Here is a 461,373-nt window from a genome sequence, read left to right on the forward strand (position 1 = left end):
GCAGTCACCGATCGGCCCGCTCCGCTTTGAGTGGGGCTTCCCTCTGGACCGCCAGCCGGCCACGGCGCTGCGCCAAGGCGATGATCCGGTCGTCTTCGAGTTCAACGTCGGCAACTCATTCTGAGCTTCGCGCCCTCGCCACATGGGGTGAGCTAGACCACGGCCCTTGTGGGGCGGTGCATGGCTGTGGAGCCAGAAGGACGGCTCTCCGCGCGAGGAATTGTCGATGCGCCAGTCGAAAGTCCGAAGTAGGCCCGATCTGGGCCGCTTGCGTGGTGAATCGGCCCGCGAGCCCCCCCGTCTGAGGCAGCGGTTGCTGCCCTGGGCGGCGGCAGCTAAGGTGTCGCCCCGTGAAGCGTAAGTCTCGCCTCATCTCTCTCGCAGCGCTACTCCTCACCAGCGCCGCGTTCCTGCATCCCGCCGCCGTCGCAGCGGCTCCACCGGTCAAACCGCTCGAGAAGATCGCAGTCGTCGACCTCCAGCGCTGCATTCTCGAGACGGTCCAGGGGACCAAGGCGAAGAAGGATCTCGAGGCCGCCTTCGCCAAGGGCCAGTCCCAGCTCGAGAAGAAGACCAAGGACCTGCAGAAGAAGGCCGAGGACCTGCGAGCGAAGGCGGCGATGCTCGCGCAGGAGGAGATCGTCAAGCGCCAGCAAGAGTTGATGCTCAAGGACCAGGAGCTGCAGCAGCTCTACACCGACCTCCAGGAGGGCATCGCCACCAAGGAGGCCCAGCTCACCGAGAAGATCTACAAGAACGTCGCCGCGATCGTGAAGGAGATCGCCGCTGACGAGGCGTTGCAGCTCGTGCTGGTCCGCTCACAGGCCAACGTGCTCTACGCCAACCCGAAATTTGACCTCACCAACCGTATCATTGTCGCCTACGACAAGAAGCACCCCTGACATGACGACCGCCATGCCCACTCTGCTCCGCCGCCTGCTCGCCGTCTCCGTTCTCGCCATCGGCGTCGCCAGCTTCACACCCGCGCGCACGAACGCCTCTCCGGCGGCCCCTGCTGACCGCGTGACCTCATTGGCACCCAAGGCGGCGGTGCCCAAGGTCCGCGGTGTCGCCGTCGTCGACATGCAGAAGGTTCTCAACGACACCAAGCAGGGCGTCGCGGCCCGGAAGAAGCTGGAGGACAGCTCCAAGGCCAAGCAGGAGAAGCTCGACGGCAAGCGCAAGAAGCTCGAGGCAGACCAGGCCAAGCTTAAGAACCTCGCTGGCGAAAAGCTCGCACAGGCCGAGGAGGCGCTGCAGAAGGACTACGTCGAGATGCAGCAGATCTACATGACGATGCAGCAGGAGCTGGCCGCCGACGAAGGCCGCGTGCTGGAGACCATCTACAAGAACTGCACGAGCGTCATCGACAAGATCGCCGCAGAGATGGAGATCGATCTCGTACTCATCCGCGACGAGACCACGGTGCTGTTCGCTGAGCCGGGCCTCGATATCACCGACACCCTGGTCAAGCGCTACAACGCCAAGTACCCGAGCTAGCCGCCGGGAACGCCGGTCCGCGTCGCCGCGAGCGGGGTCTCCTCGTCCGCGGTGGACTCGTTTATGATGCAGGGTAGGGGCTCATGCTGCTCGACGCCGTTCAGATCCAGAAGATCCTGCCGCACCGCTTCCCTTTTCTCTTCCTCGACCGCGTGATCGCGGCGACACCGGGCGAGTCAATCGTGGCCCAGAAGTTAGTGTCGATGAGCGATCCGATCCTGCAGGGCCACTTTCCCGACAACCCGATCCTCCCAGGCGTCGTCCAGATCGAGGCGATGGCGCAGGCCGCGGTGGTCCTCGCCAATCTGTCTGGCCTGTTCGACCCCGAACTGCACAACTGCTACTTCATCGGCATTCAGGAGGCCAAGTTTCGTGCCCCGGTCGTGCCCGGCGAGGTGCTCACGATCGAGGTGAAGGCTCTGCGCCTCGGCCGGCTCGGCAAGTTCGCGGGTGAGGTCCGGTCGGGTGACCAGGTCAAGAGCTCGGGTACCTTCACTGCGATCATCGAGCCCAAGATCAAGCCCGCTCGCCCAAGCGACACGCCTGCATGAGCCCCGGAATCGGTCGTCTTGCTACCCTGGCCGCGGTGCTCGTCGTCGTCGCCTGCGGGGGCCGCGAGCTACGCGGGCTGAGGCACGCGAGCGACGAGGCCGCGACCGCCGTGCGGCGCAGCGATGCACGCGCCCTGAGCACGCAAGTCGTGGTCGGAGCTCGTAACCGCGTCGACTACCGGGCGATCCTGGCGGACAAGCTGGGCCGGGCCGAATGGGTCCGCCGCCTCGCCTCGCCCGACGCGGTGCGGCCCACGGCGGTCATCTTCCTGGCACCGGACCAGCCACTGGCGACTGTCTGGACCGCCAGAGCGTGGCACTTCGCCGAAGACCCGACCCTGGTCTATGACCAATCGAACCCACGTGCCGCACTGCGGAGCCTGGTCCGCGCCAGTCGACTCCAGCGCTGGGACGTGCTCATGGGCCTTGCGCCGGAGCGCTACCGCCTTGGGCTCTCGGAGGACGACCTGCGCCGCGCCTGGTCTGAAGGCGAGTATGCGAGCGCGCTGCAGGCAGCTCGCGACCGCCTGGTTCGTCATCTCGCCGAGCCGATCGTCAGCGACGCTCATGAGGCGGTCCTCGACCTCGGCGATGGCGAGTCAGCCCACCTCGAACGCGAGGGCACCCGCTGGGTCGTTGTCGACTTCTGAGCACCACCGAGAGGAGAGCATCCAGCGCGGCAAAATCCCCCGGCGTTGTGTGGGCACCTGGCACACTGCGGCGAGCGCGAATACAGTTCTTGCGATCCTCACCACCGGCGTTAGTCTCGTCGGTAAGGTGGCCAACCAAAGTTTCACTGCCCCGCCCCGGATGACAGCACTGTCAGGGGCAAGGCTGGCTGGAGTAGACGCGGCGCGATACCTACCTGGTCGTCGCGAGGTAGACAAGCCCAGTCCGCGTGAGGTTTGCGACTGCCTTCTTTCCTTGGCACAACCCCTGACAGCCCCGGTGGCAGAAGCGGCAGGCGAACCCATGAGAGCGGCGACCCTCGACATCAAACCCCGGCCCGACACCCCCGCTGTTCGGCGAGAGCGCCCATCCCCCGTGCTACAGATCGAGTTGGAGCTGCCGCTGGTGGCTCCTGAGGCGAGTGAGCCGCCCAGACCGGCACCCGGAGGCGATCCGATCGCCGGCCGTGGGATCGCCGTCATCGACTTCTATATCTGAGGGCAGACGGCCCCACATGGGGCCGCCGGCGAATCCAAGACGGGGACCCGTGGGCACGGTGTCTCCGTTTCGTGCGTCTGGATCGTCACGTTCAAGCGGCAGGCGTACTGACCAGGGAGCCCACAACGTCGAGGCGCAGCGATTTTGTGTGCTTCACGCCACGGGCCGGCTCCTGGTAGCTTGGGTCCATGGCACACGACGAAGCGCCGGTGGATTCGACGGTCGTGCACGACGACGGGGAGGACATGCGCCACTCCGGGTTCCGGCTCGTGGTCCTGAGCGGCGAGCTGCGCGGCCGCGAGATGGACGTGACCCAGGAAATCGTGCACCTAGGGAAATCGCGCCAGTGTGACATCGTTCTGCCCGATGAATCGGTGTCGCGGGTGCACGCCGAGATCCGGCGTCAGGGCGATGCCTACCGCGTTCTCGACCAGCAATCGACCAACGGCGTGTTTATCGGCGGTGTACGGGTGACCGACGGCTTTCTGAAGCCCGGCGATGTCCTCGCGCTCGGCAAGGTCCAGATCCGCTTCATGCCGCGCGACGCCAGGGTCGAGCTGTTGCCCAGCACGGCCGAGAATTTCGGTCCTGTTCGCGGACGCAGCCTGGCGATGCGCAAGATCTTTGGCGTGCTTGAGCGAGTCGCCGGGGCCGACGCGACCATCCTCCTGGAAGGCGAGACGGGCACGGGGAAGGATCTCCTCGCCCGCGCTATCCATGATGCTTCGCCGCGTAAGGACGCACCGTTTGTGGTCGTGGACTGCGGCGGCGCAGCGGCGGCGGCGCTCGAGGTGGAGCTGTTTGGGTCCGAGACCGACGGGCGCAAGGGGGCCTTCGAGCTGGCCCACAACGGCACGCTGTTGCTCGACGACATTGGAGAGCTACCGCTCGACCTCCAGCCCAAGCTGACCCGCGCGCTCGAGAACCGAAAGGTCCGTCGCGGGGGCGGCAGCGACGAGCAGGAGGTCGATGTCCGGGTGCTGGCGACCGCAAATCGGGGTCTCCAGCATCAGGTCGCTGCCGGCGAGTTCCGCGAGGACCTGTACTTCCTGATCGCCGTCGTGTCGATCCAGATCCCCGCGGTCCGCGACCGGCGCGATGACATCCCGATGCTCATCGAGCTGTTCTCCCGCCGCTTGCCGCCCGGGATGTGGCGAGCGCCGGGCCCGGAGGCGATGGCCAGACTGGTCGCGTATGACTGGCCGGGCAACGTCCGCGAGCTTCGCAATGTGGTCGAGCGCAGCGCCTACCTCTCGCCCGATGGTGTCATCGATCTCATCACTGCTGGAACTTTGCCGCGCACGGGACGCGACCAGCCGGTGGTCTTCGATCCGACCCTGACCTTCCGCGAGCAGAAGGAACGCGCCGTCGAGCTGTTTGAGGAGACCTACCTCAACTGGCTACTGCAGCGCTCAGAGGGCAACATTTCGCGGGCGGCGCGTGAAGCCGACATGGACCGCAAGTACCTGCACAAGTTGCTCCGCCGCTACGGCATCGACGCCAAGCAGTTCACGGCGGCGGCCCTCGGGAGCCGGGCCAACAGCGACACGGGCGGCGACGCGGGCGCGTAGATCCTGCCGGCGAGCCGCGATACCATCCCCAGATGTTGTCCCCCGCCGATCTCGCGGCCGCACCCATTTGGGTGCACGCGCGCGGGCAGCTGTCGTTGGCGGTGCCGCGGGTGATGGCGGTCGTCAACCTCACCCCCGACAGCTTCTTCGACGGCGGCAACTTGCTCGCGCCCGGGGCGGACGAGGCGAACGCGGGCATGGCGGTGCGCCATTGCCGTGGGTTGGCGCAGCAAGGCGCCGACATCCTTGACCTCGGCGGCGAGTCGACGCGCCCCGGTTCGACGCCGGTCGTGGCGGAGCTCGAGCTGCGTCGCGTACTCCCGGTGCTTCGCCGTCTCCGCGACGATCCCGAGCTCGCGGCGGTGCCGATCAGCGTCGACACGCGCCACGCGGAGGTCGCGGAGGCGGCGATGGCGGCCGGTGCGGCCATCATCAACGACATCAGCGGGCTCGCCGATCCGGCGATGGCCGAGGTCGCCGCGCGCACAGGGGCGGGCCTGGTCCTCGGGCACCTGCGCGGCGAGCCGGCGACCATGCAGACGCACGTGTGTTTCACCGACCTGCTCGCCGAGGTCGCGCGCGAGCTGGTCGCCGCGGTGGAGCGGGCGCTCCGGGCGGGCGTGCCTGGCGATCGCATCCTCGTCGACCCCGGAATTGGCTTCGGCAAGACGGCCGAGCAGAGCACGGCGTTGCTGGCCGCCTCGGTGGAGCTGACCCAACGGACAGGTTGCCCTGTTCTCATCGGTGCCAGTCGCAAGGCCTTCCTCGGTGTGATCACGGGCAAGGCGGTCGGTGAGCGCTTGATCGGCAGCGTCGCGGCGGCGGTGATCGCCGTCGAGCGCGGAGCCAGCGTCGTACGCGTGCACGATGTCGCGGCCACGGCCGAGGCGCTGCGCGTGCTCGCGGCGGTGCGGGCGGCCGAGCGATCGATCTTGCGGGGGGCGCGTGACGCCGGCTGAATTCATCGCAGCGCTCAGCTGGCGAGACGCGCTCGACTTCAGCATCCTGCTGGTGATCGTGTACACGGTGTTGCGCCTGCTGCAGGGCACACGGGCGTTGCCTGTGCTGTTGGCAGTGGCTGTGTTCTCCGGCCTGGCGACGGCCGCCAGCGCCCTCGACCTCGTCGCGGTCGCTGCGCTGCTCAAGTACTTCCTCGAGTACATCATCATCATCCTGATCGTGGTCTTCCATCAGGAACTTCGCCGCATCTTCCTTCGTGTCGGCCAGCGCCTGTTGCCCCACGGTCGCCGGCAAGCGGCCCGCAGCGCCGTCGGCGAGCTGGTCCTGGCGATCGACCGCCTGCGTCGGGCGAAGATCGGCGCGCTCGTCATCCTTCAGGGAGAGATCGACGTGCTCGACGTGGTCAGCGACCGCGGCCGTGAGATCAACGCGGCGCTGCAGGCGGATACCCTGGTGGCGCTCGTGATCCCGCACTCGATCAACCTGGCCCACGACGGCGCCGTGCTCATCCAGAATTTCCGTATCGCCCGCGCTGGCGTCATCTGTCCGCTGACCCAGCGCGACCGCCTCGATCCCAGCTTCGGCACTCGCCACCGCGGGGCGATCGGCGTCAGCGAAGAGACGGACGCGCTGGTCGTGGTCGTCAGCGAGGAGCGCGGCGAGATCCGTGTCGTGTACCGCGGTGAGGTCTCGGAGGCCCTCACCGCCGCGGATCTCGAGCTGCGCATCGCCGAGTGGCTCGATCAGCCGCATGAGGTCCCGCTCGCCTCGGTCGTCGCTGGCGTGCGCGTCGTCGGGGCTGCGGGCGAGAGCATGAGCGCTCGCACCGTACAGCGTACGCGCGTCGACATGCGCCGTGATCCGCCACGCAGCGGCGAGACTCGGGGTGAGCTCTCCGTCAACCCCGGTGTCGACATCCGGCGCATTGCGGAGGAGGGCGAGCCATGAAGCGGGCGCTGGCCTGGATCGGGCGGGCGATCATCAACCACGGACTGACCAAGTTCAGCGCCCTGGTCATCGCGCTGGTGTTCTTCGTCGTCACCCGCGACGACGTCACGCGGGCCTTCACGATCCCGCTGCGCGTCGTCAACGACCCGAACCGGGTGTTGTTGACCAAGCTGCCGGAGGTCGTGACCGTCGAGCTGCACGGCTCGTGGGCGCGGATGAGCCGCTTGCGCGACCAAGAGCTCGGCGCCGCCGAGCTGGACCTTTCTGACGCGCGCCCGGGGCCGCTGGCGGTCGATCCAGCGACGATCGTGATGCCGCAGGGGGTGATCTTCCGATCGATCAACTACGAGAAGGTCGACCTGCGCTTCGACCGGGTGATCGAGCGGGCCGTGCTGGTGCGCGCTGACCTCCGCGGCGCGGTGCACCCCGACTACGAGCTCGTCGGCACCACGATCGAGCCGCAGCGCTGGCGGATCCGCGGCGGCAGCGGGCCGGTGGGACAGGTGCAGAGCCTGGTCACGGAGCCGCTCGAGATCGAGGGCGCCAGTGAGGACATGAACTTCGACGTGCCGCTGCAGAAGCCCGGGGAGGAGATCGACTTCACCGCGGTCGGGGCCGATGAGCTGCCCCGCGTCAACGTCTCGATCAAGGTCCGGGCGCGCAGCGGCGAGCGCAAGCTCGAGGTCGCGGTCACCTGGCCCACGGACCAGGTCGCGCCGCCGGAGATCCCCAACCAGATCGCGGCGGTCGTCCGCGGCAGTCTGCCCGATCTCCGGGCCCTCGATGCCGCGAGCGCGCCACCGGTGGTCGCCGTGGCCCGCCGCGACAAGCCGACCGCGGAGTTCCCTGACGGCTCGATCGGCTTCAGCTTGCAATTCACGGACGCGGTGCCCGCCGAGGTGAAGGAGCGGCTCACGATCGACGCGCCGCTCGACCGCATCGCCCTCGCGCCGGCCACACCGCCAGCACCGGCGAAGTGAGTCGTGCTCACGCGCCGGTCCAGGCGAGCAGCCGGGCCTGCACGGCCGGCCACGGCATCCAGGTGGCGTCGGCGGGGCCGCGTGGGCGAACGCCGAGGAAGCGCATCCCTGCGGCCGCGGCGAAGCGCTCGTCGGCGAAGGCGCGGTCACCCACCATCACCATCGCCGCGCCGGGCAGTTGCATCCCGGCGAGGGTGGTCGCGGCCATGCGCGGCGCGGGCTTCATGGCGCCCTGCTCCTCGGTGACGAGCACGAAGTCGAAGCTGGTCGCCGGGAGGCCGAGGGCGGCGAGGCGATCGGGCACGCCGCGGTAGTCGCTGACGAGCCCGATCCGCAGGCCCGCGTTGCGCAGGCGGGCGAGCAGCTCGGGCACTCCAGCGTAGAGCCTGGCGGCCTCGCGCAGCCCGCGGAGCACGGCCGGCTCGTAGCGCTCGCGGATCCAGGTTTGCCACTCGCGCTGCGCCGACGGGTCACGGGAAAGGCGATCGAGGGTGAGTCTGGCGATCGCCTCGCCATGCTCGCAGTCGACGCCGGCGAGGCCGGTCCGGACCCGGGTGTACTTCATCAGGCGCAGCAGCGCGAGCGGCATGCTGCGGACCATGAACCACTCGAGCGCGCGCTTGTCGTAGAGCGTACCGTCGAGGTCGAAGACCACGCCGCGGAGCGGTTCGGACGACGCGTTCATGCGACGCGACGCGGCCCGAGGACGACCAGGGCGAAGGTGATGAGGGCGATCCACAGACCTGTCCCGAGGAGCAGGTGGACGACCTGCAGCCAGCCCGGTGCCGACAGCAGGATGTTGACGACCCCGGCCGCGACCTGGACGAGCACGCCGAGCATCACCAGGCCGCCCCAGCGTCGCGCCGCGGGGCTCGTCTGGGCGCCGCTGAGCGCGTTGGCGACGACCAGCACGTAGAGTCCGAGGCCGACCGCGATGAAGGGGTGGAACACGCGCAGGCGCTGGAGGAAGTGGGCGCCGGCGCCGTGGTCCTCGGCGATGCGGGCCGCGAGGTCGCCAGCCTGCGCGGGAAACAGCGTGTCTCCCAGCGCGGTGACAGCTCCGCTGACGCCGACGATGAGCAGCCCGACGATCGCCGTGCCGAGCCACAGCGCGGCCCGCTGCGGCCGTGGGCTGCCATCCGTACGGGATCCGGCAGGGCGGGCGGCAGGCCGCGAAGGTGATCGCGGCGGTCAGCAGCGACGTGTTGATCAGGTGGATCGCCATGACGACGGCGCGGGCGAGCGAGTCGTTCTTGTCGACGAGGCCGAAGCGGACCAGGCCCGCGCCGACCAGCGCCTCGGTGATCGTGAACAGCAGCGCCAGCCAGGCCCCGAGGCGTGCCGCGTGCCCGGCCGGGAAGCTGCGCCGTGCCGACCACACCAGGGCGAGCACCGACAGCAGGCACAGTCCCGAGGTCACGCGGTGGGTGAACTCGATGACCGTGGCGAGCGACGGGCTGCGAGGCACGAGGGCGCCATGGCAGCTCGGCCAGTGCTCCCCGCAGCCTGCGCCCGAGCCGGTGATCCGCACCCACGCGCCGAACAGGATCACGAGCACCGTGTAGGCGAGCACGGCCCATGCGAGGCGTTGGAAGCGGGCGCGGGCGATCTCCGACATGACTTGAGCCCAGGGCATACCCGCTTTCACGCCGGCCGCAAAGCCCCGCGGTGCGGCGGCGCAGGCTTGCGCTGGCTCACCTCTTCGTCGCTGGCAGCAGGTCGGCGAGGCGGGTCGCGCCAGCGAGGGCCGCGATGTGTTCGAAGTGGGCGCGCTCGACCGGCTGCACCGACAGGCGTTGGCCCTTCTGGGCGACCAGGATGCCGCGCAGCGCCGGGTCGTCGCGCAGGCGCTCGAGCGGCACGGGTACGGGCAACTTCTCGACGAAGGCGACATCCACGAGGATCCACCGCGGGTCCTCGGGCTTGCTCTTCGGGTCGAAGTAGGGGCTCTTGCGGTCGAGCGCCGACGGATCGGGGTAGGGCGAGCTGGCGACGCGAGCGAGGCCGACGACCGCCGGTGGCGTCGTGCTCGAGTGATAGAACAGCACGGCGTCGCCGACCTGCATGTCGTCGCGCATATGATTGCGGGCCTGGTAGTTGCGCACGCCCTCCCACGGGGTCTTGCGCTGGTGCTCGAGGTCGTCGATGGAGAAGGTGTCCGGCTCGCTCTTCATGAGCCAGCAGCGCGGGGTGGTGGGCGAGGTCATGGCTTGCGATGCATCGCCCGCGCGCGCGGCCTTGGCAAGCGGCCGCGCTTGTGCAAGCGTCCCGACCGATGAGCGCCGCCGACACAGCCGCCGACTCTGTTCGGGCCGCTGCGCGTGTGAGGGGTGAGGCCGCTGCGCGCGTGAGGGGCGGGCAGGCGCCGATCCTCGCGCGTCACGACGCGACCGCGACGCGCCTCAAGGAGCTGCTCGGCGCGCCGCTCCTGGCCTCACCGTGGCTCGCCCGGCTCGGGCGGGTCAGCTTCCTCGGCACCCTCGACCTGCACCCTGACAGCGTGCACGCCTCGAGCCGCCTCGATCACTCGCTCGGTGTCGTCGGCCTCGGGCTGCAGGTCGGCGCCGAGCTCTCGCTCTCGCCGGCCGATCTGCGCCTGCTGGCGGCCGCGTGTCTGCTCCACGACATCGGCCACTATCCGCTGTCGCACGCGGCCGAGCCCGGCTTCCAGCGCGCGCTTGGGGTGGCGCACCACGGCGTCACCGAGTGGATCGTCCGCGGCAACGGATCGATCCCGGTCGCACAGTCGCTGCGCCCCGCGCTCGAGCGGGCCGACCTCGATCCCGATCTGCTGTGGTCGGTGATCGTCGGCGACGCGCCGCCGCGGTACGCGGCCCTGTCCGCCTTGCTGCTCGCGCCGATCAACCTCGACACCCTCGACGGCATCGTCCGCACCGCCCGCTCCTTCGGTCGCCGCGGAATGCGCTTGCCGCCGATCCTGTTTCGTCGCGCCGGCGACGAGATCGTGCTCGACCCGTCCGCGATCCCGGCGCTTGATCGCTTCTGGGCCCTCAAGGATCGCATGTACGGCGAGGTCATCAACCTGCCATCCAACATCGTCTGCGAGGCCGAGCTCTCGCGGGCGGTCGCCGGTCGCTTCGACGCCGCGGTGTTCGCCGGCTTCGCTGGCTTCGACGACCTCGCGCTCGGTCCGCTCGCGGATGCCGCCGCCCGCAAGGCTGGCCTGATCGTCGGCGACGACGAGCGCTTCCGCTTCGCGGGTCGCCGGGTCGCCGGCGACGACCTGCCGCGGGTACGCAAGCGCTACTTCGTCGATCGCCGCGTCGAGCCGACCGCGGCCGGCCTGTGCGGCGCCGACTGGTCCCGTCGCTACCGTCACGGGCGTCAACTGGTCTACGTGACCCAGCAACACGACGCGGTCCAGCTGCCATTGCCAGGCCTGGTCAGCTTCGCCGACGCCCCGAACGCGGAGGCGTGGTCGCAGCTGCCGGCGGGCGCCGAAGGGCCGGAGATCTAATGTCTCGCAACCTATCCCGAGAGACAGCCAGAGGAGCCGCGCCGTGACAGTCGGCCCGATCGATCTGCGTCCGCTGCTGGCCGAGCTCGCGGTGTCCGAGGCTGACGCCGCCCACGTGCTCGCGGCCGCCGAGGGCTCGTGGACCCGACTCGTGGAGATCCGGCGCGCGCTCGCGGGGCACGCGATCCCGGCGAGCCTGGCCGTCTTCGCGGTCGGCTCGCTCGGTCGCTTCGAGTCGTCGCCAGCGAGCGACCTCGACTTCGCCGTCGTGTACTCCGGCGAGCTGCTCACGGCCGAGGCGGCGGCGCAGGCACGGCACGATCTGGCGGCGCAGCTGCGAGCTCGCGGCCACGATGTCCCGAGCAAGACCTTCCGTGCGCCGCTCGAGCTGGGCGCGCTGCTGGGTGACATCGGCGGCGAGGGCGACAGCAACCTGCACCTGACCTACCGCGCCCTGCTGCTCACCGAGGGCGTGTGGCTGGCCAACGCAGCGGCCGCGGCCGAGGTCCGCGACGCGATCTTCTCCGCTTACGCCCAGGGGGCGATCAGCCGCGGGAGATTCCTCAGCTCGCTGCAGAACGACCTCCATCGCTACTACCGAACCATCTGCGTCGACTATCGCTTCAAGGTGGAGAGCGCCGGCAAGCACTGGGCGATCCGCTACTTCAAGCTCCGGCACGCTCGCAAGCTGTGGCACCTCGCCAACCTCGCGTTGTTCTGCCGCGCGGCGCAGCTGCCCGACGACGAGCGCGACGTCTACCTCGCGTGCGAGCTCCCGCGTCCGCCGCTGCTGCGTCTGTGCAGCGTGCTCCGGGCGCTTCACGGCCTGCCGCTGGCGGCCGAGCTGCTGCGGGCCTACGACGGCTACCTCGCCGCGCTGGCGGACCCCCAGCTGCGCCGCGCGCTCGACCAGATCGACTACACGACGCGCGGCCAGGACCCGCTGTTCGCCCGCATGCTGGCCGGCGCCGAGCGCTTCGACCTCGCGACCCAGGCGATCGCCGGCCACCTGTGGATCCACTGCAACGAGCACCTCGTGCGCTACGGCCTGCTGTGACAGACCTGTCCGAAGAGTCAGCCTGTCTGCTCGGACAGCACGTCGTGTTCGACCTGATCGGCGTGCTCGCCGGGCCCTCATGGCGCGAGCTGTGTCCGCGGCCCGACCTGGCCGCCTGGGCCCGCTTCAAGGTCGGTGCGTACAGCGAGTCCGACTTCTGGTCTGACGATCTCGCCGCCGCCTACCGCGCCGCGCTCGGCCTTCGCCGCGATCGCCTGGCCTTGCTCGCCCGTCTGCGGGCGCGTGGTGCGAAGATCGTGGTCGCCAGCAACTTCGCGGCGCCGTGGCTGGCGACGCCTGCGCGCGAGCGCGTGCCCGCGGGCCTCGTCGACGTCTGGCTCGTCAGCGGCGAGCTCGGCGTGGCCAAGCCCGCCGCGGGCTTCTGGGCCGCGCTGCGTCGCATCGTCCCTGCCGGCAGCCTCGTCGTCGACGACCAGCGGGGCAATTGCGAGGCGGCCAGCCGCCACGGACTGCGCGGCTGTGGGCCCCAGCCGGAGTGGACCTCGCCGGCCTCGTCGACGCGGCGCTGGCAATTCCAAACCGGTGATCGTGCGGCCGAGGTGAGCTGCCAGCTTTACCCGGCCGCGCGCCTTGCCTATCCTGGCGCTGCCATGCCCTCAGCTCGCCGCAACCAACATCTCGCCCTCGGGGGACTTCTGTCCCTCGCGCTCGGCGCCGTCCTGGCGGTCGCCTGCGCCGGCCCGGTCGGCGGCTCGTGTCGCCTGAACCCGTCGTGCGGCACGGGCGATCTCGGTGCCGACTGCGACGCCGGCTTCCAGTGCACGCAGGGCTACTGCTGCGACAAGAAGGACTGCGACGGCGGGATGTGCACGCTCGCCTGTGGCAAGAAGGGCCCGGCCTGTCCCGGCGGCATGGTCTGCCACGGCGACGTGTGTTACTTCGGCTGCGACTTCGACAACCAGTGCGCCGAGGGTCAGCGTTGCAAGGACGACAACTTCTGTTCGTGGGACTAGGGGCCTGATGGCGAGTGAACGCAGGCTGTTCGGCACCGACGGGATCCGCGGACCCGCCAACCTCCACCCGATGACCCCCGAGGTCGCGCTGCGCCTCGGCATGGCCGTGGCCGCCCACTTCGGACGTCGCGGCAGCGTCGTGATCGGCAAGGACACCCGGCTCTCGGGCTACATGTTCGAGACGGCCCTGGCCTCCGGTGTGTGCGCGATGGGGGCCGAGGTCATGCTCGTGGGCCCGCTGCCGACCCCGGGCATCGCCTACATCACGCGATCGATGCGCGCCGACGCTGGCGTCGTCATCTCGGCCTCGCACAACCCCTTCGCCGACAACGGCATCAAGCTGTTTGCGGCCGACGGCTTCAAGCTCCCTGACGAGGTCGAGGCCCACCTCGAGGCGTTGATGGCCCCCGGGGTGCTCGACGACCAGGTCGCGCGCGGGCCGAGATCGGTCGCGCGGTCCGCATCGACGACGCCGCCGGTCGCTACATCACCCAGCTCAAGTACGCCTTCCCCGCCGAGCTCAAGCTCGACGGCCTCAAGGTCGTCGTCGACTGCGCCCACGGGGCCGCCTACAAGGTGGCGCCCGCGGTGCTACGCGAGCTCGGGGCCGAGGTCATCGCCCTCGGCGTCGCGCCCGACGGGCTCAATATCAACGACCGCTGCGGCGCGGTCCACCCCGATCGCATGTGCGCCGCAGTGCGTGAGCACGCGGCCGACCTCGGCGTCGCGCTCGACGGCGATGCCGACCGGGCCGTGTTCAGCGACCGCCACGGCAAGCTCGTCGACGGCGACGCGATCCTGGCGATCTGCGCCCGCGAGCTGCACGCCCGCGGGGCCCTGCGGGGCGGCGCTGTGGTAGCGACGATCATGTCCAACCTGGGCCTCGCCCGCTGCCTGCGCGATGTGGGCCTCGAGCTCGTGCGCACGCCGGTCGGCGACCGCTACGTCGTCGAGGCGATGCGCAGCGGCGGCTACAACCTCGGCGGCGAGCAGTCGGGTCACGTGGTCTTCCTCGACCATGGCACCACCGGCGACGGCGTGGTCGCCGCCCTGCAAGTCCTGGCGATCCTGCAGCGCAGCGGTCGGCCGCTCGACGACCTCACCCGCGTGATGACACGCTACCCACAGCTGCTGCAGGCCATCACCGTCGCCGAACGGATCCCGCTCGAGCTCCTGCCTGGCCTCTCCGGGGTGATCCGCGGGGTCGAGCATGAGCTCGGCAGCGAGGGCCGCGTGGTGGTCCGCTACTCGGGGACCGAGGCCAAGCTGCGGATCATGCTCGAGGGCCCCGACCAGGACCGCCTCGAGCAATACCTCGGCCGCATCGCCGAGGCTGCCCGACGCGAGCTCGGCAGCGCGTGAGGGGCTGCGGCCCGCGTCGATCGATGTACCATCGCCGACGAGCCCGATCATGCCCGCACGAACCCCCGGTCCGATCGTCGCCCCCGAGCCGCTGCTCACCACCCTGGCGGAGTATCGCCAGCTCCACCTCGCGCTCGCCGACAGCGAGCCCGGCCACGCCTGGCTCAGCGCGCTCGAGCTGCCTTGCGAGCTGGAGATCGACGTCGTCGCCCGCCAGGAGGAGGCGCTCGGCGCCAGCTTCTCGGACCTGCTGCTCGCCGTGCTCGCGTGTCGCGTGCCGCACCTCGCGGACAGCTACGAGATGTCGATCGAGCTCGGGTCGCTGGCCGCCGAGGCCCGTTCGCTGCGCTGTCCGCCCGAGCTGCTGGCGGTCGCGCGCGACGGTGAGTGCTTCTATTGCGTGCCGCGCCGCGAGCACGCCTGGGCCACCACCGTGATCACCCCCTGGCACCCCGAGGACGGCGCCAGCGCTGCGCGTCCGCTGCAGCGCTGGCTCAAGGAGGGCCCGATCGATGACCTCTGGCAGCTGCTCGCCGAGCTGCGGGCCATCGATCCCGGGGCCGACGAGCCACTGCCTCCGCAGGCCCGCCCCGACGCCGCCGCCGGCGTCTGCCCGCGTCTGGTCCTCGCCCACGGCGCTGTCACGGCGGTCCGCCAGGTGGAGCACGCCAAGTTTGGCGTCGGCCGCGTGCTGCGGGCGATCGGCGACGGCGACGCGCGCAAGCTCGACATCGACTTCGGCGCCGCCGGGGTGCGCACGATCCTCGCCCGCTTCGTGCGTGAGCTGGCCTGACCTGGCTCTTGCGACAGCGCCCCCGGGCCGCGCGCGTGCGATCCGCTGTGATAAGGTCGCAGCAATGTCCCGTCGGTTCGCGCCTCGAAGTCAGCGCCTCGCCGTGATAGCGACCATGCTCGCGGCGTGCGGGGGAGGTGGCGCCGGGAACCCCACACCGCCGGTCTGCGAGGGCGAGATCGAGGTCCCCGACCCGCAGTTGCGCGCCCTCCTGCTGTCGATCCTCACCGACCCCGAGGCCAGCGAGGACACCGACACGGACACCGGCGGCGAGCCCACGCTCACTGCCGAGGCGCTCGCGGGCATCACCGGGTTGCAGGCCGCGGGCCGCGACATCGCCGACCTCCGCGGCCTCGAGTGCGCCCGCGGCCTCGTCACTCTCGGCCTGGCCAACAACAAGATCGAGAGCCTCGCGCCGCTCGCCAGCCTCGACGGTCTGCGGGAGATCGAGCTGTCCGAGAACCCGCTCGCCAACCTCGACGCGCTCGCCTCGCTCACCGCCCTGGAGAAGCTCGTGCTCGCCAGCACCGGCACCACGGAGCTCGGCTTCCTCGCCCCGCTCACCGGCCTGCGTCACCTCGATCTCACCAGCAACAAGGCGCACGACCTCGCTCCGCTGGCCGGCCTGACCGGCCTCGAGTCGCTCGTCCTCAGCAACAATGCGATCACCGACGCCAGCCCGCTCGCCGGCCTAAACAACCTCTTCGCGCTCGAGCTCGACGGCAACCAGCTGGGCGACGCGGCGCCGCTCGCCGGGCTCACCAGGCTCGAGTACCTCGACCTCGACGGCAACCAGCTGACCACCCTCGCGCCGCTCGCCGGGCTCAAGCGTCTGCGCGACCTCGAGGCCAGCGCGAACCTCCTCACCGACACCAGCGGCCTCGCCGGCAAGCCCGAGCTCGTGGAGCTCGCGCTCGAGGGCAATCAGCTCGCCGTCCTCGCCGACCTCGACGGCCTCGGCTCCGTCACCACCATCGACCTCGACGCCAACCAGCTCGCCAGCCTCGCCGGCCTGGACAAGCTTACCCGCCTGCGCACCCTCTCGGCCCATGGCAACCGCCTCACCGACATCACCGCGATCGCCGAGCTGGTCGACCTGCGCTACCTCGATCTGCGCGACAACCCGGGGCTGCTCTCGCTCGCCCCGATCGCGGGCCTCGATCTGCTCGACTACCTCGGCGCCGGCGGCCATCAGCTCGATCAGGACCTCACGCCGCTGACAGACCTGCCGCTGCTGCGAAGCCTCGACCTCAGCGACTCCGGCACCGCCGACTACGCCCCGCTCACCAGCCTGCCCGCGCTGCGCAGCCTCGTGCTGCACGGCGCCCGGATCGACGCGGCCGCCGTCGACGAGCTCGCCAAGCTGGTCGAACTCACCAGCCTCGACCTCTCCGCCACCGCCGTCGTCGACATCAGCCCGCTCGCGCCGCTCGCCGCGCTCACCGCGATCGACTGCAGCGACACCGGCGTGGTCGACCTGGCGCCGGCGCTCGGCTGGACCGTCGTCGAGAAGCTCAAGTTCGCCGGCACCAAGGTCGCCGACATCTCCGGCGTGGACGCGCTCCAGCGGCTCGCCGAGCTCGATCTGGCCAACAGCGCGGTCAAGGACCTCGGCCCGATCGCCGGCAACGAGTACTTCCGCCGCGGTGACCGACTCGACATCACGGGAACCCCGGTCGACGTCGGCGACTGCCCGGCGATCCTCGCCCTGCGCGAGCGCGAGGCCGTCGTCGTCACCGACCTCGAGTGCGAGTGAGTTTCTTGCCCCGCCGCGCGCGTGCTGGCCAGTTTCTTGCCCCGCCGCGTGCATGCTGGCTAGCTGGCGTCGATGCGCGCCGCCCTCGACCGCTACCTGGTCCACCTCGAGTCCGAGCGCCGCGTCTCGCCGCACACCCTGCGGGCCTACCGACGCGACCTCGAGGACTTCCTCGCCCGCGCCTGGGCCCGCCGCGCTCGCCCGCCGGTCGTCACCGACCTGAACCTCCGCGAGATCCGCAGCGAGCTCGCCGACCTCTACGGCGAGGTGCAGGCCAGCACGCTCGCGCGCAAGCTCTCGAGCCTGCGCAGCTTCGCCGAGTTCCTGCGCCGCGACGGCACGCTGCCCGACAACGAGGCCGCGCTGGTGCGGCGACCGAAGCAGCGCGTGCGCCTGCCGGTGGCGCTGCCGGTCGAGGACATCGCGCCGATGATCGACGGCCCTGGTCACGCTGCCGGCCCGCTCGGCCTGCGCGACGTGGCGATCCTCGAGGTCCTGTACGGCGCCGGCCTGCGCGTCAGCGAGTGCGCCGGCCTCGACCTCGAGCACCTCGCCTGGGCCGGCGACGACCTCAGCCTGCGCGTCGTCGTCGGCAAGGGCGGCAAGGATCGCGTCGTCCCGCTCGGCAGCGCCGGCGCAGCGGCGCTGCGCGCCTGGCTCGCGCAGCGCGACGACCTGTCCAAAGTGACAGGTCGCAAGGGACAGCCGGTCTTCCTCTCGCGCCGCGGCGCCCGCATCTCGGTGCGGACGATCCGCGAGCTGGTCTACCGCCGCTGCCTCGCCACCGGCGCTCGCGCCCGCGTCGGCCCGCACGGCCTGCGCCACAGCTTCGCCACCCACCTGCTCGAGTCGGGCTGCGACCTGCGCAGCATCCAGCGCATGCTCGGCCACGCCAGCCTGTCGACCACGCAGCGCTACACCCACCTCGACCTCGGCCACCTGACCGACATCTACGAGCGGGCCCACCCGCGCGCCCAGGTCAGCAAGCCGCCGCCCCGGCCCTGAGCCTCACATCGCCGCGTCGATCAGGACCCCGGCGCGGGCCTTCTTCTCGCTGCGATCGATCTGGCTGCGGCGCACCCGTTCGCCGCGCACCGGCATCCTGCGCGGGTACCAGGCCCCGTCGACGTAGACATCGACGAACGGCGCCTGCAGCCCGATGGAGTTCGCCTCGTCGCTGGAGAAGTGGAAGTGAATGTGCGGTCCGCTGCTGCGGCCAGAATTCCCGACTCGCCCGATCTGCTGCCCGAGCTCCACCTTGTCGCCGACCTTCACCGTCACCGAGCCCGGGATCATGTGCCACACCGCCGAGAGCTCGCCGAAGCCGTGGTTGATCACCACGCCGTTGCCCCCGGCCTTACCGGACTGCCCGGGGGCGTTCTCGGCGACGTCGTTGATCGCCCGGACCACCGTGCCCGGCGCCGTGGCCAGCACCGGTAGCCCGTAGCAATAGGCCCCCGCGTTGCCGCGACCGCGACGCGAACGGCCGCCCTTCTGGACCACGATGTCGTAGGCGTAGTACTGCCCGCGGCTGCCGTGATGGTAGTTGGTCGCGCGCCGCTTGCCCCCGTGCGACACGGTCCACTCGCCGGTGCTGACGAAGTGCGGCCGCGTCACCAGCGTGTAGCGCCGCGCCGGGACCTTCAGCGCCTTGACGTCGAGGTGCTCGCGGACCAGCAGGCGGTCGAGGCGATCGCCCGCGAGCGCGAACTGGTAGAGCACCAGGCGCTGGTGCAGCCGGCGATCGGGGCTGCCAGGCTTGCCGTGGGCGTGCACCACCAGCCCCGAGTACCAGCGCAGCGCGCCCTCCTGATGCGTGCGCTCCTCGAGGATCCCGATCGGCTCCCCGTAGCCCTCGCGCAGCCGCTGGCTGGTCGCCGACAGATCGGCCAGGCGCACCTGCCCCTGCAGCCCCGGGGTCATCCACGCGTGCAGCTCGTTGATCCGGTTGTTGATCAGCGCGTCGACCAGGCGGTCCGCCTCCGGAGCGACGGCCGAGCGAGCTAGCAGCGTCTTCTCGTCGCGCGGGTGCTCGAGCTCCTTCGGCCGACAGCCGACGAGGGTCACGAGCGCCAGCGCCAGGACGGGCAGGGGGGTGCTTCGCATGCGCCGGCCGCGATGATAATCCCAGCGGCAAGGCGAGAGAACTTGCCCCCGACCTGGTGCGTCATGCTGCCCGTGCTTCACCCAGACCTCGCGCCCGGACTCGTGAAAGCGCTCCTCGCTGGCATCCTCCAGCTGCTGGCCCAGGTTCCTACCGCCGAGCCCGCGCCCGCGCCCGCGGCAACTCCCGCGCCCGCGGCAACCCCCGCGCCCGAGCCCGCCGTCGACCCTGGCTTCGATGTCACCGGCATCTCCGAGTACAACCTCCCGCCCGCGCCGCTGTCTGGCTGCGAGGACGAGCTCACCGCCGCTGGCGCCACATTCAAGGCTGCGCCGCTCAAGATGCACTGGAACGGCTCGCACGAGTTCCTGTGCGGCGCCAAGCAGGTCGTCCTCTATCAGAAGAGCCCGACCAAGATCCGCTACAGCTCGAGCCCGCGGGTCACCTGTGGGGTCGCCCGGGCGCTGCTCCGCTTCGAGGCGATCGTGCAGGAGGAGGCCGAGCGCCTGTTCGCACGCAAGGTCGTCGGCATCACCCAGATGGGCACCTACAACTGCCGGCAGATCGCCGCCTACGCCGGCTGGGTCAGTCAACATAGCTTCGCCCACGCGATCGACATCAAGCGCTTCAAGCTCAAGGGCGGCCGCGAGATCTCGGTGCAGATGCACTACGGCCGCGGCGCCGAGGTGCCCGCCTCCAAGGAGGGCCAGTTCCTCCGCGCCGTCGCCCGGCGCGTCGTCGACGAGGGCGTGTTCACCGTCGTCCTGACCCCGAACTTCGACCGCGCCCACCACAACCACTTCCACCTCGATCTCGCCGCGTACACCGTCGACGGCACCTGATCGCAGCGACCTGCGAGTTGACTCACGATCTGGCCCCGCAGTCCTGCCCCGGGCGAACACGCGCATCGGTTACGCTCGCTTCCGCCATGCTCCGCGAGTATCCACCCGAGCGCACCAGCTGGCTGCCAGCCTCGCATCCCCGCAGCTCACCGCGAGCGCTGTGCCTGCTGCACCCGGACGTGAGCGCCCGCGCTGGCTGGCTCCACGAGGGGCTCCACGCGGCCGAGCTCGCCGCTGGCCTCGCCGAGCACACCAGCGAGCACCACAGCGACCGCACCGAGTTTGGGGTCGGCCGTCGCAGCTCACCGCCCACGTGCAATCTCCACCTCGCACGCGACACCGCTTCGCTGCTCGCCTGGCTCGAGCAGCGTCAGCTCGCCGGGGGCCTCAGCGGCGGTTTGAACGCTCGCCTCGAGTTCCGCCTCGCGGCCCTCGCCCTCACGGACTTCGCCCCGCGCCTCGACCCCACGCTGGAGATGCCGCTCGCCGAGCAGCAATGGTTGATCGATCTCTGGTCCTGCGGCGACCGCCTCACCCACTTTGAGCGCCTCGGCCTCGCGCCGACCCGCGACGCCGCGGCGATCCGGCGCGCATTCCTCGGCACCTGCCAGCGCCTCCACCCCGATCGTTACTACGGCAAGCACATCGGCCGCTTCGCCCGCGTCCTGGTCGACCTGTTCCATCGCACCCACGCGGCCCACGTGGCGATCGCCGACCCACGCAGCTGCGCCCGCTACCTCGCCCAGCTCGCGGCCGCCGGTCATACGATCCCCGCCGACGAAGAGCCCAGCACGCAGCCGCAGCGCTGAGCCGACCGCCCCGGACCGCCCCCGTTGCGCGCGCCGCGAGGTTCGCGGCCCCCACGTGTCTCTACACACCGCGAGCAGCGAACGCGATTCCCTCACGTCGCTCCGGGCCACCTTGCGTCGCAAACAGGCGGCAGACGTGGCGACGATGTATCGTAACCCACTGCCATGGAGTACGTCGTCGGCATCGACCTCGGCACCACGAACACCTGCGTGGCGATCGTCGAGCAGGGGGTCCCGAAGGTCATCCCCAACAAAGGTGGTTACCGCACCACGCCCTCGATGGTCGCCATCTCCGAGAGCGGCAAGCGCCTCGTCGGTCACCTCGCCAAGCGTCAGGTCGTCACCAACCCGATCCACACGGTCTACGCGGCCAAGCGCCTGATCGGCCGCAAGTGGAACAGCACCGCCGGGCGCACGGTCGCGCAGACCTGCCCGTACATCATCGTCGAGGGCCCGCACGGCGACATCCGCCTCAAGATCCGGGACCACATCTACAGCGTCCCCGAGACCTCCGCCTTCATCCTCGCCGAGATGAAGATGATCGCCGAGCAGTACCTCGGCGGCCCGGTCGAGAAGGCGGTCGTCACCGTCCCCGCCTACTTCAACGACAACCAGCGCCAGGCCACCAAGGACGCCGGCCGCATCGCCGGCCTCGAGGTCATCCGCATCATCAACGAGCCGACCGCCGCCGCCCTGGCGTACGGCTTCGGCAGGAACCTCGAGCGCAAGGTCGCCGTCTACGACCTCGGGGGCGGCACCTTCGACGTCTCGATCCTCGACATCGGCCACGGCGTCTTCGAGGTCATCTCGACCGCCGGCGACACCTTCCTCGGCGGCGAGAACTTCGACCTCCGGGTCATGCAGTACCTCATCGAGACCTTCGAGGAGGAGACCGGCGTGGCGATCCGCGAGGACCGCATGGCCATGCAGCGCCTCAAGGACGCCGCCGAGAAGGCCCGCTGCGAGCTCTCCAACGTCCGCGAGTCCGTCATCGACCTGCCGTTCTTACACACCACCCCCAGCGGCAAGGTGTTCCACATGCACGAGTCCCTCAGCGTGCAGCAGCTCGAGGGCCTCACCGAGGACCTCGTCGAGGACACGATCAAGATCTGCGCCCGCACCCTGCAGAGCGCCGGCCTCGACAAGAAGGATCTCGACGACGTCGTGCTCGTCGGCGGCATGACGCGCATGCCGCTGGTCCAGCGCAAGGTCGCCGAGTTCTTCGGCATCGAGCCCTGCAAGGGCGTCCACCCCGACGAGGTCGTCGCCCTCGGCGCCGCGATCCAGGCCGCCGCCCTGATCGACAACACCCCCGAGCTGCTCCTGCTCGACGTGACCCCGCACAGCCTCGGCATCATGATCGTGGGCGGCTACTTCCACCGCCTCATCGAGCAGAACACCACCATCCCCACCCGCGCCGGCCACGTCTTCACCACCGTACGCGACAACCAGACCTCGGTGAAGATCCTGGTCCTCCAGGGCGAGAGCGACAAGGCCGCCGAGAACGAGATGCTCGGCGAATTCATCCTCAGCGGCCTGCGTCGGGCCCCGCGCGGCCAGGTCGAGGTCGAGGTCACCTTCTCGATCTCCGTCGACGGCATCGTCAGCGTCAGCGCCAAGGACTTGGAGACCGGCCGCGAGCAGAGCATCACCGTCACCGCCACCAGCGGCCTCACCGAGGACGAGCTCAAGGACCTCGTCAAGCAGTCGCAGAGCTACATGATCGAGCTGCGCGCCTCCGAGGAGAGCGAGCGTCGGCGTCAGCAGGCCGAGAAGCTCATCGACACGATCCGCGGCCTGTTCCCCCAGGTCCAGGAGGCCATGAGCGGCACCCGCTTCGGCCGCGACGCGATCGCCAAGGCCGAGGCCGTGGTCGTCCGTGCCGAGCAGGACCTGTCCCGCAGCGACGGCAAGAACCTGCTCGACACCATCGAGAGCCTCGACCGCACCCTCGGCATGTTCAAGAACGTCATGCACAAGAAGTCCGAGGCGGCCCACCGCTGACGTCCGGGTGCTCGACGAACCTGCCCCGAAGGTCAGGTCTCACGGATGCTCGGCGAACCTGCCCCGAAGGTCAGGTCTCAATCAGGCGAGCGATCAGCTCCGCCGGCGCCCCGAACTCGGCGAGCACCGCCGCCGTATGCGCCCCCAGTGCCGGCGCCGGCGTCATGGGCGTGCGCCCGAGGCCCGGCAGCGAGGGCCCCGCGGCCGCGAGCGTGCTGCCGTCCGGCATCGGCGTCGCCTCGCGCAGCGGCGCCAGCGTCGGCTCGTTCGCCGCCTCCGCCAGCGTGTGCACCGGCCACACTGGCAGCGCGTGCCCGGCGACCTTCGCCAGCCAGTGCGCCCGCGGCTCGCTCGCCAGCCACGCCTGCATCGCCGCCACCGTCGCCGCGCCGTCCGGCGAGGGATCGAGCCCGCTGCCCGCCAGCTCGGGCCGACCGACCAGCGTGGCGAACGCGATCCAGAACTTCGGCTCGAGGCAGCCGACCGCCAGCTCGAGCCCGTCGCCGCAGCGATAGCAGCGGTACGCCGCGACCGCGCCGCCGAGCATGGTGCTGGCCATCCCGCCGCCGCCCGCGGCGACCTCGCTCGCCGCCCAGGTGACGAAGGGCAGGGGCCCCGCGAGCAGCGGCTGGCGCAGCTCGCAGCCCTCGCCGCTGCGGTGGCGCTGCAGCAGCGCCGCGAGGATCGCCGTGCTCGCCAGCAGCCCGCTCGTCACGTCCGCGATCTGCAGCGCCGGGATCCCCTGCGGTGTCACCTCGCGCAGGAAGCCCGTGAGGCCCGTGAAGTTGAGGTCATGCCCGACCTCCGCGTTGCCGAGGAAGCCCGGCAAGGAGCACACCACCAGGCGCGGGTTGTCGGCCCGCAGCGCCGCCGTGGCCAGCCCATAGCGCTCCATCGTGCCCGGCCGAAAGCTCTCGATCAGCACGTCCGCGCGGCCCGCGAGCAGGCGCAGCGCCGCCGCCCCATCCGGGTCGCGCAGGTCGAGCCCCACCGACTCGGTCCCGCGGTAGTATACGCAGAAGCCGACCCCGATCCCGCCGACCAGCGGCGGCGCCAGGCGCATCAGATCGCCGCTGCGTGGGTCCTCGATCTTGATCACCCGCGCCCCGAGGTCGACCAGCGAGCGCGCCAGCACGGCGCCGGGCAGCATGCGCGAGACATCGAGGACGGTCACGCCGGCGAGCGGCAGGGCAGGGGCAGGGCTCGTCACCGGCGCAGCCTACACGACTCACGCCTTCGCGCGGACCATCGGCCGGGACTTCATCGCGCTGCGTGGTTACCGACGCTCAGGCCTTGCCGCGGACCTTCGGCGGTGGTGGTGGCGGCGGCGGTCCGGGCTTGCGCGGCATCAACTTGCCGATCAGGGCGTCGACCTGCCCGCGCAGGTGCTCGAGGTCGCCGTCGTTCTCCACCACGTACTGCGACCGGGCCCGCCGCGACGCGTCGTCCATCTGCGCCGCCATGCGGGCGCGGACCTCGTCCGGCGTCAGCTTGTCGCGCGCCATCACCCGGGCGATGCGCTGATCCTCCGGCGCGCTGACCAGGATCACCGCCTTCATCTGCTTGTCGAGGTTGTTCTCAAACAGCAGCGGCACCTCGTACACCACCATCGTGTGTCCGGTCGCCTCGAGCGCCGCGAGCACGTCCTGGAAGGTGTCGCGGATCCGCGGATGCAAGATCCCCTCGAGGCGCACGCGCTGCGTCGGATCCTTGAACACCACGGCCCCGAGCTTGCGCCGGTCGAGCTCGCCGTTCGCGGCCAGCACGCCGTCGCCGAACGCCGCCACCACGGCGCCCAGCCCCTCACTGCCCGGCGTGACTACCACGCGCGACAGCTCATCGGCCGAGACCACTGGCACGCCGAAGTCCTCGAAGAACGCGGCCACCGCGGACTTGCCGCTGCCGATCCCGCCGGTAAGGCCGTAGATGTCCATGCCCCGCGAGCCTAGGAAAACCCGCGCGTCCTGTACAGCGCCCCCGCACCCGATCGGTTAGGCTGCCGCCCGTGAGCACCGCCCAGACCAAGCCCGCCGCGACCAAGGCCGCGGGTCCAGCTGCGCAAACGGGCTGGCGGCTGATCCAGGCCAGCTTCGAGAAGAGCGCCCCCAAGCTGCGCGACGCTCCGCCCGGCGACCTCCCCGAGATCGCCGTCACCGGCCGCTCCAACGTCGGCAAGTCGAGCCTGCTCAACGCCTTCGCCAACCAGCGCGGGCTCGCCCGGGTCAGCCGCACCCCCGGCCGCACCCAGCTGCTCAACTTCTTTCGCATGCAGCTGCGCCACCCCAGCCACGGCAGCTTCGAGTTTCGCTGGGTCGACCTCCCGGGCTACGGCTACTCCGCCACGCCGCAGGCCGTGCGCGCCTCCTTCGGCCCGATGATCGAGGGCTACCTGCAGGGCCGCACCACCCTGCGTGGCCTCGTCGTCCTCATCGATTGCCGCCGCGAGGTCAGCGACCACGACCACGCCCTCCTCGAGTTCATGCAGGCCCGCAACCTCCCGGTGTTGGTCTGCGCCACCAAGGCCGACAAGCTCAGCAAGCACGAGCGCGGCCTGATCAGCGCCAGCATCGCCCGCACCCTGGAGATCCGCCCGCGTCAGGTTCTCCTCACCAGCGCGGACACTGGCCTCGGCCTCGGCGACGTCGGCCGCGAGGGTGGCCTGGCCCGCGAGCTCGCCGATCTCCTGAAACAAACCGCCGACGAAGCCACCCCCGCGACCTGACCCGCCTCCGCCATCGACGTGCCCGTGGGACATCGCGGCCACCGTGGAGCAGCGGATCGACCGCGGCGCGGAGCAGCGAATCTGCGGCGAGCGTGAGCCAGCCCGACACGCAGCCCGGGCCGCCCCGCGGAAGGTCACGCCCGCGGTCGCCCGCGAGGCCTTTACGCGCCGACCCACCGCGGCCTAACTCTCCACCCGATGTCCGCGGCTCAGTTTGAAGCGCGTGTCACCGCCAACACGCGGCTCGGCGGCGGCTACTTCACGCTCGAGCTCGAGGCCGACGCGCCGACCCCCGTCGCCGGCGCGCGTCCTGGCCAGTTCGTGATGCTGCGCGGCGCCTGGGGCCGCGAGCTGCTCAACCCACGCGCCTTCTCCGTGTTGCACGCCGAGGGCTCCCGCCTGGCGATCCTCGCCAAGCCTTACGGCGTCGGTACGCGCCGCATGTGGGCCCTGCGCCCCGGCGATCCGATGACCGTCACCGGCCCGCTCGGCCGCGGCTTCCCCGACCCCGATCCCGACGTCCGCGACCTCCTGGTCGCTGGCGGCGTCGGTCTCCCACCGCTGCACCTCCAGGCCCGCGTCGCGGCGGCCGCCGGCCTCGCCGATCGCCAGGAGCTCTACTACGGCGGCCGCGACCACCACGACCTCGTCCTCCTCCACGACTTCGCCGCCTGGGGCGTCGCGGCCCACCTCGCCACCGAGGACGGCAGCCTCGGCGTCCGCGGTCGCGTCACCGCGGCCCTCGCTCCGCGCCTCGCCCAGGCCCGCGCGAACCACGAGCGCGTGCGCATCCTGAGCTGCGGCCCCACGCCCATGCTCGCCGCCGTGCGCACCCTCGGCCTCGCCCACGGCATCGAGACTCTGCTCTGCCTCGAGGAGAACATGGCCTGCGGCTTCGGCGTGTGCCTCGGCTGCGCCGTCCCGGTCCACGGCGAAAAACCCTACCGCTACTGTTGCACCGACGGCCCTGTGTTCGACGCCCGCGAGGTGCGCTGGCCATGACTCACCGCAGCCCGTCCGCCCGTGATCCCGCGAGCGTCGAGCTCGCCTGCGAGTTCGGCCCCCTGCGCCTCCAGAGCCCCATCCTGGCGGCCTCCGGCTGCTTCGCCTACGGCCAGCAATTCGCCGCCTTCACCGACCTGCGGGCGCTCGGCGGCATCTCGACCAAGGGCATCTCGCCGCTGCCGCGCCACGGCAACCCGCTCCCGCGCATCTGCGAGACCGCCGGCGGCATGCTCAACTCGATCGGCCTGGAGAACGTCGGCGTCGAGGCCTTCCTCCGCGACAAGCTGCCCTTCCTCCGCGAGCTCGGCGTGTCGGTGTGGGTCAACTTCTTCGGCACCGACTTCCCGACCTACATCGACTGCGCCCGCAGCCTCGGCAACGTCCCCGGCATCGACGTCCTCGAGCTCAACATCTCGTGCCCCAACATCAAGCACGGCGGCATCGAGTTCGGCACCGTCCCGGAGGTCGCGCATCGCCTGACCCGCGCCTGCGTCGAGGTCAGCGCAGCCCCGATCGTCGTCAAGCTCACCCCCAACGCCGCCGACAACGTCGCCATGGCCGACGCCGTCCGCCAGGCCGGGGCCATGGGCGTCTCGCTCATCAACACGATCACCGGCATGGCGATCGACGTGCGCCGGCGCAGGCCCCGGATCGCCACCGCCTACGGCGGCCTTTCCGGCCCCGCGATCAAGCCGATCGCCCTGCGCATGGTCCACCAGGTCGCGACTCGCTTCCCGGATCTGCCGATCTGCGGCATGGGTGGGATCCTGAGCGGCGAGGACGCGCTCGAGTTCCTGATGGCCGGGGCGCGCTGCGTCCAGGTCGGCACCGCCAACTTCGCCGAGCCCGGGGCGTGCCCGCGGATCACCCGCGAGCTGCGCGCTCTCATGGCCGAGCTGGACATCGCCCGCACCGCGGATGCCGTCGGCGGCCTGCACCCCTGGCCCCCGGAGGCCGAGATGCACGATCGCTGACCCACGCGGCCAGCCGCGTATGGGACGCGGCGGCCGAGACCGTGGGTGGCCGTGTTGCCGGAGATCCGTGAGCTCGACCCGAGCGGCGACATCGCGGCTCACACGGCCAGGCCCGGCGAACACCGCGGATCGCGCGATGCGCAGCCGCGCGCCTCCAGCGGTGTGCCGCACACACCCACCAGCGCCCTCCGGAGGCGCTTGCGGGCCGCAAAGCCCGTACGTTACGCTGCTCTGCGCTGATGCCAGATCGCGCAATTCCCTGGAGAGCCCGTCTCGCGGCCGCTGTGATCGCATCCTCGCCCGACTGGGGGGCCAGCGCCGCCAGCAAGGCGCTCGGGGCGGCCGCGCGAGCCCGGCTACCGCGGCGCCTGAGTCAAGCCGTCGTCTCTGCCTATGTCCGTTACTTCGACGTCGACCTCCACGATGTCGACGACGCGCGCCTGGGCGACGGCTTTGCCAGCTTCAACGCCTTCTTCACCCGTCGCCTGCGGGACGGCGCCCGCCCGGTCGCCGAGGGCGAGCACACGGTCGTCGCCCCGAGCGACGGCCTGCTCCGCAGCAGCGACCGCATCGAGCGCGGCAGCACCATCGCCGCCAAGGGTCACGCCTACAGCATCGGCGAGCTGCTGGCCGACGAGCGCGAGGCCGAGGCCTACGTCGGCGGCCTCGCCACCACCATCTATCTTCATCCCCGCGACTATCACCGCGTCCACTGCCCCTGCGACGCCGAGGTCCGCGGGGTCACGGCCGTGCCCGGCCGCCTGCTCCCCGTCACGGCCGCCGCCATGGAACGCGAGCCCCGCCTCTTCGCCCGCAACGAGCGCCTGATCCACCACCTCGATACGCCGCTGGGCGCCATGGCGGTGGTCATGGTCGCCGCCTTCGGCGTCGGCCACATGAGCTGCGCCTACCGCCAGGTCGCCGTCCATCCGCGGCAGATCCAGCGCAGCGCATGCGACCCGCCGGTGCGCCTGCGAAAGGGCGACGAGCTCGGGGTCTTCCACCTCGGCAGCACGGTCGTGCTGCTCACCCAACCCGGCGTCCAGCCGACCGAGCTCGAGCTGCCGACCAGCGTTCGCATGGGTCAGGCCCTGTTCGAGGGGAGCGCCTCCACATGACCTGGCACGTGTCCCCCGAGGAGTGGCTGCTCGACTTCACCAGCGTGCCTCGAGGTCGGGCTCGCGGCGACGACTCGCTCGACGCGATCGACGACCGCCTGCGCAGCATGTTGACCGTGCTGCCGGCCGCGATCGTCCTGCCCTCGATCACCGGCCGCGCGCGCCCAGCCGCCGCGCCTCCGCGGCCCGAGCGCGAACCATCGCGACCTGTCCCGGAGGCCAGGTCCACGGCTGGCTCCGGTCCACGCGACGCAGCCCCCGAGGCCGCGCGGGAGCGCAGCGTCCTCGAGGTGGAGATCGTCTCGTTGCTGCAGACCCCGATCGACGAGGAGCCGCCCGTCACGCCGACCCCACCCGTGGTCGCCGATGCGATGGTGATCCCCTCGCTCACGCGCCCGAATTTCGACATCGACGAGGACGACGCGGCCGAGGCGCTCGATCGCATCAGCCCCGAGCGCAGCAGCCCGCAGCTCGGCATTCCCGAGGACGATGCCGACGACATGATGTCGGCGATGGCGGCCGGCTCGCAGGTCCTCAACCCGCAGCCGCCGGCCGAGGACGAACCCGAGGACGAGCTCGACGCCGACGCCCTCGAGTACGCCGAGAACAGCGGCCTCATCGTCATGCCCACGGTCCCGGCGGACGATCCGGAAGACCTGCGCGAGCCGCCACCGGTCGAGAAGCTCGCCATCCTTGAGCCCGAGAAGCCCATCGACAGGGCGCCGCCGGCGGTCGCGGAGAAGGCTCCACCACCGCCGCCACCCGTCGCGGAGAAGGTCGCGCCGCCGCCACCGCCCCCACTTCCGCCGCCACCGCCGTTCGGGGAGAGGGGCCCCGACAAGCCCACGCCGCCGCCGCCGCCCGAGAAGGCCGGTCCGCCTCGTCCCCCCGAGAAGCCCAACGTTCCACCGCCGCCGACCAAGCCCCCCCCGCCTGTCAGCAAGGTGCCGCCGCTCGCCGCGGCGGTGGCTGCTGCGGCTGCTGCGGCCCCAGCGACCGCCGGCGGACGGAAGCACGGCTGGCACGACGATGCCTTCGGCGATCACTTCGCCAGCATCCAGCCGATCGACGCCGATCAGAGCGCCGAGCTCGACGCGGTGTTCATCCGCAAGTCGGCCGAGCTCGGTGCCGGTCAGACCGTCCTCGACGTCGCCTGCGGCGATGGTCGCCACTGCTTCGCCCTCGCCAACCTCGGCCTCATGGTCACCGGCCTGGACAGCTCGCTCTCACAGCTGGTCCGCGCCTCGCAGCGCAACGAGGCCACCGAGGCCGGCGTGACCCTCCTGCACGGGGACATGCGGGCCCTCCCCCGCGACCGCAGCTATGACGTGGTCACCTGCCTCGGCTCGAGCTTCGGCTACTTCGAGGGCGACGCGCAGAACCGACAGGTCCTGCAGGAGATGGTCGAGGTGCTGCGTCCGGGCGGCAAGCTCGTGCTGCACGTGTTCAACCGCGACTACCTCGTCGCCGTCATGCCCTGTCGCTCGTGGTGGCAAGGCCGCGGCTGCCTGGTCCTCGATGTCGCCGACATGAACTACTTCACCAATCGCATGCGGATCCACCGCACGGTGGTGTTCGAGGACGGGCGGCAGTTCGAGCACCACATGTACTTCCGCGCCTACTCGCTGCACGAGCTGGGCAAGCTGTTGACCAGCTTCGGCATGCGTGTGTTGGAGGTCTCCGGCAGTCGCGACACACGCGGTCGCTTCTACGGCGCGACGTCGGCGGAGATCTGGATCGTCGCCCAGCGCCGCGAGGACATCTGACCCGGACGACCGCGACACCCGTGTCCGGGTGATCGCGTCATGTCGGCCCGTGTGGGCCGCATTCTGGCGGCCAGGCAGGGGTCCGGGAATCGGGCCAGCGCCAGCGCAGTAGAACCGCCGATGCGGTCTGCCTGTACCACCTGCGCGGAGAATTGTCACAGGATGACCTTGTCATCGTGATCGTCCACGTGGCGCGTGACGTACCGTGGCTTGGGTCCAAGTGTCCCGGAGCGAAACAAGCATGCACCGTCAAGTGTTTTTCCTGCGGCCCGCGAACCTGGCCCGCTTCATGCCCGTCAGGTTCGACTCATCCCTCGTATTCCCGCGGCAGCGCACTGCGCGCGATCCATGAAACTTTCCGTGAAAGCTCGCGTTGACGCGAAATGCGGCCAAGAACGGTGTCCAACTTGCACTCCTCGCAGGCGTGATCCCGGTCCGAGGCCAGCACCGCTACCCCCATGCTACCCATGGACATGCTGCAAACGGGGCTTATCTTCGCCGGCCATTGGGCCCTGAATCTCCCAAAACTTAACTTTCCTGGCTTCTATTCTTCCTGCTCCACCCACCGAAACGAACGAGGTCTGTCATGGCACGCCGCAAAGTAACCCGTGGATCTCCCCCCAGGCTTGCTCGCTCCCGTCCCCGCACCCGTCCAGCGACGGCGGCCACGGCGCGTCCGGCAGCCCCGGCGACCCGGGTCGAACGGCCCGCCAAAGCCGAACCCCGCGACGAGTCCGAGTCAACGCGCAGCGACGAGGCGCCGAACTTCCTCGGCGTGTACTTCCGTGAAATGTCCGGCCTCGGCGTGATGAGCCCCGAGGAGGAGCTCCGCGTGGCCACGGCGATCGCCACGCTGCGGCGCACTTACTGGGCCGCGCTGTTCTCCTACCCGCCCTTCAGCGATCCGATCGCCCAGGTCATCGAGTCCAAGCTCGATGGCGAGGACGTGCCGCGGACTGAGCTCGAGTCGCTGCGCGGCGCCTCGCGCAACTTCCGCGAGCGGGAGACCCGCGTGAACAAGCAGGCCTACGAGCAAGCCTGCGCCGTGTTGGTCGAGCGCATGGCCGAGGTCGACGTCGACGCGATCGTCTCCGACGTGCTGCTCGGCGACCTCGAGCAGCTCGACCAGGGCAAGCGCGAGGCCCTGAGCCTCGCCGTGAACGTGCCGCGCCAGGGCAGCCGCCCCTTCGAGGCCTACCTTCAGCGTGTCCGCGTCGCCGCGGGCCACCTGCGCGACGCCAAGAACGCGTTCGTGAAGGCCAACCTCCGCCTCGTCGTGTCGATCGCCCGCCGCTTCAACCACGGCCGCATGCCGCTGCAGGACCTCATCCAGGAGGGCAACATCGGCCTGCTCAAGGCGGTCGACCGCTTCGATCACCGCAAGGGCTTCCGCTTCTCCACCTACGGCAGCTGGTGGATCCGCCACGCGATCAGCCGGGCCATCGCCGACAAGGGCCGGGCGGTGCGCCTGCCGGTCCACATGATCGACGCCTACCACAAGCTATCCAAGGCCAAGCGCGAGCTGGAGATGCTGCACGGGCGCGAGGCCACCACGGACGAGCTGGCGGTCGCCACCGGCATCGCCTCCGCGAAGATCGAGCGCATGGGCGGGCTCTTGCTCGACCAGGCGATCAGCCTCGACCGCCCGGTCTCGGACGACGACGGCCGTCGCGTCGTCGACTTCCTCGAGGACACCAACGGCGTGGTCCCCGGCGAGAACCTCGAGGCCGAGGCGATCAGCGAGCAGGTGCGGCAGGTGATCACGCTGCTGCGTCCGATCGAGGCCGACATCTTGCGCAAGCGCTTCGGCCTCGACGACGACAGCGAGCTCACCCTCAAGGAGATCGGCGAGCAGTACTCCCTGTCCCGCGAGCGCATCCGGCAGCTCCAGGAGCAGGCGCTCGGCAAGATCCGCCGCGAGCTCAAGCGCCGCGAGGTCGTGTAGAGCGATTCGGGGTTGGAAGCCCGGCGCTCATGGCCCTACACTGCGGGCCATGGGCGCCTTCCGCGTTTCTGCGTTGCGACGGGTGCTGAGTCTGGCGCTCGGCCTGGCCGGCGGATCGGGCTGCTCGCCCGAGGCGCCGCGCCTGGACGCGATCCGTCCGCTCTCGGGCGACGCTGCCGGTGGCACAACCGTGCGCCTCGAGGGCGCGGGCTTCGTCGATCACGGTCCGCTCGTCGTGTACTTCGGCCTGCGATCGGCGCGCGCGGTGGTGATCGTCGACGATCGCTTGATCACCGTGGTCACGCCCGAGGCCGAGGCGCTCGGGCCCAGCGACGTCAAGGTGGTGTTCGCTGACGGCACCGAGCTCGGGCTGCCGCGAGGTTATGACTACACATCGGCGGACGGCACGCTCAAGCCGATCCCGTTCATGCCCGGGCGACCTCCGCCGGACGAGGCGGCGGAGGGGTAGGGCGTCACATCGGCGGCGGCACGAAGCCGTCGCAGGATGCGCGCCGACATCGTGTCGAAGCTGATTCCCGCCGGGCGTCACATGGGCGGCGGCACGAAGCCGTCGCACGTCGTGTCGATGATCGCCACGGCCTCCTGGAAGAACTCCTTGTAGCTGTCGGCGCACACGCTGCCAGCCACGCCGCGCTCGCCGAAGCTGTTGACGAACTGGCGCAGTCGCGGGCTGGGCTCCGCCCCGCTCGAATTGTCCGGGTCGAAGGGTGGGCAGATCCCGTTGGGATCGTCGCCGTCGCCGAACAGGCCCAGCACGACGAGCGCCGTCTCGTCGCCCTTCTTGGCGGCGATGAGCGAGGCCTTCCAGCCGTCGACGGTGCCGAGCGATCCGTCGCCCGGGTTGTCGTCCTCGTCGGTGATGAAGGTGACGACCAGGATCGCGTCGCTGCGCAGGAAGCCGAGGTTGCAGTCGGTCGCCTTGCCCTTCGGGGCGACCGCGGCGACCATCGCCTCCATAGGCTTCTCCGGGTCGTCGGTGGAACCGGTGCCGACCTTGGCGGCGCAGGCGAAGGTCGCACCGAGGTCCGGCTCGCTCACGTCCATGTAGCGGGCCTGGCTCGTGAAGTTGCAGTCCTTGTTGCTCGCCTCGGTGCCCTTCGGGTGGATCACGCCAGCGCCGATCACGTCCTCGCAGAGCTCTGGCTTGGTCACGCCGCACTCGTACTGGCCGAGCGCCATCGGGCAGGTGTTGAAGAACAGCGGGCAGATGAGCTCGCAGCCGCCGAACACGTAGGCGTCGGTGTCGACCACCATGATGTGATAGTCCTGCGCCTCCTTGAGCTGGTCCTGGATGGTCTGGATGAAGCTCGGGAAGCTGTTGATGAGGTTCTGCTGCTCGTCGGACATCGAGCCGGAGTTGTCGATGACGAACAGGAAGTCGACCTTGCGGCAGCCCTCCACGGGCGGGCCGGTGGTCGTGTCGCCGTCGACGCCGACGTCGAGCTTGGGCCCGCCGTCGGTGGTCAGCGAGCCGGTGTCGCTGCCGGTGGCGCTGTCGCTGCCCCCGGGACCCGAGCTCGACGCCGTCGCCGAGTCGCCGCTGGTCGGCGCCTCTGTGGTGGGCGTGTTGGTCGCGCCGGTGACCCCGGTGATCGCGGTGGCGGACTCGGAAGCCGACGCACTGCCTCCGCCGTTGTCGCCGCAGGCGGTCAGCAGCGGGCACGCAGCGGTCGTTGCGAGGAGGAGGGCGAGGGAGAGGTCAATGCGTCGAAGATCTGCCACGGCCATCATGACCGCACCCTATCACCGTCGCGAGGAGTCGAGGTCCCGGGCCCTTCCCAGAGCGTTGCGGACCGGGGAGGAGGCGCTTGTGGGCTGTCGCACGGCTGCCTTGCCGTCGACGCCGACGCCGGCCGTTGCCAGGTCGCGGACGTTGCTGGTTCAATGATCGGTTAGGGCGAGGGCGTGGGCCCCTGGCTGTGATGACGGGCCCCGGTGGTATCGTGCGCCGCCACGCTCAGGATCCACGCCGTGTTGCACTTTGCCCTCACGATCTTCCTCAGTGCCTTCCTGCTGTTTCAGGTCCAGCCGCTCATCGGCAAGATCGTGTTGCCCTGGTTTGGCGGCACGCCGGCGGTGTGGACCACCTGCATGCTGTTCTTTCAGGTGCTGCTGCTCGGCGGCTACGCCTATGCGCACTGGCTCACCGCGCGCCTCGGTCCGCGGCAGCAGGGGCGGGTGCACCTGGTGCTGCTCGCGCTGGCCGTGGCTGCGACGGCGCCGACGATCCTGCCCGGCGACGGGTGGAAGCCGGACGGCGCCGACTCGCCGCTGCTGGTGATCCTCGGGCTGCTCGCGGTCTCGGTCGGGCTGCCTTACTTCACGCTGTCGGCCACGGGCTCGCTGACCCAGGCGTGGTTTAGCCGCAGCTACCCGCAGCGCTCGCCCTACGCGCTCTACGCCCTGTCCAACATCGGCTCGCTGCTCGGGCTGCTGACCTTCCCGTTTGTGGTCGAGCCGCGGCTCGGCGCGGTGCAGCAGGCATCGCTGTGGTTCTGGGGCTACGCGCTGTTCGCCGCGCTGTGCGGCGCGCTGGCGGTGCGCAGCGGGCGGGCTGCGTCGGCCCAGACGTCAGGGCCATCGGTAGGGCCATCGGCTGGCCCCGAGGACAGGTCCGAGGCGCCAGGCCCCAGCCGCGGGTTGCGGTGGGTGTGGGTCGGGCTGGGGGCCTGCGCCTCGACGATGCTGCTCGCGGTCACCAACCAGATGGCGATCGACGTCGCATCGGTGCCGTTCCTGTGGGTCGTGCCGCTGTCGCTGTACCTGCTGTCCTTCATCCTCTGCTTCGGCAGCGAGCGCTGGTACCCGCGGGTGCTGTTCTACCCGCTGCTGGTGGCCGCCTACGTCGGGGTGGTGGGGCTCATGCTCGCGGGCGCGGCGGCCAAGCTCGAGGTCCAGGTGGCGGTGTACTCGGGGTCGCTGTTCGTGTTCGTGATGGTGTGTCACGGCGAGCTCTACCGCCTGCGGCCGCACCCGCGCTACCTGACCTCGTTTTACCTCGCGCTCTCCCTGGGCGGGGCGCTGGGCGGCGTGCTGGTCGGGCTGGTCGCGCCCTACGTGTTCCCGCAGTACTACGAGCTGCACCTGTGCCTGCTCGGGACCGCGGCGCTGGTGTTCTACGCGTTTCGCCGCGACCCGCGGCTCGAGCTCGGCGGCGTCGCGCTGCGCCTGTATGTGCTCGCGCTGGCGGTGGTCGCTGGCGGCATCATGTTCTACGCGGCGCGGGTCGACGCCTACGCGTTTCGCGTGGTGACGCCGCTGGTCGGGGCGGTGGCGGCGGTGCTGTTGTTCGCGTTCCTGTGGAGCCTCGGCGTCGTGCAGACGCGTCGCGGTCGGTTCGCGTGGTTGCTGCCGCCCGTGGCGATGGCCCTGCTCACGGTCAACCTCGGCATCGAGGCGCAGCGCCGCGGCGGCGACGCGGTGGCGATCCGCCGCGGCTTCTTCGGCATGCTGCGGGTGGTCGACCGTCAGCTCGAGGACCCTCTGCTGGCGCGGCGGATCCTCTACCACGGCGCGATCAACCACGGATTCCAGTACCTCCACCCGGACCGGCAGATGTGGCACAACTCGTACTTCTCCGAGGAGAGCGGCATCGGCGTGGCGCTGACGCAGCACCCCGGTCGGCGGACCGGGACGCCGCTGAAGATCGGCCTGCTCGGGCTCGGGGCGGGCACGCTGCTGACCTACGGGCGGGCCGGCGACCACATCCGGATCTACGAGATCGATCCGGAGGTCGAGCCGATGTCGCGGCGCTACTTCACCTACTTCGATCGCACGCAGGCCAGCACCGAGGTGGTCCTCGGTGACGGCCGGCTCTCGCTCGAGCGCGAGCCGGACCAGGGCTACGACATCCTGATCCTCGACGCCTTCAGCAGCGACGCGATCCCGATGCACCTGCTCACGCGCGAGGCCTTCGCCGTGTACATGCGCCACCTCAAGCCGGACGGGATCCTGGCGGCCAACATGAGCAACCGGCACGTCGACATCAAGCCGGTGCTCAAGCAATTCGCGGAGCTGCTCGGCCTGCGCTTCGTGTGGATCTCGAGCTACGACGACGACGCCCGCGGGGTGTACGGGGCAGATTGGGGCCTGCTGACCCGCAACGAGGCGTTCCTGGCGACGCCCGCGGTGGCGAGCTCGGAGGACACGAGCGAGGTGTCCACCGACTTGCGCATGTGGACCGACGACTACACCAACCTGTTCGCCGTGCTCAAGTGGTGGCGCTGAGCCGGCCGACGACGACACCAATCTGTAGGTCGCCGGCCGACGACTACAACCTGTTCGCCGTGCTCAAGTGGTGGCGCTGAGCCGGCCTAGGCCTTGCGACGGGCGAACAGCGGCAGCTGGAGGAGGGCGTCGGGGAGGCCGCCGCCGGCGCGGCGCCGCTGGGCCTCCTCCTCGATCATGGTCTTGATCGTGCCGCGACAGCTGCCGCAGCCGGTGCCGGCGTCGCACTCGTCGCCGACCTCGTCGACCGTGCTGGCGCCCTTGCGGATGCAGGCGACCACCTCGTGCTCGAAGATCGAGTTGCAGTGGCAGAGCAGTCGCCGCACCGCCTTCTCCATAGCCCAGCGGGTCGCCGCGGGCTAGCCGGCGTCGCCGCCGACGACCCCGTGTTCGGCCCGCCGCGTGAGCTCGGCCCGCAGCTCGGGGTGCGCCTGCAGGTCAGGGTCGCGCGCGAGGATCTCCTGGGCCGCGTCGCGGGCCGCGTCGAGCAGGCGCGTGAGCTCGCCCGCCAGCCCGGCGATGCGCTGCCGCGGGGTCCCGGCCTGGCGCAGCCCGAACAGCTCGCCAGGCCCGCGCTCGGCGAGGTCCTGCTCGGCCACGCGAAAGCCGTCGCAGGTGTCGACCAGGACCTGCAGGCGCGCGGCAGCCTCGGAGCCGGGGCTGGCAGGCGTGTGCAGCAGGCACACGGGGGCGCCGCCCGGGGGCGTCGCGGGACGGAGCGGCGACGGCACAGCCGTCCTGGTTCCATGGGGCCTGTCCTCGGGGACAGGTAGTTCATATTGCCTGTCCCCAAGGACAGGATCCCCCGATCGACTTGACCTGTCCGTCGGGACAGGTCCGGGGCCGCGACCGATGCGGCCGCGCAGCTGGTGGAGCTGGGCAAGGCCGAAGCAGTCGGCGTGTTCGACGAGCATCGCCTGGGCGGCGGGGATGTCGACGCCGACCTCGATCACGGTGGTGGCGACGAGCACCGCGAGGGCGCCGCTGCGGAACGCGGCCACGGCGGCCTCCTTGTCGCGCGCGGCCATGCGTCCGTGCAGCACGCCGATCGCCGCGCCGGGCAGGCGCTCGCGCAGGTCGGCGGCGGCGGCCTCGACGTCGCTGACCTCGCGGGTGCCGGCCTCGACTTGCGGGCAGACGACGAAGGCCGAGCGCCCGCCGCGGACCAGGTCGGCCAGGGCGGCGCGGGCCGCCGCGAGGCTGCGCGGGCCGGCGAACAGGCGGGTCTGCGGCGGCGTGCGTCCGGGTGGGAGCTCGTCCAGCACGGACACGTCGAGCTCGCCGAACAGCGTGAGCGCGAGGGTGCGGGGGATCGGCGTGGCGGTCATGACGAGCAGGTGCGGGGCGCTGCCCTTGTCGCGCAGGAGGGCCCGCTGGGCCACGCCGAAGCGGTGCTGCTCGTCGATGACGACGAGGCCGAGGCGACGAAAGTGGACGCCCTCGCCGAGCAGCGCGTGGGTGCCGATCAGGAGGTCGAGCGCGCCGATGCGGGCCCGCGTCAGCAGGGCCGCGCGCTCGGGTCGGGAGGTCGCGCCAGTCAACAGGGCGATGCGCAGGCCGGCGGCCTCACACCACGGCGCGAGGCTCCGCAGGTGCTGTGCGGCGAGGATCTCGGTGGGGGCCATCAGCGCCGCCTGGCCGCCGGCCTCGACGATGCCCTGGATCGCCGCGAACGCGACGAAGGTCTTGCCGGCGCCGACCTCTCCTTGTACGAGGCGCAGCATCGGTCGCGGGGCGGCGAGGTCGGTCTCGATCTCGTCGACGGCTCGCCACTGAGCGCTGGTCGGCTCGAAGGGGACGCAGGCCCGCAGACGCTCGCGGCGGTCGTGCTCGGCCGGCAGCAGGCCGACCGGCGGAGCGGCGGCACGGTAGGCGGCGCGCTGGCGCAGCAGGGCCAGCTGGACGTGGAGCAGGTCGTCGAAGAGGACGCGGCGGTGAGCCGGCGTGCGCCCGGCGAGCAGCTCGCGCCAGCTCGCCTCGGGCAGGTCTCCGGGCGGCGCGTGCAGCAGGCCGAGCGCGGGCAACAGGGACGGCAGGCCGAGGCGCAGGCGCAGCTGCTCGGGCAGCGGGTCGACGGCGTGGGCCTGCGCGCGCGCGAGGGCGGCGAGGCAGAGGCGGGCCACGCTGCTGTCGCCGAGGCCCTCGATGTCGGGGTAGCGCACCGCGATCGCGGGGCCCTCGTCGTCAGCGTCGTGCAGCTCCGGGTGGATCAGCGCGACGGTGTCGCCCTTGCGCGCGACCTTGCCGATCATCCGCACGCGGCGACCAGCGACGGCGCGATCGGACAGGCCGCCGACGCGGTGGAACCAGCGGGCCACGAACGCCCGCGGGCCGTCCGCGGTGTCCTGGACCAGCTCCATGGTTGCGAGGTAGCGGCCGCGGAAGAAGCTCTGCTTGAAGCGGCGGATCGTCGCCTCGATCACCGCGACCACGCCGTCGGCGACCTGGTCGACGCGATCGCGGCGGCGATGATCGCGGTAGTCGACGGGGATCCAGCGCAGCAGGTCCCAGCAGCTGCGCAGGCCCTGCTCGCCGAGCTTGGCGGCCGTCCTGGGCCCGACCCCGGGCAGGCCGGTGAGCGCGTCCCAGGGGCTGTCGATGGCGGCCGCTCCGCTCGGGCCTGGCCGCTCGACCAGGCCCGCGGGAGCCATGGGCCTGTCGTCGGGCACGGCCTGCGGCCGCGCCGCGGGCTGCGCTCGCGTCCTTGGCGTGACTACGGGGGCCTTCGTGGCCCGCGCGGGCCTGTCCTCGGGGACATGTCCCGTTGGACCTGGCAGAAGAGGCAGCTGGGGCTGCTCGGTGGGCCCGCGCGGGCGGACCCGATGAGGGGAGGGACGCGCCACGCGGGCCCGTTGCGGATCAGTTACGGATCAGTTGCGGAGCAGTCGCGGGTCAGGCCCACGTCAGCCCAGACTGCTCGGCGGCGTGAACGAGAAGCGCAGCTGGTGATCGCAGAGGAAGTACACGCTGCCCTCCACGATCTTGTGGTTGTCGACCCGCGTGCCCTCGAACTCGATGCCGTTGGTGCTGCCGAGGTCCTTGATGAAGTAGTCGGGGCCGCGGCGGACGATCGAGCAGTGACGGCGCGAGATGTTGGCGTCCTTGATGGGGAGGTCGCTGAATTTCTGGCCGCGGCCGATGACGTACTCCTCCTTGTCGACCTCGTACCACTGGTTCTCGAACATCACGTACAGCGGGCGGACCTGCTGCGGCGCCGCCTTGGCTGCGGGCGGCGGCAGGCGCGTCGGCGCGGCCGAGGTCGGTGCTTGCGGGCGCGGCAGCGAGGGCGCGGCCTTCGGCGCGGCCGAGCCCATGCCGCTGGGCGGGCCCGCGGGCGCGAGCGTCGGCACGGGCGCTGCCGCAGCGGCCGGCGCCGAGGCGGGCCGTGGCAGACGCGGAGCAGCCATGGCCGCCGTCCGCGGGCCATTGAGGCTGGCGCTCGCCGCCGCCGCCGCTGGTGAGGCGCTGGCGGCTGGACCCGCGGCGGCGGGCCGCGCGGCGGGGGTCGGCGGTCCCGGTGGACGCGGAAGTCCGGGCGGCGGTCCAGCGGGTCGGGCGGCGGGCGAAGGCACGGCGGCGGCGGGCCTCGCGGGCGCCGCAGCGGGCGTGCTGGCGATGCCAGCGGGCGCCGGGATCATCGCCGAGGACTCGCCCTCCTTCTTCGTCTTGCTCTTGAACAGCTGCAAGAGCGCGGCCTGGACCACGTCGTCGGTCGAGATCCCACGACGCTTGGCGAGCGCATCGACCCGGGCCCACAGGTCATCACGACATTGGAACTGACGCAGCGTCTTGCTCATGCACTTCCCTCGCGAGGCGGTTCGCGCTGCGGCGGCGAGGCCGTGCGCAGCCGAACCCACGCATCCTATGAAGTCCGGGCTTCGCGGGTCAACTGGCGGACGCCGCTTTTGCCACGAAACGTGCCACCCCGTGTGGGAGTGGTGCGCTATCCTCCGGCACCATGCGCCGGCCTGTGGCATCGCGTTCCGCAGCGGCCTCCACGCCCGCGCCTGCGCACTGCCCTGCGGTCGGGGCCGCGGTTGGGGCCCCTGTTGGGCCCACGCCTGGGTCCGCCACGAGGGCATCGGGCGGGGAGGGCGCAGCTGACCAGAAGGCCAGGATGGGGCTACGAGCCCCCAGTTCGTTGCAGGGGCATCGGATCGCCATCCTGGCGGCGATCTCGGCCGCCCTCGGGGTCTGGTTCGCGGCCGCGAGGGCGCAGGCCGCCCCGGGCTCGAGCACGCGGCTGGGGGTCGCGGAGGCGCAGGGTCCGGCCGCCCGCTCGCTCACCGCGCTGCACCACAACCCGGCGATGCTGGCCGGCATGCCGGGAACGCGGGTGCAGCTCGGCGCGACCGGGGGGCTGGATCAGCGGTGGATCCGTCGCTACGGGGTCGGGCCCGACGGCGTCCCGAGCGGGGCCCTTGGCGATCGGCAGTCGCTGATCAACCCGACGGTCGGCTACTTCGCGGCCGCGAGCTTCTACTTCGAGCCCTTCGCGTTCGGCTTCGGGGTCTACGATCTCGGCAGCCAGTTCAGCTTGCAGAGCACCGATGCCCAGCGCTGGCACCTCGCGCCGGACCCCGATCAGCCGACCCTTCTGTGCGGCAAGAACGACAGCGACGCGTGCAAGGTCAACGGCGGGCAGGCCTCGCTGCGCACCGACTACACCCTCGCGGTCGCGTGGAACATCCTCGCCAACCTGCGCATCGGCGTCGGCCTGCACTTCCCCCGCCTGCGCAGCCGCCTCGCCTATGACAACAGCCGCGCGCTGGCCAGCAGCACCACCCCGGGCGACGCGGGCCGCTGCACGAGCGTCGAGAGCCCGTCGTGCGCGGAGCGGCTCGGCTTCAACGGCCGCACCAGCTGGCTGCCGGCGCGCGACGGTCGACCCAGCGGCTTCGACGTCGCCCTGACCTTCGGGCTCGCGGTCGACGTCTCGGACCGCGTCACGATGGGCCTGCGCTACCGCACCCGTCCGCTGGTCAACAGCGGCGACTACGTGCTGGCCGGGAAGGCCGCGGTCTGCCGCCCCGACGAGCAGGAGCTCGGCGCCAGCGAGGTGCAGCCCTGTTCGGTGGCCACGCCGGTCGACGCGAGCATGCGCGAGGGCGGGGCGCGCGAGGCGGCGATCGGGGTCGCGGGGGTGATCGGTCGGGCCAAGGTCTGGCGCATCGACACCAACCTGTACTGGCTCGACCTCTGCCACGACAACCGCGACGGCATCGGCGTGACGCGCTGCGGCGACCCCGGCAATCAGCGGCTGAGCCTGGTCGGGCTCGACCGCAGCAGCGTGCTGCTGCCGGAGACCACGCGCTACCGCGGCCGCAACGACGTGTTCGGGGTCGACGCCTACACCACCTATCGCGCCCGCTCCACCTTCGCGGTGATGCTGGGCGGCCACTTCAGCTCGCCGACCACGCGCACCTCGGCGCTGTCGGCCGCGGGCAGCGACGGCTGGCGCTTCGGCCTCAGCGTGGGCAGCACGCTGCGCATCGGTCAGGGCAACTTCCAGCTGGTCCCGGGCTACGCGCTCGACCTCTACCTGCCGAGCACGGTGCGTCCGGGTAGCGCCGCCTTCGATCCCGCGGCGGCGGCGGCCTTCCACAAGAGCGGCGGCGATCTCAACACCGCGGCGGCCGCCCAGGTGCTCGCGGGTCAGGGTCGACCGAGCAACGCGGGCCGCTACACGGGCGCGGTGCACACCTTCATGCTCGGGCTGCGCTGGTCCGAGCGCATGGTGGGCTTCGACTAGCAGTGGCGAGCCCTGGGCCCGGCCCGTACACTGGCCCGGTGCGTCCTTCGGCCCGCCTCCTCGCCCTCCTCGTCGCCGTCTGTGCGCCCACAACTGCAGGGATCTCGGGCACCGGCTGCGCCCACAAGACGAAGCCCGAGACGCAGGCGCCCGAGGTGCCGAAGTCGGTGGCCGACCTTGATCATTTTGCGATCGGCCTCAACCAGTTCGCCCTGCTGCCGCTCGATCACCCGCGCCGCGAGGCGTTTCGCCGGGTGCTGCTCGACTACCTGGTCGGCTACATCGGCAAGACGCTGGCGGACGGTCGCCCCGAGGAGGCGAGCAACGCCCTGCAATTCGCGGTGACGCTGTGGCGTCCGGCCGAGCTGCGGGGTGAGCGGCGCGTGGAGCCGGGACTCACGGCGGCGGCGCACCGGATCTACGCCGCCGCGGCGCGGCGCGGCAACGAGGGGCCGGCGCTGTTCGCCATCGCGATCGAGCAGCAGTTCGGCGACGAGGCCACCCGCGCCCGCGCGGTCGCCACGTGGACCGAGATCGAGGGCTGGCTGGTGCGCAACGGCAACTTCTCGGACGAGCCGGTGCTGCGCCACGAGGAGCTCGAGGGCGCGATGGAGGAGACCGCGGCCAACTTCCCCGCGCCCTTCGTGGTCCAGCGCCTCGCCGATCTCTACGTCGCTCGTTACGAGGCGGCGATCGAGGCCAGCAGCAGCAGCGGCAACCCGGAGCTCGGGATCGCGGCCAAGCACCGCGCCGAGGTCACCGGCTACCTGCTGACGCGCCTGTACCTCCGCGCCGACGACTTCGACGGGGCGATCGCGGCGCTCGGCCGGGTCGAGCTCGACGTGCCGACGCGCAAGCTGGTCGAGTTCCTCGAGTCGGCGCGCGCGCCCAACAAGAGCGCCGGTCCGCTGATGACTCTGGCCGCGCAGTTCATCCCCGAGGACGAGGACGAGTCGAGCCGGATCCCGCCGGCCTTCATCACCCAGGGCTGGGGCATCGTCGAGAACCTCGCCCGGCGCGCGACGATCCGTTACCCGAACGACGCCTTCGCCCACCTCTTGCTGTCGCGGAGCTTTCGCCAGCAGGGCCTGATCGACGCCGCGATCGTCCACCTCGACCGCACGATCGAGCTCAAGGAGGACATCTTCGACGCCTGGCAGGACCAGGCGATCCTCAAGCAGAGCAGCCTCGAGCGGCTGGCCGGGGTCGACGCCGACGCGGCCCTGCTGCGCCTCGCCGAGGTCGAGAAGTTCCACGCCCGCGCGGTCGCGCTGTGGTCGGGGCGGCCGATCCGGCCCGGGCTCTCGGAGGCCTACTTCACCGTCGCCGAGGGCCTCTACGAGCTCGGACGCGTCGACGAGGCCAAGCACCTGCTGGGCAAGAGCGTCGCCCGTGAGCCGCTCGCCGAGTCGCTCGATCTGCTGGCCACGATCGCGGCCAAGAGCGGCGCCTACGCCGAGGCCGCGCGGCACTACGAGGCGCTGCTCGGGCTGCCCTTCGCCGACCAGCGCACGCGCCTGCGCTGGGAGACGCAGGCCCGCACGGCGCTGGCCCAGATCCGCCACAAGCTCGGCGCCGAGGCCGAGGCGCAGACCCAGCTGACCACCGCGTTGCGCCAGCTCAACAAGCTGATCGGCTACCCGGCGCTCGGCGTGGAGGAGCGCAGCGCCCGGCTGGTCGAGCGCGGCAAGCTGCTGTTCTTCCTCGGCGACGCGGTCCAGGGCGCCGAAGACTTTCGTCAGGCCCGATCGCTCACGCCGGACCGCGCCGAGGCCTACGCCGAGCCGATGCTGTTCGTGGTCAACCACGGCTATTACCCGCTCGCGCTCGAGATCTTCCGCCAGGCGCTGCCGCGCGACGAGGTGCGGGCCTCGCTCAAGCTGTACTTTTGCCTGTGGCTGCACGAGCTGGCGCTGCGCCAGGGCCTGCCGCAAGACCCGCAGGTGCTCGCGTACCTCGACAACTTCAGCAGCGACAGCTGGCAGGGCAAGCTGGCCCGCCACGCCCAGGGCAAGCTCAGCTTCGACGATCTGCTGCGCGGCGCGACCGACTCCGGTGAGCAGGCCGAGGCGTACTTCTACGAGGCGCTCCGCCGCTGGCGCAGCGACCCCAAGGGCGGCCAGCAGCTGATGCGCAAGGTGCTCGACACCCGCCGCATGGCGTTCTTCGAGTACGACATGGCCCAGAACTACCTCGAGTGGAACGACCTGCCGGCCTCGGCGCGGGCGCCTCGCTGAACTCCGCGCGGTCGCGCGACCTGGCCGAAGGGCCAGCTACGACCTGGCCGAAGGGCCAGCTACGACCTGGCCGAAGGGCCAGCTGCGACCTGGCCGAAGGGCCAGCTGCGACCTGGCCGAAGGGCCAGCTTCGAGCTGTCGCGCGGCCAGCCTCGACCTGGCCGAAGGGCCAGCCTGCGCCAGAGCGAACCGATCAGCGGGGACGGCGGTGGACCATGGTGCGGGCGCCGGCGGCGAAGCGCACGCTGATCTTGCCGGGGTCGGGCAGGGCCTCGACGCGGCCGCGGCCGAAGCTCGGGTGCTCGAGCACGTCGCCGACGACGTAGTCGGCGCTGGGGCTGTAGCTGTGAATGGTTGCGGCGCCGGCGACGGCGCTGGCGTGCGCGTCGTCGGCGGCGATCTCGTTCGCGGCCCGGCGCCAGGGCACCGTCCAGCGCGGGGCGGCGCGGTCGATCATGCGGCGCAGCGGCCCGTCTTCGCGGTCCCAGGTGGCGCGGACCATGCCGCGGATCTCGGCGGCGGAGGGCTGTCCGAGGTCCTCGCTGCGGATCGGCGTGAGGCCGCCGCGGGCCCGGGCATAGGCGAGGACGGCGGCGTGACGCGCGAGCTGCGGGCGGGCGCTGGCCGGGAGATCGGCGAAGTGACGCTGACCCGCGCCGCCGCGGGCGAACCATGCGTCGGCGTCCTGGACTGCGCGCGGGGCCCCGGCGATCGCGTCGACCACCCGCTCGAGGACGATGCAGGCGGCCACCGGGGCGCCGTCGATCGTCAGCTGCACGCGGTTGTAAACCGTCTCGGCGCCGTGGCCGAGGATGCGCTCGACCGCCGTGCGACCCGTCCGCGAGCTCGCGCTCCCGAGATCCTCCGGCCAGCTGCTGACGAGGGCGCCGCGCTGCAGCAGCGACTCGAGGCGCTCGCCGATGAATCGCGTCTCCGGCGTGATGTCGGCGGGCGCCAGCTCGATGCCGCCGTAGCGGTCGTAGCAGCCGCGCACCGGCGGGGTCCACGGCTGCCAGATCGTCGCCGCTTCCGGGTCGCTGGCGAGGACCGGCTCGAGGAGGAACATCGAGATACCGACACGGCCGTCGGCCGGGCGCCAGCCGGTCGGCAGCCCGCTCACACCGCAACGCAGATCGAACACGCCCACGCGCGAGGTGTGGCGCGGACCGGGAGATCTGTCAAGCGGTTTGGCCTGGCCGATCGGACAGGTCAGCGCCAGCCCGGGCGACGTCGTGCTTGGCGGTGCGGGCCGCGACGAAGCAGCACGAGGCGGCGAGCACGAGCACGCCGACGAAGCGCACGAAGGTCTCGCCGGTGCTGCCGATCAGCTCAGCGGCGGCGCCGAAGGCCGGTGGCGCCGCCATGTCGCCGAGGAAGTGGAGGATGAAGACGGCGAGCGCGTAGGCCATGGCGCGCTGATCGGGGCGGACGACGTTGGCGATCTGGGTGTTGACCGCCGGCATGCACAGGAACAGGCAGGTCGCGCCGACCAGCAGGGCGGCGAGGATCGCCCCGGGTGCGCGCACGCTGAAGCCGATGATGAGGCTCGGCAGGGCGATGGTGTAGGCGCAGCCGGCGAGCAGCGCGTAGGCGCCGCGGGTGCGCCGGGCCAGGCGGTCGCCGAGCAGCCCGGCGAGCACGCTGCCGACGACGCCGCCGACCAGGCCGATGACGCCGAGGTAGGTGGTCGCCTCGACCTTGGTCATGCCGCGCTCCTGCTCGAGGAAGGCGATGCCGAAGTGCAGCAGCGGGACCAGGATCATCACCGCGAAGGCCTGGGCGAGGATGATCAGCATCAGGGTGCGGTTCTTGATCAGCTCGCGGTAGGGCGCGAGGCCGCCGTGCCTGGTGCCCGGCGGGGCCGCTGCGCGCGGCGGCTCGGGCAGGAAGAGGATCAGCAGCGCGACCAGGAGGCCCGGCGCGCCGGCGACGAGGAAGGCGTTGCGCCAGCCGCCGAAGTGCTCTGTGACCACGCCGCCGACGATGTAGCCGGCGGTGCCTCCGAGCGGCACGCCGAGGTAGAACAGCGACAGCGCCCGCCCGCGCACGTCGGCGGAGCACAGGTCGACGACCAGGGTCGGGCCGATCACGAGGCAGCCGGCCTCACCGACGCCGATCAGGAAGCGCGAGATGTAGAGCTCCAGCTTGGTGTCGGCGAGCCCGGAGCCGAGCGTGGCCAGCGACCACACCAGCACGCAGGCGGCGAAGATGACGTTCCTTCGCCAGCGCACCGCGGCGTAGCCGACCAGCGGCGCGAACACCATGTAGCCGATCGTGAAGGCCGACCACAGGGTGCCGAACTCGGGCTTCGACATGGCGAAGGCGGGCCGGATCTCGCTCTCGAGGGCGCTGACCACCTGGCGATCGAGGTAGTTGAGGAAGTTGGCGAAGCAGATGACACCGAGCGCAAACGCGAGGTGGCTGCGGGAGAAGGTCGGTCGGTCAGCCATCCGGAGGGGCCCGAGGATACAAATTCGCCGGGCTTGCTCCGGCGTGAAACATGTTCTAGTTTCGCGGAATGACGGCACAGACGCAGCGCGTGAGCGTGGGTCGAACGATCCCGGGCCCGCGCTCCTGGCCGCTGGTGGGGCACGGGTTGTCGGTGCTGCGTCACGGGATCTTCCCGGTGTTGGAGCGCAGCTGGCGGCGTCACGGCGACATGTTTCGCCTGGATCTCGGACCCAAGCGGATCGTCGTGATCGTCCACCCCGACGAGGTAGAGCGGGTGCTGATCAGCGATCGCGACAGCTACTACAAGGGCGCGTCGTACGACTTCTTCCGCGTGCTGGTCGGCGACGGGATGGTCACCAACGAGGGCGAGACGTGGCGGGCGCGGCGACGCGTGGCCCAGCCGAGCTTCAACAAGGGCGTCGTCGCGGCGCTGGCCGGCAAGATGACGGCGGCGACGGAGACGATGCTCGGCGCGTGGGCGGCGAAGCTGGAGGTCGGCGCGGAGTTCGACATCTACGAGGAGCTGCTGGCGCTGACGATGTGGATCATCGGCGACACGCTGTTCGGCCTCGACCTGCGCGGGTCGATCGATCGCTCCGCGGAGGCCTTCACGGTGGCGCTCGAGCAGCTGTCGGTGCGTGGCAACGAGATGGTGCGCCTGCCGCTGCACTGGCCGACGCCGGGCAATCGCAAGCTGCGGCGGGCGCTGGCCACCCTCGACGAGACGGTCCACGCGATCATCCGCGGGCGCCGCGAGAGCGGCGAGCGGCCGCCCGATCTGCTGAGCGCGCTGCTGGCCGGCCACGACGAGCACGGCCAGCCGCTGGGCGATCGGGCGCTGCGCGACGAGGTGATCACCTTCTTCCTCGCGGGCCACGAGACGACCGCGCTGGCGCTGTCGTGGACGTGGTTCATGCTGGCGACCCACCCGCAGATCCAGGCGCAGCTGTTCGCCGAGGTCGACGCGGTGCTGTGCGGGCGCACGCCGACGGCCGACGACCTCGCGCGCATGCCGTACACGCGGATGGTGCTGCACGAGGCGCTGCGCCTGTACGCGCCGACGTGGAGCGGGGCGCGTGATGTGCTGAGGCGGACCGAGCTCGGCGGTCACGCGGTCGAGCCCGGCGAGGTCGTGATGTACCTGCCGTACTTCACCCACCGTCACCCCGAGTTCTGGGACGCGCCGGAGCAGGTCCGGCCCGAGCGGTTCACGCCGGAGGCGATGCAGACGCGGCACAAGGGCGCCTACCTGCCGTTCAGCGCCGGGCCGCGGATGTGCATCGGCAACCACTTCTCGCTGATGGAGGGCGCGCTGATCCTGGCGATGATCGCCCAGCGCTACCGCTTCAGCCTGAGCCCGCGGGCCCGCGTGGAGCCGCAGTTTCAGATCACGATGCGCCCGAAGTACGGCGTTCTGCTGCGCGTCGATGCGCGACGGTGACGGATCGGGCGGCGGCGTTGACCGCGGCGGGCCCGGGCCGGTACACCCATGGCGTGGCCGACGACACACCCGCCGGGGCGCTGCTCCGCGACGAGCGGACGCGGCGGATCCTCGACGCGGCGGTCCAGCTGGCCGAGGCGGGGGGCTTCGCGGCGGTGCGCCTGCGCGACGTGGCCCAGACCTCGGGGGTCGCGCTCGGCACGGTGTACAAGCGCTTCCGCAGCAAGGAGGACCTGCTGCTCGGCGTGCTCACCGAGGAGCTGCACGAGCTGCGGGCCCAGATCGGCGAGGCGCCGGTGCGCGGGCCGACGCCGCTGCTGCGGGTGATCGGGTTCTTCGCGTTCCTCACCGACTTCCTGTGTCGGCGCCCCAACCTGGCGCGGGCGGTGGTCCGATCGGCGGCCTCGGGCGAGCAGGCGCTGAGCGAGCGGCTGGCCCGCTTCCACGCCAAGCTGTTCGAGCTGAGCTTCGCGGCGTGGCAAGGCGGGGCCCACCGGGCGCCGACGGCGGGTGAGTCGGTGATGCTCTCGGCGCTGCAGCAGGTGTGGTTCTCGGCGCTGTGCGGCTGGGCCGGGAGCCTGTACGACCACGATGAGGTGGTTCGCCAGGTGGCCGCGGCGGCGCGGCTGATGACCCACGGGGTCGTGCACATGCCGGCCGAGGCGGTCGTGTTCGCGGCGCCGCTGCGGGTGGTGCGAGTCGCGGATCGCAGCGGGGTCGGGACGATCGCGCTGCCGCGGGAGCTGGTGGCGATCGAGTTGGTGGCGGCGGCGACTTGCGACGGGCTGGCGGCGCTGCTGGTCCGCGATGACGTCGACGTGCTGCAGCTCGCGGGTCCGGTCGACGCGGGCGCGCTGCCGACGGGGCTCGCGGCGCCTTCGGGGCGGCCGCGGATCGTGGTGCTGCATGGCTGCTTCTCGGTCGCGCTGGCGGAGCGGCTGGCGGCGAGCGTGGATGTCGTGCTCGGCGCGGGGCCGGAGCTGGCGGCGGCGCTGATGGATCGGGCCGCGGAGGCGCTGTATGTCGCGCTGGTTCGCGGCGCGTCGCTGCAGGAGGCGCACGCGGAGGCCCGCGCGGCGATCGGCGAGCACGCGCATCACTTCGAGCTCAAGGCGCGCGACGGGGCCGAGCTGCGCGCGCTGTCGCTGCGCTGAGCGGCGCGCGACGGGGCCGAGCTGCGCGCGCTGTCGCTGCGGTGTAAACCGGCAGCGCTATGGCCCGGCGCGTTGCGGGGTCGAGCCCGTGGGCGGCGCTCAGAAGCGGTACGAGAGGTTCAGCGTGCCGCCGCCGCGGCGCGGGGCGCTCTGCAGGTGGACGCCGCGGCCGAGGTGCAGGCCGGCTTGCTGCTGACCGGCGCGCTGACGCCGGCCGTCGCGGACCCACAGGGTGGCGCCGGCGATGCCGAGCGCGAGGCCGGCGCTCTGGGCCAGGAAGGAGAACACGCCGGCGAGGGTGCCAGTCGCGGTGCTGTCGGACCCGTCGCCACGAAGGTCGCGGATGCCGATCAGCGGGCCGACCACCGGGACGAAGAGGACCAGGCCGGCGCGATGACAGCCGGTGCCGCCGACGACGTCGTCGCAGACCCTGCCGTTGGCGTCGTAGATCGCGGCGCCGATCAGCGCGGTGGTCAGGTAGGAGGCGCCGAAGATGGTCCAGCCGGCGATCATCATGCCCTTGCCGCGGCGACGCGGCGGCGGCTGGTAGGGCTGGCTCTGGGCGGGGTAGGGCTGCGGCTGGGCGTAGGGCTGCGGGTCGCCGTAGGGCTGCGGCGCGGGCTGCCCCTGGGGCTGCCCGTAGGGCTGCGGCGCGGGCTGCCCCTGGGGCTGCCCCTGGGGCTGCCCGTAGGGTTGCGGGGCCGGGGTGGCGACCGGCGCGGGGGCGGGCTCGCCGGGGGCGGCGTAGCCGGGCGCCGCGACGATGCGCACGGAGCTGGCGTAGGGGCTGGCGTGGGCCGTGCTGGCGCACAGGCTGAGGGCGACGAGGGCGGACAGGGAGATGCGCACTTTGGGCATGGGGGAGCTCCGGGGACGATCAGAAGCGGTAGCTGAGGCCGACCATCGCGCCACCGCGGGTGCTCGGGCTGGCGTTGATGCGGAGGCCGCGACGGGTGAGGCGCAGGCCGTCATGGTTGAGCACCATCTGTTGCTGCTGACGGCGGTCGGCGGCGAACTGGGCGGTGCCGGCGATGCCCATGATCAGGCCCGCGGTCTGGAAGACGCCGCTGAGGCCGAGGAAGATCGAGCCGGTGGCGGTGTTGCTGGGGCCGATGGCCATGAAGGGGCCGGCGACGGGGATCATCATGTAGTAGCCGAGGCGCTGGCAGCGGGCCGGATCTTCGCAGATGGTCTTGCTGTCGGAGATGACGGCGCCGACCAGCGCGGTGAACAGCCAGGAGGCGCCGAGCATGGTCCAGCCGCCGATCATCAGGCCCTTGCGCGGGCTGCGGGGGGGCGGCGCCATGGGGGCGGGCCCCGGCGCGTAGGGCTGCGGCTCGGCGTAGTAGGGTTGCGGCGCGGGGTAGGGCTGCGGGGCCGGGTAGGGCTGGGCCACGGGCGTGGGCCCGGGTGCCGGCGCCGGCGCGACCTCGGTGGCTGCTGGCTCCTGGGACATGCTCCGAAGGACATGTCCGTAAGGACTGGCGGCCGCGGGGGCGGCGATGCTGAGCGCCAGCGCGGAGGCCAGGACGGACGTGAGCACGGCGGGGATCGGGCGGCGTAGCTTCGACATGGCTGGTTTCTCCGGGGCTGCTGGCAGCGGCAGCGCGTGGTGCCTCAGGATGCACCGCGCCGCCACGGCCGTCCAGACGCGGGCGATCGGGGTCACACGCGGTGGTCGGAGCCGGCGTTTGGCCCAGTCCGTGGGCCCAGAAGGCCACGGATCACGGCGCGGCTGTGGTCGCCTCGGCCGACCTCGCGGGGCAGCCAGATCTCGATGTCAGAGCGGGTGCCTCGGCCGACCTCGCGGGGGAGCCAGACCTCGATGTCGGCGAGGGCGCCTCAGCTGAGCTCGCGCGGCAGCCAGACCTCGATGTCTGCGCCGCCGCCGGGGCGGGCCCTCGCGTGGGCGTCGCCGCCGTGGGCGCGGGCGAGGTCTCGCACGAGCGAGAGGCCGAGGCCGGTGCCAGGGGTGTGCGCCGTGCTGGCCCGCTGGACCCGCACGAAGCGCTGGAACACGCGCTCGCGGTCGCTGACGGGGATGCCGGGGCCGCGGTCCTGCACGTGCAACACGGCGCGACCGGGCTGCGCCAAGAGGGCCACGCGGAGCCGGCGATCGTCGCTCTCGGCGGCGTACTTGAGCGCGTTGTCGAGGAGGTTGACGACGATCTGCTCGATCGCCTGGGCGTCGAAGCGGCAGCGGAGCTCGTCCGGTAGATCGAGTTCTACCGTGAAGCCCTTGCTGGCGATGTGCCGGGCCTGGCCCAGGGCGACCTCGCGGATCAGCGCCGCGAGGTCGCCGGGCCGCAGGTCGAGGACGCGGCGGCCCTCCTCCAGCTGCGAGACGGCGAGCACGTTCTCCACCAGGCGACTGAGGCGCACGCTCTCGCGCACGAGGTCGTCGTGGATCGTGGCCAGGCTGCCGGGCGCGACCAGGCCCTCCTGCAGCAGCTCGGCGTGCATGCGCAGGGTGGTCAGCGGGGTGCGCAGCTCGTGCGAGACGGCGGAGACGAAGGCGGTCTTTTGGGCCGAGAGCTCGTCGGCGCGGCGGGCCGCGCGGGCGACGACGACGACGCCGACGCCGACGATCACGATCAGGCCGAGGAGCGCACCTGCCTGAAAGGCCAGGTGGTCGGGCGGCGCTGCAGGAGCCGCGAAGCACAGCCACACGCCGGGCAGGTGCTCGCTGACCGCCTGCGGATCGGCGCAGGCGTCGGCGTCGACGACCACCCGCGGGAGCTCGCCGGCGGGCGCGTGGCGGGCGGCGACGGCGGGCAGCCAGGTGTCGACGAGGTAGGCCCGGTCGAGCAGGACGCCCTGCACCGATCCGGTCTCGGCGTGCGAGACGACGCGCTGGAGGACGAGCGCGTCGCCGAGCGTGAGGTAGGCCATCGGCGTGTAGTCGACCTCGGTGCCCTGCGGCATGCCGGCGGCGATCGACGCGGGCAGTGGCGCGGACGGTTGCGACGGCGCGGCCTGTTGCGGTGGTTGCGGCTGCTGCCGGGCCTGGGTCGGGGCCCGGGCCTGCGCTTTTCGACCTGGCCGATTGGACAGGTTGTCGGAGGTCTGCTGGGCGGGGATCGGATCGAGGAGCTGCTGGGCGGCGCTCTGCTCGAACAGCGGGGCGGCGTCGTTGGCCTGCGCGAGCGGGACGTTGCGCATCTGCTGGCTCTGGATCGCCTCCCAGCTGACCTGGTTGCGGCTGGTGATCGGGACCTGCTTGCGCGGGCGCGCGGCCTGCTGCTGCTGCGGGGCTTGCTGTGGTTCGGGGTCGTTGGTCTGGGCGGCGAGGTCCTGGTAGGCCCGGTTGGAGAGCTGGCCGATGTTGGTGGTGAGCGGGGCGTCCTGGTCGCGCGGGCGCAGATCGGCCTGGGCGAGGCGGGTGTCGGGGGCGGGCTCGCCGAAGCTCTGGGCGCGCAGCGGGGCGAAGGCCGGGGTGGTCGCGACGGCGAGGATCTGGTCGGCGCGCGGGCTGCCGGGGTGGTCGTCGTCGACGGGGTACGGTGTGCGCACGCGGCCGCCGGGGTCGACCTGGAAGTGACCGAGGATCCGCGGGTCGTCGGGGTCGGCGGCCAGCGGTGAGACGGCGACCGCGTCGCCGAGGGCGAGCACCTCGGGCGGGCTGTAGAAGTGGTTGTAGAGGTAGAAGGGTCGGGCGTCCTCGCGGCGGCGCAGCTCCTCGAGGCCCTCGCGCACGGCCGCGGCGACGCGCTCGGCGGTCTGGCGGCGGCTGGCCTCGTGCTCGCGGGCGAGGCCGGCCTGCTCGCGCAGCGAGGCGAGCCACCAGCCGACCGCGAGCAGTACGGTGGGGAGCGCGACGCCGAGGCCGAGGGCGAGGACGCGGCGGCGGCCGGCGCCTCGCAGGCTCACCGGGCCTCCGCTTCGAAGCGGTGGCGACCACGCGCAGTGGCGGCGCCACGCAGGCTCACCGGGCCTCCGCTTCGAAGCGGTGGCGACCACGCGCAGTGGCGGCGCCTCGCAGGCTCACCGGGCCTCCGCTTCGAAGCGGTAGCCGCGGCCACGCACGGTGCCGATCCAGTCGTCGCCGCCGGGCACGGTCCGCAGCTTGCCGCGCAGCTGGAGGATGTGGACGTCGACGGTGCGCGTGCGGATGCTGCCGTCGTGGTAGCCCCAGACATCGGTGAGCAGGGCCTCGCGGGTGACGGCGACGCCGGGGCGGGCGCGGAGGTACTCGAGGATGAGGCCCTCGCGCGACGTGAGATCTACCTGTCCTTCGGGCCAGGTGATGACCAGGCGGGCGAGGTCGACGGTGACCTCGCCGACGCGGAAGCTGGCCTGCGGGGCGGGCGGCCGCACGCGGCGCAGGAGGCCGCGCACGCGGGCGATGAGCTCGCGGATGCCGAAGGGTTTGGTGACGTAGTCGTCGGCGCCGGCGTCGATGCCGGCGACGACGTCGGCCTCGGCGCCGCGGGCCGTCAGCATCAGCACGGGGGTGAGGTCGCCGCGGGCGCGCAGGCGCTGGAGGAGGGTGAGGCCGTCGACGCCGGGGAGCATCCAGTCGAGCAGGACGAGGTCGTAGTGGTTGGTGGACAGCTTGATCTGGGCCTCGTGGCCGTCGCTGGCGAGCTCGAGCTCGAAGCTCTGGGTGCGCAGCAGCTCGACCAGCCCGTGACGGATCGCGGGCTCGTCCTCGACGATCAGGACGCGGGGCGGCTGGCTCACCGCGTCAGGGTGGCAGATCGGCGGCGGCGACGGGAGTGGGGGGCGTAAGAGCTGCGTAAAACGTCGCGGGTCGGCGCGGGCCCGAGGCTGGCGACGCTGCGAGAGGCCGCGGATCGGCCCGCGGAGGCAGTTCGGGTGCTCGCGGGGTCAGTTGCCGGCGACGTTGCCCATCGACGCGTTGATGTACGAGGGCAGGACGACGCGGACCTCGGTCTGCGAGGTGTGGAACTGGACGGGCAGGCTGGTGGCCTCGCCGAGGGCCTTGCGGATCAGGGGCACGCCGCGGCCGACCTGCTCGACCAGGCCGAGGGTGCGGGCGGTGGCGGTGAGCAGCGGGTTGCGCGGGAAGCTGGCGCCGCCGTGCTGGGCCAGCTCGTCGAGCGAGAGCGGCAGGGCCAGGCCGCCGGGGCTCCAGACCTCGAGGCGGTCGTTGAAGATGCGCAGCGAGACGCGGCCGCTGAGGCGGTAGTCGCGGTGGAGCAGGCCGTTGAGCAGCGCCTCGCGGACGGCGGCCTCGGGGTACTCGCCGGCGGGCTCGCTCGGGCGCAGGAGGTTGGGGGCGACGCGGGTGTTGCTGCGCACGAACTCGAGGGACTGTTCGACCAGGGCGGCGAGCGGGCCCTCGACGTCGTTGCGGGCGGCCACCTCGTCGGCCAGGTTGGCGCCGCGGACCCGCACGCAGGCGACGCCCCACTCGGGGCGGATCAGCTGCGGGGCTGTCCCAAAGGCCATGAGGCCGACGACGGTCGGGACCATGTGCGAGCCGATCGATCCGAGCAGGCCGAGGCGCTGGGCGCCGCGCTCGAGCGCGGCGAGGTCGGGCTCGGCCCCGAGGCCGGCGATCCGGCGCTTGACGTAGGCGTGCAGGCTCGGGAGGTCGAGGTCGTCGAGGCCGCTGCCGGCGACGGGGCTGCGCTCGAAACCAAGGGGCGTGGGTGCGACGAGGCTCATGCGCGGGGAGCCGGCATGGTAGCGCGACGCAGGGCCCGCGGCGGGGCGCGAAGCGGGGGAGTTGCGCGAGCTGGGGCGATCAGGCCGCGGAATTCGTGCGTTGCGCGTATGCGCTCAGACCGGCGCGGAGGATCTCGAGGCAGCGGGTGAGCTTGTCGGGGGCGAGCACGTAGGCGATGCGGACCTGGTGGCGGCCCGCGCCGGGGGTGGCGTAGAAGCCCTCGGCGGGGGCCATCATGACGGTCTCGCCCGCGAGGTTGAAGTCGCGGAGCATGAAGATGCAAAAGTCCTCGGCGTCGGCGACGGGGAGCTCGGTGACCAGGTAGAAGGCGCCGGTCGGGGTTGGGCAGGAGACGCCGGGGATCTGGTTGAGGCCGGCGACGATGAGGTCGCGGCGGGCCCGGTAGGCGTCGATCATCGCCCGCATCTCGGGCTGTGGGGTCGTGAGCGCGGCCGCGGCGGCGAACTGATCGACGGTGGGCGGCGACAGGCGGGCCTGGGCGAACTTGAGGCAGGCGGCGTAGAAGTCGGGGTTGCGAGTGACGAGGCAGCCGACGCGCGCGCCGCAGGCGGAGTAGCGCTTGGACACCGAGTCGATGACGACGGCGTGGGCGGCGAGCTCGGGGATCGCGAGGACGGAGGGGGCCAACGCGAGGGCCCCATCGAGGGCCCCAGCGAGGGCCGTCGGGATGGGGCTGTCCGCGGGGACAGGTGGCTCGGGGTAGACGAACTCGCGGTAGACCTCGTCGACGACGAAGAAGATGTTGGCGTCCTGGCAGACGCGGCCGAGCGCGCGCAGGTCGTCGGCGGAGAGGACCATGCCGGTCGGGTTGCCGGGCGAGGGGACGACGAAGGCCCGGGTGCGCGGGGTGATCGCGGCGCGCACGCGATCGGGTGGGATCGCGAAGGACTCGCTCGCGTGGGTCGCGACCGGGACGACACCGACGCCGAGCATGTGCGAGAAGCCGGCGTAGTTGGTGTAGTAGGGCTCGGCGACCAGGATCTCGTCGCCGGGATCGCAGGCGGCGGCGATCGTGAAGAGCAGGGCCTCGGAGCCGCCGACGGTGACGAGGATCTGCGAGGGGTCGATCGGCGGGGCGTCGCCGGTGAGCTGGTTGTAGTAGGCGGCGAGCGCCTTGCGGTAGTAGAGATAGCCCTCGGAGGGGCTGTAGGCGATGACCTCGTCGGCGAAGCGGGCGTAAGCGGCGCGCATCGGCGAGACGGTGTGGAGGTCGGGCTGGCCGATGTTGAGGTGGTGCACGACGACGCCGCGGGCCTTCGCCGCGTCGGCGTAGGGGGTGAGGCGGCGGATCGGCGAGCTCGGTGCGGTCGCGCCGCGACGGGACAGGTTCGGCGTGGTCATGAAGCAGCGCGAGGGTGCGGCAAAGCGCGGCAAGTCTCAAGGGGCCGCGATGCTGTCCTGGCGCGGCGCGAGGGCGGCGTGGCGGGGCAAGGCTCAAGGGGTCGGCGCTGCGGCGGTCGCCACAGGGGCGAACACGCCGCGCCACGCGGGGTCGTCGCGGAGGGCCGCGAGCTCGGGGTCGTCGCGCAGCTGCTCGCTGATCAGCGCGGGGGTCGGCGAGGTGGCGACGGCGATGCTGGCGAAGCGGAGGGCCTCGCCTGGGTCGGTGGCGGCGAGCGCCCGTGCGGCCATGAGCCACACCGGGGCGACGATGTGGCGGGCCTCGCCGGGGGGCACGTGATCGAGGAGCAGGGCGGCGGCGCGCAGGTCCTCGCGGGCGCGCTCGTCGGCGCCGAGGCGCAGCCATGAACGGCCGCGCAGGGCCAGCAGGCGGCACTTGAGGGCCCACTCGCCCTGGCTTCGCGGGGCGAAGCCGGCGAGGTCGGCGAGGTCTTCGGTGAGCTGGCGGTGGAGGTAGGCGTCGTAGCGGTGGTGGTGGATCGCCTGGGCCCAGGCGTCGGCGTAGGCGGCGAAGAAGCGCGGGCCGAGCAGCTCGCGCAGCGCGGCGCCCATGCTCGTGGGGCGCAGGTGGAGCAGGCGCGCGAGGGCTGGCGCGAGCGGGTGAAGGTCGGGCTGCGGATCGGGCTGCGCGCTGGGCCCGGCGCCTGGCGGCGTGCGGGTGGCGTCGGCGGGTGGTGGCAGGGCGCGGCGCAGGGCGGCGACGGCGTCGGCGCTTTGGTGCAGGTCGTCGCGGGCGACGGCCTCCCAGATCGGGATGCGCGGGTCGTGCTCGTCGCTGAGGGCGAGCTCGGCGAGGGCGGTGAGTGGTTCGTCGTCGGCGAGGGCGCGGCGGGCCCGGGCGAGCGGACGGTCGTCGACGTCGGTGAGCAGGCGGGCGCCGTCGACGTGGATGCTGCGGATCGCGACGCGGGCCATGGCCAGCTCGACCTCGCGATCGGGGTAGCTGCCGATCGAGAGCCAGTAGCGGCCCGGCGGTGCGGGTGCGGCCGGGCCTCCGCGGTGGCGCTGCGTGGCGCCGTCGCTGCCGCTGGCGACGCAGGTCGCGGCGCCGAGGCCGGGGAGGTGTTCGATGCGCAGGTGCAGCGCTTCGCTGGCCTCGGCGGTCGCCTGCGGGTGGCTGGCGAACGAGTCCCACACGCCGTGGTGGCGGTTCCAGCACTGCAGGCTGGCGTCGACGAGGCCGCCGCCGCCGCTGGCCCGCACGCCGCTGCCGAGCCACACGCTGCCGTCGTCGCCGCGGATGACCACGCGCAGCGAGCTGCCGAGCTCGAGGTGTTCGCGGCTGAGGTCGACCTGCACGCGCAGCGGGCCGCCGTCCCAGGCGATCGCCAGGGCGGCGAGCTCGTGGGGATCTGGGAAGGCGGTGACGCGCAGGACGCCGGCCGCGGGGTCGCGGCGGACCAGGGTCGGATCCTCGATGTGCCAGGCGGGCAGCAGGGGGCGGCTGAAGTCGAGGTGGAAGCTGGCGCTCGGGCGCGCGAGCGGCTCCAGCTCGGCGAGGCGGGTGCGGGCCTGCTCGAGCAGCGCCGGGTCGCCCGTCGTCAGCTCGGCGATCGCCTGCAGGGCGGCGACGGCGTCGCCGTAGCGGCCGAGCAGGGCGGCGGCCTCGGCGGTCTTGGCGAGCGCGCGGGGGCCGAGCTCGGCGTCGGCGGTGACCTGGCGGTAGAGCTCGCCGGCCAGCGCGGCGTCGCCGTGGGCGAGGGCGATGTCGCCGGCGCGGTCGAGCAAGATCCGGCGGTGGTGGAGGTCGGCGGCGAAGTGGGCGGCGTCGCGGAGGGTGGTCGCGGCGGCGCTTCCGAGGCCGACGCGCTCGAGCTGGCTGGCGCGCTGCCAGGCGCGCTCGAGCTCGGGGGCGTCGAGCTCGGCGGGCGGGTCGATGAGGGTGCGCGGCGGACGGGGCAGCGGGGCCATGGCGTCGACGCCGGCGCCGAGGATCCACAGGTCGTCGGGGGCGTCGGTGGCGAAGGCGAGGAGCTCGCGGGCGGGGTCGTCGTCGGCGTCGAACAGGCCGACGGGGACCATGCCGCCGAGCGCGACCATCGCGAACTCGCCGTCGCTGCGCTGGCGCAGCACGAGCGCGAGGTCCCGCTGGGACTCGGGCTGGACGTCGCGCGACGCCGCGATCACGAGGTCGTCGAGGCCGTCGCCGTCGAGGTCGGCGGCCTGCATGAAGCGGCCGACCTGCAGGCCGGAGCGGCCGTCGGCGAGCGGGAAGGGGATGAAGTCGTCCTGCACCAGCTCGCGGCCGGTCCAGCGCAGCAGGTACACGCCGGCGGGCTCGCCGGTGTGCGGCGGGGCGGGGAACACCTCGCGGTTGGGGTAGGCGTCGTCCTTGGCGACGGCGATGCGCTGGCGGCCGTCGGCGCCGCGGAGGATGGCGACGCCGGCGACGCGGCCGAGGCGACGATGGGCGCGCAGCTGCAGGCCGGCGGGGCCTGGTTGGTAGAGGCGCAGGTCGTAGGCGGACCAGGCGCTGACGGCCGCGACGAGCTCGCGGGTGCCGTCGCCGTCGAGGTCGGCGGCGACGAGGCCCTCGAGGTCGGAGTTGCTGGCCTGGGTCGCCGGACGCAGGGCTGCGTCGGGGGCGGTGGTCGCGAGGTCGGGGAGGACGACGAAGCTGCGCGCGGGTGGTTCGAGGCCGAGGTAGAGGTCGGGCTGGCCGTCGTCCTGGGGGTCGAGCACGGCGACGGTGTAGGGCTTGCTGGCGCTGCGCTGCGACCACAACAGGCGCTGGTCGCCGGTGAGGTCGTACAGGCGCAGCTGCTGGCCGTCGTGCACGAGGGCGCGGGGCAGTCCGGGGACCAGGTGCGAGACGGGGCCCGGCGTGCGCTCGCGGTGGAGCGTGTGGAGGTCGTGGTCGACGAGGGTGATCTGGCTGCGGGTGCTGTCGAGGAGGACGAGGTCGTCGCGGCCGTCGCCGTTGAGATCGCAGACGGAGACCTCGCGCCCGGGCAGGCCGGTGCGGGTCATGCCGGACAGGGTTGCGAGCAGGGGGCGGGCGGCGGCCAGGTTCGCGGGCACGGCGGGGTCGCCGGGCGCGAGCAGATCGCTGGCGCGGCGGAGGTCGCGGTGGATGAGCGCCTCGTCGACGCCGAGGCCGAGGATCGCCGGGTCGTCGCCGGCGCCGCGGGCCCGCAGCTCGACGAGCGCCTGCGACAGCGGCTCCCAGGCCCAGGCGTCGCGGAAGATCGCGGCCATCGCCTGCATCGCCGCGATCTCGAGCGCGGGGTCGGTGGCCTCGGTGTAGGCGCGGGCGAAGGCGGTGAGCGCCTCGTCATGGTCCTCGGCGCGCAGGCGCCGGGCGCCGCGATCGATCCACGCCTGGGTCAGCGCGCGCGTGCCCCGGTGCTCCTCGGCGCGCACGAAGGCGGCGAAGGCGGCCTCGGCCTCGGCGCCCTCGCCGGCCTCCTCGAGGGTGGCGATGCGGGCCTGGACCACGCGCCAGTGCTGGGTTGCGAGGCGCTCGCTGCGATCGCGGGCCCAGGCGCGCTCGAGGCCGGTGTAGAGGTAGGGGAGGCCGATGGCGCAGGCGACGACGAAGGCGACGAGGCCGGCCATGCGCAGCGCCTGGCCGCGGGCCACCGCCGGGTCGGCGGCGAGGGCCGCGAGCAGCGTCGGGAGGTCCTTCCACCTGTCCGCAGGGACAGGCTGGAGGCCGCGCACGAGGATCTGGCGCAGCCACGACGGGACCTGCACGCCGAGCGGCGCGGGTCGGATCACGCCGGCGCGGACGTTGGCGACCAGCTCGCCGTAGTTCTGGCCGGCGAAGGGACGCTCGCCGTAGAGCGCCTCATAGAGGGCGACGCAGAAGCTGAAGATGTCGGTGCGGGCGTCGGTGCCGGTGCCCTCATGTTGTTCGGCGGCCATGTAGGCCGGGGTGCCGAGGAGCGTGCCGGCGAGGGTCATCGACGAGATCAGGCGCTGGACCGAGGCGCGTGGGTGCGGGGCGCTGCCGGGGCGCTCGCCGGGTTCGTGGTCGGTGGCGCTGCGGGCGAGGCCGAAGTCGAAGACGCAGACGCGGCCGTCGTTGCCGACCATGACGTTCTCGGGCTTGAAGTCGCGGTGGATCAGGCCGACGGCGTGGGCGGCCGCCAGCCCGCGCCCGGCCTGCGTGAACACGCGGAGGATCTCGGCGCGCGGGCGCGGCTGCTCCTCGAGCCAGCCGCGCAGCGTGGTGCCGGTGATGAACTCCATGGCGATGTAGATCTGGCCGTCGCCGGTGGTGCCGACGTCGTGGACGCCGACCACGTTGGGGTGCGAGAGGCGGGCCAGCGCCTGGGCCTCGCGCAGCAGCCGACCCTGGCCCTCGGGGTCGCCCTGGCGGTCGCGCAGGACCTTGATCGCGACCTTGCGGTCGAGCGACTCATCGAAGGCGGCGTAGACGACGCCCATGCCGCCGGCGCCGAGCTTGCGCAGCACGGTGTAGCGGCCGACGCGGGGCTGCTCGCCGTCGTCGCGGGTGCTGTCGAGGGGGAGCTGCGGGGCCGCGTGCAGCGAGGGGTCGGTGATCTCGTCCCACGCGACCTGCCGCGGCGGGTCACCGCGCGGCATCAGCGTGGTCTCGAGGTCGCGGGGCACCGGCCGCGTCATGCAAGGGGGAGCCTAGCGCACCCGCACCGACCCTGGGGCGCGGCGTGGTGGGCAGTGCCGCGCCTACCTGTCCCTCAAGACATGTGTGCTCAGGATGTCCTTTGGGGCAGGTCGCCAAACGGGCGCAGAACGGGCGTCGGAGGCGGGCTGCGGCGTGAGGATGGCGGACCACGCCTGGGTTCGACAGACGACAGCGAAGCTCAAGCGGGGCGCTGCGCAATTCAATCGCTGGACGGCGGCGTGAGCTCGGGGCGGAGCGCGGGTGTGAAGCGGGCCAGCACCCACGCGGTGACGCCGGGGAACCAGCGAGCGAGGTGGTAGAAGCGCGGGTAGATGACGCGGGCCTGGCGGCGCTCGGCGGCGCGGCGGATCCGCCTGGCGAGCACGGCGGGGTCGCCGGTGGGGATGCGCTCGGTGAGCAGGCTCGGGACGAACTTGGCGCGCGCGGCGGCCTCCATGTCGCTGTGGACCGGGCCGGGGTAGACGGTGAGCACGTGCACGCCGCTGCGGCCGAGCTCGCCGCGCAGCGCCTCGCTGGCGCTGGCCAGGCCGCCTTTGGCGGCGCAGTAGTAGAACATGCCGGGGGTCGGCGCGAGCGCGGCCATCGAGCAGACGTTGACGATGCAACCACGTCGGCGCGCGAGCATGCCGGGGAGGACGGCGAGGCACAGGCGCAGCGGCGCGAGCAGGTCGACGGCGAGCAGGGCCTCGGCTGCGGCGAGCTCGGTGTCGACGCTGTGGCCGACGATCTGCACGCCGGCGTTGTTGACGAGGACGTCGACCGGGCCGAGCGCGGCCTCGGCTTCGGCGAGCCAGACGGTGGCGTTGCCCAGGTCGCTGAGGTCGGCCGCGACCACGTGGGTCGGCACGGCGAGCGAGGCGGCGAGCGGCTCGAGCAGGGCGCGGCGCCGGGCGACCAGGGTGACGCTCGCGCCGCGGGCCGCGTACTCGCGGGCGATGGCGGCGCCGATGCCGGCCGATGCCCCCGTGACGACGACGTGGAACGGCATGCGCGGCGGAGGGTAGGGGATCGCCGATGGGGTGTCGAGCGGGAGCGCCGGTGCGGTGCTACACGCTCTCTCGGGTCATGCGCAGCGGCGGTCCGGCGAGGGCGAGGATGAAGCTGATGTCGTCGGAGGCCAGCGCCTTGCCGCGGAACGCCGCGAGGCGTTGATGCAGCTGCGTGGCGATCTCGGAGGCGCGTCGGCGGGGCCCGAGGTTGCGCCGGATCTCCGCGAGGTAGCGGGTCACGCCCTCGACGCCGAGCATCTGCCCGGCCTCGTCGAACAGCTCGGAGAGGCCGTCGCTGTAGAGCGCCAGCATCTCGCCGGACTGCAGGCGGTCCTGGCCGACCTTGAGCTCGATCTCCATCAGGCCGAGGGGCACCTCCTCGTGGCACTTGAGCTCGCGGGTGCGGCCGTCGGGGGTGACGATGAGGGGGGTCGGGTGGCCGCAGTTGATCGCCTCGACGCGGCCGGTGCGGGGGTCGAGGATCGCGGCGGCGACGGTGACGGAGGTCGACGCGAACCAGGTGTCGATGAGGTGGCGGTTGAGGGTCTGGACGATGTCGATGAGGGACAGGCCGAGGCGCACGGACATGTGCACCGCGGTGTGGAGGCCCGAGGCGATGAGGGCGGCGTCCATGCCCTTGCCGGCGACGTCCATCACCGTGACGAGGACGCGGCCGTCGGCGGTCGGGAGGGCGTCGACGTAGTCGCCGCCGACGCCCTTGAAGGGGACGAAGCCGACGCCGACGTCGAGGTCGCCGCGGGTGAAGTCCTCCGGGACCAGGCGCATCTGGATCTCGCTGGCGCGGCGCAGCTCCTCCTCGAGCAGGGCCTGGGTCTGGGCGGCCTCGCGGGCGATCCACGCGGCCTCGGCCTGGCGGTAGAGCGAGGCCGCGAGCGAGACGAGGGCCAGCCACTCGGCGGTGCCGTACTGGCCCGGGAACATCACGTAGAGGATCTCCATGTGGCTGGCGTCGCTGCGCAGCGGGCAGGCGACGGCGGAGATCGCGAGGCCGCTGGCGGCCATCGACATCTGGACCATGTCCTTGCCGATCTGGCGCTTGCTCGAGGCGAGCACGGCGGACTCGCCGGCGACCACGGCGCGCAGGACGGAGCGCGAGATGTGGGGCGGCTCGGGGGCGCCGAGGCCTGGGTGCCCGAGGCCTGGCAGACCGGTGCCCGGGCCAGCACCGGGGCCAACACCGGGGCCGCCGAAACCAGGACCGAAGCTGGCCGGGCCGTGCGACGGGGTGGTCGGGCCGGTGGATGGGAGCACCGGGCCGAGCAGGATCTCGGGCTCGGCGTTGGCGTCGGTGCGGGCGACGTGGAGCAGCATCGCCGCGGTGCCGTTGAAGGTCTTGCCGACCATGAGGGCGGCGAGCTGGGCCTGGCGCAGCTCGAGGTTGGCCTCGCTGAGGAGCTCGCCGCTGAAGGCCATCAACTTCGACAGGTGGCTCGCGTCGATCTTGGGCGGGGCGAGCTCGTGGAGGGTGCGGACGGGGCCGTAGGCGGCGGCGTCCATCATCGTCACGGCGGTCTTCGGGCGCGCCTGGGGCGGGCGGCTGAGGGCCGAGTGTTCGCTGCGGTAGAGCATCTCGAACACGTCGATCTGCAGGACGTCGCCGGGCTGGAGCGGGCGCTCGCCGTTGACGCGCACGCCGTTGACGCCGGTGCCGTTGCGGCTGCCGAGGTCGCGCACCGACCACGCGTCGCCGTGGGCGACGAGCTCGGCGTGCTGGCGCGAGACGGAGTCGGAGGCGAGCACCACGTCGCAGTCGGGTGAGCGGCCGATGACGACGCGCGAGCCGGACAGGTGGGTGTTGGCCACCAGGTTGTTCTCCTTGCGGATCTGCAGCCAGCCGCTCATGCGCCTGGCGACGATACACCAAAGCCGGCGTCGGTCGGCGCGCGCTGGGTGGGCGAGGCGAGGCGGGCCCCCGGGGGTGAGCGCTCACGCGCAGGGGGGGCGGTGGGACCCGCCCGCATGCTTCACGCGGCGGCTCGCTCGATGCGCGCGAGGTAGCTGCGCGCGAGGGCGAGGTTGTCGGTCTGCCAGGGGTGGAAGTCGCGGCGCAGGTACTCACGCATGCCGCGGAGGAACACGCGCCGGCCGAGCGGGTTCTGCTGCATCGAGGCCCGCAGCTGGCGCAGGATCTCACGCAGGCCGAGGCCCTTCTCCTGGCGCAGCAGCATGGAGGCGCCGAGGAACCAGAAGCCGACGAGGGTGGTCGTGGCCATGAACATGCCGGCGACGCGGAGGGCGTAGCTGGCGTCGACGCGCTGCAGGACGTCGAAGGCGACGGCCTTGTGCTCGATCTCCTCGCAGGCGTGCCAGCACAGCAGCTCGCGCATGCCGGGGTGGACCCGCTCGAGCAGGCCGTGCTCGAGGGCGTTCTCCGCCATGATCGCGGTGTAGTGCTCGAGCGCCGCGGTGGTCGCGAGCCGCAGCTTGTGCGGGCTCAGGCGCTCGATGCCGAGGAAGGCGATCTTCTTGTAGATCGCGAGGAAGCGGCGGATGTCGTAGCCTTGGCGCTCCATCCACAGGAACACCTTCTCGTGCTCGTGGGCGTGGCGGCCCTCCTGGGCGTAGAAGCCCTTGATCTGGGCCTTGAGCTCGGGGTCGTCGATCTGATCGGCGTAGTGCTTGACGGCCCGGACGAAGAAGCGCTCGCCCATCGGGAAGATGAGGTGCAGCGCGTTGCCCATGTGCGTCGGCACGACCGCGTCGGCCACCCAGTAGCGGGGGATGCTGTCGTCGAACTCGAAGCCCATCACTCTCGGGCGGATCTCCCCCAAGTCCCTCGGCGCCTGCGTCGTCGTCATCGCGGACCTCCTTGCTGGGCCGAGAGTACGCGCTATTGAATCAAAGTCAATAGTCGAAAATGTGGGGCGGGAGCCCCTTGGGGCTATCCTCCGCGGCCGTGCCATCGCCACCCCGCAGCAGCCGCGAGCGCGCCCGCCTTCAGGTCGACGAGCGCCGCAGCCAGCTGCTGGAGCTGGGGCTGCAGCTGTTTAGCGATCACAGCTACGACGAGCTGAGCATCGATGACATCGCCAGGGCGGCGGGCATCTCGAAGGGGCTCCTCTATCACTACTTCCCGAGCAAGCGCGACTACTACGTGGAGGTGGTGCGGCGCGCGGCGGGGCAGCTGATCGAGCGCACGGACGCGGCGTCGCAGGAGGTGTCCGTCGAGGCGCTGCACGGGGCCCTCGACGCGTACCTCGACTTCGTCGACCAGCACGCGCGCTCGTACGTGGCGCTGGTGCGCGGGGGGATCGGCAGCGACCCGGAGGTCGTGCAGTTGCTCGAGGCGACGCGGCGCACGCTGACCGAGCGCATCGTCTCGCGGATCAGCGCCGACGAGCCGCCGCCGCTGCTGCGCCTGGCGCTGCGCGGGTGGATCGGGCTGGTCGAGTCGGCCAGCCTCGACTGGCTCGACCGCCGGGAGGTGCCGCGGGAGCAGCTGCGCGGGCTGCTCGAGCAGATGCTGGTGGCGACGATCATGGCGGCCGGGGTCACGCCGCCGGTGCTGTGAGCCGGGCTGGCGCCGCTGGTGTTGTCGGCCGGGGCGGCGCTTGCGAGCGGGCGGCGCTCGCGGCTAAGGTCGCCGCCAATGACCAGCCACTTCTCATGCATCGGCATCGAGCTCGAGTCCGCGGACGACATGGAGGCGCTGGTCGATCGCATCAGCGACGCGGCGGAGTCGGTGCAGGTGCCGGGCGGGATGTACCTGGTGTGGCCTGGCGACGGGCCGGAGCTGTGGCTGCAGTGCGACGCGGAGGACCAGCTGATCGGGATGACGCCGCACTTCGCCGGGCCGACGCGGATGCGGCTCGGCATCGTCGCGGCGATCGAGCGGCCGGGGCAGAGCGAGCTCGACGGTTCGTTCTACGCGTGGGCCAACCCGCCGGCGGACGACCCGGCGGCGGGCGACTACCCGCTGGTGTTCGACTGCCCGGACGCGGCGATGCACGACGAGCTCGAGCTGCCCTGCGTGGCGATGGTGCAGCTGGCGGCCTTCGCCCATCACCTCGAGATCTGGGACAGCGTGGCGGAGTTCGAGCGGGCGCGCGGCGGCGATGACACGCAGCTGTCGTCGCGGGCCTTCATTCCGGCCGGGCTGCTGCGGCAGGAGGGGGTCGAAGATCCGCCGCCGCCGGTCGCCTTCGCGATCGTCAACGGGCACGTGCTGGCGGCCGAGGTGCGCGAGAACCCGCTGACCGGGCTGCGCTACCAGTGGGCGGCGCTGGCGACCCACGGCGGGACCCTCGACATGGTCGCGCCGATGGCGATGGTGAGCCGCGAGATCCACGAGGGCAGCGTGATCTCGGGGGGGTTCTGGCTCTCGGGACAGATCGTGCAGGACGACGAGGACGAGCACGAGCACGAGCACGCGGCCAGCTGAATTGTCGAGGCGCGCCTGTCCCGGGGGACAGGCGCGCGGGTGCTTGGGACCTGTCTTGAGGGACAGGCGGACTGATCCGAAGCGATGGTCGCGGACCCGGGGGCGCGAGTTGATCGCGCTTCAGCGGCGATCATCGCCGGCGCTGCGGAGCAGCCAGCGGCTGGTTGGGTGGGCGTCGCCGAGGAGCGTGGTGAGGCCGAGGCCGAGCAGCGCGAGCACGGCGATCGCGGGCACGGCGGCGGCGACGGCGATGAGCGGGCCGGCCTCGCCCCACAGCGGATAGGCGACGACGACGGCGCAGGGTCCGACGGTCGTGGCGAGGGCGAGGACGATGCCGGCGAGGCGCGAGTTGTCGTGCCAGGCGATCGCGGCGAACAGGCCGAGCGCGGCGCAGGCGACGAAGGCGAGGCCGTGGGTGACGGCGAAGAGCTCCTCGAAGCGCTGGCCGATCGGCACGGCGGCGAGCAGCACGAGCAGTGCGAGGAGCAGGGCCACGCCGATCGACCGTGCGAGGAGGAGGCCGACGATCACGCCCGCGGGCAGGCCGGGCAGGGCGGCGCCGAGGAAGCCGCGCGGGGCGGCGCCGCGGAGCGTGGGGGTGGTGCCGGGGACTGGTCCGTCGGGCGAGCGCAGGGTGGCGCTGGTCCAGGTCAGGTCGCGGCAGCGGACGGCGCTGCGGGCGTTGAGGGGGTCCTGGAGGTCGCAATTGGTGTCGCTGGTGGTGGCGCCGAGGACGAGCTCGAGGCGCTGACCGTCGAGGGTGAAGCGGAGCGGCTCGCCGGGTGCGTCGCTGCTGCGGGCGAGCAGCTGCTCGCCGCGCACGAGATCGAGCTCGGGGCCGGTGATGCGCACGGCGAGCTGGAGCGGGGTGTGGATCACCTGGGTGCCGTCGCCGGGGACGAGGTTGAGGTGGACGCTGCCGTCGGGCACGCCGCAGGCCGCTGCGAGCAGCGCGGCGAGGAGGCAGCGGCGCGTGGGGAGGACCATGCGATCGGGATACCACGCGGCGGCGATCGTCGGCGCGTGGCGAGGCCCGTGCGAGCAATTGCAGGCGGCGATCGTCGGCGCGTGCGCGCGGTCGGGCGCGACTTCGTCGGCGCGGGCGGAGCGGCGCGGCGAGGCAGGAAGTCGGCGAGCTGGGTGGCCATCGGCATGATCCGATGTATCAAACCGTGCATCGAAACGGAGGCGAGCTTGTTCCCGAGAGACCACTGGTACGCGATCGTTGATTCGCGGGAGCTGCGGCGAGGCAAGGTGATCGGGGCGCGGCGTCTCGGGGTCGACCTCGCGATCTGGCGCGACGAGGCCGGGCAGGTGCACGCGACGGCGGACCGCTGTCCCCACCGCGGGGCCTCGTTGAGCCTCGGGCGGGTGCGGGGCGGCTGCGTGGAGTGCCCGTTCCACGGGTTTCGCTTCGACGGCGCGGGGCGCTGCGTGGCGGCGCCGTGCAACGGGGACGAGGCGCCGCGCCACCTCGACGTGCAGGCGCAGGTGCTCCGCGAGGCGCACGAATTCGTGTGGCTGTGGTGGGGCGAGCCGCGGGCGAGCTACCCCGAGCTGCCGTGGTTCCCGGAGCTCGACGCCGCGTACGTGCACGCCGGGCTCATGGCGATCGAGGCGCCGATCGACTGGATGCGCGCGGTGGAGAACCAGCTCGACTGGGCCCACCTGCCCTTCGTCCACCGCACGACGATCGGGGTCGGCGTGGCGCCGGCGATGGAGGTCGGGGCCGCGGTCGAGGGCGACCGGCTCGACACCTGGCAGGCCAACCGCGTGCGGCCAGACGGGACGCCGGAGCTCAAGATCTCGCTCGTCTTTCCCAACATCTGGATCAACCCCTTCGGCGGGCGCTGGCAGACGGGGATGATCGCGTTCGTGCCGATCGAGGCCGGGCGCTCGCGCCTGTACGTGCGGACCTACCAGCGGCGCCTGGGGATCCCGGGGCTGGCGGGGCTGGTGTCGCGGGTGATGAACCAGTTCAACAAGATCATCCTGGGTCAGGACATCCGGGTGGTGCGGAGTCAGCCGCAGGCGCCGACGCACGAGCTGAAGGATGAGCGCCTGGTGCAGTCGGACCTGGCGATCGCCCTGTTTCGCAAGGAGCTGCGGCGACGGCTGTCTCAGGCTGTCTCAGGCTGAGAAGCCGCGGTAGAGGGCGGCCTCGTCCTGGGGGAAGGCGGCGGACGGGGCGACGCTGTGGTGGTAGCGACGGAAGCGGTCGGCGAAGCCGGCGGGGTCGCGCTCGAAGTGCTCGTGGGCCGCGGGGTCGCCGTGTTGCAGGCGCTCGAAGCGGAGGCGGGCGATCAGCAGGGCGGCGAGGCGCAGGCCCGGCTGATCGATGGTGTGTAACGTGGGGTCGTCGCTCGCGGCGAGCGCGGCGAGCGGGTCGTCGGCGCCGAGGATCGCGGCGAGGCGACGCTCGTGCGTGAGGGCGGCGGCGCGGTCCTCGGGGGCGATCGCGGCGGTCGGGGTGGAGCGTGTGGGCGGGGTGCCGGGGCGGTGGAGTCGCTGCACGAGCCGCCTGGCGCGGCGCAGCTCGGCTTGCATGACGAGCTCGTCGCCGGGGCCGAGGCTGTCGTCCATGCGCTCGACGATCACCGCGCGCAGGCCGGGGCAGCGCGGGAGGACGCGCTCGAACAGCTGCCACACGGGCTCGGGGACGTGATCGTCGTGGCTGTCGAGGCGGCGCGGCGGGCCCGGGAACCATGCGGGGTCGGTGGTGCTGCCGCCCGAGAGGTGGATCTCGAGCACGCGATCGAGATCGAGGCGGGCGAGGTAGGCGCCCGGGTCGAGGCCGAGGTTCTCGGCCATGGTGTGGAGGTTGTGGAGGTCGAGCAGGAGGTGGTGATCGCCGCCGACGCAGCGGCGCACGAAGTCGGGCTCGCTCTGCGGGTCGCCGATCGTGAAGTAGAAGGCGGTGTTCTCGAGGCCCACGCAGGGGACGACGCGCTGCATGTCGGCCAGGCTGGCGCGGACGATCGCCACGCTGGTCGCGGTCATCGGCAGGCCGATCGGGAGGGCGAGCTCGTGGTCGGCGAGCACGCTGGCGCCGAGGTGATCGGTGTACCAGCGGTAGGAGAAGCGCTGCTGATCGGCGGCGAGGCGATCGAGCCAGCGCTGGCGTCGCGCGGGGCCGCCGGCGCTGCCGGGCGAGAGGCCGACGCCGTGGGCGATGAACGGGAGCGTGTGGCGGGCGGCGAGCGCGAGGAAGCGGGCGTGGTAGCCGTTGGCCCGCAGCTCGCCGCGTGGATCGAGGTACCAGGTGGTCTCGGGCGCGACCTCGAGGACGTCGACCTCGCGCTCGAGCAGCGGGGCGACGCGCTCGAGGTAGTCGAGGTTCGGGTGGAGGGCGAGGCCGATCGCGGGGGTCATCGGCCGGTGTAGAACTTGAGGAAGCGGGCGCTGCGGGGGTTGGTGTGGCCCATGCCGCACATGATGCCGCCGCGGCTGTCGGGCTCGCCCTCGACCTCGACGCCGCAGCCGGTGGCGCGGGCCCAGGGGGCGCCGTCGATCGGGCGATCGCAGAGGCGGGCGCGCACGGCCGCGGCGAGCAGGGCGTGGAGGTGGAAGCGGGTCTGGAGGTCGGGGCCGCGGGCGGCGAGCAGGGCGGTGGCGGGGGCGCGAGCGACGTCGCCGGGCTGGAGCTCGCCGAGGCTGTCTGGCAATTGCTCGAGGCGCTGCAGGTCGGCGGGCGGGAGGCTGGCGCGCTCGCTGCAGGCCTGGGCGACCAGGCGCGGGCCGTCGGCCTCGCGGGCGATCAGGCCGGCGAGGGCGGCGATGCGGGCGTCGATGCGGGCGTCGACGCTGACGTCGTCGGACCACGGGTCGTGCTCGGTGAACACGATGAGGCCGTCGATGGCGCGGGGCGGCTGATCGGGCGCGAGCACGACCATCCAGGGCTCGCGCTCGCCGGCCGCGAGCTGCAGGTCGGCGGGGCGGCGACAGACGACGTCGAAGCAGGCGAGCGGGGCGAGCTGCTCGTCGCTGCCGGCGTTGAGCAGCTCGCCGAAGGCGTGGCCGCGGCGGTACTGCTCCTCGCTGGCGCTCGGGATGACGAACACGAGCTGGGGCTTGCCGGGGCTGGCACGGCCCGGGCGACAGTCGTGCGGGTCGCTCTGCTCCGGGCCGAGGCCGAGACCGGCGAGGTCGTGCGGCTCGGGGCAGGTGCCGTGATCGAGGTTGAAGCTGCGCGACAGCCACATGGGCAGGGTGGTCGCGCCGGCACCGAGAGTGATCGCGCCGAGGAATCTGCGTCGCTGCATGGAGCGGGGAGACAGCGGTGGGGTCCGAAGGTTCCGCGGTTTTTCTGCGCTGGTGAGGCGCGCGATCGCGGCGGGCCGGTCTCTGTCCTCGGCTCGCCAGAATGCCCGACAGCGGCCGCTACCCGCCGCAGATCCGGGGGCGGATGGGCGCGCGCGTGGGTGATGGTCGGGTGCCAGGGCTGCCGAGCGGGGCTCAGGCCTTGCTGCCGAGCAGGCGGGCGAGCTGGCTGGCGCCGCCCTGGACCGCGAGTCGTTGCATGTAGAGCTCGAGGCCGAGGCGACCGCCGAGCTCGGCGCCGCCGCCGGCGTGACCGGGGCCGCCGTGGTTGGCCTGCGGGAACACGCAGCCGGGGCTGAAGGCGCCGGCGGCCGACTTCTCGTCGTTGAGGACGAGGCGGCCGAGCTGCGGGCCGATGTCGGTGACGGCGCGGGCGACGAATTCGCGGTCGTCGCTGTAGACGGTGCTGACGAGGCTGCCGCCGCCGAGGGCGACGATGCGGGCGGCCACGCTGGCGCTGCCGTCGTAGGGGAGGAGGGTGGCGACGGGGCCGAAGACCTCGAGGGCGTGGAAGCTGGCGTGGGGGTCGGCGGCGCGGGCTGGGTCGGCCTCGAGGAGGATCGGCTCGAGGAAGAAGCCCTTGCCCGCCGGGACGTCGAGGAAGGCGTGGCGCTGCGGGTCGCCGTGGACGATGCGGGCGTGCTGCTGCAGGCGGGCGACGCCGCTGCGGGCGTCGGCGAGCTGCTGGGCGGTCGAGAGCGGGCCCATCTTGACGGCCTTGCTCGCGGGGTCGCCGGTCTTGCTGGCGGTGTCGGCGAGGCGCTCGGCGAGGGCGTCGCGGAACGCGGGGAGGATGGCCTCGGGGATGAGGAGGCGGCGGGTGGCGGTGCACTTCTGGCCGGTCTTCTGGGTCAGCTCGAGGCTGGCGTCGCGCAGGGCGAGGTCCCACAGGGCGCTGCCCTCGGCGAGGTCGGGGCCGAGGACGACGGCGTTGAGGCTGTCGGCCTCGACGTTGAGGCGCAGGCCGTGGCGCAGGACGGCGGGGTGCTGGCGCAGGCGGGCGGCCGTCTCGGCGCCGCCGGTGAAGGCGACGACGTCCTGCGGGCCGAGGTGATCGAGGAGGTCCTGGGCGGGGCCCATGAGCAGCTGGAAGGCGCCGGGGGGCAGGAGCTTGGCGTCGACGATGAGCTCGGCGATGCGGTGGGCGAGGGCCGAGGTGCTGGTGGCCGGTTTGGCGAGCACGGGCATGCCGGCGAGCAGGGCCACGGCGGCCTTGCCGAGCATGCCCCAGGCCGGGAAGTTGAAGGCGTTGATGTGGACGGCGAGGCCGTGGCGGGGGACCAGGAGGTGCTGGGCGCGGACCTTGCTGGTGCGCACGAGCACGGCGGCGTCGCCCTCGAGCAGCCAGGCGCTCTCGGGCAGGGTCTCGGCGAGCTCGGCGTAGGCCGCGAGCACGCCGAGGCCGCCGTCGACGTCGAACTTGGCGTCGCCGCGGGTGTTGCCGCCGCTGGCGACGGAGAGGTCGAGGAGGGCCTCGCGGTGGCCGTGGAGGAGCTTGGCGAGGTCAGCCAGGAGGGCGCCGCGCTGGCGGAAGCTGAGGGCGCGCAGGGCCGGGCCGCCGCGATCGCGGCCGAAGCCGACGGCGTCGGCGAGCTCGCGGGCGGGGGCCACGCTGGCCAGGGGGGCCTCGGTCGCGGGGTTGACGACGGTCGCCGGGGCGGCGCTGCCCGACTTCCAGGATCCACTCAGGTAGCTGTCGAGGACGCGCATGGCGAGGGCGACCGTATGCGGTGTCGCCGCGGCGAACAAGGGCGCCGCCGCGGTGATGACGGGCGGTAGGTCACGCGATCAAGGGCTGTCTCTTGGGACAGATCAGCAGGTGTTGCGGCCTGTCCTTGGGGACAGGCCGCGGGGCGCGTCGCTCGCTCGGGGGCTGGCTTTGGGGCCAGATCGGGCGTCTCAGCGGTGCAAGGGCAGGGCCCAGGGGTCGACCAGGTCCGCGGAGCCGGCGGTCGTGCGTGGCTGGATCGGGGCGCGGCGTTCGTGGGTGGGGCGCGGGCTGGCCCACGGGTCCCGGAGGTCCTGGGCGCCGGGCGCCGGCGGTGGCTCGCTGGCGGGGCGCTGGACGAAGGGGTCGCGCAGGCCGGGCTGGGCGGACGGGGCAGGGGTGGCGCCGCGGTCGGTGGCGGCGAAGGGGTCGAGCAGCTCGCCGCGGGGCGCTGCGCCACGCTCTGGATGTGCCAGCGGCTGGTCCGCGAAGGGGTCGCGCAGCTCGCCGCGGGGCGCTTCGCCACGCTCTGGAGGTGGGTCCAGCGGCTGGTCCGCGAAGGGGTTGCGCAGCTCGCCGCGGGGCGCCGCGGGGGCCGGGCTGGGGTCGCTGGCGAAGGGGTCCTTGAGGGCAGGTCGGGCCGGGGCGGCGCCGACGACGACGACGGGGGTCGCCAGCACGAGGCCCACCAGGCCAAGCAGGAGTGATGCGCGGAGCACTTCAGCCACCATACAGGGGCTGGCGATCGGGTCAAGCGGGCGGACCGCCACGCCGCAGGTCGGGGTATGCGAACGGCGACCCATGGCCAGGTCGATGTCGGTTGTGATTCAGAGGCGGGCGGCCGCGGTGAGGGAGCGCGGGTCGGTGAGCTTGCCGGTCACGGCCGAGGCCGCGGCCACGGCCGGCGAGACGAGGTAGACCGGGCCGGGGGCGCCCATGCGGCGGTCGAAGTTGCGGTTGGTGGTGCTGGCGGTGGTCTCGCCGTCGAGCGGGATGCCGGGGCCGTTGCCGATGCAGGAGCCGCAGCCGGGCGCGGTGACGACGCAGCCGAGCTCGCGGAAGAGGGCGAGCAGGCCCTCGCGCTCGGCGTCGGCGCTGACCTCGGCGCTCGAGGGGGTGACGGTGACGCGGACGCCGGTGGCGACGGTGCGGCCGCGGAGCACGTCGGCGGCGGCGCGGAGGTCGGCGAGCGAGCCGCCGGTGCAGGAGGCGATGACGACGTTGTGGATCGGGGTGCCGACGGCGTCGGCGAGGGGCTGGCGGTTGCGCGAATCGCCGGGGGTGGCGACGGTCAGCGGGACCTCGGCGAGGTCGACCTCGATGGTGCGGACGTAGCTGGCGTCGGCGTCGGGCCAGATCATCATTCGCTCGATGGCTGCGGGCTCAAGGCCGCGTTTTTGTTGCAGGAAGTCGCGCAGGGGCTGACACGGTTCGACGATGCCGGTCATGAGGCCGCCCTCGACGGTCATGTTGGTGAGGACGCTGAGCTCGTCGACGTTCCACTGGTCGAGGCCGGGGCCGCCGATCTGAATGACGCAGGTGTCGGTGGGGGACTCGCGCCAGTGCTCCTCGCGGAAGTAGGGGTCGCCGATGAGGTGGAGGATGAGGTCCTTGGGGGTGACGATCCCGCGGGCGTCGCCGCGGACGAGGATCCGGACCGTCTTGGGGACGGTGACGGGGATCAGGCCGGTGCGCAGGGCGAAGCTCATCGCGGTCGAGCCGACCCCGAAGGCGAAGGCATTGAGGACGCCAGCGGTGGGGGTGTGGGAGTCGGTGAGGACGATGATCGTGCCGGGGAGGGCGTACTCCTCGACGACGATGCGGTGGCAGACGCCGGCCTGGTACTTCTGGCCGGGGCCGTGGACGCGGATGCCGTTCTTCTCGCAGGCGACGATCATCTCGTCACGCAGCTGGCGGGCCGAGCTGAGGCGCTGGGACTTGACGCGCAGCGGCACGGTGGGCTGGTCGATGAGGACGAAGTGGTCCTCGAAGGCGGCGGCGAGGTCGGGGTTCTTGACCGGGGTGTTGCCCCACTCCTGCTCGTAGAGGGCCATCACCATGCCGCCGGTGTACTCGTGGAAGCCGCGGAAGCCGACCTCGCAGAGGACCTGATCGCCGGGGGCGACGGCGGCGACGCCGAAGGGCTTGCCGAAGCCGGTCCAGGTGCGGGCGGCGACGATCTTCTCGGTGCAGTTGAGGGGGCGGGCGGGGGCGTCGGTGCGGTAGGTGGGGTGGAGCTCGCCGGCCAGGAGGCGGGTGCCGTAGCGGAGCAGGCCGCCGTTGGCGACGACGGCGCGGAAGAACTCGGGGAGCTCGCCAGCGAGGCCGGCGAGGTCGAGATCCTCGCCACCACGGAGGCGGTCGACGACGCTCAAGTCCGTGGTGAAGGGGAGGCCGCTATACACCATGTTTTCTTGGAAAATTCGCTGGAAGGACCGGGCCACCACGAGCTCGATGCCGGCGCCCTGATGGGCGACGACCGCGACCTCGCGGCTGCTGCCGGAGCCGTAGGCGTCGCCGCCGACGACGACCTGGAAGCCGCCGTTCTTGACGCTGTCCTTGGCGATCACCTCCTTGAAGTTCTCGAGGAAGTAGGGGCCCAGGATGTTGCCGGTGTAGCCGAGGGTGCAGGCGGCGCCGGAGATCATGCCGTCGGTGTTGACGGCGAAGTTCAGGGGTGGGGCGGCGCTGGCGGGGATCTCGAGGTCCTTGCCGGCGAGCTGGGCGCGCAGCAATTCGGGGTCGTCAGTGAGCCAGAGGATCCGTCCGCGGAGCTTCATCGGAGTCGGAGGGTGCACCGGCGCGCGCCACCCCACAAGGCCAGAAGCGGGATCGCGGCGGCGGTCGCGGGTGGTGTTTGTCACCCGTGGCGGCGGTGGTCCGGGGTGGTGTTGTCACCCGTGGCGGCGGACGATGAAATGTCACCCGTCGCGGCGGTCCTGCGCGGGGCCGGTCGAGGTCGCGCGTCGTGCTATGGTCCGCGCCGATGTTGTCCCAGCGCATGATCCTGTCCCTCTCCGTGGCCGCTTTGTTGGCCGTCTCCGGCTGCAACAAGAAGGCCGACGCGCCGCCGCAGGAGCCGCAGACGGAGGCGCCTGGCGGGGCGAGCTTGCCGGCCTCGGATCCGGCGGCCCAGGCGGTGGCGGCGGCCGATCCGGCGACGGTGGCGGGGCTCAAGGCGGTGCTGGCGGGGGACCACCGCTCGCCCGACAACAAGGCGCGCGACGCCTACCGCCACCCGCAGGAGATGCTGCTGTTCTTCGGGCTGCGCCCGGACGCGACGGTGGTCGAGCTGTGGCCGGGCGGCAACGGCTGGTTCACCGAGGTGCTGGCGCCGTTCCTGCGTGAGCGCGGCAAGCTGATCGCCACCAACTTCGACATCACCGGGCCGGCGGACTCGTACCAGACCAAGAACGGCAACAAGTTCCTGGCCAAGCTGGCGGCGGACCCGGGGCGCTACGACAAGGTCGAGGTCGTGACGGTGAAGGACACCAAGGCGCTGACGCTCGGGCCGGATGGCTCGGCGGACCTGGTGGTGACCTTCCGGAACACCCACGGCTGGGTCGAGGACGGCATCGAGGCGGACATCTACGCGGCGGTGTTCAAGGTGCTCAAGTCCGGCGGGGTGTTCGGCGTGGAGCAGCACCGGGCCAAGGCCGGTCCGGTGGCGGACGCGAAGAAGCAGGCCGAGACCGGGTACCTGCCGGAGGACTGGGTGATCGCGCGGGTCGAGGCGGCGGGCTTCAAGCTGGCGGCGAAGTCCGAGGTGAACGCGAACCCGAAGGACACCAAGGACTACGAGAAGGGCGTGTGGGCGCTGCCACCGGCGCTGCAGAACGGCGAGACGGACAAGGCGAAGTATCAGGCGATCGGGGAGAGCGATCGCATGACGCTGAAGTTCGTGAAGCCCTGAGCTCGCGGAGCGCCGACGGCGGTCGCTAGCGCAGCGACGCCGTCGACGAGCGATCAGGACCAGGCCGCGAACTTCAGGCCTGGCGGACGTGGAACAACTGCTGGCCGATCAGGACGAGGCTGCCGAAGGGGACGACGGTGCCGGAGCGGACGCGCAGGTAGGTGCCGTTCGAGGAGCCGCGATCTTCGAGGTAGACGCCGCTGTCGTCGCCGACGATGCGGCAGTGCGAGCTCGAGACGTAGCCGTCGGTGGGGAAGGTGAGGTCGCCGCGCTCGCGGCCGACGGTGAACTCGGCGCCGACGACGGGCATGGCCTCGCAGGCGCGGCCGATCTCGACGAGCACGCTGACGCGGCCCCAGTAGCCGGGGTTCGGGCTGCCCATGCGCTCGGTGCCGTCCGGGAGGACCTCGGGCTCGGGCAGGTCCTCGTAGTAGAGGAGCTCCTGGCCGACGCGGAAGGTGTCGCCGTGCTGCAGCTCGATCGAGCCCTCGATCTTGCGGTAGACGCCGTTGGTGGCGGTGAGGTCGTCGACGCGGACGCCGTCGACGGCGACGGTGAAGGCGCAGTGGCGGGGGTTGAGGTAGAGGTCGGCGTCGAAGGGGGCGCCGTAGTCGCGACCGAAGGGGATCGGGCCGTCCTCGAGGTGGAGGGTGCCGCCCTCGCTGCCGTCCTCGCGCAGGAGGTGCATGCTGGCGCGCAGGCCGGGCTTCTTGACGACGGGGATCGGCGCGGCCGCGGGGGCCGAGGCGACGACGGGGACCGGCGCGGCGACCACGGGGGCCGACGCGGCGGGGATGAGGCGGTTGCCGCAGCGGCCGCAGAACAGGAAGCCGACCGGGTTGACCATGCCGCAGCTGCTGCACGCGCTCGATGGTTGGGTCGGGGCGGCGCTCGGCGGGGTCGGGGCGGCGAGGATCGGGGCTCCGACCATCGGCGCGGCGCGGGTGGGATCGACGCCGACGAGCGGCGGGATCTGGGGCGCGGAGGGGCGGACCGGGGTCGGGCCGGTGTTGGTCTCGCTGGCGACGACGGTGCCGCCGCGCGGGACGGACACGGCGGGCCTGGCGGCGTCGGCGACCACGGTGCCGCCGGTGCGGACCGGCGTGGCGGCACCCGGTGCACCCTGGGCAGCCGACGCACCGGCGAGGCGGGCGCCGCAGCCGAGGCAGAACTTGTAGTGGTCCTGATTTTCCTTGCTGCAGTTCGAACAGATGATCACGGGCTGGCTCCCTGGCTCACGAGATCTCGACGCGGAGGAGCTGTTGACCGACGAACAGGTAGTCGCCGTGGAACAGCTCGAGGGCGCCCTTGGTGCGCACGAAGGTGCCGTTGCGCGAGCCGGTGTCGGTGAGGATGACGTGGTGCGAGTCGGAGGCCGCGTCGAGGCGGGCGTGGCGGCCCGAGATGAAGCGGTCCTGCGGGAAGTTGATGGTGTTGCCCTCGCGACCCAGGGTCAGGGCGGCGCCCTGGGCCGAGACGATGCGACCCTCGCCGCCGCCGGCGAGCTGCTGGACGACGCGGAAGCGGCCGTCGGGGCGCGGGCTGCTGTAGCTGTAGGTGCCGGCCTCGTCGGGGGCGCCGTCGGAGAAGGGCTCGCTGTCGATGCGCAGCAGCTGCTCGCCGACCAGGAAGTAGTCGTTGTGCTCGAGCTGCACCGGCGACTTGATGCGGACGAACACGCCGTTGACGGTGCCGAGGTCCTTCACGAACAGGCGGCCGCCCTGGACGGTGAAGCGGGCGTGCTCGGGGTTGAGGAACAGGTCCTCGCTGAAGCGGATGTCGCCGGTGCTGCGGCCGACGGTGTGGTTGGTGGCGCTGAGGTGATAGGTGACGCCGTCGCCGCCCTCGCCCTTGATGACGACCAGGCGGGGCACCACGGCCTGCTGCTGGAGGGCGCCGAAGAACATGGTCTTGGCGGCGGGCTTGGTGTTGACGGGGCCCTCGGGCAGACCGGTCGCGGCGTTGAAGCGCGGGGCGGGCTGGGCGACCATCGTGCCGCGCGGCGGCGAGGTGGTCGGTGTGGAGAGCGGGGTGTTGAGGGTCGAGAGCGGGTCGAGCGGGCCGACCGGAGCCTGGGCCTGTCGCGCCTGCGGTTGAGCTTGTGCCTGCGGCTGGGCGACGTTGGGCGCGGGCTGGACCGTGGGCAGCTGCATCGTGCCCATGAGCTTGGCGCCCCCGCTCACGCCTGCGCCCGCGCCTGCGCCGACGCCGACGCTCGGTGGAGCGCCGATGTTGATGACCGCGGCAGGCACGGCGCCGACCACCGGCGCGGCGGCCGAGCGCAGGGCGGGGCTGCCACTCGGGGTGGCACTTGGGCTGCTCATGCCGACGCCGGTCGGCCCGACGATGCGCGGGGCGAGGGCGGCGTTGCAGCGGTCACACGTCGCAGCGCGCAGCGGGTTCAGGTGGCTGCACACCGAACAGGCGAGGCCGAGTTCCATGACAGGGGGATCCTCGTCTGCCCTGTACCTTGTTGTCAACGCGGGGGGCGTGGTTTCGCGGGGCCGGGCGGGGTCGGGTCGACCAGCGGGCGGAGGTCGAGGCAGGCCTGGCCGGGGGGGCGCTCGGACGGGCAAACAGCGTCGTTCTGGAGCGCCCGCGCGGCCTGAGCCTCGGCCCGGGTGCCGGCCTGGGCGGCCACGAGGGCCTGGTCCAGGTCGGTCTGAAACGGGGCGAGGGCCGCGGGGCTCAAGGGCGTGAACTCGGGGGCGATCACGCCGGTGAGCCAGCGTTCCACGGTGATCTCCCAGCCGCTCTTGCGCACCGGCGGGAGCGGGGTGCCGCCGCTGACGCTGTTGGCCTGCGCTGGCCGCGGGCCGAGCTGGCGCGCCAGGGCGGCCGCCGCTGCGTCGCGGGCGAGGCCGGGGACGCCGACGTAGCGGCGCAGCAGGACAGCGATCGCGTCGCGTGGGCGACGCGCGGGATCGACCTGGCCGATCCGCCAGGCCGCGATCGCGGCGACGGTCGGGTCGGCGGCCTGCAGGCGCACGTAGAGGCGCGGCAGCTGGTCGTCGGGGGTGAGGGCGGCCTCGGCGAAGGCGCAGACGCGGCGCTGGAGGGTGTGGCTGGACTGGGCGGCCATTCGGGAGACCCGCGGGAGATCGCCAGGGCTGGCGCCCCGAACGGGAATGCGGGCCAGGGCGGCGCAGGCCAGAGTGGCGACCAGGCCCTCCTGCTCGGGGACGGCGAAGCGACGCATGTACTCGGCGGCCGCGGGGGCGCTGCTGCGGGCGAGCGACCAGGCGGCGGCGTACCAGCTCTCGCGGCTGGGGTCGCTGCTGGCGAGGAGCTCGCCGAACACCGGTACGGCCTCGGGGTCGTCGAGCTCGCCGGCGGCCCGGATCGCGGCGGCCCGGGCCTGTTCGAAGGCCTCGCGCACGGTGCGGGTGGCGTCGCGTGGGGCGGTGAGCTGGGCGCCCATGCGGGCGAGCGGGACGGCGGTCTGCGGGAGGGCGAGCGCGCCGAGGTGCTCCGCGGCGCGCAGGCGGGCGCCGACGGGGCCGCGACCGAGGGCCTCGACGAGGGCGCGGCGCAATTGCTGTTTGCGGGCGGGGCTGGCGTCGTCGCGGACCCAGGCGTGGAGCACGGCGGGCTCGCTGCGATCAAGGGCGTCGAGCATGAGCTCGCGCGGGGCCTCGTCGGCGGGCTCGCGGCGGATCCGCTGCAGCGAGAGGTCGAGCAGCGCGAGCAGGGTGCCGCTGGCCTCGGCGAGGTCGAGGGCGCGACGACCGACCTCCTCGAGCACCTCCGGCGGGCCGCCGTCGGCGAGGATCTGGCGCAGCTGGGCCTCGGCCTCGCGGACCTGGCCGCGGCCGAGGGTGAGCTCGGCGAGGCGGAGGCGGGCGAGCGCGTGCTTCGGCTCGCGCTCGAGGATGCCGGCGTAGGTCTTGCCGGCCTCCTCGAAGTCGCCGCGGCGCTCGTAGAGCTCGCCGAGGCGGACCAGCACGCGGCTGTGCTCGGGGCCGGCGCCCTCGCTGCGGGCCGCGGCCGCGAGCACGCGATCGATGTCGCCGGTGTCGAAGGCGAGCTCGGCGAGCTCGGCCAGGACGTCGGCGCTGCGCTTCGGGTCCTGGCTCATGAGCTGCTCGAGGGTGGCCATGGCCGCGTCGCCGCGGCCGGCGCGGCGCAGGGCCAGGGCGAGCTCGGCGAGGCGCTCGCCGTCCTGCGGGCGCAGCTTGACCAGCTTCTCGTGCACGCCGACGGCCTTGAGGAACTTCTCCTCGCGGGTGTAGAGCTCGGCGAGCAGGAGACCTGCCTCAAAGGCCAGGTTCGGATCCTTGAGCTGATCGAGGTCGGCGAGGGCCTGCTTCTCGACGGCCTGACGCCGGCTCGAGAACTGCGAGAAGTTGCCGCCGACGAGGAGGTCGACCATGCGGGTGCGGGCCTCGTCGTGGACGAGGCGGTGCTCGGGGGCGCGGGTGAGCTCGAAGACCTCCTGCCAGGTCGCGAGGGCGCGCTGGGGGACGCGGTCGTCTTGCTCGAGGAGGGCGCGCAGGCGCAGGTACTTGGGGTCCTTCGGGGCGGCTTGCAGGGCCCGCTCGAGCGAGACGGCGGCCTCGGGCCGGCGGTGCTCGCTGAGGATCTCCGCGTGGCGGGCCCAGCCGGCGTGGGCGGGGCGGATGAGGCCGGGCAGGGCGGCCCACTCCTTGAGCGCGTCGGCCTCGCGGCCCATCTGGAACAGCTGCTCGCCGAGAGCGATGCGGGCGTCGGGGTCGCGCGGGTGGGCCTTGACGAGGCGCTGGGCGACGACGAGGGCGTGGGCGGGCTCGTCGTTGAGGTTGTAGAAGTCGAGCAGGCGCACGAGGGCGGCGCTGGCGGTGCCGGCGAGGGCCTCGACCTCGGCGGCGACCTCGAGGCCCTGGCTGCGCTTGCCGGCGCTGATGAGGCGGGCGGCGAGGTCGAGGCCGATCTGCACGCGCTCGGGGTCGCGGGCGCCGGCGCGGCGAAACTCGGCGAGGGCGGCGTCGGCGTCGCCGGCCGACTCGAGCGCGCCGATCAGGGCGGCGCGGGCGTCGGGATCGCCGGGGTCGGCCGCGAGGGCGCGGCGCCAGGCGGGCACCGGATCGCCGCCGACGGAGGTCTGGGCGCGGGCGAGGACCCGCCAGCCGTCGCCGTCGCTGGCGTGTTTGGGGTCGGCGAGGTGGCGCTCGAGGCGGGCGACCAGGGCCTCGACGGTGCCCTGGCGCTGGGCCGCCTCGTGGACGAGGTTCCACATCGCGGCTCGCTCGCCAGGACTGGCACCACTGGCCTCGAGCTGGGCCCACGCGAGCTCGGCGGCGCGGGCAGGATCGCCGGCCTGTAGACTGGCGCGCGCCCACTCGCCGCGCAGGCCGGCGCGCTCGGACTCGCGGGCGTCGGCGATGGCCCGGGTGTAGGCGGCGTCGGCGATGCCGCGATCGCCGGCCCGCGCGGCGGCCCGCGCGAGCCGCAGCTGGGCGGCCTGACCGGGCTCGGCGGCGGCGAGGGCCTGGGCGAGGCGGAGGGCGTCGGGGCCGCGCTGGGCGGCGTCGGCCTGGGTGTAGGCGGTGAGCAGGAGGCGGGTGCGGGCGTCGCCGCGGGCCTTGCTGGCGGCTTGCTCGAGGGCGGCGATCGCCGCGGGGGCGTCACCGGCGGCGGCGAGGGCCTTGACCCGCAGCTCGAGCACGCGGGGCTGCAGACCGCCGGCGCGGGCCTCGAGCGCGGCGAGGCGATCGGCGGCGCCGCGGGGGTCGCCGTGGGCGAGGCGGACGCGGGCGTCGAGGATGCCGAGAGCGAGGTCGTCGGGGCTGCGCGCGAGGGCCTCGGTGATCCTGCGGGCCAGGCCGGCCTTGCCGATCGCGGCCTCGAGGGCCCGGTACTGGGCGGCGTCGAAGGGGCTGGCGCGCAGCTTGGTGAAGCGCTGGTTGACGAGCGCTGGATCGGCGGCGCTGCGCTCGAGGGTCCAGTCGTCGTCGCCGGCGGGGGCCGAGGTGGTCGCAGCGGTGATCGCAGTCGCGGCCGCAGTATCGGCAGTCGCGGTTGAGATCTGGCCGAAGAGACATGCCCCAAGGACCAGGCAGCGACGGCTCCAGCGACCCGCGGCTCCGGCGGCCAGCGGCGGGCGCGGGCCAGAGGACGCGGCGTGGCGCGGCGCGGGCATGCCCGGCGAGGGTAGCAGGTCGGGCCTGGCGCCGTCTGCGGGCGATCGGGCGCGCGCTGGCTGGCTCATGGCAGCGGGCGACGCGGGCGGGCAGGGCTCACGCGGGCCGGGCTTGACCGGATCGGTGCGCGGTCTAAAGTGCCGGCGCGAGACCCGGCCCATGCCCATCTATGCCTATCGCTGTCAGAACTGTGGTGCGGACGCGGAGTACATCCAAAAATTCAGCGACCCGCCGATCACCGAGTGCGAGAAGTGTGGCGGGCCGCTCGAGCGCGCGGTGACTGCGGCCGCGTTTCATCTGAAGGGCGGCGGCTGGTACAAGGACGGCTACGCGAGCGCCAAGGGCGAGGGCAAGGGGGAGGCGAAGACGGACGGCGCCAGCGAGAGCAAGCCGGAGAGCAAGCCGGCGGAGAGCAAGCCGGCGGAGAGCAAGCCGGCGAGCGACAGCGGTGGCACGACCAGCACCGTGAAGGCGGCGAGCGAGTGAGCGCGCGGATCCTGGACGGGAAGGCCTGCGCGACGGAGCTGCTGCAGGCGGCGACGGGCCGGGTGGCGCAGTGTGTCGTTCGCGGGGCGGGGCCGTGTCTGGCGGTGGTGCTGGTCGGCGACGATCCGGCGTCGCAGGTGTATGTGCGCAGCAAGGAGCGCAAGGCGGCCGAGGTCGGGGTCGCGACCCGCGACCATCGCCTGCCGGCGAGCACCAGCACCGAGGAGCTGTTGACGCTGGTGCGGGCGCTCAACGGTGATCCGCAGGTCGACGGGATCCTCGTGCAGCTGCCGCTGCCGCGTGGGGTCGACAGCGAGGCGGTGCTGCGGGCGATCGATCCGGCGAAGGACGTCGACGGCTTTCACCCGGAGAACCTCGGGCTGCTGATGCTCGGGACGCCGCGCTTCGTGGCCTGCACGCCGCAGGGCTGCATGCGCCTCCTGGCCATGGGTGAGGTGAAGCTGGCGGGGGCGCGGGCGCTGGTGCTCGGGCGCTCGACGATCGTCGGCAAGCCGATCGCGCAGCTGCTCGTGCAGGCCGACGCAACGGTGACGGTGGCCCACTCGCGCACGCAGGCGCTGGCGGACGAGGTGTCGCGGGCCGACGTGGTGATCGTGGCGATCGGCCGGCCGGAGTTCATCCGTGGGGCGTGGATCAAGGAGGGGGCGGCGGTGATCGACGTCGGCATCAATCGCCTGGCGAGCGGGCGGCTGGTCGGGGATGTCGAGTACGCCGCGGCGGCGGAGCGGGCCTCGGCGATCACGCCGGTGCCCGGTGGCGTCGGGCCGATGACGATCGCGTGCTTGCTCAGCAACGTGATCGACGCGGCGGAGCGCCGGCTCGGGCTGCACTGAGGTGCTGAGGTGCTGCGCTGACGAGCTGGGCTGAGGCCTTGCGCGGAGGTGCAGCGCGGAGGTGCAGCGCTGGAGCGCTGGGCCGAGGCGCGGGCCGATCAGGCCATGCCGAGCAGCTCGCGGACGCTGCCGGCGACGGCGGAGGTCGGCAGGCACATGCGGGCGCCGGCGGCCCGGGCGGCGGTGCGGATCTCGTCGGTCGGGGCGTCGTGGACGGCGATGATCTGCGGCGGCTGGGGCAGGGCGGCGAGCTTCTGCAGGACCTCGCTCTGCTTGAGGTCCGGGACGGAGAGCGAGAGGATGACGTGGCGCGGCGGGGCCGACTGGGCGACCAGGAGGGCGTCGGCGCCGGTCTGGGCGGTGAGCACCTCGACCGTGGGGCTGCCCTGGCCGAGCTCGTCCTTGACGCGGGCGCGGAAGTCGGCGTTCTGGGTGACGAGGAGGACGCGCGAGTTCTCGCGCTCGTTGGCGGCCGGCTGCGGTCCGGACACGGGATGCCGCACGTCCTCGCGGAGGTTGAAGGCCTCGAGCACGCGGCGACGGACGTCGACGACGTCGAGCGGCTTCTTGAGGCAGGCGGAGGCGCCGGCGGCGAGGATCCGCTCCATGTTGGATTCGGTGTAGTAGCCGGTGATGGCGATGATCTCGGTGTGCGTGGTCTGCGGGTCGCGCTTGAGGCGGGTGCAGACCTCGAAGCCGTCGACGCCGGGCATCATGAGGTCGAGGAAGATCAGCTGCGGGCGGAACAGGGCGACGCTGCGGCCGGCGTCGAAGGCGTCGCGGGCGACCTCGACGTCGAACTGGTGCGAGAGCTCCTTGACGACGTCGCGGACGAGGTCGAGGACGACGGGCTCGTCGTCGATGACGAGGATGCGGCCGACCTCGCTGCCGGTCGGGACGGTGAACGGGATCCCGCGCTCGCCGCAGACCCGCTCGAGGTCCTCGCGACGCACGCGACGGTGACCGCCGACGGTCTTGAAGGCGGGGATGAGACCGTCCTCGATCCAGCGGATGACCGTGGTGGGCGTGACGCAGCAGATCCGCGCCACGTCGTGGGTGGAGTAGGTGTCCTTGATCGGGGTGCGTCCGCGGCTCATGGCTTGGTCTTGTCGGCGGGGAGCAGGAGCGTGAAGGTCGTGCCCTGCCCGGGCTTGGACCGGACCAGGATATCACCTCCGTGGTCCTTGAGGATGCCGTAGGAGATCGCAAGGCCCAGCCCGGTGCCCTTGCCGATGTCCTTGGTGCTGAAGAACGGGTCGAAGATGCGGCCCTGGATCTCGGGCGGGATGCCGACACCCTCGTCCGTGACCTCGAGGCGGACCCGGCCGCCTTGATCTGGATTGCCGTCGTGGCCGAGGACCAGGCGGACGGTGCCGCCGCGGGGCATGGCGTCGACGGCGTTGCTCAGCAGGTTCAGCAGCACCTGCTCGAGCTGGTCGGGGTCGGCGAGCACCGCGGCGTCGCCGAGGCCCTCCCGCAGCACGCGAACGTTGTGCATGCGCCACTGGTACTCGCCGATGCCGATCACGCGGTCGATCAGGCTGCGCAGCTCGACGCGGCGGCGCTTGCCGCCCTCCTGCTGGCGGGAGAAGAGCAGGACGCCTTCGACGATCTTGCGGCAACGCTCGCCGCTGACGGCGATCTTCTCGACCTTCTCGCGGACGTTGGGATCGAGGTTCTGGCGCTCGAGCAGGAGCTTGCTGTAGCCGACCACACCGGTGAGAGGGTTGTTGATCTCGTGGGCGATGCCCGCGGCGAGCAGGCCGACGGCGGCGAGCTTCTGGGCCTTGAGGATCTGGTCCTCCAGGGCCCGGCGGTGGCGCAGGTCGAGGCCGACGAGGACGGCGCCGATGACCGGCCCGTCCTCGGCGCGGGCCCCGGCCCAATCTCGCCGGTGGTCGCGCAAGAGGCGGCCCTCGAGGTGGAGGGGGATCGCCTCGCCAGCGTGGTTGAGTACGCCCATCTCGCCGACAAATTGACCGGTGCGACGCAGTGTCTCCCACAGCTCGGTCCAGCTGGCGGGGCCCTGCAGGCGGGCGACGTCGACGCCGAAGCGGCGGCCGCGGGCCTGCTCGGCGGTGATGCCGAGGAGCTGCTCGCTGGCCCGGTTCCAGGTGATCACGCGGCCCTCGGCGTCGAGCGAGTCGAGCAGGACGGTGGTCTGATCGAGGACCATCGCCTGGTAACCGGCGAGGGCCTCGGTCTCCAACATGAGCAGGCCGTTGGACAGGCCGAGCGCGAGCTGCGGGGCGAGGGTGGCGAGCAGGCGGTGGACCTGCGGGTCGAGGCTGCTCGGCTCCGCGGCGCGCAGGAGGAGGTGGCCGACGACCCGGGCGGGGGCGCCGAGGACCACGCGGACGACCGGGCGGCTCGGGTCTTGCTCGCCGAGGAGGGCGCGGACCTGGGGGTCCTGCGGGTCGACGTCGACGACCGGGGCGCCGGTCGACCAGGTGGGCGGCGGGGCGAGCTCGGGGCCCAGGGGGCCGAAGCGAGGGTTGTGATCGGTGCGCAGCTGCCAGCGCTCCCAGGTCTCGCCGACGCGGGCGATGAGGGCGGCGCGGGCGAAGCCGAGGCCGGTCATGACGGCGCTGCACGCCGCGGCGACGCTCTCCTGCGGGCGCAGCGAGGAGGCGAGGAGGCGATCGACCTGGGCGGCGAGGCGGGCCTCGAATTCGCGGAGGCGACGCTCGCGGAGGTCGCGGATGAGGGCGACCATCGGCGAGCCGTCGCCGCGACCGGCGGCGAGCGAGAGCTCGACGGCGACGGACTCGCCGTCGAGGCGGCGGAGGTCGAGCTCGCCGTGCCAGTTGCCCGCGCGGGCCTGGCTCATGCCCTGGCTGAGGGTGCGGGCGCCCTCGGGGTCGGCGAGCTCGAGAAGGCTGCGGCCGAGCAGGCTGGTGCTGCCAGGGGTGCTGCCAGGGGTGCTGCCAGGGGTGCTGCCGGCGGTGCCGTCGGCCTCGCCGCCGACGGCACCCCTGCGGCCGGGGGGGGAGGTCGTGCTGGCGAACAGCTCGCGGGCGGCAGGGTTGGCGTGGACGATGCGGCCGGCGCCGTCGAGGAGGAGCAGGCCGTGGTCGAGGGCCTCGAGGCCGCGGGTGAGCGCGCGGCCCATCTCCATCTCGGGGACGCGCTCGCCTTGCTCGGGCTCGCAGGTGACGAGGACGTTGTCGCTGGCGAGCTTGCAGGCGCGGAGCAGGCAGGGGAGCGGGCGACCGAGGGCGGGGGCCAGCGAGATCTCGAGGCTGAAGCGATGGCCGGGCAGGCGCGGGCGCATGCCCATGAAGGCGCGGCCGAACGCGGCGCGCTCGCTGGCGCGGGCGATCCAGCCGAGCAGCGGCTCGCCGACGACCTCGGGGCGCGGTCGATGCAGGTGCTCGAGCAGGGCCTGGTTGCAGGCGACGACGATGCCGGCGGTGTTGAGCACGGCGGTCGCCACGGCGAGGGCGTCGACGATCTCCCCGAAGGCGGCGAACGGCGAGGTCATGCCCTGGGGGAGGGTGCGATCGGAGATCGTGCCCGTCCCGCTGGCGCCTGGCGGACCGCCGACGCGCGGGAAGGAGGATGTCTTGGAGCCCTGACCCACGGAGAGGCCCACCATTAGCAAAGATCGGCGGAGGGCGCCCGCGGGCGCGGGCGAGGGCGCGGGCCGCGGAGCGCTCAGGGCAGGTGCAGGGCCCCCGTGGGGCCCGGCGGCGGGTCCACGCGCCGGGCCCGCGAGCTGCGGTGAGCGCAGGAAATTTCGCGGGCGGTGGACGGGACCCGCTAGTCTCGGCGGCGCGCATGTCGATCACCGTCGAGCCCTCCGCAACTCCCAGGCCGCCGCGACCGGCCGCCACCGTGATCTTGCTGCGAGCGGCCCCAGGCGGGGCGCCACCGGCGATCTTCATGCTGCGACGCAGCGCCCGCAGCCCGTTCATGCCGGACGCGCTGGTGTTCCCGGGCGGGGCGGTCGACGCCGCGGACGGGCCGGCGGGCAGCGACGCGGCCTACGAGGCGGCGGCGCGGCGCGAGTGCAGCGAGGAGGCGGGGGTCGTGCTCGGCGATCGTCCGCTGCGCTGGTTCGACACCTGGGTGACGCCGTCGGCGGAGCCGCGCCGCTACGAGGCCCGCTTCTTCCTCGCCGAGCTCGGTGAGGACGAGGGCGGCGAGGCGGCGGCCGACGGCCACGAGACCCACGAGGGGCGCTGGGCCAGCGCGGCGGAGTATCTGGCGCTCGGTGCGGCCGGTGCGGTCGACCTGCCGCCGCCGACGCTGTGCACGCTGATGCGCCTGGCCGACGGCCGCCTCGCGGCGCTGCGGGGGCTGGCGCCGGAGGACGCGCGCGCGCCGGTGCTGCCGAAGGCGCTGCTCGAGGCGGGGCCGGACGGGGCGGCCCGGATCGTCGTGGTCCTGCCGCACGCGGCGGACTACGAGGCGCTGGCCGGGGACGGGGCGCCGGCGCCGGCGCGCTCGCTCGATCTGCCGGCGCGGATCGTCCGCGAGGGCGCGAGCTGGAGGCCGCTGTGATGCGGGGCGGGGCGCGGACAGGTCGGGCTGGCGTTCGGGACATGGCCTCGGGGACAGGTCGGGCTGGCGTTCGGGACATGGCCGCGGGGACAGGTCGGGCTGGCGTTCGGGACATGGCCTCGGGGACAGGTCGGGCTGGCGTTCGGGACATGGCCGCGGGGACAGGTCGGGCTGGCGTTCGGGACATGGCCGCGGGGACAGGTCGGGCTGGCGTTCGGGACATGGCCTCGGGGACAGGTCGGGCTGGCGTTCGGGACATGGCCTCGGGGACAGGTCGGGCCAGGCGGGCGGCGTGGGTGTGGGCGCTGTGCGGCGCGATCGGCTGCGAGGCGGCGCCGGCACCGGCGCAGGGCCTGGGGGCGCCGGCCGACGTGGCGGCGAGCCCGGGGGCGCCGCCGGCCGAGCCCGCGGCGCCAGCGGAGGTGCACGCGTTGCTGCCCTGGCTCGACCCGGACGCAGGCTCGGCGGTGTACAGCAGGATCGACGTGGAGGTCGATCTCGAGGCGCTGGGGCGGCTGTTCGCGGTGCCGCCGCGGGCGGGGCACCTGCTGCGCGACATCCAGGCGTTCCGGGCCGGGCTGGCGGCGCTGATGGACGGGGTCGGGCCGGCGCCGGCGACGTGGCTGCGCGACGAGGCGCTGGCCTACCTGCCGCCGATCGCCCACTCGCCGTATCTCGTGTTCGGGCTCCGGCGCACGCGGGCCGAGGTCGAGGGTTACCTGCGCGCGGCAGGGCTGCGCGCCGAGGTGATCGAGGGGATGACGACCTACTCGCCCTTGCCCGGGGGCGATGCGCAGGCCGGGCCGGCGGACGCGCTGCCGGTCCACCACGCGCCCGCGACGGCGTTCCCGTGGCGCGTCGTGTTCCTCGAGGACGACGTGATCGGCTGCCTGTCGCTGCGGGAGATCGGCGGCGGCCTCGGCCCGCTGACGGCGGCGCGCGACCTGCCGGCCTCGGAGCTCGAGGTCCAGCTGTCGCGCGGCTTCGCCGAGGATCCAGAGATGCTGCTCGACATGGTCGTCAGCGGGCCGATGCTCAGCCTCGACATCAGCGACGATGTCGGGGCGATCCGCCTCGGTGTGCGCCGCTGGGACCGAACTGGCGTCGACGGCGAGCTGATCCTGCAGCCGCTCGGCGAGCCCGACGCGGCGGTGAAGCAGCTGGAGGCGCGCAGGCCCGCGCTCGAGACCGACGCGGTGCGCGAGCTCTACGAGCGCATCGCGTTCACGCCCGAGCCACCGGTCGTGCGCGGCCGCTTGCAGCTCGCCGCGGCCGATCTTCGGTTGCTGAAGGCGAGCGAGGCGGGATGAGCGGCAGGTGGTGCGCCGGGTTCTGGCTGGCGCTCGCGGCCTGCGGGGCACCTGTCCTTGAGGACAGGCCGGTGCCCGGCGTCACCGAGGCGCCGGCGCCGAGCTGCACGGCGAGCGACGACCTGGGCGGTGCCCTGGAGGCGTGGCTGCCGGCCGACCTGCGTCTGGCGGTGGTGATCGATCTCGGGAGCCCGGAGCTGCCCGCCGCGATCACGCAGCTGCAGGCCGGGGTGCAGGCGGGGCGGGGCCTGCCGGTGGTCGCCAGCCTCGGGCTCGGCCAGCTCGGGCTGCAGCTCGGCTTGCTGCGCCCGCAGCTGATCTCGGCGGGGCTGCAGCCGCGCGAGCTGTTGCTGCTGCACGATCGCGCCGGGGCGGTGATCTGGGTGCTGCGCGCTCGCTGCGATCTCGCGGCGCTGCAGGCGACGCTGGCCGAGGCGTGGTCGCTGCGGGTGCGTCCACTGAGCGAGGGATCGGTGGCCGAGGCGGCGGGCGGGCGCTTCGCCTTCGACGTCGCGTTCCTCTCGAGCGACCGGATCGCCCTCACGCCGCCAGGGGTGGCCCCGCAGCTGCGCCGCTGGCTCGAGCACGGGGCGCCTGCGCCGGGCCTGGGCGCCCCGGGGGCAGCGTCGCCGGGGGCGGTCCTCGACTCGCTGGGACCGGCGCCGATCCGCGGGGTCTTGACTGGTCGCTCGCTGCAGACCGAGGTCGCCGCCGGAGCGCAGCCGCTGGTCCGTACGCTGCGGGCCAGCGCGGCCGGGCTCGAGGTCGATGGCGCACTGTGACCGGGGCCGCCCCAGGATGGAACGAGCTGCCCCGAGGGACATGTTGGATCAGCCAGGTGGTGCATCGGTGACGGGCGCCTGCGCGCCTCCGACGTCGCCTGCGCGGCGGACACTCGTCCCCGGAGGTCGATGCCGGAGATGGCCCGTTGCAGGGGCTTCTGGGCCCCGTACGAGAGAGGCGCGCGGGCCGGAGTTGTGATACGGTCCCGACCTCTCGAGGAGAAATCGACACGTGACGCTGCTTCGTACCCTTGCTGTTCCAATCCTGGTGCTCGGTCTGGCTGTCAGCTGCGGCAAAAAGACCCCCGATGGCACGACCCCGCCCGGTGAGACCGGCGGCACCGACGTGGCCGCCAGCGGCGGCGGCGGCGACGGTGGTAGCGGCGGCGACGGTGGTAGTGGTGGTGGCGACGCCAGCGGCGGCGACGCCGGCGGCGAGAAGCCCCCGGCCGACGGCCCCGACCCCAACAAGGTCTGCGACGCCGAGGTCGCGGAGACGCCGAAGGCGCTGTTCGGCGACAACGTGCTCATCCGTCCGCCCAAGGGCGTCGAGCTGGTCGAGCAGAACGAGTTCTTCGCCCGCATCACCAGCAGCACGACGCAGTCGACCTGCGACGCGATCGTCAGCTTCGCGGCGGTCGGCTACTTCGCGACCGACCCGAGCAAGTCGGTGACGCAGATCCGCGACGAGACCCTCAAGGCCCGTGGCCTCGATCCGGCCGAGGCCAAGTGGGCCGACGAGACGACCAAGAACCGCGACTACTCCGCGTCGTACGAGTACGGCGAGGGCGCGAAGGGCGAGCCGCCGCTCAAGGGCTGGATCGCGTTCAAGGAGAAGGCCGGCAACACCTTCTACGTCGCGTACGAGACCCACCCGAACGCATGGAACGCGGTCGGCAAGAGCTTCCAGGAGTCGGCGCGCCGCCTGCTCATCACCAAGAAGTGAGTCCGCCATGACCGGTGCCCGCGTCGCTCCCCTTCGTCTCGTCGCGGCGCTCGCCGTCGTCACGGCCTGCTCGGCGTCGGCGTCGACATCGACGCAGACCGGGCATGTCCCTTCGGGCTCGGGCGCGAGCGGGCCCGTGGGCACCGGCAAGCCGGCGCACACGGGGGGAGCGGACTCTGGCTCTGGAGCTGGGGACAGCTCCGGGGGCGGGCCCGGTCCTGCCAGCGGCCCCGGCGTCGTGCCGGTCGCCAGCGGGACTCTGGCGCCGGCGTGCGTGCCGGCGCTGAACGACCTCTACACCTCGCTGTTCAGCGGCCGGGTGCTGATGCGGCTGCCGAAGGGCGTCGAGCTGGTCGAGCAGAATGGTTTTTACGCGACGATGGCGGCGTCGCAGCAGAGCACCAGCTGCGGCGCGCCGGTCAAGTTCGCGGCGGTCGGCTTCTTCCAGCAGCCGGCGGGCGACCTGCTCAAGGTCCGCGACGCGCTGCTCGAGCTGCGCGGGATCCCGGCCGAGACGGTCACCTGGTCCGAGGAGGGCAGCCGCGGCCGCAACTACACGGGCGCGTACACGACGACCCAGGATCCGAGGGCGCAGGCCCCGGCGACCCGCGGGTGGCTGGTGCTGCGCGAGGCGCCGAATGACAAGTACGCCTACTTCGCGCTGCTGGAGACCGACGAGAGCTCGTGGGCCGGCCTGCGCTCGCTGTTTCAGGACGCGGGCCGCAACCTGCTGGTCAAGCCGCGGGCGCTGCAGGCCCCGGAGGTGATCGCGCCGAAGCCGGTGGAGCCGGAGCCGAAGAAGCCGAAGAAGGGCAAGGGCAAGCCCAAGGCCGCAGCCGCTGCGAGCAAATGATCGTCCCGTCGGCTGGCAATCGGCTGGCAATCGGCTGGCAATCGGCTGGCAATCGGCTGGCAATCGGTCGCCAATCGCTCGCTGCGGCCGTTTGGATGATGCCGCATCACGGCGCTTGCGGTGGGCGAGGCAGTCGAGTAAAAGGCCAGTCCAATTCGTTGGCGACCGTTTGACCCTGTCGTCTAGGGGCCCAGGACAGTGGCCTTTCACGCCACGAACACGGGTTCGAATCCCGTCAGGGTCGCTCTTATCGCCGGTCACCGCCCCCATCCGGGGGGCGGCTGGGGCTCGTAGCTCAGTCGGTAGAGCAACGGACTTTTAATCCGTGGGTCGTCGGTTCGATCCCGACCGGGCTCACCCCACGCGAAGGACCGGGCGCCAGCCGCGAAGCCTCCCAGGCTCGCGGCTGTCGGCCAGTTCCCTGGATTCGGCGAAGTCTTGTGAGCCTGGCGCCGATCGGGGATCCTCCGATCGGAGCTCGACATGCCAAGGCCCAGCACCCGGATCCTCCTCGCCCTCGTGAGCCTGACCAGGTTTGGGTTCGGGCTCGGGCTCGGGCTCGGCTCGGCCACGGTCCTCGCCAGCCCGAGCCTCGACGCCTGCCTCGCGGAGTGCAAGCGGTCGCAGCTGTCGATGACGAACCGGGCGACCTGCCGGCTCGACTGCGAGATGGACGCGGCCAGCGATCCAGAGCAGATCCGGGCGCGGATCGAGCCGCTGCCCACCAGGACTCCGACGGCCCCGAGCGCGGGCAACCCGACACCCAACACGGGGTCGGCTCCCGCCAATCCCGGGCCCGCGAATGGCCCCGGGTGCAAGGCCGCGTGCGACGCAGACACGACGCTCTCGGTCGACGATCGCGCGACTTGCAAGCTCGAGTGCGACCTCGAGCCAGCGCCGATGCCCACCGGCACACCACCGCCGATGCGTCCGCCCCGGGTCAGCCCGGGCTCGGAGCCAGTGCCGACGCCGACGCCGACGCCGACAACCACGCGGTCGAGCGCTCCGATGGCCGCGTCGCTGCCCGTCGGCCCGCCGTCGTCGCAAGCTGGCTTTTTGGCCAGGTGCCACGCGACCTGCAAGCCGGGCAAGAGCCCGCGCGAGGCCACCGACTTCGAGACCTGCAAGCTCGACTGCGAGACGATGGCGAGCGTGCTGGGCGTCGCCGTGACGCTCGTACCCGACGCGTGGCTCGAGACGCCGCGGCCGATCGCGGTCCGCGATCCGACGCCTGTGCCTGTGCCTGTGCCGGTGCCGAGCACGCCAGGCAAGCTCGTGACGAGCCCGCCGGTGCCCGTGAGCCCCGAGGCCGAGACCTGTGACGGGGCGCTGCAGCGCTGCAACGCGAGCTGCGTGAAGGCCGAGGCCAGCTGCCGAAAGGGCTGCAAGCGCGGCAGCGAGACCGACCGCGAGACCTGCAAGCTCGGCTGCGGCACCGATCAGGAGGTCTGTCAGGGCGACTGCCTCAGCGCCAGCGCGACCTGCGTCAACGCGCGACGCGGCCGCTGATCACCACGTGTGGGCGCGCAGGGCCAGGCGCAGGGTCTCGCCGACGGCGCCGAGGCTGGCGGCCGAGATCTGCGAGAGGTCGTCGGCGTGGGTGTGCCAGGCCGGGTAGCTGTAGTCGATGATCAACAGCGAGGGCACGCCGGCGGCGGTGAGCGGGACGTGGTCGTCGACGAGATCGGGGCCGGGTGCGCGCACGAACTGGGCGTGGCCTGCGGCCTGTCCGATCGACCAGATCGCGTCGACCAGCCCGGGCAACGCGGCGCGGGAGCGCGGGTCCTGCAGGAGTTGGAGGTCGCGGTCGCCGACCATGTCGAGGACGACGCCGAAGCGAGCCGCCCGCACCCGCGGGAAGCGCCCGGCCGCGAGGGCGTCGCCCAGCGCCCGCGAACCGGCGCAGTAGGGGCCGGCGCCGGGTCGCCCGAGCTCCTCGCCGTCGAACAGGATCAGCGAGAAGCCGACCGTGGGCGGGAGCTGATCGACGAGCAGCGGGGCCAGCTCGAGCAGCACGGCGATCCCGCTGGTGCCGTCGTTGGCGCCGGGGATCGGCCGCTCTCGGCGCGCGGGGTCGGGGTCGGACTCGGCCCAGGGGCGCTGATCGAAGTGGCTGGCGAGCAGGAATTGACGCGGGGCCTGCGGGCGCACCTGGGCGATCAGCGTGGTCATGGCGAAGCGCTGGCCGGTCCAGGGATCGACGCCCGCGTGATCGAGGCGATCGACCGCGTCGGCGCCGGCGGCCCGCAGCAGCGCGGCGAGCTCGTCGATCGCGGCGGCGCGACGGGGGTCGCCGAGGGTCCGCGGCAGCTGCATCAACGCGGCCACGCGATCGCGGGCACGCTCGCCGGAGAAGGCCTCGCCGGGCGCCGGCACCGGGCTGCGAGGCGTCGCCGCCGGGCGCCCGCAGGCGAGCAGCAGCGCCGCGACCGCGAGGCTGCCCAGCTTCCGTCCGCCCGCGACCTGTCCCATAGTCGTGGCTACCATGACACAGCGCGAACCAGCGAAGCCCCGCGATCCCTCGCCGGGTTGTGACGATCCTCCAGCCGTCGCCCGGCCGTGGACCCGCCGTGAGGCGATCGGGGCGGGCGTCGGCGCGATCAGCCTCGCGGTCGTCGGCTGCGCCCGATTGCCGCCGGTGCGCGAGGTGCCGAGCCAGGACGGCGCGGTGAGCCTCGCGCTGGCCGACTACCCGGAGCTGCAGCGGCCCGGCGGCGTGCTGCCGGTCAAGCCGGCGGGGGCGAAGAAGCCGGTGATGATCGTGCGCGGCGAGGGCGAGCAATTCTCGGCCTTCTCGCTCAAGTGCAGCCACCTCGGCTGCACGGTCGGCTGGAACGCCGAGGCCCGCAGCTTCGATTGCCCGTGCCACGGCTCGCGCTACAAGATCGACGGGACGGTGCAGAAGGGGCCGGCGAAGCGGCCGCTGACGGCCTATCCGGTCACCAGCGACGGGGCCACGCTGCGCTTCTCGATCGCGTGAGCGACGAGCTCTGGTATCACGGGGGCGATGTTGCGCGCCGCCGTGATCGTCCTCGGTCTGTCCCTCCCGAGCTGCTACGGCGGCAGCGGGGAGCTCGCGTCCGGCGGCGGGACGCAGGGGAGCTCGAGCGGGGCCGTGACGGGCTCGAGCGGGGCCGTGACGAGCTCGAGCGGGGCCGTGACGAGCTCGAGCGGGGCCGCGAGCACGAGCGGCGGCGACCTGTCTGAAAGTTCAGGTAGCACGATCGCCGGGAGCGAGGGCGGGGTCGCGGCGAGCAGCGGCGAGGGATCGAGCAGCGGGGGCGCGGCGGAGTGCGGCTGCTACGCGGGTGACGGTCCTTACTGCGGGCACGACGTGGCGGCCCACGTGGAGGCGGAGGGCTGCGAGGTCGCGGCGCTGGCCGGGCACGCGGGCGACATCCTCGGCTGCGCGGACGGGGTGTGGGGCGTGCAGGAGGCTTGCGCGGCCGGCTGCGAGTCGACCGCGCCGGGCGAGTCGGACGCGTGCACGCTGCCCGAGTGCGTCTGCTTCGTGAAGGAGGCGTGGTGCGGCAGCGGGGCGGCGAAGCACGGGCTCGGCCTCGATCCGCCGTGCCGCGTGCCGCTGGTGCCGGAGCACAACGACGACATCCTCGGCTGCGATGGCGACGCGTGGGTGGTCCAGCAGGCGTGCGCGAAGGGCTGCCACGAGGAGGAGGTCGGGGTGCCCGACAGCTGCAACGACGACTCGGCCTACAGGCTGCCCTACGCGTGCGACACGGCGCAGACCTGCAGCCAGGGCAACTTCGGATCGAGCCACCAGGGCAGCCAGGCCTACGCGTGGGACTTCGCCATGCCGAAGGGCACGCCGGTGCACGCGGCGCGGGCGGGCAAGGTGGCGTACCTCGAGCTGCGCTCGCCGCCAGGATCACCCTGCTACGACCCGCCGGGCTTGCTCGAGCAGTGTCACAACAAGGCCAACTTCATCGGGGTGCGCCACGCCGACGGCACCGTCGGGCTGTACATGCACCTGCGCGAGATGAAGGTGAAGCTCGGCGCGAGCGTGACGCAGGGCCAGCTGATCGGCTTGTCGGGCAACACCGGCTACACCTCCGGGCCGCACCTGCACTTCCAGCTGCAGAACGACTGCGGCATCTGGTTCTGCAGCTCGGTGCCCGTGAAGTTCGCGGACGCGCCCAAGCTGGCGAAGGGGGTGAAGGCGACGTCGGGGAACTGCCCGTGACGCCTTGTCGACGACGGGGGCCTCGATGTCCCTCGGGACAGGCTCGCTTCGCGGCCGCTCGCGGCGGTGACCGACGGCGAGCTGCTCAACGATCCGCGCGGCGGACTGTCCGAACGCAGCGACCGAGCGCGGGAGACCGTCTGTCCTTTGGGACAGATGTGTTCAGACGTCGTCGCCCGGGGGCAGCTCGCGGCGGCTCGGGTCGTGCCGCTCCGAGATGGCCTCGATGCGCCCGCGGATGCCACGGACCGCGGCGATCGCCCGCAGCTGCCGCTCTGCGAGGCGGCGGCGGCGGTTCGGCTTGGCGTAGCGCCGCCGCTGACCGACGATGGCGAAGAACAGCGGCAGGATCGCCAGCTCGATGAACCAAAACAGGCCGGCGGCCGCGAGGCTCCACAGCCACACCAGGACCCGCAGGAAGCGCGGCGGATCGCTGCGCGCGACGGCGGCCTCCGGACGCGGTGCGAGATCACGGGGCGGCGAGGCCGGGCTCGCCTGGCGCGAAGGACCTGTCCGCGGGGACAGCTGCGCGGCGGCCAGGGCCTGGCGCACCGCGGCCGCGTCGGCGAGGCGCTGGGCCGGCTCGGGCGCCAGCATCCCGGCCAGCACGCTCCGCAACGGGCCCTCCGGGAGCACCGCCGCGAGGTCGATCGTGAGGCCGCGACGGGGCAGGCGGTCGGCGGCGGTGCCGGCCGCGAGCGCGGCGATGGTGGCCCCCAGCGCGTAGATGTCGGTGGCCGGCGTGACCTCGCCGTGGAGCTGCTCCGGGGCCATGTAGCCGAAGGTGCCGATCATGGTGGAGCCGCCGTCGGCGGCCAGGGCCACGCGCACGCCGCCGAAGTCGATCAGCGCCAGCGGGCTGTCCTTGCGCTGCGGGCGGGCGATCAGGTTGGAGGGCTTGATGTCGCGGTGGATCACCGGCGGATGCCGGGCGTGGAGATACTCGAGGATCGTCAGGGCCTGATCGAGCAGGGCCAGCAGCTCCGGCTGCGTCATTCCGGCGCGGCCGAGGCGGCGCGACAGCGGCTCGCCCTCGACCAGCTCCATCACCAGGAAGAACTCGCGGCCGCTGTCGCTGGTGAACTGATCGAGGTAGCGCGGGATCGCCGGGTGTCGGAGGTCGCGCAGGACCTGGCACTCGCGCTCGAACAGGTCGAAGGGCTTCCAGTCGCCGCCGAGGTCGCGCAGCTCGAGCACCTTGATCGCCACCGCGGTGTTGCTGACGCGATCGATCGCGCGGAAGGTCTTGCCCTGCGCGCCGGCGCCGAGGGCCTCCATGATCTGATAGCGCTGCAGGCCGATCGGGTCGCTCATGCCTGGCTCGGTTCTACCATCCTGGCCGCCGTGATAGGCTGCTGGCCCATGACGGTCACGGCCGAGCTGCTCCTCGAACGCCTCCGCGAGCTGCACCCGACGGCCCGCTACGAGCTCGACTGGTCGACGCCGGTGCAGATGCTGGTGGCGACGATCCTGGCGGCGCAGTGCACCGACGAGCGCGTCAATGCGGTCACACCGGCGCTGTTCTCCCGCTACCCCGACGCCGAGGCCTTCGCGGCGGCCGATCGCGGCGAGCTCGAGGAGGCGGTGCGACCGACGGGCTTCTACAAGCAGAAGGCGAAGGCGGTCCAGGAGACCTGCCGGGCCCTGGTCGATCGCTTCGGCGGCGAGGTGCCGCAGAGCATCGCCGAGCTGGTGACGCTGCCCGGGGTGGCGCGCAAGACGGCCAACGTGGTGCTGGCGACCTGCTTCGACATCCCGTCGGGGATCATCGTCGACACCCACGTGCAGCGGGTCAGCCAGCGAATGGGCCTGACGCAGCAGCGCGACCCGGAGCGCATCGAGGCTGACCTGATGGCGATCGTGCCCGAGGATCAGTGGACCTACTTCGGGCCGGCGATGGTGCTGTTCGGCCGCTACCTGTGCACCGCCAAGAAGCCGGAGTGTCCGCGCTGCCCGCTGCAGTCGCAGTGCCCGAAGGTCGGCGTGTCGCGCGGGGCGGGCTGACTCGATCGGGGCGAGTACGGCCCTTCGCGCGGGGCGGGCTGACTAGATCGGGCCGAGCACGGCCTTGCGCGCGGCGAGGTCGGCCAGCAGGGCGCTGATGCGGGCGAGGCGGTCGTCGTCGAGGGGCGCGGCCTCGGCGGCGGCGCCGGCCTGCACGGCCTCGACCACGGTGGCGCCCGCGAGCAACGCGGCGACCACGGCCTCGGCGAGCGGCGTGAGCTGCAGGAAGCGGACGACGTGGGCCTCGTCGCGGTAGGCGAGCAGCACCACCGACTCGGGCGTCGGCGGAGCGAGGTCGTCCGGATCGTCGGCGAGGTGATGGACGGCGTGGTCGTAGCGGACGAGCTGGGCGCTGGCGTCGAACTCGAGGCGGGCGTCGAGGGTGAAGGGCCGCGGCTCACCGCGCGGACGCGGCGGCGCGGCGGCGACGCGGTACTCGAGCAGCTCGTGCGCGGCCAGCTCGGCCAACCATGACGGGGCCTCGGCGCGCCAGCGCGGCGCGATGAAGCTGAAGAACTCGCCGGGCACGTCGCGCAGGAGCCGGCTCTGCGGGCCGCCGGAGGCCAGCCAGGCGGCCAGATCGTCGGCGAAGGCGGGGCCGCGGCGGGCCTGGGTCCGCGGGAGGAACTGGGCGACGGCGGCGGCGAGGGCGTCGCGGACCAGGTCGCGGTAGACGGCGACGCGCGGCGCGGCGACCAGCAGCGCGTCGGCCTCGGGCAGGGCGGCGCGAGGGGCCTCGACCGTGCGGGTTGTGATGTGCTCGACCATCGCGGCTTGCACGGCTGCGAGCACGCGATCTTCGGCGGGCTCGGAGGGCTGGATCGGCTGCGATCGGGATGGCGTGAGAGACATGTCGGAAGGGACATGTTCACCGAGGGCCGCGCGGTAGATGGCGCCTAGCTCGCGCAGCTCGGCGAGCAGCTCGGGGTAGGGCGGGATGTTGTGGTCGCGCTCGTAGAGCACCGGCAGCGGGCCGGTGCGCGCGAGGGTCCAGGCGAGCAGATCCTTGACCTCCGCCGAGACCGGGGCGCCGTGGGTGTCGAGCACGAGGCCGAGCTCGGGCCGCGGCTCACCGCCAGCGACGTGGATCTGGACCACTCGCGCGAGCGGCAGGGCGGCGACGAAGGCCCGCGCGTCGTGGCCGTGGTTGTGGGCGTTGACCGCGACGTTGTTGAGGTCGAGCAGGAGGCCGCAGCCGGCGCGTTCGAGCACCTCGCAGAGGAAGTCGAGCTCGGCCGCGCCGCGCGATGGGCCGTGCGACAGGGCGGCGTAGTCGCTGATGTTCTCGAGCGCGATCGGTCGCGCGAGCAGGTCCTCGGCCCGGCGCAGCTGATCGGCGACGTGGCGAGCCGCGCCGCTGCGAAACGGCAGGGGCAGCAGCTCGTGCAAACAGGAGCCGGGGCCGCCGACCCAGCACAGGTGATCGCTGTGACGATCGACGCCGAGCTCGTCGAGGAAGACGCGCAGGCGGGCCAGGTAGTCGCGGTCGAGCGCCGCGCCGCCGACCCCGAGCATGAGGCCGTGGGTCAGCAGCGGTCGTTCGGCGGCGATGCGATGCAGCGCCGCGGGGAAGTAGCCGCCGCGGCGCATGTAGTTCTCGGGCGAGACCTCGAAGAACGCGATCGCGGGGTCGACCGGTCCGGCGAGCACGTCGTCGAGGAAGGCCCAGCGCAGCCCAAGGCCGACGCCAGTGGGCCCGCGGCTGCGACTCAGCTGCAGGTGCCCTCGCCGCAGGCCGCCTCACCCTTGGCCTTCGTGGTCTTCTTCTTGGTCTTGGTCTTGGTGGTGGCGGTGGCGGCCGGCGCGGTGGCGTCGGCGGCGACGGCCGAACCAGAGGTCGTCGGCGTGGCCGCGGGCTCGGCGGCGGCAGCGGTGGCCGCAGTGGCCGGCGGAGCGGCCTTGTCACCGGCGCAGGACTTCTCGCCCTTGTCCCCGCCGCACGACTTCTCGCCGCCGCAGGACTTCTCGCCCTTGTCCCCGCCGCACGACTTCTCGCCGCCGGCGGCCTTGTCGGCGCTGCAGCTGGCGTGGCCGTGGCCCTGGTCGGCGCCGCAGCTGGCATCGCCGGCGGCTGGCTTCGCGGCGGGGACCTCGGTGGCGTCCGCGGTCTTCTTGCAGGCGGAGAGAGAGAGGCCAGTCCCGAGGATGGCGAGGGTGGCAGAGATGGTGCGGATGTCCATGTGGGTGCTCCTGTTGCGCGATACGCGATGCGATGGTTGAACGGATCAGCCGGCCTTGCCGGGAGCCGCGGTGGCGGCGGCCTTGGCGTCGCCGGCCGGGGTCTGGTACGGGGTGCCGCTCGGGGCCTGGCCTGCGACCGCCGGAGCCGCGCCAGCGGCGGCGGACTCCATGCTGGGCTTGGCGTCGGGCGCGAGCTTGGCGGTGAACTCGAGGTGTACAGCGGCGGCCTTGGCCACCTTCGGCGAGAGGGTCTGCAGGGTCTTGGCGGCCAGCTTGCCGAAGGCCTCGCGCGGGTGCACGTCGTACTCGTCGAGGCCGACCTCGAGGGGCTCCAGGCTCTTGATGCGCACGCTGCTCGGCTGGTCGCCGACGTAGGTGAACGTGGCCTCGAGCTTCACCGACTTGCTGGCCTTGCGCTGATGGAGAAGAAACTCGCCGGTCGCGGTGAAGCTGACCTTGCGCTCGGCGCCGCTGAGCTTGTCGAGGTTGGTCGCCGAGAGGTCCCCCAGCTCGCGCAGCGAGAACTCGATCAGGGCGTTCTTGGCGAGCGCGTCGGCGGGGGCGTCAGGGCCGATCTCCAGCCACTCGCGGGCGTGCTGGTTCTGGGTCTCGTTCTTGGTCTCTTCACCGAAGGGCTGGCCCTCGGCGTCGGCCTTGCGCTGGAACAGCTCGAGCGCCCGGAGGTCGACGTGCACCAGGCCCGTGGTCTTGGCGAGGTCGGCGGTGTCGACGAAGATCTCGCCGGTCAGCGCCGAGGCGGGGACACGGCCGCGGATCTTCTCGATCGGGGCGTCCATGTCGAAGCCGAGGACGCCATCGCTGCTGTCGACCACGAAGCGACGGGCGCCGGCCGACTTCGGGGCCTCGATGGCGAGCTTCTCAGCTTGCTCCGCGAGCTTGACAGGCTCGCCGCCACAGGCGAGGAGGAGAGAGGAGAGGGTGAGGAGGGTGAAGCGCATGGCGGGCACACAACGGCGGCCGGGAGCGGCTGTTACAGGGTTGACGACCGCCCCAGGATGCCCGATCCGCGGCCGTTCTGGGGGGCTCCCTGCGCCGACGGGTCGGATCGCGCGCAGCCGCGAACGCAGCAGCGGCCGGGCGTGCCACACTCCGCCCGTGCCCCCCCTTCGCCCCGCGGGCCGCGTCCTCGCCGGCGCGGCGCTGCTGCTCTGGACGCGTCCAGTCGCGGGTTCACCTGGCCCTTGGGGCAGGTTGGCACCCGGCGTCACGCCGCCAGTGCCCGACGCGTCGCCAGGGCGCGCGCCAACGCCGACGCGGCGACCGATCGCCGAGGCGCTGCGGGTGATCCCCGGCGCGACCTGTCTGTCCGCGGAGACCCTCGCCGAGCACGTGCCGGCCTGGCTCGGCCGCGACGAGATCGAGGCTGGAGTGACGATCGAGGTGCGCGGCGATCCCTTCATCGCCAACGCAGCGGCGATCACCGTGCTGACCCCGGCCGGCCTGATCGAGCGCGCCTTCGACGACGGCCCGCCCGGGTGCAGCGATCTGCACGCGGTGCTCGGGCTGGCGATCGCCATGGCGATCGACGCGTCGGTGCTGACGACCCTGGGTTACGAGGTGGTCGACACGCCGCCTCCGCCGCCGCAGACGCCCGCTGTCGACAACGAGCGACCGCCGCTGCAGGCCCGTCGCAAGCCTCCGGAGGTGATACCCAGGCTTGCGCGCTTGCGCGCACTTGCGGCGCTCCGCGGCGGGCTGTGGGTCGGGATGGTGCCGGGGCTCGCGGGGGGTGGACAGATGCAGGCCGAGCTCGGCTGGCGCCCGTGGTTCGAGCTGCGTGTCGGCGTGCTCGGCGGCTACGGGCAGCGGCGACCGCTCGGCTCGGGGACCGTCGAATTTGGGCTGGTCGCGGGCCGCCTAGACGGTTGCTTCGGGGTCCAGCGCCGTCGCGTACGGCCACGCCTGTGCGTTGGCGGGGCGGCCGGGGCGTCGCAAGCGCTGACCCGCGGCCTGACGGCGAGCCAGGCGCTGGTCAGCCCGTGGGTCAGCGTCGCGGCGGCGCTCGAGCTGCGGATCGTGACCACCCAGGTGTTCGCGGTCGATGTCATCCTCGACGGCGTGGTTCCGTTTTTTCGGCCCAGCGTCTCGGTCCGCGAGCCCGGCGATCCGAGTATGATCACCGACTCCGTGAACTCGGCCCCGATCGGGGCCGTGCTCGCCATCGGCGGCGCATTTACGATTCGGTGAGGGTGCCGGTGAAGGTCTTGACCGATCCGCGACATACAGCGCCTGAAGGTGGCACGGCCCCGGCACCAGCCCCGCATCTCGACGCGGCCAAGCTGTTCCGGGACCACGCGCAGTTCGTCGCCAGCTTCGTGGTGCGCCTCGGTACGCGCCGAGAGGAGGTCGACGACATCGTTCAGGAAGTGTTTCTCGTGGCCCACCGCCGGGGGGGCTTCATTCCGGGGGCCGCCCGCCCCACCACCTGGCTGGCCGAGATTGCCATCCGCGTGAGCTCGGCAGCACGGCGACGACAGCGTCGCTCACGGGAGGACCCGGACGTGCAGACGGTCGCCGGGGCCCTGGCAACCGGCCGCAACCCGGGCGAACTGGCCGAGACGGCCGAGGCGCTGCGCCGGGTCCAACAGGCCCTCGAGGCGCTCGATGAGGCCAAGCGCGCCGTGTTCATCCTGTTCGAACTTGAGGGCGAGAGCTGCGATTCGATCGCTGCGGGCCTCGGCATCCCCATCGGCACCGTCTACTCCCGGCTGCACAAGGCCCGCAAACTGTTCATGGAGGTCCACAGCCGCCTGCTCGGCGCCGGACCCACTCCCACCACCGGCCCCGAGGGCCGCAAGGCCAATTCACTCATGGTGACCCAATGACCGGAGATCCACACCGCCTGCTCAACGACCCGGCGACCGCCGCCGTGCTCCGTCGCGACCTCAGCGTCGCCAGCGGACAGGGGGTCGCGTTCGACGTCGGGGCGGGCCTCGCTCGCTTCGAGTCGGCGGTCGCGGTGGACCTGGCCCGAGGGACAGGTCTTGGCGCGGGCTCGACGTCGGGTGGGCTCGCCGTCGGGGCGCTGCTGCTGGCCGGCGGCCTCGCGGCGATGCTCGGGTGGCAACTCGCTGGCCCCGCGGAGCCGACGGGTGCGCTCGCGTCGGACCCGATCGTGGCGCGCCGCGTCGTCCTTGAGCCGGATCCCACGGAGCCTGTGGTCGCGCCCACGCCTGTGCGCGTGCCGGCGGCGGCTCCGCTCGCTCCCGTGGTGATCGTGGACGAGGCTGTCGTCGATCCTTCACCGGCAGGGGCCAAGTTCCCACGTGGACGACGGATCCACGGCGCCCGGAACGAGGCCTCGGCGGTGGCGACGGTGCCTGCGGACCACCTCCGTGAGGCCCGCGAGCTCAACGCGGCGCGCGGCCTCCTCGGCAGCGACCCGGCGCAGGCGCTCGCGCTCGCGGACGCCGGCAAGGCCAGCTTCAGCGCCGGCGATTTTTCGCAGGAGTGGGAGGGCGTCGCGGTGCTCGCGTTGTTCGAGCTCGGCCGCGTCGACGAGGCGCGCCCGCGCAGCGCGGCGTTTCTCGAGCAGTACCCGAACGGTACCTATGCGCCGCGGATCCGCGCCGCCATCGCGGCCGTGCCGTGAGCACCGCAGGGGCGGGGCGCGACTGCGACTCGCGGGTAACGTGCGAGGGCGCGCGGATCTCTCGTGAGTCGACCACGCATCCGCACATCAATCGGGTCGGCGCGTGAACGCGCGCGCACGATATTTTGGCGGAATTTCAAGCTGCTAAACGCTGGTAGGTCAGCGATTCCCCTAACTGGGTCGACGGCCCCGACGGCGCGACATTGCCAGGCTTCTCACATTTCCGCCCGCGCTGAAATGATGCAGTGAGTTGGCTCCCGTGCGATGCTCGCCGACGGTGAAGCTGCCCCCTGCCACCACCTGGCTGACTGTCGGGTCGTTGTGTTTGTGCTCGTGCACTGTGCCGTTCTACGTCGATGAACCCACGTCGACTGGCTCCACCAGCGCGCCTGCTGGTGACACGGACCTGACGCCGACCACCACCGCGCCTGCGGAGGCGACCGACGATTCGGCCGCGAGCTCGAGTGGCGCGACGGATCCGGGGCTCCCCGGGACGACCTCGTCCTCTTCTTCGGGCGACGGGCCGATGCTGGACGTCGGCACCCCCGACGATCAGGAGGAGTGCACACCGCCGGCGCCTGACTGCGATGCCGACGACGACGGGGTCGATCACGCGCTCGGCGTCAACTGCACTGGCGGGATCAGCAGCCTCGAAGGCGTGGTGGCGTCAGGCACGCCAGACTCGCTGTGGGTCGTCGCCGGCCCGCTCGGTGCTGGTGATACCTTCGCGCCCCGCCTCGGGAGCCGGGCCGTCCTGCTCAGCACGGGCGTCGCCAGCCACGTCGCGCTCGATCCTGAGGAGCTCCTGGCGAAGTGCTCGGAGATCGGGCTCCCGTGTCCGAGCACGGACTACGATGGTGCCTACGACCTGGCGATGCTGCCGCTGCCGTTGCAGCCGGCGCCGATCATCTGTCCGAAAGGACAGCTCCCGCCAGGTCCCGGCGACTGCTCCGCGACCATCGACAAGCAGTGGCTCGGTGATCCGCAGATCGCCCACGATTACAGCGAGCTGCGCCTGACGGCGACGGCGCCGCTGAGTGCGGTAGGCGTGTCGCTACAGGCGGCCTTCTTCACCGCCGAGTGGCCGAACCGTAGCGCCGTGGGCGCCTTCGCCAACAACGACCTGTTCCTGGTCTGGCTCGAGTCCGAACAATGGACCGGGAACATCGCGGTCCATCCCGACCAGCTCCAGCCGTTCGCCGCGGGCGCCCTCGAGTGGGATCACGTTCAGGACGCGGCCCTCACCGGTTTCGCCTTCGAGGAGCACGTGGCGATCGACTGGACCAAGCTGAGCGCCGCGATCACCCCGGGAGAGACCATCACGCTGGTGCTGGCGATCTTCGATGTCGGCGACCGCAAGGTCGACAGCGCGGTGCTCCTCGACGATCTGCGCTGGACCTGCGCCATCCCCAATGGGGGGCCGCGGCACCGGTAGGCGCGAGATCGACCTCCCAGTGCGGCTCACCAGGAGGCCAAAAAAAATACGTGATGCTGTCGCTTGGGGTGAAGGATGCCCCGGGGTCGCGACATAGAAGCACCGTGCATGGCACACGACGCGAGTGTCGCGGGGACAGCTCCGGCTTCGGCCGGATCGACGGCTCCCCACGACCTCGCAGCGACGCGTCTCGCCTCGGCGGTCCGTCGCCGCGTGCTGTTCACCAGTCCGAGCTCGACGGGCCTTGCGCCCGTGCTCTCGGATCCAGCGATCGTTGTATGGGGGGTCAGAGCGCCGCTGGATCCGTCCCGGGCAGGCATCGTCGTCGTCATGCCCCGGAGCATGCGCGGGGGTCGTCGAGTCTCGGACGCACTTGAAGTTGGTTGAGATGGTGCGTCCGAAGCACGGGGGGTGCTTCACGGCGCGCGACGCAGGAACCTTAGACCTGAGTCGCGCGCCGGCTTTTTTAAACTACAGCGGACCGAGCGCCTGATACTGCGAGGGCGTCATCCCCATGTGGCGGGCGAACGCGCGGGAGAAGCTCGGGTGATCGGCGAAGCCGACGCTGAGTGCGATCTCGAGGATGCTGCCCCGACCGTGCCGGAGCTTGCGGGCGGCGTGACAGAGTCGGAGCGTCCGCAGGTAGGCGCCAGGCGTGATGCCGACGACCTGGGCGAACTGACGGAGGAAGTGGAACTTGGACAGCTCGGCGATCGCGGCGAGCTCGTCGAGCGTCACGGCCGTGGGATTGTGCGCAGGATCGAGCGCGCGGATGTACTCGAGCACGCGGGCGATCTTGCGGTGTGAGACCCGGCTGGTCGAGCGCAGCAGCGGCGCCCGGAGGTTGGAGAACTCGGCGAATGCCACGAAACGGACAGCGCGACTGCGAGGTCGAGCTCGCGGTCGACGACCGGGACCTGTCCCTCGGGACCTGTCCTCTGGGACCTGGCGCTGCGGACCAGCGCGAGCAGACCGCGGAGATCGGCCGCCAGTTCGCGGCGATCGGTGGCACGTACCTGCGTGAACTCCGGGCTGCGCCGGACGCCGCGCTCGTCGCCGAGCTCGGCGGCGAGGCCATCGACCACGCCGCGGTCCACGTAGAGCGTGATGTACGCGAGGTCGCTGCTGCCGCGGGCGTTGCCGGTGTGGACCTGCTGCGGGTTGATGAACACGAGGTCGCCGGCGCTAAATGTGTGGAGCTTGCCGGCGACCTGGCACTCCTCGTGACCTGCGAGCTGGGCGCAGATCAGGTACTCGTCGTGGAAATGCGGCGTTAGCGGGCGTGCACCGTGCGGACCCCACGCGTGATAGAGCGTGAAGCCACGACCGCCGAGGTAGGCGCCGTGCAGGTCGAGGCTTGCTGACCGCGGCGCCGCGCGACATGCTCGCCCGCCGTGACCACCCCGATGCGCATCGAGCTCGCCGAGTTCGAGCAGGACGATCCGGGCGCACGGGGGGAGGCGCACGGGGAGCTGTGGCGATCGCAGATCCACGAGCTCTGCGCGATCCGTGGCGAGCTGCTGCTGCGTCACGACGGCTTCACGAGCGCATCGCAGATCGACGAGCTCGCGGCGCGCCACCTGCCGGTGCTGGCCGCGGAGGCCCCGGCGCTTGCGCTCGAGCTCGCGGGCATCGCTCGCGGTGCCGGGGTGACGCTGGCGCAGCTCGTGATCCTTAACCACTACACGGACCTGCGCGAGCTGCCGGCCGCGTTGCGTGATGAAGCTGTCCCAATAGACAGATTACGCAGTGACGACCCGGGCGGCTGTACGGCGGTGTACCTGCCCGGGGCGGCGCGAGGCCCGGTGCTCGGGCAGACCTGGGACACGCACGGGTCGGCCTGGCCCTACGTGCGGCTGCTGCGGATCCGTCCGCGGAGCGGCGACGAGGAAGTGCTGTGCTTCACGCTCACCGGTTGCCTCGGCCTGATGGGCGTCGCGGCGAGCGGGCTGGCGATCACCACCAACAATCTGTTCACGACCGACGGGCGGATCGGGCTGTTGTCGTCAGCGGTGGTGCGTACGCTGCTGGTCGAGCCATCGGCGGCGACGGCACGCGTCCGGCTCGCGCGCATGCCCCTCGGCGGCGGTCATAACTTCATGCTGGCCGACGGCCGCGACTTCTTCGGCATCGAGTGCTCGGCGCGGCTGCAGGTGCTCATGCAGAGCGGGGCGGGTGCCGCCCACCTGCATACCGACCACTGCTTCGATCCAGTGCTGCGCCAGCGTGAGCGGGTGCCGGCGAGCAGCACGAGCTTTCGCCGCATGGAGCTGGCGACGACGCTGTACGTGCAACAGCGGCCGCGCGACGCGGCCGGGTTGTGGGCCTTGCTCGCCAGCCACGAGGGGCACCCGCGCAGCCTGTGCTCGCACGGGGGCGAGGCGAGCGGCGACGCGGCGGCGTCTCGGACCTGCGGCGTGATGGTGATGAACCTCGTCGGCGGCGAGGTCCTGGCCGGGGCGGGTTGCGCCCAGGCGAACCCGCCGCGCCAGCTCGGCTTCACGCGCTGGCGCGGCCTCGAGGAGAACATCCGATGAAACCCAGCGAGCTCGCGCGCGCCCAGGGGGCGCACCTCTTCTTCACCTGGAGCGCCCAGCATTCTGTGGTGCCGCTGACGATCGATCAGGCCCGGGGCGCCCGCTTCCGGACCGTCGAGCACGGCTGGTTGTGGGACCTCGAGAGCCAAGTCTACAACGTCAACGTCGGCCACGCGCACCCGCACGTGCAGGAGCGGATGATCGAACAGATCCGCAGCCAGGCGACCGCGGCTCCCAACGCGGTGCTGCCGATCCGGGTCGAACTGGCGGCCGCGTTGCACCGCGTCACTGGGCTGGAGAAGGCCTTCCTGGCGACCGGGGGCAGCGAGGCGGTGGAGAACGCGATCAAGATCGCCAGGTTGGTGACGGGTCGCAGCAAGATCGTGACGCGGCGCAACTCGTACCACGGGGCCACGCTGGCCGTGCTGGGCATCGCCGGTGACGCCCGCAAGCAGCCCTTCGTCGCCGACCTCGCGCCGGCCTATCACATCGAAGACCCGTACCCCTGCGCGGAGGCCACGGCGTCGTCGCCCTCGCTGTGGGTGCGCAACCTAGAGGCGCTGCTGCAGCGCGAGGACCCGCGCAGCGTCGCCGCGATCCTGCTCGAGGGCTTCACCGGCACCAACGGCATGCAGCACCCGCCGCGCGACTTCTGGCCGCGGGTGCGCCAGCTCTGCGATCAGCACGGCATCTTGCTCATCGACGACGAGGTGTTTAGCGGCTTCGGTCGCACCGGCAGGTGGTTCGCACGTGAGCACTGGGGGGCGCGCGCCGACATGATGGTGCTCGGCAAGGGGCTCAGCTCCGGCTACGCGCCGCTGTCGGCGGTGATGGTCTCGTCGGCGATCGCGGCTCACTTCGACGATCACAAGCTGTGGTGCGGCCTCACCCAGTACGCTCATCCGGTCAGTTGCGCAGCGGCGGCGGCGGTGATCGAGGTGATGGAGCGCGAGCTGCTGGTCGAGAACGCGGATCGCATCGGCGCCGGGCTGCACGAGCGGCTGCAGGCGCTCGCCCGCAAACCGGCGGTGCACGGGGCGATCCGCGACGTCCGCGGGCTCGGGCTGATGCGCGCGGTGGAGTTCGACCGCCCGGTCGCGCCGCTGCACGCGATCCTGCTGCAGCGCGGCGCGTACCTGCCGTTCCGCGACAACATCGCGTTCCTGTGCCCGCCGCTGTGCCTGACCGGCGCCGAGATGCACACGGTCGCCGACCTCATCGAGGACGGCGTGCGGGCCTTCCTCCGCTAAGTGCTCAGCCGAGTTGCTGGCCCTCGACCTCGGTGAGCGCGGCGTCGAAGATCTCGAGGCCGCGGTCGACGTCGTAGGTGTCGAGCACCAGCGGGGGGGCGACACGGATCGTCGACTGGCCGCACGACAGCAGCAGCAGGCCGCGGCGGAACGCGGTCTGCTCGAGCGCGGCGACCAGCGCGGTGGCGGGCTTCTTGCTGCGGCGGTCGAGCACGAACTCGACGCCGATCATCAGGCCCATGCCGCGCACGTCGCCGATCGACGGGTGGCGGCGCTGGAGCTCGCGCAGGCCGGCGAGCAGGCGCTCGCCCATCACCGTGGCGTTGGCCATGAGCCCGCCCTCGACGGCGTCGAGGGTGGCCAGAGCGGCGGCGCAGGCCACCGGGTTGCCCCCGAAGGTGCTGCCGTGCGATCCGCTGGCCCAGGTCATCGTCGCCTCGCGGGCGATGATCGCCCCGATCGGCATACCCGAGCCGAGACCCTTGGCGCTGCAGATCACGTCCGGCGTGACGCCGTACTGCTCGCAAGCCCACATCTTGCCGGTGCGGCCGACGCCCGACTGGACCTCATCGTGGACAAGGAGGGCCCCGTGGTCGTCGCAGAATTTCCGCCAGTACGCGTGGAACTCGGGGCGCGGGAGGATGTAGCCGCCCTCGCCCTGTATCGGCTCGAGCACCACCGCGGCGATCTCGGCGGGCGCGACGGTGGTGCGGAACAACTCGTCGGCGGCGGTCGTGTCGAAGTCGCCGCGGTAGGGGTCGTCGAAGGGGAGGTGGTACACGCCGGGCAGCAGCGGGCCGAAGTGGGCCCGGTACTTGACCTTGCTGGCGCCGAGAGACATCGCCCCGTAGCTGCGGCCGTGGAAGGAGTTGCGAAAGCCGATGACGTATTGCCGGCGGGTGTGGTGGCGGGCCAGCTTGAGCGCGCCCTCGATCGCCTCGGTGCCCGAGTTGGTGAGGAAGACGCGGGCCTTCTCGCCGCCGGGGTACAAGCGGCCGAGGCGCTCGCACAGCGCGGCCATCGCCTCAAAATAGAAGTCGGTGCCGCAGATGTGGAGGAACTTGCCGGCGGCCTCCTGGACCGCGGCGACGACCTTCGGGTGGTTGTAGCCGGTCGCCGAGACGGCGATGCCGGCCATCCAGTCGATGAAGCGGTTGCCGTCGACGTCCTCGACCATCGCCCCGCGGCCGGTCGCGGCGACCAGCGGGTACTCCTTGATGTACGAGGGCGACGACCACGCCTGATCGCGGGCGATGATCGCCGCGCCACGCGGGCCGGGGAGCGCCGTCACGACGCGGGGGTAGTCTCGGGTCTCGTCGCGCATGTCCATCCCTCCATCACTCCATCACGGTGCGGCTCTGCTCGCGCATGAACTGCTGCACGTAGTAGGGGCCGCAGCCGCCCTTGCCGCTCGATCCGGAGCCCTTCCAGCCGGTGAAGGACTGGACGCCCGGCCAGGCGCCGGTGGTGGCGCCGCTGCGGCGGTTGGCGTAGCACACCCCGGACTCGATGTTGTCGAACCAGTGATCGATCTCGGCTCGATCGCCCGAGAAGATGCCGCTGGTGAGGCCGTACTCGACGCGGTTGCTCTCGTGCAGCGCCTGCTCGATGCCGTCGACGACGCCGAGCGCGAGCAAGGGCACGAACAGCTCGCGGGCGAACAGCTCGTGGTCCAGCGGCAGGCGAGCGATGGTCGGCGCGACGTAGTGGCCGCGGGCGAGCGGGCCGTCGTGCAGACGCTGGCCGCCGATCAGAAGCTCGCCGCGGTCCTGGGCCGAAGCGACGGCGCCGGCGAAGGTGGCGAGGGCGCGGGTGTTGATCACGGGGCCGAAGTAGACGTCGCGCTCGCTCGGGTCGCCGATGCGGAGGGCGCGGGTCGCCGCCAGTAGCTTGTCCGTGAAGGCGGCCGCGACCGACGCGTGCACGTACACTCGGGAGCAGGCCGAGCACTTCTGGCCCTGCAGGCCGAAGGCCGAGCGCGCGACGCCCTCCGCGGCCATGTCGAGGTCGGCGGAGGCGGCGACGTAGGTCGGGTTCTTGCCGCCGAGCTCCATCAGGGTGGGCTTGGGGAAGGCGGTCGAGAACTCGCGGAGCATCCGCATGCCGACCTCCTTGGAGCCGGTGAACACGACGCCGTCGACCTGCGGGTGGCGCCACATGGCGTCGCCGATCTGGCCGCCGGTGCCGGAGACGAAGTGGAACACGCCCGCGGGCAGACCGGCGGCCATGTAGCACTCGTGCAGGAGCAGGCCGGTCCAGGGGGCGTCCTGCGCGGGCTTGTAGACGACGGCGTTGCCGGTCATCAGCGCGGCGGACGACATGCCGGCCGACAGCGCCATCGGGAAGTTGAAGGGGGCGATGCATGCGAACACGCCGTAGGGGCGGAGCACGTCGCGGGTGTTCTCGTTGGGTGAGAGGCGGCCGAGCGGGCGGGAGAAGCCGTCGTGCTGCTCGACGCTGTCGGCGTAGTAATCGATGAGGTCGGCGGACTCCTCGGCGTCGCCCATCGCCTCCATGCGCGACTTGCCGACCTCGAGGCTCATGACGGCGCCGATCTGCCACTTGCGTCGGCGGATCTCGGCCGCCGCGGCGCGCATCACGGTGAGGCGTTGCTGCCACGGGAGCGCCGCCCACGGCCTCTGGGCGGCCTTCGCGGCGCGGACGGCGAGGTCGACGTGCGCCGGTGTGGCGGCGGCGAAGCGGCCGAGGATCTGGGCGGTGTCGATCGGGCTGAGGTCGACGATCGGCGGCAGCTCGGAGCGCAGCGCCTGGCCATCGATGTGCAACAGATGTTCGCGGCCCATGTGCTCGCGGGCCCACCCGAGGCCCTCCTCGAACAGGCGGTGAAACTCGCCGAGGTCGCTTGAGGCGGACGTGTAGGTGACCTTGAACTGCTTGCCGTCGGCGCTGGTCATCGCGGGGCAAGGATAGTGCGCGGCGTGGTCCGCCGAAAGGCTCGCTTGAGCCAGGGTTGCGCCGAGTTCCGTGCGCGTGCTCGCGGGTCGCCAGCCTAGCTGAGCACGGGCAGCTGCACGCGGGTGTGGTGGCCGGAGAAGGGCACGCTGGCGTCGATGCGGATGCCGGGGAGCGCGGCGCCGTCGTCGGTCCAGCGCGTGTTGTAGAGCGTGTCGCGCTCGACGGCGGTGCGACCGGCCTCGCGGATGAGGCGCACGAGGTCGGCGCGGGTCATGGCCTGCGGGGTCTCGGCGCCGGCCATGTGATAGATCTTCTCCTCTTGCACGGTGCCGTCGAGGTCGTCGACGCCGAAGCTGAGCGAGACCTGGGCGATCTTCACGCCGATCATGATCCAGTAGGCCTTGATGTGCGGGATGTTGTGCAGCATCAGGCGACCGACCGCGTAGGTGCGCAGGTTGTCGACGCCGGTCGGCTCGGGGAGGCGGGCGAAGTCGTTGCCCTCGTGGTGGAAGGCCAGGGGGATGAAGGTCTGGAAGCCGCCGGTCTCGGCCTGGAGGGCGCGCAGGCGCAGCATGTGATCGACGCGCTCCTCGAGGGTCTCGATCGTGCCGTAGAGCATGGTGCAGTTGCTGCGCAGGCCGAGGCGATGGGCGGTGCGATGGACCGCGAGCCACTGCTCGGCGCTCGCCTTGTCCTTACACATCTTGTGGCGCACGCGCTCGGCGAAGATCTCGGCGCCGCCGCCGGGCAGGCTGCCGAGGCCGGCGTCGATCAGCTCGCGCAGCACCTGCTCGTGGCTCATGCCGTACTTCTCGGCGAAGTAGTGGATCTCGACGGCGGTGTAGGCCTTGAGGTGGACGTCGGGGCGCAGCTGCTTGAGCACGCGCAGGCAGTCCTTGTAGTACTCGAAGGGCAGGCCGCCGTGCAGGCCGTTGACGATGTGGATCTCGGTGACAGGCTGATCGAGGCGGTCCTGCAGCTTCTGGCGGATCTGGTCGATGCTCATCGTGTAGGCCGCGGGCGACTCGGGGGTCAGCCGCGCGAACGAGCAGAACTTGCAGTCGGCCTCGCAGACGTTGGTGGGGTTGATGTGGAAGTTGACGTTGAAGAAGGTGCTGTCGCCGTGCAGGCGCTCGCGGCGATCGTTGGCGAGGGCGCCGACGGCGAGCAGGTCGGGGTAGTGGTAGAGGAAGACGCCGTCGTCCTGATCGAGCGGGACCTCGTGGCGGACCTTGTCGGCGATGTTGGCGAAGCGGCGGGTGTCGCGGATCATGGCGTCCTCGGGTTTGCTGGGTCGTGGGTGAGGGGCTCGAGGCCGGCCTGGCGGACCAGCTCGCAGAGGGCGGCCTCGCTGGTCTCGCTCGGGCGCGGGACCCCGGCGAGCGGGAGGTGACGGCCGGCGTCGATCGGGCCGGCGAGGGTGTCGGCGCCGAAGCCGAGGGCGACCTGGGCGAGGCGGACGCCGTGGAGGTCGTGGCGGACCTCGACGCGCACGCTGGTGGGCAGGGCGAGGCGGGCGGCGGCGATCAGGTGCAGGCGAAACAGGCCGCCCGCGGTCGGGCAGCAGGGCGTGAGGCTCACGCCCGCGGGCGCGTCGCTGGCGACCCGCGCGAGCCAGGCGCAGTAGGCCGCGAGCTGGTCGTGGCCGACGGAGACGATCAGGCGGTCGCCCGCGGCGAGGTCGGCGAGCGCGGGCCACGCTGGCGCTACGGACATGTCGGGAGGGACAGGTCCTTCGGGCCCGGTCCCTTCGGACATGTCGGGAGGGACAGGTCCGAAGGACGTATCGGGAGCGACAGGTCTGGATGGACCTGTCCCCGGGGACAGGTCGTGGAGCTGCTCGCCGCGCAGGACCGCGGCGACGCGCGCGGCCGGGTGCGCGGGGGCCGGGCGGATCCAGATACGCGAGCCGAAGCTGGCGGCGCGGACGAGCTGGGCGCGGCGGCCGGCCGAGGCCGGGTCCCCGAACAGGGCGAGCAGCTCGGCGGGGCAGAGCGCGGCCGCGGGGCGCTCGGCGGGCTTGGTGTCCGCCCGCGAGGCAGCCAGCGAGGCCGCCAGCGAGGCCGCCAGCGAGGCCGCCAGCGAGGCCGCCAGCGAGGGTTGTGCGTGGGTCACGTGGACCCCCAGCGGCGGACGATCGGGAGCTCGAGGCCGGCGCGGTCGAGGGCCCGGACGACGACGGTGTCGATCGCATCCTCGAGGGTGCGGACCTCGCCGTAGAAGGAGGGGATCGCCGGCAGGATGATCGCGCCGGCCTCGGTGGCGGCGACCATGTTGCGCAGGTGCACGAGGCTGAGCGGGGTCTCGCGGACGACGAGGATCAGGCGGCGACGCTCCTTGAGGGCCACCTCGCAGGTGCGGGCCATGAGGTCGTCGCCGCCGCCGTGGGCGACGCGGGCCAGCGCGCTCATCGAGCAGGGCATCAGGATGACGGCGTCGGGCGGGTTGGAGCCGGAGGCGAAGGGGGCGGAGAAGTCGTGGCGATCCCAGCGGCGCGCGCCGGGCGTGACCGCGGGCATGTCGACGCCGAGCTCGTGACGCCACACCTGCGGGGCGGTGTTCGAGGCGACCCAGTCGACCTGCAGCGCGGGGTCGCGGGCGGCCCGAGCGGCGAGGTGCTCGAGCGCGCGACGGGCGTAGATGGCCCCGCTCGCACCGGTGACGCCGAGGACGAGCCTCATGCGAGCTCCGGCCGGGTCGCGCGGACGACCCATGCGATGCCGAGGGTGAGGCGCTCGACGCGGACGTCGATGAAGCCCTGCTCACGCAGCAGATCGGTGTAGGCGGCGACGGTGGCGAAGCGGCCGATGCTGCGCGGCAAGTAGAGGTAGGCGTCGAGGTTGCCGGTGGCGGCCCAGCCGAGCAGGGGGAGGAGGGTGCGGTTGTGCAGCGCGTGCACGGCCCGGGTGGCGAGCGCGGTGGGGCGGAAGAACTCGAGGATCGTGAGGCGCCCGCCGGGGCGAAGGACGCGGAGCTGCTCGCGGGTCGCGGCCGGGAGGTCGCTGAGGTTGCGGATCCCGAAGGCGCAGAAGATGGCGTCCTGGCTGGCGTCGGCGAGCGGGAGGCTGTGCGCGTCCAGCTGAAGCGGGGTGATCCGACGGGCGGCCTCGCCGTGCAGCTTGCGGGCGCCGTGGGCGAGCATCCCGGCCGAGAAGTCGCCAGCGATGATGTCGGCGCCAGGGTGCTGGTGGTGGATCTCGAGGGTGGAGTCGAGGGTGCCGGCGCAGAGGTCGAGCATACGGGCGCCGGCGGCGGGCTGGCCCGCGGGCAACATCCCGGCGACAGCGCGACGGCGCCAGCGGATGTCCGTGCCGAAGCTCATCCAGCGGTTGGCCCGGTCGTAGCCGTGGGCGATGCCGGTGAACATGCTCTGCACCTGGGCGCCGTGGGCGTCGAGCGCGGTGACGGACTCGAGCGGGGTGAGCTGGTTCGACATGGTTGAAGGGACAGGGTTGAACGGACAGGTACTCGGGGCCAGGTACTCGGGGCCAGGGTTGAACGGACAGGTACTCGGGGCCAGGTACTCGGGGCCAGGTTCGAACGGACAGGTACTCGGGGCCAGGTAGGTGGGCGGCGGAGCGCGGCCTCAGGTGCGGCGGCGGGCGACGTAGCGGGCGAGGGCGGCGAGGGCGTCGCGGGCGGGCGAGGCGGGCAGCTGGAGCAGCTGGGCGACGGCGACGGCGGCGTGGGCCTCGGCGACGGCGGCGGCCTGCTCGACGGCTGACGAGTTGGCGACGCGGGCGACGAGCTCGGCGGCGGCGTTGGGATCGATCGGGGGCCCGTCGCCGAGCAGCTGCTGGAGGCGGCGACGCAGCCCGGGATCGTGGCTGCAGGCGAGGATGAGCGGGAGGGTGAGCTTGCCGTCGCGGAGGTCCTGGCCGCGGGCCTTGCCGGTCTGATCGACGCCGCTGGTGTAGTCGAGGACGTCGTCGGCGATCTGAAAGGCGTAGCCGATCTCGAGGCCGTAGCGGTGCATCGCGGCGGCGATCCGCGGCTCGACGAGGCCGCCGAGGCTGGCGCACCAGGCGATGAGGGCGGCGGTCTTGCGATCGATGACGAGGTAGTAGCGGTCGCGGTCGACGGTGGCGTCGCCGGCGACTTGCAGCTGGGCGACCTCACCCTCGGCCATGCGCGTGACGGCGTCGGCGAGGGTCTGGACAGCGCTAAGGCGACCGGCGTAGGCGATGGCCTGGAGGCCGCGCGCGAGGCAGAAGTCGCCGGTGAGCACGGCCATCCCGTTGCCGTACTGGAGGCGCGCGGTCGGCCGCCCGCGCCGATACTCGCCGCTGTCGATCACGTCGTCGTGCAGCAGCGTGGCAGTGTGCAGCAGCTCGCCGACGGCGGCGACGGTGATCCGCACGGGGTCGAGGAAGCCGGCCGCGCGCGCGGCGAGCAAGGCGAGCAGGGGACGAAAGCGCTTGCCGCCAGCGAAGGCGAGCTGACCGCTGAGCTCGGGGATCACGGCGATCGAGGACTGCAGGAGATCGGCGAGGCGCTGCTCGACCTCCTGCAGCTCGTCCGTGACGAGTCCGCTGGCCGCCTCAATGCTGAGGTCGACGGCGAGGTCGTCGTGCGGCGCGAGGACGGAGGTGGCGAGAGAGGTGGCCGGACGGTTCATGAGGGTCTGCTTTGCGTTCATCAGCGCGGCGCGGCGCGGGCGGCCCGGCGGGCGAGGCTGCCGAGGATGCCACGGACGGGCCCGCGGCTCAGCAGCGCGCCGAGCAGCGATCGCCCGAGCAGGAAGAAGTCGTGGATGTAGGCCAGGCGGTCGCGCAGGAATGCGATCCGCGGGTCGCTGTGGGCCTCGGCCCGCAGCTCGGCCAGGATCGCGGCGACCCGCGCCAGAGCGGCCTCCACACGGGCCCGCTCGCGCCGCTCGAGGACGTGGGTGATCAGCTTCCAGAAGTCGGTCTCGGCCCGGTACTTGCGGCCGTCGCGGTGCAGGACCCCCCAGTCGAGCAAGGTCGCGAGGGTCATGCTGGCCGAGCCCGCCGAGATCTCCAGGCGGCTGCGGATGGCGCCGTGCTCGAGCGGCTCGGGTGACATCAGGAGGAGGCCGTAGATCCGGCCCTGGGTGCGCGTGAAGCCCCAAAATTCGGCGATCGAGGCGCAGACCTCGGAGAGCTCGTCCTGGGCGCGCAAGATCAGCGGCGGGAGCGGCTCAGCGGGCAGAGCGTCGGGCTGGAGCAGGGCGGACATGGCGAGATTCAGTTCAAATTGAAGTGAACCGGAGCGAGGTCTACGCGGGCTTGGGAGAGCTGTCAACACGGCTGCGACCGGCGAGCGCAGCGGCTCGGGAGCCGTGGCCAGGGAGGCCGTCGCGTCGGCCTGGTGAGGCTTGGGAATGCCAGGGGGGCAGGGTAGGTTAGCGGCGCGATGGCCCGCGATGATCGAACGGCCGCGCCCGCGCGCGGGGAGCCGATGTGGCTGGCGGCTGGCGCGGCGGTGTTCGGGGTCCTGCTCGGCGGGCTCGCGGTGTTTCTCGGGATGCAGGAGCAGCCGCCAGCGCATGCGCCCGCGCCCGTGACGGCGCCGCCGACCGCGGTGCTGCCCGAGCTGCCACAGCAAGCGCCGGCGGAGGAGCACTGCGTCACCGGCTGCAGCCCCGGGAAGGAGGGCTCGCTGGTCGAGGCGGTCGCCCTGACCCGCGAGATGGTGGTGACGCTGCGCAGCAAGGACACGATCGGCGCGGGCGTGGTGGTCGATGACACGGGGCTGGTGCTGACGAACTTTCACGTGATCGCGGGGGAGATCCGCGACGGCTCGCGGCGGGTGCTGAGCGCCTCGGGCACGCCCGAGGTCACCGGCGCGGTGCGGGCCCGCTTCGCCGACGGACGCGAGCTGCCGGCGGTGCTGCTGGTCGCCGATCGTGATCAAGACATCGCGCTGCTGCAGCTGCGCCCCGCCGACTCGGCGGAGCGCTTCGCGGCGGCGCGGCTCGGCCGATCGAGCGCGCTGCGGGTCGGTGAAGGGGTGTTCTCGGTGGGCACGCCGCTGGGGCTCGAGCACTCGGTGTCCCAGGGGATCGTCGCGGCGCTCGGACGGACCCACATCCTGCGCAGCAAGCAGACGCCGCTGATCCAGCTCGACGCGTCGATCAACATCGGCAACTCGGGCGGGCCGCTGTTCAACCTGCGCGGCGAGCTGGTCGGCGTGACGACGGCGACGATCGAGCGGGCGCAGGGGATCGCGTTCGCGATCCCGGTCGACCACATCTTCACGCTGCTGCGGGCGCTCAAGCAGGGCGAGCTGGCGCGCTCGGGGCAGATCGGGGTCGAGGTCGACTCGCGGATCGCGGTCAGCGAGGCGGCGGCGGGGCTCGGCTACCGCAACGGCCTGGTGTTGCAGCAGGTGTTCGCCGGTCAGCCGGCGGCGCAGGCGGGCTTGCAGGCGGGCGACATCATCGTCGAGGCCCGCGGCCAGCGCTTCGACGCCTACGGCGCTGGCGAGCTGGCGCGGGCCCGGCTCGCGCGAGAGTTCGTGCAGATGGTCCGCGGGCTCATCCCCGGCGAGACGCTGGCGCTGACGGTGCTGCGCGGCGAGACGCGGTTGCCAGTGACGCTGGTGGTCGCGGCGGCGCCGGCGGACCGGCAGGTGTTCATCGACGCCGAGGAGCTGCTCGGCTTGCTGCTCGACGAGAAGATCACGCAGCCGACGGTGGACGAGCTGCGCCCGCTGGCGCCGATCACCCACTGGCGGGGTCGTGAGCAGCTGCTCGGCGCACGCCTCAGCCAGATCGCCGGGGTGCGCGTGCAGTCGATCCATGACCTGCGATCGGTGCTCACCGAGCTGCGCCAGCTCGGCCGCGAGGGCACGGTGGCGATCAGCTTCACGCTCAAGGACGGACGCGAGCTGCCGATCGCGGACTTCCCGGTTTCGTCGCCCTGACTCCCGGCGTCGCAGGCTATCGGCTGTCCCGAGGGACAGGCTCACAGCTTGGCGTTGCCGGCGAGGATCAACGGGCGGATCTTGTCGCGAGCGGTGTCACCGGCGGTCTTGCCCATCGACACGCTCTCCTCGTAGTTGTTGTTCTTGCCGGTCTGCCACTCGTCGCTGGGCACGAAGTAGCCGAGCGCGTCGCCGGTGTTGCCGAGGATGATCTTGTGCGGCGCGTGCATGGCCTCCTTGATGGCGAGGCCGTTGCGGGTGAGCGACTCGCCGGGGAAGGCGACGCCCTGGAGCTGTCGCCCGAGGCGGAAGTAGGTCGCCTGGGTGGTGATCTTCTGGTCGAGGCCGTCCATCTCGAATTCGAAGAGGAGGATGCCGAGCAGGGCTGCGGCCTTGAAGAGGAGGTTGTCGACGACCTGGACCCACTCGACGTGGGTGAACTCGAGCTCGGGCTCGACCAAGACTGCTCCAGCGGAGATGTCGGCGGCGATGCCCGCGAGCAACCCGCCGTAGGCCTCGGCGCGGGCGAAGTCGTCGGCGTAGTCGCCGTCGGGGACCTTCGGGCTGGCGTCGCCGAGGACGCCGTTGAACAGCGCGACCGGGGCCCCGAGCGTGGCCTCGAGGTCCTTCACGAAGTAGCCGGTGTAGTCGCAGGAAATGAGCTTGTTGTCCTCGCCGAGCACGACCGGGTGGGCGGCGAAGACGACGACCGTGCCGATCCGCTGGTCCTCGAGATCGAAGGCGTCGAGGACGGTCATGTCGTCGTCGGTGAAGTCCCAGCCGCGGCGGTTACCGGCAGGGGCCTTGGCGGTGCCGACCTTCAAGGTGCCGGGCTCACGCGCGGCCCAGGCGGCGCTCATCGAGGCCGATACCTGGCCGATCAGCCAGGTGCGGTAGTCGCCCGGGACACCGCCCCACAGGCCCATGAAGTCCGGCGTTGAGTGGCTGTGGGTGGTGCCGACGAGGATCTGCACCTCGCTCAGGCCGGTCATGCTTGCGACCTGCTTGCGGACCTCGCGGGTGACCTCGTTGCCCATGCCGGGCAGGTCGACGATGCTCATCACGAGGCCGCCGCCGTGGCCCTCGATGGCGAAGGAGCGGGCGAAGATCGGATCGTGCACGCCCTGGGCGGGGCCGCGGGTGTAGGGGGCGCCGTACGCCCCCATGTACACGTTCTCGGCGAGGAAGGCCTGCGAGGGCGAGACGTCCTGGACGTGCATGCCGAGCAGAAAGTGATCGAGCGGGGGCTCGCCAGTGGTGCCGTCGCCGCTCTCACCCGTGCTTCCGGCCCCGGTGTCCGCGCCCGTGCCCGCGCCCGTGTCTGCGGTGGTCGCGTCACCGCCAGTGCTCTGACCCCCCTCGGCACCACTCGCGGTGGTGTCATCCTCATGGTGTGTGGTCATCACGTTGCCGGTATTGCCGGTCGTGCTGTCGCTCGGGCCACTGCTGGCGCCGTCGGCTGCGCTGGCAGCATCGCCGCAGGCGGCGAGCGCGAAAAGGAGCAGGATGGATGAACGGGACATGCGAACTCCAGGGGCCTGGTGGGGAACCGGGGGGATGGGTGGGGACCCACCTAGCTCGCAACCGTATCGCAGCCAGGCGACCGATTCCAACCTATTCGCATGATTTCGCGCGGGGAAAACCCCCGCGTTCGGAGGCTCGAAGCTCCTAGTCCTCCACGACCTCGCCGTCCTCATAGTCAGGGAGCTGGTAGATCACGGTCGACTCAACCGGCTCCTCGGGACGCACCTCGGCGGCCTCGCTGGTCTCGTACACCGCCGAATACTCGACGGCCTCTTCCTCAACCACCTCGGCGGCCTGCGCCGGGCGAGGCGCGACGCGACGCGGGGGCGCCGGTGGGGGCGCAGAGGTCGGCTTCTGACCGGCCTTCCAGTTGTCGATGGCGGTGCACAGGACGGCGTAGTCGATCATGGCGCGGCCATCGTAGTCCCCGGGGCTTTGTCTGTGCAACCCCAGAGCCACTTACAAGCCGAGCTCGATGAGCGCCGCGCACAGGGCCGCGGTGACGACCTCGGGCGGGCGATCGCCGTCGATCACGCGGGTTGGACCAAGGCCTGGTCCGTCGCGGAAGCGCCGGTAGTGGTCGGCGATCCGCTGCTGCAGGGCGAGTGCGTCGAAGCGCTCCTCGACCGCGGCCCCCTCGGCCGACCGCCGCTGGACCCGGGCAAACGCGACCTCGGCGGGGACCTCGAGCACGAGGGTGAGGTCAGGCTCCGGGGCGCGAGCGTTGATCTCGCGGACCCATGCGGCGTCGCAGTCGAGCGACTGGTACGCGAGCGAGGAGAGGAGGTAGCGATCGCTCAGGACGACCGCGCCGCGTGCCAGAGCTGGGACCACTTCACACGCGACGTGATCGACGCGGTCGGCGGCGAACAGGAGGGCGAGGGCCGCGGGATCGAGGGCCGTCGCCCGGACCGCGAGACGCTCCCGGACCAGGCTACCGATCGCCCCACGGCTCGGCTCTCGCGTCTCCAGCACGCTGAATCCTCGCCCGCCAAGCCATTCGGCGAGCGCGCGCGTTTGCAGCGTCGTGCCGCTCCCGTCGATCCCCTCGATGGCGATGAAGCGTCCCCGTGGCTGGTCGGCCATGCGGGGCGGAGCGTATCAGAGCCCGCCCGAAGGCGGGGACCGTGGACACGCGGATTGCTCGCCCGACGGTCCACACCATGGCACACTCGCCGACGACCCGGCCCCTCCGGGCCACAGGAGACGCTCGTGAACCACGCCCCGACGCCGCCCTCGTCCACGTTGCCCATCGGCAGCAGCAGCGACCCCACGCGCGGGGCACCGGCACCCGCTGGGCCGCAGTATGTGCCGGCGCAGATCGGTGTCGCCGTGCAACTGCCTGGGGCGGCGCAGCAGTCATATCCGCAGCAGCAGCAGCAGCAGCAGCAGCAGCAGCCGTATCCGCAGCAGCAGCCGTATCCGCAGCAGCCGTATCCGCAGCAGGTGCAGCAGCAGCCGTATCCGCAGCAGCCGTATCCGCAGCAGCCGTATCCGCAGCAGCCGTATCCGCCGCAGGCCCCGCCGCAGGCCCCGAATCGCAACGACGAGCTCAACACCGGCGGCGCTCGTACGGTGTTCGAGTTCACCGGTGTGCATGCCGGACAGAACGCCAGCAAGGGGACCTTCATCGGCAACCTGGCGTCCATGCCGGACACGGGCAATGGTCGGCCCGACCGCGGCGCGAGCAACCTGAGCCGCGGCGTCCCTGCCTGGCTCATCCTGCTCCTCGGGCTGGGCGTCGTCGGTGGCGGTGTGGCCTATGCGACGCTGTCTCCGCAGGGCACAGCGGAGGCTGCGCCAGAGGTCCCTGCTCCGGCCCAGGTGACCGCCCCCCCGGCACCGGTCGTCACGCCGCCACTCGCGGGCACACCCGGGACACCGGCCGCCGGCACCCCCGTGGTCGGCACGCCGGCACCAGGCACGCCTCCCGCAGCAGGCACGCCGGTAGCGGGCACGCCTCCCAGCACCCCAGCAGCCAACACCCCTGCACCGGCGCCCACGCCGGCGCCGGCGCCGGCACCCGTGGAGAAGAAGCCCGCTGCGAAGCCGAAGCCGAAGCCCGCGCCGAAGCCCGCGCCGAAGCCGGAGCCCGAGCCAAAGACGATCAAGCCGAGCGGCAAGCCTCGCGGCCTCGACGGTCTGCCACCGCCGCCAAAGTAGCAGTCGCGGCCGTCGCAGCCGCACGTGAGACTGGCCCCGAGGACATGTCCCCGGGGCCAGCTGCATTCTGCGACCCTGCTCAGTGCAGGCGATCGTCCGCGACCGGGCCGCCGATCTCGGGCACGAAGCGGAGGAAGCGGAGCCCCACGCCAGACAACGCCTGCAGCCCGGTGGCTCCGGCGTACTGCAGGTAATAGTGGTTCTGGACGCGGGCGATCGCGCAGATCGCCGCGTCGTCGCCGACCACCTGGAAGCGGACGATGACCTTGCTGCGCAGCGGCAGCGGCTCGGGCATCTCCACGAACATCCCGCTCTCCGAGATGTTGCGGGCCACAAACCACTGCTCGCCGAACTCCTCCGAGAAGACGAGGACACGGAAGAGCTTGTCGATCCGGGCGGTGGCGCGGCGTTCCAGGGCGACGGTCATGGCGGCAGCATCACCTTGTCGGGACATGGAATCAAATATCCTACATGTACGACATGATGTTCTCTAGAACTGGATGACGGCGTGCGGGGGGTCATGGTCGCGCCATGGCTGGGCGCTTGCCTGCGCCGGGGATTTGGCCAATAACCCGCGCTCGACCGATGTCCCGTGAACCACAAGCGATCCCGTCCGTGCCAGTCATCGCGGACAATTTCCGCGCTGGCCGGGTCGGTCTATGTGGCCGGCCAAACGTGGGCAAATCGACCTTGCTCAACGCGCTCGTGGGGGCCGAGCTGGCGATCGCCACCCGATTCCCGCAGACCACGCGTGAGCGTCTGCTCGGCGTGTGGACCGGACCCGGGCACCAGGCAGTGCTCGTCGATACTCCTGGGATCCACCGCGCCAAGTCGGCGCTCAACCGCTTCATGGTCGACGAGGCGCTCCGCGGGGCCCGCTCGGTCGACGTGTTGCTGCTGCTCGCGGAGGTGCCGATGTTGGCCGACGCAGCGGCGGCCGAGCTATGGGAGCCAGGCGAGGGCGCCATGGCGGCCCTGACGGCGCTGGCTGAGATCGGAAAGCCGATCACGCTGGTGCTGACAAAGGTCGATCGCCTGCATCCACCGGAACTTCTGTTACCAGTGATCGCCCGCTGGACCGGGCTCCACGGCTTCGCGGCCGTGCTGCCGGTCAGCGCCCACACCGGCGCCGGGCTCGACGATCTGCGGCGTCACATCATCGCTGGCCTCCCGCTGGGCCAGCCGAGGTTCGACGAAGATCAGCTGAGCGACCGCAGCATGCGCTGGCACGCTGGCGAGCGGGTGCGGGCGGCCCTGTTCCGCCACCTCGGGGACGAGCTGCCCTACGCGTGCGCCGTCACGATCGAGGCGTTCAAGGAGCAGCGGCGGCCCGAGAAGGACATCATCCGCGCGACGATCCACGTCGAGCGGGAGAGTCAGAAGCCGATGCTCATCGGCAAGGGCGGGCAGACGATCAAGGCCATCTCGATCGACGCACGCAAGGCCATTTCGGGGCTCACAGGACGCGCCTGCGACCTGTTCCTCAACGTCTCGGTGACCGCCAACTGGACCCGCGACGCCGCGCTGATGCAGCGCCTCGGTCTGCACGAGGCCGTGGGAGGAGAATCGTGAACAACGAGGACGAAGACGAGATCGCGGCCGAAGCGGACGCCGCAGCCGATGTGGCCGCCGCCAGCACGCCGGTCGCCACCAGCCTCGTGGCCATCGTCGGCCGGCCGAACGTTGGCAAGTCGACGCTGTTCAACCGCCTCGTGGGCGCCCGTCGGGCGATCGTCGAGGACCGCCCAGGTGTCACCCGCGATCGTCTCTACGGGGCCGTGAACCACGATGGGCGCAGCTACCTGGTGGTCGACACCGGCGGCCTCGACCTCGATGAGGACGATGGCCTGATGCGGCACATCCGAACGCAGGCCGAGATCGCCATCGCCGAGGCTGACCTCATCCTGTTTGTGGTCGATGTGGCCGAGGGCCTGTCGAGCGACGACCGCGAGATCGCCGAGCTGCTGCGGCGCTCGCATCGCCCGCTGCTGGTGGTCGCCAACAAGTGTGACAACCCAGCCCGCGAGGTCGACGCGCACACGATGCACGAGCTCGGCCTCGGCGAGGTGTTCCCGGTCTCGGCCGCGCACGGGCGCAACACCGCCGAACTGCACGAGGCGATCCTGGCCCGCCTGGCCCACACCGCCCCGGAGGGCAGCGTGGTGGCCGTTCCCGAGGGCACGCGCATCGCCTTCATGGGCCGCCCGAACGCCGGGAAGTCGACCCTGATCAACGCCTTGTTGGCCGAGCCGCGGGTGATCGTCGACGCCGAGGCCGGGACGACGCGGGACCCGATCGACCTCCCGTTCGTCTTCAACGGTCAGCCCGTCGTCCTCATCGACACGGCGGGCCTGCGGCGACGCAAGCAGATCGACAAGGCCATGGAGAAACTGGCCGCGATCAAGGCCGTGCGGACCATGGAGCGCACCCAGGTCGTCGTCCTTGTGCTCGACGCGAGCGTCGGCGTCACCGACCAGGACCAGCGGATCGCCCGCATGGCGCACGAGCGCGGCAAGGGCGTGGTCGCGGTGCTCAACAAGTGGGATCTCGTGGCCCGCGACAAGAAGGCCGCGCACGCCGTTTGGGCCCAGGCCCAGGACGAGCTCGCCTTCCTGGAGCGGCCCTTCCTCATCAAGACGTCCATCGTCGGTGCTGGCCGCGATCTCGGGCAGGGCAGGGCTCGTGGCCTCGACGAGCTGCTCGAGGCCTGCCTGCACACGGCGAAGGCCCTGGGCCGGCGGATCTCGACCGCCGATCTCAACGCCGAGCTGGCGGCCGCGGTCGCGGACCACTCGCCGCCGATGTTCGGGCCCAAGCCGGTCAAGCTGTTGTTCGCTACCCAGGCCGAGAGCGATCCCCCGCTCATCGTGATCTCGGCCAACCACGGCCGCTGCCTGAGCCCCGCGTACGAGCGCTACCTGCTGCGCCGCTTCCGGACGCGCTGGAATCTGCGTGGAGTGCCCGTCCGCCTGGTTGTGCGGGGTCGGGGTAAAGGCAACCACGAGCGCGCTTAGGCCGCTGTCGTCGTTCCTGGCCCCCAAGGCCCCGGCCGTCGTGCGAAGCCCCGGCAACGCGGCCGGATCGTAGCCGAATCATGGCCGAATCATGGCCCCTTTGCGTCTGGCGCCTGCGCGCCCGCGCCCCCCTCGTAGTCCTTTACATGGCGGCTGTCCTTTGCGATGGTGGCTGGCGTAGGGCTCGCCCCGCGGAGAATTCACAATGTCGCGTGCTTTTTCTAGCTCCCGCTTCGCTACTCGTCTGTCCGTCTGCGCTGGCACGGCGCTGCTTCTCGGCGCCTGTCTCGACCACCCGCTCAAGCCCGTCGTCTACGACAAGACGACTGAGGACGAGACGACCGTCGCCATCGCCATCAACAAGGACGTCGACATCCTCTTCGTGATCGACAACTCGGGCTCGATGGCCGAGGAGCAAGCGCTGCTGTCGAAGAACTTCGCGGCGTTCATCGGCGTGCTCGAGGCCGACGACGTGCTGGCGAACTACCGCATCGGCATCACGACGACCGACTCCGGCAACCCTCGCTGCCCGGCCGCCACCTACAAGCCCGAAGGCGGCAATCTGGTGCTGTCGAGCTGCCTCGATCGCATCGACCAGGGCGAGTTCAGCTTCAACAGCGTGGACTTCTCGACGACCTGCAGCGACTACTGCACCAAGCGCGACCAGGACCTGATGGTCCGCCCCACGGCGACCGCGGTTGACAAGACCGAGGCGCCGCGCAAGTGGATCGAGCGCATCGAGAAGACCTCGAACATCGCCGGTGTCGCCGACAACACCGAGGCTTTCCAGTGCTACGGCCCGCAGGGCGTGGCCGGCTGCGGCTTCGAGTCCCACCTCGAGAGCATGTACCTCGCGCTCGCGGCGGCGCAGAGCAAGGACTCGAAGAACAACTACGGCTTCCTACGCGAGGCCGCGATCCTCTCGATCGTCATCATCTCGGACGAGGCGGACTGCTCCTACAACCCGGATCCGGAGATCAAGAAGGTCTTCACGACCAACAAGGTGTTCTGGAACGACCCCGCTGTGGACACGGCGCCCACCTCCGCATTGTGCTGGCGCGCAGGCGTCGATTGCACTGGCGGCCCTGGCACCTACACCGAGTGCCACGCCCAGGACTGGGACAAGGACGGCAAGAAGACCGACGACCCCACGGCCGCCGTCCTCCAGCCAGTCTCCAAGTACATCGACTTCGTGAAGAAGATCGAGATGGCCAAGCAGGAGATCGACGGCAACCAGCGGGTGCTTATCTCGCTGATCAACGGCGTGCCAATCGGCTACGAGAAGTTCGACACCGAGATCCCGTACGAGGACCTGCCGGCTGACGACGACAACCAGATCAACTTCGGCATCGGCCCCGGCTGCATCCTCGGCGACCCGAAGATGCCCGAGGCGATCGCGGTGCCGGCGGTACGCGAGCGCGAGTTCGCGGAGGCCTTCCTCGACGACCCAAAGAAGGAGCGCAACCTCTACTCGATCTGCCAGCAGTCGTACGCTGGCGCCCTCGAGTCGATCGCCACCAAGATCCGCGACCAGATCGTCCCGGCCTGCATGCCGAGCTGCGTGCGCGACAAGGACCGCACGACCGAGGTACTGGACCCCAACTGCCGCCTGATCGAGACCGACATCGACGGCAACGAGACCGACATCGTGCAGTGCAAAGAGGTGAACGGGGAGTGGACCGCCGGTGGTGGCGCGACTGTCTGCTTCGCCACGCTTATCGACAAGAACGGCAAGCAGACGCTGAGCAAGATCGACAACATCTCCGACTACTGCAACGACGAGGGCTTCAACCTCGAGTTCATCCTCGTCCGTTCGGCGCCCGCTGCTGCAGGCACGACGATCTCGGCGAACTGCGAGCTCTCTGACAACCGCACCCTCGACTGCCCGAACCTCTGAGTCGGCGTCGTGTCCAGTCGCCCCGACCGCTCTGCGGCCGGGGCGTGCTGCGTTCAGGCTCGGCGGTGGTAACGGCCAGGTGGCGACTCGATCACCAGGCCAAGCAGTTCGGCCGACACGAGCGCTGCGCAGCCTCGCCCGGGCTCACCCAGGTCATCAAGGCCGACCCCGCGAGGTCCCGCAGTATCGAGGGCTTGTGCCAGCCAGCGCAGCTCTTCCGGCCAGGGGAGGGCCGCTGCGACCCCCGTGGGTGTGTCCAGCCAGTCGAGCACGGCGGCCATCAGAGCTCGAGGGTCCGGGGCGAGGGCACGTGCGCCACGGACGACGAGATCGGCGCAACCAGCCGAGCCGAGTAGCGCCGCGGTCGCAATGCGGCGTCGCAGCGCCAGTCCTCCCGTGCCCCATGAGCCTGAACGTGGGGCCGCCTCGGCGACGATTACCGCCGTCGCCGCGGCGACCACGATGGCGTTGCGACTGGCGAAGATACCGCGACTAGGGCCCACGCCTGGAGGCACTGCGAACAGCACGCCCGACCCTGGAGTCGCGGCGATCTCCGCGAACAGTCCGGCGTGTTCGGGCGGGTAGGGGGCCTCGGGACGGGACGGCACGATCGCCAGTTGGGGCACCCCCGCAGCGAGCGCCGCGTGATGTACCGCGGCATCGATGCCTCGCGCCCCACCGGATACGAGTGCGTGGCCGCGGGCCCGCGCCGCAGCCACGATCGCGGGGACACAGGAGCGCTGCAGCTGGTGAGCTGCTCGACTGCCGACAACGGCGAGCCGCGGCACTGGCGGCAAGACACCATGGAGTTGCCACACACCGCGACCCGGGAGTCCGAGCAGCGCCGCTGGCACCGTGCGAGGGCTGTGCATCATGATCGCGGTTCGGCCAGGGATCTCGGCCTGTTGCGCCAGTAGCCGACCGGTTTTTGTGAACTCGCCGGTCATCTTTGCCGTGATCTGTCGTCCGGGTCGGCGACACTCACCCGCGTGTCGCTCACTCAGTCCAAGCCCCGCTCCCTCCGAGCCCTCCTTCTCGGCATCACCTGCACCCTCATGCCGCTGACGGCGGCGGCGGCCGACAGCCCTGGCAATCCCGGCTACGTCCAGGACATCGTGCTCAACGGCACCAAGAGCGAGGTGTACATGCAGTATCAGGGGGCTGTGATCCTGCTCGAGGGGGACACGGTCAGCGCGGTCCGCCGCGAGTATCGCTGGGGGGGTTCGGTGTGCTCGGGGATCGCCGCGAGCGACGAACAGGTCCGCTACCTGTTCGAGGCGATGCGGGCCGGTAAGTCGCTACAGATCGTGCCCAGCTACAAGCTCGGTGCCGGCGGTGCACGGTGCCTGGTGGCCCTGAAGATCCGTCTGCGTCCGTAGCCGGCACAGGCCGTCGGGCCCTGACAGCGATGTCTGGCCGTGTGCAGTAGGCGCCCTGGAGATCTCGCACCGGACACCTGTCATCTCGTTGTAATGATTTGCAAAATGGGCGTGGCGGGACCTCGCCCGGTCCCTGCACAGCCGGTGACCGAGGTCTGTCATGTTCACCCGCACCACCCTGTTGCTCGCCATCCTGTTCGCCGCCCCGGCTTGCGGGGTGGACCGCGACCTCCAGGGCGAGACCGGCGTCACCACGCTGGACGACGCGGGAGATGACGGTGAGCCGGTCGATGGGACGATGGACCCATCCTCCGACAGCGCCAGCGACACCGGTGAGCCGACCGCTCCGCCCGAACTGCTGCTGGCCTGTGATCTTCCGGTCGCCTGTGAGTATCCGGTCGAGTTGGTCCGCGATTCGGGCAACCAGGCCTACGCGGACAGCGATCTCTGCGCCCTCACGGCCTTGGCCAGCGGTGCCGCCGGTCTCGTACAGACGGTCGCGGTCTTCAACAAGGCCGAGTCCTACCTAGACCACATGCTCGTAGCTCCGGGTCAGGTGCTCCGTCAGGCCCACGGCCGCTCTGACGGACTCGGCCTGTGGCAGAAGCCGGTCGAGCGCTGCACCCTGCGCAGCGCCGATTTCTTCGCCGCATGCATCGATGGCTTCGACCCCGAGTGCCTCGATCCCGAGATGTGGGTCGAGGGCTGCGAACTCCTGCCCAGCTTGACCTGCCCCGAGGCGTGATGCTCAGATGCCCGCGTGAAGGTTCAAGCCGCAGTCGCACGTAGCGCAGGAGCCCCGCTGACCCTCGAGACCGTCGATCTCGAGGGTCCGCGCGTTGGCGAGGTACTCATCGAGATCAAGGCCACCGGGGTGTGCCACACGGACGCGTTCACGCTGTCCGGGGCGGACCCCGAGGGTCTGTTCCCCGCGATCCTCGGCCACGAAGGCGCTGGTGTGGTGGTCGAGGTCGGCCCGGGCGTCAGCTCGCTGCGCCCCGGCGATCACGTCATCCCGCTCTACACACCGGAGTGTCGCCAGTGCAAGTTCTGCCTGTCGGAGAAGACCAACCTCTGTCAGGCGATCCGCGCCACGCAGGGCCAGGGACTCATGCCCGACGGCACCAGCCGCTTCTCGCAAGGGGGTCAGCGACTGTTCCACTACATGGGCACCTCGACCTTCGCCAACTTCACGGTCGTGCCCGAGATCGCGGTGGCCAAGATCCGCGAAGACGCGCCCTTCGACAAGGTCTGCTACATCGGCTGCGGCGTGACCACCGGCATCGGCGCCGTGATCAACACCGCGAAGGTCGAGGCCGGCGACAAGGTCGTGGTGTTCGGGCTCGGCGGGATCGGCCTCAACGTCATCCAGGCCGCGCGCATGGTCGGCGCCGACATGATCGTCGGCGTCGACTTGAACCCTGGCCGCAAGGCCATCGCCGAGAAGTTCGGCATGACCCATTTCGTCAACCCGAACGATGGTGTCGGCGATCTGGTGGCCTACCTCGTCAACCTCACCGGCGGCGGCGCCGACTACTCCTTCGAGTGCGTCGGCAACGTGACGGTGATGCGCCAGGCGCTCGAGTGCTGCCACAAGGGTTGGGGCACTTCGGTGATCATCGGGGTCGCAGGCGCCGGCCAGGAGATCAGCACGCGGCCGTTCCAGCTGGTCACGGGTCGCGTGTGGAAGGGCAGCGCCTTCGGCGGCGCCAAGGGCCGCCGCGACGTGCCGAAGATCGTCGACTGGTACATGAACGGCAAGATCAACATCGACGACCTCATCACCCACACCCTGCCGCTGGCGAAGATCAATGACGCCTTCGACCTCATGCACCACGGCGAGTCGATCCGCAGCGTCGTGACCTTCTAGCGGTCGGGGGGCGCTCGGAGGCTAGAGCTCAGAGGGCAGCTGCGCGGCGGACCGCAGCTCGCCAGCGGCGATCGCCGCCGCCAGGCGCTCGATGTCGGCGGACATGCTGCGGTCGCCGGTGAAGGGCCCCGCGTGCGCCCGGATCGCCGCGTGCACCCGCATCAGGCGCGGGCTGCTCGGGATGCCCCGCAGGTCGATCGCTCGTGCGGCGCTGATCGCCTCGATCGCCAGCACGCAGGCCAGGTTGTCGACCACCGCCCGCAGCTTGCGCGCCGCGATCGGCCCCATGCTCACGTGGTCCTCCTTGCCTGCCGAGGTCGGGATCGTGTCGACGCTGGCCGGGAAGCTCAGGGTCTTGCACTCGCTCGCCAGCGCCGAGGCGGTGACGTGCGCCATCATGTAGCCGCTCTCGAGACCCGGATGATCGGCGAGGAAGGCCGCGAGCCCGCGTGAGCTCGCGGGGTTCATCATGCGATCGATGCGGCGCTCGCTGATCGTCGCCAGGGTCGTCAGCGCCGCGGTCATGTGGTCGATCGGCACCGCCACCGTCGCGCCGTGGAAGTTGCCGCCGCTGACCACGTCGAAGCCGCCGTCGTCGCGCGCGAGCACCAGCGGGTTGTCAGTGAAGCTGTTGACCTCGATTCGCAGCGCCGCGGCCACGTAGGCGAGCGCGCCGCGGACCGCCCCGTGCACCTGCGGGATGCAGCGCAGGGAGTAGGCGTCCTGGACCTGGCCGCAGTCGCGGTGCGAGTCGTTGAGCGGCGAGTCTGCGACCAGGAGGCGCAGGATCTCGGCGCTGCGCCGCTGGCCTGCGTGCGGCTTGCCGGCGTGGATCCGCGGATCGCTGGCGGCGAGGGTGCCGAGCAGCGCGTCGAGGCTGAGCGCGCCGAGGATGTCGGCGGCCGCCATCAGCTCGGCCGCGTCGACCACCGCGAGCGCGCCGATCGCCGTCATCACCTGGGTGCCGTTGATCAGGCTGAGGCCCTCCTTCGGGCCCAGCGTGAGCGCTTGCAGCCCAGCGCGCGCGAGGGCCTCCCGGGCCGGCAGCACCTGTCCTTCGAACCAGGCGTCGCCCTCACCGATCACGACGAGCGCGAGGTGGGCGAGCGGCGCGAGATCACCGCTGGCGCCGACACTGCCCTGGCTCGGCACCACCGGACGCACGTCGCGCGAGAGCAGGGCGAGCAGGAATTCGGCGAGCTCCGGCGAGACGCCCGAGGCCCCGAGCGCCAGGGTGTGTGCTCGCAGGAGAAGCAGCGCGCGGACGATCTCCCCCGAAAGCGCCGGACCGACGCCGACAGCGTGGCTGCGCAGGAGATTACGCTGCAGCGCCCCGAGCTCCTCGGCGGCGATGCGCGTCTCGCTGAGCGCCCCGAAGCCGGTGTTCACGCCGTAGATGATCTCGTCGCGGGTGAGCGCCGCCTCGAGGTGATGTCGCGTGCGGCGCAACTCGTCGCGGGCCGCAGGCGCGAGCTGGGTAGGCGCGTGGTGACGGGCGACCCAGTGCACGTCTGCCAATTCGAGCGTGCGACCGATCACGACGGGTGCGAGGGGCTGCATCGGCGGCGAAGAGTACACCCCCCAACCGCGCCCTGGGCGAGCGTTGACCCCGCACTGGCCACCGTCTACGCTGGCGCAGTCATGAAGCGCTGCCCAGCGTGCGGCACGGTGTACTCCGTGGCCCAGGGCTTCTGTCCGATGGATGGGGCCGCCCTCGCCGAGGACCCTGCCCCAACGCCCATCGCCGGCGCGGCGGGTCGTGTGGCGTGGCAGCCGTCGCGCGCGTCCGCGGTCGAGGGTCCGGGTGGATCAGGCGGGGCACCAGGCGGGTCTGGGCGGATCGGCGTGTTCGCGCCAGCACCGGGACCTGGCAGCACGGCTGGCGGCTTCTCAGTGCCGCCGCAGGCCAGGCCTGCACCTGAACTCGACGGCGTGCCGGTCGCCCCCGAACCGAGCGAGACCGGCACTGCGCTGGTGCCTCCCGTCGCCGCGCCCGGAGCGGTACGCCCGGTGTCGGCTGCCGCCGCCCCCGCGCCCGCGCGCACGGTGATGGCCTTCGTCCCGCCCAGCGCTCGCGAGCCGATGCGGGCCCCGGGCCCCGGCGCGCTCGGTTCAATCGACGCCGCGAGGCTGTCCTCGGGGCCAGGTGCCGTCAGCTTGGCGCCAAGTGTGGCAACCGCGGGGAGCGGCGGCACTGGCCTCGCCGCCGTGCCCTCGGCCCCGGCGGTGCAGCGGGTCGAGGGCGCCTTCTTCCCCGCCGGCGGCCTCGCGCGCCCGCGCAGCGACGGCCCCGCGCCGAACTCGTGGGAGGAGTCGCTGATCGGTCGCGTGCTCGACCAGCGCTACCGCATCGAGAGCTGCATCGGCGCTGGCGGGATGGGCGTGGTCTACAAGGCCACCCACGTCATCATCGACAAACCTCTGGCGATCAAGATGTTGCGCGCCGAGGTCGCCAACCAGCCGGACGTCATCAAGCGCTTCTTGCTCGAGGCCCAGCTGGCTTCACGGGTCAAGCACCCGAATGTTGTCGACATCAGCGACTACGGCCAGATCGCCGGCCAGACCGCGTACTACGTCATGGAGTACCTGGTCGGCGAGACCCTCGCGCATCGCATCGACAGCGGCGGGCGCGTCGAGCCGGCGCTCGCCGTCGACATCGCCGTCCAGACGGCCCAGGCGCTGCAAGCCGCCCACGACGGCAAGATCATTCACCGCGACCTCAAGTCGGAGAACATCTTCCTGTGCGAGCGCCCCGGCGGCGGCGTTCAGGTGAAGATCCTCGACTTTGGCATCGCCCGGATCCGCGACAAGAAGACCCGCCTCACCGCGATGGGCGCGCTGATCGGCACGCCGGCGTACATGTCCCCGGAGCAGGCGCAGGGCGCCGACGTCGACGAGCGCAGCGACCTCTACGCGCTCGGCGTGATCCTGTTCGAGATGCTCGCCGGCCGGGTGCCCTTCAAGGCGGCGACGGTGGCGATGATCCTCAGCGCGCAGATCTTCGACGCGCCGCCGCGCCTGCACGAGATCGACGCCAGCGTCCCCGACCTGCCCAACCTCGAGCACGTCATCCACCGCTTGCTGGCGAAGAACCGCGACGAGCGCCCGCGCGACGCCGCCGAGGTCATCCACCTGATCAAGACCGCCGCCGAGATCGATCTGACCGCAGCCACCGCGGCGGGGCCGGCGAGCGGCGTCAGCAGCGGGGGCAGCAGCGGCGCCAACAAGCGGCGCGCCACTGTCACGATCGGTTCATGGTCAGTCGCCGAGAACCCATCGGGCCTGCAGCGGGTCGACGCGCAGGCCCCCGCCGTCGCCGGTGAGGCGCGCAGCACCCCGAGACCCGACGCCGACGTGGTCGTCCCGCGGCCCGTCTCCGCGTCGGGCCGGATCCAGCGGCGTCCCAGCGTCATCGTCCCGAGCGGCACCCCCGTCGAGCGCATCGCGGCCCCGCCGACACGCCCGCCGATCACGGGTGAGCACGAGGCCCGGCATTATCCGACCGGCGTCAATCCGGCCATCCGCAGCGCTGGTCCGCCGATGATCCTCATCATCGCCGCCGCTGCCAGCATCGGCGCGGCGATCACGGTGACGCTCTACAAGGTTTGGCGGCGCAACCAGGCGCCGATCAGCGTGCAGCAGCCGGCCGATCTGGCGGCGCCGCAAGTGGCGATGACCCGCCTCACCTTCGAGTCGGAGCCGGCCGGCGCCGCCGTCTTCACCGAGGCCGGTGAGCGCTGGGGCGTGACGCCCTTCACACGCGAGCTGTCGGCCGCGAGCCCGCGGACTCGCGTCGTGTTCAGGCTCGCCGGTCACGACGACCTGGCCCTCGACGTCTCGGCCGGCGAGAGCACACGCCACAAGGTCCTGCTGCGCCCGCGGATCGCCGCACCCGCGCCCGAGATGGCTCCAGCGCCACCAGAGCTCACAACGGCGAGCGGGCTCGGGACCGCGAGCGCGACCGGGCCATCCGCCGATGAACCCACCGCCGCGGACCCGGCAAAACCAGCCGTCGCAGCCAAGACGAAGCCGGCGAAACCGCGTCCCGAGGCCCCGTCCAAGGCCCCAGCGGAGCCCGGCCCGCCGCCCAAGCCCGCCGACCCTGGCGATGATGGTGAGCTCGACATGGGCGAGCTCAAAAACCCGTTCCGCAAGAAGTAGGCTAGCGTACGCGCTGGCGCAGAGACGAAAGCCATGGCCGAAAGTCCGCAATCCAGGTCCGCCGCCGTGACGATGCTGCGAGGCTCCGAGCCAGCGCTCGCACAGGTGAGCGCACCAGCGGATGTACACGTCGGCTCACCGGGCGACAGACTGGGCGACAGACCGGGCGACAGACCGGGCGACAGACCGGGCGACACGCCGACGCGGGCCCCGGCCACCGATGCACCTGTTCTTTCAGACAGCCCATATGACGCCGCGGTGCTGCTCGCCCCGGCGCCCGCGCCCGCCCGCGACATCTCGGGCACGCTGCTGCTCGATCGCTACCGCCTGCTGAAGAAGCTCGGTGAGGGCGGCATGGGCACCGTCTACCTCGCCGAGCACGTCACCATCAAGAAACGCTGCGCGATCAAGCTGCTCAATCCCGAGTACGCGCACAAGGAGGAGCTGGTCCAGCGCTTCCTGCAGGAGGCTCGCGCGGCCTCGATGATCGCCCACGAGAACGTCGTCGAGATCACCGACTTCGGCGCCGCGCCCAACGGCTCGGTCTTCTTCGTGATGGAGATGTTGGTCGGCGAGGACTTGTCCGACACCATCAAGCGCGAGGCGCCGATGCCGTGGTCGCGGGTCGCCCCGATGGCCCTCCAGATCTGTCGCGCTCTCGGGGCCGCGCACTCCAAGGGCATCGTCCACCGCGACATGAAGCCCGAGAACTGCTTCCGCGTGGATCGGCACGGCAACGCCGACTTTATCAAGGTGCTCGACTTCGGCATCGCCAAGGTCACCAGCGACGACCCGGACGGCACGGGCGGGCGGCTCACCAGCACCGGCATGATCTTCGGTACGCCGACCTACATGAGCCCGGAGCAGGCCCAGGGGCAGCGCGTCGACCTGCGCTCCGACATCTACGCGCTCGGCGTGATCCTCTACGAGCTGCTCACCGGCAAGGTCCCGTTCTCCGCCGACAACTTCATGGGGATCCTGACCAAGCACATGTTCGACGAGCCGCCGGCTCCGAGCGTGGCCGCGCCGAACGCCGACATCAGCCCCGAGGTCGAGGCCGTCGTGCTCAAGTGCCTGCAGAAGGACCGGGCCTTCCGCTTCCAGACCATGGAGGAGCTGGCCGCCGCGATCGTCGCGGTGGGCACCGGCGCCAGCCCGGTGACCGTCGTGCCCGAGGCCCGCGCCCGCCCGATCAGCGAGGGTCGCCCGACCGCATTCCTCTCGCGCAGCGACTCCTCACCGCGGCCGCGCGCCGCGGGTGAGGTCACCCTGGCCGAGCCCCAGCGCGAGCCGGGCCGTCGCCGCGGCTTGCTCGTCGCCTTCGTCGCCGGTGTCGCGGTCGTGGGCGGCAGCGTCGCGGCCCTGTTCGCCCTCGGCGGCGGCGACGATCCTCTGCCCATCCCACCGGTCGCCGTCGTCGCGCCGCAACCACCGCAGCCGATCGTGACCCCGCCGCCGCCGGAGCCCGACCCGGAGCCCACACCCGTCGCGCCCGCGGCGAGCGATCCACGGGTCCACGTCATCAGCAACGTCGCCGCCGAGGTCTTTGATGCCGGCGATGGCACCCGACTCGGCGCGACCGGTGACGTCGGCTTCACGCTCCCGCAGGGCGGCGGCCCGCGCAAGGTGCTCGTCCGCGCCAGCGGCTACGAGGACCTCGCGCTGGAGATCGAGCCCACGCCCGACCTCCGCGTCGACGCCGAGCTCAAGGCGAAGAAGCCGGTCATCGCGGTCAAGCCCGGCAAGCCGAAGCCCGGCGATCCGAAGCCCGGCGATCCGAAGCCCGGCGATCCCGGCAAGGACCCGGGCCCCGCGGTCGAGCCCAAGCCCGTCGATCCGAAGCCCGTCGGATCGATGGGCCTGAAGAACCCATTCGAGACGCGCAGCACCGGCGGCTGATCGCCGTTACATGCAGAAGCCCGGCTGCAGAAGCCGTTGACGCACTCCTGTCCTTCGGGACAGGCGACATCGGGGCAGGTGCTGACGTCTTGTTGTGGCACAGCTTGTCGAACTCGGTCGCCGCGATCAACACACCTGCCCTTGCGAGCATGTCGCAACGGTCATGTCGCAGCGATCGCTGCAGCGTGCCCTCGTCGCTGAGGCGGGACGCGGCGCTCACGTCGGCGAGTAGATCGTGAACAGCTCGACGTCGGTCATCGCCACCAGGCGGTAGGCGTGCTCGCCCTCGAGGATCGGCACCGAGCTGGCCGGCACCAGCTCGACGCGATCGATGTTGGCGTCGCTGCGGGTCTCGAGCAGCGCGCGGCCGCCGGTCAACATCACGAACATGTCGCGCCGACCCTTGGTCGAGATGGCGACCTGCTCCCCCGCTCGCACCCGCAACACCTTCGCGGTGTAGCCGCCCGCCTTGGCCCACACGAATTCGCCGCCGAAGCTGCGCACCTCGAAGGGGGGCCCGTAGTCGTCATCCGCGACGGGCGCCTCACCGTCGACACCCTCGACCAGCTCATCCTCGGGTGCCTCGGCTCGGTCCTTGTGCTCCATGTCGGGAGGATATCGCGGCCTGGGGGCGTTTGGTGTGCCGGTCCAGGCCGAACACAGTTCGCGTCGCTCGCCCGCGCGATCCCCTGCGCACCGGCGCCCCCTCAGGGCTTCGGCGTCGGCGCAGGCTGTTTCTCGCCGCCCGCAGGCTTCGCCGTCCCAACAGGCTGCGCCGCGTCGGGCTTCACCGTTGGCGGCGCGGGCTTCACCGCGGGCACATCGGGCTTCGCCGGCACATCGGGCTTCGCGGGCGCCTCGGGTTTCGCCGCATCAGGCTTCGGGTCAGCTCCAGTCTTGCCCTTCGCCCCGGCCTTCGCCTTCCCGTCCGGCCTCGCCTCGCCCTTGGCCACCTTGCCCCCGCCCTTGCCCTGGCCACCCTTGCCCTTCGCAGGCTCGGCCTCCGTGCCCTTCGCGGCCTCGGGCTCGGGCGGCGGCTCGGCGCTCGGCGCCTCGACAAATTCATCGCCGACGGCGGCGCGGGCCTGCATGCGCCGCGCGAGCGCGGCCTGGGCCCGGCGGGCGACGTCCTGATCCCAGTTGTCGACGTTGCCGTCGCCGTTGGTGTCGTAGCCGACGCGGTCGATCTGGCCGCGGACGAAGAAGGTGAAGGTGTCGGGCCGGCCGTCGCGATCGCGGTCATGGTCGATGCGGACCAGCTTGCCCTTGTCATAACGCCGCCACGCGTCGACGTAGCCGTCGTGATCGAGGTCCTGCTCGTCGAGCTCGATCTTGCCGTCCTTGTACGTGCGACCGAGGTCGATGCGACCGTCGTAGTCCTGGTCGTACTGCTCGCGCACGAGATCGCCGCGCTCGTCGTAGTGGAGGAAGGCGTCGAGGCGACCGTCGCGATCGAGGTCGACCTGCTGGCAGCGGATCTTGCCGTCCTGAGCGCCACCCTGATCACCAGCCACCGTGAGGGTCACCAGATCGGCGCGCCCGTCCTGGTTGAGATCCTGCTGCAGCACGCGCTTGCCGGCGGCGTCGCAGTGCTGGCTGTCGACCCGCAGCGGGATCAGCGCGACCTTGCGCAGCGGCACGATCGGCTCGACCTGGGTCGCCGCCTTCATCGTCGCCGCCGCCGCCTCGGCGCCCTCGACCCCGCCAGGCTCGGCATCCTTCGCGCCCTTGTGCTTGCCCGCGCAGCCCGCCAGTGATGTCCCGAGCACGAGCACCGCGATGCGTAGCCACGACAGACGGCGAACCGGGGCAGGGCAGGGCAAGACGAGGCTACTGTAGGCGAAGCGCCCGGCCGGCAGCAAGCTTCACGCCGGAGCCGCTGTGGCGCCGGCCCGGCCGTCTCCAGTCAAGCGCTGCGTGTCCTTCACGCGCCGGGTGCTGCAGGCCAGACCCGGCGCGGGCCCCGATGTGACCGTGCTCCGGGTCCGAGAACGCCGGCCGATGACCCAGCGGATGATCGAGCCGAGGTCGTGCCCCGATGTGACCGTGCTCCGGGTCCGAGCGCGCCGGGCGGGCCGGTCTCGTGCTACGTGTGCGGGCCTCTTTCTGGCGCCCTCCGGATCGCGCATGACCCAATCGTCCTCTCGCTTGATGGACGCGGCGGCCCCTGAGCTGCCCACCATCCGCAGCTTCTGCATCATCGCCCACATCGATCACGGCAAGAGCACGCTCGCCGATCGCCTGATGGAGTTCACCGGCCTGCTCACCGCCCGCGACAAGGCCACGCAGTACCTCGACCGCATGGACATCGAGAAGGAGCGGGGCATCACGATCAAGGCCCAGGCCGTACGCATGAAGTACACCTACGAGGGCGTCGAGTACGCCCTCAACCTGATCGACACCCCCGGCCACGTCGACTTCGGCTACGAGGTCTCGCGCAGCCTGGCCGCCTGCGAGGGCGCCCTGTTGGTCGTGGACGCCGCCCAGGGCGTCGAGGCCCAGACCCTCGCCAACGTCTACCTCGCCCTCGACGCCAACCTCGAGATCATCCCCGTCATCAACAAGATCGATCTGCCGAGCGCCGACGTGGCCGGCGTCAAGGCGCAGATCGAGGAGGCCGTCGGCCTCGATACCTCGGACGCCCTGCTGGTCTCGGCGAAGACGGGCATCGGCATCGCCGAGCTGGTCGAGGCGATCATCCTGCGCATCCCGCCGCCCCGCGGGGACCGCAGCGCCAAGGTCAAGGCCCTCATCATCGACTCGTGGTGGGACAGCTACAAGGGCGTCATCTCCATCGTCCGCGTGTTCGCTGGGGTCCTGCGCGCTGGCGACAAGATCCGGATGATGGCCACCGGCAAGCACCTCGACGTCATCGACGTCGGCGCCTTCGCGCCGGACATCAAGAGCTACCCGGACCTCGGCGCCGGCGAGGTCGGCTACCTCATCGCCAACATCAAGGAGGTCGCCGACTCCAAGGTCGGTGACACCGTCGCCGCCGCCGACGACGACGACGCCGTCCCGCTCGCCGGCTTCAAGGAGGTCCTGCCGATGGTGTTCGCCGGCGTCTTCCCGACCGACAACGCCGACTACCCCGAGCTGCGCGACGCCCTCACCAAGCTCACCCTCAACGACGCCAGCGTCACCTGGGAGCCCGAGACCTCGCTCGCCCTCGGCTTCGGCTTCCGCCTCGGCTTCCTCGGCCTGCTGCACATGGAGATCATCCAGGAGCGCCTCGAGCGAGAGTACGACCTCGACATCATCACCACCGCGCCGAGCGTGAAGTACCGCGTCACGCTCAAGGACGGCGAGGTCGTGATCATCGACAACCCGGCCAAGATGCCCGAGGTCGGCGATTATCAGTTCATCGAGGAGCCGATGATCATCGGCCGCATCCAGCTCCCGGAGGAGCACCTCGGACCCATCATCAAGCTGTGTCAGGACCGCCGCGGCGTCCAGATCGACCTCAAATACCAGACCTCCAAGCGCGTCCAGCTCACCTACGAGCTCCCCCTCGGCGAGGTCGTGTTCGGCTTCTACGACCACCTCAAGAGCCTGTCCCGCGGCTACGCCAGCCTCGACTACGACCAGGGCGAGTACCGCCGCTCCGACCTCTGCCGCGTCGACTTGCTGGTCAACGGCGAGCGCGTCGACGCCCTCAGCCTCATCACCCACAAGGCCAACTCCTTCAACCGCGGCCGCGACCTCTGCGTCAAGATGAAGGATGAGATCCCCCCGCAGCAGTTCGAAGTGGCCATCCAGGCGGCCATCGGCAGCAAGATCATCGCCCGCACGACGGTGAAGGCGCTGCGCAAGAACGTGCTGGCCAAGTGCTACGGCGGCGACATCTCGCGCAAGCGCAAGCTGCTCGAGAAACAAAAGCGCGGTAAGAAGCGACTAAAGGCCGTCGGGAACGTGGAGATCCCGCAAGGGGCCTTCCATGCGATCCTGAAGATCGACTGAGCGACGCGTGACCCAGGCAGACCCGACAACGAGCACCGTCAAGCCCGGGCCGGCGCCCAAACGCCGCAAGGTCAGCCACGTGAAGGCGGCCGCCGGCCTACTCCTCAAGGAGAGCCGCCGGATCCTCAAGAAGCACGCCGCCCGCATCGCCGCGGTGCCGGCTGACGCGATCCGCGAGAGCGTCGACCGCCTCGAGCGTCAGCGCGAGGCCGGCGCGTGGGAGCAGGTCGAGGACGAGTGCGAGCGCCTCGACGAGCTGCTCCACCAGCACGCCAGCTTCGCCCGCAAGAGCGCCGCCCGCGAGACGATCGAGAACATCGGCATCGCCATCCTCGTGGCCCTGGCGCTGCGCTCGTGCCTCTACGAGCCGTTCAAGATCCCGAGCGGCAGCATGATGCCCACGCTGCGATCGGGCGACCACATCTTCGTCAACAAGTTCGCCTACGGCATCCAGATCCCGTTCACCACCACGGTGGTCGGCGGCTTCATGGGCGCGCCGCGCCGCGGCGACGTGATCGTGTTTCGCTACCCGGTCGACGAGTCCGAGGATTTCATCAAGCGGGTCATCGGCCTGCCCGGCGACACCGTCCGCGTCGAGGGCAACAAGGTCTCGATCAAGCGCGAGGGCGACGCCGACTTCGAGGAGCTCGAGCGCACCAAGCTGCCCGAGAAGTGCCTCGACGACGCCGGCGAGAGCACCGTGCCGCACTGCGCCCTCTACGAGGAGCACATCGACGGGCGCAGCTACGTGGTCCGCTACATGAGCAGCGCCGACCCGCGGCTCGGCGGCCAGCGCCGCTTCGGCGAGTGGACCGTCCCGCCCGAGCACTTCCTGGTGATGGGGGACAACCGCAACCAGAGCCACGACAGCCTGGCCTGGACGCGCCAGGTCGAGGCCGTCACCGCCGACGGCCTGCTCGGCGTCAAGGACCTGCGCGACCTGACCCCCGAGAAGCTGTTCACGCTCAGCCGCCCCGACGAGACCAACACCCGCGAGGACTCCAGCTACGACCACGTCGTCTACATGGCCGACCACGCCTCCGACGCCCACGAGCTCCGCCTCGAGCTGTGGCGCGACCCGGTGCTCGGCACGACGCCGGTGTTCGAGACCCTGGTCGCCCAACTGAGCACGCCCGCGACCGACGCGGCGCCCACCATCAAGCGCGGCAGCTTCGCGGACCTGTGGAATGTACCCGGGATCGAGAATGACTCGCAAAAGGCCCGCCTGGCCCGCCTGAAGGCCGCCGGAGCCAGCATCGGCGAGGTCGCATGGACCCGCGGCGAGGTCGCCTACGAGGCCGTCGTGCAGCTGCCCAGCGCGCGCGCCGTGCTGCAGATCCGCTGCGGCCTCGCCGTCTGCCGCAAGGACCTGTGGCTCGCCGATCAGATCGCCGAGGTCGTCGCACGCTTCGACCGCGATCGCAGCGCCGACGCCCGCGCGTTGCTCGAGGGCGACCGAGAGATCCGCTACACGCCGCACTGGACCTCGCGCGGGCCCCGGGCCGACAAATTCGTCGAGCGCAGCTACGGGCCAGCTGTTGGGCCAGCAGTGCGGCCCGCAACCCAGACGCCCGAGCCGACCGCGGCTGGCCTGGTCCGCCTACGGGCCTGGCGAGCCCCGGACGAGCCCGAGACCTTCCTGCGCGACGCGGCCCTGCGCGCCGCCGGCAGCTCGCGCGAGCAGGCCAAACAGATCATCGACGAGACCTTCGACGACGCCTGGCTCGCCCGCGACGACGACAAATTCACCTTCGTGCGGGTCGACGCCACCGCCCAGGTCGTGTTCGTCCTCGAGTGCGGCGAGCAGCGCTGCGCCAGCGAGGCCGACGCGCTCACCCTGGCCAGGGCCGTGCAAGCGCGGGTGCCCGCCGCCAGCAAGGACCGCAGCCGGCTGCCCGAGCTGCTCACGCCCAGCGATCTGCCCGGATGGAAGGAGCTCACTCCGACCACGCCGCCGCCCGAGCGCGACGAGTACGATCGCCTGCGCCTCGACGGCTCGATCCGCGACGCCGCCTACAGCGTCGACATCGAGGTGTGGCTGCGCCCGATTGAGGGCCTGGAGATCAAGCGCGCCGCGCTCGCAGCCGAGATCACGGGCGGTGCCCCCGACGAGGGCGTGGCGCCGGGCGCCGTCTCGGGGCCTCTGTCGGTCGGGCAGGGCACCCAATTCGTGTTCGCCGCGCCAGCCACCGAGAGCCTCGTGCGCCTGCGCTGCAGCAGCGGCCTGTGCCCGAGCCCAGCCGAGGCCCGCGCCCTGGCGACCCGCGCGTACCAGAAGGCCCAGGACGCCGGCAACTTCATCGACCCCACGGCCGAACGCCCGCGACCCTACGTGCCCCGCGGCAACGTGAAGGGCCGCGCCGAACGCATCTGGCTGCCGCCGAACCGGTTCTGGCTTCCGGTCCGCTGAGCGCCGAGGGCCGCATCACCAACACCACAGCGCAACGCGCACCTGGCCCAGCGCTGTGCATGCCCGCTGAGCTGTGCAGACCCGCCCGGGGCCGTTCTGCCGATAATGTATGTTATGTAAAGTAAGATCACGGGGCCGTCTTGAGCTCACGGCACCGCGTGACGGTTAGCGCCGACGCCGTCGCCAGCCGAGCACACCGAGCATCCACAAGGCCGCCGGCCCACCACGCTGATCGCAGCCGCAACCCGCGTCCTGCCCATACCCATCCGGCAACGCGGGCGCTCCCCCACTGTCGTGCTGCCCGCTGCTGCCGTGCATCGGCGGCAACGTGGTCGCATCACCGCCGCTCTCACCACCGCCGCCACCATGGCCCGTTTCCGCGTCGCCGCTGGTGCTCGCGGCGCTGTGCGGACACAGCGGATCGACCTCGCTGGCCTCCGGATCGCACAGCGGATCGTCCAGCAGATAGATCTTCGGACCTGTCCCTTTGAGCAGCACCGGCAGCGGCCGCACCGGCGCCGCCTCGGGCAAGGCCTGCAGCTCGGCCGCCGCCCACAGCTCGGCCGCCGCCAGATCGAAGCCCCACGCCGCCGCGATCGCCTCGTCCGCCACCTGCCGGCGAAAGCCCTGGTCGATGAGCCACACCGCCGCCGGATCGGCGTCGCTGCGCGCGAGCACCGGCGCCGCGCCGAGATCCTGCGTCTGCGGGATCGCCTCGATCACCGGATCCGTCGCCTGGATCGCCTGCCAGAACGGCGACAGCTTCCACGCCGCGAGGCTCTCCGGGTCCACGATCCAGCGCCGCACGCCGTCCGGGATCGGCGGCGCTTCGCACTCGATCTGGCTCGGCGAGAGCTCGAGCTCGGCGGCCTCACCGTCCTCGCTGTCGTTCGCGTACGCGAACACCGGATGCGGCTGCCCGTCGCGCAGGCTCAGCGGCACATCGAGCTCGAAGCCGTGCTCACACGATCCGAGCGGCTGGCACAGATCCTCACGGTAGATCTCCGCGCTCACCTGGACTGGCACCGCCGCGGGGTCGCCCTTGGCTGCCCCAAAGTACAGGTCGACGGCGACCGGCGCCTCGGGCGAGTCCGGATCCTGGGCCCAGCCGCGCAGCTGTTCGCACGCCGCCTCATCGAACACACCCTTGGGCGGCTTGTTGCCGAGGCCCATCAGCTCCTTGTACGCCTCGACCAGCGACATGTACGGCGACACGTAGACGAAGCCCACGCCGCCGACGTCCTGCTTGATGTTGAAGTGCAGGTGGATCGAGGTTGGGGTGTTGCCCATGTTGTTCGACACCTTCACCAGCGGCTGCGCCACCTCCACCTGTTGCCCCAGCGCCACCACGATCGTGTCGAGCGCCCCGTGCAGGTAGTCGAAGCGCTGGCCCGACGGCGTGGTCACGTAGATCGAGTAGCTGCCGATGTTGGTCACCTCGCCCGCCGCGGTCGCCACTACCTGGTGCTTCTTGTTTTCACAGGTCGGCGCGCGGATGTCCTGGCCCTGGTGGCCCACCCCCGCCGGACACAACGGCATGTCCCAGCTGCGCGTCTCGCAGTAGTTGTCGCGCCACGGGTAGCTGTAGTTCACCTCGTCGCACTGGTTACCGCCGGGGCCCTTGCTCCCGCCGTTCATGTACACCTGCGAGTTCGGGTACGACGGGCCCTGCTCGAGCGGGTAACGCATCCCGGGCGCGAACACTGTCATCTCGGGCAAGCCCTGCCCCGAGTCCGGGATCAGGTCGCCCGGCGGGAGATAGAACGGCTCCTGCGCCCGCGCCGAGCTCGGCGTCAGACCTGTCCCGAAGGCCAGCCCCAACCCAAGCACCACCGTGGTCAGCCCGCGCGCCCTCACGGTGCACCTCCTACGGCCCCGACGCCGCCGACCCCGGCGCCCTCGACCCCGGCGCCCCCGACCCCGGCGCCCCCGACATAGACCAGCCCCTCCACCATCGCCTCGAGCTGGCCCTCACGACAGTCCGGTCCCGCCGGATCCTCGCACTCGAGCTCCGCGCTGTAGGCGACTCCATGCTCGATCCAGCTGGCCGTCCGGATGCCCTCGTTCTCGCCGATGAACCCGTCCACGCCGCGGATGCTCCGCGTGCCGCGGACGCGGCCCACCTGCGGCAGCAGCGTGGCGATCCGCGAGGCCTGCACGCTCAGATGCCGCCCGCCCTGCGACGCCGCGAGCGCGTACCCGGGGCTCTGTGGCCCGACCGCGTGCAGGCTGGCCCCCGCCAGCCAGGTCGGCTCACGCGGCACGAGCACCGGCACCGGGCTGCGATCGATCGCCTCCCGCATGCTCGCGGGCAGTCGCTCACGCACCGCCGCGATCGTCGACGCCGCGGGCCACACCGGCACTCGCTCCACCCGCTCACCCGCCAGCAGACGCCCGCGCCGCGGTGCCACGGCCGCGGCTCGCTCGATCAGCTCGGGCGCGCGGTCCCGCCCGGCCGCGGGTTCCGCGCGGACACGAAGTGCGGACGGCTCCGCGGGGTCACAGCCCCACAGAACCCCTGCCAGCACGAGAACGGTTGGCGTGCGCGAGATCACCCAGGGAGTATCCGCGCATCGTGGGGGCACCTGTCAAGCGCGAAAGCGCGAGCCAGCCAGCCCTGCCCGTCTTGTTTCTGCGGCCCGACCTGCGACACTGCGCCCGCCGCTCGCATAGCTCAGTTGGATAGAGCGACAGTTTCCTAAACTGTAGGTCGCAGGTTCGATCCCTGCTGCGGGCGCTGCGTTCGTTGCTGTTGTAGTTCTGTGGGTTGTAGCGACTGGTTCGCGGTCGTCAGCCGGCCGTGGTGATCTCCTGATGCGCCCGGCATGGTGTCCCCGCTCGACGCACATTCAACGCACATTCGACGCACATACATTGTACGCGGAGGCCCTCCGCTGCTCTGCATGCGATAGGCGTTGCCGCGAAATCGGCGCATAGTCGAGACTGCCCACGCATGCACCCGATCGACGGAGCGAAGCCATGGCCCACCGCAGCGAACGAGTCGCCCTGCACAACACCTCCGAGTGGGAGGCCCAGGTGAGTCCGCGATCGCCACGAGACACCCCGCAGGCTCCGCCCCCCGCGAACCCCGGCGACGTGCGCGTGCGTGAGGCCTACACGGAGGGCCCAGGCGGCCGCATGTCCCCGCTCGCCGCGCGCCGCGTGGCGATCCCTGACCTCTACTGTCCCTTCGATCCGGCGGTGCACCCCGAGGCCGCGCAGGTCCACGCGGAGTCGGTGGCATGGGCGCTGGCGATGGGCCTCGCGCCCGACGAGAAGCAGGTCAAGGCGCTGCACCGGGCCAAGGTCGGCTGGCTCGTCGGTCGCGCCTTCCCGATCGCCGACCACATGGTCGCCCTCCAGATCGCCGCCGACTGGACCACTCTCTTCTGCCTCATCGACAACCACATCGAGAGCATCCGCGGCCCCGCGCTCTCGCACGTCTACCTCAAGGGCCTGCTCAACGTGTTCCGCGAGGGCGCCGCGCCGCTGATCGTCGACCCGTTCTCGCAGGCCTTCCGCGACCTCCGCGAGCGCATGTTGTTGGTCAAGGTGCCCGCGTGGATCGAGCGCTTCGGCGAGCAGCTCGAGCGCCTGTTTCGCACCTTCGTCGACGAGGCGAAGTACCGCCAGCTCGAGGCCGTGCCCGAACTCGTCAAGTACCGCAAGATGCGTGAGGTCAGCGTCGGCCTCTACTTCGGCTTTCGCCTCGGCGAGCTGACCGACCGCATCTCGCTGCCACACCACGTGCGCGAGCACTCCGTGGTGCGCAGCCTCGAGAGCAAGGCCTCGTACATCGTCGGCCTCGCCAACGACATCTACACCATCGAAAAGGAGATGGCGAAGGGCGAGGTCAACAACATGGTGCTCGTGCTCATGCACGAGGAGAACCTCAACTTCGAGCAGGCGCTGGCCCGCGCCGTCGAGCTCCACGACGCGGAGACCCGCGAGTACAGCGCGCTCACGCTGCGGCTCCCGAGCTTCTCCAAGGAGATCGACGACGACCTGCGCCGCTACGTCGACGTGCTCAGCTCGATGATCTCCGGCCACCGCAGCTGGGCCACCGAGACCACCCGCTACCGCGGCCTCGACGACTCCGGCATCTTTCGCGGCTAGGCCAGGCGCGCCCAGGTGTGGCCACGCGGGGCCAGGCCGCGCGGGGCCAAGCGGCCACGCCAGGCTCTGCCAGGCCGCCACACCTGCGTGCAGCCAGGCCTCACTCGGGGTAGCGCAGGAAGGCCCGGCGCCGGGCGATGAAGGCCCGCCGCGCCGGCTCCTGCGCGGCCAGCAGCTCGGCCAGCGGCGCCTGGGCTTCGACCGCCGCGCGCAGCCACGGCCCGCCCGCGAGCAGATCGATCGCCGGCCGGTCGGCGACGAACTCGTAGGGCTCGCTGCGCCAGCGCATCGCCCCCTGCCCCAGCCGCCACATCGCCGTCAGCAGCGCCCAGCCGGTCTGCAGGCTGCGCACCGCCGCGGGCTCGCGCACGTGCAGCTGGACCCCGCCGCAGCGCTGACCGGCGAACTTGTGGAACATCGGCTTGAAGCCCAGCGGGCGCACGCGCAGCCCGGGCGTCGCCGCCGGCTCGCCCGCCAGCGCAGCTGCCAGGGCGCGCCCGTCGAGCCAGGGTGCGCCGAAGATCTCGAAGGGCCGCGTGCAGCCGCGACCCTCGCTGAGGTTGGTGCCCTCGAGCAGGCACTGCCCCGGGTACACCTGCGCCGTCTCGAAGCCCGGCATGTTGGGCGACGGCAGCACCCACGGCAAGCCCGTCGCCGGCTGCAGCATCCGCCGCCGCCAGCCCGCGCACTCGAGGATCTCGAGCCCCGCGTGCGGCGCCCGCCCGCGCTCGACGATCGCCAGGTGGGCCAGCTCGGCCAGCGTCATCCCGTGGCGCACCGCGACGTCATGCAGGCCGACGAAGCTCTCCTGCCCCGGCTCGATCGCCCCGCCCTCGACCCACTCGTCGAGCCCGCCCAGCGGGTTCGGACGATCGAGCAGCAGCACCCGCACGCCGCACTGCAGCGCCACCTCGGCGGCCAGCACCGCCGTCCACACGTACGTGTAGTAGCGGGCGCCGATGTCCTGCAGGTCGATCACCAGCCACTGCGCGTCGTGCAGCATCGCCGGGCTCGGGCTCAGGCTGGCGATGTCGTCGCCGTACAAGCTGTACGTCGGGACATGTCCGATCGCACCTGTCTCCTGGGCCACGCTCTCCATGTCCTGGGCCGCCGCGTCGAGGCCGTGCTCCGGGCCGAGCAAGCTGACCAGCTGCGCCCCCACGGGCCCCGCGAGCACCTCCGTCGCGTGGACGAGCGCGGACGTGACCGAGGCCGGGTGGCACAGCAGCGCGACCGGTCGTCCGCGCAGCTGCGGCCCCTCGCCGCGGGCCAGTCGCTCGAGGCCGCAACGCACCGCCGGCTCATGGAGGTTGGATGCATCGATCGTCACCCCGCGACGCTACCGCCCGTGAGGCGATCCCGCGAAGTTTTTGGCCGACTCGCCCGCTCGTGCGATCGTCCCCGCATGCGCGACCCGCTGGCACCGATCCCCTCGCCGGTCTGCGATCACGGCTTCTGGCACGGCACCACCACGCCCCGCGCGACGCGCCTGCCCGCCGCCATGCGCCCTCCCGAGCAGGACGCCGACCGCGACGAGTACTCGCCGCTGCGCCTGCTCGAGCGCAATCAGGGCGACACCCACGGCCTCGATCGCCGGGTCGCGCCGCGTCGGCCGATGCAGTCGCAGCCGCCCGACGAGCACGGCAGCGGTCGCCTGCTGTCCGCCGCCCACCGCCCGATCGACGCCGTCCTCGGCCTCAGCACCAGCCACGGCTGGGCCCTCGTCCGCACCCTCACCTTCGCCCCCGCCGGCCTCCTCCTCCACCTCCTCGACCTCGTCAGCCCCGAGCTGCGTAGCGAGCACCGTGAGCGCGGCCAGGCCGTCCTGCGGCGCCTCGCCCCGGTCCTCGGCGCCCCGCTGCGGCCCGGGGCCGTGCACGCACCGGGTTCGCCGCTCGCCACGGTCGGCGGCTGTCTGCTCGCCCCGCGCGTGGTCGCCGACCTGTCCTCCTTCGCATCCCAGCCCGTCGGACGGCGCGGCACCTCGCAGCGGCGCCCAGCCGCCCTCACGGTCACGCTCCTCCTCCCGCAGCCCGATGTGCTGCTCAGCCTCGAGGGCGAGCTGGTGCCGATGACCGATCCCCAGCCCAAGGTCCTCGCCGTCGCCCTCTCCCTTCGCGCTCTGGCGCGGCTCGAGCAGGCGCTGCCCGCTCGCTGCGCCTGACCCGAGATCCCCGCCACGCCGGCCTGGCACAGCACCATCGCCGACCCCGCCGGGCGCCAAGATCCCCCATTTCGCCCTCCAGCGGCCGTTTCGCCGCCCTGCATCCCAGCATTGACGCTGCCAAACGTTGTCTCTATCCTCGCGTTGCCACATTTTCGGCGGCCTGCACACCGCGGCCTGCCACCCTTTTTGTCTGGCGCTCGTTTCGCGTCTCGTCTCGCACCAAGTTCGTACAAGGGGATCCGGTCTTGAACGCACCCAAGAAACCAGGAACTGACCTCAGCGCCCTCAAGGCGCGCCTCGCCAAGAAGTCCGGCGGTGACGCAGCCCCGGCCCCCGAGGCCGCCCCCGCAGCGGCCCCCGCAGCGCCTGCACCGGGCAAGTCGCCCGCGCCCAGGCCCCCGGGCGCGAAGAAGCCGGCTGGCGATCCAAACTTCATCCCGGCCCCGGGCGAGCAGGCCCCGGCGGCGCCCGCCTTCATCCCGGCCCCCGGTGAGGTCGCCCCCGAGATCCCGGCCCCCGGCGAGGTCGCCCAGCCCGTGGCCGCAGCCGCGGCGCGGCGCTTCCAGGCCGACGACGGCACGCCCTTCGGCGGCGGTGGTGGCGGCGGCGGCTTCGATCCGAACGCCGGCATCATCGACACCGGTGGCGAGGTCCAGGCGCGCGGCAACAAGGGCATCGTGGCTCTGGCCGCCGGTGCGGCGCTGCTGCTCGGCGTCCTGCTCGGCTACCTCGGCAACCAGATCACCTCCAAGGGTGCGCTGCGCGACCAGGGCAAGGCCAAGGGCGAGATCATGTTCGCCGAGGTCAGTAAGGTCAGCGAGATGCGCAAGGGCATCTCGCTGAAGATGGCCGACCTCAGCAAGCTCATCCTCACCGACCCGGCCAAGGGCGCGACGGAGCTGGTCACCCTCCTCACCACCAACTTCGAGAAGGCCCCGCAGGTCGACCAGCTGTTCGGCTGGCAGCTCGCGGCGATCAACCCGGACGGCCTGAAGAAGACCTTCGACCTCTACGAGGAGGCCAACGGCCTGAAGATCGACCTCGGCTACCTCGCCAACTTCGTCAACGGCAACGTCAAGCCGCTGGCGACCGGCGGCCCGCGTCAGTTCGCGGTCCAGTTCAAGGGCAAGGGCGTCACCCTGGTCGAGCGCCTCGACGCCCTGTGCGGCGACATCAAGGCCCCCACGCCGTGTGGCGGCGAGGGCAAGGATGAGCCGGTCGGCTTCAACATCCGCGCCGAGACCGGCGGCGCGCCGACGCCGGCCGCCATGGGCGTCGAGGAGGGCCAGGTCATGCCGCTCAGCGCCGATGGTTCGGTCTTCGCGTACATCGTCGGCCTGAACCCGGAGAACAACGCCAAGATCGTGGTCGGCTCGCTGCTCGGCCGCATCAACGAGCGCCTCGAGGCGATGGCCAAGGCCGAGACCCGCGCCCTCAAGGCCCTGCGGAAATACTCGGATGACCCGAATGTCGACGGCCCCGCCGGCGAGCTCGACTGAACCCCGGGCCCGGGCCTCCCGTGTATGGGTGCTCAATCCCGCGAGAGCCGGCCTGTTGGGCTGGCTCTTGCGGTATTACGTGTTCGCCGCGGCCTGCGTCGTGGTCACCGCGGTCTACGTCGGGCACCGGGTCTACCGCGGCTACGCGGCCGAGCTGCCCGACCTGACGCAGGTCGAGCAGTACGACACCATCGCGCCGGGCGTCACCCGCATCTACGCCGCCGACGGCAGCGTGCTCGCCGAGCTGGCCCGCGAGCACCGCTCCTACGCGGCCATCGACGCCGTCCCCGAGCACCTGATCCACGCCTTCCTCGCCGCCGAGGACCGCCGCTTCTTCGGTCACAACGGCCTCGACTGGCGCGGCCTCGGGCGCGCCGTGCTGGCCAACCTGCGCTCCGGCACCGTCGTTCAGGGCGGCAGCACGATCACCCAGCAGGTCGCCAAGGGCTTCCTCAGCGACGAGCGCACCCTCGATCGCAAGCTGCGTGAGGCGCTGTTGTCGGTGCGCATCGAGAGTCGCCTCGGCAAGCGGCGGATCCTCGAGATCTACCTCAACAAGATCTTCCTCGGCCACGGCGCCTACGGGGTCGCCGCCGCCGCCAGCCGCTACTTCGGCAAGGACCTCGACGAGCTCACGCTCGCCGAGTCGGCCATGATCGCCGGGCTCGCGCGCGCCCCCTCGCGCTACAGCCCGGTCACCAGCCCCGAGCGCGCGGTGGCCCGCCGCCGCGTCGTCCTCCACGACATGTTCGAGGTCGGCTACATCACCGCCGAGCAGCTTGAGGCGGCCAGCACCGAGCCCCTGCGCCTGGTCACCCCGACCGACGTGTTTCGCCTGCGGGCCCCCTACTACGCCGAGCACGTGCGCCGCGCCGTCGGCGACAAGCTCGGCGAGGCGAGCGTCCTGCAGGACGGCCTCCAGATCGAGACCCCCGCCCAGCTCGGCCTCGGCGCCGCGGCCCACGACGCCATCGACGCCGCCGTCCGCAAGCTCGACCGCCGCCAGGGCTGGCGCGGGCCGGTCGCTCACCTGGCCGAAGAGACAGCTCGTGCGACCTTCCGCGAGCGCGCCGTCGCCGAGTACGGCGCCGATCCGCTGAGCGCCGACCCGCTGCGCTGGCGCCTCGCCCTCGTCACCGCCGTCGACCCCAAGAAGGCCCAGATCGCCGTCGGCGGGATCGAGGCCGTGCTGCCGCTCAAGCGCATGCTCTGGGCCGCCCGCTACGACCGCAACGCCACCCTCAACGACGCGACCCTCGGCAAGGTCAACGACGCGATCGAGGCCGGCGACGTCCTGTGGGTGCGCCTGGCCCAGAAGCGCCGCCTCAGCATCGCCGAGGAGAGCGACGAGGGCCACGACCCGCCGCGCGGCAGCGAGGCCGAGGGCGCCGTGCCCGAGCCGGTGAAGCCGCGTCCGGTCGAACCGCCGAGCCCGCCCGAGATCGATCCGGAGTCCGGGCTGCAGGTGCTCGAGCTCGGCCAGACCCCGCGCGTCGAGGCGGCCCTCTACACCCTCTCGCTCGACAGCGGCTACGTCGACGCGATGGAGGGCGGCCTCGACTACGACCGCTCGCAGTTCAACCGCGCCACCCAGGCCTGTCGCCAGCCGGGCTCGGTGTTCAAGGCCATCTACTACTCGCTCGCCCTCAACGGCGATCACTGGCGCATGGACTCCGTGCTCGAGGACCGGCCCTACGTGCCCGAGCCCGGCGAGGTGTGGAACCCGCAGAACCTCGGCCAGACCCTCGATGGCGAGGTCCTGCTGCGCACCGCCCTGATCCGATCGCTGAACCTGCCGTCGATCCGCCTGTTCCAGAGCCTCGGCGCCGACAACGTCGTCGCCTGGGCCCGCCGCCTCGGCTTCACCACCGACCTCATCGCCGACCGAGCCCTCTCGCTCGGCGCCTCGTGCGTGCACATCGATGAGCTCAGCCGGGCCTTCGCCATCTTCGCCCGCGGCGGCAGCTGGGTCGACCCGGTCTACGTGCGTCGGGTCGTCAACAAGCGCGGCGAGGTGCTCATCGATCACCGCAGCCCCGACGACCCCGCCGTCGACGTCGCCGGCCGCCTCGACCGCCTCGGCAGCCTGGCGCTCAAGGGCCCGCGCCAGGTCGTCGACGATCGCACCGCCTTCCTGATCACCCGCCTGATGCGTGAGGTCGTCACCGCCGGCATCGGCGCGCGCGCTGGCCGGATCGGCGTGCCCGTCGGCGGCAAGACCGGCACCGCCTCCAAGGCCACGAACGTCACCGACACCTGGTTCGTCGGCTTCACCTCGCGCCAGATCACCGCCGCGTGGATGGGCGACGACACCTACGAGCGATCTCTCGGCGAGGAGGACGCCAGCTACACCACCGCCGTCCCGCTGTGGCAGCAGTACATGACGGCCGTCGTCGACGGCGTCCCCCACGACGCCCTGCCCCGCACCCGCCCGCCCGGCCTGACGACGCGGGTCGTCGACGCCCGCACCGGCAAGGACGTGGTCCCCGGCATGCCGTCGGCGACCCTCTACCTCAAGGAGTGAGGCTCAACGAGCCCCGCTCAATTGGCGGGCGTGAGTCGTTGAGCGGCAGCGACGGTCGGCCCCCGCCGCAGAATCTGTCTCTCGGGCCAGCCGCCAGCCAGCCGACCCCGTTCAGGTCGACGGCTCGGCGACCAGCTTGCCCGTGACCGCGACCGGGCGATCATTGCCCGGCACCGCCTGCGGCTGGCTGTTGGCGTAGCGCGGCTTGGCCCGCATCGGCGCCAGCGTGCGCCCCTCGATCAGCGACGTGACCTCGACCGCCGACAGCACCTCGCGCTCGAACAGCGCCTCGGCCAGTCGGCGCAGCGCGGCGTCGTTGTTGATGAGGATGTTGCGGGCCAGCTCGTACTGCCGGGTGACGACCGCGTGGATCTGGCGATCGATGAGCTGCGCGGTGGCCTCCGAGTAGTGTGGGGCCTGCTGGATCTCACGGCCGAGGAACGGCTGCGCGTCGCCCTTGCTGTACGAGATCGGGCCGAGCTCGTCGCTCATGCCCCACTCGCAGATCATCTTGCGGGCGAGGCCCGTGGCACGCTCGATGTCGTTGGTCGCGCCGGTCGTCTTCTGGCCGTTGAACGCGAGCTCCTCGGCGATGCGCCCCGCCATGAGGATCGCGATCTGGGCCTCGACGTGATCGCGGTCGAGGTTGTAGCGGTCCTCCTCGGGCAGCTGCTGGGTCACCCCGAGGGCCCGGCCGCGCGGGATGATCGTCACCTTGTGGATCGGGTCGACGTGCTCCTTGGGCAGGCTCATCGCCACCAGCGTGTGCCCGGCCTCGTGCCACGCGGTCGTCATGCGCTCGCGCTCCGAGATCACGGCGCTCTTGCGCTCCGAGCCCATCAGCACCTTGTCCTTCGCGCGATCGAAGTCGTCCTCCGTGACCCGGTCGCGGCCGAAGCGGGCCGCCATCAGCGCGGCCTCGTTGACCAGGTTCTCGAGGTCGGCGCCGCTGAAGCCCGGCGTGCCGCGGGCGACGGTGCCGACATCGACGTTGTCGTCGACCGGGACCTTACGCGTGTGCACCTTGAGGATCGCCTCGCGACCGCGGACATCCGGCAGGCCGACGATGATGCGGCGGTCGAAGCGACCGGGCCGCAGCAGCGCCGGGTCGAGCACGTCCGGCCGGTTGGTCGCCGCGATCAGGATGACGCCGTCGTTGCCCTCGAAGCCGTCCATCTCGACGAGCAGCTGGTTCAGCGTCTGCTCGCGCTCGTCGTGACCGCCGCCGAGGCCGGCGCCGCGGTGGCGGCCGACCGCGTCGATCTCGTCGATGAAGATGATGCACGGCGCGTTCTTCTTGCCCTGCTCGAACAGGTCGCGCACCCGACTGGCGCCCACGCCGACGAACATCTCCACGAAGTCCGAGCCGCTGATGCTGAAGAAGGCCACGCCCGCCTCGCCGGCGATCGCCCGCGCCAGCAGCGTCTTGCCGGTCCCGGGCGGGCCCATCAGCAGCACGCCCTTGGGGATGCGCCCGCCGACCCGCAGGTACTTCCGGGTGTCGCGCAGGAAGTCGATGATCTCCTCGACGTCCTCGCGCGCCTCCTCGACCCCGGCGACATCCTTGAAGGTGACCTTGTTGCTGTGCTCGTTCAGCAGCCGGGCCTTCGACTTGCCGAAGTTCATCGCCCGCCCGCCGCCGGCCTGCATCTGCCGCATGAACATCACCATCAGGACGACGATGAAGATCATCGGCAGCCACATCAGCGCGAACTGCAGCAGCGCGCCGTCCTCCTCGGGCTCGACGCGGTAGTCGATGCCCTTGTCGCTGAGCTGCTTGTACAGGTTCTCCGCGACCGGGCCCGCGGCCTGGTAGGTCTTGCCGTCGAGCTCGTAGGTGATGTCCACGTACGACTCGTGCACCGCGACCGTCATGTTGGTGCTGCGCTTGAGGTCGGCCCACTCCTTGTCCACGTTGTCCATGAACTTGGCGTAGGAGATGTTCACGACCTCGTGGCTGGTGTTGAACATGTTGGCCAGCGCCAACACCGCGACGATCAGGCCGAGCCACACCAGGAGGGTCTTTGTTTGCTGCTTCACGGCGGTTTCGGAGCGATCGGCGGCGCGTCGCTCGGACGGGCGAGCATAGCGGAAGACCCCCAGGCAGGCCAGCGCGGACGCCCACCCGATGCTCGCGGACCCGATGGCCAGCGACCACTGAGGCACGTCGTCACGGAGCCTGCGTGAGCTGCAAGCCCCCGCGATCGAGCCGCAGCCGCAAGCGGGGCCGCAGATGCCACGAATGAGGCGCCCGCGCCGGCGAGGCCGCCCCGGCGTTGGGCGCGGTCACGGCCTCCGCCCGCGCACACAGGGCCCGGTCGATCGAGGCGATCACGGCGTGCCCCAGCGTCCCCATGTCGACCCCACCTGCCGCACAAACCAGGCGGATCACCCGCGTCCGCACCGCGCGCGGGAGGGTCGCTAGCCCCTCGATCGCCCAGCGCCCCGGACCGCGGCGACAGGCCGCCTCCTCCCGGGCCGCCCACACCGCGAGCGCCGCCTCGGCCTCCGCCGCCTGCGTGGCCAGGGCCGCCAGCGCCGCCTCGACCCGCGGATTTTGTTCGCGCAGCACCGGCAGCAGTTCCTCGCGCACGCGCACCCGCGGGTGGCGTCGGTCACGGTTGCCGGGGTCATCGACGAAGCCGAGGCCGAGCCGTCCGCACAGCGCCCGCGTCTCCGCCCGCGACACCCCGAGCAGCGGCCGAAGCCACGGCGGGTCCCACTCCGCCATCGCTGCGACGCCCTCGAGGCCCGCCCCGCGGGTCGCGTGCATCAGCAAGGTCTCGGCCTGATCGGTCTGCGTGTGGGCCAGCACGACCGCCCGGCCCTCCGCCATCGCCCGCAGCGCCGCCCGCCTCGCATCGCGGGCGCGGGCCGGCAAGCCAGCGCCCGCGGCCAGTTCGAGGCGAGTGACCCGCGACGCCAGCCCGAGCCCCGCCGCCAGCCCGGCCACGTGCTCTGCGTCTCGCCTCGAGTCCTCACGGATGCCGTGATCGACGTGCCCCACCGTGAGCTCGAGGCGGTCCGCCTCGGCGATCAGCGCGAGCAGCCCGAGCAGCGCGCATGAGTCGGCCCCGCCCGAACACGCGACCAGCAGCGGCAGGCGGCCGTCGCCCGCGGCCCACCCGAGCCCACGCAGGCGGGCCAGGGGTGGCCGCAGGTGACCGAGCGCCGCGGCGATGCTGGGATGGCGAGGTGGCACGCGCGGGCCGCGATGATACCTTGCCGCGTGTGAACGCACCCGACGAGCTCGGCCGCCTGGCCCCCGACGACCTGCGCACGCTCAGCGCCGATCCGCTGGCGCTCGAGCAGCGCGACGACCTGCCGAGCTTCGTGCCGACCCTGCCGCCGACCAGCTTCGTCGCCGTCGCCCGCGGTCTGCACGCCGAGGATCGCCTCGAGCTCCTCCTGCCACACGCGACCCCCGAGCAGCTCACCGCCCTCTTCGACCTCGAGGCCTGGCGCCGCGATCGCGTCGACATCGACCGCGCCCGCGTGTGGCTCACCGCGATCGTCGACGCCCACGCCCAGGCCGGGCGCGAGCGCGGCGAGCTCGGCGATCTGATGATGGAGATGGACCCCGAGCTGTGGACCATGGCCCTCCTGCCGGGCACCTCCGTCTTCCACCTCGACCCCGACGACGACGAGCAGCGCAGCCAGGCCCGCGACGCCGTCGAGGCGCTCTACACCTACGAGACCCCCGACGGCTTCTTCCTCGTCGCCGTCCCGGACACCGAGACCGGCCATCGGGCGATCCACGTGCTCGACCGCGTCTACGCCGACGACCTCGAGACCGGCAAGGCCCTCGTCAATTCCCTGCGCGGCGCCCTCGCCTCGCAGATCGAGGAGGATCTGCTGCGCTGGCGCGCCGGTCGCCTCGCCGACCTCGGCTTCGTCCCGTGGGAGGAGGCCATGAAGCTGCTGCGTCCGCTCGACCTCAAGGCCGCACGCGAGGCCGACAGCGGCGCCCCGCCGATCGCCAGCACCGTCGCCCCCGCCTTCGCGCCGGCCTCCGCGCCGGCCTCCGCACCGGCCTCCGGCCTCCGCACCGGCCTCCGCACCGGCCTCCGCACCGGCCTCCGCACCGGCCTCCGCGGGCCTCCATCAAGGCCTCAAGCCAGGCCCCACGCTCCCGGCCGAGACGGCCCGCCCCGGCCTTCTGCGCCGCGCCCTCGCGGCCCTCTCGCCCGCGCAGCAGGGCGAGCGCGCCCGCGAGTTCACGCTCCTCGTCAACGAGTTGATGGCCGCCCAGCGCTTCGAGCCCGGCGACGTCAAGCTGCAGGAGCGGGCCTTTCATCAGGCCGAGGCGACCGTCGGCCTCGGCCTCGAGCTGCTCGCCGCCGGCCTCGTCGACCCCGCGGAGCAGGCCCGCTTCCTCGCCGGCCGAATCGCCGCGATCGGCCTGCGCGGGGTGTTTCGCGCCGGCTACGGCCCGCTCGACAAGCTCCGCCGCGCCGCGCTCGCGCTCCACCGTGAGGGTCGCGTCTCGCTCAAGACCATCGGCTCGCTGCTCGATCGCCCGTGGGGCCACGCGCTCGCGGCCCTCGCCCGCTGGTACCCCGAGCTCCCGGTCGAGTCGAGCAGCACCGCCACCCGCCCGATCGCTGGCCTGCGCGACCTGGCCCGCGCCACCGAGCTCATCGCCCAGGCCGGCGCCCTCGCGGCCCTCGCCTTCCACGGCTACGCGATCGATCCAGCCTGGGTCACCCGCGCCGACGAGCCCGAGCGCCTGAGCCTCGGCGACCTCGTGCGCACGGCGATCGTGCACCTACAACTGCCCGGCCGCCGCGGCGGCTTCGCCCCGCTCAGCGCCGACGACATCGCCTGGGCCCGCGACCACCTGCTGCAAGGCGCCCGCCTGATCCCCGCCCTCGCCAGCGAGCTGCGCGCCCGCTGCCTCGCCGTCGGCGCTCCCCAGCACGCCGAGGTGTTCGTGCAGGCCCTGCTCGGCCGCCTCGAGGTCGAGCTCGGCACCCTCGAGCCGGGCGCCGCCGGCCTCCCCGACCTCACCCGCGTCGGCTCCCTGCTCACGATCCAGCGCGTCTCCGTGTGGCTCAAGACCGGCCTCCAGGCCAGCTGATCGCCCGCTCAGCGCGCCAGCTCAGCGCTCCAGCTCAGCGCTCCAGCTCGGCACCACCTCAACGCACCACCTCAGCGCGCCAGCTCAGCGCGCCAGCTCAACGCGCCAGTTCAGCGCGCCAGCTCAGCCGCTCAGCGCCCCGCGCTCGAGCGCCGTGAGAGCCGCCTTCGCGGCCGCCTGCTCCGCCGCGCGCAGGCTGACACCAGACCCCTCGGCCAGGATGATCACCTGTCCTTCGGGCAAGGTGAGCGTCGCCTCGACCTGCCACAGCCCGCCTTGCCCCGGCGGCCGCTCGCCGATCGTCCGGTACGCCGGCGCCCGCCGGTGCTTCGCCTGCAACAACACCTGCAGCTGCGACTTCGCGTCGACCCCGTCCCCGCGCGACAGGCCCGCCACGCGCTCCCCCAGCAGCGCCGTGAACACCGCCGACGCAGCCGCCAGCGGATCGCCCCCGGCCGCGCGCGCGTCGAGGAACGCCGCCGCCAGCGTCGCCTCGAGCGCGTCGGGCAGCGCCCCCTCGCGCTCGAGCACGCCGGTCTTCACCTCGTTGCGCCCGAGGTACATAAACTCCGCGAGGCCGAAGGCCCGCGCCGCCGCGGCCAGCGAGCTCGCCGACACCAGGCTCGCCCGCAGCCGCGTCAGGTCGCCCTCTCCGAGCTCGGGAAAGCGGCGCCACAGCGCGTCCGCGGCGACCAGCCCGAGCACCGCGTCGCCGAGGAACTCGAGGCAGGCGTTGCTCGGCCAGCCCGCGCCCTGGTGCTCGTTGACCCACGACGGGGTCGTCAGCGCCGCTCGCAGCAGCGCCGGGCGGGCGAAGCGATGCCCCAGCCGACCGGCCAAGCCCGCGAGCTGCGGATCCGCCGGCGGCAGCACGGCCAGCACCGCCGGCAGCCCCTCGGTCCCGCCACCTGTCCCATCGGCCAGCTGCCCCGCACCTGTCCCTTCGGACAGCCGCTCGCCACCTGTCCCTTCGGACAGCTGCTCGCCACCTGTCCCTTCGGCCAGCCGACCACCTGTCCCTTCGGCCAGCGGCTCCCGCTCGTTCGCCCCCATGATCGCGCTCACGAACTTCATGACACCTCCAGAGCCCGCCAGTCCGCCGCCAACGCCGCCCCACGCACCCGCGTCAGCAGCTCGGGCAGCGCCGCCAGCAGCGCCTCGACGTCGTCCATGGCGGTGTCCTTGCCGACCGAGATCCGCAGCGCCGAGCGGGCCGCCGCGGGCGTCAGGCCCAGCGCCAGCAGCACCGGCGAGGGCTCGTTCGAGCCCGACGCGCAGGCCGCCCCCGCCGACACCGCGAACCCGGCGAGGTCGAGGTTGATGAGCAGCAGCAGCCCGTCGCAGCCCGCGAAGCCAGCGTTCACCGTGGTCCCCGTGCAGCGCTCGCGATCGCCGTGGATCGTCACGCCCGGCAGCGCCGCGAGCCCGACGCGCAGGCGATCGACGAGCGCCCGCGTGTGCAGCTGGCGGATCTCGCGTTCACTCGCCGCGAGCTCGGCCGCCGCCCCGAAGCCGGCGATCAACGCCACTGCCTCGCTGCCCGGCCGGCGCCCACGCTCCTGCGGACCGCCGAACAGCACCGGCGCCAGCGCCAGCCCGCGGCGATGCAGCAGCGCCCCGACCCCCTTCGGACCGTGGACCTTGTGCGCGCTCAGGCTCATCAGATCGAGATCCCAGGCGTGGAGATCCACCGGGATTTTCCCGAAGGCCTGCACCGCGTCGCTGTGAACCAGCGCCCGCGGGGCGGACTCGCGCACCACCCGCACCAGCGCCGCGATGTCATAGGCGTTGCCCAGCTCGTGATTCGCGGCCGCCAGCGAGACCAGCCCGATCTCGGGGTGCGCCCGCAGCAACATGGCGAGCTCCCCGGCGTCCACGCGGCCCCGCCCGTCCACACCCAGCCGCACCCACGCGTGCCCCTCCCGCTCCAGCGCGCGCGCGCACCCGAGCACCGCCGGGTGCTCGATCGCCGTGGTCAGCAGCCCCGCCGGACGCCCTGTAGCTCGCAGCGCCCGGGCAGCGCCGAGGATCGCCAGGTTGTCGGCCTCGCTGCCCCCGGCGGTGAAGGTCAGCTCCAGCGGCGCCGCACCGACGGCCGCCGCGACCAAGCGCCGCGCCCGCTCGATCACCGCCCGCGCCTGCTGCCCCGGACCATGCACGCTCGACGGGTTGGCCTGCAGGCGATCGTCGCCGAGGACCGAGATAACAACGTCGCGAACCCGCGGATCGAGCGGGGTCGAGGCGTTGTGGTCGAGGTAGCGCACCGGCGGCCCCGTATAGCACGCCAGCGCAGGGCTAACTCGTCGCTCCCGGGCGTCGTGGCGGTCCGCGCCCGCCCGCCGCACAGACCGCATTGCTTCGGCCGTTGACTGCGCGCCGCGGGCGATGAATCATCATCGCCGCTTGAGTCTCCTCGGAACCATGATGGTGAGGGCGGGCCTGCTCTCGGACGAGCAACTCGCGGCCGTGCAGGCCCGCAGCGCGGAGCGCAAGCTCTCGTTCGTCGAGGCCCTCCTCGATCTCGGCCTGACCGACGAGGACAGCGTCGTCGCGTTCCTCCACAGCAAGCTGATGATCCCGCGGGTCGGCGCATCGGTGCTCGACACCGTCGACAAGGGCGCGCTCCTGCGGATCCCCGCCGAGCTGGCGCAGCGCCTCGCGGTGCTCCCGATCTCCGCCGACGAGACCGGCAACCTCACCGTGGCGATGGTCGACCCCACGGACATGCGGGCCGTCGACGCCATCTCGGCCCACACCGGCGCCTACCTCGTCCGCGCCGTCGCCCCGCTCCGCATCATCCGCGCCGCGATCAGCCGCCACTACAACCTGCCGATGCCCGAGCCGCGCCTGACCAGCGTTGCTCAGGCCGCAGCCCAGGCCGCAGCCCAGGCCGCGGCCCCCAGTCCGCGTCCCGCCAGCGTCACCCAGCCCGCCCCGAGCGCACCGGCCATCCCCCCGCCGACCGTCCCATCCATCCCGACGATCCCGGGCATCCAGCCGCCGATCGTCGTGCCACGCCCGGCTCCGATCGTCGGCGCGATGAGCCCGCCGACGGTCCCACCGACCACATCGGCGCCTGTACTTGCCCCTGTATCGGCCCCTGTCTCGGCCCCTGTCTCGGCCCCTGTATTTGCCCCTGTGTCTGTCCCTGTGTCGGCCCCTGTGTCGGCCCCTGTGTCGGCCCCGGTCCCGGTCCCGGTCCCTGGGTCTGCGCCTGCCCCTGTGTCGGCCCCTGCCCCTCAGGCGGGTCCCCTCGCGGCCCCTCCACCCTTGGGCCCGACCTTCGCTACCCCCGTCGCCGCAGTTCCACCCGCGTCTGTCAAATCGTCGCCCGATCCCGCCGGCCCACCGACGCTCGCCCCGACCACCATCGTCCCCGGCACCGTCCCGCTGCCGAGCGCGCCACGTCCGAGCCCGGCTGCGGCCAGCGCGAGCGGCCCGCAGTCAGGCGTGCCGACCACGTTCGATACCCAGCCCGCAGCCACGATCAAGCCATCCGCCGTGCTCCGCCCCGCCGCGGTACTTCAGCCCAGCGCGGTGCTTCATGCCAGGCGGCGCGCCGATCACCACCCCGCGGCCAGCGGTCGTGTTGCCCGCCAGCGCGATCACCGGCCCCTACGGCACGCCGATGCAGCCGGTCCCGGCGGCCTTCCTCCCGACGCCGACGCAACCGCCCCCGAATCGCCCCCAAATACGCCCACGCCCCACGCGCACCCCATCCAGCCCGCCACTCAGCCCGCGACTCAGCCCGCGACTCAGCCCGCCACTCAGCCCGCCACTCAGCCCCCCCGCCTCGCCGCCGACTTCCAGCCGGGCGGCAGCTCAAACTTCGAGCCCGCCCAGCCCCGTCCCGCGCCAGCCCCAACGCCCGCACCCACGCCGCCGCAGCCGGTCGCCGCGCCCGTTCCCCCACCGCCGGGCGACACCCTCGTCAGCGGTTCACGTGCTGACGTGGTCGACATCCCGCTCGACGACCTCGACGAGGCCCCGCCGCTCGAGCCCACCACCCTGATCCCCGAGGATCGCCTCCCGACCCAGACCTGGACCCCGCCGCAGTTCGGCGTCGCCAACGAGATCATCCCGCTCTCGCACGAGGCCTTCCACCGCCTCCTGCCGCGCTTCGCCACGGTGAAGACCCGCGACGAGATCACCGACCTCCTGCTCGACTTCCTCGCCGAGGGCTTCTCGCGGGTCATCATGTTCACGCACATCAAGGGTGAGATCCGCGGTCGCGACGCACGCGGCGAGGATCTGATGGTCGACGCCGTCCGCCAGATCCGGATCCCCGCCACCGGCCCCTCGCTGTTCTCCGGCGTCATCGAGCGCCAGCGGCCCTACTTCGGCCCCATGCGCACCGACACCGCGATCGACGCCGCCTTCTACTCGGCGCTCGGTGGGGTCGACGGCGTGGTCCTGTGCCTGCCCGTCATGATGCGCGACAAGGTCCCGCTGCTGGTCTTCGCGTCCGGCTCGCACAACCCGGTCGACCCGCGCTCCCTGCAAGACCTCACCAACGAGGTCTCGTCCGCGCTCGAGCGCATGATCGTGCTCGACAAGGCCCGCGGCAAGTAGCCGGCCTGTCCCGCGGGACAGGCTCCCGACAGGTCGGGCCTCCGAAGGTCCTGCCGTCTCCGGCCTGTCCCTCGGGACAGGCCGGAGACAGGCCTCAGAACGTCACGCCGAGGTGGGCACCGATCAGCATCTGGTGCACCGACGCCTGGTTGTTCTTCTGGACCTGACAGCCGCTGCTGCTGGCCGTCGACGAGCACACCTGCTTGTGGAAGTTGAAGATGAAGTCGACCTTGGCGCCGACGAAGAAGCGCCGGGTGATGTAGATGTCGACCACCGGCGCGGTCTTCAGCGCGAAGCCCTGCGAGTACACCTTCTCCACGCCGGCGAGCCCGACCAGCCCGTTGTCGCGGACCTTGAAGGTCTGGCGCGACCACCCCGGCGCGAGCTCGAGGCCGATGTCGATCCGCCAGACCGGGATGATCGCCCGCACCACGCCGAACAGGCTGTTCTGGTACGCCGACTTGTACACGTCGGCCGCGCCGTCGCGGTAATCGGGGTTGAAGAAGCCGAGGTTGTACGCGCCGCCGATTAGCAGGTACTTGATCGGCCGAAAGCCGAGCGTGAAGCCCATCCCGAACGACGGCCCCGTCTTGCCCGACACGGTGTCGGCCGACTTGCAGTCGCCCTTGCCCGGGATGCACAGCGAGGCCCCGAACAGGCCCTCGAACTGACCGCCCGTGCGCTTGGGTGGCGCGGCCGCGGCGTCACCCGGCGCGAGCATGGCGGTGGAAGCGAGGAGCCCGGCGGCGATGGTCAGGACGGAGGCGACGCGCGTCAGCATGATGCGCCAGCTTATGCGGGATCCCCCACCAGGGCGCCAAGCCGTCGCCCATGCGAGCGCGTGAGCCATCCGCCGCGGCCCGCTTTGAAGCCCGCAGAGCGCGTGCAAGCGCCCCTGCGCCGACCTGTCCCTCGGGCCAGGCCACCGCTGCGCAGCCTGCGACCGGGGGCGCGCAGCCCGAGTGAACAGCGTCGCGACCTGGAGCACACGCGACCTCGGCCGCCGTGCCGCCGCTGCTGCCCGTCGCCGTGCCAGGCGTCCCGGTCTCGAGGCGCGCGGGCAGATCGGCCCCGACGTGGCCCACCCGCTGGCGGCTCGCGGCCCTGGGTCGATCCGGGTAGACTGCCCGCCGCCATGCCGACCACCACGTCGCCGCTCCGCCTCACGATCGCCGCGCTGGCCGTCGCCTGCCTCGCCTGCAAGCCCGCGAGCCAGCCCGACACCACGCCGCCGAACGAGGTCGCCGGCGTCGACGACGACAAGCTGCCCGAGCGCCCGCCGATCGAGCGCAGCGGCGAGCTGATGGCCAGCGGCCAGCACGCGGAGGCGCTGGTCGTCCTCGACGACGCGCTCAAGGCCAGCCCCGACGACCCCGAGCTGCACTACGCCCGCGGCATCGTCCTCGAGCAGCTCGGCAAGCCCCAGGAGGCCGTCGCGGCCTGGCAGGCCGCCGTGCAGCGGAGGCCCGACTTCTTCCCCGCCCTCAACGGCATCGGCGCGGTCCAGCTCGACGCCGGCCAGACCAGCGAGGCCATCGCGTCCTTCAAGGCCGCCATCGCCGCCAAGCCCGACTTCGCCGACGCCCACTACAACCTCGGCCGCGCCCTCCTGGCCGCCGGCGACGTCCCGGCCGCACGCACCGCGCTCGAGGCCGCCAACCGCCTCGCCCCGGAGGACGTCGACGTCCTGCTCGTCCTCACCGAGCTCCACCGCAAGGCCGGCCGCGTCGACGACGCCCTCCTCACCAGCCGCGCCGCCGCCAGGCTCGCCCCCGACGACGCCGAGGTCCGCCGCCTGCTCGGCCACGTGCTCATGGAGAAGGACCTCCACGCCGAGGCCCAGCTCGAGTTCGCCGCGGCCCTGGCCAAGAAGCCCGACGACGTCGACGCCCGCCTCGGCCTCGCCCGCGCCCTCGTCAAGCAGGACAAGTCCGAGGAGGCCCTGGTCCCGCTCGCCGACCTCGCCGTGCGCGTGCCCGACCAGGCCGTCGTGTGGTCCGAGTGGGGCGCCGCGCTGGCCAAGCTCGGCCGCGTCACCGGCCCCGAGGGCGCGCTGGCCCGGCTCGACAAGGCCCTCCAGCTCAAGCCCGACCTCGCCTCCGCGCACATCCGCAAGATCGGCGCGCTCGCCGGGACCAAGCAGTGCAAGCCGGCCCGCGACGCGCTCAAGGCCTTCACCGCCCGCAAGCCGAAGCCCGACGCCCAGGCCCAGGCCCAGGCCGCCCTCGCCGCCTGCAAGTGACGCCCGCCTCGCGTCGCCGACCGAGGTAGGCCCGACGACGCGCTGGCTGCGAGTCGTCGCCGAGGGAGCTCGGCCCGAAGCGCCACGCCTCAGCCGAGGTAGGCCCGCGGCCAGCGGGGATGCGTCGTCGGCACGCTCGCCAGCACCCGCCCGATCGCGTCCGCCAGCTCGAGCGCCACCGCCGAGCGGCCCTCCACCGCGAGCCACTCGCCCGCGACTCCGTGCACGTACACCCCGGCGCACGCCGCCTCCCACGCCCCGAGCCCGCGCACGAGCAGCGCCCCGATCAGCCCCGCCAGGCAGTCGCCCGTCCCCGCGGTCGCCAGCGAAGGCCCGCCGCTGACGTTGATCGCGATCCGCCCCGCCTCCGCGATCACGCTGCCCTCCCCCTTGAGCACCACCACCGCCCCGGTCGCCGCCGCGATCGCCCGCGCGGCGGCCAGACGATCGGCCTGCACCTCGGCGGTCGGCCACGGACGTCCGGTCCGCGCCGTCAGCAGGCGCGCCGCCTCGGCCGGGTGCGGCGTCAGCACGCGCGGCCCACCGACCTTCGCCCCCGCGATCTCGGCCAGCGCCGACGCGTCCCACACCGCCGGCCGGCGATCGTCGGCGTAGAGCCCCGCCAGCCCGACCCGGTCCTCCGCGCGCGTCAGCCCCGGCCCGACCACCAGCGCCGTCGCGCCCGGCAGCAGCGGCTCGCCGCGCGCGGTCACCATCAGCTCCGGACGCAGCGCCAGCAGCTGCGCCTGGACCGTCGGATCGCCGCTCACGATCGTCACCAGCCCGGCCCCGCCGCGCAGCGCCGTGGCCCCGCACAGCACCGCCGCGCCCGGCGTGCCCGCGCTGCCGCCGACGATCCCCAGGTTCCCGCGCTCGCCCTTGTGTGCGCCCGCGGGCAGCCGCGCCAGCCACCCGCGCACCGCCCCCGGCCCGAGCAAGGTCATCCCCGGGCCTGTCCCTTCAGACAGCCCACCCGCGGACAGCCCACCTGTCCCCGCGAACATCCCACCTGTCCCCGCGGACAGCCCACCTGTCCCTTCGGACAGCTCACCTGTCCCCGCGGACAGCCCGATCTCCGCGACCACCAGCGCACCCACGAAGGCCCGCGCCGGCGTCAGGTGCAGCCCCGGCTTGCTGCGCTCGAACGTGATCGTCAGGTCCGCACAAAACGCCAGCTCCCCCACCGCCCCGCTGTCCGCGTCGATCCCGGTCGGCAGATCGACGGCCACCCGCGTGGCGCTGGCCGCGTTGGCCCACGCGACCGCCGCCAGGTACGGCGCGCGCAGGGGCGGCGCGGCGCCGGTGCCGAGCATCGCGTCGACGATCACCCCGTCCGCCGTCGCCGGCAGCCCGCGCCCGATCGTCACCCCGGCCCGGCCCGCGATCGCTACTTGCTCCGCCAGCGCCCCCTCGCAACGATCTGCGAGCAGCTGCACGCGCACGGCCACCCCGCGCCCGTGGAGGATGCGGGCGATCGCCACCCCATCGCCGCCGTTGTTGCCGGGTCCGCACAGCACGAGCACGCTCCGACCGGCGCGTACGCCCTCGATCGCCGCGGCGCAGGCCAGCGCCGCCCGCTCCATCAGCACCGGCGAGGGCACCCCGATCGCCCCGATCGTGTGGCGGTCCGCCGCCGCCGCCGCCGCCCGGGTCCACAGCTCGGACGACGCGCCCATCACGGCTCCGGCGTGCAGACGAAGGGCCCGACGGTGAGATCGTCGACGCTCCAGCCGGCGTGGATGAACGCCGAGTCATCGCGCGAGTAGCAGATGCGCACCCGCAGCGCCGCGTTCTTGAAGGTGCTGATGTTGTACTGCTGGAAGGTCCACTCGGGGTCGTCGATCCCCGGGTTGGCGTAGCCGGTCTCGATGTTCTGCCACTCGCCGTCGAACACCTCGATCGTGTGCTGCACGAACGGGAAGTAGTCCGTGTGCAGGTGGCGCCAGAAGGTCAGCCACAGGCTGCTCGCCTCGCTCGCGTCGATGACCGGCGAGGTCAGACAGGTGGTGGCCTGCTCCGCCATCGGGATCAGCCCACCAATGAGCGTGCCAGCCACCATGTTGTCGTCGCCGGGGCTGTGATCCTCGGGCGGGTCCCAGCCGTTGGTGCCCTTGGGCGACTGCATCGCCGGTCCAAACTCCCACAGCGGCCCCAGCTCCCAGCCCGGGTCGGGGTCGCTGAAGTCCTCGAAGAACAGGTAGCCCGGCCCGCCGACGCCGCACAGCCCGGCCATGCAGGTGTCGTTCGGCGTGCACACGAAGCCGTCGTCGCAGACCTCGCCCTCCGTGTTGAGGAACGCCTCGCCGACGCACTCGCCGGTCTTCGCGTCGCACTTGCCGACCCCGCAGCTGCTGTCGAGGTCGCTGCAGTCCGTGACGGTCCCGCCGACGCAGGCCCCCGCGGCGCACTGCTGCCCGCTCGTGCACAGGTTGGCGTCCTCGCAGGCCAGCCCGTCCGCCAGCGGCTCGACCACGCAGCTCTTGGCATCGATGTCACACGTCGCGTCCTTGCACGGCTCATCGAACGCGTCGCAGTCCGCGTCGGCGAGGCAGTCCGGCTGCGTGCACACCTCGCCGCTGCACCAGGTCGAGAGGCAGTCGAAGTCGATCAGGCAGTGCAGCCCGAGCGTGCAGGACACGCAGCTCGCCCCGCCGCAGTCGACGTCCGTCTCGTCCTGGTTGACGAGCCCATCGTTGCAGCTGGGGATCGCCACTTCACCGCTGCTGCCGCTGCTCTCGCCCGCCTCGCCGCTGCTCGTGCCCTGCGTGCCCGTCGTGTCGCCCGTCTCGCTGCCCGTCAGCTCGCCGGTGTCCGCCTGCGTCGTCGGCCCCGCGCTCGTGCCCGTGTTCGCGCCGCCGCTGCTGTCGCTGCTGGTCGGCGTCGGCTCGCTCGTGGTCGTCAGCCCCCCTCCCGTGCTCGCCCCGGTCGAGGTCTCCGAGGTCACGGTTTGGAACGGGACCTCGCTCGCGCAGGCCGGGACCAGCAGCACCAGGGACAAGAACCGCATGTCACCTTGGTAGCGGATCCGAGCGCCCAGCGGGAGCCCCCCGCGCAGAAGTCTGCGCCCTCGCCCTACCTTCTCGCACCTACTTCCGTGCCCTGGGCGGCTCGTCTCGCACCGACTTGCCCTACTTCCTCAGGCCCAGGCGAAACGCCCAGCGCCAGCGGTCCAGGCTCGCCCCCGCGATGTCCTCCAGCAGGCTGTAGGTCGCCGGCAGGAACACCAGGGTGACGATCGTGCTGGTGACCAGGCCGCCGGCGATGACCAGCGCGATCGCGTGGTAGTAGACCCCCGCCAGGGTCGGGTGGTGGATCAGCATCGGCAGCAGGCCAAGCACGGTGGTCCCGGCCGTCATCAAGATCGGCCGCAGCCGATCGCGGCCGGCCAGCGCCAGCGCCTCGTCGCGCGGCACCCCGGTGCCGCGCAGCTGCAGGGTGCGGTCGATCAGCATGATCCCGTTGTTGACCACGATCCCCACCAGGATGAAGAGCCCCACCATCGCAGTCGTGTCGACCGTCGTCCCGGTCCACCACATCAGCCACGGCGCCCCCAGGCAGCCCAGCAGGCAGGTCACCAGGATCGCAAACGGCTGCAGGAAGCTCTCGAACAGCGACGCCATCACCGCGTACACCAGCAGCAGGCACAGCCCGAGGTTGATCACCGTCTCGCCGACCGTGCTGCTGCGCCCGCTCCAGCGCGCCCAGTCGCCGCTGCTGTAGCCCGGCGGGAACGCGAAGCCGATCATCGCGTCCTTCACGATCTGCTTGTTCTTCTCGGGGTTTGCGGTGAAGAAGCGGACCTTCACCTTGACCTGCGTCTCGCGGTCGACCCGCTGCACGAAGAACGGGCTGCGGGTGCGCTCGAAGCTGGCGAGCGAGCCGACCGCCACCTCGCCCGGACCCGCCGCCGTGGTCACCGGGATCTTGAGGTCACGCAGGTCAGCCAGGCTCGGCCCATCCTCGCCGCCCGCGGCCGACTTGCCGCCATCGGCCGACAGGCGCAGCTCGATCTCCCCCTCGGGCCCGCGCACCTGCCCGAGCGGCAGCCCCTGGAACGCGGTCTGGATCAGCCGCGCCACCTCGTCCGCGCGCAACCCGTGGCGATGGATCGCCGCGCTGTCGAGGCGCACATGCAGCTCGCGCGAGCCCTCGTCGTAGGGACCGATCACCGCGTCGTAGCCGCCCGCCTCGACGTGGTCGCCGTCGCCGCGGGGCAGGGTCTTGCGCAGGTGCTCCGCCGCCTGCTCGCCGAGCTCCATCAGCACCCCCATGTCCTCGCCCTTGATCGCCAGCTCGACCTCGCGGCGGTCGCCGCTCCCGCGCCACTGGCTCTGCGCGTTCTCCCCGACCAGGTAGCGCACCCCCGCCTGCTCCGGCAGCGCCCGCGTGACCCGCTCCGTGAACGCCTCGACCGCCGCCTCCGACTCCGCCCGCACGATCGGGTGCGCGCTGCAGCGGGCCCAGAAGTCGCTGTAGCGGCAGCTGACGTGGGCGATGCCGAGCGCCGCGGCCTGGGCCAGCAGGCTCGCCTCGATCACCTCGACCTTGGCCCCGATCTCCTTGTAGCCCGGGCTGCCGACGAACTGCAGCCCGATCTCCAGCGCCTCCGGCCGCGGCTGCAGCTCGCCCAGGTTGAAGTGCAGCGCCCGCGCCGGGTAGTACGCGCTCGCGGCCAGCAACAGGCTGACCAGCAGCGTCAGCCCGCGGTGGCGCAGGGTCCGGGCGATCAGCCAGCGATAACCACCGCCCACCCGATCCATCCACGGTGTCGCCCGCGGCCTGGTCCCCTGCAGCTTCAGCACCGCCGGCATCAGCAGCGGCACCAGGGTCTGGCTGATGAACAGGCTGCACAGCAGCACGATCGCGAAGGTCAGCCCCAGCGGCCCGAGCATCGCGCTCATCGGGTCCGACGGGTCGCCGAACACCAGCGGCAGGAACACGATCACGCTCGACAGCGTCGACGCCACGGTCGCCAGGCTCACGTCGCGCCCGCCCTGGCGGATCGCCTGCATCGCCGGCACACCGCGGCCCGCGTGGTGCTCGATCGCCTCGACGATCACCACCGCGTTGTCGACCAGCATCCCGACCCCGAGCACCAGCCCGAGCAACACGATGCAGTTGAGCTCCTCCCCGCGCAGCAGCAGCACCCCGCAGGTCGCCAGCAGCGTCAGCGGGATGCACAGCGCCGCCACCAACGTGGTCCCGGCGCGGCGCAGGAACAGGTACAGCACCACCACGCCGAGCAGCCCGCCGTAGATCCCGGTGTCGCGCAGGTCGGCCAGCGTCTTCAGGATCACCTCGCCCTGGTCCTGGAACACGATCACCTGCAGGTCGCCGATCCGCGGGCTCTGCTGCAGCTCCGCGATCACCTTGCGCACCGCCGCCGCGACCACCACCGGGCTCGCCCCCGCCTCCGCGAAGATGTCGAGGTCGACCCCGAGCTGCCCGTCGAGCCGGCGAAAGTTGCGGTTCTCGCGGGGATGGATCGCCACCTCCGCGACCTCGCCGAGCCGCGCCGCCGCCACCCCGTTCGCCGTCACGGGACTCGCCGCCGCGGCTGGCGAGTTCGCCGTGTTCGCCGTGTTCGCCGTGGTCGTGCTCCCGCCGCTCGCCGCCGAGCCCAGCGTCGACGCCGAGCGCGGCGCCATCGCGGCCGCCGACAGGTTGCTCGCCGACGGCGCCGCCATCCCCGTGCTCCGCGTGCCACCTGTCCCGGAGGACAGCCCCGTCGGCGGCCCGCGAGCTCCGTTGCTGCCGAGCCCCGCGCGTCGCGGCACCGGCAGCGCCGCGAAGGCCTCCGGGTCGGCCGGCACCGCCGGGCTGCGCACCCCCGGATTGATCTCCTCCTGACGCAGCACCCCCAGCGATCGCCCTTGCCGGGCCCCGCGGAGCACCGCGCTGATCTGTCCGAGGTCGGCCCCCGCCCGCTGCACCGCCTCGAGGTCCAGCGCCACCTCGAGCTCGCGCGGCGTGGCCCCCTCGAGCTCGACCCGCGACACCCCCGGGATGCGCTCGATCGGGCGGATGATGAGCCGCTCGATCAGGTCGTAGTCGCGGGTCAGCCCGCTCGCGCTGGCCAGGCGCAGCTCGAGCACCGCGTCGTCCGAGCGGCCCCACGAGTCCATCGTGATGCGGCTGATCGTGTCGGGCAGGCTCGCCCGGATGCGATCGAGGCGCTCGCGGATCTCCGCCTTGCGCGCGTCGATGTCGGTGCCGCCGCCGAACTCGAGGTTGAAGCGCACGCCCCAGCCGCCGCTGCCGACCTGGATCTTCTGCAGCCCGCGCAGCCCGGCCATCTGCGCCTCGACCGGGCGGATCACCTCGCGCTCGACCAGCTCCGGGCTGGTGCGCGCCAGGTCGATGCGCACGCTCACCCGCGCCGATCCCGAGTCCGGCAAGAACGCCAGCGGCAGCGCCCGCACCGCGATCGCCCCGAGCACGAAGATCGCCAGCAAGATCATCCCGACCATCACCGGCCGGTCGAGCGCCAGATCCGACAGCCCCGAGCGCCGCGCCGCCACCCGCGGCCCGCCGCCGACCTGGCTCTCGGGACCTGTCTCCTGGGCCATGTCACCCCGCATGGCCGCGTCCTTCGCAATACGGTCGATCTCCGGACCTGTCTCCTGGGCCATGTCCGCCCGGCTGGCCGCATCGTCCACGCGAGTGTCGACCATGTCAGCCCTCCCCCGTCAGCGCCGCCCAGGCCGCCCGTCGGCGCCCCGGCACCAGGCTGTAGGCGCACGGGATCACCACCAGGGTCAACGCCGTCGAGGCCACGAGCCCGCCGATCACCGCGATCGCCAGCGGCTGACGCAGCGCCGCCCCGTCGCCGAGCCCGATCGCCATCGGCAACAGGCCCAGCACCGTCGTCGCCGTCGTCATCACGATCGGCCGCAGGCGCAGGCGGCCCGCGTGGATCAGCGCCTCGTCGACCGCCATGCCCTGCCCGCGCGCGTAGTTGACCGTGTTCACCAGCACGATCGCGTTGTTGACCACGATGCCCCCGAGGATGATCGCCCCGATCCCCACCATCGCCGAGATCGGCGTCCCGGTCAGCACGCAGGCCGCGCTGACCCCGATCAGCGCCAGCGGGACCGTGCCCATGATCAGCAGCGGGTGGTGCAGGCTCTCGAAGCTCGACGCCATCACCACGTAGATCAGGAACACCGCGATGACCGCCGCGAACAGCAGGCTGTCGAGCGACGCCCCCATCTCGCTCGCCTGACCGCCGACCGCCGCCTGGACCCGCGGGTCGTCGGTCGCGTGGCGATCGAGCACCGCCTGCACCTCCGCCGCCACCCGCCCGAGGTCCGCGCCCGCCAGCCGGGCCCGGATCCGCAGCCCGCGGCGCCCCTCGATGTGCCGGATCTCCGCCGGCCCGATCGCCGGCGTCAGCTCGGCCACCGCCGACAGCAGCACCGGCACCCCGCCCTGCACCGCGACCTGCACCCGCCCGACATCCTCGACCCGCGTGCGGTCGACCCGGGGCAGCTGCACGCGCACGTCGAGCTGGCGATCCGCCGCGTGCATCTTGGTCGCGACCTCGCCCTGGATCGCCCGCTGCACCGCCAGCGCCGCCGTGTCGACCGCCAGCCCGAGCCGGCTCAGGCGCTCACGATCAAAGTCGACGCGCACCTCCGGCCGCCCCGCGAGGTCATCCGGCACGACGTCCGCCAGCCCCGCGATCGCCCGCAGATCGGGCAGCAGGCGGCGCGCGTGGGCCACCGCCCGCGCCGGCTCATCGCTGAACACCTGCACCTCGATCGGCGCATCGAACGAGAACAACGCCGGCCGCCCGAGCCGCGCCGACGCCTCGGGCTCGCGCAGCGCCGCCTGCATCCGCGTGAACAGCTCCGCCTCGGCCACGGCCCCCTGCTCCGGCGGCAGCGCCTGCAGACGCACGTTGACCTGAGCCAGGTGAGTCCCCTCGATCGTCCCCGTCGCGCTGTCCCCCGCCGTCATGCTGCCGACCCGCGCGAACACCTGGGCCACCCGCGCGTCGCCCTTCACCGCCTCCGCCAACGCCCCCGCCAGCGCCGCCGAACGGTCGAGCGCGCTGCCCTGCGGCAGCGCCAGCTGGACGAAGAACTCGCCCTGCTGCAGCTCCGGCAGCAGCGTGCGCCCGAGCCCGCGCGCCAGCTCCACGCTGCCGACACACAGCCCCAGCGCCGCCAGCAGCACCGGCACCCGCACCTTCAACGCGACCCGCAGCAGCGCCGGATACAGCCGCTCGACCCCCGCGTAGAGCATCGTCAGCGGCCACGCCACCAGCGACAGCACCCGCCCGAGCCCGCGCATCACCAGCCCCACGAGCCCCGCCAGCAGCGCCGGCACGATCGCCAGCAGCCCGACGAGCCCCGCCAGCCGCCCCCGCGGCGACGCTTTCGCCTCCACCTCCCCCGCGCCGCCGAGGCTCTGGAGCACCGGTACCAGCGTGAGGCTCACGACCATCGACGACAGGATGCTAAACGACACCGCGTAGCTGAGGTCGCGGACCAGATGCCCCGCCACGCCCTCGACGAAGGCCATCGGCAGGAACACCGCCACCGTGGTCAAGGTCGACGCGACCACCGACGCCGCGACCTCGACCGTCCCGCGCACCGCCGTCGCCGCCAGGCCCGCGCCCACCTCACGCTCGCGCACGCGGGCGATCGACTCGAGCACGACGATGCTGTTGTCGACCAGCATCCCGACCCCGAGCGCCAGCCCGCCGAGGCTCATCAGGTTCAGCGACACCCCGAGCAGCTGCAGCGGCACGAAGGTCGCCAGCAGCGAGATCGGGATCGACACCGCGATCACCGCCGTCGCCCGCAGGTCGCGCAGGAAGAACAGCAGCACCAGCACCGCCAGCAACCCGCCGAGCAGCGTGTTCGCCTGCACCTCGGCGATCGCCGACTCGATGAAGCTGCTCTGGTTGCTCAGCACCTCGACCGACTCGCCCGGCATCAGCCGCAGCGACGGCAGCCCCGCCAGCACCTCGTTGGCGACCGCGACCGTGTTCGCGTCGCCCTCGCGATAGACCGCCAGCTCGACCGCCTCACGCCCCGCCACCCGCGACAGTTCACTGCGCTCGAGCGGCGCCCGGCTCACCCGCGCGACCTCCCCGAGCCGCAGCTCCGCGCCCGCCCGGCTGCGCACGATCACCTCGCGCAGCGCCTCCGGTGTGCGCGCCTCGTGGACCGTGCGCACGAGGTAGCGGCTGCGTTGATCCGTCAGCGCCCCGCCCGGTCGGTTGACGTTGTCGCGGCGGATCGCCTGCGCCACCTCGTCGGCCGTCAGCGCATGCGCGGCCAGCCGCGCCGGGTCGAGCTCGACCCGCACCTCCTCCTTGTCGCCGCCGTGCAGCTGCACCGCCGCGACCCCCGGCAGCTTCTCCAGCGCCCGCTGGACCAGCCGCTCCGCGTGCTCATACAGCTCGGCCCCGCGAGCCCCCGGCCCGCCGACCAGCGCCAGCCGCAAGATCGGCTCCTGCGCCGGGTCGTAGCGCAGCACCACCGGCCGCAGCGCCCCGATCGGCAGCACCGCGCGGTCGAGCTTCTCGCGCACGTCGTCGAGGCTGCGGTCGATGTCCGTGCCCCAGCCGAAGTCCAGCACCACCTCGCTGAGCCCCTCGCGCGACACGCTCTCGACCCGCACCACCCCCGGCACCGCGCCGACCAGCTCCTCCACCGGCCGCGTGATCAGCTCCTCCACCTCGCTCGGCGCCGCGTCGACGTACTCGCTGCGGATCGTCACGCTCGGGTAGCTCAGGTCCGGCAGCAGCGCGACCGGCAGCCGCGTCAGCGCGACCAGCCCGAACACCACGATCGCCACCATCACCATCGTCGTCGTGACCGGGCGACGCACCGCCCCGGACACCAGCCCGCCCTCGCTCACGGAGCGCCCGCTCCGCCCTTGCCCGCCGCCTTCGTCGCCTCGCTGTCCTTCGGGACAGGCGCCGCGACCTTCACCGGCATCCCCTCGGTGACCCCGTCGCCCGCGTCCGCGACCACCACCGCCTCCGGATCGAGCCCGCCGCGCAGCTCCGCCTGTGTCTCACCGACGAGCCCGAGCTCGACCGGCCTTCGCCGCGCCCGCCCGTCCTCGATCACGTACACGTGCGGCACGCCCTCGAGCTCGAACACCGCCGTGCGCGGCAGACTCGGCGCCGCGGAGCGCCGCTCGACCCGCAGCTCGGCCCGCACGAAGGCCCCCGGCACCGCACCCGCCGGGTACTCGCGCGCCCGCACCGTGAACTTCACCGTCCCCGTCAGCGGGTCGACCACCGGCGAGCGCCGCTCGACCGCCGCCGCGAAGCGGGTCCCGTCCTGCAGCTCCAGCGTCGCCGGTGCGCCCGCCTGCACCGCGCTCGCCTCGCGCTCCGGCACGTGCAGCTCGACGTCGAGGACGCTGAGATCCGCGAGGCTGTACAGCGGCGTCGAGGCGGTCGCCAGGTTGCCGACGTCGATCGCCCGCCGCGTGATCGTCCCGTCGAACGGCGCCACCACGATCGTCTGGTTGGCCTGATGCCGCGACACCTGGGCGCTCGCCAGCGCGTTCTCCAGCGCGTAGCGCTGCTTGTCGAGCTCCTCGCGCGGCAGGTTGTCCGCGATCTGCTCGAGCCGGCGCAGCTCCTGCGACGCGTTCTTCGCCGTCAACGCGTCGCGCGCGGCCTGCAGCTTGAACCCGCGGCCATCGAGCCGCACCAGCGTGTCCCCGGCCTTGACCCGGTCCCCCTCCTCGGCCCGCAGCTCGAGCACCACCCCCGGCTGCAGCGCGACCAGCTCCGCCGATCGCAGCGCCCGCAGCGTCCCCGAGGTCCGGTAATAGCGATCGATCTCCGCCGGGGCGATCGCCGTCACCGCCACCGCCAGGGGCTCCGCCGGCTTGCCCTTGCCGTCCCCCTTGCCGTTCGCCCCGGCCTCACCGCCACACGCCGGGACCAGCAGCGCCGCCAACAGCAGCCACCGCCGACCCCACCTCGCTGTGTCGTTGCCCTGGCCCATGCGATCCCGCCTCGGACCCCGCGCGACCGCGCCAGGTTTTCGGCCCGCCATCCTTATCACGCTCCCGCCGCCCGCGGCCACCCGCCCCCACGCCCGCCCCGCGCTCCGCTTTCTTGGCCCCACGGCCGACCGGCAGTACGGTCACCATCATGCCGCCGCTCCACGGCAATATCTTCAGCGTGGCGCTCGGCGATCTGCTGGGCACCTCCCCCGCCCTCACGCTGGTCCTCGGACTGGTCCACATCGTCGCCGGCTACCGCTGCTGGGTCGGCCTGCTCGGCCTCTACGGCCTGGTGTTCACCGCCACCCTCGGGGCCAGCTTCGCCGAGCACCGCTTCCCCGGCCAGGATCTGCCGCGCCTCTTGATGCAGGCGGGCGCCGGCCTGTTCGGCTTCGGCGCGGTGCTGGCCTTTCATCGCGTCGGCATCTTTGTGCTCGGCGCGCTCGCCGGTGCGGTCGTCGGCGAGCTCATCGGCACCGGCCTCGGCACCGGCGTCAGCGACCCCGTCCTGCTCATCGCGGCGCTCATCGGCGGCAGCATGGCGGTGGCCACCGAGCGCGGGGCGCTGATCCTCGCCACCTCGGTCACCGGCGCGGCCCTCGTCGTCCGCAGCGCCGTCGCGCTCACCCACGGGCCCGCGGCCTGGTCGCTCGGCTCGCTCGACCTGTGGAGCTGGCCAGCGGCGGGACCCTCGCTCGCCTGGCAGCTCGGCGCCGTCGGCTCGCTCGTCCTGCTCGGCGTGCTCGTCCAGCGCCGCAGCTGATCCCTGGCCTGCGGCCTCATTCCTGTTCGTGAGGACATGTCCCTGCGGACAGCCTATGCGCCCGCGCGTCACCCCGGAGGCATCACCGGCGGCTGCCACAGCGCCTTGAAGTTGAGCCCCGCCGGATACGCGTACGAGGTCGCCCAGTCGAGCCCCGCCACCATCACGCCGATCGGCTTGTCCGCCGTGATGAGCTGCGCCCCGTCGACGCAGTCGCCCTCCCCGCTCGCATCATCCAGCTCCACGTAGCCGACCTCGTAGTTGGTCCCCGTCACCGCGGTGAAGTGGTCCGCCGGCACCTCGCCGAGGCACGCCACCGTCACCGTGGTCCCGACCTCGCGGGCGATGATCACGAAGTCTCGCGGGTACGACGTGTCGGTCAGGAACGGGATCTCGAGCAGCCACTGCTCGACCGGCGGCACCTGCAGCATGTACGGGTCTCCGGTCGGCCCCTGGTCGCACATCTGCGGCTGACCGGTCGTCTTGATCACGTTGTAACAGCCGCTCATGTACTGCACGAGCATGAAGGGTTGGTCGCCGCTGGCGACGAAGCTCTCGCTGCTCCCGAACTCCACCACGTCCCCGGCCTTCGCCAGCAGCACCTGGCCGCCCACGTTCGGCTGCGGTGGTTGCAGCGTCACCGTCGTCCCGTCGACCCCGCCGAACAGGCGCCAGCGCACCTCCTCGAGCGACGGGTTCAGGCTCGGCACCCGCTGGGGGTGGCGCGCGCCGACGTAGTGAGTGCCCCACGCCGCCGCCGGGATCACCTGCTCCTCGAGGTGGTCGCACGCGTACCACGGGTCGCCCGGGATGAGCACACAGCTGTCCCCCGAGAACAGCGCGATCGGCTGGTCGGCGCCGACGAAGTAGCCGCTGCCGTCCTTGCCCGGCTGGAACGCCCAGGTGTCGAACGCGTCGAGCATCACGTCCTGGTCCTTCGTCGTCACCTGCGTGCCGTCGGTCAGCGCCACCGCCACCACCCACGCGCCGAAGTCGGTCGGGTAGCCGAGCGCGAAGTACGAGCTGCCGAGCGCCTGCGTCGGCAGCAGCAGGCTCGCCTCGGCCACGTGCGACGGTCCGCCGCCGACCGGGTTTATTTGCATCGCCGTGATCGGCACGTCCGAGCGCACGCGGAAGGCCCCCCGCGCCGTCAGCCCCACCGCCGCCACCGCGTTGTCGCCCGGCAAGATCCCGCCGCTCCCGTTGACCATCACCAGCTGGCTCTGCTTGGGCGCCAGCATCAGCGTCGTCACCTCGCGCAGCGTATCGCCCGGGCCCCGCATGTCCTCGATCGTCACCGTCGCCAACTCCAGCGTCGGGTTGCCGACGCTGATCCCGAAGGCCAGCTCGTTGCTCGCCAGCATCGGCAGGTCGACCGCCCAGAACTCGCAGCCCACGCTGGTCGCCGGCTGCATCGCGATGTTGGCGCAGGTCAGCGGCAGCATCATCCCGTCCGTGTCACCGCCGCCGAAGTCGCCGGCCTGGCCGACATCCAGCTTGAGCTCGCCGCCATCGCTGCTCGCCGCCACCGCGCCGGTGGTCGGCGCCGACTCGCCCTCGCTCGCGCCGCTGGTGCTCGCACTGGTGCTCGTCGGGATCGTCGGGTTCGTCGCCGACACCGTCGCCAGACCGGTCGCCGTCATCGCGGCGCTGTCGTCATGGTCGCCGCCGCCGCTGCCGCAGGCAGCCGTCAGGAGCGCGAGGATCGTCGCCGAAGAGGCCAGTCGCATGCTCGATCGCTAGCACGATCGCCGCGACCCACGCGAGCCCTCAGCGCCTTCGGAGGCGCGCACGCAATCGCCCCGCGACCCGACCCACGACCCGCCCGGCTTCGTCCGGTCGCAGAAACGCCGTGTACGCCGCCAGCACCAGCGGCGTGAACCACACGACGTACATCAGGGCCCCGATCGACGCGTGCATGAGGACCCCGAAGCCGAGCCAGAAGCGGCGCAGGTCGGGGAACACGCGCCGCCCGCTGCCCTCGCGCAGCCACAGCAGCCCGACCATCCCCGCGAACGCGACCTCCCACACCAGCACGAACCACGTCAAGGGCCGCAGCACATACGGCTGCAGCTGCGCCAGCAGCCCCGTGATGTCGACGTGGCGGTTGTAGGGGTTGACCAGCGAGTAGTAGATCGCCGTGCCGTCCGCCTTCCACGTCGGCCCCGACTTGAGCAGCCCGGTCGTCGTGTACATCACCGCGACCTGCAGCTGCAGCACCCGGCGACACCACACCGGCACCGGCCCGCCCTTGCCGCGCCAGCGCGCGTCCAGGCTGAGCCCGCGCCCGCTCGGCGTCAGCGCCAGCCACAGCAGCAGGCAGGTGTGCAGCTGGTCCGGCATCGCGTACAGCAGCGGGTTGCGGCCGACCAGGCTGGCCCACACCACGAAGCTCACCAGCGCCGCCGGGCGCGTGTAGAGCCCGACCAGCCACAGCAGGTGCGCCACCACCCCGAGCCCGAAGATCAGCCGCACCTGCCACGGCTCGTCGAACCACAGGAACAGCGACAGCCGGCTGTGAAACGCCTGCCGCGCGAAGTCCCCCCCGAGCGTCGCGGCCGCCGAGAAGTACTCCTCGATCGCCCCGATGTGGCTGCACAGGCTCAGCGTGAACACGCTGACCAGCGCGATCCGACACAGCCCCAGCGCCGTCGGGGCCTCGTCGCCGGCCAGCGCCGCGTCGAGGAAGCGGGCGATCCGCCCGCGTCGATCGGGCCCGGCCGCACCTGTCCCCGCGGACAGATCGTTATGTCCTCCGCCACCTGTCCCCGCGGACAGATCATCCTGTCCTCCGCCACCTGTCCCCACGGACAGATCGCCCTGTCCTCCGCCACCTGTCCCTACGGACATGTTCACCGCGCGCCCCCCCTGCGCGGCGGCGTCGGCGGCGGCGCCAGCCCGCGGCGCGCCCGGTCGGCCGCGATCATCGCCCGCGCGCTCCACTCGTCGCAGCGCAGCGTCTGCAGCTCGCTGCGCGACACGATGCCGAGCCCCGGCTTGCCCGCGAGTACGGCCGCCGGGTTGGTGAGGCCGCGACGGACCCGCTCGGCGATGATGCGACGCGGCGGCTCGCCGCGGGCCCGGTCCTCGCGCACACACACCGCGCGCAGGTACCAGGTGCGGTGGATCTGCTGCTTCTCCCCGACCACGATCACCCGCCAGATGTCCTCGCGCCGCTTCTGCCAGTCGAGGACCTGCGTCCACCCGGTGTCGGCCTGGATCGCCTCGGCCAGGGGCACGACGCTGCCGTCGGCCAGCTCGGCGCGCAGGCTGAGGTAGCTGTGCGCCCGCACCGGATCCGGCGCGTACATGCTCCACGTCTGCAGCATGCTGATCTTGCGCAGCGGCGCGACCACCATGGTCGCGAGCGACCCGCCGGTGAACGGCAGGATCATCGCCAGCGCGATCAGGATGCCGCTCGCGCTGCGGAACAGACGGACGGTCCAGCTCACACTCGGCCTCGCCTGCTCACCCGCGTCTCCGCCGGCGCAGGCCCAGCAGGCCCAACAGGCCCAGTGGCGCCAGCCAACCCGCGCCGCTCGCCTCGCCGCGACAGGCGCAGCTCGCCGCCGCCTCGCCGATCGCCTGCTCCGGCGCGACCAACCCCCCGGCCTCGCTCTCCGTCTCGGTCGCCGACTCCCCGAGGTCGGCGTCGACGTGCACGTGACCGTCATCGAGGAACTCGGTCGGCAGGCTCTGCACGAGCACGCTCGACGCCGCCGAGTCGTCCGAGCGCAGGCTCGCCAGCGTCACGTGCACGACCTCCCCCGGGCGAAACCCGCGGAGCACCAGCTGGTTGTCGTTGGTCCCGAGCAGCGAGGCGACCAGCAGGTGGTCCCAGTCGCCCTCCACCGACGTCACCTCGCGCACCGACGACTTGCTGCCGCCGTCCGGGTTCTTGTCGAGCGCCGTCAGCGTGTACGTGAACTCCATCGGCTCGTCGGCGCGCTTGAGCAGCACCACGATCCCCGACGGGTTGCCGGGCGCCACGTCGTCGGCGCCCGACTTGAACTTGACCACCACGTTGTCGCTGCCCTCGGGCACCTGGTGGCGCAGCTGCATCGGCCCCGGCAGGAAGGGCGTGACCGCGGCGCCCTTGGGCCGGAGGTGCATGGTGCGCCCGGCGCTCACGCGCTCCGGATCGGTGATGATGCGCGGACAGTCGAACAGGCCGCGCGCCGCGAAGGCCCGGCTCAGGTGCCCGAGCTCGGTCGCCGTCCAGCCCTCGGCCTCGGCCAGCTCGAGCAGCGTCCCGCTCGCGGTCTCGAGGTCGGCGTCGGGCGGGAGCAGCGTCAACAGCTTGAGCAACAGGGGGTCGAGCTTCTCGTGGCCCACCCGCTTGCGGGTCGCCCACATCGCCGCCATGAACGGCTCGCCGTCGTTGTGCACCTGCCCGACCGTGTCGTCGGGGCAGGTCTTCTCGTTCTCGGCGCTGCGGATCGAGCTGCCGTAGCCGGGCCAGAAGCGGGCCACATAGTCGCCGAGCTCCGGCTCGTTGCTGAGCATCACCGAGAAGTAGTCGGCGATCGCCTCGTTCATCCCGCCCGCGTCGACCAGCACCGCGTCGTGCCGCAGCGTGATGTCGCCGAGCCCCGTGGGCGTCAGCACCGAGACCATCCCGTGCCCCAGCTCGTGGTAGACCACGTCGCCGTCGAAGCCGAAGTCGACCGCCGATCCCTGCCCGAAGATCATCGACGCGCCCTCGTCCGGGTCGCAGGTCCCGGTCCAGTAGGCGTTGTTGAGCGGCGTATAGTCGAGGTCCGGGTACGAGGGCGACAGCGTCGGGCTGCGATAGTTGGCGAGCATCGTCGACAGCTCGCACGGAAACGCCGTCACCCCCAGCGCCGCCATCTTGTCGAAGAAGCGCTCCGCGTTCCAGTACATCGACAGCTCGGCGTACTGATCCTCGTCGTCGGCGTTGTCCTCGGGCAGGATGATGTCCGGCAACGGCGGGAAGAAGTCGCCGTCCGCGTTCGACAGCGCCTTGTGCACCGGGTAGCACTTGCCCTCCTTCCACCATTTGGGCAGCGTCGCCGGGTCCTGCTCCACGAGCGTGCAGTTGTAGGATTGCACCCGATCGCCGACCAGCGGCTCCCCGGCGCCCTGCGCGTGCACGCCCGAGAGGCCGACCACGATCGGGTCCGGTGTGATGGCGGGATTGGTCCGGAACACCCGCGCCTTCGAGGCCCGCACGTGCTCCCACTCGGCGAGCACGATGCCGCTGTTCGCCGAGATCCAGACCGTCTTCTTGCTCGGCAGCGGGCCATCCGGACCGATCCCGTCGAGCGACAGCGCCATGTCCACCTCGTACGCCAGCACCGGCACGCCGAGGATGATCAGGTAGACCAGCGTGCCCTCGCCCTTGGCGATCGCCGGACTCGTGAGCCCGCTCGCTACGTGCGCCCGGGCCCGCGCGACCGCGTCGGTCGCGGACACCACGGCCTGGTGCGGCAGCAGCTCTGGCGCCTCCGCGGGCAGCTGTTCGCGCAGCACCTGCGCGCCGACCACCGTCGCGTGGGCCCGTCGCAGCGGGATCCCGTGCAGGGTGAAGCTGCGCTGCCGGATCTCCGGGCCCATCCCGACCAGCGGCGCCACCCGCTCCTGCGCCACGGCCAGGCCCGCCAGCGCGTCCGGCCCGTCTGCGGCCGCCCGCGCCACCCCGGAGCCCAACCCCGACACCAGCCCCGACACCAGCACAGCCAAACCGGCGATCCAACCCGCAGCGACCCCGCCGACGACGCGTCGCCGCGAACCTCGTGCCGTGAACGATCGCGCCCTCACGCGGCCAGGATAGCCCAATGATCGGAAAATTGGCCACCGTCGCCGACGCGGCTACCGTGCCCGCGGTGCCACGCTCCCGTCCTCGCCTCGCCCTCGCCGCGGTCCTCGTCGCCGCGATCGCAGGCGACGCGCGTCCGGCCGCCGCCTCGAGCCTGTGGGTCCACGCCGTGGCGCTCGCAGCCCCGACGGCCCCGGCCGCGACGTCCGACGCCGCGGGCACGGAGCCCGCCACCCTCCAGGCCCGCATCGACGCCGTCCTCGCCGCCCCCTTCCTCACCGGCGCCACCATCGGCGTCCACGTCGTCGACCTCGGCAGCGGCGCCACGCTCTATACCCGCAACGCCGAGCTCGCGCAGAACCCCGCGAGCAACGTCAAGCTGGTCACCACCGCCGCCGCGCTGGCGATCCTCGGCCCCGAGCACCGCTACGTCACCCGCGTGTACGTCGATCGCAAGACCCTGCACGGCCACAGCGTCGACGGCGACCTCTACCTCCGCGGCGGCGGCGACCCGTCCCTGATCACCGCCGACCTCTACCAGCTCGCCAGCGATCTACGCGCCCTCGGCATCCACAAGGTCAGCGGCGGCCTGGTCCTCGACACCAGCCTGTTCGACCGCGACGAGCTCCCGCCCGGCTTCGATCAGAAGGACGAGCTCGCCGCCTACCGCTCGCCCGGTGGGGCGCTCAGCGTCAACTACGGCACCTACGTCGTGCTCGCGCGGCCCGGCGCGAAGGACGGCGAGGCGGCGCTCGCCGCCGTCGATCCGCCGGTGCCCTCGATCCGGCTCGACAACAAGGCCACGACCGTCACCGGCGGGCGCACCCGCCTGCACGTCGCCGTCGAGCCCGACGCGAAGAGCCACCACCTCACGGTCACCCTCAGCGGCAGCATCGGCGTCGACGCCGAGCCGGCCGAGTACCGCTACCCCGTCGCCAGCCCGGCCGAGTACACCGGCGAGGTGTTTCGCCTCGTGCTCGCGCAGCGCGGCGTCAAGCTCGGCAAGCACAGCACGCGCCTCGCCCCGGTCCCCGCCGACGCCGAGCGGGTGGCGATCGCCCGCTCGCAGCCGCTCAGCGTCCTGGTCCGCAGCGTCAACAAGCTCTCCAACAATTACATGGCCGAGCACATCCTCAAGACGCTCGACGCCGCCACCCCCCAGACCTACGCCGGCGGCCTCGTCCGCGTGCGTGCCTGGCTCACCGAGATCGGCGTGCCGGGCGAGGTCCACATGACCAACGGCTCCGGCCTCTACGACAGCAATCGCCTGAGCCCGATCCAGCTGACCCACCTGCTCACCCGCATGCATCGCGACTTCCGCGTCGCCGGCGACTACCTCGCCTCGCTGCCGATCGCCGGCGCCGACGGGACCCTGCGCAACCGCTTCCAGGACACCCCCGCGGTCCGCTTCGTGCGCGCCAAGACCGGCAGCCTCGAGCAGATCTCGAGCCTCAGCGGCTACGCCGGCGCGGTCGGAAAGCCGCCGATCGTGTTCTCGATCCTCATCAGCGGCCTCAGCAAGTGGAAGACCGTGCTCGCCAAGCAGGCGCAGGACCAGATCGCCGGCATGCTCGCCGCCGAGGCCGCCGCGCGCCCGTGATAACCACTCCTGGCGATCCCTCGCCGACGCCACCATGCAGCCCCCGCCCCGTGTCGCCGCCTGCACGCCGCCTCGCCGGCGCGCCCGAGCATCGTCGCTGCGGTGCGAAGCCCAGTGCACACCCGCGAACGAAAAGTGACACGGACGTTTGTGGCCCGTGACATCGGCTCCGCTTTATTTGCCCGCCGGCTGCCGCTGGTCGTATGTTCTGCCGTCGGCGCGTCTGGCCGCCCTCGGAGTGTCGCGATGCAAGTCGGCGTGATCACCAATCCGAACTCGAAGAAAAATTATCGTCGCCCGCAGCGGCGTCGCAGCCTCGAGCAGGCCGTCGGGCGTCACGGCGTCGTCCGCGAGACCCGCAGCCTGGGCGAGCTCCCCGGCGTGTGCGCCGAGCTGCTCGACGCCGGCTGCAAGTACTGGGTCTGCGACGGCGGCGACGGCACGCTGCACTGGGTGCTCAACAGCCTCTACACCGTCGCCCGCGAGCGCAGCGTCGCCGACGCTGCGCCCGTGCTCCCGGTGATCGTCCCCACCAACGGCGGCACCGTCGACTTCGTCGCCCGCAAGGCCGGCCTCAAGGGCGACGCCGATTCGATCGTTCGCCGCCTCGTCGCCCGCCTCGAGCGCGGCGCCCCGATCGCCACCATCGACATCGACACCTGCCGCGTCGTCGGCGACGCCAGCGATGGCACCGTCGATCGTAGCTTCGATCGCATCGGCCTCGCCGCGGCGCTCGGTGGGGCCGCCTCGGCCTTCTTCGATCGCTTCTACGCCCTGCCCAAGGATCGCGGCGCCCTCGCCATCGCCCAGGTCATCGGCGCCGCTGCTGGCTCGGCGCTGGTCCACAGCCTCGCGCCGCCGCTGCGCCGCTTCCTCCCGGACGAGCTCGAGCAGTACGCCGACTTCTTCCGCCCGACCCGCGCCAGCGTCGAGGTCGACGGCCGCGTCCTCCCCTACCACAGCTTCGCGTCGATGCAGATCGGCGCGATCGACATCAACCTCGCCGGCGTCGTGCGCTGCTTCCGGCACGCCAAGGAGGGCGGCGTCCTGCACTTCCAGGCCCTCTCCACCACCCCGATGGGCCTGGTCCGCAACGTCCCCAACATCTTCTTCGGCACCCCGATCGTCGGGGAAAACGTCTACGACGACCGCGCCCGCCGCGTCCGCATCACCGCCGAGCCCGGAGAGCTCCTCGGCCCGGTCATCGACGGCGAGCAATTCTCGGGTCTCGCGCGCCTTGAGCTGTCCCTCGGGCCACCTCTGCGGATCCCCACCCTCGCGAACTGAGGCCCCCCGGGCGCCCAGCCGTTGGCCGGCGGCCGCGGCAAAATCGAGGCGATCTCCCTGCCAGGCCGGCGCGATCAGCGCGAGCGCGGCATTGCCCGCCGCGCGCTTGTGCCCTCGGGAGCGCACGCCCGCCCGGCGCGTCCACGTGCCCGATCTGGCGAATACGCCCGGATTCACACGAATTTGCCGCGTGATCCAGGGCTGATAAAGCGTTCAGGTTAGGGTCTCGATCCAGTATGAGCTGGTCGGATGTTCAGGTACTTCCTGGATCCATGATCCGCCGCCGCCGCTTGATCATCACCCCCGGACCTGGTCGCCAGCTGCCTGATCCCGAGGACCCCAGCCTGCCACAGGTCGCCCCACACCAGCCCGAACCAGCGCCTCCGCTGCCCCCGGCCGATCCGGTCCCGACCCCGCACGACGACGACGAGCCGACCAGCGCCCGCCCGGCAGCCAGGGTCGACGCCTGGCTCCACGGCCTCGGCGTCGCCGCCGACCCCGAGCTCCGGCGCACCTGGCTGGAGCCCCACCTCTGGGCGGCCCTGCGGGCCCACGTCGACGCCGGAATCAGCGAGCGCCGCGCCCGCTGGGCTGCTGCGGGCGCCGCACACGAGCTTCGTTGACATCACCGCGGCCGCGAAGTCACGCCGCGCCGCTTGCCTAAGCGTCGCGCCGCGGGATAGATGGCGCGGCCCCCGAGAACGCCGTCCACATGGCCCGCCGCAACGACATCCGCAACCTCGCCATCATCGCCCACGTCGACCACGGCAAGACCACCCTCGTCGACACCCTGCTCACCGCCGCCGGCGCCTTCGATCGCGGCGAGGGGCAGATCGAGCGGGCCATGGACAGCATGGACCTCGAGCGCGAGCGTGGCATCACGATCACCAGCAAGCCGACCAGCCTCAGCTACAAGGGCGTCCGCATCAACCTGGTCGACACCCCCGGGCACGCCGACTTCGGCGGCGAGGTCGAGCGCGTGCTCAACATGGTCGACGCGGTCCTGCTGGTCGTCGACGCCTTCGAGGGGCCGATGCCGCAGACCCGCTTCGTCACCGAGAAGGCGATCGCCCGCGGCCTCAAGATCCTGCTCGTCGTCAACAAGATCGACCGCCCCGGCTCCGAGCCGCACAAGACCGTCGACGACACCTTCGACCTGCTCGCCAGCATCCCCGGCGCCACCGACGACCAGCTCGACTTCCCGGTCATCTTCTGCAGCGCCCGCGAGCGCTACGCGATGGTGAACCCCGAGGACGAGCGCGGCGACATGACCAAGATCCTCGACTTCATCGTCGAGCGCGCCCCGGGCCCGGAGATCAGCGACGGCGCCCTGGCGATGTGGGTCTCGACCCTCGACTACGACTCCTTCCTCGGCTACGTGGCGATCGGCCGCCTCCAGAGCGGCGAGATCAAGGTCGGCGAGCGCGTCGCCCTGGTCCGCCCGCCGCGGCGCGAGAAGGTCGGCGCCCCGCCCTCGGTCGAGGTGTTCCGCGTCCGCAAGCTGCTCGGCTTCCAGGGCCTGCGTCGCTTCGAGCGCGAGTCGGCCCAGGCCGGCGACATCGTCGCCCTGTCCGGCATGGAGACCCTCGAGGTCGGCGACAGCATCACCACCGAGGACCCGGCCGCCCGCACCATCTTCCCCCGCCTCGACGTCGACCCGCCGACGATGACCATGCGCTTTCGCGTCAACGACGGCCCCTTCGCCGGACGCGAGGGCAAGTACGTCACCTCGCGCAAGCTCGCCGAGCGCCTGGAGCGTGAGATCCGCTCGAACGTCGCCCTCCGCGTCTCGGCTACCGAGTACGCCGAGGAGTTCGAGGTCGCCGGCCGCGGCGAGCTCCACCTCAGCGTCCTCATCGAGACCATGCGCCGCGAGGGCTACGAGCTGTGCGTGTCCCGCCCGCGCGTCATCTTCCGCCGCGACGAGAACGGCGAGGTCAGCGAGCCCTACGAGAACCTCGTCCTGCAGTGCGACACCGAGTACAGCGGCGCCGTGATCGACAAGCTCTCGCAGCGCATGGGCGAGCTGCGGGTGATGGACAGCGCCGGCACCGGCCGCACCCGCCTCGAGTTCAAGATCCCGACGCGCAGCCTGATCGGCTACCGCAGCGAGATGATGACCGACACCCGCGGCACCGGCATCATGGCCACCACCTTCGCCGGCTACGGCGCCTACCAGGGCCCGCTCAAGTCGCGCCCGCGCGGCGTGCTGGTCGCGCTCGAGACCGGCGAGACCTCGAGCTACTCGCTGGCCCGCCTGCAGGACCGCGGCGTCCTCTTCGTCGGCGAGCACATCCCCGTCTACGTCGGCCAGATCGTCGGCGAGCACAGCCGCGACAACGACCTCGTCGTGAACCCCTGCACCGCCAAGAAGTTCACCAACGTGCGCGCCGCCGGCACCGACGAGAAGCTGTTCCTCACCCCCGCGCGGGACTTCAGCCTCGAGCAGGCGCTCGCGTACATCGAGGAGGACGAGCTGCTCGAGATCACGCCGAAGAACATGCGCCTGCGCAAGCGCAACCTCGACCACAACACCCGCCGCCGCGACGCCAAGGCGTCCGTCGCCACCTCGGGATGAGCCGATGAGGGACTGGGTCCGGCTGGGCCCGGCTGAACACAGCCCAGCCCAGCGCGGCTCGCTCGCCTAGATCGTCGTGCCGAGCACCAGGCGGGTCTGGGCCGCCAGGCGGGCCGGCAGCTCCTTCTCGAAGGCGGCCTTGTCGAGCGTGGCGAAGTCGACGCCGCGGAAGAACTCGTCGTAGGTCTTGGCCACCGTCAGGGCCCGCCCGTTGGGCTCGTCGCCCGTGATGGTCCACGGCCCGCCGTCCTCGAGCGTGCTCATGTCGAGGTTGACGATGATCGTCTGCTCGCTGCGAAAGCCGAAGTTGATCACCGTGTTACCGCCCATGCCGTCCGGCTTCTCGGCGGTGCCCGCGAGGTAGATCGACGCGCCCTCGACGTTGGTGAGGTCGCCGATCGGGAAGGGCCCGTCCTCCGCCATCGCCGCGACGGAGCTCTGGTAGCGGCCGTACTCGATGATGAGGTTGCAGTACTCGTTCGCGTGGAGATCCATCAGCGCGAAGTCCGTGACCCGGGCGTCGAGATCCGTCAGGTCCTCGGGAAAGGGCCCGAAGGGCATCCCGAGGGGCACGCCGTCGCCCTCGCAGGGCTCGATCTTCGCCGTGGTCGTGACGACGAAGCCCTCGCTGAGCACGATGTGCCAGCCGAGGTCGTTGTCGAAGATGCGAGCCTCCCCGTCGCCGCCGTAGTCGGGCACCACGCCGTTCTTGTCGCGCGCGCCGTGATGGGCCGCGTTGACCACGGTCTGCACGGCGTAGCCACTGAAGGCCTCACACCCTGTGAGCACGCTCAGGAGGCCCAGCGAAGCACAGCAACCGGACGACCACCGCCACTTGGAATCCCGCATGAAAACCATGTTCCCGAGCGTGCACATTAACAGAGACACGACCCGAAGATAAGCCGCCGGGACCGTGACCCACCGCCCTCCGTGGCGCTGTAACAACCCCGCAGCCCCAGGCGCCCCCCCCCCCGACGGCCTCCGACCGCGAAATCTCAGGACCTGCTGCGCGCCGGGGGCGAAGGCGCCCGCCGCCGTGGCCGCTCGCTGGTCGCGCCCGGACCTCGCCTGGCCTTCGGGACATCTCCCTCGCGGGGCTGCTCGCGGCCCGCACCGGCCCGCACCGGCGCCTCCGGGGGCACCAGACAGTGCGGCCGGTGGCCGATGAGATCGACGCGCCCCGCCTTGCGCAGGGCCAGCCGCGCCAGGTGGTGCTGCGCCGGATCCCAGTACAGCAGCAGCGCCTTCTGCAGCTTCTTCTCCCGCAGATCCTTCGCCGTGTAGACCGGCGCGCGCGTGAACGGGTCGAGGCCGGTGTGGTACATCGCCGTCGCCATCGACATCGGCGTCGGGATGAAGTCCTGCACCTGGCGCGGCCGCATGCCACGAGCCTTGAGGTACAGCGCCAGCTCGATCATGTCGACCAGCGTGCTGCCCGGGTGGCCCGAGATGTAGTACGGGACCAGGTGCTGCTCCTTGCCCGCCTCCTGGCTGGCGCAGGCGAACTGCTCGGCGAAGCGCTCGTAGCTGGCGACCCCTGGCTTCTTCATCTTGTCGAGCACCGCGTCGACCACGTGCTCGGGGGCGACCGAGAGCTGCCCGCCGGTGTGGTGACGCGCCAGCTCCTTGATGAACGCGGGCGATCGCTCGGCGAGGTCGTAGCGCACCCCCGAGGCGATGAACACCCGCTTGATGCCGTCCTCCTTGCGCACGCGCTTGAGCAGGTCGATCAGCGGACCGTGGTCAGTCTGCAGGTTCTCGCACACGCCCGGGTGCACGCACGACAGGCGCCGGCACGCCGACTCGATCGCCTCGCTGCGGCAGCGCATCTGATACATGTTCGCGGTCGGACCGCCGACGTCGCTGATCACCCCGCGGAAGTCGTCCATACGGCGCAGCGCCCTCACCTCGCGCAGCACGCTCTCCGCCGAGCGCGACTGGATGATCCGCCCCTCGTGCTCGGTGATCGAGCAGAAGCTGCAGCCGCCGAAGCAGCCGCGCATCGTCACGATCGAGTGCTTCACCGTCTCGAACGCCGGGATCTTGCGCTCGCCGTAGCTGAAGTGGGCCCGGCGCACGAAGGGCAGGTCGTAGAGCGCGTCCATGTCGGCCGTCTCGAGCGGCCGCGCCGGCGGGTTCAGGTACACCGCCCGCTCGCCGTGCGGCTGCAGCAAGGGCCGACCGTTGCCGGGGTTGGTCTCGTGCTGGAAGGCGCGCGACATCTCGAGGAACGCGGCCTTGTCGTCGCGCACCTCCTCGTAGCTCGGCAGCCACAGCGTCTTGCCGTCGCGGACGTAGCGGCTCTTCTCGAGCGCCTCCCAGTCGCCGGGGTTGCGCAGGTGAGCGGTGCCGCGGACGTCGCGGAGCGCCGTGATCGGCTCGCCCGCCTTCAGCCGCGCCGCGATCTCCCAGATCGGCCGCTCGCCCATGCCGAACACCAGCAGGTCGGCCTTGCTGTCGAGCAGCACGCTGCGCCGGACCTGGTCGCTCCAGTAGTCGTAGTGGGCGATGCGCCGCAGGCTGGCCTCGATGCCCCCGAGCACCACCGGCAGCCCCGGGAAGGCCTGGCGCGCGAGGTTGCTGTAGACCATCGACGCCCGGTTCGGCCGACAGTCGACCGCGCCGTCGGGCGAGTATTGATCCTCGCTGCGCATCTTCTTCTGCGCCGTCAGCTTGTTGAGCATCGAGTCGAGGTTGCCCGCCGTGATGCCGACGAACAGGCGCGGCCGACCGAGGCGCAGCAGATCGGCGGTGTCGTCCCAGCGCGGCTGGGCGATCATCCCGACCCGCAGCCCGCGGCCCTGCAGGAAGCGGCCGATCAGCGCCCCGCCGAACGCCGGATGGTCGACGTAGGCGTCACCGTTGACGATCAGCACGTCGAGCTCGTCCCAGCCGCGCGCGTCCATCTCCTCCCGCGTCATCGGCAGGAAGGCATGGAGATCGCGGGCCGCCTCGTCGCGGGACCTTCGCAGCTGCACGAGCGACATCCGCGGCACCGTAGTGGATCGCCGCCCGCACCGCCAGCGACGCACCCGTGGCGGCGCCCGTGCGCTGGACCACGTCGACGCGCCGGCCCCCGCCTGGCCCCGCATGCCAAGCTCGCACCGTGCTCGTCCTCCGCGCGCAGGGCCTCGGCCACGCGGTCCCCGGCCGCACGCTCTACCAGGACCTCGACCTCGAGCTGCGACCCGGCCGCATCACGGTCGTCGTCGGGCCCAACGGCGCCGGCAAGTCGACGCTGCTGCGCCACCTCGCCGGCCTCGCCGCGCCGCAGGCCGGCCGGGTGTGGCTCGGCGACGACGACCTGCGCGCCCTCCCGCCGCGCCAGCGCGCCCGTCGCCTCGCCTATCTGCCGCAGGGCGGCGGCGTCGCCTTCGACCTTCGGGTCCGCGACCTCGTCCTGCTCGGGCGAGCGCCCTACCTCCCGGCCTTCGGCGCCCCCGCGGTCAGCGACCACGCGGCGGTGGCCCTCGCCCTGCGTCGCCTCGACCTCGAGGCCCTCGCCGACCGCGGCGTCGACTCGCTCAGCGGCGGCGAGCGCCAGCGCGTGATGCTCGCGCGCATGCTCGTCAGCGAGGCCCGCGTGCTCGTCCTCGACGAGCCGGGCGCCGCCCTCGACATCGGCCACGCGCTCGCGCTGCTGACCCAGCTGCGCGCGCTCGCCAGCGACGGCGCCGCCGTGGTCCTCGCCCTGCACGACCTCGACCTCGCGCGCCGCTTCAGCGACGACGCCGTCCTGCTCGGCGGCCCGACGGTCCGCGTCGGTCCCACGGGACAGGTCCTTTCGGCCAGGTACCTCGGGCCAGCCTTCGGCGTGGCCGTGCGCGAGCTCGGCGAGCACCTCGTCTTCGACCCCGCCTGATCGCGCTACCGGGGCGCCAGGTACTCGTTGTCGATGTTCGATCCCTTGAGCAGCAGGTCGCGGGCCTTGTCGGTCGCCTCCTGCGTGCCCGCAAGGGTCAGCGTGTCGCCCGCGCGCAGCACCTCGCGCGGCGCCGGCATCACCGTGTCGCCGCCCGCGTCGCCCTCGCCCTCGCGGGTGATCGCCAGCACCGTCGCCCCCGCGCGCACGCGCAGGCTCAGCTGCCCGAGCGTGCGCCCGACCGCCGGCGACTCCGCCGGGAGCCGCACCGCGATCATCCCGGGGAAGCCCGGCAGCATGGTGTGCGCCTCGATCAGCGACTCCTCGGCCTTGTGCTCGTCGGCGCCGCCGGCCTCGCGGCTCTGCCTGGCCAGCATCTCGACGATGAGCTCACTGCCCGCGCGCACGTGGCCCTGCAGGTTGGTCGCGCTCTGCCACACGCTGAAGAGCAGCGCCGCGACCACCACTCCGAGCACCACGAGGCCCGCGCTGTACGGCAGGAAGGGCTGCGAGATGGCCACCAAGGGCAGGCCGACCACCAGGCTAAAGGCCAGCTCGAGCGCCGCCGTGAACACCCGCCGCGGCGCCGAGCCGAGGTCGAGCTTGCCCTCCTTGCGCGCCGGCACCACCACCTCGGCGAGGATGCGCGCCAGTGCGGCCGCGCGGCGCAGCACGCCGAACAGCAGCACCGCCGCGACCACCACCGTGAAGCTGATCCACGTCGTGTCGACCAGCGTCGCCGACAGCGTGAAGCGCCCGCTGATCATGGTGACCAGCGGCCAGTGGACCAGGCGCGAGCCGGCCAGCACGGCCAGCAGCAGGATCGCGTCGACCAGCAGCATGACGATCGCGCGGCGGATCGCCGTCCAGGTCGAGACCGCCGGCGGCACCGCCCGCAGCTGCTCGATCCAGCCGTCGTAGAAGGTGACGAAGGTCTGGAGGCGGGCCGGCAGGCGGCGGTCGAAGGCCTCGGCCAGCGCCTCGGAGCGGCGCACGAAGATCGGCGTGGTCAACGAGGTCAGCAGCGACACCGCCACCGCGACCGGGAACAGGAACTCGCCGGTGGCCCCCTTCGACTGGCCGAGGATCGCGATGATGAACGAGAACTCGCCGATCTGGGCCAGGCTGAGTCCCGAGCGCACCGAGTTGCGCAGGCCGTTGCCCGACAGGAAGGCCCCGAGCGACACCCCGAGCACCTTGCCGACGATCACCAGCGCCGTGAGCACGAGCACCGGCACCCAGTAGACCAGCACCAGGTTGGGGTCGATCTGCAGGCCGACCGCGATAAAGAAGATCGCCGCGAAGATGTCGCGCAGCGGCTTGATCAGGTGCTCGACCCGCGGCCCCTCGCCCGACTCGGAGACCAGCATGCCGCCGACGAAGGCCCCGAGCGCGACCGAGTAGCCGGCGGTGGCGGCCAGCGCCGACATCCCGAAGCACACCGCGATCGCGGCGATCAGCGTGGTCTCGCCCTTGTTCTGGCGCACCACGCCGCGGATGAAGCGCGGCACCACCAGCAGCCCGCCGGCCAGCAGCGCCAGCAAGAAGCCGATGAGCTTGCCGATCGTCACCGCGAACTCGCCCGGCGACAGCCCGGCGCCCGAGGCCACCGCGGTCAGCACCGCCAGCAGCAAGATCGCGATCATGTCCTCGAACACGAGCACCGCGAAGGTCACCTCGACGAAGCCGCCGCGCAGCTTCTGCTCCTCGAAGGCCTTGGCCACCAGCATGGTCGAGGAGATGCCGAGGCAGGCCCCGAGGAACAGGCTCTCGGTTGCGTTCCAGCCGAACAGGCGGCCCGCGAGGTAGCCGAGCGAGACCATCAGCCCGACCTCGAGCAGCGCCGTCAACCCGGCCGACACGCCGATGCGGGCGATCTTCCGCAGGCTGAACTCGATCCCGATCGTGAACATCAGCAAGATGACGCCGAGCTCCGAGAGCGCGTGCGTCAGGTGCAGGGTCTCCTCGGCGCCGACGACGATGCCCGGCACGTGCGGACCGAGGATGATGCCCGCGATGAGATACCCGAGCACCGGCGGCTGCTTGAGCCGCTGCGAGATCAGGCTCGTCACCGCGGCGGTCCCGAGGATGATGCTCAGGTCCTGAATGGATTGCGCGAGTTCACCAGCCATCGGGGGTCGCCAGCCTACACGAGCTCGCGGGGTGGCCGCGATCGCCTCGAATTGGCCATGCGAGTCCACGCACGTTGACATTGAAAACGACTTTCAATATTCTCGCGCCCATCCCGATGCTGCGCGCCTGCCTCCGCTCTGCTCCCCTCGTCGTCCTCCTCGCGCTCGCCTGCGACGGCGCCCCTGCGACCTCGCCGTGGGACGACGCCGAGTTTCGGACCCTCGCCAGCGAGGCGATCGAGGCCCACGTCCACGTCGTGATCGCCACCTACGCCGACATGGTGAAGTCGGCCGAGCAACTACAGGCCGACGTCGACGCCTTCCTCGCGGCCCCCTCGGCCGCCGGTCTGGCGCAGGCCCGCAGCGCCTGGCTGGCCGCGCGCGAGGTCTACGGCCAGACCGAGGCGTTCCGCTTCTACGGCGGCCCGATCGACGCCGAGCCCGACAACCTCGAGGCCCGGATCAACTCCTGGCCGCTCGACGAGGTGTACATCGACTACGTCGACGGCGTGCCAGAGGGCGGCGTCATCAACGACCCCACGCAGACGATCGACCGCGCCAGCCTGATCGCCCTCAACACCGCTGGCGGCGAGGACGACATCTCGACCGGCTGGCACGCGATCGAGTTCCTGCTGTGGGGTCAGGATCACCGCGTCGACGGCCCCGGCGAGCGCCCCTACACCGACTACGTCGCGGGCCCGGACGGCACCGCCGCGAATCAGGACCGCCGCGCCGCCTACCTCGAGGTCGTCACCGATCTGCTGGTCGACGACCTCAAGACCGTGAGCGCCGCCTGGGCCGAGGGCGCCGCCTACCTCGACGCGTTCGAGCACGGCGACCCGCGCGACTCGCTGACCAAGATCTTGCTCGGCATGGGCAGCCTCAGCGGCGCCGAGCTCTCGGGCGAGCGCATGGGCGTCGCCTTCGACACCCGCGAGCAGGAGGACGAGCACTCCTGCTTCAGCGACAACACCCACCGCGACCTCTACAACAACGCCCTCGGCCTCGAGAACGTGTACCTCGGCCGCTACGGCGCGCTCGACGGCGTCGGCCTCGGCGACCTGATCGCCGCCCGCGACCCCGAGCTGGACAGCACCCTGCGGGTCCAGCTGCGGGCCACGGTCGAGGCGATGCAGGCCATCCCGCCGCCCTTCGATCAGGCCATCCAGGCCCCTGACGGCGACCCTGCCCGCGACGCCGTCGGCGCCGCGATCGCGGCCCTCAAGGCGCAGACGAAGACGATCGCAGAAGCTGCGGCTCTGCTTGACATCACCCTCAATCTCGAAGAATGACCCCTCGCATGCACCGCGTCGCCCTGCCCTTCCTCGCCCTCGCGCTCGCATGCGAGGAGACGTCGGACGTCGACGTCGCGCTCGCGGGCGGTGACACCACCGTGTTCGACAGCACCGGCAACGCCTTCTCGCTGTCGGCCCGCAACATGAGCTTCGATCGTCGGCAGCGCTTTGTCGTCGGTAACTCCTTCTTCAACAAGAACTGGGTCGCCGCCCCGAGCTCCACCGCCAGTCGCGACGGCCTCGGCCCCACCTTCAACGCCCGCTCGTGCTCGACCTGTCACCGCAAGGACGGCCGCGGCCGCCCGCCCGGCCCCGGCGAGGAGTTCACGAGCATGCTCCTGCGCCTCTCGCTGCCCGGCGTCGGCGCCCACGGTGGTCCGCTCGCCGCCGGCCCCTACGGCGATCAGCTGCAGCCCCAGGCGATCGCCGAGGTCCCGGCCGAGGGCACGCCGCGCGTCCGCTACGTCGAACGCGCGGGCCAATTCGCCGACGGCACGACCTACAGCCTGCGCGTCCCCAACTACACGATCGAGTCGCCCAGCCTCGGTCCGCTGCCCGCCGGGCTGCTGATCTCGCCGCGCGTCGCCCCGGCGATGATCGGCATGGGCCTGCTCGCCGCGATCCCCGAGGCCGACCTGCTCGCCCGCGCCGACCCCGACGACGACGACGGTGACGGCATCTCCGGCCGGCCGAACCGCGTGTGGGACGCCGCCGCGGGCGAGCCTGCCCTCGGCCGCTTCGGCTGGAAGGCCAACCAGCCGAGCGTGCGCCAGCAGACCGCGGGCGCCTTCCTCGGCGACATGGGCATCAGCTCCTCACTCTTCACCGACCAGAACTGTCCCGAGGGACAGGCGGCCTGCGCGGCCGCGCCGACCGGCGGCGCCCCGGAGATCGACGACGACCTGCTCGCCGACGTGGTGTTCTACAGCAGCACCCTCGCCGTGCCCGCGCGCCGCGACCTGGGCGACCCCGCCGCCAAGCGCGGCGAGCAGCAGTTCCTGGCGGCCGGCTGCGACGCCTGCCACACCCCGCGCCAGCGCACCGCCGCGGACGACCCGCTGATCGAGGCCGCCGGCCAGACGATCTTCCCCTACACCGATCTGCTCCTGCACGACATGGGCCCGGAGCTCGCCGACGGCCGCCCCGACTACGAGGCCAGCGGCAGCGAGTGGCGCACCCCGCCGCTGTGGGGCATCGGCCTGATCGAGACCGTCAACGGCCACAGCGACCTCCTCCACGACGGCCGCGCCCGCTCGCGGATGGAGGCCGTCCTGTGGCACGGCGGCGAGGGGCAGGCCGCCCGCGACGCCGTGCTCACCCTGTCCGCTGACGAGCGCGCTGACCTGGACGCCTTCCTCCGCTCACTGTGATGCCGACCATGCGCAGCTGCCCTCTCCGACCTGTCCTCACGGCCCTGTCTCTCGGGACACTCCTGTTCGCCGCGTGCGGCCCGGCCGACAGCGCCCGCCGCGACCTGCTCGCCTACCTCGCCGACGAGGTGATCGAGCCGAGGCAGGCCGAGCTCGCGCAGGCCGCCGTCACCCTGGCGGGCGCCACCCGGAGCCTGTGCAGCAGCGGCGAGCCCGGGCCCGCGCGCACCGCCTGGCTGGCGCTGCGAGCCCACTGGGGCGTCACCGCGGCCTTCGCCTTCGGGCCCGTGATCGACCAGGCGCAGGCCGGCCCGCTCGACTACTGGCCGGTCCGCAGCGACACGATCGAGGCCGCGATCACCGGCGCCCCCGCGGCGATCGACGGCGCCTACATCGACGGCCTCGGCACCAGCGCGAAGGGCATGCCGGCGCTCGAGTACCTGCTCTTCGCCCCGCCGACGCCCACCGGTCCGCGCTGCGACTACGCCGTCGCGCTCGCCGACGACATCGAGCGCCGCTGCGCCGAGATCGCCGCGGCCTGGCACGACGAGCACGCCGAGGCCCTGCGCAACGCCGGCCACGGCAGCGCCGTCTACCCGAGCGAGCAGGCCGGCCTCGACGCCGTCGTCAACGCCACCATCGAGAACCTCTATCGCGTCGTCAAGACCAAGCTCGACCGCCCGCTCGGCAACCTCACCGGCAGCGACCCCGACGGCAGCCTGGTCGAGAGCCGCTTCAGCGACAACGGGCACAACGACATCGCCGCCAACCTCGACGGCTTCGAGCGCGCCTACGTCCACGAGGGCCTGGCCAGCCTGGTCGCCGCGAAGAACCCCGACCTCGACCAGCGCATCGTCGACCAGCTGGCGACCGCACGCATCGCCCTGACCGCCGTGCCGCGCTCGCTGCAGGACGCGGTCGTCGACCAGCGCGGCGCGGTGCAGACGCTGCGCGACGAGGTCGACGCCCTGCGCCGCCTGATCAAGCTCGACGTCGCCAGCCTGCTCGGCGTCACCCTCTCGCTCAGCGACAACGACGGCGACTGAAGGCGGCGATGCACGCGAGCTCGGGCCTGCGTCGGGCGCTCGCCCGCCCCGTCGACGGCGCCGCCCTGGCGGCCTTCCGCGCCCTGTTCGGCGCCCTGCTCCTGATCGGCAGCGTGCGCTTCGCGGCCCGCGGCTGGATCGCCAGCATGTACGTCGATCCGGGCTACCACTTCCCCTACTGGGGCTTCGCGTGGGTGCGTCCGTGGCCGGGCCCCGGCATGTACCTCCACTTCGTCGCGCTCGCCCTCGCCGCCCTGGCGCTGGCCCTCGGCCTGCGCCCGCGCCTCGCCGCGCTGGCCTGCTTCCTGCTCTTCACCCACGTCGAGCTGATCGACAAGGCCGCCTACCTCAACCACTACTACTTCGTCAGCGTCGTGCTCCTGCTGCTGATCTTCGTGCCCACCCGCGGCGACCGGCCCGCGCCCGCGTGGGCGCTGTACGCCCTGCGCCTGCAGGTCGGCCTCGTCTATTGTTTCGCCGGCCTCGCCAAGCTGCGCGGCGACTGGCTGCTGCGCGCCCAGCCGCTCAAGACCTGGCTGGCCGCGCACGCCGACTTCCCTCTGCTCGGCCCGCTGTTCGCCCGCCCCGAGACCGCGACGATCATGAGCTGGGCCGGCGCCGCCTTCGACCTCACGGTGCCCTTCCTGCTGCTCCACCCGCGCACCCGCCCGCCCGCCTTCGCCGCGCTGCTCGGCTTCCACGCCCTGACCGGCATGCTGTTCCCGATCGGCATGTTCCCGTGGCTGATGAGCGCCTCGGCGCTGATCTTCTTCCCGCCCGACTGGCCCCGCCGCCTGCGCGCGCGCCTGCTGCGGGCCCTCGGTCGACCTGTCCCCGGGGACAGTCCACATGTCCCGAAGGATAGGCCACCTGTCCCCGGGGACAGTCCACATGTCCCGAAGGACATGCCGCCGCTGTCCCGCGCCGGCCTCGCGGCGCTGACCCTGCACTTCGCCGTCCAGATCGCCCTGCCGCTGCGCCACCACCTCTATCCCGGCGACCACGCGTGGAGCGAGGAGGGCTACCGCTACGCCTGGCACGTCATGCTGGTCGAGAAGACCGGCACCGTCAGCTACCGCGTGCGCGACCCGGCCAGCGGCCGGGTCTTCGTGGTCCACCCCGAGGACGCCCTGACCGCGCAGCAGGCCGCCCAGATGGCGATCGCGCCGGACATGATCCTCGACTACGCGCACCACCTCGCCGCCCAGTTCGCCGCCCGCGGCCTGCCTGGCGTCGAGGTCCGGGCCGACGCCTTCGTCGCCTTCAACGGCCGCGCCAGCGCCCGCCTGATCGACCCCGCGATCGACCTGGCGCGCGAGCGCGACGGCCTGCGCTCACGGCCGTGGATCTTGCCCGCCCCGCCATGACCGCGAGCTCGCGCGCGACCGCCTGCGCCCCGCCGTGACGAGCTCGCCTCAGGGCACGCCCGCGGCCAGCTCGAGATCGAGGCGGAGGTCGCTGCTAAACGCGTAGTGCTGGTGCAGCTCGACCGCCAGCACGTTCTCACCGACCACCAGCGCTGCGCCATCGATCAGCGTCTCGCTCATGCGTGGCGTGAACCAGTTGCTGACGGCGAGGCCCGCCCGCGTCGCGGCCACGATCGGACCCTCCGGCAAATTGATGCGGTACACCTCGACCCCGTTGAGGTAGACCACGGCGCCGTCGTCGACCGCGAGGCGCAGGCGCAGCGGATCGCCCTCCGCGAACGACCCGTCGCCGACGCTGAAGCGGTGGCGCAGGTAAGTGGTCATCGGCTTCACCGGCGAGGCGCCGCCCGGCAGCGTCGTCCCCTCGCCGCCAGCCCCGTAGCCGAGCGGCGCGGCGCCCTCGGGCCAGTCCGCGTCCGCGAATTCCAGCGCGTTCCAGCCGGGCCCCGCGTCGCGCTCGTGGTAACGCCAGCTCGCGCCGGCCGCGATCACCGTGGACCACTCCGTGGGCGCCCCGGCGAACAGCTGCAGGCGGTCGACCAGCAGCCCGCCGGGCGCGACCTCGTCGATGACCATGCGCGTCTCGTCGGCCGTGATCCGCAGCGCCCCGTAGGTGTCGGCGTGGCCGCGCTGCGAGCCGACCGTCTCGATGGTGAAGGGCCGCAGCGCGGCGCCGCCGGTGCCGAGCACGATCTGCGGCACGCCGTCCGCGACGATCCGCTCGTAGTCGTGGTCGTGCCCGGTCAGCAGCAGATCGGCGCCCCAAGCCGCGAACGGCCACTGCATCCACACGGCGTCGCGGTGGTAGCCGGACGATCGCGGCGGATGGTGCATCAGCACCACCTTGAAGCTCGCGTCCGAGTCTGCCAGCGCCGCCTCGAGCCACAGGCCCTGCGTCGTCCCCGGCGCCACGCCCTCGGGCTCGCGTGGATCGCTGTCGAGGGAGAACAGCTCGACCGGTCCGCGCCGCACCCGGTAGTAGCGCTCGTTGCCCGGCAGCTCGAAGTAGTCGAAGTACGGCTCCAGGGACCCGCCGTCCCAGTCGTGGTTTCCCGGGCACGGGAAGAAGCGGTTCTCGGCCGCGCCCGCGCCGTAGCTGCCGCGATAGGGCGCGATGAAGGCGTGGTAGTGCTTGCCGATGTTGACGTCGATCGTGTCGGCCGATCCGGTGAAATAGTTGTTGTCGCCGACCGTGGCCACGAAGTCCGGCGCCCACCCGCGGACCATCGCCGCGACGTCGCGGGTCGGCTGGATGTCGAGGCCGAAGTCGCCGATCACCGCGAAGCGCACGCTCCCGGGCGGCGGCGGCTCCACGCCGGTGTCGCCCGGCCCGCTCGTGCCGCCGCCAGTGCCAGTCGGGCTGCCAGTCTCGCTGCTCGCCAGCGTGCTCGCCTCGCCGCCGCTGCCCGGACCCTGCGTCGCTTCGCCCGCGACCTGTCCGTCCGGACAGGCGGCGAGCGACACGAGGAGGGCGGCGATGCGGCGCACCGCCTCACCATACCCCGACGCGCAGCGCCTGGCAGCCTCGCCTGCGCGTGTGGCTCGCGTCAGGCGTCGTCGCGGGCGCGGATGAACAGCCCCTGGCTCGTCATCGAGAAGCCGGCCCGCTCCAGCGTCGGCGCCAGGGGCGAGCGCTGGGCGTCGACGCCGTCGATCTGGGCGATGACCAGCGTGCGCCGCGGACCGCCGACGAGGCCCGCGAGGGCCCGCGCCAGCGCAGCCGCGAATTGGTTGCGCTCGCTGTCCGCGTCCGGGAGGAAGGTCCACAGCGTGCGGGCGTCCTTGCCGACGTACGCCGCCAGCACCCCGTCGATCAGCACGACGCGGGTGTGGGCCGCGCGCGCGAGGCGAGCCCCGGCCCGCTCGGGCCACGGGAGCGCCGCGCCGTACGCGTTGGCCGGGTCGGTGCTGGCGAGCACGCAGATCTCGGGCCGCTCGCCCGGCTCACGCAGCGAACGCAGGCGCTCGTCGGCGCCAGGCAGGGCGAACTGGGCCCCGCCGAGCCCGTCGACGAAGTAGCCGCGGCGCAGCTGGCCCGCCGCCTCCATCGCCCCGAGCACCGGGTACACCGCCGCGAAGCCCCCCGCCACGTCCTCGGCCTGCAGCGCCTCACGGGTCAGTACGCCGTGGCGATCGAGCAGCGCCCGCGCCAGCGCGGCGGCCCGCGCCGTCGCCGACGGCGAGTCACCGGTCCCGTCGGCCATGTCGATCGCGCCTGGCGCTTGCGACCTGTCCTGCGCGACCTGTCCCGACGGACCTGTCCCCCGGGCCATCTGCCCCGCGCCTGGCGCTTGCGACCTGTCCTGCGCGACCTGTCCCATCAGACCTGTCCCGGGGACCATCTGCCCCGCGCCGGGCTCCTGTGATGGACCTGTCTCCGGGGCCAGGTACGGCAGCAGCGACCAGCGCCCCTCGCTCCCCGGCGGTCCCAGCCGGCGGGCCCGGAACAGGCCCTGCGGCGGCGCGCGGCGGCGGTGATCGGAGGCCGAGCCGTGCACGATCTTCCGCAGCGGGCTCAGGGTGTCGTTGCCGAGCTCGCCGGCCCACACCAGCTGCCACAGCGCCGCCAGCAGGTCGGCCGGGAAGGCCCCCGTCGCGCTCGCCAGATCGGCGAAGAACGAGGCCCCGCGGGCCGCCAGCAGCCCGCGCAGCCGCTGCGCCAGCTCACCCGTCGCCGGTCGCGGCGGGCGGGCCAGCAGCGGCCAGTCGTCGGCGAGGTAGAGCGCGATGCGGCCGTCGCTGGCCCCGACCGCCTCGAGCCCGCACCAGCGCAGCTCACCCGCGGCGCACAGGGCGTCGAGGTCCTCCGGTCGGTAGTCGACGACACGCGCCGGCAAGATCTCGGTGTCGAGCGCCGACGCCAGCAGCGGCGCGCCCTGCAGCTGGGCGACCACCGCGAGCAGCGCCTCGGGCCCGCGACGCGGCCGCGTCACGCCCTGCCAGTGCGGCAGGAAGCGCCCGAGCGTCGCCGCCGACACCGGCTCGACCGCGCGTCGCAGCCGGGCCAGGCTGCGCTGCTTGAGCCCGCGCAGCACCTTGACGTCGCACCACTCGCGCCCCTGCCCGCCCGGCGTGAACTCGCCGGCCAGCACCCGATCCTCACCCGCGAGCCGCTGCAGCACCGACTCGACCACCGCGACGCCGAGCCCGAGCGCGAGCGCCGCCGCGGCCGCCGTGAACGGCCCGTGCGTGCGCGCGTGGCGAGCCACGACATCACCCAGCGGATCGTCCACCGCGGCCCGCAGCGTCGGCGGCAGGTCGTCCTGCAGGCTCACCCCGAGCGCGTCGCGCAGCCGGCTCGCGTCCTCGATCGCCGCGTGCCGCACCCCGCCCGCGATCACCACGGCCACGATCCGACCCTCCCGCGCGAGCTCCGAGAGCCACCCCGCGGCGGCCTCCTGCGGGCGCGACCGGGCCGCACACGCCTCGCTCGACAAGGGTCCCAAGGAGAGCAGCAGCTCGTGTAATCCGTCGGCCGAGCTCGCCGCGCGTGCGCCATCGAGGCGCTGCAGCCCCTGCTCCGCCTCGACGATCGCCGCCGCGTCGAGCAGCTCGCGCAGGCTCGCCTCGCCGAGCAGCGCCCGCAGCTGACTGGCGTCGACCGCGAGCGCCTGGGCCCGCCGCTCGGCCAGCGGCGCGTCGCCCTCGTAGATGAAGTTGGCCACGTACGCGAACATCAGCGCCGCCGCGAACGGCGACGCCACGCGCGTGTCGACCACCTGCACCCGCAGCTCACGCGCCGCGATCCGCCGCAGCAACACCACCAGCGCCGGCAGGTCGAACACGTCGCGCAGGCACTCGCGGTAGGTCTCGAGCACGATCGGGAACGCCGGGTGCCGCGACGCCACCGCCAGCAGATCCGCCGACCTCTGGCGCTGGGCCCACAGCGGCGAGCGCTTGCCCGGCAGCCGCCGCGGCAGCAGCAGCGCCCGCGCGGCGCTCTCCCGGAAGCGGGCCGCGAACACGGCCGTCGCCCCGAGACACGCGACCACCCGCGCCTCGATCTCGTCCGGGTCGATCAACAGCATCGCTACCTCGGGCGGCGCGTCGGCGGCCGGGAAGCGCAGCACGATGCCGTCGTCCGACCACAGCGCCAGGGCCTCGATCCCCCGCTCCGCGCGCAGCCGGGCCGCGATCGCCAGGGCCCACGGCGCGTGCACCCGGGCCCCGAACGGCGACAGCACGCACACCCGCCAGTCGCCGAGCTCGTCGAGGTTGCGCTCGATCACCAGCGTGCGATCGCAGGGCAGCTCCCCGGTCGCCGCCGCCTGCTCGCGCAGGTACGCCAGCAGCTGGCTCGCCGCGCCCGCGTCGAGCCCGTGCTGCTCGCGCAGCCGCGTCTGCGCCGACGCATCGCCAGCCGCCAGCAGCTCGCGCGCCAGCTGCCCGATCGCCTGCCCGAACGCGAACGGCCGACCCGGGTTGTCGCCGTGCCAAAACGGCATCTTGCCCGGCTGCCCCGGCGCCGGCGAGACCAGCACGCGGTCGGCCGTGATCGCCTCGATGCGCCACGACGACGCCCCGAGCACGAACACCTCGCCGACCCGCGACTCGAACACCATCTCCTCGTCGAGCTCGCCGACCCGGCGCCCCGGGGTGCCCGCCTCGCCGAGCAGGAACACCCCGAACAGCCCGCGGTCCGGGATCGTCCCGCCGCTCAGCACCGCCAGCATGCGCGCCCCCTCGCGGGCCCGTAGCTGGCCCGTGACCCGGTCCCACACGATCCGCGGCCGCAGCTCCGCGAACTCGTCCGACGGGTAGCGCCCCGCCAGCATGTCGAGCACGCCCTCGAAGGCCGCGCGCGGCAGCTCGGCGAACGGCGCCGCCCCGCGCAGCATCGCGTACAGCGCGTCGATGTGCCACGGCTCCATCGCCAGCGTCGCCACGATCTGCTGCGCCAGCACGTCGAGCGGGCAACGCGGATAGCGGCTCTCCTCGACCTCGCCCGCGCGCATCTGCGGCGTCGCGGCGGCGCAGGCCAGCAGGTCGCCGCGAAACTTCGGCATCAGCACCCCGCGCGACACGGCCCCGACCTGGTGCCCCGCGCGACCGATCCGCTGGATCCCCGCAGCCACCGAGGGCGGCGCCTCGATCTGGATCACCAGGTCGAGCGCGCCGATGTCGATCCCGAGCTCGAGCGAGCTGGTCGCCACGATCGCCGGCAGCTCGCCCGCCTTGAGCCGCGCCTCGATCATCTGCCGCCGCTCGCGGGCCACCGAGCCGTGGTGCGCCAGGGCCAGCTCCTCGCCCGCCGCCTCGTTGATCGCCGCCGCCAGGCGCTCGGCCAGGCGCCGCGAGTTGCAGAAGATCATCGTCGATCGGTGGCCGCGGATCAGCGCCACCAGGCGGGGATAGATCACCGGCCAGATCGACCCCGCCGCGGCCGATCGCCTGCCCTTTCGCACCTGTCCCTTCGCACCTGTCCCTTCCGACCTGTCCCCGGAGACCTGCGTGCGCGCCTGCTCGAGCGCCGGCATCTCGACCCGCAGATCCCACAGCTTGCGCGCCCCCGCGTCGACGATCTCGACCGGACGCGGGATCATCAACCCCTCGGCATCGAGCTCGGCCCCGCCGAGCAGGCGCGCCACCTCGTCGAGCGGGCGCTGGGTCGCCGACAGCCCGATCCGCTGGGCCGCCGCCACGCCCGGGCGCGCCGCCCTGCGCAGCGCCTCGAGCCGCTCGAGCGACACGAACAGGTGGGCCCCGCGCTTGCTCGCCACCAGCGCGTGGATCTCGTCGATCACGATCGCGTCGACGCTGGCCAGCAGCGCCCGCGCCCCGCTGGTCAGCATCAGGTACAGCGACTCCGGCGTGGTGATCAGGATGTCGGGCGGCTGCCGCACCAGCCGCGCCCGCTCGACCATCGAGGTGTCCCCCGACCGCACGCCGAGGCTCGGCACGCGGTGGGCCGCGCCGAGCTCCACCGCCGCCGCCGCGATGCCGGCGAGCGGCGCCCGCAGGTTGCGCTCGACATCCACCGCCAGCGCCTTGAGCGGCGAGACGTAGAGCAGCCGGCAGCGATCCGCCGCCGCCGGCTCCGGCGAGAACATCAGGCGATCGAGCCCGGCGAGGAAGGCCGCCAGCGTCTTGCCCGAGCCCGTCGGCGCCAGCAGCAGCGTCGAGCGCCCGGCCGCGATCGCCGGCCAGGCCCGCGCCTGCGCCGAGGTCGGCTCGCCGAGCGCCCCGCGAAACCACCGCTGCACCGGCGCGTGGAACAACGCGAGCGCATCACCGCGATCACCAGGTGCAGGGCGAGACACGCCCCACCTTTAGCAGAGCCGCCCCGCCCCGGGGCCGCTCACACCTCCGCCGACTCGACCCGCTGCAGCCGCGGACGCGACCCGCTCACACCTCCTCCGCCGCCTCGACCCGCTGCAGCCGCTCGTGCAGCTGACGCAGCGCCTCGTGGGCCGCCCGCGGCGACAGCTCGTCCGGATGCAGCGCCCGCAGGTCGGCCAGCACCGCCTCATGCGCCAGCGCGTGCGGGTCGCCGCCGGCCTCCTCCACCGGCCGCGCGAACAGGTCGAGCTGCGGCGCCGTCCCGCGGTCGCTCGCCTCGAGCCGGGCCAGCAGCTTGTGCGCCCGCCGCAGCACGCTCGCCGGCAGTCCCGCCAGGCGCCCGACCTGGATCCCGTAGCTGTGCTCCGCCGCCCCCGGCTCGATGCGGTGGAGGAACACGATCGTCCCGCGATCCTCGTGCACCGCGACGTTCACGTTGCGCAGCCCCGCGAGGCGGTCGGCCAGCGCCGTGAGCTCGTGGTAGTGGGTCGCGAACATCGTCCGACAGCCGATCTGATCGTGGATGAATTCGGTGATCGCCCACGCCAGCGCGAGCCCGTCGAAGGTCGCCGTGCCGCGCCCGATCTCGTCGAGCAGGACCAGCGATCGCGGCGTCGCCTGGCTCAGGATCGCCGCTGTCTCGCGCATCTCGACCATGAAGGTGCTGTCGCCGCGACCGAGGTCGTCGGCCGCGCCCACGCGGGTGAACACGCGATCCACGATCCCTACCCGCGCCCGCACAGCCGGCACGTACGAGCCCGCCTGCGCCAGCAGCACGACCAGCGCCGCCATCCGCATCACCGTGCTCTTGCCGCCCATGTTCGGCCCGGTCACCAGCAGGAAGCGCGCCAGCCCGCCGCTGGCCCCCGCGTGCGCCCGCAGCCCGAGGTTGTTCGGCACGAAGCGGCCCGCCCCGAGCATGCGCTCGACCACCGGGTGCCGCCCCTCCTCGATCTCCAGCACCGACTCGTCACAAAGCTCCGGCCGCACGAAGCCGTGGGCCTCCGCCACCTCGGCCAGCCCCGCCAGCACGTCCTGCCGCGCCAGCGCCTCGCCGACCGCACACAGCCGCTCGCCCGCCGCGCTGACCCGCTCGCGCAGCGCCAGATACAGCGCCTGCTCGCGCTCCAGCGCCGCCGCCTGGGCCCCGAGCACCGCCGTCTCGTGCTCCGCCAGCTCCGGCGTCACGTAGCGCTCCGCGTTGGTCATCGTCTGCTTGCGGATGTAGTCGGCCGGCACCCGCGACAGCTGCGACTTCATCACCTCGATGAAGTACCCGAACACCCGGTTGTGCTGGACCCGCAGGTTGGCGATCCCGGTCCGCTCGCGCTCGCGGGTCTCGATCGCCGCCAGCGCCTCGCGCCCGCCGTCGCGCAGCGCGTGCTGCCGGTCGAGCTCCACGTCCGCCCCCGGGCGGATCATCCCGCCGTCGCGGGTGTGCCCCGGCGGCTCATCCACCAGGACGCGCGCCAGCTCGGCGTGGACATCGGCCAGCAGGTCGCCCCCGAGCTCGAGCAAGGGCGCCACCCTCCCCCGCTTACCGAGCTCCGTGAGCAGCGCGTGCAGCCCCGGCAGCGCCGCCAGCGACTGGCGCAGCGCCCCGAGCTCGCGCGGCGTCGCCGTGCCGAGCCGCGCCCGCGCGGCCAGACGGACGATGTCCCGCACCTCCCGCAGCCGATCCTGAAGCTCGCCGCGCAGACCCGGCTCGGCCAGCAACACGGCGATCGCCGCGTGCCGCTCGCCGATCGCCCCGATCGCCCGCAGCGGCGCCCCCAGCCAGTCGCGCAGCATCCGGGCCCCCATCGCCGTGCGCGTGCGATCGACGGCCCACAGCAGGCTGCCCTTGCGCTGCCCGTCACGCAGCGTGCGAAACACCTCGAGGTTGCGCAGCGAGGTCTCGTCGAGGATCAGCCGGTCCTCGAGCTCGTGCCGGCGCAGGCGGTGGATCAGCAGCGTGTGGCCCGGCTGCGTCTCCTCCGCGTAGGCCAGGCACAGCGCCGCCGCCCGGACCTCGGCCGCCAGCAGCGGCTCGCCCCGCTCTCGGCCCGCAGGTGCTGCACGCGGGCCGCGACCTCGGGCGGGATGAGCCGCGGGTCGCGGACCTCGAGCCGCGGACACGCGGGCCCCAGCGCCTCGCGCAGCCACGGGTGCACGCTGACGTCGGCCAGGATCTCGCGCGGTGTCAGCCGCGACAGCGCCGCTCGCAGGCCGCCCGCGTCGCCGCAGCGCAGGACCACGAACTCGCCACAGCTCACGTCGAGCGCCGCGACCCCGTAGCCGGTCTCGCCCGCGCTCTCGGCCACGATCGCCGCGAGGTAGTTCGGCTCCTCGCTGCGCAGGTGCTCCTCGTCGACCAGCACCCCCGGCGTGACCACCCGGACCACCTCGCGGCGCACGATCTTCGGCCCCTTGCGCAGCCGGGCCTGCTCCGGCGTCTCCATCTGCTCGCAGATCGCAACCTTGAAGCCGCGCTCGACCAGCGTGCGCAGGTACCCACCGACCGCGTGGTACGGCACCCCCGCCATCGGCACCCGATCCCCGATCTCCAGCCCCTTGTCGCGCGAGGTCACCGCGATGTCCAGCACCGGCCCGACCGTCACCGCGTCGTCGAAGAACATCTCGTAGAAGTCGCCCATGCGAAACATCAAGATCGCGTCCGGATAGCCGGCCTTGATGTCGAGGAACTGGCGCATGACCGGCGTATCGGCCGAGGTGTGCGGAGCGTTCACGGTGCGTGGTTGTAGCCCGCGCGCCGGTTCGCGTCCCTCAGCAACTTCGGTGTGCCAGCTAACAAGAATTACGCAGCCGTCGCACAAACACAAACACCGCCGTCCCCGCGAGGACGACGGTGCTGCCACGCTCAGGCGCTCACAGCGACACGACGTATGCGATCACCGACTCGTTCTTCTCGAACGCCTGCTTGGCCGCCAGGGCCGCGTCCCAGTTGTCGAAGTGACCCATGCGCACGCGGTGCCACATGCGCCCGTTGGCCTCGCCCGCCTCGACGCGCACCTCGTGCCCGTTGCGGCGCAGCTTGTCGGCCAGCTTGTCCGCGTCCTCGGCCGCCGAGAACGCCTTCATCTGCAAGGTCCAGCCCTTCTTGCTCTTCGGCGTCGCCGCGGCGGCCTCCCCCTTCACCGCCGCGAGCACGCTGTCGGCCGCCGGCTTCTCAACGATCGCCGCAGCAGGCGCCGCAGCCGGCGCCGCCGGCTCCACGCCGGCGCCACGGCCCCGCCGATCGCCGGCAGCTCCTTGTTCGCCAGCTTGGGCGGCGTCGGGGCCGGGATCGCCGGCAGCTTCTTGCTGCTGCCCGACTTCTTGATCGACTTGCTCCCGAGCGCCGCGTCGCGCTCGGCCTTCACGACCTCCTCATCGCGCGGCGGCACGGACGGGTCGCGCGTGGCAGGCACCCCGTCGGTGGCAGGGCGCTGCAGGCCGTCCTTGAAGCTGAAGTTGTAGTCCGCCGCGGCCACCTGCGGCTCGTCGGCGAGCACCGCCGACTCCGCCTGCGCCAGCCCGGGCACCTCGTGGAGCTCGCCGCGCTTGCCCACCATCACGCCCATGGCGAACACGAAGCAGCCGACCACCGAGAGGCCGAAGAACAGGAAGAAGATCTGACGGTTGTCGAGCGAGAACTCGACCTTGTCCTTGAGTTGCGGCGTCACTGACATGCGAGGCTCCTGATGTGATCCGGGAGCTCACCTCTACAGCCGCCGCTCCGCCCGACCAAAAAATCGGCTCACTGCCCGGTGGAGGTCGGCGGGCGAGCGACGCTCGTCGCCCCGAGCCGCCGCGCCCGACCAAAAAATCGGCTCACTGCACCACGCGCAGCTCGCGGGCAGGGTCGCGCAGCGGCGGCAGCGACTTCTTCTCTGGCCACTCGCCGCGCGGGTTGGTCCCGCGGCGGACGATGTGCGTGGTCGGCGGGTAAAACAGGTCCCAGGCCTGGCTGTCGACCAGCTCCCCGTCCTTGTACAGCTTGCGCGTGCGCACCACCTTGAAGCCCCGCATGCCCCGCTGCGACACCGTCTCGGCGCCGCTGTGCAGGCGCCCGTCGTCGCGGACGATCGTCGAGTGCGGCAGCACCTCCTTGACCTGCCGCTCGAACGCGACCTCGTCGTAGACCTTGCGCTTGCCCAGCACCTCGACCACGACCTTCCCCGCGCTCACCCGCGTGTGCAGCACGATCGGGAAGTCGAACGGATTTTTGAGCTTCATGTCGACGCTGCCAAACACCACCGTCGAGTCGAGGCCCATGTCCACGTAGCTGCTCGGGCGGCTGTGCGGGCGGCTGTGCGCCAGCTCGAGCCCGGCGAAGAACGCCGCCCCGTACACCGTGGAGCTGATCTGGCAGATGCCGCCACCGACCGTGTCGATCAGCTCGCCGTCCGCGATGCCCGGCGCGTAGCGAAACCCCGCCGTGTCCGTGCGGTCGCCCACCACCGCGTTGAACGACATCACCTCGCCCGGCAGCAGCACGTGCCCGTCGAGCGCCGCGGCCCCGACCTTGAGGTTGGCCGCCCGATCGGCGTAGTTCGCCTCGGTCGAGTACGGCGTCGAGAAGCTCGCCAGCACCGTGCTGATGTCGAGGCCCGCCGCCACGCCCGCCAGCGGATCGTCGACCGTCGGCCCTGGCGCGACCACCAGCTCGATGCGATCCGCCCCGGAGGCCAGCCCGACCGCCACCGCCGACAGCGAGTCGAACGCCGACAGCCGGGTCCCACGCGTCGCCGGCACGATGCGCCGCCCCTCCATGTCGAAGCGCGTCGGCAGGCTCGGCCGCTCCACCGTCGGCGCCAGCGCCAGCAGCCGCGCCAGCGCCTCCTCCTCGGTGAAGCGATGCCCGACCGCGAGGTCCAGCTCGCCCCGCTGCGCCCGCGCCCGCGCCCGTAGATCGGTCAACAGATCGCCCGAGCGGCCGACCTGCAGCGCCGCGGCGATCGCCGCATCCGGACTCGGCACCGCCCCGAGCTCGCGCGCCGTGGTCGCGACCTCCACACCTGGCGCGGTCAGCACGAGCTTGCGATCGAGGCTCGCCGTCGCGGCAGCCTCGGCCACCGCCGGCAGCTCGCCTGCCGTCAACCCACCGACCTCGATCCCGCCGAGGCGCACGCCGGGGATCACCCGCTCGTCGCGCTGCGCCGTCTCGAAGCTACCCCACAGCATCATCGCCACCGCCGCCCCGCCGCCCGCCATCACCAGCGACTCGCCCGCGGCCCACAACCTCGCCAGACCGCGTCGCCGCGCGGGCGCCCGTGCGGCGGCCCGTGCAGCCTCCGGCGCGGCGATCCCCGGCGCCTCGATCATCGCCGCCTCGATCCCCGGCGCCTCGATCGCCACGTCGACGATCGGCCGCGCCACCTCGAGGCGCACCCGGCTCTGGGACACCCGACGAACGGGCTTGGCTTCGCGCGCGGCCGACTTGCTCATGGCGGCATGGAGGCACGCCGCGCCGGGCCTGTCCAAAAACCAGCGAAAGCGCGGGAACCCGGGCGCCCGCGCGGCGTCCTTCCGGGTTATGACTGCACCCATGGCAGGCACCCAGCTCCCCTCCGGATATGGCCCTGGACGGCGTCGGATCGCCCCGGCCGCCAAGCTCGGGGTCGCCGTCGTCGTCGCCAACCTCGCCGGCCTGATCGCCGCCGTCTACTGCGCCCAGCAGATCCGCGCCGTCCCGGCCGAGCAGTCCAGCGAGACGATCCTGTTCGCCGTCTACTACACCGCCCTGTGCGTGGTCGCCGTGGTCGACGCCCTGTGGATCGACGAGCTCGTGTTCCACGGCGCCTTCCGCCTGCAGCACCTCCAGGGCAAGGACGGCGCCCGCCTGAACCTCAAGGACGACGAGGCCGTCGTCGCCGCCAGCATGCAGCGCTCCTCGATCAGCTTCCCCGCGGTGCTGATCCTCGCCGGCGGGCTGACCTACCTGCTGTTCAACGCGGTCAACCATGACTTCAACCCTTACTACCGAAGGATCGGTAAATTCGTCAGTCAGCTCCGCGGCGACGACCCGGCCGATCAGCCCCGGCGCAGCGCCGCGATCGCGGCCCTCTCGATCCGCCGCGACCCCGAGATCGTCCCGATCCTCCTGCGTCAGCTCGGCCGCGGCGGCGAGCAAGGAGCCTTCGCCGCCTGGGCCCTCGGCCGCTTCTCCGACATCAAGCACCAGCGCAAGGCGATCGTCGAGGCGCTGTGGGCCGCCAGCCAGGAGAGCGACCCGGCCGTCACCCGCGAGGCCCTGATCGCCCTCGCCCGCCTGCAACACCGGGTCGTCGCCGCCCCGCTGCAGGCCGCGATCCGCCGTGACCTCGACGCCGGCAACCTCGATCGCCGCCTCATCTACGCCACCGGCTTCATCCAGACCCCGACCTCGCTGCCGATCCTCCAGGAGATCCTGCAACGCGGCGACGTCCCGTCCCAGCGCGTCGCCGCCTGGGCGATCGCCCAGCACCGCGACCAGCGCGACGCCAAGGACGTCGACCTCATGCTGGCCGAGCGCCTGCCCTCCGCCAGCGTCCTGACCCGCTGCGCCCTGATCCACAGCCTCGGCATCCTCGGCAACGAGCGCTCCAACCTCGCGCTCATGCACGCCTACGACATCGCCACCCCGGCCGAGCGCAGCACCGCCTGCCCCTCCGAGACCGTGTTCCTCCGCCCCGACGGCGCCGACGAACCCGCCGACCTCCTCCTCCCGCCCGACACCATGGCGATGAAGATCATCCACACCATGGGCCAGATACGCGCAACTGCTCCAGAAATTCGCAGCGTCGTCGAGCCCTGGCTGACCGCTCTGGTGGCCGCCAACAAGGAGGACGGCACCCTCCTCGCCGCCCGCGCCCAGTCCCTCCTCGACGGCATCCGCCAGGTCCGCGACGACACCCGCGGCACCCGCGTCGACCCGGCCAAGTAGCCCGCCCCGCATGCGCCTCGCCCTCCTCGTTCTCACTGGGCTCACCCTCGCCGGCCCCGCCGCGGCGGGCGAACGCTGGCCGCTGTGGCCCTCCGAGATCGACCGCATCGCCGAGCCGCTGCGCGCCGGCGAGGCCCGCGCCGCGCTGGTGGTCCCGGAGGCGCACAAGCTCCAGGCCCTCCGCGCCCTCGAGCGCTACCCGAGCGCCCTCGTCGAGCCGATCCTGCTCGCCACCCTCGACGCCGAGGCCCCCACCGGGGTCCGCCGCGAGGCCCTGCTCGCCTGCTTCGAGCGCCAACTCGCCAGCTGTGGTCCGGCGGCCCTGGTCCGCTGGCAGACCGACAGCGACTCGGGGGTCCGGATCGCCGCCCTGCGGGTGCTCGCCCAGAGCAGCAGCAACGCGGCGCTGCTCCTGGCCGCCCTGCGCGACGCCGACGAGTCCGTGCGCGCCGAGGCGGCCCACACCCTCGCCCGCGTCACCTGGCCCGAAGACCAGCTCGTCCGCGTGCGCACCGCCCTGATCGCCAAGCTCGTCGACACCGCCCCGCCCGTGCGCCGCGCCGCCGCCCGCAGCCTCGGCCTGCTCGGCCCGCCCGGCGCCACACTACGTGGCGCCCCGACCCGCAGCACCCGCCCCGAGCCCGGTGTCCGCAACGCCGACCCCGCTCCCCTCGCGCTCGCCCGCCTGCTCGTCGACCCCGATCCCCAGGTCCGCCAGGACGCCGCCGAGGCGCTCGGCAACCTCCGCGACCCCCGCGGCGCCCCGCCGCTGCTGCGCGCGCTCGAGGCCGGCGACGAGGTCTACGTCAGCCGCGCCATGATCGCCGCGCTCGCCGCCCTCCCCGGCGCCGAGGTCGACGCGGCCCTCCTGCGCCTGCTCGACGCCCCACCCCGCGGGCTCGTCCACCGCAACATCGGCGAGGCGCTGGCCCGCCGCCCCGCCCCGAGCCCGGCGCTCATCGCCGGCCTGGTCGCCCGCATCCGCGAGGACGCGCTCCAGCCCTTCGTCCTCGACGCCCTCCTCATGCACGGCGAACTCGCCGCCCCGGCCCTGCGCGCCGCCCTCGCCCGCGGCCTCGAGCCGCCCCTCGCCCTCGCCGTCACCCGCCTGCTCGCCGCCCTCGATCCATCACCCAGCGCCCCGGACCCGCCGCCCTGGCCGTCAGCCAGCGACCCCGAGGCCTGGCAGCTCCGCCTGGCCGACGCCCGCGACGGCTTGCCGGCAGCGGCCGCCCTCGCCGCGGCCGCGCCCCCCTGGCTCGGCCTCGTGGCGGTCGGCGCCCTCGCCCGCGAGACCGGCCCCGTCCTCCGGCGCCCGTGGCTGCTCGCGCTCGCCGCGACCGCCGCGACCCCACCCGCCGATCCCCTGCTCCACGCGCGCCTGGCCAGCTGGGTCGGCGACCCCGGCCTCGCCGCGATCGACCGCTGCCTGGCCCTGGCCGCGCTCGGCCGCAGCGACTCGCCGCTGGCGGCCAGCAGCCTCGCCGCCGCCGCCTCGGATCTCCAGCCCGCGATCCGGGCCTGCGCCGCCATGGCCGCCCGCGACGACGTGCTGCTCGCCGGCCTGCTGCGCGACCCCTCGCCCCGGGTCCGCGCCAGCGCCAGCTACACCCTCGCCGCCTGCCCGGTCCGCAGCAGCCCCGGCACCCGGGCCAGCGCCGCCCTCCTCGCCGTCCAGGACCCGCACCCGGGGGTCCTGCTCGCCGCCCAGGCCGCCCTCGCCGCCGACACCCGCCCGGCCTGCCGCTGGCAGCTGCTCGACGCCGGCGATCCCCGGGCCCGCGCCCCGAGCGAGGCCCTCGGCTGGGTCGACCTGCGCTGGCGAGACCGCGACCTGCGCCTCCCGGTCCTGGCGATCGGCGAGCACCGCTGGGTCCTGGCGCCAGCGATCGGCGAGGCCACCCTCGCGGCGCCCGCCGAGCTCCCGACCACCCCGCGCGCGCTGCAATAGATCGCGGGCACCGTGGCGATGCCACGAATCATGTCATCCGCGTTCAGTTTGCAATCCGGGTCCGGAGCCGATTCCCTGGCCCACGCACATATTGTCAAAATTGCAGCGAAATTCGCGTGGCGGGTCGCTTGCTAACTGGGCCAGGCATGACCACCGCCTGCGACGACTTCCTGACCCAGACCACGCCGCACCTCTCGCGCCTGTTCCGCGTCGGGATGCGCCTCACCCACCAGGCGAGCGAAGCCCAGGACCTGGTCCAGGAGGCCCTGATGAAGGCGTGGGCCAACTGGCACCGCTACCAGCCGGGCGGCAGCCTCGGCGCCTGGCTGTCGCGGATCCTCGTCAACACCTTCATCTCGCGCCACCGGCATCAACGCGTCGTCGACGTCACCGCGGCCCGCAGCGACCTCCTCGATCATCTCTTCGACGGCGGCCGCCTCGACGAGGCCAGCGACCCGGAGCAGGTGTGGCACGGCCAGGGCCTCTCCGACGAGGTGCTCGCCGCCCTCGACGGCCTCCCGGCCCACTACCGCGAGGTCGTCGAGCTGGTCGACCTCCACGGCCTCGCCTACCGCGACGCCGCCGACCAGATGGGCTGTCCGCTCGGCACCGTGATGAGCCGGCTCCACCGCGCCCGCCGCCTGCTGCGCGACCAGCTCACCGACTACGCCCGCGAGTGCGGCCTCGCGGCGGCCCCGGCCGCCTGAGCACGCCGCCCCACGCGACGCCGTGACGACCGCCGCCACTGCGACCAGACCCAGCCGCGGAGCACGGCGCCCACGCGACGTCGTGACCACCGCCGCCGCTCTCGACTATCCTCGCCCTCTGGCCTCGATGCTCCCGCTCCGCCCTCGCCTCGCCCTCGCCACCCTGCTCGCGCTCGCGGCCTGCGAGGGCAAACCCCAGCAGCCCGCCGCGAGCGCCGTCGTCGCAGCCGCGGGCCCGCCCGCGCCGGCCTTCCTCGGCCGCACCCTCGACGGCGAGCCCTTCGAGCTGGTCGGCCTGCGCGGCCAGGTCGTGCTGCTGAACGTGTGGGCCACCTGGTGCGAGCCCTGCCGCAAGGAGATGCCCGAGCTACAGGCGCTGCACGCCCGCCACCAGGCCCAGGGCCTGAGCGTGGTCGGCGTCAGCGTCGACGCGGCCCGCCTCGGCCCGGAGGTGCGGCGCATGGTCGAGGACTTCCAGCTCAGCTACCCGAACGTGCACGACCCGCGCAACACGATCAGCGCCAGCTTCAAGGTCGTCGGCTACCCGACCAGCTTCCTCATCGATCGCGCGGGCGTCATCGTGTGGCGCCGCGACGGCATGATCGAGCCCGGCGACGCCGAGCTGTCCGCCGCGCTCGCCACGGCGCTCGCTGGCTAGCCCCGCGCTTGCAGCTGAGTCGAGGTGCCCGCCTCGCGCTGCGTCGAGGCACTCGCCTCGCGCAGCAGGTCGAGCGCGGCGGCCATCTGCGCCTGCACATGATCCTGCAGCGCCTGCACATCGCCAGCGAAGCGGCCCGGCGCGACCGGCTCGAGCACGCGTACGCGGATATCGAGGCGGCCGTCCTGCTGGAACACCCAGGTCCCCTGCGGCAGCGCGTGCAGGGTCCCGTCGATCACGATCGGCAGCACCGGCACATCGGCCGCGACGGCCATGGCGAAGGCGCCGCGGCGAAACTGCTGCAGCTCCCCGTCGCGCGAGCGGGTGCCCTCCGGGAACATCAAGATCGACGATCCGCGGCGCAGGTGGGCGAGGCAGGTCTGCAGCATGCGGTCGCGGCTGCGCTGATCGCCGCGACGGATCGGCACATAGTCCGCCATCCACATCATCCACCCGAGGAAGGGCACGATGAACACCGAGTCCTTGGCCACCCATTTGAAGTGTTTGCGCAGCTGGTAGAGCACAAAGATGTCGCCGATCGACTGATGGTTGGCGACCATCACGTAGGTGCCGTCGGCGGCGATGCGCTCGCCGTGTTCGACCGCGATCCGCCAAAACGGCGACAGCGCGACATAGTGGTTGGCCCAGGTCCACGCGTACCAGTGCGAGAAGCGGCGCCGACGATCGAAGGGCAGCAGCAGCAGCCACACTGGCACCACCGCGAACCAGAAGATCATCAGGCTCAGCGCGAGGTACAGCCAGAAGAAGGCGGACAGCAGGTGCTTCACCGCGCCGCAGCCTGCCCCAGCCGGCGCCTGCTTGTCGAGCCGAAGACTTGCTAGCATGCCGGCCACCATGCGCCTGCGCACCGGCCTCGCCCTCCTCCTGTCCGCATGTACCGCCGAGCCTGCCGGACCCCCCACGCCGGCGACCGCACCGGCGAGCTCATTGGCCGCGGGGATCCCCGCCCGTCCGCCACGGCTGGTGCCCGCGCCCGCCGGGGGCACGGTCGCCGAGGTCGTGACCGCCGAGCTCGGCGCGGGCGACACCCGGCTCGTCGTCTACGTCGGGGCGAGCTGGTGCGAGCCCTGTGTCGCCTTTCACGACGCGCTGCTGGCGGGCCAGCTGGACGCTGATCTGCCCGGCGTCCGCTTCCTCGAGTTCGACCTCGACCGCGACAAGGCCCGCCTCGAGGCCGACGGTTATACCTCGCGCTTTGTACCCCTGTTCGCGCTGCCGGGCCCCGACGGTCGCGCGAGCGGGCGCCAGATCCAGGGCGGCGTCAAGGGAGCCGGCGCAGCCGCGAATCTCGTGCTGCGCCTGCAACCTTTGCTGGCCAGCGAGCGCGAGCGACCCCCGGCCTGAATGCCATGTCGGTCGCCGGAGGGCCCAGGGCTCAGGCCACGATCAGGGCCACGATCACGGCCACGATCACGGCCACGATCACGGCCACGATCACGGCCACGATCACGGCCACGATCACGGCCACGATCACGGCATGATGCCGCAGATGCCGACGTTCTCGTAGCCCGGCGTCGCCTTGCCCTGCTCGAACCACGGCACGCAGGTCAGGGTGTCGTCGAAGGCGAGGCAGGTCTCCGGCATGTCGATGTCGCAGTAGGTCGAGCAGCAGTAGGTGCCGCCGCAGCCCGGCACGTTCTCGGCGAATATGCAGAGAAAGCTCGGGTCGCAGCCGGACAGCGCATAGCAGGCGTCGCCGTACTGACCGGGGATTTCCTCGAAGACGCGCGGCATGCAGACGAAGAACTCGGCCCCGAGCGCGGCGATGTTGGGCACGCAGGTCTCGGCCGGGCTGCAGTCCTGCGCCAGCGGATCACAGGCGGGGAAGCACAGCGGCACCGTCGGCTCGAACAGGAAGGCGCACTTGTCCCCGACATCGGGGCAAGTCGGGTCGTTCATGTCACCCTGACAGTAGGCCACGCAGGCCGCCTTGCCGCTGTTGTCGATGTCGAGGCAGATGGAGCCCTCGACGCAGTCGTCGATGCCATCGCCGAACTTACCCTCGACCGTGCAGCCCTCACCCGGCTGCTTGTCACCGGTGATCTGCACACACTTGGCGCCGTTGGGGAAGATCCCGCCATCGTCGCTCCACGCGTTGCACTTCTGCCCGGCCATGCAGTCCTGCGCGAACAGGTTGCACTCACCGCCGCTCGGGATATCCCCGTTCGGGAAGTTGGTGTCGGCGCCCGAGCTGGTCGGCGTCGCTTCGCTGGTGCCGCTCGCAGACGAGGTGCTGCCGCTGGTCGGCAGCACCTCTGTGGTGGATGTGGAATCCGTCCCGGTGTCGGTCGCCGAGCTGTTGCTCGCGGTGCCCGCGGGGTTCGTGCCGCAGGTGACGAGGGCGGCCGATGCAAGCAGCGCGAGGTGAAGCGGGCGACGGTATGCCATGGGCCCGTATCTTACCCCGACTCGCCCCACCGGAGACGACCAAAACAAACGGCCGACCATTGCGGTCGGCCGTCGGCTGCCTGCCTGCCACGCTGTCAGGCGATCATCTCAGGCGATCATCTCAGGTCAGGCGACGCTGTACTTGGTCCCGCGAGCCTTGCCGGACCAGGTGATCCGACCGGCCTCGATGAGGCGAGCCAGGCCTGCGCGAGCCTGCAGGCTGGTGCCGCCGGCGACCGCGATGAGGGCCCCGGCGCCAGCCGGACCGCCGGCGTCCTTGACCGCCAGGAACAGCGCCTCGTCGTACGCGGCGCGGCCCTCGGCCGTGCGGGTGTTGACCGCCTTGGCCTTGCCACGGCGGGCCTTGGCGCCCTTCTCGGGCGGGGCCGCCTCGGGCGGGGCCGCCTCGACCTTGGCCGCGCGGACCTTGCTGGCGGTCTTCGCCTTGCGACCGACGGGACCACCGGCCTTGGCCTTGGGGCCGCCCTTGCTGGCGGGCGCTGTGGGCCGCGCGGCGCCACCACCGGACCCGAGGAGGTCGGCGATGGTGATCTCGCTGAAGAGTCGGCCGAGGCCGCCCTTGCTGAGTTTGTGGATCTCGCCGAGGGTGAGCTCCGGGGAGCCGCGCAGCGACTCGATCAGAATGCGGCGCTCATTTTCGGCGATGGCAGCTTTGAACGTAGACTCGAACTTCGACATGCGCGACAAGCTAACACACTTTATGCAAAGTCAAGCATACGATCGAAGACGAACGTAGATAAATAATGACGGGGTCGCGGCGGGAGCCGATGGCCCGTGATGGCCAGTGATCGGCCATGAGCCGGGGCCGGCCGAGGCCGGCTGTCATCACATCGACCGACGATACTCGCCGCCGACCTCGAAGAGGGCGCGGGAGATCTGACCAAGCGAACAGACCCGGGCCGTCGCCATCAGCTCCTCGAAGATGTTGCCGCCGGCCAGGGCGACCCGCTTCAGCGCCGCCAGAGCCGGCCCGGCCGCATCGGCGTGGCGGGCCTGGAAATCGCGGAGGCGGGCGATCTGGGCGTTCTTCTCGCCGCTGTCGGCCCGCGTCAGGGCCAGGCCCGCGGTCTCCTGCTCGCCGGTCATGTCCGGGTTACGGAAGGTGTTGACCCCGACGATCGGCAGCTCGCCCGAGTGCTTGAGGTGCTCGTACTTGAGGCTCTCATCCTGGATCTTGCCGCGCTGATATTGCCGCTCCATCGCCCCGAGCACCCCGCCGCGCTCGTCGAGGCGCAGGAACTCGGCGAGCACCGCCTCCTCGACCAGCTCGGTCAGCTGCTCGACGATGTGGCTGCCCTGCAGCATGTTGTCGGTCTTCGCCAGGCCCTGCTCCTTGGTGATGATCAGCTGGATCGCCATGGCCCGGCGCACGCTGCCCGCGGTCGGCGTCGTGATCGCCTCGTCGTAGGCGTTGGTGTGCAGCGAGTTGCAATGGTCGTAGTAGGCGAACAGCGCCTGCAGCGTGGTGCGGATGTCGTTGAAGTCGATCTCCATCGCGTGCAGCGAGCGGCCGCTGGTCTGGATGTGGTACTTCAGCTTCTGGCTGCGCTCGTCGGCGTGATAGAGGTCGCGCATCGCCACCGCCCAGATGCGCCGGGCCACGCGACCGATCACCGTGTACTCGCTGTCGAGGCCGTTGGAGAAGAAGAAGCTGAGGTTCGGCGCGAAGGCGTCGACCGCGAGGCCGCGGGCCCGGTAGTACTCGACGAAGGTGAAGCCGTTGGCCAGCGTGAACGCCAGCTGCGAGATCGGGTTCGCCCCGGCCTCGGCGATGTGATAGCCGCTGATCGACACCGAGTAATAGTTCCGGACCTGCTTGCGGATGAAGTACTCCTGGATGTCGCCCATCATCCGCAACGCGAACTCGATCGAGAAGATGCAGGTGTTCTGGGCCTGATCCTCCTTCAAGATGTCGGCCTGGACCGTGCCGCGCACCACCTTCAGGGTGCGCTCGCGGACCGCCGCGCGCTCGCCTTCCGTCAATGCTCCGCCCTTGTCCGCCTCGGCGCGGGCCACCTGTTGATCGATCGCCGTGTTCATGAAGAAGGCGAGGATGATCGGCGCCGGCCCGTTGATGGTCATGCTGACGCTGGTCGACGGGTCGCACAGATCAAAGCCAGCATAGAGGTCGCGCGCGTCCTCGAGGGTGCATACGCTGACGCCGCTCTCGCCGATCTTGCCGAAGATATCGGGCCTCTCGTCGGGGTCACAGCCGTAGAGGGTCACCGAATCAAAGGCGGTCGACAGCCGCTTGGCCGGCTCGCCCGCCGAGAGGTAGTGAAAGCGCTCGTTGGTGCGGGCGGGCCCGCCCTCGCCGGCGAACATGCGCTTCGGATCCTCGCCCTCGCGCTTGAACGGGAACACGCCGGCCGTGAAGGGGAAGTGGCCGGGCAGGTGCTCGAGCATTGCGAAGCGGACCAGCGCCCCGGGCTCGTCGTCCTGCGGCACCGCGACCCGCGGCTGGCGCGTGCCCGAGAGCGTGACGACGTGCGTGGGATAGCGGACCTCGCTGCCGCGGATCTTGATCACGTACTCCTCCTCGGCGTACGCGGCGCGCAGGCGCGGCAGCTCGATCAGCGCCCGGCGAGCGTCGGCGTCGAGGCGCGCGTCGGCCCGCTCGATCGCCCGATCGAGGGCCGCGTCGATGACCGCCCCGTCGCCGCCCGCCTCGCCCGCGAGCAGGCGCTTGCTGGTGCGCAGCGCCTGCAGCTCGCGGGCCCGCTCGGCCTGCGCGTGGGCGCGGGCCTTGTAGTCGTGCAAGGTGCGGACAATCTCCGCGAGATAACGCGTGCGCTCCGGCGGGATCAGATCGCGGGTGTCCGACGCGACCGCCCGCTGCTCCACCGGAATGCGACACACCCAGGGCGCGCGCGAGTGCCGGCCGAGGTCGTCGCAGACCGCCGCATAGAGGCCATTCACGCCGCTGTCATGAAAGCGGCTGGCGACCGTACCGAACACCGGCAGCGCCTCGTCGGGCACGCTGTACGCGATCTCGCGGTTGCGCCGGACCTGCTTGCGAACGTCACGGAGCGCGTCCTTGCTGCCCTTGTGCTCGAACTTGTTGATCGCCACCAGCTGCGCGAGGTCCAGCATCTCGATCTTCTCGAGCTGGCTCGGCGCGCCGTACTCGGCGGTCATCACATACAGGCAGAGGTCGGCGAGGCGCGTGATCTCGGCGTCGCCCTGGCCGATGCCCGAGGTCTCGACGATCACCAGATCGTAGCCGCTGGCCTGGATCAGGCGGACGACGTCATCGGTGGCCCGCGACAGCTCGACCCCGGCCTGCCGGGTCGCCAGGCTGCGCATGTACGCGTTGGGGTGGCGCAGCGCGTTCATGCGGATGCGGTCGCCGAGCAGCGCCCCGCCGGTGCGCCGCCGCGTCGGATCGACCGACACCACGGCGATGTGACGATCGGGGTGGTCGCGCAGCAGGCGACTGAGCAGCTCGTCGGTCAATGAGCTCTTGCCGGCGCCGCCGGTGCCGGTGATGCCGAGCACCGGCACGCCCGCGACCGGGACCGCCTGCAGCGCGTCACGCAGCGGATCGGCGCCCTCGGGCAGGGCCTCGATCGCGGTGATCAGGCGGGCCAGGCGGCTCTTGTGATCGGTCCGCTCGCGCGCCCGCGGCTGCGTCAACCAGGCCAGCTCGGCCAGTGGATCGGCGGGCAGCGTCGAGAAGTCCGAGCCGCGCAGGATCATGTCGATCATGCCCTGCAGCCCGTGGCGACGGCCGTCCTCGGGGCTGAAGATGCGCTGGATGCCGTAGGCGTGCAGCGCCTCGATCTCCCGCGGCACGATCACCCCGCCGCCGCCGCCCCAGATCGTGATGTGCCCGGCGCCCTTCTGGCGCAGCAGGTCGTGCATGTATTCGAAGTATTCGACGTGCCCGCCCTGATAGGAGCTGAGCGCGATCGCCTGCGCGTCCTCCTGGATCGCCGCGTCGACCACCTCCTCGGCGCCGCGGTTGTGCCCGAGGTGGATGACCTCGGCGCCGGAGGCCTGCAGCACGCGCCGCATCACGCCGATCGCCGCGTCGTGGCCGTCGAAGAGGGCCGCGGCGGTGACGACGCGGATCTTGTGGTGGGCGCGATAGCGCGGCGCGGGGGCGGCCTGGGCCGGCTGGACGGGGCTCTGAGCATTCAGATCGGCGCTGGGCATCGTTCTGTCCACAGTAGGCCGCCGCGCGGGATCCCTGCGCCGGGTTTTTTTGCCTCCCGCCGCGGCTTGCCTCACAATGCCGGAGGTATGACACCCGACCACAGCGGCACCGATCGGCCCACCCGGGCCGGACGATCCGTTGCAGGCGGCCCCGGCCGGGGTTTTCGCCACGTCTGCGCCGCCCTCGCCGTCCTGGTCCTGCTCGGGCCCACCCGCGCGGAGGCCGCCAGCGGCCGACCCCGACTCGGCTGGTCGAGCGCCCCGCGCTGGCGCCTGCCGAGCGCCCGCCCGCCCGAGTGCCCGCGGGGCTACGCGCACGAGCGCGGCAGGTCCTTGGTACAGGTCCGAAAGGCCAGGTGCCTCGGGACAGGTCCCGAGAGCCAGGTCCGAAGGGCCAGCTCGCGGCCGCTGCCCGGGGTGCGCGACGATCCTGACCCGCGGCCGCCTGCGCGCGACGATCCGCGGCCCTTGCCCGGCGTGCGCGACCTCCCGAGTGGGCGCGACCTGCCGAGTGGGCGCGACCTGCCGAGTGGGCTGCCGCTCGCCCGCCACGACCCGCGGCCTGGCAGCGGGCGCGTGCCGACGATCGACCCGGGCCCCGACGCCACGGCGCTGATGCGGCTCGATGCCAGCGCTTGCCTCGCCCGCCTCGACGCGCTCGAGGTCCCGTACGTGAGGGTCGAGCGGGCGCAGGCGCCAGAGGTGGCGATCCCTGTGCGCTTGACCGGCGCGGTGGCCGGGGTCGACTTCACGATCCCGTGGTCCGACGATCCTGGCCGCGACCCGCACGCGATCTGGGACTGTCGCCTGGTCGCGGCGATCGTGCCGGTTGCGGAATTCCTCCACGCGCACGGCGTCACCGAGGTCCAGTATTTCTCGGCGCTGCGACGGGGAAAGATCGTTCGCGACAAACCCCGCAGCCAGCACAACGTCGGGCTCGCGCTCGACCTGCTCGGCGTCCGCGGGCCGGCGATGCCGCTCGCCACCGTCGAGCAGACCTTCGCGCGCGGCCGGCTGCGAGCCTGCCCGGCCGACCCCGGCCGGTCCGGCCCGCTCGGTGCTCCGGTGCCCGTCGGGGCCGCGGCGGCCGACCTCTTCTTCGCGTTGGTCTGCCAGGCCCACGCGCGGGGGCTTTTCCACACGATCTTGACCCCCGATCACGATCGGGCGCACCACAACCACCTGCATCTCGATCTCAAGCCGGGGCAGACCAGCCCGACCGACCCGTTCATCAGCTACGACAAATAACGCCCGCGAAACGCCCCTGTGCGGCCCATTTGCGCCCGCCGCCAAGCTCGGGCAAGGTCCGCTCCGCCGCCAGATGCGAGGCCCCACAGCGGCCCCGCAGAGGATGGCGGCCCGTGGTGCGGCCCGCGGCAAACCGATACACTCGCCCGACCCCTTGCCCTGACGTGCCGATGCCCCCCAACTCGCCCCGAGGCCGCCCCGCGAAAGTCGAGCCCAAGCGCGAGGCGCCCAGCAGCGCCTCGTCGTCCTCGCTCGAGGTGACCTTCAACGAGGACATCGGCAGATCGATCGGCGGCAACGGCCGCTATCGCATCCAGGATGTCATCGGCGAGGGCGGCATGGGCGTGGTCTACGAGGCCCACGACGTCCAGGTCGACCGCCAGGTGGCGATCAAGCTGGTGCGCCGCGAGTGCCTCACGGACAGCAAGTTCGTGACCCGCTTCCGCCGCGAGCTCGAGGTCACCTCGCAGCTGCGCCACCCGTCGACGATCCGCGTGTACGAGCACGGCGAGACCGACGACGGCCGGCCCTACATGGTGATGGAGCTGCTGACCGGGCAGAGCCTGGCCGAGCGGCTCGAGCAGGGCCGCGTGCCCGAGTTCCAGGCCCTGCAGTTCGCGCGGCAGATCGCCGAGAGCCTCAGCGAGGCGCACGAGCACGGCATCTTTCACCGCGACCTCAAGCCCGACAACATCTTCATCGAGACCGTCGGCGTCACCACGGTGATCAAGGTCCTCGACTTCGGCATCGCCGGCGGCGTCGATGCGCTCAAGCTGACGCGCGCGGGCGAGGTGTTCGGCACGCCGCAATACATGAGCCCGGAGCAGTGCAACGGCACCGACCTGGACCACCGCACCGATATCTACTCGCTCGGCTGCATCCTCTACGAGATGCTCGAGGGCAAGCCGCCGTTCTCGGCCGAGAGCCCGATGGCGACGATGCTCAAGCACGTGCGCGCCAAGGTCCCGACCCCGCGACACGCCAGCCCGGCCACGGTGAAGCTGCTCCAGCTGGCCCTTCGTAAGGACCGCAGCAAGCGGATCCAGTCGGCGGGGCGCTTCGCGGAGCTCATCGGTCAGGCGCTCGGGGCGGTCCGCGCCGCCGAGGAGGGCCGCTCGATCCCCGAGCTGAGCGGCGCCCTCGCGGCCACCGCCGTGCACACCGGGGCCTTCGCGCCGATCACCACCGGCTCGGGGCAGGCCGCCCCCCGCCCCACCCTGCACCCCGGCCAGCGGGCTGCGCCGAGCAAGCTCCCGCTGCTGCTGATGGGCCTCGGCGTGTTCGGCCTGGTCGTCACGATCGTGATGCTGCTGAGCTCGGACAACAACGAGGTCGTCGCGGAGGACAGCAAGGCGGCGGACACCAAGGCGCCGATCAGCGAGGTCGGCCTGCCGATGAACCGCGCCGTGATCCGCAGCAACGTCGAGGCGGCGCACGTGCAAGTCGACGGCAAGGCGGTGTGCACGACTCCCTGTGAGATCACGGTCCCGGTCGGCGACAACAAGGTCCACGAGATCCGGCTGTCCAAGCCGGGCTACAACGACGTCTCGCAGCAGTGGCGCCCGCTGACCGTCACCGACCAGATGCCCGCGTTCCAGGATCTGCGGCCGAGCGCCAGCACGATCGAGGTCAAGGGCACCGGCAAAAAGCGCGGCGGCTGAGCCGTTATCGCTGCTGGCCCCCGATTGGCCTCACATTGGCCGCCGATCGGGCCTTGTTTGCGCGTGCGCGTTTTGCCAAGCTGGGCCCCCCATGGCCGCCCAGCAAGACGACGACTTTGCGCAGATGTTTGAAGCCACCGCCGCCAACACGGCGAAGAACGGGGCGCGACGCGTGCGACCCGGGCAGATGGTCGAAGGCGTCGTCGCCGAGATCGGCAGCGACAGCGTGTTCGTCGACATCGGCGCCAAGGCCGAGGCCCGCATCGAGCGCGAGCAGGTCACCGACAAGGAGGGCAAGCTCAAGGTCAAGGTCGGCGACAAGCTGCGCGCCACGGTGGCGTCCGCCGGCCGCGACGGCATCCTCCTGGTCGTGCAGCTCGGCAGGGGCGGCGTCGACACCCAGGTCCTCGAGCTCGCCCAGCAGAGCGGCGTGCCGATCGAGGGCACCGTCAGCAAGGCCGTGAAGGCCGGCCTCGAGGTCGAGATCGGGGGCGTACGCGCGTTCTGCCCCGCCTCGCAGATCGACATCGGCTTCGTCCAGGAGCTCGAGAACTTCGTCGGCCAGAAGTACTTCTTCAAGGTGATGGAGGTCCGCGACAACGGCCGCAGCGTGATCGTCTCGCGCAAGGCGGTGATGAAGGACGAGCGCGAGAACCAGGCCCGGGCGGTGCGCGAGCGCCTCGTCGTTGGCGCCGAGCTCGACGGCATCGTGCAGTCGATCCAGCCCTACGGCGCCTTCATCGACCTCGGCGGCATCGAGGGTTTGGTCCACATCTCTGAGCTCGGGCACGGCCGCGTCGATCGTGTCGAGGACGTGATCAAGGTCGGCGAGGCGGTCAAGGTGCGGGTCGTCGCGCTCGACCCGCGCGGCACCGGCGGCGACCTCAAGATCAGCCTGTCGATGAAGTCCGCGGATCAGCCGGAGCAGACCAGCGTCTCGGCCGACACCATGCTCACCGGCAAGGTCGCAGAGGTCGCGCAATTCGGCGTGTTCGTCGACACCGAGCAGGGCCGCGGCCTGGTGCCCACCAACGAGCTCGGCATCCCCCACGGCGCCGACCCCAAGCGCAGCTTCCCGATCGGCAAGGAGGTCGAGGTCGTCGTGCTCAGCCGCGATCACAAGACCGGCAAGCTGCGGCTCAGCATCAAGGGCGTCGCCGCGGCCGAGGAGCGCAGCAACTACAAGAGCTTCGCCCAGCAGAACAAGAAGTCCGGCAAGGGCATGGGCAGCCTCGGCGAGCTGCTCAAGGGCCTCGAGGTGAAGCTGCCCCCGGCGCCCCGCGGCGCCCCAGCGGCGAACCCGGGGAATTCGCAGAGCCCGGCGAATGCGTCGTCGCGCGACGATGGTCGCCGGCGTCGCGTGTGAACGTCGCCGGGAGCTGGCGCGTCAGCTCTTCTTGCGCGGCGGTACGCCGGCGCGTGTCGGCGCGCCGGGAGCTGGCGCGTCAGCTCTTCTTGCGTGGCGCCGTCACTTGTGAGCGTCGCGCCGGGAGCTGGCGCGTCAGCTCTTCTTGCGCGGCGGTACGCCGTCACCGCGCGGGGGTTCGCTCGCGGGCTCGCCTGGACGCGACGCGGGGCCCGGGCGCAGGAAGCTGAAGGGCAGCGTGGGCGCGCCGGCCTTGGCCTTGGGCTCGCGTGAGGCGCCCTCCTCGGGATGCACGACGGGATGCGCAGCGGTCGGGGCCGCGGCGCGTGCGGCGGACTCGACCGGACTGTCCCTTGGGACAGGTGATGGTTCGGCCGAGATCGTCGGGTGGGCGGCGGTTCGGGCTGCGGCTGCGGCGTTCGGGTGCACCGGGCCTGCGACAGGTACGGCGACCGCGGCGGCTGGCGCTGCGGCGGCGGGTTTCGCTGGTGCCGTGACGGCCGGCGCTGCTGCTGTGGCGGGCTTCGCGGTCGCGGCGACCGGCGCTGCTGCGGGTGCTGCTGCGGGTGCTGCTGTGGCGGGCTTCGCGGTCGCGGCGACCGGCGCTGCTGTGGCGGGCTTCGCGGTCGCCACTGGCGCTGTTGCGGGTTTCGGCTCCGCGGCGGCTGGCGTGGCTGCGGTGGGCTTCGTGGTCGTGGCGGCTGGCGCGGCTGCGACGGTTGGAGCTGTTGCCGCTGCTGCTGGCGTGGCGGCACCGCTCGATGACTGCGTCGCACTCGGGGCTGCGTGCGGCGCTGCGGGCCCTGCCGGCGAGCGTTGCTGCGGGGCCTCGACCTTGACGGGCTCACTCACGGCTGGCCGCGCCGCGCCTCGTGCTGGCAGACCCGCGATGCCCGGTGCGGGTGCCGGGCTGCGCGCGGGGTCGGGAGCGTTCGCCGTCACGACACGCTGCGGCTCGACGGGCCCGCCCGGACTCGCGGGAGCTCGGGGCGTCACAACGGTCCGTGACGGCGGAGCCGCAAACAGCCCGGCTCGCGCCTGCGCAGCTGCGGGCACAGGCGTTGGCTCGTTGGCCGGGTCGGGCCTGACGACCACCGCCGTCGGCTCCGGCTTCACGGCGGCTGGCTTCACCTCGGGCTTCGCCCCCGGCCTCGCCGCCTCGGCCGATGCCTTCAACTCGGGCTTCACCTCGGGCGTGACCGGCTTCGCCGCTGGCACCGCGGCTCTCGCTTCTGGTGGTGCTTGCCTCGCCTCGGGCTGCGCCGCCACCTTCGTCGGCTCAGGCGTGGGCTCGGGCTTCGCCGCGGCTGGCCTTGCATCTGGCTTGATCGCCTCCGGGCGACGCGGCGGCGGTGTCGGCGGACGCAGCGAATCGGCGGCCGGTGGACGCGGCGGCGGTGTCGGTGTCGGACGCGACACCGGCGGGATCGTCTTCGGCCGCAAGGTGTCGTGAAGGGTCGCGCCTGGACGCACGGGCTCGGGTGCTCGCGGAGCAGGCCCACTCCGCATCGCGTTCGGCGGGGCTGGTGGTGCCGGCGCGGCGCCAACTCGCGTGATCTCACCGGGTCCGCGCGAGCCCAGCTCTCCGGACACGGGCGCGAGAGCCGTCGGCACCGCGGCGACGCGGGTGATGTCGTCGTCACGAGGCGACGGTCGTTGGGCGTCGCCCCGCGGCTGCGGCTGGATCGGCTTCGAGGTCGCGCCGCCGAGGGTCGGGTACGACGCCGTGGCCGCGGTCCGCCTGTCCTCCGGGACAGGTTGACTCGCGGCCACCGGCCGACCCGCGGCCGCCTCCCGGCGCGAACGACTGTCCTCGAGGCCACCGCTCGCCCGGGCCGCCTGCTCGCCCGACGGCACCGCCGAGAAGGTGTTTGTCGCGCGCCGGTCCTCCGCGCCTGCCGGCGAACGCCGGTCCTCCGCGACGGCCGGGAACGTGCCGGTCGAGCGCCTGTCTTCCGCGCCAGCCGGGACGCTGCCGGCTGAACGCCTGTCCTCTGCGACAGCCACGAAGCTCCCGGTGGCTCGGTCGGCGCGCACCGGTGCCGGCGTGGTGTGGTCGGCCAGGGCCTCTGCGATCGGGCCCGGACGGGCGCGGTGGGTGTGGTCGATCGTCACCTCGATGATCGAGTCCTCGACCTCGACGTCGATGTCGGCGGTGCCCGACTCGCTGGGCCCCGGTACCACGCGGGCCTGGACCGGACTCGGTGCCGGACGCGGCGTGGGCTCGTCGAGGCGAACGTCGGCGCCGGCCTTGCGAGCGTCGAGGATCCGTCGCAGCTCGGCCCGGCCCTCTTTGGTGAGCAGCGTCCGCGAGCGCCGGCCACGTGCCTCGGGACGCGGGGCGGTCTCCAGATCGACGTCGAGGTCGACCTCGTCCGGATCGTCGAGCGGGAGGTTCTTGGGCCGCGTCGACAGGGCCACCGGATCGGTCTTGGGCCGCTGCTGCTGCGGCGGGGCCACCGGCCCAGCACCGCTGCGCACCGCGGGCAGATCGTGGCCCGTGCGGTGCCGCATCGGCGGCGGCAGACCGTGCGGCGGGCGGGTGAACATCCCGGTCATCTCGTCGTCGGCGTTGGCCTGCGCCTCGGCCTCCTCGCGCAGCTGGGCCATCACGTCCTGCACGACGACCCGCATCACGTTGCAGCTGGGCCAGCGGTTCTCCGGATCGAAGGCGAGGGCCCGGTCGACCAGCTCGATCACCTGACGTGGCAGATGCGGAACGACGCTGGCGATCGAGCGCGGCGGCTTGCGGGCCACGGCCATCAGGCGATCGATGACCGGCCCGGTCGACGGGTGCACCGTCTCGCCCGAGAGCGCCCGAAACATGGTCGCGGCGATCGACCACATGTCGCTGCGTGCGTCGAGGTTCTGGTTGTCGGCCCGCGCCTGCTCGGGGGCGATGTACGAGACCGTGCCGAAGACGATGCCGTCGCTCTGGTCCATCGCCTCGGCCGACAGCTCGCGGACGCGGGCGAGGCCGAAGTCGAGGAGCTTCACGGCGCCGTCACGGGTGAGGTAGATGTTCGCGGGCTTGATGTCGCGGTGCAGGATGCCCTTGGGGTGGGCGCACGCGAGCACCTCGAGCAACGCATCGGTGAGCTCGAGCACCTCCATGGGGCTCATCACCCCCACTCGCTCGAGGCGGCCCTCGAGCGACTCACCGTCCAGCAGCTCCATCACGAGGTAGACCTCGCCGTCCTCGGTGGCGTCGTCATCGAGGACCAGCACGGCGTTGCGATGTCCGACCTTGTTGGCCGCGTAGCCCTCGGCGAGGAAGCGTCGTCTCGCCTGTTCGTTGCGCGTGTACTGCGAGTGCAGCATCTTGATCGCCGCACGCGCGCCGTTGCGGTGGGTGCTCGCGTAGACCGCCGCCATCCCACCGATGGCGATCAGCGAGTCCAGGTGCCACTTGTTGCGTAGCCACCGGCCGACGCGCCCCTGGGCCTCGGTCATGAACCGTGTGCTGCTGCCGCCCGCCGCCAAACTTGAGCCAGGATCACGACTGGGGCCGTGGGGTGTCAAGCACGGCCTGTCGCATCGCGGCGACACTCGTGCGCGACACGGCGACCCGCGCGCCCGCGCGACGTACTCGCACCGCTCTCGCGCACCGCATTCGCGCGCTCGATCCCTCGCGCCGCGCCGCCGAACCGGGTCACGTGGGCACGGGCGCGGTGTTACTCGCACCTACATTTCGTCGAGTTTTTCGCCCTGGAGCGCGTGCACTGTAGCCTGCGCGGGTGCAGTCGCAGGCAACCCGCCCGACCCTCACGTGGTCGCGTGACGATGTTCTCGCGGCCCCTGGCGCCCGCGTCGTGGGCGAACCGGGCACGCAGGTCGGCGACGGCCGCTATGAGGTCCTGCGTCTGGTCGGCGCCGGCGGGATGGGCCAGGTCTACCAGGCCCACGATCGCGTCCTCGAGCGGCATGTGGCCCTCAAGGTCATGCGCCCCGACGTGCCCGCTGGCGAACGCCGCCGCTTCCGCCGTGAGGCCCTGCTCGGGGCTCGCCTGCTGCATCCGAGCCTCGTGCGGGTCTACGACATGGGCTGCGGCGCCGACGGCGAGGCGGCCTGGATGGCGATGGAGTATTTGCCCGGCACCGACGCCCTGCGCCTGCTCGAGGGCTCTCGCGCGCGCGGGCAGGCGCTGCCGTGGGCCGCGCTGCGACGCGTGCTCGGTCAGGTGCTCGCGGCGCTGCAGTACTGCCACGACTGTCGGGTGGTCCACCGCGACGTGAAGCCGGCCAACATGTTCGTCACCCGCGACCCCAACACCCGCTACCTGACGACCAAGTTGCTCGACCTCGGCATCGCCCTCGACCTCGACGGACCCGACGCGGTCCGGGTCCCGGGGGCCAAGCTCGAGGTGCTCTGCGGAGACCCGAACTACATGGCGCCGGAGCAGACGGTCGCTGGCGCGGCGGTCGACGCTCGCGCGGATCTCTACGCCGTGGGGATGAGCCTGTACGAACTGTGTACTGGCACCCTGCCCTTCGAGGACCTCGTGGACGCGCCGCTGGCCAGCTTGCTGGCGGCCCAACGCGAGGCCGACCCGGGCCCGCCGAGCGCCCGGATGGCCAGCGATACCCCGCCCGAGCTGGCGCAGCGCGTCGATCGTCTGGTCGCCCGTGCCTGCGCCAAGCGGCCGTCAGCACGCTTCCAGAGCGCCGCCGACATGATCGCCGCCCTCGACGCGCCGCTCCACGAAATCTGAGGTCCCGCTGCGGGTTGCGCGCGACCAGGACCCCCCTCCCCTTGATGCACGTGCAAGCACTGCATCGATCGTGAAGGAAAGTCGCGAGGCGTGTATATTCGCGCCGAGTGCTAAAGACGGTCCGAGTGCCGCCGCCCTTCGAGGGCCTCTTCGAGCAAGCGCAGGCCTACGTGGGGCGCTTCTTCGCCGAGCGCCTCGATAACCCGGAGCAGGCGCGCATCGAGATCTTCGGCCAGCGCTACATGCTCGTGCGGGCGCGCGCGATGTCCGTCGAGTTCTTCGAGATGATCCAGCGCCTGTACAGCGACAAGGGCGAGGCCGAGGCCGTGTCCGTCGCGCGCAGCCTGCTCTTCGACATCGCGCACGCGATGGGACTCTCGGACGCGCGTGACTTCGCCGAGCGCATGCACCTGGAAGATCCGATCGCCAAACTCTCGGCGGGGCCGATCCACTTCGCCCACGCCGGTTGGGCCTTCGTCGACATCTCGGCCGAGAGCAAGCCCTCGCCCGACGAGAACTTCTACCTCCTCTACGACCACCCGTACTCGTTCGAGTGCGACAGCTGGCTCAGCGAGGGCAAGCACACCGACTTCCCGGTGTGTGTGATGAACGCGGGCTACTCCTCGGGCTGGTGCGAGGCGAGCTTCGACGTGCCGCTCGTGTCCGCCGAGATCATGTGCCGGGCCAAGGGCGACGACGCGTGTCGCTTCATCATGGCCCACCCGACGCGCATCGAGGAGTACATCCAGGCCTACTTCCAGAGCCAGCCGGCGCCGCCGCAGCACCCGGTGCGCTACGAGATCCCGGGCTTCTTCTCGCGCAAGAAGCAGGAGGACGAGCTGCGCAGCCGCGAGGAGCAGTACCGCGGCATCTTCGAGGCTGGCACCAACGGCCTGCTCATCCTCGCCGACGACGGCCAGATCGTGCAGTCCAACCCGGCCGCGTCGCGGCTGTTCCGCTACGACTCGGCGGAGCTGGCCGGCAGCGCGGTCGCCGGGCTCATCACCGACCCGGGCTTTTTCGCCGAGTTTCGCGAGCGGGTCCACGGCCACGGCCACTACCTCGCGGAGAAGACCGGCCTCGCCAAGGACGGTCAGCACTACCACGTCGAGATCCGCGGCTCCCGCTTCCGCTTCCAGAACAGCGACCACCTGCTGGCGATCGTCAACGACATCACCGAGCAGAAGCTCGCTCAGCTGGCGCTGCGCGCCGCGCACGACGAGCTCGAGGGCCGCGTCCGCGACCGGACCGCGGAGCTCGAGCACGTCAACGCCCAGCTCAAGACGGTCAACGAGAAGCTGGTCGCCGCCCGCGACCACGCGATCGACGCCAGCAAGGCCAAGAGCGCCTTCCTGGCCAACATGAGCCACGAGCTGCGCACGCCGCTGAACGCGATCATCGGCTACAGCGAGCTCATCGAGGAGGAGAGCCACGACGCCGCGGTGCTCAACCTCGGCGACCTCGGCAACATCCGGGCCGCGGCCCGCCACCTGCTCGCGCTCATCGACGACATCCTCGACGTCTCCAAGATCGAGGCCGGCAAGATGGAGCTCTTCGTCGAGCCCTTCGACGCGCGCGAGCTGCTCGACGAGGTCGTCGCCACCATCGCGCCGCTCGCGGCCCGCAACCGCAACACGCTCTCGCTCGACCTCAGCGCCGGCCTCGGCACCCTGCACACCGACCGCACCAAGCTCAAGCAGGTCGCCCTGAACCTGCTGTCGAACGCCTGCAAGTTCACCCACGACGGGAAGGTGCGCCTGGCCGTCCGCAGGTCGCGCGGCCCGGGCGGCGAGTGGCTGCACCTCGAGGTCGAGGACTCGGGCATCGGCATCGTCGGCGAGCGCCTCGAGGAGCTGTTCCAGCCGTTTCGTCAGGCCGACGAGTCGACGACCCGCAAATACGGCGGCACCGGGCTCGGCCTGTCGATCAGCCGGCACTACTGCCAGATGATGCGCGGCTCGATCCAGGCCGTGAGCGCCCCGGGCCGCGGCTCCACCTTTACGGTGCGGATCCCCGTCGACATCGGCGCGGCCCGACGCGCCCGCGCCTGACGCCGCCCGAGGCCAGCCCATCGACATCGGCGCGGCCCGGCGCGTGCCTGAAGCCCCGAACCCCATCGAGCCGTGTCAGGGCCTGCTCTTCGACATCGGCGGCCAGCCGCCTGCCCGAGCCGGCTAACGAGGACGACGCCTGACCTCGCCGCGGCGAGGACAGGCGCCCGTGTCTGCGGCGGCGGCTACTTGCCGAGCGCGCCCTGGAGCTTGAACTCGATGCGCCGGTTGAGCGCCTTGTTCTTCTTGGTGTCGTTGGCGGCGATCGGCTCGTCCGGCCCGGCGCCGCGGGTGCTCAGGCGGCTCTCGGCGATGCCCTTGTCGACCAGGTACTTCTTCACCGACTCGGCGCGGCGGCGCGACAGGTCGACGTTGTGCTCGCGGTTGCCGTCGCTGTCCGTGTGACCGCTGATCTCGACGTGCACGTCGTCGAAGTCCTTGAGCACCTTGACCGCGGCGTCGAGGGTGGTCTTCGAGGCCGGCTTGATCGTGTCCTTGTCGACGTCGAAGTAGATGCCCTTGATGACGCCGGCGAACTTGGCGACGGCCTTCGGGACCTCGTCGGCGCAGCCGTCGCTGTCCTTGTAGCCGTTCTTGGTCTCGGGGATGTCGATGCACTGGTCGTTCGGGTCGAGGATACCGTCGCCGTCCTTGTCGGGCGGCGGGCAGCCGTCGGGCGCCACACCGGCGACCTGCGGGCACTTGTCGGCGGGGTCCTTGAAGCCGTCGCCGTCGCTGTCCGGGCAGCCATCCGGGGCGGTGCCCGGGTCGTTGACGCAGCTGTCGTCGGGGTCGAAGAAGCCGTCGCCATCGCTGTCGATCGGGCCGGCGAGCGGGCAGCCATCGGGCGCCACGCCGGCCAGGTTGACGCACTTGTCGACGCTGTCGAAGAAGCCGTCGCCGTCGCTGTCCTTGTCCTTCTCCTTCGCGGGCTTCTTGCGGTTGAGCAGGAAGGACAGGCCGAGCAGCACCTCGACGTGGTGCGTGCGGCCATTGTCGATCTGGTGCCGGGCGGTGACGTTGTCGCGGACGTCGAGGCGCAGGGCCAGCAGCCGGTTGATGTAGAACTTCACGCCGCCGCCGAAGTGCAGCGCGGGGTCCTGGTCCTTGCCGACCGAGCTGCCGGTGGTGCCCATCACGCCGAAGCCGGCGAGGGCGAAGGGCGCGATGCGGTACGGCAGCTGGACGATGCCGTAGCCGCGGAAGGCCCCGAGCAGCGCGTTGGAGCTGCCGTCCCGCAGCTTGGTCGGCATGACGCCGCCCTCGACCTCGAGGCCGAGGAAGGACAGCGGGTAGTAGCCGAAGCGCAGGCCGAGGTCCGGGGCGAGCTTCTTGTAGGACTGCCAGGTGGTGGTTGGGGCCGCGTCCCAGAGCTCGTGATCTGCGTTGGGGAGCATGATGCCGCCATAGATGCCCGCCTCCATCTGGTGGGCCGTCGGTCGATAGCGCTTGATCCACGGCTCGCCGCTGGCGTCGCCCTTGTTCTTCTTCTTGTTGGCCTTCGCGTCGGCCTTGGCCCCGCCCAGCGAGACCTCGGCGCTCGCCGAGGCGGTGTCTGGCTCGGCGGCGGCTGGCTCCGCGGCGGCTGGCTCCGCGGCCGGCGCCGCCGGGTCTTGCGCGGCGGCTGTGCCCGAGGTGACGAGAAGCGCGAGGGCTGGGACCCAGGTGAACGAGGGCTTGTGCATGATTCGATCGGCTCGGTGAAGGGGATGCGCATGCCCCGAGTGGGGGCGGCAGCCACCTCTTGTATCTGGCTTCGTTGCGTTTGCAAAGTCAGCGACATGCGGCAGATGACGCGCGACACAGCGCGACCCCGACCTTCGCACCGTCTGACCATTGGGACATGTCGGCGTGGCGACGGCGGCGAGCATTCACCTGATCCTGCTTGTCCTCGATTGCCACGTGGCGTGGAATCGGCCGCCTGTGCGAAATCAATGCACCCGAAGCCTGGTACGATTTCGCCCGCATGAGCGCGACCTTCTACGCGTACCCCGGCTGTGACAGCTGTCGAAAGGCGCGCCGCTGGCTCGATGAGCACGGCGTCGCATACAGCGAGCGAAACATCGCCACCGACCCGCCGAGCGTGGCGACGCTGCGCGAGCTGCAGGCCCGCGCCGGTGTGCCGCTGCGGCGCCTGTTCAACACCTCGGGCCAGCTCTACCGCAGCGGTGAGTATGCGCGGCGGCTGGCGACGATGGACGACGACGCGGCGCGGGCCGAGCTCGCGGCCCACGGCATGCTCATCCGCCGCCCGCTGCTGCTGCTCGGGGAGCTCGCGTTGATCGGCTTTCACGCGGACGAGTACGCCGCGAGCCTCGCGGCGATGCGGGCGTGATCTGCGTGTAAGTGGCCCCGCGGGCCTGGCGTTGGAGCGGCATGACCTACGGCCGCACGCTGCTCCGCCTCGCCCCGCTCGCGCTCCTCGCCGCCCCTCTGCTCGCCCCGTCCCGGGCCCACGCGAGCGGCGAGCTGGCGCGGGCCAGCAGCTACGAGACGCCGCCCCGCAAGGGCTTCTACGGCGAGCTCGCGCTGCGACCCGGCGCCGTGGTCGTCCCTAACGGCCTGGTGCCCGCGCTGCGCCACCACCTCACCTTCGGCGCCGGCCTGACCGACCGCTTCAAGCTCGGCATGAGCCTACAGATCGGCGGATATCTCGAGACGATCAGCAAGCCGGTGCTCGGGATGGACGTGCTCGCCACCGGCTACCTGTGGCGGGGCCTGTACCTGCGCGGCGGCTTCGGCATGATCAACCGCATGCCGCTGGCCAAGCACAGCAGCGAGACGCGCGCCGGCTACGGCGGCACGGTCGGCTTCGGCTACGAATGGACGGTGAAGAAGGCGGCGGGCATCGGCCTCGGCGTCGACCTCGACACCCGCCTGATCTCGGCGCACCGGGTGCGCCACAGCTTCTTCGTCGGGCTGCACTTCCACTTTCATTGAAGCAGGCTAGCGGCGGCCGCGACCGCGGATCGCCAGGCCGGCGATCAGCAGGACGATGATCCCGTTGAACAGCTCGCCGGTGCGCGTGTACGGTGTGAGGTAGTCGAGGTCGATCAGCGGGACCTCGGCGACGAAGCCAGTGGCCGCGAGCGGGCCGTCCTCGGCGATGTCAGGGTCCGTCACCTCGGTCTGGTGGAGGATGCGCCCGTTGGGATCGACATAGACGCTGGTGCCCGCATTGACCGATCGCAGCAGGGCGCGGCGGTTCTCGATCGTGCGCAGCACGGCGAGGCCCATGTGCTGATACTGCTCCTTGGACTTACCGAACCACGAATCGTTGGTGAGGTTGACGAAGGCGTGGATGCCCCCGGCCGCGGTGTCGCGGGCGAAGCGCGGCAGGATGTCCTCGTAACAAATGAGCGGGCCGAACTTCATGCCGTCGACGTCGAGCACGCCGGGCTTGTCGCCCGGGTTGATGTACGAGGCGGCGGGGACCATCTTGCGGTACCACTCCGGGTCGACCAGCGGCACGTACTCGCCGAAGTACAGCGGGAACACCTTGTCGTAGGGATCGCCGAGGTGGCCGTCGCGGTGCAGCACCATCGCGCTGTTCCACGCGTAGGGGTTGACCCGCGGGTCCGAGGTGACGACGCCGAAGATCAGCGGCGCCGTGAAGTGGCGCCGGACCTTGCGCGGGTGCCCGTCGGGCAGGTCGGTGCCGCCGCGGCGCGGCAGCGCGTGCGAGAACGGGTAGCCGGTCTCGCCCCACAGCAGCAGCTGCGCGCCCTCGGCCTCGAGCCGGGCCGACTCGGCCTGCAGGCGGGCCAGGATGGCGTACTTGGAGCGGCCGCGGGCCCACTCGTAGATGCCGAAGTTGCCCTGGACGACGCCGATCTTGACCTTCGGCGAGTCGGCGATGACGGCGTCGACCTGGGCCATGCGGATGGTGCCGTAGAGCGGGGTGCCGATCAGCCAGCCGAGGAAGGTCGCGAGGGCGGCGCGGTTGATCACGCGGCGACCGGCCGCTGCACCGAAGTAATCACGCAGCAGCACGTAGAGGCCGGCGTTGATGCTGAGCTGCGCGAGGCCGATCGTGGTGACGCCGCCGATCTCCGCCAGCTGCAACCAGCGCGGCTCGTAGCACCACATCAGCGCGAGATACGACGGAAACACGTGGGGCAGCACGGCCTCGCCGGCGACCCAGCACAGCGGCGCGATCAGCAGGACGTCGCGCCCGGTGCGGCGGCGCAGCCACACGATCAACGCGGCCGGCGCGGCCCACTGCAGGCCCTGGAACGCGGCGAAGAGCAGGTGGATGAACAGGCGCGGGGCGACGCCGAAGCCGGCGAATTTGTCGAGCAGCTGGGTCAGCCAGATGAAGCCCCAGAACACGGTGATCGTGCCAGTGAGCCAGCCGAACCAGAACGCCCTCTTCGGCGTGAGGCCCTCGATCGCGTACAGCCACGGGACCCAGCCGACCAGGCCGAGCCACCACCACGAGGTGTCAGGCGAGCCGAGCACCATGCACACGGCGCACAGGCAGCTGGCGACCAGCCTCTGCCACCCGCGGGTGGTCGTCGGGGCGACCTCACTGGCGGCGGGCGTCGCCACCTCAGGTGCCCTCGGGCGGCGCCTGGCGGATGAACAGCTCGGCGAGCTGCTCGTCATCGGCGCCCGACGGGCAGCCGGTCATCAGGTCGGTGCCCTTCTGCGTCTTCGGGAAGGCGATCACGTCGCGCAGGCTGGTGGCCCCGGCCATGAGCATCGAGATGCGGTCGAGGCCGAGAGCGATGCCGCCGTGCGGCGGCGGGCCGTAGCGGAAGGCCTCGAGCAGGAAGCCGAACTTGTGCTGGATCTGGGCCTCGCTGAGGCCGAGCACCGCGAACACCTTGGCCTGCACGTCGCTGCGGTGGATACGGATCGAGCCGCCGCCGATCTCGTTGCCGTTGAGCACGAGGTCGTAGGCTTGCGCGAGCACCTGCGCCGGGTCGCTGTCGAGCAGCGGGAGGTCGACCGCGCGCGGCGAGGTGAAGGGGTGGTGCGAGGAGACGTAGCCCTTGTCGGTGCGCTCGAACAGCGGGAAGTCGGTGACCCACAGGAACTGCCACGGCGAGCGACCGGCGCGGGCGACCAGATCGAGGCTGTCGCGCAGCTCGAGGCGCAGCGCGTTGAGGGCCTGGTGGGTGACGTGGAAGTCGTCGGCGATGATGAGCAGCACCGATCCGGGCAACGCGCCCATGCGAGCGTTGATGGCGGCGACGAGCTCGGCCGAGAGGTTCTTGGCCAGCGGCGACTGCCAGCTGCCATCGGCCTGCACGCGGGCCCACGCGAGGCCCTTGGCGCCGCCGGACTCGCGCTTCTTGACCAGCTCGGTGAGCTTGTCGAGGCGGCCGCGGGTGAGCGCCTCACTGTGCTCGGGCCCGACGCACAGGCCCTTGACGAAGGGCGCGCCGGTGAACATGCGAAAGCCGGACTCGGCGACGATGTCCTTGAGGTCGATGAACTCGAGGCCGAAGCGGGTGTCGGGCTTGTCGCTGCCGTAGCGGGCCATGGCCTCGGCCCAGGTCATGCGCGGGAACTGCTGCGGCAGCTCGGCGCCGAGGATGTCCTTCCAGGCCCGGCGGATGAGCGCCTCGATCGGCGCCTGCACGCGCTCGGGCGTGGCGTAGCTGATCTCGACGTCGATCTGGGTGAACTCGGGCTGGCGATCGTTGCGCAGGTCCTCGTCGCGGAAACAGCGGCAGATCTGGAAGTACTTGTCCATGCCGGCGACCATGAACAGCTGCTTGAAGATCTGCGGCGACTCGGCCAGAGCGTAAAACTGGCCCGGGTTCAGGCGGCTGGGCACCAGGAAGTTGCGCGCGCCGCCCGGGGTGTACTTCACCATGTAGGGCGTCTCGAGCTCGAGGAAGCCGGCCTCGGCGAGCGTGAGGCGCGTGAGCGTGGCCAGGCGCGAGCGCAGCACGAAGTTCTTCTGCAGCGAGGGGCGGCGCAGGTCGAGGTAGCGGTACTTGAGGCGGTGGGTCTCGGTGGCGTCGAGCTCGGCGTCGTCGGCGACGTTGAAGGGCAGCACGTCCGCCGAGGAGAAGACCTCGAGCTCGCGCAGGGAGACCTCGATCTCGCCGGTGGGCATCTGGGCGTTGATGTTGTCGCCGCGCGAGACGACGACGCCGGCGACGGCGATGCAGAATTCGCCGCGCAGCACGGCGGCGGCGGCGTGGGCGGCGGGCGCGAGGTCGGGGTCGATCACGACCTGGGTGATGCCGAAGCGGTCGCGCAGGTTGATGAAGATGAGGGCGCCGTGATCGCGGCGGCGATGCACCCAACCGAAGAGGACGACTGTGGCGCCGACATCGGCGTGGCGCAGGGCGCCGCAATCGTGCGAGCGCCCGTTCTCGAGCAAGCTGGACATGGGCGTGACTGTAACCGTGGTGCGCCTGGCCGGGAAGACTGCTACAACCGGGCGCGTGAACGACGTACCTGGGGCCGGGGAGGCAGGCACGGCATCGTCTGGGACATCGTCTGGGGCATCGTCCGCGGCATGGTTCTCCGAGCCCGATCTGGTGGCGGCCGGCGAGCGCCTCGAGGGCGCCACGGCGCTGGAGATCCTGGCCTGGGCCTTCGAGCGCTTCGCCGGGCGACGCGTGGCGTTGAGCTCGGCGTTCGGCGCCGAGGGCTGCGCGCTGATCCACCTCGCGCGACAGCTCGAGCCCGCGGTGCCGGTCTACACGATCGACACCGGGTATTTGTTCGCCGAGACGATCGCCCTGCGCGACGCGTATCGGGCGATGGGCGCGGACATCCGTGTGATCGAGCCGCTGCTGTCGATCCGCGGCCAGGCCGAGCGCCACGGGCCTGATCTCTTCGCCCGCGACGCCGACACGTGCTGCGAGATCCGGAAGGTCGAGCCGATGCGGCGGATCCTCACCCTCGTCGATGTCTGGATCACCGCGGTGCGCCGCGACCAGAGCGAGACCCGCAAGCAGACGCCGATCGTCGGCACGGCCCGGCGCAGCGACGGCAGCCTCGTCGTCAAGCTCGCGCCGCTGGCCCGGTGGTCGCGCAAGGACACCTGGGACCACCTCCTCGCGCACGCGCTGCCCTACAACCGCCTGCTCGACGAGGGCTATACCAGCATCGGTTGCCAGCCCTGCACCCGGCCGACCAACCTGGGCGTGGGCGTGGGTGTGGGCGACGCCGCGGGCGACGAGCGCAGCGGTCGCTGGGCGGGACAGGGCAAGACCGAGTGCGGTATCCATCATCTGTAGATTTGGTCGCCTCATGCCGCTGCGCTTCATTCATTGCTCGGACATCCACCTGCTCGACCTCAAGGGCGCGCAGCTCGGGCAATGGCTCAACAAGCGCCTCACCGGCGGCGTGAACCTGCTGCTCAATCGCCGGCGCAAGCACAGCCACAACCTCTTCGATCAGATCGTCGTGCACGCCCGCGAGTACGCGGTTGACCGCCTGGTGATCACCGGCGACCTCACCAACCTCGCGCTCGCCCCGGAGTTCGAGCTGGTGCGCAGCAAGCTGCGCGAGGTCGGGCTGCCGGTCACCGTCATCCCCGGCAACCACGACACGTACACGCGCGGCGCGGCCCGTAGCCGCCGCTTCGAGACCTTCCTCGGGGAGTTCATGGAGGGCGAGCGCGACGACGCCGACTACCCCTTCGTGCAGCGCCTCGGCGACGTCGCGCTGATCGGGGTGTCGACCGCGATCCCCTCGCTGCCGCTGGTGGCGGTCGGCGAGGTCGGCGAGGAGCAGCTCGCGCGCCTCGACCGGGTGCTCGCGCAGCTCGCTGGCGAGGGGCTCGCGCGGGTGGTGCTGATCCACCATCCGGTGCTCCCCGGGGTCGCAAAGCCGCGGCACGGGCTGCTCGACCTCGAGGCCTTCGGCAAGGTGATCGCCCGCCACGGGGCCGAGCTGATCCTGCACGGGCACGAGCACCGCCGCATCGAGGGCACCCTGCCAGGTCCGAGCCGGCCGGTCCCGGTGCACGGCGTCGGCTCGGGCACCTACCTGTCCCAGGAGCCAGGCAAGCACGGCGCCTTCTCGCTGTACACCGTCGAGCCACGGGCGATCACCCGCGTTTACCACTGGTGGAACGGCGCGGCCTTCGCGGCCGAGCCGGCGGCGGCGTACTGAGGTCTGTCCTACGGGACAGGTGAAACGGCGGCGCTCGGGGCCGAGCCTGCGGCGTTCGAAGGTCTGTCCTATAGGACAGGTGAGCGCGCGAGCGGGTCCTGCAGCGGGCGTGGATCGACCTCGGCGCCGAGCAGCTCGGCCCGCAGGTGGCCGACCAGGTGGTGCGAGCCGCACACCACCAGCTCGCCGCCGCCGCGCAGGAGCCCGGCGATCGCGGGGCGCAGCGCGGGGTCGTCTGGACCGGCGAAGCGACGCGCGTCCGCGGCGAGCTCGGCGAGCGGGTGACCGCCCGGGAGGGCGATGAGCCACAGCGGAGCGCCGAGCTCGCGGAGCTGCTCGAGCATCGCCGGGGCGTCCTTGTCGGCGAGGCAGCCGAAGCCGATCACCCTGCCCTGGCCCGGCGTGCCGCGCAGGTGCGCGACCAGAGCCGCGACGCCGTGCGGGTTGTGGGCGACGTCGAAGATCACGGCCCCACCGCCGAGCTCGTGCCGCTCGGCGCGACCGGGCCACTGCACGCCCTCGAGATCGGCGGCGGTGATCGTGGGGTCGATCGCCTGTGCTCCGGCGAGGGCGAGGGCGGCGTTGATCCGCTGGTGCGCGCCGGGCAAGGGGGCGTGATCCAGCGGCGTGACGAAGCGGACCAGGGCGCCGTGGCGGGCCGCGACGGCGCGCAGCACGGCCTCGGCCTCGGGCCGCTGCGGAGCGCTGAAGATCAGGCCGCCATCGGCGATCACGGCCGCCTTCTCGCCGGCGATCGCGGCGAGGTCGGGGCCGAGGTAGGCCGTATGATCGATGTCGATCGGGGTGAACAGGCGGGCGGTGTAACGACCGATGCGGGTGGCGTCGAGGCGCCCGCCGAGGCCGGCCTCGATCACCATCGCGTCGACGCCGAGCTCGGCGAAGTGCACGAACGCGGCGAGGGTGAGGATCTCGAAGAAGGTCAGCGGGCGCGGGACCTCGCAGGCGAGCACGCGGTCGACCAGGTGCTGCACGACTTCGTCGTCGACCGCCACACCGTCGACGCGCACGCGCTCGCCGACGCGGTGCAGGTGCGGGCTGGTGTAGAGGCCGACGCGACGACCGCTGCGGCCCAGGGCGTGGGCGCACATCGCCGCGCTCGAGCCCTTGCCGTTGGTGCCGAGCACGTGGATCGCGGGGATGCCGTGGCCCGGCGAGCCCAGGGCGAGGTGGGCGGCGCGCACGGCCTCGAGGTCGAGCTTCACGCCGAGGTTGCGGCGCTCGAACAGCGCCTGCTGCCAGGCCGGGATCACGGTCACTCCGCGGCGAGCGGCACGGCGACCGACTCGGGCGCGTGCTGCTGCGCCGACGCCACGCGCTCGTCGTCGCTGACGGCCGCGGGTTGGGTGCCGGCGGCGCCGAGCAGCCGCAGCATGAGGCCGAGCTGCTCGCGCATCTCGAGGCGACTGACGATGCGGTCGATCATGCCGTGCTCGAGCAGGAACTCGGCGCGCTGGAAGCCCGCGGGCAGCTCCTGGCCGATCGTCTGCTGGACCACGCGCGGGCCGGCGAAGCCGATCAGGGCGCGCGGCTCGGCGATCGTGATGTCGCCGAGCATGGCGAAGCTGGCCGCGACGCCGCCGGTGGTCGGGTGCAGACACACCGAGATGTACGGGATGCCGGCCTCGCGCAGGCGCGCCGCGGGCGGCCGAGGTCTTGGCCATCTGCATCAGCGACAGGATGCCCTCCTGCATGCGGGCGCCGCCCGAGGCCGAGAACACGACCGCGGGGATCTTGCGCTCACGGGCCCGCTCGAACACGCGGGTGACCTTCTCGCCGACCACCGAGCCCATCGAGCCGCCCATGAACTCGAACACGAAGAAGCCGACGCTGGCGGGCACGCCGGCGATGCGGCCGAGACCGGAGGTGAAGGCGTCGCCGGGGCCGACGTTGTGCTCGGCCTTGATGATGCGGTCCTTGTAGGGCGCCTGGTCGTGGAAGCGCAGCGGATCGCCGGAGCGCAGCTCTTGGTCCATCGGCTCCCAGCTGTCCGGGTCGAGCATCGCCGCGATGCGCTCGCGGGTCGGGAGCACGTGGTGTTGCCCGCACACCGGGCACACGCGGAGGTTCTGCACGAGCTCGGCGGTGAAGGTGATCTCACCGCAGCCATCGCACTTGGTCCACAGACCGCGGGGCACCGAGACCTTGCCGTCACTCGGTCCTGCCACCGCCTGCTTCTTGCGTCGCCACCAAGCCATAGCGCTCCCTCGGGGCCCGCGTCGGGCCCCCGTTGCCGGCGCGAATCATCGCCGCCGGACCCCTGCTTGGCAAGCGGCGGTTGTCGCCGCGTCGACGCCCTGATAGTCACTGGCCGTGCCCGCCCACGATCCCAATGGTCCCTCGGATCCCGCCGCGCCCGCGCAGGCGGCTTCGCAGGCAGAGCGCACCACGACGGCGTCGCGCCCCGCGGGCGATCGCGGCGGTCAGCATCTGACCTACGCGAGCGCGGGCGTCGACATCGACGCTGGCAACGAGGCGGTGCGCAGGATCAAGGCGCTGGTCGGCAGCACGCGGCGGCCCGAGCAGCTCGACGACATCGGCGGCTTCGCCGGGCTGATGAGCCTGCCCACGGGCATGACCGACCCGGTGCTGGTCAGCTGCACCGACGGCGTCGGCACCAAGCTGCTGGTGGCGATCGCCATGGACCGCCACGACACGGTCGGCATCGACCTGGTGGCGATGAGCGTCAACGACCTGCTGGTGACCGGGGCGCAGCCGCTGTTCCTGCTCGACTACATCGCCTGCGGCGTGCTGTCGCCGGACTTCGTCGAGCAGGTCATCCGCGGCGTGGTCGAAGGCTGTCGCCAGTCGAGCTGCGCGCTGCTCGGCGGCGAGACGGCGGAGCTGCCGGGGCTGTACGCGAGGGGCCACTACGACCTCGCCGCGTTCGCGGTCGGCGTGGTCGACCGCGCCCGGCTGCTCGGCCCCGGGCGGGTCAAGGCCGGTGACCTCGCGCTCGGGCTGCGCGCGAGCGGGCTGCACAGCAACGGCTACAGCCTGGCGCGCAAGGCCCTCCTCGATCCGGCGCACGCGGGCCTAGGCCTGCACGATCCGCTGCCTGGCGACCCGACCGGGGGCAGCGTCGGCGAGGCGCTGCTGACCCCGACGCGGATCTACGAGTATGCGGTCGGTCCGCTGCGGCGACTGGTCGAGGCGCCGCTGCACGGCGCGGCCCACATCACCGGCGGCGGCCTGCTCGAGAATCCGCAGCGGGCGCTGGCCGAGAGCCTGGCGCTCGAGCTCGACCTGTCCCAAGTGCCATGTCCGCCGGTGCTGGCCGCGATCGCGGCGCAGGGGGTGGCGCCGCGGGAGCTGCTGCGCACCTTCAACGGCGGCGTCGGCATGATCCTCTACGTCGATCCGGAGCACGAGGCGCTCGTGCAGGCGACGCTGCGTCGGGTCGGCGAAGAGGCGATCCCGCTGGGCCGCGTGGTGCCCCGCGCCAGCGCGGGCGAGCCGCAGGTGCGCGTGCGCGGCGGGGTCTGGCTCGGCGGCGGCAGCTTCACCAGCGACCCCTGATCGGCGTTGATCGGCGCGGATCGGACCTGTCTCACTTGCCCGCGGCGGCGTCCCTGCTGCGTCCTGACAGCGCCTGATGGCGCCCTGACGGCGTCCTGGCGGGCCCTGGCGGGCAGGTCTGTGGTATGAGGCGAGGGTCGCCATGATCAAACAGATCGCCTTCGCCGTCGTCGTCGCGTTCGCCCTCGGCCTGTTCACCGTCACCATGGAACGGATGGTGCGCATCGTCGCCATGGGGCGGCCGGCGAACCTGAAGGAGACCTGGCCCGAGCGCCTCGCCAGCCTGATGGCGTTCTTCTTCGGCCAGCGCAAGGTCGTCGAGGAGAAGCGCAGCTGGCACCACCTGCCGATCTACTGGGGCTTCCTGATCCTCTCGATCGCCACGCTGGACGTCGCGCTCAACGGATTGCTCGGTGCGTGGTTCAACCTCGGCGTCGTCGTCGGGCCGACCGCCTACGCGTGGCTCGGGGTGGTGATCGACTGGGCCAACCTGGTCGTCCTGCTCGCCCTGCTCTATGCGTTCGTGCGTCGCTTCATCCGCCCGGCCTTCGTGCCGATGAGCCTCGACGCGATGCTGATCCTCGGGGCGATCACGCTGCTGGTGCTCAGCCACTTCGGCATGCACGCCTGCGAGATCGCGGCCGCGGGGGCGTACATCCCCGGCAACCCGGTGTCGGGCCAGATCGGCGCGCTGCTCGGGCTCTATGATCTGGGTCCGAAGTTCGTCCTGCACGCCGACTCGCACACCGCACATATCAGCGTCGAGGTGTTCTGGTGGGTGCACATCGGCATCGTCCTCGGCTTCCTCAACTATCTCCCCTACTCGAAGCACATCCACGTGCTCGGCTCGGGGCCCAACATCTTGCTGCGCAACCAGGGCCAGCGCGGGGCGATGCCGAAGGCCCAGCTGTTCACCAGCGACGACCCCAACGACGCCAGCGCCGAGCCGCTGTTCGAGAACTGGGGCGTCGGCAAGGTCGAGGACTTCAGCTGGAAGAGCCTGCTCGACAATTACAGCTGCACCGAGTGCGCCCGCTGCACCACGTATTGCCCGGCGTTCGCGACCGAGAAGCCGCTGTCGCCGATGCACCTCATCCACGATCTCAAGGACGAGATGAAGGACCGCGGCGGTCTGCTGGTCAAGCTGAAGAAGGCCGGCGGCTCGCTGAAGGACGACGTCGAGCCGGGCCCGGGCGCTGACAAGGACAAGATCGCCAGGATCAAGGCCGAGCTGGCCGGGCTGCCGCCGCTCGTCGGCGGGCGCGTGAAGGACGAGACCCTGTGGGCCTGCACCACCTGCGGCGCCTGCCAGGAGGTCTGCCCGGTGTTCATCGACCACCCGCTCAAGATCCTGCAGATGCGCCAGCACATCGTGCTCAACGACGAATCGGGCCGCACGCCGGGCGAGGTCACGCGCGTGCTCGGCAACATCAGCGGCAGCGGCAACCCGTGGAGCCTGAACCAGGACGACCGCCTGAAGTGGGCCGAGGGCCTCGACGTGAAGACGGTCGAGGATCAGCCGGACGCCGAATACCTGCTGTTCGTCGGCTGCGCCGGCGCCTTCGACGACAACGCGAAGAAGACCGCGCGCGCGCTGGTCAAGGTGCTCAACGCGGCGAACGTGAAGTTCGCGGTGCTCGGCAAGCGCGAGAAGTGCAGCGGGGACCCGGTGCGCCGGCTCGGCGCCGAGATGGACTTCCAGACGATGGCCCGCGAGAACGTGGAGACCTTCAACGAGGCCAAGGTGACCAAGGTGATCGCCTCGTGCCCGCACTGCTTCCACACCATCAAGAACGAATACCCGCAGTTCGGCGGCAACTACGAGGTCATTCACCACAGTCAGCTCATCAGCCACCTGCTCAGCACTGGCAAGCTCAAGATCGACGCCCCGAGCGACAAGCAATTCACCTACCACGACAGCTGCTACATCGGCCGCTGGAACGGGGTGTACGACGCGCCGCGCGAGATCCTCGAGCACGCGACCCGCGGCAAGGGCGGCGTCCGCGAGCTCGGCCGCAACAAAGAGCACGGCTTCTGCTGCGGCGCTGGTGGTGGCCGCATGTGGATGGAGGAAGAGCCGAGCAAGCGGGTCAACATCAACCGCGCGACCGAGGTCGCCAGCTCCGGCGCCAACGCGGTCGCGGTCGCGTGCCCGTTCTGCAACACGATGCTGAGCGACGGGCTCAAGCACCTCGGCAAGGACGAGGAGATCGCGGTGGTCGACATCGCGGTGCTCGTCGCCAACAGCTTGCCCGCGGCCGCTCCGGTGCCGTCTCAGGAGACGGCGCAGGCGTGAGCGGCACGGCGCAGGGGCCGGTGGCGGCGGCGATCGCCGGCAAGCTGACGGCGAGCTTCGAGCCGACGGAGCTCGTGGTCGAGAACCAGAGCGACTCGCACAGCGGGCCGCGCGGGCGCGAGAGCCACTTCAAGGTGGTCGTCGTCAGCCCGCGCTTCACAGGGCAGAGTTTGGTCCAGCGACATCGTGCGGTGAACGCCGCGCTGGCCGAGGAGCTGCGCGGCGGCGTGCATGCGCTGTCGATCGAGGCGCTGACGCCCGAGCAATGGACAACGCGGGCCGGGGCGGTGCTGGCGTCGCCGCCCTGCCTCGGCGGCTCGAAGGCGTGACCGACGCAGCCGCGGTTGGCGACGTAGATCGCGGCGTGGCCTGGCGCTCACGCGCCCGTCTTCACGTCGGCGTGAGCCGCGGGATCGAGGCTGAACCTGGCGCTCACGCGCTGGTCTGTACGTCGCTGACCGTCACGTTCGCCAGCAGTTGTCGGCAGGGCCCGAGGTCGGGGGCGGTGATGTCGAGGACCAGCGGCGTGACCGAGATGTGGCCGTGCTTGACCGCCCAGGTGTCCTCGCCCTCGTTGTCGCCGATGTCGTGCGGCGGGCCGCCGATCCAGAAGTAGGCCTGGCCGCGCGGGTCGTGGCGGCGCTCGACCTGCTCGACGTAGGGGCGCGCGCCGAGGCGGGTGACGTACAGCGGCATGCCGTCGGCGATCGCCTCCGGGGCGACGCCGGGGCGCTTCTCCGACAGCCAGGGCACGTTGACGTTGAGGAGGCTGCGGCCCGGCTGGGCCAGCAGCAGGCGCGCGAGGGTGCGGACGATCGGCACGGTGACGCGCGGCGACTCGCGGGCGTGGACCGACACCGCCAGCGCCGAGGCGCCGCGGATGAAGCCCTCGGCCGCGCCGCCGACGGTCCCCGAGTAGAAGACGTCGGAGCCGAGGTTGTAGCCGGGGTTCACGCCCGAGACGACGAGGTCGGGCCGTCGCTCGCACAGGTGCAGCGAGGCGAGGTAGACGCAGTCGACCGGGGTGCCGTTGACGCTGAACCAGCCGGGCCGGATCTCGTCGGCGCGCAGGTGCGTGTGCAGCGAGATGGCGTGGCTCGATCCGCTGCGCTCGGTGTCGGGGGCGCAGACAACCACCTCGCCGAGCACCTGCACGGCCTCGGCGAGGGCGGCGAGGCTGGGGGCGAGGACGCCGTCGTCGTTGGTCACGAGGATCAGGGGGCGGGACACGGCCGATGTCTAACACAGGGCCCGCGGGCCACGGCCGCATGCCCTGACATCCGCAAGCCACAAGGGCGCAGGGCGTAAGAAAAAAGGCCGGAAGATCCTCGCGGAGCCTCCGGCCTTTACGTTGTCGGGGCAAGAGGATTTGAACCTCCGACCCCTTGACCCCCAGTCAAGTGCGCTACCAGGCTGCGCTATGCCCCGAAACGAGCCGCCGATATACCCGCTTGGCCACGCCGCTGCAAGTCCGAATTCGGGCCCCGATTCGGGTCCCGGATCGCGGATCGGAAGTCCCCCAAGGTCCCGGGTCGGAGTCCAGATCCGGGTCCAGATCGGACATCGGGAGTCCCGAGTCTCGATAGGAGTCAGACGGCGTCGCGGTCGGGGCGCGTGAGGAGCGGCTGGGCGGCGCCGGTGGCCGCGGCGTGGTCGACCATCGCCCGACCGCCGCCCATCGCTTGCACGTAGGCGGCCGGGTCGGCGGCGAGGCTGCCCTGCTCCTCGCCGGTGCTCGCGACCCAGGCGATGAACTCGTCGAGCTCGGCGCGCACCTGGGAGAGCGACTGGGCGGCCAGGTAGCTGCTGGCGGGCGGGGCCATCTCGACCTCGTCGGCGCCGAGCCGGAGCTGCTGGCGGGCGCCGGCGATCGTGAACTTCTTGGCGTAGAGGAGGTGCTTGATCTTCAGCAAGGTCTCGACGTCGCGGCGTCGGTACACGCGCTGCTGGGCCCGCGACTTCTGCGGCTTGATGACCTTGAACTCGGTCTCCCAGTAGCGCAGCACGTAGGCCGGCACGCCGACGATCTGGGCGACCTCGCCGATCTTGAAGTAGAGCTTCTCCGAGCCGAGGTCGACGTTGGCGTCCGCGGAGCTGCGGCGGCGGACCTTCTTGACCGGCTTGGTCCTGGGCTCGGCCTGACCGGGCTCGGCGTAGGCCGGCCCGATCTCGGCGATGAACAGCTGGTCGTCCTCGTCACTCGTCATTGAGGGCCGTCTTCAGCACGTTGCTGGGCTTGAAGGTGAGGACGCGGCGGGCCTCGATGACGATCTCCTCGCCGGTCTGCGGGTTGCGGCCAGGTCGCGGCTGCTTGGTGCGGACCACGAAGTTGCCGAAGCCGGAGATCTTGATCTTCTCGCCCTCGGCGAGGGTGTTCTTCATCAGCTCGAACACCGCCTCGACGACGTCGGCCGCCTCCTTCTTGGAGAAGCCGCCGACCTCCTCGCAGACCTTCTCGATGATGTCGGCCTTGGTCATGGCAGCCGCGATCTTTCCCTCAGATCGCCCCAAAGTGCAACCGGGAGCGAGCGGCGGCAAGGCGGCGGTGGGCAGCGATTGGCAGCTAGCGCGGGCGTACGCTTGGGGCCCGGGCCCGCAGCGCGAGGCAGGCCTGCTCGACGATCGCGGCGTGCAGCGGCGAGACCTCGGCGTCGGTGACGCTGCGCCCGGCCGCCGCGTAGTGGAGGCGCAGGAGCAACGCGCGGTGGCCCTCGGGGACACCGGCGCCGCGGTAGTCCTCGAGCAGCTCGATGTCCTCGCCGGCCTGGAGACGCACCGGATCTTCGCCGGGGGCCGGCAGCACGGCGGCGGCGGATCGCAGGGCGGTGAGCACCGCGGCCGCCGGGAGGGTGATCGGGATCTCGAGCGAGAGATCGCGGCTGGTCGCCGGGAAGCGCGGGATCTCGCGGGCCTTGGCGACCGCGGCGGTCGGCAGCGCGGCGAGGTCGATCTCCGCGTAGGCCACGCGCAGGCCGTCCGGTAGGCCCCAGGCCGCGATGAGCTCCGGGTGCAACTCGCCGGCCACGCCGATGTCGACCGGCCCGCTGACGCTGGCGACGGCGAGCCGGATCTGCGCCCCGGGGTGCAGCCACGAGACCGTGGGAGCTGCGTGGGTACCTGTCCCGTGGGACAGGTGCAGGCGGTGCCCGAGGCGCCCTATCGCGTGGGCGACGGCGCCGGTCAGAACGCGGGGGTCGGCGTGGGCCCGGCCGCCAGCGTGCAGCAACAGGCCCGCGAGTGTGCGCTCGTGCGGGAGCTGGACGTCGACGGCGCGGGTGCCAACAGGGAAGCCAGCAGGGAAGCCAACAGGGTCGACCTGTCCCCGGGGCCAGGCGTAGACGCGGCCGAGCTCGAACAGGCGGACGGGGCGGCCGTGGCGGGCGGTGTTGTGGACCAGCGCGTCGAGCAGGCCCGGCACGAGCTTCGTGCGCATGACGCCAGCGCCGCGCATCGGGTTGGCGACGCGGACGAAGCGGTCCTCGGGGACGCCATCGTGGGAGTCGCTGAAGTGGAGCAGCTTCTCCTCGGCGACGAAGGCGAGCGACACGATCTCCTGCAGGCCGGCCTCGCGCAGGCCGTCGGAGAGGAGATCGCCGCGCACGCTCATGGCATCGGCGGAGGCGGCGGGCCGGGCCTCACGCGGGACGCAGAAGCGGGCCGGCACGTGATCGAGGCCGTGGTGGCGCATCAGCTCGTCGATCAGGTCGGCCTCGCGCTGGAGGTCCGGGCGGTGGGTGGGGGCCACGCAGCGCCAGCTCGGGGACCATCTCGGCGAGCGGTTGGGCGTCTCGGGATCGGCCAGGAGGATGGTCTCGGCGGCGTCGCGCTCCGTGGGTCCGCGATCCGACAGGCCGTCGACGTCGACCTCGATCTCGAGGCCGCGGAAGATCGCCAGGGCCTCGAGTGTGGGCACGGCGACGCCGAGCAGCGCCTCGGCGCGGGCGGGTCGCAGATCGATCACGGGTCGCGGCGGGCGAGCGCCCAAGGCCTCGGCCTGGGCGATGCAGCGGCCGTGGGCCAGCTCGGCGATCAGCGCCAGGGCCCGCAGGGCGGCGCGCTCGAGGCCGGCGCCGTGGTCCACGCCGCGCTCGTAGCGGTAGGAGGCGTCGGTGGCGAGCGCGTGGCGGCGGGCGCTGACGCGGATGCCGGGGGGGGCGAACCAGGCCGCCTCGAGCAGGAGCTCCGTGGTGCCGGCGGAGACCGCCGAGGCCGCGCCGCCCATCACCCCGGCGAGCGCCTGGGCGTCGTCGGCGTCGGCGATCACGAGGTCGTCCTGGGCCAGCGCGCGGTCGGTGCCGTCGAGGGTGCGCAGGCCCTCCTCGTGGTGGGCGCGGCGGACCACCACCCTGCCCTCCGCGAGCTTGCTGCGGTCGAATGCGTGGAGCGGCTGGCCGAACTCCATCAGCACGAGGTTGGTGATGTCGACGAGGTTGGAGATCGGCCGCAGGCCGAGGCGATGCAGGCGGACCCGCAGCCACAGCGGCGAGGGCCCGACCTTGACGCCGGAGATCGCGTAGCCGAGGTAGCGACCGCAGCGATCGGGGGCGGCGATGCTGACCAGCTGCGGGTCCTGCGGGGCCATGACGGCGGGCGCGGGCGGCAGCTTGAGGGCCGCGCGACCACCTGGCCGCGAGGACAGGTAGGCGACGACATCGCGGGCGACGCCGATGTGGCCGAGGGCGTCGGGTCGGTTGGGGGTGACGCCGAGCTCGAGCACGGTGTCGACCATGCCGGGCACCAGCGTGTGCAGGCGGGCGCCGGCGGGGAACTCGTCGGGGAGGATGAGGATGCCGTCGCCGTCGACGCCGATCTCCAGCTCGGTCTCGGAGCAGATCATGCCCTGCGAGGCGACGCCCCGGAGCTCGCGTGGGGCGATCTCGAGGCCGCCGGGCAAGCGGGCGCCGATCGGCGCGAGGGCCACCTTGCCGCCGACGGGCGGGAGGTTGCTGGCGCCGCAGCAGACGCTGAGGGTGCGCTCACCGTCGAAGAGCTCGACGACGGTGAGCTTGCCGGCCTGCGGGTGCGGGGCCTTGCCGCGGATCTCGGCGACGAGGATCGCCTCCACGCCCGCGCCGTGGCGGTGCATGGCCTCGACCTCGAGGCCGAGGCCAGTGAGGATCGTCGCCAGCGCGTCGGCGTCGGGTGCCGGGCCGTCGAGATCGAGGAGGCTGCAGAGCCACTGGTGGGAGATCAGCACGGGAACTGCTCCAGGAAGCGGGTGTCGCCCTCGAACATGAGGCGCAGGTGGGGGATCTGGTGGAGCATCATCGTCATGCGATCGATGCCGAAGCCGAAGGCCCAGCCGGTGTAGCGCTCGGAGTCGATGCCGCAGTGTTCGAGCACGCCGGGGTGGACCATGCCGCAGCCGCCGATCTCGATGTAGCCGGTGTGCTTGCACAGGTTGCAGCCGCGGCCGCTGCAGAACGGACAGCCGAGGTCGAACTCGGCGCCTGGCTCGACGAAGGGGAAGAAGGAGGGCCGGAAGCGGACGGCGAGGCGCTGGCCGAAGAAGTCCTCGGTGAATGCCATGAGCGTGGCCTTGAGGTCGGCCAGGCTGACGCCCTCGTCGATGTAGAGGCCCTCGATCTGATGGAACATGGGGCTGTGCGTTGCGTCGTCGTCGCGGCGGAAGGTGGTGCCGGGGGCGATGATGCGGATCGGCGGCTTGCGCGTGCGCATGGTCCGGATCTGCACCGGCGAGGTGTGCGTGCGCAGGACCAGCTCCTGCACGTCGCCCGGGGCGAGGCCGCGGATCGCCGCGGGCTCGACGAAGAAGGTGTCGGCCATGTCGCGGGCCGGGTGGTCCTTGCCGATGTTGAGGTCGTCGAAGTTGAACTGCTCGCCCTCGACGTGCGGGCCGACGGCGACGTCGAAGCCGAGGCGAATGAAGGTCTCGCTGAGCCGGCGCCGCGTCTGGGTGAGCGGGTGCAGGCTGCCGACGGGGGGACGCAGCGGCGGCATGCTGAGGTCGACCACGCGGGCGAGGTCGAGGTCGCGGGCGCGGGCCTTGAGGACGTCGCGGTGGCGCTCGAGGGCCGCCTCGATCTCGTCGCGGGTGCGGTTCCAGGCCGCGCCGAAGTCCTTGCGCTCGGCGGGCGGGAGCTTGCCCATCTCGCCCTTGAGCGCCGTGACGCTGCCCTTCTTGCCGAGGTACGCGACCTGCAGTTCGTAGAGGGCCTCTTCGCTGGTCACGCTCGCCAGGGCGGCGTGAAACTGTTGGATCTGCGCGGCGAGGAGTGGCGACATAGCGGTGCTCCGGCTCTGAAATTTCGCAGTTAAAAAACGAAGACCGGCGCGGGGCCTGTTGGCTGCCGCACCGGTCGCTTTGCCCTTCGAGCTCTTGCGCTACAGGGCGGCCCGGGCGGCGGCGACGACCTTGCCGAAGCCGGCGGGGTCGAAGATCGCGAGGTCGGACAGCACCTTGCGATCGAGGGCGATGCCGGCCTTGCCGATGCCCTCGATGAAGCGGCTGTAGCTCAGGCCGTGGGGACGAGCGGCGGCGTTGAGGCGGACGATCCACAGGCGACGCATGACCCGCTTGAGGCCCTTGCGGCTGGTGTACATGTGCATCCACGCGTGGTGGACGGCCTCGAGGGCGCGGCGGAAGTTCTTCGAGCGGCTACCGCGAAACCCCTTCGCTACTTTGAGGATCCGGTTACGACGGCGGCGGGCTTTAAATCCACGTTTTGCGCGAGGCATGGCTCAGGTTCTCCCGTTGGGAAGCATGATGTGGATGCGCCGCTGATCGGGCTCGGAGACGACGTGGGTCCCCTTGAGCTTACGGATGCGATCCGACTTCTTCTTCGTCAGAATGTGGTTCTTGTGCGAGTGCTTGCTCTTCACTTTACCGGTGGCGGTAAAGCGAAAGCGCTTCTTCGCGCCCGAATGGGACTTCATCTTTGGCATGGGCTTGTCCGAAGGGGGGCGTTATGTACCCCAGGGCTGAGAGGCAGGCAAGAGCCCGGAGGCCCGCGTGGCGCGGGTCCTGTCCGGGTTGCGGGCGATCGAGGCTTGGGCTAGCTCACACATCGGTCCGGCCTTGTGACGGGAGCCGATGTGCAAGCGCTGACTACGTGGCAGGCGGATCGTCGATGTCGTCGAGACCCGTGGTGTCGTCGGTCATGTCGTCGTCGTCGTAGTCCTCGTCCTCGTCGTCGGCCGGCGCGGTGGCGGCGAGCGCTGCGGCTGCGGCTGCTGCGGCGGCTGCCTTGTTGGCGGCGGCGGCGATGGCTGCCGGATGAGGCGGCTGGATCGGACGCGGCATGGCGGCGACCGGCGTACCTGCTGGCTTGATGGCGGCGCCCTTGGGCATGTCACGCTTGGGCTTGGGGCCCAGGACCATGTTCATGCGGTTGCCCTCCATCTGCGCCATCTGCAGGATGATGGTCACGTCGGCGAGTTCGCGGATGATGCGCTCGAGGATCGCCCGACCCGTCTCGGGGTGGGTGATCTCGCGGCCGCGGAACTGGACGACGAGCTTGACCTTGTCGCCCTCTTCCACGAAGCGGCGGATGTGCCGGGTCTTGAAGCCGAAGTCGTGGTCGTGGGTCTTCGGCCGGAACTTGACCTCCTTCAGCTCGGTGGTCTTTTGGTGCTTCTTGGCCTCGCGGTCACGCTTGGCCGTCTCGTACTTGAATTTCCCGTAGTCCATGATCTTGCACACGGGGGGGACGGTCTTCGGGTTGACTTCAACCAGCTGAAGACCGGCCTCCTCGGCGCGGTTCATGGCCTCCTGGGTGGTCATGATCCCAAGCTGCTCGCCCTTGTCGTCGATGACCCGCACCTCTTTTACGCGGATGCGGCGTCCGACGCGGTGGGTCTCTACGCGCGGCTTGGGTTTGGATTGTCTGCGGCCGATGGTCGTGCTCCTTCAAGAGAAAACTTCCGGCGGCTTCGCGTATGCACGCGAAACACCCCGGACGGGGCGGCATTGTGCGAGCGATCGCGGGCGGACGTCAAGCGCCGAGAAACGATCGTCGGCGAGAATTTTCAGGCCAGCGGCGTGAGCTGCGGCGCGAGCTGCGGCGCGAGCTGCTGCGGGGTCGGGTCCGCGGACCCGGAGGGGATCTGGGCCTCGATCGCCAGGCGGGCGACGAACTCCGCGAGGGGTTCGAGCGGGCCGGTCTTGCCGTCGCGCGAGCGCGGGGCGACGCCGCGGGCCTCGACCTCCTTGTCGCCGAGGACCAGCATGTAGGGCACCCGCAGCAGGGTCGCCTCGCGGATCTTCAGGCCGAGCTTCTCGCTGCGCAGGTCGGTCTCGACGCGCAGGCCGGCGGCGTTCAGGGCGGCCGCGACCTCGTGCGTCCACGCGTGGTGGGCATCGGTGATCGGCAGGACGGCGACCTGAACCGGGGCGAGCCAGGTCGGGAAGCGGCCGGCGACGTGCTCGAGGTAGACGCCGAAGAAGCGCTCGAGGCTGCCGAGCATGGCCCGGTGGATCATGACGGGGCGGCCGCGGCTGTCGTCGGAGGCGACGAACTCGAGGCCGAAGCGCTCGGGCAGCTGGAAGTCGAGCTGCACCGTGCCGAGCTGCCAGGAGCGGCGCAGGGCGTCGCGGACCTTGAAGTCGATCTTGGGGCCGTAGAAGGCGCCGTCGCCCTTGTTGATCTTGTAGGGCAGCCCGGCGGCGTCGAGCGCGGCCATCAGCGCCGACTCGGCCCGGTCCCAGGTGGCGAGCTCGCCGAGGTAGCTGGCGGGGCGGGTGCTGACCTCGATCTCCGGCTGGTCGAAGCCGAAGGTGCGGTAGCACTCGAGGATCGTGTTGGTGACGCTGGTGATCTCGGCGCCGACCTGCTCCGGCAGGCAGAAGATATGCGCGTCGTCCTGGGCGAAGCTGCGGACGCGGGTGAGCCCGCCGGTCACGCCCGAACGCTCGTAGCGGTGCAGGCGGCCGAAGTCGGCGATGCGGAGCGGCAGTTCGCGGTAGCTGCGGCGGGTCTGGCGGAACAGGATGCAGTGACCGGGGCAGTTCATCGGCTTCACGCCGAATTCCCGCTCGTCGATCGTGCAGGCGAACATGTTGTCCTTGTAGTGCTCGTAGTGGCCGGAGGTCTTGAACAGATCCATGTCGAAGATCTGCGGGGTGATGATCTCCTCGTAGCCGTGCTTGCGGTAGAGCTGGCGCACGTAGGCCTGCAGGCTGTTGTAGACCACCGCGCCGCGGCCGGTGAAGAACGGGCTGGCCGGGGCGATCGGGTCGAAGTGGAACAGGCCGAGCTCCTTGCCGAGCTTGCGGTGGTCGCGGGCCTTGGCCTCCTCGATCAGGCGCAGGTGCTCCTTGAGCTCCTTGCGGTCGGCGAAGGCGGTGCCGTAGACGCGCTGCAGCTGCGGCCGGGTCTCGTCGCCGCGCCAGTAGGCGCCGGCGATGCTCATGATCTTGAACGACCGGATCTGGGCGGTGTTGGCGACGTGGGGGCCGCGGCACAGATCGACGAAGTCGCCGCTGCGGTACAGCGTGAGGGTGGCGTCGCCGGGGATCGCCGCGATCGCCTCGACCTTGAGGCCCTCGCCCAGGCGGGTGAACAGCTCGATCGCGGCGGGGCGCGTGACCTCCTCGCGCACGAAGGGGTGCTTGCCGTCGACCTCGGCCTGCATCGCGGCCTCGATGCGCTCGAAGTCCTCGGGCACCAGGCGGTGCGGCATGTCGATGTCGTAGTAGAAGCCGTCGTCGGTGTGCGGTCCGAAGGCCAGGCGCGCGTCGGGCCACAGCTTCTTGATCGCGGCCGCCATGACGTGGGCGGCGCTGTGGCGCAGCGTCTCCAAGGGCGACAGGTCCGGGACGGACGGGTCGATCATGTGCTGGATCTCGTGCTCGTGTTCGTCAGCCATGGGGGCACGAAGGTACACGAGGCGCGGCCGAAAATGCGAAGACCCGCCGCGGCGAACCGGGCGGGTCATCAGCATGGAGCAGGGCGATTAGCCTGTAGGACTGAGGGGTTTCGAACCCCTGACCCCTACCGTGTCAAGGTAGTGCTCTACCACTGAGCTACAGTCCTTCGGGTCCCTCACGGTCAGCGAGGGGCGGCATAGATACCCGCGAGTCGGCCGGCGGTCAAGCACGATCGAAGGGCCCCTGGCGACGGCCCTCCAGCTGCTGGAGGCGATCAGGCGATCAGCGCCTGACCTGCCGACCTCCATCGCCGGGATCGGGCTCGGCCAGGGGCAGCTCGTACTGGACCTGGAGGCCGTTGCCGAGGCCCGGGCCGGCGGGGGCGTTCAAGATGTCGATCTGCTGGTCGGACAGGCCGAAGGACAGCAGGAGCAGGCGCAATTCGGCGACCTGGGCGGCCCGATCGGTGTCCTCGGCCATCGGCAGGCGGGCCGGGTCGATGCGGAAGCGCAGGCCGGGGTGGGCGCGCAGGCCGGGCTGCTTGCGGGTGCCGAGGACGATGCGCTGGAACTCGCTACGGCTGGCCAGGGTGAAGCCGCCGCGGGGCGCCGGGACCAGCACGTCGAGCGGATAGACGACGATGCGGGCGCGGCCGTGGTGGCGGTGCAGATCCTCGAGGGTGCGCTCGCGGTCGCCGAACATCGCCGCGAGCCCGCCCTCGAGCGCGCCGGGGGGGATCGCCAGACGGTAGAGGATCGCCGCGTCGCCGCGACCACCGATGCTGACGCTGACGGCGAGCTCGAGCGGCGCGTCACCACCGAGCTGCGGGCGCGGCCACAGCAGGTAGCCGCGGCACAGCTGGCCGAGGCCGCCGTTGCAGCTCGGCGGCTGCAACCACTGCCGCAGGGCCTCGGCGACGGGGATCTGGGCCCGATACTCGGCCTCGTCCGGGTTGTGCTGGATCACTTCGCCGCCGCTGCGCTCGCTCGGGAGGATCGGCAGGACCGGATAGATGAGCCCGACGGTCGCGACGTTGGCGACGACCCTGCCGATAAGCTCGAGGAAGCCGACGGACTTGTAGCGGGTGACGGTCGGCGTGACGGTGACCGTGGGCACCGGCAAGGGTTCGCCGGTGACCGCGGCGAGGGTCTCGCGGTCGGGCTCGATCGGTGGGAGCAGGGTGCTGCGGTGCAGCAGGCTCAGCGAGACGTCGAGGCTGTCGATCGGGATCTGGTTGGCGTCGTGGATGACGCGCACGAGGACGATGCCGTCGACGCTGGCGACGCCGCCGAGGTGGGCACGCAGCTCGGAGGCGGGCACGGCTTGCAGGTGCAGGCCGGGCTCCAGGTCGCGCTCGATCGCCGCCAGCAGGTCGCCGCCGTCGACCTCGCCCTTCGCGGCGCCGGCCAGCGCCTCCTCATAATGGTGGCCAGCGAGCAGGCGCCGCTGGGTCGGGGCGCAGGCGGCGAGCAGCCCGAGGGCGATGAGCGTGGCGCGCTGCACGATCTTCATCGGCGCCCCAGCAGGACGGTGAGTGAGAGGGTGACGCGGAGGTCGTGGATGACGCCCTTGGGCAGGGACAGGGCCTCGTGGGCGACCTCGAGGCTGAAGCCGCCGTCCTTCGAGCCCTCGGCGATGAGGCCGGTGCGCACGCCGATGACGCGCTCGCGGTCGAGGGCGCCGGTGACGACCCGCGGGATCACGCCGAAGGCTGCGGGCCCCGCGATCACGCCGAGGCCGATGCCGGCGGTGAGGAAGTTGCCGCGGGTGTGGTGGGTGCTGGCCAGCAGGCTGTAGCCGAACTCCGGCAGCAGGCCGAAGGCGATGCGCCCCCGCGACAGCGGGATCCGGGCGATGGCGAGGGCGTCCATGACGAAGCCGGCGCGCACCGGCAGCGGCCCCGCCAGACGACCCGCGACGCCGAAGCCGAGGCGAGCGCCGACGCGGATCTCCTGGCGTCCGCCGCGATCGCGGTTGCGGTGAAAACGACGCCGGCCGGTCTCCTGGATCACCCGGCGTGGCAGGCCGGCCGGCTCCGGCAAGGGCGGCGGCGGGATCACGCCAGGCGCCAGCTCGGCCCCGACCACATGCGACACGAACACCGGAGCGGGGTCGGCGAGGCAGAGCGCGAGGATGAGGCCAGGGAGCAGCAGGCCCGCGACCCTACCGCGGACACCGGGCTATGTGTAGAGCGTGTCGATGAGCGCCGCGTGGCGGACCGCGACTTCACGGCGGCGCAGCTTGAGCGTCGGCGTCAGCTCGCCGCTCGCCTCGCTGAGCTCGAAGGGCGCGATCACAAACCGGCGGATCGCCTCGTAGCTGGCCAGATCTGCGTTCAGACGGTCGATCTGGATCTGCACGAGCTGGTGGATCCGCGGGTGCCGGGCGAGCTCGGCGACGGTGCGGCAGCCGAGGCCCTCCCGGCGCGCGACCGCCAGCATGGCCGGCACGTCGAGGCCGATCAGGGCGACCAGGTGCGGCCGCCCGTCGCCTATCACCAGCGCGTGGGCGATGCCCTCGGCCAGCTCGAGCCGGCCCTCGAGCGGCAAGGGGGCGATGTTCTTGCCGTTCGAGGTGATGATGATGTCCTTCTTGCGGTCGGTGATCGCGAGGAAGCCGTCGCGCAGCTCGCCGATGTCGCCGGTGTGCAGCCAGCCGGCCGCGTCGAGGGCCGCCGCCGTGTCCTCCGGGAGCCCGTGGTAGCCCTGCATCACGCCCGGCCCGCGGATGAGGATCTCACCGTCCTCGGCGATGCGCAGCTCGCAGCCCGGCATCGCCGGTCCGACCGTGCCGAAGCGGAAGCGGTCGGGGCGGTTGACGTGCGTCGCGCCCGTGGTCTCGGTGAGGCCGTAGCCCTCGAGGATGAGCACGCCGATCGCGTGGAAGAACTCGGCGACCTCGCGTCGCAGCGGCGCACCTCCAGACACGAAGAAGCGGAGGCGACCACCGAATTGCTGTTTGATCTTGTTGAAGAACAGCCGATCAGCGAGGTTCATCTTCAGCGCCAGAGCGCCCGGCAGCGACTGCCCCCGCTGGCGGCACATGCTGACCTTGCGGCCGACCTCCATGCAGCGCTCGAAGGCCGCCCGCACGACCACCCCGCCGGCCTGCACCTCGGCGAGGATCTGGTTGTAGAAGCGATCGTAAACCCGCGGTACGGCGCACATGTACGTCGGCGCGACCTCCTGGAACGCGGTCGTCAGCGCGGCTGTCGAGGCGGCCGGGGCGAAGGCCGTCACGGCCCCCTGCTCCACCGCGCCCCACAGCAGGTGGCGGGCGAACACGTGGGCCAGCGGCAGGACCATCAGCTGCTCGTCGGAGCGGTCGGCGGCGACGACGTTCTTGATCGCCCAGGCCTCGTACACGAAGTTCTTGTGGCTGAGGACCACGCCCTTGGGCACGCCCGTGGTCCCGGAGGTGTACACGAAGGTGAAGGGGTCGGCGTGGCCGAGCTCCGCGGCGATCGCTGTCAACACCGGCCGTAGCCTGGCGAGCTGGCCCTCGCCCTCCGCCTGCAGGAGGTCGAGGCCGATGTCGGTGGGTCCGGGGTCATCGAGCACGAGCACGTGCTGCAGGCCAGTCGCGGCCGCCCGCAAGCGCCGGGCCTGCGGTGCATCGGCGACGATGGCGATCTCTGCCCCGCTGTCCCGCACAATGTGCGCCGCCTGCTCGGGCGTCGCCGACGGGTAGATCGGCACGCTGACGGCGCCCGCCATCGCTATTCCCAGGTCGCAGAGCGCCCACTCGACCCGCGTCGGCGCCATCAGGGCGATCCGGGTTCCACGCTGGACCCCGAGGCGGGCGATGAACCCAGCCGCCAGCGCCTCACCCGCCCGCTGCCAGTCGCGCCAGGTCAGGGCGCGCCAGATCCCGTGTCGCTTGAAGCGAAGCGCCGGGAGGTCGGGCGTGCGCTTTGCGCGCGCGGCGAACATCTCGAGCACATTGGGGTGGTTCAACCCCTCGGCCGGGGCGGGCACGAATGCGACAGAGGCCATAAAACGCTGCTCCGAACTACCACGAAGGCCGACCGGCCGCGACCGCTTGCCGAAGTCGGCAACGCGCGCACCGACCGGAGCCTGGGCGCGTTCCGGGCTCGACCGAACGGCCGACGACCGCCCACCCGGCGGCCGACGACCCCCGGTGCTTGGAGTTTTGTAGTAGAGGAGGAGTTCTCGCGCGATGCCCAACCTCGTCGGAACACGGATCGACAAGTACGAGATCCAGAGCGAGGTCGGCCACGGCGGCATGGCGGTCGTCTATCGCGGCCTCGACACGGTCCTGAACCGCGAGGTCGCGGTCAAGGTCCTCCACCCGCACATGGCGGAGCGCGAGGAGTCGCGGGCCCGTCTGCGGCGCGAGGCCCTCACCGTCGCCCGCCTGCGCCACGAGAACATCCTCGAGATCTACGACTACTCGGGTGAGAACGCGGCCGAGAGCTTCCTGGTCACCGAGTTCATCCACGGGATGACCCTGCGTGAGTGGCTCGACACCCGCTGGCGCCCGCGGCCAGCGCTGGCCGCTCTGGTGGTGCATCGCCTGTGCGTCGCGCTGGGCCACGCGCACAAGCTCGGCATCGTCCACCGCGACATCAAGCCGGAGAACGTGATGATCCGGCAGGACGGCTGCATCAAGCTGATGGACTTCGGCATCGCCCAGATCATCGATCACCAGAAGTTGACGATGACCGGGCAGCTGCTCGGCAGCCCGGCTTACATGGCGCCGGAGCTGATCAGCGGCAAGCCGATCGACGCGCGCACCGACCTGTTCGCGGTCGGCATCATGCTCTACCAGCTCGCCACCGGCGCCCTGCCCTTCTCGGGCCGCAACCCGCACGAGGTCCTGAGCCGCATCGCCGACGCCGAGTACCCCAAGGCCTGCACGATCTGTCCGCTCGTCGACGACGAGCTCGAGGCGATCATCGCCAAGGCCCTCGCGCGTGAGCCGGACCTCCGCTACCAGAGCGCCGAGGACTTCGCCCGCGAGCTCGAGCGCTACCTCGAGGAGGTCGGCATCCCGGCCGCGCAGGAGGAGGTCACGGCCTACTTCGTCGACTGGGATCGCTACGTCGACCAGCTCGACAAGCGCGTGTGCGGCACGCTCATGCAGCACGCCGAGGCCGCGGCGCGGGCCGGTCACAGCGCCCGCGCGATCCGCCTGCTCGGCCGCGTGCTCGAGCTGGAGAAGGATCAGAAGCAGGCCAAGACCATGCTCTCGCGCCTGCGTACGCGCGAGCGGACGGTCCGTCGCCTCATGGTCGGCGCCGCCTCGCTCGGGCTCACCGCGCTCAGCAGCGGCGCCGCGGTGCTGTGGTACATGACCCCGCCGAGCGTGGAGAACCTGCCGCGTGGCGAGGATCGCATCGCCGCCGCGCCGCTGCCGGTGACCACCCCGCACAGCAAGAAGGCCGTCAGCGACGCCGAGGCTGGCGCGCCGGTCCCGGTCCCGGTCCCGCCCGAGGCCATCCCGCGCAAGATCACCGGGACCCGCCCGATCGAGCCGACGACCAAGGTCAGCAAGCCCACGGCCAGCAAGTGTCTGCTCGAGATCGCCGGCATGCCCTTCGCGGTGGCCAGCGCCAGCACGCACACGCTCAAGGTCGCCGGCCATCCACAACGGGTCGACAAGCAGACCCTGGAGATCGCCGTCGACGACGACCCGACGCAGGTCCAGCTCGACGGCAGCATGTACCGCGGGGCCGTGCAGGTGCACCGAAAAGACTGCTTCCCCGGCGCCACCGTCAAGCTGCAGGTGCGGCCGCGGGCCGCGATCCTCACCTTCAGCGGCGCGCCGCGGGGCACCACCGTGCGCTGCACCGCCGGCCCCTGCCCCGACCTCAGCGCGCACCTCATCGAGTCGGACCGCTTCCCCGAGATCCCGATGACCAGCCACGAGGCCAAGCTCCGCCTCGAGTTCCGGGCCACCGGCTTCAACAGCCAGGCGAAGGACATCCCGGTCTACCCGGGCAACAACAACTACTCGCTCGCGCTGACCCCCCTCCAGCCGCGCTGAGACGCTCGCGTAGCCATCTCAGGGCAGGTTCGGGCGCCGGCGCGCCCACGGACCTTCCTGCGACCCGGGCCCGCAGGTGACGGCCCCGGGGATCCGGGATAGCATCGCCCGCCCCGCTCTCCTGTCCCGCATGCGCTGGCTGTCCATCCGTCTCGTCGCGCTCGCCGCGGCCGCCACGTTCACAGCCGTGAGCCCGGCGGCCGCCCGCCCGCCGAACACACGCACGCCCGCGCCGGCCGAGCCGAACACCGAGAATGAGAAGGTCGAGGCCGCGATCCGGGCGTGGTCGAGCGGCGACTGGGCCCGCGTCCGCATCCTCCTCGAGCCGCTGGTCCAGGGCGACCGCAACCTCGCCGAGCCGCTGCTCAACGAGACGGCCCTGCGCTACCTCGCCGACGCCACGATCCAGGACGAGGCCACCCTCGACGCGCCGATCCGGGTCGAGCTCGCGACCGGCTACATCCAGCGCCTGCTGTCGAGCTCCGATGACTGGCGCCCGCCCGCCGACATCCACGGGCGTCAGTTCTACGACCTCTACAACAAGCTCCGCGAGCAGCGCGACACGGCGAGGGCCCGCGTGTGCATCGGCGAGCTGGCCTCGTGCGACGCCGACAAGGCCGAGGCCAGCGCCCGCCTCACCCGCCTGCAGAACGACTACGCCGTGCTCAAGAAGGCCTTCGACGAGGAGGAGGTCGAGGTCCGTGAGAAGGTCGCCCGCAACCGGGCCGTCGCGCTCATCCCGTTCGGCGTCGGCCACTTCTACAACGGCCGCAAGCGCCTCGGCGCGGCCTTCCTGGCCAGCGAGCTGCTGTTCGGCGGCGTCGGCCTCGGCCTCTTCATCGCCCGCAGCTTCAAGTGCTCGCGCGAGGGCATCAGCTTCAAGCCCGGCGCGCTGACCTGTCAGGGTGAGGGCGACGGCAAGCCGGTGGTGCTCCAGCGCAACGCCGAACAGACGATGGGCCTGCTGTTCCTCGGCGCCGTCGCCCTCGACATCGTCCTCGCCCAGGTCACCTTCCGCCCCTTCCTCACCGTCAAGTCGACCCGCTACCGCCGCCAGGACCTCGACAAGGGCGGCGACCCCGACGCGAGCAAGGCCCCGCGCCGACGCCCCGGCAAGGCCCCCGCGCCGACCAGCCGCGTGCGGACCCGTGATATTCTGCGGGTCGCCCCTGCCCCGGCCTACATCCCCGGCGGCGCAGGCTTCGGCGTCTCGCTCCGCTTCTAGGATCCTCCGCTGCTTCGCCCCCTCTCGCCCCCCATGCCGCACCTGCAATACACCGGCCCCGACGGCGCGACCCTCCGCTTCAAGCTGCTCCGGCGACTCACCTCGATCGGCAGCTCGCGCGAGTGCGACGTGGTCCTCGCGGGCCCCGACATCGCCCCGACCCACTGCACGATCGAGCACGAGGCCGGCAACTTCAAGCTCGAGTCGGCCAGCCGCAGCGCGCCCTTCTTCATCGCCGGCAAGAAGCTGCGCGAGCACAACCTGCGCCACGGCGACGTGTTCGTGGTCGGCCCGATCGAGCTGAGCTTCGCCGCCATCGACCCGCCGATCGCCAGCAGCGACCCCGAGAGCGCCGCCAAGGTCCAGATCGAGGCCATGCGCCAGCTGCAGCGCTTCAGCGAGCTGCTGCTGCGCGACGAGAGCAGCCTCGACGGCCTGCTCAACGAGCTCATCGACCAGGTCGTCGCGCTCACCTCCGCTAGCAAGGGCTTCCTCGTGCTCGCCGAGGGCGACAAGTACGAGGTCCGGGTCGCCCGCGGCCTCGACCGTCAGCCGGTCGACGACCCCGAGCAGCTGCTCTCGGACAAGATCATCCGCGAGGTCATCACCTCGCGCGAGCCGCAGATCATCAGCGACGCCTACCACGACATGCGCTTTCAAAACAGCATGTCGGTGATCAACCTCAAGCTCTCGAGCGTGATGTGCGTGCCGCTGATCGTCCGCGGCGAGCTGCTCGGCCTGATCTACGTCGGCAACAATTCGGTCGTCAATTTGTTCAAGCAGTCGCAGCTGGAGACGCTGCGGGTCTACGCCACCCAGGCCGCCCTCTTCATCAAGAACGCCAAGCTCCTCAACGAGCTGCGCTCGGACGCCGTCGGCCTGCAAAAGCGCCTCGACGACGTCAAGTTCGGCCAGATCATCGGCTCCTGTCCGCAGATGATCGAGGTCTACAAGCGGGTCGAGAAGGTCGCCGGCACCGACATCAGCGTGCTCGTCACCGGCGAGACCGGCACCGGCAAGGAGCTCATCGCCCAGGAGATCCACAGCCGGTCGCCGCGCAGCAAGGGCCCGCTCGTCACCGTCAACTGCGGCGCCATCCCCGAGAACCTCATCGAGTCGGAGCTGTTCGGCCACGTCAAGGGCGCCTTCACCGGCGCCGTCGGCAATCAGCTCGGCAAGTTCCAGGCCGCGGAGAAGGGCACCATCTTCCTCGACGAGGTCGGCGAGCTGCCGCTGCAGCTGCAGGTCAAGTTCCTGCGCGTGCTGCAGGAGCGCCAGGTCCAGCGCGTCGGCGAGACCAAGTCCACGCCGATCGACGTCCGCGTCGTCGCGGCCACCAACCGCGACCTCGCCAAGGACGTCGCCGCCGGCCGCTTCCGCGAGGACCTCTATCACCGCCTCAACGTCATCGACATCCACCTCCCGCCGCTGCGCGAGCGCGGCCAGGACGTCGCCCTCATCGCCCGCTACTTCGTCACCCGCTACGCCCGCGAGTACGGGGCCAAGATCGACGCCGCCCACCCCTTCGACCCCAGCGGCGAGCGGGCCCTGCTGCGCTTCAACTGGCCAGGCAACATCCGCCAGCTCGAGAACCACGTGAAGAAGGCGCTGGTCCTCGCCGACGGCCCCGCCCTCACCGCCCGCGACCTCGACCTCGAGATCGACATGCCCGGCAGCGCCGGCGCCCCGATCGCCATCGCCGCCCCCGAGCAGATCCTCCCGCTCACCGAGGCCCGCGAGCTGTGGCAGCGCGACTACATCAACCACGTGCTCGCCCTCAACGCCGGCAACCGGACCAAGACCGCCCGCGACCTCGGCGTCGACCCGCGCACGATCTTTCGCCACCTCGAGAAGGAAGACAAGAAGTGAAGCCCCGCGCGGCAGGCCCCGGATCAGGCCCCGGATCAGGCCCCGGATCAGCGGCGCTCCTGCTCGCGGCCGTCGTGCTCGCGGCCTGCATCCTTCCGGACCGCGGCATCATCATCGTCGACGAGAACGTGCAGAACAAGCACCCGGTCCGCTTCGTCGAGCCGACCCCGCTCACGCCCGAGGCGCTCGACACCTGCCTCTCGCTCGACGAGGTCAAGCCCAACGAGGTCTGCCAGCCCGGCGACGCCGCCACCGTGCTGCCGCACTTCCTCGATCCGACCAAGCTCGACTACAACTTCTGCAGCTGCGACATCGACTCCGAGGAGGACTCGATCAAGCTGCCCGCCGTCACGCTCTACGTCGAGGACCGCGCCAACGACGTCAACAAGGGCCTCGACGACATCTTCGCCGCGCTCATGCTCGACCTCCGGCCCGACGAGCAGGACCCCTCGCGCAAGGTCCTCTACCAGAGCTACGTCGACCCGACCGTCGCGCTCAAGCCGACCACGGCGATCGAGTACGAGCCGCCGCGCCGCCCCGACACCGGTCGCGAGCTGCGGCAGCTGAACCTCGGCCTCCCGAGCGACGACCGGGCCGACCAGATCGACCTGTGCAACGGCGCCGGGCTGCCGCTGTCCCTCGGCTACCACACCCTGCGCGTGATCGTCAGCGACGCCCCGTGGTTCAACCCCACAGAGGACGAACAGACCCGCGAGATCGGCGTCCCCGACCTCGCCAACGGCGCCACCTACGACACCCTCGAGTACGTGTTCCACTGCGACGACAAGAGCGACCCGGAGAACAAGCACTGCGTCGACCAGTGCAAGCCGCGCGGGGAGCAGCAGTGACCCACCGTGTTCCGGCTGGGCGGGCCAGACTGGCCGGGCTGGCCGGACTGGCCGGACTCCTGACGGGCCTCGCCGCCGCCTGCTCGACCCTCGCCGAGGTCGAGCAGGTGACCAAGTGCGTCTCTGACAACGAGTGCGATGCGAAGGTCCCCGGCCAGGTCTGCGGCGGCGGCATCTGCTACGACGCCTCGCTCCCGGACCGCGCCGCGATCGGCCTCGACGTGCTCGGCAGCGGCCTCGAGAGCAACTTCCGCGTCGAGCTGCGCGGCACCGACGCGGCCGCCCTGCGCATCGATCGCACCCCGGTCCGCTACAGCGTCAGCCTCGACGACCGCAAGCTGGGCAACAACAAGATCGTCTCCGGCGTGCGCGACCAGCTGGAGATCAGCCTGAGCGAGACCTACAACAGCGGCGACAGCGACAAGACCACCAGCCTCGCCGGCAGCCTCACGCTGACCCAGGCGTCCCGACTCGGCCGCGAGGTCGTCACCAAGAACTTGCTGCGCGTCGACCTCATCGATCCGATGACCATGCAAGCGATCGCGGACCCGAAGGTCGTGCTGCCGTGGGCCCGCTACGACCGCGACAAGGCCGGCATGGACATCCCGCTCCTGCTCGCCATCAGCGCCGACGACGGCCTCGACGAGGACACCAGCGTCCAGGTCTACCGCGGCCTGATCTACCGCCAGCTGGTCCGACCGCAGCTGCCCGGCGTCGGCACCCACGCCTTCACCATGGAGTCCCGCCGCGAGTGCCACCGCAAGATCTACGGCACCCTGCTGCTCACCGACAAGTCGGTGCCCACGAGCCCCGCGGACATCAGCTTCCGCCACGCCCGGCGCGACCCCGAGGCGGGCGCCATCTGCGACCCCGCGCCCGAGACCGGCACCCCCGCGGTGTGCTCCCCGCAGACGGTCGCCGCGCTCGACAGCCTGCCCGAGTGCATCACCGTCAATGACTGCCCGCCGCCGTACGGCTGCCACAGCAGCGGTGACAGCAAGCGCTGCGGCTGCGACCGCGACGACGAGTGCCCGCTCGGCCAGGTCTGCGAGCTCACCAGCAAGCGCTGCGCGATCGACCTCAGCGACCTCGTCGCCACCAAGGGCGTCGTCTCCACGGTCGGCGCGATGAACCAGTACGAGGCCTGGATCTACACCTACTGCGAGGGCAAGCTCGAGGCCGACCGCGAGATGGAGTTCGTCGTGTCCGTCGCCCCGCGCAACGCCGAGGGCATGGGCCCGGCCCCGCTGCCCGAGCTCAGCTACCACACCACGATCGACTTCCTGTGGAGCAACGGCATGCGCCCGCCCGAGGAGGCCGACCGCATCTGCCTGCCCACCTGGGCCCCGCCGCAGTCCCTCGCCTTCCAGCTGAGCAGCGCCCCGCAGCAGCTCTACACGGACGCCAAGGGCCAGCCGTGGGTCTGCTGTTCGCCCGCCTGCCTCGACACCAGCGACACCACCGGCCCCGCCACCGTCCCCACGAGCTGCCCGCTCGGCGCCACGGTCACCGCGCGCACCGTCTTCACCCCCGATCCCGTCGCCTGGTCCAACACCTTCTGCATGGAACTCGAGCGCAACGACCTCACGTTGCCCGCGGGCTCGCAGCGGGTCACGTACGGCCCGCTCGACCGCAGCGCCTGCGCCCAGCCGGACACGCCCTGCGAGATCTCGCTGTCACGCGGCGACGGCGAGCTCGAGTACGAGATCCGCGTCGAGCCCCCGGTCGGCTCGCTGGTCCGCTCCACGATCCTCCCGCCGCAGATCGTCGCGGCCGGCACCGCCAGCGTCACGCCGGCGCAGCTCGAGTACCGCGTGCTGGTCCACGGACAGGTCAAGCTCCCCGGCGGCGAGGAGGATTGCACCGACATCCTCACCTGCCTCCCCAACGCCGAGATCATGGCCGAACGCCTGCGGATCGCCGACGACGATCCCGCCACGACCCTCGGCCCCTATTTCTACACGGCGCAGACGATCCCCGGCAGCCCTGGCGACTTCGTGCTCGCCGTCAACCCAGGCGTCTACCTCATCACGGCCCTCCCGCAGAGCGGCAGCCAGGGCGGCCCGGCCCGCATCGCCGTCCACGACCTGCGCCTGGACTCCCCCGCGGTCGACACCAAGGGCCCCATGCCGACCGCCGAGCTCACGCCCATCGAGCTCGAGCTCGGCAAGCTCGTGACCATCGAGCTCGACAACTTCGATCGCAGCAGCGTCGCTGTCCCGCTCGACATGGCCGGCTGGAAGGGCCAGATCGCCGGCTACCCCGACCTCGACCTCAACGACCCGAGCACCTGCTATGGCGGCAGCGGACGCGGCTGCCTGATCCGTCGCCTGCGCCCCGGCAAGAGCGGCCTGTCGCCCACGCAGGAGCAGTTCGTGAAGTACCTGACCCGGGCCCCGAAGTAGCGACGCTGGCCGCCACCTGCGCTCCGAAGTAGCGTCGCAGGCAGCCATCCGCGGCCCCAAAATAGCGTGCGTTTTCAAGTGATCCGGGGCCCGCCCGGGGTTGACCGTCCGGGGTGAACCTGGGAGACTCCGGCCACTGTCTCGGCCGGCCTCAGCACGTCGCGATCGGATCACCACGGTGATCTGGGTCGCGTCGTCGGTTGTCGCCATCTCCTGGGCGGCTGTCGGGATCTACACGGGCCTCGCCACGCAGAACCCCGCTCGCCAGTCGGCGGCCGGGTTCTGTGAGTACCGTGTCGAGCTCGTGCGCGACCGGCTGATCAACCTTCTCGAGCAGGCGCCCGGCCAGATCAGTACCCCGGCCGGGGCCAAGTTCTCCAACCTCCTCCGCGAGACCCGGGCGCTCTGCGCGGGCCGAGATCCCGAGACCACGCGCAAGCTGGGCCGGATCGAGGCCCTTTACGGCGACTTTGACCTTCGGTCCAGCCGCCACGCCGACGCACGCCAGGAGCTCCTTGCGCTCTAGGATCCAGCACCATGTCCGTTCACTCCTCGTCTGGCGACCAGCCGGACCGAGCCCTCGATGATTTGAGCCCGTCCACCGCCTCCGCCGCGACGAGCTCAGCTTCTCCTTCCACCCCAACGCCCGCCCCCGTGGCGCGAGACCGCCGCGAGCCCCGAGCCCGCGAGCACCGAGCCCGCGAGCCCCGAGCTCACGAGCCCCGAGCCCGCGAGCACCGAGCCCGCGAGCACCGAGCCCGCGAGCACCGAGCCCGCGAACCCCGCGCCCGCGAGCACCGAGCCCGCCGCACCGGCGAGCAACCACGACGACGCCTGGGCCCAGGCTGCCCAGGCCGCCGCGGTCCCGGAGCCCGAGCTGCCGCCCTTGCCGCAGTCCTTCGACGAGCTCGCCCTCCCCGAGGCCCTGCGCGCCGCGATCGCCCGGCTCGGCTGGACCAAGCCCTCGCCGGTCCAGGCCCTGAGCTTCGACCCCCTGATCGCGGGCCGCGACGTGATGGTCCAGTCGCACACGGGCAGCGGCAAGACCGGCGCCTTCTGCGTGCCCTGGCTGGCCTCGCGCTTCGACGCCCGCCCCGCCAGCGAGACCGGCGTCCAACTGCTGGTCCTGCTGCCGACCCGCGAGCTCGCCAAGCAGGTCTGCGACGAGCTGCGCCGCCTCGCCGTCGAGACCCCGGTCGACGTGCTCCCCGTCTACGGCGGCACGCCGATGAACCCGCAGCTGACCGCCCTGCGGGCCGGCGTCCACGCGGTGGTCGGCACCCCCGGCCGCATCCTCGATCACATCCGCCGCCGCTCGCTCGACCTCTCGAAGGTCCGCACGGTCGTCCTCGACGAGTGCGACGAGATGCTGTCGATGGGCTTCCTCGAGGACATCCGGGCGATCCTCGACCAGGTGAAGGGTGAGCACCTCACCGCCCTGTTCTCGGCCACGATCCCCAACGACATCGAGCGCATCGCCAAGCGCTACATGAAGGACCCGGTGGCGATCCAGCTCTCGGGCGACCAGGTCGCCGCGGCGGAGATCGAGCACGCCTTTTACTCCGTCACCAGTTCGATCAAGACCCGCGACCTGCTCGACGTGATCATGGTCGAGGACCCGGCCCGCGCGATCATCTTCTGCAACACCCGCGAGGAGACCAAGCTGGTCGCCTCGGTGCTGCGCCGCGAGGGCTTCCACGCCGAGGAGCTGTCCAGCGACCTCAACCAGACCCAGCGCGAGCGGGTCATGAAGCTGATGCGCGAGCACAAGCTGCGCTTCCTGGTCGCCACCGACGTCGCCGCCCGCGGCATCGACATCAGCCACGTCAGCCACGTGATCAACTACTCCTTCCCGGAGTCGGCCGAGGTCTACGTCCACCGCACCGGCCGCACCGGCCGCGCCGGTCGCACCGGCGTCGCCATCTCGCTGATCAACCCGCGCGAGATCGGCAACTTCTATTATCTCAAGCTGCAGTACGCGAGCATCGTCTTCAGCGAGCGCCAGCTCCCGCCGGCCGAGCAGCTCTCCGCGGAGCGCATGGAGTTCAAGCTCGACGGCATCAGCAAGCGCTTCCCGGAGCTGGTCTCCCCCGAGTGGGTGCTGCTGGCCCGCAGCCTGATGACTGACCCGCGCGGCGAGCGTGTCGTCGGTCTCCTGCTCGAGCGGGCCATGCGGGCCGCGCCGCGCCCCGAGTCCGTGATCGAGGCCGACGCCGCCAGCGACGAGCCGGTCGCCGGGGCGGCCTTGCAGGGCCGACGCGAGGGCGACGAGGACGAGCGCCCCGCCGCCGCAGCCGCCGGCCCGGGCGAGACGATCGAGCGCGAGCAGCGTGACCTCCGCGAGGGCCGCGAGCCCCGTGAGCCCCGCGAGCCCCGCGAACGCTTCGGCGACCGCGACCGCGGCCGTGGCCCGCGCGACCGTGGTGACCGCGGCCCCCGCAGCGAGCCCCGCTTCGGCGACCGCCCCCGCCGCGACGACGCCGGCCCCCGCCGCGACGACGCAGACCGCGGCGAGCCCCGCTTCGGCGACCGCCCCCGCCGCGACGACGAACCCCGCAGCGAGCCCCGCCTCGACCGCCCCCGCCGCGACGACGCAGACCGCAGCGAGCCCCGCCTCGACCGCCCCCGCCGCGACGACGCAGACCGCAGCGAGCCCCGCCTCGACCGCCCCCGCCGAGACGACGCAGACCGCAGCGAGCCCCGCCTCGACCGCCCCCCGGAACGACGCAGACGGCAGCGAGCCCCGCCTCGACCGCCCCCGCCGCGACGACGCAGACCGCAGCGGCGAGCCCCGCCTCGACCGCCCCCGCCGCGACGACGCAGACCGCAGCGGCGAGCCCCGCCGCGACGACGCAGACCGCAGCGGCGAGCCACGTGAGCACCGCCCCGATGCTGCGCGCCCCGACGGCTTCCGCGGTCGCGGTGACCGCAACGAGGGTCGCGGCCGCGATCGCTTCCGCGATCGCGACGGTCGCCGCGATCGCAACGAGGGCGATGTCCGTGCCGCTGAGCCGGCGACCGTGCGCAACGACGGCGAGCGTCGGCCTCACGACGACGGCGAGCGTCGCCGGCGGCGCGACCGTCATCCAGGCGATCCCGCCCAACTCCCGCTGCAGGCCACCGGTGGGTCGCCCGGCAGCACCCTGCCAACAGACCCGCCGACCCCGGTATTGGCCCCGGTATTGGCCCCGGTATTGGCCCCCGTGTCGGCCCCGGTATTGGCCCCCGCAATGGTCGTCGCCGCCCCGCCGCCCGACGCCGTCCAGGCGACCGCGCCGGTGCCCGGTGCCAGCGTGAGCCTGCCCTCGATCCCCGCGCCGGGTCAGCTCCGCCTCGGTGGTCGCGGCCGTCTCGGCGACCGCGGCAGCTTCGCCCACGTCGCCCTGGCTGCGACCATCACCGCCCCCCAGGCCGACGCCGGCCCGCTCGTCGAGGCTGGCAGCGAGGCTGTCTCCGGGGACAGCTCGATCGTTGGCGACGGCGAGGGCCGCCGCAAGCGTCGTCGTCGTCGCCGTCGCGGCCGCCGCGGCGAGGGCGAAGGCACCGGCGCGACCCAGGAAGTCGCCGGCGAGTCCGACGACGAGACCGGCGACGAGCCCGAGAGCGCCGAACCCACCGCCGCGCCCACTGGCCGCGACACTGGCCGCGACGCCCGCGACACTGGCCGCGACTGGCCGCGACGCCCGCGACACTGGCCGCGAGACTGCCCGACGCCCGCGACACCCGCGAGACTGGCCGCGACAGCCGCGACAGCCACGACACCCGCGACACCGCCGAGCCGAGCGGCGAGCCCGGGAGCGACGCCGCCGGCGATCGCGGCCGCAAACGCCGTCGTCGCCGCCGCAACGGTCGCCCCCTCGACGCACCCCGCCCCATGGCGCCCGAGCGGGCCGCCCGCCCCGAGCCCCCCCTCGCTCCGGCTGCCCCGCCCGCCCCCGTGGGCGTACCCGTGGTCGTCCCGCGCCGCATGGCCCAGGACGAGATCATCATCGACATCGATGAGAACGAGCTCGAGGTGGTCCAGAGCGAGTTCGGCTCGATGGACGACGAGTTCGACGAGTTCGCCCTGATGGACCGCCGCCAGGCGGTCATCGAGACCCTCCAGGAGGAGGTCGAGCTCGAGGACCTCTCACGCAGCGACGCCTCGCGGATGATCGCCGACGAAGAGGACGAGGGCGAAGGCGAGGACGAGGCCAACGACGAGACCGACGCCAGCGACGAGCCCGCCGTCGTCGCCCCCGGCCCCGACGGCGCCAACGCCACGCCGGAGACCGAGAGCGAGGCCGACGAGCGCAAGCGCAAGCGCCGGCGCCGGCGCAAGAAGGCCGCCCCGCTGGTCCTGCCGGAGCTCACCGCCCCGCCGCACAAGGACTTCTGGGAGGTGTGGGCCTCCAAGTACACCTATCAGGACTTCGAGGACGGCAAGTACACCCCGCCCAACAACGTCCCCGAGGTCGAGGACGAGCCGCCCGCCGCACCTGTCCTCGCGGACAGGCCCGCCGCCCGCGCCCCGCGCCCCGCCGCCCCGCCCCGCCAGAGCGGCCCGCGGACCAGCCCGCCCCGGGCCCCGCGCCCGGGAGGCCCCGAGGGGCTCCCGCCGCGTCCACCCGTGATCGCCAGCACCAGCAGCGAGGCTGACGACGGCGAGTTCATCAAGGTCTGCCTCAACCTCGGCCGCTCGCACGGGCACAAGGCGGCGACCCTGCGCGGGCTCCTGCGCGACCACCTCGGCCTCGAGGGCCGGGCGATCCGCGACCTCACCGTCCGCGACGGGGACACCCTGTTCCGCGTCCACCAGGGCGAGCTGCCGCGGATCCAGGAAGCGCTGACCAGGGTCCGCGACGGCGACGCCCCGCTGACGATCCCGCTGACGATCCGGGCCGTCGAGGATCACAGCGACGCCCTGCGCGCCCCGCCACCTGGCGCCCTCGCCGGGTCCGAGATCCTCGCCGGGGCCGACTCGGGGCCCGAGATCCTCGCCGGGGCCGACACCCTGGTTGGCGACATGCCGCCCGCCGAGCCCGAGCCCGCCGACGCCCCGCGCCCCGATCTGGCGGGCGACGACGCCAGCGGCACCTGACGCCCGCGGCGAGGTCATGCCATGTCCCTCGCCGACAGCGCCTCGCTCGCCCCCTACCCCGACCCGGACACCCGGGAGCATGAACTCGACGACCTCGCCGCCAGCCTCGGCGGCGAGATCGTCGAGTACGGCCGCAGCCGCGAGGACCGCCCGCTGCGAGCCCTCCGCCTGCCCTCCGCGGGCCCGGCGATCCTCTGCTCGGCCAACATCCACGGCATCGAGTACATCGCCAGCCGCGTCGCCCTCGGCCTGCTGCACGGCCTGTGCGCCGGCGACCCCGAGCTGCAGCGCCTGCGCGCCCGCGCCGAGCTGTGGCTGATCCCCTGCCTCAACCCCGACGGCTACGCCCGCACCTGGTCCACCGGCGGTCAGGGTCGCCTCGCCGACATGCGGGCCAACGCCGCCGGCGTCGACCTCAACCGCAACTTCCCGCGCCCCGGCAGGGCCGCCCCCAGCCGCCTCCCGGGCGCCGGCTCCGACCGCCCCGGCGACGCGACCTACCGCGGCCCCGCGCCCCTCAGCGAGCCCGAGACCGCCGCCCTCGATCGCCTCTTCGCCGCCCGGCGCTTCCACGCCAGCGTCAACCTCCACTCATTCATGGGCACCGTGATCCCGGCCCGCGTCAGCGAGCGCGAGGCCTACGCCCGCTACCGCGAGCTCGCCCGCGTCCTCGCCCACGCCCAGCCCAGGGTCCGCTACCGCCGCCTCGCCCACCGCATCTTCGACACCTTCACCGGCGAGCAGGAGGACCACCAGCACCACGCCTTCGGCACCTGGGCCGTGTGCCTCGAGACCTTCTCCCTGCGCGCCAGCTACACCCAGCACCTGCGCCGCCCGAGCGTGTTCTGGCGCTTCAACCCCCGCGACCCCGCCGCCTGGATCGCCAACGACGTCCCCGGCATCACCGCCTACTTCCACGCCGCGCTCGAGCTCCCGCCGCCCCCCGCCGCCTCGCGCCGCGCCCTGCCCCCCGGGCCCTGACGGAGCCATGCCATGCCGTCGCGCCGCCCCCTGCTCGCACCCTCGCGCCGCCCCGCCCTCCGCGAGCCTGCACCCCTCCGACCTGAACCACCGCGCCGCCTCGCGCTCGCCCTCCTCGCGCTCGCCCTCCTCGCCGCCCCGGCCCACGCCGCGCCGGTGCGCCTCGGCGCCGTCGCGGCCCCCGTCCCGCTCGATCGCCCCGTCGACCTGATCGAGGCGCCCGAGCTCCGGCCCGCCCCGCTGCGCCCGGGTCCCGTCCAGACCTGGTCTTTGGGACAGGTCATGCGCGCCGTCGAGGGCAACCACCCGGCGATCCGCGCCGAGGCAGCGCGGCGCCAGATCCTCGACGCCGGCGTCCGCACCGCCCGGACCTCGATCCCCAACCCGGTCGTGCTCTCCGACAACGGCACCGCCGAGTTCACCTACCGCCTCGGCCTCACCCAGACCCTCGAGCTCGGCGGCAAGCGACGCCGCCGCGTCGAGCTCGCCCTGGCCCGCCACGCGATCCTCGAGGTCGACCTCCGGGTCCTCGCCGCCAACCTCCGCGCCGACGCCCGGCGCACGTACATGGAGGCCTTCTTCGCCCAGGAGCGCGAGACGACCCTCATCGAGCTTATCCGCAGCGTCGACCAGCTGCTCGCCATCGCCGACGCCCGCCCCGGCGACACCCCCAAGTCCGACGTGCTCGAGGTCCGCATCACCCGCCTCAAGGCCCGCCAGGCGCTCGAGCAGGCCAAGTTCGAGCACCTCCAGGCCGACCTCCGCCTCAACAACCTGCTGGGCAACGAGCCGTCCGTCGAGCTCGTCCTCAGCTCCCCCGCGCGCGACCAGCCGCCGCGCTGGCTCGCCGCCAACGACGACGACTGGCGCCGCGAGTTCCTGGTCGCCCACGACGCCCTGCTCGCCGAGGCGCTGCGCGAGCGACCCGAGCTGCAGCGCCTGCTGCGGCAGCGCGAGCTGCTCGGCCGCGAGGAGCGGATCGCCCGCGCCGCCCGCGTCCCCGACCTCATCGCCAGCCTCGGCCCCGACTTCGTGCCCCACCCCGGCGGCGTCCACGTCGGCGTGTTCTGGATGCTCGGCTTCCAGGTCCCGATCTTCAACCGCCAGCAGGGCCCGCTGCAGGAGATCGCCGCCCGTCGCCACCAGCTCGAGCTCGCCGGCGACGCGCTGCGCCGCGACATCGGCCGCGAGGTCGCCGACGCCGTCGCCCTCGCCTGCTTCTCACAGTCGCAGTACCGCCTCTACGAGCGCGAGCTGGTCCCCGCCGCCGACGCCGTCTACAGCGACGCCCTGCTCGCCTTCCAGAGCAACCAGGCCCCCTTCCTGGTCGCCGTCCGCGCCCAGGAGAGCCGCGTCCTGGTCCGCCTCGAGTACCTGCGCAGCCTCGCCGCCTACCACATCGCCCTCGCCGGCGTCGAGCAGGCCCTCGGCGTCCCCGCGATCTGAGCCCGTGTCCCTCAGGGCATGTCCCATCGCACATGCCCTGATGGACATGTCGCATTGAACATGTCCCTCAGGGCAGATAAACGCGCCCCAGCAGCGCGAGCAGCAGCAGCGCCGGCACCCCCGCGATCGCCAGCGTCAGGCCCGGGCTGCGACCGGCCCGCTGCGCCGCCGGCAGCGGCAGCCCGGCCAGCGTCGCCGCGTTGCGTCGCCGTTGACGGGCCAGCGTCTGCAGCGGCGCCAGCCACAGCGCCGCCAGCCCGAGCGAGACCGCGATCGCCGGCCCGCCGGGCGGCGCCGCCCGCAGCAGCAAGTACCCGGCCCACGCGATCAGCAGCGCCAGCCGCAGCAGCGGCACCGGCGTCAGCCGCAGCCACTGCGTCACCAGCAGCCGCGTCGCCGGCGACGCCACCCGCGCCACCCAGGCCGGACGCGGCGGCGGCTCGGGCGGACCCGCCAGGCTGCGTGTCGCCTCGGCCAGCCACGCGACGGCCTCGAAGAACCCGAGCGTGTACACCCGCGGCGCCGCCATCCGCACCAGCCCCGCGATCGCCAGCGGCAGCAGCAACAGCCCCACGTGCAGCCCCGCGAGGGCCTGCCCCCCGGCGAGCAGCGCGAGCGCCAGCTGCCCCGGCATCGCCAGCAGCGTCGCCAGCCCGAGCCCGAGCGCCGGCGCGTACAGGTGCACCGTCGCCTCCGCCGAGGTCCAGCCGCCCCCGAGCTGCGCCTGCGCCTGGCGGATCGGGTGCGCCTCCGGGAAGCGCCGGCCCCCGTAGGCCGCCGCCGCCGGGATCGCCGGCTCGACCACCGCCGCCAGCACGCACAGCCACACGAAGTCCCCCGCCAGCAGCGCCGCGGCGATCGGATCCCCACCCGCCGCCGTGCCGCCCAGGCACACCCCCAGGGCCCCGCACAGCAGCGCCAGCAGCAGCCCGTGCCGGTGCGCCCGCAGCCCGGCCGCGAAGTGTCGCGCCGGCGCGACCGGCAGCACCGCCAGCCGCTCGCGCGCCCGCCCGTGCAGGTACTCACCCAGGCGCGCGTGCAGCCCCGCGAGCAGCACCAGCGGCCCGCCGATGAACACCAGGCTGCGCTGCGTCGCCGCCTCCGCGCTGCTGGCCAGCGCCAGCGACCAGCACGCGGCCGCCAGCGCCGGTGCCAGCCACGCGTGCGGCCAGTCGGCGCGCCAGCGCGGCAGCTCGGACCGGGACCTCACGCCCGCCAGCATGCCACGCCCCCGCCCCGCCCGTCAGCCCATCCAAGCTGTCTCAAACGCCCTGTCCCAAACGACCTGTCCCAAGCGCCAGCCGCCCCTGACCGCGCCCAACACCCGCCGCTCGCCGCGATCCGACCTGTCCCAAACGCCAGGTCCCAGGCGCCAGGTCTAGCGCCGCGGCACCCGCTTCGAGATCCCACACGTGATCTCGTAGGGGATCACATCGGCCCAGGCCGCCAGCTCGTACACGTCGATGCGGTCGCGCCCCTGGGCCCCGAGCAGCGTCACCCGCTCGCCCTCGCGGGCGTCGGGCAGGTCGCTCACGTCGATCATCGACACGTCCATCGTGATGTTGCCGAGCACCGCGCAGCGATGGCCGCGGACCAGCACCTGCGCCTGCCCGCTCATGCGCCGCGGGTAGCCGTCGGCGTAGCCGACCGGCACGATCCCCAGCCGCGAGTCGCGGGTCAGCGTGGTCCGGTGCCCGTACGACACCTTCGCCCCCGCCGGCAGGGTGCGGATCCCCAGGATCCGCGAGTGCACGCTCATCGCCATCCGCAGCTCCGCGAGCTGCACCTCGCGCCCCGAGCCCGCCCCGTACAGCGCGATGCCCGGGCGGACCATGTCAAAGTGCGCGTGCGGCAGGCGCACCAGGCCCGCGCTGTTGCACACGTGGCGCAGCGGCGGGTGCAGCCCACGGCTCGCCAGCGTCGCCACGCAGCCGCGAAACTGCTCGAGCTGCCCCGGGCTCACCGCGTCGTCGAGATCGTCGGCGCAGGCGAAGTGGGTCATCAGCCCCTCGACCTGCAGGTGCTGCCCGTCCTCGCCCGCCAGCCAGTCGACCAGCGCCGGCAGATCGGCCGGCAGCGCCCCGAGCCGCGACATCCCGGTGTCGACCTTGAGGTGCACCGGCAGCGGCGGCGCCCCGCTGCGCCGCACCGCCGCCGCCAGCAGCTGCAGGTGCTCGCGCGCCCACACCACCGGCGTCAGCGATCGGTGCACGATCACGTCCTCCGAGCCCGGATGGACCCCGCCGAGCACCAGCACCGGCGCCAGCACCCCGGCCTGCCGCAGCTCGACCCCCTCCTCGACCAGGCTGACCGCCAGCCCCCACGCCCCCGCGTCGACGAAGGTGCGCGCCGCCTCGATCGCCCCGTGCCCGTAGCCGTCCGCCTTGACCACCGCCAGGACCCGGCAGCGCGGCCCGACGTGGCCCTGCACCGTGCGCAGGTTGTGGATCAGCGCCGCCGCGTCGATGTGCGCGTAGGTCGGCCGCACCTCGACGATCGGCGCCTGCCGGCGATCGCGGCCGCGGCGCTCGGGCCCACTGAAGATCGGAGCGCTGCGGACCGGCGGCGAGCTCAAGCAGGGCACACTACCACGCGTCAGCGGCCGGGTCGCCATGGGCCCGGGCAACGTCGACCCCGGACCCGCGATTCCTGGGCCGCGTCGACTAGGCCGCCTCGTTGACGATGCGGTCGTCGAGGATCATGCGCCGCCCGCTGCCGCTGACGAGGCCCGAGCGGGCCATCGCGCTGAGCGTGCGGGACACCGTCTCGCGGCACGACCCGACCATGCGCGCCAGCTCCGACTGGGTCGGCACCGGCGCGAGGATCCAGCCGGTGCTCGCCGGGCCGCGACGACCCTGACGCCGGACCAGCCGCGCCAGCGTGCGGCGCAGCCGCTCCTCCACGTCGCACAGCGCCAGCCCGCTGGCGACCGCCTCGACCTCGCGCAGCTTGTCGCCCTGCAGCCGCATCAGGCGCAGCACCGTCTCCGGCTCGCGACGCAGGTGATCGACCAGCGCCTCGGGCGGGATGCGCAGCAGCTCGCTCTGCACCGCCGCCACCGCGGTCGTCGAGTTCATCACGTTGCCGAAGGCACAGGCCTCGCCGAACACCTCGCCCGGGCCGAGCGCCGCGAGGATGAGGTCGCGGCCGCCGTCGGCCGCCCGCAGCAGGTTCACCCGCCCACGCAGCACGATGTAGAGCCCGTCCGGCGCCTGCCCCTCGCTGACCAGCACGCTGCCCGCGGTCTTGCGCAGGCGCTGCGCGGTGCGCCCGAGCAGCTCCAGCTCGCCCGGCCGGGCCGCGATGAACGGCTCGACGCAGGCCAGGACATCCGCCGTCTCCATGCGCTCGAGGGGGATGCTGGGGCGACGGGTCTCGGTGTCCATGGGCTGCATACGGGCTGTGCTCCAAAGCACAAAACCTGCCAAGCTCCGGGCCCCCCGGTATCCACCTCAAGCGCGTGGAATCCTTGGCTTGTCACGAATCAGCGCCCACAGCGGGGCCCTGGAGCTGTGTTGCACGATCGCCACACCTGAGGGGCCAAAGCAACGCAGTGATCCAGGTTCCATTCGCGGTCTTCACGCGCGCGTCCTCCCGCGGGCGGAACCGGTGTACGTTCCGCCCGTGCCGACCATCGTGCTCAACGGCGAGCCTCGCCCGATCGCGGAGGGCAGCACCGTCGCCGACCTCATCGCCGCGCTGGGCCTCACCCCGCAGCAGGTCGCCGTCGAGAAGAACCGCGAGATCGTGCCGCGCGCCCGCCACCCGGACACCCGCGTGGACGACGGCGACACCCTCGAGATCGTCACCTTTGTCGGTGGAGGCTAGCTTGGGCGAACAACACCCCCGGACCCTCCCGCGAGATCGTCACCTTTGTCGGTGGAGGCTAGCTTGAGCGAACAAGACACCTGGACCCTCGCGGGTCGCACCTGGACCTCGCGCCTCATCATCGGCACCGGCAAGTTCAAGGACGCCGCCGAGACCCAGGCCGCCCTCGCGGCCAGCGGCGCCGAGATCGTCACCGTGGCCCTGCGCCGCGTCGACCTCAAGGCCAAGGACAACCTGCTCAGCTGGATCGACCGCGACCGCTACTGCCTGCTGCCCAACACCGCCGGCTGCTACACCGCCGACGAGGCCGTGCGCACGCTCCGGCTCGCCCGCGAGCTCGGCATCGCCGAGCTCGTCAAGCTCGAGGTCATCGGCGACTCGCGCACCCTCCTCCCCGACAACGAGGAGACCCTGAAGGCCGCCCGCACCCTCCTCGACGAGGGCTTCACCGTCCTCCCCTACTGCACCGACGACCCGATCGTCTGCCGCAAGCTCGAGGACATGGGCTGCGCCGCCGTCATGCCGCTCGCCGCCCCGATCGGCAGCGGCCTCGGCATCCGCAACCCGCACAACCTCCGCCTCATCGTCGAGCAGGCCAAGGTCCCCGTCATCGTCGACGCCGGGGTCGGCACCGCCAGCGACGCCGCCATCGCCCTCGAGCTCGGCTGCACGGCGGTGCTCATGAACACCGCGATCGCCCAGGCGCGGCACCCTGTGCTCATGGCCGAGGCCATGCGCGAGGCCGTGATCGCCGGCCGCAAGGCCCTGCGCGCCGGCCGGATCCCCGTCCGCCACTACGCCAGCGCCTCGAGCCCGAACACTGGCATGATCGAGTGAGCCCCGCGAGCGTCGCATGACGCGCCTCCCCTTCCGCCTGCTGGCGATCACCCCGCCGACCGGAGCTGTCCCCGGGGACATCCTCGAGCGCTGGCTCGCCGCCGGCGTCGCCTCGGTCGGCCTCGCCGTCCTCCTCCGCGAGCCCGGCCTCGGCCCCGCGGCGCTGCTGGCCAGCGACCGCCTCGCCGCGCTGCGCCGGAGCTGCCGCGCGCACGCGATCCCGCAGCTCCTCTCGATCGACCCCGGCGCGCCCCTCCCCCCGCTCCCGCCCGACATCGCCGGCCTCCACCTCCGCGGCGACCCCGACCTCGCCAGCCTCGCCACCCTCCGCCGCGCAGCCCCGCCACCTGTCCCGCGAGACAGCTCGCGCCCTCCTGTCCCACGAGACAGCTCGCGCCCACATGTCCCGCGAGACAGCTCGCGCCCACCTGTCCCGCGAGACAGCTCGCTCCCACCTGTCCCGCGAGACAGCTCGCTCCCACCTGTCCCGCGAGACAGCTGTGCGCGAGCGACCGGCCTGTGGCTCGGTCGCTCCTGCCACGGCGCCCCGCAGCCCGGCCACGACCTGGTCGACTACACCCTGCTCGCCCCGGTCTTCCCGCCGAGCAGCAGCCCCGGCAAGACCCCCGCCGGCCTCGCCGCCCTGCGGGCCTGGACCGCCGTCCCGGGCGCCACGATCTTCGCCCTCGGCGGCATCACCCCCGCGACCGCCGCCGCCTGCCTCGCCGCCGGCGCCCACGGCCTCGCCGGGATCGGCGTGTTCTTTGGCGACCCCGCCCAGGTCGAGCAAGATGTCGCGGCGCTGCGCCGATCGATCGCCGCGCTCGACCGCCATGTGGAACCCCTTTCGCCGCGCTGACCCCGAGGACGAGCTCGCCGCCCGGGCCGGCGAACGCAGCTGGCCGACCCGCCTCGCCTGGCTGGTCCTGGTCGGCGGCGCGACCGCCCTGGTCCTGCGCTGCGGCGTCGCCACGGTGGTCGAGATCCACGGCGACGGCATGGCCCCGACCCTCCTCACCGGCGACCACGTGCTCCTGATCCGCGGCACCTGGGGCCTCGCCGCGGGCGACCTCGTCGTCTACGACCCGACCCCGCCCGCGACCCCCGCACCCGAGCCCGCCCGGCCGCCGCAGCTCCCCGGGCCCCGCGAGGGCCGCGGCCTCCCGCGCCACGACGGCCCCCGCCAGCCGCTGCGCAACACCGCCGTCGTCGACGTCGACGACCTCGAGCTCGGCGACGAGTGGCAGGCCGTGCAGCGCCGCAGCGGGGTCCAGGACCCGAACACCCCGGCCCCGCGCAGCCTGCGGGTCGGACGGATCCTCGCCGTCCCCGGCGATCGCGTCAGCTTCGGCGAGGGCCGCGGCGCGCTCGGCATCGCCATCAACGGCCGCCCGCTCACCCAGGAGGTCGGCGCCCCGCTGCGCCTCGCGGTCCGCGGCGCCCAGGACAGCCAGGCCCCGCCAGCCCGCCCCCGCGGCACCGCCCGCGAGGCGATCGGCGAGCGCCGCTACCAGGTCCTCAGCGCCGCCCCCGGCCCGACCCCATGGCCTGGCATGCGCCTGCCCGGCGACGCCGGCCCGCTCGAGGTCGAGGCCGACGGCTACCTGGTGATCGCCGACAACCGTGACGAGGGCGCCTGCTGCGACTCGCGGGCCCTCGGCTTCGTCGGCCCCGAGCGCATCCGCGGCGAGATCGTGCTCCGCCTCGGCGGCCGCAACCACAGCCACCCCGACGTCGCCCCCGAGGCCCACGGCCTGCTGTGGAAGCCCTGAGCCCCGACGCCACGAAAAGAACCGCGACCCCGGTGTGCGGGCGACCGCGGCTGGTGTGGAAGCCGTGTGCTGGGGCGCCACGAAAAAACACGCCCAGGCGACCTGAGGCGTGTTGCGGAGCCGTTGCCCGGATTCGAACCGGGGACCTGCTGATTACGAATCAGCTGCTCTACCGACTGAGCTACAACGGCGAAGGGCGCACTATCTAAACGAGTCCAGCGCCCACGTCAACCCCGGTCGGCGCCCGCGGGTCAAGCCCGTCAGCTGGGCTCGCCCGGGCACTTGCCGTCGACGTAGCGGACCACCTTGGCGTCGCTGCATGCCGAGCACTTGTTGCCGTAGGTCTTGCTGCTGTTGTCCTCGAGGGTGCCGCAGACCGGGCGGTACTCACGGGTGCACATCGGCTGGCGCGTGTCCGGCGTGCAGACCACGGCGTCCCCGGTGCCGCCCTCGATCGGCGTCCCGCCATCGACCGGCGGCGCGTCGCCGACAATGGGCGGCCCGGACTGCACTGGCTCCGCCGCACCGCCGCTCGCGGGCGCGACGTCCGGGCCAGCGTCCTTGCAAGCGGACAGCGAGACAGCGGCGACCAGCGCCAGGGCAGCGACGAGACGATGAATGCAGATCATGCGGACTCCGTGCGAGGCGCCACAAGTAGCACGGCGAGCCCGCGGCGCACCATCGCCCGCACCATCCTTTCGTTGTACCCTGCCGCCCGCCGATGCTCCCCGCGCCCTCCCGCCGCGCCGCGACGCTCCTCCATACCGGCCTCGCGCTCGCCCTCGCGCTCGTCCTCACCCTCGTCGGGGCCCCCCCCGCGAAGGCGGACGCAAAGACCCCCAGGCCAGCCAGCCCAAGCCTGACCCAAAAGCCAGCAAGCCTGACCCAAAAGCCAGCAAGCCTGACCCAAAAGCCAGCCAGCCCAAGCCTGACCCAAAAGCCAGCAAGCCTGACCCAAAAGCCAGCAAGCCCAAGCCTGACCCAAAAGCCAGCAAGCCTGACCCAAAAGCCAGCAAGCCCAAGCCTGACCCAAAAGCCAGCAAGCCTGACCCAAAAGCCAGCAAGCCCAAGCCTGACCCAAAGGCCAGCCAGCCCAAGCAGCCCGCGCCGATGACCACCAAGCCCGACGCACCCGCCACGCCGCCCGCCCCCGTGCCCGTTCCCGGGGCCGGCGGCTACTGGCTCGGCGCCCGCCTGCTCGGCCCGGGCGCGACGGCTGCCCTCGCGGCCATGTCCCCCGGGACAGCCAGCGACGGCGGCCCCGACAGCGCCATCGCCGGCCAGGTCGCCAGCATGCCCGAGGCGATGGCGTGGATCGCCCGCTGGGCCTTCGCCGGTCCGAGCTTGCCGGCCCCCACGCTCGAGCCCGCCGACGCCCCGCTGCACGCCGGCCCGGCCCCGGTCCCTGGCGGCGAGCTCTACAGGAAGCACCACGCGATCCTCCAGGCGCTCACGATCCGCGGCCGCAACCAGGACAACAGCCCGCGAACGATCCGCTGGCCCGACAGCGCCGCCGAGCTCACCCCGCCCGGCGTCGCCTGGCTGCCCGCCGTCCTCCTCGCCGAGCGGGCCCCGATGTTCTCCGCCCCCTCGCACCGCGTCCCACCCGCGTCGGAGCGCTACGCCCTCGCCCGCCGCAGCGGCAGCCTGTGGCTGCTCGGTCACCTCGACCGCTGCAGCGCCGAGACCGGCCAGATCGTGTGCCTGCGCTGGGCCCAGGTCATCGCCCGCGACGGCGACGAGTTTCACGCCGGCTACCTCCCGGCCAGCCAGGTCGCCCTCGTCGACGGCTGGCGTCGCGGCGCCGGTGCGACCCCACGGGCCCAGCTGATCGCCAGCGGCACGGCCGGCACGCGGGCCCAGTTCGTGCTCGTCGCCCGCACCCGCGACGGCGGCCTCCACCGCCGCACGATCGAGGCGCCGATGACCGGCGACGCCTACCCCGCCGCCAAGCTGCGCGTCGACGGCGAGTGGGCCACCATCGAGTTCGCGGGCGCCCCCCCGCAGCGCGTCGCCCTCGACGCCAGCATGGACGCCCGCGTCCGCTAGGAGCCGGACCGCACAAACGCGAACAGCCCGCGGCCGCGGCCGCGAGCTGTCCACCCCGACGCAGCGCCGTCACTGCGGCGAGACGTTGGCCAGCGCGACGCCGGTCATGTCGCTGTACGTGTACGCGCCGACGAGCCCGCTGAAGGTCTGGAAGGCGCCGTTGTTCATGACGTCGAGGCGGTACGCGTTGGCGCCGATCGACACGCCCCAGACGTAGCCGTAGTAGTCGATGCTGATGCCGTGCACGTACTCGGGCAGCGGGTAGTACTGCTTCTGCACCAGCGTGACGGCGTCGACCGCGATGATGCCGCCGTTGCCGGCGCTGACGTACAGCGTGCCGTTGCCGTCCTCCATGCAGCCGCCGCTGCCCTGGACGTTGGCGATCTGCCACTGCTCGGTCATCGGATCGAAGCGCCCGGCGCCCTGGTAGGCGCAGATCCAGACGTAGCCCTTGGAGTCGACGGTCATGCCGTAGCCCGGCAGCGCCATCGGCCACACCTTGTACTGCAGGGTCTTGCCGTCGACGAACACCAGCGACTGCTGTGACAGCTGCGAGGCCCACATGTTGCCCTTGGCGTCGACGGCCGCGCCGTAGAGGCCGTAGTAGTCGGCGCCGACGCCCATGACCTGGACGGTGTCCTCGATCACGCCGGTCTGGCCGTTGAGGCGGAGCACGTCGACGGTGCCGTTTTGCAGGTTGTTGCCCGAGGTCCACAGCTTGGAGTTCTCCCAGGCGCAGCTGTTGTCGTTGAAGGTGCCCTGCGTCCAGGCGACCGGGCGCTGGCTGGTGTAGTTCATCGGCGTGAACCAGGCGACGCACTCCTCGACGCCCCACGGCAGGTAGTTCTTGTCGGTGGAGGTCTGGATGCCGGGCATGCCGTTGCTCTCGACGCAGCTCTCGACGCGGGCGTAGACCTTGGCGACGCCGCCGGAGCGGTTGGCGACCGCGACGTCGCCGGTGAGGTTGACCGAGGTGCGCGAGGGGCTGCCGGCCTGGTCGGGGCGGACGATGTAGCGGCCCTCCTCCTTGAGCGTCTGGGTGTTGATCTTGCTGATCGTCCCCTGGTCGCTGTTGGCGATCCAGATGTACGAGACGTCGGGCTCGCCGGGGCCCTGACAGGGGTTGCCGAGGTCGGGCGTGGCGCCGGTGCTGCCGGTGCTGCCGGGGTCGACGCCCATCGTGCTGCCGCCGGTGCTGCTGGGGTCGGTGCTGGTCTGCGTCGCCGACACGTCAGTGGTCGCGCTGGTGCCGGGGCCGGTGCTCGCGGTGTCGCTGTTCGACCCCGCGGTGGTGCCCGCCGACTCGCTGTTGGAGCCCGCGCTCGTGGTCGGCGTCGGCTCCGAGCTCGCGTCGCTGGCGCTCGCCGTGATCGCCGTCGTGTTGGGACCCGAGTCGGTGGCCGAGGCGCTGCCCGAGCCGTCACCGCTGTCGCCACAACCAAGCACCATCGCCGCCACTACCAGTCCAAGCCATTCGCGTTGCATCGATACCCCCGTTTGCTGAGGAGGCAGGATACCCGGGGATGGGCCCGCGAAGTGGGTGGGCCCGCCCGATCGCCGGCGGGCGTGCGAGGGTTTCCTCGCGGGCCGCGGGCCGGCAACGCGCGATATGGATCAGGTCGCGGTGTCGAGGGCGCGCCACAGGTACCAGGCGGCCGCGCTGCGGAACGGACGCCAGCGTTCGCCGCCGGCCTCGACCTCGCGGGGGCCCGGCATCTCGTCGTGGCCGAACAGCACGCCGTAGCTCTTGCGCACCGCGAAGTCGCCGGTCGGCCACACGTCGGGGCGGCCCATGCGAAACAACAGCAACATCTCGACCGACCAGCGACCGATGCCGCGGACCTGGGTGAGGCGCTCGACGATCGCGTCGTCGGCCATACGGGCGAGGCTGCGATAGCCGGGGATCAGGCCGTCGGCGGACTTGCGCGCGAGGTCCTGCAGGGCGGCGGTCTTCGCTCCCGAGAGCCCGGCGCTGCGCAGGCGCTCGGTCGTGGCCGCGAGGATCTGCTCCGGGCGCGGGATGGTCTCGGCGGCGAACAAGGCGCACAGGCGGGCGAGGATCGTGGCGGCGGCCTTGCCGTGGAGCTGCTGGTAGACGATCGAGCGCACGAGCGCGGCGTAGGGATCGCCGAGCGCCTCGATGCGCAGGGTGGGCGGGCCGACGCGATCGACGAGGGCACGCATGCGGCGATCGCTGCGGCGGAGGTGGTCGACGGCGGCGGAGTCGAAGGCGGGCCGGGTCCGTGGCATGCGCCGCGATGCTAACTTGCGGGGCGCGATCTTGCATCCTTGGGGGCGCTGTGTGGGTTCGCGGACGGGGTTCGTGGGCGCTGTGGTTCGCGGACGCTGGGGTTCGCGGATGCTGGGGTTCGCGGACGCTGGGGTTCGCGGACGCTGGGGCACGGGCCGGGGCCGGTCCGGCTGGGCGCCCGCAGATCCGCGATGCCGGAGAACCGAAGGGGTCCCGCCTTCAGACAGGGCGCGTCGACCTCATGACTGCTTCGCAGTCATAGGTCGCGCTGGACTCAGTCGGGACCCCTTCGGTCCTCCGGCAAGTGAAGCCTCCGCTGAAGGACGGTGCGGTCGGCGTCGCCGAGAAGCCGGACCGGCCCCGGCCCTGAAACCCAGGACATGGCCGCGCGGACATGGCGTTTCGGACATGTTCTCGTGATGCACAGTGCCGGGTCCCGCGTGAACGAGCGAATGAACGAGCGAACGAACGAACGTGTGCACGCGCCGATGCGTGGGGAATCGACATGTCCTCAGGGCCAGGTTGTTGGGGCAGCGCCGGGGCGGGTCCGGCGCTCGGCGAGGCCGACCGACCGTGCGCGTCCACGCGTGCGGATCGACATGTCCTCGGGGCCAGGTTGTTGGTGCAGGGCCGGGGCGGTCCGGCGCTCGGCGAGGCCGACCGACCGTGCGCGTCCACGTGTGCGGATCGACATGTCCTCGGGGCCAGGTTGTTGGTGCAGGGCCGGGGCGGGTCCGGCTCTCGGCGAGGCCGACCGTGCCGCCCTTCAGCGGAGGCTTCGCTTGCCGGAGGACCGACGGGGGTCCTGACGGAGTCCAGCGCGACCGATGACTGCGAAGCAGTCATGAGGTCGACGCGCCCTGTCTGACGGCAGGACCCCCGTCGGTCCTCCGGCTTCTCGAGCATTCGCGGGCGTCCAGCCGGACCCGCCCCGGCACGTGCGACGATGCCCGCACAACCCGCGACGAGGCCCGCGGAGCGAGAGCGACCCGCGACGAACGGCTCAACGCAGCCGCTGCTCAAGATGCTGAGCGCTGTCCTCGAGCACGGCGCGGTGCTCCGCCGGGACGAACTCGATCTGGCGCCGGAGGTAAGGCAGCAAGTCGGGGTTGCTGAGGTTGCGGATCGCCGTGCTGGCGAGCTCGACGAAGGGTCGCTCGCCCTCGCGGAGGCGGTCGCACAGGAAGTCGAGCGCCTCGACCGTGCCGATCTTGCCGATCGCGTGCAGGGCGGCCTCGCGGGCGGCCTCCGGGTCTTGCAGGTCGCGGGCCTCGAAGATGCGGCGCAGCGGCTCGAAGGCGTGGGGGAAGATCAGGCGGCGCACCGAATTGGCGGCGGCCTTGCGGACCTCGGGCATCGGGTCGCGCAGGGCCTGGGCGACCAGGCCGAAGCTGCGCTTGAAGCGGAGGTTGCCCATCGCCGCGACGACGGCCTCGCGCAGCGGCGCGTCGCCCTTGCGGTGCAGCGCCTCGAGCGCGGCGATCACCGGGTAGGCCTTGATCTCGGCGAGGCGGCGGACCACGTCGAGCTGCTCCATCGCGGCGCCGCGGCGTTCGATCTCGAGGACCAGGAGGAGCGCGTTGCGGCGGACGAAGTCGGGGAAGCGGCGGTCGGCCATCACGCCCGCGGCGACCAGGGCCGGGTCGCCGGCGAGCTCCCACTCGGCGAGGTCGACGTACCAGACCTCCTCGTACTCGGGCAGGGCCTTGAGGAACTCGGGCACGGGCATCGGTCGCGGCGCGTCGCCGGGGGCGTCGCCGAGGCGGCGCAGCAGTCGTTGCGCGCGCTCGCGGCTCTTGCCGGGGAGCTCGATCGCGGCGAGCCGGCGGTAGACCTCGGCGACCTGGCGGAAGGCGCGGACGGAGGCGAATGCCTCGGCCGCCGCGAGGTAGGCGTTCTCGACGATCTGCAGCGGATGCCCGGCGCTCTGGGCCTCGCTGGCGGCCTTGATCCACGCCTCGGCGCTGCGCCAGCGGAGGTCGTCCGCGTAAGGCAGGCCGGCGCGGGTGCAGTAGTCGGCGGCCTCGCGGAGGATCGCGGCGACGGCATGATGTTCGCCGCGATCGCGGGCCAGGGCGACGAAGGTCTCGTAGAGGCGGAGCGCGTCGAGCTTGAGGCCGTCGTCGCGGAGGATGCGGACGCTGTTGAGGTAGCCCTCGGCGATGTTCTCGAAGGCGCCGGCCTCGACGCCGAGGCGGGCGATCAGCTGGTAGCAGTCGAAGGCCCGCTCGCGCAGGCCCTCGCTCTCGAAGGTGTCGGCGACCTCCTCGACCGAGGTGGTCGCCTCGGCGAGGGCGAGGCGCGAGCGGTCGTGCATGGTGCCGCGCGGGGCGCTGCCCTTGCCGGCTGGCTCGCCGCCAGCGGTGGCGAGGCGGCGGAGGCACAGGCCGAAGTTGATCTTGGCGAGGGCGCGCTCGTAGGCGTGGCCGCGGGGCTCGCTGCTGCGTTCGCTCAGCAGGTCGGAGCTGAGCAGGCGGGCCCACAGGGCCGCGGCGACCTCGTCCTCGCCGGCGCGTTCGGCCTCGATCGCTTGATGCACCGGCATCCCGCCGAGCGCGAACCACGAGGCGGCGGCGCGGTGCTGGCCGGCGCGCGCGAGGTAGATCCCGTAGAGCCGGACGTTGCGCAGGGCCCCGGGATCGCCGGCGCGGGCCGGTGCGATCTGCGGCTGCAGCACCTCGGGTCCGGGCAGCTCGCGGGCGCCGAGGTAGGCCAGGCAGGCCATCGCCTCGCCCCACTGCCCGCTCGCGCGCAGCGACTCGGCGAAGGCCCGCAGCCACTCCTCGTACTCGAAGTCGATGCGCTCGACGACCTGCACGAGCTGCCGCAGGTAGATCTGGGCGTCCGCGTGACGGCCCGCGCGCAGGGCCCCCTCGGCGCGGATCCACAGGACGTTGGTGTCCATCATCGCGGCCTCCGCGGGCGGCCCGGGGTCGACGAGCTGGCCTTTGGGCCAGGTGTCGCGGCGCGCCGACCTCCGAGCCGACCTCCCAGCCGGCCTCCCAGCCGACCTCCCAGCCGACCTCCCAGGTAGTCGGACTCGACCTCGCTGATGATCTGGCGCGCGCGCTGGGCCCGGCGGCCGTGGCTGAGCGCCTGGTCGTCGATCACGTGGACGCGGTAGAGGTTGTGGAGGTAGCCGAGGTCGAGGACGCCGCCGCTGGGGAGGATGAAGACGCCGTAGATCGGGGCGCGGGCGGCGAGGGCGACGACCTCGTGCTCGGGCAGCTGGCACTCGCCGTGGGTCAGCAGGTAGATGAGCACCTTGCCGTCGCCGCGGCGCGGGGCGGCCAGCTCGGCGTTGAGCTGGCGGATGACGCGGGCGTAGTTGCGGCCGTGCTCGGCCCGGAATTGCAGGACGTAGGGGACCTCGGCGTGGCCCTGGGCGCCGACGCGTACGCCCTCGTAGAGGCGGCTGTCGAAGAAGCGGAGCACGACGTGCTCGCCGAGCAGGGCGAGGCGCTTGCACAGGGCGAGGGCGAGGCCGCGGGCGAACACCTCTCGCACGCCGCGCATCGAGGCGGAGCCGTCGACCAGCACGTAGTGCGTGCGCTGCTCGTTCTCCATCTGCTTCTCGTGGGTGAAGTAGAACAGCTCGTCGTCGACCAGCTTCTGCTCAAAGATGTCCTCGTCGAGGGCGAGCTGCGACATCTCGATGTCGTCGATGCCGCCGCGGCGCTCGATGGAGGCGTAGCCGTCGATCGAGAACACCTGGTGGCCGGCGTCGCGCTTGACCTCGAGGATGGAGGGGAGCAGCTCCATCGAGAAGTCGATCACGTCGGCGAGGGCCGGGTTGACCATGACGTTGTAGAGGTCGGCCAGGTCGACGCCGGCGGCGGCCTCGCCGGGGCCGCCGCGGAACAGGCCGAACAGGCGCAGAGCGTCGACGTCGATCTGCTCGACGGCCAGCAGCGGGAGCAGGCGCTGGCTGGTGAGGGTGGTCAGCCACGCGAGCGCCTGGCGCTGGTCGTAGCGGGTGAAGGCGGTGCTCGGCTCGATGCGGGCGTAGTGGACGGCGTCGAGGGGCAGCTCGATCGGGCGGAGCACGCGGACATCGTCGGGCAGCTGCGGGACCAGGCCGGCGAGGACGCGGGCGAGGACGACGCCGACCATCGGGTCACGGTGCTTCCAGCCGGCCTGGGCGCGGACCAGGTCGGACTCGGAGAGCTCGACCAGGAGCTGACGCCAGACCTCGCACAGCTCGGGCTCGGCGATGCCGCGGGGGATCGGGCCGGGGGCGCCGAGGCCGACGATCAGGCAGCCGAGGTCGTGGAGGACCACCAGCGGCACGGCGTAGCCGAGGCGGGCGAGGATGTTCTGCCACGACAGGGCGCGCATCATGGCGAGGCCGCCGGCGCCCTCGATCTGCGACAGCGCGAGGCTGCCGACCTGGCGCTCGAGCTCGGCGACATTGACGGCGCGCTGGGCCGTGCTCGCGGGGGCCAGGCCGCGCGGGTCGCGACGGCCGGGGCCGGCCGCAGCGCCTGGGCTACGGCCTCCGGCAGGGCTGCGGTCGCGAGGGTCGGCCATGACGGTTGCTGCGGGGCGTACTGCGGGGCGTGCTGTGGGGCGTGCTGTGGGCGTGCTGGACGGGCGCTTACACGAAGCGGCTCGAGGCGAACATGGTCTCGAGCAGCTTGTCGACCTCGCCGACCATGCGGGCGGCGGCGGGGTTGTCCTGCATGCGCGTGAGGGCGGCCTTGATGTCGCCCAGATTTCGCAGCTGCGAGAACAGCTGCATGTCGGAGAGGACCTGGCTGCCGGTCAGGGTCTCGCGGATGACGCGGAGCTCCTCGAGCAGGTCCTGCAGGCTGGTCGGGGTGGCGCCGATGCGGCTGTGTTCGGGGTGGCTCTCGTACCAGCGGTCGAGCACCGGGCCGACGATCTCCTGGAGAATCTCCTCCTGCTCGGGCGTGTTCCAGACGTGGCGGAGGATGAACAGGTCGGCGTCGTTGACCTGCTCGCGGCCATCGAACACGGCCGAGGCGGCGAACACCTTGAGCAGCTTGACGACGCGGCGGTCGCTGAGGCCGATGCCCTCGCTGCGGATCTGGAACACGAGGCCCTTGAAGGTGGCGAGGAACTCCTCGCTCATCTTCATCAGGTCGCCGAAGCGGCGCTGCACGGACAGCAGCTCCTCGGCGGTCGCGACTTTGCGGGCCGGGGGTTGCTCGGCCATCATCGCGGTCTCGAGCTGGATGCCCTTCTGCAGCAGGCCGCGGAAGTGGTAGCTGTCGAGGTAGTCGCAGCGGACGCGGAGGAGGAAGCGGTCGAAGATCGCGGACAGGGCGTCGTCCGTGGGGACCTCGTTGCTGGCGGCGAACAGCGAGATCAGGGGCACGCGCACGGTGTTGGTGCCGTGGGTGAAGCGGCGCGCGTTGACGAGGGTGAGCAGGCTGTTGAGGATGGCGCTGTTGGCCTTGAAGATCTCGTCGAGGAACACGACCTCGGCCTCGGGGAGCATCTTCTCGATGCGGCGGCGGTAGGTGCCCTGGCGAAACGCCTGGATGTCGACCGGGCCGAAGATCTCGTTGGGCTCGGTGAAGCGGGTCAGCAGGTAGTCGAAGTATCTCGCCTCGATGACTTGCGCGAAGGCGCGGACGATCGCGCTCTTGGCGGTGCCAGGCGGGCCGACCATCACGAGGTGCTCGCCGGCCAGGGCGCTGATGAAGAGGAGACGGATGATCTCCTCCTTGCCGAGGAACTGGGCCTCCAGCTGACGCGCGCCGTCTTGCAGTCGCCGGGCGAGGTCGGGGATCGAGGGCGACGGGGGGACGCTCATGCCGGTGTTGCTTTTACGACGCGGGGGACCAGGGTCGCCAGCAGATTCTCCACGACGGTGCGCGGGATGAGCTCGCCCAGGTGCTCCACGTACTCGATCCAGCGGCGCTGGACCTGGGTGTCGAAGCCGGCGTGCACCGCCTCGGGGTCGACCGGGAGCGGCGTGCCGAGCACGGGAGCGAGGGCCGGGAGCAGCAGCGGCAGGGCCAGGAACATCTGCACCGGGCGGTCGCGCGAGCTCGGCGCGACCCCGAGCCGGGCGCCGAACTCGAGGACGCGGAGGAAGTGGACGTGGATGAGGGCGCCGACGAGGGCGGCGACGTCGCCGGGGCCGGCGTCGATCGGGGTCGCCTGAAGGGCCAACGGGGCGGCCATTGGGGCGGCCATCGGGGCGGCCATTGCGGGCGATCCGCGGCGACGCGGGGCCTGGGTGCTGCGCAGGTCCGGCGGGTGGAGATCGGCGGCGGGCTCCTGCGTGGGTCGACCGGTGAGGGTGAAGAGCAGCGCGCCGAGCACGGCGCCGCCGATCTCGATCCAGCTGCGCGAGGCGGCCCAGCCGTGGCAGACCACGCGCGCGAAGGCACGCTCGTGCAGGAAGGCCGCGGCGGTCAGCGGGTTCCAGCCGGGCGGGGCCTGACGCGGGCGCAGCAGGCAGGTGACGGGGCTGGCCCACAGCACGTCGTGGAGCAGGCGCTCGGCCTCGGGGGCGTGGTTGCTGGTCCACCACGGGACCAGCTCGTCGCGGACGCTGAGCGCACCGGGCACGGCCCAGCGCAGGCGACGACGCGGGACCTCCTGGCCGACGAAGCGCTGCTCGCCGTCGGGGCCGCTGAGAATTTGGTCGTGGCGGACCAGGTCGATGAAGGCGCCGACGCTGAGGTGGCGGACCAGGGCGGCCTCGAAGTTGCCGGGGTGACTGAGCTGCAGCCAGTAGCGGGCGGCCTGCTCGACGCGCTGCCAGGTGACGGCGCGGGCCCACACGCGCTCGCGCTCCGGGTGATCGAGGGCGAGGACGTTGTAGAGGCCGACCCACAGCGCCAGCTCCTCGCCGTCGGGATCGGGGAGGCCGGGGTCGGCGAGCAGCTGCTGGGCGCGGGCCTGGCGGAGCGCGAGCACCTGGCCGCTGTGGATGTGGCGCAGGGTGTGTACGTCGGCGAGCAGCTCGTGGAAGTCGGCGGGGCGCACGGGCGGGCCGATCGCCACGTCGCCGCCGGCGAGCAGCGGGGCGACGAAGCCGTCGACGAACTCGGCGAGCCGCTTGCCCACGTCACTCGCCTTGCGATGGGGTGGAGCCGGGCGGCAGCTCGCGGCCGGCGAGCACCGGCAGCGGGCTGTCGTCGACGCGGCCGAAGCCCCACAGGGCGAAGCGCCCGAGGTGCTGGTTGACGATCGCGGCCGCGGTGCCGCCGTCGGATCCCCCGAGCGAGCCGGTGCGCACCAGCTCGCTGGGCGGGGCCTCGCTGACGGCGAGGTCGAGGCGGCTGATCATCGCCGCGTCGAGCGGGATCAGGTGCTCCGGGCGCAGGCGCAGCGGGTCGATGTCCGGGCCGAGGAACAGCGCGTGGTCGGCGGCCTCGAGGCCGAGCAGCTCGCGGATCAGCTGCGGGCGCACGTGCGGCCACAGCTCGAAGCCGTCGGGGACGAGCACGCCGGGGGCGACCTCGACGATGCGGGTGCCCAGCGGGATCAGGGCGGCCGCGCCGACGCCGGCGGCGAGGCCCGCACCGGCGCCGCCGAGGCTCGAGCCGGTGAGCACGAGCATGCCCTGCGGGAGCACGGCGAGGCGGGCCGCGGCGAGGGCGGTGGGCGGGATGAGGTAGACGAGCTTGCGCAGCAGGGCGGCCTGCTCCCAGCCGACCAGGGCGCCGCGGGGCTCGCGGGCGCCGGCCGAGGGGCGCAGGCGCAGCGCGACCTGCAGCGGCGTGCTGGCCACGCTGCGGGCGTCGCCGGGCTCGTTGCCGGATCGAATGTCAGATCGGATGTCAGAACGGTTGTCGGCGCCGGTGCCAGCTCGGTGGTCGGACGCGGGGGCGCGCACGTGGATCGGCGACTGCACGAGGTAATTGCCGTCGATGAATTGCGGCGCGCCGTCGAGGCGCTCGACCCGACCGACGCGGCCGCGAAACAGATACATCTCGTCGCCTGGCAGGCACGACGAGGCGGAGGCGAGGTGGATCGGGTGGCGGTAGCCGAGCTCGACCGCGGCGCGCGGTGAGACCGGGACCAGCAACTCGACGCCGGGGATGCCGTGGAGCACCGCCAGCAGCGCGCCGCTCGGCTGGCGCAGACGCAGGAGCAGGCTGGCCCGGCGCTCGCCCGCGAGGGCCACGCGCACGCCGGCCATCGCGACCTGGTTGGCCCACAGATAGGCCAGCACGCGGTCGCCGAGGCCGGGGGCGACGAGCACGAGCGCGAGCTCGTGGAGGCCGCACAGATCGGGCGCCTCGGCGAGGCCGCCAGGCGGCAGCGGGACCGGGCGCAGCTGCAGGCGCTGGATCAGCTCGACGGGATCGAGGCGATCGCTGGTGCGGTAGCGGGCCTGATAGTCGTGGTCGACGACGAGGACATCGTCGGCGGCGACGGCCTCGGCGCTGCGCGGGCCGGGCCGCGGCGCGCCGGGACCGGCGAGGTCGTAGCCGAAGGGCGCGAGGCGATCGCGGTAGCGCACGAACACGGTGCCGCTGCCGGTGAACAGCTGACCATGGACGGCCGTGCTCATGCGCCCGAGGCGGTCGAGCGCGTAGCTGTCGCCGCCGGCGCAGCGCAGCAGCAGGGCCTGACCGCCGCCGTCGCGGCGGGCGCGTTCGAGGGTGAGCGAGGGGATGAGGTCGTCGAGGCTGCACTCCTCGCTGTAGGCGCCGAGGAACGCGACGAGGCGGTCGAGCGAGGGGAACACCAGCAAGGTCTCGCGCCCGACCGCGATGCCGCGGCCGTCCGGGGCCAGTCCCTGCATGTGAAAGCGCGTCTGGCCGGCGGCGATCGGCTCGAGCAGGGTGGACGCCATGGCCGGGCAGTGTACTCGCTCGTCGTGATAGCATCCACAGCCCCGTGGCCGCCCCAAACAAGCCGCAGCGACCTCCTGCCTCGCATCGGTCCCCGGGTGCGACGACGGATCCTGCGGGTCCTGGTTCAGGTCCTGGTTCAGGTCAGGGTTCAGGTCCTGGTTCAGGTCAGGCTGCGAGTCAGGCAGATCAGGACGCAGGCGACGCCGCGGCGCCGCGGCAGGCCCGACCGCGCTCGCAGGCGCCGCGGGGCAGCGACGGCCGCGCGCAAGCTGGCCCCGGGGACCGGTCGCAAGGGACAGGTGCGAAAGGACAGGTGCAGACGCTGCCGGCGATCCGCGGCCCGGAGCTCGGCCGCGCCCGCGTGCTCGAGCACAGCGGCGACCACGCGCAGGCGGCGGCGCTGCGCCTCGAGTACGCGCACACGCTGTGCGGCACGGTGCAGCGGATCGCGATGCTGCGCGAGGGCTGCGCGCGCAACTCGGGGGCGACCGAGGAGGGCCGCGCGCTGCACCAGGCGCTCGCGGAGACGCTGCTGCGGCACGCCGAATTCATGGAGGACGGGGCGCCGCGGCGGGCGATCCTGATGGAGGCCGCGCGCGCGCTCGAGGAGGCGGATCAGGGCGCGGTGGCCGGTGAGATCTACGAGCGCCTCGGGATGCTGCGACGGGCCACCCGCGCGTACGAGCGGGCCGGGGCGATCACCCAGCTCGAGTACGTGCTCGGCCTGCTCGAGCGCCACGAACAGATCGACCTGGCCCTGCAAGCGGCGCTGGCCGCCGTCGACGCGGCGCTGCGCGAGGGCAACCGCCTGCTCGCGTACTCGCTGCTGCAGGAGCACCTGGCCCAGCAGCGCGCCGGCATGACGCCGATGCAGGGCCCGGGCGCGCTGGCGCGGAGCGGGCTGGTCCAGCGGCAGGCCAACCTCGAGGCGGCGCTGCCCCGCGGTCCGCGGCTGACCCTGCGCTGGCCCGGCGGGACCACCCAGCTGCTGCTCGCGCCGCGGCTGCGGATCGGGCGGGCGCCGGACGTCGAGCTGTCGCTGCCGGGCGCCGGGCTGTCGCGCGAGCACGTGGCGCTGGTGGTCGAGGCCGGCGCGCAGGGGCTGGCGATCGCGGCGCTCGACCTGGGATCGAAGGCCGGCAGCTTCTGGAGCGGCGAGGCGCTCACGCCCGGCGAGCCGATCGAGCTCGACGCGGCGGGGGAGCTCGGGCTCGGCTTCGGCAGCAGCGTGCGGGTCCATCCGCTGCGCGAGAGCGGGGAGCTCGGCGCCCTGCTGCAGACCGCCGGCGCGCCCGATCGCTGGCTGCTGTTCGTGCCGGAGGGCGGCCCGCTGTGGCTCGACCCGGTCCATCCCCTGCCCGTCCGCGTCGACCTGCGCCCGCCCTTCATCGGCCTCCAGATCGCGCCGGGGATCGCGGCCCACCTCGGCGGCGAGCCGCTCGGGCCGGGGGCCAGCGTCGAGCTGCTGATCGGCGACCGGCTGCACCTCAGCTTGCCTGAGGGGCGGCTCACGCTCGAGGTCGGGCCATGATGATCGCTGCTCGTGGCGCGGTGAATCACCTGCCTGAAGGGACAGGTTTGGCCGTGATGATCGCTGCTCGTGGCGCGGTGAATCACCTGTCTGAAGGGACAGGTCGGGCCGTGACGATCGCTGCTCGCGGCGGGGGCGACATGCCTGAAGGGACAGCTTCGTGATGCACGATCCGGCGCTCGACCTGGCGCTGCGGGCGGTGCTGGCCCGGCTGTCCGAGGGGGCCGCGCTGCCGCGCGAGCACGCGGGGGTCGCCGCGTTGACGCGGCTGCTGGCCGAGGGGGCGCCGCTGCGGATCGTCGAGGCGCAGGTGCGCGAGCTGAGCCGTGGCGGCTACCTGCGCGGAGCGCTGGTCAGCGTCGCCGGGCAGCAGCGCCTGCGACCGCGGGCCGACCTGCTGCTGCTGCTGGCGCACGAGCTGTGCGACGCGCTGGCGCCCGACCTCGGCTGCGAGCTGGCCCGCGCGGTGCTCTCGTTGCCGGCCGCGGCCGCGAGTCGCTGGCACCCGGGCGGGCCCTACGTGGCCGCGAACCTGCTGCTCGGCGAGTCGCTGCTCGAGGCCGGCGACGCGCTCGCGGCCCTGCGCCACTTCGAGGCGGTGCTGGCCGTCGAGCTCGACCACGGGCGGGCGCTGCGGGGCTATCACGCGGCGCTGCGCCGCGGGGCCGCGCCGCGGGTGGCGAGCCCGGGGCGCGGGCTCGGGCTGCTGGCCGGGCTCGACGAGGTCGAGCTTGCGGAGGGCCTCGGGGTCGACCGCTACGAGCTCGGACGACCGCTCGGGCGCGGCCGCCACGCGGTCGTGTATCAGGCCTTCGATCGCCGGGTCGGGCGCGAGGTGGCGATCAAGCGGCTGGTCGCCGAGAACCGCGACGACGCGGCCCGCGGCGAGGCGCGGGTGATCGGCGCACGCTTCTTCGCCGAGGCGCGCACGCTGGCGCGGGTCCGCAGCCCGCACGTGGTCGCCCTGCTCGACGTGCAGCCGACCCACCGATTCATCGCCCTCAGCCTGTGCCGCGGCGGCAACCTGCGGGTGGCGATGCGCCGCCGCCTGCTCGGGCCTGCCGACCTGCCGCGGGTGGGCGCCGAGCTGCAGGCCGCGCTGCGGGCGGTGCACGCCGCGGGCGCGGTGCACCGCGACATCAAGCCGGCCAACATCCTGGTCCGCGAGGCCCGCGAGGCCTCGCCGATCGCCCTCGCCGACTTCGGGCTCGCGCAGGGCTCGCGCGGCGCCGGCGGGCACGCAGGGACCCTGCGCTACCTGGCGCCCGAGCTGCGCAGCGCGGCGCCCGTCGGTCCTTTGGGACAGGTCCCAAGGGCCAGCCTCGCGCCGAGCCCGACCGCGAATTCAGCTGCCCCAACGTCGGCCACCACGTCGGCCAGGCCCACGGCTACCCCCGCCAGCGACATCTTCAGCGCCGGCGTGGTGCTGCTCGAGCTGGCGCTCGCGCCGGGTCCCCTGCCCGCGCCCTTCGACCACGTGGCCAGCGACTTCGACGCCGCCGCGCTGGTGCCCGAGGGTCTGCCGGACGGCTGGACCCCGCGCTTGCGGGCCATGTTGGCGCAGGACCCCGACGCTCGCGGGCTGTAGCGCGAGGCGTTGCGAGGCGCGCCGGATCCATGCCAGGATGCCGCCGCGTGCCCTTGCTCGTCATCCTGATCGCGATCCTGGTCGCCGGCGGATACGCGGCGTTCAGCCGCTCCCTCGCCCACCGCGAGCGCATGGCCGAGCTCGAGGCGAAGCGACCGCACGTGCTCCTGCAGCTGCCCCCGGGCGACCCGGGCAACGCCGATCGCCTCACCGAGGAGATCCTGGCGGCGTGCAAGGAGAAGGGCATCGAGGTCGACCTCGAGCTGCGCTGATCGCCTGCGCTGATCGCCTGTCCCGAAGGCCAGCTCAGGTGCCGGGCGAGAGCAGGGTCCAGCGGCCGTCGTCGATGGTGGCGCTGAGCACCCGCACGGCGTCGAGCCACTGCTCGGCGCGCGGCGGGGCGCCGACGCCGAGCAAGGTCCGGCGCGCGCCGGCGGGCGTACGCGCCTCGGTCTCGACGATCGCCCGGCGGCCCTCCTCGATGCGGCGCAGCAGCCAGGGCAGCCACGGGCTCGGGTCCTCGGCGCGGATGATGAGCACGCCGCCCTCGCCGATCTCACCGAGGCGACCGGTCGCCTGCTCGCGGGTGTCGGCGTCGCCGATCGCAAGCGAGGGCACGCCCAGCGCCTGCGCCACCGCCTCGGCGTAGCCGCTGGCGCGCAGCAGCAGCGCGAGGCTGCCGGGCTCGAAGGCGGCGAGCAGCTCGGCCATGTCCTCGCGGCGCGGGGCCGAGCCCGCCGAGGCCAGCGACGCCGCCGACGCCGCGGACGCCGCCGACGCCGCTGAGGCCGCCGACGCCGATGGATGCTGCAGCGGCAGCTGACGGGTGGAGGGCGCGGCGACGCTGACCGGCTGGGCGCCGCCGCGGCGACGACCCTCGCGGGTCCAGCTCGCGCGGGCCTCGGCCTGCGACTCGACCCCGACCCGACTCGCGTCGCTGCGGGCGACCAGCTGGCGCGGCCACGCCGGCAGCGGCTTGCTGTCCGGAGGGACAGGTCGCAGCGCGGCCAGGCGCAGGGCCGCGATCGGGCGCTCCTCGGCCAGCGGCTCGGCGAGGGCGAGGTGGGCCGCCGCCGCGTCGTCGTCGAAGTTGATGTCGATGTCGATCTCGGAGGGGCCCGAGGACGCGGTCCGGCGGATCCGCGGGATGTCCTGCGCGTCGAGCTCGTCCGGCTCGATCGGGATCTGGACGCTGTCGCTGGCGTCGAACAGGTCGCCCTGCGGGCAGGCGCGCACCGACACGACCTCGCTCGCGGTCTCGCCGACGAGGTGCCACGTGAAGGGTCCGACCACGAGGTCGAACTTCACCGCCTCACCGAGCGCGAGGTCCACCTGCTGCTCGGTGCTCAGCAGCTCGCTGAGCTCGTCGGAGATCGCGGTGCCGCCGATCGCGGCCCCGAGCTCGGCGCTGCTGCCATCGAGCAGACGCATGCGCACCGGTCGATCGGTCTCGATGAGAACCTCGGCCGGGCGACGCGCGCTCGCCTCGTGCAGCAGCGTGGACAGGAGCCCCACGCGGCGAACCATAACAAACTCGCGCAGGTCACGGTCAAGCGCCGTGCGGCGGGAGACCCGGGTCTGCGCCTGCCTCCAGCCGTCTGGCCCGAGTCTGACCCCGGGTCCGGAGCAGGTCCGCGATCGCGTCGCCCGCGCATGATCTCGGGTACAGTGCGCGGCGCGTGCTTGACTTCGTGCATGAGCGCTGGTTGCTCGAGCTGCTCACGCTCGTGTGGATGGTCGTGATCACCGGCTTCGTGGTGCTCGAGCGCCGACGCCCGGTGTCGACGATGGCCTGGCTCCTGGCGCTGATCTTCCTGCCCTTCGTCGGGCTCGTGCTCTACGTCGTGTTCGGCCGCCTGCGTGTGCGCAAGCGCCGGCGCCTGCGAGCGCGCCGCGGCGTGCAGCCGACCACCGCGACCAGCCAGCTGGCGCCGCTCGAGACGCCGCTCTCGGAGCTCGACCCGACGCTGCGCGGCCTGGTCAAGCTGGCGATGAACGCCACCGACGCGCCGCTGCGTCGGGCCAGCACCGTCGACCTCCTGCCGGTGCCCGAGGCCGCCTACGACGCGATGGAGGCGGCGATGCTGGCGGCCGAGCGATCGATCCTCTTGCAGTACTACATCTGGCGCGACGACGGCGTCGGCAACCGGTGGATCGATCTGCTGTGCGACAAGGCCCGCGCCGGGGTCCAGGTGCGCCTCCTCTACGACGACTTCGGCTGCCTCGCCAGCTCCAACGCGATGTTCGAGCGCCTGCGGGCGGCGGGCGGGCAGGTGCTGCCCTTCGGGCGCCTGCGCCTGCGCCTGCGCTGGAGCGGCCGGATCAACTTCCGCAACCACCGCAAGATCATGGTGGTCGACGGCGCGATCGGCTTCACCGGCGGGCTCAACGTCGGCGACGAGTACCTCGGCCGCGCGCCCGACGGCCGCAAGTGGATCGACCTCCACCTGCGCCTCACCGGCGACGCCGTGCTCGGCTTGCACGCGATCTTCCTCGAGGACTGGCTGGCCGCCACCGGCGAGACCCTCGACCTCAGCCCCGACGACCCGCGCATCGAGAAGGACATCCTGCGCGAGCTGATCGAGCGCCCCTTCGAGGGCTCCTGCGGCCCGCTGATCCAGATCATCCCGTCGGGCCCCGACCTCATGCCCGGCCTCGGCATCGCCGCCCAGTTCGTCGCCGCGATCAGCACGGCGACGGAGCGGTGCTGGATCGCCACCCCGTACTTCGTCCCCGACGACGCCCTGAACCTCGCGCTCAAGACCGCGGCGCTGCGCGGGGTCGACGTGCGCGTGCTCGTGCCGCTGCCGCGCAACAACGACTCACGCCTGGTCAGCCTGGCCGCGCGCAGCTACTACGACGAGTTCATCGAGGCCGGCGTGCGCATCTACGAGTTCATCCCCGGCATGCTGCACTCGAAGTACCTGCTGGTCGACCACACCGTCGCGGCGATCGGCTCGGCCAACATGGACGTGCGCAGCTTCTACATCAACTACGAGGTCACGGCGATGCTCTACGACCAGGGCGTCACCGACCAGCTCGCCGAGGTGTTCACCGGCTACCTGAGCTCCGCGCTCGAGGTCCGCCGCGCCTCAAGACGCCGCCTGCCGCTGTACCAGCGGCTCGGCGAGTCGATCGCCCGCACGCTCTCGCCGCTGCTGTAGGCCGCCGTACTGACCTGGCCTCACGGCGCCATCCCGTCGAGCAGGTACGTCTGCATGAACAGGATCGTCGCGTACATCTGGTAGTCCTGGTTGCGCTTCTTGCTGAAGCCGTGGCCCTCGTCCTTGCCCTCGAGGTACCAGACCGGCGTGCCGCCCTTCTGCAGAGTGGCCACCATCTGCTCCGCCTCGCTCGCGGGCACGCGCGGGTCGTTGCGGCCCTGGATCACGAACAGCGGCTTCTTGATCTTGTCCGCGTGGGTGAGCGGGGAAATCTCCTGCAGCTTGGCCCGCATCGCCGGGTCCCGCTCGTCGCCGTACTCGACCCGGCGCAGGTCCTGGCGGTACGCCTCGGTGTGCTCGAGGAAGGTGACGAAGTTGGAGATGCCGACGATGTCGACCGCGCAGCGGATCCGGTCGGCGTAGTGCACCGAGGCCGCGAGAGTCATGTAGCCGCCGTACGACCCGCCCATGATCATCACCCGATCGGCGTCGAGCCCGGGCTCCGCGGCGATCCAGTCGAGCAGCGCGCCGAGGTCCTTGACCGAGTCCTCGCGCTTCTCGCCGTTGTCGAGCGCGACGTACTGCTTGCCGTAGCCGGTCGAGCCGCGCACGTTGGGGTAGACGAGCGCCACGCCGAGCTCGTTGAGGAGGTAGTTGTTGCGGCCGATGAAGCCGGCCTCGCTCTGGCCCTCGGGGCCGCCGTGGATCACGACGACCACCGGGCGCTTGCCGGTGAAGCGCGCCGCCGGCTTGTAGTAGAAGCCGGGGATCTCGCGCTCGTCGAAGCTCTTCCAGCGGACCAGCTTCGGCTCGCTGAAGCTCGCCGGGTCGAGCCCGCCGACCTCGCTCTCGGTCCAGCGCTCGACCGTCTTCTTCGCCGTGTCGAGCACGTAGGCGTCGGCGGGCGAGCGCGCCGACGACAGCGTGAACGCGAGCTGCTTGCCGTCGCTGTGCCAGTGGATCCCGCCGATGACGCCGTCCGGGATCTCGGCGCCGATCACCTGCTCGTGCCCGCTCGGCAGCTCGTGCAGCTGCAGCCGCGACAGGCCGCCCGCGTTGATCACCGCGGCCAGGCGCTTGCGGTCCCGCGTGACCGCGAAGTCCTCGACGTCCCAGTCCTCCGGGGCGCTCAGCGGCGCGACCTTGCGGTCGGCGAGGTCGATGCGGACCAGCCGCTTGAAGTCGAAGTCGAGGTCGCTGGTCGAGATCACCGCCTTGCCGTCGGCCGTGAACGCGCCGCCGCTCCACGACACCGGCACACCTGTCTTTTCGGTCAGCAGGGTCTTCGCGCCGGTGGCGACGTCGAAGCTCCACAGGTAGCTCTCGTTCACCGACACGTAGTTGAGCGCGAGCAGGCGCTGGTCATCGGGCGACCAGTCGAGCGGCGACCAGCCGCCGCCCTCGACCTCGGCGACGCGGCGGTCGCTCTGCGGATCGGCGGGGTCGACCACGTAGAGGTCGGTGTCCTTGCGGGTCCGCCGGGTCGAGGTGTACGCGAGCTGCTTGCCGGCGCTCGACCACGGCCCGAGCGTGTTCTTCGACGCGCCGTCGGTCAGCAGCGTGATCTGGCCGGTCGCGCGATCGAGGCGCCAGTTCTGGGCGAACTCGTTGCCGCCGAGGTCCTTCGAGAACACGAGGTAGGCGCCGTCGCCGACCGGCGGATAGCTGGCCCCGCCGACGCGATCGCGGAAGAAGGTCAGCTGGCGCCGCGCGCCGCCGGCTTGCTTGACCTCGTGCACCTGCGCCGTGTCAGCGAAGCGCGTCGAGATGAGCAGGCTGTGCGCGCGCGGGTGCCAGCCCTGCACGCTGGCCGAGCGCGCCTCGAGTAGGCGCCGACGGCCTCCGCGATCGCCTTCGGGATCGGCGGGATGCCGGCGGCGACCAGGCTGTCGGGCAGCGGCACGTGAGCGTCATCCGTGACCGCGAGCGTCGGCTCCGGCCTCGGCTCGCTCGTCGTCGCCGGCTTGACCACGGCCTCCACGGGCTTCGCCGGCTTCGCCGGCGGGGCCTTCTGCGGCGACGAGTCGCACGCGAGGCTCAGGATCCACAGGACGGCCAGGGTCGAGGGCTTGCGACGCATGTCCGCTTCTACCGCAAAGCCAGCGCGGCTCGCGACCCGTCGGCTGCATCACCTGCGATCACACCGACGATCCGGGCCGCCGATCGCCGCGCCGCACCAGCGCCCCGGCCACGAGGGCCCCGAGCAGCATCAGCGCCCCCGCCGGCACCACCAGCACCGGCAGCCCCGGATCGGTCGGCCCGTGCCACAGCCCGCCGACGATGAAGCCGAGCCCGACCAGCAGCGCCCCGAGCAGCGCCGCCGGACGGATCGCCCGCGCCCACGGATCGGGCGTGCCGAGCCGCTCGAGCGCGAGCCCAAGGCCGAGGTTGAGCAGCGCCAGCAGCCCGCCGTGCGCGTGCCCGAGGCGCAGGAACTCGCGGCGCAGCGGGTCGTCGACCCAGCCGCCGAGGCGCAGCCCGATCATCGCCTCGAGCCACAGCCCCGTCGCCAGGAACAGCGCCGCGAGGGCCAGCGAGAGGCGCAGGTGTCGCTCCGGGCTCACGCGTCGCAGCATACCCGGGCGCCCGCGCGGCGTCGCCTCACTCGTCGCCCTGCTCGTCGCCTCACTCACCGCCTCGTCGCCTCACTCACCGATCGACAGCAGCGACGCGTCCTGCCGGGCCTCGAGCGCCAGCCGCCGCTCCTCCGCCAGCGGCCCCGGCCCGAGCCGCGCCCGCAGGGCGTCGACCGCGGGCAGCCGCGTCGCCGCCTCCGCGTGCGGGTCGTAGGCGATGATCAGCTCACTCAGCTTCGGGTCCATCCCCTGCCCCGCAGCCAGCCGCTGCATCGCCCGCCACGCCATCCAGCGTACCGCCGGGTAGCCGTCCTCGAGCGCGTCGACCAGCCAGGCCAGCCGCGTCGTCGCCGGCACCGGCACCTCCGGCCGCGCCAGCGCGTGCGCGGCGAGCCCCCGCTGCACCGGATCGCCGCCGTGCAGATCGAGCAGCACGCGCGGCGCCCAGGCCTCCTCGCTCGCCTCTTCACCCGCAGCCGTGCCCGCCAGCCCGAGCTGCGGCAGCTGCTCCGCCGCCCACCGGCGCGAGCGATCGACGTGACACTGCGTGCACGCGTCGGGCTGATCGTGACGCCCGACCCAGGCCCCCGGATCGGGGCTGCTGATGCGGTGGCTGATCATCCCCTCGAGCAGCCCGTAGGTGATCCGCGGCATGTGACAGCCCTGGCAATCGATCGCGGCCCCGTGCCCGCCGTGCCCCGGATCCAGCGCGTGGCAGCCGGCGCACGCCGCCTGGCCCGCGCGACCCGCCCGGACCTGCATGTCGGGTCGCTCGCCGTGCATGTCGTGGCAATGGTTGCAGCCGAGCCCGCCCGCCTGACCGTCCTGGTAGCAGGGCGACTGCAGCAGGCCCTGATACTCGTAGGCCGACAGCCGCGGCGTGCCGTCCGGCCAGAAGCGGGTCGCGAACGGCGTCTCGTCCGAACCACCGACCCGCGAGTCGGCGAAGATCGGCCGCGAGCGCGCCGCCAGATCCTCGCCCGGCAGAAAGCCGTCGCCCGCGCGCAGCACCGCCGCGACGTCGGCCGCGATGCGGTTGCCGTGGCAGCGCCCGCACGCGCCGCTCTCCGCCCGCGGCGTCATCCGCCCCGGGTCGGCGATCGCCGGATCACCCGCGCCGCCGAGCAGGCGCCGCGCTGGATCGGCCTGACGCGCCACGTGGGCGCCCGCGGGCCCGTGACACGCCTCGCACGCGATCCCGAATTCGCCGACCCGGCTCGCAAACCACGCCTGTCCTTCGGGACCTGTCCCGTGCGACCGGTCCGAAAGGCCAGGCACCGGCTCCGTGTTGTGGCACAGGATGCAGTTGTCGTTCCAGCGGCTGAAGTGGCGCAGGTAGTCGTCGGCGTCGCCGGGCTCGCCCTCCGGCTCGAGGAAGGCCGCGTTCATCGGGATCCAGCGCCGCTCGCCCAGGTGCCACGCGACCGGCAGGCGCCACAGCTCGCCCGGCCCGCCGCCGCGGTCGACCCGGGCGACGTACTGCTGGTAGCGGTGGCTGCCGACCGTGAGCGCCACATCGAGGTCGAGCAGCGGCGCCCCGCCCTCCACCGACTCCACCCGCAGGTGCGGCAGCCCGAAGTTGCTGCGCGTCATCGTCGCGCGAAAGCCCTGGTACAGCAGCGACTCGCCCGCGAAGGGCGCCAGCACGGCCGCGCCGGACGCCGGCTGCGTCATCGTGCGGTGGTAGCTGCGCCGCCAGCTGGTCGCCTGCGCCGGGTGACACGCGACGCAGCTGGACGAGCCCGCGAGCCCGCCCGCCCGGCGATCGATCGGCGCCCACGCGCCCGGCTCGCGCGCCGTCCATATCAGCCCGAGCACCGCCACCGCCAGCCACGCCAGCGCCGGCCCGAACAGCCACAGCCCCGGCCCCGCGCGACGCAGCAGCGAGCGCGTCACGGCGCTGACAGGCGGACCGCGACGTTGCGGTTGTAGAGGGTGAACACCGAGGTCTGGCCGCCGGCCGCGAACGGCATCGGCACGCCCGCCGCGAGCGCCCGCCCCTGAAACAGCGTGCCGTTCTGGGAGTGCAGGTCGGCGGCCCAGATCCGTCCGCGGTGCAGGTACACCGCCGCGTGCAGGCGGCTCAGCCGCGGCGAGTTGAGCACCACCTGACACGCCTCGTGGCGCCCGAGCACCAGCGGTCCGTGGCGCAGGTCGAAGCGCTGGCGCGACTCGCCGTCGAGGATGATCTCCGCGATCGGGTGCGGCGCGGGCGGGAACAGCGGGGCCAGGTCAGCGGGGTCGGCCGGCTCGAACAGGCCGTCGGCGCGGGCCGCCTTCTCGAACTCGCGCGACATCTCCTCCGAGCTGCCGTAACGCAGGCGCGGCTCCTTGGCCATCGCCTTCTTCATGAAGGCGTCGAGGTTCGGCGTCGCGTAGGTCGCCGCCGTCTTGGTCGCGCTCGGGGCCCCGCCGGCCCGCAGGCGCCGCGGGATCTGCAGCTCGGGCACCGGCGACTCGAGGTGCTGACGCAGCAGCTCCGGGATCGTCCGGCCCTCGTAGGGTCGCCGCCCGGCGAGCAGCTCGAACGCGATGATCGCCATCGCGTAGCGGTCGGTCGCCGGGCCCACGCTCTTGGTGTCGCGGCACTGCTCCGGGCTCATGTAGTGCGGCGTGCCAAACACCGAGCCGCTGGCCGTCGCCGTCTCCTGGGCCAGCCACTTGGCGATCCCCAGGTCGATGATGATCGGCTCCCAGCCGTCGACCGCGCTGCGCAGCAGCACGTTCTCGGGCTTGATGTCGCGGTGGACCACGCCGAGGCCGTGGAGGTCGTCGAGGCTCTGGCCCACGCCCGTGAGCAGGCGGTGCACCGACCAACAATCACCGGGCCCGATCACCGCCGACGGGATCAGCCCGTCGACGAACTCCATCGCCATCCACGTGCGCCCGAACTCGTCGAGGCCCCACTCCTCGACCTTGATGACGCCGGGGAAGTTGGCCTTGGTCATCAGCTCGGCCTCGCGGCGGAACCGGATCGCCGCCTGGCTGCCCTCGTGCAGCTCGGCGCGCAGCCACTTCACGACCAGCAGGCGGCGCTGCGTCACGTCGACGCACAGGTGCACGTCGCCCATCGATCCCTCGCCGAGCGGTCGGATCTTGCGATACGGGCAGCCGGCCATGCGTCCGCGAGTGTACTACAGCTCGAGCGAGAGCTTGGTGTAGGGCTCGGTGACCAGCACCATCGTCCGCTTGCCGACGCGCAGCGTCACCAGCCCCGGTTCGCGCACTGTGACCTCGCTGCTGCCGCCTGCGGGCAGGGCCACCGTCTCCTCGAAGTCCCCCGGACCCTTGATCACCACCTCCCCGCCCGAGCCCCGCAGCTTCAGGACCGTCGTCGAGTCCGGGTTGAACTCGACCGGGAACGGATAAAACGACCGGATCTGGCGCTCGAGATTGTCCATGCGACCGTCGATCCCGGGCCCGCGGAACAGGTAGCCCTCGCCGAGGCCCTTGGCCTGCTCACGCGCCCAGGCCAGCTCGCTGAGCGCCTCGCCGTAGCGGTTGATCTCGTCGTTCGGGTACTTCACGAGGCCGAACTTCTTGACCTGCTTCGCAGCGTTCCGCGGCAGCTTCTCGACCGGCGACACGAACAACATCTCGGCCATCGCCACGTGCACCTCGGGCTGCTCCGAGCTCGCCGCCTGGGCCCGGGCCAGCGCCGCGCGGGCCCCCTCGAGGTCGTCCTCGCCGAGCTTGTCGTGCACCACCATGCTCTCGAGGATCGCCGTCACCTCGTTGTAGCCCTTGGTGTCCTTGGGCAGCGCCGCCAGCACCTGCTGCGCCTTGGCGATCTCCTTCAGGCCCGCCATCGCCAGCGCCCGCAGCAGCTTGATCTTGTTGTCGTCGACCGCGAACTCCATCGCCTGGCGGAAGTTGTCGTCGGCCTCGACGATCTTCCCCTCGCGCAGGAATTTCACCCCGATCAGGCGGTACACGTCGGCGAGGAAGCGCTCGAAGTCGGCCTTGCGGTGGGCCGGCAGGGTGCTCTCGTACTTCGCCCCGAGCAGGTGCCGCGCGCGGGCCAGGCCGAGATCCGTCTGGCCCTCCCGGTGCAGCTGCTGGGTGACCCGCAGCTGCAGCGTGTACCACTCGTCGCCGCCCGCCCCCGGCGGGAACAGGTTCAGCCAGCGGTCGATCGTCGCCACGTCGCCGCGAGGCACCGCCGCCAGCACGCCCTTCTCACGCAGCGCCCGGAAGGCCGCCTGCGACGGGCCGTCATCGTCGCGGATCAGCGGCACCGCGGCCTCGACCGCCTTGAGCGTCGCCTCGAGGTCGCCCTCGGCGTCGTAGAGCCGGGCGATCGTCAGCGCCGTGCTCACGTCGGGCACCAGCGCCTGCGCCTTCTGGTAGTCGTCGCGCGCCGCCGCCATCTCCTTGGCCTGCTCGCGCTTCGCGGCCCGTTGCAGCAGCAGCACGCTCAGGTAGCGCTTGCACAGCCCGCAGCCCTCGGTGCTCAGCGTGGTGATCGCCGCGTCGAGCTGCCCCTGCTCGGCCTGCGCCCGCCCGAGCCCGTCGATCGCCTTGTCGTCGCCCGCGTCCAGCTCGAGCGCCTCGCGGAACAACTTCTCGGCCGCCGCCGCGTCGCCCTTCTTCAGCTTGGCGTGGGCCAGCGTCACCTTGAGCCCGGCCAGCTCCTTCGCCGCCTTGTTGCGATCCACCGGGTCGCCGGTCAGCGCCGTACGGTAGTACTGCTCCGCCTTCGGGTAGTCCCGGGCGTCACGCGCCACGCGGGCCCGCTCGAGCGCCGAGGCGCAACCCCCGAGGGCGAGCACGAGCGCGAGCGACGAGACGAGACGAAGAAGCGGGATCTGAACAGATCGGCGGCCAGGCATTGAACGAGCCGCACTCTACCAGGCCCCGGCGCGCTTTCGCAGAGCTGCGCGGACACCGCTGCAACTGTGCCCGGCTCCAGCCGCCGCAACGGCGCTTGCGCGATCTCGCGCTGGGCATCCGCTCGCGTCGGGTCCTCGACGCGTGAGCCTTGTCCCGCCCCCGAGCTTGTGGCACCCGGTCTGCTGCCTCCCTGCCGCTTGCCCGGCCCGACGCGAAGGGCTAGCACCGGTCCTCTCCCGCGATGTTCTGCCCCCTCAAGATCCTCGCCACGGCCCGCGCCCTCCCCCCGCGCGTGCTCACCAACGCCGATCTCGAGGCCATGGTCGACACCTCGGACTCGTGGATCCGCGACCGCACCGGCATCCGTGAGCGCCGGATCGCCGCCGACGGCGTCGCCACCTCCGACCTCGCCGCCGAGGCCCTGCTCGCCGCCTGCACGGCCGCCGGCATCGCCCCCGGGGAGCTCGACGCGATCATCGTCGGCACCTCCACCCCCGACACGCTGTTCCCGTCGACCGCCTGCTGGCTGCAGCACCGCCTCGGCCTGCGCGGGCCCGCGGCCTTCGACGTCAGCGCCGGCTGCTCGGGCTTCCTTTACGGCCTCGAGATCGCCGCCGGCCTCCTGCGGGGCAACGCCCGCCGGATCGCGGTCGTCGGCGCCGAGGTCATGAGCCGCGTCGTCAACTGGCAGGACCGCAGCACCTGCGTGCTGTTCGGCGACGGCGCCGGCGCGGCGATCCTCGGCCCCGGTGACGGCAGCTCCGGCGTCCTCGGCTCGGCCTGGGGCGCCGACGGCAACCTCGCCCGCGTCCTCTACCAGCCGGCCGGAGGCTCGCGCGCCCCGGCCACCCTCGCCACCGTCGCGGCCCTCGCCCACACCGTCCACATGGAGGGCAACACGGTGTTCAAGCACGCCGTCACCGCCATGAGCGAGGCGGCCACCCAGGCCCTCGCGCGCGCCGAGATCCGGCCCGACCAGGTTGACCTGCTGATCCCGCATCAGGCCAACACCCGCATCATGGAGGCCGCCCGCGCCCGCACCGGCATCCCGGCCGACCGCTTATTCTCGATCGTCGAGCGCTACGGCAACATGTCCGCGGCCACGATCCCCGTCGCGCTCGACGAGGCCCGCGAGCAGGGCCGGATCAAGGACGGCGACATCGTCGCCATGACCGCCTTCGGCACCGGCTTCACCTGGGCCGCCTCCGTGCTCCGCTGGTAGCCCGACAAGCTCGGTGACCGCGTTCGCCACCGGCTTCACCTGGGCCGCCCCGGCGCACGCCGGCGCGGACCAGCCGCGGCGCGTCACACCGAGCTCACAGGCACTCGTTGCGCGGGTCGCCCGGCGCGTGGCACTTGAGACAAACGCGGTGGTTGTGCGCCGCCAGCGAGCTGCAGCGCAGCGAGCCCGCGAAGTCCGGCCCGTGCGGGCTCACGTTCAGCCCCGGCGTCGCCCCCCGCGTCGTCGCGTGACAGGCCAGGCACGAGTCCTCGGTGTGGCAGCTCGCGCAGGCCATGATGTTGCGCTGGGCCGCGAAGGCGTGGCTCTGCGGCGCGCTCGGCGGGCCGTCCCAGCCCGGCGGGTGGAAGCGCAGCGGCGAGCCGACCCCGAACTTCGCGTCGCTGCCGCGATTGTCGAGCCCGACCCGCTGATGGCACGCGAGGCAGTCGGTCTGCACGCGGTGGCAGCTCTGGCAGTCCTGCGTCTGCGCGCGGGCGTCGAGCGCGTGGGTCGTCAGATAGTCCCCGCTGTGGATCCGCATCGGCCGCACCGCGCCCGCGTGGCAGTCGGTGCAGAAGCTCTCGTCGTGGCACTGCGCGCACAGCTGCGGGTTGCTCTTGGCCTGCCCGCGGTGGTCCTCCACGAACGCCAGGTCGTGGGCCGCGCCCCAGCTGCTCTGCCCGCGCGGCACCAGCTGCGGCATCACCCGGTCGCTGAAGCTACGCGTCACGATCTTGCCGCTGCCGTCGCTCGGGTGGCAGGTCCCGCAGCGGTCGCTCGCCTTGAGCCCGTTGTGGCAGTCGAGGCAGGTCTTCTCCGCCGGCAGCTGCAGCACCGTCGCCAGCCGCACCTTGCTCATGTCGCCGTGGCAGGTCTCGCACTTCGTCCCGAGGTCGAGGTGACGCTTGTGGCTGAAGCTCAGGTTGGCCTTCGGCGCGCGCACCGTCGCCGCCACCCGCATCACCGTCCCGGTCGGCGCCGGCGCCTGCGTCACCCGCGTGTGGCACATGTCGCAGCGCGCCGGCTCGCTCGCCGGACGCGGGTGCTGCGGCCCGTGGCAGCCGTCGCAGGCCGCCCCGGTCGGGAAGTTGAAGTCGGCCGTCTGGGTCGACCCGCGCACCTTCGTGTGACAGGTCGTGCACGCGATCTTCAGCGCCAGGTGCTGCCCGTGGTTGAAGCGCAGCGGCAGGTCCTGCTCCGGGTACACCGGGCTCCCGCCGCGCATCGGCCCGTGCATCACCGCCGCCGTCGCCGGCAGCTCGCCCTGCGTCAGCCCGCCGCCCGCCTCGACGTCCCAGCCGACCACCAGCCCGCCGACCACCGCGCCCAGCAGCGCCAGACCGGCCGCCAGCGACAGCGCCGCCGGCCAGCGGCTGTCCTTGCGGACCTGTCCCTTCGCACCTGTCGCAACGTACAGCTTCGTCATGGTCACCTCCCCGTCCTCAGCGTCCAGTCGGCCGTCAGCGCCCCGAACACCCGGAAGGCCTGGCTGTAGAAGCTCGTGAACATCTCCTCGCCGAGCACCGCGAGGTGGATCCCGCGCCACAGCTGCACGTTGACCCCGGCCTGCAGCGCCACGCTGTAGCCCTGGCGCGCCGCCGTCACCTCGTCGCGGTAGCGCAGCGCGAACACCCGGCCGTCGATCGCCACCCGGTCCCACGCCACCATCGTCCGCGTGTCGAGGTTGCCGCCGACCCGCAGCCCGCCCTCGCCGCCGAGCCCGTAGCCGTCGAAGCGCGCCGAGAAGCGGCGCACGCGAAAGCCCGCCGTCGCCCCGCCGCCTGCGCCGACCGTCAGCTTGCGCTCCGGCGTCGTCCCGAGCTGGGCCGTGACCGTGTCGCGGAAGAAACGAAATTGCCCGCGCGCCGCCAGCGTCCAGCGATCGCCGAGCTGCACCTGATACACCAGCCGCGCGTCCTCGAAGGCCTGCAGGTTGAACACGTTGAAGATCGAGTCGAGGTCGAACACCGGCCGCGTGCGCAGATACATGAAGCGCAGCATGTGCTTCGGCGTGAACGCCAGCTGCAGCCCCGCCGAGGTGTCGTCGAGGCGCCCGGTCCCGAGGTTGTAGCGCAGCGCCACGTACGGCGAGAGCCGCCCGTCCGCCGCCCTGGCGGCCGCGCTGAGGCTCACGATCTCCTGGTCCACCGCGCTCGGCAGGCCGACGCTGCCGTCGTCGTTGACCACGCTCTGGTTGACGCCCAGCGGCGAGAAGGTGCGGCGATAGGCCAGGCGCGCGTCGAACCAGCGCAGCCCGACCACGCTCGCCGCGGCCCCGACCATCGGCGAGCGCTTGTTGTCCGCCGGCGTCCCCGCGGTCCCGTCCTGCTCGAAGGTCGGGAAGCCGAACAGCGCCGCGCCGTCGACCTGAAACCCGCCGAACACCTCGAGCCCGAGGTGCACGGGCGTGCGCACGCGAAACCACGCCCCGTCGAAGGCGTACCAGTCGAGCCCCGACATCTCGAACTGCCGACCCGCCCGCAGGTCGATCATCCCGCGCAGGTTCTCGGCCTCGAGGTACGCGAACATCACGTCGATCTGGCGCCCGTCGATCTGGTTGACCAGCGCCGCCGCCCGCCCGTCCGCCCCGGTCTGGTAGGTCCCGAAGTCGTGGCGCACCCGCATCGAGGTGACCAGGCGCAGCTGCCCGTCCTCGTGCGCGCGCCGCAGCTCCCCGCGGTCGCGCGGCGCCAGCAGATCGTAGACCCCGAGGTTGACGTACTGCACCAGCCGCCGCCGCGACAGCAGCTGCCCCTCGGGCCCCGGCACCCGCACCATGTAGCCCTCACCGAGCGTGCGCGCGACCGTGCGGATCTCCGCCGCCCACGCCCAGCGCGGGCCCCCGACGACCACCACGATCACCACGAGCACCAGCACCACCGACCACACGCAGCGCCGCCCAGCGCGTCGTCGCTGCCGCCTCGCGTCGGCGCGTCGCGCCGCGATGCCTGCCCCTGTCCGCGCCAAACCCCCGTATGCTAAGCCATCCGCCGCCCGCCTGGCACCCGCGGACCTGCCCACCATGCCGCCTCGCCAAGTCCTCCGCCGCGCCGTGGCCGTGCTCGCCGTCGCCGTCACCGCGGCATGTCGCCCGGGACCCGCCACCACTGCCCCGCCGGACCCATCTGGATCGGGGACCCCGGTCGTCTGGTACAGCGGCGACGCACTCGCTACCCGGGCGATCTCCAGCGACCCGCGGGACGCATCGCCAGCGCAGCGACTGGCCCGCCTCGATCTCTTGCTCGACCTCCTCGACGCCGCCCGCTTCGCCGACGACCCGGCCGCCCGCGAGCAGCTGTGGCTCGGCCTCGGCGGCACCGCCAGCGCCCGCGGCGAGGCGGCCACCCGCGACGCCAGCACCCGCCTCCTCGGCGAGGCGATCAAGCTCGACAGCGGCCCGCTCGCGGACGACGCCCGCAGCTTCGTCGCCGGCGTCATCACCCTCCTCAGCGCCGACCTCGGCCTCATCGGCGCCGCCGACGACCTGGCGATCCGCACCGCCGCCTATCGCGACGTCGCCGCCGACGGCCACCCACGCGCCGCCGACAACGCCCGCTGGCGCCTCTACGATCACGTCCGCGGCTGCCTGCAGGGCGCCGTCGCGGCCCCGCAGGAGCGCCGCCCCGACATCGCCGTGCACGCCCTGTATGTCCGCGAGGACAGCCTCGCCGCCTGGCTCGACGACCGGGCCGTGCACGCCCAGAGCCCGCCGCCCAGCGCCGACGAGCTGCTCGCGCTGATGCTCGGCCCGCGCGACGCCCTCGCCGCCGACCCCCGCTGGATCACCACCGTCAAGCGCCGCCTCACCGGCGACAGCCAGCTCGCAGCGCTCGTGCGCGAGTCGCTGCCCGCCCCGCGCGACCCGACCTGGCCGCTCGCCGCGGTCCCCCAGGGCACCGCCCGCCGCGACAGCTTCCTGCCGATCGTCCGCATCGACGACCGCCGCGTCAGCGTCGACCTCGGCCGCCCGCAGCTCCGCGAGGCCGAGCGCGGCGCCCCCGAGCTGGTCCGCGCCGTCGAGGCCGCGCTGGCCCGCGACGGCCGCGGCGCGCTGCTCCTGGTCGCCCCGCCGATGCTGCCCTCGCCCGCCCTCAACTCGATCACCCGCACCCTGCTCGACGCCCGCGTCGCCCGCATCGAGCTCGCCGTCCGCGAGCCTCGCGTCGCCACGCGCGACACCGGCGACGCCGGCGACGTGATCATGCAGCTCCCGCTCGAGCTGCTCCGCGAGACCGACCAGGGCCCCGCCGCCGTGCTGCTCCGCGGCGCCCGCGTCCACCTCCACCTCGCGGGCCGCGGCGCTCGCCTGGCCCTCGACGGCCGCTGGCTCGCCCCCGCCGGCCCCAGCGGACCCGCCGGTTCAGGCCAGGACCTCGCCGCCCAGCTCGCGCAGGTCCGCCTCGCCTACCCGCGCGAGCGCATGATCACCGTCCAGCTCGGCGACGACGTGCTCTACCAGCAGCTCATCGACCTCCTCCACGCGCTCGTCGGCGGCCCCCGGCGCAGCTTCGAGGTCGCCGCCTGGCGCCCCGGCGCCGCGCCGCCGCCCGCCGCCACCACCGCCCGGGCCCTCGCCGCCGAGGCCCGCCGTCTCGACAACCGCGCCGCGCTCGGCCGCGAGGGCGCGCGCGTCAGCCTCCAACAAGCCTTCCCGCTCGCCGCCAGCGACCAGCCCCGCCTCGAGACCCTGGCCCACAACCTGCTGCGCTGCCTCCCCGAGCTCGAGGCCCCGCTGCCCGCTGGCGACCCGCTGCGCCTCGATCTCCGCTTCGACGAGGGCCGCCTCGCCCGCCTCAGCGTCCTCAAGCCCCGCGCCCGCGTCCCCGCCGATCGCCTCGCCGCCGCCCAGGCCTGCGCCGAGCTCGAGGCCCGCGGCTTCCGCCTGCGCGAGCACCGGGACGCGATCGCCGTCCAGATCCAGCTCCACCCCGCGCCTGGCCGCTAGCGCGTCCGCCCTGTCCCGCGCGACATGTCCCGCGGAACATGTCCCTCACGCCATGTCCGCACCCTGTCCCGCGGAACATGTCCCTCACGCCCTGTCCGCACCCTGTCCCGCGCGACATGTCCCTCACGCCATGTCCCACGCGCCATGTCCCTCAGGCCATGTCCGCCCGTCTCACCCCGCGGACCCGTCCTCCCCGCGGGTGAGCGCCCGCCGCTCCGGGCTGGCCGGCAGCGCCGCGCGGGCGCTCTGCACCGCCTCGGCCAGCGCCTCCGCGCGCGGGCTGCCGATCAGCACGACCCGGCGCCGCCCCTTCGCGTCGCGCCACACCAGCCGGACCGCCCGACCGCCGTCGCCCGGCATGTTGTAGATCCACTCGCCCTGGAAGTTGCGCCGGATCCCCCAGCCGCCGAAGCGCTTCCAGTCGTAGCTGGTCGCCTCGGCCGACTCGATCGCCGAGATCGGGATCTCCGGCCCGAACAGCCCGTACTGCACGTTCACGCTGCCGGCCGAGACCGTCACCCGCAGCACCGAGAACATCAGCCACACCAGCGACAGCAGCGGCAGCGCGAACAACAGCGCCAGCCACTGCCCGCTCGCCACCGTCGCCCCCAGCATCACCAGCATCGACGCCCCGAGGATCGCGTGCAACGGCCAGCCCGCGCGGTGCTTGTCGCGGTGCAGCACCATCCCCTGCCCGGCCATGAATTTGCGCTCGTAGAGGTCGGGCGTCCGCGCCTCCGCCACTGGGACAAGGTCGGTCGGTTCGCGCGCCATCGATCGAGCCTATGCCCCCGGCAAGCCGCCGGTCAACGCGTCCCCGCAGCGCCTGCGCCCACGCCTCGCGCAGCGCACACACCCGCCTTGACGCGCCCGGCGCGGCCTCCCTACGATGCCTCGTGCTCGCCCGCCGCCTGCTCTCGCTCGGCCTCCTGACCCTCGCCGCCTGCGACAGCGCGAACGACAGCGCGACCGCCGACACCGCCGACACCGCCGACACCGCCGACGATCACGGCCCCCCGCCCGAGGTCATCGGCGTCGACGTCCTCGAGCTCGAGATCCCCGGATCCTTGCACGTCCAGGGCCTCGCGCTGCCCGCTCGCATGTTCGTCCCCCGCTACGCCGACCTCGCCACCACCGCGCAGTCCGCCGTGCTCGTCATGCACGGCTCGGGCGGCCTCACCCGTATGCCCGACGGCAGCGAGGTCGATCGCCCGTGCAGCGCCGAGCTCGAGCCGCAGTTCGCCCGCTGGGGTCAGCGCCTCGCCGAGCTCGGCCACGTCGTCCTCATGCCCGCCAGCTACGACGCCCGCGGCTTCTGCGACCGCTACGACGACGAGGCCCGGATCCCCGCCGACTTCGACGACGACCGCGAGCGTCTGGTCGCCCGCGTCTACGACCTCGACGCCAGCAGCCGCTTCCTGTGCATGCGCCCCGAGGTCGACTGCGACCGCCTCGGCCTGCTCGGCTTCTCCCACGGCGCCTCCACCGTCATGCTCAGCCAGCACTGGGAGCTCGGCCGCGCCCTCGACGACTACGCCACCGGCGAGGGCGCCGGGCTCGACATCATCGTCCGCTCGCCGCCCCCGGGCGCCCCGCAGTTCAGCCTCGCGATCGGCTACTACCCCGGCTGCGGCCTCGAGAGCGTCGTCCACTTCGGCCTCGACGCCAGCGTCGATCCCGGCGCCCTCTTCTTCCCCGCCACCGACCTCTACATCGAGCACGGCAGCGCCGACCCGCTCATCGAGGACTGCAGCAGCGCCGACGGCCAGGGTCGCCGCCAGCTCCAGTCCGCCGCCGTCGCCGCGGCCCGCGGCGTCCCCGACCGCTACCACATCGCCGTCCACGCGGGCGCCGACCACGGCTTCGACAACGCCGGAACACCCGGCAGCGACGAGGGCAGCGGCAGCCAGCGCCCCGAGGACATCGCCGCCCGCGACGCCGCCCTCGACGCGACCCTCGCCCACCTCGCCGACGCGCTCGTCGCTGCCATCGACTGAGCAGCTGTGTCTCCCGCGGTCCTTCGACAGGGACGTCTCAGGTCACCCGTGGAGCATGCCAACGGCCCTCGACCTCCTCGCACCCGTGCGAGGAAACTCCGGCCAACCGCAAGTGCCCGCGCCGCGATACCCTGCCCGCGATGCCCGAGCACCCCGAGCACCCCGAGCACCCCGAGCGCCCCCCGCACGACGAGCTCCGCCTGCTCCTGCGCCCCGCCGGCGGCGGCCTGCACCTCGTCTCGACCGGCCGCGCCGAGCAGCTCGCCATGCAGCGCGCCCTCTACGGCGTCGCCGACGAGTCCGGCGTGCAGGCCGCGTTCGAGCGCCAGCTCCACGCGATCGCCGACGCCCGCGTCATCATCCTCGGCGTCCCCTCCGACGTCGGCGCCGGCTTTCGTCGCGGCGCCAACCTCGGCCCCCAGGCCCTGCGCGCCGCCCTGCTCGCCGCCGACCCCGACTGGCGTGACGCCCAACAGGCCCGCGGCGTCGTCGACATCGGCGATGTCTTCGTCGTCCCGCAGCTACTCAGCGACGACCTCGTCGCCCCCGCCGCGCGGGCCCGGATCCAGCGCGCCATCTACCCTGGCGAGGCCGACCCCTCCGACCTCCCGGTCGCCCCGCTGACGATCGCCGAGCGGGCCCTCGACTTAGTCCTCGCCTGCAACCCCGACGCTCGCCTCTTTATCATCGGCGGCGATCACTCGACCGCCTGGCCCGCGGTCGCCGCCCTCGCTCGCGCCCGCACCCGCCGCTTCGGCGCCCCGCGCCTGGCGATCGTCCAGCCCGACGCCCACACCGACCTCCTGCCCCACCGCCTCGGCATCCCGATCTGCTTCGCCACCTGGTCGTTCCACGCCAACGACCTGATCGGCCGCCAGGGCCGGCTCGTGCAGGTCGGCACCCGGGCCTCTCGCTTCCCGCGCGCGCACTGGGAGTCGACCCTCGATGTCCGCCAGTTCTGGGCCGACGAGTGCCGCGCCCACCCCGAAGCCGCCCTCCACGACCTCATCGCCCACGTCGACGCCCGCGGCCTCCCGGTCTACTTCTCCAACGACATCGACGGCACCGACGCCCGCTTCGCCGACGCCACCGGCACCCCCGAGCCCGACGGCCTGGGGCCCGACTTCGTCGTCGAGCTCATCCGTCGCCTCGGCGCCGGCGTCGGCCTCCTCGGCGGCGACCTGATGGAGCTCGCCCCGCCGCTCGGCCCGGACAACGGCGCCGCCACCGTCGCCCTCGCCGCCCGCTACACCCGCGAGACCCTCGACCAACTCGTCGCCGCGGCCGCCCGCGGCTCCGCTACACTCCCGCCCGCGTGAGCCAGCTCGGCAGCATCTTCGAGCCCGAGACCGCCGGACCCCGCGGTCGCGACCTGCGCGCCGAGGTCCGCGTCCCCGCCTGGGCCTGCGGCCACCAGGACGGCTACAGCGTCGACGTCCCCGACGAGCTCCCGGCCCCTGGCGGCTACGCCCGCCGCGTCCGCAGCGGCCTCGACACCGGCGACGCCGTCCACCTCCGCCTGCCCGCCGGCTTCCCCGACGGCGGCACCCTGCGCCTGCGCGGCCAGGGCGAGGCCAGCGAGGCCGCGGGCGGCCGCCCCGGCGACCTCCTGCTCACCATCAACCTCGACCTCACCCGGACCACCCCGCCGTCCGGCTCGCGCATCGCCGCCGCGCTCACCTGGCCTTCAGGACAGGTCCTTGCGGGCAGCCCCGGCGCCCCGCCCACGCTCGTGATCCTGGTCGTCCTCGTGTTCGCCGCCGGCGCCGCGATCATCATCCTCCTGTGATCCTGGGCCTGCGCCATCCCAGCGCTTGACGGTCACGCGGCGACCGCGTATGCCAGCTATGTGAGTTTTGAACTGCGTCCGATGGGTTGGGGCCGCCTCGCGGTCCTTGCGATGGGACTCGCCCTGATCGCCACCGAGGCCTCGGCCTTCACGGCGCCCCGCGGCGCTGGCACCGGCCACCGCGGGCACCGCGAGATGGCCCAGGGCCCCTCCGTGCGCACACAACGAGACGTCGCCTGGACCGCCCCACCGCGGGCATCGCGGGCCCACGCCCGCCTCGCCGCCGAGCTCGGCGCCGTCGACACGATGTGGGATCGCGACACCGGCGTCCCCCTGCGGATCTGGGGCGCCGGCGTCGCCGTCCCCGGCAGCGTCCAGTCCAGCGCCCCCGCGCTCCGGGCCGCCCGCCAGCTCCTCGCCGACCACCTCGCCCTGCTCGCCCCCGGCAGCCGCGTCACGGACTTCGAGCTCGTCGGCGACGACCTCCACGCCGGCGTGCGCAGCCTCGGCTTCGTCCAGCGCCACGCCGGTCGGCCCGTGCTCGGCGGCCAGCTCAGCTTCCGCTTCAAGCGCGACCGCCTGATCGCCGTCGCGTCCGAGGCCCTGCCCGACATCCGCGTCGACCTCGCCACCAGCGTCATCGCCGACGAGCTCGCCCGCACCCGCGCCGTCGCCTGGATCCTCGCCCTCGACGCCCCCGCCAGCGCGACCGCCACCGCCGTCGACGGCCCCTTCATCCTGCCGATCCTCGTGCCCGGTCAGCGCCCGCGCTACCGCGAGGTCGTGCGCGTCATCGTCGACGCCGCCGCCCCGATCGGCCGCCACGCCGTCTACCTCGACAGCGCCACCGGCGAGCCCGTCGCCCGCGATCCCCTGCTCCACTTCGCCAGCGGCAGCATCCAGTTCAACGTCCCCCAGCGCGGCCCGCAGGGCCCCCGCCTCGACCTCCCCGCGCCGCTGCTCGGCCTGTTCGTCAACGGCGTCGCCGCGGCCACCGACGCCGCCGGCGCGGTCAGCTTCGCCGATGGTCCGCCCGCCGCCGTCATCGCCGGCGTCCAGGGCAGCCTGGTCGCGCTCACCAACGAGGCCGGCCCCGCGGCCACCAAGGACCTGTCCCTTCCGCCAGGTGGCATCGCGCTCTGGTCCGACCCCACGGAGCAGATCGACGCCCAGCTCAGCGCCTACATCCACGCCAACATCGTCAAGTCGCGCGTGCGATCGGTCGACCCCACCTTCGCCTATCTCGACCAGCAGCTCACGGTCACCGTCAACATCGCCGACATCTGCAACGCCTTCTCCGACGGCGATTCGATCAACTTCTTCCTCTCAGGCCAGGGCTGCGAGAACACCGGCCGGATCTCCGATGTCGTCTATCACGAGTTCGGCCACTCGGTGCATCAGCAGGGCCTGATCCCCGGCGTCGGCCAATTCGAGGGCGCGCTCAGCGAGGGCATCGCCGACTACCTCGGCGCCAGCATCACCAACGACTCCGGCCTCGCCCGCGGCTTCTTCGTCGACACCCCCGACGATCCCCTGCGCGAGCTCGATCCGGTCGGCGACGAGTGGCACTGGCCCGAAGACCTCACCGGCGAGGTCCACGACGACGGCCGCATCATCGGCGGCACCCTCTGGGACCTGCGCACCGCGCTGATCGCCAAGCTCGGCGCCGGCCCTGGCATCGCCCGCGCCGATCACATCTGGTTCGAGTCGATCCGCCGCGCCGTCGACATCCCGACCATGTACCCCGAGGCCCTGTTCGCCGACGACGACGACGGCGACCTCGGCAACGGCACCCCCAACGAGTGCGAGATCAACCTCGCCTTCCACCGTCACGGCCTGCTCGGCGCCGGCGGCGTGTCTGGCACGGTCACCCAGCTGCCCACCACCGACGCCGGCACCCCCGTGCGCATCGCCATCGCCGGCGGCGCGAAGGCCTGCGTCGACCTCGAGCCCGTCGCCGCGCTCATCCGCTTCGGTCTCGCCGGCCAGCCCGGCGACGAGATCATCGACATGAACCCCGAGCCCGGCGGCTTCATCGGCACCATCCCGAGCTTCCCCGACGGCTCGCTCGTCGAGTACCAGATCGAGGTCGACTTCAACGACAAGTCCAGCCTCAGCTTCCCGCAGAACGAGGCCGACCCCCGCTACCAGATCTACTTCGGCCCGGTCACCCCGCTGCTGTGCAGCGGCTTCGAGTCCCCACAGGACCTCGCCGGCTGGCAGCTCGACGGTCAGTGGGAGCAAGGCCTCCCGCTCGGCCAGGGCGGCGATCCAGCCACGCCCTTCGCCGGCGGCGGCGTCGTCGGCGTCAACCTGGGCGGCATCTACGCCCCCTTCATCGCCAGCACCCTGCTAAGCCCCGTCATCGCCACCCAGGGCTTCCCCACCGTGCGCCTGCAGTACCGCCGCTGGCTCGGCGTCGAGGACTCCTTCTTCGACCAGGCCACCATCACCGCCAACGGCCAGCCCGTGTGGCAGAACGCCACCAGCAACGACGGCGGCTTCACCAGCGTCAACCACCGCGACAGCGAGTGGCGCTTCCACGACCTCGTCCTCACCGACGCCGTGCAGAACGACCAGGTCCAGCTCACCTTCAGCATCCAGAGCGACGGCGGCCTCGAGATGGCCGGCTGGACCCTCGACGACTTCTGCGTCGTCGGCACCGAGCAGCTCCCGCCGCCCCCCCCCGGCTTCTGCGGCGACGCCGTCCTCAACGCCGGCGAGCTGTGCGACAGCGGCGGCAACAACAGCGACGTCGTCCCCGGCGCCTGCCGCACGAACTGCCAGCCAGCCCGCTGCGGCGACCTCGTCATCGACCCCGGCGAGCTCTGCGACGACGGCGGCGTCCTGCCCGGCGACGGCTGCAGCGCCACCTGCCAGCCCGAGGGCCCGGTCGTCACCACCGACGACATCCCCACCGAGAGCCACGGCGACGACAGCGGCGACGACAGCAGCGGCAGCAGCGGCGGCCCAGGCCAGGGCGGCGACCTCGCCGACCGCGGCTGCGCCTGCGACTCGCGCGAGGGCTCGCCCCTCCACCACGCCGGCCTCGCCGCCCTGCTGCTCCTCGGCCTGCGCCGCCGCCGTCGCTAGCTCGCGCTCCGCTGTCGTCGCCAGGCCCCGCACCGCGGGCTCTGCGACCCCGCCGCGTTTGTGCCCGGCGACCCGGATCGCTATCCTCGCGCGCATGTCGGACCGCCCCGCGCAACCGGACCTGGCCGCCGGCCTGCTGCAGATCCTCCGCGATCTCATCACCACCGTCGGCGACGGTCGCGGCCTCGGCAACCTCGACCTCGACGCCTCGCTCGAGCGCGAGCTCGGCCTCGGCAGCCTCGAGCGCGTCGAGCTGCTCGGCCGCGTCGAGGCCCGCTACGGCGTGCGCCTGCCCGAGGAGGCGATCAGCGTCGTCGACACCCCGCGCCAGCTCCTCCGCCTGATCGAGTCCGCGCTCGCGGCCCGCGGCGACGGCCGCGATCACCACGGCGACGGCAGCTCACCTGGCCCTACGAACAGGTCCGAAGCGACAGGTCCCAAAGGCCAGGCCCGCGGCCTCCCGACCGACGACCCCGCGCCGCCGCCGGTGCACGCCGGCACCCTCGTCGAGGTGCTCGAGTACCACGCGCAGCACCACGCCGACCGCGTCCACATCCTGCTGCTGAGCGAGGACGGCTCCGAGGACCCGATCACCTACGGCGAGCTGCGCCGCGAGGCCGGGGCCGTCGCCGCCGCGCTGCGCGGGCTCGGCCTGCCCCCCGGCGGCACCGTGGCGATCATGCTGCCGACCGGCCGCGGCTACTTCGCCTCGTTCCTCGGCGCCATGCTGGCGGGCGGCGTGCCCGTGCCGCTCTACCCGCCGTTCCGCCTCGACCGCATCGCCGAGTACATCGCCCGCGAGGCCAAGATCCTGATCAACGCCAACACCAGCGTGCTCCTCACCTTCGACCGCGCCGCCCGCGTCGCCGACATCGTCCGCGACCACGTCCCCGCGGTCCGCCACGTCGTCTCGATCGAGGACATCCTGCGCGACCCGCCGCCGCTCTCCACCGTCAGCGCCGCCCTGCGCCCCGAGGACACCGCCCTCCTGCAGTACACCTCCGGCAGCACCGGCGACCCCAAGGGCGTCGAGCTCACCCACGCCAACGTGCTCGCCAACATCCGCGCCGCCGCGGCCGGCTGCGAGCTGCACGGCCGCGACGTCATGGTCAGCTGGCTGCCGCTCTACCACGACATGGGCCTGGTCGGCGGCTGGCTGATGAACTTCTACTACGGCAACCCGACCGTGCTCATGTCGCCGGTCAGCTTCCTCGCCCGGCCCGAGCGCTGGCTCGAGGCCATGGACCACTACCGCGGCACCATCTCGGTCGCGCCCAACTTCGCCTTCGACCTGTGCGTCCGCCGCGTCGCGCCCGAGGTCGTCGCCCGCCTCGACCTCTCGCGCGCGCGCGCCCTGCTCAACGGCTCCGAGCCGATCCTCCCGGCCACGCTCGACCGCTTCGCCGCCCACCTCGCGCCCGCCGGCCTGCGCCCCGAGGCCCTGTTCTGCGCCTACGGCCTCGCCGAGAACATGGTCGCCGTCACCTTCCCGCCGGTGCTCCGCCGGCCCCGCGTCGACAGCGTCGACCGCCGCCGCTTCGAGCGCGAGGGCCTCGCCGAACCTGTCCCTGCGGACAGCAAGCAGGGTCGCCTCGACTTCGTCGGCTGCGGCAGCGCCGTCCCGGCGCACGAGATCCGGGTGATCGACAAGCAGGGCCGGCCGCTCCCCGAGCGCCGCCAGGGCAGCCTGCAGTTTCGCGGCCCCTCGGCCTTCAAGGGCTACTACCGCAACCCCGAGGCCACCGCGCGGGTCAAGCACCCGGACGGCTGGGTCGACACCGGCGACCTCGCGTACCTCGTCGGCGGCGAGGTCTTCATCACCGGCCGCGTCAAGGACCTGATCATCAAGGGCGGCCGAAACTACTACCCGCACGAGATCGAGGCCGCCGCCGGATCGGTGCCCGGGGTCCGCCAGGGCTGCGTCGCCGCCTTCGCTATCCGCGACGACAACGCCGGCACCGAGTCCGTCGTGATCGTCGCCGAGACCAAGGAGCGCGCCCCCGACCAGCGCGACCAGCTCACGCGTGCGATCGGCGAGGCGGTCGTCGCCGCGGTCGGCATCCCGCCCGACCGCGTCGTGCTCACCGGCCCCGGCGCCGTCCCCAAGACCTCGAGCGGCAAGATCCGCCGCAGCGAGACCCGCGAGCTGCTGCTCGCCGGCACGCTCGGCAAGTCGCACGGCTCGCTCACCCGCCAGGCCGCCGGCCTGATCGTCCACGGCCTCCCGCGCCGCGCCGCCGGCCTGGCTCGCAGCGCCGCCGAGCTCGCCTACGGCGGCTACGCGCTCGGGGCCTTCTCCGCCATGTTCAGCGCCGCCCTGGCGCTCGCCACCTTCGTCCCCGCCGGCGCCCCGCTGCGCCGCTTCAGCGCCCGCAGCTGCCGCGCCATGCTGCGCGGCATGGGCCTCACGCCGCACCTCCTCGGCGGCGAGAACCTGCCCCCCGGCCCCGCGATCCTGGTCGCCAACCACGCCAGCTACCTCGACGCCATCGCCCTGCTCGCCAGCCTCCCGGACGACCTCCGCTTCGCGATCAAGGGCGAGTGCCGCGACACCCGGATCTTCGGCCGCGTCATGCAGCGCTGCGACCACGTGCTCATCGATCGCCAGGCCGCCGATCGCAGCCTCGGCGGCCTCGCCGATCTGGCCACGCGCCTGCAACAGGGCCAGCGGATCATCATCTTCCCCGAGGGCACCTTCAGCCGCGAGGTCGGCCTGCGCCCGTTCAAGCTCGGCGCCTTCCGCCTCGCCTGCGAGACCGGCGTCCCGATCGTGCCTGTCATCCTCCGCGGCACCCGCTCCGCCCTGCGCGACGGCACCGTGCTGCCCAGGCACGCCCGCATCGAGGTCGAGCTGCGCCCGCCGATCAACCCCGAGGGCAGCGGCCTCGCCGACTTCGTGCGCCTGCGCGACCGCGTCGCCGACGCGATCGCCGCCCGCGTCGGCGAGCCGCGCCTGCACGCCGTCATGGTCGCCGGCCTCGCGGGCCTCGAGGCCTGAAGCGCCGCGCCGCCGCCGCCCTCACAACATCAGGCAGGTGGCCGTCGGCGCCTCGTCGTCCGGCGCGAGCAGGCACTGCGCGCGCAGGCTCACCGCGATCACCGTCTGCGCGTCCGTCGGCGCCAGCGGCGTCTCCGGGCCCACGCTCGCCAGCCGGCGCAGGGTCGCCAGGTCGGCGCGGATCACCGGCGCCGCCATCGCGTTGAACTCGGACGATCCGGTCGGCGCGCTCGCGGCCGCGAGCAGGTCGGCCAGGGTCGTCGCGTCGGCGCCGGTCACCGGCTGCGCCTCGCGCCAACCTGGCCTTTCGGGCAGGTCCGCGAGCCAGCGCAGATACGCCTCGACCACCACCGTCGCCGCCGCCAGCTTGTCGTAGTCGAGGGTCTCCGGCAGGTCGCTCGCGCGGTGGTAGTGCGGCGAGCGGCCGCTCGTGAAGAACAGCAGCGGCGTGCGCTCGGCGAAGAAGGCCCCGTGATCGCTGAAGGCCTGGCGCCCGCCCGGCAGCTCCTCGACCAGGGCCAGGTGCATCGACCGGGTCACCAGCCGCGGCTCGCTGAACCCCGGCCCGCCGGACACCGCGATCGTCTCGCCGCCCATCACGTACAGCGGCGTGCGCTCGCCGGGCCACAGGTTGCCGCCCATCAGGTCCATGCACAGCATCGCCACCAGCTGCCCGCGCGGCACCGTCGGGTGCGCCACCCAGTAGTTCGACCCCATCGCCGGGCTGCGGTACGCGGGCGGCTCCTCGGCGTCGAAGGCCGCGATCAGCACGCTGCGCGCCGGCGGCCGCGCGGCGATCCGTCGCCCCACCTCGAGCAGCACCGCGACCCCGCTCGCGTTGTCGTCCGCGCCGAGGTAGCTGGTCTCGCCGTGGACCCCGAGGTGGTCGTAGTGGGCCGCCAGCATGACGACCTCGCTGGCGCGCGCCGGATCGCTGCCGCTCGCCAGCGCCAGGACGTTCGCCCCCTGCGGCAGCGCCTGGGTGTACTCGGCGTCCTCTCCACCTGGCCCCAGGGACATGTCCCGAAGCACCGCCTCGAGCCCGGCCCGCGCCGTCGCCCCGCCCGCGGAGCCCGCCGCGCGCCCGGCCAGCGCCGGCGCGGCCAGCCACTCGACCCAGCAGCGCAGCGCCTCCGCCGAGCCCGCCGGATCGGCGAGGCAGCTGCGCGGCGAGCCAGCCGGGCGCGCGCTCGCCTCGGGCGGCGGCGGTCGCACCCAGCTCGGCGCCGGCTCGCGGCCACACGCGAGCAGCAGCGCCAGCGCCAGCGGCCTCAGTTCTTGCACTCCTTCACCGCCGCCGCGACCCGCGAGGTCGGCCGCTTCTTGAGGATCGCCGCCGTCTCGGCGCGCGCCTCGGCTCCGCGGTTCAGGGCGCACAGCGCCTTGATCTTCACCTCATCGAATTGATCGGTGAGCTGGCTGGTCGGGAACTCCTTGGCGTGCTGGTTGACGTACGCGATCGACTGGTTCGCGTTGGTCTTCAGCGCCTTCTTGGCCGCCGAGAGCATCTCCAGCTCCATGATCACGCGCCCCGGATCGGCCTTGCCCGAGGTGTCGCCCGGCGTCGGCTTCGGCTCGGGCTTCGGCTCGGGCTTCGGCTTCGGCTCGGGTTTCGGCTTCGGCTTCGGCTTCGGCTTGGTGCTGCCCCCGTTCTTGACGTTGTCCCCGACCGTGCCGCCCGCCTTGGTCGGCTCCGGCAGCGTCGGCGGGGTCGTCGTGCCGTCCGGCGGGGTCACGGACGCCTCGGGCTGCGTCGTCGCGGTCGTCGAGCTCGCGGGCGGCGTCGCGGCGGTGTCACCGGGTGGTGTCGGCTCTCCGGGCGTCGTCGCGGCGCCGGGGCTCGTCTCCGCCGTCGCCACCGTGTCGCTGTCCGCGACCACCGTCGTGCGTCCGAGGAACCACCACGCGGCCGTCGCTCCGAGCGCGAGCAAGATCGGCGCGATGTACAGCCATGGGCTCGTGCGTCGCAGTCGCGGTCGATCGGCGCGCGAGTCGAGCTCGCCGACCCCCTCGTCCGTGAAGCTGTCGCTGCGCACCCGCGGCACCGCGCGCTGCGGCGCCCCGAGCGGCCCCGCGGAGGCCGGCGCCATCGGCGAGCCGTACGGCCCCGCGACCGGCGGCGGCGCGAACGGCCCCTGTCCCATCGGAGCCGGCGGCGGCCCACCTGGCCCCGGGAACATGGCCCCGGGGACAGCTCCCAGCCCCGCGCCTGGCGGCGGCGCGAACGGTGCCGGCGCGACGGGTGCCGGCGTGAATGGTGCCGGCGTGAATGGTGCCGGCGCGACGGGTGCCGGCGCGACGGGTGCCGGCGCGACGGGTGCCGGCGCGAACGGAGCCGGCGGCGCCACCTGGCCCCGGGAACATGGCCCCGGGGACAGCTCCCAGCCCCGCGCCTGGCGGCGGCGCGAACGGTGCCGGCGCGACGGGTGCCGGCGCGACCGGAGCCGGTGCGACGGGTGCCGGCGCGACGGGTGCCGGCGCGAACGGAGCCGGCGGCGCGATCGGAGCCGGAGCCACGAACGCGGCCTGCTGCGGCACCTGCGGCACCTGCGGCACCTGCGGCACCTGCGGCACCTGCGGCGCCTGCGGCGCCTGCGGCACCTGCGGCGCCTGCGGGACACCCGGCGCTGGTGCGACCCCGGCCGGTGGAACCGCCTGCGGCGGCGCGAACGGAGGCCGCTGCGGCACGAAGGTCGGCCCGGCCGGCGCACCCGCCACCGGACCTGTCCCTCCGGACATGCCCCCGGGGACAGGAGGCAACGTGGCCCGCGGCGGCGGCAACCCGCCGAGCACGGGTGGCGGCGGCAAGCCACCGATCCCCGGCGGTCGCCCCAGCCCCGGCAGGCTCGGCGCGCGCCCGAAGGGCCCGGGCGGCAGGCCCGGCGTCGCGGGCACGACGGGCGCCCCGGCGATCGCTGGCGGCGACCCGGGCCCCGACAGCGGCGCCGCGCCAGCGGACGGAGCGAGCACCGGCGCGACAGGAGCGCGCGGGGCGGCGACCGGGGGCAGCACTGGCGCGACCGGTGGCGGCGCCGCGGCGACCGGCACACGCGCCCGGCGCTCGTCCGTCTCGGGCTCCGCGAGCGACGCCAGCAGCGATCCCGCCGCCGGCTGGACCGGCAGCGCCGAGCTGGCTGAAGGGACAGGTGAGCTGGCCGAAGGGACAGGCGCCGAGGCGGGCCGCTGCCACGCGACCCCGGGGGGCGGCGAAGCGACTGGCGGCGCCACGATCGGCGGCGCCGCGTCCGGGGCGACGCGAGCCAGCACCCGCCGCCAGCCCGCGGCGATCGCCGTCGCGTCGGGCTGACACGCCGCGAGCCAGGCCGACAGCACCTCCTCGGCGCCCGCACCGGACGTGACCGCCGCGAAGTCCCGCAGCAGCTCGACCAGCCCCGCGCGCACGGCGTCGAAGCTGAGCCCGAGCTCCGCCGAGATCTCCGGCACCCGCAGCCCGCCGACCTCGGCGAGCACGAACATCTCGCGCCGCCGCGGCCGCGGATCCTCGAGAAAGTTGGCGAGCACCGTGCCGCCGGGCACCGGGTAGCTCACGGGCGGCGCGTCCTCGGCGACCTCCTCGCGGTAGCCGTCGGCGACCCGCAGCGCCAGCACGCACAGGCGAGCCTTCGCCAGCGCCGGCGTGCGCAGGTCCTCGCCGCGGCTGTGCGCCATCACGAAGGTCTCGAGCACGATCTCCTCGACCATCGTCGCCGGCAGCCCGAACAGCTGGATCGCGGCGCGCACCAGCCCGACCTGCTGCGTGTACGCGACGTGCAGCGACTCGAGACCAGGCGGTGTAGCGGACGCGGACAACGGAGCTCGGGGGCGCAAGGATACTGCACGCGTCTCGGCCCCGGAAGCCAGCCCCTGCGCTCGTCTTGCGCCCGTCGGGCGGGGGGGGGGGGCTCGCTCGCGCCGATCGGGCGCCGACCGGGTGTATATCAACCCGCGTGACGACTCTCGGCCTCGTGCTCACTGGCGGCGGCGCCCGGGCCGCGTATCAAGTCGGCGCCCTGCAGGCGCTCGCCGAGATCGCGGACTTCGACAGGACCCCCTTCCGCGTCCTCACGGGTGTGTCGGCCGGGGCGATCAACGCCGCCTATCTGGCCGCGCGCGCGGACGACTTCCGCGCCGGTGCCCGCGGCCTGTGGGACATGTGGCACCGCCTCGAGACCCGCGACGTGTACCTCAGCGACGCGCGCAACCTCGCCAGCATCGGCAGCCGCTGGATCCGCGACCTCGGCCTCGGCGGCCTGCTCGGCGCCGGCAACATCAACTACCTCCTCGACACCGCCCCGCTGCGTCAGTTCCTCGGCGATCGCCTCGAGCTCGCGCGCGTCGCCGGCCACATCGCCAGCGGCCAGCTGCGCGGCGTCTCCGTCACCGCCACGAACTACATCACCGGCACCGCGATCAGCTTCTTCGACGGCGCCCCCGAGATCCGCGACTGGACCCGCAGCAGCCGCCTCGGCGTGCGCACGCCCCTGCGCATCGAGCACGTGCTCGGCTCGGCCGCGATCCCCATCTTCTTCGCCCCGGTGGCGATCGACGGCGTCCCCTTCGGCGACGGCTGCGTGCGCATGACGGCTCCGACCAGCCCGGCGATCCACCTCGGCGCCGACCGCATCATTGCGATCGGCATCCGCTACTTTCGCACCGGCGAGCAGACCGTCCTGCTCAACCAAAACCTGCGCGCCGAGCGGGTCGCCCTCGCCGAGATCGCCAGCGTGCTGCTCAACGCCGTGTTCCTCGACTCGCTCGAGGCCGACCTCGAGCTGCTCGAGCGCATCAACCAGACCATGTCCTTCGTGCGCCCCGAGGACCACGCGTTCATGCCGGAGAAGCTGCGCCCGATCCCCGCGCTCGCCCTGCGCCCCTCGCAGGACCTCGGCCGCCTCGCCGGCGATCAGTACGCCAACTTCCCCCGCATGCTGCGCTACCTCCTGCGAGGCATCGGCGCCACCGGAGCCAGCGGCTGGGACCTCCTCTCCTACCTGGCCTTCGAGCCAGGCTACATCGACCGCCTGCTCGAGCTCGGCCACCGCGACACCCTCGCCCGCAAGGACGAGATCTTGGCCTTCCTCCGCTGAGCCGCTCGCACCGCGGCCCGCGAGGACGAGCTCCTCCTCCGCCAAGCCGCTGGCACCGGTCTCACGGACGAGCTCCTCGTCCGCTGAGCCGCTTGCGCCACGGCCCGCCGCGGGCGACAACGAGGCCGCGTGCGCCGACGCCTCCCCGCCCTCGCGCTGCTGCTGCTCGCCGCTCCCCCGGCCCGCGCCCACCAGCCAGGCCTGTCGCGCGGCGAGTACCGCGTCGACGGCAGCACCCTCACCGCCGAGCTGGTGTTCGCGCGCCGCGAGCTCGCAGCGCTGGTGCCCGGCGCCGACGCCGACGCCGACGGCACCCTCGACGAGTTCGAGCTCCTCGCCGTCGACCTCGCCCTGCGCAAGCAGCTGCTCGCCGGCTTCCACGTCCACGCCGGCCCCGACGAGTGCAGCGGCGCGGTCACCCGGATCGTGTTCGTCGAGGAGGACGGCCTTGAGGTCGACACTCGCCACAGCTGCCCCGGCGCCCCGCTCCCCGCCGTCACCCTGCGCTGGCCGCTGCTCACCCGCCTCGGCCCCGCCCACCGCCACCTCGGCCGAATCGTCTTCGCCGCCAAACCTGTCCCCGAGGACAGCCCCGCCCCGGCCGGGCCACCACCTGTCCCCGAGGACAGCCGCCGCGGCCGGTCAGCCACCTGTCCCCGGGGACAGCCAGGCGATCGACTTCGTCGCCCACGCGCGCCGCGGCGCGCTCACGATCCGCCGCCCCGCGGCGCCCAGCGCCTCGCGCGTGCCCGCCCCTGCCGTGCCCGCCGCGCCCCCGCCGACCCCGCCCGTGCCCGCCGCGCCTGCGCGCTGGCCCTGGCTGACTGGCCTCGGCATCGCCCTCGCCGGCGCCCTCGTCGTCCTCGCGTTGACGCGGGCGCTGCGAGCCGCGCGGCGGCGCTGATACGATGCGCCATGCTCGACCCGGACATCCAGGCGCTCGTCGAAATGGGTGACACCATCGGCGCGATCGGTCTCCAGCAGCAGCGCCACGGCGGCAGCGTCCTCGCCGCGCGCAAGGCCGTCGAGGACGCCCGCTGGGCGCTCACCCAGAAGCGAGGCGCCGCCCTCGACGCCAGCGGCAGCGAGATCGACGAGCTCCTCCGCCGCGGCGAGAAGCTCGAGGCGATCAAGCGCCACCGCGAGCAGCACGGCGTCAGCCTGCAGGAGGCCAAGGAGGCGATCGACGCCCGCGCCGCCGCCCTCGCGCCGGCCCCCGCCGCCGCGGGCACCGTGGTCGTCGACGCCGAGCTCGCCGCGGCGCTGCGCAGCGACCAGAAGATCGCCGCGATCAAGCGCTACCGCGAGCTCTACGGCGTCGGCCTCAAGGACGCCAAGGAAGCCGTCGAGGCGATCATGGCCGGCGGCGCCGTCCCGCCCGCCCCGGTCCGCGCCCCCGATCCGACCACCAGCTTGCAGCCCGAGCTCGACCGCCTGATCGCCGCCGACCAGAAGATCATGGCGATCAAGCACTACCGCACGATCACCGGCGTGGGCCTCAAGGAGGCCAAGGACTTCGTCGAGGCCCGCAGCCGCGACCTCACCGCCCTGGCCGAGGCCCAGGACCGGGCCGCCGCGGGCCTGCAGCCCGAGCTCGATCGCCTGATCGCCGCCAACCAGAAGATCATGGCGATCAAGCACTACCGCATGGTCACCAACGTCGGCCTCAAGGAGGCCAAGGACGCCGTCGAGGCCCGCATGGCCGAGCTGGCCGAGTCGGCCCGCTAGTCCATCGGCTCCGCGAACAGCTCCTCGGCGCTGTTCGCCGTGGCCGCCCGCTCGAGCCAGTAATAGAACTCCTGTGTATCGGTGCCCCCGCGGAGCTCCGCCTCCTGCTCCGGCGAGAGCACCACGCCGCGGCGCGCGAGCACCCGGAGCAGCGCTTTGAGCAGCACTTTTTGCTCGGCGATCGCCTCGCTCCGCTCCTGCAGCCGCTCGAGCAGAAACCTCGCGAACTCGGTCCCTTCCGGAGTGCGGTACAAATTGGCCAGATTAGAAGTGTCAACCAGCACGAGTTCCTCCTTGAAGTGGTCGGTGGGGTCGTCCAGCGTCGGGCCGACGACCAGCTCACTGTATACTCGCCGATCGTCGACCTTCAAGCTGTTCAGCACGGCGAGGGCCACCCGGCGCACTGCGCCCCCATCGGGTCCCAGGCCGTGCGCGCGAGCCGAAAGCAGGGCCAGCGCCGCTGCATCCACAGGTACGCTGGCCACGTCCACCGCTTCTCCGCGTCGATGCGCCGCTGCACTTCGACGATGATCACAAGGCTCGGTCGCTTGCCCAGCGAATCGCCGAGCTCGATCACCAGGTCCGGCACCAGCATGCCCGGCCGCATCACCGGATCGACGACCCGACACGGCCCCTCCGGCACCCCAAAGTCCGGCGCCGCTCGCAGGAGCAGCAGCGCCAGCTCCGGCGTCCCGCGGAACAGCTCGACGATCGCCGCGTGCTCGCTCGACTCGCGCATCGAGGGACCGCAAAGCAAGCCGCGCGCCACCCATCTCCCCAGCCATCCCGCTCCTCACCGTCATCACGGTGGCCAACCGGCGGGACAGCGTCCCGCCGGCGGGCCACCTCGCTCATGACTCGATCCCCGCGAGCGAGCGCGCCAGCTGCTTCTTGTCCTCGAGCTGCATCTGCCGGGCGATCTGGATCCGCTGCGCCTGCGGCGAGCCGGCCCCGTGCATCGACTCCGTCAGGTAGCCGACCGCGTTGCGCCCGAGCGTCATGTTCTCGATCAGCCGCAGCACGCGGGCCCGATCCTCCGCCGTCGTCCCGCTGCGCCCGCGCAGCAGGCGGTGCAGCAGCGGACCTATCTCCGCGTCCGCGAAGTCCTGCTCCGAGGGCAGCGTAGCCACCAGCCCGCCGGCGAGGTCCTGGGCCAGGCGCGCCAGCTCGTAGGGGAAGCGCGTCACGTTGTGCTTGCACACGTTGGCCAGCAGCTCGTCGTTCTGGTAGTTGCCCGCCGGCGTCGGCCGCGACTCGTACGACGACGCGATGCCCGCCCCGTAGATCGTCTCGTTGAGGTGGGTCATCTCGACCAGCTTGTCGCGCACGTGCGACACCTGGGCCACCCCGTTGTAGTCGGCGATCAGCGCCGCCGCCCCGATCAGCACGTCGCCCACCCCGGTCTTGCACACGTAACTGCGGCGATGAAACGCGGTGAAGCGCTCGACCAGCTCGGCCGCGTAGCTGGTCTCGCCGGCCATGAACACCAGCTCGTCGGGCACGAACACGTCGTCGATCAGGATCAGCGCCTCCTGACCGCTGAAGCGCGCGTTGCCCTGATCGACGCTGCCGCGCTCGAGCGCCCGCGTGTCGCAGGACTGGCGCCCGACCACGAAGCGCAGGCCCGGGTGGTCGACCGGCACCGCGCACACGATCGCGTAGTCGCGGTCCGCCGCGGCCAGGCGCATCGTCGGCATCACCAGGATCCAGTGCGAGTTGATGCACCCGGTCTGGTGCGCCTTGGCCCCGCGGATCACCACGCCGCCCGGCCGACGCTCCACCACGCGGACGAACAGATCGGGGTCGTCCTGCTCGCTCGGGCCCTTGCTGCGGTCGCCCTTCGGATCCGTCATCGCCCCGCCGTTCACCAGGTTCTGCGCCTGCATCGCCGCCACGAAGGCCCGCAGGCGCGCGTGGTAGCTCGTGCCGGTCGCCTGGTCGATCGACCAGGTCACCGGGTACAGCGCGTTGATCGCGTCCATGCCGACGCAGCGCTGGAAGCAGGTCCCGGTGAGCTGGCCGAGGCGGCGCTGCATCTTGTTCTGCGCGACCACGTCGGCGACGCTCTCGGTGACGTGCAGGAAGCGGTTGACCCGCGCACCGCTCGCGCCGACCACCGCAGTCGCCAGCGCCGGGTCCTCGTTGGCCAGGTCGTAGGTGCGGGCGACCGCGTTGATCGACGGCCGGATCAGCGGATGGTCGACCGGCTCGGCGATCCGCTCGCCCATGAAGTGCACCCGCAGCCCGCGCCCGCGCAGGCTCTCGACGTACTCGGCCCCGCTCGTGATCGGCGGACGGGGGCGCAGCCATGCGGGTGTCGGGGGCGCGGCGGGCGTGCTCATCGCCCGCGAGGTTACGCCGGCCGCAGCGTCACGGCGAGGGCGCCGTGATCCCGAGGTTCTTCGCCATCGAGCTCCACTGCTTGCGCAGCGCCGCCGGTGCCATGCCCATCCTCCCGGCCGCCGCGTCGATCCCGTATTGCAGGTTCCCGATCACCAGCTCCGCCTGCGGCCCGAGCTCGATCTCTCCGCCCTGCAGCACCGGCGACGAGTCGATCACGCCGATGTAGATCTCGCGGTCGGTCGCCGACGGGAACGCGTTGTGCAGCTTCTCGAACAGCTCGCGGTCCGCGGGGCGCAGGTTGTCGTGCGGCAGGTTGCGCAGGTCCGCGACCACGCCCATCTCGAGGGTGCCGTCGTTGAAGCTCGCGCGTGACGCCTTGATCACCTTCGCCACCACCGGGTCCTTCTTGGCCGCGCGGCGATGGAAGTTGCGCAGCTCCTTGTGCTTGCCAGGCGCCGCGCCGGGGGCGTCCTTCCACACCAGCGGCCCGTCGGGCGTCGCCGTCGCGGTCGCCTCCGCGGCCGCTGCGGGCTCCGCCTGGCCCGCCTGCTCCGCCGTGTACCACTCGGGCAGCGCCGTGACCTGCCGCCACAGGTAGAAGATCACGCCGCCCGCGATCAGCAGCAGCAACACCAGCAACACCGCGATCCGCTTCAGCCACTTCATTGGCCCGACGATACCAGCCCCGAGCCCGCCGGTGCGCCGAGCTGTGCGAGCGCGGGATCGTCGAGCTTGCCGGCCAGGCGCGCGCGCGTCTCCTCAAGCAGCGCCTGCGAGGCCGGCGAGCGCCCGGGCAGCCCGGCCAGACGCAGCGCCGCTCGCAGCTCAAACAGGCGGGCGTGCTGCTCGCGAGCGCGGTGGATCGCGGCCACGAAGCAGGCCTCGGGTGTGCCCTCGGGGGTGGCCCCGAGGGTGGCCTCGCGTGTGTCCTCGGGCGTGCCCTCGCGTGTGCCCTCGCGTGTGTCCCCGTCGGCGCTGCCGCTCATGGCCAGGAGCAGCTCGCCGCGCCGGCGCAGCAGCGCCGACTCCCACACCCGCGCCCCTGATTGCCGCGACGCCGCGAGCGCCTCGTGCAGGTGCGCGAGCGCCTCGTCGCCGCGACCAGCGTGCTCGCACAACTCCGCGTAGACCCCGAGCACCCACGGCCAGAACACGCTCATGCCGGCGACCTGCAGATCGACGATCGCCTGGCGCAGCAGGTCGGTCGCCTCCTCGAGCTGGCCCTGCGCCGCCATCGACCACGCCTCGACCACCTGCGCGAAGCTGTGCCAGGTCCCGGCCACGTGCTCCTGGCCACCGAGCAGCATCTGCGCCTGCGCTTGTTCGCGGGCCCGCTCGACCTGCCCCGTCAGCTGGCACAGGATCGCCGCGTGGGCGATGGCGAAGGCCGCCGTCGCCGGATTGCCGAGCTCGCGGGCCACCGCCAGCGCCACCTTGCAGCGCTCCTCGGCCTCGGCCCGGTTCCCTTGCAGGTACAGGCAGATCGCCAGCAGCGACAGGCTCGCGACCCGCGGGTCGTGGTTGTAGAGGAACGCCAGCGGCCGGTCGAAGTCCGGCGCGTAGAGGGCGATCGCCCGCTCGAGGTGAGCCCGCGCCCGCGGCAGCTCGCCGAGGTGGAGCATCTGCGTGCCGAGCGTGCGGTGGGCGATCAGCAGCGGCACCCGCTCCTTGCGGCGCTCGGCGAACACCAGCAGCTGCTCGGCCAGCTCGATCGCCACGCGATGCTCGGAGCGGACGAAGTAGTAGGTCCACAGCCCGAACAGCACCGGGAACAGGTGCCGCGTCTCGCCGACCTCGCGGCACAGCTCGCGGGCCCGGGCGAAGGTCCGCTCCACCTCGTCGGACGCGACCCCGCGGGCCGCGATGATCGCGTTGCCGAGCCCGATCTGCAGCGCGATCTCCTGCTCCGTGCGCGCCGAGCTGGCCGGCAATCCGGGCAGCAGCTCGATCGCCCGCCCGAAGTGCAGCGCCGCCTCCTGGCCGACGCCGTTGCGGATCGCCTGCTCGCCCGCGCGTTGCAGATAGCCGACCGCCCGCTGGACCAGCTCCGGGCTCGGGCGCTGCGCCTCGGTCACCAGCGCCGTCGGGGCGACCACGCTGTACCAGTGGTGCGCCAGCAGCGGGTAGTGCAGCTCGACGCGGTCCTTGTACACGCGCTCGTGGTACTCCGCGATCGCCTGGTGCAGCTGCTGGCGCTGGGCGAAGGGCAGCAGGTTGTACGCGACCTCCTGCGTCAGCGCGTGCTTGAAGCCGTAGCTCGGGTCGGCCACGCTGCCGCCCTTGAGCAGCACCATGCCGCGGCGCTCGAGCGCCGCCAGGTGCTCCGGCAGCCCCGCGCGGTCGGCCTCGATCGGGTGGACCGCGCGCAGCAGCGACAGCGGGAACACCCGCCCGAGCACGCTCGCCACCTTCACCACCAGCTGCAGCTGCGGCGACAGGCGATCGATGCGGGTCGTGATCACCGCCTCGAGGTTGTCGGGGAACTGCGCCGCCTTGAGCTCACCTGCCTCGGGGGCCAGGTAGCACTCGTCGCCGAGGATCGACAGCAGCCCGGCGTCGCGCAGCGCCACGCTGAGCTCCTCGGTGAACAGCGGGTGGCCCTCGGCGCGCCCGTACACGAACTCGATCACCTCCGCCGGCGCCCGCGCGACCCCGAGCTTGCGGCACACCAGCGTCTCGGTCTCGGCCAGCGACAGCGGCCCCAGCACCAGGTGGTGCGTCGACGCGTCGGCCAGCACCTGGCGCAGCTCCGACGGCGCGGGGTCCGTGTCGCTCTCGATCGGCCCGGTCACCAGGACGCACAGCAGCGGCCCGATCTGCTCGCGCACCTGGGCGAGCAGCGCCCACGAGGCCGAGTCGACCCAGTGCGCGTCCTCGATGAGCAGCAGCGCCGGCCCGTCCTCGAGGTGCCCGCGCAGCACCGCCACCAGCAGCTCGCGCGTCAGCTCGGCGCGGACCTTGCCGGCGATCGCGGCGCTGCGCTCCGTCTCCGCCGGGTCGAGCGCGAGCACGGCGGCCAGCAGCGGCGCGCGGGCACCTGACCCCGGGACCAGGTCCTTGAGGACAGTTTGCACGCGGCCCCAGGGGTCGCGTTCGGCCTCCGGATCGTCGAGCCCGAAGATCGGGCGGAACACCGGTGTCCACGCGTGGTACGGCGCCGCGCCGTCGGGCGCCTCGCGGGCGCCGATCAGCTGCGGCACCCCCATCGCCTCGGCCTGCTCGAGCAGGTCGTCGGCCAGCCGCGACTTGCCGAGCCCCGCCTCGCCCTCGACCACCACCGTCGCGCTGCGTCCGCGCAGCAGCTCGTGCAGCTTGCCGATCAGCACCACCCGCTCGCGCATCCGTCCGACCAGCGCCGGCCGCGGCGGCGCGTGCCGGCGATCCGCCGTCTGCGTCCCCGAGCTCGGCCCACGCGCGACCAGCCGCCCGCCGCGCGCGACCAGCCGCCCGCTCGCCGGCCCGTAGATCGCCACTGCCTCCGTCTTGCCCTTCACCTTGATCGGCGGGTAGGCCTCGAACATGAACTGCGCCCGCGCCGACGCGAAGGTGTGGCTGTCACACAGGATCGGCCGCGCCTCGTCCGCCGCCTGCATCAGCCGCGCGGCCAGGTTGACCACGTCGCCGAGCAGCGTGTACTCGCAGCGGTCCGCGCCGCCCACCGACCCGCAGAAGGCCCGGCCAGTGACCAGGCCGATGCGCGGCGGGCAGGCCAGGCGACCCAGCACATCGCGCAGCTGCTGGGCCGCCCCGACCGCCCGCACCGCGTCGTCCTCGTGGGCCAGCGGCGGCAGCCCGAACGCGATCAGCACCGTCGCGCCGTCGTTGTTCACGCTGACGTGGTTGATGCTCCCCTCGGCGCTGTCCACGATCTGCTGCACCGCCACCATCACCTGCTGCGCCTCGTCCAGCGGGGTCTGGTAGGTCACCGCGGGCAGGTGGAGGAACACCACCGCGACGCGGCGCAGCTCCGCCAGCCAGCTGCGCTGCCCCGCGGCCAGGCGGGTCGCCACCGCCACTGGCACATAGCCGCACAGCGCCGCCTCGGCCTCCGCCGGCATCGCCGGCCGCAGCAGCGGCGTGCAGGTGATCGTCCCCGCGATCTCATGCACACGCACGAAGCCCGCCCCGGCCGGCTCGCCGCGCACGTGCCCGGCGATCAGCGGCCACAGCTGCGGCGCGACCACCACCTCGCCTGGCCGCGCCAGCGCCTCGGCCTTCAGCCCTTGTGCCAGCGCCGATCCCGTCAGCACCACCTCCCAGCGACCGGCGAGCCCGCCCACGTGCACCGCCGCGATCCGGCTCGCGCCCAGGCCCACGCGCAGCGACAGCTCGACCCCATCCGTGAAGCGATACCCGTGCAACGCCGACTGGATCGCCATCCCGCACGCGATCGCCGGCAGGGCCACGCGCTGCAGATCGCGCGTCCTGTCCCGCGGCGGCAGGGTCCAGATCGCCGTCACCGCGTCGCCCGCGAACTTCACGACGTCCCCGCCGTGCTGCGCGATGATCTCGGTCAGCCGCCCGAAGTACCCGTCGAGCCCCGCCCCGACCTTCTCGACCCCCGCCGGGCCCTCCCGCGCCAGGCGCTCCGTGAAGGCCGTAAACCCGGAGATGTCCGCACACAGCACCGCCGCCGGGAAGCTCTCGCTGCAGGGCGTCGTCAGCGGCCGCGGGTCCTCGGCCAGCCGCCGTGTGACGAGCACCGGGACGTAGCTGGCGAGAGCGTCAGGGAGCGTCTGCACCACGCCGCGCCATCGTACCGTAGGCCCACGCGAGGCGATACCGCCGGGAAACAGCCCCACGGCGCTGTCCCGCGGGCACCTTGCCCCCGTGCTCTCGCGCACAGGTCGCAGCAAGAACGCCCGCTGTCCGCCGCGCTGGCGGCTCGTGTATCGTGGCAGTGATGATCGCAAATCCGTGGTTCCCGGCTCGCATGCGCCGTCGCCCCGCGGCGGGTCGTGGCCTCGCCCTCTCGCTCACGGTGGTGGGCTTCACCCTGCTCGGCAGCGGCCTCGGCATTGGGCTCGTGGGCTGCGCCGCGGGCGACCCCGGCGGCGCCACCGAGAACCCGTTCACGACCAACCCGCCCGCCGAGACCGGCAACCCGGTCACCGACGGGGCCGCGACCGACCCCGGCACCGGCGGCACGAGCGATGGCCCCGGCAGCAACAGCAACAGCAACAGCAACAGCGAGAGCAACAGCAACACCAACACGACGCCGGGCACCAGCGACACCGAGCCCGTCGACCCGACCGAGAACCCCGACCCCGACTGCGTCGACAACGACGACGACGGCTTCGGCATGAACTGTCAGCTCGGCGACGACTGCGACGACAACGACTACAACAACCACACCCAGGACGGCTGCGACAACTGCGTCGACAAGGACGGCGACAACTACTGGGTCGGCTGCGATCAGTACGGCCAGGTCAAGCCCGGCCCCGACTGCGACGACAACAACGACAAGGTCGGGGCGATGGACGCGGACGAGCTGTGCGACGGCATCGCCCAGAACTGCGCCGGTGAGATCGATCCGCTGCCGCCCGAGGACATGTGCCCGACCTCCGGCGACGCCCCCAACGTCGCCCCCGTCGGCGGCTGGCAGTGCAACGCCGTCGCCCCCGGCGAGGACGGCTGCGAGATCGCAACCTGCACCCCCGGCTTCTACGACGCCAACAAGACCCCCGCCGACGGCTGCGAGTGCGTCGGCACCGACCGCAACAAGAGCCTCGAGGCCTGCAGCGACGACCCCAAGGGCGCCCTCCCGGTGGTCGCCGAGGGCGGCGTGGTCCCGCCGCTCAAGGGCGTGATCGCCTTCATCGACAACGGTCCGGGCAACGCCATGGAAGACTGGTACTCGGTCCAATTCCCCGAGGCCATGGCCCAGGGCGCGCGGCCCAACGCCGGCAACATCAGCGTCAGCTTCGCGGTCAACCCCGGCGATCCGGCCAACCCCGACTACCGCCTCGAGGTCTACCGTAACTGCGCGGGCAAGGCCTTCGAGGGCTCGCTGGCGACCCAGTTCGGACCCGGCGCGCCGCCGGCCCGCGAGTGGACCTTCGTCGACACGCCAAACCCGAACAACCCGAACCCGAACCCCAACGCCAAGAACGACGTGCCCTGGCCGCAGAAGGTGTACATCCGCGTGATCCGGGTGAACAACACCGGCACCTGCGGCGAGTACACCTTGCAGGTCTCGCGAGTCGCCAACTGATCGGGCGATCCACCCGACCCACCGCCGTCGCGGAGGTCGGCGGCTCCGCGTGAAGTTTCCGCCCCGCGGCTCCGCGTGAAACTTCAGCCCCGCGGCTCCGCGTCAGGCTCACTCCGCGTCGTTCACCGACGGCGACCCCGCGAGGTAGTACCAGGGTTGCCCCGCGAGCCGCACCCACGCCGGTGCGCCGTCGATCGCCGGCCCGAGGTCGACGCGCACCGCCGCCGCCCCGCTGCGCCAGATCTTCGCCTCGATCGCCGTCGCCCCGCGCGGCTCGCCGCTGCGCAGCCCGGCGCTGCGGAACGCGGCCCAGCCCGGCAGCTCGCCGAGCAACCCGGCCTCACCCGACTCGATCGACCACGCGTCACCCTCGCGCCGCAGCATCGCCGTCGCCCCGCCGTCCGCCCGCTCGAGCTGCGCGCTGCGGGCCTGCGCCAGCCAGAAGCGCAGCGGGTCGTTGTACAGCAGATCGTCGTGCAGCGCGGCGCAGGTCGCCGGCTCGAGCCGGGCCGCCTGCGCCTGACCCGGCACGTGGGCCACGCACTGCGGGTCGGCCGGGTTCGCGGGCGCGAACAGCTCGACCGTCAGCGCCGCGTCGCCCTGCCCGCCGCGCAGCCGCTCGACCCGCAGCGTCCGCAGCGGCGCGCTCGCGGGCACCGGCGTCCAGCCCTCCGCGCGCAGGCTCTGCAGCGCCGCCAGCATCGCCTCGAGCCGCACCTCGTCGAGCACCGCGACCCCGTCCGGGTGAGCCGGCGCGTCGAGGCGCCACACCCCGAGGTCGAGGCGCACGCTCTGGCGCACCCCGTCGCTCGCCGGCCCGGGCAGCAGCTCGAGCCCGCGGACCTCGCCCGCCACGAAGCTGAGCAGACGCCGCTCGGCGAAGGTCTCGCGCGTGAATTCCAGCTCGGGCAGCGCCCCGATCACGCGCAGCGGCGGCCCGTCGTCGCGCGCACACGCGAGCCCGGCCGCGCCCGCGGGCCCGCACGCGAGCCCCAGCGTCTGGCCCGAGTCGGTCTCGATCGTCAGGCGATGCTGCGGCGTGAAGCCCTGCGCCGCGGCCGTCAGCTCGACCGCCACCGCCTGCAGCGCGCCGTACCAGCGAAACACCTCCGGCTCCGACACCTCGACCATCGCCCCGCCCGCCTCGATCACCCAGCCGCCGCCGAACCGCCGCAGCCGTCGCGGCCCGTTCGCCGTCGCCAGCTCGATCGCCAGCACCCGCCCGTACGCGTGGGGCACCAGCTGCGGCTCGACCAGCCCGGCGTCGGGGTCGGCCACCGGGAACGCCGCGAGCGCCTCGGCGGCCACGCACCCGAGCAGCCCCGGCCCGCGATCGATCACCACCCGCTCTGGTTCTCCGGGACATGTCCCTCCGGACAGGACCTCACGGACATGTCCCAAAGCGTCGGTGACGCGGTGCCGCGCCGCGAAGGGCCCGTGCTGGGCCGCCTCGGCGCGCGGCAGCAGCGGGTCGAACTCGGCAGAGAGCGCCTGCCCGAGCCGCAGCGCGACCGCCTGCTCGGCGAGCAGCAGGTGCGGCGCCCCGTCGGTCACGCGCCACAGGCCGTCCTGCCCGCGCGCCAGCGCGAGCCCGTCCCACACCAGCGCCGTCGCCTCGGCCGGCTCGACCGGCAACAGCCGGCGCAGTAACCAACCCTCCGGCGCCTGGTCGAGCACCGCGCCGAGCTCCGCCTCGACCACCCACGCCGCCTCGCCCTCGTGCGGCAGCACCCCGTGCAGCCCGACGCCGTCGCTGGTCGCCCCGAAGATCCGCACCGACGCCTCGCGGCCCTCGAGCACCACCGCGATCTCCCCGCGCAGCGGCCCTGGTGGGCTCCCCGGGGCCACCGCCCGCAGCGTGGTCGCCATCCGCAGCGAGCTCCACAGCCCCGCGAGCGCCTCGCTGTCGACGAAGCCGAGCGGCGCGTCGTCCCGCCACAGCCGGTGCAGGCCGTCCGGGTCGGGGGCCACGCGCAGCGTCCCTGCCGGCGTGCGCAGCTCGATCGTCGCGCGCTCGAGGTCGGCCTCGGCCAGCTCCGGGAACAGCCGCCGCGCCACCGACTGCGCCGACAACATCGGCGCCGGCGCCCGCTCCTGTCGCCACGGATCGGCGTGCACCAGCGCCACCATCGCCAGCGTCGCGGCCGCCAGCGCCAGCGTCACCGAGCTGGGCGCCCTCATCGTCGCGACCTCCACGGCAAGCTGCGCGCCGACCTCGTCGCAACCTTCACATCCACCTGCGTCGGCCTCATCGTCGCCGCCTCCACAGCACCGTCAGACCGAGCAGCACCGCGAAGCCCGGCAGGCCGAGCACGCACATCAGGGTCATGCGCCGCAGCGGCTCGTCCTGCAGCACCAGCTTCACGTGCTCGCGCGGGCGCGGGCGCAGGCCGAGCAGCGCCTCGCGCTGGCACAGCCAGCCGACCGCGTTCAGCAGCAGGTCGCGACCGCGGTCGTAGGCCACGTCCTCGCGCAGCATCGCGTTGACCGCGAAGTCCGACGACGCGATCACGATCATCCGCGATCCCCCGAGCTCGCTCGCCGCCGCCACCGGCAGGGGCCCCGGCGCGTCGGGCCCGGGATCCTGCTGCGGCAGCTCGCCGCGGCCGAAGCCCGCCACCTCGGACTCCGCGAAGCCCTGGTCGGTGGTCTGCAGCAGCATCGTCGCCGGCGCCGTCAACGACAGCTCGCGCACCTGCAACAAGGAGATCGGCTGGCCCACCAGGCTCGCCGTCGCCGGATGATCGCCCCAGCCCTCGCGCAGCGTGAACGCGAGGAAGGGCGTCGCCCCGGCCATCGGGCTCGGGTCGACCACCACGCGCTCGCCGAAGCGGACCCCGTAGCGGGCCGTCAGCCCCTCGAGCCCGTGCGCCGCCAGCTGGCTCTTGCCGCGCAGGATCACCGCCCCGCTGAGCAGCAACAGATCGCCGCCCTCGCCCGCGTAGCGCTCGATCGCCTGCACCTGCGCCGCCGGCAGCGGCCCCTGCGGACCGACCACCAGCAGCAGGTCGCAGCCCCGCAGCCCCTCGGCCGCCTCGAGGTCGGCGGTCCGCACCTCGAGCCCCGCGTCGCGCAGCAGGTCGCGCAGGTGGGCCAGGCCGCTGTAGGGCTCGAGGCTGTCGAGCGCCGGCTCGCCGTGGCCCTGCGTCGCGCACACCACCGTGCGTCGCGGATCGCTGACCGCGAGGAAGCGGGCCAGCAGCGCCTCCTCGCCGCGGAACTCGCGGACCCGCGGCCCGCTCTGCTGCACGTCCGCGCCGGTCGCGTAGGTCACCAGGTCGCCCGGCAGCAGGTGGGCCTTGCGCAGGCTCGCGCCCTGGCCCGCGCGCACCAACAGCACGCCGTCGGCCAGCTCGCGCCCGCCGAGCCCGAACTCCGCGATCGCGGCCTGGGCCAGCGCGTGGTCGCGATCCGGATCGACGAAGCGGATCCGCAGGTTCGGCGCCGCCGCGGCCATGCGCGCCAGCACCTCGCGCAGCTCGGCCAGCAGCGGGTTCGGCCGTCCGCCGCCGATCGTCGCCGGCACGATCACGCTGAGGTCGATCGTCGCCGGCAGCCGCTGCAGCAGCTCGCGCGCGCGGTCGCTGAGCGTGTACACGTGACCCGCCGTCCAGTCGCCGCGCTCGCCGTGGCGCCCCGCGAACGCCGTGACGTGCCCGAGCACCAGCGCCAGCAGCACCAGCTGCGCCCCGTGCTCGCGCCGTCGCCGGGGGTTCAGCGCCACCACCGTCGCCGCCAGCAACAACCCCGTGATCCCGAGGTGCAGCGGCACCCAGCGCGGATCGACCACCCCCTGCGCCAGCTCCTGCATCATCACCAGCAGGCTCGTGTAGTGCAGCAGCTCAGCGCTCGCCCCGGCCTGCACCTGCTCCGACAGGAGCCCCGCCATCACCGCGATCGTGCAGCTCACGAAGGTGCTGATCGCCGCCGCCAGCTGGCTGCGCGCCAGCGCCGACGCCAGCAGCCCGACGCTCAGGAAGCTCGCGCCGACCAGCAGCACCCCGAGGTAGCCCGCCAACACCGGCCCCAGCTCCGGCCGCGCCCCGGCGCCGAGCAGCAGCAGGTAGAACGCCCCCGTCGGCAGCCACAGCGCCAGGTAGAACAGGTACGCCCCCGCGAACTTGCCGAACGCGATCTGCGACGGCGACAGCGGCGCGGTCAGCAGCGCCTCGAGCGTGCCCTGACGCCGCTCCTCCGCCACCAGGCGCATGCTGAGCGTCGCGCAGATGAAGATCACCGGCAGCCAGAAGATGAAGAAGCTGCCGCCGAAGTAGAACTGCATCACCGGCCCCGGCGCGGCCAGCGGGTCGTTGAGCACGCGCAGCAGCAGCGCGAAGTTCCAGCCCTGGTTGAGCAGGAACAGCGTCCCCACCAGGTACGCCAGCGGCGTCACGAACAGCGACAGCAGCTCGCGCCGGGCCAGGTGGTAGACCCCGCGCAGCCACGGCCCCGGGCGCTGCAGCGGCTCGATCGGCGCGGCGCTCATGCCTCGGCCACCGCCCCCGTCACCCGCGCGAAGCGCTCCTCGAGCCGACGACGTCCGAGCTCGAGCCGCACCAGCGGCAGCCCGGCCCGCGCGCTGGCCCCCCCGATCGCCCGCATCAGCGCCTCAGCGACCTGTCCGCTGGGACAGGTGACGACCACCTGCGCCAGCTCACCGCGCGCCTCGACCACCCCGACCCGCAGCCCACCTGTCCCATCGGCCAGCTCGCCCGCTTTCGTCCGCAGCCCACCTGTCCCATCGGCCAGCTCGCCCCGCGCCTCGTGAGCCCGCAGCCCACCTGTCCCTCCGGCCAGCTCGGCCCCCGATCTTGGGTCTCCGCTGGCCCGTCCGTCGTCGACGCAGGCGCTGCGCCCGAGCGCCCCGATCTCCGCCAGCGCCGCGCCCAGCACCGACCGCGCCGGCGCGACGGCGGCGATCCACGCGACCACGACGTCGCTGGTTCGCAGCGCCTCGGCGACCGACTCATCGGCCACGCAGCGCCCGCCCGCCAGGATCACCACGCGGTCGCACAGCGCCTCGACCTCGGCGAGGATGTGCGACGAGAAGATCAGCGTCTGCGCCCCGCCGAGCGCGCGCAGCATGGCCCGGATGTCCAGCACCTGGTTGGGATCGAGGCCGACGGTCGGCTCGTCGAGCACCACCAGCGGCGGCGCCCCGAGCAGCGCGTCGGCGATCCCGACCCGCTGGCGGTACCCGCGGCTCAGCTGCTGGATCGGCACCTCGAGCATGTGCCCCAGGCCCGTGCGCTCCGCGACCCGGCCGAGCTCCGCCGCCCGCCCCCGCCCGCGCACGCCCTTGATCGCCGCGCGGAACTCGAGGTGCTCGCGGACCCGCAGCTCCGGGTACAGCGGCACCTGCTCCGGCAGGTAGCCCACCATCTGCCGCACCCGCAGCGAGTCCGCCGCGACCTCGACGCCGCCGACCTGCAGCGAGGTCCCCGGCCCGCGCTGCACCGGCAGGTAGCCGCAGCACAGCCGCATCAGCGTCGACTTCCCGGCCCCGTTCGGGCCCAGCAGCCCGACCCGCTCGCCGGGCGCCACGCGAAAGCCCACCTCGTGCAGCGCCGCCACGCTCGCGCCCGGGTAGCGGTGCGACAGCGCGGCGATCGCGAGCGAGGCGGGCGGACGCATGCTCATCGTCACGGCGCGGCGCCAGCTGTCCCGGGGGACTGCGCGGGCGCCGGAGTCTTGCTGTCCCCCGGGACAGGCGCCGCGGCCTTCCCGGGCGCAGCCGCCGGGCTGTCCCCGGGGACAGGCGTCCCGGCCTTGCCGGACGCCGCCGCCGGGCTGTCCCCCGGGACAGGCGCTCCGGCCTTCCCGGACTCAGACGCAGCCGCGCCCGCCGGGCTGTCCCCCGGGACAGGTACCGCCACCGCCTCGGGCGCGACCCCGGGGCGGGTGTCGAGCGGGTCGCGCTGGATCTCGGCGAGCGCCCACACCAGCGCCTCCTTGACCTCCTGCGCCGTCTCGGTCTTGAGCCGGTCCTCGAGCGCCTGCTTGTAGCCGGAGAGCCGCTGCGTGCCCATCGCCTCGACGATCGCCGCGCGCACGGCCGGCTCCGTCTCGATCGACAGCGCGTAGAGCAGCGCGATCGCGGTGCCGTTGTCACGCGCGGGGACCAGCGCGCGGGCGCACGCAGCCCTTTGCTCGGCCGGCAGGACGAAGGTGCCGTCGGTCTTCTTGAGGCTGATCCCGTCGGTGAGCCCCTTGCGGCGCATCTCGTAGGCCGCGTAGGCCGCGGTCGCCCGCTCCTTCTGGTCGGCCTTGACCGCCAGCTCGCCGAGCAGCAGCCACGCCTCGAGGTCGTCCGGGTCGTCCTTCACCACCCGCTCCTGCTCGGGCAGCGCCGCCGCGAATTGCTTGTCGGTCGCCAGCGCCACCGCCAGCACGCGATGCGGCGCCGCGTCGTCGGGCAGCAGCGCGACGACCTGGCGATAGAACGAGATCGCCGTGCGCGCGTCGCCGCTGGCCTCGTACAGCGTCCCCAGCAGCAGGCTCGCGTTGGCCCGCAAGTGGAGGTCCTTCGCCGTGTCGGCGATCGTCCGCAGCTCCGGCCCGGTCTCGGCGACGATGCGGCCCGGCCCGGCCCGATCCTCCGGCGGCAACGCGGCGAAGCGCTCCTTGATCTCGAGGTAGCGGGCCGCCATCGCGTCATCGCCCCGGATCGCGTCAGCCGGCCCAGCGAGGGCGGGCTTCGCCTCCGCCTTCTTGGCCACCACCGGCACGGTGTGCGGGTCGTCCGCTCCGCCGCAGGCGGGCAGCAGCAGGAGCGCGAGAACACAGCGCCGGAGCGCGGAGCCAGTCATGGATCGCATCCCCGAGGGACAACCGGCGCCCCCGCTTCGTTCCCGGCCATCGACCAGCTGCGTGGCGCTGTCAGAATTGCACACGCCCCGACCTTGCCACAGCTCCCCACCCCTTGCCCACCCTCAAAGCCCGCAGAAACGGCGAGGGCCGCGGCTCCTTCGGAGCGCGGCCCTCAGCGCCAGATTCCCGGAGCCAGATCGCCGGCGGATCCTCCAGTCAGCTCACTTCGGCGGGGCCTTGCCCTCGATGATCTTGCCGTTCTCGTCGTAGGCCACATCGGAGCCGCCGAGCACGTCGCCGACGTCGCCGCCGAAGGTGTGGTCGCCCTTCATGTTGGGCAGGCGCTCGCCGATCGTGGCCTCCGCGTTGCCGTCGATCACGGCGATCATGATGATGCCGTGGACCTCGGTGAGGTCGAAGGAGCGGACCTTCTCGTTCTTCTCGCCGACCCACTCGTGGTAGCGCAGCAGCACCGCGGCGGTCTTCGGGTCCTGCTTGGTCTTGGCGGCCGGGTTGACCCCGAACCACTTCTTGAACGAGTTATCGACGACGCTCGTGTAGTCCTTGTCGGGCCACTTCTCCTTGTTGAACGCGTAGACGATCTTCCACAGGGCGCCGTCCTTGAAGAAGTAGAACTTGCGGAGCTGCGCGCCCTCCTTGATCCACACCATCTCCTCGTTCGAGTCGTCGGCGAACTCGTACTGGATGAGGGACACGCCCCACTTGTGCTTGGTGGAGCCGTTGAACTTGACGTTGCCCTTCTTGAGCTCGTTGATCTGCTCCGAGCGCTCCTTGCGGATGCGGTCCTGGACCATCGGGTCCTTGGTCTCCTTGAGCTGCTCGTCGAAGCTCTTGTTGACCGCCTCGCCGAGCTTGGCGAGCACTGCGTCGGTGCTCATGCCCCACTCGAAGCCCTTGGTCAGCGCGGCGATGCCGAGGCTCGCGGTGAGCTTCGGGTTGCTGTCGACCTGCTCGCAGACGTTCTCGGTCTTCTTGGCCTTGCCCTTGCCGGTCGTCTTCTTCTTGCAGACCTCCTTGACCTCGGGACGCTTCTTGTCTCCTTCCGCCTTGGCGGCTGCGTCCATGTCGGTGGTCGCGGGGGCGGCCTCACCGGAGTCCTCGCTGGCCGCGGGCGACGAGATCAGGCTGTCCTCGTTGGCCTCGCTGACGCCCTTGGACTTCTTCGTGGCGCCGTCATCAGCCACCTCGGCGGGCTGCTCGGTCTCTTCACCCTTCTTCTTGCAACCCGCGTCGGCCGCGAGCAGTAGCCCGAGGGCCGTGGCGATGAACACTGGCTTGAACATTCTGCCTCCTGGAGGGCGCCACGCTAACACGCCTGCGTGCCCGCGTCTCGCCCCGCGGCCCGGCATCCGTGGCAAACGGGCGACAAATGGGCCGAGGGCCCCGGGCCCGCGGCGCAAGATCGCCACCCGCCTGGGCCGCCGCCCAGGTCAGAGAATCCGCCGCTACTCCGGTCCAGCGCCCCGCTCAAACGCGATCTCGAAGGCGATCTGCGGCCGTTCGGCGCCGGGCGGAAGGTGCTCGTAGACGCGGACCTCACCGCGGCTCTTGAACAGCTCGAGCATCGCCCGACAGGCCCCGTAGAACACGCAGGCGAAGCCCTTGCTGTGCAGGATCTCCGGGATCAGGTCGACGCCCCGCAGGCGCATCCCGGCTGGACCCTCGTCGAGGTACTCGATCTCGCCGCAGCCCTGCGTCGACAGGGCCCACGCCCGCGGGGCCGTGCGCAGCAGCTTGCTCGCGCCCGACTGCCCGAGGCTGAACTGGGCCAGCACCGTCAGCGGCTTGAGCAGCCCGTGGTCGTAGCTGTCGCGCATCAGGTCGGTCCAGAATTCACGCGCCGCCGGCTCGCCGAGGACGTCGTGGATCGCCTCGCACACGGCGATGAAGCGCGCGACCGGCAGCCACTCGGGGCTCGCCACCTCGCGGATCTCGGTCAGCGCCTCGGCGGCGATGCGCTCGCGGATCTCCGCCCCCTTGTTCTCGGGGTAGGCCCGCAGGCGCTTGAGCGCGAGCTTGGCGTAGTGGGCACGGATGGCGGGGTGCTGGTCGGTCATGGCCGGGCGGCGATGATACTGCGTTGCCTCGCGGTCTCGCAGCCCGCGCTGCAACCTGATCGCGACATCTCGTCGCGGCCGCTGCGCCCGCTAGCGCTTGAGGAGGCGAGCGAAGGGGTTGTGTCCGAAATCTCCGCCGCGCGACTGGGTCTCTCGCGCCCCATCCCGCGGCGCTCCCGCGGGCTCACGTCGGCCCGGCTCGATCCCCGGGCGGCGCCTCTCGGCCCCGGATCGCCCCTCCCCTCCCCGTCCGCTCGTCGGCCTCGTCGGCGCCGGCTCGCCGAGCTTCGCGCTCAGGCTGATCCGCTTGCGCGCCGGGTCCACCTCGAGCACCCGAACCCGCAGCTTGTCGCCGGCCTTCACCACGCTGTGCGGGTCCTTCACGAAGCGATCGCTGAGCTGCGAGATGTGGCACAGCCCGTCCTGGTGGACCCCGACGTCGATGAAGGCCCCGAAGGCCGTCACGTTGGTGACCACGCCCTCGAGCACGAGGCCCGGCTTCAGATCGCTGATCGCGGTGATGTCGGCGCGAAACTTCGGCGGATCGAAGCGCTCCCGCGGATCGCGTCCCGGCTTCTGCAGCTCGCCGAGGATGTCGCGCAGGGTCGGCTCGCCGACGCCGTCGCCGAGGTACTTTGCGACCACCACGCGGGCCGCCAGCGCCGCGCTGCCGACCAGCTCGGCCAGGCCGACCCCGAGGTCGGCCGCGATCCGCTCGACCAGCGGGTAGCGCTCCGGGTGCACCGCGCTGGCGTCGAGCGGCTGCTCGCCGCCGCGGATCCGCAGGAAGCCGGCCGCCTGCTCGAAGCCGCGGGGCCCGAGCCCGGCCACCGCCAGCAGCCCCGCGCGCGAGCGGAAGGCCCCGTGCGCCGTGCGGTGCTCGACGATGCTGCGCGCGACCGACGGGCGCAGGCCGGCCACCCGCGACAGCAGCGGCGCGCTCGCGGTGTTGAGGTCGACGCCGACGTGGTTGACGCAGCTCTCGACCACCTGGTCGAGCTTGCGCGCCAGCAGCGGCTGGTAGACGTCGTGCTGGTACTGCCCGACCCCGATCGCCTTGGGATCGATCTTCACCAGCTCGGCCAGCGGATCTTGCAAGCGTCGCCCGATCGAGATGGCGCCGCGCAGGGTCAGGTCGAGCTCCGGGAACTCCTCGCGCGCGACCTCCGAGGCCGAGTACACGCTGGCCCCGGCCTCGTTGACCGCGACGACCAGGATGTCCGAAAGGCCAGCCTCGCTCAGGACCTCGCGCACCAGCGCCTCGGCCTCGCGCCCGCCGGTCCCGTTGCCGACCGCGATCGCGGCCGGCCCGTGCTTGCGCACGAAGCCCAGCAGCTCCTGGCGCGCCCGCTGCTCGGCCGCCGCGCCCTGGCTCGGGTAGATCGTGATCGCCTCGTGGTAGGCCCCGGTCGCGTCGATCGCCACGCACTTGCACCCGCTGCGCAGCCCCGGGTCGACGCCGATCACCGGCTTGCCGCCGAGCGGCGCGGCCAGCAGCAGGGTCCGCAGGTTCTGGGCGAACACCTCGACCGCGTCGCGGTCGGCCTTCATCTTCAGCTCGATGCGCAGGTCGGTCTCGATGCCCGGCGCCAGCAGGCGCACGTAGCCGTCGCGCACCGCCGCCGCCAGCTCGCCGGCGAAGGGCGAGGCCGGGTCCAGGCCCACGCGGGCCTCGAGCCGCGGCGTCAGGGCCTCCGCCGGCAGCCCGATCTTCACCCGCAGCACGCCCTCCTGCTCGCCGCGGCGGACCGCGAGGAAGCGGTGCGACGGGATCGCCGCGAGCTTCTCCTCGAAGTCGTAATACAGCTCAAACTTGGTCGGCGTCGCCGTCTTGTCGGGCAGCACGCTGCTGTGCACCGTGCCCTCGGCGAGGCAGGCCTCGCGCACCAGCGAACGCAGCTCGGCGTCCTCGGCGACCCGCTCGGCGACGATGTCCCGCGCACCCGCCAGCGCCGCCTTCGTGTCCGCGACCTCGCGCGCCAGATCGACGAAGCCCGCGGCCTCGCGCTGCGGATCGCCGTCTCGCGGCTGGGCCAGGATCCGCTCCGCGAGCGGCGCCAGGCCGCGTTCGCGGGCGATCATCGCCCGCGTCCGCCGCTTCGGCTTGAACGGCAGGTACAGGTCCTCGAGCGCCGCCTTGCTCGCGCAGGCCAGCACGCGGGCCCGCAGCTCGTTTGTCAGCAGGCCCTGGTCGCCGATCGACGCGAGGATCGCGGCCCGCCGATCCTCGAGCTCGAGCACGTAGATCCGCCGCTCCTCGATCGCCCGGATCTGGACCTCGTCGAGGCCGCCCGTCAGCTCCTTGCGGTAGCGGGCGATGAACGGCACCGTCGCGCCCTCCGCGAGCAGGCGGACCACCGCCGCCACGCCGCGCTCCGGCAGCGAGAGCTCGCGCGCCAGCACCGGCACGGGATCGAAGGTCGGGGGGGTCGGCGCGGCGAGGGTCGTCATGATCGCGGGGGCGGCGAAGCTGACACAGCGCGCGGGCCCCTGTCACCCTCGATCCGCCCCCACGCAACGAGGGCGCGCCGCTATTCGTCGTGCGGCCCCGGGCCGTGGGCCTCGATGCGGATCTGGACCTCGCGCTTGCCGTCGGCCTCGCGGATCTCCACCTGCGCCTCGCCGCTCAGGCCCTGGGCCTCGAGCGCCTCTAGGATCTCCTGCCGGGTCGACTCGACGTCCGCGTGGTCGAGGTCGAGGTCGAGGAGGCCGTAGCCGAGACGGCCGCCGAGGGTGCCGTGCACCGTGCCGGCCAGCGGCGCCCGCTTGCACGCGCTCGCCGGCAGCTGCGGGGCCCGCTCGCGCAGCGCCGCGATCAGCCCCGCGTCGTCGACCTCCGCGCCCCACAGGTCGACGCGAAACGACTGCAGCGCCCCGCCGTCGTCGTGCACCCGCAGCGCCAGCCGCTCGGCCCCCAGCGCCGCCGCCAGCTCGCGGGCGATGCCGTCGACCTGGCCTTCGGGCCATGTCTCACGGGCCAGCTCGCAGGTCACGCTGGCGCCGAACTCCCGCTCGTAGTCGAGGGGCACCTGACAGGCCGCCGCGGTCGCCAGCGCCACACCCACGCCGGCGACCGCGATCCGGTGCGCCGCGAAGAAGCCGCGGACCCCTGCCGGGGCCAGCGACGGGGCCAACGACGGGGCCAACGACGGGGCCAACGACGGGGCCAACGACGGGGCCAACGACGGGGCCGGATACGTGTCGGCGTGCGCCGTCAGCAGCCGGCGCTCGAGCGCCGCGGTTGCCCCTTCCGACATGTCCTGTGGGACATGCACACCATCGCTGTACATCCGGCGCAAGCGAGCGCCCAGGCGATCAAACCACATACTCGGCGGCTCCCTTCTCCGCGCCGGCCTGCAGGCGGCCCCGCAGCTCGCGCAGCGTCCGTGACACCCGCTGCTTGACCGCGTCGGCGCGCAGCCCCAGCACCCCCGCGATCTCGGCGTGCGACAGCCCGTCGGCGTAGCGCAGCGCCAGCAGCTCGCGCGCCTCGGCCGGCAGCGCCGCGATATGATCGACCAGCAGGTCGCGCTGCTCGCGGGCCAGCAGCTCGCCGAGCAGGTCGCCCGCGCCGGGCAGCACCTCGGCGACCGCGTCGAGCGGCAGCGCCGTCCGTCGCGCCCGGACCTCGTCGATGATCGCGTTGCGTGCGATCCGCAGGACCCACGCGTGCACGCTGCCGCGATCGCGGCGGTACTCGCCGAGGTGCTTCACGAAGGCCATGAACACCCGCGCGACCAGGTCCTCCGCGTCGGCCCGGACCCGGACCCGCCGCCCGACGAAGCCGGCGACCACCGGGTGCAGCTCGCGGTACAGGGCCCGGAACGCGGCCGCATCCCCGGCGCAGGCGCGGCTCACCCGGCGGGCGTTGATCTCGTCGCGCAGGGGAGCCAGGAGCGACATCGCGTGCGAACCACTACGGCGCAGCGTCCCCGAGGTGACGCCCGCTGGCGAGAATTTTCTCGCTGGCCCCGACTGGCCCCGACTGGCCCCGACTGGCTACTGCGTCCGGCTCGCAACGTAGGCGATCGCGTCGCCGACGGTCCGCAGCTGCTCGGTCTGGGCGTCCGGGATCTCGAGGTCGAAGGCCTCCTCGATGGCGAGGCACAGCTCGACCAGCCCGAACGAGTCAGCCCCGAGATCAGCCATGAGGGAGGCGTCGTCACGGAGCTCCGAGAGCTTCACGTCGAGCTGCACCGCGACGATCCCCCGCACCCTCTCGGCGATCTCCTCGCGCATGCCAGGGCCATCGTAAACGAAGTTCCGGCCGCGAATTCGGCGCAGCCTCGCGCTCACTCGATGGCCAGCAACGCCCGCGCCCGCGCGCCCGAGTCGTCGATCGTCTGGACCGCGATCCGTCGCGGTCCGGCCTCGCTGTAAGCGTGACTTGCGAGCGGCTCGACCAGCCCGCGACGCGGACGCAGGTGGTGGGTCGCGGCCGCCAGCACCGGCGGCGTGAAGTCCCAGTCGACGCACCACGCCGCGACCCGCTCGCGCGGCCCGAGCAGGCGCAGCGCAACCTCGCAGCCCCGCTGCTCGAGCTCCAACTGCGGCGTGGCGACCCCGGGCAGCGTGGGCGCGAGCGCGCCGACCTCCTCGACGGTGAAGGCCCGCAGCACGATCGGCCCCGCGCCGCTGCTGCGGCTGCTCCGCGAGATCTGCCGACACTGCGTGCACTCGCGGTAGCTCGCACGCGCCGCGCCGCGGACCGGCTGACCCGCGAGCGCGAGCAGGCGCCGCCGCGCCAGCTCGATCGCCGCCGGGTTGCTGTCGATGCCGATGAAGCGCCGACCGAGCCGCGCCGCCGCCTCCGCGGTGGTGCCCGAGCCCAGGAAGGCGTCGAGCACCAGCCCGTCCGGCGGGCACGCGGCGGCGAGGATCCGCTCGAGCAGCGCGACCGGCTTCTGCGTCGGGTAGCCGAGCCGCTCGGCGGCCATCGGGTTCACCGGCGAGATGTCATCCCACAGGTTCTGCGCGCGCAGCCCGGGCGACTCATCGAGGTAGCACTTGCGGGTCGGCGTCCCGCTGCGCGTGTACACGATCCGTCCCTCGCGCTCGAGCTGCTCCATCGCCGCGATCCCGATCGCCCAGGTGCGCGAGGCCGCCGGCAGCTTGCCGCGCCACGGGTACACCAGCTGGCCGCCGTCGCCGTGGCGCGGCGCGTCGAGCGGGACCAGGCGATAGCGGCCGCGGGCGTCGCTGCGGCGCCAGTGGCTGGCGATGTACTCGGGCGCGTGCGGCACGTGCACGTCGGCCCAGTACGCCCGCGCCGACGCGCCGTAGAACAGGATCGCGTCGGTGATCACGCCGAAGCGGCTCGGATCGCTGTGGGCGTTGGCGCGGCGCCACACGATCTCGTTGCGGAAGTTGGCGTGGCCGAAGATCTCGTCGAGCAGCACCTTGGCGTAGTGCACCGCGTGCCAGTCGAGGTGCACGAACAGGTTGCCCGTCGCCGCCAACAGCGGGCGCAGGGCCAGCAGGCGCGCGCGCAGCATGTCGAGGTAGCCATCGAGCCCGCCGGGCCAGGTGTCGCGGTAGGCCAGCGCGCCGCCGGGGCTGGCCGCGCGGTCGCTGCCGGCCATGAAGGGCGGGTCGATGTACACGAGGTCGACCGCGCCGGTCATGCCCTCGGCGAGCAGCACCTGCAGCGCCGCGAGGTTGTCCGTCGCCGCGATCAGGCGCCCCGCGATCGGGCCCTCACCGACCCGCTCGCGCACCGTGCTCGCGTGGACCGTCGTCGCCGCGGTCGCCTCCTCGGCGTGCCAGACCAGGCGCGGCTGCCCGCGGGCGACCTGCACGGTGACGGGGCTCGGCTCGCGGCGCGCCATGATCAGTACTCAGTACTCAGTACTCAGGGCTCAGTGCCGCTGGCGATCGCGGGCGACCAGGATCGCCGTGGTGAGCGTCAGACAGACCGCCGCGTACGCGGCCAGGGTGCCCCACAGCTGCAGCACGTGCACCACCGAGGGGTCGTAGTCGACGGTCGGATAGATCGCGCAGCTGCGCGGGTTGCCCGGGATGACGCAGTTCGAGTAGTCGCGCGGCAGCGGCAGGCGGCTGAGCGCGCCGAGGGCCTCCATCGCGAAGCGGCTGCTGGTCAGGTACGAGACCCACGCCACGCTCGCGGGCAGCGGCATCAGGGCCAACGCGAACACGATCTGCGGCACCAGGGCGATCGGGATGATGCTCATCGCCCGGTCCGAGGTGTTGGCCGCGCTCGAGATGAGCAGGCCGAGGCCGAGCCCGGTGATCGAGGTCAGGAAGATCGTGCCGCCGAGCGCCGACAGGAAGCCGAGCGGCGCGAGGAACTCGCCGCGCAGGTGGTACACGGGCCCGGTGCCCGTGAACTCGACGACCTCCGCGCTGAAGTCGACCTTGATCGCCAGCACCAGCAGCAGCACCACGCTCTGCACGAAGCACAGCGCCGCCAGCACGAACACCTTGGAGGCCACGTAGGGCCCGACCTTGAGGCTGGCCAACCGCTCCCGGCGAAAGATCTCCTCCTCCTTGCTGATCTCTCGCGCCGAGTTGAGGATTCCGAACCACACCGCCACCAGCGCGAGCAGGAACAGCACCAGCCGCCCGTGCGACGACTCGAGGTTCTGCAGCGCGTCCTCCTTGGCGACCAGCAGCAGGATGCCGCCGATGATCGGCGCCTGCAGCAGCAAGATGACCAGGTTGCGCTGGTCGGACAGCAGCAGCCGGAGGTAGCGGCGCGTGAGGATGCCGAACTGCCGCAGCCCCGACACCGGCGCCACCGCGGGCCGCACGTCGCGCCCGCGGAGCTCGGCGCCGCCGAGCAGCCGCATCGCCGTCGCCGTCACCGAGGCCGCCGGCTCGCCGCCCTCGCGCGCGGCCTCGCCGTCGTCGCGCACCCGCGGCGGCGCCCGCTGCAGCCGGTCGTGCACGAAGCGGGCGTAGGTCTCCCCGCGGCGAAACTTCAGCGCCCACAGCTCGGCGAGGCTGACCGGCGCCCCCGGCGGCCGCTCGTGCGACAGCTCCTCGTACTCGCGCCGCAGCTCGCGCTCGACCAGCGCGCTGCCCGGGTCGGCCACGCCCTCGAGCTTGGTGTAGATGTCGGCGAAGTCGCCCGAGCTGACGTGGAACATCCGCAGGGCCATCCGCGGCGGGCCGAAGAACACCATGCGGCCCTCGGCCAGGAACAGCACGTGGTCGCACTGCTGGATGTTGGCGGTCGCGTGGGTGACGAGCACCACCGTGCGCCCGGCGTCGGCCAGACGTCGCAGCGTGTACATCATCTTCTTCTCGAGGCCCGGGTCGAGCCCGCTGGTCGGCTCGTCGAGGAAGAACAGGCTCGGGTCGGCGAGCAGCTCGGCCGCGATCGAGACCCGCTTGCGCTGCCCGCCCGAGAGCTGGTCGATGCGGGTCCGGCGGTGCGCCGTCATGTCGACGTCGTCGAGCACGCGCGCGACCCGTGCCTCGATCTCCGCCGCCTCGGTGTCGGCCGGCAGGCGCAGCTCCGCGGTGTAGCGCAGCGCCTCCTCGACGCGCAGGCGCCCGTGCAAGATGTCGTGCTGCGGCACGTAGCCGAGCACCCCGCGGTAGGCGTCGAAGTTGCCGTAGTAGTCGTCGCCGTTGACGTACACCGCGCCCGAGCTGGCCCGCGCGAAGCCCGAGAGCGCCTTCAGCAGCGTGCTCTTGCCCGAGCCCGAGCCGCCGACGATCGCCACGAACTCCCGCGGGCGGATGATCAGCGAGATGCCGCTGATGATCGTGCGCCCGCCGCCGACCGTCCGCACCAGGTCGCGCGCCTCGAGGGTCATCGCCCCGCGCTGATCGAAGGGCAGCAGCGAGCTGCCGTCGTAGGCCAGCTTGAACGGCCCGATCTGGATCAGCACCCCCGGCTGCAGCAGCCGCGGCGTCGTGATCCGCTGGCCGCCGACGAAGGTGCCGTTGGTGCTGCCGAGGTCGCGCAGGACGTGGCCGCCGCCCGGCAGGGTCCCGACCTCGGCGTGCGCCCGCGACACCAGCGGGCTGGCCAGCGTCACGTTGGTGCCCTCGCGGCCGATCGTGGTGACCCGCGGCTCGAGCGGGATCCTCGTGATCGGCGTGGCCGCCGGGACCATCGTCGACTGCGCGCTGCGCTGGTACAGCAGCGTCACGAAGCTGCCGGTCAGCGGGTCGCCGATGCGGATGACATCGTTATGCCGCAGCGTGTGGGTGCCGATGCGCTGGCCCCCGAACATGATCCCGCAGGCGCCGCCGAGATCGACGATCCGGTAGTCCGCGCCGACCGGCTCGACCCGGGCGTGGTGCGCCGCCAGGAAGCTGGCCGTCACCACGATGTCGTTGTCGACGGTGCGCCCGATCGTCAGCGGCCGGCGCTCGAGCGGCACCTGCACTGGCGCCGCGTCCCCGTCACGGACGATCAGCCGGGCGCCCTGGACGTTCATCGCCCAGGTGACGTCGCTCGCCTCGGGGCGCGAGGTAGGGTCGACCGAAAGCGGGATGCAAAACCTTCGCCCCGCCGCCGCGACCTGTCAAATGCTTCGCCTCCCGCGGCATCTCGCCTATCCTTCCCGCCATGAAGCGCAGGACCCCCACCCTCCTCTCGTTCGGCCTCCTCGGCCTCTCCGTACTGCTCGCCTGCGACGACTCCGGCGAGCAGCGAAAGGACGGGGCCCCGGCCAGCCCCGACGGCAAGACCGTACCGGACGCCAAGGCCCCGCCGGACGCCAAGGGCGCCCCGCAGGTCACCAAGTTCAAGAACCCGGCCGAGGCGATCGGCGCCTACAACAAGTGTTACAGCGACTGCTTCACGGCCCACACCAACGCGACCAACCGTGAGACCTGCAAGCTCGACTGCGACAGCCTGGCCGAGACCGGCATGGACTCCCTCAAGGACGAGGCCTCGAAGGTCACCTACCAGACCACCTGGAAGAACCTCCGTGGCTGCATCACCGGCTGCTGGGAGGACAAGAAGCTGAACGAGACCAACCGCTCGACCTGCCTCCTCACCTGCTCCGACGCCGCCGAGGTCTCCGCGGTCCCCGTGCCGCCGCCGCCGACGATGGTGCCCGTCCCCCAGCCCCCGGCTGGCACGCCCCCCGCCGCCGGCACGCCCCCGGGACCCCGCCCGCCACGCCGCCCGCCACGCCGCCCGCCACACCGCCCGCCACACCGCCCGCGACCCAAAAGAAGTGAGCGGTTCCTGCGCAGTGCGACAGCCGTCGCACGCGTCGTCTCGGGGCCCTCGGGGCCCCTCCTCCCCGCGGGACCCGCGGGACCCCCGCTCAGACCTCGCCGCGCTCAGAAGTCGAAGCCGAAGCTGACGCCCTGCATCCGTCCGCCGAGCAGCGGTCCGCCGCGGAAGTTCTGGGGCCGCAGGCGCGAGATGGCCTTGAGGCTCTTCTCCTGGCGGATGAACTCCTTCGCGTCGGTGCGATCCTGATAGATGATCACACCGAGCACAGCGCCGAGCAGCACGGCGCTGAGCAGCGCCACGTCGCCGCCGATGAAGCGCCGCCGCATGCTGTTGCCGTCGGCGACCACCTGGGACGCCAGGCTGGTGTATGCCACCTGGTCGAGCGGGTTGGTGCGGTCGAGGTTCGCGGCGTCGAGCTTCGCCACCGAGTCCTTGTACGGACCCCGCGCCGCCAGCCCGAGCGCGTAGAAGATGCCGCTCGCGACCAGCGCCCCGCCGGTCAGGCCGAGCGCGACCCAGCCGCGGGTCTGGAAGTAGCCGAACTTCGGCCCCAGCTTGCACGCCGGGCGCAGGTCCTTGGGGTCGTCCTTGTTGACCCGCGGCTTGCGCGGGCCGTTGCGACAGAACGCCTTGAAGTCCTTCTTGAGGTCGACGGTCACGCCGCTGGTGTCGATCGCGTCGCTCAGCCCCGCGTCGACCTGGTCCTGCGCCTTCTTGATCGCGTCGGCCTCGGCGCGCAGCTCCTCCGGCGTCTTCGACGGCTCGTCGAGCTCCGCGAGGATCTTCTGCTCCGCCTCGGTCGCCGGCGCCGGCGGGTTCTGGTAGCGCTTGAGGCTCGCGGCCAGCTCGCGCGGCAGGGCCAGCGGCAGGATCAGATCGTCGATCGATCCCGCGGCCGCCAGCTCACGGATCTTCTTCTTCTGGGTCACGTCGTAGACGACCAGGCTCCCGGCCTTGGTCGGGTCGCTCGACCAGTTGCCATAGATCAGGAAGTTGTAGGTCGTCCCGCCCTTGGCGCCCTTGATCAGCCAGTCGGCGACCTTGCCGATGCACTCATCGGCGGTGCCACGACACTTCACCTTGTCCGCCGCCGCCTGGGCGTCGAGCGCGACGCCCTTCACCGTGTAGCCGGCCGTCTCGAGGTCGGCCTGCACCTGCGCGCGCAAGCTGTTGGCCGCGTCCACGTCGCCGCCGAAGCGCATCAGACCGACCACGTTGCCAGCGGCCACCGGCGCGGCCGCAGGCGCGGCCGCAGGCGCAGGCGCCATGAGCATCGCGCCAGCGGGCGCCAGCTGCAGGGCGCCAGCGGGAGCCAACGGACGCAGCGACAGCAGCGAGCCGTCGGCCGCGAGCACCGGCAACGGCGAGAGGGCGATCGAGCCGCAGAGCACGCCGGCCAGGGCGCAACGGAGGGGCGACAACCGGGGGAGGACGCGGGGCGTGGCGGCAGACATGTGCGGACGGTGAACCTTCACAGGAGCGGCGAACACAAGGTGCTCGCGGCGGATGATAGCGGCCTCGTCCGGGCAGTGAAAGCCCGCCCGCGCGGATTTCGGATCGCGGTCCGACCCTGACAGCGCCGCGACAAATCCCCGGCGACACCCGCAGATCAGCCCTTCGAGGCCTTCCCCGGCCCCGGAGCGACCGATCGGACCCGCCTCGGACCCGCGACGAGGCCCAGACTCACCAGCGCGGCGATCACCCCGAGCCCGAGCAGCGCGCCATGAAACAGGTTGTGCCGCCCCGCCCAGGCCTCGCCCGCGGCCGCGACCACGAGGACCACCGCGAGGACGTGATCGACGATCCGCAGCCCGCGAAGCGGGCCGCGCCCGGCCGCCGCGAGCGCCAGCCCGGTCACCGCCGCCAGCCCCAGCGCCAGCGCCGGGGTCAGCAGCGCCGCCCCGCCGACCGTCTTACGTGACAGCACCAGCGCCGCCGCGGCGAGCAGCACGGCGAGCCCGATCCACCGCGCCGCCGCGCCCGCACGCCGCGGCGCAATCAGCCCGGCCACCACCGGCAACGCCGACCCGAGCAGCGCCCCGAGCAACCCGAGCAGCCCCGCGATCACGACGCTCGCCGCGATCACCTCCGCCGCCCCCAGATCGATCATCGACGCGATCGTCACCCCGAAGATCCCACCGCCATGCAGCGCCTCGGCCAGCCCGCCGACCAGCGCGTCACCAGCGATGCCATGCAGCGTCGGCCGCAGCCACACCGCCGCCGCCAACCCGGCCGCCACGCCCCAGCTCGCCAGACCCACCACCGCCGTCGGCCCCGCCGCCGCGCGCCGACCGAGGCTCGCCAGCAGCAGCAGCGCCAGCGCCGGGCTCCACTGCGACGGCCCCCACGGCGAGGCCCACGGGATCGCCGACGCCAGCGCCGGCACCTGTCCCGAAGGCCATGTCCCAACGAGCATGACCGCAAGGACAGCCAACCCGAGCGCCGCCAGCCCGGCGCCGACCCGCACCAGCCCGCGCCCGGCCACCGGCCACAGCAGCACCGGCGCCAGCAAGCCCAGCGCCACCCAGGCCCACGCCCGCTGCTCCCAGCGCAGCGCCAACGCCCCGCCCTGGGGCCCACCCTGCGGATCGTTGCGCGCGCCGAAGCCCGCGAGGCTCGGCCGCCCGACGCCACGCCCCTCCGTGTAACCAGTCCAGCGCCCCGTGACCCCGAGCCCGGCGCTCGCCTCGGAGCTGTACTTGTCCGGGCACATGCGATCCATGACGGTGTCGGCCGGACGTGGCCCCGGGCGGGTCAGGCTCCCCGGGCACACGAACTCGACCCGCGAGCGCCAGCCCGTCGTGCCCGACCACACCACCAGCCGCGGCTCGACGGCCCCGGCCGCGATCGGCTGATCGAGGCGCTCCTGCAGCGCCGGCAGCTCCACCGCCTCCACCCGAGCGCCCGCGAAGGCCTGGTACGCGCGCGCCGGCCCGTCCGCGAATTGCTGCTCGGCGATCGCCGCCAGGTCGCGCTGCAGCGCCTCCGCCAGCGCCTGCGGCCCGTAGCCGCGCGAGCCGTCGGGCTCGACGTAGTCGTTGATCGGCAGGTCGAAGGGCCCGTACCCGTCGATCACGATCGCCGTCGCCTGGAACGGATGGATGCCGAGGATCGGCCCGGTGTGGGCGAAGCCGCGGGCGCCCGGCGCCTGCGCCTCCATGCGACCCGCGGTGATCGCCGCCGCGATCGCCAGCCCGGCCACGAGTAGCGCGAGCAAGCCGGCCCGCGCCCCGCGTCCACACGCCAGCGGCGCCAGCACACCGAGCACGAGCAGCGCCGCGATCGCCGGCGGATACGCGACGCAAATCCCCGCGATCATCCGCGCCGCCGCCGCGACCACCACGAGCATCGGCAACAGCAGCAGCGGCGCGAGCACACCGCGCTGCCACGCCGCCACGCTCGCTCCGTCGCTCGCGCGCAGCCCCGTCGCGCGCCACCACCCGAGCCCCAGCGCCAGCACCAGCACCCCCGCGGCTGGCAGCACGCCCCACGCCAGCGGCAAGCTCGGCCCCGTCAACACCAGCAGGCCAGCCCCGGCCCCCAACCCGACGCTCCCCACACCAGCGAGCGAGCGCGGGGACGAGGACAGGTCGGGCGCGGGCACGGCCCACCTTCTATCAGAGGAAAATCGGTTAGTCTCTCGCCCGCATGGCAACGATCTCCGCGACCGGCCCGCTGCCGCTGCTGCCGCTGCTCCCGCTAAGGGGCGTCTCGATCCTCCCTGGCCTCACCGCGCCGGTCGACCTCAGCCGCCAGTCGTCGGCGATGCAGGCCGTGCGTCGCGCCGGCGATCGCCGCGGCCAGCCCGCAAAGGGCAGCCCCGGGACGATCAGCGGCGAGCCCACCCGCGGTCGCCTCGTCGTCGCCATCCTCCGCGAGAACACGGCCAGCCCCGACCTCGATCAGCTCTACCCCGTCGGCGTCGTCTGCGAGGTCGTCCAGGTCCTGCCCGGCACCCCTGGCCGCATGTCCGTGGTGTTGCGCGGCATCAGCCGCGTGCGCCTCCTCGATCTCCACAGTGAGCGCGACCACCTGCTCGTCCGCGTCGAGTCCGCGGTCGACACCATGCGCACCTCGACCCTCGCCTACGCCTACGCCGGCGCCCTCCAGGACCTGGTCAAGCAGCACGACACCCTGTTGCCCACGGCCGCGAAGACCAAGCAGCGCGCCCAGGGCCTCGCGGCGATCCTCGCCGAGCGCAGCCCCGGCATGATCGCCGACCTCAGCGCCGCCCACCTCGATCTCTCCGACGACGACAAGCTCCCCATCCTCCTCGAGACCGAGGTCAGCGATCGCCTGCGCAAGGTCATCGAGCTCGCCTCGCACCGCACCAACGTATTGCAGGTCAAGCGCGACCTCGACCGATACGTGCGCGAGCACCTGTCCAAGCACGAGCACGACGCGGTGCTGCGCCACAAGCTGCGCGCCATCCAGTCCGAGCTCGGCGAGAGCGAGGGCGAGTCCGACGAGCGCGGCCTCCACGAGCTCGAGCAGCGCCTCGCCGCCCAGGCGCTCCCCAGCGAGGCCCGCGCCGCCGCCGACCGCGAGCTCGGCCGCCTGCGTCGCATGCACCCGCAGAGCGGCGAGGCGGCGATCGCCCGCACCTACCTCGAGTGGATCGTCGACCTCCCCTGGGGCCCCGACGCCGCCTCGCCCGACATCCTCGACATCCCACGCGCGCGCGACCTGTTGGAGGCCCACCACTACGGCCTGGAGAAGGTCAAGAAGCGCGTGCTCGAGTACCTCAGCGTGCGCAAGCTGGCCCCGCACAAGCGCGGCCCGATCCTCTGCCTCGTCGGCCCGCCCGGCGTCGGCAAGACCTCCATCGGCCGCAGCATCGCCGAGGCGATCGGCCGCAAGTACGTCCGCATCTCGCTGGGCGGCGTGCGCGACGAGGCCGAGATCCGCGGCCACCGGCGCACGTACATCGGCGCCCTGCCTGGTCGCTTCATCCAGGCCATGAAGCGCGCCGGCACCACCAACCCCGTCATCGTCCTCGACGAGGTCGACAAGCTCACCGGCGCCAGCCTGCGCGGCGACCCGGCCGCGGCCCTGCTCGAGGCCCTCGACCCCGAGCAGAACGCCGCCTTCCGCGACCACTACCTCGACCTCGACTACGACCTCTCCAACGTCATCTTCCTGTGCACCGCCAACGAGCTCGGCGCCATCCCGGACGTCCTGCGCGACCGCCTCGAGGTCATCCCACTCAGCGGCTACACCGTCGACGAGAAGCTGGCGATCGCCCGCGAGCACCTGCTCCCGCGCCAGCGCGGCGAGAACGGCCTAACCCCCGATCAGGTCGAGATCCCCGACGAGGTCCTGCTCGCGCTGGCCACCCAATACACGCGCGAGTCGGGCGTCCGCAACCTCGAGCGCGAGCTCGCGGCGCTGCTCCGCGACGTCGCCATGCACCTCGTCGAGGGCAAGCCCACCGCCCGCCGCATCGACGTCGACAACCTCCTGCGCATCCTCGGCCCGCCCCGCTTCTACGACGAGCTCGCCAGCAAGCAGCCCACCCCTGGCGTCGTCACCGGCCTCGGCTGGACCCCCGTCGGCGGCACCCTCCTGTTCGTCGAGTGCACCCTCGGCCCCGGCACCGGCCAGACCCGCCTCACCGGCAAGCTCGGCGAGGTCATGAAGGAGTCGGCCCACGCCGCCCTCAGCCTGGTGCGCAGCCGCGGCGGCGAGTTCGGCGTCGACCCGATCGCCGTCAGCAAGCAGCTCAAGGACCACGACCTCCACCTCCACTTCCCCGCCGGCGCCGTCCCGAAGGACGGCCCCAGCGCCGGCGTCGCCGTCACCACCGCCCTCGTCTCCCTGTTCACCGGCCGACCCGCGCGCGCCGACATCGCTATGACCGGCGAGATCACGCTGCGCGGCCAGATCCTCCCCGTCGGCGGCATCCGCGAGAAGGTCCTCGCGGCCCACCGCGCCGGCATCCGCGAGGTCATCCTCCCCGACCGCAACCGCAAGGACGAGCCCGAGATCCCGATCGCCGCCAGAGCTGACATGCGCCTGCACTTCGTCCGCCACATCCGCGAGGTGCTCCCGCTCGTCCTGCTCCCCGCGCCCGAGGAGCTCGCCGCCGCCGAGTGAGGTCCGGATCCGATCGCCGCGAAGACCGCCTCAGCGCCCCGCGCTGCGCACCCGCAGCTTGCCGACCCCGGTCGACGCCGCGATCGTCGCGCTCGCCCCGGCATCACACGCGACCTCCAGCGTGGCCGCGATCGCCGGATCGACGTCGCAGCGGTAGCGCCCCGCCGGCACCCGCAGCGACACATCACCCGCCGCCGCGTTGGCCACCAAACGCTGGGGCGCCGCCGCGAAGCCGAGGTCGATCGCCCCGCCCTCCGTATGCACCTCGACGACGGACCCACGCAGCCCCGACCCTGTCACCTTGCCGAGCGCCACCGCGATGTCCAGCGGCCCGGCGACGTCCTGCAGCTCCACATCTCCGTCCCCGAGCTGCACCGTCACCGCCACGCCGGGCGGCACCCGCAGCTCGTGATCCACGCGGCAACCCGGCGCCCCGCCGCAGCGGGCCTCGACGCGCAGGGTGTCGCCGCGGACCTCGTCGTAGAGCCGCCGGCTCTGCGGGAACGCCCGCGCGCTGCGAGTCACCACCACCCGGCTCCCCGCCGGCCCCCCGAGCAGCGTCAGCGAGCCCGCGTCCACCACGATCTCGATCCGCTGCACCGTCGGCGGCACGTCGAGGATCTGCCCGCGCAGCGGGGCGCAGGCCGCCACGAGCACCCAACAGCAGCACAGCGCCCGGCGCGACAGAGCAGGCATGTCCTTGCTTACGCCGACTCGCCCGTGCCAGCAAGTCGCCGCCTCGCCCGTGCCAGCAGATCGCCGGCACCTCACACCAGCTATCCTCGCCGCGTGACCCTCCCCTCCGAGGATCGCGAGCGCCTCCTGCTCGCCCTCCGCCGCGTCGACCCTGCCGGCTTTCGCGGCCAGCTGCGGGCCGTGCTCGCGGCTCACGGCGAGCTCGTCGGCGCCGCCCTGGCGCTGCGGGTCCGCGAGGCCAGCCTGCGCGCCTGGCTGCGCGACGACCCGAGCATCGCCGCCGGCCTCACGCTCGCCTGATCGCTCACGGGCACATCGTCGCGGCGCGGGCGCTGGTCAAGTGAGCGCGCATCGAGGGTCACGCTCGCCTGATCGCTCACAGGCACATCGTCGCGGCCAGCGGCTCGCAGACGTCGAACCACGTGTCCGGATCGGCGCACTCGGGCGTGAAGTCGGCGAGGCAGTTGGCGAAGAACTCCTCGCCGCGCAGCTCACAGCCGCGGCGCCTCGTACTTCGTCAGCAGCTCGTCGGCCCCGATGCTCGCGCGCTGGCGCCGGGTCATCCCGTGCCGTCGCCGCGGGGCAGCAGCGCGTCGAGGGTGCAGCCCTTGGCGCACTCGCGGATGCGCAGCCCCACGCTGGTGCGCAGCCGCAATTGCTCGAGCACACACTTCCCCGCCGCATCGGCCGCGCACGCCCCGGGGCAGTCCGGCAAGGTCCACACCCCGCAGGGCTCCATGGCGTCGTGACACGCGAACAGTCCCTCCTCCGGCGGGCTCGTGCCCCCGCTCGAACCGGGCTCCGTCGTCACGTCCTGGTCCGGAGCGGACCCCCCGTCGCTCCCGGTCGGCGAGGTCGCGCCGCTCGTGCTCGTGCCGCCGTCCGGCTCGCCCGTGCTGCTGCCCGCCGGGACCCCGGGCAACTCGGTGAAGCACGCCGGCGCCGCGAGGGCCAGCACGACGAGGACAGTCAGCGCGCGCATGGAGGGCCCCGACGATAACGCCAGCCGCCCCCGCGGTCGACGGTCACTCACGCGCCCTGCTTGCCCTTCCCCTTCTTGAACGGGTTGACCGGCTCGAGCGACACCCCGTCGCCCTTGCCCGCCGGCTTGCCCGTCCGCTTCTTCTTGCGCCGGAGCACGCGCTCGACGCTCTGATCGCTGTTCGGCGTGATCACCAGCGCCTCCTCCTCATAGCCCTCCGCGACCAGCAGCAGCTCGCGGGGCTGCTGCGAGCGCGGCAGCGACAGCCCGGCCGCCTCGCCGGTGCGGCCGATCGGCTGGCCATCGCGGCGATCGATGACCCGCGCCTCCGGGGTCACGCTGAAGCGGATCGTCACCGTCGCCGGCAGCACCGGCGTCGGCACGGGTTCGGGCGCCGGCGCGGGTGCAGGAACCGGCGCGACCACGGCCGTCGTCGCTGGCACCTCCTCGCCGCCCCACAGGCTCGCTACCACCGCGACCACGATCACCAGCGCCACCCCGCCGCCCGCCAGCCACCACACCGGGATCCGCGGCGCACGCGTGTCCGCGAAGGCCATGTGTCGCCCGGCGAAGTTCGGCGCCTCGATCGCCTCCGCCACCACCTCCACCGCCGCGGCCCCCGTGCCCACCGCCGCGATCGCCCCGGCCATCTCGTCCATCGTCTGGAAGCGCAGCGTCGGGTCCTTCTGCAGCGCCTTGAGCACCACCGCCTCGGCCTCGCTCGGGATCCCGGCGTCCGGCGCCACGCTCCGCGGCGACGGCGGGGCGCTGAACATGTGCTGCTTCAGGAAGCCCATCGGCGAGTCCGCCACGAAGGGCGGCCGCCCGGCGAGCATCTCGAACAGCACCACCCCGAGCGCGTACACGTCGCTGCGCGCGTCGACCTCGAGCCCGTCCGCCTGCTCCGGCGACATATAGGCCGGCGTCCCGAACACCATCCCCAGCTCGGTGAGCGCCCGCCCGCCGACCGACTTGCTGCGCACCTTGGCGATGCCGAAGTCCAGCACCTTCACGAAGTCGCTGTCGCCGCCCCGCGCGATGAGGAAGCAGTTCTCCGGCTTCAGGTCGCGATGCACGACCCCGGCCGCGTGCGCGACCCCCAGCGCCCCGCAGATCTGCAGCCCGATCCGCTGCGCCCGCGGCCACGCGATCCTCCGCTCGCGCCCGAGCCGGCTGCACAGGTCCTCGCCGACCAGCAGCTCCATCACCATGTACGGCCCCTCCGCGATCTGACCGAAGTCGACGACCTCGATCACGTGCTCGTGCCGGATCTTCGACACCGCCCGGGCCTCGCGCAGGAACCGGTCCGCCGCGTCCGGCTGCTGCAGCTGCGCGCTGTGCATCACCTTGATCGCGAACTGCTTGCCGATGGTCACCTGCTCCGCGAGGTACACCACCGCCATCCCGCCGACCCCGAGCTTGCGCAGCAGCCGGTAGCGGCCCGACAGCACGCGCCCCGACAGATCCTCGGGCTCGGGCGGCGTGTACTCGCCCGTCTCCTCGTCGCCACCGAAGCGGCCGGTGCTGGCGTCGTCCTCCGATGGCTGCGGGTCCATGCGCGCTCGCGGCAGTGTAACGCAGCCTCGCCGACGCTGTGATAGTCTCGCCGACGATGGCCCTGCGAAGCGCCGTGGCGCCCCTCCTCATCGTGATCCTGGCCTGGCCGGTCCCGTCCGCGCGGGCCACCACCGCCGTCGCGCCGCCGGTCACCCGCGAGGCCGACCCCCTCGAGGTCGGCACGCCTCCCGTCAGCACCCCGCCTCGCGGCACGGTTGGCACGACCGTCGGCGCCCCCGTGGCCGACCCCGACCCCAACGACGCCGAGGCCCTCTACAACGCCGGCGAGCAGGCCTACTGGCTCGGCGACTTTCGCCGCGCCACCCAGCTCTTCGAGGCCGCCTACGCCCGCTCCGGCCTGCCCGCCCTCCTCTACAACGTCGGCCTCGCGACCATGCGCCGCTACGAGCTCACCCAGGACCCCGAGGACCTCCGACGCGCCCGCGCCGTGCTCACCAACTACGCCCAGGAGCTCGCCAAGGACCCGACCCTGCAGCAGGCCGACAACGTCCCCCGCCTCATCGCTCAGCTCGACGCCACCCTCGCTAGCCTCGCCGCCCCGAAGCCCGCCGCCCCGAAGCCCGCCGCGAAGCCCAGCGAGCCCCCCCCGGTCGACCCGCAGGACCGCTGCGAGCCCACGCCGGTGATCGATCGCAGTGGGGCGACTCGCCGCGCCGGCGCCTCGATCATGACCTTCGGCGGCCTCGCCCTCGCCGGCGGCGTCGCCACCACCGTCGCCTTCGCCCTCAAGGGCCAGAGCTTCCAGCAGCAGCAGGACAAGCTGCTCGCCGACGCCGCCGCCCGCGACTGCAGCGGCGCCGCCTCGCAGAGCGCCGCATGCATCGCCCTCGCCGACAGCGTCGCCATCACCGTGCGCAATGGTCAACGCGCCAACCTGCTCGCGGGCGGCCTCGGCGGCGGCCTCATGGCCCTCGGCGTCGCCGGCCTCGTCGTCGGCGCCGTCGTGTTCTCCCGCGCCCCGCGGCAGCGCGGCAAGCTCGCGATCTCGCCGGCCCTCACCCCGCAAGCCGCCGGCCTGATCCTCAGCGGCCGCTTCTGAAGCTCGCACGCCTGCAGCTACACCTGCCCCAGCTGCGCCGGGCGGCAGCGGCCACCCGCACCTTGCCCGCCCGATGCGCGCCGCCCTGCTGCTCCCCGTGCTCGCCGCCTGCGAGCTCTTCACCGAGGTCCCGCGCAGCTACAGCAGCGCCGGCAACGCGGAGCTGCTGTTTAGCGACGACTTCTCGGCCGGCGCTCTCGGCCCCGCCTGGCACGCCACCGGCCCCGGCGCCGCCGTGCTCGACGGCGCCCTCGTCGTCGAGAACCTCCACAACCACCCGCTGTGGCTCACGCTCCCGCTGCCGGAGAACCTGCGCGTCGAGTTCGACGCCGTCGCCCACAGCGACGAGGGCGACATCAAGGTCGAGCTCGCCGGCGACGGCAAGTCCTACGCCCGCGCCGCCAGCTACAAGGCCACCGGCTACGTGATGATCTTCGGCGGCTGGAACAACAGCAGCAACGCCCTGGTCCGCCGCGACGAGCACGGCCCCGACAAGCGCAGCGCCAGCGCCCCCAAGGTCGAGGCCGGCCGCCGCTACCACGTCGTCCTCACCCGCAAGGACGGCCTGCTCACCTGGGAGCTCGACGGCCAGGAGCTGCTCCGCTACGACGACCCCGACCCGCTGGTCGGCCCCGGCCAGCAGCACTTCGCCTTCGGCGGCTGGGAGGCGCGCGTCAGCTTCGACAACCTCGTCATCGCCGCGCTGCCCGGGGACCCGTGAGGCTGCTGGCCCTGAGCGACCTGCACGTCGGCTTCGCCGTCAACCGCGAGGCCCTGGCCAGCATCGCCCCGCGCCCGGACGACTGGCTCATCCTCGGCGGCGACCTCGGCGAGACCGGCGACCACCTCCGCCACGTCTTCGCCGTCCTCGGCCCGCGCTTCCGCCAGCTCGTGTGGGTCCCCGGCAACCACGAGCTGTGGACCTCGCGCGAGCGCGGCGAGCTGCAGAGCGGCGAGGCCAAGTACAACCACCTCGTCGCGGTCTGCCGCGAGCACGGCGTGCTCACCCCCGAGGACCCCTACCCCGTGTGGCCCGGCGAGGGCGGCCCGCACCTCATCGCCCCGCTGTTCCTGCTCTACGACTACAGCATGCGCCCCGCCGACATCACCGAGGCCGAGGCCGTGCGCTGGGCCGCCGAGGCCGGCGTCGTCGCCTCCGACGAGTTTCGCCTCGAGCCCGCCCCGCACGCCTCACTCCCGGCCTGGTGCGCCGCTCGCCTCGCCAGCACGGCCGCCCGCCTCGCCGCCGCGCCCGATCTGCCGACGATCCTCATCAACCACTGGCCCCTGCGCGAGGACCTGATCTACCTCCCGAACATCCCGCGCTACTCGCTGTGGTGCGGGACCCGGGCCACCCACGACTGGCACCTCCGCTACCGCGCGCGCGTCGTCGTCAGCGGTCATCTTCACACCCGCCGCACCGACTGGATCGACGGCGTGCGCTTCGAGGAGGTCTCGCTCGGATACCCCCGCCACTGGCGTCAGGACCTCGGCATCGACCTCCACCTGCGCACGATCCTCCCCGAGCCCGCGCCCGGCGAGCCCTCGCTCCCGCGCCACGTCGGCGCGCGCACGGACTGAGCCCGTCGGGAACCGCGAGGCCTCGCTCCCGCGCCACGTCGGCGCGCGCCCGCACTGAGCCCGAGCCCGGCGCCGATGTAGGGCCGGCGCCCGCGTTGCGGCCCGCCGCGACGCGGGCGTATCCTGCCACCATGTCGCTCGCAGCGATCTACGTCGAGTTCCTCGAGCGCGAGGGCTATCGGCCGACCATCGACGAGACCGGCGATGTCCTCTTCAAGTGCGAGGGCCGCTGTTACTACCTGATGGTCGACGACGACGACCCGATCTACTTCCGCCTGCTGTTCCCCAATTTCTGGAGCATCGACGGACCCCTCGAGCACCAGCGGGCCCTGCTCGCCGCGGCCGAGGTCACCGCCGAGATCAAGGTCGCCAAGGTCTACGTCCTCGGCGACGACACCCAGGCCGCCGCCGAGATGTTCCTCGCCGCCCCGGACGATCTACCCCGCGTCTTCGATCGCGCCCTCCGGGCCCTCCAGGGCGCCGTCCGCCGCTTCTGCGAGCTCATGCAGGACCGCCGCCCGCGCCTGCGCCTGGTCGAGGACAACAACTGAAACGAGGCCCCGTGGAGCTCGCACAACTCCGCTACTTCCGCGAGATCGCCCGCCTCGGCAGCATGACCGCGGCCGCCCGCGCCCTCGGCCTCCGTCAACCCACCCTCTCGGCCGCCGTCCGTCAGCTCGAGGAGGAGCTCGGCGCCACCCTGCTGCAGCGCCACCGCGGCGGCGCCTCGCTCACCGCCGCTGGCAGCGAGCTGCTGCGCCACGCCGACGAGATCTTCGCCCTGCTCGACCGCGCCGCCGCCGGCATCGCCGGCCTCGAGCACGACCTCGTCGGCCACTTCGTGCTCGGCTGCCACGAGTCGCTCGGCGCCTACTTCCTGCCGCGCCTGCTCCCCGTGGTCTTGAAGGACGCCCCGAAGATCGCCCTCAGCCTGCGCAACGCCCCCTCGGCCGAGGTGCTCGCCGCCGTCCTCGAGCGCGAGGTCCACCTCGGCCTCGTCGTCAACCCGCACCCGCACCCCGACCTCGTGATGGTCCCGCTGTTCGCCGACGCCGTCGACTTCTTCGTCCGCGCCCCCGCGAACGCCCCGGCTGCCCCCTCCGGCGCCGCCATCTACGCCCCGAGAGCTGCGCCACCCACGAGTTCACCGCCGCGATCGAGATCCTCAACACCGGCCCCTCATCTTCGCCGGTCGCGTCCAGCAGTGCGGCGAGCTGCTCGAGCAGCTCGCCGAGCGCGGCGCCGTGCCCCAACGTCTGCTCTCCTGCGGCGACTTCGAGCTGGTCAAGAGCCTCGCCCTCGCCGGCGTCGGGGTCGCGATCCTGCCGCGCCGGATCGCCGCCTACGGCCACGAGGGCGCGCTGCGTCGCCTCCACCCGCGGCTCCCGATCGTCCCCGACGAGATCGTCCTCGTCTACCGCGCCGACCTGCCGAAGACCCGCGCCGCCGCCTTCCTCAAGGACGCGATCGCCAGCACCAGCCGCGCCATGCCCGACATCGGCCTGCGCCCCCGCCCGCGCTGACCGCCTCGCCGGAGCAACCGCCCCGCCGCGTTGCGACAGCCCGGCCCGGCGCATCGTGACAGCGCCCACCCCAGCGACAGCCCGTCGCGCCCGCCCGTCGCCGCGCCGCCCCGGTGTATCCTCCGCTCGCCGTGACCGCCCCGTCCTCGCCGCTGCGCACGCTCCAGCGCCTCGCCAGCCTCGTGCGCCTCAGCCACACCGTGTTCGGCCTGCCCTTCGCGCTCGCGGCCGCCGGCCTCGCCCACCGCAGCGCCCTCGCCCACGGCGGTGAGGGCCTCACCCTCGCCCGCCTCGGCCTGATCCTGCTCGCCTTCACCGGCGCCCGCACGGCCGCGATGGGCTTCAACCGCATCGTCGATCGCCGCATCGACGCCGACAACCCGCGCACCGCCGGCCGCGAGTTGCCCGCGGGCCTGCTCTCGCTGCCCGCCGCCTGGGCCCTCACCGCCCTCTCCGCGCTCGCCTTCGTGTTCGCCGCCTGGTCTTTGGGACCTGTCCCTTTGTACCTGTCGCCGATCTGCCTGCTGATCATCCTCGGCTACAGCCTGTTCAAGCGCTTCAGCTGGTCGGCCCACCTGGTCCTCGGCCTCGCCCTCGCGCTCGCCCCCGGCGGCGCCTGGGTCGCGATCACCGGCAGCCTCAGCGACCTGACCACTCCCCTGTGGCTGATGCTCGCGGTCGCCTGCTGGGTCGCCGGCTTCGACGTCCTCTACAGCCTCCAGGACGAGCCCTTCGACCGCGCCCGCGGCCTCCACTCGATCCCCGTGCGCTTCGGGGTCCGCGGCGCGCTGCTCCTCAGCGGCCTGCTCCACCTCGTCACCGTCGCCGCCCTCGCCGTCGTCCACGTCCACGCCGGCCTCGGCGCCTGGCACGGCCTCGGCCTCGCCCTCATCGCCGCGATCCTCGTCTACGAGCACGCGATCGTCCGCCCCACGGACCTGTCCCGCATCGACCGCGCCTTCTTCGACCTGAACGGCTACGTCAGCCTCGCCTACCTCGCCTGCGTCGGCCTCGACCTGTGGCTGTAGGCTGCAGCGGTGGCGGGGCCGCGGCCCACAAGGACGCAGGCACGGCGCTCACCGGAGCCATCGTCAGCGACGCCCGCGGAGGATCGCCACCGCGCCGCAACAAAGCCATCAGCATTTGACAGGCGCGCCCCGCTTGTCGATGCTGCGGGCGTGCGCCGCGTCCTCATCGCCGCCCTCGCGCTCGCGCAGCTCGCCGCCCCGCAGGTCGCCGCCGCCCGCCGCCCCACCACCGCCGAGCTCGCCGAGGACGGCCTCAGCGACCCGCGCAAGCGCCAGCCGCCGCCGCGCCACCGCCTGCGCCTCGGCCTCCTCAGCGACGCCCTGCGCACCACCGCCGCGCTCGGCCGCGACGGCAAGACCACCCGCTTCTACTACGCGACCCTCATGCTCGACCTCGCCTACCAGGCGCAGGTCTTCAAGTACGTCATGATCCGCCCGAGCCTCGCGATCGGAGGCAACGTCGCCAACAGCCGCAACGCCATGCCCGCGGCGATCCAGCCGAGCCTGTTCGTCGGCTACCAGGGCGCGCTGCTCGGCGTCGCCGTCGGCTACAGCCTGCTGGTCCCGTTCCCGCGGGTCATCGGCGCCACCAACGGCCACGGCGGCCCGACCCAGCCGGTCTTCCTCGGCATCACCCCGCTGGAGAACGGCAAGAAGGGCACCCCGAGCCAGGCCATCGCCGCCGAGGTCTCGCTCACCACCCGCGTCGACCGCGGCGCCCTCAACTTCGCCGCCCGCGTCGGCGGCCTGCACTACCACCTCAAGCACCTCAACATCGAGGACAAGCGCTGGAGCTTCATGGTCACGCTCAGCGCCAGCTGGTTCTTCGTCCTCGGCGGTCGCCGCAAGCGTGACCGAGCTGAGGCCAGGGCGCGTGAGCAAGGTCGCTAGCCCGCGCCGGCAAACCGCCGCCAATCGACATTCCACGGCCGTTTCGAACGCTTCTGCGCCCACGCTCCGCTTCCCGCGCGGCGGCAAAGCCTCTAGCATCCCGGCCATGCAGAAGCCGCTGATGAAGGGCGCCAAATCCGACATCGTCGCCGCGATCGGCAACACGCCGATCGTCCGCCTGAATCACGTCACCGAGGGCCTCGAGTCCGAGATCTACGTCAAGCTCGAGCTGCTAAACCCCGCCGGCTCGATGAAGGACCGCGTCGGCCTCAACATCATCCGCGACGCCGAGGAGCGCGGCATGCTGCAGCCCGGCGGCACGATCGTCGAGGCCACCAGCGGCAACACCGGCGCCGGCCTGGCCATGGTCGCCGCCACCCGCGGCTACAAGTGCATCTTCGTCATGCCCGACAAGATGGCCCGCGAGAAGATCGACACCCTGCGCGCCTACGGGGCCAAGGTCGTCATCTGCCCGACCGCCGTCGAGCCCAGCGACCCGCGCAGCTACTACTCCGTGTCGCGCCGCATCGTCGAGGAGACCCCCGGCGCCTTCTATTCGAACCAGTACCACAACCCCGCCAACCCCGAGGCCCACTACGTCAGCACCGCCCCCGAGATCTGGGACCAGACCGGCGGCGAGTTCGACGTCTTCGTCTCCGGCATGGGCACCGGCGGCACGCTGTCGGGCTGCGGCCGCTACTTCAAGGAGCGAAACCCCAACGTCAAGATCGTCGGCGTCGATCCGATCGGCTCGCTCTACTACGAGTACATCAAGACCGGCCGCCTCACCAAGCCCTTCAGCTACTACGTCGAGGGCATCGGCGAGGACTTCCTGCCGTCGACGATGAACCTCAACATCCTCGACGACATCGTCCAGGTCGACGACCGCGAGTGCTTCGTCATGACCCGCGACCTGGTCCGCCGCGAGGGCATCTTCGCCGGCGGCTCCTGCGGCGCGGCCGTCGTCGGCGCCATCAAGTACGCGCGCACCCTCAAGCAGCCCAAGCGCCTGCTGGTGCTGCTCCCCGACGGCGCCCAGAAGTACCTCAGCAAGATCTTCAACGACGAGTGGATGCGCAGCAACGGCTTCTTCGACGAGGACTCCGTCGGCGGCACCGTCGCCCACATCCTGCGCCGCAAGCCCGGCCGGGTCATCACCGCCACCGCCACCACCACCGTGCGCGAGGCGATCCAGATCCTCAAGGAGCACAACATCAGCCAGCTCCCGATCCTCGACGAGCACCAGCGCCACTGCGGCATCGTCAGCGAGCTCGACCTGCTCAATTATCTCGTCCAAAACGAGGGCCGCCTCGGCGAGCCGCTCAGCGACCTCATCAACAGCGACTACGCCACCGTCTCGCCGCACACCCGCATCCAGCTGCTCAAGAGCATCTTCAACGACGCCAAGGTCGTGCTCGTCACCGAAGGCGACCGCCTGCTCGGCCTGCTCAGCAAGATCGACCTGATCGACTACCTCGCCTCCCAGCAATAGACCCCCATGGCGATCTACGACCCCTCGACCGACCACGCCCCGAGCAGCCGCCCGGAGACCCTCGCCATCCACGGCGGCCAGCACCCGGAGCCGATCACCGGCGCCGTCATGCCGCCGATCTCGCAGAGCTCCACCTACGCCCAGAAGGGCCCCGGCGAGCACACCGGCTTCGAATACAGCCGCACCCACAACCCGACCCGCTACGCGCTCGAGCGCGCCGTCGCGGCCCTCGAGGGCGGCCGCTTCGGTCTGGCGTTCGGATCGGGCATGGCCGCCACCACCACCGTGATGCAGCTGCTCAGCGCCGGCGATCATGTCGTCGCCGGCGACGACATGTACGGCGGCACCTTCCGCCTGTTCGACAAGGTGATGCGCCGCCGCGGCCACAGCTTCAGCTACGTCGACGTGACCCGCCCCGGCGCCGTCGCGGCCGCGATCCGCCCCGAGACCCGCCTGGTCTGGATCGAGACCCCCACCAACCCGATGCTCAAGCTCGGCGACATCCGGGCCATCGCCGACGCCCTGCGCGGCCGCGACATCCTGCTCGCCGTCGACAACACCTTCATGTCCCCGATCTCCCAGCGCCCGCTCGACCTCGGCGCCGACCTCGTGGTCCACAGCACCACCAAGTACATCGGCGGCCACTCCGACGTCGTCGGCGGCGTCATCGTCGGCCGCGACCTCGGCCTGCACGAGCGCCTCGCCTTCCTGCAGAACGCCGTCGGCGCGGTGCCCGGGCCGCAGGACTGCTACCTCACCCTCCGCGGCCTCAAGACCCTCCCCCTGCGGATCGAACGCCACCAGGCCAACGCCGCCCGCGTGGCCCAGTTCCTCGCCGAGCACCCCAAGGTCGAGCGCGTCATCTACCCCGGCCTCGCCAGCCACCCGCAGCACGACCTGGCCCGCCGCCAGATGACCGGCTTCGGCGGCATGATCTCCTTCTACCTGCGCGGCGACCTCGACGCGGCCCGCCGCTTCCTCTCCGCCGTCCGCGTCTTCACCCTCGCCGAGAGCCTGGGCGGCGTCGAGAGCCTCATCGAGCACCCCGCGATCATGACCCACGCCTCGGTGCCGAAGGAGAACCGCGAGAAGCTCGGCATCGCCGACGGCTTCATCCGCGTCAGCGTCGGCGTCGAGCACATCGACGATCTGATCGCCGACCTCGAGCGCGCCTTCCGGGCCGTGTGAGCGTCGGCTCCGTCGCCATCGTCAGGCCGCGGAGCCGTCGCTCACGCCGCGAGCCGCTGCGCCAGCCTCACTCCGGCTCCTCCGGCTCCATCGCCACCCCGAGCGCCGCCGCCTTGCGGCCCTCCGCCCGCCGCCGCGCCGCGTACAGCCGCTCGCCCTCGGGGCTGCGCGCCCCGACCGCGGGCAACTCCGCGTCCGCCCCGGCCGCCTTCGACCTGTCCGAAAGAGCAGCCCGCCACTGCGCCAGCGACACCCGCGTGAAGCTCGGGTCGCGCGGGTCCTCGAGGATCGCCCGCACCACCGGCTCCGGATCGACGAACTGCGGCGCCAGCTCGGCCGGATCGTAGGCGTCCCCGCGATCGAAGAGCCCGCCGCAGATCGGCCGCAGCGTGCACTGCGAGCAGCCGTCCGCGTAGCGGTGCCCCCACTCGGTCTGCCGCACCGACTGCTTGGCGTCGAGGAAGTGCACGATGCGCTCCTCCGCTTTCACGATCTTGCGCGTCTCGGTGCTCGCCCAGCCGAACTCGCCGAGATAACAGAGCGGCACCTTCTCGACCCGGAAGCTGCGCCCGCTCGCGTGCAGCAGCCGCATCGCCCGCAGCAGCGAGGTCTCGAAGTCGGCCAGGCGCGGCGTGAACTGCTCCTGGTTGACCTCGGCCCGCCCCATCGACGGATCGAGGTTGTTCCACACGAAGTGCCGCACCTGCGGGTGGTGGGCCATGAAGTGGCGGATGTTGGCGTCGAGGTGATCGGCGTTGAGCCGGTTGATCACGCAGTTGACGTTGACCTCCACCCCGAAGCGGGCCGCGTTGTCGATCGCCGCGAAGGCCCGCTCGAGCGTGCCCGCGTGCCCGCGCAGCCGCGCCTCGACCTCCGGCCGCACCGAGTACACCGACACGTGCACGAGCTTCAGCCCCGCCTCCGCCAGCGCCCGCGCGAACTCCGGGTCGGCCAGCCGCGTCCCGTTGGTGATCATGCGGACGTGCAGCCCCTGCGCCGCCGCGTAGCCCGCGATCTCCGGCAGCTCCGGGTGCAGGGTCGGCTCGCCGCCGGTCAGGATCACCCCGAAGTAGCCGCGCCGCACGAAGTCGTCGACCAGCAGCTTCATCGACGCAAAGGTGTGCGTGTACGGCGTCGTCGGGTTCGAACAGAACCCGCAGAAGTGGTTGCAGTGCCGCACCACCTGGATGTACCCGAGGTTCGCCATCCGCTCGCCAGCGTACACTGGGACCGGCTATCCTGGCCCGGCATGCCCCCCGTGCCCGCAGGGCGCCGCCTCCCGGTCCTGCCCGCGCCCGGCCCCGCCGCGCAGGTCGAGATCCAGCTCGGCCACGCCTGCAACAACCGCTGCGTCTTCTGCGTCAGCGGCCAGCTCACCGCCCAGGGCCTCGCCCGCCCGCTGCCCGCCGGCCTGGCCCTCGCCGCGCTCGCGCAGGCCGCCGCCCGCGGCGCTCGCAAGGTCACCTTCCTCGGCGGCGAGCCGACCCTGCAAGCCAGCCTGCTCCCCGCGATCGCCCGCGCGATCGACCTCGGCTTCACCGCGATCGTGCTGTTCACCAACGGCGTCAAGACGGCCCGCGCCGGCTACATCGACGAGATCCTCGCTCTCGGGGCCGCGCGCAGCTTCACCGGCTTCGAGTGGCGCTTCTCGATCCAGGGCGGCGACGAGGCCAGCCACGATCACGTCACGGAGAAGCCCGGCTCCTTCCAGCGCCTCGTCGCCGGCCTGCGCCACCTGCGAGACCGCGGCCAGCACCTCACCGCCAACGCCTGCATCAACACCCGCAGCTACCGCTCGCTGCCCGGCTACGTCGACCTGGTCCGCGAGCACGACATCCGCCAGCTCCACCTCGACCAGGTCCGCCCCCGCGACGCCGGCCAGCGCAGCGACGCCGAGCTGCGCGCCATGATGCCCCGCTACAGCGACCAGGCCCCGTTCTTCCGCGCCATGCTGGACCGCTTCGATCGCGAGCAGGGCCCCGACTTCGACATCAACGTCGGCAACCTCCCCTTCTGCGTGATGCCCGAGCGCGCCGCACAGATCCACCACGACGGCGAGTCCACCCTCACGGTCGCGGCCGACGGCGAGCACCTGTCCCAGCCGTGGGACAAGTACGCCGACAAGCGCAGCGACAAATTCCACCCGCCCGCCTGCGCCGCCTGCCGCTTCCGCCCGCGCTGCAACGGCATCTTCAGCAAGTACGCCGAATTCCACGGCACCGCCGAATTCATCCCCGTCCCGGGCCTGTCTCTCGGGCCAGCCGCCCCGCGCGCGAGCGCGGACCTGTCCTCTGGGTCATCCGGCCTGTCTCTCGGGCCAGCCGCCCCGCACCTGTCCTCCGGGCCAGCCCGCTCCGCCGACCCGCCGGCGATGAAGTACCGCACCCTCCCGAACAGCGATCTCCAGCTGTCCGCGCTCGGGCTCGGCTGCTGGACCCTCGGCGGCGAGGGCTGGGGCCCGGACCCCGGCGAGGCCGCGGCCGCCGACACCGTCGCCGCCGCGATCGAGCTCGGCATCAACTGGTTCGACACCGCCCCGCTCTACGCCGACGGCCGCGCCGATCAGCGCCTCGCGCGGGCCCTCGGCGCGCGCCGTCACGACCTCGTGATCGCCACCAAGGTCGGCGCGCGCAAGGACGCCAGCGGCCACGCCCACAGCGACCTCTCGCCCGCCAACCTGGTCGCCGACGTCGAGGCCAGCCTGCGCCGCCTGGGCCTCGACGTCCTCCCCCTGCTGCAGATCCACTGGCCCTGCGAGCGCGGCACCCCGCTGGCCGCCAGCCTCGACGCGCTCGCAGAGCTGCGCGCCGCCGGCAAGCTGCGCCACGTCGGCCTCTGCAACTACAACCCCGCCGGCCTGCGCGCCGCGCTCGCCCACGACATCGGCCTCGTCAGCCTCCAGACCCCCTACTCGATGGTCCGCCGCGAGTTCGAACATGGCCTCCGTGACATGGTCCTCGGGACAGGTCCCGAGGGCCAGCCGGTCCAGCGCCTCGGCGTGCTCGCCTACGAGACCCTGTGCCGCGGCCTCCTCGCGGGCGCCCACACCCGCAGCCCGCCGAGCTTCCCGGGCACCGACCTCCGCGCCCACGACCCACGCTTCCGCGAGCCGAGCTGGACCCGCCTGCACCGGCTCAGCCAGGCCCTCTCCACCGTCGCCACCCGCCTGCAGGTTGAGCCCGCCGCGCTGGCAGTCGCGTGGGTGCTGCGTCAGCCGGGCATCAGCGTCGCGGTCGTCGGCGCCCGCAGCCCGGCGCAGATCCGCGGCGCCGCACAGGCCCTCGGCCTCCTCTCGCAGACCCGCGTGTGGCGAGCACTGCAGCCCCACATCGACGTCTGCCGACCCTGAGCGAGCGCCGCCGATCCGCAGCGCCCGTACGCACTCGTGGATTCGCGTCCGCAAGGGCGTGGCTTGTGCCATCCGGCGACATGCTGTCCCATCGCGACATGACGATGAAAATGGGATGGATGAGGGTGTCAGGCGCGCTGTTGCTGCTCCTGACGGGTTGCGGCGACGATTCGAACACGACCACGACGGGGCTGACGACATCGGGCCCCGGGTCGACCACGGATGTCTTGACGACGGCCAACTCGTCCACGAGCGACGCGCCGACCACCGACACGCCGACCACGGACACGCCGACCACCGACGTCACGACCGCGCCGACGACCGACGTCACGACCGCGTCGACGACCGACGTCACGACCGCGTCGACCGGCCCATCGGACCCGGTGTGCGGCAACAATGTGCTGGAGGACGGCGAGGCCTGCGACGACGGCAACGTCGCGGACGGCGACGGCTGCAGCGCGGCCTGCGTGCTCGAGAGCTGCGGCGACGGCGTGATCCAGGGGGCCGAGGAGTGCGACGACGGGCCGAACAACGGCGACGACCAGATGTGCACGACGATGTGCAAGACCGCGGTCTGCGGCGACGCGCTGGTCGGGCCCGGCGAGATGTGCGACGACGGCAACCAGGTCGATGACGACGCGTGCACGAACCTGTGCACGACGCCCGCCTGCGGCGACAGCATCATCCAGGCGCCGGAGGAGTGCGACGACGGCAACATGGTCGACACCGACGCCTGCCTCGCCACCTGCCTCAACGCGAAGTGCGGCGACAATGCGGTCCAGGAGGGCGTCGAGGAGTGCGACGACGGCAACATGGTCGACACCGACATGTGCCTCGGCACCTGCAAGAACGCCAAGTGCGGCGACACCAAGGTCCAGATGGGCGTCGAGGAGTGCGACGACGGCAACATGGTCGACACCGACATGTGCCTCGGCACCTGCAAGAACGCCAAGTGCGGCGACACCAAGGTCCAGATGGGCGTCGAGGAGTGTGACGACGGCAACATGGTCGACACCGACATGTGCCTCGGCACCTGCAAGAACGCCAAGTGCGGCGACGGCAAGGTCCAGATGGGCGTCGGGTGCGCGCGGACATGGTCGAGACCGACGCTTGCATCAACACCTGCAAGACCGCCAAGTGCGGCGACGGCAAGGTCCAGATGGGCGTCGAGGACTGCGACGACGGCAACATGGTCGACAACGACTCGTGCAACAACATGTGCAAGTCGACCCTCAAGAAGAGCTTCGGGCCGGCGCAGTGCACCCTGAACCAGGACTGCGCGAGCCAGTGCACGCCGTGGAACAATTTCCGGGCCTCGCTCGGCGCGGGTCCCTACACCAAGATCACCCTGCGGGGCAGCAACGACATGGTCGGCAGGGTCTGCAACGGGGCCACCGCGCAGACGCTGTGCCAGGCGCTCAAGAACGGGACCGCGGTCGGACCGCTCGCGTGCGACGGCAACAACTGGCGCACCGGCAACTGCGGCGGTGGCCTCGAGATCAACGCGGACGGCACCCTGTGCTCGTGCGACAACCCCGGCTGGATCGTGCGGCCCTGCATCGGCGGCGGTAACCCGAACTGGGGCGGCATGAACTCGGCGACCTGCAACGGCCCGAGCCAGACCCTCGAGGTCATCTGCGAGTAGAGCGCGGCGGCGCCTGCTCCGGATCCACGAGGTAAGCCACCGGCCCCAGCTGCACGCTGGGGGCCGTCCCACCGGCGATCGGCGGCTCCCACACCCGCTCGATGTACGCCAGGTTGGCCGCCGACCGCGGGTGCGGGGCGATCAGCCGCGTCGCTGCCACCATCCCGATCCCGGCGGCGACCCCCACGATCGTCGCCGCCACGCGCACGCGCCCCCGCGGCGCCAGCAGCCACAGCAAGCCCAACAAGCCCAGCGCGATCGGCAGCGTCACCCCGCCCGCGAGCGTGTACGGCGTCCGTCCGGCGCGCCACAGCGGCAGCAGCACCTCCGACACCGGCTGGTGGATGTTGGTCAGATCGAAGTGCGGCCACAGCGACGCCGCCAACCCGTTGATGATCGCCGACCAGGTCAGCAGCGCCGCCGTCAGCAGCCACGCCAGCGGCCGCGCTCGCGTCAGCCAGCGCGCCGCCCCGGCGAGCCCGAGCGCCAGCGCCGGCATCACCGCCACCAGGTAGCGCGGCCCGACCCGCCACCCGCCCTCGAAGTTGAGGCTGACGCAGGTCAGGAGCAGCAGCAGGAACATCGCCAGCTGCACCCGCGCGTGGCTGCGCAGCGCCGTGTCATCTGGCCCCCGGGACATGTCCCACAGGCCAGCCAGCGCCGCCAGCGAGAGCGGCGCCCACCACAGCAGCCCGGCCTCGCTCGACAGCAGCTGCGCGTGCACCCCGGTCCAGCTCGGCGCCACCAGCCCGAGGAAGCCCTCGCCGTGCTTGGCCGCGAACTCGGGGTTGACCGCGTTGTGGTAGCCGGTGCGCAGCGGCCCGCCGTAGACCGCCGCGTGATACCAGGCGAGCAGCCCGATCGGCAGCGCCGCCCCGAGGCTCGCGGCGAGGCCCGCCCGCCCGCGACCGCGTCGCAGCCACGCCAGCACGAAGCCCGCGATCGCCAGGCCCGCGAACGCGGCGCTGTACTCGACCGCGAGCGCCGCCCCGCACAGCAGCCCGCCCGCGCCCGCCGTCCGCCAGCGATCGCCGCGTACGCCCTCGACCACCCACAGCGCGCCGATCGTCAGCAGACACGCCGTGAGCTGGTGCCCGTAGAGCAGGTGCGCGTAGGCGAAGGCGGGGGTCGCCAGCGCGTAGAGCCCGAGCCCGAGCCAGGCCGCGTGAGCCCCGAACGCCGCCCGCAGCCGCCGCGCCAGCGCGGCGCACAGCAGCAGCGTCGGCAGCACCCCGGCGAGCAACCGGCCCCACCAGGTGTAGCGCCGCAGCGTCAGCGCCTCGCCCGCGCTCGCCCGCGCCGCCACGTACGCCGCCGCCGCCACCAGCCCGGCCCCCGGCGGCTTGTTCGGGTACAGCCCGCCCGCGACCCCGCGCGCGACGTCCGGCCCCGCCGCCAGCCCGCGCCCCGCCAACCCGTCGATCGCAAAGCTCCCGCTGTCGACGATCGCCATCCCCTGCAGCAGCCGCGGCAGCTCGCTCGCGTTGCGCGTGCGCTCCGCGTACGGGAACGCGTACAACAGCAGCGCCGCCAGCCCGAGCAGCGGCCCCGCGCCCTGCAGCAGCCGCGCCCCGCGGCCATCCCCGGGCCCGCTCAACCTGTCCCCCGGGCCAGCCGACCTGTCCGGGCCAGCCCCGTCCGACCTGTCCCCCGGGCCAGCCGACCTGTCCCCCGGGCCAGCCCCGTCCGACCTGTCCTTCAGGCCAGCCGATCTGTCCCCCAGGCCAGCCTCATCGACCCGTCCGCGGCCGTCCTGGCCCGGGTCCACGGGGCTACTTCTTGCCTTCCTCGAGCGCCTTGGCGCGCATCTTGGCCTTGAGCTGCTCGAGCGCGTCGTCGACCCCGTCCTTGGCCTCCAGCTGGGCCAGCTTGGCGTCGAGGGCGGCCTCCTGGATGCGGTTGTCGGCGCCCTCCGCCGCGACCTCGTTGAGCGCCTCGAGCCTGGCGATCTTGTCCTCGATCGCGTCCATGCGGGCGCCCGCGCCGGCCTCGCCCGGGATGTTCGAGCTGCCGCCGCTCTGCTTGGCCGCGCGGGCCTGGGCCATCAGGCTGCCGCGCCGCAGGTTCAGCGCCTTGAGCTTGGTCTTCGCCGTGGCGATCCCGCCGCGCACGTCCTCAACCAGGGCCCGCTGCTGCACGAGCGCCTCGTCGGTCGCCGCGACCTCGGCCGCCAGCTCCGTCTTGCGCAGCAGCGCCGCGCGGGCCAGCGTGTCGTCGCCGAGGTTGACCGCCTGCTCGGCCCGCTTGCCCCACGCCGCGTCGTCCTTGCGCAGTTGCTCGAGCTTGCGCTCCATCATCTTCTGGTCGACGATCGCCTGCTTCAGGTCCAGCTCCGACTTGCGGATGTTGTCCGCCAGGTCGTCGAGCATCAGCGCGATCTCCTGGCCCGGGTCCGTGACCGCGTCGACCGCATCGTTGAGCGTGCTCGAGATGGCCTGCTTGAATCGGCTAAACAGCCCCGGCTTGTTCGTCATGTCGCGCCCCTCATGGCCGGCGCAAGTCTACAGCCCTGCGCTTGCCCCTTCCACCCGCCCGCGCCTAAGCTCGGCCCGCGTGAACGCCCCCTCGCACGGCTCTGGCGATCCGATTGGCATTCCGATTGGCGATCCGCCTGGCGATCGCATTGGCGGCGCCGCCTTCGTCGGCTTCCCGGGGGTCCGCGGTCATCGTGAGGCCCAGCTCGCGCTCGCCCGGGCCCTCGCGCGCGGCCAGCTGCACCACGCGCTGGTGCTGGTCGGCCCGCGCGGCGTCGGCAAGGCCACCTTCGCCCGCGGCCTCGCGTGCGCCCTGCTGTGCCCGCAGCGCCCGGCGCAGGGCTGCGGCGAGTGCCCGACCTGTCGCCGCGTGCTCGCCGGCAACCACCCGGACGTCGACTGGCTGCTGCCCGACGGCAAAGCCGGCACGATCTCGGTCGACAGCGCCCGCGCCTGTCACGTACGTCAGGCCCACGCGCCCTACGAGGGCCCCGCCTACGTCGTCGTCGTCGATCCCGCCGACGCGCTCGGCGAGGGCGCCGGCAATGCCCTGCTCAAGACGATCGAGGAGCCGCGCCCCGGCATCCACTTCCTGCTGCTGACCACCAACTTGCAGGGCATGTTGCCGACGATCCTGAGCCGCGCCCTGCCGGTCCGGATCGGTCGCCTCGGCGACGACATCGTCGGCGACATCATCGCCACGCGCGCCCCCGAGGTCCCGGCCGAGCGCCGCGACATGGCCGTGCTGCTCGCCGAGGGCAGCGCCGGCGTGGCCCTCGAGCTGGCCTCGGACCCCAGCCTCGAGCGCTGCCTCGAGCTGCTGCGCCAGGCCCTCGCCGCCGTGCAGCAGGGCCCGCGGGCGATCTTCGGCGGCGACCTGAGCCCGCTGTGGATCGCCTGGAACGCGGCCGTCGGCGTCGGTGAGGCCGAGCCCGCGCCCGAGCCCGAGCCGCCCGCCCCCGAGCCGGTCCTGCCCGGCAAGAAGGCGAAGCCCGCGAGCAAGCCGAAGAAGCCCGAGGCCGAGGCCAAGCCAGGCAAGCCGAAGGACGCCCCGGCCCTGCAGCGCGCCGCGGTCCGCCGACTCACCGAGCTGTGGATCTTGCACCTCCGCGAACAGATGCGGGGCCGCGCCGGCCTGCCCGGCGTGAGCGCCGGGGCCCACACCGCAGCGACCGCGGCGACCCCTGCGCAGCTGGTCCGCACGATCGCCGCGCTGCAGCAGCTCGAGGCCCGGGTCGAGCGCATGGGCAACGTGCGCCTCACCCTGGAGCAGACCTTGCTCGAGCTCACCCGACCCGGACCCGCGTAGCCGATATACTGCCCAGCATGAGCCCGCCTCGCAGCTTCAGCGAATTTTGGCCCTTCTACCTCGGTGAGCATCGCCACCCGCTCAACCGAGGGATGCACTACGTGGGCACCTTCTGCGCCCTGTCGCTGCTCGGCTACATCATCACCCACCAGTACTGGGGCCTGATGCTGGTCGGCCTGGTGATCGGCTACGGCCCCGCGTGGGTCGGCCACTTCTTCGTCGAGGGCAACAAGCCGGCCAGCTTCAAGTACCCGCTGTGGTCCTTCATGGCCGACCTCAAGATGCTCGCGCTCAAGCTCGGCGGGCAGATGGAGGGCGAGATGACCCGCCTCTACGGCAGCGCCCACCCGGCCCCCGACGCCCCGCTGCGCCGTGGCGACGCCTCCTGACCGCCGTCGGGTCGCCGTGTTCGCGTGGTAGATCGTCGCTCGTGTCGGCATCCTCGCTCCCGATCACCCTCGAGGCCGCGCTGCGCGACGCCGACGTCATCGACGCCAAGGCCCGCAGCCTCGCGATCACCCACCTCGCCGCGGCCTACCTCGAGCGCCTCGGTCGCAGCGAGCCGCTGTGGCAGGCCGCGACCCGCCACGATCGCGGCCCCGAGGTCCTGGCCGCGCTGCTGCGGGCGATCGAGCGCGACCCGGCCCTGGCGATCCGCGCCGTCGCGGCCACCGGCCTCGGCCAGATCGGCGCCCCCGAGCTGCTCGCCGCGATCCCCGACGAGTGGTTCACGCGCAACGACGCCGACGCCGCCTACCTGCGCGAGTGCGCCGCGATCGCCTGGACCCTGCTCGGCGAGGCCGCAAGGCCTGTCTCCGGGGACAGGCCGCAGGACTGCTTCGACGCCGTGCTCGCCCGCCTGCGCCAGGGTCTGCGCGCCGACCAGCCCGAGCTGCGCTTCCAGTGCGCCGCCGGCCTCGCCGCGCTCGCCGGCGCCGAGGCCGAGGCCGACCTCGTCGACGCCCTCGCCCGCGAGACCGTGCCGCAGATCCGTGGCGGCCTGGTCACCGCGATCGGCGAGCTCGACCCGCCCGGAGCCCACGCCTGCGAGCTGCTCGCCCCGCTCTGCGACGAGCCCCACACGCCCACCGCCTTCGCCGCGGCGCTGGCCCTGACGGCCGCCCGCGACCCTCGCGGCGGCCCGCAGCTGCTGCGCGCCCTGACCCGCCCCGAGGACCGCGGACGCGCGCTCGAAGCCCTCGCCGCCCTCGGCCCGCTCGCCCCGCCCGCGGCCCTCCCGGCGGTCCGCAAGCTGGCCCGCAGCTTCTTCACCCCCGGCCTCACGCGGGTGCGGGCCGCCTACGCCCTCGCCCGCCTGGCCCCCGGCGAGGGCGAGGCCGTGCTCGCCCGCCTCGCCAGCTCGCTGTTCGCCAGCGTCCGCGAGGCCGTCGTCGACGCCCGCGCCGGCCTCGCCCAGCTCGCCGCCCGCGACGCCCGCTGAGACCTGGCCCTTCGCACCTGGCCCTTCGCACCTGGCCCTTCGCACCTGGCCCTTCGCACCTCGCACCTGGCCCTCACGCCAGGTCCACCTGTCCTCGCGGACAGCCCCGCCTACTCCTCCGGATCGCCGCGCAGGGCGGCCAGGCGGGCCGCCTGGGCCGCCTCCCAGCCCTGCGCGCCGGCCGTGAAGTAGCGCTGCCCGGCCAGCGCCGCCGGCAGGTAGCTCCCCTGCCCCGGCACCACGCCCTCCGCGAAGTCGTGCGGGTACTTGTAGCCGACCCCGTACTGCGCCGCCTTCATCAGGGTCGTCACCGCGTTGCGGACCACCAGCGGGACCTCGAGGCTGCCGCGCGCCTGCACGTCCTTGCGCGCGCCCGCGTAGCTGGTGAGCGCCGCGTTGCTCTTGGCCGCCAGCGCGAGGTAGAGGGTCGCCTGTGTCAGCGGCAACACGGCCTCGGGCATGCCGATCTGGTGCGCCGCCTGGGCCGCCGCGGTGGCCACCACGAGGCCCTGCGGGTCGGCGTTGCCCACGTCCTCGCTGGCGAAGATCACCAGGCGCCTCGCCACGAAGTCGACGTCCTCGCCGGCCTCGAGCATGCGCGCGAGCCAGTACACCGCCGCGTCGGCGTCGCTGGCCCGCATGCTCTTGATGAAGGCCGAGACCACGTTGTAGTGCTCCTCGCCGGCCCGGTCGTAGCGCAGGCTGCGGGCGCCGACCGCCTGGGCCGCGATCTCGCGGGTCAGCTCGTGCTCGCCGTCGGCCAGCAGATCGACCGCGAGCTCGAGGCTGCTGAGCGCCCGGCGGGCGTCGCCCTGGGCGGTGTGGGCCAGCGCGGCGAGCAGGCCGTCGTCGGCCCGGACCTCGCGCGCCCCGAGCCCGCGCTCGCGATCCTCGAGCGCCCGCCGCAGCAGCGCGACGATCTCCGCGATCGCCAGCGGCCGCAGCTGCAGCACCCGCACCCGGCTGAGCAGCGCCGCGTTGACCTCGAAGCTCGGGTTCTCGGTGGTCGCGCCGACCAGCGCGCAGGCCCCGGCCTCGAGGTGCGGAAGCAGCACGTCCTGCTGACCCTTGTTGAAGCGGTGGATCTCGTCGACGAAGAGCAGGGTCCCGCGACCCTCGTGCCCGCGCCGCCTTCGGGCCTGCTCGACCACCTCGCGCAGCTCCTTGACCCCCGCCGCGGTCGCCGACAACACCACGAAGTGGCTGCGCGTGTGCTCGGCCAGCAGCCGCGCCAGCGTGGTCTTGCCGACCCCCGGCGGGCCCCAGAAGATGAGGCTCGGCACCCGCCCCGTCTCGGCGACGCGAGCCAGCAGCCGCCCCGGCCCGACGAGATGCGACTGACCCGCGAACTCCGAGAGTCTTCGCGGCCGCATCCGCTCGGCCAGCGGCACGGCGCCAGCGTCGCGCTGCCAGGCGTGATCGAGGAGCGGGTCGACGGAGGCGGCGGTCACGGCCGTGATAACTTAGCAGGCGTGCCCCGCCCCCTGGCCCCGCGCTGCGCCCCTATCGCGAGGGTCGCGATGATCGCAAGCCTGACGAGGGTCGGCATGATCGCCAGGCTCGCGATGATCGCGACCGTGACGAGCACGCTGGGCCTGGGCGCCGCGGGCTGCGACGAGAAGCTGCAGGCCTACCTCACCAACGCCTCGGCGCGGCAGCAGGCGCGCGACACCAAGAAGGCCGAGGAGGCGCTCCTCAAGGCCCGCGGCCTCGGTCCGGCCGATCCAGTGGTGCCGGAGATCGCCCGCGCCATCCAGGTCGTCCGCACCAGCGACTACGACTTCTTGATCCGCAAGGCCACGCCGGCCAAGCGCAAGCAGAAGGGCGAGGCGCCGCTCAAGCGCCACAACGGCTTCGACTTCGCCGCCACCCTCGAGAGCAAGACCCGCTGGCTCGGCCGCGACGTCACCGACCTCCCGACCTGGCTCGACGAGATCGGATCGTCCACCTTCTTCTCGGGCGACGCGTACCTCGTGCGCCTCCCCGACGGCCGCGAAATGAGCTTCCGCACCTGGTTGCTCGAGGAGCTCGCCGCCCTGCCCCCGGACCTCCAGGAGACCGCCACACCATGACCGCCAAACTCGGCCTCATCCTCGCCGGCCTCAACGGCCTCACCGGCGTCGCCGCCGGGGCCTTCGGCGCCCACGGCCTGCGCGAGCGGGTCAGCGCCCGCGACCTCGAGATCTGGCAGACCGGCGCGCACTACCAGCAGCTGCACGCGCTCGCCCTCCTCGCCGTCGCCCTGTGGGCCGCCCACGCCCAGGCCCACGGTCAGGCGAGCGCGCTCTACGGCGTGGCGATGACGCTGTTCACCGTCGGCATCCTCGTGTTCTCGGGCACGCTCTACGCGATGACCCTCGGCGGCCCGCGCTTCCTCGGCGCCATCACCCCGCTCGGCGGCCTGTGCCTGCTCGGCGCGTGGGCGACCGTCGCGCTGATCGGCCTGCGCCAGGGCTGATTCCTATCACCTGTCCCCAAGGACAGCTCGGTTCGCGGCCGCGCGCGGGCGAGCACCCCGCCGCTTGCCCACCTGCGGGCCCACAGGCACCCTGCTACGGCGGAGCTCGTCGAACATGGTCGCGTCGCCACGCCCGCCCGCGCTGGGCTCGGACCCCGGACTCTCGCGGACGCTCGCGGCGAGCGGCAGTCCAGAGACCCGCACGGACGACGCCACGCAGCTCGCCGACGACGGCGAGGGCCGCACCCTCGCGGCGGACGACGGCCCGCGATCGTCGTCGCCGTCGCGCCTGGTCGCGGGCGCGGCGATCGGGCGCTACATCCTGCAGACCCGGCTCGGCGAGGGCGGCATGGGCGTGGTGTGGACCGCCCACGATCCCGAGCTCGACCGACCCGTGGCGATCAAGCTTCTGACCAGCCCGCGCAGCGACTCGCAGGCCCGCCTCCTCCGCGAGGCCCAGGCGATGGCGAAGCTCGCCCACCCCAACGTGGTCGCCGTCTTCGACGTCGGCCTCCACCTCGGCCAGGTCTACGTGGCGATGGAGCTGGTCCACGGCGCCACCCTGCGGGCCTGGATCGACGCCGACCCGCGGCGCCCCTGGCGGACGATCCTGGGCATGTTCCTTCAGGCAGGTCGGGGCCTCGCCGCCGCCCACGCGGCCGGCCTGGTCCACCGCGACTTCAAGCCTGACAACGCCCTGGTCGGTGAGGACGGCCGCCTCCGCGTCCTCGACTTCGGCCTCGCCGCGCTCGCCCGCGACGCCCCGGCGCTGACCAGCTCGCACGCCGGCCTGCGCCCGCTCGACGCTGGCAACCTGCACAACAGCTCGGTCAGCGCGGCCATCGGCGTCAGCGCCCTCAACAGCCAGCTGACGCTCGCTGGCGCGGTGATGGGCACGCTCGCGTACATGTCCCCCGAGCAGCACCTCGGCGTCGCGGCCGACCACCGCTCCGACCAGTTTAGCTTCTGCGTCGCGCTGTACGCCGCGCTCCACGGCCAGCGTCCCTTCGCCGGTGAGACCGCCGGCGCGCTGGCGCTGAACGTCATCGACGGCAAGCTGCGTCCGCCGCCCCGCGGCTCGCGGCTGCCAGGGCGCATCGATCGCGCCCTGCGTCGGGGCCTCGCGGCCAACCCGGAGCGCCGCTACCCCGGCATGGACGCGCTGCTCGCCGACCTGTCCCGAGAGACATGGCCCAGGCGCCAGCGCTGGCTGCTCGGCGGCGTCGCGGCGGCGCTGCTCGGGGCCGCGGCCGCCGCGGTGGCCCTGCGCCCCGCCCCGGCGATCTGCGTCGATCCGAGGCAGGCCTGGGCCTCGCTGTGGGACGACGCCACGAGGGCCGAGCTGCGCGCCCGCTTCGCCGCCACCGGCCAGCCCTTCGCCGCGGCCGCGGCCGACGGCTTCATCACCCGCATCGACGCCTACCTGGCCGCGTGGAGCGAGCTGCGGGCCCGCGCCTGCGACGAGCACCAGCGCGGCGCGATCGCGGATTCCTTGTACATGCGGCAGCGCGACTGCCAGCAGCGCCTGCTCGGCCACGCCGCCGCGACGATCGCGGTCCAGCGAAGCGCCGACGCCACGGCGGTGACCCACGCGATCGCGGCCGCCGAGGCCCTGCCTGCCCTGAGTCGCTGCGCCGACGCCGGGGCGCTGCGCGCCGAGGTCGCGCCGCCCGAGGACGCCGCGCTCGCAGAGGCCATCACCCGTCTCGAGGCCGCGATCGTCCGCGCCGAGGCGGAGGCGACGGCGGGCCGCTACCGCCGGGCCCGCGAGATGCTGCTCGCTGTCCTCGCCCAGCCCGAGCTCGCCCGGCACCCGCCGACGCACGCCGACGCGCTGATGTGGCTCGGCATGGCGGAGCTGCGGCTCGGCAACTACCCGGTCGCACGCGATCACCTCCTCGAGGCCCACTGGATCGCCCTCGCCGCCGGCGCCGACGAGACGGCGCTCGGCACCGCCGCGCTGTTGCCCGATCTGCTCATCGAGGAGCTCGGCGACCGCGAGGCCGGGCGGCAGTGGCTGCGCACCGGTGAGGCCCTGCTCGCGCGCACCGGCCTCCAGGGCAGCAACGCGCAGCTGAACCTGCTCTACGGGTGGGCCGACCTCGCTACCGCGGAGAAGGCGACCGCCCGCGCCGTCGCCTTCGCCCGCGAGGCGGTGGCCCTGGTCGAGGCCACCGACGGGCCGGCGGCGCTGAACACCGGCCACGCCCTCGCCGCGCTCGGTCAGGCGCTCCGCGGCGATGGCCAGCTCGCGGCCTCCCTCGCCGTCTACGAGCGGGCGCAGGCGATCCTGGCCGCGAGCCTCTCGCCCGAGCACCCGCACATGGCCCAGATCGCCAACAACAAGGCCGTGACCCTCGAGATCGATCAGCCGGAGCGCGCCCTCGCCGAGTTCGAGCGGGCCCTGGCGATCCTCGATCGATCGATCGGCGGCGAAACCGTGATGCTGGCCGCGCTGCTCAGCAACGTCGCCGACCTGCAGGCCGCCGCTGGCGACGCCGTCGGCGCCGAACGCAGCGGCCGCCGTGCCGTCGCGCTCTACGAGGCGCTGCTCGGGCCCGTGCCCCGCACCGGCCTCGCGCTCGACAACCTCGCCGGCATCCTGATCCGCATCGGTCAGCCCCGTGCCGCCCGCGACATCGCGGTCCGCAGCGCCGCGGTCTTCACCCGCAGCCTGGGCCCCGACGCCTACGAGGTCAGCTACCCGCTGCACAACATGGCGGTCGCCGAGCACCTGCTCGGCGACTGCGTCAGCGCCCGCCGCCACTTCCAGCGCTCGATCGAGATCAGCGAGCGCAGCGTCGGCCGCGACGACCCCGGCAACGCGCCCGGATGGCGAGGCCTCGGCCAGTGCGCGCTCGCCGAGGGCCACCCGCGCGAGGCGCTCGCCCACTTCGAGCGGGCGCTCGCGCTGACCAGGGCCGGGGGCTCCCCGCAGGCCCAGCTGTTCGCCCGCTTCCACGTCGCCACCGCCCGCTTCGCGCTCGGCGAGCACGAGCTGGCCCGCGCCGAGATTCGGGCCGTGCGCGACGCGCTGCCCGCCCGCGACCTGAACGTCGAGCCGCACCACCGCGCCGAGCTCGAGCGCTGGATCGCCGACCACGGGCTGTGAGCGCCGAACCGGCGCCGGCGATGTCTGACGGGCTCGCCGCCACCGGGGTGAGCGTCGGACCCATCGCGCAGCTGCGCCATGGGACATGTCGCGCAGGACATGTCCCATGGCGCAGCTTAGGCCCCGGGGCTAGCGGAGCTCAGGGCAGCACGGCGTTGACGGTGGTGATGTCGTCGACCCACACGGTGTCGGAGCCCGAGCTGACGCTGCCGTCCTTGAAGTAGGACCACTTCAGGTTGTGGGCGCCCATCGCGACCGGCACGTTGATCTGCGTCCAGCCGATGGTGCCCGACCACGCGTTCTTCTGGACGCCGTCGACGTAGAAGCGCAGGAAGTCCCAGCCGCTCTCGGTGCTGATGCGGTACCAGAAGTTCACGCTGCCCGCGGCCGTGAAGTTCAGGTTGACGTCGATGGTGCTGCTCTGGCTGTCGCCGATGTTGCCGCACTCTCCGGCGAAGAGGCCAGCGTGCGGCATGGTCCCGCTGCCGAACCAGTTGGCGTTGCCGCTCTTGTTCCACTCGGCCGGCAGCACCGCGCCGCCCTCGAAGTCCTCGCCCCAGTTGGTGAGCGTGCAGTTGGCGCAGTTGTCGTTCGGGTCGTTGTTGCCGTCGTCGCACTGCTCGACGCCCATCTTGACGTAGCCGTCGCCACAGACCGCGACCTTGCAGTCCTTCACGCAGCTGTCGGTGTTGCTCATGTTGCCGTCGTCGCAGTCCTCGACGCCCGCGTGCAGGAAGCCGTCGCCGCAGGCGGCGGTCTGGCAGCCGGAGACGCAGTCGTCGGTGTCGACGTTGTTCATGTCGTCGCACTGCTCGGGCGGCTGGGTGAAGCCGTCGCCGCAGGCGGCGTTCTTGCACACGTCGGTGCACGCGTCGGTGTTGTCCTTGTTGGCGTCGTCGCACTCCTCGTCCGGGCCGGTGAAGCCGTCGCCGCAGATGTTGTCGCTGCAGTCCGACTTGCAGGCGTTGTTGTCGTCGTTGTCCGGGCCGTTGTCGCACTGCTCGTGGTTCTCCCACACGAACATGTCGCCGCAGGTCGCCTCCTGGCAGGTGGAGGTGCAGTCGCCGGTGTCCTTGTTGTCGGGCCCGAGGTCGCAGGTCTCGCCGAGGCTGGCCTGGACGAAGTTGTCGCCGCAGATCGGGAAGCCGCACTGGTCGGTGCAGTCGTCGTCGTTGTCGCCGTTGGCCCCGTCGTCGCACTCCTCGAACTTGTCGACGACGTTGTTGCCGCAGGCCTCGGCCTCGCAGTTGGCGTTGCAGCCGTCGCCGTCGTCGATGTTGCCGTCGTCGCAGCCCTCGGTCGGGCTCTGGTCGCCGTCGCCGCAGACGTTGATGACGCACTCCGCGTTGCAGGCCTGACCGGCGCCGTTGTTGGCGCCGTCGTCGCACTCCTCGGCGCCGTCGCGGATGAAGCCGTCGCCGCAGACCGCGTTCTTGCACTCACCGGTGCACTCGGCCATCGGGTTGTTGTCAGCCCCGTTGTCGCACTCCTCGTTGTTGGTCGGCTGGATCAAGCTGTCGCCGCAGGCCGCCGCGGTGCACGCGCTGGTGCACATGTCGGTGTCGTCGGCGTTGCCGTCGTCGCAGATCTCGTCCTTGCTGACGAGCCCGTCGCCGCAGCCAGGCACCGCGCACTTCGAGGTGCACTCGTCGCCGTCGCGGGTGTTGCCGTCGTCGCAGCCCTCGCCCGGGCCCATCGCCCCGTCGCCGCAGACGTTGACCTTGCACGCCGCGGTGCAGGCCTTGTCGTCGGCGTTGTCGGCCCCGTTGTCACACTCCTCGGCGCCCTCCTTCGTGCCGTTGCCACAGACCGGATCGGGCTCGCCGGTCGTGCCGTCGTCGGTGGTCGGATCGGTGGTCGGATCGGTCGAGGTCGGCGGGGTGCCGGAGGTCACGTCCTCGCTGGTGGCCTCGGTGGCGCTGGCGTCGGTCTCCGTCCCCTCGGTGCTGGTGGTGACCGGGTCTTGCGTACAGCCGAGGACCAACGCGCTACCGGCGAGGAGCCACGACAAGGCGATGAACTGATGCGATGGGTTCTTAACTTCCATCGCGCCAGCCTATGGCAGCGCGAGCTTCGGCCGCAAGCGTGTATCGGCAATTTCCCGCCGACCGGTGGCGCGGCGCACTGCACAGGATCGAGGCTGGGCGCACTTGCGCACGCGGTGAGATGGCCCCCTGCGACCCCTCCCCGGGCTCCAGAGATGAAGCGAACTTCAGCTCCGGCGCTTGGCGGGCCGACCCGCAGTGCCGGGGACAGCGCTGCCCGACCTGGCTGGAGCACGCGGGTCGGACCTCGCGCCGGCCGGCTTGGCGCTGGAGCGTGCACCGCCCGCGGCGCGCTGACTGCTGGATTTGGCCTGTCCGCGCGGCGGTTTGCCCGAGCTCGCGCCGGCGGAGCGCTCACCGTCGGCGCGTGTGATCCGACGCCGCGAATCAGGCGTCGCGTCGCGGTCCGTGAGATCGTCGTCGGCCTCGGCGGCGGCCCACGCGGCCCGGATCTCCCGGTCCGTCTCGTCGGCGAGCGGGTCGTCGTCGTCGCCCTCAGCGGGCTCCGGCGGGCGCGCGCGCAGGGCCTCGAGCGCGGGTCGCAGGCTCAAGAGACCGAGCTGCCCCGGGACCACCGCGAGGCCGAGGCGCAGCGCCTCCTCGGCGCGCACGAGATCCTCGCGCTCCAGCGCCTCGCGCAGCGCTGACTCCTGCGCACGCACGAACTCGGGGCTGCACGCGAGCACCCGCGCGGCCAGGTCAGCGCGGGTCGGGGTCGCCCGCTCGCCGCGGTCCCCGTGTTTGGACCTGTCTTTGGAGGCAGGTACAGTGGAGCCTGGCTCGGCGGCGACGCAGGCCCAGGCCAGGAAGTGCGCCTGCAGGCCCTGCTCGCGCGCCAGCTCGGCGGCGCGGGTGAAGGCCCGCAGCGCGTCGCCCGGGCCCTGCGGCCCGCCGAGGCCGAGCAGCACGCGCCCGTGCTCGTGGTGGCCCCACGCGAACTCGGGCGCGCGACGCAGCAGCTGGCGCAGCTCGCCGGCTGCGGCCCGCAGCTCGCCAGCGCGGCGCAGCGACTGGGCCAGGCGGAAGCGGGCCAGCGGCGCGTCGGGATCGAGGTCGAGGTGGCGCCGCAGCAGTCGCCGCTCGGCGGCGCGGGTCAGCTCGCCGTCGCTGCCGAAGAGCTGCTCCTGGTATTCGCCCTCCTCGTCGTAGAGCACGGCGACCTCGCCGAGCATCGCCAGCACCAGCAGGTCGACGCTGGCGCTGTGCGGCAGGCGCTCGCCGTCCTCCTCGACCAGCACGACGTCAGCGCCCTCGGCGTGCGGGTCGGCGCAGATCACCAGCAGCTCCCCGTCGCGCTCGCCGATCGGCACGTCGTCGGCGGCGACGCTGCCCGCGGCCCGCAGCTCGGCGGTGGCCGTCATGATCTCCGCGAGCGGCCACAGGGTCAACGCGCCGGCGGCCAGCTCGAGGCCGTCCCACTGGGCCCACAGCAGCTGGGCCGCGGGCGGCAGCGGGCTTTGGCGCAGCGCGTCCGGATCGGCCGGCGACCCGAAGCGGTGCAGGCCCTCGGGCGCGTCGCGCAGGCGATCCTCGATGCGGTCGAGGTTGTGCTCGACGCGGCGGCGCTCGTCGGCCCCGACTTGCTCAGGGCGGAGGCCGTCGCGGTGCTCGGGGTTGGGCGTGCGGGACATCGCTGCGGCGGCTTCTAACACGCCGCGGGGCGCGAGCCTACTCCGTCAGCGGCACGCGCGTGCAGTCGTAGGTCACGTCCATGGTCGGGCCGTGGTCGATGACCTCGAAGTCGGTCGCCTTGAGCATGTTGAGGTCTTGCGGCCCGAGGTCGACCTCGGCCCAGGTCGCGCAGCTGACGACATCGGCCTGCGCCGTGAGGGCGATGGTGCCGCCGTCGGCCATGTACATGCCGTACTTCTGCATGGCCCTGGCCACCACCTGGGCCGCGGGCTTGAGGTTCTCGACCGGGTAGTCGGCCTTGAGGCGCATGTGGCCGCCGTACGGGATCGAGGTCATCGGCCCGCTGGTGTTGGTGCCGTGGGTCGCGGGGTACACGTACTTCTTGGTCCGGATCATCGTGTTGGGCAGGATGAAGCGGATCGCGTGATCGATGACGCCGGCCTTCACCTCCTCGGCGCTGAACAGCAGCGGCGCGATCGGGAAGCCGGCCGCGTCGGCGCTGGTGCACTGCTGACCGCGACCGTCGGGGCCCGGCGCGGCGTCGGTCGGCCACAGCGCCTCGCAGCCGCCGATGAAGTTGTCGCCGGCATCGACGGTCGCGTGATAGATCTCGTAGAGGCGCTGCTCGGAGCGCGAGACGACGATCATGTGACAGTCGGCGCCGTCGCCGAAGCCGCTGCAGTCGTAGCCGGCCCACTGGTTGTTCGGGTCGGGCGGGTCCTGCGGGTAGTCCTCGACGTAGCCGCCGGGCGGCAGGGGCACGGGCGCGGTGTCACAGTCGGGCTCGTAGTAGTAATCGGGGTCGAGCTCGAAGGCCCGCTTCGCGGTGCCGGCCGGGGCGTCGACGGCGACGATGCTGAAGTCGATGCGCATCGACCCGCTGCCCCAGCCGCCGGGGCCCATGGTCTGGACCATCCACTGTGTGATCGCGTTCGAGTCGGCGGTGATCGGGGCCTTGCTGACGTCGGTGTAGAACCACGCGTCGTCGGGGAAGTAGCGGCCCTCGGCCTGCGAGGCGCACAGGGTGTCATCGTTGCCGCCGCTGTCGGTGGTGGTGTCCGGGGCGGTGGTCGCGGTGTCGGTGCTGGTGTCGGTGGTCGGGCCCTGCGTGGTCGACGGGTCGGTCGTGCCAGGGGTCGGATCGCTGTCCGTGCTCGGGCCGCTGGTCGGGCCGCTCGTCGGCGTGTTCGAGGTCGCGGGGTCGCTCGAATTGGTCGGCGTCTCGCTGGTGCTGCCAGGCCCCGGGTCGCCGCTCGGACCGCCGCTCGAGCCGCTCGTCGTGTCACCGTCGCCGCCGCCGCAGGCCGCGAGCGTGCACACGCTGGCGACGAACAAGGGATGGATCATGCGAAGCTTCATGCGCCCATCATCGGCGCCAGCGGGCCCGGCGTACAGGGCCCTTCGCAGCGCGCCTGCGCGCGTTCGTGGCCAGGACCTGTCCGAAGGGACATCTCGTCCGCCGTGATCACCGAGGCCGCGAGGCCCCTGTCAGGCCAGACCGGCCCGCACGGTCGCGGCGAGGCGCAGGGGCGGCAGCGCGGCGAACATCTCACGCAAGCCGGCGAAGCTGCCGCTCGGGTAGGCGTCGCTCGGCTCCTCGTGCTCGGGCAGCTGGACGAAGCACTGGTCGAGCGCGAGCTGGAGGCGGTTGGGGCACTGGCAGGGGTTTTGCGGGTGGAGGTGGCCGCAGCGCGGCTCCAGGTAGCCCTCGAGGCTCTGCAGCATCCGCGTCTTGACGCTGGAGAAGCCGCGCGGGGTGTCGCCCTGCAGCGTGATGACCTCGGGCTCGGGCAGGCCGAGCACGACCAGCAGCACGAAGGCCTCGCGCTGGGTCGGCGGCAGCGACTGCACCGCGGCGATCAGGCAGCTCTGCATGAAGCTGGTGAGCAGCACCGGCAGGCGGCGCACGCCGCTACGGAGCGCGGTCGGGCCGAGCCGGAGCGCGACGCTGGTGCCGAGGCGGAGGGTGTCGTCGAGGCGCTCGCGGACGCTGGCCGGGGTGCTCTTGCGGACGGCGGCGTGGGCGAACACGGCGGTGCGCAGGGCCGCGAGACGCGGGGCGAGCGGGCCCGCGGAGCCGCTGGCGACCGCGCTGCGGACCGCGTCCAGGGCGAGCTGGCGGTCGCCCAGCATCCACGCTGCGTAGGCGTAGAGTCGATCGAGCGGGTCGCTGGCGGGATCCGTCATCGCCGGCGAAAGTACCACGCGCGCGCGTCAGAACGGCTGCAAGAAGCTGAGGTTCAGGCCGACCGGCGGCAGCGTGTACTGGCCGGGCGCGAGGCCCTGCAGCTCGCCGAGGTAGTTGGGGTGGACGTGGCCGAGGCACACGCTGTCGCGGCGGACCAGCGGGACGGCGACGTCGAAGCGGATGAACTGCGGCGTCACCCCGAGCAGCTGCATGAGCGCCGTCACGCCGTAGCCGACCTGCGCGTGGTAGCTGCCCCGGCCGAACCAGCCGTCGTAGCCGCCGCAGGGCGAGGTGCTGGCGACGCCGGTGAACAGCGCCCCGCCGAGGCCGCGCAGCCAGGCGACGTGCAGCAGGTTGCCGTCGAGGTTGTTGACGTAGGTGTGGCGGTACTCGAGCTGCGCGAGGGCCATCGCGCGGCCGAAGATCTCGTTGCCGCCGTAGCCGCCGAGGCCCTCGAGGCCGCCGGCCCGGATCAGGCTGCGGTACTCGGGCTCCGAGTCGATCGGGGCCATCACCGCGAGCTCGATCCGGCTGGCGATGGTGTGCTGGTGGGCGAGGTGCCAGATCTGCACCCACGAGGCCGCGACCGTCAGGCTGTAGCGGTGGTCGGTCTCGCTGCCGACGCGCACGGTCTGGCCGGCGTTGACCACCAGGGCGAGCCGCCGGCCGCGGTCGGGCCACAACATGAACTTGCGGGTGTCGTCGATCAGCGCCGCGGTCTCGGAGACGCGCAGGCCGGCGCTCTGATCGAGGCCGTGGGCGTTGAGCCACTGGAGGTCGGCGAACAGACGAATGCGGGTGCGCCGGCGCCGGCGGTTGACCTTGTCGCCGAGCCAGATGCTCGCGCCGACGCCGGCCGCCCCGGTCGCCTCGCGATCGCGTTGCAGCTGCAAGTGTCCGGTGTAGCGGAGGTCGCGGCGCTGACTGCCCTCGAACAGCACGCGGCCCGAGAGCGCCTGCAGGCGCGCCGCGGCGGTCTTGGCGGCCGAGAACTCGGAGGCCGAGATCTCGAAGCCGATGCCGGTGTAGACGAAGCGGGGCTGGGCCGGGCGGCGGTTGTTGAACAGCGGGTCGACGTTGGCCCGCGGCCGCGGGGTCTCGCTGAGGCGCGCGCGCGGGTCGACGGTGACGGCGTGCAGCGGCCGGTCGGTGAGCAGCGTGAAGGTGTGGCTGGCCTTGCGCGGCACCTGCGAGAGCCCGCGCGGCGCCGGCAGACCCTCGGCGTCGCCGTTCCACACCAGGTAGTGCGAGCGACCGCCGCGCTCGCGCGCCAGCACCTGAACCGGCTCGATCACCGGAACGTCGCCGTCGCGGGCGACGGTGATGTGGTGACGGTAGCCGCTGGCGACCGCGGCGGTCTTGACCCCGGCGACGCTGTAGTCGAGCGCGGGCAAGGGCGCGAGCCACTGCTCGAAGAACCAGCCGAGGCGGCGCCCGTAGGCCGCCTCGGCCAGGCGCCGCGGGTCGGCCTCGGGGTCGGCGACCACGCCGATGTAGAGCCGGGCGCGCTGGCTGGGGGACATCAAGTCGCCGAGCTTCTCGTGGATCCGGCGCCCGGTCGGGAGCATGTGGCTGAAGTAGAGCGGGTGGACCCGCCGCGCCATCATGTCCTCGCTGCCGCGGAAGTAGGCCTGGGCGAAGGTCGCCTGGCCCGAGTAGAGGAAGTTGTCGACCACCGGGACGAAGGTGAAGTTGCGGAAGATGTCGCTGACGAACTCGTCGCCGTGGTCGCGTTGCACCCGCCACACCTCGAGCAGCGCCATCGTCAGCGCGCCGTGCAGCCACAGGTCGGTGGAGGGGTCGTGACGGCCCACCTGGCGCCCGTAGGTGAGCAGGTCGAGGCTCGCGCGGGCCATCGCGGTGGTGTGAAATTCGGTGAAGCGGCGGCTCGGCCACAGCTGCAGCGCCTGGTCGCTGACCACGACCACGCTCGGGTGAAACTCGGCGACGTTGGTGCGCACCGGGCCCTGCACGAAGGTCAAGGTGCTGCCGAGCGGCACCTCCATGCCGGCCGAGCGGGCGACGTCGAGGCTCTCGCGCGCGACCTTCAGGCTGTGACCGGCGAGGTCGCGGCGCAGCTGCAGGCGGGTCTCGCCCGGCAGGCGCGCGCCCGGCCGCGGCCGCATGTGCAGCACCTCGATGCGCACGCCGCGGTAGTGCTGCGTGGTCCGCCGCCAGCGCGGGCCCCAGAACACCGAGGGGTAGGCCATGCGCCCGTCGCCGCCGACCGGCGCGCGCGTGACGATCAGCTCGTCGCCGGCCAGGGCCCGGACCTCGTGCTCGCTGGGAACCTGTCCCGGAGACCAGGTCGGGACGTCGGCGAAGCGCAGCTCGGCGACGTCCCAGCGCACCGGATCGATGACGCGGCCCGGCGGCAGCGCGGGGCCGCCGGCCGCCGGCACGCTCGGCAGCGGAGCGACGGCGCCGTCGAGCGAGCAGCGCCGACGCGAGCAGCCGAGCGGCCAATATCGGTGCGGCACCCGGATGCGGTAAAACAGGCGCAGATGGGTCTCACCGGGCCGCAGCTCGACCTCCAGGTCGCCGCGCTCGCCGATGCGGGTGACCCGGACCGCGCCCCGATGATCGACCACCTCGAGGGTGGCGGCCTTGAAGGGACCGTCGAGGTAGGTCGAGACGGCGACCTCGTCGAGGTCGCTCGGCTCGCGCGGCAGGGCGGCCGCGTAGTTGAGCAGGACGAGGCGCTCGCCGGGTCGGGCCGCGCGGGTCAAAGTGTAGTCGGCGTCGCCGTCGACCACGCCGCCGCGGAGTGCCACCCGCTCCCCGCCCGGCAGGCGGGTGCCACCGCGGTGGACGCTGAGCCGCACCTGCACGCCCGCGACCCGCAGCGACGACGCGATCGCGTCGGCCGGGACGCTGATGCCGGTCGCGCTGGGTGCCGCCGCCGCGCCCGCGACCGGCAAGGCGGCCGCGGCGGGCGTGTGCGTGTCACCGACCGGGGCATCCGGGTGCTTCGGGCTCGCGGTCGCGGCGGGCGTGTGCGTGTCACCGGCCTGGGCACCCGGGTGCTTCGGGCTCGCGGTCGCGGCGGGCGTGTGCGTCGGGCTCGCGGTCGCGGCGCTCGCCGTCAGCATCGCCAGCGCGGCGCCGTCGATGTTGGCCCATGCCGCGGCATGCAAGCCTGGCTCCGGGCGGGCCGACGCCGACGCAGGACCGGCGATCAAGCCCGCGAGGGCGAACACGAGGCCCGGCACGAGGCCCGGCACGCGGTCCTGCGCGCGCCCGGGCGCCGCGGCGACATGCAGGAGCTGCGCGCGAGAACGGGGGCGCTGCGAGGGTCTCCTGGGGCCATCCACCGGGTCGGCCCAGCTTGCCGCACCTCGGGGGTCGTGACCAGCAGCCCCACACGGGGGCGGAGGACCGGCGCGGGCCGGCGCGGGCCTGCGCGGCGTCCATTCACTTGCTCGGGGCGCGCGTGCGGCTCTACAGTGGACGGGTCGGGCTCCCCGCGGGGGATGCGCTGGCACTTCCTCCTTAATGCGGATCTCGTCATGTCGCACAGCAAGCCTCGCCTCGGGTTGTCCTCTCTGCTCCGCCAGAGCCTCGCGCTGCACGCCGGCGGCTGGGGACGCGGCTTCCTGCTGGGGCTCGTGCTCGCGGCCTGCGGGCGCAGCGAATATGCCACGCCCTGCAGCTCCGACGCTGAATGCGGCGACGGCTCGGTGTGCACGCCCGAGGGCGTGTGCGTCGAGATCGAGGCCGAGTGTGTGCTCGACAGCGAGTGCGACGCCGGCGAGAAGTGCCTCGATTACAAGTGCGTCGAGCCGCAGGTCTGCGACGACAACCTCGAGTGTCCGCCGGGCCAGCTGTGCGTGCGCGACAACCCGGACGACGACCTCGGCGTGTGCGAGGGCGACACCAGCTGCCCGCCCTGCCCCGCCGGCACCGAGTGCAACGGCAACGGGCAGTGCGTGCCGACCGAACCAGGCCCCTGCGAGTTCGACTTCGAGTGTCCCGAGGGACAGGTCTGCATCGACGGCGTGTGCGGCACATCGCAGCAGTGCACGCAGGACTTCGAGTGCCCGCAGGGCCAGGTCTGCATCGACGGCTTCTGCGCCCAGCCCTTCTGCGAGTTCGACTTCGACTGCGACTTCGGCCAGATCTGCGTCGACGGCAGCTGCATCCCGGACAGCGGCTTCTGCGAGTTCGACTCCGACTGCGACTTCGGCCAGATCTGCGTCAACAACTTCTGCACCTTCCCCCAGTGCACCAGCGACTTCGACTGCGGCCCGGGCGAGGCCTGCATCGACGGTATCTGCCAGTTCAACCCCGAGTGCTTCGAGGACTTCGACTGCCCGCCGGGCAACGTGTGCATCGACTTCAAGTGCATCCCGGACGCCGTCGAGTGCATCGACGACAGCCAGTGCCTGCCGGAGGAGCAGTGCGTCGACGGCCTGTGCGTGCCCGACCCGCCGCCGGTGTGCATGGTCGACGCCGACTGCCCCGACGGTCAGGTCTGCCAGGCCGGGCTGTGCGTCGACGTCCCGCCCGAGTGCGTGACCGACCTCGACTGCATGATGGGCGAGCTGTGCTTCATGAGCCAGTGCGTGCCGCTGCCGCCGGAGTGCGTGGTCGACGAGCACTGCAAGCCCGAGGACCACTGCGACAACGGCGTGTGCGTGCCCGACGTGGTGGCCTGCGTCGTCGACGCGGACTGCCCGATCGGCGAGAGCTGCGTGAACAACGTGTGCGTGGCGCCGCCGCCGTGCGTCGTCGACGCGGACTGCCCGATCGGCCAGGCCTGCGTCATGAACCAGTGCGTGGTGGTCCCGGAGTGCGTGTTCGACACCGACTGCGCCCCCGGCGAGAAGTGTGACAACGGCACCTGCGTGCCGGCTGGCTGCGTCGACGATAGCGACTGCCAGCCCGGTGAGATCTGCAACCTGGGCCAGTGCATCCCGGCCCCGGAGTGCGTGGTCGATGCCGACTGCAACCCCGGCGAGGTGTGCCAGGGCGGCAACTGTGTCGTCCCACCGGAGTGCGTGGTCGACGCCGACTGCAACCCCGGGGAGGTGTGCCAGGGCGGCAGCTGCGTGGTCCCGCCGCAGTGCGTGGTCGACGCCGACTGCAACCCCGGTGAGACCTGCGTCAACAACGTGTGCGTGCCGCCGCCGGAGTGCACGGAGAACGCCGACTGCGGCCCGGGCGAGGTGTGCCAGGCGCAGAGCTGCGTGTTCGCGGGCGAGTGCCTGGTCGACGCCAACTGCGCCCCCAACCAGACCTGCGTCGCAGGCGTGTGCCAGGGCGTGCCCGAGTGCGTCGACGACGTCGACTGCCCGCCGGGCGAGGCCTGCGTGTTCGGCGGCTGCGTGGCGCCCAAGGCCTGCAAGAAGAACAAGGACTGCGACCAGCAGAACGGCGAGGTGTGCGTCGGGGGCTTCTGCTCCGGCGGCATCATCTGCGTCGACAACGGCGACTGCCCGGCGGGCTCGGCTTGCTTCGAGAACGCCTGCGTGGCGATCTAAGCGTCGCAGGCGTGAAGCGAAGCAGAGCCGCCTTCGGGAGCGGCTCTGCTTGTCATGTCGCTCAGCATGAGCGGACAAAAAGAGAGCCGCCCCCCAACGGGAGCAGCTCTGCTTGTCATGTCGCTCAGCAGCATGAGCGAACAAAAAAAGAGCCGCCCGGTTGGGCGGCTCTCGCGTTCGTGACGCGTCAGGCGGCGATCAGGCCGGGATGGCGCACACGCCGACATCCTCGAGGCCGGGGGGGATCGGCATCATCGGGTCGAACCACTGGACGCACTCGGTCCCCTTCGGGCAGATCGTGTCCTGCTTCGCGAAGTCGCAGAACGGCGAGCAGCAGCCCGTCGCGGCCTTCATGCAGTCCGTCGAGGCGGCCGTGGTGTTGAGGCAGATGAGGCCCTTGTCGCAGGCGTTGGCGAACATGCAGGGGTCGTTCTGCTTGCCGTTGTCGCCCGAGGCGTCGAGGACGCAGATGAACTTGTCCCCGCTCGGGATGCAGAGGTCGGTGCCGTCGCAGTCCTGCAGCAGCGGGTCGCACTCCGGGAGGCAGAGGTTGAGCACGCCTTCGTTGGCGATGGCGCACTGGAACTCCGCGGGGCAGATGGGCGCCTTCGCGTCGCCCTTGCAGAGGGCGACGCAGATGCCCTCGTTCTTGTCGTTGACGTTCCAGCACATGTTGCCCTTGGCGCAGTCGTCCATGCCGCTGACGCCGCCGCCCTCGGTGGTGCACACGTCGCCGGCGATCCCGGTGCCGGTCACCTTCACGCACTTGGTGGCGTTCCACGCCCCGCCGCCGCCCTCGGCCCAGGCGGTGCACTTCTCGTCGGCGCCCTTGCAGTCCTGCTTGAACACGTCGCACTCGATCGTGCCACACCCCACCCATGTCGGTCGGGATGATGAAGGTGGCGCCGCCGGTGGGGTCGTCGCTGGTGCTGCCCGGGTCGGAGGTGGCGGGGTCGCCCGACGGACCACCGCTGGTGGGCTTGGTCGGGTCGCCAGTGCTGGCGCCGACGCTGGTGGCGCCTTCGGTGTCGCTAGTGCTCGGGTTGGTGGCGGTCGGATTGACGCCGGTCTCATTGCCCTTGCCACTGTCCCCACAGCCGGCCAGGGTGAAAGCGGTACAGAAGAGGCTCGAAATAAGCAGGTTTCTCGTCATGGTGTCCCTCGTCGTGTGCGGTCTTGTGAACTGAGCCCGCGCTGACCTGGGTGTCCCTTCCCAGATCCGGGCACGGTCGATGAATCACAGGATTACATAACCCGCTTTTCAAGCGCAACTACTTTATTGGCTTTGACACCGTTGGGAGGTGGCAAGAGCCGCACCAGATTTTGTCCAGTGGCTTCATCAGGATCGGGGCTCTTAAGCCGCACGACACCGGAGCACGATCGGACCCTCGATGACTATCACGGGCCGCTTGTTTGAAACAAGTCGCCCGTGTGCAGACCCTGTCTGCGCCTACAGGAGGCGGCGCAGGTGCTGGTCGAGCATGACGATGCCGGGGATCGTGACGCCGCTCTCGAGGTTGGCGATCGCCTGGGCCCGCACGAACTCGAGGCCCTGGCGGTGGATCATGCCGGCGACGTCGTCGCCCTGGACGGCGAGGACCATCTTGCCGAGGTGGAGGTCGAGCTGGCGTGACAGCGCCTTGGCGGCCGGGCCGTCCCACGGCGACTGGAACACCATGCGGTTCAGGGCCTCCTGGAGCAGCGGGATCTGCATCTCGCTGGCGAGGTGCAGGCGCAGGCGCAGGATCTCCAGCGCGTCGCGGCCGGTCTCGTCGGCGACCCGCAGCGACTCGAGCACGTCGGTGAAGTAGGCGAGCCCGGCGAGCTTGACCGCGAGCGCGTGCGGCAGGCCGCTGTTCTCGAACTCGGCGACGTGGGCGGCGAGCTGGGTCTGCTGGGCGCCGCCCATGGCCTCGCCGATGCGCCGGAGCAGGTCGCGGGCGCGCTCGATCTTCCGCTGCTCGAAGGGCAGCGCGGTGCCGCGGTCGAGGAGGTCGTAGCTGGCCTCCTCGAGCGCGCCCTCGATGAGGGACATGGCCCGGTAGACGGCGTCCTGACGCAGCTTGTCCTCGCAGGCGTAGAGGTCGCGGCGGATGACCTCGATGTCGCCGGCCTGGGCCGCGGACATGTACGCCTCGGCGATGTCGCTGGCGCTGCGGCGGGTGCTGGTCAGCAGCTCCGGGAAGAAGGTCGCGCCGGCGTTGTCGATGATGTGGTTGACGACCATCGTGGTCGCGATCTCGCGGCGCAGCAGGTGGCTCTGGACCGCCTGCCCGGCCCCCTCGACGATGACGGCCGGGAAGTACTCGCGGACCATGCGATCGACGAGGCCCTCGGAGAGCGGCTTCTCGTCGAGCAGGGTGCGGTAGGCGATCATCTTCGAGTAGGCGCACAGCGCCGAGGCGTCGCACTTGAACAGGCCGCCGCCCTTGCGGCTGCGGATCGCCAGCTCGTCCTCGGTGGGCAGGCCGAAGCTGTCCGGGTTGAAGGGCACGCTGGCGACCAGGTAGCTGAGCGTGCGGCTGTAGCGGAACACGTCCTTGCGGCTGCGGCGGACGTCGAAGCTGACCATGCGGCTCTGCGAGCGGTTGTTGGCCAGCACGGCGTCGCAGACGGCGACCTCGGCGGCGCGCAGCAGCTCGTTGCGGCGGTCGCGGGTCACGGCCCCGGTCGCCAGCAGCGGGGCGAACAGGATCTTGATGTTGACCTCGTGGTCGGAGGTGTCGACGCCGCCCGAGTTGTCGAGGAAGGAGGTGTAGTTCTGGCCGCCGGCGCGGGCGTAGGCGACGCGACCGCGGTCGGTGATCGCCAGGTTGGCGCCCTCGGTCATGACCCGGCAGCGCAGCTGGTTGGAGTTCACGCGCACGGCGTCGTTGGTCTTGTCGCCGACGTCGGCGTGGGTCTCGTCCTTGCTCTTCACGTAGGTGCCGATGCCGCCCATCCACAGCAGGTCGACCTTGATGGTGAGGATCGCCCGGATCGCGTCCTCGCCGGAGACGACCTGCTCCGGCCCGAAGCCGAGCAGCACGCGGGCCTCGGGCGAGAGCTCGAGCGCCTTGGCGTTGCGCATGAAGATGCCGCCGCCCTTGGACAGGAGGGCCGTGTCGTAGTCGGTCCACTGCGAGCGCGGCAGCTTGAACAGGCGCTCGCGCTCGCCGTAGCTGCGCGCGGTGTCGGGGTCGGGGTCGACGAAGATGTGGACGTGGTTGAAGGCGGCGAGCAGCTTGACGCTGCGGCTGCGCAGCAGGCCGTTGCCGAACACGTCGCCGCTCATGTCGCCGACGCCTGCGGCGGTGATGACATCGGACTCGGGGTCGATGCCCAGCTCGCGGAAGCAGCGCTTGGTGGTCTCCCAGGCGCCGCGGGCGGTGATGCCGGTCTCCTTGTGGTCGAAGCCGTTGGAGCCGCCGGAGGCGAAGGCGTCGTCGAGCCAGAACTTGGCCGCCATGCTGACCTTGTTGGCGGTGTCCGAGAGGTGGGCGGTGCCCTTGTCGGCGGCGACGACGAGGTACGGATCGGGGCCCTCGCTGTGGAGGATGCCCTCCGGGGTGACGAGCTTGCCGTCGACCACGTTGTCGGTGACCGAGAGCAGGGCCTCGACGAACAGCTGGTAGTACTTGTCGCCGGCGGCGCGCAGCTCGTTGCGGTCGGTCGGGGCCTGGCGCAGCACGAAGCCGCCCTTGGCGCCGACCGGGACGATCAGCACGTTCTTGACCATCTGGGTGGCCATGAGGCCGTGGATCTCGGTGCGGAAGTCGTCGGGGCGGTCGCTGAAGCGGATGCCGCCGCGGGCCACCTTGCCGCCGCGCAGGTGCACGCCCTCGAAGTCGGGGTGGTAGATCCAGATCTCGCGCAGGGGCTTGGGATCGGGGCCGAACGGGATCTTCTGCCCCTCGATCTTGAAGGCCATCGCGGGCGCCTGATCGCGACGGCCGCCGATCGGGGTCGCCTTGATGACGAAGGCGTTGGTGCGGACGGTGGCGCGGACGACCTCGGCGACGGCCCGGAACACGCGGTCGGCGGTGTAGTCGACCACGTCGCGCAGCTCGGCGGCCAGCAGCTTGTCGGCGGCCTCGGCGAGCTGCGGGCTGGCCGACGCGGGATCGAAGCGCGAGACGAGCCACTGCACGAGCGCGTGGGTGACCGAGGGGTTGGCGACCAGGACGCTGCGCACGAGGTCGGTGGTGAAGGGGCAGCGGACCTGATGGAGGTAGGCCACGTAGGCGCGCAGGATCTCGACCTCGAGCGCGGTGAGGGTGGTGCTGACGATCAGCTGGTTGAGGCCGTCGCGGCCCATCGTGCCGGCGAACACGGCCCGCAGCGCGTTGCGGATCTCGTCCTTGCGCGAGATGATCGCGGGGATGCGCTCGGCGCGGACGTCGAAGCGGTAGTTGTCGAGCTCGATGTCCTTGGTGTGGGCGAGGTGCACCGGGCGCACGTACTCGTCGACGACCTTGAAGCCGAAGCTGGCGATCAGCGGCAGCTCGTCGCTGAGGTTCATGACGGCGCGGTTGAACACGCGGAGGTTGAGGCTGCCGGGGTGCTCGCCGGTGGTGGAGACGTAGAGGTCGCAGTCGAAGGCGGCGCCCTTGCGGATGTTCTCGAGGCAGCGCAGATCGCCGAGCAGGCGCTGGTCGCCGGCGCGGCGCTTGTGCTCCTCGGTGAAGGCGTCGTGGTAGATCTCGAACAGATCGTCGATGTCGGCGGACGAGCCGGCCAGCTCGCCGAGGGCCTCGCGCAGGCGCTGGTTCCAGCCCTTGGCCAGCGCCAGCATCTCGCCCCGCACGCGCTCGGTGTCGACGGCCCCCAAGGCCGAGGGCCCCGTCATGTAGTAGTGGACGATCGCGTTGTCGTAGCGATCCATGTACACGCCGAAGTCGGCGTAGGTCGCCCCGAACTCGCGCATGAGCTTCTCCTGGACCTGCAGGCGCAGCTCCTCGGAGAACTGCCCGCGCGGCAGGCTGATGAAGGCGAACACGTAGCGGCCGTCCTCGCCGACGTCGATGTGCACGTCGGAGCCGCCCTCCTGCTCGGCCCGCAGGACGCGGTCGCTGAGCTCCCAGATGCGGTCCTCGGACTGGGTGAGGAGGTACTCGAGCGGCAGCGAGTTGAAGGCGTTGGTGACGCTCTTGCCGCGGTGCGAGTCGAGCGAGATGCCGCGGTCGGCGAGGATCGATCGCAGCACCACGCGCAGGAACGGGATCTCCTCGGGCGGGGTGTGCAGCGCCTTGTAGGTGAAGAGGCCGGAGATCAGGCAGGTGCCGACCGGCTGGCCCTCGCGGCTGACGCGGTTGATGATGAAGTGGCCGGGTTTGCCGGCGCGGTGCACCGGCGACTCGTCGACGCTGCGCTGGTAACGGACGGTGCGGGCGAAGTCGCGGGCGTACTGCGAGAACTTCTCCGGGTCGCGCTCGGGGCCGGCGACGGCGGCGGTGCCCAGCGCGCTGATGCGACGGCCGGCCTCGTCGTACTCCTCGACCGAGAGCAGCACGTAGTTCTCCTCGCACAGCCAGCGGACCATGCCCTCGGTCTCGCGCAGGGTCAGGCTGCGCTCGCCGCCCTCGGCGGTGGCGGCCCGCAGGTAGTCGTCGGCGAGGTCCTGCATGCGCCGCTTCATCGGCTGGAAGTCACGGACCATGGCCTGGACGATGCGCAGGCGCTGGCGGAAGCGATCGGCGAGGTCGGCCGGGGCGCCGTCGACCGCGATCTCGACGCGGATGATCGACTCGGGCGTGCCCATGCCGATGCTGGCGAGCGTGCCCGCGGCGTCGCGCCGGATCTTGATGATGCTGTTGATGAGGTTGACGACCTCGATGTTCTCGGCGGCGAACAGGGCGCGCAGCGACGACACGAGGAAGGGCTGATCCTCGACGCAGGACTCGAGGACGATGACCTCGCCGCTCGGGTGCACCGACGTGTTGATCTCACCGCGAGCGCGGACCTTCAGCGTGGCGAGCACCGACTCGAGCTGGGCGACCAGCTCCTCGCTGGTGGTGCGCTTGAGGTCGCGGAGGTCGACCGAGGTGACGACGGCCTTGCAGAGGGCGGTCAGCAGGTTGGTGTCGGTCCCCGCGAGGCGGGGGACATAGGTCGTGAGGACCTGTTGAACCTCGTGGAGCCGCTGATTACTCGGTTTTTGCGTCGCCATCGGCGGCAACGATCGGGCAGCGGCAGCCCTGGCGCAATCCCCCGCGCCGGTCCGCGGACCGGCGCCCCACGCAGGCCCGCGCCGGGCGAATGCAGGAAAACTCGCCCGGAGCCGGTGGCCAGGTCGCGCACGCGCTTGCGCACCCGCAGGACATGACGTGACGCACGCGGACTCGCTATCCTGGCGGCCGATGGACTCCGAAGGCCCGCGCACGCTCCCCCTCCCCGCTCCCGCAGGTCCGTCGCGGGGCGAGGAAGATCCGTCGCGGGTCCACGCGGCCCGCCGTCGTCGCGTCGGCGAGCGCATGGGCGACGCGGCCCTCGTGCTGGCGGCGGGCGGGCTGCAGACGCGCTCGAACGACACCGAGCACCGCTTCCGCGTCGACACCAACTTCCACTACCTGAGCGGCCTCGAGGAGCCCGGGGCCGTGCTGATCCTGCGCCCGCTGCGGACCCCGGCGCTGACGCTGTTCGTGCCGGAGCAGAGCGAGCGCGACGCGATCTACAACGGCCCGCGTCCGGGCCTCGAGGCGCTGCGCCAGCAGATCGGCGCCGACGCGGCCCATCCGCTGGCGGCCCTCGAGGTCGAGCTGCCGCGCCTGCTCGACGGGCTCGACGCGGTGTACCTGCCGCTCGGCGGGGGCCCGAGCTGCGAGCCGGCGGTGCGGGCCGCGATCGAGACGCTGCGGGCCCGCGAGCGCGCCGGCGAGGTCGCGCCCGAGTGCCTGCGCGACGCCCGGGGTCTGCTCGGCGAGGAGCGGATGGTCAAGGACGCGGGCGCGCTCGCCTGCCTGCGGCGGGCGATCGAGATCAGCGGCGAGGCCCACCTGGCGGCGATGCGGGCGACCCGGCCGGGCCTGTTCGAGTACGAGATCGCGGCGGTGATCGAGGGCCACTTCCTGCGCCGCGGGACCGGGCCGGGCTACACGAGCATCGTCGGCGCCGGCGCCAACGCGACGGTGCTGCACTACATCGCCAACCGCGGGCCGCTGCGCGCGGGCGACCTGCTGCTGGTCGACGCGGGCGCCGAGTGGGCGCTGTTCACCGGCGACATCACGCGGGTGTGGCCGGTGTCGGGGCGCTTCGGCCCGGCCCAGCGCGACGCCTACGAGGTGGTTCTGGCGGCCAACGAGGCCGGCATCGCGGCGGCGACGATCGACAGCAGCCTCGACGCGATCCACGAGGTCGCGCTGCGTCGGCTGTGCGAGGGCATGCGCGCGCTCGGGCTGCTGACGGCCAGCGTCGACGAGATCCGCGAGAAGGAGCTCTACAAGAAGTACTACCCGCACCGCACGAGCCACTGGCTCGGCGCCGACGTGCACGACCTCGGGCGCTACAACCTGCGCGGCGTGGCCAGGCCGCTGGCGGCCGGCTACGTGCTGACCGTCGAGCCGGGGCTCTACATCCCCGCCGACGACGCCTCGGCGCCGCCGGAGCTGCGCGGGCTCGGCATCCGCATCGAGGACGACGTGCTCGTCACGGCGGCCGGGCCGGAGGTGCTGACCGCCGGGGTGCCGAAGCGGGTCGCCGAGATCGAGGCGCTGCTCGGCGCCTGAGCCTCGTCAGCTCTCGGCCATGCGAAACACGATCAGCGCCCCGCGGTTCGACACCGTGTAGAAGCGGCCGAACACCGGGTCGTGCGCGGGCGGCCCCGACATGCCGCTGCCGAAGTCGAGCCCGCCGAGGTACTCGGAGGTCTCGATGTCGTAGGCCAGCAGGCCGTCCTCCGCGTGGGTCACGAACGCGATGTCCCCGACCACCAGCGGCGCCGAGACGAAGCCCGGGTTGGTCTGCTTCCGCCAGCGCACGCGTCCGCCGTGCTCGAGCACGAAGACCCCCTCGAGCGCCGACGAGAACGCCATCAGCCCGCGCGGCCCCCGGACCACCGAGCCCGCCCCGCGCACCGGATGAAACCACTGCTGCGACCCGTCGGCCAGCGCCAGCCCGTACACGCCGGTGTTCTGCCCGGCCACGACCACCTCGCCGCGCTCCGGGTCGACCAGCGGCGTGCCGTCGGCGTCCGCGAAGTCCCCGCCGTCCGGCGGCGCCACGCTCACCAGCCACAGCGCCTCACCGGAGGTCGCCCCGATCGCCGCGACCTTGCCGTTGCTAAAGCCCGTGAAGACCGTGCCCGCCGCCTCGTCGCTGCCCTGCGGCGGCAGGTAACTGACGCCCGCGTGGCCGTGCACCGTGAAGTCGGTCGGGTACGGCTGGTCGTACTGCCAGCGCCAGCTCCCGCTGCGCAGGTCGAGCGCGAACACCTGGTCGCGCGAGTTGACGATGTAGACCACGCCCTCGACCACGACCGGCAAGTTGCGGATCATGCCCTGGGTCTCGTAGCTCCAGCGCGGCTTGCGGGTCTCGAGGTCGAAGGCCACGAGGTCGCCGTTGTCGGTGCCGAGCAGCAGCAGCGCGCCGTCCTCCGCGATCAGCCCCTCGCTGGAGATCGCGCCGGGGAAGCTGACCTCCCACACCTGCGAGCCGTCGTCCATGCGCAGCGCCATCAGCGAGCCCGCCCGGTTGCCGACGTAAATCAGCTGGCGCGCCGGATCGGCCACCACCCCGGCGAACTCGTCGGGCCGCAGCACGAAGTTGTCGGGCAGCGTCACCTGGGTGACCAGCGCCGGCGACAGGTTCAGGCGCGCCCCGCTGCTCGTCTCCGGGTAGACCGCCACCCGTCGCGTCTCGCCGCCGCAGGCGCTCAGGCCCAACGCGACGGCCAGCCCGACGCCCAGTCCGACGCCCAGCCGGCCCGGCGCGACTTTCGGGCCCAGCCCGGCGCAACCTGTCCCGCGGGACCTGTCCGCAGGGACCTGTCCCTCGCGCCAGCTCACGGCGCCCCGCCCGGGGCGGGAGCCGAGGCCGGAGCAGCAGGCGGCGCCGGAGCAGCAGGCGGCGCGGGCGCGTCGATGATCTGCACGGGCGACTCGAGCTGGGCGCTGGCCACCGCGCTGGGGTCGAGCTCCTCGAGCCGCTTGCGCACCTCGCTCTGGGCGATCGACGGGTCCGCCAGCGGGTACTCGACGATGTACTGGCGGTAGATCGCCAGCGCGTCGTCCTTCTTGCCCTGGCGCTCGAGCACGCGGCCCTGATGCCACAGGCCCATGTCGCGGTAGAACACGCCCTTCTCGCCGGCCAGCGTCTTGAACTCCGCCAGCGCGCCGTCCAGATCGTCCTGGGCCTCGCGCGCGAAGGCCAGGCCCTCGCGGGCCGCCCAGCGCAGCGGGTGCCCGGCCCCCGCCGCGTCGAGGAAGCGGCGGTACTGCGCCTCCGCCTCGACCGGCTTCCCGTCGCGCATCAGCCGGGCCGCCGACAGCAGCAGCCCGTCGAGCTCGACCGCGCTGCCCGGCGCCTGCGCGGCCAGCTCGGCCAGCGCCTTGTCGACCACCGCCGCCCGCTCCGCCTCGTCCTTCACCACCGGCGACGGCGGGTGCTTCGACTTGCCCGCCAGCAGCTCCTTGTCACCGACCTCGGCCCGCGACTCGTAGCTCGCGGCCTCGGCCAGCAGACGCGTCGCCGTGGCCGCCGACTTCTGCCCGCGCGAGTACATCACCACCACCACGACCACCGCCGCGACCGCGAGCACCACCCCGATCGCCACCAGCGGCGCCCGCCGGGCCGCCCCGCGGCCGACCTGCTTCACCCCGACCTGAAACGCGTCCTCTTGCGGCTCCGCGCCGCCCCGCTTCTTGGTCCGGCCGCGGTTCCAGCTCGGCAGCTCCATGCGCTCGCCGGTCCCTGTTGGCGCCTCGGGCTTGCTCGGTTCGTCGCTCACGGATGGCCTGTCTACACAGCGCCCGTGGCTTTGTCCACCGGCCCCGCCACCCCCGCCTTGCGGTACCCTGTGGCCGATGTCCGGCCCGCCGCAGCTGCCTCGCCTCGCGTGGCCCTGCCTCGTCGTCGTGCTCGCGCTGCCACCCGTCTCCGGCCTCGCCGCCCCACGTCACCCGCCGCGCCCACGCTCCCGGGCCCCGCGTCGCCCCCCGCGCCCACGCTCCCGGGCCCCGCGTCGCCCCCCGCGCCCACGCTCCCGGACGCCGATCCCAACGAACCCGCCGCGGCGCCCGTGCGCACCGGCCCCCGCGCCCACGCGCCGCCACGCCCGCCCGCGCCCGCGGGTGAGATCCCGTCCGCGCCCCCGCAGGACCCCAACGACGCCCCCTTCATGCGCCCGCCGAACAATCAACCGGCGCCGACCAGGCTGCGCACCACCCCCGATCTGCGGCGCGGCTACTCGAGCGTGCGCCGCGTGGCCGTCACCCTCGCCCCGATCTTCGCCTCCTTCCGCCTGCCCTTCCTGTGCCGCGACAGCGGCGGCAGCTGCCGCCCTGGCTACGACAAGCCCGACCGCCGCCACGGCGCCGGCGTGGGCGCCGAGCTCGACGTCCAGATCATCCGCTGGCTGTGGCTGCGCGCGCAGGGCAGCTACTCGATCCACCCGGTCGGCGCGACCTACTACACCGACGAGGACATGAAGACCACGGTGGTCGCCGCCGCCGGGAAGATCAGCGCGCTCGGCTTCGGCGCCGGCCCGGTGGTGGCGATCGACCTCGGCCGCTTCCTCCCGCTGATCGAGGGCGGCATCGGCGGCCTGCGCGTGGCCACCCCGCCCGGCGTCAGCAAGGGCCAGATGGGCGAGGCCTGCCTCGACGGCGGCGGCTGCGACGTCGGCCTGCGCTGCGGCGCCGGCAACACCTGCCAGCAGAGCGTCATCCCCGAGCTCTACTTCGGCGGCGCGATCGACCTCCTGGTCCGCAAGCACATCAGCCTCGGGGCCCAGTTCCGCTACACCGCCCTGCTGAGCGCCCCCGGCAAGTTCCCGGTCTACCTGATCGGCGCGCTCCGCCTCGGCATCCGCTTCTAGTCCGTACCTGTCCCAAAGGCCAGGTAAAACCGCGGGGGCCCTGCGCCCCGTCCCCAGGGCACGGGGGCGACGCCGGGCGCGCAGGAGGGGGCAGTCTACGGCCTTGTTGTCGGACAGCTGGCAGGTCGCCGTGACCGCGGTGCCGCTCGGGGCCGGGCCCGAGCGCACCAGGAAGAACTCGAGGTTGAAGCCCTGCTCGATGCACTCATCCGACATGTTGTCGAGCTCGCTGAGGGTCTGGGTCTTGTCCTGGTCGACCAGCTGCGCGAAGCAGACGCTCGCGCCGCCCGGCGCCGTCCATACCCCCTTGACCTCCTCGCACTCCGGGATCTCGGTCTTGCTGTTGTCGCTGATCTTGACCTCTTCGAGGCGGCAGTCGGGGTCCAGCACCTCGGTGCTGCGGTCGGTGTCCAGCACGCAGTTGGGCATGCAGGCGGGCTTGATCTGATCGCGGATGCGCTGGGCGATCGAGTCGAGCGCGCCGCGGTAGTCGGGCTGGCAGATCGAGTAGAGGTTCTTCGTCCCGTCGACCTCGAAGGCCTCCGCGAACTCGCGCTCGCGCACCGGCGGCACCGCCGTCTGGTCGGCCAGCTTCGGGTCCTGGTTCGGCAGGATGCAGCCCGGCCCGATGCCGAAGTTGGCCTGGAAGTCGGGGTCGTCCGAGTCCTCGTAGACCAGCGGCGTGCCGGTCTCGTAGCCCTTCGGCACGCCCGCGATCATCGACACCAGCACCTCCTGGGCGGTGTCCAGCTCCTTCTTCTGGTCCTCGAGCTTCTGCACGAAGTCGACGTAGCGCTGCAGCGGCCGCAGCACCGCGTCGGCGTCCGCGGCCCCCGGCGCGCCGGTGACGTCGTAGTTCTCCGCCGCGCAGCTGGTGTAGGTCGGCCCGGCGCCCTCGCACTTCACGCCCGCGTTCCAGCACAGCGCCGACGACGGCGCCGGGTCGGTCTCCGGGTCGTTCCAGAACACCTTGTTGCTGGTGAAGATCTCCTTGGTCGCGGGGTTGTACGAGCAGTCCGTCTCGTCCGAGATCACGACCAGCGACAGGATCGCCGAGTCGCGCACGAAGCCGTAGTTGGTCGCCGAGTCGCGGTCCGCCGCGGCCGCCAGCGCGAGGTACATGCTCTCCAGGTGCGACTCGAAGCCGCAGCCCGCGACGCCCTGCGGGCCGTAGCACTGGAACGCCTCGACCATCGAGTCGAAGCCCTCGACGTTGGTCTGGCCCTCGATGCTCTCGAGCCAGTGCCGCGGCTTCTCGTCCTTCTCCTCCGCGATCGCCGTCGGCCGCACCTTCACGTCGGCGTCGGCCTTGGTGCAGAAGTCGTCGCAGGCGTACGAGAAGTCGGCGTCGTTGAAGGTGAACTCGCCCTGCGCCGCCCGGTCGACGCAGCTCGACAGCACCAGCTTGCCGCCCTCCGGCTTGTAGGTCGCGGCCGGACAGCGCGGGCTGCCGGAGTCGGTGGTCGTCACGCCGATGCGGTAGTTGGCCTTCACGTCGGGCGCCTCGAGCACGTCGATGAACGCCGCGAAGTTGGCCGACAGCAGCGCCTGCTCCTCCGCCATCGAGCCCGAGTTGTCGATCACGAACAGGATGTCGACATCCTTGTTGACCGCGATCGGGAACGACTGGTCGCCGCTCGTGAGCTTGTCGTAGTCGACCCCCTTCACCGGGTGGTCGAGACAGCCGGACAGCAGCAGCGCGATGCAGGCGGGGGCGAGACGGAGCAGGTTGCGGACGGACATCGGATACCTCCACCGTCCGTATTGCGCGCCGCGGTCCAGCCCGGCACCGCAGCGATCTCACGCACTTGAAGCCCCTATCCGGGACTCGCCGAGCACCCCGGTTGGCGATCGCGGCCCCACCCGCCAACGCCGTTGGCGGCCCGCCCCACCGCCCCCCGCGCTAGAGTCCCGCCGCCATGACCGCGCCCCAGACCCTGCTCTACACGACCACCGGCCCGATCGCCCGCATCACCCTCAACCGCCCCGAGCGCGGCAACGGCATCACCCTCGACATGCCGCAGGAGCTGGCCCGCTGCGTCGAGCAGGCCAACCTCGATCCCACGATCCACGTCATCGCCCTCGCCGGCAACGGCCGCGGCTTCTGCGGCGGCTACGACCTGGTCGAGAGCGCCGAGCAGCCGAGCGGCATGCGCCCCGCCGAGTTCGTGCCCGGCTCCCCGCAGGACCCCGCGGTCTTCGCCCGCAACCACGACCCCGCCCACACCTGGGACCCGATGGTCGACTACGCGATGATGAGCCGCAACCTCCGCGGCTTCATGTCCCTGTTTCACAGCGACAAGCCCGTGGTCTGCAAGGTCCACGGCTTCTGCGTCGCCGGCGGCACCGACATGGCGCTCTGCTCCGACCTCCTCGTCATCGCCGACGACGCCAAGATCGGCTACCCGCCCGCGCGCGTGTGGGGCGTGCCCACCTCCGCCCTGTGGGCCCACCGCATCGGCGTCGAACGTGCCAAGCGCCTGCTCTTCACCGGCGACTGCCTGTCGGGCAAAGAGGCCGCCGAGTGGGGCCTCGCGGTCGAATCCGCCCCGCCCGATCGCCTCGACGAACGCTTCGAGGCCCTGCTCGCACGGATCGCCCGCACGCCGATCAACCAGCTCGTGATGATGAAGCTGCTGTGCAACCAGGCCCTCGGCGCCCAGGGCCTGCAGGCGACCCAGATCCTCGGCACCGTGTTCGACGGCATCGCCCGCCACACCCCCGAGGGCTACGCGTTCCGGGCCCGGGCCATGGCCGCGGGCTTTCGCCAGGCGGTGCGTGAGCGCGACGAGCCCTACGGCGACCACGGCCCCTCGACCTTCAAAGGCTGACGCCCCGCGGACGTCTCGATATCCTCGCGCGAGGCTCGTGACCCTGCTCGGCACCCACCCCGTCGGCGGCGACCGCTTCAAGATCCGCCGCCGCCTCGGCGCCGGCAGCATGGGCGTGGTCTACGAGGCCCACGATCGCGAGCGCGACGAGATCGTCGCCCTCAAGACCCTCCTGCACGCCGAGGCCAACGCCCTCTACCGCTTCAAACGCGAGTTTCGCAGCCTCGCCGACACCCACCACCGCAACCTGGTCGCCCTCCACGAGCTGTTCGTCGCCGACCACCAGTGCTTCTTCACGATGGAGCGCGTCGTCGGCGTCAACTTCCTCGAGTACGTCCGCCCCGAGCCGCTCACCGCCGCGACCGACCCGACCTTCGAGGGCGACTCGCTCACCGACGCCAGCCACGACGACACCACCGAGCACCGCCCGCCCAGGACCGACGGCCACCTCGACGACACCGCCGAACACATCGCGCCGCTCCACAGCGACCACGACGCCCTGGCGGACACCGGCGCCGAACGACCCCCCAGCGCCAGCCACCCGCTCACCGCCGTCGACCCGCGTCCGGCCCGCACCGCCGTCGACCTCACCCGCCTGCGCGACGCCCTCGGCCAGCTCGCCGACGGCGTCGCCGCCCTCCACCGCGCCGGCATCGTCCACCGCGACCTCAAGCCGAGCAACGTCCTGGTCGCCGACGACGGCCGCGTCGTCATCCTCGACTTCGGCCTCGCCACCGAGCTGGTCCCCCGCAGCCCCGGCGCCCCCGAGGCCGACGAGGACGGCCTCACCGGCACCGCCGCGTACATGGCCCCCGAGCAGGTCTCCGGCACCCGCGGCGCCCCGGCCAGCGACTGGTACGCCGTCGGCGTGATGCTCTACGAGGCCCTCTCCGGCGCCCGCCCCTACACCGGCCCCCTGCTGCAGGTCCTGCTCGCCAAGCGCACCCAGGACCCGCCGCCGCTCGCCCAGATCGCCCCGCACGCGCCCGCCGACCTCGTCGAGCTGTGCGAGTCGCTGATGCGCCGCGACCCGGAGGCGCGCCCCGACGACGCCGCGATCCTCCGCCGCCTCGGCCGCGTCGCCCCCGAGCCCCTCACCCGCAGCCACGACGGCGTCACCCTGTTCGGCCGCGCCAGCCACCTCGCGGCCCTGCGCGACGCCCACGCCGCCACCACCCGCGGCCAGGCCGTCGTCGTGTACGTGCACGGACCGAGCGGCGCCGGCAAGAGCGCCCTGGTCCGCGGCTTCCTCGCCGAGCTCGCCGCGGCCCCGGACGCCCGCCCCGTCATCCTCTCGGGCCGCTGCTACGTCCGCGAGTCGGTCCCCTACAAGGCCCTCGACCCGATCGTCGACAGCCTCAGCCGCTTCCTCGTCGCCATGCCCGAGGACCAGGCCCGCGTGCTCATGCCGCGCGACCTGTGGGCCCTCGCCCGCCTGTTCCCGGTCATGCAGACCGTGGTCGAGGCGCTCCACGGCCACAGCCCCGCCGCCCCCGTGATCGACCAGGTCGAGCTGCGCCGCCGCGCCTTCACGGCCCTGCGCGACCTGCTCGGCCGCCTCGCCGACCGCCGCCGCCTGGTCCTCACCATCGACGACCTCCAGTGGGCCGACGCCGACTCCGCCCTCCTGCTCGAGGACCTCCTGCGCCCGCCCGACGCCCCCGCCCTGCTCCTGCTCGCCAGCTTCCGCAGCGAGGAGATCGAGCACCAGCCCTTCCTCCGCGAGCTGCTCGCGCACGCCGACACCCCCGCCCGCCGCGCCCTCGCCGTCGGCCCGCTCCAGCCGGACGACACCCGCGACCTCGTCCGCGACCTGCTCGGCCCGATCGCCGGCGGACCCGCGGCCGCCACCACCCTGGTCGACCGCATCATCCGCGAGTCCGCCGGCAGCCCCTTCCTCGCCGAGCAGCTCGCCCACTACGTGTCCCAAGAGACAGGTGCGGCCGCCACCGGCATCAGCCTCGGCGAGATGCTCGACGCCCAGTTTCACCGCCAGCCGCCCGAGGCCCGCGCCCTGCTCGACCTGCTCGCCGTCGCCGCCCACCCGCTGCGCCCGGCCCTCGCCTTCGCCGCCGCCGGCCTGCACGGCGACGAGCGCCCGCTGATCAAGCGCCTGCGCGCCGCCAAGCTGCTGCGCCTCAGCGCCGGCAGCGAGTCGCTCGAGCTCTACCACGACCGCATCCGCGAGGCGCTCGCCGCCGCGGTCGGCCCCGATCGCCGGCGCAAGCTCCACCGCGCCCTCGCCTCCGCCCTCGAGGCCGGCGGCGCCGAGCCCGAGATCCTGTTCGTCCATTTCAACGCCGCAGGCCAGGTCGCCAAGGCCCTCGGCGCGGCCGTACGCGCCGCCGAGAAGGCCACCAGGGCCCTCGCCTTCGACCAGGCGGCCCAGTTCTACCGCCACGCCCTCGAGCTCGGCCGCGACCTGGCCCAGAGCACGACCCAGGACTCCATCACCCGCGCCCGCCTCGAGGAGGGCCTCGCCGACGCCCTCGCCAACGCCGGCCGCTGCCAGCCCGCCGCCGAGGCCTTCCTCCGCGCCGCCGCCTACTATCACGGCGCCAAGGCCCTCGACCTCCGCCGCTGCGCCGCCGAGCAGCTGCTCGTCAGCGGCCACATCAACGCCGGCCGGGCCGTGCTCGCCGAGGTCCTGGCCCAGGTCGGCCTGCGCCTCGCCGCCACGCCCAACCGCGCCCTCCTCTCGCTGATCAAGCGCCGCCTCCAGCTCAAGCTCCACGGCATGCGCTACACCGTGCGCCCCGAGTCCGAGGTCCCGCCCGCCGACCTCCTGCGCATCGACATCTGCTCGGTCGTCTCGCTCGGCCTCAGCATGAACGACACGATCCGCGCCGCCGACTTCCAGGCCCTCGGCACCCTGCTCGCGCTCCGCTGCGGCGAGCCCGTCCGCCTCGCCCGCGCCCTCGCCATGGAGGCCAGCTTCGTCGCCTCCGGCGGCGGCCCGGCCCAGGCCCAGGCCCTGCGCCTCTCCCACGCCGCCCTCGAGCTCGCCCGCCAGGTCGGCAACCCGGCCGCGATCGGCCACGCCCTGCTCAGCGCCGGCTCCTGCGCCTACCTGGCCGGCGGCGACTGGCGCCGCGCCGCCGACCTCTGCGCCGAGGGCGAGGCGACCTTCCGCGAGCGCGTGCCCGGCAGCACCTGGGCCAAGACCACCATCCGCCGCTTCTGGCTCGGCTCTCTCATGTACCTGGGCGAGCTCGCCGAGCTGCGCCGCCGCCTCGACGAGTTCCTCGCCGACGCCCGCGACCGCGGCAACGTCTACGCCCTCACCGACATGCGCGCCCGCCTGAACCTCGCCTGGCTGGTCGCCGGTGAGCCCGCGGAGGCCCGCCGCCAGCTCGCCGAGGCCATGCAAAACTGGACGACCGACGGCTACCACGTCCAGCACTTCAACGCCCTCCTGTCCCAGGTCCAGGCCGACCTCTACGAGGCCGACCCCGCCGCCGCTGTCCCCCGCATCGAGGCCGCCTGGCCCGCCCTCACCGGCTCGCTGCTCATGCGCATCCAGCTGATCCGCGCCGAGGCCCACCAGCTCCGGGCCCGCGCCGCGATCGCCAGCCTCACCGGCGCCCCGTCGCGCGGCGTCACCAGGGCGATCGAGCATGAGATCGACGCCCTCGCCCGCGAGAAGATGGCCTGGATCGACCCCATCGCCGACCTCCTGCGCGCCGGCCTGCTGCGCGCCCAGGGCCGACCCGCCGCCGCGATCGCCCGCCTGCGCGCCGCCCTCCAGGCGTTCCAGACCCAGCGCATGGGCCTCTACGCCGCCGTCGCCGAGCGCCAGCTCGGCCTGCTCCTCGGTACCGACGAGGGCGCCCGCCTGCACGCCAGCGCCGAGGCGTGGATGCTCGCCCAGACCGTCCGCGACCCCGCCGCGATCGCCCGCGTCTTCGCCCCGGGTCTCACCTGACCCGAAGGACATGTCCCGATCGCGCCATGGATGCCGCCGCAGCGAGCCCGCACGCGCGTGAACCTGCCGACACGACCGCGTCGGTCCGATCGCCGCAGCGAGCCCGCGCGTGAATCTGCCCGGCGCCTCGACGGAGATGTCCTTTCGGCCATGTCGATACATTGCTAGGCTCGCCGCTCTGCTCGTCCGAAGTACCCGTCGCCAGGAGCCCGCCATGCCGAGAGTGTCCCGTCCCTCGCTCGCCCGCCGCTGCCTCACCGCTTCCCTCTGTACCAGCCTCGCCGTCGTCGTCGCCGTCGCCCCGGCGCAGGCCCAGGCCAGCGAGCCCGCGCTGCACGGCGCCACGATGTCCACCGGGATGTCACCGACCGCCGCCAAGCTGCGCACCATCATGAGCCTGCACCTCCAGGACCCCGACGCCCCCGACGACGTGGCCCCGGCAGGTGACGCCCCGACCGCCCAGGGCCCGGTCGCCCAGGGCGCCCCGATCGGCCCGGCCCCGGCCCCGGCCCCCTCCACGCCGCCGCCGCGCAAGGGCCTCGGCATGATGATCGCCGGCGCCGCCATCACCGGCGCCTACGCCCTCCCGCTCGTCGGCTTTGGTGCCTACACCATCATCCTCAGCAACCGCTACGACGAGGTCACCGGGGGGGGAACGCAGGGCCTCGGCGCCGTCGCTGGCGGCGTGCTGGTCGCGTTCGGTGTCATCGGCCTCGGCGTCGGCGTCCCGCTCATCGGCGTCGGTGCCTACCGCTTTAGCAAGTACCTGGAGTGGAAGAAGACCAATCAGGTCAGCCTCCGCCCCAGCATGAGCCGCACCATGCACGGCACCTACACCACCGGGGTCACCCTGCGCTTCTGAGCCCACCGCCGGGCCTCACGCGCACCGCGACGCGGCTCCGCGTTCACAGCGACGGGGCCGCTCACACGCCTGCTCGCCGACGTCGCAGCCCGAGCAGCAGCAGCCCCAGCGCCGCACCGGACGGCGCCGCGGACCCCTGACAGCCGCAGCCCGCCTCGTCGACCACCTCCGCCGAGGTCGACTCGCCGCTCGCCGCGCGCGACAGCACGAGGTCGATGCACTGGTAGTACAGGTCGTTGCCGTCGCCGTACGGCGGCTTGTCGCTCATCACCTGGATCACCTGCAATGTGCATTGATCGCACTCGACATCCGGCAGCGTCAGCGACTGCGAGTACATGCCGCCCCCCGCGTGATCCGGGATGCCATCGAGCAGCACGGACGGCCCGCCGCTCACGTCGGTGAAGCCCACCGGATCGACGAAGTCGTCCTGGCCCTCCGCGTCGAAGCTGATCCTGAAGTGCCCGGGGTGATCGACGTACTCGTCCCACTCCACCGTGATCGTCTGGCCGGGCTTGAAGGTGTGGACCACGCTGCCGCGCGGGTCATCCGCCCCGGCCCCGCAGGGCCCCTGCTTGAGCGAGTCGTGGCGCGCCTGCGGCGAGGTCACCCGCAAGTGCGCCGCGGCGCTGCCACCCATCAGCCCGATCAGCCCGACCGTCAGCGCCGCCCACCACCTGCCCGCTCGGACATGTCGCAAGCGACCTGTCCCACGGGCCAGCTCCACCCGCCCAGGCACGCCTGCTGCGCAGCGCGAGGGGGACGAGCACGTCAGCTCCTTCGCCGCGCGCCTAGGCACGCCGCCGCCTGCGCAGCGCGAGGGGGACGAGCAACACCGCGAGCCAGCCGCCGCGCGCGTCCCCGCGGCAGCCGCAGCCCTTGTCGTCGCCGCCGCTGGTGTCCACGCCCTCGCTGGTCGCCCCGCCGGTCGCGCTGCCCGTGCTGCCGCCGCCGCCGGTCGGCGTGTCGCTGGTCGCGGTCGTCTCGCCCGCGCTCGGGTCGCTGCTGGTCGAGCCGGCGCTCGCCGAGGTCTCGCCCGCGCTCGGGTCGGAGCTGCTCGACGGGTCAGGCGCTCCGGTGCTCGCGTCGGTCGTCGCCGGCTCGCCGGTGCTGCCCGGATCGCCGCTCGTCGTCGACGCCACCTCGCCCTTGAGGGCGATGTCGGCGCATTGGTAATACATGTCATTGCCGTCGCCGTAGGGCGGCTTGTCGGACATCACCTGGATCACCTGCAGCACGCAGTTGTCGCACTCGATGTTCGGCAGCTGGATCTCCTGCATGTAGTCGCCGCCGTTCTTGTCGGCGATACCATCGAGGAGCACGCCGGGCCCGCCGCCCACGTCGTCAAAGCCCTTGGGATCGACGAAGATGTCCTGGCCGTCGTCATCGAAGGCGATGCGAAAGTGGCCCGGGTGATCGACATACTCGTTCCACGTCACCACGATCTTCTCGCCCGGCATGAAGGTCGCCACCGTCGGCCCGCGCGGGTCGTTCGGCCCGGCGCCGCAGGGACCCTGCTTGAGCATGGTCGTCCGCGGCGTAGGTGTCAGCAGGTCGAGGTGAGCGTGGGCCGTGCCGGCGAGCAACGCGAGCGCCACGGCGATGGAGGAAGGTAAGGCGATCGATCGCATCAGGTTGCCCTCTTCTAACAGCTTCATGCGCGCCTCCCAAGCGGGCGCCCGCCCCCGCTCGCTGCGCGTGAGGCCTCAATTGACGAGCCCGGGACGCGGCTTGTCGCCGGCCCGTGCGCGGCGCACCACCGGCCCCGCGTGGTGGTGCACCAGCTTCCATTCGCCGCCCTCGCGCACGAAGACGTTGGTCGCGATCAGCTGCGCCTCGCCGATCGTCTCGCTGCACACCACGTACGCCATGTCCTCGCCAGCGTGGGCCTCGGCCGCGCCGTACTCGATCTCGCCGGGCGCATCGCCCTCGAGGATCGCCCGCCAGCTCAGCATGATCTCCTCCCGCTCGACCAGCGCGCCCCACCCCGGATGCACGCAGCTGACCGGCGCCTCGCGGGCCCACACCTCGTCCATCGCCCCGAGGTCGGCCTGCGCGAAGGCCTCGTAGAAGCGCTGGTTGGCCGCCAGGATCTCGTCGGTCATCGTCGCCACGATAGCCGACAAGCCCCGCTCGATGGGCCCGCAGCATCGACGACCCCCGATCACCGCAGCAGGCGCGAGCGCGCCTCGAGCACCCGCTGCGCCGCCGCCTCGCCGCTGTCTGCCAGCGCCGTCAGGTGCCCCATCTTGCGCCCCGGCCGCGGGTCGCTCTTGCCGTACAGATGCAGCTTCACGTCCGCCAGCTCCAGCGCCGCGAGCCAGCGCGGCTCGCCGCCTCGCCACTGCTCGCCCATGAGGTTGGCCATCGCCGCCGGACGCAGCAGGTCGGTCGCCCCCAGCGGCAGCCCGCACACCGCGCGCAGCTGCTGTTCGAACTGGCTCGTCACGCAGGCATCGAAGGTGAGGTGCCCCGAGTTGTGCGGACGCGGGGCCAGCTCGTTAATCAAGAGCACGTCGCCGGGCAGCGCGAAGAACTCGACGCACAGCACCCCGACCACCCCGAGCGACTCGAGCACCGCGCGGGCGATCTCCCGCGCCGCGCGCTCGCAGCCTGGCGAGACCCGGGCCGGCGCCAGCGAGATGTCGAGGATCCCACCGACGTGGTGGTTCTCGATCACCCCGAAGTCGACCACCTGGCCGTCGTGACCGCGGGCCGCCACCACGGATACCTCGCGCTCGTAGTGCACGAAGGCCTCGAGCACCGCCTCGCCGCCGGCCATCTGCTGCCACGCCGCCGCCGCCTCGCTGGGCCCCGAGATCCGCACCTGGCCCTTGCCGTCGTAGCCCCAGCCGGCCGTCTTGAGCAGCGCCGGACAGCCGAGCTCCGCCAGCCCGGCCTCGAGCTGCGCCAGCGAGCGCACCGCACGAAACGGCGTGACCGGGAAGCCGTGCTGCGCCAGGTAGCCCTTCTCGCGCAGGCGGTGCTGCGTCACGTGCAACACCTCCCCGCTCGGGCGCACCGGCGCCGCCCGGGCCGCGGCCGCGGCCGTCGCCGCTGGCACATTCTCGAACTCGAAGGTCACGACCTCGACCCCCGCCGCGAACTTCGCCACCGCGTCGAGATCCTCGTAGGGCCCCGCCACCTCGAGGTCCGCGACCTGCCCGGTCGGCGTGTCGTAGCCCGGCGAGTAGGTGTGCACCCGGTAGCCCATGCGCCGCGCCGCGATCGCGAACATGCGGCCGAGCTGCCCGCTGCCGAGCACCCCGATGCTCGCGCCCGGCAGCACCGGCTTGAACGCGGCGCTCATGCCAGCGTCTCGCGCATCACGTCATCGGCGCGCCGGGCCGCGTACGCCAGCAGCCGCTCCCGCAGCTCCGGCCGGCTCAGGGCCAGGATCCTGATCGCCAGCAGCGCCGCGTTCACGGCCCCCGCGACGCCGATCGCCAGGGTGCCGACCGGCACCCCGCGCGGCATCTGCACGATCGACAGCAGCGAGTCGAGCCCGCCGAGCGAGGTGGTCTGGATCGGCACGCCGAGCACCGGCAGCGTCGTCTCGGCCGCGACCATCCCGGGCAGGTGGGCCGCGCCGCCGGCCCCCGCGACGATCACCAGCAGACCCCGGGCCTCCGCCGTCTGCGCGTACTCGGCGAGCCACTGCGGCGTGCGGTGGGCCGAGACCACCCGGCACTCGTGCGGCACCGCGAACTCGCGCAGCAGCTCGTCCGCGTGCTTCATCGTCTCCCAGTCGGACTTGCTGCCCATGATCACGCCGACGATCGGCGCGTCCGCGGAGCTCGCCTCGGGCGACACAGCCGGCTCACGCATCGGGCTCACTCGCCGTCGCCGCCGTCCGCCTCACCGCCCTTGGCCTCGGCCTTCTCCGCCGAGTTGGCGGCACCCGTCAGCCCGCTCGGGGGCGTCGGGGCCGTCGGGGCCGTCGGGGCCGTCGGGGCCGTCGGCCCGGTCACGCCCGGCACCGGCGGGTGCTCCGGCGGGAGGGCGCCCGGCTGCGGCTGCGTGCGCCCGGCGCCCCCAAGGCCCAGCTTCCGGGCCCGCGGATCGGGGCCGAGCGCCTCCTCCATCTTGTTCACGACCTTGTAGCGGGCGAGCAGCGCCTCCTTGAGGTCGCGGCGCCCCTGATGCAGCTTGCGCTGGCCGAGGCGCTCACGGATCTGCTCGACCAGCGCCTCCTTCGGCAGGTCACCCGGCGGGTACTTGGCGATCAGCTTGATGATGTGGACGCCGAACTTGGTCTCGACCGGCTTCGAGATCTCGCCGGGCTTGAGCTTGAACGCCACCGCCGAGAATTCCTCGACCATGCGGTCCTTGGTGAACACGCCGAGGTCGCCGCCCTTGTCGGCGCTCGGTCCGATCGAGTTCTCCTTGGCCAGCTGGGCGAAGTCCGTGCCCGGCGTCGTCGCCTTCTTGTACAGCTCATCGGCCTTCGCCATCGCCTCGGCCGTCCACTGCTTGCGCTCCTCGGCGGTGGGCTCGGGCGGCTTGTCGCCCGGCGCCTGACCGGGCGGAGTCTGCGGCCCGAGCGGGATCAGGATGTGCGACGCCTGCACGCGGTCGGCGTCCGACTTGTAGTTCGGCTTGATCTTCTCGTACTCCTCGTCGACCTCAGCCTCGGTCACCGTCAGCTTGTTGTCGGCCTCCAGGAGCTGCTTCTCGACGATCTCCGCGATGTACATGTCGCGCAGGCTCTGCTCGGTCTCACCGCGGCGGACCAGGTGCTTGTCCCAATCCTTGATCCCCTGGCGCTGCTCCGCCTCGCGGGTGGCCAGCTCGGCCTGGTCGTACTGGATCTTGCGGGCCACGGCCTCCTGGCGCAGCACCTCCTGGTAGATCAGCCGCTCCGTGATCGACTTGCGATAGCGGCGATCCGCCGACGGCGGGATCTCGCGGCCGCGCTCGGCGTACTTCTGGACCTTGAGGTCGTAGATCGTGCGAAAGTCGGCCAGCGTCAGCGGCTTGTCGTTGACGATCGCCACCGGGTCCGGCAGCGCACCGAGCTCGCTCGCCCCGGGCTTCGGCTCCGGCGCGGGGATCTGGTTGACATCCTTGGTCTCGGCCTTCACCGGATCCGCCGGCTTGGTGCAGGCCGGCACGGCGAGGGACAGACAGACGACACTCAAGAACAGCGGGACGAGGCGGGGCATGAATTCTCCTGAACGGGTCCGAGGTGGCCCGGCGGCAGCGCGGGATCCTACGCCCGAAGCCGCGCCGTTCCAAGCGAGTCGCGCGGCGACGTCAGGCTCGCGTGAGCCAACGCCCGGGGGCAGCGCACGCCTCTCGGCCATTCCCTGGGGCACGCCCCGGAGGCCCGCTGCGGGCCCGATCGCGTAGGATCCCGCGCCCATGTCCAAGCTCGTCCAGATCCGGTCGACCCGTGACCCGGGGGGCCCGGACGACCCGCCGATCGCCGCCTCGCTCCTCCCGACCAACGAGGTCGGCGACGAGCTCGAGACGATCCCGGCGTCTGGCCCACGCGTCTATCTCGAGACCCTCGGCTGCCAGATGAACGAGGCCGACTCCGCGATCATCATGGGCCAGCTGCGGGCCCGCGGTTACACCCGCGTCCAGGATCCGGCCGCCGCCGACGTCATCTTGCTCAACACCTGCGCCGTGCGCGAGAAGGCCGAGGAGCGGGTCTACGGGCGCACCAGCCAGCTCCTGCGCCACCGCAAGGAGCGCCCGGGCCTGGTCTTCGGCATCACCGGCTGCATGGCGGAGCACCTGCGCGACAAGGTCCAGCAGCACGCGCCGCACATCGGCGTGGTCGCCGGACCCGACAGCTACCGAAGGATCGGCGCCCTCGTCGACCGCGCCCGCAGCGGCGAGCGCGTCATCGACGTCCAGCTCGACAAGAGCGAGACCTACGACGGCCTCGACGGCGTCCCCGACGACGACGGCGTCAGCGGCCAGATCTCGATCCAGCGCGGCTGCGACAAGTTCTGCAGCTTCTGCGTCGTCCCCTACACCCGCGGCCGCGAGCGCGGCGTGGCCCCCCGCGAGGTCCTGCGCGCCGCCCGTGCCCTCCTGGACCGCGGCTACAAGGAGCTCGTCCTGCTCGGCCAGACCGTCAACTCCTACCGCTGGGAGGACGTGGGCTTCGCCGATCTCCTGCGCGCCCTGACCCGCCTCGACGGCCTCGAGCGCCTGCGCTTCACCAGCCCCTACCCCGTCGACTTCACCGACGCCGTCATCGAGGTCATGGCCAGCGAGCCGAAGATCTGCCCCTACGTCCACCTCCCCGCCCAGTCCGGCGCCGACACCATGCTGGACGCCATGAAGCGGGGCTACACCCGCGCCGAGTACCTCGCCCTGGTCGCCAGGCTGCGCGCCGCCATGCCCGGCCTCGCCCTCAGCACCGACCTCATGGTCGGCTTCTGCGGCGAGACCGAGGCCGACCACCAGGACACCCTCTCGCTCATGCGCGAGGTCCAGTTCGACAGCGCCTTCATGTTCCGCTACAGCGATCGCGGCATCACCTACGCCGCCCGCAAGCTGCACGACGACGTCGAGCACGACACCAAGGCCAGGCGCCTGCAAGACGTCATCGACCTCCAGGAGCAGCACACCCGGGCCTCGCACCAGGCCCGCGTCGGCGGCCGCGAGCGCGTCCTCATCTCCGGCCTCTCGCGCCGCAACGATCGCGTCCTCGGCCGCACCCCCAGCTTCCACAGCGTGCTGCTCCCGCTCGGCGCCGGCCGCCCCGGCGACACCGTCGAGGTCGAGATCACCGGCACCACCGGCCACTCCCTGCTCGCCTGATCGCGCGGTCAACCCGAGCATGGCGTAAGGGACATGTCCCTACCGCCATGTCACCGCGGCGATCGCCGCGAGCGAACTAGAAGCGCCCCGCGAGCCCGAGCCCGCTCGGCATCAGCGCCGCCCGCTTCGGCTTGGCGTTGCGGTTGCGGACCAGCGCGACCACGCCGACCGTGCCGAGGATCGCCCCGACCCCGATCAGCACGGCCCCCAGCGGACCGGTCCCGAACAGCGACTTGCAGTCGCCGTCCGCGTCGACCCCGTCGCCCGTGCAGGTCTTCTTGTACTCGCGGTCGTCGATCGCCACCAGGCCCACGCCCGCCCCGAGCAGCAGCAAGCCGCCGGCCAGCCCGGCCGCCCCGAGCGCGCGGCTCTTCGGGTTGCCCGGGGTCCGCTGCAGCGTCAGCTGCAGCTCCTCGCGGGCCCCGTTGACCAGCGTCAGCTCGCGCTCCTCCGCCACGTAGCCGTTCAGGCTCACGCGGATCTTGTGGCTGCCCTCGAGGACAGGTCGCTCCAGCGGCGTGGTCCCGACCACCTCGCCGTCGACGAACACCAGCGCCCCGCTTGGCTTGGTGTCGAGCACCAGCACCGCCGGTCCGCTGCTCATCGCCGACAGCCGCGACTGCAGCAGCGCCCCCTGCGAGTCGAGCAGGCTGACCAGCTCGGTCGACCCGCAGATCTCACAGGTCTCGTCCTCGCTCAGCACGACCACGCCGGTCTTCGCGTCGATCAGATCCAGCTTGAGGATGAAGTCGCGGTTCTTCGCCACCACCGTCGTGCGCACCAGGTGGGTCGCCCCGCTGTTGGCCCGCACCCGGTCGTAGCAGGTCTGGCGATCGCAGTTGCCCTCGAGGAAGGGCGTCACCTGGGCCGGGTCGACCAGCGCCGCCTGCCCGCGCCCGAGCCCCTCGCGCAGCCCCGCGGTCCAGCGCTCGCGCGTCTCGCCGTCGATCGACCCCTCGACCCGCAGCGGCAGCACGGCCAGGCGCGCCGCCTCCGGCTTCACCCCGCCCGCGTCGCTCTCTCCGCTCGCTGCCGGCGCGCCGCCCTCCGCAGGCCCGCTCGCCTTGCTCGCGCTCGTCGCCTTCGACCCCTTCGCGGCAGGCGCCGCGTGCACCTCCACGCCGGCCAGCGACAGGCACAGCGACAACACAACCGCGGAGCAAAACGGGGGCCTCACCCCCCGGAGGCTATCACCTTGTCTGTCCAGGTGACGCTCCCGCGCGGTGAGCCGACACCGAGCCGGGCGCGCGCCCGTGCCCCTGCCCGCCGCGTCACCGCGTCCATCGCGGACCATTCGCCCTGCCTTGCCCCTTGCCCTCCCCCGTCGCCGCGACGGACACTGGGGTCGGCTCGCCCCCCTCGATGCCCCCGTCCCAGAAGCAGAATCTGATCCCTGCCCCGTCCGGCGGCGCCCCACCGGCAGGCGCTGGTGCGCGGGCGGCAGGCGCTGGTGCGCGGGCAGCAGACGCTGGTGCGCGGGGCCAGACCATGTCCTTCGACACGGACATCGAGGTCGACGACGCCAGCGTCAGCCCCTCGGACCGCAAGACCCGCCCCGAGGAGGACTCGAAGGCCAGCCGCCGCCCGCTCGCCAGCACCACCGGCCGTCCGCTGGCCCAGACCCGCGGCGCCCTGGCGACCCGCAGCCCCGGCGGCCAGCGCGAGCGCACCCGCGGCCCCGCTGGCGCGATGGCGGCCGAGGGCAAGCAGGTCCGCCTCCTGCCCGGCCGCCGCGTCCCTGGCACCCGCTACCGCCTGGTCCGCTGGCTCGGCGAGGGCGGCATGGGCGTCGTCTACGAGGCCGAGCACGAGGACATCGAGCGCCGCGTCGCGCTCAAGATCCTGCGCAGCGAGGCCAGCGAAGATCCGCAGCAGGCGGCCCAGTTCCGCGAGGAGGCCCGCGCCGCCAGCCGGATCGGCTCGCCCAACATCGTCGAGATCTTCGACTTCGGCGAGCTCCCCGACGGCCGCCTCATGTTCGCCATGGAGCTGCTCAACGGCCATGGCCTCGACACCGAGCTCGACAAGTGCCCGATGGATCAGGGCCGCATGATCGGGATCTTGCGGCAGGTCTGCAAGGGCCTGGCCGCCGCGCACGAGGTCGGCATCATCCACCGCGACGTCAAGCCCGACAACATCATCTTGCTCGCCGCCCACGGGGCCGTCGGCGCCGGCGCCAGCGGACGCAGCGACCGCGTCAAGGTCGTCGACTTCGGCATCGCCACCATCAACGCCGAGGCCGACACCGGCGCCGCCGGCACCCCGCACTACATGGCCCCCGAGCAGGTCCTCGGCGTCCCCTTCGACGGTCGCCTCGACATGTACTCGCTCGGCTGCACCGCCTACGAGCTGCTGGTCGGCAAGCCTCCCTTCGTCGCCCAGACCGTCGATCAAATTCTCCAGGCCCAGCTCGAGTCGACCCCGGTCCCGCCCTCCGAGCTGTGCCCCCCGGGCACCGTCCACCCCGCGCTCGAGGCCGTGATCCTCCGCTGCCTCGAGAAGACCCCCGAGAAGCGCTTCCGCGACATGCACGACCTCGAGGCCGCGCTGTGCGAGGCCCAGATCGCCGCCGGCATCTCGACCCCATGGGACGACCTCGCCCTGCCGCCCGTCGACGTCGAGCGCCGCGACGAGCTCCTGCGCAAGATGCCCAAGCTCGGCGACCCCGCCCGCCCGCGTCGCCGCTGGCTGTGGCCCGCGATCGCCGTCGGCAGCTCGCTGCTCGCCGCCGGCCTCGCCGCCGTCATCGTGCTCGCCAACCGCAGCCCCGCGACCAGCAGCAGCCCCGAGGTCGACGCCCTCGCCGAGGCGGCCCGCGCCGCCGGTCTGCGCGCCCACTGGGTCTGGCCGCCCAAGGAGGACCTGGGCGACACCTCCCTGCGCCGCGTCCTCCAGCTCGAGGCGATGGACGGCGAACTCGACCTCGTCGCCGAGCAACGCGCGAGGGAGCTGCGCACCGAGTTCGCCACCCTCCTCGTCACCCTCGGCGACGACTACTGGGACAAGGACGGCGGCAAGGCCTTCGCCCGCGACTACTACCTGCAGGCGATCAGCTTCGACCCGAACAACGAGCACGCCCGCTCGCGCACCGGCGCCACCCCGGGCATGATCGCCGAGTTCCTCGACAAGGCCGCCCAGGGCTCCTTCAGCGAGGAGGAGATCCGCGCCGCCGCCCCGCTCATCGCCCTCGCCGAGCCCGACGTCGTCAAGCGCGAGGAGAAGCTGCTCGCCCTCGCCGACGAGGCCGACGACGAGAGCGCCAGCGGCTCCGCCAACCTCGAGCGCCTGATCGCATCCACCAGCGGCAAGCCGCGCAAGCGCCGGGTCAAGAAGGACGACGACGGCCGCACCGCCCAGTCGACCCTCACGATCGTCCCGCCCGGCCAGGACCCCGGTACTGGCCCCGGTACTGGCCCAGGCCCGATCGACCCCGTCGCCACCCCGCCGCAGCCGGGCGTCAAGCCCGGCACCCCCGCCGTCAAGCGCGACACCAAGGAGTCGAGCAAGCTCGTCAAGGACGCCAACAAGGCGCTCGCCGCCGGCAACCGCAAGGAGGCCGAGGCCCTGTTCCACCAGGCCCTCGGCAGCGACAACCGCAACGCCGCCGCCCTCATCGGTCTCAGCGACCTCGAGTTCGACAAGGGCGCCTACCAGCGCGCCGCCGACTACGCCGAGAAGGCCACCGCCGCCGCCCCCAAGAACGGCGGTTACCACCTCCGCCTCGGCGACGCCTTCTACAAGCTGCTGCGCTACACCGACGCCCGCCGCGCCTACGAGAAGGCCAAGGAGCTCGGCGTCCGCGAGGCCACCGACCGCCTCGACAAGCTCAAGGCCAAGCTCGGCGGCAAGTAGCCCCGCTCCGGCGCCGGGGCGTCGCGGCGCCCCCGATTTCAGCCCCTATTCAGGCGTGCGGCCCCGGCGTACCGTGCGGCCCCCTCCATATGACCAAGCGCTCGTTAGTCCTCCCGCTCATCGCCCTCACGCTCGCCAGCGCGGCCTGCAAGCCCGCACCGACCAAGCCGCCGCCGGTGCCCACCACCAGCCCGACCGACGACATCCTGGCCGCCTCCGATCTCCCGCCGACCCTCGCCGCCCCGCTCCCGGGCGACGGCATGGGCGTCACGATCCACCGCCTCAAGAACGGCCTCACGGTCTACATCAGCACCGACCGCCAGAAGCCCCGCATCGCCGCGTGGGTCGCCGTGCGCACCGGCAGCCGCAACGACCCGCCAAACTCCACCGGCCTCGCCCACTACCTCGAGCACATGCTGTTCAAGGGCACCGACGAGCTCGGCACCCTCGACTACACCGCCGAGAAGCCCCACCTCGACAAGGTCCGCGAGCTCTACAAGGCCCTGCGCGCCACCGACGACCCCGCCAAGCGCCAGGCGATCTTCGCCGAGCTCGACGCCAGCAACCAGGCCATCTCCAAGCTCGCCGTCCCCAACGAGATGGACCGCCTCTACACCACGCTCGGCGTCGAGGGCATCAACGCCTTCACCAGCGACGACATGACCGTCTACATCGGCGACCTGCCGACCAACCGCCTCGAGGCCTGGGCCACCCTCGAGGCCGAGCGCTTCAAGGACCCCAGCTACCGCCTCTTCTTCACCGAGCTCGAGTCGGTCTACGAGGAGAAGAACCTCTCCCTCGACAGCCCCGACGGCCGGGCCTCCGAGGCGATGATGAAGCAGCTGTTCCCGACCCACCCCTACGGCACGCAGACGACGATCGGCTCGATCGAACACCTGAAGAGCCCCGCCTATCAGGACATGATCGACTACCACCAGCGCTGGTACGCCCCCAACAACATGGCCGTGCTGCTCGCCGGGGACATCGACGCCGCCGCCGCCCTGCCGGTGCTGGAGCGCACCCTCGGCACCTGGGCCCCGCGCAAGCTCGAGCCGCCGACCCCCGCGACGCCGACCAAGATCACCGCCCGCGTCGCCTCCGAGGTCATCGGCGAGGGCGAGCAGGCCGTCTCGCTCGGCTGGTCGACCGTCCCCTACACCCACCCCGATGAGCCCGTGCTCACCGTCATGCACTGGCTGCTCGACAACGGCACCTCCGGCCTCCTCAACGCCGAGCTCGAGCTGACCCAGAAGGTCCCCGACGCCGCCGCCTACGGCTACAGCATCCTCGAGTCCGGCATCTTCATCGTCCGCGCCACCGCCCGCGAGGGCCAGCCGCTGGAGGACGTCGAGCAGCTGCTCCTCGGCGTGGTCGCCAAGCTCAAGGCCGGCGGCTTCAACCAGGCCGACATCGACGCGATCGTCCTCGCCAACGACATCGGCCGCAAGTTCCAGCAGGAGAGCAACGACGGCCGCGTCGGCAAGCTGATGGAGTCCTTCATCTACCGCCAGCCCTGGGCCAAGATGCTCGAGCGCGACGAGCGACTGCGCAAGGTGACCCGCGAGGACGTCATGCGCGTCGCCAACGAGTACCTCGGCCCCGGCTTCAGCGCCGTCTACCGCCGCGCCGGCAAGCCCGTCGTCGCCAAGATCGACAAGCCCACGATCACCCCGATCGAGGTCGACCCGGCCCGCAAGAGCAAGTTCGGCGCCGCCATCGAGGCCATGAAGGCCCCCGAGCTCAATCCCGAGTGGCTGGTCGAGGGCACCCACTACACCCGCCACCCGCTCCCCGCCGGCGAGCTCATCGCCGTCAAGAACACCCGCAACGACCTGTTCCAGCTGTCGTACCGGTTCGACCGCGGCCACAAGCGCGAGCGCATGCTGTGCCACGCCCTCGACCTGCTCGAGCAGTCCGGCGCCGGCGACCAGTCCGCCGAGGCCTTCAAGAAGCAGCTGTTCGCCCTCGGCAGCTCGATCTCCTTCAGCTGCGGCGCCGACACCAGCGGGGTCCGCGTCAGCGGCATCGACGCCAACATGGAGAAGACCCTCGCCCTGCTCGACGCCTGGTTTCGCCAGCCGAAGCTCGACCCCGAGACCCTGCGCAAGCTCGGCGAGAACCGCCTCAGCACCCGCAAGGACGGCATGGAGGACCCCGACAACCTGTGGGGCGTGCTCGGCGACTACGCCCAGTTCGACCGCGAGGCCGACGCCCTGCACGAGCCGACCAACAAGCAGATCACGGGTGCCAAGGTCGCGCCGCTGGCCAAGCTGATCACCGGCGCCCTCGACCACCAGCACCGCAGCATGTACTACGGCCCGCGCGCCGGGGCCGACGTCGCCAAGGTCGTGGCCCTCGGCAAGGACCACAAGAAGCTCACGCGCCGCGCCCCGCTCAACTACCGCAAGCCCAAGACCCCGACGATCTACTTCGTCCACCGCGAGGTCGCCAAGTCCTACGTCTCGGTCGCCCTCCCGCACGGCCCCGGCGAGCGCGCCAAGAAGCCCGCCGCCGAGCTGCTCAACACCTACCTCAACGGCGGCATGAACGCCCTCCTGTTCCAGGAGATGCGCGAGGCCCGGGGCCTGGTCTACTTCTCCTACGGCGCCGTCAACAAGGGCCAGTACCCCGACGACCCCTGGGCCATGACCGGCGGCATGGGCACCCAGGTCGACAAGACCCCCGACGCCCTCACCACCTTCCTCGAGCTGGTCCGCACCAAGCCCCTCGACACCGGCCGCATCGCCATCGCCCGCACCACCCTCGACCAGGAGTACCGGTCCTCGCGCATCGACCCGCGCTGGAGCGTGTTCTGGATCTCGAGCTGGGACGACGCCGGTGAGCCCAGCGACCCCCGCCCCTGGTACTGGGAGCAGATCAAGGCGCTCAAGGACGACGAGCTGCGCGCCTTCGCCGGCAGCTTCGCCGACAAGCCCGTCGTCGTGGCGATCATCGGCGACCGCACCCGCGTCAACCTCGACGCCCTCAAGAAGATCGGCACCGTCATCGAGCTGAGCCCCGACAAGCTGTTCAGCTACGGCGCCTTCCCCAAGGCCCGGCCCCCAAGGCCGAACCCCCCGCTGCACCCACAGCCCCCGCAGCCCCCGCAGCCGAGCCCGCCCCGGCTGCCAAGGCCCCGCCGCCGCCGCCGCCCGCCCCGGCCAAGTGATGCGCTGCCTGTCCCGAGGGACAGCCACACTGGACCTGTCCCTCGGGACAGACACACTGGACCTGTCCCTCGGGACAGTCACTAACGCGCCTGTCCCTCGGGACAGGCGCGTTGCTGCCGACGCCGCCGCCGTCGCAGCCCGAGCAGCCCGAGCCCGAGAAGCCCGGCCCCCGCGGTCCCGTCGACCTCACAGCCGCAGCGCCGCTTCGCCGTCACCCCGAGCTCGGGCAGGTCCTGCGCCAACAGCTCCGCCAGCACGAGCGATCGGTCGACGTCCGCCAGCGACCGCACCCGCCGCGGCTCCGAGCGCACGCCCGCGGGCGAGACCTCCGACCACAGCCCGTGCCGCGGCGCCTCGCAGGCGATCGCCCCCGCGAAGGGATGGCGCACGAGCAGGCGCGTCATGAAGTCGTTCGCGCCGTCCATCGCCGGATCCAGCACCGGCGCCGGCCCGACCTGCGGGTGCGCCTCGCTGCCGCCCACGATCGGCCGCGCCGCCGCCAACTCGAGGTCCTTCGTCATCTCGTCGGCCCCGAGCCGCGTGTGCAGCCGCGTGATCACCAGCGCCTCCCGGAGCCCGCGCACCGTCGCCAGGCCCGGCGCCGCCGCGGCCCCGAGCGCCCCCAGCTCGGCCCCCTCCCACCCCGCCAGCGGCCGACCCGCGTACTCGCCGACCACCGCCCCCGGCGTGCGCGCCAGCACGGCGTCGAGCAGGGCCGCGTGCACGGGACCGATCCGCTCGCGCGCCTCGCCCCGCAGCAGCACCGAGGTCGGCATCAACGCCGCCGGATAATTCCCCGCCTCGAAGCGCCGCCCGACCGCGATCGTGTGGACCACCAGGTCCTGCACCCCGATCGCGTTGACCGTCCCGATCTTCAGCGGCAGCACGAAGCGCTCGCTGTCGTAGTGAAAGCGCAGCGGCGACAGCGTCGCCTCCCCGTCCGCGTTGAAGTGCACCTGCCCCGGATCCACCTCGGCGATCAAGAACCGCATCCCCGCGTCCGCGTAGGGCCGCAGCGCCGCCTCGGCCGCCGCGCTCAGGTGGTACTCGCGCGCGCGCAGGAACTCGACGATCACCGCCGACTCGCTCGCCCCCGGCGCCATGAAGCTGTACTCGCCGTCCTGAAAGGTCGCCGGCGCCTCGCGCCGCACCGGCGTCGGCTCTTCCGGCTTCACCGTCGGCTCGGGCGCGGCGCACGGGTCCTGCTCCCATTGCTCGAGCAACATCGGCGCCGTGCTGGCGTCGAGCTGATCGAGCAAACGCCGATCGACGATGCGCAGGTCCTCCGCCGCCACCTCACCGGGCACCGGGATCACCAGCGCGAACCCATCCGCCGGCCCGCGATAGTCGGCCTGCATGGTCACCACCGTGCGCGGCCCGTCGCGCAGCAACACCACCCGCGCCGCCCTGCTGCCCATCGCCCGGTCGTGCTTCGCCACGTACATCCCCGGGAACGCCGCCGCCGACCCCGAGGTCAGCAGCCCGACCAGCAACCCGACCAATGGCGCGGCCGCAGCGACGCGACATGCGAGGACCCGCCCCATCATCCCCGCCACGATACCCGAACTTCGGCGCCCCTCGCACCAGCCCCGGGGCGACGCCTCAACGCGGCTGCAGCTCCGCCCGCAGCCCCGCCACCGACGCGGCGATGTCCTGCACCGTCGCGTCGCCGATCGACGCGTTCCGGGCCGCCCGCTCCAGCGCCTCTGCCTGCTGGCGCAGCGCGGGACAGGCGGTCGTGCTCCGCATGGGCTCGAGGCTCTGACAAGCGCGTCGAAGCTCCGCGATCTTCGGCGCGAGCGCCCCGGGCTCGCGCTCACCCGCCGCCAACGTCGCCTGCAGCCCCTCCGCGGCCGCCAGCGCCGCGGCCTCGGCCGCGGCGACCGCCTCGGTCGTGGCCGTCGGCACCGCCAGCTGCCGCCGCGCCACATACCCCGCGATCAGCACCACCACCGCGATCAGGATCACCCCGTACTGCCGCATACCCACCGCACTAACACGCCCGCGCCGCCGCGCTCAAGGCTCCCCCGCGCGCACCGGCTGCCTCGCCCCCGCGCTCAGGTCTCCCCGGCGCGCACCGGCTGCATCGCCGCGTACCCGTGCGCGCGCACGTAGTTGATATGCAGCCCGCGGCACCCCGCATCGTGCACGCAGCCGCGGCAGCGCAGCGACTTGGTGAAGAAGCGACCGAGCACGTAGCGCTTCGCGTAGCGGAAGATCTCGATCCGCCCCTCACCCGTCAGCATCGCCCCGTCGAGCAGCCCCGGCCGCTCGCTCGGCGCCCGCCCGAGCACGCAGGCCGGCACGCCCTCGACCTGCACCGGCAGCGTGAACTCGGCGAAGAAGCGCGGCAGATCGAGGTCCTCCTCCGCCGAGCTCGTCAGCCGCTCGTGCGTCGGCTGCCACAGCACCAGCCGCCGCGGCGCCTCCGTCAGCCCGCGCAGCCACGCCTCGTTCGCCCGCGCCAGCGCCAGCGCCACCACGAATTCCCCCGGCCCCGCCAGCAGCGCCTCCGCCTCGGCCGCGGTGCGCACCACCACCCGCGTCAGCCGCTTGCCCGCGATCACGACCTGTCCCTCCGGCCCTGTCCCAAGCGCCAGCAGACCGCGCGTATCACCAAGCTCCAGCTCGAGCTCCGGCACCCCGGGAAACCCCGCCGCGCAGGCCTCGGCCGCCGCCAGATCCGGCGCCACCACCCACAGCGCCCGCGCCCCCGCCTCCTGCGCCAGCGCCGGCAAGGCCCGCACCCGCGGCGGCTTGAACTCCGGCAACCCCACCGCACCCGCAAACAACGGCAAGCGCACTCGCCCCGCCGACCTGTCCCCCGGGACATCCGACCTGTCCCCGGGGACATCCCCCGGGATAGGCGCCATCGCGGCCGCCGCCTCCGCCTCGGTCCCGTCGCTCACGCCCGCGTGCCGGGCCCGCAGCGCCATCTGCGTCTCCGCCCGCTTCTTGCTCGCCGGGTCCCCGCCGTACACCGGCGCCTGCTGCTCCTCCCACCCCGTGTCGATCCGCAGCACCGCGAACTTCGCGTCCTCGACCACCCCGCGCACCTCCTCGAGCGTGTCGCACAGCGGCTGCAGGTAGCAGTACCCGCAGCGGTGCGGCGAGCGGCAGTCGAGCGGCACCCCGCGCTCGAGCAGGTGCGCGTACTCCTCCTTGCGCCCGCGCACCTCGTCCCCGAGCTTGTACGGGTCCTGGATCAGATCCTCGAAGCCCTCGAGGTGCTGCGGCGGGAAGCGATTGAGCCAGATGTGGATCCCGGGCTTGCGCGCGTACGCGAACGCCGCCAACAAATACGGCCGCATCTCCTCGAGGTCGTAGAACAGCGTCTCCTTGCCCTCCGTGTACGCCCGCCCGAACGGGATCACGTGCAGCAGGTCGAACTCGCGGACCCCCATCGCCGTGAAGGTCGCCAGCAGCTCCGGCAGCTGGCGCACGTTGCCCCGGTTCACGCACACGTCGATGTTGACGATCGGCCGCCCGTCCGCGAGCGCCCGCTTCAGCCCCACCACCTCCTCCTCGAAGGCCCCCTTCGTACCCACCAAGGCGTCGTGGATCTTGGCGTTCGGCCCGTGGATCGAGAACGTGATCTCGCCGAGCCCCGCGTCGAGCGCCCGCCGCAGGAACTCGCCGTACGCGAACATCCGCCCGTTGGTCACGGTCTGGACCTTGCGATAACCCGCGAGCTTGCCGAGCCGCACGAAGTCGACGAAGTCCGGGTGGATCGTCGGCTCCCCGCCCGACAGGATCAGCCGCTGCGCCCCCTTGCGCCGCCCGTCGAGGATCTGCTGCTTGACCTCCTCGCGCGCGCGGTTGGTCCCATCGTGCGTGTGCGCGTCGAGGCAGAACACGCAGCGGTCGTTGCAATCGAAGGTCAGCCGCACCCAGTTGCGCTGCTCGTGCGCCGCGTCCTCGTGCTCGCGGATCTTCGGGGCAGCCGGCGCGTCCATGCCCGCCATCATACCCGGATCCGCCGCCAGCCCGACCACGCGGGCCCATGACCGCAGCGCCGCAGCTCCCGGCTCGGCCTCCACACCGCCTCTCCCGTGCGCGTCAGCCTGGCCCACCACCGCGGCGCCGCAGCCCCACTCGCCCGCCACACCGCCCGTCGCGTGCGTGTTAGCCTGCCCTCTCGATGCCCGCGCCCCGCATCCTGGTCGTGCACCCGCCGGTCTCGATCGCGCGGGACTTCATCGACTACCCCTACCTCGCCGACCTCGGCGCCGTGCAGCTCGCCGCCGTGCTCGCGCAGGCCCTCCCCGCCGCGCAGGTCGAGCTGCGCGACGCCTACGCCCTCCCCGGCGCCGACCTCCAGTGGCGCCCCGACGGCCGCGCCCGCATCGGCCTCGATCCCGCCCAGCTCGCGACCCACATCAGCGACGGCCCGCTCGCCGCCGCCGTCGTCGCCATCACCCCGTTTCACCGCCCGCCCCTGCGCGACGACCTGCTCGCAGCTGTCCTTTCGGACATCCGCCAGCGCTGGCCCAGGGCCAGCATCATCCTTGCCGACTGCTACCAGTCGGGCCAGCACTACGTCGCCAGCGACGGCCACGAGCTGCTGCGCCGCTACCCCGAGGCCGACGCCCTGGTCCAGTTCGAGGCCGAGCGCACCGTCCCCGCCCTGCTCACGGCGCTCCTCAACAACAACACGCGCCCGACCGGCGTCCACGCCGGCGCCCAGCCCGAGCTCGACGACCTGCCCCCACCCGCGTGGGACCGCGTCGACCTGGGCGCCTACGCCAGCTTCCACGCCAGCGTCGTCCGCGGCCTCCAGCGCGGCGCCTGGGCCTTCCCGATCGCCGGCCGCGTGCTCCCCCTCGTCACCACCCGCGGCTGCCCCTTCACCTGCCTGCACTGCAGCTCCAACCCCGACACCCCGCACGGCCAGCCCAAGCGCCAGCGCCGACGCTCGCCACAAAACCTGAGCGCCCTGCTCGAGCACCACAAGGCGCTCGGCGCCACCTCGCTGCACGTCCTCGACGAGCTCGTCAACGTCCACGAGGCCCACTTCGATCACCTGCTCGCCGAGCTCGCCCGCCTCGATCTCCGCGTCGAGATCCCCAACGGCATGCGCGCCGACTACCTCTTGCCGCGCCACCTCGAGAGCCTCGCCGGCCGCACCACCACCGTCAGCGTCAGCGCCGAGAGCGGCGTCCAGCGGGTCGTCAGCGAGGTCGTCGGCAAACGGCTCAATCTCGCCGCGATCGTCCGCGCCGCCGAGCACGCCCACGCCGCCGGCGTCCCCCTGATGATCCACTACATCATCGGCATGCCCGGCGAGTCCGCCGAGGAGATCAACGCCACCCTCGCCTTCGCCCTCGACCTGTGGGACCGCTTCAAGGCCTGGCCCGCCGTCCAGCACGCCACCCCGCTCCCCGGCACCCGCCTCGCCGCCACCGCCCACGCCGCCGCCCTACCTGTCCTTTCAGACAGCGGCACCCCACGCCGCGCCGTCTCCCTACCTGTCCTTTCAGACAGCGACGACGGCGACTGGGGCCCCCGCTTCCAGCGCGCCGCCAGCGGCGTCGGCGAGCTCGCGCCGGCCCTCCTCGCCAAGTTCATGTGGACCTTCGAGCAGCGCCTGCGCGCCTCCCAGGGCCCGCAGAAGCTGGTCATGAACGTCACCTACGTGTGCAACAACCATTGCACCTTCTGCGCCGTCGGCACCCGCACCCAGGTCGACGGTCACCCGACCCGCCAGCGCGAGCAGCTCGCCCACTGGCGCGCCCAGGGCGTCCACCAGGTCGACTTCGACGGCGGCGAGCCGACCCTCAACCCCGAGCTCATCGCCCTCATCCGCCACGCCCGCGGCCTCGGCTACACCCGCGTCAACGTCACCACCAACGGCCGCCTGTGCGCCTACGAGGCCTTCGCCGCCCGGCTCGTCAACAGCGGCCTCACCAGCCTGCTGTTCAGCGTCCACGGCCCCGACGCCCGCACCCACGCCCAGAACGTCGGCGTCGCCGAGGCCTTCGAGCAGACCATCGCCGGCATCCGCCACTGCGTCCGCCTCGCCCCCGCCGGCCTCGAGCTCGGCATGAACGTCACCATCACGAAGTCCAACGTCGAGCTGCTCGGCGAGCTCGCGGCGCTCGCGTGGGAGCTCCAGCTCCCGTGGATGAACCTCCAGTTCCTGACCCCGTTCGGCCGCGCCACCAGGCAGGTCGCCCCCGACACCGCCCACGCCGCCGAACGTGCCATCGCCGTCATCGACGCCTGGCGCGCGCGCATGAAGTTCCAGGTCATCAACCTGCCCTTCTGCTTCATGCCCGACCACAGCGAGTTCCTCCAGGGCGACCTCGGCAAGCTCTCGCGCCACATGGTCTTCGTCAACAACGAGACCGTGAACCTCGCCAGCTACCTCGCCGAACGCCGCACCCGCAAGCCGCAGTGCGCCGCGTGCCCCCACGCCTGCTTCTGCGGCGGCTTCTACGAGCTCGACGACGTCCCCGAACCCCCCTGGCTCATCGCCGCCGAGGATCTCGTGCGCCCGATCGCCGACCCCCGCCGCCACGAGTCCGTCCCCGCCGGCTTCCGCGGCCGCCTCGCAGCCCGCCAGCAGGGCGACTCGTAGGCCCGCGCACTCGTGGGCGCTCCCGCCAGATCCCGGCGACGCGCTCAGATCACCGGCAGCCCGCGCCGCGCCGCGATCGTCGGCGCCTGGCCCCGCGCTGCCGCGACCTCGCCGTCGCCATACACCGCCAGATAGTCCGGTCGCAGCCCCGGGCAGATGGCCGCGAACTCGCAGCCACGACACGCCGGCACCTGCTGCTGCCCCGCGAGTCGACTGGCCTTCAGATCGAAGCACGCGTCCGGCGTCAGCACCCGCACCCGCGCCGCGCCCGGGTCGAACGCATGCGCATGATCCTCGCCGAGCAGACAGCGCGGCACATGCAACGATCGCAGCGTCATCGCGTGTGCCCGCGCGTACGCGAACGCCGTCGCCAGCACCGCCGTCACCGCCGTCATCCGCGGCAGCGAAGCCAGGTTCTCCGCGTTGTGGTCCGTCAGCGAGACGAACCACAGGTCGACCGCCCGCACCCCGCGATCGTGCAGCCACGCGATCGCCTCCGGCAGCCCGCGATACGTGTCCTCCTTCACGATCAGGTCGACCACCAGCGGCAGCCCCGTCGCCAGCATCGCGTCGAGCCCGGCCAGCATCCGCGCGAAGCTCCCCACGCTGCGCACCAGCGCCTCGTATCGATCCTCGAGATGCGTGTGCACGCTGATGTGCAGCCGCGTCGCCCCGGCCGCCGCGAGCCGCCCCGCGTTGTCCCCCTGCCCGAGCACCAGCCCGTTGGTCTGCACCTTCACATCGTCGTAGCCCAGCGTCCGCGCCGCTCGCACCAGCCCGAGCAGGTCGCCGCGGATCGTCGGCTCCCCGCCCGTGAACGCCGCCCGATCGAGCCCGTCGGCCCGCCCCTGCCGCAGCGCCGCCACCACCTGCGCCGCGCCCAGCGATCGCTCGCGCATCGCCGGCGTGATCGTGCAGTAGTCGCAGGCCAGGTTGCAGTCGTAGCCGAGGATCACGTCGAGCAGCCCCGCCACTTCACACCCCCTCGTAGTGGCGATCCCAGCGATCGATCTCGGCGAGCAGCGGGGCCCCCAGCGCCGTCGGCCGCGCGTGCGCCCGCAGGGTCGCCGCCGCCTCGCGATTCCCCGCGACCACCTCGCTAAAGCGCCGCTGCAACTCCGGCCGCCCCACGACCAGCGACTCGTACATCCGCGCCACCGGCAGAAACGCGTGCACCGCCAGCAGCACCCCGTGCAGCGGCCGCGGGTCAGGCCGCACCGGCGACGCGAACAACGGCGCCCACGCGTTCTCGAGCAGCGGCCCCTGCTCAAGCAGCGCGTGCAGCTTGTTGTGCGAGAACTCGTGGATCAGCGCCTCGGCCAGCGTCAGCGGCTGCGGGTGCAGCGACATGTACACCGTCCCGATCGCCTCCTGATACGACGCCGACAGGTGCCGCATCTCGTCGTACCCGACCGGCACCACCTGCTGCAGCACCACCTCGATCTCGTCCGCCAGCGCCGGAAGTTCGCCCACGACGATCGCCCGCGCCTCCCGCAGCGCCGCCAGCCAGCGACCGATCGCCTGCCCACCGAGGTCGATCGCGTTGCCCTGCTTGTCGGGATGCGCCTCGATCTGCGCCAGCGGATTGTTGTCCACCAGCGTCAGCAGCAGCCCGCCCGCGATCTCGACGTGACTGGGCACGCCCGCGACAGCCCTACCCGCCACCAGCACCGTCTCACGCCGCGCCGCATCGCGATGCACCACCTCTCCCGCCACGCAGCGCAGCACCCCCGGCGTCAGCGAAAAGCTCCGCCGCAGCCCCACGCACACCACCCGCGGCGGCGCCTGCACCACGACCACCCGCGTCAGCGCCCCCGCGACCGCCAGCTCGACCGCCAGCGTCGCGTCGAGCTCCACCAGCCAGTCAGCCCGCGGCCCCGCACGCAGACAGCGGATCAACGTCCCGACCGTCGGCCGCCGCAGCGCGCTCCACACCGCCCCCGGCGCGCTCGCCAGCGCCTCACGCAGCGCCCGCAGCACGCCCGCGTGTCCGCCCCGCAGAGCTGGCCCCGCCGCGATCCCCGGCAACTCCGCCAGCATCCGCCGCAACCCCGACGACACCAGCGCCCGCGCCGTCGTCGATCCCGGCCCCGGGATCGTCAGATCGCAACGCTCCGCGATCGCACCTGCCCCTTCAGACAGCCCACGCCGATCAGCCGCCGCACCTGTCCCTTCGGACAGCCCACCCCCACGGGTGCGCCCCTCAGCCGCCACGCCCGCCCTCCACGACCACCGGCAGGTGCCGTCGCCCCGCACCTGCCCCTTGCGACATGTCCCCTCCGGCCTGCTCCAGGACACCTGTCCCATGGAACAGCTCCGCCGCTGGAGCGACCCCCACCGGCGCCCGCAGCCCGCGCGGCGACAGCTCGTCCCCCGCGAAGCGCTCGAGGTACCCGGCGTCGACCCCCGGGCAGCGCGCTCGCGCCGGGCAGCCCTCGCACACCGCCGCGAACACCCCGGCCCCCGGCAAGCTCAGCCCCGCGAACGGCCCCAGCAGGCACAGCGGCGCCCCCACGATCCCGGCCGCCAGCCCGAGCTGCCGCGCCCGCGCCAACGCCTGCAGCGCATGCGGGATCGCCACGCTCAGCCGCGGCACCAGCCCGTCGAGCGCCCCGACCCCCGCCACCTGCACGCCCCCTGGCGCCCGCACCGGCGCGCCCACGATCCGCGGCACCGCGATCCGCCACGCCGCCACCCCGCGCCCGCGCAGCAGCGCCGGCAGCAGCACCAGCACCCGCGCGTTCGACCGCGTCAGCAAGCTCGACACCGCGACCGTCCGCCCTCGCGCCCGATCGATCGCCGCGAGCACCGCCGCGAAGTCCCCGGCCCCGGCATGAAAGTCGTGCCCCGCCGCGGCCGCCGCGTGCAACCACACATGCACCCTCACACCTGTCCCATGGGCCAGCCCACCCGCGGCCAGCCCACCTGTCCCATGGGCCATGTCACCTGTCCCATGGGCCAGCCCACCTGTCCCATGAGGCAGCTCACCGGCCCCGTCGCGCAGCCGCAGCCCCGCGTGCCCAGCGAACCCAGCGCCAGCGCTCACGACCACAGCGAGAACACGCCCCCCGGGTGCGCCTTCTGGCGCTCCCGGAAGGTCAGCAGCCCCGCGTCGCCGGCCTCGCTCGCGTCGGCCAGCGCCGCCACTGCGTCGCCCTCGCGCCCGGCCAGGCGCTCACCGATCCACGCCGCCAGTCCGCGGGCCGCGTGCGCCTGGGCCTCCTCGGTCGGCGTCGCCCCGTCGCCCCGGTTGGCGATGAACAGGCTCAGCTCATTCGTATCGGCCACGCCCGCCGGCCCCTTCGCGTCGCGGCGCAGGACATCGACCTGGAAGCGCTCCCCGCCCGGCGTGCGCATCACCACGGGCACCGCGCCGGCGCTGATCGGCAGCACCGCCTCGATCGTGCCGAAGGCCACCCGGGTCCCGCCGCGCAGCGACTCACCGAGCAGCTCGAAGCGGTCGCCCGCGGGCACCACCAGCCGCTCCCGTGCGCGCCGACGCTGACCGTACTGGGCCAGCGCCCGCGCAGACCCGGGGCCAACCCCCAGGCCAGGCACCACGCCCACCACCAGCGCGCCGGTCGCCACACCGACGGCCACAAGGACCTTGCGTCGAGCCACGAGCCTGCGCGAAACCTGATGCATGACTTCCCCCAGCCGAGCACCAGGCTACCCGGGCGCTCGGCGGGCCGTCAAGGCGCTAATCAAGGTCGGTTACGGCTGCAACGAGCACTGCAGCTTCTGCCACACCCAGGCCGTGCGCGAGATCCAGGGCAGCAGCGCCGAGGTCGAGGCCAAGATCCGCCGCGCCGCCGAGCTCTATCGCCAATCGCAAGCACCACCATCACTGGCACCTGGCTCGCCCGCGCAGTCCAGCATCGGCGCACCTGGCATGATCGTGCTCTCGGGCGGCGAGCCGACGATCCGCCCCGAGCTCCTGCACTGGGCCGACCTCGTCGCCAGCCTGGACATGGACCTCGGCCTCGTCACCAACGGCCTCCTGCTCGCCTACCCCGATCGCGTCGACGCCCTGCTGCGTCGGCGCCTGCGCTACGTGTACCTCTCGCTGCACGGCGGCAGCGCCCGCGTCCACAACCTCATGGTCCGCACGGAGGCCTTCGCCGCCGCGATCGCGGCCCTGCGCAACCTCAGCGGCCGCGGCCTCGACCTCCACGTCAACTGCGTCGTCACCCGCCACAACCTCGCCCACCTGCGCGGCCTCGTCGACGCCGTGCTGCCCTTCCCCGACCTCACCCTCAAGTTCTCGATGATGGAGCCCAAGGGCGGCGGCGACCGCCTCTTCGATCACCTCATGCCGCGCGTCTCCGACGTCGCCGAAAAAATCCAGGAGGCCATCGCCCACGGCGAGGCCCACGCGGGCTCGCAGGGCCCGCGCTTCGAGCACGGCGGCCTGCCGCTTTGCCTCCTGCCCGGCCGCGAGCGCCAGTACGGCGACCTCCGCACCCACCGCTACCGCACCATGATCGAGGTCGGCGAGCCCGACTACTTCCCCGTCGACGACCTCAACAAGCGCCACCCGCCCGCCTGCGCCGGCTGCAGCCTGCGGGGGCCCTGCCCCGGCCTGTTCCACCGCTACCACGAGGTCCACGGCGACGCCGAGCTGCGCCCGCGCCCGGGCCCGCGCGCCAACGCCTTCAACTACACACTCGCCGTCCTACCACCTGTCCCCGCGGACATGTCCGAAGCGACCTGTCCCCTGCGCGACGGCCCGCTCGGCGTGACCCCCTGGGATCGCGGCCGCGACCTCTTCATCCGCCACGCCGGCAAGCTCGCCCTCCACCGCGCCGACACCCGCGACTTCAGCGACGCCGAGATCGCTGACATCAAGCACACCCGCGGCCAGATCTACCTCGACGCCACCCGCAAGCCCGCCCCCGACGACTTCGCCCGCGACCTGATCCCCCTGCGCCGCGCCCCGCTGTGCGCCGGCTGCCCGCACGAGCGCAGCTGCACCGGTCTGTTCGAGCCTGTCCTCGAGGACATGTTCACCCACGACGACGCCCGCGTGCGCGCCCACCTCGCGACCCTGCGCGGCGAGCTGCTCGACCTCGGCTGCGGCGAGGCCCCCTACCTCGAGGCCCTGCGCCCCGCCCTCGCCGCCGGCACCCTCCGCTACCTCGGCCAGGACCCTGACCCCGCCGCCCTCGCCGCCCTCGCCCCGCGCCTCGACGGCCTCCCCGCGGAGCTGCACGCCGGCCCCGCCGCTGCCGCCCCCGATCGCCGCCTCGATCACCTGACGATCCTCCGCAGCTGGAACCACCTACCGGACCCCGCCGCCGACCTCGCGCTCCTGCTCCCGCGCCTGCGCCCCGGCGGCAGCCTCACCGTCGTCGACAACCTCGGCTTCGGCCTCGCGCGCAGCCCCGCCCAGACCGCCCGCGCCGAGGCATCCAGCGCCCGCTGGGAGCACCACCGCAGCGACGACGCCGGCCAGGCCCACGCCCGCATCCTCGCCGCCGCCGCCACCTGCGGCGTCACCTTGCAGCTCCACGAGCGCAGCGAGATCAGCCCCGCCACCAGCAACCAGTGGCTGCTCCGCTACACCGTCGCGTGAGCGCTCACGCCCCGCAGCTCACCCGTAGATCGCCGCCACGAAGGCCCAGCGGTCGATGATCCACTGGCGCAGGAACAGCACCTCCTCGTCGTAGCTCGTGAAGTCGGTGCGCCAGTTCCAGCCGCCGTAGCTCTTGTACTCCGCGGCCCAGCGCCCCTCGTCGCGCACGGCGCTCGCCGCCGTCTCGTCGACCATCGCGTCGTAGCGCTCGAGGATCGCGTCGACCGCGTACACATCCTTCAGCGTCGCCCCGTAGCGGGCCCGCAGCGGCGGGCCCAAGGTCTTCGACGCCAGCAGCCGCGTGAACAGCTCGTTGGCCCACACGTAGCCCTCCGGCTGCGCGTCGAAGCCCTTGCGCGCGGTCTGCCAGGTCTGCCCGAAGCTATCGTTGAAGTCCCACGGCGCGTAGCGCCACGGCCCCATCAGCGGGTCGTGGTAGTGGTAGCTGTTCTTGCCGGCCGAGTCGTCCGCCATGATCAGGCTGACGAAGATGAACCAGTCCTCGTAGTCGCGGCGATCGATGCGCGTGTCGATCTCCCCGTGGAACTTCGCGTCGGTCGACGTCGCCACCCAGGTCACCAGCTCGTCGAGGTCATCGTAGGCCCCCGGCTGCCCGTCGAGCGGCAGCCCCTCCTCCTTCGTCAGCCCGAGGTGCGGCGTCGCCTTGTTGGCGACGCGAAAGTTCGCGTCGTGGGTGCGCGCCTTGTACAGGTTGCCGGCCTGCGACAGCCCGTGGTCCTCCATCAGGTAGCCGTCCACGTGGTCCGAGAAGGTGTAGAGCCCGTGGTACGCCCCGTTGAGGAACACCACCCCCGAGTACACCTGGATCTGCAGGTGCTCCGGGTCGAGGATGTTCCACATCTCGTATGACAGCCGCTGACGCACGTACGCGTTGTCGTCGAAGGTGCTGATCAGCACCAGCTTGCGCTTGTCGACGAAGCCGCCTGCCAGCTCGGGCTCGTTGAACTTGTCGTCCTTGCCGAACTTCACCGTGAAGCTCTTCTTCGGGTAGCCCAGCGACGCCGCCCCGCGCCACTTCGCCTCGCTCGTGTAGACGTGCCCGCGGTAGGTCGCCGTCGCCGGCGTGTACGCGTCGGGGTTGATCCCCGGGTCGGCCTCGAGGTGCAGCACCGGCAGCCCGTACTCCTCCGTGTAGATCGCCCAGTCCTGCACCGGCACGTTCTTGGGGTCGTCCCAGGCGTCGGCCACCCCGATCTTCACGGTCCCGGTCTCGGCGAACGGCACGGCCGTGATCGTGAGCTCGTACACCGCCGCCTGATCGAGCCCGGGCGTCCACGCCAGCGTCGCCGTCGCCGGATCGTACTTCGCCCCCTGCGGCAGCGGATCGATCGCAAAGTCCTCGCCCGCGAGCTTCATCCCCGTCTTGCAGGTGATCGCCGCGGTCTTCAGCGGCTCGCCCTCGAGCAACCAGTAAGGTCCGCCCGCCTCGGGGTCACAGCGCACCGGCGGCGGCAGATCCGGGCCAGAACCAGTGCTCGCCGGGTCGGTCCCCGCGCTGGTCCCGCTCACGTCGCTGGTCCCCGTCTCGCTGCCCGCGCTCGAGCTCGTCGGCGTCGCCTCGCCAGTCCCGCCGGTCCCTGTCCCTGCGCCCGTGCCCTCGCTCCCGGTCCCGCCCGCATCACCGCAGCCACCCAGCATCAGCGCCGCGAACAGCCCACGGTTCAAGCCCAGCCCACGCCGTCGCAGCAACATAAGTCATGCCCTCCGCGACAGGCACGGTAGCACCCCGCCCGCGTGCCCCATAGGCCCCCGCGCACGCGCGTGACCCCGCACGAAACCTGATAGAGTCCGCGCTGGCCGATGCAGTCCTCGTACCCTGACATCCCCGCGGGCCTCGTCGCCCACGACCTCACCGACGCCGCCGTGGAGCTCCGGGTCGACCCCGCGATCTACCCGCTGCAGGCCGTCTACGGGGCCGCCTACATCTTCATCGACCGCTGCTACGTGTTCCTCGATCGCCCGGCCGCCGACGCCCTCCGCGTCACCCTCACGGCCAAGTCAGGTCAGGCCGACGTCGGCGCCCTGCGGGCCCTCATCGGCGAATTCGCCAACGAGCTGATCAGCTGCGCCTGGCGGCATCAGATCACCCAGGACAACCGCGTCCTCCTCGAGACCGTCACGCTCCAGGCGATCGCCGGCGCCATGGGCCCGCCCTCGCTCGACGACCTCGCCAGCTTCGACTTCAGCGACCAGGGCTTCGACGACCCGCTCGGCATCGCCATGTCGTGGGAGGAGAAGCACGGCAAGAAGCCGCCCCCCGCGACCACCTCGGAGCCCACTGGCGACACCACTGGCGACACCACTGGCAACCCCACCTCAGGCCACGGCGTCGAGGAGCCCACGCCGTGACCGAGCCCGCCTTCATCGACCTCCGCTTCGACCGCAGCCTCTACGCCGGCCCCGCCATCGACGAGGCCGTCAAGGTGTTCGCCGCCCACGGCGAATTCCACATGTCCGAAGAGACAGACACCTGGGTCGTCAAGCTCCGCGCCCTCCGGCCCGGCCCGGCCCGCACCCGCCGCCTCGCCCACGAGCTCGCCAACTACGCCCTCGGCCTCACGGTCCAGCGCGGAGGCGCCTGATGTCCGCCGCCACACACGCCCCCATGGACCTCGTCGCCATCCGCCCGCAGGCCGGCACCCAGGCCTTCTTCCGCCACCGCCAGGTCGGCGAGCACGTCCTCGTCACCAACTTCGAGGGCAACTTCCTCCTGCTCACCCAAGCAGAGTTCACCCGCTACGCCACCGGCAGCGTCGCCCCGGACAGCGAGCTGTTCACGCGCCTCTCGTCGGCCAACTTCCTGCGCGCCAGCTACGACGTGCGCAAGGCCGCCGAGGCCGTGAAGGCCCGCCGCGGCTTCCTCCACGCCGGCCCGAACCTGCACATCCTGGTCGTCACCCTCCGCTGCAACGAGACCTGCATCTACTGCCACGCCTCGCGCGCCAACATGGATCGGGTCGACACCGACATGTCCAAAGAGACAGCCGAGAAGGCCGTCGAGCTGGCCCTGCGCAGCACCAGCCCCTTCATCACGATCGAGTTCCAGGGCGGCGAGCCGCTCGTCAACTTCGCCGTCGTGCGCCACGTCTGCGAGTACGCCGGCCGCCGCGCCCGCGAGCTCGGCAAGCAGCTGCAGTTCACGATGGTCAGCAACTTCTCGCTGATGGACGACGAGAAGCTCGCCTTCCTGGTCGCCCACCGCGTCCAGCTGTGCACCAGCATCGACGGCCCGGAGCAGCTGCACAACGCCCAGCGCAAGCTCCCGACGATGGACGCCCACCAGCGCGCCGTGCACTGGATCCGCAAGATCAACCAGCGCTACATCGACATGGGCCTCGACCCGACCCTCTATCACGTCGAGGCCCTGCTCACGACCACCGCCGCCAGCCTCCCGCTGTGGCGGCAGATCGTCGACACCTACGTCAGCCTCGGCTGCAAGGCCCTGTTCCTGCGCCCGATCGACCCCTTCGGCTTCGCCGACCGCACCCGCCTGCGCCTGGAATATCCCCGCTCCGCGTACCTCGAGTTCTACCGCAACGCGGTCGACTACATGCTCGAGCTGAACCGCCAGGGCGTGCAGATCCTCGAGCGCTACGCCGGCATCTTCCTGACCAAGATCCTGCGCGGCGAGGACCCCAACTTCCTCGACCTCCGCTCCCCCGCCGGCGCCGGCATCGGCCAGCTCGCCTACAACTACGACGGCAAGATCTTCAGCTGCGACGAGGGCCGCATGCTCCACGAGATGGGCGACTCCCGCTTCTTGCTCGGCGACGTCCGCACCAGCAGCTACCGCGACCTCGTCGGCCACGAGACCGTGCGCGCCATGGTCCTCGCCTCCAACCTCGACGGCCAGCCCGACTGCGTCAACTGCACGTACCAGCCCTACTGCGGCACGATCTCGACCTTCAACTACAAGAACCAGGGCAGCATCTTCGGCCGCATGCGCGAAAGCAGCGTCTGTGCCGTGCACAAGGGCATCCAGGACTACCTGTTCGAAAAGCTCGCGGCCCGCGACCCCCACGTGCTCGCCACCTTCGAGCGCTGGACCACCCACCGCCCGCGCGAGCACTTCGTGCAAGAACCCACATCCAGCCCCACCACTTCGGCCCCCCCTGTGCAATCTCCAGCCGAGCCGTGATAGGGTGCGATCGTGACGACGCCGCTGGACCCGGACGACGACCTCCCGAGCTTCACCACGAAGGCCGGCGGCCCGCTCTCGGACGCCCAGAAGGAGATATCCGACAAGGCTCTCCTCTACGCCGAGGCCGGCCCTGCCCCCGGGACCCAGAGCCCGATCCTCGCCTTCGACGCCCCCGGCGACCCCGGCCACGCCTCGCACGGCAGCCACGGCTCGCACGGCAGCCACGGCAGCCACGGCTCGCACGGCAGCCACGGCAGCCACGGCTCGCACGGCAGCCACGGCAGCTGGTGATGGGCAGCTGGTGATGGACGCCCAGGACAGCGTCGCCGCACGCATCGCCCAGCAGCGACCGCGGGTCCACATCCTGACCGGCACGGTCTGCAACAACAACTGCATCTTCTGCATGGAGGAGGACCGCGACGGCCGCAAGGTCACCAACGCGGCCACCACCGACGAGTCGGTCCGCTGGATCCTCGGCCGCCACAGCGACTACGAGGAGGTGTGCTTCACCTCCGGCGAGCCGACCACCAACCCGCGCCTGCCCCACTGGCTGCGCATGGCCAAGCAGGCCGGCGTCCGCTGGATCTCGATGATGACCAACGGCCGCGCCCTCAGCTACGAGGCCTACACCCGCGCCCTCCTCGGCGCCGGCCTCAACCGCCTCTACGTCAGCATCCACGGCCACACCCAGAAGCTCCACGAGGGCCTCACCCGCACCCCCGGCAGCTTCGCCCAGACCCTCGCCGGCATCGACATGGCCGCCCGCTACAAGCGCCACGGCCTGGTCCTCCACACCAGCACCGTCGTCACCAAGCGCAACCTCCCCCACCTCGCCGACATCTACGCGTTCCTCCGCGGCCACGGCGTCGACCAGGTCGTGTTCAACGTGATGCAGGCCAACGGCCGCGCCAACACCTACTTCGACCAGATCTTCCCGACCTACACCGAGATCGCCGCCGCCGCCCAGGCCTTCCTCAGCGCCTGCCCCGAGCGCCCCGCCCAGGCCTTCTTCGTCGACATCCCGCTGTGCACCACCACGCAGCTCCCCGACCACAACCGCGGCTACGTCGAGGACTACGCCCACTTCGAGCCGCCGAACCCCGGCCACGACATCGTCGCCGACCTCGAGTCCCGCCGCGCCGGTGAGCACGGCGAGCTGGTCCAGATCCGGCGCAGCGACCTCGACGACAGCGCTCGCCACAAACGCCCCGAGTGCGCCACCTGCCGCCACGACCGCGTCTGCGAGGGCGTGTGGGGCAACTACCTCCGCCGCCACGGCTGGGCCGAGTTCACCCCGGTCGCCTGACCTGTCCCGCACGACCTGTCCCTCACGCCAGCCCCACCTGTCCTTCAGGACCTGTCCCCCGCGCCAGCCCCCGCGATCATGACCGCCGCGCCCCCTCCGGTCGTCGAGCTCGAGCTCGAGCGGGCGCTGCTCGCCCCCTGGCAGGCCGCCTGCGCCGCCCTCCTGGGCGTCGCCCCGATCTTCGCACGCGACACCATGGGCCCGGTCCTCCGCTTCACCAGCGACCACAGCCCGGCCCACGCCGCCAGCATCGCCCGCGTCGACCTCTACGGCAGCCACCCCCGCGTGCGCGCCCACCTGCAGGCCCTCGGCTACGCCTGGGACGCGCAGGGCTACCTCGCCACCGTGCCCACCCCGCTGAGCTTCCGCCCGCGCCTGCGCGCCCTCGGCCTCGACGGCGACGACGGCTTCACCCCCGAGTACCACCGCGTCCACACCATCTACATGTCCAAAAGGACATGGCTCTCGCGCCAGGCCGCCGGCGCCGTCCCGATCGCGGTCGGCAGCCCCGGCTTCTACCGCCGCGCCGTTGCGCTCGCCCGCCTCGCCCCGGCCACGTGGACCGAGCACCTGCGCTACCACCTCCACGGCGTGCAGCACGACCTGAGCAAGCACGCCCTCTGCCTGCACCTGGTCCCCCGGGCCCAGATCGCGGCCCTCGGCGCCCGCGCCCGCGAGCTCCTGGGTCGCGCCTGGCTCGCCCCCCAGCCGCTCGCCCGCTTCTACGAGAACGACCTCATCGGCTTCTGTCAGGCCATCTGGCGCGACCTCCCCGACCCCGCCGAGTTCGCCCCCACCTTCACGCGCCCCGCCAACCTGCGCCAGCTCCACGCCGCCCTCGACCACCGGCTCGCCCCGCTCGCCCGCGGCCTGCGCTCGCTGCCCGCCTGGCTGCGCGAACCACACGACCCCCGCCCCGACTTCCACATCGAGCGCCCGCCACGTATCGTGCGGCTGTGACGACTCGCCTCCCGATCCCCGCGCTCGCCCTGCTCGGCCTCCAGCTCGGCGCCGCCTGCCACCACGAGGACCCGATCGTCGGCCACTGGAACCTCGACAAGCTCGCGGGCCAGCCCAAGCCCGACGGACTCACGATGAGCATGGTCATCGACGCCGAGCTCGGCGGCGACTTCGATTACACCCTCGAGGTGTACACAATGTACGAGTACGACTATCACACCACCGTGAAGGTCAAGCCCGACGGCGGCGCGAGCTACAGCATCGAGGTCGTCCCCGGCAAGGACATCGCCGGCGCCCAGATGCGCTGCGAGCTCGCCGACGACACCCTGACCTGCACCGACCAGGGCGACGGCTACGGCGACCCGGTCTTCAAGCGGGGCTGAACGCTCACCGCGGCCCTGGCCGCTGCACCCCGCGGGCGGGTGGGCGCCACCATCGATCCGTGGGAGCTGGACGCAGACCTATAGTTCACTGACGACGTCGACGAAGTGAGCCCAACACGCTTCCTCCTGACGGACGCCGAGGTGTATCGCCTTGGGATCGTCCGGTGGCGGTGACGCGTCGGGACACTCCGCGGTCGGCAGGAACAGGCGTCCACGCACGACGCCGCCGGAGTCGCGTTGCTGGCCGACCGCGCAGGCCCAGAGAACCGGCTCGATCGCGTTCAAGACGGGGTCCCAGTCGTCCGGATCTTTGCCCGCGACGAGCGCCGTGAAGAACGCCTGCGGATCGACGAGCAGGCCATCGGCGACCCCCGCCATCGCCGCGCACGGGGACGGTTGAAAGGCCGGGCCTCCGTGGTCCACCCAGACCCAGGCGAAGGCGGCGGCGCTGGTTTCGGCGCCAGTGCTGCTATCCGAGCCGGCGCTGGCTTCGGAGCCGCCAGTCGGGCTCGTGACCACGCCGTCGTCGGTCACCGTCCCGCTGCTGCCCATCGACGTCGTGCTCGTCGTGACGTTGGTAACCTCGCTGTCGACGCCGGATGACGTGCCCCCGCTGCTGCCATCCATGCAGGCCATGCAGACGCCGAAGCCGATGCCGTCCGGGTTGCAGACCTGCACGCCGCCCATGCCACCCCCCGGGCACGCACAGCTCACTTGCTGGCCTGGCGTGCAGCCGGCGGCGGCGGTCTCGGAGCGAGCGCCGTCGTCGTTCGAGCATGACGCGGCCGCCCCCGCGAGGAACGCGAGGAGCGCGAGGATGATGGATGAAGCGAAGCGGCGCACGACGCGAACCTACACGATCGCGCTCGCCTCGGGGCCGAGTATCGCGGTCCCGCGTTCAGCGGTATCAGGTGGGAAGTTATCGAGGGGTCCAGCTTACTCGCCGTCGAACTTGAGCATCATCATTCGACTCGACTCCCCGGGGTAATCCATATAATTCGCACGGATCCGCGGATATGCGAACGGCAACATCGCCTCGACCGACCTATACGCGTCGCTGCCAGGGCCCCGCATCGCCGCGACCAGCTGCGCGACGAGCTCACGCTGGCCCGGCAGCAGCAGCCTGGACGCGTTCCCCGCGGTGATCTCCGAGCCTGCCGCCACCTCGATCTCCCCCAGCACGCTGTGGCCGAGCGTCGCCGCGGCCGGCACACGCACCACGTCGAGGCGTCGCAGGAAGAACTCCTCCCCTGCCGTCACCACCTGTTCGACGCCGCGATGCAGGAGCACCACGCGACCACGAAGGACGCTCAGCGCCAGGGCGCCCTCGCTGTCGAAACTACCGGCATCTGCGTCCGGGAAGCCGTGGGCGGCGGCGGCGGCGAGCCCGGGCGGTACCTCGATCACGCCGGTCTTTTTGTCTCTCATCACTGGACCCGTGATGGCCGCGCCGATGTGCAGGGCACGGATGACGCGAAAGTAATGATCGAGTCCCTCCAACACTGCCACCGGCGCGGGCTCCAGCTCGCGCGCATGCGTCCACACATGAGCGGCGATCTCCCAGTCGTATAACAACGCCGCCTCGGCCGCATTCAGCAGCGCCAGCAGGGTCGCAGCCGACTCCTGCGTATGTAACGACCAGCGCAGGTAATGTGCGTCGACCTCACGCTCGAGCCGCCCGAGCGGCGTGGCCGCGTGGTGCGTCCGCGGCATGCGCTGGTGTTCCATCAGATCGTTGAAGGCCTGCGACCACTCGCGCTCCGAGAAGAACGCTGAGAACGCGAAACCCTCCCGCAGCTCGACCATTGTGGCCAGCGCGGCATCATCGAGCCGCGCCGGAAACCCCGGCGTGACCGCGGGCACCGGTCCCAGATCCTGCGCCATCATTTGCTCGAGGTCGCGCGCCATCTCCTGCTCGTGGGACAGCACAGCGCTCGTCGACGGCGCCGGCGCGACGGGCTGCGAGCGCTATTCGTGTTCGCTAGTTGACGACGGCCGCGATGGCGTCGAGGGCATCGGCCCGCTGGTTGCCTGTCAGCTCGAACATGATCGAGTTGGCCTCGGCGCCGCGCAGGTCCTGGTTGTACTTGCCTGCCCGGAACGCATCGAGGCAGGCGCGGGCGGCTGCCTTGTCCTCGGCCGCGGCGAAGCAGGCTGCGGCCGCGAGATCGAGGGTACCGAGCCGCGTCGAGGGCCGGCAGTCGCGCTCGTTGGTCTGCGCGTCGAAGAGCGTCGGGACCTTCGTATACCAGGGCTCGATGGCCGGGTGCGCCGCGAGCTTCTCCTGCGCGGCAAACAGCGCGCCGACCACGGCGGGGCCGGCGGTGACGAGCTCGTGATATCCGTTCAGCACGCGCGCAATGACGTACGCCATGCCTTCGACCCCGAAGGTCTCGAGCTGCCAATATTGCGGTCCACGGCCGGGCGCGAGCATACCTCCCTTGAGCAGCGGTCGCGCCTCGTCGCCTTCGACCCCGACGAGCTTCTCCACCGCGGGCACGCGGGCGGTGAGCGAGACGTCGAGCTGCACACCAGCTTTCTCCCATCTTTCGCGACCAACCTTGGTCTTCTCGATGACCAGCGCCATTGTTCCCCACGGGAGCACGAACGCGAGGCCCTTCTTTGCCTTCTTCTTCGGCGGCGCGAACACGGCGGGGAGGTTGCGCTTGACGGCCTCGAGGACTTGCTGAATTGCCTCATTGGCATCGGCATACGGCGGTGCGCCCTCGGTTGGGGCGAGCGGTGCGGGCACCACGCCCCAGGCGTTCTGATCGGCAGCGAAATCGGCGGACATGTGAATCCCTTCTTGGCGCGCCTGGGTACCATACGCGCTGCCCCAGGTCCGCCCCCGCAGGCGAGTGATGACCCGCACATCCCCGCGCATTGCCGCGAATCCCCCCGCGTGTTGTGGTCATAGCGATGTCGTACTCCCCGCGCCGCAGCATGCTCCTCGCCCTCGCCCTCAGCGCTTGCGGAGACTCCGGCAGCGACAGCGCGACCGACTCCGCGACCACGAGTCCCGGCCCCACCTCGGCCTCGATCACCGCCTCCGCCAGCATCACCGCGACCGCCTCCGCCAGCGCCACCGACACGCCCCCGACCTCGAGCGACAGCGGCAGCGACAGCGCCTCGCAGACCGGCACCAGCGCGCCGACCAGTGAGGTCAGCGCGAGCAGCGGTGACGGCCCCAAGTTCGACCTCGGCGTCACCCCCGACGCGGGCATGGGCGGCTGCGGCGACGGCGACGGCAAGCCGAAGTTTAGCAACATCTGGATCTCCAACTCGCCCGAGGGCACGGTCTCGAAGGTCAACACCTTCACCGGTGTCGAGGAGGGCCGCTACCGGGCTGGGCCGGGCACGCCCGACCCGTCGCGCACCTCGGTCAACCTGCTCGGCGACGCCGCGGTGGTCGATCGCAACGGCGGCATCATGAAGGTCGCGGCCCAGCAGAAGGACTGCGTCGACCTCAACGCCAACGGCATGATCGACACCTCCAACGGCCCCGGCAACGTGCTCCCGTGGGGCAGCGACGAGTGCGTGCTGTGGCACCACCCGCTGCCCTCGAACGGCGTCCGTGGCCCGCGTCCGGTCGCGTGGGAGGGCTTCTACGACGAAAAGACCTGCACCGGCTCCTCCGATCGCGTGTGGGTCGGCCACTACGATCAGGTCGCCAACACCGGCCACTTCTTCCGCCTCGACGGCAAGACCGGCGCCACCCTCGACATGGTCGACGTGAGCCCGTGGTCGGGCCAGACCTACGGCCCCTACGGCGGCGCCGTCAACAAGGAGGGCGACTTCTGGGTCCTCGGCTGGAACACCGGCCCGCTGATCCGGATCCACCACGACACCCTGCAGGTCGACCAGTGGCCGACCCCGCCCGGCGCCTTCGTCTACGGCTTCGCGGTCGACAAGAACGGCGACCCCTGGGCCGCCGGCAGCAGCCAGTACCACCACTTCAGCGTCCAGACCCAGAGCTGGCAGAGCTTCAACGTCGGCAGCAGCATGCGCGGCCTCCAGGTCGACAAGGCCGGCCACGTGTGGATCGCCGAGGACGGCCCCTGCGGCGTGCACAAGATCGACGCCGTCAGCGGCAACGTGCTCACCTCCTTCGCCATCCCGGGCTGCGCCCAGCCGGTCGGCGTCTCGATCGACGTCGAGGGCTTCGTGTGG

The 461,373-nt window shown here is 72.4% G+C and carries 346 protein-coding genes, 6 tRNA genes and 8 pseudogenes (2 of these 360 running past the window's edge); 173 read left to right on the forward strand and 187 right to left on the reverse strand.

The annotated features are described in order from the left end of the window. The 9 genes from bamA to IPJ59_RS01950 all read left to right on the forward strand — a co-directional run. Positions 1–124 carry the 3' end of an outer membrane protein assembly factor BamA gene (gene bamA / locus IPJ59_RS01910; protein ID WP_293269514.1) on the forward strand. Its footprint begins 2,465 nt before the window's first position, so 124 of the gene's 2,589 nt are visible here — the last part of the coding sequence; the start codon falls outside the window, past its left edge; its stop codon occupies positions 122–124. A gap of 226 nt (positions 125–350) precedes the next feature. Continuing rightward, a complete protein-coding gene (locus IPJ59_RS01915) occupies positions 351–902 on the forward strand; it encodes an OmpH/Skp family outer membrane protein (protein WP_293254107.1) in 552 nt (183 codons plus the stop codon). Between the two features lies 1 nt (position 903). Next, positions 904–1,500, forward strand: coding sequence for an OmpH/Skp family outer membrane protein (locus IPJ59_RS01920; protein ID WP_293269515.1), 597 nt, complete (start codon positions 904–906; stop codon positions 1,498–1,500). A gap of 83 nt (positions 1,501–1,583) precedes the next feature. After that, a complete protein-coding gene (gene fabZ / locus IPJ59_RS01925; RefSeq protein WP_293254113.1) occupies positions 1,584–2,051 on the forward strand; it encodes a 3-hydroxyacyl-ACP dehydratase FabZ in 468 nt (155 codons plus the stop codon). 35 nt (positions 2,052–2,086) lie between these two features. Next, a complete protein-coding gene (locus IPJ59_RS01930) occupies positions 2,087–2,701 on the forward strand; it encodes a hypothetical protein (protein ID WP_293269516.1) in 615 nt (204 codons plus the stop codon). A gap of 705 nt (positions 2,702–3,406) precedes the next feature. After that, positions 3,407–4,789, forward strand: coding sequence for a sigma 54-interacting transcriptional regulator (locus IPJ59_RS01935; RefSeq protein WP_293269517.1), 1,383 nt, complete (start codon positions 3,407–3,409; stop codon positions 4,787–4,789). A 32-nt stretch (positions 4,790–4,821) separates the two neighbouring features. Continuing rightward, complete coding sequence (gene folP, locus IPJ59_RS01940; protein ID WP_293254125.1) at positions 4,822–5,748, forward strand: dihydropteroate synthase; 927 nt, start codon at positions 4,822–4,824, stop codon at positions 5,746–5,748. Beyond that, on the forward strand, positions 5,735–6,697 hold the full coding sequence (locus IPJ59_RS01945) for a diadenylate cyclase (protein ID WP_293269518.1): 963 nt from the start codon (positions 5,735–5,737) through the stop codon (positions 6,695–6,697). The genes folP and IPJ59_RS01945 overlap by 14 nt, the downstream gene beginning before the upstream one ends. Further along, positions 6,694–7,677 carry a CdaR family protein gene (locus IPJ59_RS01950; RefSeq protein WP_293254131.1) on the forward strand — a complete coding sequence of 328 codons (984 nt, stop codon included), beginning with the start codon at positions 6,694–6,696 and terminating at the stop codon, positions 7,675–7,677. Before IPJ59_RS01945 ends, IPJ59_RS01950 begins: the two co-directional genes overlap by 4 nt. Before the next feature lie 7 nt (positions 7,678–7,684). On the opposite strand, the gene IPJ59_RS01955 is transcribed toward IPJ59_RS01950, so the two are convergent. The 4 genes and pseudogenes from IPJ59_RS01955 to IPJ59_RS01965 all read right to left on the reverse strand — a co-directional run bounded on the left by IPJ59_RS01955 (position 7,685) and on the right by IPJ59_RS01965 (position 9,884). Further along, positions 7,685–8,362 carry an HAD family hydrolase gene (locus IPJ59_RS01955; protein WP_293254134.1) on the reverse strand — a complete coding sequence of 226 codons (678 nt, stop codon included), beginning with the start codon at positions 8,360–8,362 and terminating at the stop codon, positions 7,685–7,687. After that, positions 8,359–8,787 (reverse strand): COX15/CtaA family protein, encoded by a 429-nt coding sequence (locus tag IPJ59_RS01960; protein ID WP_366524539.1) that lies wholly within the window; start codon positions 8,785–8,787, stop codon positions 8,359–8,361. Before IPJ59_RS01960 ends, IPJ59_RS01955 begins: the two co-directional genes overlap by 4 nt. 112 nt (positions 8,788–8,899) lie before the next feature. Further along, positions 8,900–9,313 (reverse strand): annotated as a pseudogene (locus tag IPJ59_RS37495) (COX15/CtaA family protein); the annotation flags it as partial. Positions 9,314–9,371: 58 nt separating this feature from the next. Then, the gene (locus IPJ59_RS01965; protein WP_293269519.1) at positions 9,372–9,884 is read right to left on the reverse strand and encodes an EVE domain-containing protein; all 513 of its coding nucleotides are present in this window, start codon (positions 9,882–9,884) and stop codon (positions 9,372–9,374) included. 140 nt (positions 9,885–10,024) lie between these two features. Between IPJ59_RS01965 and IPJ59_RS01970 the strand changes: the two genes are divergently transcribed. From IPJ59_RS01970 to IPJ59_RS02005, 7 genes and pseudogenes are all read left to right on the forward strand, one after another. Next, positions 10,025–11,155, forward strand: coding sequence for an HD domain-containing protein (locus tag IPJ59_RS01970; protein ID WP_293269521.1), 1,131 nt, complete (start codon positions 10,025–10,027; stop codon positions 11,153–11,155). 43 nt (positions 11,156–11,198) lie between these two features. Continuing rightward, a complete protein-coding gene (locus IPJ59_RS01975) occupies positions 11,199–12,212 on the forward strand; it encodes a DUF294 nucleotidyltransferase-like domain-containing protein (RefSeq protein WP_293254146.1) in 1,014 nt (337 codons plus the stop codon). Beyond that, complete coding sequence (locus IPJ59_RS01980; protein ID WP_293269522.1) at positions 12,209–13,186, forward strand: HAD family hydrolase; 978 nt, start codon at positions 12,209–12,211, stop codon at positions 13,184–13,186. The genes IPJ59_RS01975 and IPJ59_RS01980 overlap by 4 nt, the downstream gene beginning before the upstream one ends. 7 nt (positions 13,187–13,193) lie before the next feature. Beyond that, positions 13,194–14,548 (forward strand): annotated as a pseudogene (glmM, locus tag IPJ59_RS38655) (phosphoglucosamine mutase). Positions 14,549–14,597: 49 nt separating this feature from the next. Beyond that, the gene (locus IPJ59_RS01995) at positions 14,598–15,341 is read left to right on the forward strand and encodes a hypothetical protein (RefSeq protein WP_293254157.1); all 744 of its coding nucleotides are present in this window, start codon (positions 14,598–14,600) and stop codon (positions 15,339–15,341) included. A 64-nt stretch (positions 15,342–15,405) separates the two neighbouring features. Beyond that, positions 15,406–17,097, forward strand: a complete 1,692-nt coding sequence (locus tag IPJ59_RS02000; protein ID WP_293269524.1) for a leucine-rich repeat domain-containing protein — start codon at positions 15,406–15,408, stop codon at positions 17,095–17,097. A gap of 72 nt (positions 17,098–17,169) precedes the next feature. Next, positions 17,170–18,102 (forward strand): tyrosine recombinase XerC, encoded by a 933-nt coding sequence (locus tag IPJ59_RS02005; RefSeq protein ID WP_293269525.1) that lies wholly within the window; start codon positions 17,170–17,172, stop codon positions 18,100–18,102. A 3-nt stretch (positions 18,103–18,105) separates the two neighbouring features. Here IPJ59_RS02005 and IPJ59_RS02010 read toward each other — a convergent pair whose 3' ends face one another. Further along, positions 18,106–19,203 carry a M23 family metallopeptidase gene (locus IPJ59_RS02010; RefSeq protein WP_293254166.1) on the reverse strand — a complete coding sequence of 366 codons (1,098 nt, stop codon included), beginning with the start codon at positions 19,201–19,203 and terminating at the stop codon, positions 18,106–18,108. A gap of 102 nt (positions 19,204–19,305) precedes the next feature. Here IPJ59_RS02010 and IPJ59_RS02015 point away from each other — a divergent pair, with 102 nt between their 5' ends. From IPJ59_RS02015 to dnaK, 3 genes are all read left to right on the forward strand, one after another. Beyond that, complete coding sequence (locus IPJ59_RS02015) at positions 19,306–20,043, forward strand: extensin family protein (protein ID WP_293269526.1); 738 nt, start codon at positions 19,306–19,308, stop codon at positions 20,041–20,043. Between the two features lie 86 nt (positions 20,044–20,129). Further along, complete coding sequence (locus tag IPJ59_RS02020) at positions 20,130–20,852, forward strand: J domain-containing protein (protein WP_293269527.1); 723 nt, start codon at positions 20,130–20,132, stop codon at positions 20,850–20,852. A 165-nt stretch (positions 20,853–21,017) separates the two neighbouring features. Beyond that, positions 21,018–22,856, forward strand: coding sequence for a molecular chaperone DnaK (dnaK, locus tag IPJ59_RS02025; RefSeq protein ID WP_293254175.1), 1,839 nt, complete (start codon positions 21,018–21,020; stop codon positions 22,854–22,856). A gap of 70 nt (positions 22,857–22,926) precedes the next feature. Here the strand turns inward: dnaK and IPJ59_RS02030 are convergent, their stop codons facing one another. After that, positions 22,927–24,066, reverse strand: a complete 1,140-nt coding sequence (locus IPJ59_RS02030) for a CaiB/BaiF CoA transferase family protein (RefSeq protein ID WP_293269529.1) — start codon at positions 24,064–24,066, stop codon at positions 22,927–22,929. Between the two features lie 76 nt (positions 24,067–24,142). Continuing rightward, positions 24,143–24,790 carry a dephospho-CoA kinase gene (gene coaE / locus IPJ59_RS02035; protein WP_293254181.1) on the reverse strand — a complete coding sequence of 216 codons (648 nt, stop codon included), beginning with the start codon at positions 24,788–24,790 and terminating at the stop codon, positions 24,143–24,145. A 71-nt stretch (positions 24,791–24,861) separates the two neighbouring features. Here coaE and yihA point away from each other — a divergent pair, with 71 nt between their 5' ends. The 7 genes from yihA (at position 24,862) to IPJ59_RS02070 (ending at position 32,855) form a co-directional block, all read left to right on the forward strand. Beyond that, on the forward strand, positions 24,862–25,578 hold the full coding sequence (gene yihA / locus IPJ59_RS02040) for a ribosome biogenesis GTP-binding protein YihA/YsxC (RefSeq protein ID WP_293254184.1): 717 nt from the start codon (positions 24,862–24,864) through the stop codon (positions 25,576–25,578). Between the two features lie 198 nt (positions 25,579–25,776). Next, positions 25,777–26,580, forward strand: coding sequence for a dihydroorotate dehydrogenase electron transfer subunit (locus IPJ59_RS02045; RefSeq protein WP_293254187.1), 804 nt, complete (start codon positions 25,777–25,779; stop codon positions 26,578–26,580). Next, the gene (locus IPJ59_RS02050; protein WP_293269530.1) at positions 26,577–27,557 is read left to right on the forward strand and encodes a dihydroorotate dehydrogenase; all 981 of its coding nucleotides are present in this window, start codon (positions 26,577–26,579) and stop codon (positions 27,555–27,557) included. The genes IPJ59_RS02045 and IPJ59_RS02050 overlap by 4 nt, the downstream gene beginning before the upstream one ends. A 284-nt stretch (positions 27,558–27,841) precedes the next feature. Further along, complete coding sequence (gene asd / locus IPJ59_RS02055) at positions 27,842–28,675, forward strand: archaetidylserine decarboxylase (protein ID WP_293269531.1); 834 nt, start codon at positions 27,842–27,844, stop codon at positions 28,673–28,675. Then, positions 28,672–30,441: a class I SAM-dependent methyltransferase gene (locus IPJ59_RS02060; protein ID WP_293269532.1), complete on the forward strand. Its 1,770-nt coding sequence runs from the start codon at positions 28,672–28,674 to the stop codon at positions 30,439–30,441. The genes asd and IPJ59_RS02060 overlap by 4 nt, the downstream gene beginning before the upstream one ends. A 775-nt stretch (positions 30,442–31,216) precedes the next feature. Then, on the forward strand, positions 31,217–32,386 hold the full coding sequence (locus IPJ59_RS02065) for a sigma-70 family RNA polymerase sigma factor (RefSeq protein ID WP_293269533.1): 1,170 nt from the start codon (positions 31,217–31,219) through the stop codon (positions 32,384–32,386). 49 nt (positions 32,387–32,435) lie between these two features. Continuing rightward, positions 32,436–32,855 (forward strand): IPT/TIG domain-containing protein, encoded by a 420-nt coding sequence (locus IPJ59_RS02070; protein WP_293254237.1) that lies wholly within the window; start codon positions 32,436–32,438, stop codon positions 32,853–32,855. A gap of 77 nt (positions 32,856–32,932) precedes the next feature. Here the strand turns inward: IPJ59_RS02070 and IPJ59_RS02075 are convergent, their stop codons facing one another. After that, on the reverse strand, positions 32,933–34,138 hold the full coding sequence (locus tag IPJ59_RS02075) for a hypothetical protein (protein WP_293269534.1): 1,206 nt from the start codon (positions 34,136–34,138) through the stop codon (positions 32,933–32,935). 240 nt (positions 34,139–34,378) lie between these two features. On the opposite strand from IPJ59_RS02075, the gene IPJ59_RS02080 reads away from it, so the two are divergent. Beyond that, on the forward strand, positions 34,379–36,634 hold the full coding sequence (locus IPJ59_RS02080; RefSeq protein ID WP_293254241.1) for a spermidine synthase: 2,256 nt from the start codon (positions 34,379–34,381) through the stop codon (positions 36,632–36,634). An 86-nt stretch (positions 36,635–36,720) separates the two neighbouring features. Here IPJ59_RS02080 and IPJ59_RS02085 read toward each other — a convergent pair whose 3' ends face one another. The 3 genes from IPJ59_RS02085 to IPJ59_RS02095 all read right to left on the reverse strand — a co-directional run bounded on the left by IPJ59_RS02085 (position 36,721) and on the right by IPJ59_RS02095 (position 40,431). Next, the gene (locus IPJ59_RS02085; protein WP_293254243.1) at positions 36,721–36,960 is read right to left on the reverse strand and encodes a (2Fe-2S)-binding protein; all 240 of its coding nucleotides are present in this window, start codon (positions 36,958–36,960) and stop codon (positions 36,721–36,723) included. A 33-nt stretch (positions 36,961–36,993) separates the two neighbouring features. Beyond that, the gene (locus IPJ59_RS02090; RefSeq protein WP_293269536.1) at positions 36,994–39,285 is read right to left on the reverse strand and encodes an ATP-dependent DNA helicase RecG; all 2,292 of its coding nucleotides are present in this window, start codon (positions 39,283–39,285) and stop codon (positions 36,994–36,996) included. Between the two features lie 252 nt (positions 39,286–39,537). Beyond that, positions 39,538–40,431: an FHA domain-containing protein gene (locus tag IPJ59_RS02095; protein ID WP_293269537.1), complete on the reverse strand. Its 894-nt coding sequence runs from the start codon at positions 40,429–40,431 to the stop codon at positions 39,538–39,540. Between the two features lie 344 nt (positions 40,432–40,775). Between IPJ59_RS02095 and IPJ59_RS02100 the strand changes: the two genes are divergently transcribed. Together IPJ59_RS02100 and IPJ59_RS02105 are read left to right on the forward strand one after the other, a co-directional pair. After that, positions 40,776–42,386 (forward strand): porin family protein, encoded by a 1,611-nt coding sequence (locus IPJ59_RS02100; protein ID WP_293254249.1) that lies wholly within the window; start codon positions 40,776–40,778, stop codon positions 42,384–42,386. A gap of 38 nt (positions 42,387–42,424) precedes the next feature. Continuing rightward, on the forward strand, positions 42,425–44,623 hold the full coding sequence (locus tag IPJ59_RS02105; RefSeq protein ID WP_293254251.1) for a tetratricopeptide repeat protein: 2,199 nt from the start codon (positions 42,425–42,427) through the stop codon (positions 44,621–44,623). A 193-nt stretch (positions 44,624–44,816) separates the two neighbouring features. On the opposite strand, the gene IPJ59_RS02110 is transcribed toward IPJ59_RS02105, so the two are convergent. Then, complete coding sequence (locus IPJ59_RS02110) at positions 44,817–45,689, reverse strand: hypothetical protein (RefSeq protein ID WP_293269538.1); 873 nt, start codon at positions 45,687–45,689, stop codon at positions 44,817–44,819. A 112-nt stretch (positions 45,690–45,801) separates the two neighbouring features. Next, positions 45,802–47,073: an MFS transporter gene (locus IPJ59_RS02115; protein WP_293269539.1), complete on the reverse strand. Its 1,272-nt coding sequence runs from the start codon at positions 47,071–47,073 to the stop codon at positions 45,802–45,804. Positions 47,074–47,141: 68 nt separating this feature from the next. On the opposite strand from IPJ59_RS02115, the gene IPJ59_RS02120 reads away from it, so the two are divergent. After that, positions 47,142–48,515, forward strand: a complete 1,374-nt coding sequence (locus IPJ59_RS02120; protein ID WP_293269540.1) for a cytochrome P450 — start codon at positions 47,142–47,144, stop codon at positions 48,513–48,515. A gap of 53 nt (positions 48,516–48,568) precedes the next feature. Next, positions 48,569–49,669 (forward strand): TetR/AcrR family transcriptional regulator, encoded by a 1,101-nt coding sequence (locus IPJ59_RS02125; protein ID WP_293254259.1) that lies wholly within the window; start codon positions 48,569–48,571, stop codon positions 49,667–49,669. A 99-nt stretch (positions 49,670–49,768) separates the two neighbouring features. On the opposite strand, the gene IPJ59_RS02130 is transcribed toward IPJ59_RS02125, so the two are convergent. The 10 genes from IPJ59_RS02130 to IPJ59_RS02175 form a co-directional block, all read right to left on the reverse strand. Further along, complete coding sequence (locus IPJ59_RS02130; protein ID WP_293269541.1) at positions 49,769–50,527, reverse strand: hypothetical protein; 759 nt, start codon at positions 50,525–50,527, stop codon at positions 49,769–49,771. A 19-nt stretch (positions 50,528–50,546) separates the two neighbouring features. Beyond that, on the reverse strand, positions 50,547–51,242 hold the full coding sequence (locus tag IPJ59_RS02135) for a hypothetical protein (protein ID WP_293269542.1): 696 nt from the start codon (positions 51,240–51,242) through the stop codon (positions 50,547–50,549). 269 nt (positions 51,243–51,511) lie between these two features. After that, positions 51,512–53,539 (reverse strand): sensor histidine kinase, encoded by a 2,028-nt coding sequence (locus IPJ59_RS02140; protein ID WP_293269544.1) that lies wholly within the window; start codon positions 53,537–53,539, stop codon positions 51,512–51,514. Between the two features lie 114 nt (positions 53,540–53,653). Further along, positions 53,654–54,352 carry a response regulator transcription factor gene (locus IPJ59_RS02145; protein ID WP_293269545.1) on the reverse strand — a complete coding sequence of 233 codons (699 nt, stop codon included), beginning with the start codon at positions 54,350–54,352 and terminating at the stop codon, positions 53,654–53,656. A 147-nt stretch (positions 54,353–54,499) separates the two neighbouring features. After that, a complete protein-coding gene (locus IPJ59_RS02150) occupies positions 54,500–55,303 on the reverse strand; it encodes an ATP-binding protein (protein WP_293254270.1) in 804 nt (267 codons plus the stop codon). Between the two features lie 79 nt (positions 55,304–55,382). Further along, positions 55,383–56,666 carry a pyridoxal phosphate-dependent aminotransferase gene (locus IPJ59_RS02155; protein WP_293269546.1) on the reverse strand — a complete coding sequence of 428 codons (1,284 nt, stop codon included), beginning with the start codon at positions 56,664–56,666 and terminating at the stop codon, positions 55,383–55,385. A 93-nt stretch (positions 56,667–56,759) separates the two neighbouring features. Next, a complete protein-coding gene (locus IPJ59_RS02160; protein ID WP_293269547.1) occupies positions 56,760–61,316 on the reverse strand; it encodes a serine/threonine-protein kinase in 4,557 nt (1,518 codons plus the stop codon). A gap of 221 nt (positions 61,317–61,537) precedes the next feature. Next, positions 61,538–62,326, reverse strand: a complete 789-nt coding sequence (locus IPJ59_RS02165) for an SDR family NAD(P)-dependent oxidoreductase (RefSeq protein WP_293269548.1) — start codon at positions 62,324–62,326, stop codon at positions 61,538–61,540. A 58-nt stretch (positions 62,327–62,384) separates the two neighbouring features. Then, positions 62,385–64,190, reverse strand: a complete 1,806-nt coding sequence (locus IPJ59_RS02170) for a SpoIIE family protein phosphatase (protein WP_293254278.1) — start codon at positions 64,188–64,190, stop codon at positions 62,385–62,387. A 122-nt stretch (positions 64,191–64,312) separates the two neighbouring features. Continuing rightward, positions 64,313–65,146, reverse strand: coding sequence for a metal-dependent hydrolase (locus tag IPJ59_RS02175; RefSeq protein ID WP_293254280.1), 834 nt, complete (start codon positions 65,144–65,146; stop codon positions 64,313–64,315). A 98-nt stretch (positions 65,147–65,244) separates the two neighbouring features. On the opposite strand from IPJ59_RS02175, the gene IPJ59_RS02180 reads away from it, so the two are divergent. Next, entirely contained in the window at positions 65,245–65,859 is a 615-nt protein-coding gene (locus tag IPJ59_RS02180) for a TetR/AcrR family transcriptional regulator (protein ID WP_293254282.1), read from the forward strand. Positions 65,860–65,937: 78 nt separating this feature from the next. Beyond that, a complete protein-coding gene (locus IPJ59_RS02185; RefSeq protein WP_293269549.1) occupies positions 65,938–66,729 on the forward strand; it encodes a hypothetical protein in 792 nt (263 codons plus the stop codon). 120 nt (positions 66,730–66,849) lie between these two features. Here IPJ59_RS02185 and IPJ59_RS02190 read toward each other — a convergent pair whose 3' ends face one another. Next, a complete protein-coding gene (locus IPJ59_RS02190) occupies positions 66,850–67,716 on the reverse strand; it encodes a hypothetical protein (RefSeq protein WP_293254286.1) in 867 nt (288 codons plus the stop codon). 207 nt (positions 67,717–67,923) lie between these two features. Here IPJ59_RS02190 and IPJ59_RS02195 point away from each other — a divergent pair, with 207 nt between their 5' ends. After that, entirely contained in the window at positions 67,924–68,868 is a 945-nt protein-coding gene (locus IPJ59_RS02195) for an aromatic ring-hydroxylating oxygenase subunit alpha (RefSeq protein WP_293254288.1), read from the forward strand. Here IPJ59_RS02195 and IPJ59_RS02200 read toward each other — a convergent pair. From IPJ59_RS02200 to IPJ59_RS02220, 5 genes are all read right to left on the reverse strand, one after another. Continuing rightward, positions 68,860–70,101 (reverse strand): MbnB/TglH/ChrH family RiPP precursor modification enzyme, encoded by a 1,242-nt coding sequence (locus IPJ59_RS02200; RefSeq protein ID WP_293269551.1) that lies wholly within the window; start codon positions 70,099–70,101, stop codon positions 68,860–68,862. The genes IPJ59_RS02195 and IPJ59_RS02200 overlap by 9 nt on opposite strands. Then, positions 70,098–70,991 carry a hypothetical protein gene (locus IPJ59_RS02205; RefSeq protein ID WP_293254292.1) on the reverse strand — a complete coding sequence of 298 codons (894 nt, stop codon included), beginning with the start codon at positions 70,989–70,991 and terminating at the stop codon, positions 70,098–70,100. Before IPJ59_RS02205 ends, IPJ59_RS02200 begins: the two co-directional genes overlap by 4 nt. Before the next feature lie 193 nt (positions 70,992–71,184). Next, positions 71,185–72,759, reverse strand: coding sequence for a 3,4-dehydroadipyl-CoA semialdehyde dehydrogenase (locus tag IPJ59_RS02210; RefSeq protein ID WP_293269552.1), 1,575 nt, complete (start codon positions 72,757–72,759; stop codon positions 71,185–71,187). A gap of 189 nt (positions 72,760–72,948) precedes the next feature. Then, complete coding sequence (locus IPJ59_RS02215; protein ID WP_293269553.1) at positions 72,949–73,476, reverse strand: hypothetical protein; 528 nt, start codon at positions 73,474–73,476, stop codon at positions 72,949–72,951. 108 nt (positions 73,477–73,584) lie between these two features. Beyond that, a complete protein-coding gene (locus IPJ59_RS02220) occupies positions 73,585–75,537 on the reverse strand; it encodes an aconitase family protein (RefSeq protein ID WP_293269554.1) in 1,953 nt (650 codons plus the stop codon). 206 nt (positions 75,538–75,743) lie between these two features. Between IPJ59_RS02220 and IPJ59_RS02225 the strand changes: the two genes are divergently transcribed. Further along, positions 75,744–76,670 carry a class I SAM-dependent methyltransferase gene (locus IPJ59_RS02225; RefSeq protein WP_293269555.1) on the forward strand — a complete coding sequence of 309 codons (927 nt, stop codon included), beginning with the start codon at positions 75,744–75,746 and terminating at the stop codon, positions 76,668–76,670. Positions 76,671–76,743: 73 nt separating this feature from the next. Here IPJ59_RS02225 and IPJ59_RS02230 read toward each other — a convergent pair whose 3' ends face one another. Genes IPJ59_RS02230 through IPJ59_RS02240 form a run of 3 tightly spaced genes read right to left on the reverse strand, consistent with a single transcriptional unit; the run spans position 76,744 to position 82,788 of the window. After that, positions 76,744–77,889 carry an FHA domain-containing protein gene (locus IPJ59_RS02230; protein ID WP_293269556.1) on the reverse strand — a complete coding sequence of 382 codons (1,146 nt, stop codon included), beginning with the start codon at positions 77,887–77,889 and terminating at the stop codon, positions 76,744–76,746. A 16-nt stretch (positions 77,890–77,905) separates the two neighbouring features. Next, positions 77,906–79,111, reverse strand: a complete 1,206-nt coding sequence (locus IPJ59_RS02235; protein WP_293269557.1) for an FHA domain-containing protein — start codon at positions 79,109–79,111, stop codon at positions 77,906–77,908. Positions 79,112–79,146: 35 nt separating this feature from the next. Further along, positions 79,147–82,788 carry a tetratricopeptide repeat protein gene (locus tag IPJ59_RS02240; RefSeq protein WP_293269558.1) on the reverse strand — a complete coding sequence of 1,214 codons (3,642 nt, stop codon included), beginning with the start codon at positions 82,786–82,788 and terminating at the stop codon, positions 79,147–79,149. A gap of 160 nt (positions 82,789–82,948) precedes the next feature. Between IPJ59_RS02240 and IPJ59_RS02245 the strand changes: the two genes are divergently transcribed. Both IPJ59_RS02245 and folD read left to right on the forward strand, forming a co-directional pair. Beyond that, on the forward strand, positions 82,949–83,275 hold the full coding sequence (locus tag IPJ59_RS02245; RefSeq protein WP_293269559.1) for an FmdB family zinc ribbon protein: 327 nt from the start codon (positions 82,949–82,951) through the stop codon (positions 83,273–83,275). Next, positions 83,272–84,129: a bifunctional methylenetetrahydrofolate dehydrogenase/methenyltetrahydrofolate cyclohydrolase FolD gene (gene folD / locus IPJ59_RS02250; protein ID WP_293269560.1), complete on the forward strand. Its 858-nt coding sequence runs from the start codon at positions 83,272–83,274 to the stop codon at positions 84,127–84,129. Before IPJ59_RS02245 ends, folD begins: the two co-directional genes overlap by 4 nt. 98 nt (positions 84,130–84,227) lie before the next feature. On the opposite strand, the gene IPJ59_RS02255 is transcribed toward folD, so the two are convergent. Then, positions 84,228–85,226 carry a response regulator gene (locus IPJ59_RS02255; protein ID WP_293254310.1) on the reverse strand — a complete coding sequence of 333 codons (999 nt, stop codon included), beginning with the start codon at positions 85,224–85,226 and terminating at the stop codon, positions 84,228–84,230. Then, positions 85,223–87,727, reverse strand: a complete 2,505-nt coding sequence (locus IPJ59_RS02260) for an ATP-binding protein (protein ID WP_293269561.1) — start codon at positions 87,725–87,727, stop codon at positions 85,223–85,225. The genes IPJ59_RS02255 and IPJ59_RS02260 overlap by 4 nt, the downstream gene beginning before the upstream one ends. A 182-nt stretch (positions 87,728–87,909) precedes the next feature. On the opposite strand from IPJ59_RS02260, the gene IPJ59_RS02265 reads away from it, so the two are divergent. The 8 genes from IPJ59_RS02265 (at position 87,910) to IPJ59_RS02300 (ending at position 94,035) form a co-directional block, all read left to right on the forward strand. Next, a complete protein-coding gene (locus IPJ59_RS02265; protein ID WP_293254316.1) occupies positions 87,910–88,635 on the forward strand; it encodes an NUDIX hydrolase in 726 nt (241 codons plus the stop codon). Positions 88,636–88,892: 257 nt separating this feature from the next. Then, a complete protein-coding gene (locus IPJ59_RS02270) occupies positions 88,893–89,945 on the forward strand; it encodes a hypothetical protein (RefSeq protein WP_293269562.1) in 1,053 nt (350 codons plus the stop codon). Further along, positions 89,942–90,727 (forward strand): hypothetical protein, encoded by a 786-nt coding sequence (locus IPJ59_RS02275; RefSeq protein ID WP_293254322.1) that lies wholly within the window; start codon positions 89,942–89,944, stop codon positions 90,725–90,727. Before IPJ59_RS02270 ends, IPJ59_RS02275 begins: the two co-directional genes overlap by 4 nt. Before the next feature lie 268 nt (positions 90,728–90,995). Beyond that, the gene (locus IPJ59_RS02280; protein ID WP_293269563.1) at positions 90,996–91,673 is read left to right on the forward strand and encodes a hypothetical protein; all 678 of its coding nucleotides are present in this window, start codon (positions 90,996–90,998) and stop codon (positions 91,671–91,673) included. Between the two features lie 7 nt (positions 91,674–91,680). Next, the gene (locus IPJ59_RS02285; protein WP_293269564.1) at positions 91,681–92,526 is read left to right on the forward strand and encodes a hypothetical protein; all 846 of its coding nucleotides are present in this window, start codon (positions 91,681–91,683) and stop codon (positions 92,524–92,526) included. Between the two features lie 171 nt (positions 92,527–92,697). Further along, positions 92,698–92,770, forward strand: a tRNA-Glu gene (locus IPJ59_RS02290). Between the two features lie 40 nt (positions 92,771–92,810). After that, positions 92,811–92,883, forward strand: a tRNA-Lys gene (locus IPJ59_RS02295). Positions 92,884–93,009: 126 nt separating this feature from the next. Continuing rightward, on the forward strand, positions 93,010–94,035 hold the full coding sequence (locus tag IPJ59_RS02300; RefSeq protein WP_293269565.1) for a hypothetical protein: 1,026 nt from the start codon (positions 93,010–93,012) through the stop codon (positions 94,033–94,035). Here IPJ59_RS02300 and IPJ59_RS02305 read toward each other — a convergent pair whose 3' ends face one another. Further along, positions 94,036–95,013, reverse strand: coding sequence for a M28 family peptidase (locus tag IPJ59_RS02305; protein WP_293269566.1), 978 nt, complete (start codon positions 95,011–95,013; stop codon positions 94,036–94,038). On the opposite strand from IPJ59_RS02305, the gene IPJ59_RS02310 reads away from it, so the two are divergent. Further along, entirely contained in the window at positions 95,012–95,506 is a 495-nt protein-coding gene (locus tag IPJ59_RS02310) for a QcrA and Rieske domain-containing protein (protein ID WP_293254336.1), read from the forward strand. The genes IPJ59_RS02305 and IPJ59_RS02310 overlap by 2 nt on opposite strands. Positions 95,507–95,533: 27 nt before the next feature. Continuing rightward, the gene (locus IPJ59_RS02315) at positions 95,534–96,727 is read left to right on the forward strand and encodes a M23 family metallopeptidase (RefSeq protein ID WP_293254338.1); all 1,194 of its coding nucleotides are present in this window, start codon (positions 95,534–95,536) and stop codon (positions 96,725–96,727) included. A 162-nt stretch (positions 96,728–96,889) separates the two neighbouring features. On the opposite strand, the gene IPJ59_RS02320 is transcribed toward IPJ59_RS02315, so the two are convergent. Then, a complete protein-coding gene (locus IPJ59_RS02320) occupies positions 96,890–98,041 on the reverse strand; it encodes a serine/threonine-protein kinase (RefSeq protein WP_293254341.1) in 1,152 nt (383 codons plus the stop codon). Positions 98,042–98,089: 48 nt separating this feature from the next. On the opposite strand from IPJ59_RS02320, the gene nth reads away from it, so the two are divergent. Further along, positions 98,090–98,731, forward strand: a complete 642-nt coding sequence (gene nth, locus IPJ59_RS02325) for an endonuclease III (RefSeq protein WP_293254344.1) — start codon at positions 98,090–98,092, stop codon at positions 98,729–98,731. A gap of 42 nt (positions 98,732–98,773) precedes the next feature. Here nth and IPJ59_RS02330 read toward each other — a convergent pair whose 3' ends face one another. The 3 genes from IPJ59_RS02330 to IPJ59_RS02340 are packed head-to-tail and all read right to left on the reverse strand — an operon-like array spanning position 98,774 to position 101,871. Further along, the gene (locus IPJ59_RS02330) at positions 98,774–100,465 is read right to left on the reverse strand and encodes an MbnB/TglH/ChrH family RiPP precursor modification enzyme (protein WP_366524540.1); all 1,692 of its coding nucleotides are present in this window, start codon (positions 100,463–100,465) and stop codon (positions 98,774–98,776) included. Continuing rightward, positions 100,441–100,911, reverse strand: coding sequence for a hypothetical protein (locus IPJ59_RS02335; protein WP_293254347.1), 471 nt, complete (start codon positions 100,909–100,911; stop codon positions 100,441–100,443). The genes IPJ59_RS02330 and IPJ59_RS02335 overlap by 25 nt, the downstream gene beginning before the upstream one ends. Before the next feature lie 45 nt (positions 100,912–100,956). Further along, the gene (locus tag IPJ59_RS02340) at positions 100,957–101,871 is read right to left on the reverse strand and encodes a hypothetical protein (protein ID WP_293254350.1); all 915 of its coding nucleotides are present in this window, start codon (positions 101,869–101,871) and stop codon (positions 100,957–100,959) included. A gap of 157 nt (positions 101,872–102,028) precedes the next feature. On the opposite strand from IPJ59_RS02340, the gene IPJ59_RS02345 reads away from it, so the two are divergent. From IPJ59_RS02345 to IPJ59_RS02360, 4 genes are all read left to right on the forward strand, one after another. Continuing rightward, a complete protein-coding gene (locus tag IPJ59_RS02345; protein WP_293269567.1) occupies positions 102,029–103,120 on the forward strand; it encodes a hypothetical protein in 1,092 nt (363 codons plus the stop codon). A 2-nt stretch (positions 103,121–103,122) separates the two neighbouring features. After that, positions 103,123–103,758, forward strand: coding sequence for an RNA polymerase sigma factor (locus tag IPJ59_RS02350; protein WP_293254356.1), 636 nt, complete (start codon positions 103,123–103,125; stop codon positions 103,756–103,758). After that, positions 103,755–104,525 (forward strand): hypothetical protein, encoded by a 771-nt coding sequence (locus IPJ59_RS02355; RefSeq protein ID WP_293254359.1) that lies wholly within the window; start codon positions 103,755–103,757, stop codon positions 104,523–104,525. The genes IPJ59_RS02350 and IPJ59_RS02355 overlap by 4 nt, the downstream gene beginning before the upstream one ends. A gap of 277 nt (positions 104,526–104,802) precedes the next feature. Further along, entirely contained in the window at positions 104,803–105,960 is a 1,158-nt protein-coding gene (locus tag IPJ59_RS02360; protein ID WP_293269568.1) for a hypothetical protein, read from the forward strand. Between the two features lie 471 nt (positions 105,961–106,431). On the opposite strand, the gene IPJ59_RS02365 is transcribed toward IPJ59_RS02360, so the two are convergent. Together IPJ59_RS02365 and IPJ59_RS37505 are read right to left on the reverse strand one after the other, a co-directional pair. Continuing rightward, a complete protein-coding gene (locus IPJ59_RS02365; protein WP_293269569.1) occupies positions 106,432–106,827 on the reverse strand; it encodes a helix-turn-helix transcriptional regulator in 396 nt (131 codons plus the stop codon). A gap of 134 nt (positions 106,828–106,961) precedes the next feature. Further along, a pseudogene (locus IPJ59_RS37505) lies at positions 106,962–107,453 on the reverse strand (AraC family ligand binding domain-containing protein); the annotation flags it as partial. Here IPJ59_RS37505 and IPJ59_RS02375 point away from each other — a divergent pair. Continuing rightward, entirely contained in the window at positions 107,355–108,497 is a 1,143-nt protein-coding gene (locus IPJ59_RS02375; protein ID WP_293269571.1) for a C45 family autoproteolytic acyltransferase/hydolase, read from the forward strand. The pseudogene IPJ59_RS37505 and the gene IPJ59_RS02375 sit on opposite strands and share 99 nt — an antisense overlap. Next, positions 108,494–109,747 (forward strand): aminotransferase family protein, encoded by a 1,254-nt coding sequence (locus tag IPJ59_RS02380; protein ID WP_293254371.1) that lies wholly within the window; start codon positions 108,494–108,496, stop codon positions 109,745–109,747. The genes IPJ59_RS02375 and IPJ59_RS02380 overlap by 4 nt, the downstream gene beginning before the upstream one ends. A 4-nt stretch (positions 109,748–109,751) precedes the next feature. Here the strand turns inward: IPJ59_RS02380 and IPJ59_RS02385 are convergent, their stop codons facing one another. The 8 genes from IPJ59_RS02385 to IPJ59_RS02420 form a co-directional block, all read right to left on the reverse strand. Continuing rightward, the gene (locus tag IPJ59_RS02385) at positions 109,752–111,071 is read right to left on the reverse strand and encodes an acetyl ornithine aminotransferase family protein (protein ID WP_293254374.1); all 1,320 of its coding nucleotides are present in this window, start codon (positions 111,069–111,071) and stop codon (positions 109,752–109,754) included. Positions 111,072–111,084: 13 nt separating this feature from the next. Then, the gene (locus tag IPJ59_RS02390) at positions 111,085–112,662 is read right to left on the reverse strand and encodes an aldehyde dehydrogenase family protein (RefSeq protein WP_293269572.1); all 1,578 of its coding nucleotides are present in this window, start codon (positions 112,660–112,662) and stop codon (positions 111,085–111,087) included. Between the two features lie 95 nt (positions 112,663–112,757). Further along, positions 112,758–113,936, reverse strand: coding sequence for an aminofutalosine synthase MqnE (gene mqnE / locus IPJ59_RS02395; RefSeq protein WP_293269574.1), 1,179 nt, complete (start codon positions 113,934–113,936; stop codon positions 112,758–112,760). Next, positions 113,933–114,778 carry a hypothetical protein gene (locus IPJ59_RS02400; protein WP_293269576.1) on the reverse strand — a complete coding sequence of 282 codons (846 nt, stop codon included), beginning with the start codon at positions 114,776–114,778 and terminating at the stop codon, positions 113,933–113,935. The genes mqnE and IPJ59_RS02400 overlap by 4 nt, the downstream gene beginning before the upstream one ends. Further along, entirely contained in the window at positions 114,775–115,344 is a 570-nt protein-coding gene (locus tag IPJ59_RS02405; RefSeq protein ID WP_293269577.1) for a UbiX family flavin prenyltransferase, read from the reverse strand. Before IPJ59_RS02405 ends, IPJ59_RS02400 begins: the two co-directional genes overlap by 4 nt. Further along, positions 115,341–116,099: a ubiquinone/menaquinone biosynthesis methyltransferase gene (locus IPJ59_RS02410; protein WP_293269579.1), complete on the reverse strand. Its 759-nt coding sequence runs from the start codon at positions 116,097–116,099 to the stop codon at positions 115,341–115,343. The genes IPJ59_RS02405 and IPJ59_RS02410 overlap by 4 nt, the downstream gene beginning before the upstream one ends. A 150-nt stretch (positions 116,100–116,249) precedes the next feature. Beyond that, positions 116,250–117,281 carry a polyprenyl synthetase family protein gene (locus IPJ59_RS02415; protein WP_293269581.1) on the reverse strand — a complete coding sequence of 344 codons (1,032 nt, stop codon included), beginning with the start codon at positions 117,279–117,281 and terminating at the stop codon, positions 116,250–116,252. A gap of 20 nt (positions 117,282–117,301) precedes the next feature. Next, the gene (locus IPJ59_RS02420; RefSeq protein ID WP_293269582.1) at positions 117,302–117,862 is read right to left on the reverse strand and encodes a GbsR/MarR family transcriptional regulator; all 561 of its coding nucleotides are present in this window, start codon (positions 117,860–117,862) and stop codon (positions 117,302–117,304) included. A 177-nt stretch (positions 117,863–118,039) separates the two neighbouring features. Between IPJ59_RS02420 and IPJ59_RS02425 the strand changes: the two genes are divergently transcribed. Next, entirely contained in the window at positions 118,040–119,551 is a 1,512-nt protein-coding gene (locus IPJ59_RS02425; RefSeq protein ID WP_293269583.1) for a S1C family serine protease, read from the forward strand. Positions 119,552–119,592: 41 nt separating this feature from the next. On the opposite strand, the gene IPJ59_RS02430 is transcribed toward IPJ59_RS02425, so the two are convergent. The 3 genes from IPJ59_RS02430 to tmk form a co-directional block, all read right to left on the reverse strand. Next, complete coding sequence (locus IPJ59_RS02430; protein ID WP_293254404.1) at positions 119,593–121,074, reverse strand: hypothetical protein; 1,482 nt, start codon at positions 121,072–121,074, stop codon at positions 119,593–119,595. Between the two features lie 145 nt (positions 121,075–121,219). Continuing rightward, positions 121,220–121,483 carry a hypothetical protein gene (locus IPJ59_RS02435; RefSeq protein WP_293254407.1) on the reverse strand — a complete coding sequence of 88 codons (264 nt, stop codon included), beginning with the start codon at positions 121,481–121,483 and terminating at the stop codon, positions 121,220–121,222. A 51-nt stretch (positions 121,484–121,534) separates the two neighbouring features. Continuing rightward, positions 121,535–122,161, reverse strand: a complete 627-nt coding sequence (gene tmk / locus IPJ59_RS02440) for a dTMP kinase (RefSeq protein ID WP_293269584.1) — start codon at positions 122,159–122,161, stop codon at positions 121,535–121,537. Between the two features lie 246 nt (positions 122,162–122,407). Between tmk and IPJ59_RS02445 the strand changes: the two genes are divergently transcribed. After that, positions 122,408–123,238 (forward strand): hypothetical protein, encoded by an 831-nt coding sequence (locus IPJ59_RS02445; protein ID WP_293269585.1) that lies wholly within the window; start codon positions 122,408–122,410, stop codon positions 123,236–123,238. 79 nt (positions 123,239–123,317) lie between these two features. Here the strand turns inward: IPJ59_RS02445 and IPJ59_RS02450 are convergent, their stop codons facing one another. Continuing rightward, positions 123,318–123,665 carry a PilZ domain-containing protein gene (locus IPJ59_RS02450; protein ID WP_293254416.1) on the reverse strand — a complete coding sequence of 116 codons (348 nt, stop codon included), beginning with the start codon at positions 123,663–123,665 and terminating at the stop codon, positions 123,318–123,320. A 158-nt stretch (positions 123,666–123,823) separates the two neighbouring features. Between IPJ59_RS02450 and era the strand changes: the two genes are divergently transcribed. The 3 genes from era to IPJ59_RS02465 all read left to right on the forward strand — a co-directional run bounded on the left by era (position 123,824) and on the right by IPJ59_RS02465 (position 128,149). Continuing rightward, positions 123,824–124,810, forward strand: coding sequence for a GTPase Era (gene era / locus IPJ59_RS02455; protein ID WP_293254419.1), 987 nt, complete (start codon positions 123,824–123,826; stop codon positions 124,808–124,810). Then, on the forward strand, positions 124,807–126,252 hold the full coding sequence (gene der / locus IPJ59_RS02460) for a ribosome biogenesis GTPase Der (protein WP_293254422.1): 1,446 nt from the start codon (positions 124,807–124,809) through the stop codon (positions 126,250–126,252). The genes era and der overlap by 4 nt, the downstream gene beginning before the upstream one ends. 205 nt (positions 126,253–126,457) lie before the next feature. Then, positions 126,458–128,149 carry a vWA domain-containing protein gene (locus IPJ59_RS02465; RefSeq protein ID WP_293269586.1) on the forward strand — a complete coding sequence of 564 codons (1,692 nt, stop codon included), beginning with the start codon at positions 126,458–126,460 and terminating at the stop codon, positions 128,147–128,149. A gap of 53 nt (positions 128,150–128,202) precedes the next feature. On the opposite strand, the gene IPJ59_RS37510 is transcribed toward IPJ59_RS02465, so the two are convergent. Beyond that, positions 128,203–129,096 carry a DNA-processing protein DprA gene (locus IPJ59_RS37510; RefSeq protein WP_366524522.1) on the reverse strand — a complete coding sequence of 298 codons (894 nt, stop codon included), beginning with the start codon at positions 129,094–129,096 and terminating at the stop codon, positions 128,203–128,205. Between the two features lie 42 nt (positions 129,097–129,138). Between IPJ59_RS37510 and IPJ59_RS02470 the strand changes: the two genes are divergently transcribed. From IPJ59_RS02470 to IPJ59_RS02480, 3 genes are all read left to right on the forward strand, one after another. Beyond that, positions 129,139–129,528 carry a hypothetical protein gene (locus IPJ59_RS02470; protein ID WP_293254428.1) on the forward strand — a complete coding sequence of 130 codons (390 nt, stop codon included), beginning with the start codon at positions 129,139–129,141 and terminating at the stop codon, positions 129,526–129,528. 160 nt (positions 129,529–129,688) lie between these two features. After that, complete coding sequence (locus IPJ59_RS02475) at positions 129,689–130,273, forward strand: hypothetical protein (protein ID WP_293254431.1); 585 nt, start codon at positions 129,689–129,691, stop codon at positions 130,271–130,273. Positions 130,274–130,288: 15 nt separating this feature from the next. After that, positions 130,289–131,398, forward strand: a complete 1,110-nt coding sequence (locus tag IPJ59_RS02480; protein WP_293269587.1) for an S-(hydroxymethyl)glutathione dehydrogenase/class III alcohol dehydrogenase — start codon at positions 130,289–130,291, stop codon at positions 131,396–131,398. A gap of 21 nt (positions 131,399–131,419) precedes the next feature. On the opposite strand, the gene hutH is transcribed toward IPJ59_RS02480, so the two are convergent. Next, positions 131,420–132,958: a histidine ammonia-lyase gene (gene hutH / locus IPJ59_RS02485; protein WP_293269588.1), complete on the reverse strand. Its 1,539-nt coding sequence runs from the start codon at positions 132,956–132,958 to the stop codon at positions 131,420–131,422. Positions 132,959–133,606: 648 nt separating this feature from the next. On the opposite strand from hutH, the gene IPJ59_RS02490 reads away from it, so the two are divergent. Continuing rightward, positions 133,607–135,559, forward strand: coding sequence for a serine/threonine-protein kinase (locus tag IPJ59_RS02490; RefSeq protein ID WP_293254440.1), 1,953 nt, complete (start codon positions 133,607–133,609; stop codon positions 135,557–135,559). Positions 135,560–135,817: 258 nt separating this feature from the next. After that, positions 135,818–137,458, forward strand: a complete 1,641-nt coding sequence (locus tag IPJ59_RS02495) for a serine/threonine-protein kinase (protein ID WP_293269590.1) — start codon at positions 135,818–135,820, stop codon at positions 137,456–137,458. Positions 137,459–137,674: 216 nt separating this feature from the next. Here the strand turns inward: IPJ59_RS02495 and IPJ59_RS02500 are convergent, their stop codons facing one another. After that, positions 137,675–138,064 carry a hypothetical protein gene (locus IPJ59_RS02500; protein ID WP_293254446.1) on the reverse strand — a complete coding sequence of 130 codons (390 nt, stop codon included), beginning with the start codon at positions 138,062–138,064 and terminating at the stop codon, positions 137,675–137,677. Between the two features lie 101 nt (positions 138,065–138,165). Continuing rightward, positions 138,166–139,281 carry a hypothetical protein gene (locus IPJ59_RS02505; protein ID WP_293269591.1) on the reverse strand — a complete coding sequence of 372 codons (1,116 nt, stop codon included), beginning with the start codon at positions 139,279–139,281 and terminating at the stop codon, positions 138,166–138,168. 328 nt (positions 139,282–139,609) lie between these two features. On the opposite strand from IPJ59_RS02505, the gene lepA reads away from it, so the two are divergent. Together lepA and lepB are read left to right on the forward strand one after the other, a co-directional pair. Then, positions 139,610–141,418 (forward strand): translation elongation factor 4, encoded by a 1,809-nt coding sequence (lepA, locus tag IPJ59_RS02510; protein ID WP_366524541.1) that lies wholly within the window; start codon positions 139,610–139,612, stop codon positions 141,416–141,418. A 7-nt stretch (positions 141,419–141,425) separates the two neighbouring features. Then, positions 141,426–143,828, forward strand: a complete 2,403-nt coding sequence (lepB, locus tag IPJ59_RS02515) for a signal peptidase I (protein WP_293269592.1) — start codon at positions 141,426–141,428, stop codon at positions 143,826–143,828. Positions 143,829–143,993: 165 nt separating this feature from the next. Here the strand turns inward: lepB and IPJ59_RS02520 are convergent, their stop codons facing one another. Then, positions 143,994–145,685 carry a M23 family metallopeptidase gene (locus IPJ59_RS02520; protein ID WP_293269593.1) on the reverse strand — a complete coding sequence of 564 codons (1,692 nt, stop codon included), beginning with the start codon at positions 145,683–145,685 and terminating at the stop codon, positions 143,994–143,996. Further along, a complete protein-coding gene (locus IPJ59_RS02525) occupies positions 145,682–146,239 on the reverse strand; it encodes a hypothetical protein (protein ID WP_293269594.1) in 558 nt (185 codons plus the stop codon). Before IPJ59_RS02525 ends, IPJ59_RS02520 begins: the two co-directional genes overlap by 4 nt. 252 nt (positions 146,240–146,491) lie before the next feature. Here IPJ59_RS02525 and IPJ59_RS02530 point away from each other — a divergent pair. Together IPJ59_RS02530 and IPJ59_RS02535 are read left to right on the forward strand one after the other, a co-directional pair. After that, positions 146,492–146,565 (forward strand) — tRNA-Arg (locus IPJ59_RS02530). Between the two features lie 242 nt (positions 146,566–146,807). Further along, positions 146,808–147,944, forward strand: coding sequence for a terpene synthase family protein (locus IPJ59_RS02535; protein ID WP_293254466.1), 1,137 nt, complete (start codon positions 146,808–146,810; stop codon positions 147,942–147,944). 100 nt (positions 147,945–148,044) lie between these two features. Here the strand turns inward: IPJ59_RS02535 and IPJ59_RS02540 are convergent, their stop codons facing one another. Next, positions 148,045–149,274, reverse strand: coding sequence for an exo-beta-N-acetylmuramidase NamZ family protein (locus IPJ59_RS02540; protein WP_293254469.1), 1,230 nt, complete (start codon positions 149,272–149,274; stop codon positions 148,045–148,047). 75 nt (positions 149,275–149,349) lie between these two features. Here IPJ59_RS02540 and IPJ59_RS02545 point away from each other — a divergent pair, with 75 nt between their 5' ends. The 3 genes from IPJ59_RS02545 to IPJ59_RS02555 all read left to right on the forward strand — a co-directional run bounded on the left by IPJ59_RS02545 (position 149,350) and on the right by IPJ59_RS02555 (position 154,134). After that, entirely contained in the window at positions 149,350–150,108 is a 759-nt protein-coding gene (locus IPJ59_RS02545) for a hypothetical protein (protein ID WP_293254472.1), read from the forward strand. A gap of 248 nt (positions 150,109–150,356) precedes the next feature. Then, positions 150,357–151,610 (forward strand): hypothetical protein, encoded by a 1,254-nt coding sequence (locus tag IPJ59_RS02550; protein ID WP_293254475.1) that lies wholly within the window; start codon positions 150,357–150,359, stop codon positions 151,608–151,610. A 55-nt stretch (positions 151,611–151,665) separates the two neighbouring features. After that, positions 151,666–154,134, forward strand: coding sequence for a penicillin-binding protein 1A (locus IPJ59_RS02555; protein ID WP_293269595.1), 2,469 nt, complete (start codon positions 151,666–151,668; stop codon positions 154,132–154,134). Between the two features lie 111 nt (positions 154,135–154,245). Here IPJ59_RS02555 and ftsH read toward each other — a convergent pair whose 3' ends face one another. Together ftsH and tilS are read right to left on the reverse strand one after the other, a co-directional pair. Next, positions 154,246–156,174 (reverse strand): ATP-dependent zinc metalloprotease FtsH, encoded by a 1,929-nt coding sequence (gene ftsH / locus IPJ59_RS02560; RefSeq protein ID WP_293269596.1) that lies wholly within the window; start codon positions 156,172–156,174, stop codon positions 154,246–154,248. Positions 156,175–156,304: 130 nt separating this feature from the next. Continuing rightward, the gene (gene tilS, locus IPJ59_RS02565) at positions 156,305–157,336 is read right to left on the reverse strand and encodes a tRNA lysidine(34) synthetase TilS (protein WP_293269597.1); all 1,032 of its coding nucleotides are present in this window, start codon (positions 157,334–157,336) and stop codon (positions 156,305–156,307) included. A gap of 29 nt (positions 157,337–157,365) precedes the next feature. Between tilS and IPJ59_RS02570 the strand changes: the two are divergent. Both IPJ59_RS02570 and IPJ59_RS02575 read left to right on the forward strand, forming a co-directional pair. Further along, a pseudogene (locus IPJ59_RS02570) lies at positions 157,366–158,148 on the forward strand (DUF6178 family protein); the annotation flags it as partial. A gap of 145 nt (positions 158,149–158,293) precedes the next feature. Continuing rightward, a complete protein-coding gene (locus IPJ59_RS02575) occupies positions 158,294–159,214 on the forward strand; it encodes a DUF6178 family protein (RefSeq protein WP_293269867.1) in 921 nt (306 codons plus the stop codon). 123 nt (positions 159,215–159,337) lie between these two features. Here IPJ59_RS02575 and IPJ59_RS02580 read toward each other — a convergent pair whose 3' ends face one another. Both IPJ59_RS02580 and IPJ59_RS02585 read right to left on the reverse strand, forming a co-directional pair. Further along, a complete protein-coding gene (locus tag IPJ59_RS02580) occupies positions 159,338–160,288 on the reverse strand; it encodes a ribonuclease III family protein (RefSeq protein WP_293269598.1) in 951 nt (316 codons plus the stop codon). Next, positions 160,285–161,478, reverse strand: a complete 1,194-nt coding sequence (locus IPJ59_RS02585; RefSeq protein WP_293254493.1) for a cysteine desulfurase family protein — start codon at positions 161,476–161,478, stop codon at positions 160,285–160,287. The genes IPJ59_RS02580 and IPJ59_RS02585 overlap by 4 nt, the downstream gene beginning before the upstream one ends. A gap of 157 nt (positions 161,479–161,635) precedes the next feature. Here IPJ59_RS02585 and IPJ59_RS02590 point away from each other — a divergent pair, with 157 nt between their 5' ends. After that, positions 161,636–163,786 (forward strand): GspE/PulE/PilB domain-containing protein, encoded by a 2,151-nt coding sequence (locus IPJ59_RS02590; RefSeq protein WP_293269600.1) that lies wholly within the window; start codon positions 161,636–161,638, stop codon positions 163,784–163,786. A 94-nt stretch (positions 163,787–163,880) separates the two neighbouring features. Here IPJ59_RS02590 and IPJ59_RS02595 read toward each other — a convergent pair whose 3' ends face one another. Further along, positions 163,881–164,567, reverse strand: a complete 687-nt coding sequence (locus tag IPJ59_RS02595) for a hypothetical protein (protein WP_293254499.1) — start codon at positions 164,565–164,567, stop codon at positions 163,881–163,883. A gap of 354 nt (positions 164,568–164,921) precedes the next feature. On the opposite strand from IPJ59_RS02595, the gene IPJ59_RS02600 reads away from it, so the two are divergent. Further along, positions 164,922–166,028 carry a tetratricopeptide repeat protein gene (locus IPJ59_RS02600; RefSeq protein ID WP_293269601.1) on the forward strand — a complete coding sequence of 369 codons (1,107 nt, stop codon included), beginning with the start codon at positions 164,922–164,924 and terminating at the stop codon, positions 166,026–166,028. 89 nt (positions 166,029–166,117) lie between these two features. Here IPJ59_RS02600 and IPJ59_RS02605 read toward each other — a convergent pair whose 3' ends face one another. The 5 genes from IPJ59_RS02605 to IPJ59_RS02625 all read right to left on the reverse strand — a co-directional run bounded on the left by IPJ59_RS02605 (position 166,118) and on the right by IPJ59_RS02625 (position 177,013). Then, on the reverse strand, positions 166,118–167,704 hold the full coding sequence (locus IPJ59_RS02605; protein ID WP_293269602.1) for an NAD(P)H-hydrate dehydratase: 1,587 nt from the start codon (positions 167,702–167,704) through the stop codon (positions 166,118–166,120). Next, on the reverse strand, positions 167,704–169,035 hold the full coding sequence (locus IPJ59_RS02610) for a hypothetical protein (protein ID WP_293254506.1): 1,332 nt from the start codon (positions 169,033–169,035) through the stop codon (positions 167,704–167,706). Before IPJ59_RS02610 ends, IPJ59_RS02605 begins: the two co-directional genes overlap by 1 nt. Positions 169,036–169,156: 121 nt before the next feature. Beyond that, positions 169,157–172,702 (reverse strand): efflux RND transporter permease subunit, encoded by a 3,546-nt coding sequence (locus tag IPJ59_RS02615; RefSeq protein WP_293269603.1) that lies wholly within the window; start codon positions 172,700–172,702, stop codon positions 169,157–169,159. A gap of 1 nt (position 172,703) precedes the next feature. Next, positions 172,704–175,904 carry an efflux RND transporter permease subunit gene (locus IPJ59_RS02620; protein ID WP_293269604.1) on the reverse strand — a complete coding sequence of 1,067 codons (3,201 nt, stop codon included), beginning with the start codon at positions 175,902–175,904 and terminating at the stop codon, positions 172,704–172,706. Continuing rightward, positions 175,901–177,013, reverse strand: a complete 1,113-nt coding sequence (locus IPJ59_RS02625; RefSeq protein ID WP_293269605.1) for an efflux RND transporter periplasmic adaptor subunit — start codon at positions 177,011–177,013, stop codon at positions 175,901–175,903. Before IPJ59_RS02625 ends, IPJ59_RS02620 begins: the two co-directional genes overlap by 4 nt. Positions 177,014–177,162: 149 nt before the next feature. Here IPJ59_RS02625 and IPJ59_RS02630 point away from each other — a divergent pair, with 149 nt between their 5' ends. Further along, positions 177,163–177,777 (forward strand): TM7S3/TM198-like domain-containing protein, encoded by a 615-nt coding sequence (locus IPJ59_RS02630; RefSeq protein WP_293254517.1) that lies wholly within the window; start codon positions 177,163–177,165, stop codon positions 177,775–177,777. A 68-nt stretch (positions 177,778–177,845) separates the two neighbouring features. Here IPJ59_RS02630 and IPJ59_RS02635 read toward each other — a convergent pair whose 3' ends face one another. From IPJ59_RS02635 to IPJ59_RS02650, 4 genes are read right to left on the reverse strand one after another with little or no spacing between them, the layout of a single operon-like run. After that, positions 177,846–179,507, reverse strand: a complete 1,662-nt coding sequence (locus IPJ59_RS02635; RefSeq protein ID WP_293269606.1) for an IgGFc-binding protein — start codon at positions 179,505–179,507, stop codon at positions 177,846–177,848. A 40-nt stretch (positions 179,508–179,547) separates the two neighbouring features. Beyond that, on the reverse strand, positions 179,548–180,633 hold the full coding sequence (locus tag IPJ59_RS02640; protein WP_463673345.1) for a hypothetical protein: 1,086 nt from the start codon (positions 180,631–180,633) through the stop codon (positions 179,548–179,550). Beyond that, on the reverse strand, positions 180,630–181,229 hold the full coding sequence (locus IPJ59_RS02645) for a hypothetical protein (RefSeq protein ID WP_293254523.1): 600 nt from the start codon (positions 181,227–181,229) through the stop codon (positions 180,630–180,632). The genes IPJ59_RS02640 and IPJ59_RS02645 overlap by 4 nt, the downstream gene beginning before the upstream one ends. Positions 181,230–181,245: 16 nt before the next feature. After that, positions 181,246–183,480, reverse strand: coding sequence for a gluzincin family metallopeptidase (locus tag IPJ59_RS02650; RefSeq protein ID WP_293254526.1), 2,235 nt, complete (start codon positions 183,478–183,480; stop codon positions 181,246–181,248). Positions 183,481–183,623: 143 nt separating this feature from the next. On the opposite strand from IPJ59_RS02650, the gene dacB reads away from it, so the two are divergent. The 4 genes from dacB (at position 183,624) to typA (ending at position 189,021) form a co-directional block, all read left to right on the forward strand. Further along, the gene (gene dacB / locus IPJ59_RS02655) at positions 183,624–185,156 is read left to right on the forward strand and encodes a D-alanyl-D-alanine carboxypeptidase/D-alanyl-D-alanine endopeptidase (RefSeq protein ID WP_293254529.1); all 1,533 of its coding nucleotides are present in this window, start codon (positions 183,624–183,626) and stop codon (positions 185,154–185,156) included. A gap of 246 nt (positions 185,157–185,402) precedes the next feature. Then, complete coding sequence (locus IPJ59_RS02660; protein ID WP_293254532.1) at positions 185,403–186,443, forward strand: diacylglycerol/lipid kinase family protein; 1,041 nt, start codon at positions 185,403–185,405, stop codon at positions 186,441–186,443. A gap of 272 nt (positions 186,444–186,715) precedes the next feature. Continuing rightward, a complete protein-coding gene (locus IPJ59_RS02665) occupies positions 186,716–187,066 on the forward strand; it encodes a hypothetical protein (protein WP_293254535.1) in 351 nt (116 codons plus the stop codon). 89 nt (positions 187,067–187,155) lie between these two features. Beyond that, positions 187,156–189,021, forward strand: a complete 1,866-nt coding sequence (typA, locus tag IPJ59_RS02670) for a translational GTPase TypA (RefSeq protein WP_293269607.1) — start codon at positions 187,156–187,158, stop codon at positions 189,019–189,021. Between the two features lie 66 nt (positions 189,022–189,087). Here typA and IPJ59_RS02675 read toward each other — a convergent pair whose 3' ends face one another. Both IPJ59_RS02675 and IPJ59_RS02680 read right to left on the reverse strand, forming a co-directional pair. Further along, positions 189,088–189,810: a hypothetical protein gene (locus IPJ59_RS02675; RefSeq protein WP_293254541.1), complete on the reverse strand. Its 723-nt coding sequence runs from the start codon at positions 189,808–189,810 to the stop codon at positions 189,088–189,090. Between the two features lie 206 nt (positions 189,811–190,016). Further along, positions 190,017–192,008 carry a YgiQ family radical SAM protein gene (locus IPJ59_RS02680; protein ID WP_293269609.1) on the reverse strand — a complete coding sequence of 664 codons (1,992 nt, stop codon included), beginning with the start codon at positions 192,006–192,008 and terminating at the stop codon, positions 190,017–190,019. Positions 192,009–192,127: 119 nt separating this feature from the next. Between IPJ59_RS02680 and IPJ59_RS02685 the strand changes: the two genes are divergently transcribed. Then, complete coding sequence (locus tag IPJ59_RS02685) at positions 192,128–192,883, forward strand: ABC transporter ATP-binding protein (RefSeq protein WP_293254547.1); 756 nt, start codon at positions 192,128–192,130, stop codon at positions 192,881–192,883. Positions 192,884–192,888: 5 nt separating this feature from the next. Here IPJ59_RS02685 and IPJ59_RS02690 read toward each other — a convergent pair whose 3' ends face one another. Next, positions 192,889–195,015 (reverse strand): monovalent cation:proton antiporter family protein, encoded by a 2,127-nt coding sequence (locus IPJ59_RS02690; RefSeq protein ID WP_293269610.1) that lies wholly within the window; start codon positions 195,013–195,015, stop codon positions 192,889–192,891. Positions 195,016–195,131: 116 nt separating this feature from the next. On the opposite strand from IPJ59_RS02690, the gene IPJ59_RS02695 reads away from it, so the two are divergent. From IPJ59_RS02695 to IPJ59_RS02710, 4 genes are read left to right on the forward strand one after another with little or no spacing between them, the layout of a single operon-like run. Further along, positions 195,132–196,307, forward strand: a complete 1,176-nt coding sequence (locus tag IPJ59_RS02695) for an imelysin family protein (protein WP_293269611.1) — start codon at positions 195,132–195,134, stop codon at positions 196,305–196,307. Then, entirely contained in the window at positions 196,304–197,680 is a 1,377-nt protein-coding gene (locus IPJ59_RS02700) for a di-heme oxidoreductase family protein (protein WP_463673346.1), read from the forward strand. Before IPJ59_RS02695 ends, IPJ59_RS02700 begins: the two co-directional genes overlap by 4 nt. Before the next feature lie 8 nt (positions 197,681–197,688). Then, positions 197,689–198,726, forward strand: a complete 1,038-nt coding sequence (locus tag IPJ59_RS02705) for an imelysin family protein (protein WP_293254559.1) — start codon at positions 197,689–197,691, stop codon at positions 198,724–198,726. Positions 198,727–198,734: 8 nt separating this feature from the next. Then, positions 198,735–200,093 carry an HTTM domain-containing protein gene (locus IPJ59_RS02710; RefSeq protein ID WP_293269613.1) on the forward strand — a complete coding sequence of 453 codons (1,359 nt, stop codon included), beginning with the start codon at positions 198,735–198,737 and terminating at the stop codon, positions 200,091–200,093. A 48-nt stretch (positions 200,094–200,141) separates the two neighbouring features. Here IPJ59_RS02710 and IPJ59_RS02715 read toward each other — a convergent pair whose 3' ends face one another. The 7 genes from IPJ59_RS02715 to IPJ59_RS02745 form a co-directional block, all read right to left on the reverse strand. Further along, on the reverse strand, positions 200,142–201,641 hold the full coding sequence (locus IPJ59_RS02715; protein WP_293269614.1) for a metallophosphoesterase family protein: 1,500 nt from the start codon (positions 201,639–201,641) through the stop codon (positions 200,142–200,144). A 59-nt stretch (positions 201,642–201,700) separates the two neighbouring features. Next, the gene (locus tag IPJ59_RS02720; protein WP_293269615.1) at positions 201,701–206,413 is read right to left on the reverse strand and encodes an Lhr family helicase; all 4,713 of its coding nucleotides are present in this window, start codon (positions 206,411–206,413) and stop codon (positions 201,701–201,703) included. Positions 206,414–206,498: 85 nt separating this feature from the next. Then, positions 206,499–208,457 carry a DNA mismatch repair protein MutS gene (gene mutS, locus IPJ59_RS02725; protein WP_293269869.1) on the reverse strand — a complete coding sequence of 653 codons (1,959 nt, stop codon included), beginning with the start codon at positions 208,455–208,457 and terminating at the stop codon, positions 206,499–206,501. Next, the gene (locus IPJ59_RS02730; protein WP_293269616.1) at positions 208,379–209,161 is read right to left on the reverse strand and encodes a MutS N-terminal domain-containing protein; all 783 of its coding nucleotides are present in this window, start codon (positions 209,159–209,161) and stop codon (positions 208,379–208,381) included. The genes mutS and IPJ59_RS02730 overlap by 79 nt, the downstream gene beginning before the upstream one ends. A 139-nt stretch (positions 209,162–209,300) precedes the next feature. Beyond that, on the reverse strand, positions 209,301–209,570 hold the full coding sequence (locus IPJ59_RS02735; RefSeq protein ID WP_293269618.1) for an SPOR domain-containing protein: 270 nt from the start codon (positions 209,568–209,570) through the stop codon (positions 209,301–209,303). Further along, on the reverse strand, positions 209,567–210,103 hold the full coding sequence (locus tag IPJ59_RS02740; RefSeq protein WP_293269619.1) for a hypothetical protein: 537 nt from the start codon (positions 210,101–210,103) through the stop codon (positions 209,567–209,569). Before IPJ59_RS02740 ends, IPJ59_RS02735 begins: the two co-directional genes overlap by 4 nt. A gap of 142 nt (positions 210,104–210,245) precedes the next feature. Continuing rightward, positions 210,246–211,862 carry a VanW family protein gene (locus IPJ59_RS02745; protein ID WP_293269620.1) on the reverse strand — a complete coding sequence of 539 codons (1,617 nt, stop codon included), beginning with the start codon at positions 211,860–211,862 and terminating at the stop codon, positions 210,246–210,248. 100 nt (positions 211,863–211,962) lie between these two features. On the opposite strand from IPJ59_RS02745, the gene IPJ59_RS02750 reads away from it, so the two are divergent. From IPJ59_RS02750 to IPJ59_RS02765, 4 genes are all read left to right on the forward strand, one after another. Further along, positions 211,963–213,339: a HEAT repeat domain-containing protein gene (locus tag IPJ59_RS02750; protein WP_293269621.1), complete on the forward strand. Its 1,377-nt coding sequence runs from the start codon at positions 211,963–211,965 to the stop codon at positions 213,337–213,339. Between the two features lie 10 nt (positions 213,340–213,349). Continuing rightward, the gene (locus IPJ59_RS02755; protein ID WP_293269622.1) at positions 213,350–215,290 is read left to right on the forward strand and encodes a HEAT repeat domain-containing protein; all 1,941 of its coding nucleotides are present in this window, start codon (positions 213,350–213,352) and stop codon (positions 215,288–215,290) included. 146 nt (positions 215,291–215,436) lie between these two features. After that, the gene (locus IPJ59_RS02760) at positions 215,437–215,997 is read left to right on the forward strand and encodes a sigma-70 family RNA polymerase sigma factor (RefSeq protein ID WP_293254589.1); all 561 of its coding nucleotides are present in this window, start codon (positions 215,437–215,439) and stop codon (positions 215,995–215,997) included. 127 nt (positions 215,998–216,124) lie between these two features. After that, a complete protein-coding gene (locus IPJ59_RS02765) occupies positions 216,125–216,655 on the forward strand; it encodes a TlpA disulfide reductase family protein (protein ID WP_293254592.1) in 531 nt (176 codons plus the stop codon). Here the strand turns inward: IPJ59_RS02765 and IPJ59_RS02770 are convergent. Beyond that, the gene (locus IPJ59_RS02770; protein ID WP_293254595.1) at positions 216,652–217,500 is read right to left on the reverse strand and encodes a lysophospholipid acyltransferase family protein; all 849 of its coding nucleotides are present in this window, start codon (positions 217,498–217,500) and stop codon (positions 216,652–216,654) included. The two genes, IPJ59_RS02765 and IPJ59_RS02770, sit on opposite strands and share 4 nt — an antisense overlap. Before the next feature lie 10 nt (positions 217,501–217,510). Between IPJ59_RS02770 and IPJ59_RS02775 the strand changes: the two genes are divergently transcribed. Further along, positions 217,511–218,020, forward strand: coding sequence for a TlpA family protein disulfide reductase (locus IPJ59_RS02775; protein WP_293254597.1), 510 nt, complete (start codon positions 217,511–217,513; stop codon positions 218,018–218,020). 126 nt (positions 218,021–218,146) lie between these two features. On the opposite strand, the gene IPJ59_RS02780 is transcribed toward IPJ59_RS02775, so the two are convergent. From IPJ59_RS02780 to icmF, 3 genes are all read right to left on the reverse strand, one after another. Next, the gene (locus tag IPJ59_RS02780; RefSeq protein WP_293254601.1) at positions 218,147–219,064 is read right to left on the reverse strand and encodes a hypothetical protein; all 918 of its coding nucleotides are present in this window, start codon (positions 219,062–219,064) and stop codon (positions 218,147–218,149) included. Between the two features lie 126 nt (positions 219,065–219,190). Next, positions 219,191–219,763, reverse strand: coding sequence for a hypothetical protein (locus IPJ59_RS02785; RefSeq protein WP_293254604.1), 573 nt, complete (start codon positions 219,761–219,763; stop codon positions 219,191–219,193). 147 nt (positions 219,764–219,910) lie between these two features. Further along, entirely contained in the window at positions 219,911–223,243 is a 3,333-nt protein-coding gene (gene icmF / locus IPJ59_RS02790; protein ID WP_293269623.1) for a fused isobutyryl-CoA mutase/GTPase IcmF, read from the reverse strand. 87 nt (positions 223,244–223,330) lie between these two features. On the opposite strand from icmF, the gene IPJ59_RS02795 reads away from it, so the two are divergent. From IPJ59_RS02795 to IPJ59_RS02805, 3 genes are all read left to right on the forward strand, one after another. Continuing rightward, entirely contained in the window at positions 223,331–224,491 is a 1,161-nt protein-coding gene (locus tag IPJ59_RS02795) for an extensin family protein (RefSeq protein ID WP_293269624.1), read from the forward strand. Between the two features lie 170 nt (positions 224,492–224,661). Beyond that, positions 224,662–226,152 carry a serine/threonine-protein kinase gene (locus tag IPJ59_RS02800; protein WP_293269870.1) on the forward strand — a complete coding sequence of 497 codons (1,491 nt, stop codon included), beginning with the start codon at positions 224,662–224,664 and terminating at the stop codon, positions 226,150–226,152. A gap of 91 nt (positions 226,153–226,243) precedes the next feature. After that, the gene (locus IPJ59_RS02805) at positions 226,244–227,518 is read left to right on the forward strand and encodes a 30S ribosomal protein S1 (protein ID WP_293254613.1); all 1,275 of its coding nucleotides are present in this window, start codon (positions 226,244–226,246) and stop codon (positions 227,516–227,518) included. A gap of 135 nt (positions 227,519–227,653) precedes the next feature. On the opposite strand, the gene IPJ59_RS02810 is transcribed toward IPJ59_RS02805, so the two are convergent. Beyond that, a complete protein-coding gene (locus tag IPJ59_RS02810; protein WP_293269625.1) occupies positions 227,654–230,971 on the reverse strand; it encodes a serine/threonine-protein kinase in 3,318 nt (1,105 codons plus the stop codon). Positions 230,972–231,255: 284 nt separating this feature from the next. Between IPJ59_RS02810 and IPJ59_RS02815 the strand changes: the two genes are divergently transcribed. After that, positions 231,256–232,230: a serine/threonine-protein kinase gene (locus IPJ59_RS02815; protein WP_293254619.1), complete on the forward strand. Its 975-nt coding sequence runs from the start codon at positions 231,256–231,258 to the stop codon at positions 232,228–232,230. Between the two features lie 107 nt (positions 232,231–232,337). Then, positions 232,338–234,281, forward strand: a complete 1,944-nt coding sequence (locus tag IPJ59_RS02820) for an ATP-binding protein (protein WP_293254622.1) — start codon at positions 232,338–232,340, stop codon at positions 234,279–234,281. Between the two features lie 185 nt (positions 234,282–234,466). Here the strand turns inward: IPJ59_RS02820 and IPJ59_RS02825 are convergent, their stop codons facing one another. Then, positions 234,467–235,966: an OmpA family protein gene (locus tag IPJ59_RS02825; RefSeq protein WP_293269626.1), complete on the reverse strand. Its 1,500-nt coding sequence runs from the start codon at positions 235,964–235,966 to the stop codon at positions 234,467–234,469. Between the two features lie 281 nt (positions 235,967–236,247). Here IPJ59_RS02825 and IPJ59_RS02830 point away from each other — a divergent pair, with 281 nt between their 5' ends. Next, positions 236,248–236,616, forward strand: a complete 369-nt coding sequence (locus IPJ59_RS02830) for an arsenate reductase family protein (protein ID WP_293269628.1) — start codon at positions 236,248–236,250, stop codon at positions 236,614–236,616. 41 nt (positions 236,617–236,657) lie between these two features. Next, entirely contained in the window at positions 236,658–237,221 is a 564-nt protein-coding gene (locus tag IPJ59_RS02835) for a hypothetical protein (RefSeq protein ID WP_293269629.1), read from the forward strand. A 6-nt stretch (positions 237,222–237,227) separates the two neighbouring features. Here IPJ59_RS02835 and lnt read toward each other — a convergent pair whose 3' ends face one another. Both lnt and aspS read right to left on the reverse strand, forming a co-directional pair. Then, the gene (lnt, locus tag IPJ59_RS02840; protein ID WP_293269630.1) at positions 237,228–238,832 is read right to left on the reverse strand and encodes an apolipoprotein N-acyltransferase; all 1,605 of its coding nucleotides are present in this window, start codon (positions 238,830–238,832) and stop codon (positions 237,228–237,230) included. 1 nt (position 238,833) lies between these two features. After that, complete coding sequence (gene aspS, locus IPJ59_RS02845) at positions 238,834–240,633, reverse strand: aspartate--tRNA ligase (protein ID WP_293269631.1); 1,800 nt, start codon at positions 240,631–240,633, stop codon at positions 238,834–238,836. Positions 240,634–240,688: 55 nt separating this feature from the next. Between aspS and IPJ59_RS02850 the strand changes: the two genes are divergently transcribed. Both IPJ59_RS02850 and IPJ59_RS02855 read left to right on the forward strand, forming a co-directional pair. Next, on the forward strand, positions 240,689–241,489 hold the full coding sequence (locus IPJ59_RS02850; RefSeq protein ID WP_293269632.1) for a phosphoadenylyl-sulfate reductase: 801 nt from the start codon (positions 240,689–240,691) through the stop codon (positions 241,487–241,489). A 13-nt stretch (positions 241,490–241,502) separates the two neighbouring features. Further along, entirely contained in the window at positions 241,503–242,369 is an 867-nt protein-coding gene (locus IPJ59_RS02855; RefSeq protein WP_293269633.1) for a metallophosphoesterase family protein, read from the forward strand. Between the two features lie 68 nt (positions 242,370–242,437). Here the strand turns inward: IPJ59_RS02855 and IPJ59_RS02860 are convergent, their stop codons facing one another. Further along, the gene (locus IPJ59_RS02860) at positions 242,438–243,646 is read right to left on the reverse strand and encodes a bifunctional folylpolyglutamate synthase/dihydrofolate synthase (RefSeq protein WP_293269634.1); all 1,209 of its coding nucleotides are present in this window, start codon (positions 243,644–243,646) and stop codon (positions 242,438–242,440) included. Continuing rightward, positions 243,643–244,585 (reverse strand): annotated as a pseudogene (accD, locus tag IPJ59_RS37515) (acetyl-CoA carboxylase, carboxyltransferase subunit beta). Before accD ends, IPJ59_RS02860 begins: the two are co-directional and overlap by 4 nt. A gap of 232 nt (positions 244,586–244,817) precedes the next feature. Between accD and purM the strand changes: the two are divergent. From purM to IPJ59_RS02885, 3 genes are all read left to right on the forward strand, one after another. Further along, entirely contained in the window at positions 244,818–245,906 is a 1,089-nt protein-coding gene (purM, locus tag IPJ59_RS02875) for a phosphoribosylformylglycinamidine cyclo-ligase (protein ID WP_366524543.1), read from the forward strand. Positions 245,907–246,048: 142 nt separating this feature from the next. Beyond that, a complete protein-coding gene (locus tag IPJ59_RS02880; protein WP_293269638.1) occupies positions 246,049–248,202 on the forward strand; it encodes a (Fe-S)-binding protein in 2,154 nt (717 codons plus the stop codon). Beyond that, a complete protein-coding gene (locus IPJ59_RS02885; protein WP_293269639.1) occupies positions 248,199–248,531 on the forward strand; it encodes a BolA family protein in 333 nt (110 codons plus the stop codon). The genes IPJ59_RS02880 and IPJ59_RS02885 overlap by 4 nt, the downstream gene beginning before the upstream one ends. Before the next feature lie 103 nt (positions 248,532–248,634). On the opposite strand, the gene surE is transcribed toward IPJ59_RS02885, so the two are convergent. The 14 genes from surE to IPJ59_RS02955 form a co-directional block, all read right to left on the reverse strand. Continuing rightward, positions 248,635–249,432: a 5'/3'-nucleotidase SurE gene (surE, locus tag IPJ59_RS02890; RefSeq protein WP_293254661.1), complete on the reverse strand. Its 798-nt coding sequence runs from the start codon at positions 249,430–249,432 to the stop codon at positions 248,635–248,637. A 124-nt stretch (positions 249,433–249,556) separates the two neighbouring features. Next, positions 249,557–249,630, reverse strand: a tRNA-Pro gene (locus tag IPJ59_RS02895). A 161-nt stretch (positions 249,631–249,791) separates the two neighbouring features. Beyond that, on the reverse strand, positions 249,792–250,409 hold the full coding sequence (locus tag IPJ59_RS02900) for a MerR family transcriptional regulator (protein WP_293254664.1): 618 nt from the start codon (positions 250,407–250,409) through the stop codon (positions 249,792–249,794). After that, complete coding sequence (locus tag IPJ59_RS02905) at positions 250,399–250,680, reverse strand: integration host factor subunit alpha (RefSeq protein ID WP_293254667.1); 282 nt, start codon at positions 250,678–250,680, stop codon at positions 250,399–250,401. The genes IPJ59_RS02900 and IPJ59_RS02905 overlap by 11 nt, the downstream gene beginning before the upstream one ends. An 85-nt stretch (positions 250,681–250,765) precedes the next feature. Next, positions 250,766–253,399, reverse strand: coding sequence for a phenylalanine--tRNA ligase subunit beta (locus IPJ59_RS02910; protein ID WP_293254670.1), 2,634 nt, complete (start codon positions 253,397–253,399; stop codon positions 250,766–250,768). Continuing rightward, positions 253,393–254,448, reverse strand: a complete 1,056-nt coding sequence (gene pheS / locus IPJ59_RS02915; protein ID WP_293254673.1) for a phenylalanine--tRNA ligase subunit alpha — start codon at positions 254,446–254,448, stop codon at positions 253,393–253,395. The genes IPJ59_RS02910 and pheS overlap by 7 nt, the downstream gene beginning before the upstream one ends. 99 nt (positions 254,449–254,547) lie before the next feature. Next, positions 254,548–254,901: a 50S ribosomal protein L20 gene (rplT, locus tag IPJ59_RS02920; RefSeq protein WP_293254676.1), complete on the reverse strand. Its 354-nt coding sequence runs from the start codon at positions 254,899–254,901 to the stop codon at positions 254,548–254,550. A 3-nt stretch (positions 254,902–254,904) separates the two neighbouring features. Next, positions 254,905–255,108, reverse strand: coding sequence for a 50S ribosomal protein L35 (rpmI, locus tag IPJ59_RS02925; RefSeq protein WP_293254679.1), 204 nt, complete (start codon positions 255,106–255,108; stop codon positions 254,905–254,907). A 163-nt stretch (positions 255,109–255,271) separates the two neighbouring features. Beyond that, the gene (gene infC, locus IPJ59_RS02930; protein ID WP_293269871.1) at positions 255,272–256,060 is read right to left on the reverse strand and encodes a translation initiation factor IF-3; all 789 of its coding nucleotides are present in this window, start codon (positions 256,058–256,060) and stop codon (positions 255,272–255,274) included. A 131-nt stretch (positions 256,061–256,191) separates the two neighbouring features. Then, complete coding sequence (gene thrS / locus IPJ59_RS02935; protein WP_293269640.1) at positions 256,192–258,030, reverse strand: threonine--tRNA ligase; 1,839 nt, start codon at positions 258,028–258,030, stop codon at positions 256,192–256,194. Positions 258,031–258,125: 95 nt separating this feature from the next. Next, positions 258,126–258,197, reverse strand: a tRNA-Val gene (locus IPJ59_RS02940). A gap of 116 nt (positions 258,198–258,313) precedes the next feature. Beyond that, positions 258,314–259,543, reverse strand: a complete 1,230-nt coding sequence (locus IPJ59_RS02945; protein ID WP_293269641.1) for a hypothetical protein — start codon at positions 259,541–259,543, stop codon at positions 258,314–258,316. Next, on the reverse strand, positions 259,540–260,133 hold the full coding sequence (locus tag IPJ59_RS02950; protein ID WP_293269642.1) for a hypothetical protein: 594 nt from the start codon (positions 260,131–260,133) through the stop codon (positions 259,540–259,542). The genes IPJ59_RS02945 and IPJ59_RS02950 overlap by 4 nt, the downstream gene beginning before the upstream one ends. 78 nt (positions 260,134–260,211) lie before the next feature. Next, positions 260,212–262,026 carry an AMP-dependent synthetase/ligase gene (locus IPJ59_RS02955; RefSeq protein ID WP_293254691.1) on the reverse strand — a complete coding sequence of 605 codons (1,815 nt, stop codon included), beginning with the start codon at positions 262,024–262,026 and terminating at the stop codon, positions 260,212–260,214. 184 nt (positions 262,027–262,210) lie between these two features. On the opposite strand from IPJ59_RS02955, the gene IPJ59_RS02960 reads away from it, so the two are divergent. The 6 genes from IPJ59_RS02960 (at position 262,211) to IPJ59_RS02985 (ending at position 270,913) form a co-directional block, all read left to right on the forward strand. Then, positions 262,211–264,040: a serine/threonine-protein kinase gene (locus IPJ59_RS02960; RefSeq protein WP_293269643.1), complete on the forward strand. Its 1,830-nt coding sequence runs from the start codon at positions 262,211–262,213 to the stop codon at positions 264,038–264,040. 130 nt (positions 264,041–264,170) lie between these two features. Further along, positions 264,171–265,265 (forward strand): hypothetical protein, encoded by a 1,095-nt coding sequence (locus IPJ59_RS02965; RefSeq protein WP_293254696.1) that lies wholly within the window; start codon positions 264,171–264,173, stop codon positions 265,263–265,265. A 33-nt stretch (positions 265,266–265,298) separates the two neighbouring features. After that, positions 265,299–267,134 carry a sigma 54-interacting transcriptional regulator gene (locus IPJ59_RS02970; RefSeq protein ID WP_293269645.1) on the forward strand — a complete coding sequence of 612 codons (1,836 nt, stop codon included), beginning with the start codon at positions 265,299–265,301 and terminating at the stop codon, positions 267,132–267,134. Between the two features lie 74 nt (positions 267,135–267,208). After that, on the forward strand, positions 267,209–267,982 hold the full coding sequence (locus IPJ59_RS02975) for a hypothetical protein (RefSeq protein ID WP_293269646.1): 774 nt from the start codon (positions 267,209–267,211) through the stop codon (positions 267,980–267,982). After that, a complete protein-coding gene (locus IPJ59_RS02980; protein ID WP_293269647.1) occupies positions 267,979–270,387 on the forward strand; it encodes a dickkopf-related protein in 2,409 nt (802 codons plus the stop codon). The genes IPJ59_RS02975 and IPJ59_RS02980 overlap by 4 nt, the downstream gene beginning before the upstream one ends. 178 nt (positions 270,388–270,565) lie before the next feature. Next, positions 270,566–270,913, forward strand: a complete 348-nt coding sequence (locus tag IPJ59_RS02985) for a hypothetical protein (RefSeq protein ID WP_293269649.1) — start codon at positions 270,566–270,568, stop codon at positions 270,911–270,913. 95 nt (positions 270,914–271,008) lie between these two features. On the opposite strand, the gene IPJ59_RS02990 is transcribed toward IPJ59_RS02985, so the two are convergent. After that, positions 271,009–271,209, reverse strand: coding sequence for a hypothetical protein (locus tag IPJ59_RS02990; protein WP_293269651.1), 201 nt, complete (start codon positions 271,207–271,209; stop codon positions 271,009–271,011). A gap of 64 nt (positions 271,210–271,273) precedes the next feature. Between IPJ59_RS02990 and IPJ59_RS02995 the strand changes: the two genes are divergently transcribed. The 4 genes from IPJ59_RS02995 to IPJ59_RS03010 all read left to right on the forward strand — a co-directional run bounded on the left by IPJ59_RS02995 (position 271,274) and on the right by IPJ59_RS03010 (position 277,894). After that, entirely contained in the window at positions 271,274–273,265 is a 1,992-nt protein-coding gene (locus IPJ59_RS02995) for a DEAD/DEAH box helicase (protein ID WP_293269652.1), read from the forward strand. 1,089 nt (positions 273,266–274,354) lie between these two features. Further along, on the forward strand, positions 274,355–275,467 hold the full coding sequence (locus IPJ59_RS03000) for a DbpA RNA binding domain-containing protein (RefSeq protein ID WP_293269654.1): 1,113 nt from the start codon (positions 274,355–274,357) through the stop codon (positions 275,465–275,467). Positions 275,468–275,488: 21 nt separating this feature from the next. Beyond that, on the forward strand, positions 275,489–276,448 hold the full coding sequence (locus IPJ59_RS03005; protein ID WP_293269655.1) for a M14 family metallopeptidase: 960 nt from the start codon (positions 275,489–275,491) through the stop codon (positions 276,446–276,448). A 12-nt stretch (positions 276,449–276,460) separates the two neighbouring features. Continuing rightward, entirely contained in the window at positions 276,461–277,894 is a 1,434-nt protein-coding gene (locus IPJ59_RS03010; protein ID WP_293269656.1) for a TolC family protein, read from the forward strand. A 67-nt stretch (positions 277,895–277,961) separates the two neighbouring features. Here the strand turns inward: IPJ59_RS03010 and IPJ59_RS03015 are convergent, their stop codons facing one another. From IPJ59_RS03015 to IPJ59_RS03025, 3 genes are all read right to left on the reverse strand, one after another. Continuing rightward, positions 277,962–279,104, reverse strand: a complete 1,143-nt coding sequence (locus tag IPJ59_RS03015) for a hypothetical protein (RefSeq protein ID WP_293269658.1) — start codon at positions 279,102–279,104, stop codon at positions 277,962–277,964. Positions 279,105–279,272: 168 nt separating this feature from the next. Next, entirely contained in the window at positions 279,273–280,469 is a 1,197-nt protein-coding gene (gene alr, locus IPJ59_RS03020) for an alanine racemase (RefSeq protein ID WP_293269660.1), read from the reverse strand. An 88-nt stretch (positions 280,470–280,557) separates the two neighbouring features. Then, entirely contained in the window at positions 280,558–281,280 is a 723-nt protein-coding gene (locus tag IPJ59_RS03025) for a Crp/Fnr family transcriptional regulator (RefSeq protein WP_293254724.1), read from the reverse strand. Between the two features lie 238 nt (positions 281,281–281,518). On the opposite strand from IPJ59_RS03025, the gene thiS reads away from it, so the two are divergent. The 4 genes from thiS (at position 281,519) to IPJ59_RS03045 (ending at position 284,331) form a co-directional block, all read left to right on the forward strand. Next, a complete protein-coding gene (thiS, locus tag IPJ59_RS03030; protein ID WP_293254727.1) occupies positions 281,519–281,722 on the forward strand; it encodes a sulfur carrier protein ThiS in 204 nt (67 codons plus the stop codon). Positions 281,723–281,785: 63 nt separating this feature from the next. Continuing rightward, positions 281,786–282,559, forward strand: coding sequence for a thiazole synthase (locus tag IPJ59_RS03035; protein WP_293269662.1), 774 nt, complete (start codon positions 281,786–281,788; stop codon positions 282,557–282,559). A 16-nt stretch (positions 282,560–282,575) separates the two neighbouring features. After that, positions 282,576–283,418 (forward strand): thiamine phosphate synthase, encoded by an 843-nt coding sequence (locus IPJ59_RS03040; protein WP_293269664.1) that lies wholly within the window; start codon positions 282,576–282,578, stop codon positions 283,416–283,418. Then, positions 283,393–284,331, forward strand: coding sequence for a S26 family signal peptidase (locus IPJ59_RS03045; RefSeq protein ID WP_293254736.1), 939 nt, complete (start codon positions 283,393–283,395; stop codon positions 284,329–284,331). The genes IPJ59_RS03040 and IPJ59_RS03045 overlap by 26 nt, the downstream gene beginning before the upstream one ends. 118 nt (positions 284,332–284,449) lie before the next feature. Here IPJ59_RS03045 and IPJ59_RS03050 read toward each other — a convergent pair. Together IPJ59_RS03050 and IPJ59_RS03055 are read right to left on the reverse strand one after the other, a co-directional pair. Beyond that, a tRNA-Thr gene (locus tag IPJ59_RS03050) sits at positions 284,450–284,522 on the reverse strand. 69 nt (positions 284,523–284,591) lie between these two features. Further along, entirely contained in the window at positions 284,592–284,960 is a 369-nt protein-coding gene (locus IPJ59_RS03055) for a Kazal-type serine protease inhibitor family protein (protein WP_293254739.1), read from the reverse strand. 481 nt (positions 284,961–285,441) lie between these two features. Between IPJ59_RS03055 and IPJ59_RS03060 the strand changes: the two genes are divergently transcribed. Then, positions 285,442–286,380: a hypothetical protein gene (locus tag IPJ59_RS03060; protein WP_293269666.1), complete on the forward strand. Its 939-nt coding sequence runs from the start codon at positions 285,442–285,444 to the stop codon at positions 286,378–286,380. 69 nt (positions 286,381–286,449) lie between these two features. Here the strand turns inward: IPJ59_RS03060 and IPJ59_RS03065 are convergent, their stop codons facing one another. The 7 genes from IPJ59_RS03065 to IPJ59_RS03095 form a co-directional block, all read right to left on the reverse strand. Further along, positions 286,450–287,865 (reverse strand): hypothetical protein, encoded by a 1,416-nt coding sequence (locus IPJ59_RS03065; RefSeq protein WP_293269667.1) that lies wholly within the window; start codon positions 287,863–287,865, stop codon positions 286,450–286,452. 129 nt (positions 287,866–287,994) lie between these two features. Next, positions 287,995–288,630 (reverse strand): DNA-3-methyladenine glycosylase family protein, encoded by a 636-nt coding sequence (locus tag IPJ59_RS03070; RefSeq protein WP_293269668.1) that lies wholly within the window; start codon positions 288,628–288,630, stop codon positions 287,995–287,997. A gap of 1,004 nt (positions 288,631–289,634) precedes the next feature. After that, complete coding sequence (locus tag IPJ59_RS03075) at positions 289,635–291,539, reverse strand: HEAT repeat domain-containing protein (protein ID WP_293269669.1); 1,905 nt, start codon at positions 291,537–291,539, stop codon at positions 289,635–289,637. Further along, positions 291,536–293,161: a vWA domain-containing protein gene (locus IPJ59_RS03080; RefSeq protein WP_293269670.1), complete on the reverse strand. Its 1,626-nt coding sequence runs from the start codon at positions 293,159–293,161 to the stop codon at positions 291,536–291,538. Before IPJ59_RS03080 ends, IPJ59_RS03075 begins: the two co-directional genes overlap by 4 nt. Before the next feature lie 67 nt (positions 293,162–293,228). Further along, positions 293,229–294,413, reverse strand: coding sequence for an AAA family ATPase (locus IPJ59_RS03085; RefSeq protein WP_293254754.1), 1,185 nt, complete (start codon positions 294,411–294,413; stop codon positions 293,229–293,231). Then, positions 294,410–295,678: a hypothetical protein gene (locus tag IPJ59_RS03090; RefSeq protein WP_293269672.1), complete on the reverse strand. Its 1,269-nt coding sequence runs from the start codon at positions 295,676–295,678 to the stop codon at positions 294,410–294,412. The genes IPJ59_RS03085 and IPJ59_RS03090 overlap by 4 nt, the downstream gene beginning before the upstream one ends. Position 295,679: 1 nt before the next feature. Beyond that, the gene (locus tag IPJ59_RS03095; RefSeq protein WP_293269674.1) at positions 295,680–297,416 is read right to left on the reverse strand and encodes a hypothetical protein; all 1,737 of its coding nucleotides are present in this window, start codon (positions 297,414–297,416) and stop codon (positions 295,680–295,682) included. 314 nt (positions 297,417–297,730) lie between these two features. Between IPJ59_RS03095 and IPJ59_RS03100 the strand changes: the two genes are divergently transcribed. From IPJ59_RS03100 to IPJ59_RS03115, 4 genes are read left to right on the forward strand one after another with little or no spacing between them, the layout of a single operon-like run. Continuing rightward, positions 297,731–298,948 (forward strand): FHA domain-containing protein, encoded by a 1,218-nt coding sequence (locus IPJ59_RS03100; protein WP_293269675.1) that lies wholly within the window; start codon positions 297,731–297,733, stop codon positions 298,946–298,948. Between the two features lie 20 nt (positions 298,949–298,968). Continuing rightward, positions 298,969–299,112 (forward strand): hypothetical protein, encoded by a 144-nt coding sequence (locus tag IPJ59_RS03105; RefSeq protein WP_293269676.1) that lies wholly within the window; start codon positions 298,969–298,971, stop codon positions 299,110–299,112. Then, positions 299,112–300,536: a serine/threonine-protein kinase gene (locus IPJ59_RS03110; RefSeq protein ID WP_293255086.1), complete on the forward strand. Its 1,425-nt coding sequence runs from the start codon at positions 299,112–299,114 to the stop codon at positions 300,534–300,536. Before IPJ59_RS03105 ends, IPJ59_RS03110 begins: the two co-directional genes overlap by 1 nt. Before the next feature lie 47 nt (positions 300,537–300,583). Beyond that, a complete protein-coding gene (locus IPJ59_RS03115) occupies positions 300,584–300,808 on the forward strand; it encodes a hypothetical protein (RefSeq protein ID WP_293254769.1) in 225 nt (74 codons plus the stop codon). 34 nt (positions 300,809–300,842) lie between these two features. On the opposite strand, the gene IPJ59_RS03120 is transcribed toward IPJ59_RS03115, so the two are convergent. Next, entirely contained in the window at positions 300,843–302,051 is a 1,209-nt protein-coding gene (locus tag IPJ59_RS03120) for a hypothetical protein (RefSeq protein ID WP_293269677.1), read from the reverse strand. Positions 302,052–302,215: 164 nt separating this feature from the next. Between IPJ59_RS03120 and cls the strand changes: the two genes are divergently transcribed. Continuing rightward, a complete protein-coding gene (gene cls / locus IPJ59_RS03125; RefSeq protein WP_293269678.1) occupies positions 302,216–303,700 on the forward strand; it encodes a cardiolipin synthase in 1,485 nt (494 codons plus the stop codon). A 20-nt stretch (positions 303,701–303,720) separates the two neighbouring features. On the opposite strand, the gene IPJ59_RS03130 is transcribed toward cls, so the two are convergent. The 5 genes from IPJ59_RS03130 to IPJ59_RS03150 all read right to left on the reverse strand — a co-directional run bounded on the left by IPJ59_RS03130 (position 303,721) and on the right by IPJ59_RS03150 (position 311,048). Beyond that, on the reverse strand, positions 303,721–305,505 hold the full coding sequence (locus IPJ59_RS03130) for a S9 family peptidase (protein ID WP_293269680.1): 1,785 nt from the start codon (positions 305,503–305,505) through the stop codon (positions 303,721–303,723). A 333-nt stretch (positions 305,506–305,838) separates the two neighbouring features. Continuing rightward, positions 305,839–306,264, reverse strand: a complete 426-nt coding sequence (locus IPJ59_RS03135; RefSeq protein WP_293254781.1) for a hypothetical protein — start codon at positions 306,262–306,264, stop codon at positions 305,839–305,841. 81 nt (positions 306,265–306,345) lie between these two features. Beyond that, positions 306,346–308,172, reverse strand: coding sequence for a hypothetical protein (locus IPJ59_RS03140; protein ID WP_293269681.1), 1,827 nt, complete (start codon positions 308,170–308,172; stop codon positions 306,346–306,348). Further along, complete coding sequence (locus tag IPJ59_RS03145; protein ID WP_293254788.1) at positions 308,169–309,395, reverse strand: serine/threonine protein kinase; 1,227 nt, start codon at positions 309,393–309,395, stop codon at positions 308,169–308,171. The genes IPJ59_RS03140 and IPJ59_RS03145 overlap by 4 nt, the downstream gene beginning before the upstream one ends. A gap of 15 nt (positions 309,396–309,410) precedes the next feature. Then, positions 309,411–311,048: a tetratricopeptide repeat protein gene (locus tag IPJ59_RS03150; protein ID WP_293269682.1), complete on the reverse strand. Its 1,638-nt coding sequence runs from the start codon at positions 311,046–311,048 to the stop codon at positions 309,411–309,413. A gap of 302 nt (positions 311,049–311,350) precedes the next feature. On the opposite strand from IPJ59_RS03150, the gene IPJ59_RS03155 reads away from it, so the two are divergent. Further along, positions 311,351–312,331, forward strand: coding sequence for a beta-ketoacyl-ACP synthase III (locus IPJ59_RS03155; protein WP_293269683.1), 981 nt, complete (start codon positions 311,351–311,353; stop codon positions 312,329–312,331). A 94-nt stretch (positions 312,332–312,425) separates the two neighbouring features. On the opposite strand, the gene IPJ59_RS03160 is transcribed toward IPJ59_RS03155, so the two are convergent. Together IPJ59_RS03160 and IPJ59_RS03165 are read right to left on the reverse strand one after the other, a co-directional pair. Next, positions 312,426–313,757, reverse strand: a complete 1,332-nt coding sequence (locus IPJ59_RS03160) for a cytochrome c3 family protein (protein WP_293269684.1) — start codon at positions 313,755–313,757, stop codon at positions 312,426–312,428. A gap of 2 nt (positions 313,758–313,759) precedes the next feature. Beyond that, positions 313,760–315,211, reverse strand: coding sequence for a hypothetical protein (locus tag IPJ59_RS03165; protein ID WP_293269685.1), 1,452 nt, complete (start codon positions 315,209–315,211; stop codon positions 313,760–313,762). A 142-nt stretch (positions 315,212–315,353) separates the two neighbouring features. Here IPJ59_RS03165 and IPJ59_RS03170 point away from each other — a divergent pair, with 142 nt between their 5' ends. Next, complete coding sequence (locus IPJ59_RS03170) at positions 315,354–317,276, forward strand: hypothetical protein (protein ID WP_293269686.1); 1,923 nt, start codon at positions 315,354–315,356, stop codon at positions 317,274–317,276. Positions 317,277–317,447: 171 nt separating this feature from the next. Here IPJ59_RS03170 and IPJ59_RS03175 read toward each other — a convergent pair whose 3' ends face one another. After that, positions 317,448–318,050, reverse strand: coding sequence for a hypothetical protein (locus IPJ59_RS03175; protein WP_293254806.1), 603 nt, complete (start codon positions 318,048–318,050; stop codon positions 317,448–317,450). 122 nt (positions 318,051–318,172) lie between these two features. Here IPJ59_RS03175 and IPJ59_RS03180 point away from each other — a divergent pair, with 122 nt between their 5' ends. The 5 genes from IPJ59_RS03180 to IPJ59_RS03200 all read left to right on the forward strand — a co-directional run bounded on the left by IPJ59_RS03180 (position 318,173) and on the right by IPJ59_RS03200 (position 327,153). Continuing rightward, complete coding sequence (locus IPJ59_RS03180) at positions 318,173–319,273, forward strand: dienelactone hydrolase family protein (RefSeq protein ID WP_293269688.1); 1,101 nt, start codon at positions 318,173–318,175, stop codon at positions 319,271–319,273. Between the two features lie 140 nt (positions 319,274–319,413). Continuing rightward, the gene (locus IPJ59_RS03185; RefSeq protein WP_293254812.1) at positions 319,414–320,592 is read left to right on the forward strand and encodes an arginase family protein; all 1,179 of its coding nucleotides are present in this window, start codon (positions 319,414–319,416) and stop codon (positions 320,590–320,592) included. Beyond that, positions 320,589–321,062, forward strand: a complete 474-nt coding sequence (locus IPJ59_RS03190) for a DnaJ C-terminal domain-containing protein (protein WP_293254815.1) — start codon at positions 320,589–320,591, stop codon at positions 321,060–321,062. The genes IPJ59_RS03185 and IPJ59_RS03190 overlap by 4 nt, the downstream gene beginning before the upstream one ends. A gap of 81 nt (positions 321,063–321,143) precedes the next feature. Beyond that, entirely contained in the window at positions 321,144–324,155 is a 3,012-nt protein-coding gene (locus IPJ59_RS03195; protein ID WP_293269689.1) for a hypothetical protein, read from the forward strand. A 94-nt stretch (positions 324,156–324,249) separates the two neighbouring features. Beyond that, complete coding sequence (locus IPJ59_RS03200; protein ID WP_293269690.1) at positions 324,250–327,153, forward strand: AMP-binding protein; 2,904 nt, start codon at positions 324,250–324,252, stop codon at positions 327,151–327,153. Between the two features lie 21 nt (positions 327,154–327,174). Here IPJ59_RS03200 and IPJ59_RS03205 read toward each other — a convergent pair whose 3' ends face one another. From IPJ59_RS03205 to IPJ59_RS03215, 3 genes are read right to left on the reverse strand one after another with little or no spacing between them, the layout of a single operon-like run. Next, positions 327,175–328,437, reverse strand: a complete 1,263-nt coding sequence (locus IPJ59_RS03205) for a M28 family metallopeptidase (protein WP_293269691.1) — start codon at positions 328,435–328,437, stop codon at positions 327,175–327,177. Further along, the gene (locus IPJ59_RS03210; protein WP_293269692.1) at positions 328,425–329,012 is read right to left on the reverse strand and encodes a hypothetical protein; all 588 of its coding nucleotides are present in this window, start codon (positions 329,010–329,012) and stop codon (positions 328,425–328,427) included. Before IPJ59_RS03210 ends, IPJ59_RS03205 begins: the two co-directional genes overlap by 13 nt. Beyond that, positions 328,948–330,963 carry an RNA polymerase sigma factor gene (locus IPJ59_RS03215; protein WP_293269693.1) on the reverse strand — a complete coding sequence of 672 codons (2,016 nt, stop codon included), beginning with the start codon at positions 330,961–330,963 and terminating at the stop codon, positions 328,948–328,950. The genes IPJ59_RS03210 and IPJ59_RS03215 overlap by 65 nt, the downstream gene beginning before the upstream one ends. Positions 330,964–331,100: 137 nt before the next feature. On the opposite strand from IPJ59_RS03215, the gene IPJ59_RS03220 reads away from it, so the two are divergent. Together IPJ59_RS03220 and IPJ59_RS03225 are read left to right on the forward strand one after the other, a co-directional pair. Then, positions 331,101–332,240 carry a patatin-like phospholipase family protein gene (locus IPJ59_RS03220; RefSeq protein WP_293269694.1) on the forward strand — a complete coding sequence of 380 codons (1,140 nt, stop codon included), beginning with the start codon at positions 331,101–331,103 and terminating at the stop codon, positions 332,238–332,240. 129 nt (positions 332,241–332,369) lie between these two features. Beyond that, positions 332,370–333,968, forward strand: coding sequence for a ribosomal protein L7/L12 (locus IPJ59_RS03225; protein WP_293269695.1), 1,599 nt, complete (start codon positions 332,370–332,372; stop codon positions 333,966–333,968). Here IPJ59_RS03225 and IPJ59_RS03230 read toward each other — a convergent pair. The 5 genes from IPJ59_RS03230 to IPJ59_RS03250 all read right to left on the reverse strand — a co-directional run bounded on the left by IPJ59_RS03230 (position 333,965) and on the right by IPJ59_RS03250 (position 341,053). Continuing rightward, positions 333,965–334,363: a hypothetical protein gene (locus IPJ59_RS03230; protein WP_293269696.1), complete on the reverse strand. Its 399-nt coding sequence runs from the start codon at positions 334,361–334,363 to the stop codon at positions 333,965–333,967. The two genes, IPJ59_RS03225 and IPJ59_RS03230, sit on opposite strands and share 4 nt — an antisense overlap. Beyond that, on the reverse strand, positions 334,345–334,707 hold the full coding sequence (locus IPJ59_RS03235) for a hypothetical protein (RefSeq protein ID WP_293269697.1): 363 nt from the start codon (positions 334,705–334,707) through the stop codon (positions 334,345–334,347). Before IPJ59_RS03235 ends, IPJ59_RS03230 begins: the two co-directional genes overlap by 19 nt. A 112-nt stretch (positions 334,708–334,819) precedes the next feature. Next, complete coding sequence (locus IPJ59_RS03240) at positions 334,820–336,310, reverse strand: 4-hydroxyphenylacetate 3-hydroxylase family protein (protein ID WP_293269698.1); 1,491 nt, start codon at positions 336,308–336,310, stop codon at positions 334,820–334,822. Between the two features lie 28 nt (positions 336,311–336,338). Then, a complete protein-coding gene (locus tag IPJ59_RS03245) occupies positions 336,339–336,977 on the reverse strand; it encodes a hypothetical protein (RefSeq protein ID WP_293269699.1) in 639 nt (212 codons plus the stop codon). Further along, positions 336,974–341,053, reverse strand: a complete 4,080-nt coding sequence (locus IPJ59_RS03250; RefSeq protein WP_293269700.1) for an adenylate/guanylate cyclase domain-containing protein — start codon at positions 341,051–341,053, stop codon at positions 336,974–336,976. The genes IPJ59_RS03245 and IPJ59_RS03250 overlap by 4 nt, the downstream gene beginning before the upstream one ends. 161 nt (positions 341,054–341,214) lie before the next feature. Between IPJ59_RS03250 and IPJ59_RS03255 the strand changes: the two genes are divergently transcribed. After that, positions 341,215–342,525 (forward strand): hypothetical protein, encoded by a 1,311-nt coding sequence (locus IPJ59_RS03255; protein ID WP_293254858.1) that lies wholly within the window; start codon positions 341,215–341,217, stop codon positions 342,523–342,525. Between the two features lie 108 nt (positions 342,526–342,633). Here the strand turns inward: IPJ59_RS03255 and IPJ59_RS03260 are convergent, their stop codons facing one another. The 14 genes from IPJ59_RS03260 to IPJ59_RS03325 form a co-directional block, all read right to left on the reverse strand. Continuing rightward, positions 342,634–344,706, reverse strand: a complete 2,073-nt coding sequence (locus tag IPJ59_RS03260; RefSeq protein WP_293269701.1) for a hypothetical protein — start codon at positions 344,704–344,706, stop codon at positions 342,634–342,636. 67 nt (positions 344,707–344,773) lie between these two features. Then, on the reverse strand, positions 344,774–347,011 hold the full coding sequence (locus tag IPJ59_RS03265; RefSeq protein WP_293269702.1) for a Gldg family protein: 2,238 nt from the start codon (positions 347,009–347,011) through the stop codon (positions 344,774–344,776). Further along, a complete protein-coding gene (locus IPJ59_RS03270; RefSeq protein WP_293269703.1) occupies positions 347,008–348,165 on the reverse strand; it encodes an ABC transporter ATP-binding protein in 1,158 nt (385 codons plus the stop codon). Before IPJ59_RS03270 ends, IPJ59_RS03265 begins: the two co-directional genes overlap by 4 nt. A gap of 2 nt (positions 348,166–348,167) precedes the next feature. Then, the gene (locus tag IPJ59_RS03275) at positions 348,168–349,334 is read right to left on the reverse strand and encodes a tetratricopeptide repeat protein (RefSeq protein ID WP_293254870.1); all 1,167 of its coding nucleotides are present in this window, start codon (positions 349,332–349,334) and stop codon (positions 348,168–348,170) included. Between the two features lie 222 nt (positions 349,335–349,556). Further along, complete coding sequence (locus tag IPJ59_RS03280) at positions 349,557–350,639, reverse strand: hypothetical protein (RefSeq protein WP_293254873.1); 1,083 nt, start codon at positions 350,637–350,639, stop codon at positions 349,557–349,559. Positions 350,640–350,801: 162 nt separating this feature from the next. Next, on the reverse strand, positions 350,802–351,413 hold the full coding sequence (locus IPJ59_RS03285) for a hypothetical protein (protein WP_293254876.1): 612 nt from the start codon (positions 351,411–351,413) through the stop codon (positions 350,802–350,804). A gap of 90 nt (positions 351,414–351,503) precedes the next feature. Continuing rightward, complete coding sequence (locus IPJ59_RS03290) at positions 351,504–353,864, reverse strand: Tex family protein (RefSeq protein WP_293269704.1); 2,361 nt, start codon at positions 353,862–353,864, stop codon at positions 351,504–351,506. Between the two features lie 80 nt (positions 353,865–353,944). Further along, complete coding sequence (locus IPJ59_RS03295) at positions 353,945–354,670, reverse strand: hypothetical protein (RefSeq protein WP_293269705.1); 726 nt, start codon at positions 354,668–354,670, stop codon at positions 353,945–353,947. Between the two features lie 58 nt (positions 354,671–354,728). Beyond that, positions 354,729–355,316, reverse strand: a complete 588-nt coding sequence (locus IPJ59_RS03300; protein ID WP_293269706.1) for an RNA polymerase sigma factor — start codon at positions 355,314–355,316, stop codon at positions 354,729–354,731. Positions 355,317–355,412: 96 nt separating this feature from the next. Next, entirely contained in the window at positions 355,413–355,652 is a 240-nt protein-coding gene (acpP, locus tag IPJ59_RS03305) for an acyl carrier protein (protein WP_293254887.1), read from the reverse strand. Between the two features lie 53 nt (positions 355,653–355,705). Beyond that, positions 355,706–357,241, reverse strand: a complete 1,536-nt coding sequence (locus IPJ59_RS03310; protein ID WP_293269707.1) for a site-specific DNA-methyltransferase — start codon at positions 357,239–357,241, stop codon at positions 355,706–355,708. A 30-nt stretch (positions 357,242–357,271) separates the two neighbouring features. Beyond that, on the reverse strand, positions 357,272–359,827 hold the full coding sequence (locus tag IPJ59_RS03315) for an ATP-binding cassette domain-containing protein (protein ID WP_293269708.1): 2,556 nt from the start codon (positions 359,825–359,827) through the stop codon (positions 357,272–357,274). Between the two features lie 856 nt (positions 359,828–360,683). After that, positions 360,684–362,000, reverse strand: a complete 1,317-nt coding sequence (locus IPJ59_RS03320) for a hypothetical protein (RefSeq protein ID WP_293254899.1) — start codon at positions 361,998–362,000, stop codon at positions 360,684–360,686. Between the two features lie 188 nt (positions 362,001–362,188). Next, positions 362,189–364,183, reverse strand: coding sequence for a hypothetical protein (locus tag IPJ59_RS03325; protein ID WP_293269710.1), 1,995 nt, complete (start codon positions 364,181–364,183; stop codon positions 362,189–362,191). A 44-nt stretch (positions 364,184–364,227) separates the two neighbouring features. Between IPJ59_RS03325 and lon the strand changes: the two genes are divergently transcribed. Beyond that, positions 364,228–366,675, forward strand: a complete 2,448-nt coding sequence (lon, locus tag IPJ59_RS03330; RefSeq protein WP_293269711.1) for an endopeptidase La — start codon at positions 364,228–364,230, stop codon at positions 366,673–366,675. 30 nt (positions 366,676–366,705) lie between these two features. Here the strand turns inward: lon and IPJ59_RS03335 are convergent, their stop codons facing one another. After that, positions 366,706–367,371 (reverse strand): DUF4097 family beta strand repeat-containing protein, encoded by a 666-nt coding sequence (locus IPJ59_RS03335; protein WP_293269712.1) that lies wholly within the window; start codon positions 367,369–367,371, stop codon positions 366,706–366,708. A gap of 93 nt (positions 367,372–367,464) precedes the next feature. Between IPJ59_RS03335 and IPJ59_RS03340 the strand changes: the two genes are divergently transcribed. After that, the gene (locus IPJ59_RS03340) at positions 367,465–367,671 is read left to right on the forward strand and encodes a hypothetical protein (protein ID WP_293269713.1); all 207 of its coding nucleotides are present in this window, start codon (positions 367,465–367,467) and stop codon (positions 367,669–367,671) included. 259 nt (positions 367,672–367,930) lie between these two features. Here the strand turns inward: IPJ59_RS03340 and IPJ59_RS03345 are convergent, their stop codons facing one another. Both IPJ59_RS03345 and IPJ59_RS03350 read right to left on the reverse strand, forming a co-directional pair. Further along, positions 367,931–368,353 (reverse strand): hypothetical protein, encoded by a 423-nt coding sequence (locus tag IPJ59_RS03345; protein WP_293269714.1) that lies wholly within the window; start codon positions 368,351–368,353, stop codon positions 367,931–367,933. Between the two features lie 47 nt (positions 368,354–368,400). Then, on the reverse strand, positions 368,401–369,909 hold the full coding sequence (locus IPJ59_RS03350; protein WP_293269715.1) for a serine/threonine-protein kinase: 1,509 nt from the start codon (positions 369,907–369,909) through the stop codon (positions 368,401–368,403). 56 nt (positions 369,910–369,965) lie between these two features. On the opposite strand from IPJ59_RS03350, the gene IPJ59_RS03355 reads away from it, so the two are divergent. From IPJ59_RS03355 to IPJ59_RS03400, 10 genes and pseudogenes are all read left to right on the forward strand, one after another. Beyond that, positions 369,966–370,970 carry a hypothetical protein gene (locus tag IPJ59_RS03355; protein WP_293269716.1) on the forward strand — a complete coding sequence of 335 codons (1,005 nt, stop codon included), beginning with the start codon at positions 369,966–369,968 and terminating at the stop codon, positions 370,968–370,970. 73 nt (positions 370,971–371,043) lie between these two features. Beyond that, positions 371,044–371,691 (forward strand): hypothetical protein, encoded by a 648-nt coding sequence (locus tag IPJ59_RS03360; RefSeq protein WP_293254923.1) that lies wholly within the window; start codon positions 371,044–371,046, stop codon positions 371,689–371,691. Continuing rightward, a complete protein-coding gene (locus IPJ59_RS03365) occupies positions 371,688–372,551 on the forward strand; it encodes a metallophosphoesterase family protein (RefSeq protein WP_293269718.1) in 864 nt (287 codons plus the stop codon). Before IPJ59_RS03360 ends, IPJ59_RS03365 begins: the two co-directional genes overlap by 4 nt. A 131-nt stretch (positions 372,552–372,682) precedes the next feature. Continuing rightward, a complete protein-coding gene (locus tag IPJ59_RS03370) occupies positions 372,683–373,102 on the forward strand; it encodes a hypothetical protein (protein WP_293269719.1) in 420 nt (139 codons plus the stop codon). Between the two features lie 11 nt (positions 373,103–373,113). After that, positions 373,114–373,611, forward strand: a pseudogene (locus IPJ59_RS37520) (LysR family transcriptional regulator); the annotation flags it as partial. A gap of 67 nt (positions 373,612–373,678) precedes the next feature. Continuing rightward, a complete protein-coding gene (locus tag IPJ59_RS03380) occupies positions 373,679–374,074 on the forward strand; it encodes a LysR family transcriptional regulator substrate-binding protein (protein ID WP_293269872.1) in 396 nt (131 codons plus the stop codon). A gap of 131 nt (positions 374,075–374,205) precedes the next feature. Then, on the forward strand, positions 374,206–375,102 hold the full coding sequence (locus IPJ59_RS03385; protein WP_293269720.1) for a UbiA-like polyprenyltransferase: 897 nt from the start codon (positions 374,206–374,208) through the stop codon (positions 375,100–375,102). A gap of 150 nt (positions 375,103–375,252) precedes the next feature. After that, positions 375,253–375,993, forward strand: coding sequence for a hypothetical protein (locus IPJ59_RS03390; protein ID WP_293269721.1), 741 nt, complete (start codon positions 375,253–375,255; stop codon positions 375,991–375,993). A 106-nt stretch (positions 375,994–376,099) separates the two neighbouring features. Continuing rightward, positions 376,100–377,485 carry a cystathionine beta-synthase gene (locus tag IPJ59_RS03395; RefSeq protein WP_293269722.1) on the forward strand — a complete coding sequence of 462 codons (1,386 nt, stop codon included), beginning with the start codon at positions 376,100–376,102 and terminating at the stop codon, positions 377,483–377,485. A gap of 6 nt (positions 377,486–377,491) precedes the next feature. Next, positions 377,492–378,673 carry a cystathionine gamma-synthase gene (locus IPJ59_RS03400; protein WP_293269723.1) on the forward strand — a complete coding sequence of 394 codons (1,182 nt, stop codon included), beginning with the start codon at positions 377,492–377,494 and terminating at the stop codon, positions 378,671–378,673. Between the two features lie 67 nt (positions 378,674–378,740). Here the strand turns inward: IPJ59_RS03400 and IPJ59_RS03405 are convergent, their stop codons facing one another. Next, entirely contained in the window at positions 378,741–379,880 is a 1,140-nt protein-coding gene (locus IPJ59_RS03405) for a radical SAM protein (protein WP_293269724.1), read from the reverse strand. 42 nt (positions 379,881–379,922) lie between these two features. On the opposite strand from IPJ59_RS03405, the gene IPJ59_RS03410 reads away from it, so the two are divergent. The 4 genes and pseudogenes from IPJ59_RS03410 (at position 379,923) to IPJ59_RS03420 (ending at position 383,667) form a co-directional block, all read left to right on the forward strand. After that, complete coding sequence (locus tag IPJ59_RS03410; protein WP_293269725.1) at positions 379,923–382,022, forward strand: aldo/keto reductase; 2,100 nt, start codon at positions 379,923–379,925, stop codon at positions 382,020–382,022. A gap of 119 nt (positions 382,023–382,141) precedes the next feature. Next, positions 382,142–383,050, forward strand: a pseudogene (locus IPJ59_RS03415) (DUF4215 domain-containing protein); the annotation flags it as partial. A gap of 65 nt (positions 383,051–383,115) precedes the next feature. Continuing rightward, positions 383,116–383,208, forward strand: a pseudogene (locus IPJ59_RS37525) (hypothetical protein); the annotation flags it as partial. A 3-nt stretch (positions 383,209–383,211) separates the two neighbouring features. Beyond that, on the forward strand, positions 383,212–383,667 hold the full coding sequence (locus IPJ59_RS03420; protein ID WP_366524546.1) for a hypothetical protein: 456 nt from the start codon (positions 383,212–383,214) through the stop codon (positions 383,665–383,667). Here the strand turns inward: IPJ59_RS03420 and IPJ59_RS03425 are convergent. Beyond that, positions 383,654–385,264: a hypothetical protein gene (locus tag IPJ59_RS03425; protein ID WP_293269729.1), complete on the reverse strand. Its 1,611-nt coding sequence runs from the start codon at positions 385,262–385,264 to the stop codon at positions 383,654–383,656. The genes IPJ59_RS03420 and IPJ59_RS03425 overlap by 14 nt on opposite strands. 175 nt (positions 385,265–385,439) lie before the next feature. Continuing rightward, a complete protein-coding gene (locus tag IPJ59_RS03430) occupies positions 385,440–386,141 on the reverse strand; it encodes a PspA/IM30 family protein (RefSeq protein WP_293254957.1) in 702 nt (233 codons plus the stop codon). 79 nt (positions 386,142–386,220) lie between these two features. Between IPJ59_RS03430 and IPJ59_RS03435 the strand changes: the two genes are divergently transcribed. Genes IPJ59_RS03435 through IPJ59_RS03445 form a run of 3 tightly spaced genes read left to right on the forward strand, consistent with a single transcriptional unit; the run spans position 386,221 to position 388,891 of the window. Beyond that, the gene (locus IPJ59_RS03435) at positions 386,221–387,450 is read left to right on the forward strand and encodes a DNA polymerase III subunit (protein WP_293269730.1); all 1,230 of its coding nucleotides are present in this window, start codon (positions 386,221–386,223) and stop codon (positions 387,448–387,450) included. 17 nt (positions 387,451–387,467) lie between these two features. Then, positions 387,468–387,839, forward strand: coding sequence for an Mpo1-like protein (locus tag IPJ59_RS03440; RefSeq protein WP_293254963.1), 372 nt, complete (start codon positions 387,468–387,470; stop codon positions 387,837–387,839). Positions 387,840–387,880: 41 nt separating this feature from the next. Further along, positions 387,881–388,891, forward strand: coding sequence for a HEAT repeat domain-containing protein (locus tag IPJ59_RS03445; protein WP_293269731.1), 1,011 nt, complete (start codon positions 387,881–387,883; stop codon positions 388,889–388,891). Between the two features lie 110 nt (positions 388,892–389,001). Here the strand turns inward: IPJ59_RS03445 and IPJ59_RS03450 are convergent, their stop codons facing one another. Continuing rightward, complete coding sequence (locus tag IPJ59_RS03450; RefSeq protein WP_293254969.1) at positions 389,002–390,342, reverse strand: replication-associated recombination protein A; 1,341 nt, start codon at positions 390,340–390,342, stop codon at positions 389,002–389,004. Positions 390,343–390,468: 126 nt separating this feature from the next. Between IPJ59_RS03450 and IPJ59_RS03455 the strand changes: the two genes are divergently transcribed. The 3 genes from IPJ59_RS03455 (at position 390,469) to IPJ59_RS03465 (ending at position 394,461) form a co-directional block, all read left to right on the forward strand. Then, the gene (locus IPJ59_RS03455) at positions 390,469–390,963 is read left to right on the forward strand and encodes a YfeK family protein (RefSeq protein ID WP_293254972.1); all 495 of its coding nucleotides are present in this window, start codon (positions 390,469–390,471) and stop codon (positions 390,961–390,963) included. Next, complete coding sequence (locus IPJ59_RS03460) at positions 390,960–391,349, forward strand: DUF423 domain-containing protein (protein ID WP_293254975.1); 390 nt, start codon at positions 390,960–390,962, stop codon at positions 391,347–391,349. The genes IPJ59_RS03455 and IPJ59_RS03460 overlap by 4 nt, the downstream gene beginning before the upstream one ends. A gap of 115 nt (positions 391,350–391,464) precedes the next feature. Next, positions 391,465–394,461: a serine/threonine-protein kinase gene (locus IPJ59_RS03465; RefSeq protein WP_293269732.1), complete on the forward strand. Its 2,997-nt coding sequence runs from the start codon at positions 391,465–391,467 to the stop codon at positions 394,459–394,461. Positions 394,462–394,600: 139 nt separating this feature from the next. Here IPJ59_RS03465 and IPJ59_RS03470 read toward each other — a convergent pair whose 3' ends face one another. The 5 genes from IPJ59_RS03470 to IPJ59_RS03490 all read right to left on the reverse strand — a co-directional run bounded on the left by IPJ59_RS03470 (position 394,601) and on the right by IPJ59_RS03490 (position 403,550). Further along, positions 394,601–396,508, reverse strand: a complete 1,908-nt coding sequence (locus tag IPJ59_RS03470) for a DUF4215 domain-containing protein (protein WP_293269733.1) — start codon at positions 396,506–396,508, stop codon at positions 394,601–394,603. Between the two features lie 165 nt (positions 396,509–396,673). Then, entirely contained in the window at positions 396,674–398,137 is a 1,464-nt protein-coding gene (locus IPJ59_RS03475; RefSeq protein WP_293269734.1) for a hypothetical protein, read from the reverse strand. A 37-nt stretch (positions 398,138–398,174) separates the two neighbouring features. After that, the gene (locus tag IPJ59_RS03480; protein WP_293269735.1) at positions 398,175–399,497 is read right to left on the reverse strand and encodes a hypothetical protein; all 1,323 of its coding nucleotides are present in this window, start codon (positions 399,495–399,497) and stop codon (positions 398,175–398,177) included. 129 nt (positions 399,498–399,626) lie between these two features. Then, a complete protein-coding gene (locus tag IPJ59_RS03485) occupies positions 399,627–400,325 on the reverse strand; it encodes an RNA polymerase sigma factor (protein WP_293254995.1) in 699 nt (232 codons plus the stop codon). A gap of 27 nt (positions 400,326–400,352) precedes the next feature. Continuing rightward, positions 400,353–403,550, reverse strand: a complete 3,198-nt coding sequence (locus IPJ59_RS03490) for a hypothetical protein (RefSeq protein WP_293269736.1) — start codon at positions 403,548–403,550, stop codon at positions 400,353–400,355. 285 nt (positions 403,551–403,835) lie between these two features. On the opposite strand from IPJ59_RS03490, the gene IPJ59_RS03495 reads away from it, so the two are divergent. Further along, positions 403,836–405,809 carry a hypothetical protein gene (locus IPJ59_RS03495; RefSeq protein ID WP_293269737.1) on the forward strand — a complete coding sequence of 658 codons (1,974 nt, stop codon included), beginning with the start codon at positions 403,836–403,838 and terminating at the stop codon, positions 405,807–405,809. A 198-nt stretch (positions 405,810–406,007) separates the two neighbouring features. Here IPJ59_RS03495 and IPJ59_RS03500 read toward each other — a convergent pair whose 3' ends face one another. Continuing rightward, on the reverse strand, positions 406,008–406,658 hold the full coding sequence (locus IPJ59_RS03500; RefSeq protein ID WP_293269738.1) for a ribulose phosphate epimerase: 651 nt from the start codon (positions 406,656–406,658) through the stop codon (positions 406,008–406,010). A gap of 29 nt (positions 406,659–406,687) precedes the next feature. Between IPJ59_RS03500 and IPJ59_RS03505 the strand changes: the two genes are divergently transcribed. Then, positions 406,688–406,996 carry a hypothetical protein gene (locus IPJ59_RS03505; protein ID WP_293269739.1) on the forward strand — a complete coding sequence of 103 codons (309 nt, stop codon included), beginning with the start codon at positions 406,688–406,690 and terminating at the stop codon, positions 406,994–406,996. A gap of 263 nt (positions 406,997–407,259) precedes the next feature. On the opposite strand, the gene IPJ59_RS03510 is transcribed toward IPJ59_RS03505, so the two are convergent. Beyond that, the gene (locus IPJ59_RS03510) at positions 407,260–411,957 is read right to left on the reverse strand and encodes an NAD-glutamate dehydrogenase domain-containing protein (protein WP_293269740.1); all 4,698 of its coding nucleotides are present in this window, start codon (positions 411,955–411,957) and stop codon (positions 407,260–407,262) included. A 190-nt stretch (positions 411,958–412,147) separates the two neighbouring features. Here IPJ59_RS03510 and IPJ59_RS03515 point away from each other — a divergent pair, with 190 nt between their 5' ends. Further along, a complete protein-coding gene (locus IPJ59_RS03515) occupies positions 412,148–413,512 on the forward strand; it encodes an aminopeptidase P N-terminal domain-containing protein (RefSeq protein ID WP_293255008.1) in 1,365 nt (454 codons plus the stop codon). A 6-nt stretch (positions 413,513–413,518) separates the two neighbouring features. On the opposite strand, the gene IPJ59_RS03520 is transcribed toward IPJ59_RS03515, so the two are convergent. The 3 genes from IPJ59_RS03520 to IPJ59_RS03530 form a co-directional block, all read right to left on the reverse strand. Next, on the reverse strand, positions 413,519–414,790 hold the full coding sequence (locus IPJ59_RS03520; protein WP_293269741.1) for an outer membrane protein assembly factor BamB family protein: 1,272 nt from the start codon (positions 414,788–414,790) through the stop codon (positions 413,519–413,521). Further along, complete coding sequence (locus IPJ59_RS03525) at positions 414,787–415,731, reverse strand: tetratricopeptide repeat protein (RefSeq protein ID WP_293269742.1); 945 nt, start codon at positions 415,729–415,731, stop codon at positions 414,787–414,789. The genes IPJ59_RS03520 and IPJ59_RS03525 overlap by 4 nt, the downstream gene beginning before the upstream one ends. Before the next feature lie 168 nt (positions 415,732–415,899). Next, positions 415,900–418,563 (reverse strand): hypothetical protein, encoded by a 2,664-nt coding sequence (locus IPJ59_RS03530; protein WP_293269743.1) that lies wholly within the window; start codon positions 418,561–418,563, stop codon positions 415,900–415,902. A gap of 176 nt (positions 418,564–418,739) precedes the next feature. Here IPJ59_RS03530 and IPJ59_RS03535 point away from each other — a divergent pair, with 176 nt between their 5' ends. The 3 genes from IPJ59_RS03535 (at position 418,740) to IPJ59_RS03545 (ending at position 424,438) form a co-directional block, all read left to right on the forward strand. Continuing rightward, positions 418,740–419,651: a crotonase/enoyl-CoA hydratase family protein gene (locus IPJ59_RS03535; protein ID WP_293269744.1), complete on the forward strand. Its 912-nt coding sequence runs from the start codon at positions 418,740–418,742 to the stop codon at positions 419,649–419,651. Positions 419,652–419,688: 37 nt separating this feature from the next. Beyond that, complete coding sequence (locus IPJ59_RS03540; RefSeq protein ID WP_293269745.1) at positions 419,689–423,576, forward strand: serine/threonine-protein kinase; 3,888 nt, start codon at positions 419,689–419,691, stop codon at positions 423,574–423,576. 214 nt (positions 423,577–423,790) lie between these two features. Beyond that, positions 423,791–424,438: a hypothetical protein gene (locus tag IPJ59_RS03545; protein WP_293269746.1), complete on the forward strand. Its 648-nt coding sequence runs from the start codon at positions 423,791–423,793 to the stop codon at positions 424,436–424,438. A 61-nt stretch (positions 424,439–424,499) separates the two neighbouring features. On the opposite strand, the gene IPJ59_RS03550 is transcribed toward IPJ59_RS03545, so the two are convergent. The 6 genes from IPJ59_RS03550 to IPJ59_RS03575 form a co-directional block, all read right to left on the reverse strand. Next, positions 424,500–425,075, reverse strand: a complete 576-nt coding sequence (locus IPJ59_RS03550; protein WP_293255032.1) for an SCE4755 family polysaccharide monooxygenase-like protein — start codon at positions 425,073–425,075, stop codon at positions 424,500–424,502. 151 nt (positions 425,076–425,226) lie between these two features. Then, positions 425,227–426,093, reverse strand: a complete 867-nt coding sequence (locus IPJ59_RS03555; protein WP_293269747.1) for an SCE4755 family polysaccharide monooxygenase-like protein — start codon at positions 426,091–426,093, stop codon at positions 425,227–425,229. Positions 426,094–426,141: 48 nt separating this feature from the next. Further along, entirely contained in the window at positions 426,142–426,540 is a 399-nt protein-coding gene (locus IPJ59_RS03560) for a nuclear transport factor 2 family protein (RefSeq protein WP_293255038.1), read from the reverse strand. A 59-nt stretch (positions 426,541–426,599) separates the two neighbouring features. Further along, on the reverse strand, positions 426,600–427,745 hold the full coding sequence (locus tag IPJ59_RS03565) for a 5-(carboxyamino)imidazole ribonucleotide synthase (protein ID WP_293255041.1): 1,146 nt from the start codon (positions 427,743–427,745) through the stop codon (positions 426,600–426,602). Then, positions 427,742–428,263 (reverse strand): 5-(carboxyamino)imidazole ribonucleotide mutase, encoded by a 522-nt coding sequence (gene purE, locus IPJ59_RS03570; protein WP_366524526.1) that lies wholly within the window; start codon positions 428,261–428,263, stop codon positions 427,742–427,744. The genes IPJ59_RS03565 and purE overlap by 4 nt, the downstream gene beginning before the upstream one ends. A gap of 5 nt (positions 428,264–428,268) precedes the next feature. After that, positions 428,269–429,600, reverse strand: coding sequence for a peptidylprolyl isomerase (locus IPJ59_RS03575; protein WP_293269748.1), 1,332 nt, complete (start codon positions 429,598–429,600; stop codon positions 428,269–428,271). A gap of 199 nt (positions 429,601–429,799) precedes the next feature. Here IPJ59_RS03575 and miaB point away from each other — a divergent pair, with 199 nt between their 5' ends. Then, positions 429,800–431,215, forward strand: coding sequence for a tRNA (N6-isopentenyl adenosine(37)-C2)-methylthiotransferase MiaB (gene miaB, locus IPJ59_RS03580; protein ID WP_293269749.1), 1,416 nt, complete (start codon positions 429,800–429,802; stop codon positions 431,213–431,215). A 76-nt stretch (positions 431,216–431,291) separates the two neighbouring features. Here the strand turns inward: miaB and IPJ59_RS03585 are convergent, their stop codons facing one another. Continuing rightward, a complete protein-coding gene (locus tag IPJ59_RS03585; protein ID WP_293255050.1) occupies positions 431,292–432,392 on the reverse strand; it encodes a PEGA domain-containing protein in 1,101 nt (366 codons plus the stop codon). A gap of 311 nt (positions 432,393–432,703) precedes the next feature. On the opposite strand from IPJ59_RS03585, the gene IPJ59_RS03590 reads away from it, so the two are divergent. Continuing rightward, positions 432,704–435,067: a serine/threonine-protein kinase gene (locus tag IPJ59_RS03590; protein ID WP_293269750.1), complete on the forward strand. Its 2,364-nt coding sequence runs from the start codon at positions 432,704–432,706 to the stop codon at positions 435,065–435,067. An 89-nt stretch (positions 435,068–435,156) separates the two neighbouring features. Beyond that, entirely contained in the window at positions 435,157–438,321 is a 3,165-nt protein-coding gene (locus IPJ59_RS03595) for a M16 family metallopeptidase (protein WP_293269751.1), read from the forward strand. Here the strand turns inward: IPJ59_RS03595 and IPJ59_RS03600 are convergent. The 3 genes from IPJ59_RS03600 to IPJ59_RS03610 form a co-directional block, all read right to left on the reverse strand. Further along, entirely contained in the window at positions 438,318–439,784 is a 1,467-nt protein-coding gene (locus IPJ59_RS03600) for a DUF2330 domain-containing protein (RefSeq protein ID WP_293269753.1), read from the reverse strand. The two genes, IPJ59_RS03595 and IPJ59_RS03600, sit on opposite strands and share 4 nt — an antisense overlap. A 55-nt stretch (positions 439,785–439,839) precedes the next feature. Beyond that, the gene (locus tag IPJ59_RS03605) at positions 439,840–440,220 is read right to left on the reverse strand and encodes a hypothetical protein (RefSeq protein WP_293269755.1); all 381 of its coding nucleotides are present in this window, start codon (positions 440,218–440,220) and stop codon (positions 439,840–439,842) included. Between the two features lie 74 nt (positions 440,221–440,294). Continuing rightward, a complete protein-coding gene (locus tag IPJ59_RS03610) occupies positions 440,295–442,193 on the reverse strand; it encodes a radical SAM protein (RefSeq protein WP_293269757.1) in 1,899 nt (632 codons plus the stop codon). Between the two features lie 185 nt (positions 442,194–442,378). Here IPJ59_RS03610 and IPJ59_RS03615 point away from each other — a divergent pair, with 185 nt between their 5' ends. Then, positions 442,379–444,817 (forward strand): radical SAM protein, encoded by a 2,439-nt coding sequence (locus IPJ59_RS03615; RefSeq protein ID WP_293269758.1) that lies wholly within the window; start codon positions 442,379–442,381, stop codon positions 444,815–444,817. Between the two features lie 44 nt (positions 444,818–444,861). On the opposite strand, the gene IPJ59_RS03620 is transcribed toward IPJ59_RS03615, so the two are convergent. From IPJ59_RS03620 to IPJ59_RS03635, 4 genes are read right to left on the reverse strand one after another with little or no spacing between them, the layout of a single operon-like run. Further along, positions 444,862–445,791: a radical SAM protein gene (locus tag IPJ59_RS03620; RefSeq protein ID WP_293269759.1), complete on the reverse strand. Its 930-nt coding sequence runs from the start codon at positions 445,789–445,791 to the stop codon at positions 444,862–444,864. Position 445,792: 1 nt separating this feature from the next. Further along, positions 445,793–447,031: an aKG-HExxH-type peptide beta-hydroxylase gene (locus IPJ59_RS03625; RefSeq protein ID WP_293269760.1), complete on the reverse strand. Its 1,239-nt coding sequence runs from the start codon at positions 447,029–447,031 to the stop codon at positions 445,793–445,795. Beyond that, a complete protein-coding gene (locus tag IPJ59_RS03630; protein WP_293269761.1) occupies positions 447,021–447,863 on the reverse strand; it encodes a hypothetical protein in 843 nt (280 codons plus the stop codon). Before IPJ59_RS03630 ends, IPJ59_RS03625 begins: the two co-directional genes overlap by 11 nt. Continuing rightward, positions 447,860–448,438, reverse strand: a complete 579-nt coding sequence (locus IPJ59_RS03635) for a hypothetical protein (protein ID WP_293252813.1) — start codon at positions 448,436–448,438, stop codon at positions 447,860–447,862. The genes IPJ59_RS03630 and IPJ59_RS03635 overlap by 4 nt, the downstream gene beginning before the upstream one ends. 22 nt (positions 448,439–448,460) lie before the next feature. Here IPJ59_RS03635 and IPJ59_RS03640 point away from each other — a divergent pair, with 22 nt between their 5' ends. Beyond that, on the forward strand, positions 448,461–450,392 hold the full coding sequence (locus IPJ59_RS03640) for a radical SAM protein (RefSeq protein ID WP_293269762.1): 1,932 nt from the start codon (positions 448,461–448,463) through the stop codon (positions 450,390–450,392). Between the two features lie 18 nt (positions 450,393–450,410). On the opposite strand, the gene IPJ59_RS03645 is transcribed toward IPJ59_RS03640, so the two are convergent. Continuing rightward, positions 450,411–452,078: a CotH kinase family protein gene (locus tag IPJ59_RS03645; RefSeq protein ID WP_293269763.1), complete on the reverse strand. Its 1,668-nt coding sequence runs from the start codon at positions 452,076–452,078 to the stop codon at positions 450,411–450,413. 135 nt (positions 452,079–452,213) lie between these two features. On the opposite strand from IPJ59_RS03645, the gene hxsD reads away from it, so the two are divergent. From hxsD to IPJ59_RS03680, 7 genes are all read left to right on the forward strand, one after another. Further along, positions 452,214–452,762 carry a His-Xaa-Ser system protein HxsD gene (hxsD, locus tag IPJ59_RS03650; RefSeq protein WP_293269764.1) on the forward strand — a complete coding sequence of 183 codons (549 nt, stop codon included), beginning with the start codon at positions 452,214–452,216 and terminating at the stop codon, positions 452,760–452,762. Further along, a complete protein-coding gene (locus IPJ59_RS03655; protein ID WP_293252802.1) occupies positions 452,759–452,995 on the forward strand; it encodes an HxsD-like protein in 237 nt (78 codons plus the stop codon). The genes hxsD and IPJ59_RS03655 overlap by 4 nt, the downstream gene beginning before the upstream one ends. Beyond that, positions 452,995–454,551 (forward strand): His-Xaa-Ser system radical SAM maturase HxsB, encoded by a 1,557-nt coding sequence (gene hxsB / locus IPJ59_RS03660; protein ID WP_293269766.1) that lies wholly within the window; start codon positions 452,995–452,997, stop codon positions 454,549–454,551. Before IPJ59_RS03655 ends, hxsB begins: the two co-directional genes overlap by 1 nt. Before the next feature lie 12 nt (positions 454,552–454,563). Continuing rightward, the gene (gene hxsA4 / locus IPJ59_RS03665) at positions 454,564–454,845 is read left to right on the forward strand and encodes a His-Xaa-Ser repeat protein HxsA4 (protein WP_293269767.1); all 282 of its coding nucleotides are present in this window, start codon (positions 454,564–454,566) and stop codon (positions 454,843–454,845) included. 13 nt (positions 454,846–454,858) lie between these two features. Beyond that, entirely contained in the window at positions 454,859–455,860 is a 1,002-nt protein-coding gene (gene hxsC4, locus IPJ59_RS03670) for a radical SAM protein HxsC4 (protein ID WP_293269768.1), read from the forward strand. A 78-nt stretch (positions 455,861–455,938) separates the two neighbouring features. Continuing rightward, entirely contained in the window at positions 455,939–456,820 is an 882-nt protein-coding gene (locus IPJ59_RS03675; RefSeq protein WP_293269769.1) for a hypothetical protein, read from the forward strand. Further along, complete coding sequence (locus IPJ59_RS03680; RefSeq protein WP_293269770.1) at positions 456,817–457,203, forward strand: hypothetical protein; 387 nt, start codon at positions 456,817–456,819, stop codon at positions 457,201–457,203. The genes IPJ59_RS03675 and IPJ59_RS03680 overlap by 4 nt, the downstream gene beginning before the upstream one ends. A gap of 78 nt (positions 457,204–457,281) precedes the next feature. Here the strand turns inward: IPJ59_RS03680 and IPJ59_RS03685 are convergent, their stop codons facing one another. The 3 genes from IPJ59_RS03685 to IPJ59_RS03695 form a co-directional block, all read right to left on the reverse strand. Next, positions 457,282–458,046: a hypothetical protein gene (locus IPJ59_RS03685; protein ID WP_293269771.1), complete on the reverse strand. Its 765-nt coding sequence runs from the start codon at positions 458,044–458,046 to the stop codon at positions 457,282–457,284. Positions 458,047–458,139: 93 nt separating this feature from the next. After that, positions 458,140–459,111, reverse strand: a complete 972-nt coding sequence (locus IPJ59_RS03690) for a hypothetical protein (protein WP_293252785.1) — start codon at positions 459,109–459,111, stop codon at positions 458,140–458,142. A gap of 73 nt (positions 459,112–459,184) precedes the next feature. Then, positions 459,185–459,997 (reverse strand): hypothetical protein, encoded by an 813-nt coding sequence (locus IPJ59_RS03695; RefSeq protein ID WP_293269772.1) that lies wholly within the window; start codon positions 459,995–459,997, stop codon positions 459,185–459,187. Between the two features lie 125 nt (positions 459,998–460,122). Here IPJ59_RS03695 and IPJ59_RS03700 point away from each other — a divergent pair, with 125 nt between their 5' ends. Continuing rightward, positions 460,123–461,373 carry the 5' portion of a Vgb family protein gene (locus IPJ59_RS03700; protein ID WP_293269773.1) on the forward strand. It continues 147 nt past the right edge of the window, so 1,251 of the gene's 1,398 nt are visible here — the first part of the coding sequence; its start codon is at positions 460,123–460,125; its stop codon lies beyond the right edge, outside the window.

The organism is Nannocystis sp. (assembly GCF_016714285.1).
GTDB lineage: Bacteria > Myxococcota_A > Polyangia > Nannocystales > Nannocystaceae > Nannocystis.

Excerpts from the sequence above, each read along its gene's own strand:
- IPJ59_RS02600 (WP_293269601.1), top strand. The coding sequence starts at position 164,922 with ATGCCGACCACCACGTCGCCGCTCCGCCTCACGATCGCCGCGCTGGCC.
- IPJ59_RS03555 (WP_293269747.1), bottom strand. The coding sequence starts at position 426,093 with ATGAAGCTGTTAGAAGAGGGCAACCTGATGCGATCGATCGCCTTACCT.
- IPJ59_RS03395 (WP_293269722.1), top strand. The coding sequence starts at position 376,100 with ATGCAGAAGCCGCTGATGAAGGGCGCCAAATCCGACATCGTCGCCGCG.
- IPJ59_RS03290 (WP_293269704.1), bottom strand. The coding sequence starts at position 353,864 with ATGACGACCCTCGCCGCGCCGACCCCCCCGACCTTCGATCCCGTGCCG.
- IPJ59_RS02835 (WP_293269629.1), top strand. The coding sequence starts at position 236,658 with ATGACCTACGGCCGCACGCTGCTCCGCCTCGCCCCGCTCGCGCTCCTC.
- IPJ59_RS02535 (WP_293254466.1), top strand. The coding sequence starts at position 146,808 with ATGGCCCACCGCAGCGAACGAGTCGCCCTGCACAACACCTCCGAGTGG.
- IPJ59_RS02405 (WP_293269577.1), bottom strand. The coding sequence starts at position 115,344 with ATGAGGCTCGTCCTCGGCGTCACCGGTGCGAGCGGGGCCATCTACGCC.
- IPJ59_RS03690 (WP_293252785.1), bottom strand. The coding sequence starts at position 459,111 with ATGGCGCGCGACCTCGAGCAAATGATGGCGCAGGATCTGGGACCGGTG.
- aspS (WP_293269631.1), bottom strand. The coding sequence starts at position 240,633 with ATGTCCAGCTTGCTCGAGAACGGGCGCTCGCACGATTGCGGCGCCCTG.
- IPJ59_RS01950 (WP_293254131.1), top strand. The coding sequence starts at position 6,694 with ATGAAGCGGGCGCTGGCCTGGATCGGGCGGGCGATCATCAACCACGGA.
- IPJ59_RS02165 (WP_293269548.1), bottom strand. The coding sequence starts at position 62,326 with ATGCCGTTCCACGTCGTCGTCACGGGGGCATCGGCCGGCATCGGCGCC.
- icmF (WP_293269623.1), bottom strand. The coding sequence starts at position 223,243 with ATGCCCAGCGCCGATCTGAATGCTCAGAGCCCCGTCCAGCCGGCCCAG.
- IPJ59_RS02590 (WP_293269600.1), top strand. The coding sequence starts at position 161,636 with ATGATGGTGAGGGCGGGCCTGCTCTCGGACGAGCAACTCGCGGCCGTG.
- IPJ59_RS03025 (WP_293254724.1), bottom strand. The coding sequence starts at position 281,280 with ATGGACACCGAGACCCGTCGCCCCAGCATCCCCCTCGAGCGCATGGAG.
- hxsC4 (WP_293269768.1), top strand. The coding sequence starts at position 454,859 with ATGGACGCCCAGGACAGCGTCGCCGCACGCATCGCCCAGCAGCGACCG.
- IPJ59_RS02880 (WP_293269638.1), top strand. The coding sequence starts at position 246,049 with ATGATCAAACAGATCGCCTTCGCCGTCGTCGTCGCGTTCGCCCTCGGC.
- IPJ59_RS02210 (WP_293269552.1), bottom strand. The coding sequence starts at position 72,759 with ATGCGCGTCCTCGACAGCTACCTGAGTGGATCCTGGAAGTCGGGCAGC.
- IPJ59_RS01955 (WP_293254134.1), bottom strand. The coding sequence starts at position 8,362 with ATGAACGCGTCGTCCGAACCGCTCCGCGGCGTGGTCTTCGACCTCGAC.
- dnaK (WP_293254175.1), top strand. The coding sequence starts at position 21,018 with ATGGAGTACGTCGTCGGCATCGACCTCGGCACCACGAACACCTGCGTG.
- IPJ59_RS02020 (WP_293269527.1), top strand. The coding sequence starts at position 20,130 with ATGCTCCGCGAGTATCCACCCGAGCGCACCAGCTGGCTGCCAGCCTCG.
- IPJ59_RS02095 (WP_293269537.1), bottom strand. The coding sequence starts at position 40,431 with ATGAGCAAGACGCTGCGTCAGTTCCAATGTCGTGATGACCTGTGGGCC.
- IPJ59_RS02275 (WP_293254322.1), top strand. The coding sequence starts at position 89,942 with ATGAGCGGCAGGTGGTGCGCCGGGTTCTGGCTGGCGCTCGCGGCCTGC.
- IPJ59_RS02580 (WP_293269598.1), bottom strand. The coding sequence starts at position 160,288 with ATGAAGTTCGTGAGCGCGATCATGGGGGCGAACGAGCGGGAGCCGCTG.
- IPJ59_RS02435 (WP_293254407.1), bottom strand. The coding sequence starts at position 121,483 with ATGATCGACTACGCCGTCCTGTGCACCGCCATCGACAACTGGAAGGCC.
- IPJ59_RS02220 (WP_293269554.1), bottom strand. The coding sequence starts at position 75,537 with ATGAAGCTCCGCGGACGGATCCTCTGGCTCACTGACGACCCCGAATTG.
- hxsD (WP_293269764.1), top strand. The coding sequence starts at position 452,214 with ATGCAGTCCTCGTACCCTGACATCCCCGCGGGCCTCGTCGCCCACGAC.
- IPJ59_RS03505 (WP_293269739.1), top strand. The coding sequence starts at position 406,688 with ATGTCGGTCGGGATGATGAAGGTGGCGCCGCCGGTGGGGTCGTCGCTG.
- IPJ59_RS02415 (WP_293269581.1), bottom strand. The coding sequence starts at position 117,281 with ATGAACCGTCCGGCCACCTCTCTCGCCACCTCCGTCCTCGCGCCGCAC.
- IPJ59_RS03610 (WP_293269757.1), bottom strand. The coding sequence starts at position 442,193 with ATGGACGCGCCGGCTGCCCCGAAGATCCGCGAGCACGAGGACGCGGCG.
- era (WP_293254419.1), top strand. The coding sequence starts at position 123,824 with ATGTCCCGTGAACCACAAGCGATCCCGTCCGTGCCAGTCATCGCGGAC.
- IPJ59_RS03295 (WP_293269705.1), bottom strand. The coding sequence starts at position 354,670 with ATGTCGGAAGGGGCAACCGCGGCGCTCGAGCGCCGGCTGCTGACGGCG.
- IPJ59_RS03460 (WP_293254975.1), top strand. The coding sequence starts at position 390,960 with ATGACCGCCAAACTCGGCCTCATCCTCGCCGGCCTCAACGGCCTCACC.
- hutH (WP_293269588.1), bottom strand. The coding sequence starts at position 132,958 with ATGCAGCCCCTCGCACCCGTCGTGATCGGTCGCACGCTCGAATTGGCA.
- IPJ59_RS02630 (WP_293254517.1), top strand. The coding sequence starts at position 177,163 with ATGCCGCCGCTCCACGGCAATATCTTCAGCGTGGCGCTCGGCGATCTG.
- IPJ59_RS02665 (WP_293254535.1), top strand. The coding sequence starts at position 186,716 with ATGATCCGCCGCCGCCGCTTGATCATCACCCCCGGACCTGGTCGCCAG.
- IPJ59_RS03275 (WP_293254870.1), bottom strand. The coding sequence starts at position 349,334 with ATGACTGGCTCCGCGCTCCGGCGCTGTGTTCTCGCGCTCCTGCTGCTG.
- IPJ59_RS03405 (WP_293269724.1), bottom strand. The coding sequence starts at position 379,880 with ATGGCGAACCTCGGGTACATCCAGGTGGTGCGGCACTGCAACCACTTC.
- IPJ59_RS02155 (WP_293269546.1), bottom strand. The coding sequence starts at position 56,666 with ATGACCACGCCGAACCTGTCCCGTCGCGGCGCGACCGCACCGAGCTCG.
- hxsB (WP_293269766.1), top strand. The coding sequence starts at position 452,995 with ATGTCCGCCGCCACACACGCCCCCATGGACCTCGTCGCCATCCGCCCG.
- IPJ59_RS02745 (WP_293269620.1), bottom strand. The coding sequence starts at position 211,862 with ATGAGCAAGTCGGCCGCGCGCGAAGCCAAGCCCGTTCGTCGGGTGTCC.
- IPJ59_RS03345 (WP_293269714.1), bottom strand. The coding sequence starts at position 368,353 with ATGCGCGCGCTGACTGTCCTCGTCGTGCTGGCCCTCGCGGCGCCGGCG.
- IPJ59_RS03285 (WP_293254876.1), bottom strand. The coding sequence starts at position 351,413 with ATGACCGACCAGCACCCCGCCATCCGTGCCCACTACGCCAAGCTCGCG.
- folP (WP_293254125.1), top strand. The coding sequence starts at position 4,822 with ATGTTGTCCCCCGCCGATCTCGCGGCCGCACCCATTTGGGTGCACGCG.
- IPJ59_RS02200 (WP_293269551.1), bottom strand. The coding sequence starts at position 70,101 with ATGACCCCCGCGATCGGCCTCGCCCTCCACCCGAACCTCGACTACCTC.
- IPJ59_RS03675 (WP_293269769.1), top strand. The coding sequence starts at position 455,939 with ATGACCGCCGCGCCCCCTCCGGTCGTCGAGCTCGAGCTCGAGCGGGCG.
- IPJ59_RS03260 (WP_293269701.1), bottom strand. The coding sequence starts at position 344,706 with ATGAGGGCGCCCAGCTCGGTGACGCTGGCGCTGGCGGCCGCGACGCTG.
- IPJ59_RS02765 (WP_293254592.1), top strand. The coding sequence starts at position 216,125 with ATGCTCCCGCTCCGCCCTCGCCTCGCCCTCGCCACCCTGCTCGCGCTC.
- IPJ59_RS02310 (WP_293254336.1), top strand. The coding sequence starts at position 95,012 with ATGACACAGCGCGAACCAGCGAAGCCCCGCGATCCCTCGCCGGGTTGT.
- IPJ59_RS02090 (WP_293269536.1), bottom strand. The coding sequence starts at position 39,285 with ATGGCTCCCGCGGGCCTGGTCGAGCGGCCAGGCCCGAGCGGAGCGGCC.
- mqnE (WP_293269574.1), bottom strand. The coding sequence starts at position 113,936 with ATGATCCGCGACACCCGCCGCTTCGCCAACATCGCCGACAAGGTCCGC.
- IPJ59_RS03530 (WP_293269743.1), bottom strand. The coding sequence starts at position 418,563 with ATGTCCGTCCGCAACCTGCTCCGTCTCGCCCCCGCCTGCATCGCGCTG.
- IPJ59_RS02340 (WP_293254350.1), bottom strand. The coding sequence starts at position 101,871 with ATGCGCTTCACCCTCCTCACCCTCTCCTCTCTCCTCCTCGCCTGTGGC.
- IPJ59_RS03155 (WP_293269683.1), top strand. The coding sequence starts at position 311,351 with ATGTTCTGCCCCCTCAAGATCCTCGCCACGGCCCGCGCCCTCCCCCCG.
- IPJ59_RS02225 (WP_293269555.1), top strand. The coding sequence starts at position 75,744 with ATGTTGTCCCAGCGCATGATCCTGTCCCTCTCCGTGGCCGCTTTGTTG.
- IPJ59_RS02285 (WP_293269564.1), top strand. The coding sequence starts at position 91,681 with ATGACCGGTGCCCGCGTCGCTCCCCTTCGTCTCGTCGCGGCGCTCGCC.
- IPJ59_RS02710 (WP_293269613.1), top strand. The coding sequence starts at position 198,735 with ATGCACGCGAGCTCGGGCCTGCGTCGGGCGCTCGCCCGCCCCGTCGAC.
- miaB (WP_293269749.1), top strand. The coding sequence starts at position 429,800 with ATGTCCAAGCTCGTCCAGATCCGGTCGACCCGTGACCCGGGGGGCCCG.
- IPJ59_RS03040 (WP_293269664.1), top strand. The coding sequence starts at position 282,576 with ATGACGCGCCTCCCCTTCCGCCTGCTGGCGATCACCCCGCCGACCGGA.
- IPJ59_RS03410 (WP_293269725.1), top strand. The coding sequence starts at position 379,923 with ATGCCCCCCGTGCCCGCAGGGCGCCGCCTCCCGGTCCTGCCCGCGCCC.
- IPJ59_RS03005 (WP_293269655.1), top strand. The coding sequence starts at position 275,489 with ATGTCCCTCGCCGACAGCGCCTCGCTCGCCCCCTACCCCGACCCGGAC.
- purE (WP_366524526.1), bottom strand. The coding sequence starts at position 428,263 with ATGCGTGAGCCGGCTGTGTCGCCCGAGGCGAGCTCCGCGGACGCGCCG.
- IPJ59_RS01920 (WP_293269515.1), top strand. The coding sequence starts at position 904 with ATGACGACCGCCATGCCCACTCTGCTCCGCCGCCTGCTCGCCGTCTCC.
- IPJ59_RS02120 (WP_293269540.1), top strand. The coding sequence starts at position 47,142 with ATGACGGCACAGACGCAGCGCGTGAGCGTGGGTCGAACGATCCCGGGC.
- IPJ59_RS03695 (WP_293269772.1), bottom strand. The coding sequence starts at position 459,997 with ATGTCCGCCGATTTCGCTGCCGATCAGAACGCCTGGGGCGTGGTGCCC.
- IPJ59_RS03265 (WP_293269702.1), bottom strand. The coding sequence starts at position 347,011 with ATGAGCGCCGCGCCGATCGAGCCGCTGCAGCGCCCGGGGCCGTGGCTG.
- IPJ59_RS02605 (WP_293269602.1), bottom strand. The coding sequence starts at position 167,704 with ATGGGCGCGTCGTCCGAGCTGTGGACCCGGGCGGCGGCGGCGGCGGCG.
- IPJ59_RS02245 (WP_293269559.1), top strand. The coding sequence starts at position 82,949 with ATGCCCATCTATGCCTATCGCTGTCAGAACTGTGGTGCGGACGCGGAG.
- IPJ59_RS03510 (WP_293269740.1), bottom strand. The coding sequence starts at position 411,957 with ATGGCGACGCAAAAACCGAGTAATCAGCGGCTCCACGAGGTTCAACAG.
- IPJ59_RS03315 (WP_293269708.1), bottom strand. The coding sequence starts at position 359,827 with ATGAACGTCCAGGGCGCCCGGCTGATCGTCCGTGACGGGGACGCGGCG.
- IPJ59_RS02150 (WP_293254270.1), bottom strand. The coding sequence starts at position 55,303 with ATGAGCCTCGTCGCACCCACGCCCCTTGGTTTCGAGCGCAGCCCCGTC.
- IPJ59_RS02385 (WP_293254374.1), bottom strand. The coding sequence starts at position 111,071 with ATGCGCGACGAGACCCGAGACTACCCCCGCGTCGTGACGGCGCTCCCC.
- IPJ59_RS02825 (WP_293269626.1), bottom strand. The coding sequence starts at position 235,966 with ATGCACAAGCCCTCGTTCACCTGGGTCCCAGCCCTCGCGCTTCTCGTC.
- IPJ59_RS02130 (WP_293269541.1), bottom strand. The coding sequence starts at position 50,527 with ATGCCCAAAGTGCGCATCTCCCTGTCCGCCCTCGTCGCCCTCAGCCTG.
- IPJ59_RS02000 (WP_293269524.1), top strand. The coding sequence starts at position 15,406 with ATGTCCCGTCGGTTCGCGCCTCGAAGTCAGCGCCTCGCCGTGATAGCG.
- IPJ59_RS02905 (WP_293254667.1), bottom strand. The coding sequence starts at position 250,680 with ATGACCAAGGCCGACATCATCGAGAAGGTCTGCGAGGAGGTCGGCGGC.
- IPJ59_RS02695 (WP_293269611.1), top strand. The coding sequence starts at position 195,132 with ATGCTGCGCGCCTGCCTCCGCTCTGCTCCCCTCGTCGTCCTCCTCGCG.
- pheS (WP_293254673.1), bottom strand. The coding sequence starts at position 254,448 with ATGTCGCCACTCCTCGCCGCGCAGATCCAACAGTTTCACGCCGCCCTG.
- IPJ59_RS03185 (WP_293254812.1), top strand. The coding sequence starts at position 319,414 with ATGCCCGAGCACCCCGAGCACCCCGAGCACCCCGAGCGCCCCCCGCAC.
- lepA (WP_366524541.1), top strand. The coding sequence starts at position 139,610 with ATGGACGCGGCGGCCCCTGAGCTGCCCACCATCCGCAGCTTCTGCATC.
- IPJ59_RS02635 (WP_293269606.1), bottom strand. The coding sequence starts at position 179,507 with ATGCGACTGGCCTCTTCGGCGACGATCCTCGCGCTCCTGACGGCTGCC.
- IPJ59_RS02785 (WP_293254604.1), bottom strand. The coding sequence starts at position 219,763 with ATGTCGAAGTTCGAGTCTACGTTCAAAGCTGCCATCGCCGAAAATGAG.
- IPJ59_RS02160 (WP_293269547.1), bottom strand. The coding sequence starts at position 61,316 with ATGACGCGGCCGGTGCCCCGCGACCTCGAGACCACGCTGATGCCGCGC.
- IPJ59_RS02305 (WP_293269566.1), bottom strand. The coding sequence starts at position 95,013 with ATGGTAGCCACGACTATGGGACAGGTCGCGGGCGGACGGAAGCTGGGC.
- IPJ59_RS02410 (WP_293269579.1), bottom strand. The coding sequence starts at position 116,099 with ATGTCGAACCAGCTCACCCCGCTCGAGTCCGTCACCGCGCTCGACGCC.
- IPJ59_RS02205 (WP_293254292.1), bottom strand. The coding sequence starts at position 70,991 with ATGCAGCGACGCAGATTCCTCGGCGCGATCACTCTCGGTGCCGGCGCG.
- IPJ59_RS03400 (WP_293269723.1), top strand. The coding sequence starts at position 377,492 with ATGGCGATCTACGACCCCTCGACCGACCACGCCCCGAGCAGCCGCCCG.
- IPJ59_RS02945 (WP_293269641.1), bottom strand. The coding sequence starts at position 259,543 with ATGAAGATCGTGCAGCGCGCCACGCTCATCGCCCTCGGGCTGCTCGCC.
- IPJ59_RS03360 (WP_293254923.1), top strand. The coding sequence starts at position 371,044 with ATGCGCGCCGCCCTGCTGCTCCCCGTGCTCGCCGCCTGCGAGCTCTTC.
- IPJ59_RS01965 (WP_293269519.1), bottom strand. The coding sequence starts at position 9,884 with ATGACCTCGCCCACCACCCCGCGCTGCTGGCTCATGAAGAGCGAGCCG.
- IPJ59_RS03070 (WP_293269668.1), bottom strand. The coding sequence starts at position 288,630 with ATGCCACGGACCCGGCCCGCCTTCGACTCCGCCGCCGTCGACCACCTC.
- IPJ59_RS02190 (WP_293254286.1), bottom strand. The coding sequence starts at position 67,716 with ATGGTCCTCCCCACGCGCCGCTGCCTCCTCGCCGCGCTGCTCGCAGCG.
- IPJ59_RS03535 (WP_293269744.1), top strand. The coding sequence starts at position 418,740 with ATGACCGCGCCCCAGACCCTGCTCTACACGACCACCGGCCCGATCGCC.
- IPJ59_RS02255 (WP_293254310.1), bottom strand. The coding sequence starts at position 85,226 with ATGAGCCGCGGACGCACCCCGATCAAGGACACCTACTCCACCCACGAC.
- IPJ59_RS02270 (WP_293269562.1), top strand. The coding sequence starts at position 88,893 with ATGGCCTCGGGGACAGGTCGGGCCAGGCGGGCGGCGTGGGTGTGGGCG.
- IPJ59_RS03605 (WP_293269755.1), bottom strand. The coding sequence starts at position 440,220 with ATGCGGCAGTACGGGGTGATCCTGATCGCGGTGGTGGTGCTGATCGCG.
- IPJ59_RS03075 (WP_293269669.1), bottom strand. The coding sequence starts at position 291,539 with ATGATGGACACCAACGTCCTGTGGATCCGCGCCGAGGGGGCCCTGCGC.
- IPJ59_RS02115 (WP_293269539.1), bottom strand. The coding sequence starts at position 47,073 with ATGGCTGACCGACCGACCTTCTCCCGCAGCCACCTCGCGTTTGCGCTC.
- thrS (WP_293269640.1), bottom strand. The coding sequence starts at position 258,030 with ATGGCTGACGAACACGAGCACGAGATCCAGCACATGATCGACCCGTCC.
- IPJ59_RS02960 (WP_293269643.1), top strand. The coding sequence starts at position 262,211 with ATGCCCAACCTCGTCGGAACACGGATCGACAAGTACGAGATCCAGAGC.
- IPJ59_RS02420 (WP_293269582.1), bottom strand. The coding sequence starts at position 117,862 with ATGTCCGCCCTGCTCCAGCCCGACGCTCTGCCCGCTGAGCCGCTCCCG.
- tmk (WP_293269584.1), bottom strand. The coding sequence starts at position 122,161 with ATGGCCGACCAGCCACGGGGACGCTTCATCGCCATCGAGGGGATCGAC.
- IPJ59_RS02750 (WP_293269621.1), top strand. The coding sequence starts at position 211,963 with ATGGCAGGCACCCAGCTCCCCTCCGGATATGGCCCTGGACGGCGTCGG.
- IPJ59_RS03080 (WP_293269670.1), bottom strand. The coding sequence starts at position 293,161 with ATGGCCGACCCTCGCGACCGCAGCCCTGCCGGAGGCCGTAGCCCAGGC.
- IPJ59_RS03280 (WP_293254873.1), bottom strand. The coding sequence starts at position 350,639 with ATGTTCAAGCCAGTGTTCATCGCCACGGCCCTCGGGCTACTGCTCGCG.
- IPJ59_RS03355 (WP_293269716.1), top strand. The coding sequence starts at position 369,966 with ATGGCCCTGCGAAGCGCCGTGGCGCCCCTCCTCATCGTGATCCTGGCC.
- IPJ59_RS03595 (WP_293269751.1), top strand. The coding sequence starts at position 435,157 with ATGACCAAGCGCTCGTTAGTCCTCCCGCTCATCGCCCTCACGCTCGCC.
- IPJ59_RS02755 (WP_293269622.1), top strand. The coding sequence starts at position 213,350 with ATGCGCCTCGCCCTCCTCGTTCTCACTGGGCTCACCCTCGCCGGCCCC.
- IPJ59_RS02430 (WP_293254404.1), bottom strand. The coding sequence starts at position 121,074 with ATGTCCCGTTCATCCATCCTGCTCCTTTTCGCGCTCGCCGCCTGCGGC.
- IPJ59_RS02705 (WP_293254559.1), top strand. The coding sequence starts at position 197,689 with ATGCGCAGCTGCCCTCTCCGACCTGTCCTCACGGCCCTGTCTCTCGGG.
- IPJ59_RS02235 (WP_293269557.1), bottom strand. The coding sequence starts at position 79,111 with ATGGAACTCGGCCTCGCCTGTTCGGTGTGCAGCCACCTGAACCCGCTG.
- IPJ59_RS03550 (WP_293255032.1), bottom strand. The coding sequence starts at position 425,075 with ATGGGTGGCAGCGCCGCGGCGCACTTGCGGGTGACCTCGCCGCAGGCG.
- IPJ59_RS02050 (WP_293269530.1), top strand. The coding sequence starts at position 26,577 with ATGACTCACCGCAGCCCGTCCGCCCGTGATCCCGCGAGCGTCGAGCTC.
- IPJ59_RS02740 (WP_293269619.1), bottom strand. The coding sequence starts at position 210,103 with ATGTCAGTGACGCCGCAACTCAAGGACAAGGTCGAGTTCTCGCTCGAC.
- IPJ59_RS03245 (WP_293269699.1), bottom strand. The coding sequence starts at position 336,977 with ATGAAGTGGCTGAAGCGGATCGCGGTGTTGCTGGTGTTGCTGCTGCTG.
- IPJ59_RS02175 (WP_293254280.1), bottom strand. The coding sequence starts at position 65,146 with ATGACGACGACGCAGGCGCCGAGGGACTTGGGGGAGATCCGCCCGAGA.
- IPJ59_RS02780 (WP_293254601.1), bottom strand. The coding sequence starts at position 219,064 with ATGGCATACCGTCGCCCGCTTCACCTCGCGCTGCTTGCATCGGCCGCC.
- IPJ59_RS03560 (WP_293255038.1), bottom strand. The coding sequence starts at position 426,540 with ATGACCGACGAGATCCTGGCGGCCAACCAGCGCTTCTACGAGGCCTTC.
- IPJ59_RS03270 (WP_293269703.1), bottom strand. The coding sequence starts at position 348,165 with ATGAGCATGCGTCCGCCCGCCTCGCTCGCGATCGCCGCGCTGTCGCAC.
- IPJ59_RS02010 (WP_293254166.1), bottom strand. The coding sequence starts at position 19,203 with ATGCGAAGCACCCCCCTGCCCGTCCTGGCGCTGGCGCTCGTGACCCTC.
- IPJ59_RS03300 (WP_293269706.1), bottom strand. The coding sequence starts at position 355,316 with ATGTCGCTCCTGGCTCCCCTGCGCGACGAGATCAACGCCCGCCGGGTG.
- IPJ59_RS02955 (WP_293254691.1), bottom strand. The coding sequence starts at position 262,026 with ATGGCCTCTGTCGCATTCGTGCCCGCCCCGGCCGAGGGGTTGAACCAC.
- IPJ59_RS03145 (WP_293254788.1), bottom strand. The coding sequence starts at position 309,395 with ATGGCCGGCTGCCCGTATCGCAAGATCCGACCGCTCGGCGAGGGATCG.
- IPJ59_RS02770 (WP_293254595.1), bottom strand. The coding sequence starts at position 217,500 with ATGCTAGCAAGTCTTCGGCTCGACAAGCAGGCGCCGGCTGGGGCAGGC.
- IPJ59_RS02805 (WP_293254613.1), top strand. The coding sequence starts at position 226,244 with ATGGCCGCCCAGCAAGACGACGACTTTGCGCAGATGTTTGAAGCCACC.
- IPJ59_RS03095 (WP_293269674.1), bottom strand. The coding sequence starts at position 297,416 with ATGGCGTCCACCCTGCTCGAGCCGATCGCCGCCGGCCAGACGCGCTTT.
- IPJ59_RS02610 (WP_293254506.1), bottom strand. The coding sequence starts at position 169,035 with ATGCGGTTCTTGTCCCTGGTGCTGCTGGTCCCGGCCTGCGCGAGCGAG.
- IPJ59_RS02315 (WP_293254338.1), top strand. The coding sequence starts at position 95,534 with ATGTTGCGCGCCGCCGTGATCGTCCTCGGTCTGTCCCTCCCGAGCTGC.
- IPJ59_RS03475 (WP_293269734.1), bottom strand. The coding sequence starts at position 398,137 with ATGTCCCGCACGCCCAACCCCGAGCACCGCGACGGCCTCCGCCCTGAG.
- IPJ59_RS03465 (WP_293269732.1), top strand. The coding sequence starts at position 391,465 with ATGGTCGCGTCGCCACGCCCGCCCGCGCTGGGCTCGGACCCCGGACTC.
- IPJ59_RS03045 (WP_293254736.1), top strand. The coding sequence starts at position 283,393 with ATGTGGAACCCCTTTCGCCGCGCTGACCCCGAGGACGAGCTCGCCGCC.
- IPJ59_RS02810 (WP_293269625.1), bottom strand. The coding sequence starts at position 230,971 with ATGACCGAGGCCCAGGGGCGCGTCGGCCGGTGGCTACGCAACAAGTGG.
- IPJ59_RS03085 (WP_293254754.1), bottom strand. The coding sequence starts at position 294,413 with ATGAGCGTCCCCCCGTCGCCCTCGATCCCCGACCTCGCCCGGCGACTG.
- IPJ59_RS02390 (WP_293269572.1), bottom strand. The coding sequence starts at position 112,662 with ATGACCAGCGCCGACGGCAAGCAGTTCAAGGTCACCTACACGTCCGCC.
- IPJ59_RS03565 (WP_293255041.1), bottom strand. The coding sequence starts at position 427,745 with ATGAGCGCCGCGTTCAAGCCGGTGCTGCCGGGCGCGAGCATCGGGGTG.
- typA (WP_293269607.1), top strand. The coding sequence starts at position 187,156 with ATGGCCCGCCGCAACGACATCCGCAACCTCGCCATCATCGCCCACGTC.
- IPJ59_RS02690 (WP_293269610.1), bottom strand. The coding sequence starts at position 195,015 with ATGGCTGGTGAACTCGCGCAATCCATTCAGGACCTGAGCATCATCCTC.
- nth (WP_293254344.1), top strand. The coding sequence starts at position 98,090 with ATGACGGTCACGGCCGAGCTGCTCCTCGAACGCCTCCGCGAGCTGCAC.
- IPJ59_RS03515 (WP_293255008.1), top strand. The coding sequence starts at position 412,148 with ATGGACTCCGAAGGCCCGCGCACGCTCCCCCTCCCCGCTCCCGCAGGT.
- IPJ59_RS02965 (WP_293254696.1), top strand. The coding sequence starts at position 264,171 with ATGCGCTGGCTGTCCATCCGTCTCGTCGCGCTCGCCGCGGCCGCCACG.
- IPJ59_RS02170 (WP_293254278.1), bottom strand. The coding sequence starts at position 64,190 with ATGAGCGGCTGGCTGCAGATCCGCAAGGAGAACAACCTGGTGGCCAAC.
- IPJ59_RS02465 (WP_293269586.1), top strand. The coding sequence starts at position 126,458 with ATGTCGCGTGCTTTTTCTAGCTCCCGCTTCGCTACTCGTCTGTCCGTC.
- IPJ59_RS02970 (WP_293269645.1), top strand. The coding sequence starts at position 265,299 with ATGCCGCACCTGCAATACACCGGCCCCGACGGCGCGACCCTCCGCTTC.
- IPJ59_RS02260 (WP_293269561.1), bottom strand. The coding sequence starts at position 87,727 with ATGGTGGGCCTCTCCGTGGGTCAGGGCTCCAAGACATCCTCCTTCCCG.
- IPJ59_RS02060 (WP_293269532.1), top strand. The coding sequence starts at position 28,672 with ATGACCTGGCACGTGTCCCCCGAGGAGTGGCTGCTCGACTTCACCAGC.
- IPJ59_RS03175 (WP_293254806.1), bottom strand. The coding sequence starts at position 318,050 with ATGGCGCGCGAACCGACCGACCTTGTCCCAGTGGCGGAGGCGCGGACG.
- IPJ59_RS03000 (WP_293269654.1), top strand. The coding sequence starts at position 274,355 with ATGGCCCAGGACGAGATCATCATCGACATCGATGAGAACGAGCTCGAG.
- IPJ59_RS37510 (WP_366524522.1), bottom strand. The coding sequence starts at position 129,096 with ATGACCGGCGAGTTCACAAAAACCGGTCGGCTACTGGCGCAACAGGCC.
- IPJ59_RS02900 (WP_293254664.1), bottom strand. The coding sequence starts at position 250,409 with ATGACGAGTGACGAGGACGACCAGCTGTTCATCGCCGAGATCGGGCCG.
- IPJ59_RS02240 (WP_293269558.1), bottom strand. The coding sequence starts at position 82,788 with ATGCCCGCGCCGCGCCACGCCGCGTCCTCTGGCCCGCGCCCGCCGCTG.
- IPJ59_RS01935 (WP_293269517.1), top strand. The coding sequence starts at position 3,407 with ATGGCACACGACGAAGCGCCGGTGGATTCGACGGTCGTGCACGACGAC.
- rpmI (WP_293254679.1), bottom strand. The coding sequence starts at position 255,108 with ATGCCAAAGATGAAGTCCCATTCGGGCGCGAAGAAGCGCTTTCGCTTT.
- IPJ59_RS03575 (WP_293269748.1), bottom strand. The coding sequence starts at position 429,600 with ATGCCCCGCCTCGTCCCGCTGTTCTTGAGTGTCGTCTGTCTGTCCCTC.
- IPJ59_RS02450 (WP_293254416.1), bottom strand. The coding sequence starts at position 123,665 with ATGACCGTCGCCCTGGAACGCCGCGCCACCGCCCGGATCGACAAGCTC.
- IPJ59_RS02760 (WP_293254589.1), top strand. The coding sequence starts at position 215,437 with ATGACCACCGCCTGCGACGACTTCCTGACCCAGACCACGCCGCACCTC.
- IPJ59_RS02595 (WP_293254499.1), bottom strand. The coding sequence starts at position 164,567 with ATGCTGACGCGCGTCGCCTCCGTCCTGACCATCGCCGCCGGGCTCCTC.
- IPJ59_RS03060 (WP_293269666.1), top strand. The coding sequence starts at position 285,442 with ATGACCACCAAGCCCGACGCACCCGCCACGCCGCCCGCCCCCGTGCCC.
- lon (WP_293269711.1), top strand. The coding sequence starts at position 364,228 with ATGGCAACGATCTCCGCGACCGGCCCGCTGCCGCTGCTGCCGCTGCTC.
- IPJ59_RS02545 (WP_293254472.1), top strand. The coding sequence starts at position 149,350 with ATGCGCGACCCGCTGGCACCGATCCCCTCGCCGGTCTGCGATCACGGC.
- IPJ59_RS02855 (WP_293269633.1), top strand. The coding sequence starts at position 241,503 with ATGCCGCTGCGCTTCATTCATTGCTCGGACATCCACCTGCTCGACCTC.
- IPJ59_RS02800 (WP_293269870.1), top strand. The coding sequence starts at position 224,662 with ATGCCCCCCAACTCGCCCCGAGGCCGCCCCGCGAAAGTCGAGCCCAAG.
- IPJ59_RS01995 (WP_293254157.1), top strand. The coding sequence starts at position 14,598 with ATGCCCGCACGAACCCCCGGTCCGATCGTCGCCCCCGAGCCGCTGCTC.
- IPJ59_RS03195 (WP_293269689.1), top strand. The coding sequence starts at position 321,144 with ATGGGTTGGGGCCGCCTCGCGGTCCTTGCGATGGGACTCGCCCTGATC.
- IPJ59_RS03545 (WP_293269746.1), top strand. The coding sequence starts at position 423,791 with ATGCCGAGAGTGTCCCGTCCCTCGCTCGCCCGCCGCTGCCTCACCGCT.
- coaE (WP_293254181.1), bottom strand. The coding sequence starts at position 24,790 with ATGGACATCTACGGCCTTACCGGCGGGATCGGCAGCGGCAAGTCCGCG.
- IPJ59_RS02425 (WP_293269583.1), top strand. The coding sequence starts at position 118,040 with ATGGCCCGCGATGATCGAACGGCCGCGCCCGCGCGCGGGGAGCCGATG.
- IPJ59_RS02500 (WP_293254446.1), bottom strand. The coding sequence starts at position 138,064 with ATGGAGCACAAGGACCGAGCCGAGGCACCCGAGGATGAGCTGGTCGAG.
- IPJ59_RS03495 (WP_293269737.1), top strand. The coding sequence starts at position 403,836 with ATGTCGCACAGCAAGCCTCGCCTCGGGTTGTCCTCTCTGCTCCGCCAG.
- IPJ59_RS02320 (WP_293254341.1), bottom strand. The coding sequence starts at position 98,041 with ATGAGCGACCCGATCGGCCTGCAGCGCTATCAGATCATGGAGGCCCTC.
- IPJ59_RS02075 (WP_293269534.1), bottom strand. The coding sequence starts at position 34,138 with ATGATGGCCGTGGCAGATCTTCGACGCATTGACCTCTCCCTCGCCCTC.
- rplT (WP_293254676.1), bottom strand. The coding sequence starts at position 254,901 with ATGCCTCGCGCAAAACGTGGATTTAAAGCCCGCCGCCGTCGTAACCGG.
- IPJ59_RS02070 (WP_293254237.1), top strand. The coding sequence starts at position 32,436 with ATGGGCGCCTTCCGCGTTTCTGCGTTGCGACGGGTGCTGAGTCTGGCG.
- IPJ59_RS03110 (WP_293255086.1), top strand. The coding sequence starts at position 299,112 with ATGCACGATCCGGCGCTCGACCTGGCGCTGCGGGCGGTGCTGGCCCGG.
- IPJ59_RS02475 (WP_293254431.1), top strand. The coding sequence starts at position 129,689 with ATGTTCACCCGCACCACCCTGTTGCTCGCCATCCTGTTCGCCGCCCCG.
- IPJ59_RS03010 (WP_293269656.1), top strand. The coding sequence starts at position 276,461 with ATGCCGTCGCGCCGCCCCCTGCTCGCACCCTCGCGCCGCCCCGCCCTC.
- IPJ59_RS03255 (WP_293254858.1), top strand. The coding sequence starts at position 341,215 with ATGATCGCAAATCCGTGGTTCCCGGCTCGCATGCGCCGTCGCCCCGCG.
- IPJ59_RS03470 (WP_293269733.1), bottom strand. The coding sequence starts at position 396,508 with ATGGAAGTTAAGAACCCATCGCATCAGTTCATCGCCTTGTCGTGGCTC.
- IPJ59_RS03200 (WP_293269690.1), top strand. The coding sequence starts at position 324,250 with ATGTCGGACCGCCCCGCGCAACCGGACCTGGCCGCCGGCCTGCTGCAG.
- IPJ59_RS03170 (WP_293269686.1), top strand. The coding sequence starts at position 315,354 with ATGCCGCCTCGCCAAGTCCTCCGCCGCGCCGTGGCCGTGCTCGCCGTC.
- IPJ59_RS03350 (WP_293269715.1), bottom strand. The coding sequence starts at position 369,909 with ATGGACCCGCAGCCATCGGAGGACGACGCCAGCACCGGCCGCTTCGGT.
- IPJ59_RS03440 (WP_293254963.1), top strand. The coding sequence starts at position 387,468 with ATGAGCCCGCCTCGCAGCTTCAGCGAATTTTGGCCCTTCTACCTCGGT.
- IPJ59_RS02045 (WP_293254187.1), top strand. The coding sequence starts at position 25,777 with ATGTCCGCGGCTCAGTTTGAAGCGCGTGTCACCGCCAACACGCGGCTC.
- IPJ59_RS03055 (WP_293254739.1), bottom strand. The coding sequence starts at position 284,960 with ATGATCTGCATTCATCGTCTCGTCGCTGCCCTGGCGCTGGTCGCCGCT.
- IPJ59_RS02795 (WP_293269624.1), top strand. The coding sequence starts at position 223,331 with ATGACACCCGACCACAGCGGCACCGATCGGCCCACCCGGGCCGGACGA.
- IPJ59_RS03065 (WP_293269667.1), bottom strand. The coding sequence starts at position 287,865 with ATGCAACGCGAATGGCTTGGACTGGTAGTGGCGGCGATGGTGCTTGGT.
- IPJ59_RS02335 (WP_293254347.1), bottom strand. The coding sequence starts at position 100,911 with ATGGACATCCGCACCATCTCTGCCACCCTCGCCATCCTCGGGACTGGC.
- IPJ59_RS02625 (WP_293269605.1), bottom strand. The coding sequence starts at position 177,013 with ATGGGCCAGGGCAACGACACAGCGAGGTGGGGTCGGCGGTGGCTGCTG.
- IPJ59_RS03335 (WP_293269712.1), bottom strand. The coding sequence starts at position 367,371 with ATGCCTGCTCTGTCGCGCCGGGCGCTGTGCTGCTGTTGGGTGCTCGTG.
- IPJ59_RS02775 (WP_293254597.1), top strand. The coding sequence starts at position 217,511 with ATGCGCCTGCGCACCGGCCTCGCCCTCCTCCTGTCCGCATGTACCGCC.
- IPJ59_RS03370 (WP_293269719.1), top strand. The coding sequence starts at position 372,683 with ATGTCGCTCGCAGCGATCTACGTCGAGTTCCTCGAGCGCGAGGGCTAT.
- IPJ59_RS03160 (WP_293269684.1), bottom strand. The coding sequence starts at position 313,757 with ATGACGAAGCTGTACGTTGCGACAGGTGCGAAGGGACAGGTCCGCAAG.
- IPJ59_RS03480 (WP_293269735.1), bottom strand. The coding sequence starts at position 399,497 with ATGAAGCTTCGCATGATCCATCCCTTGTTCGTCGCCAGCGTGTGCACG.
- IPJ59_RS03485 (WP_293254995.1), bottom strand. The coding sequence starts at position 400,325 with ATGACGGATCCCGCCAGCGACCCGCTCGATCGACTCTACGCCTACGCA.
- IPJ59_RS02110 (WP_293269538.1), bottom strand. The coding sequence starts at position 45,689 with ATGTTCCTCCTCGAGCCGGTCCTCGCCAGCGACCCGGAAGCGGCGACG.
- IPJ59_RS02135 (WP_293269542.1), bottom strand. The coding sequence starts at position 51,242 with ATGTCGAAGCTACGCCGCCCGATCCCCGCCGTGCTCACGTCCGTCCTG.
- IPJ59_RS02355 (WP_293254359.1), top strand. The coding sequence starts at position 103,755 with ATGACCGGAGATCCACACCGCCTGCTCAACGACCCGGCGACCGCCGCC.
- IPJ59_RS02680 (WP_293269609.1), bottom strand. The coding sequence starts at position 192,008 with ATGTCGCTCGTGCAGCTGCGAAGGTCCCGCGACGAGGCGGCCCGCGAT.
- IPJ59_RS02660 (WP_293254532.1), top strand. The coding sequence starts at position 185,403 with ATGCAAGTCGGCGTGATCACCAATCCGAACTCGAAGAAAAATTATCGT.
- fabZ (WP_293254113.1), top strand. The coding sequence starts at position 1,584 with ATGCTGCTCGACGCCGTTCAGATCCAGAAGATCCTGCCGCACCGCTTC.
- IPJ59_RS03600 (WP_293269753.1), bottom strand. The coding sequence starts at position 439,784 with ATGATGGGGCGGGTCCTCGCATGTCGCGTCGCTGCGGCCGCGCCATTG.
- IPJ59_RS02700 (WP_463673346.1), top strand. The coding sequence starts at position 196,304 with ATGACCCCTCGCATGCACCGCGTCGCCCTGCCCTTCCTCGCCCTCGCG.
- IPJ59_RS03590 (WP_293269750.1), top strand. The coding sequence starts at position 432,704 with ATGTCCTTCGACACGGACATCGAGGTCGACGACGCCAGCGTCAGCCCC.
- IPJ59_RS02830 (WP_293269628.1), top strand. The coding sequence starts at position 236,248 with ATGAGCGCGACCTTCTACGCGTACCCCGGCTGTGACAGCTGTCGAAAG.
- IPJ59_RS03310 (WP_293269707.1), bottom strand. The coding sequence starts at position 357,241 with ATGGCGCGCCGCGAGCCGAGCCCCGTCACCGTGCAGGTCGCCCGCGGG.
- IPJ59_RS03615 (WP_293269758.1), top strand. The coding sequence starts at position 442,379 with ATGCCCGCGCCCCGCATCCTGGTCGTGCACCCGCCGGTCTCGATCGCG.
- IPJ59_RS02615 (WP_293269603.1), bottom strand. The coding sequence starts at position 172,702 with ATGGTCGACACTCGCGTGGACGATGCGGCCAGCCGGGCGGACATGGCC.
- IPJ59_RS03240 (WP_293269698.1), bottom strand. The coding sequence starts at position 336,310 with ATGAGCACGCCCGCCGCGCCCCCGACACCCGCATGGCTGCGCCCCCGT.
- IPJ59_RS03640 (WP_293269762.1), top strand. The coding sequence starts at position 448,461 with ATGACTTCCCCCAGCCGAGCACCAGGCTACCCGGGCGCTCGGCGGGCC.
- IPJ59_RS03430 (WP_293254957.1), bottom strand. The coding sequence starts at position 386,141 with ATGACGAACAAGCCGGGGCTGTTTAGCCGATTCAAGCAGGCCATCTCG.
- IPJ59_RS02265 (WP_293254316.1), top strand. The coding sequence starts at position 87,910 with ATGTCGATCACCGTCGAGCCCTCCGCAACTCCCAGGCCGCCGCGACCG.
- IPJ59_RS03235 (WP_293269697.1), bottom strand. The coding sequence starts at position 334,707 with ATGCGCGAGTCGAGCGAGCACGCGGCGATCGTCGAGCTGTTCCGCGGG.
- IPJ59_RS02185 (WP_293269549.1), top strand. The coding sequence starts at position 65,938 with ATGACCAGCCACTTCTCATGCATCGGCATCGAGCTCGAGTCCGCGGAC.
- IPJ59_RS03420 (WP_366524546.1), top strand. The coding sequence starts at position 383,212 with ATGGTCGACAACGACTCGTGCAACAACATGTGCAAGTCGACCCTCAAG.
- IPJ59_RS02300 (WP_293269565.1), top strand. The coding sequence starts at position 93,010 with ATGCCAAGGCCCAGCACCCGGATCCTCCTCGCCCTCGTGAGCCTGACC.
- IPJ59_RS02005 (WP_293269525.1), top strand. The coding sequence starts at position 17,170 with ATGCGCGCCGCCCTCGACCGCTACCTGGTCCACCTCGAGTCCGAGCGC.
- acpP (WP_293254887.1), bottom strand. The coding sequence starts at position 355,652 with ATGCGCGAGGAGATCGCCGAGAGGGTGCGGGGGATCGTCGCGGTGCAG.
- IPJ59_RS02380 (WP_293254371.1), top strand. The coding sequence starts at position 108,494 with ATGAAACCCAGCGAGCTCGCGCGCGCCCAGGGGGCGCACCTCTTCTTC.